The sequence below is a fragment of the Aquabacterium humicola genome, assembly GCF_030167915.1.
GTDB classification, from domain to species: Bacteria; Pseudomonadota; Gammaproteobacteria; order Burkholderiales; family Burkholderiaceae_C; genus Pseudaquabacterium; species Pseudaquabacterium humicola.
The window spans coordinates 505,062-956,519 of record NZ_JARGNB010000002.1 but is presented as its reverse complement, the minus strand read 5'-3'; the positions used below and the strand labels follow the sequence as shown (position 1 = coordinate 956,519).

Genomic DNA, 451,458 nt, shown 5'->3' with positions numbered 1-451,458 from the left:
CCAGCGTGACGACGGTGATGCCATCCAAAGGACGCGTCATGTCAATGGCTCCATCTTGTGTTGAGCGCCCTGTGACGCATCCAACGGGCAACGGCCGTTGCGTGCTTCGGTCTGCAATAGATCAGGCCGGCGGGGCGCTCTGTTCCGCTCATGTCCCCCGGGCCGGGCTGCGCTGTGACGCCCCGGGTGGCGCTCGGCCGGCCCTCCTCCTTGACTTCGCTCCACAGAGCGCCCCGCCGTCCTGATCCGCACCGCCCTGGCAGGGGAGCGCATGCCACGGTGTCGCCACAGCCAAGGGCGCTGGGTGCCCGGCGTAGCGAAGTCAAGGAGGAGGGCCGGCCGGTATCCAGCCTGGGACGTATCAGCGGCGCACGGCCCGGGGGACATGAGCGGAGCCGGGCACCCAGTGGCCTTGGCGCGCTCGGTGCCGGCATGCACAGTCCCCGCGTGCGCCCTGCCGGCCTGATCTTGTGCGGTGTGGGCATGCAGCGCAGAACCGCGACCGTCCGCAACGGGCCGATCACCGTCGTCGAGCCTGCAGATCGCACGTCAGAAGCTCCGCGGCAGTCCGAGGACGTGCTCGGCGACGTACGCGTAGATCAGGTTCGTCGAGATCGGCGCCACCTGGTACAGCCGGGTCTCGCGGAACTTGCGCTCGATGTCGTACTCGTTCGCGAAGCCGAAGCCGCCGTGCGTCTGCATGCAGACATTGGCCGCCTCCCACGAGGCCTTGGCCGCGAGGTACTTGGCCATGTTGGCCTGCGCACCGCAGGCTTCGTGGGCATCGAAGCGGCGCGCCGCCTCGAAGCGCATCAGGTTCGCGGCCTCGACCTCGATGAAGGCATCGGCGATCGGGAACTGCACGCCCTGGTTCTGGCCGATCGGCCGGTCGAAGACGATGCGCTCGTTCGCGTACTTGCGCGCGCGCTCGATGAACCAGTAGCCGTCGCCGATGCACTCGGCGGCGATCAGCGTGCGCTCGGCGTTGAGCCCGTCGAGGATGTACTTGAAGCCCTGGCCCTCGACGCCGATCAGGTTCTCCTCGGGGATCTCGAGCTTGTCGAAGAACAGCTCGTTGGTCTCGTGGTTCACCAGGTTCGGGATCGGGCGCACCGTCAGTCCGTTGCCGATCGCGTCGTGCAGGTCGACGATGAAGATGGACATGCCCTCGGACTTCTTCTTCACCTCGGCCAGCGGCGTCGTGCGCGCCAGCAGGATCATCAGGTCCGAGTGCTGCACGCGCGAGATCCACACCTTCTGGCCGTTGACGACGTAGCGGTCACCCCGCTTCACCGCGGTGGTCTTGATCTTGGTGGTGTCGGTGCCGGTGGTCGGCTCGGTCACCGCCATCGACTGGATGCGCAGCTCGCCGGCGGCGATGCGCGGCAGGTACTTGTCCTTCTGCGCCGGGCTGCCGTTGCGCAGCAAGGTGCCCATGTTGTACATCTGGCCATGCACCGCGCCGGCATTGCCGCCGGAGCGGTTGATCTCCTCCATGATCACCGTCGCGGCAGTCAGGCCGAGGCCGGTGCCACCATATTCCTCGGGGATCATCGCGGCCAGCCAGCCGGCCTTCATCAGCGCATCGACGAATTCCTCGGGATAGGCGCGCTTCTCGTCGACGCGCCGGAAGTACTCGTCCGGAAACTGCCGGCACAGCTGGCGCACCGCGTCGCGGATTTCCTGGTGCTCGTCGGGTTCGTTGAACATGGTGTCGGTGTCCTCTTTCAGGCGAGCGTCGCGCTCGCTTCCATGGCCAGGTGGCCTTCGGGCGTGCGGGCCCACAGCTTGACGGCGTGCTCGCCATCCAGCCGGCCGCAGACCTCGAAGGGCGCGATGTCGAACAGCGGCTTCATCGCCCGGAACTGGAAGCCGGTGACGCGGCGCGCCGGCAGCTCGCGGCGCAGCAGGTCCAGCAGCAGCGTGGCGATCAGCGGGCCGTGCACGATCAGGCCGGGGTAGCCCTCGACCTCGGTGACGTACTTGCGGTCGTAGTGGATGCGGTGGCCGTTGAAGGTCAGCGCGGAATAGCGGAACAGCAGCACGTCGTCGGGCACGATGTGGCGGGTCCAGGCGGCATCGGTTGGTGCGGGCGTGCCCGCAGGCGCCGGTTCGCCGGGCTGCGACATCCCGCGGTAGACGATGTCATGGCGCTCGTCGATCACCAGCACGCCGTCGGCGCTCACCTCGTGCTGCACCTTGACGAAGACCAGCGGCCCGGTGCGGCCGTCCTTCAACGCCACGTCCTCGATGCGCGAGCGCCGGGTGATCGACTGCCCCACCTTCAGCGGCGCGGCGAACTGGATGCGGCTGCCGGCCCACATGCGGCGCGGCAGCGGCACCGGTGGCAGAAAGCCGCCGCGCTGCGGGTGACCGTCGGGCCCGATGCTCGATTGCCGGTGCAGCGGCAGGAAGTACAGCCAGTGCCAGCACGGCGGAATCGCCTCGCCGGGACCGGGGGCATCGTCGCGGTCCAGGGTCGCGCTCAAGGCGCGCACCGGCACCGGCGTCACGACGTCGTCCGACACGTCGGTGCGGCCGATCCAGCTGCGCAGGTGGTCGATGTCGAGGCTCATGCAGGCTCCTGGGATCGGCCGATTCTGGGCAGTCCCGGGCTATCCGTAAAATACTTATTCGACCTACACGATAGACACCGGACGTATAGCCACCGACCCCCCATGGAACTGCGGCAACTGCGCTATTTCGCCGGCGTCGCCGAGGCCGGCAGCCTGCTGAAGGCCTCGACGCGCCTGCATGTCGCGCAGCCGGCGCTCGGTGCGCAGATCGCCGGGCTGGAGCACGAAGTCGGCGCGAAGCTCTTCGAACGCTCCAGCCGCGGCATGGCGCTGACCGAGGCCGGCAAGATCTTCCTGGAACATGCCAAGGTGGTGCTCGCCGACGTCGAGCGCGCGCGGCTCGCGGTGCGCGAATCCACCGCCGTGCCGTCCGGCGAGGTCGTGGTCGGACTGCCCACCACCGTGGCGCTGGCGGCCACGGTGCCGATCCTGCAGGCCTGCCACGAACACGTGCCGCAGGTGCGGCTGAAGGTGGTCGAGGCCTACAGCGGCTTCCTGCGCGAGTGGCTGCATTCGGGCCGGCTCGACTTCGCGCTGCTGTTCGGCGGCGCGCCGGAACCGGGGCTCGCGACCCAACCCCTGCTCGAGGAGCAACTGGCCTTCGTCGCGGGCCCGCAGCCGCGCCGGCTGCCCCGGCGGGTGTCGCTGGCCGCCGTCGCGCGGCACCCGCTGATCCTGCCGGGCCGCGAGCACGGGCTGCGCCGCATCATCGACGAAGCCTGCGCCGCGCACGGCCTCGTGCTGAACGTCGTCACCGAGGTCGAATCGCTGACCAGCGTGAAGCGCGCGGTCGAGCAGGGGCTGGGCAGCACCATCCTGTCGCTCGGCTCGGTGAAGCCCGAGGTCGCCGCCGGGCAGTTGCGTGCGGCGGTCATCGCCAGCGAGGGCATGTCGCGGCGCGTCGTCTGCGCGACCAACCTGACGCGCCCGCTGACCGCCGCCAGCGCGGCCGTCATCACGCTGGTGACCGGCGTGCTGCGCGAGATGGTTCAGCGCGGCGACTGGCCGGCGCGCTGGATCGGCGAGGCGGCCGCGGCACCGGCCGCGTCCAGGGGCATCGGCTCCGGCCGTGCGATGCCGTAACCCTGCGCATAGTCCACGCCCAGCGTGCGCAGCAGCGCGAGGATGCGCTCGTCCTCGACGAACTCGGCCACCGTGCTCAGGCGCAGCCGGTGGCCCAGCGTATTGATGGCCTCGACCATCGCGAGGTCGGCGGTGTCGTCGGCGATGTCGCGCACGAAGCGGCCGTCGATCTTCAGGTAGTCGACCGGCAGCTTCTGCAGGTAGGCGAAGGAGGACATGCCGGCGCCGAAGTCGTCCAGCGCGAACTGGCAGCCGCGCTCGCGCAGCGCGCCCATCATCGTGATGGCGACGTCGAGGTTGGCGACCGCCGCGGTCTCGGTGACCTCGAAGCACAGGCGCCGCGGCGCGATGCCGTGGCGTTGAATCGCCTCGAGGATGAAGGGCAGCATCGCCGGATCGTTCAGCGAGGCGCCGGAAAGGTTGATCGCGTAGTGCGCGTCGTCGCCGCCGGCGCGCATCGCCGCCAGCGCGCGGTCGACGACCCACTGGTCGATCGAGGCCATCAGCCCGTAGCGCTCGGCCGCCGGAACGAAGGCCATCGGCGGCACCAGTTCGCCGGCCTCGTCGCGCAGCCGCAGCAGCAGCTCGTAGCGCGGCGGCTCGCGGCCGTCGCTGGCCACCGGCGCGATGCGCTGCCGGTACAGCACGAAGCGGTCCTGCGCCAGCGCCGACTGCAGCCGCGCGACCCAGTTCATCTCGCCGGCCCGGCGCACCAGGTCGGCATCGTCGGGGTGCCAGAGGTGCACGCGGTTGCGACCGCGCTCCTTCGCGACGTAGCAGGCCGAGTCGGCGCAGCGCAGCAGCTCGTGGCGGTCGAGCTGGCCCGCCGCGAACGGCACCGCGCCGATGCTCACGCCGATGCGGAACGCGCGCTCCTGCCAGACGAACTGGAAGTCGCGCACGCGCGCGCGCAGCGCCTCGGCGATGCGCATCGCCGCCTCGGCATCGCAACCGGCCAGCACGACGGCGAACTCGTCGCCGCCGATGCGCGCCAGCAGGTCGCTCGCGCGCAGCGCGCCGCGCAGCACGGTGGCCAGCCGGCGCAGCAGCTCGTCGCCGGCGGCATGGCCGCTGGTGTCGTTGACCAGCTTGAACTGGTCGAGGTCCATGAACAGCAGCGTGTGCTGCGCACCGGCGCCGCTCTCGGCCAGCAGCGCGTCCAGGCGCTGTTCCAGCGCCGTGCGGTTGGCCAGCCCGGTCAGCGCGTCATGCATCGCCTGGTGGCTCATCTGCTCGGCCATGCCCACCAGCCGGCGCTGCGCTTCCTTGCGCTCGCTGATGTCGCGCAGCACCGCCACCAGCACGCGGCCGTCGGCGGTGGTGGTCTCGGTGACGCGCAGCTCGAGCGGAAACTCGCGGCCCGGCCCGCGCAGGCCCACCAGTTCGACCGTGCCGTGGCCGACGATGCGCGAGATGCCCGGCAGCAGCTTGTCGGCGCTGTGCGCGTCGCGGTAGCGCATCGGCATCAGCGAGGTGATCGACGTACCGACGATCTGCCCGGCGGGCCGGTCGAAGATCGCGCAGGCGGCGGCGTTGCAGCTCAGCACGGTGCCGCGCTCGTCCATCGACAGGATGCCGTCGCCGACGTTGTCGACCACCGCGCTGACGCGCGCTTCCTGCTCGGCCACATGGCGCAGCGTATCGCCCAGGCTGCGCACCATCGGCCTGAGGTGCCAGCGCAGCGCGTAGACGCCGACGGCCACCAGCACCAGCAGCCACGGCAGCGCGGCAACCAGCGCGCGCCGCACCGGCTGGAACAGCTCGGCGGCGTCCTGCTTCAGCACCACGCCGAGCCCCGGCGCCAGCGGCGCGTGTGCGGCCAGCACATGCTGGCCACGGTAGTCGCGCATGCGCACCACGCCGCGCTGGCCGGCCAGCGCGCGCGACACCGGCAGCGCGCGTCCGTCCTGCGTGTGGCTGTCGATCGTGAACGGCTGCGCGCGTGCCGGCCCGGGGAAACATTCGTTGCGGGCGATCGCGGCGCGGCACAGCAGCACCTCGCCGGTGCTGCCGTAGCCGCGGGTGTCGAAGAAGTCCTCGTCGAAGCGGCCGAGGTCCGTCTCGAGCAGCAGCGTGCCGAGCGGCACGTCGCTGTCGACCAGCGGCACGTGCAGGCGCAGCAGCAGTTGCTCGCGCCAGACCAGCTCGGCCGGCAGCGCGGAGCGCAGCGGCGCGGCGAAGGCGGCCGAGCCGGCGAGCCGCCCCGCACTGCCCAGCAGCCGGCCATCGGCATCGTCGATGCGCACGCCGGTGTACCCGGTGGCCACCAGCCGGCGCAGCGCGCGGTCCAGCGCGTCGACGGCCGGGCGCGTCGGCGGCGCGGCCGCGTGCAGCGCCACCAGCCGCAGCAGCTCCGGTTCGCGCGCCGTGGCCTCGGCGCGCTGCAGCGCCGTGCGCAGCATCGTGTCGAACAGCGCGATGCGGCTGTCCAGCGCGGCCTGCACGCCGCTCTCGAGCATCGCGGCGAGCGTGCGCTGCTGCGACGCGATGCCGGCGAGGCCCGCGCTCATCGCCGCCAGCGCCACCAGCGCGCCGCCGGCCAGCAGGATCTGGCGCTCGCTGTCGCGCGCATCGGGATCGGCGCGCTGCGCATGCACCGACCACTCGAGGCCGCAGCACAGCGCGACGACGACGAAGCCCGCAGCCGTCGGCAACGACATGCGCACCACCGCGAAATCGGGGTCGAGCAGGTGCAGGTCGAGCCCATGGCCGACGATGCCGGCCAGGCCCACTCCGAGCAGCCCGAAGATCAGCGCCAGCACCGCCCGCCGCGCCGCCGCACCGGCCTGCGGGCGGTTCAGCAGCACGATCAGCGCGGCCAGCGCGAAGCCCAGCGCCTGGTTCAGTCCGAGCCGGCCCGGATGCGGATCGCCGTCGCCGAGCCAGGCATGCAGCGCCGGCAGGTCGATGCCCAGCGACGGCCCGCCCAGCAGCGGCGTGGCGCCGGCCACCGCGATCGCCAGGACCGCCAGCGCACCGCCGCGCCGGGTGCGCCCGCGTGCGTCGGCCAGCAGCGCGATGCCCAGCAGCGCGAAGCCGAGGGCGGCGGCCATCACGATCGGCACGACGCCCTCCTGCAGCCGCACCAGGATCGGCACGTGCATCAACCAGCCGGCGCTCGCCAGCAGGCCCAGCGCCAGCAGCGCCAGGGCACCCAGGCGCTGCAGGCACCACGAGCGCGCGGCAAGGCCGCCGGCCGGCGACTGCAGGCAGGCGGCCGCGTAGCGAAGCGCCGCCAGCTTCAGCTCGAGGCCTCCACCGGTGCCGAGGGGCCGGAGACCGCGCCGGCCAGACGGAACACCGCCACCGCCTGCACCAGCCGCTCGGCCTGCAGCTTCAGGCTCTCGGCCGCGGCGGCGGACTGCTCGACGAGCGCGGCGTTCTGCTGCGTCGCCTGGTCCATCTGGCCGACCGCCTCGCCGACCTGCGCGACGCCGGTGCTCTGCTCGTGCGAGGCCGCGCTGATCTCTCCCATCAGGTCGGTGACGCGGCGGATCGCCGCCGCCACCTCGTCCATCGTCGAGCGGGCCTGGCCGACCAGCGCCATGCCCTGCTCGACGCGCTCGACGCTGCCGCCGATCAGCGACTTGATGTCGCGTGCGGCCTCGGCCGAGCGCTGCGCCAGCGAGCGCACCTCGGCGGCCACCACCGCGAAGCCGCGGCCGGCCTCGCCGGCGCGCGCGGCCTCGACGGCCGCATTGAGCGCCAGGATGTTGGTCTGGAACGCGATGCCGTCGATCACACCGATGATGTCGGCGATGCGGCGCGCGCTCTCGTCGATGCCGGTCATCGTCTCGACGACGCGCGCCACCACCGCCCCGCCCTCGCCGGCGACCTGTGTCGCGCCGATCGCCAGCTCATTGGCCTGGCGTGCGTTGTCGGCGGTCTGCCTGACGGTGCCCGACAGCTGCTCCATCGACGCGGCAGTTTCTTCGAGCGCGCTGGCCTGCTCCTCGGTGCGTGCGCTCAGGTCGAGGTTGCCCTGCGCGATCTGCGCGCTGGCCGTCGCCACGGCCTCGGCGTTCTGGCGCACGCCTTGCACCACCTCGGCGAGCCGGCGCCGCATCGCGCCCAGCGCCCGCAGCAGCTGCGCGACCTCGTCCTGGCCGGACGGGTTCAGCTCGCGCGTCAGGTCGCCGGCGGCGACCGTCTCGGCGAACTCGATCGCCTGGCGCAACGAGCGCGTGATGCCGCGCACCAGCGCCAGGCCCAGCCACAGCGCAAAACCGACGCCGGCCACGATGGCGCCGACCTCGACCGCGCGCATCGTGCGGTAGCGCTCGGCCGCCCCGGTGTACGCCGCCTCCGCCTCGCGCAGCTGCAGCGCCTGCAACTGCTCGATGCCGGTCGCCACCGGCTGGTACAGCGGGCGCACCTTCTCGGTGACGATCCGGCGCGCGCCCTCGATATCGCCGCCGCGCAGCGCGCGCACGGCCGGCATCAGCCCGTCCTCGACGAAGCGCCGGCGGTCGTCGGTGAACTGCCGCGCGAGCGCGGCCTCCTCGGGCGTCATCGCCGTCGCCATGAAGGCCTGCCAGGCCTTGCCGACGGCCTCGATGTTGGCCTCGACCTCGGCGGTGTTGCGACGGATCTCCTCCTCGCTCGGCGTGACCAGCGTGACCGCGATGGCCAGCCGGTTGCGCAGCAGGCGCTCCTGCACGTCGGCGAGCTGCTGCATCGGCAGCACGCGGTCCTGGTACACCGAGCGCAGCGCCTCGTTGCTGCGGGCGGTCGCGGACAGGCCCAGCGCGCCGATGCCCATCAGCAGCAGCGACAGCACGGCCAGCAGGATCAGCAGTCGGGTGGTGATCTTCAGGTTGCTCATGGTCCTTCGTGGTCAGGGAAGATCGGACAGTCCGCCGTCGGCGGACGCGGACGCCGCGGCGCCGCTGCGCTTGGCGGCGTACATCGCGCGATCGGCGCTCGCCATCAGCGCGGCGGGAAGACGCCCATCGGCGCCCCAGATCGCCATGCCGACGCTGGCACCGACGTGCAGGGCATGGCCGCCGACTTCCAGCGGCAGCCCGATGGCGGCGGCCAGACGCGCGGCGATGCGCGCCGCGGTGTCGCGTTCGCGCACGCCGGACAGCAGCACGACGAACTCGTCGCCGCCGAAACGGGCGACGGCATCGTCGCGCTGCACCGCGTTGCGCAGGCGCGCGGCCACCGCACGCAGCACGAGGTCGCCGACACCGTGCCCGTGCAGGTCGTTGATCGGCTTGAAGCGGTCGAGGTCGACGAACAGCAGCGCGAACGGCGGGCCGTCCTGCGCCGCCGCGCAGGCCGCCTCGAGGCGGGCCAGAAAGTGCGCGCGGTTCGGCAGGCCGGTCAGCGGATCGTGCAACGCGGCATGCTCGAACGCACGCTCGCGCTCTTCGCCGCTCAGGTCGCTGAGCAGGCCGACGAACACCGGATCGTCCGGCCCCGTCGCGACCGACACCGACAGTCGGATCGGGAAGACGCTGCCGTCCTTGCGCACGGCCGTCAGCCGGCGCCCGATGCCGATCACCTTCGGCTCGCGCGTGCGCAGGTAGTCGTTGATGTAGCGATCATGGGCCTCGCGGTGCGGCGAGGGCATCAGCATCGAGACGTTGCGCCCGATCACCTCGTGCGCCGCGTAGCCGAACATCGCGCAGGCCGCCTTGTTGAACGATTCGACCCGGCCGCGGCCGTCGATCGTCACGATGCCGTCGCTGACGTTGTCGATCACGCCGGCCAGGCGGCGCAGTGCGTCGGCCAGCGCGGCACGGCCGGCGTCCGGACCGTCCGGCGGCGGTTCGCCGGCGGCCGGCACGCCGGCCGGCAGGATGGCGGACGATGGCGTCATGAGCGCGTTCGGCGAGATGCGTTCTGCACGATCGATCGGTTTTAGCGTACATCGTAGCGTACGCCGTAAACTCAAGGGGTCTTTGGCGCACCGGCGACACCTGCGACGCGACAATGCGTCGCAATGCACGACCCGGCTTCGTTCCGTTGAGCGATCTCCATACGCCCCGCCGCCGCCCCGGCCCCGAGCAGGATGCGCTGCGCCGCGACATCCTGTCCGCCGTGCGCACGCTGCACCTCGAGGGCGGCAACGACGCGGTGACGATGCGCGCGGTGGCCGACACGGTCGGCCTCTCGGCGATGGGGCTCTACCGCTACTTCTCGAACAAGAGCGCGCTGGTGATGGGCGCGTGGGACGAAGCGCTCGCCGACGCGCTGGCGGCGTCACTGGCCCGTCTTCGCCCGCGCGATGCCGCGCCGGCCCGGTTGCGCGCGTTCTACGCCGGCTACATCGACTACTGGCTCGAGCACCCGCACGCCTGGCGCATGATGTTCGACGTGCAGCGCGGCGCGGCCGAAGGCGAGGTGTTCGCCGGCGGCCCGGCGGCGGCGTTCCGGGCGCATGCACAAGCGCTGGTCGACGCGTGTTTGCCGTCGGCCGGTGCGGCCGCCAGCCGAAGCGCGCACGACCTGTGTCGCTGCAAGGTGCTGGGTTACCTGTTCCTGGCGGTCGGCATCGGCTTGCCGACGGGCGATCCGCGCACGCTGCGCGACGCCATGCTCGACGACATCGTGCGTCAGCTCGATGGGGCCGATGCGGCGCCGGTGCGCCGCCCGGGCGCGGTCAGTCGAGTGAAATCCTCGCGCGGCTGACGTAGGCCCGCAGCAGCGGCAGCTCGCGCGCGACACGCGCGTCGAAGGCGCTGCCGGGCTGGAACTGCAGGTCCATGCCGGCCTGCTCCAGCGCCGAACGCGCGGCCGGCTCGGCCACCACCTGGGCCAGTGTCGACGACAGCTTCTGCTGCACCGACGCCGGCAGCCCGCGCGGCGCGACGACGGTGATCCACGCGACCATCTCGTAGTCCGGGTAGCCCGCCTCGGCGATCGTCGGGACGTCCGGCAGCTGCGGCGAGCGCCTGGGCGACGTGATCGCCAGCGCCTTGACCTTGCCGCCCTTCAGCATCGGGATCGCCGCCACCAGCGTATCGACGCTCAGGTCGACCTGGCCGCCGACCAGGTCGGCCATCGCCGGCGAGCTGCCCTTGTACGGCACGTGCAGGATGTCGATGCCGGCCATCACCTTCAGCATCTCGCCAGCGAGGTGCGAGGTCGTGCCGGCGCCGAAGGATGCGTAGCTGATCTTGCCCGGCCGTGCCTTGGCCTGCGCGACCAGGCCCTTGATGTCGCCGGCCGCGAAGCCCGGGTTCGCCAGCAGCATCAGCGGCGACGAGCCGATGATGCCGATCGACTCGAAGCTCTTCTCCGGCGAGTACGGCAGCCTGGGCTTCAGCGCCGGGTTGACGGTGAAGGTGGTGTTCGACGAGATCAGCAGCGTGTAGCCGTCGGCCGGCGCCCGGGCGACCAGCGTGGCCCCGATCTCGGTGCCGGCGCCGGGCTTGTTGTCGACCAGCATCGGCTGGCGCAGCTTCTCGGCCATGTGCCTGGCGAGGATGCGGGCGATGGTGTCGGTGGCGCCGCCCGGGCTGTACGGCACCACCAGCGTGATCGGCTTGGCGGGCCAGGCTTCGGCGGCGAAGACCGGCGCGGCGCCGGCGATCAGGACCGCGGCGGCGGCAAGGGCAAGGCGGCGCATCATGCAGGTTCTCCTCGGTCAGACGACGGACGTGGCGGCGGTGTGCAGCGGGCGACCGTCGGGCAGCGGCGGCGCGGTGACGATCGAATGCAGCGCCGGTTCGGCATGGCGCAGCGCGTGGAGGTCGGGCCGCGGCCGCCGCAGCGCCGCAACCTGGGCGAAGGCCCGCTCCAGCGCCAGCGCGGCCGACAGCAGCGCCGCATCGCCGCGGAAGCCGCCGACCACCTGCAGCCCGAACGGCAGGCCGAGCGCATCGGTACCGCAGGGCAGCGTGATCGCCGGGTGCGTGGTCAGCGTGGTGACGTAGGTCAGCGCCAGCCAGCGGTAGTAGTTGGCCTGCGGCCGGCCGTCGACCAGCAGCGCATGCGGCTCGGTCCAGCGGAAGGGCGACACCGGCGTCGTCGGCGCGAGCACCAGATCGACCTCCGCCGTCTGGCGCTGCCAGCGCTGCAGGATGCGCGTCTGCTCGGCCTGCGCCCAGGCGCAGTCGCGCAGGCTCATGCGCGCGCCTATCTCGTAATTGGCGCGGGGGTTGGGGCCCAGGCTGTCCGGATCGCGCTCGTAGGCCTCGCGCGTGCCGGCGACGAAGGCCTCCGCCCGCAGCACGTCGAACGTGCCGTGCACGTCGCCGAGCTCGAAGTGCAGCTCGTCGCAGGAAGCGAACAGGTGCCGCATCGCGGCGACCTTGCCGGCGAACGCGGCGCGAATGTCGGGATCGACGTCGCAGCAGCCGAAGTCGGTGGTCCAGCCGACGCGCAGGCGGCCGAGCTCCGCCGGCGGCAGGGACAGGAACGATGCCGCGTCCACCGGATAACTCAGCGGATCGCCGGCACACACGCCGGCGGTGGCGGCCAGCTGCAGGCAGGTGTCCTCGACCGTGCGGCCCATCGGCCCGACCACCGAGATCGGCGACCAGCCGAGCAGCCGCCGCGCATTCGGCACCAGCCCGGGCGACGGCCGGAAGCCGACGACGCCGCACTTCGATGCCGGGATGCGCAGCGAGCCGCCAGTGTCGGAGCCGGTGCACACCGGCAGCAGGTCCAGCGCCAGCGCCGCGGCCGAACCACCCGAGGACCCGCCCGCGTTCAGGTTGGGATCGAACGGATTGCCGGTCGCCCCCCACACCGGGTTGCGCGTATTCGCGCCGGCGCCGAGCTCGGGCACGTTGGTCTTCGCGGCGACGATGCCGCCGGCGCGGCGCAGGCGCGCGACGAGCTCGACGTCCTCGCTCGGCACATGGCCGCGGAAGTTCGGCGAGCCGAAGGTGGTCAGCAGCCCGGCGGTCGGCTCCAGGTCCTTCACGCCCACCGGCAGGCCGTGCAGCAGGCCGAGCGGCTCGCCGCGCCGCGCCGCGCGTTCGGCGTCACGGGCTTCGACGCGGGCGCGCTCGAAGCAGGTCGCGGTGACCGCGTTGACGTACGGGTTCAGCGTCTCGATGCGCGCGATGCAGGCCTCGAGCAGGTCGACCGGCGAGATCTCGCGCCGGCCGATCAGGCGGCGCAGGTCGACCGCGGAGAACTCGGCCAGGGAAGTGGGCGCAGCGGATGCGGTCATGCCATCGGTCCTCTCGTCCGGCGCCAGGAACGGCCCCTCGACGACGCCGATGCTAGGGAAGCCCTAGCACCGTCATCAACGGCCGTCTCTAGAATCCATCGTTGCTGTTCGCGCAATCCTCTTCCACCACCACCCTGCCGACGCGCCATGCCCCGCAAGATCGACCAGCGCATCCTGCAGGAACCGGTGCTGCGCCACTTCCTGGAAGTGGTGCAGACCGGCTCGGTGACCGCCGCCGCCGAACGGCTGCATGTCGCGCCGTCGGCGGTCAGCCGCAGCATCGCGCGGCTGGAGCAGTCGCTGGACACGCTGCTGTTCGAGCGCCGTGCGCGCGGCATGCGGCTGAACTCCGCCGGCGAGCTGCTGGCGGTGCATGCCAAGCGCGCGTGGCAGGACGTCGAGCGTGTCGCCGCCGAGATCGAGTCGCTGCGCGGCCTGCGCACCGGCACCGTGCGGCTGGCCAGCACCGATGGTTTTGCGTCCGAGTTCCTGCCGGCGCTGGTGGCCGAGTTCCAGCGCGAGTACCGCGGCATCCGCTTCCAGCTCGACGTGCGGCTGCAGGCCGAGATTCCGCAGGCGCTGCGCCATGGCGACGTCGACATCGGCATCACCTTCGGCATGAGCTCCGAGCGCGACATCGACGTCGCGCTGCGCCATCCGGCGCCTATCCTCGCGATGATGGCGCCGGACCACGCGCTGGCGTCGCGACGGCAGCTCGCGCTGTCGCAGGTGGTGGCGCATCCGCTGGCGCTGCCGCCGCCGCACTCCACGCTGCGCCAGCTGCTCGAGATCAGCTGCGCGCGCCAGGGCTTGAAGGTCGATGCGGTGCTGGAGACCAACCGGCTCGAGCCGATCGTCGCCTTCGTCAGCGCCGGCGGCGGGCTGTCGCTGTGCGGCGAGGCGGCGATCCGCTCGCGGCTGAAGGCCGGCACGCTGGTGGCCGTGCCGCTGCGCGACCGCGAGATGAACGAGCGCCACTTCGAGGTGCAGACGCTGGCCGGCCGCACGCTGCCGGCGGCGGCGCAGGCTTTCCTGGACCACCTGCGCGGCGTGCTGGAACGCGACTGGTGAGCCCGTGTTGCGTTGCGATCGACGCAACGACAGTTTGTGAAAGTTGTCACGTGCGCGGCGGCGCGCGGCTCGACAATCCGTTCCACCCAAGGTTTCAAGCAGTACCCAACCATGGCGTCCGGGCGCTTTCACATCCTGGTGCTCGGGGCCGGCATCGTCGGCGTCGCCACCGCCCTGCAACTGGCCCGGCGCGGCCACGCGGTCGCACTGGTCGACCGCCGCGCGCCCGGCCGCGAAACCTCGCACGGCAATGCCGGCATCATCCAGCGCGAAGCGGTGGTGCCGTATGCCTTTCCGCGGCAATGGCCGGCGCTGATCGACGCCGCGCTGCGCCGCGGTGCGGCGGTGAACTGGCACCTGCGCGCGCTGCCCGGCCTGGCCGCGCCTTTGGCACGCTATTGGTGGCACTCCGCACCGGCCCGCCACCGCCGCATCGCCGACGACTACGCCCGCCTGATCGCCCATTGCCAGGACGAGCATGCCGCGCTGCTGCACGACAGCGAGGCCGAGCCGCTGCTGCGGCGCGACGGTTTTCGCATCGTCTTCCGCACGCCTGCGGCGCTGGCGGAGGCGGTCGCCCACGCGGACGACGTCGCCCGCCGCTACGGCGTGCGCCATGCGGTGCTGGACGGCGCGGCGCTCGCATCCGCAGAACCGGCGCTGCGGCCGGGCCTCGCCGGCGCACTGCACTGGCTGGACCCGTGGACCGTCAGCGATCCCGGCGAGCTGGTGAGGCGTTATGCGCAGCGCTTCCGGCGCCTGGGCGGCGAGCTGCACCTGGGCGACGCGACGAGCCTGCAGCCCGACGGGGCGGGCTGGCGCGTGCGCACCGCGCACGGCGCGCTGAAGGCCCGCCATGCGGTGATCGCGCTCGGGCCCTGGTCCGCCGCGCTGACGCAGCGCCTGGGCTACCGGCTGCCGTTGTTCGTCAAGCGCGGCTATCACCGCCACTTCGGTGCCGCGGCCGACCGGCCGTCGCTGCAGCTGCCGCTGCTGGACGCCGAGCGCGGCTACGTGCTGGCGCCGATGGCCCGCGGCATCCGCCTGAGCACCGGTGCGGAGTTCGCGCGCCTGGGCGCCCCGCCCTCGCCGGTGCAGCTGCAGAGGGCGCTGCAGGCCGCCCGCGGGCTGCTGCCGCTGGGCGAGCCGGTCGACGACGAGATCTGGCTCGGCAACCGCCCCTGCACGCCGGACATGAAGCCGGTGATCGGGTCGGCACCGAAGCACCCGGGCCTGTGGTTCAACTTCGGCCATGCGCACCAGGGCTTCACGCTGGGCCCGGTCAGCGGCCGGCTGATCGCCGACATGATCGACGGCGTGCCGCCCCTGGTCGACGCCGGGGCGTTCTCGCCAGCGCGCTTCGCCGCGTGATCGGACGGGCGCGCCGGCACGCCGGGCGCGCGCCGCGCTAGCGGTCCGGCCCGAGCTTCCAGAACTGCTCCATCGCCAGGTAGGTGAACGAGGCCGACCAGCCGATCAGCAGCAGCCCGTTCAGCGCCTCGACGCCCGCGAGCAGCCGGATCGGGCCGGTGGGCGTCAGGTCGCCGAAACCCAGCGAGGTGTAGGTCTCGGCCGAGAAGTAGATGTAGGACCAGATCGACGGCTCGGCCGCGCCGGACAGCGTGCCCGCGCCGAGACCGTTGACCAATGCGCCGAGCACGAGTCCGTACAACCCGATCTCCGCCGCGTGCGCGACGAAGGCCGCGAGGATCACGACGACCAGCTTGGCGCGGCCCGGCATGCGCAATGCGGGCAGCCGCGCGTTGACCAGGCGCAGCACCTCGTAGTGCAGCACCGTGGTCGCGACGACGAGCAGGCAGCAGGCGGCGATGACGGAGGGCATGCGGGTCAGCCCGCTCGCGGGCGCAGCTCGGTGGCCTGCGACCATACCGCCCGCCATGTGCCGGACTGTTGCTGGTAGATGTCGGTGTGCCAGCACTGCACTTCGCGGCCAGACGGGTCTTCGGATGCGGTTCCGAGGTCGTCGGCGCTGTTCATGCGGCGTCCCCGAGGTCATCGATCCACTCGAGCAGTTCGGCGGCGCTGCGGCCGCGCGCATCGTCGGCGTCGGCCAGCGGTGCGACACGAGGACGCAGCGAACGTACGAAGTCGCGCACCGCGTCCTGCACCGCGTCGCCGAGGTACGTCTCGTGCCCGGGTTCGGGCACGAAGGTGCTGCCCAGGTCGATCAGGGCCTCAAGGACCGCGCGCTGCGTCCAGGGGCTGCCGTCGACGAGCAACTGCTCCAGCATCGGCAGCGCCGCCAGCACGACCGGATGGAAGGTGCCGGCGTGGTTGTTGCCGATCGCCCACAGGAAGCGGTCGGTGGCGTCGTCGGCGGCCGCTTCTTCATGGGCGTCGCGCAGTGCGTCGAGCGCGCCGGCGACGCTGTCCTCGTCGTTCCATTCCGGCTGGGGAAAGTGCTCGAAGGTATTGTTGGTCATGGCCTCGCCATCATCGCACCGGCCACCATCGGAGGCCTCGATGCGTCGCGGCTGGCCGCTGGCGGTGGCCGCTGAATTCGCCCGCTAGGAGCGCGCGGCGGTCGACCGACCTGCCCGCTTCAGAACCACAACCACAGCCGGCGCACCCAGCGCGGCGTGGGGTCCTTGCGCGGCTGGTAATGCTGGCGCCAGTGCAGCGCGGCCAGGCGGGTCGGGGCGTCGGTGCGGATGCAGGGGGTCATGGGGCGCTTTCGGAAAGGTGGGGGAGATCGGTCCGGGCGGTTCGCAGGGGTCGGGCATCAGCCGCGGTCTTCGTCGCGGCGCAGCGTCTCGGCCACCGGCTCGACACGCTGGCCGTTGACGTACGCCGCGCCGTCGTGCACCTCGATCAGCATCTCGCCGAAACGGCTCTGCCACACGTAGCACTGCACGCCCTCGGTGGACAGCGGCAGCTCGGGTTCTCGATCGGCGGGGCGCAGCAGGATCTGGGGCAACAGCGGGGCGTTCATGGCGGACAACGGGTCGACAGGCGCAGCCGGGAATGGCAACTGGTGGATACTGTATGCCCATCCAGCTGTTTCGTCACCTTGTCCCTGCTCGCCGCGTCACCTTCCGACGACCCGCCGCGTGCGACCGTCGCCGTGCGCGCGTTGTGCGAGTTCGCGGCCCGGCAGGGCGACCTGGACCACCGCTTCACGCCCGTGCCGAGCGCCGATGAAGGGATCGCTGGCCACCAGGTGATCGCGCGCCGGCGCGGCGACGGCTGGCGCGCCGAGGTGCCGCTGGAAGGCCGCCACCGCCACCTGCGGGTGCGCGGCCGTGCCGACGGGGTCGACGAGGCGCGTGCGCTGATCGAGGAGGTGAAGACCTGCCGCGGCAACGCGGCCGCCATTCCCCCGAACCAGCGCGCCCTGCACCGCGCGCAGGCGATGGTCTATGCCGCGCTGTGGTGCGCCGACCACGGCGCGCCGGCGTGCAACGTCGCGGTGGTCTATGTCGACATCGACCGCGACCACGAGGAATCGTCCGACGTCACGCGCCACAGCGCCGCCGAGCTGCAGCAGTTCTTCGAGGCGCTGTGCGAACGCTACCTGGCCTGGGCCGACCGCGAGCTGGCGCACCGCGCCCGGCGCGACGCTGCGCTGAGGCCGCTGGCGTTCGTGCATGCCTTCCGCGACGGCCAGCGCCAGCTCGCCGAGAGCGTGTTCGTCGCTGTGCGCCGCGGCCGCCTGCTGCTGGCGCAGGCGCCGACCGGCATCGGCAAGACGCTGGGCACGCTGTTCCCGGCGCTGAAGGCGATGCCCGAGCAGGCGGTGGACAAGCTCTTCTTTCTGACCGCCAAGGGCTCGGGGCGCGCGGCGGCGCTGCACGCGCTGCAGACCCTGCGCGGCGGTGGCGACGACGGCGCGCTGCCGCTGCGCATCGTCGAGCTGACCGCGCGCGACAAGGCCTGCGAGCATCCGGACAAGGCCTGCCACGGCGACGCCTGCCCGCTGGCGCGCGGCTTCTTCGATCGCCTGCCCGCGGCGCGCGACGAGGCTGTCGCACACGATGCCCCGCTGACGCGCGATGCGCTGCGCGAGCTCGCGCGCCACCACGCGGTGTGCCCCTACTACCTCTCGCAGGAGCTCGCGCGCTGGGCCGACGTGGTGGTCGGCGACTACAACCATGTCTTCGACCACGGCGCGCTGCTGCACGGGCTGACGCTGGCCGACGGGCTGCGCAGCGTCGTGCTGGTGGACGAGGCGCACAACCTGATCGAGCGCTCGCGCGACAACTTCAGCGCCCGCCTCGATCCCGCCGAGCTGCGCGCCGCGCGGGCCGCCGCGCCGGTGTCGCTGCACAAGCCGCTGGACCGCCTGCGGCGCGCCTGGAGCGCACTGGCGCAGGAAGACGTCGCGCCCTACCGCGTGCTGCCCGCGCTGCCGGCGCGCCTGGACAAGGCGATGCGGGCGCTGATCGAGGCCATCGGCGGGCACCTGGCCGAAGCGCCGCGCGCACCGCCGGAACCGGCGCTGATGGCGCTGTACTTCGTGCTGCTGCACTTCGCGCGGCTGCTGGAGGCCTACGACGCGTCCCACTCGTTGATCGACCTGGTTCGCGACGTGGTTCGCGACCCGGTCCGCGACCCGGTTCCTGACACCGGGCGTGAAGCCCCGCCCCGCCGCCGCCGGCCCGCGCTGCCGGTGCTGACCTTGCGCAACGTGATCCCCGCGCCCTTCCTGAAGCCGCGTTTCGCCGCGATGCATGCGACGGTGCTGTTCTCCGCGACGCTGGCGCCGATGCCCTACTACGCCGACACGCTGGGCCTGCCGGACGAGGCCGCGTGGCTGGAGGTCGACTCGCCGTTCTCGCCCGCGCAGCTCGCGGTGCGAGTGGTGCCGTCGCTGTCGACGCGCTGGCGCGACCGCGCCGCCAGCGTCGCGCCGATCGTGCGGCTGATCGGCGAGCAGTTCACCCGCCAACCCGGCAACTACCTGGCCTTCTTCGCCAGCCACGACTACCTGGCGCAGGTGGCGGACGCGTTCATCGAACGTTATCCCGACGTGCCCGCCTGGCGCCAGGCCCGCCGCATGGACGAGGCCGAACGCGCCGCCTTCACTGCGCGCTTCGTGCCCGGCGGCGCCGGCATCGGCTTCGCGGTGCTCGGCGGGCTGTTCGCCGAAGGCGTCGACCTGCCCGGCACGCGCCTGATCGGGGCGTTCATCGCGACCCTCGGGCTGCCGCAGCTGAACCCGGTGAACGAGGCGCTGCGCGAGCGGCTGCAACAGCGCTTCGGCCAGGGCTTCGAATACGCCTACCTCTACCCCGGCCTGCGCAAGGTGGTGCAGGCCGCCGGCCGGGTCGTGCGCACGCCCGAGGACACCGGCACGCTGCACCTGATCGACGACCGCTTCGGCCGCGCCGACGTGCGCCGGCTGCTGCCGGGCTGGTGGCAGTGCGAGGTGCTGCGTCCCGCGTGATCAACGCCGCCGCGTCAGCCACACGCCGATGCCCGCCAGCACCAGCCCGGCCAGCGCGAGCCCCGACAGGCGCTCGTCGAACAGCGCCCATGCGATCAGCGCGGTCGACGGCGGCACGAGGTAGAACAGGCTCGCCGCATCGACGGCGCTGCCCGAGCGGATCAGGTGGTTCAGCAGGCTCACCGCGCCCAGCGACAGCACGAACACCAGCCAGCCGAGCGCGAAGGCGAACTCGCCGGTCCACTCGATGCGCAGCGGCTCGGTCAGCAGCGCGGCGATCGCGGTGGCGATGGTCGCCGGGATGAACTGCACCACCAGCCCGGTGCGCCAGTCGAAGGACGGGCACCAGCGCTTCTGGAACAGCGTGCCCGCGGTGATCGCCAGCAGCGCCAGCACCGCCGCCGGCAGGCCACGCGGGCCAAAGCCCGTTTCGTCAGGCCCGCCGAATCCGGCGCCGAAGCGCTGCACGACGACCAGGCCGACACCGGCGAAGCCCAGCACCAGGCCGAGCCAGCGCCGGCCGTCGAGCTTCTCGTCCATCCAGCCCGCCGCGACCACCGCGGTCAGCAGCGGCTGCAGGCCGACCACCAGGCTGGTGACGCCCGCCGGTAGGCCCTGGCCGATGGCGATGAAGACGCCGCCCAGGTACAGGCCGTGCACCAGCAGCCCGGCGATGCCGATCGCGGCCCAGGCGCGCAGGCCCTGCGGCCACGGCGCACGCATCGCGAGCGCCACGCCGGTCATCACCGCGATCACGATCGCATAGCGCAGCACCAGGAAGAGCAGCGGCGGCGCGTGCGGCAGGCCGAGCCGCGCGCCGATGAACCCGGTGGACCAGAGCAGGACGAACAGCAGGGGAATCGCGCGGCGCATCGGCCGCATCATGCCGCCTCCCCCGCGGCCATCGCGCCGGCCAGCTCGCCCAGCTGCCGCAGCGCCCGGTCGACGCGCGCATCGCCCGGGTGCCCGAGGTTCAGGCGCAGGTGGTGGTCGAAGCGGCCGTCGACCGAGAACAGCGCGCCAGGCGCGGTGCTGATGCCCTGCGCCATCGCGCGGTGGTGCAGCGCCAGCGCATCGACCTGCGGCGGCAGTTCCAGCCAGACGAAATAGCCGCCCGATGGCCGCGTCATTCGCGTGCCAGCGGGAAAGTGCCGTTCGATCAGCCGCGAGGCGCGCTGGCGCTCGCCGGCCAGCGCGGCGCGCAGCCGGCGCAGGTGGCGGTCGTAGCCGCCCTGCGCCAGGTAGTCGGCCAGCGCGCGCTGCGGCGGCAGCGAGGTGGCCAGCGTGCTCATCGTCTTCAGCCGCTGCACCGCCTGCGCCTGCCGGCCCGCCGCGGCCCAGCCGATGCGGTAACCCGGCGCCAGGCACTTCGAGAACGACGAGCAGTGCAGCACGCGCCCGGCGCGGTCGAAGGCCTTGGCCGGCAACGGGCGGCGGCCCTCGTCGTGCAGCTCGGCATAGACGTCGTCCTCGATCAGCGGCACGTCATGGCGGGCCAGCAGGTCGACGAGCGCCTGCTTGCGGGCATCGGGCATCAGCGCGCCCAGCGGGTTCTGGAAGCTGGTCATGAACCAGCAGGCGGCGATGCGCTGCGTCTGCAGCAGCGCGGCCAGCGCGTCGAGGTCGACACCCGTGCGCGGATCGGTGCGCACCTCCACCGCGCGCAGCTGCAGCCGCTCCAGCGCCTGCAGCGCCGCGTAGAAGGTCGGCGACTCGATCGCCACGACGTCGCCGGGCCGGGTCACCGCCTGCAGGCACAGGTTCAGCGCCTCCATCGCGCCGTTGGTGATCACCAGCTCGTCGTCGGCCAGTGCCACGCCGTGCAGCGCATAGCGCCGGCGCAGCGCCAGCAGCAGCGCGGGGTCGCCGGCGAGCAGCGCGCCGGTGACCTGGTCCGGATCGAGCTTGCGCATCGCGCGCGCGCCGCTGCGCGCCAGCTCGGCCAGCGGGAACAGCCGCGCCGACGGGAAGGCCGAGCCCAGCGGCACCCGTGCCGGATCGGCCGCCGAGCCGACGAGCCCGAACACCAGCTCGCTGACGGCCACCGGCGTCGCGTCGCCGCGGGCGTCGGCGGCCGCCGGCGCGGCGCGGGGCGGCCGGCGCAGCGCGCGCACGAAATAACCCGAGCGTTCGCGCGGCTCGACGAGGCCCTGCGTCTCCAGCAGCGCATAGGCCTGGAACACGGTCGACGGGCTGACGCCGCGCGCGCGGCAGGTCTCGCGCACCGAGGGCAGCCGGTCGCCCGGCCGCAGCACGCCGGCGCGGATCGCCTCGCCCAGCTCGTCGGCCAGGCGGCGGTAGCGCGGACCCGCGTCGCGGGACATCTGATCGGCCTCGGTCTGCATGGCACCGATTCTTGCGTAGCAGCGGCCGGCTCAACGGCTGTTCGGCGCATTTCCCGCCCATCTGATCCGGTTGGTCCGATGGATTTCTGCTCCTGTTCAAACCAGATGGCTCGGCGCAGACTGCCGGACGTCCGCCGACCCGCCCTTGCCGCCTGCTGAGTCCATGCCGCTGCGCCCCCTGTCCTGCCTGATGGCGCTGCTCGCCGCCACGCTGCCGGCGATCGCGCAGCCGGCGCGCGATGCGCGCGTGCCGGACACGGCGGCCCAGCGCGCGCTGGCCTGCACCGCCTGCCACCGCCTGACCGACGTGCCGACGCGCGAGGGCTACATCCCGCGCATCGCCGGCAAGCCTGCCGGCTACCTGCACGAGCAGCTGCAGGCCTTCCGCGACGGCCGGCGCCGCAACGACGCGATGGCGCGGCTGCTGGAGAACCAGAGCGAGGCGTCGATGCGGGCGCTGGCCGCTCACTTCGCGGATCAGCATGCCCCGTACCCGCCGCCGGCCGCGGCCCCCGCCGGTGCGGCCGCGCAGCGCGGCGCCGCCTGGGTGCGCCAGGGCGACGCCGCGCGCGGCGTGCCGGCCTGCGTGCGCTGCCACGGCGAGGCGCTGACCGGCATCGCGCCGATGGTGCCCGGCCTCGTCGGCCTGCCGGCCGGCTACCTGACCGCGCAACTCGGCGCGTGGCGCAGCGGCGTGCGCCAGGGCCGCGCACCCGACTGCATGGCGCAGATCGCCAGGCGCCTGCCGGCCGACGCGGTCAGCGAGATCGCGCAATGGCTGGCCGCGCAGCCGGTGCCGGTGCCCGCGACGCCGGCGGCCTCGGCGCCGCCCGCGCCCTGGCCGCCGATGGACTGCGGGATCCTTGCGAAATGAGCCGCGCCCTGCGCGCCCTGCTCGCCGCGCTGCTGGCGTCGCTGCTCGCCGCCTGCGGCGGTGGCCGAAGCGCCGACGATCCGACCCAGGCCACGCCGCCCGCCGCAACCCCGCAACAGATCGCGCACGGCGCCTACCTCGCGACGCTGGGCAACTGTGCCGGCTGCCACACCATGCCCGGCGGCGCGGCCTATGCCGGCGGCCGCGGGCTGGCGACGCCCTTCGGCATGGTCTACGCCGGCAACCTGACGCCCGATGCGGCGACCGGCCTCGGCCGCTGGAGCGCCGAGGACTTCTGGCGGGCGCTGCACCACGGCCGCTCGCGCGACGGCCGCCGCCTGCTGCCGGCCTTCCCGTACACCGCGTTCACCCAGGTGCGGCGCGAGGACAGCGACGCGCTGTTCGCCTACCTGCGCAGCCTGCCGCCGGTGAACCGGACGAACACCGCGCATGCGCTGCGCTTTCCCTACGACACGCCGGCGGCGATCGCCGTCTGGCAATGGCTGTTCTTCACGCCGGGCACGCCGCCGCCCGCCGCTGCCGACGCCGATCCGGTCGCGCGCGGCGCCTACCTCGTGAACGGCCTCGGGCACTGCGCCGCCTGCCATGCGCCGCGCAACGTGCTGGGCGCCTCGTCCGCTGCGCCGGCCGGCGGCGACATCCTGGGCCAGCCCTGGTACGCGCCGTCGCTGCACCCGTCCGCCGGCCGCCGCGCCTCGGCCGACGAGCTGGTGCAGCTCCTGCGCAGCGGCCGCAATGCGCTCGACAGCGCGACCGGCCCGATGGCCGCCGTGATCTTCCGCAGCACGCAGCATTGGAAGGACGCCGACCTGCAGGCCGTGGCCGCGTACTTGACGCGCTTGCAGCCGCAGCCGGCGGACGACCCGCCCGAGCCCGCCTCCCCGGCCCAGCTGCTGCGCGGCGGCGAGCTCTACGGCCGCCATTGCGCCGACTGCCACGGCCAGCGGGGCGAAGGCCGCGCCGGCGCCTACCCGCCGTTGGCCGGCAATGCGACGGTGCAGCAGCCCGGCGCGCGCAACCTCGTGCAGCTGATGCGCCACGGCAGCTTCGCGCCGGCCACCGCCGCGAATCCGCAGCCCTACAGCATGCCGCACGCCGGGCTCGACACGCGCGACATGGCCGCGGTGGCCAGCTACGTGCGCCAGAGCTGGGGCAACCGCGCATCGGCGGTGGACGAGATCGACGTGCTGAAGCTGCAGTGAACGCTCAGCCCCCGGTGCGGGACTGCGCGGCCGTCGCGCGGTCGGCGTGGAAGTCGACGAAGGCACTGATCGCCTGCGACCGGAAGTCCTGCGCCAGCGCATGCACGTGCTGCGCGAAGGCCGCCAGGCCGGGATCGGCCTGCTGCAGCTGCTGCGAGTATTCGCGCAGCTGGCGCATGTCGCCCATGCGCGCCAGGCGCTGCAGCTCGCGCAGCTGAGGCAGCGCGGGCAGCGGCAACGGCTCGTCGGTCGGAACGGCCGCGCCATGGCCAGCGGCCGCCGCGACGGCCGGGGCCGGGGCCGGCGCCGTGCCCAGGGCAGGATCCGCCATCGCAACCGAGGCCGGCGCGGGCGGCGCCGCCGACGCTTCGGGCGCTGCGCAGGGCGCGAGCACCAGCTCGAACCAGAAGCGGCTGCCGGCACCCGGTGCGCTGTCGACCTGGATGTCGCCGCCCATCAGGCGCACCAGCTGACGGCTGATCGCCAGTCCGAGGCCGGTGCCGCCCTGCCGGCGCGCGCCGTCGGCGGCCACCTGCTCGAAGGGCTGGAACAGCTTCGACAGCTGCTGCGGCGTCATGCCGATGCCGCTGTCCTCGACCTCGAAGCGCAGCGCTTCGCCGGGCCGCGACGCCGCGCCGGGCGCGGCGGCGCGGCCGACGCGCAGCGTCACCTGGCCGGCGTCGCAGAACTTCACCGCGTTCGACAACAGGTTCAGCAGCACCTGGCGCAGCCGCAGGTCGTCCAGGCGCACCGCCTCGGGCAGGCCCGGCGCGAGCTCGACCGCGACCCGCAGCCCTTTCTGCTCGGCCTTGACGGCCACGATGTCGCCGACCGCGTGCACGAAGCCAGCCAGCCGCACCGGTGTCGGATGCAGCTCCAGCCGTCCGGCATCGATGCGCGACATGTCCAGCAGGTCGTTGATCAGGTTCAGCAGGTGCTGCCCGCTCTGCTGGATGATGCGCACGCAGCGTTCCTGGCGCTCGCCCAGCGGGGCCTCCGTGCGCAGCAGTTCGGCGAAGCCCAGGATGCCCGACAGCGGCGTGCGCAGCTCGTGGCTCATGCGCGCGAGAAAGTCGCTGCGCAGCTGCGCGAGGCGTTCGGCCTCCGCCAGCGCCGATTCGCGCGCCGCCTCGGCGGCCTTCTGCGCACTGATGTCGCGCGCGACGCCGACGGTGCCCAGCAACGTGCCGTCCTCGTCGCTGACCGGCGCCTTGAACACCTCCATCCAGCGCGTCGCGTCGCCCTCGCCCACCGCCTGCTCGACGGTCATGCGCCTGCCCGAGGCCATCACCTCGGCATCGTCGGCCAGCGAAGCCTGCGCCGCGCCGTCGGCCTGGAGCTCGGCGTCGGTGCGGCCGATCACCTCGTCGACCTCGCGCCGGTGGGCCTGGGCGTGGGCGCGGTTGGTCACCAGGTAGCGGCTGCCGGTGTCCTTGAACCAGGTCCACATCGGCAGCATGTCGATCAGCGTGCGCAGGTAGCGGGCCTGGCGGCGCAGCGCATCGGTGCGCTGGTTCACGCGCTGCTCGAGCTCGGTGTTGAGCGCACGCACGGCGTTCTCCGACGCCTGCAGCTGCTCGTTCAGCGCCTGCAGCGCGCGCTGCGCCTGGCGCGACCGGCGCACGTGCAGCGCGGCGCCCGCCAGCGCCATCGCCACCGCGGCCAGCAGCGTCCACAGCCAGCGCTGCTGCAGCTCGCGCTGCCGGAGCTGCGCCTGCTGCTGTTCGGTCTGCCGCCGCAGCTCGTCGATCGCGCGCTGCTTGCTTTCGCTCTCGTAGCGCTGGGTCAGCTGCAGCATGCGGGCGCCGGCCTTGTCGCGCACCGCCTTGCTCGTCATCTGCGCGGCCTCCACCGCCAGCTCGTAGGCGCGCTTGAAGTCGCCCGCCTTCGCGGCAAGCGCGGACAGCCGGCTCGCGCTGCCGCTGAGATAGACCGGGTGCCCCAGCTGCTGCGCCAGACCATAACCGCGTTGTGCATCGGCCAGCGCGCGCGCCGGGTCGCCCAGCGCCTGGTACGTCGCGCTGCGCGCGTTCAGCGAGAACCACTGGCCGATCGGATTGGGGTGGCGATCGTAGATGCCCACCGATTCGTCGAGCAGCTGCAGCGCCTCCTGCGGGCGGCCGCGGGCCGACAGCACGTCCGCCAGGCCGTACAGGCCGAAGCTGATCGCGAACGGCGCGCCGACCTCGCGGTGCATCGCCAGCGCCTCGCGGGCCAGCTGCTCGGCGCGCTCGAGGTCGCCGCGGTTGCGCAGGTCGCCCGCCATGCCGGCGGTGGCGAAGGCCTCGAGCATGCGCGTGGGCACCTTGCGCGCCTGCAGCCGCGCCTGCTCCAGGTGGTCCAACGATTCACCCTGCCGGCCGCTCTGCCCGTACGCCAGCGCCAGCCCCTGGTGCGCAAGCACCAGGGCCATCGGATGCCCGGAGCGGCGGGCGATCTCCATCGTCTGCATCGCCACCTGGACCGACTCGTCGATCTGCTCGAAGCGGCGGTACATCACGGCCAGCCGCAGCATCGCCTCCGCCAGCAGGTCGGGCCGGTCGGTCACGCCCTCCAGCGTGACGACGGCACGCTGCGTGGCTTTCACCAGCTCGTCGAGCCGGCCCTGGTTGATCGAGTTCAGCACCACCACGAGGTCCGACTCGGCCTGGCCCACACGGTCGTGGGCCTGGCTCGCCAGCGCGAAGGCCTCGCCCGCATGCCGGGCCGCCGCCTCGGTCATCCCCAGGTAGGTCTCTGTGCGCGCGCGCACGTTCAGCGCCTTCGCGCGATCGGCCAGCGTGGCATCGGGCGGCAGCGCCTGCTGCAGGCCCAGCGCCTCGGCATGGGCGCGCGGCACGTCGTTGTCGGCCAGCGCGCGCACCCGCTCGGCCTGCGCGCGCCAGTCTTCCAGCGGACCGGCGCCGGCCGCGACGGCGGCCAGGCCCAGCAGCGCGCTCGCGCAGGCGCGGTGCAGGTGCCGGGGCATCAGAGCTGCACCGTCAGGCGCGCGCCGAGCTGCCGATCATTGAGCAGGTTGCTCTGCGGCCGCAGCGGCGAGCCGAAGTTGGCGCCGCGGCGCGTGCGCGTCAGGTTCGTGCCTTCGAACGCGACGGTGATGCGCTCCGACAGCTTCATCGCGAGCGAGGCATCGAGCCAGCCGTAGGCCTCGGTGTAGCTCGGCAGCACCCCCACGCCGACGACGCTCGTGGCACCGCTGAGGAAGCGGCTGCGCCAGTTCCAGGCCAGCCGCGCCGACCAGGGGCCGTGCTCGTACAGGCCGATCAGGTTCGCGCTGCGGCGCGAGAGGTTCTGCAGCGGCACGCCGGCGCCGAGCAGGCGGTCGTCGGTGCGGCTGTGCAGCCAGGTGATGTTGGCCTGCACGCCGAGCCCGCGCCAGGCGCCCGGCAGCGTGTCGAGGAAGTGCTGCCCGCCGAGCTCCAGGCCGTCGATGCGCGCGGCCCCGCTGTTGTAGGGCCGGGTGACGAGGTAGACCACGCCGTCGTGCGTCTCCGACGCACTGGCGTTCGCCGGGAAGCCGTCGACACGCTTGGCGAACGCGGTGGCATGCAGCGCGCTGCCGCTGCGCGGCATGAACTCCAGCGCGAGGTCGAGGTTGTCCGAACGCACCGGCCGCAGGTCCGGGTTGCCGGCGGCCCCCTGGTTCAGCGACGGGTTCACCGGATTGCGCAGCAGCGACAGCGACGGCGACAGCTGGTCGAAGTTCGCCCGCGCCAGGGTCTTCGACAGGGCCAGCCGCGCCAGCAGCGTCGGGCGCAGCGTCCAGCGCAGGTTCAGGCTCGGCAGCCAGTCGGTCTTGGCCCGCTCCACCGCCAGCGGCTCGACGCCGCCGCTGGCCGGCACCGATCGCCAGCCGGACACGCCGAGGCGCGTGTGCACGACGCGCAGGCCGGCATTGCCGTCGACCGCGCCGGTGTCGAAGCGGCCCATCAGGTAGGCCGCGTCGGTGCGCTCGTCGATCTGCCACAGGCTCAGCGGATTGGCCGACAGCGGCACCGGCGTCGCGACGCCGAAGGCATCGCGCAGCGCCTGCGCGTCGCGTGCGTCGTCGAGGCGGCCGGTCAGGAAGCGGCCGATGCTGGTCGAGCCGGGCAGGAAGTCGGCATACGGGTTGGGCTGCACGCGGTCGGGCGTCTGCGCCGCCGACGGGCCGGTCAGCGCCGCGTCGGCGAAGATCAGGCCGGGGGCATTGCCCGCTGCGCGCCGCGCGCTGCGCAGGCCGGCGGCGACCGTGTGCAGCCAGCCCGTGCGCTGCCACTGCACGTCGGCGCGCGCCGCATCGAGCGTGCCCTCGAAGACGCGCGTGCGCAGCGCGAGCAGCGTGTAGCGCAGGTTCGACGGATCGAGCAGGTCGGTGCCGGCGACGGCCGTGGCCGGCACCGGGCCCGACAGGTCGTGGGTGAAGCTCGCGACGCGGCCGCCGAACACCGGGCCGCTGAAGTACAGGCTGTTGAAGCTGCGGGTGTGGCTCAGGTCGGCGCTCCAGCGCACGCCGTCGGCCTCGCGCTGCACGGCCAGGGCGGCCTGCTGCAGCCGGTCGACCGTGTCGCGCGCGAAGCTCAGCACCGACACCGGGGCGTCCAGCCAGGTGATGCGGCGCACGTCGCTGCTGCCGTCGAAGAGCTGCACGCTGCCGGGCTCGACGGACCGGCCGCTGCCGAGGTTGATCTGCTGCGAATCCTGGCGCGTGCGAAACTCCGCCAGGTGCGCCTCGCCCTGCAGCAGCCAGCCGGCCGCCGGCCGCCACTGCGCGATCAGCGAGCCGGTGCCGCGGCGCCGTGTGCCGGCACTGCTGGTCTCGCTGGTCGACGAGGCGACGGTGACGGTGCGGCCGGGCACGAGGTCGTCGCGCCGCTGCGGGTTGCCGGTGCCCTTGAGGTCCTCGCGGAAGGCGCGCTGCTGCAGCGACGCGTTCAGCAGCACGCCGAACTCGCCGCCGCCGGCCTGCCAGCGCCCGCTCCACAGCGCCGAGGCCTGGCCCTCGGTGCGGCGGGCCAGGTCGCCGTGCACCGCGCGCAGCGACAGCACGCCCGCCTGGCCGGGAAAGTCGAAGGGCCGGCGCGTGCGCAGGTCGACCAGCCCGCCGACACCGCCCTCGAGCTGTTCGGCCGAGGCCGACTTGAACACCGTCGCGGTGGCGATCATTTCCGACGGCAGGTCGGCGAAGTCGAGCGTGCGGCCGGTGCCGGCGGTAAAGATCTCGCGGCCGTTGAGTGTCGCCTCCACCTGCGTCAGCCCGCGCACGGTGAGGCCGGCGCCCTCGCCGCGGTCGCGCGCGGCCTGCACGCCGGTGATGCGCTGCAGCGCCTCGGTGAGGTTGAAGTCGGGCAACTTGCCGATCTCGTCGGCGACCACCGCGTCGCTGATCTCCTCGCGGTGGCGCTTCAGGGCCAGGCCCGCGGCCAGGCTCTCGCGCCGGCCGACCACCACCACGCTGCCGGCCGGCTCGACAGGCACGGGCTGCGCTGGCGCCTCGGGCACCGCCGCCGCCAGTGCCAGCGCGGGCACCAGCGCACACCGGGCCGCCATCACGCCTCCGCAGGCTCGAGGTCCACTTCGAAGGCGAAGCGGTTGCCGCCGCCCTCGCGCGGGCTCGCCCGCAGCTCGCCGCCCATCAGGCGCACCAGCTGGCGCGAGATCGCCAGGCCCAGCCCCGTGCCCTGCCGCCGCTGGCTGCCGTCGCCGACCTGCTCGTAGGGCTGGAACAGCCGCGCGCGCTGCTCGTCGGTGAGGCCGACGCCGGTGTCCTCGACCTCGCAGGCGATGCGGGCGGGGCCGGCGGCGCGCAGGCGCAGCGTCACCGCGCCGGCATCGGTGAACTTGACCGCGTTGTCCAGCAGGTTCAGCAGCACCTGGCGCAGGCGCTGCTCGTCGCCCTGCACCTGGCGCGGCAGCTCGGGCGCGAGGTCCACGCCCAGCACCAGCTGCGGCTTCTGCATCGCCTTGACGCGGGCGATGCCGGCCACCAGCTGCACCAGCGACGGCAGCTCGAAGGCATGGCGATCGAGCTCCAGGCGGCCCGCCTCGGCCTTGGCGAGGTCGAGGATGTCGTTGATCAGCGCGAGCAGGTGCTCGCCGCTGGACTGGATCATGCGGGCGGCATGGCGGTGGCGATCGGGCAGCGCCTCGTCGAGCTGCATCAGCTGCGCGAAGCCGAGGATGCCCGACAAGGGCGTGCGCAGCTCGTGGCTGATGCCGGCGAGGAAGGTGCGCCGGTCGCGTTCGGACTGGGCGCGGCCGAGCGCGCGGCGGATCGCGCGCGCCAGCACCGGTGCGTCGATCTGGCCCTTGACGAGGTAGTCCTGGGCGCCGGCCTGCAGCGCCTGCAGCGCGAGCTCCTCGTCGCCCACGCCGGTGCACACCAGCAGCGCGGGCCGGCAGCGGCCGCCTTCGAGCAGCCGCCGCAGCGTCGGCAGGCCGCTGGAGCCGGGCAGGCCCAGGTCGAGCAGCACCACGTCGACCGGGTGATCGTCCTCCAGCCGGCGTCGGCCGGCTTCCAGCGTCTGCGACCAGGCCAGCTCGCAGTCCAGGCCCTCGGCACCGAGCTCCACGAGCATCTCGGCCAGCAGCCGCGCATCGGCCGGGTTGTCCTCGATCAGCAGCACATGGATCGGCTTGGACATGGACGCTCCTTTCGACAGCTAGGGAGGCGACAGGGGCAGGCGCACGACGGTGAGCCAGAAATCCTCGATGGCCTGCACGATGCGGATGAACTGCTCCAGGTCGACCGGCTTGGTGACGTAGCAGTTGGCGTTCAGGTGGTAGGCGCGCAGCACGTCTTCCTCGGCCTGCGAGGTGGTCAGCACGACGACCGGGATGATGCGCAGCGCGGGGTCGGACTTGATCGCCGCGAGCACCTCGCGGCCGTCCATGCGCGGCAGGTTGAGGTCGAGCAGGATGATGTCGGGCCGCGGCGCTTCTTCGAAGGGCGGCCGGCGGTACAGGAAGTCCATTGCCAGCAGGCCGTCCTCGACCACGTGCAGGCGGTTCCACACGCGGCCGTCCTTGAAGGCCTCGCGCGTCAGGCGCACGTCGCCGGGGTTGTCCTCGACCATCAGGATCTCGATGGCACGCAGGCTCTCGAAGTCGGCCATCTCGCGGCTCCCGGGCGCAGGCAGCGCCTCGAACCGACTATAGGCAGGATGCCCTGCTGCGGGTAAGGGCATGGACCCGGAGTGCACGACCGGATGGTGCCTCGCTGCGCTGACCGCCGGTGGCTTCCGCTTTCGAAGCATGATCCAAATGAGCCGAGATTGTCAGACTATTCTAGTCTTTGATCAGTTCTGATTCAACTGATCATTTGCTGCCGCGCCGGAAATTCCTCCGGCCGGGCAGCCACCGTGGGCAGCGACCGCCGCGGCGGCCGCACAGCCAACTGATGGCGCACTGCTGCGCAATGACGCAAGGAGATCTCTGATGGTTAGGGCACTCGAAGCAGGCGGCCGCGCGGCCGGGGGCGAGGCAACGGTAACGGCGGCCGACCGGGCACGCGGACGCACGCCGATGACGGTGCGCATGCAGCTGGGGCTGGCATTCGCCGCGCTGACGCTGCTGCTGGTGCTGGTGGCGCTGCTGAGCCTGCGTTCGCTGCGGGACTCGAACGACGACTTCCGCAGCTTCGTGCACGAGGAGCTGGCGCAGGAACACCTCGCGGTGGAGGTGCGCGCGGCGGCCAACCGGCGAGCCATCGCCCTGCGCGACGTGATGCTGGCCGACGAGCCGGCCCAGCGCGCCGCCGCGCAGAAGGCGATCGACTCGGCCCAGGACGATTTGGGCAAGGCGCTGGCCGACTTGTCAGCGCGCGTGCGCGGCGCACACACCGTCGACCCGAAGGACATCGAGCATGTGGCCGAGATGGAACGCATCGAGACCGCCTACGTGCCGATCGCACGGGCGATCGTCGATCAGGCGATGGCCGGCCAGCGCGAGGCCGCGTACGCCGAGCTGCGCCGGCGCGCCCTGCCGCTGCTGGAGACGCTGCGCAAGGCTTCGACCGGCTTCGCCGAGCATGGCCGCGCGCAAGCCCAGCAGGCGGTGAAGGACGCGGAGTCCCACTACGAGACCAACCGCGCGCTGCTGGCGGTCGCCTGCGGCCTGGCCGTGCTGGTGTCGTCGGTGCTCGGGCTGCTGATCACGCGGCGCCTGGTCGGCGCGCTGGGCGCCGAGCCCGCCGAGCTGGGCGAGGCCGCGCAGCGCGTGGCCGCCGGCGACCTGCGCCCGGTGCCCGGTGCCGACGCCGCGCGCGCCGGGTGCGTGCTGGCGTCGATGGGCCAGATGCAGCGCAACCTGGTTGCGCTGATCGGCCAGGTGCGCCTCAGCGCCGAGTGCATCGCGACCGCGTCGGCGCAGATCGCCACCGGCAACGCCGACCTGTCCGGCCGCACCGAGCAGCAGGCGAGCGCGCTGCAGCAGACCGCGGCGTCGATGCAGCAGATGACCGAGACCGTGCGCACGAATGCCGACAGCGCACGCCAGGCCAACCAGCTCGCCACCGCGGCCGCCGCGGTGGCCGGCCGCGGCGGGGACGTGGTGCAGCAGGTCGTCGCGACGATGAAGCAGATCAGCGAGTCCAGCGCGCAGATCGCCGACATCATCGGCGTCATCGACGGCATCGCCTTCCAGACCAACATCCTGGCGCTGAACGCGGCCGTCGAGGCGGCGCGCGCCGGCGAGGCCGGCCGCGGCTTCGCGGTGGTGGCCGGCGAGGTGCGCACGCTCGCCCAGCGCAGCGCGCAGGCCGCGCGGGAAATCAAGGCGCTGATCGGCAACTCGGTCGACCGCGTGCACGGCGGCAGCGCGCTGGTGGACCAGGCCGGCGCGACGATGGCGGAGGTGGTGCAGCAGGTGTCGCGGGTGACCGAGCTGATCGCCGAGATCGACGCCGCGACGACCGAGCAGAGCGCCGGCATCGTGCAGGTCAACCAGGCCGTCACGTCGCTGGACAACGGCACGCAGCAGAACGCCGCGCTGGTCGAGGAAAGCGCCGCCGCCGCCGAGAGCCTGCGCCAGCAGGCCGAGGGCCTCACCCGCGTGATCGGCAGCTTCCGGCTGCAGGAGGCGCCCCGTGCAGCGGCCTGACGGCGTGCCGGCCCGCGACCCGCGCGCCGCCCGGCAGATGGTGGCACGCCTGGCGATGGTCGCGGTCCAGGGCGAGCAGCTGCAGATGTTGTGCAACGAGCTCGAGACGGTGCTCGCGCTGGTCCGGCGCGACCCGCGCCTGCAGGCGCCGGCCGCCACCTTGGCGGCGGTGCTGGCCGAGGTCTCGGGCGTCGCGCGCGACATCGCGGTGGTCACCGAGACGCTCGGCCACGGGCTGCAGCAGCCGGGGCCGGTCGAGCACGGCGCCGGCGCCGCGGCTCAGACGGCCGTCAGCGTGCCCCGGAAGGCATAACCGACGCGCGGCTCGACCTGCAGCGGCACGCTGGCCGGCGTCGCGCGCTCGATGCGCCGGCGCAGGCGGTAGATGGCCGCGTGCAGCAGGTTGTCGGCCTCCTGGGCCGGGTCGCGGCCGAGGCGCTCGCACAGCATGCCGTGCGTCACGGTCTCGCCCTGCGCGTCGACGAAGCACTCGATGACAGCGAGGTTGTTGTCGCTCAGGTCGATGCGCGTGCCCTCGGGCGCGATCAGCTGCCGCGCCTTGCGGTCCAGCCGCCAGGCGCCGGCCTGCGCGCGGCCGGCCTCGATGCGCCGCTGCACCGCTTCGATCGCCAGCGCCACCTGCTCCATGCGCACCGGCTTCATCAGGTGCATGTCGGCGCCGTTGCGCATCACCGAGTCGAACACGTCCGCATCCATGCGGCCGGAGACGACGACGATGCCGGCGTTGCCGCGGCGGCGCACCAGGCGGATCAGGTCGACGCCGTCGATGCCCGGCAGCATCAGGTCGATGACGTAGAACTCGAACTCGAAGGCCTGCGGCGAGGTCAGGAACTCGTCGCTGTCGTGGAACACCATGACCTCGACGCCGCGCTGGCCGAGGTGCTCCGCCAGGTAGGCGGCATGGTCGCGGTCGTCGTCGATGATGGCGAGCTTGTGCGGAAGGGTCATCCTTCGCCCTGCGGAATCCACATGCGCACGATCGTACCGTGGGGCAGGTTGGGCTCGATCACGATGCTGCCGCGGTGCATGTCGGTCACCTGCCGCACGATGTACAGGCCCAGCCCGGCCCCGGTGCCGGGGCGCGCATCCGGGCCGCGGGTGCCGCGATCGAACACGGTGGGCAGCAGCGCGGCATCGATGCCGCTGCCGAGATCGCTGACCTCGAAGCCGAGCGCCGGCGGATCGTCGCGGTCGACGATGCGCAGCTGCACCGGTGCCGGCGCCGGCGAGTACTTCAGCGCGTTCACCAGCAGGTTGCACAGCGCCAGCCGCATCAGCGTCGGCTGCAGCTGCGCGGTGCGCAGCCCGCTGTCGATCGACAGCGCGACGCGGCCGCGGTCCTCGGGCCCGATGTCGCCGAGCACCAGCGCGACCAGCGTATCGAGGTCCGTGTCGACCGGCACGCCGTGCCCCCCGGCGGTCAGCAGCAGCGCAGCGGCCAGCGCGTTGTTCAGCGTGCCGATGACATGCGCCATCACCTGCTGCGCATGCTGAAGCGGTGGCTGCACGCCCGGCGGCGCGGCCGTGCCGGCCCCGGCGATGGCGTCGAGCGCGCTCTGCAGCGCGGCGCCGGCGTTGTGCAGCGGCTGGCGCACCTCGTGCGCGAGCAGGCGCAGCAGCTGGTCGCGCTCGTCGAGCAGCCGGCGCAGGCTTTCGGACTCACCTTCGACGCGCGCGCGGGCCGCGCGTTCGGTGGCCAGCTCGCGCGAGCGCTCGAGCTCGTTCTTCAGCGCCTGCTCGGCCTGGTGGCGACCGAGCGCGTAGCGGATCGCCCGCGCCAGGGCGCTGGGTTCGACACGGCCCTTGACGAGGTAGTCCTGCGCGCCCGCCTGCAACGCCTGCACGGCGACGTCCTCGTCGTTCAGGCCGCTCAGCACCACCAGCGGCGGCAGCCGTGGCACCGCGGTGCGCAGGCGCTGCACGGTCTCCAGGCCACTGCTCTCGGGCAGCCCGAGGTCCAGCAGCACCAGCTCGAAGCCGCCGGGGCGCAGGCGCTCGATGCCGGCGGCCAGCGTGTCGACGGTGACCAGCGTGGTCGCCAGCCCGAAGGCCGCGGCGTCCTCGAGCAGCGCGGCGATGAGGCGCGCATCGCCCGGGTTGTCCTCGATCAGCAGCAGCGAGGCGCTCATTCGACGCCCCTGCGCACTGCGTGCTTCGGGATGAGCCCTTCGGAACGGCCGGGCGGGCTCATGGCGCCGTGGCCATGCGCGGCAGCGTGAAGCGGAACACCGAGCCGCCGCCGTCGGCGGGCTCGACCCACAGCCGGCCGCCGTGGCGCTCGACGATGCGCTTGCACAGCGCGAGGCCGATACCGGTGCCCGGGTAGGCGCTGCGCGCGTGCAGGCGCTGGAACATGGCGAAGATGCGCTCGGCGTGCTCGGGCGCGATGCCGATGCCGTTGTCGCGCACCGAGAAGCACCAGCCCTGCGCATCGGTGCTGCACTCCACGCGGATGCGCGGCGGCGCCGGGCCGCGGAACTTCAACGCATTGGAGACCAGGTTCTGCAGCAGCTGGACCAGCTGGGCGCCATCGCCGTGCACCCGCGGCAGCTCGCCGAGCTCGATCTCGGCGCCGGCCTCCTCGATCGCCAGCCGCAGGTGCTCGCGCACGATCTTCATGATCGTCGCCGACTCCACCGGCGCGGGGGCGCGGCCCTTGGTGCCCACGCGAGAGTAGGCCAGCATGTCGTTGATCAGCGCCTGCATGCGCTTGGCGCCGTCGACCGCGTAGCCGATGAACTCGTGGCCGTCGGCATCCAGGCGGTCGGCGTAGCGCCGCTCGATCAGCTGCAGGTAGCTGGCGATCATGCGCAGCGGCTCCTGCATGTCGTGCGACGCGACGTACGCCAGCTGCTCGAGCTCGGCGTTGGAGCGCTGCAGCGCCGCCTGCGCCTCTTCGCGCGACGCGATCTCGCGCTGCAGCAGCACGTTCTGCGCCGCCAGCTGGCGCCGCAGCGCGGCCATGGCCAGGTGCGTGTCCACGCGCGCCAGCAGCTCGGCGCTGTCGACCGGCTTGGTCACGTAGTCGACCGCGCCGGTCGCGAAGCCGGACAGCTTGTCGCTGATCTCGGCGCGTGCGCTCATGAAGATCACCGGGACGTCGCGCAGCTCGTCGCGCGCCTTGAGCCGGCGGCATGTCTCGAAGCCGTCGATGCCCGGCATCATCACGTCCAGCAGCACCAGGGCCGGCCGCACCAGCAGCGCGCGCTCCAGCGCCTCGTCGCCGCCCTGTGCGACGACCACCCGGTAGCCGCTCTGCTCGAGGTGGCCGGCGACCAGCTCGAGGTTGCCCGGCAGGTCATCGACGACGAGGATCGTCGAGTCGGACGCGCTGGCGGGGGCCGTCGCCATGTCGACGTCGGCGGCGGCGGCCGGGGTGGGGATGTTCATGGTCGCTGCGGCAAGTCCGGTGCGCTCACCTAGCGGTACAGCGCCGGGTCGCCCGAATCGGTCGGCTTGTCGACCACCCGCCGCATCGACGGGTGCATCGGCAGGCCGAGGTTGATGCCGCCGGGGATGGTCGACTGGAACCAGCGCCGGTACAGCTTGTGGATCTCGCCGCTCCTGAACAGGCCGACGATGGTGTCGTCGACGAGGCGCTTGAACTCGGGATCGTCGCGGTTGAGCATGATCCCGTAGGGCTCGACCGACAGCGCTTCCTCCGACACCTGGTAGGCCTCGGGTGTGCGTGCGGCGGCGATGGTGCCGCGCAGCAGCACGTCGTCCATCGCATAGGCGGTGGCGCGGCCGGTCTCGACGAGGCGGAAGGCCTCGGCATCGTCCTTCGCCGCGATGATGCGCATGTCCAGCCCGCGTTCGTCGGCCAGCTCCTGCAGGTAGCGCAGCGAGGTGGTGCCGACGGTCGAGGTGACGACCTTGCCGCGCAGGTCGTCGATGCGGACCACCGGCTGCGACTTCTTCGACAGCAGCTTGCTCGCGGCGACGAAGGTGGTGACGCTGAAGGCCACCTTGCGCTGGCGCTCGACGTTGTTGGTCGTCACGCCGCATTCCAGGTCGACGCTGCCGTTGGCCACCAGCGGAATGCGCGTGGCCGAGCTGACCGGCAGGTAGCGGACCTCGAGCTCGCGCAGGTTCAGCTTGGCCTTCACCGCCTGCACCACGTGGTCGCAGATCGACATCGAATAGCCGATCGGCCGCTGCTGCTCGTCGAGGTAGGAGAACGGCACCGACGCGTCGCGGTAGCCGATCGAGATCACGCCGACCTCGCGGATCTTGCGCAGCGTGAACGAATCGGTCGAGGCCTGCGCGAGCGACACCAGGCCCGCCAGCAGGCCGGCCGCCAGCGCCACCGGCACACAGCGCCGCATGCGTTCCAGCGTCCGGCGCCGCAGCGGCGCGGCGTGCGTGCGCATCGACAGGCGAACCGGGGCGGCAGGCATGCCCGCATTGTGCGGGATGTGCCCTGCGGCGGGCGGGCGGGCCGGCGGCGGGCGGGGCGGCCGGCGGCAGGCCCCGCATCACCGCCACGACACCTCAGGGCTGGTACTTGTTGCCGTTGGCCTTGAACTTGGCGACCGCCTTCTTCAGGTCGGTGTATTCCTCGCACGGCAGGAAGCAGGCCTTGTCCAGCGCGGCCAGGCGCTCCTCGGCCTTGGCGAGGTCGCCCAGCATCAGGTAGAGCTCGCCGGAATACTCCAGCGCGCCGCGATGCTTGGGGTCGATGCGCAGCGCCTCGTTGTAGTAGCGCTCGGCGGCCTGGTAGTCGGGCTGCTTGGCCTTGCGCCAGCTGTAGCCCATCAGGTTGTTCCAGTCGGCGCTGCCGGTGTCGTTGACCTTCACCAGCTCGTCGATCGCCGCCTTCCAGCGCTCGGCCTTGATCTCGGCGCGCGCGGCGGAGAGCTTGTCGGGGGCGTTCGACGGCGCCGGCGTGGTGTCGGCGGCGAAGGCGCTGGTGCTCGCGGCCAGCGCGGCCACGGCGACGAAGCGGGTCAGCAGGGCGATGGTGGTCTTCATGGCTTGTCCTCTTCAGGTGACGGCCGCCGGGCTTGGCGGTCCTGGGCGCACTTACGAGCCGACTCCACGGATGGACGCATCGGTCGCGGCGGCCACCGTCCGGATCATGCCGCGACGATCTGGACTCGCATCAAGGATTCTTGATCCGACGCCAAGAACGCTGCGCCGGCGATGGAGCGACACGGCAAGAGCGCCGCCCGAACTCTGTGACATGCGAGTCGCCCTCGAGCCAGGCCGCGCTCAAGTTTGGACGCTCCGGCGTCGAAGGCCAGGAGTACCCCGAACTGCCCTGAAAAATGCGACTCCGACAATCGATGCTGAGGGCGGCCGCTTCGTGCGCTTGGCTGGCGGCCTCCTTCGCGCTGCCATTGAACGCAAGAGCCGAGCCCACGTTCACGTGCGCAACGCCCACGCACCGCATCGAGATCGACGCCGCCGGGGGCGACGCATTCGAGTACCGCTCATGGCGGATCGGCCAACCCGGGGCGCAGCCTGCCTTGACACTGCGCGGAACCATGCGCGTCGAAGGTACCGGCGCCTGCCGCGCACGCTGGTGGTCGTTCAGGAATGGCCAATACGAATACCTGGTGACGGACTCCGCCGACTGCGGTGAACGCGCGCCACCGGCCGACGCCCATGGGCAGCTCACGATCCGCTTCGCGGGCGAGGTGAAGGCCGAGGCCTGGTGCCTCGGCGGGAACAACCGTCCTGCGGGTTCGGCGGTTCCGAACCCGGCCACGGTCGTCGCCGGCGCTGCGTCGTCGGCCAGCACCTCGAACCCGCCCGGAGCGCCCGGAGCGCCCGAGCGCGGCGCGAGCGAGCCCGCCGCGGCGTCCGTCGGTGCCGTGACACCCGAGCCTTCTGCCGCGGTCACGCCGGCCGCGGTCACGCCGGCCGCGGCGACCCGCCAGGCGGGCCAACCCGTGCCGGTCGCGACTCGGCAAGAGCCTGGCCGGGGAGCAGTCAGCGCCACGTTCGCGGTCCTCGCGATCCTGCTGCCGATTCCGGCGGGCTGGGTCGCCTACCGAAGCTTGAGGCGCAGGAAGGGGCTCATCGCTGCCCTCGTGCTCTGTCCGCTCGCCGTCGTTCTCACCCTCGCAATCCTCGGCGGGGTGTCGGAGTCGACGGCCACGGACGAACACAAGCGCTGGTCGGCAACGGAGAGGGAGCGGCAAGCCCTCGAGCGAGTTCAGGCGCAGATCGTGGCCGGCAGAGAAGCGAAGTCGATGCCGGGCACGAACTCAGGCCCGCCCGCTGAAGCGGCGCCGCCCCAGCCTGCGCCGGCACGCGTCCAGAACAGGAAGCGGCCATCGCTGAGAAGCCTGTTCGACACCTCGATCTCCCAGGCCGAACGGGAGGCGCTCGCGCACGACTATGTCGTCGGCAGCTACCACTTCGTCGATCGGTCGCTGGTCGACATGCCGAGTTTCTCCAACCACACGTTCGAGCCGGATGGCACCCATGTCAGCTCGCACTGCGTCGCGTATGGCGAGGTCTCGGAACGCAAGTTCATCGACGGGACACGCGGCGGGTGGTCGGTGAGAGAAAAGCGCTATGCAGACACCGGAAAGATCTACTTCGGGATCTATCTGAACGGCATCGACCGCGCGTCCTTGCTGCTCGACAGGGATGACGGTCTTCAGTGGAACTTCAACGAGACCAGAGTGGACATGCGCTCGGGCCTCACCAGCAAGTGCGACTGAGGGTGCCGGCTACCAGAGCTTCACGCAGGGCCCGGACAGCACGAACTCGCCGCTCGGCGACGCACCCGGCGCCGCCGCAGCGGCCTCGAAGCTGACGCCCAGCCGCGGCACGGTGAAGAAGAGCTTCTCCGAGGTGTCGCTCAACGGCAGTACCACCGACTTGCCCTGCGCCACGCCCGCCGGCACCACGCCGATGGGGAACGGCGCGCCCTCCTTCGGCAGCGCCCACAGCTGCGCGACGCGGCCCGCGGGGATGACCAGCGGCTGCAGCAGCTTCACGCTGAGCTGCCGGCCCTGGCGGCGCGAGCTCGCCAACACCGACGGCACGCCCTGGGCATTGCTCAAGAGGCCCACGTAGCTCTGCGGCAGCGCTTCCTCGCGCACCTCGACGCCCAGCCACTCCGGCTGCTGGCGCACGACCACGAGGCACAGCGCCAGCCCGGCCAGCACGCCACCGGCCGCGCCGCGCCAGGTGTTGGCGCCGAACCAGGCGCGCCACCACGGTTGCTGCGCTTCGTGAGCGCGCGCGGCCTCGCCCGGGAACAGCCGCTGCTGCAGCCCGGCCCATACCGCGTCGCTCGGCGGCGACGGCGGGATCGAATTCGCCAGGTGTGCGAGCCGGCCGGACCACTGCATCACCGCGCCGCGCGCGGCGGCGTGGTCGCGCATCACGCGCTCGAAACGGCGGCGCGCGGCGCCGGTCATCGTGCCGAGCGCGTAGTCGCGCGCCAGCGCGTCCAGCCGGGGCGGATGCAGGTAGTTCATGCGGCCTGCACCCCAGCCGCCTCGAGGCAGCTCTTCAGCCTGTCGACGCCACGCCGCACCCAGGCCTTCACGGTGCCCAGCGGCGCGTGCAGCGCCTCGGCGATCTCGGTGTGCACGAGGCCGCGGTAGTAGGCCAGCGCGATGGCCTGGCGCTGCTGCGCGGTGAGCTCGCCCATGCAGGCCTCGATGTGGAGCTTCTTGATGCTGTCGTCGAACAGCGCCTGCGGCTGCGACGACGCGTCGGCCGGCACGGCCATCGCTTCGTCGTCGAGCTCGACGGTCGACGCGCGCTCCGTCTTGCCGCTGCGCAGCTTGTCGATCGCCTTGTTGCGCACGATGTTGATGAGCCAGGTCATCGGCGTCGCGATCGCCGGGTTGAAGCCGGCCGCGCCGTACCAGACGTTCATGAACGCCTCCTGCAGCACGTCCTCGGCGCGGTCGCGGCGACCCAGCACGCCTTCGGCCAGGCCCAGCAGATGGGCCGAGGTGAGCCGGTAGACGGCCTCGAACGCGCGCCGGTCCTGCAGCGCGACGCGGCCGAGCAGGCGGGCGAGTTCCTCGTTGGTGCGGGCGGGAGCGGCGACATTCGTCATCGGGCGGCAGGGTACAGGATCACGGCGGCGAAGCGGAAGCCTCGCGCCGTGGCTGTCCCTACCTACGATGCCGGCTGTCGCGCGGACGCAGCATCGGCAGCGCCGCCCTCCCCCTCAGCCGCGGGCTGCCCCCGCCGCCCCGGCGCACCGGGTTCGTCCGGCGCTTCGTCGCGCGCCACCTGGGCGATCTGCGCGTACTGCCTGCGCAGGTCCTCCAGCGCCTCCTCGCCGAGCTCCTCGACGTCGAGCAGCACGTTGTGCGCGCCCTTGGTCGCGCGGATCAGCTCGTCGAGCTTGAGCTGGATGGCCTCGGTGTCGCGGCTCTGCGCGTTGTGGATCAGGAAGACCATCAGGAAGGTCACGATGGTCGTGCCGGTGTTGATCACCAGCTGCCAGGTGTCGCTGAAGCCGAACAGCGGCCCGGTCAGCAGCCAGACGATGACCACCGCGAACGCCAGCACGAAGGTCACCGGCTTCGCGCACCAGCGCGACGCGAAGCGGGAGAAGGTCGAGTAGCCGCCGCCGTTCTGGTGCAGCGGTGGCGGCGGCACCGGGCCGTGCGGCGTCGCGGCCACCGGCGCCGGCGCTGCCGCGGCGGCCCGACCCGCGGGCTCAGGCATCGCAGGCCTCCGCGCCCCAGCGCTGCCATTCGCCTTCGGGCTGCGACAGCCGGTCGGCGACGATGCGCAGCACCTCGGCATTCCAGCCCAGGCCGATGTGGCTGCCGTCGACTTCGATGTTCTCGGCCTCGCCCTCGGTCTCGTCGAGCAGGCAGGCCTGCCACGCGACGACGCCGTCGGAGCGGCTGTAGACCGAGGTGGTCGGCACCGGCGGGTTGCTGCGCAGGCGCGCGGCGAGCGCCTCGTCGACGATCGGCTTCTCGCCGGCGAGCAGCCGGTAGACCCACGCGACGTTGTTCTCGCGGCCGGTGCCGGCGAAAGGCGAGCCCAGCGTGATGACGTGGCGCGTGGCCTGCGGCACACGCTTGGCCACCTCGCGCGCGTAGATGCCGCCCAGGCTCCAGCCGAGCACGCTGGCGCGGCGGCCATGCCGGCGGGCGATCGAGCCGACGTGCGCGGCCAGCCCGTCGAGCCAGGGCTCGTAGGCCGGCGGTGGGCCGGTGTTGAAGCCCTGGGCCCAGTCGTAGACCACGTAGCCCAGGGATTCGCAGCAGTCGCGCAAAGGGATCAGCGCATGCCGGTCCGACGCCAGGCCCGGAAACATCACGACCGGGTGGCCGTCGCCCGGCGGCAGCGCCTGGGCGTTGAGGAAACGCGAGCCGACGAACTCGCACAGGGCCCGCAGCGGCTCGATGCCGAGCAGGCCGATCGAGGGTGGCGCGACGGTGGGCGCCGCTTGGTTCTGATCCATGAGGTGTCCCGATGTCCCGACTGGCGGACATCGAGCAACCGGCGTGCCTTCAGGTCGCCGCGGCCTTCGTGTCGGCAAAATCCGGCGGGGTGCGAAGCGGCCCGGTCAGCGCTCCTGGAACGCCTCGCGCGCCTTCATCATCGGGCGCAGCAGGTAGCTCAGCACCGTGCGTTCGCCGACGTTGACCTCGGCGGTGCCGGTCATGCCGGGGATCGCCGCCAGCGGCTTGCCGCCGGCCTGCAGGGTCGAGCGGTCCGCCTCGACGAACGCGCGGTACCAGGTGGCGTCCGGCGCCGCGGCGCGTTCGGGGTCGCCCAGCGCATCGGGGCTGATCGACACCACCTTGCCGGTCAGGCTGCCGTAGACGGTGAAGTCGTAGGCGGCAAGCTTGACCTCGGCGGTCTGGCCGACCTTCAGGAAGCCGATCTCGCCGGGCTTGACCCGCATCTCGACCAGCACCTTCTCGCCCACCGGCACGATCTCCAGCAGCGCCGCACCGGGACCGACGATGCCGCCGACCGTGTGGTTGCGGATCTGCTTGACGAGGCCGTTCACCGGCGACACCAGCGTCGTGCGCCTGACCGCGTCGTCGCGCACGACGAGGTTCTCCTCCAGCTGCGTCAGCTCGGTCTGCAGCCGCGCGAGCTCGGCGCTGGCCTCCTGGCGGAAGCGGTTCACGCGCTCCTGCGTCTGCAGGTTCAGGTCGTTGACCTGGCGCCGCACGCGCATCACCTCGACCTCGCTCATCAGGCCCTTGGCGGACATCGACTCGGCGACCGCCAGCTCCTTCTCCAGCAGCGCCAGGTTGCGCTGGTTCATCACCAGCGCTTCCTGCAGCCCGCGCTGGCGCGCCTGGTAGGACGCGGTCTCGGCGGCCACCGGCGACTTCGCAGCCTTCAGCTCGGGGCCGAAGCGCAGCGGCTGGCCGCTGGTCTCGGCCTGCGCGCGGGCGATCGCCGCGCGCAGCGCCAGGCGCTTGACCTGGCCTTCGGCCTGCACCGACTCCACGCGCGTCGGGTCCAGCAGCGCCAGCGGCTGGCCGGCCTTCACCGCATCACCTTCGCGCACGAGAAGCTCACGCAGGATGCCGCCTTCGAGGCTGGCGATGACCTGCTCGCGGCCCTCGGGGATCACGCGGGCATCGCCGCGGGTGATCATGTCGACCCGCGCCAGGGTCGACCAGCCGACGCCGGCGGCCAGCGCCGCCGTCATCAGCCACAGCGCCCAGCTGGCGGCACGCGCCGGCTCGGCGATCTGCGCCGCGTCCTGCAGCGAGACATAGGCCAGCTCGTCGGCGCGCAGCTCGACCGCGCCGTTCGACGACCGTGCACCGAACCAGCCCATCAGCCGTTCCCCTTGCCGGCCAGCGCCGCCAGCACCTGGGCCTTCGGCCCGTCGAGCACCACGCGGCCGCCGTCGACGACGATCACGCGGTTCACCAGTTCCAGCACCGCCGGGCGGTGCGTGACGACCAGCAGCGTGCAGTCGCCGGCCGTCGCGCAGGTGGCCTCATGCAGCTGCTTCAGGAACGCGGCTTCGGACTGCGCGTCCATCGAGCTCGTCGGCTCGTCCATCAGCAGCATCTTCGGCCGCGTGATCAGGCAGCGGGCCAGCGCGACCAGCTGGCGCTGGCCGCCCGACAGCAGCGAGCCCGCCTGGCCGACCGGCAGTTCCCAACCCTGAGGATGAGCGGCCACCAGGCGCGCGAGGCCCGTCAGCTGCGCCACCTCGGCCAGCCGCGCCGGATCGGCCGCGGGGCGGTCGAGCAGCACGTTGTCGCGCAGCGTGCCGTTGAACAGGCGCGGATCCTGCGCGACGAAGCCGACCTGCGCGCGGTAGTCCGCGGGGTCGACCTGGCGCAGGTCGATGCCGTCGACCTCGACCTGGCCTTCGCTCGGCTGGTACAGCCCGGCGAGCAGGCGCAGGATGGTCGACTTGCCGCTGCCGATGCGGCCGAGGATCGCGACGCGTTCGCCGGGCGCGAACTGCAGCGTGACGTTCTTCAGCACGCGTGGCGTCGGCGCGCCGGGGTCGTCCGCCGGCGGCGGGTAGGCGAAGCTCGCGTCGTGCAGGCCGAGGCGGCCGGTGAAGGTGCGCGGCGGCAGGTAGGTCTTGCCGGCATCGCGCTCGGTGGGCTGCTGCATCACGCGGTCGAGCGCGCGCATCGCCGCCAGCGCGCCCTGGAAGCGCGTGGCCAGCATCACGATGGAGGTCAGCGGCGCGATGCCGCGCATCGCGAACATCACCGCGCCGATCAGCGCGCCGCCGGTGATCACCTTGTCCTGGATCAGATGCACGCCCCAGACCAGCATCACCAGCGTCACCACCTGCTGCGCGACCGAGGTCAGGTTGATGGTCCACGCACTGATGCGGCGCGAGCGCAGCATCGATTCGGCGGCCGCGGCGTTCGAGGCCTCGAAGCGCTGCAGGAAGCGCCCTTGCGCGCCGGCGGCCTTCAGGTCTTCCATGCCGTCGACGGCTTCGACCAGCACGCCGTGCAGGTCGGCGAGCTGCTCCATGTTCGCCGACATCGCACGCCGCAGCCGGCCCTGGATCATCAGCGCGATGCCCAGGATGATGGGGATCGTGATCAGCAGCACCCAGCCGAGCGGGCCGCCGATCAGGAAGGTCATCGCGACGAAGATCACGATGAACGGCAGGTCCGAGATCGCCGACAAGGTGGCCGACGAGAAGAACTCGCGCACGGTCTCGATCTGGCCGAGGATGTGGGCATAGGCACCGGACGAGTTGGGCCGCTGCTCCATGCGCACCGCGAGGCTCTGGCGGAAGAGCGCGGAGCCCACCAGCAGGTCGGTCTTGCGGCCGGCGAGGTCGATCAGGTAGGCGCGCAGCTGCCGCGCCGCCAGGTCGAAGACGAGCGCGATGCCGCCCGCCGCCGCCAAGGCCCACAGCGTCACCAGCGCCTTGTTCGGGATGACCTTGTCGTAGACCACCGAGGTCACGAGCCCGGTGACCAGCATCAGCGCGTTCGACAGCAGCGCCGCGAGCAGCGCCGAGCGGTAGTACGGCAGGAAGCGGCGCAGCGTGCCCCACAGCCAGTGGCGGCCGGGCTCGGCGAGCGAGGCATCGAGCCGGGTCGCGCGGGCGTCGATCCGCGGCGTCGCGACCAGCGCGCGGCCGGTGTAGTCGCGCGCCAGGTCGGCCTCGATCACCGAGCGCTGCAGCCAGGGCTTGCCGGGCACGACGACGTCGCACCGGCCACTGGCGGCATCCCGGCGGATCAGGATCAGCGCCGAGCCGTCGCGGCACAGCAGCACCGCCGGCAGCAGCAGCTCGTGCAGCTCGGCCAGGCGCCGCTCGATCACGCCGGCGTTGTAGCCGGCGTCGTCGAGCACGCGCAGCGCGAGGCCGGGCGTGAGGGCCCCGGACACCGGCTGGTCGGCGAGCAGCGACTCGACCGAGCGTTCGCGGCCATGGTGCCTCGTCAGCCAGGCGATCGCCTGCGCCAGCGCATCGGTTTCGTAGCGCCAGCCGGCGGCTTCGGCGGCCGGCAAGGGCTCCTGCAGCGCGGCTTCCATCAACGCTGCGCGAGCGCCAGGCGCTCGAATTGTGTCTCGATGTCGCGCACCAGGCGCGGCAGGTCGAACAGCGGCGACTGCCGGCCGTGCTCGGCGAGATAACGCTTGTACGACGCGGCCCGCGCCGGCGTGCGGCCGATGGCCACGGCCAGGCGCTCGTAGTCGGCGAGTGTCTCGGTGATGAGGTCCGGCAGGCCGACGGCGGTCAGCAGGCTGCCGGCCATGCGCGAGATGTAGCTGCGCCCGGCCAGCGTCAGGATCGGCGTGCCCATCCACAGCGCGTCGCTGGCGGTGGTGCCGGCGTTGTACGGGAAGGTGTCGAGCACCAGGTCGGCCAGCTGGAAGCGCGCCAGGTATTCCGGCGGCGCGACGCGCGGCGCGAAGATCAGGCGCTCCCGCGCGATGGCGTGGGCGTCGGCCTCGCGCAGCATGTTGTCGCGCGCGGTCTCGTTGTCGGCCAGCAGCCACAGCACGCTGTCCGGTACCTGCTGCAGGATGCGCATCCAGCAGCGGAACATGTCCTGCGTGAACTTGAAGTTGTTGTTGAACGAGCAGAAGACGAAGCGGTCGTCGGGAAGCCCGTAGCTCGAACGCTGCGGCGTCGGCGCCACCTCGCGATGGCGATCGGACACCTGGTAGCAATGCGGCAGGTAGATCGGCTTCTCGCTGTAGAAGCGCTGCATGTGCTCGGGGATCACGAAGCGGTCGGCCAGGATCCAGTCGACGCCCGGCAGCGCCGACGTCCCGGGCAGGCCGAGGTAGCTGACCTGCACCGGCGCCGCGCGGTGGCCGAGGATGCCGGGCCGCGCGCCGCTGGTCAGGCCCTGCAGGTCGACCAGCACGTCGATGCCGGCCTCGGCGATCAGCTTCGCGGCGGTGGCATCGTCGACGCCGGCCAGCCGCACATGCTGGTCCAGCGCGCGCAGCAGGCGCTGGCGCTGCGGCATCTGCGACTCGGGCGTCCAGCAAAAGCCGAAGACCTCGAACTTCGAGCGGTCGTGCAGTTCCAGGAGCTCGGGGATCAGCAGGCCGACCGCATGCATGTGCAGGTCGCCCGACAGGTAGCCGATGCGGATGCGGCCGCTGCGCTTCGGGCCCGCGGCGTGCAAGGCCGCGGCGGGCGGCTTCGGGCAGCGCTCGTGCACGAAGCGCTGCGCGGTCAGCAGCTGCAGCGCCGGGTCGTCGCTCTCGCTCATCATCGCCAGCAGCGAGGTGCCGATCATCAGCATGTACGGCGTCACCTCGCCGACCGGCAAGGCCGCAGGCCACTTGCACTGCTTCTGGCGCAGGTGCACGTAGTGCTGGATGGCGTCGAACTGCTTCGGCTCGAGCTGCAGGCTGGCGGCGAGCTCGGCTTCGGCTTCCGGGAAGCGGCGCAGCAGCTCGAGCAGCCGGCCGCGGTTGTTGTGCGCATGCAGGCGCAGCTCGGGCACGGCCTGCGTATCGACGACACGCTGCCAGGTCGCCAGCGCCTCGTCGTGCGCGCCGCGGCGCTCGAGCACGTGGCCGAGGTTCAGCAGCGCATGCGCGAAGTCGGGCTGGCGCCGCAGCGCGTCGCGGTAGGCGACTTCGGCGTCGGCATCGCGCTGCAGCGTCGACAGCAGCGTGCCGAGGTTGAACAGCACGACATGGCGCAGCGGCGCGTCCTGCGTCGCCAGCCAGCCTTCGTACAGCGCCGCCGCGGCGGCCGGCTGGCCGGCCTGCTGCAGCACGCTGGCCTGCGTCAGCAGCTCGGGCACGCTCAGGGCGCCGGTGGCGGGAGGCACTGCAGTGGTCGTGGGCATGGCAGGGGCTGTCGCGGACGGACGAAGGGCTGCTGCGATCGTAGGAGCGCCCCGCCGGGCGCGATGGGCGTATAAGCGCGGGAATCCGGCGCCTTTCCCCCGCGGCGGGCCTCATCGGTTCTGACGATTACTCGCCGGGGCCACCTCCCCAGAATCCTTCGCACCATCGCTGGAGGAAGTCCATGACCCGCCTCACCGTTCCCGCCGCGGCCCTGTTCGCGCTGGCATGCATCCCCTGCCCGGCCGAGGTGATCAACTTCGATGCCGCGACCGGCGTGGTGACCATCCCCTCGGTCAGCGTCGGCACCAGCACCTACGTGAACGTGCGGCTGCAGGCCGACGCGAACTTCGTCTTCTCGGTCGCCGCGGCCACGCCGCAGCAGCCGGCGACGCCCGGCGTCGCGACCTTCGCCGACGGCCTGCTGACGCTGCCCGCGGTGCAGGTCGGCAGCCAGACCTACCTCGACGTCACGCTGCGCGACGCCGGCAACCTGAGCTTCACGCTGCAGTCGGCAACGCCGCTGCCGGCGGCGACGCTGGACGCGGTGAACGCGCTGTTCACCGCCGCCGACGCGATGTTCGCCACCGCGGTGCCGGCCACCGGCGCGCTGCGCATGTCGCTGAACGACGGCTGCTGGCGCGACGACGGCCGCACCAAGGCCAACTTCATCGCCGACTGGGACGCCAATGCCGCGAAGTACGCGCAGCGCGACGCCTACCAGGTCGGCCGCACGCGCAGCAACGTGCAGGTGCTGGCGGTACGCAACCGCAGCAATCCGGACGGCAGCCAGCGCCAGGAGATCGACGTGCAGTACGACCTCGTCTTCAAGGACGGCACGCGCGCCGCGGGCCAGACCACAACGCTGATCAGCGGCAGTTCCGCGGGCACGCCGGGCTGCACGACGCCGCAGTCGGCGACGACGCTGCGCGGCTTCGGCAACCAGCAGCTGGTGCGCGCCGAAGTGCGCTCGCGCAACGTGCGCGACCAGCGCCATGCCCTGGCCGGCGGCGCCGCGCTGTCGCCCGCGGTGAACTACCGGCGCTCGGTGCAGTGGGGCATCGAGGACCCGATGGGCAACGCGAGCTACGTGATCGTGACCGGCCCGGGACCCGCCGCGACGGTCGGCGGCGTCGCGACGCAGTTCTCGCTGAAATTCATCTCCCCGCGCCTGCTGCGCAGCGCGCCCGAGCTGCTGGGCAAGCCCGGCAACTTCCTGAACTGGCTCGATGAAGACGGCTTCCGCTATTGCCGTGCGGCGACGAACCCGGCCGTGGCGGCCATCGCCGACTGCACCGGCCTGGGCGCGACCGCCTTCGACTACGGCCACACCACCGCCACGCCCAACGCCGCCAACGACGCCACCTTCGATGGCCAGGGCTGGGTGGCCGGCAGCGTCTTCCGCTTCGATGTCTACAGCGACGATGGCTGGAAGACCGTCAACGGCCATGCCGGCCGCACGCCGATCGCCACCTACTACGAAACCCTCACCACGCTGCCCGTCCGCTTCGTCGACATGGCCGGCAGCGGCCCGAGTGCCGACCGCTTCCCGCGCCTGAACTTCGGCGCCTTGTCGACGGCCCAGGTGGCGAGCAACCTCGTCAGCGCGACGCCCGCGCCGATGAGCGTGACCTGGAACGCACCGCCGGCGCTGCCGGGCGGCCGCGGGCTGGCGCTGTTCCAGGGCTGGGAATTCAACCAGGGCCCGAAGGTCGGCAATGCCGGCGGCGCCACGAACCCGGCCTACCGCAACATCTTCTACAACTACCCCGGCCCGACGGCGACCGCCAACCCCGCCTGGAGCGTGACGGCCAAGCCGGCCGACCAGTCCGCCAAGACCTACGGCGAGTTCACGATCTTCTACAGCGATCGCGGCGACAACAGCATCCTCAGCATCGTGTCGTTCCAGTAGCGCGCGCTGCGCCGGCACGCCGGCCCGGGCGTAGCATCGGCGGCACGGCGGCCATCGCGGGCCGTCGCCGCCCGATGCCCCTCGCCCGCCTGCTCCGCTCGCTCGGTCTGCTGCTCGCCGTCGGCGCGATGGCGCCGGCCGGTTCGCAGCCGGCCTCGCTGCGGCTGTGCTACGACCAGGCCCCGCTGTACCCCTGGCGCACCGGCGTCGACGCCAAGGGGCTGGACTTCGCGCTGCTGGACCTGGCGGTCAAGCGCAGCGGGCTGTCGGTGCAGTTGTCCGCCCAGCCGTGGAAGCGCTGCCTCGCCGAGGTCGAGCAAGGCAAGCAGGACGGCGCGGTCGCCGCGAGCTTCCGCAGCGAGCGGCTGGAGTTCGCCGTCTACCCGATGGCCGGCGACAAGCCCGACGTCGAACGCCGCATGCGCACCGAGAGCTACAGCCTGTTCCGGCTCCGCGGCAGCGGCGTGCAGTGGGACGGCAAGCGCATCCACGGCACAGACAAGCCGATCGGCGCGCAGCTGGGCTACTCGATCGTGGACCAGCTGAAGAGCTCCGGCGTCGCGGTCGACGAAGCCACCGCGAATGCCGCCGACCTGTTCCGCAAGATGCTGGCCGGCCGCCTGGAGGCCGCCGCGCTGCTGACGCAGGAAGGCGACTACCTGCTGCGCGAGCCGGCCTTCCGCGCCCGCATCGAGCGCCTGCCGCAGCCGCTGGCCGAGAAGCCCTACTACCTGGTCTTCTCGAAGCCCTTCCACGCCGAACATCCGGCGCTGGCCGCGAAGTTCTGGGCTGCGCTGGCCGCGGCGCGCGAATCGGCGGCGTTCCGCAAGATCGAGTCGAACTTCGACTGATCCGGACGCGGTGCCTTCAGGCCCGCACGCGACCAGAAATGCCAACGGCGGCCCGCAGGCCGCCAGAAATGCGAACGGCGGCCCGCAGGCCGCCAGAAATGCGAACGGCGGCCCGCAGGCCGCCGTGTTCCAAGGACGCCCTTTGGCGTCAGAACCCGAGGCTCGCCAGCAGGTCGTCGACCTCGCCCTGGTTGGCCACCACGTCGGTGCGACCCTCGTGGTTGACGACCGGGCCCTGCAGGATGTTCGGGTCGACCTTCTCGCGCTGCTCGGGCGGCACCACCTGCACCAGCAGCTTGACGAGGCTGTCTTCCAGGTCGTTGGCCAGCGTCACGACCTTGGCCACCACCTGGCCGGTCAGGTCGTGGAAGTCCTGGGCCATCATGATGTCGGTCAGGTGCGCATCGATCTTCTGCGTGCGCGCCTCGACGTCGTTGACGAAGTTCATCACCGCGCCCGAGGCCACCGCCTTGACCGGATCGGCCACCAGCGCATCGGCCAGCCGGCGGGTCTCGGCCGAGATGCTCGCGTGTTCGCTCTTCGCCTGGTCGACCGAGTTCAGCACCTTCTCGGCCGCCGCGGCGGTCTTGGTGGCGATGTAGCTCAGGCGGCTGCGCGCGTCGGGCAGGCCGTCGGTGGCGATCTGCAGCTTGGGCATCACGCCCAGCTGCTGCATCGTGTCGTGCAGCAGGCGCGTGATCGTGCCGATCTGCTGGAACACCTCGGGCGAGGCGACGATCGGCTGATTCGGCACCATCGCGGTCAAGTCTTCCATCTTCATGTTCGTGGACTCCGGTGGTGTCAGGGTCAGGCCGTGGCGGCCAGCTTCTGCATGATCTTCTGCACCTTCTCTTCCAAGGTGGCCTTGGTGAAGGGCTTGACGATGTAGCCGGCCGCGCCGCTCTGCGCCGCCAGCACGATGTCTTCCTTGCGCGCTTCCGCGGTCACCATCAGCACCGGCAGGTGCTTCAGCGTCTCGTCGGCCTTGATGGCCTTGAGCAGCTCGAAGCCGTTCATGTTCGGCATGTTGATGTCGCTGACGACGAAGTCGAAGCGCGAGGTCTTCAGCATCGACAGCGCCACGGCGCCGTCCTCGGCCTCGTCGGCGTTGTTGCAGCCCATCTCCTTGAGCAGGCCGCGCACGATGCGGCGCATGGTGGAGAAATCATCGACGATCAGGAACTTCAGATCGGAGGGGTTGCTCATGACTGTCCTCGGGGATGGTGCTTTTGGGGAGCGGCGGTGAAAGAAGGTGCTGGGGGTCTTATCGGCCGACGATCGGCTGACTTGACACCACCATCGGTCGTTCGGGACGGATCGACGGCTCGGATTGCGCAGCCGGTTCCGGGGCGGCGGACTCGAGCTGCGGGCGGAAGAAACGGTCCTCGGCGTCGCGGTTCATCACGATGATGCTGATGCGGCGGTTCTGCGGGTCGAGCGGGTCGTCGGCGATGAAGGGCGCGCTCGACGCGAGCCCCTGCACGCGCAGCACGCGGTCCTCGGCCAGGCCGCCGGCCATCAGCTCGCGGCGCGAGGCGTTGGCGCGGTCGGACGACAGCTCCCAGTTGCTGTAACCGCGGTCGTTGCTGCCGAAGGGCGTCGCGTCGGTGTGGCCTTCCAGCGTCAGCCGGTTCGGCACCTCGACGAGGATGGCGCCGATCGCGCGCAGCAGTTCGCGCATGTAGGGTTTCACGCTCGCGCTGCCGACGTCGAACATCGGCCGCTGGTGCTCGTCGACGATCTGGATGCGCAGGCCGTCCTTGGTCATGTCGAGCTTGATCTGCGACGAGAACTGCGCGAACTTGGCGTTGTTGCGCAGGTCGTTCTCGATCTGGTCCTTCAGCTGCTCCAGGCGCGAGGCCTCGGCCTTGCGCTGCTGTTCCTTCAGCACGTGCAGGTTGATCGTCGAGCGCGTGGCCTCGACGTCGCCGCGGCGCACCTGGCCGTTCGAGCGCGACAGGTCCTGGCCGCCGCCCTTGACGACGTGAGACGAATCGCCGGAGCCGGAGCCGCCGCCGAGCAGCGCCACCTTCAGCGGCGACGCGAAATAGTCCGCGATGCCCTTCTTGTCGCCTTCGGTGGTCGAGCCCAGCAGCCACATCAGCAGGAAGAAGGCCATCATCGCGGTCACGAAGTCCGCGTAGGCGATCTTCCACGCGCCGCCATGGTGGCCGTGGCCGCCCTTCTTGACGCGCTTGATGATGATCGGCTGAAGTTTCTTGGCGTCGCCGGCCATGGTCTTTGTCCGTTAGCCGCGAGGGCTTACTTCTTGCCCTTCACGTGGGACTCGAGCTCGATGAAGGTCGGGCGCTCGGTGGAGTACAGCACCTTGCGGCCGAACTCGATCGCCACCTGCGGCGCGTAGCCCTGCATCGACGCCAGCAGCGTCGTCTTGATGCACTGCAGTTCCTTGCCGTCCTCGTCGATCTTCTGCTCGAGCAGGCCGGCGAGCGGTTCGGCGAAGCCGTAGGCCAGCAGGATGCCGAGGAAGGTGCCGACCAGCGCCGAGCCGATCATCGCGCCCAGCACCGCCGGCGGCTGGCCGACCGAGCCCATCGTGTTCACGACGCCCAGCACCGCGGCGACGATGCCGAAGGCCGGCAGCGCGCCGGCCAGGCGCTGGATCGCGGCGGCGGCGGCGTGGGCCTCGTGGTGGTGCGTCTCGATCTCGCTGTCCATCAGCGACTCGATCTCGTGGGCGTTCAAGTTGCCCGAGACCATCATGCGCAGGTAGTCGGTGATGAACTCGCTGACGTGGTGGTCCGAGCCGACGGTGCCGTACTTCTGGAACAGCGGCGAGTTGTGCGGGTCCTCGACGTCCTTCTCGATCGACATCAGGCCCTCCTTGCGGGCCTTCTGCAGGATGTCGTACAGCAGCGCCAGCAGCTCCATCGCGCGCGCCTTGCTGTACTTCGAGCCCTTGAAGCAGGCGCCCAGGCCCTTGGCGGTGGCCTTGAGCACCTTGGGCTGGTTGTTGGCGACGAAGGCGCCGAGCGCGCCGCCGAGGATGGTCACCATCTCGAAGGGCAGCGCCTTCAGCACGACGCCGATGTTGCCCCCGTGGGCGATGAACACCCCGAAGATGCAGCCGATGGCGACGAGCCAGCCGATGATGACGAACATAGTGCGACGGTTATCGGCCGCGCGCGGCGGCGGTTGAGCGATCCGAAAGGTCGAAAAGACCGGCGACGTGCCGGGCCTGGTACAGCCAGACCGGCTTGCCGGCGACGTTGCGCAGCACGGCACCAGCCTTCACGCCGGGCACCTCGAACTCCAGGCTTGCCAGCCAGGCGTCGGGCCGCAGCTCGCGCGCGGCCTTCTCGGCGGCGCGGGCCATCGTGTCGGGACGCTGGAACAGGTAGACCAGGTCGTAGCCGGACCAGTCCAGGCGCCACATGTCGCCGCGCAGGACCTGCGCGAAGCCGCAGCGCCGGCGCGCGGCGAAGGCGATCGGGCGGCTGAATTCGATGCCCTCGAGGCGCGCCTGCGGCAGCGCCGCCTTCAGCGCCTCGAGCCCGTGGCCGAGGCCGCAGCCGGCATCGAGCACGCGGGCATCGGCGGGCAGCCCGGTCGCGGCCTGCAGGCCGGCGAGCGCATCGGGCGGGGTCGGGAACAGCGGCGCATCGCCCCAGGTGCGCAGCGGGTAGGCCGCCAGCAGCAGCGCGACCGGCACCAGCCAGGCCCAGGGCGGCAGGCTGCCGGTGGCGATGGACTGCAGCACGATCGCGACGGGGAAGCCGACGGCCATCAGCACACGCCGCCAGCGGCCGAGCGCGGGCCAGGCCAGCGCGATCCCGGTGCCGGCGACGGTGGCCGCGGCCGCGGCGGTGCCCTCGCCCAGCCCGCCCAGGCTGCGCCAGGCCAGCGCCGCCGCCAGCCACGCCAGCAAAGCGGGCAGCGGCCACGGCAGCGCGAGCGCGAGCGGACGCGACGAGGGCAGGACCTTCATCGCCCGCCCGGCCGCCCGTAGGGCGATGAGCCCCCCTCGGGGGGAGCGAACGAAGTGAGCAGGGGGCTGTACACCCGGCCAGTGTCCCGGGCCGGGGTGTTTCGCGATCGGTGGAAAAGGGGCGCGTTTCAGGACGGACGATGGCCGCCCGCCGGCGTGCCGCCGTCAGCGCATCATCATCAGCCGCTCGTGCGGCGGGATGACCTTGACGGCGTCGACACTCACCGCGCGCTTGACGGCGTAGCGCCGGTCCAGCGTGTCGCGCAGCGCCGGCGTGCCCATCGGCGCACCCGACGGGGCGACGAGCGTGGCCACCAGCGGCAGGTTCGCGCGGCGGCCGCGGCCGATGACGATGGCGGTCTCGCCGCTCATCAGCTCGACGAAGCTGCCGGGGGGATAGAGACCCACGGACTTCAGCAGCGCGCCGCCGATCTCGTCGGGCACGCCGTCGGCGCCGAGGCAGGCCTCGCGCGCCGCCTGCACCGGCGTGGACGGGATGCGCGTCGCGCGCCGGCTCAGCTTGGCCGTGAAGATGTCGACGCGGCGCAGCAGTCGCGCCGCCTGCTGCTCGGGCGTCAGGCTGTCCAGCGGCCGGTGGCCCAGGCTGTCGTCGTGGTGGTGCTGCACGATCGCCAGCCACGCGGCATCGGTGACGCCGGCGGCGGCCAGCATGTCGGCCGACTTGCGCGGATGCGCATCGAGCTCGGCGCGCATCGCCGGGGTCATGGTCGGCGCGTGCGCGGCCAGCATGTCCTGCAGGCGGCGCACCGAGACGTTCATCGTCAGCGCCGCATGCTCCAGGCTGGCGGTGAGCTCGGGCTCCCAGCGCAGCATGCGCGCGACCTCCTGCGCCACCAGCATGCACAGCAGCGCATGGTGGCTGCTGTACGACTCGGTGCTGTGGCCGGCGGTGTAGATCAGGTGGTAGAGCGAATCGTCGAAGCGGCGGCTGCCGAGCGTGCGCACGCGCTCGGCGAGCGCGAGCAGGCGCTGCAGCCACACGCGCTCGGCCACCGGCTCGCGAAGCAGCGCATCGAGCGACGACGTCAGCTCGTCCCACTGCTCGCCGAAGCGCAGCGTGAAGCCGCGCACGGTGTTCGGATCGTCCTGGCTCAGGTCGGGCCGCGCTTCGGCGATGCGGCCCAGCGGCGCATTGCGCAGCAGCATCGCGTCGATCGCGCCGCCCAGGCGGCGGCGCCAGTCGCTGGACTCGCCTTCGTCGGCATAGAGCTCGGCGCTGCGCAGTTCGTCCAGCCGATCGGCGTTGTCCACGCGCGCCCCGGCAGCCAGCAGCAGTCGCCCGGCGGCGTCGCGCAGCCCGAAGGGCAGCGCCTCGTTGAGGCGCAGGTACTGCTTGGAGAACGGGACGAGGTTCACGATGCGGTTATCGACGCGGGGCGCGCCGGCTTGAGCGCGGCGGGCTCGACAGGGTTCGACGCAAAGAAAAAGGGCGGACTCCACGAGGGAACCCGCCCGGAAAGTCACAGGGGATGTGACTTAGGAGGAGACAGCAATTCAGGAAACTCTGGCCTGTTCTTCGGCACCGGGGAACAGAACTTGAGCAGGCCGGAACGGATTCGGCGGCGAGGCGTGACGGAGTAGACGCTTGTCACGCCCGGATTCAATGGTGGTGCTCGACGCGCTCTTCGCTTTGCCCCAGCCGCAGGCCACCGGCGGCGCGGCCCTTGCCGGCGCGCGCGGGCGGATTGCACAGGCCGCAGACATAGTGGCGGGCGATCTCGTGCGGATGGGTCACGAAGTGGCCGCCGCACTTGCTGCACTTGGTCATCGACAGCATGCCGTTGTCGATGAACTTCACCAGGCGCCAGGCGCGGGTGACCGACAGCTGCGGCTCGATCTCCTGCGCGTTCACCTGCTCCAGGTACAGCTTGTAGGCCTTGATCACGGTGTCGATCTCGTCGAGCTCGGCCACCTTGTTCAGGTACTCGTGGATGTTCAGGAACAGGCTGGCATGGATGTTCGGCTGCCAGGTCATGAACCAGTCGGTCGAGAACGGCAGCTGGCCCTTGCTCGGGCTCTTGCCGGCGACTTCCTTGTACAGGCGCAGCAGGCGCTCGTAGCTCAGGTCGGTCTCGCTCTCCAGCACTTGCAGGCGGGCGCCCAGGCGGATCAGCTCGACGGCGGTCTCGATCTGCTTGGCTTCGGTGAGGATGCTCTTGGCGCCCATGGTGTTCTCTCCTAAGTCTGCTTGTGCTGGATCGCGGTGTTCAGGCTCGCCGGGTCAGGCGGCTTCTTGATGGCGGCCGGCCATCAGGATCGAGGCGTGCAGGCGGGAGACACCGTCGTTGGCGGCCGACTTGCCGTGGCTGGTCAGCAGGCTCCAGACCAGGTCGTCCTCGCAGCGCATGCGGCACAGCAGCGTATTGCTGGAGGCGATCTTCATCATCTGCGCCGGGGTCAGGGTCGCCAGCAGCGTCGCGGTGTCCTCGCTCACTCCCAGGCGGAACAGGGCCTGCTCGCGGTCGGCGCGGATCAGGCTTTGCGCCAGCATCAGGTAGGACAGGTTGGCTTCGCGGATTTCGGCGAGGATCTGGTCGGCGTTCATGTGTCGTCTGCTCCGGTGTTGGTGAGAGTGCGTCTGCGGTGAAACGAACTGTAGACGCCGGAACTGGGCGGCAACATCAGGCCAATTCGTCATCTGGAGTCCCGCTTCTTCCGTGCGGCCTGTAAGGCAAATTCCTACAAGGCCGCTGCACGCCGTCCGGCGCGTGGGGAGTCCGGGATCGGCGCACGTCGCGACACACGGCGGCCGGCCTGTGGGGAAAGGCGGCGATCGGCGCCCGTGGCGGCACCACCGTCCGGAAGTTGAATGCGCAAAACGTGCGGGGCATCACGAATTTGCCAGCATCGCGCATTGACAGCGCCTCAAAAAGCCGGGCCAAACACCCTCAAGTTGTGCGAACGGCGGGCCGATACCCAAACCAACGGGCGGTCGAAAGGCCCCCGCGGTCCGGTTAGCCGGCCGAGGGACGAAACCAACAAGTCCCAAGGCGACTAGCGCGGGCGGACCGGAAGAGGCGATGAGCCCGATCCGGTCAGCAACGGTGGGGCGGCTTGCAGTACCGCCGCATCACCTGAGTAAACGTCGGCGCTTCCCGCCGGGATATTGGCAACCTAAGGAGTTCATCGTGCCTTTGACCATCAACACCAACATTCAGTCCATGAATGCGCAGCGCAATGTGACCTCGTCGCAAGCGTCGCTGTCCACCTCCATGCAGCGCCTGTCGTCGGGCCTGCGCGTCAACAGCGCCAAGGACGACGCCGCCGGCATGGCGATCGCCGAGCGCATGAGCGCCCAGGTTCGCGGCATGAACGTCGCGGTCCGCAACGCCAACGACGGCATCTCGCTGGCGCAGACGTCCGAAGGCGCGCTCGGCAAGGTGGCCGACTCGCTGCAGCGCATGCGTGAACTGGCGGTGCAGGCCGCCAACGCCTCGAACAGCGACGACGACAAGGACTCGCTCGACGAAGAATTCGGCCAGCTGTCGCAGGAAATCCAGCGCGTGCTCGGCGGCACCACGTTCAACGGCCAGGCCATCCTGGGTGCCGACGCCGGCGCGCAGACCTTCAAGATCGGCGCCAACACGACGACCAACGACGAGATCACGGTCACGACGACCAACATGACGACCGATGCCACGATCACCGTCGTCGCCGGCACGGACAACACGGGCGCCGGCCGCGCCGTGATCGACAACACCGCCAACGCCGCGGCGATCAACACGGTCATCGACAACATCGACACCGCGCTGGACACGGTCAACAGCGAACGCGCCACCTTCGGTGCCACGCAGTCGCGCTTCGACGCGGTGATCTCGAACCTGCAGGTCTCGGTCGAGAACCAGTCGGCCGCCCGTGCCCGCATCATGGACGCCGACTTCGCCGCGGAAACCGCGAACCTGAGCCGCGCGCAGATCCTGCAGCAGGCCGGCAACGCGATGATCGCGCAGGCCAACCAGCTGCCGCAGGGCGTGCTCAGCCTGCTGCGCTGATCGCCAGCCCTGCTCCGGCCGCTCCCGCGGCCGCAGCCTGGTCGCACTCGACGCGCCGCTTCCCGCAAGGGAGCGGCGCGTTGCCGTTTCTGGCGCGAACTGGCGGGTTGGAAGGCCGCATTTCAGCCGATTGCTTCACGGTCAGGGTCCTTAGCATTTCCCTACGCCGACATTCGGCTGATCTGTAGTCCGGAAGCACTGCCACCTGCCTGACAAGAAAGGGCACGGCACGTACGCCGGGAGTCTTTGATTCTTCAGGAGTGCTGACCATGCCCCAGACCATCAATACGAACATCGCTTCGCTCAACGCGCAGCGCAACATGAACGCCTCGCAGTCGTCGCTGTCGAGCGCGATGCAGCGCCTGTCCTCGGGCCTGCGCGTCAACAGCGCGAAGGACGATGCCGCCGGCATGGCGATCGCCGAGCGCATGAACGCCCAGGTGCGCGGCATGAACGTCGCGATCCGCAATGCCAACGACGGCATCTCGCTGGCGCAGACCGCCGAAGGCGCGCTGGGCAAGACGGCCGACGCGCTGCAGCGCATGCGCGAACTGGCGGTGCAGTCGGCCAACGCGTCGAACAGCGACGACGACAAGGATTCGCTGGACCAGGAGTTCGGCCAGCTCGCGCAGGAAGTGCAGCGCGTGCTCAACGGCACGACCTTCAACAGCAAGAACATCATGGCCGCCGACGCCGGCCCGCAGACCTTCCAGATCGGCGCCAATACCTCGACCAACGACTCGATCACCGTGACCACCGTCGACATGACGGTCGACGCGACGATCACCGCCGTCGCCGGCACCGACAACGCCGGCACCGGCCGCGCGGTGATCGACAACACGGCGAACGCCGCGGCGATCAACACGGTGATCGACAACATCGACACCGCGCTGGACACGATCAACAGCCAGCGCGCGATCTTCGGCGCCACCCAGTCGCGCTTCGACGCGGTGATCTCGAACCTGCAGATCTCGGTCGAGAACCAGTCCGCCGCACGGGCCCGCATCATGGACGCCGACTTCGCCGCGGAAACCGCCGCGCTGTCGCGCGCGCAGATCCTGCAGCAGGCCGGCAACGCGATGATCGCGCAGGCCAACCAGCTGCCGCAGCAAGTCCTGAAGTTGCTTCAAGGGTGATGAGGCCCCGCAAGGGGTGAGACGTGTTCGGGCCGGTCCGCAGGGGCTGGCCCTTTTTTCTTCGCGGTACCCCTCAAGTACCGCGCCCCCGCGTCCGATAAACCGTACGCGAAGGAAGATCATCCATGGCCACATCCATCAGCGGCGTCGGCAGCCTCAGCTCGGCAGGGTTGGGCAGCGGGCTGGACGTCAACTCCATCGTCGCCTCGCTGATGGCCGTCGAGGCGCGTCCGCTGGACATGCTGAAGTCCCAGGCCAAGGACCTCGACAGCCAGATCTCCACCTTCGGCAAGCTGCAGAGCTTCTTCTCGGTGCTGCGCGACAAGAGCAACGCGCTCACCTCGACCAGCCTGTGGAACGGCACCACCGCCACCTCGGGCGACGCCACCGCGGTGAAGGTCACCTCGGGCGCGGCCGCCGCGGCGGGCAGCTACCAGGTCAACGTGTCGACGCTGGCGAAGGCGCAGACGCTCACCGCGTCGGCCGCCGCGTCGAGCACCTTCAATGAAGGCAGCATCACGATCGAACTCGGCGCGTGGACCGGTGACCCGATCGACACCTTCACCGCCAAGGCCAGCTCGGTGCCGGTGACCATCGACATCGGCGCCGGCGAGACCAGCATCGAGGCGGTGCGCGACAAGATCAACGGCGCCGGCGCCGGCGTCATCGCCAGCATCGTCAACGATGCCAGCGGCGCGCGGCTGTCGATCCGCTCCAAGGACACCGGCCTCGAGAACGGCTTCCGCATCACCACGGTGGAGACGGTCGGCGATGCCGACGCCACCGCCGGCCTGTCGGCGCTCGACTACGACCCCGCCGGCGGCCTGACGCAGATGACCGCGGCGCAGCAGGCGTCCAACGCGACGCTGACGGTCAACGGCATCGCCATCAGCTCGGCCAGCAATACGCTGGTCGACGTCGTCGACGGGCTGACGCTGAACCTGATGAAGACGACGGCCAGCCCGGTCGACGTCTCGGTGGCGGTCGACACCGAGACCGTGAAGACCAAGGTCACCGAGTTCGTCACCGCGTTCAACGACCTGGCCAACTTCATGCGCACGCAGATGGCCTACAACGCCGACAGCAAGACCGGCGGCGCGCTGCAGGGCGACCGGGCGGCGGTGTCGCTGCTGAACCAGCTGCGCGGCGTCATCAACGTCGAGAGCAGCGCCTCGGGCACCTGGACGCGGCTGTCGGAAGTCGGCATCTCGATGAAGGGCGACGGCACGCTGGCGATCGATTCGACCAAGCTCGGCAACGGCCTGGCGAACCTGCCGGAGCTGAAGAAGCTGCTGGCCACCGACGGCGCCGACACCGCGAGCTCCGGCTTCATCCGCCGCTTCAAGGAGCTGGCCGATGCCGCACTGGGCTCGGAAGGCACCTTCGAGAACCGCAACGCGAGTCTGAAGGAAATGCTCAGCCGCAACGGCAAGAACCAGGACGCCTACGAGGTGCGTCTGGCGCAGACCGAGGCGCGGCTGCGCCGGCAGTACACCGCGCTCGACGCGACGATGTCGCAGCTCAACGGCCTGTCGAGCTACCTCGGCCAGCAGCTGAAGTCGCTGAACATCAATACACAGGCGTGATCGGCAGGACTGATGCGCGGGCCTGACCCGCAGGCCTGATGCCCAGGCCTGGAGCGCAGCGCCCGGGCGCACTTTTGCCGATTCTCCAGACGCCGCCTTCGGGCGGCGTTCGCGTTTTGCGGGATCGAATCCCGGCCCTTTCCGATCACAGCTGCAAGCGCGGGAAACGCCCGTTTTCCCCGGCTCAAGTGCCTCCCGCCGGCACCGATAACAGGTCAACGCCATCGCCCTGACGACAAGACCTCCCACCATGTTCAGCGCCACGATCGCCTCCCCTTCGAGCCGCGCACGCCAGTTCGCCGGCGCCTACCAGCAGGTGGGCGTGCAGACGATGGTGCACGGCGCCTCGCCGCACCAGCTGGTCACCCTGCTGTTCGACGGCTTCTTCGCCGCCGTGGCGCGCGGCCGCGGCGCGATGCGCGCGGGCGATGCCGCCTCCAAGGGCGCCGCGCTGACGCAGGCCGTGCGCATCGTCGACGAGGGCCTGAAGGCGAGCCTGAACCTGAGTGCCGGCGGCAAGCTCGCGGCCGACCTGTCGGACCTGTACGCCTATGTCTGCCTGCGCCTGACGCAGGCCAACCTGCGCAACGACGAGAAGGCGCTCGACGAGTGCCTGGGCCTGATGAGCCCGCTGCGCGACGCCTGGAACGCGATCGGCGAGTCGGCCGATGCCCGCGCCCGCAACTGATCAATGGCCTCCACGTCTCCAGTCCACACCATGAACAGCAGCCTCCTGAGCTACTACGAAGCCATCGAAAAGGCCAGCGCCGACATGCTCGACGCCGCCCGCGCCGGCAACTGGGACCACGTCATCAAGCTCGAAGGGGCTTGCGTGCTGCTCATCAGCCAGCTGAAGAACGCCGCCAAGGGCGGTGCGCTGTCGAACGAAGAAAGCCAGCTGAAGTCGCGCATCATGAAGCGCATCCTGGTCAACGACGCCGAGATCCGCCACCTGGCCGAACCGTGGCTCGAAGACCTCGACCACATGATGGCCGGCAAGCCGAAGACGCTGCACTGATCCGACGCCGCGAGGAGCCGCCATGGCCTTCATGGACACCCAACCGGCGCCGATGGATGACCTGGACGGCATCGATCCGTACGCCGCGTTCCGCATCGAATCGCCGCGCGAGGTGCTGTCGCTGATGCGTCAGCTGATGGAAGGCGCCACGCCGATCCACCTCAACGCGCCCGGGGGCGTGAGCTTCGCCACCGCGCTGTGGACCGTCGATTCGGCCAGCCAGCGCCTGGCCTTCCAGGCCGAGCTGACGAACCCGCACCTGCAATCGCTGGTCGAGAGCGACGAGGTCACCGCCGTCAGCTACCTCGACGCGGTGAAGCTGCAGTTCGACCTGCAGCACCTGATGCTGGTGCGCGGCGTCAAGTCCTGCGCGCTGCAGACCGAGCTGCCGCGCCGGCTCTACCGCTTCCAGCGCCGCCAGGCCTACCGCGTGCGCACGCTCGAGCGCAGCTCGCCGGTGGCGCTGCTGCGCCATCCGTCGCTGCCCGACATGCAGCTGTCGCTGCGCGTGCTCGACGTCAGCATCGGCGGCTGCGCGCTCTGGCTGCCCGAGGACACGCCGCCGCTGGCCGCCGGCCTGACGCTGCACAACGTGCGCTTCGAGCTCGACCCGGACACGCGCTTCAACGCGACGCTGCATGTGCACCACATCAGCTCAATCCAGCCGAATGCCCGCGGCATGCGCCTGGGCTGCGAGCTGGTGGAGCTGGACGGCCACGCCGAGCGGGCGCTGCAGCGCTACATCGACCTGACCCAGAAGCGGCGCCGGCTGCTGTCGGTCGGCTGACGAGGCCGCCCGATGATTCGCGCGACGCACCGCAGCCGCGGCCTGACCCTGGTCGAGACCCTGGTGGCCGTGGCCGTCACCGGCGTGCTGGCCTCGGTGGCCCTGCCCAGCTACCGCGGTGCGCAGCTGCGCGGCCAGCGCGTCGACGCGACCAGCTCGCTGCAGGAGCTGCAGCGCGAGCAGGAAACCTACCGCGAGCGCCACGGCGGCTATGCCGACAAGCTCGAGCAGCTGCCCGGCTTCGCCGCCGGCCGCAGCCTGCAGGGCCGCTACCGCCTGGTGCTGCAAGGCAGCGCCGACGGCCTGGCCTACACCGCGACCGCGATCGCCGACGGCGCGCAGGCCGCCGACACCGATTGCAGCGAAGTGACGCTGCGCATCGACGGCGCGCTGAGCTTCCAGGGACCGGACGCCCGGTGCTGGCAGTCATGAAGCGGACCTTCCAGCCCGCGCGCGGCCTCACCCTCGTCGAGCTGATGATCGCGCTGGCGATCCTCGCCGTGCTCGGCACGCTGGCCGCCGGGCCGATGGGCGCCTTCTTCGCGCGCCAGCGCGTGCAGGCGGCCGCCCAGCACCTCGTCGCCGACCTGTCGGAGGCGCGCCACGAAGCCGCCCGCCGCGGCCAGGTGCTGCGCGTGAACTTCACGCAGGGCAGCGAGTGGTGCTATGCCATCACCGTCGACTCCGCGGCGCGCTGCGACAACATCGGCCACCCGGCGGTGCTCAAGCGCGTCGGCAGCAAGGACCATCCCGGCGTGACCATCACGATGGCCCAGACCTTCGAGCTCGACGGCCGCACCGGCGCCGCGCTGCAGGCGCCCGCCGCCGTGCAGCTGCTGTCCACCGCCGGCGACCTGCTGCAGGTGCGCATGAGCCGGCTCGGCCGCCCGAGCGTCTGCTCGCCGGACGGCGCGATCAAGGACGTCGCGCACTGCTAGTCGCTGCTAACCTGCCGCCGCGATGCGCGCGGGCGATTCCAGACAGCTGCTGAAGGTCCTCTGGGCCGGCCCCTGCTCGCTTGTCGGCCTGCTGCTGGTCGCACTGCTGCGGACCTTCGGCGCCCGCCTGCACCGCTCGGACGGCGTGCTGCTGGCGATCTGGCGCACGGGCGACGCCGACTGCGGACCGCTCGCGAAGCGCCTGCCCTACCGCGCGATCACCCTCGGCCATGTCATCGTCGGCGTCACCTGGCGCGACCTGCGGCATTCGCTCGCGCACGAACTGGTGCACGTGCGGCAGTACGAGCGCTGGGGGCTGCTGTTCTTCCCGGCCTATGCGCTGTCCAGCCTGTGGCAGCTGCTGCGCGGGCGGCGGCCCTACTGGGACAACGCGTTCGAGGTCCAGGCGCGGCGCGTGGCCGAGGGAGAGGCTGCCGCGCCGCGGCCGGGCCGCCGCGCGACGCCGGTCCATCCCCCCGGGTAGCCCGGGTCCCGCGCGCTCAGCGCTCGTTCAACGAGGTGCGCACCTGCTCGGCCAGCGCTTCCACGGCGTCGACCGTGCTCGGCCGGCACCTGACCAGCGACAGCTGCGTCGACGGCAGCGCCGGCAGGCCCAGGCGGGCGCCCGCATCGGCGACGTCGCGCGCGGCGCCCAGGTCCATGCGCGCCGTGACGCCCGTGCCGGCCTGCACGGCCGCCCACATCGCCGGCACGCTGCCGGTCGTGAACGCGATCTCGTGGCGCACGCCGGCGCGCTGCAGCGCCTTCAGCGCGTCGTCGCGGTAGATGCAGGGTTCCTCCAGCATCACCAGCGGCAGCGGCGCGGCGCCTTTCCACTGCAGCCCCGGGGCCGCGTACCAGCGGGTCGGCCGCGCGCAGGCCGTCACCGCCAGCGCATGGCGCCGGCGCCCGATCAGCAGCGCGAGGTCGAGCGCGCGCTCGCTGACCTGGCGCGCGATGACGTTGTTGCGTTCGATGACCGCGTGCACCCGGACGCCGGCATGCGTGCGGCGAAAGCGTTGCAGCGTCGCGGCCAGGCGCGACGACGCGAAGTCCTGCGGCATGCCGAAGGTGACGTCGCCGGCCACCGACAGCCCGCGCACCGCCGCGTGCGCAGCGGCCTCCACCGCCACCATCTCGCGCGCGTAGCGCAGCAGCACCTCGCCGGCGGGTGACAGCGCCATGCCGCGCGCGCCGCGGGTGAACAGGCGGCGGCCGATGCGCTGCTCCAGCGCCGAGATCTGCAGGCTCAGCGCCGACGGCGTGCGCCCCAGGCTGTTGCCGGCGGCCGCCAGCGAGCCTTCCTCGGCCAGCACGAGGAACGCCCGCAGGCTGCGATGAACAAGACCTTCCACGCGCGCTCCCCGGGGCAACGGCCCCCGGGCGGCGATTCTAGGATTGAGTTTTTCCAAACGGCCGCTTCAGCACTTCTCGCTGGTCGCCTGCAGCCCGGCGCCCTAACCTGGGCGCCAGGAGAGACGCGACATGCTGCTGCTGCAATACGAGTTCGACCTGCCGCCGTCGTTCGACATGCAGGCGATCCGCCGGCGCATCGAGGCCAAGCGCCATCTGTTCGACCGCCACGACGGCCTGCTGTGGAAGGCCTGGCTGCTGGCCGATGCGTCGCGGCTGCCGGCGCACGGCAACCGCTACGCGCCGCTGTATCTCTTCGAGCATGCGACCGCCGCGCGCGACTTCCTGCTCGGTCCGCTGTACGCAGGCGTCACGCAGACGTTCGGCTGGGTGCAGCCGAGCACCGGCCCGCTGCTCGGCGCGGCGGCGCCGGCGCTGCACGGGGCCCGCAGCTGCACGCGGCACGTGATCGAGCTGCGCAGCCATGCCGCGCTGCTCGCGCACAGCGGGCACCCGCCGGCCGCGCGCGCAGGCCTGCTCGGGCAGGCCTCGATGCTCGACATCGGCCGGATGCAGCTGCGGCTGTTCCGGTTCTGGGACCACGCGCCCGCCGCGGCGGCCGACGCGGCCGAAGGCGGCGTGGTGTTCGAGGTCGGCGCGGTGTCGGCACCGGCACCTGCACCGGCACCGGCACCGGCACCGGAGCCGGCCCGGCCATGATGCCGCTGCGCCAGGCGCTCCCCCGCCTCGTCGCCCGCATCGACGCCGTGACGCTGCGCGCCGGCGAAACGGCGCGCTGGCTGACGCTCGCCATACCGGTCGTCTGCGTGTCCTACGCGCTCGTGCGCAAGCTGTTCCGCTGGGGCCACAACGGCTTCAGCGAACTGCAGTGGTACCTGTTCGCCTGCGTCTACCTGGTCGCCGCCGGCTACACGCTGCTGCGCCAGGGGCACGTCCGCGTCGACGTGCTGTGGCGGCGGTTCCCGCAGCGCACGCGCTGGATCATCGACCTCGTGGGCCTGTCGTTGCTGGCGCCGATCTGCGGCTACCTGGCCTGGGCGTACTGGACCTTCTGGACCGTCTCGCTGCGCCAGCGCGAGGGGCCGGAGGACGTGCTGGTGGGACTGGAGCGCTGGCCGGTCAAGCTGGCGCTCTTCGCCGGCTTCACGCTGCTGGCGCTGCAGTGCCTGGCCGAGGCGCTGCGGCTGGTGGGCGCGCTGCGCGGCTGGCCGGCGGCCGCGCCGCCCGCAACGGCAGGCGATGCGCCGCTTGGCCGCTGCGATCCGGGGTCAGCGCCATGAACCACGGCCTCGCGGCGCTGATGTTCCTCAGCATGGCCGGCGCGCTGATGCTCGGCTTTCCCGTCGGCCTGACGCTCATCGTGCACGGCTTCGCCTTCACGCTGCTCGGTGCAGCGCTCGACCTCTTCCCGCTGGCGATGGCGCAGGCGCACATGCTGCGGGTGTACGGCCTGCTCTTCAGCGAGGTGCTGCTCGCCATCCCGTTCTTCACGCTGATGGGGCTGGTGCTCGAACGCAGCGGCATCGCCGAGCAGATGCTGCAGGCCGTGTCGACGTTGCTGCAGGGCGCCCGCGGCGGGCTGGCGATGGCGGTCATCATCGTCGGCACGGTGCTCGCGGCGACCACCGGCGTGGTGCAGGCCAGCATCATCCCAATGGGGCTGATCGCGTTGCCGGCGATGCTGCGCGCGGGCTATGCGCCGGGGCTGGCGGCGGGCAGCATCGCCGCGGCGGGCACGCTCGCGCAGCTGATCCCGCCGAGCCTGGTGCTCATCGTCATCGCCGATGCCACCGGCGTGCCGATCTTCCGCATGTACGAGAAGGCGCTGGTCCCCGGCCTGTTCCTCGCCGGGCTGTACCTGGCCTACATCGCGGTGCTGACGCGGCTGCGGCCCGGCGCCGCACCGTCCGGCGCCGGCGCGCCGTCGTGGCGGTCGGTACTCGCGGCGCTGCGCTCGCTGGCGCCGCCGGCGCTGATCGTCGCGGCCACGATCGGATCGGTGCTGGCCGGCGTCGCGACGCCCACCGAGAGCGGCGGTTTCGGCGCCACCGCGTCGCTGGCGCTGGCCGCCAGCCGCCGCCGGCTGGACCTGGCGGCGCTTCGGTCGATCGTCGACGGCACCACGCTGATCAGCTGCAGTGCGCTGTTCGTGATGATCGGCGCGCTGTTCTTCACGCTGCCGTTCAATGCGATGGACGGCAAGGTGTGGGTCGGCGAGGTCTTCTCGCACCTGCCCGGCGGGCCGACCGGATTCCTCGTCGCGGCGACGCTGCTGGTGTTCGTGCTGGCCTTCTTCCTCGACTTCTTCGAGATCGCCTTCCTCGCGCTGCCGCTGCTGGTGCCGGCCGCGGTGGCCCTGGGCATCGATGCCGCGTGGTTCGGCGTGCTGGTGTGCATCGCGCTGCAGACCTCGTTCATGCACCCGCCCTTCGGCGTCGCGCTGTACACGCTGCGCTCGGTCGCGCCGGCGTCGCTCGAGAGCCGCCACCTCTACCGGGGCGCGCTGCCGTTCATCGCGATGCAGTTGCTGGCCGCCGCGCTGGTCATCGGCTTCCCGGAGCTGGCCGTCGACCTCGGCGCGCGGCGGCCGCCGCCGCTGCCGGACGACCAGGTCGAGCAGATCCTGTCCGACTTCCTGGCGGCGCCGGCATCCGCCCCGGGCGGGCCGCCCCGCCCCTGAAGCGCGCGCCGGGCCGGCCCACGCCGCGAGCAGCGCTCGGGCGGCGCCACCCCGGCCGGAGGCCTCACACCTGCATGTTCATGATGTCCGAATAGGCCTGCACCAGCCGGTTGCGCACCGACACGGCGGCCGTGAACCCCAGCCGAGCCTTCTCGGCCGCGACCATGGTCTCTTCCAGGCTGACCGACGAGTTGCCGAGCTGGAATTCCTTCTGCAGCGTGCTGGCCTCGTTCTGCATCTCGCTGACCTGCTTCAGCGCCTGGCTCATCGCGTTCTGGAAGCTGACGCCGCCGGCGGCCTCGGTCTTCCCGGGCGCTGCCACGCCGCCGACACCGCCGGCGAGCGGGGTGCCGTCCGGACGCAGTCCGGCGCGCGCCACGGCCTGGGCGAAATCAAAGGGCTTCAGCTTGAGATCCATAGGTCACCGTCGCGGGTTTTCCACGGAGATGGACTGTACGGACACCCCTCGGCCGCGATGGCGGGAACTGAAGCCCGAAATGCGGGCTGTTTGCGCCTTGGTCCGGCAGCGCGCTGTCGAACAATCTGCGGCAACCGTCAGACCGACCGCACCCACCCTCCATGGACGCCGCCATCACGCCGATCACCCCGCAGAATGCCGCCGCGGTTGCCGCCGAGGATTCCAACGGCGCCCTCGCCCGCCTGGCCCGCATGCCGGCCCGCGCGAAGATGCTGCTGGGCGCCGGCCTGGCCGGCATCGTCGCGGTGCTGATCGCGCTGTTCATGTGGAAGGATTCCGGCAACCTGGCGCCGCTGTATCCCAGCCTGTCGGACAAGGACGCCGCCGCGGTGATGACGCAGCTGGTGGCGCTGAAGGTGCCCTACAAGTCGGCCGGTGACGGCACGACGCTGCTGGTGCCGATCGAGATGGTGCCCGAGCTGCGCCTGAAGCTCGCGCAGGCCGGCCTGCCCAAGGGCACGACCACCGGCTTCGAGCTGATGGACAACGCCCGCTTCGGCCAGTCGCAGCTGCAGGAGCGCACCAACCTGCAGCGCGCGCTCGAAGGCGAGCTGGTGCGCTCGATCGGCTCGATCACCGCGGTGCAGTCGGCCCGCGTGCACCTGGCGCTGCCGGTGCAGAACGGCTTCTTCCGCGAGCAGCAGAAGCCCAGCGCCTCGGTGCTGCTGACGCTGCACCCCGGCCGCACGCTCGACCGCTCGCAGGTCGCCGGCATCGTGCACCTGGTGTCCTCGTCGGTGCCGGAGCTGTCGCCGAAGGCGGTGTCGATCGTCGACCAGAACTCCGCGCTGCTGTCGGCGCCGCCCGACGCCGCCGCCCAGCAGGGCCTGGACACGCAGCAGCTGCAGTACCTGCAGCAGGTCGAGGCGACCTACCTGAAGCGCGTGATCGAGATCCTCGAGCCCGCGCTCGGCCGCGACAACCTGCGCGCCACCGTCACCGCCGAGCTCGACTTCAACCAGATCGAATCGACCTCGGAAGAGTTCAAGCCCAACCAGGCCGGCGAAGCGACCATCCGCAGCCAGCGCACCAACGAGGCGAACACGCCCGGCACGCCGGTGCCCTCGGGCATCCCCGGCGCCGCCAGCAACCAGCCGCCGCAGGCCGCCGCCGCACCGATCGTCGGCGCCTCGGCGCCGCTGCAGGCCGCGCAAATGGGCTCGACCGGCGCCGCCGGCCGCAAGGAAGCGACGACGAACTACGAGGTCGACAAGACCGTCAGCATGCAGCGCAAGGCGGTCGGCACGGTCAAGCGCATCAATGCCGCCGTGCTGGTCAATCACCGCACGACCACCGACGCCAAGGGCAAGACGACGACCACCGCGCTGACGCCGGAAGAGCTCGAGAAGCTGACCGCGCTGGTGCAGGAAAGCGTCGGCTTCAACAAGCAGCGCGGCGATTCGGTGAAGGTGGTCAACATCCCGTTCCGCGCCGTGCCGGTGCCCAAGGCCGAGGACCTGCCGCTGTGGCAGCAGCCATGGCTGATCGACCTGGTGCGCGCCAGCGCCGTGCCCGCCGGCCTGACCGTCGTCGCGCTGCTGCTGGTCTTCGCGGTCGTGCGCCCGGCCATGCGCCAGATCGAGCCGCCGCCGGCGCCGAAGGTGGAGGTCGTCGTCGACGACAAGCCGCAGCTGCCGGAGCCGGAAGAGCTCGTGCCGGTGGCGCCGGCGAAGGCCACGCTGCAACTGGCGAGCGCCCGCTCCCTGGCCAAGGAAAACCCGGCGGCCGTGGCGAACATCGTGCGCGGCTGGGTCAGCGGCGAAGTAAGCTGATCGCCGTCCGGAACCCCACATGAATTCGAGCATGGACGACAAGGGCCTGGAGAACGCGGCGATCCTGCTGATGTCCCTCGGCGAGGAAGAAGCCGCCGAGGTCTTCAAGCACCTGGCGCCGAAGGAAGTGCAGCGCCTGGGCGAGACCATCGCCAAGCTGAAGATCGTGCCCAAGGAGAAGCTCGAGGGCGTGCTCGACAAGTTCAACGTCATGGCCGCGGAGCAGCACACGCTGGTGGCCGATACCGACGAGTACGTCAAGGCGGTGCTGAAGAAGGCGCTCGGCGACGACAAGGCCAACCTGCTGATCGACCGCATCCTGCAGGGCAGCGACGTCACCGGCATCGAGAGCCTGAAGTGGATGGACGCCGGCTCGGTGGCCGAGCTGCTGCGCAACGAACATCCGCAGATCGTCGCGGCCATCCTCGTGCACCTGGACTACGACCAGAGCTCGTCGGTGATCAAGGCCTTCGGCGAACGCCAGCGCAACGAGGTGCTGGTGCGCATCGCCACGCTCGACGGCATCCAGCCCTCGGCGCTGAAGGACCTCAACGAGGTGATGAGCAAGGTGCTGGCCGGCGGCGAGAAGCTGCGCAAGGCATCGCTCGGCGGCGTGAAGACCGCGGCCGAGATCATCAACCTGCTGGGCACCTCGATCGAGACCACGGTGCTCGACTTCATCCGCGAGGCCGACAACGACCTGGCCCAGCGGATCATGGACAACATGTTCACCTTCGACGACCTCGCGAAGCTGGACGACAAGGGCGTGCAGGCCCTGCTGAAGGAAGTGCAGAGCGAATCGCTGGTCATCGCGCTGAAGGGCGCGACGCCGGAGATGCGCGAGAAGGTGTTCCGCAACATGTCCACGCGCGCCGCCGAGACGCTGCGCGAAGACCTCGAGTCGCGCGGCCCGGTGCGGGTCAGCGAGGTCGAGGCGGAGCAGAAGGAAATGCTGAAGACCGTCCGCCGCCTGGTCGACGAAGGTCAGATCGTGCTCGCCAGCGGAGGCGCGGATGAGTTCCTCTAAATCGAACACCGGCCCGCGGCAGGTGCCGCCGCCGCCCAACTCGCGCGCCGGCCAGTCCTACACGCGCTTCATCCCGCGCGAGGAGCTGCAGGGCTTCGAGAACTGGATGCCCGACACCTTCGGCGACAGCGCGGCCGCGCAGGCGACGGTGCGTGCCGCGGTGCCGCCCGAGCCGGAGCCGAGCGCCGAGGCCGCCGCGCAGATCATCCAGGCGCAGCTGCATGCCGCGCGCCAGGAAGGCTACCGCGACGGCTATCGCGACGGCCTGGTCGCGCTGGAGAGCTTCAAGCAGAGCTTCGCGCAGCAGCTGGCCGGCCAGTTCGGCCTGGTGCTGACCAACTTCGACCATGAGCTCGGCGCGCTCGAGCAGCACATCGCCACCAGCGTCTCGCGCATCGCGACGCAGCTGGCGCGCCAGGTCGTGCGCAGCGAACTCGAGACGCGCCCCGAGCTGGTGGTGCAGGTCGCCATCGACGCGGTCAACGCGGTGCTGATGAGCGCCCGCCAGATCACCGTCTACGTGCACCCCGACGACCAGGCGATGATCGCCGCCGGCGCCGGCGAGGTGCTCGCCGCCCGCGGTGCGCGGCTGGTCGGCCAGCCGAACGTCGAGCGCGGCGGCGTGCTGATCGAAAGCGACGCCGGCACCGTCGACGCACGCATCGGCGCGCGCTGGAGCCAGGCCGTGCAGGCGCTGGGCACCGGCGTGGACTGGGCGCCCGACGCCGACTGATCGCGCCGCGCGCCCGCGTGGCGCTTCGTGCGGTGGCAGACGGTCGGGGCGCCGCGCCCCGTCCACACTGCCGGCATGGCACCCGCCGAGAACCATCTGCTGGCCAGACTGCAGCCGCGCGACCGCGCGTGCGTCATCGCCGCCGGCGAGCCGGTGCAGCTGGCCCAGGGGGACCTGCTCGGCGAGGCCGGCGAGCCGACGCGCCATGTGTATTTCCCCGCAGACTGCTTCGTCTCGCTGGTGACGGCGGGCACCGGCCGGCCCGGCCTCGAGGTCGGCCTGATCGGCCGCGAGGGCATGCTCGGTGCGCAACTGGTGCTGGGCGTCAGCGCCATCCCGCTGCAGGCGCAGGTCCAGGGCGCGGGCAGCGCGCTGCGCATCGCGGCGGCCCCGTTCCGGCGCGAGCTGTCGCGCAACGCCGGGCTGCAGCAGTCGCTGAGCCGCTACGTCTACGTGCTGATGGCCCAGCTGGCGACGGCGACGGCCTGCACACGGTTCCACCAGGTCGGACCGCGGCTCGCCCGCTGGCTGCTGATGACCCAGGATCGCGCGCATTCGGACAACTTCCACCTGACGCACGAGTTGCTGGCGCACATGCTGGGCGTGCGCCGCGTCGGCATCACCGCCGCCGCCGGCGCGCTGCAGCGGCGGGGCCTGATCCGCTACCACCGCGGCGACATCACCGTGCTCGATCGCGCCGGCCTGGAGTCGACGGCCTGCAGCTGTTATGCCGACGATCGGCGGGTCTACCGCATGACGGTGGGCTGAGATGGGTGCGCCGGGCGCGGGGCGCCGTCGGTTCGCCAGCGAACAGACCGGCGCCCGGCCGCAACGGAAGCTGCAGGCACGGGCGTTGGCCATGCCTCCAATGAAGCGCCTGCGCATGCGCAGGCGTGTGATCGAACAGCCCCAGTGACTACACCTTCTTTTGATGTGCCCCCCCCCGACAGCGCCGCCGCGCCCCTGACCCGCCGGGTCGGGTCCGGCGCCGGCGCCGCGGAGGTGGCCGAGGCGCTGGTCGCGACCTGGCAGCAGGTCGGCGCGGCCCTCGCCCCCATCATCGGGCGCCGCGGCGTCGCCGCGCTGCTGCGGCGCAGCCTCCACCTCGCGGCCGCGACGCACCCCTGCCTGTCGAAGGTGGACGATGACGCCGACGGCCTGACCGACCTCGCGGCACTGCGCGCCATCGTCTCCGCGCAAGGCCGCACCGAGGCCCTGCAGGTCGGCAATGCCCTGCTGGCGACGCTCCAGGAGTTGCTCGGCAGCCTGATCGGACCGTCGCTCACCGATCGCCTGCTGGGCGCGGTGTGGGCAGCCCCTTCGAGCGACCCGCCCGCGCAGGACAGCACCCCATGAGCACCTCCGTCACGATCAACCGCCTGGCCACAGGCGTGCCGGGCCTGGACGCCGTGCTCGGCGGCGGCCTGCCCGAGTTCTCGTTCAACCTGATCGCCGGGCCGCCCGGCAGCGGCAAGACCACGCTGGCGCACCAGATGATGTTCGCGCTGGCGACGCCGCAGCGCCCGGCGCTGTATTTCACCGTGCTCGGCGAACCGCCGCTGAAGATGCTGCGCTACCAGCAGCAGTTCGGGTTCTTCGACAACGAGGCCATCAACCGCTCGGTGCACTTCGTCAACCTGGGCGAGGAGACCCGCGACGGCGACCTCGACAAGGTGCTGCGCCGCATCGTCGCCGAGGTCCAGGCGCGCGGACCGGGCCTGGTCTTCGTCGATTCCTTCCGCTCCGTCGTGCTGGCAGGCGCCGACGGCGGCCATCCGCACAACGAGCTGCAGCACTTCGTGCAGCAGCTGGGCATGCTGATGACCAGCTGGCAGGCCACGACCTTCCTGATCGGCGAGTACTGCAGCGAGACCGACGCCAATGCGAACCCGGTGTTCACCTTGGCCGACGGCCTGATCTGGCTGCGCCAGAGCGTGCAGCGCAACTCGATGGTCCGCAAGATGGAGATCATGAAGATGCGCGGCCAGCCGACGCTGCCGGGGCTGCACACCTTCCGCATCGGCGCCGCGGGCCTCGAGGTCTTCGCGCCGGCGGGACTGACCGGGGCCGTCGCGGCGGCCCCGTCCGCCGGCGGGCGCGTCCTGACCGGCGTGCCGCAGCTGGACGAGATGCTGGGCGGCGGCGTGCCGGCGGGCTACTCGGTGCTGGTGGCCGGGCCGTCGGGCTCGGGCAAGAGCATCCTGGCCGCATCGTTCCTCGCCGAAGGCGTGCGCCGCGGCGAGAAAGGCGTCGTCGCGGTCTTCGAGCCGCAGCCGCGCCGGCTGCGCAACCGGCTGCTCGCCGAGCTGATCGATGGCGGCCACGTCGCGCTGATCGACAGCCGCGCGCCCGACCTGTCGATCGACGAGATCGTCGGCCTGCTGCTGGGCGAGATCCGGCGCCTGCAGGCGCGGCGCGTGGTGATCGACTCGCTGTCGGGCTTCGAGCTGGCGCTCGCGCCGACCTTCCGCGAGGACTTCCGCGAATCGCTGGCGCGCCTGGTCACCGCGCTGGCGGGCGCCGGCGTCACGGTGTTGATGACCTCCGAGCTGGAGGACCGCTACAACGACCTGCGCTTCAGCCCCTACGGCACCGCCTTCCTGACCGACGCGATCATCGTGCAGCGCTATGTCGAGGTCGACAGCCGGCTGCTGCGCGTGATGGCGGTGGTCAAGGTGCGCGCGAGCGCGCACTCGAACGAGCTGCGCCTGTTCAGCATCGACGGCAGCGGCATCCGGGTCGGCGAGCGGCTCACCGACCACGTGGGCCTGCTCGGCGGGCGGCCGGTCCGCGTGGCGGCGGACGGCGCGCTGCCGGTGCCCGCGGCCGAAGGGAGCGGCTGACGCCGGCGAGCGATGAACACGGCCGATCACTCCGACGACCCCGCGCGCGAGCTGGCCACGGTGAGGCTGGCCATCGCGCAGGCGCACGCCACGCTGGCGGCCCTGCGTGCCGACGTGGTCGCGGCCGAGCGGCATTTCGGCAGCCACGCAGCGGCGCAGTTGCTCGAGGCCAACGAGCAGCTGGTGCTGTCGGCGCTGCGCGTGCAGACGCAGGCCGACACCGCGGCCCAGGAAGCCGCGGTGGCGTTGCGGGAGGCGTCGCGCTCGGCGGAGCTCGACGCCCTGACGGGGCTGCCGAACCGCCTGCTGCTGCGCGACCGGCTGGCCCGGGCCATCGCCAGCGCGAAGCGGCATCGCTGCCGCGCCGCGGTGCTGTTCATGGACCTGAACAACTTCAAGCAGATCAACGACACGCTCGGCCACGCGGTGGGCGACCAGGTGCTGCGGCTGGCGGCGGGCCGCCTGGCCGCGTCGGTGCGCGAGGTCGACACCGTCAGCCGCCTCGGCGGCGACGAGTTCGTGATCCTGCTCGGTGACGTGGGCCACGCGGGCGACGCGCAGGGCATCGCCGAGAAGATCGGCGCGGCGCTCGGCGCCCCCGGGCGCATCGGCGACCACGTGATCCGGTTGAGCGCCAGCATCGGCATCAGCCTGTATCCCGACGACGGCGACGAGGCCGACACGCTGATCGCGCGGGCCGACGACGCGATGTACGCCGCCAAGCGGCGCGGGCTGCGCAGCTTCGTCTTCCGGCACGTCGAAGAGGCCGTGCAAGGCACGGGTCCGTCGCCGGCGACGCTGCGCGCGCTGCAGCGGCCGCTGACCGCCTACGAACAGGCCCACGCCGATCACGAGCAGCAGCGCGCGCTGCTGCAGGAGGCCAACGAGCACCTGGTGATGGCCGCCCTCACCGCGCAGCAGCTGCAGGCGGCTGCCGAGCAGGCGCAGGTGCGGCAGACCGAGATCCTCGCGGTGGTGGCGCACGAGCTGCGCTCGCCGCTGGCGCCGATCCGTGCCGCGGCCGCGTTGCTGAACCAGGGTCGCGCGGATGCGCCGCTGCTGCAGTACGTGCAGGCGGTCATCGAGCGCCAGGTCGTGCACATGACGCGGCTGGTGGGTGACCTGCTCGACGTCTCGCGCAGTTCCACCGGCAAGCTGCGGCTGCAGCGCCAGCCCGTCGACCTGAGCGAGCTGATCGACGCCGCCGTGCAGGCCTGCCGGCCGGCAATGGACGCCCGCCTGCAGCACTTCCTCGCCTTCGTGCCCGAAGGCGCGATGGTGGTCGACGGCGACCCGGTGCGCCTGACGCAGGTGCTGTGCAACCTGCTCGACAACGCCTCCAAGTACACGCAGGTCGGCGGCGAGATCGGCCTGTCGGCCACCGCCGCCGACGACACGCTGGCCATCGCGGTGTCGGACAACGGCATCGGCATCACGGCGGAGGCCCTGCAGAAGGTCTTCGAGCCCTTCGCGCAGGACCGCCATGCGATCGGCTTCAACGGCAGCGGGCTGGGCATCGGGCTCACCGTGGTGCGCGAGCTGGTCGAGGCGCACGGCGGCAGCGTCGTCGCCAGCAGCGCGGGCATCGGCTTCGGCAGCCGCTTCGTCGTCACGCTGCCGCTGTACGCTCCTCCAGCCAGGCCTTGAGCAGCGTGTAGGCCACGGCCAGCACCACCGGCCCGACGAAGATCCCGACGAGGCCGAAGCCCAGCAGCCCGCCGATGACGCCGGCGAAGATCAGCAGCAGCGGCAGGTCGGCGCCGCGGCGGATCAACATCGGCCGCAGCACGTTGTCCATCGTCACCACGGCCACCGACCACGCGAGCAGCGCGGTGCCCCAGGCCGACTCGCCGCTCCAGTAGAGCCAGATGACCGCCGGAACCAGCACCGGCGACGGTCCGATCTGCGCAATGCACAGCAGCAGCATCACCGCCGCCAGCAGGCCCGTGTACGGCACGCCGGCGACCGCCAGGCCGAGTGCCCCGAGCCCGGACTGCGCCACCGCGGTGAGCACCACGCCGAGCGCGACGCTGCGGATCGCCTGCGCCGCCAGCAGCACCGCGTTCTCGCCGCGTTCCCCGGCCAGCCGGTGGCCGAAGCGCTGAATCGTGGCCGCGGCGGTTTCGCCGTGCGCGTACATCAGCGCGGCGAGGATCAGCGTCAAGAGGAACTGCAGGAACAGGAAGCCGAGGTTGCCGGCTTCGGCGACGATCCAGCGGGTCACGCTGCCCGCGTAGGGCATCGAACGCGCCAGCAGGCCGTCCATGCCGGCGGCCACGGCCTGCTGCCAGGCCTGCGCGAGCGGCGCGCCGATGACCGGCAGGCCGGCCAGCCAGTCCGGCGCCGCCGGCATCCGGAAGGCGGCGATCGCCTTGAGCCCGGCGCCGATCTCCTCGGCATTCGTGACGATCGTGCCGATGGCCAGCGCCAGCGGGACGATGAACACCAGCAGCAGCAGCACGGTCATCGCGACCACGGCCCAGGCCCGGCGTTGCCACAGCCGCGCCTGCAGCCAGAGCATCGCCGGCCAGGTCGCGACGACGATCATCGCCGCCCAGATCCCCGGCGCGAGGAACGGGCGCAGGGTCCAGAACGAAGCGACGATCAGCGCGCCGAGACTGAGCAGCCCCAGCAGCGGGCGTGTCAGCTCGCGCTCGGGCGCCGCCACGGCGCCGGCGCGCTGCGGCGCTACTTCCTCGTGAACCGCGGCGGCACCGTCGCCGCTGCCGGTGGCGTCGCCGGCGGCGCGGGGCCGGCAGGCGGCTGCGCCTGCGGCGCTTTCTTCGGCTTCTTCGCTTCCTTGTTGCCGCGTTGTCCCTTGGACATGGTCGTTCTCCTTCATTGCCGCGAACGGCGCCTTAGACGACCAGCAGCGCGGCGCAGGCCCTCGCCACCGCGGTCACGCGATCGGGGGCACTGGTGCCGGGAATGGCCGCCCAGCCGCCCTTCTCGACGAATTCGCCCTGCGCCCAGCTGTCGGCCTTCTTCAGGGCCGCCAGGTTGGCTGCCGCGTCACCCGCGCGCTGGAAGCGCTCGACGCACACCGGCGCCAGCGCACCCACGACGGCGTCGTTGGCGCGCATCGACGCGGCCGCCTCGGCTTTGCCACCCGTGGTCCAGCCGCCCCAGCTGAAGCCGATGATCGCGGCCGCGACCGCGCCGCCGAAGGCGCCCCACAGCGCCGGCTTGGTTTCGATGGGAATGTTCATGGTCAACCTTTCTTCCGGGTGCGCAGCACCCGCAGCGGACGCGCGAGCGACGTGCAGACATGCACCGTATCGAGTTCCGCTGGACAGCATGACTTCGCCTCGGCGGCCCGTCTGTCCGCTGGAGCACATTGAGCGTGCCGCGCGCGGCGCGCGGCGTGCCGCGCGCGGCGCCGGGTGCGCACACGACGCAGGGCAAACCGCCGGCAATGTGCCATGACCCCCTTGGCCTAGACCGGCGGCGGCAGCAGGCGGTCGTACTCCTTCTTGACGACCGAGTAGCACTCGCAGGTGCGGCGTTCGAGCCCCTCGCGGTCCAGCACCGTGATGTGGCCGCGCCGGTAGCGGATCAGGCCCGTGCGCTGCAGGTTGGAGGCGGCCTCGGTCACACCCTCGCGGCGCACGCCCAGCATGTTGGCGATCAGCTCCTGCGTCATCACCAGCTCGGGCGAACGCAGGCGATCGAGGCTCAGCAGCAGCCAGCGGCACAGTTGCTGGTCCAGCGAATGGTGGCGGTTGCAGACCGCCGTCTGCGCCATCTGCGTGATCAGCGCCTGCGTGTAGCGCAGCAGCAGGTGCAGCACCGGCCCGGAGCGGTTGAACTCGTCCTTGAGCAGCTGGCCGCGCATGCGAAACCCCATGCCGGCGCTTTGCACGACCGATCGGCTGGGCGTGGTCTCGCCGCCCATGAACAGCGCGATGCCGACAATGCCCTCGTTGCCGACCACCGCGATCTCGGCCGACGCGCCGTCTTCCATCACGTACAGCAGCGACACGATCGACGAGGTCGGGAAATAGACGTGGCCCATCGGCATGCCCGACTCGTAGAGCACCGCGCCCAGCGGCATCTCGACGGGTTCGAGCGCCGGGAACCAGCGCGCCCACTCGTCGGCGGGCAGCGCGGCGAGCAGGCGGTTTGCGCGCGGATCGGTGGCGGTCGCCTGTTCAGCCATGCTGCCCGAGTATAGGCAGCCCACGCGGGAGCCTCGTGCGCCCCCCCTTTGCGCCCCCTTGCGCCCGGTGCGCCCGCGAGCGGACTCAGGCGCGGTCGCCGATCGGTCGCGTCAGCTTCGCGTAGCTCACCGCGTCGGCGAGGTTGTCGTAGCGAAAGCCGTCGAAGTGGTAGGCACGGCCGTCGAACCCGATCGACAGCGCCGCCATCAGGCTGCGCTGTGCGTCGCTCGGGGCGTCGGACCGGACGCCGAGCGTGAACGAGCCGCCGGCATCCAGCTGGGTCGGCCGCGAGCGGATCAGTCCGGCGTACGCGGCGGCGTCCGCGAGGCGGTCGTAGCGGTAGCCGTTGTACACGTACTGCCGGCCGTCGAAGCCGATGCCGAACTCGCTCATCGTCAGTTCCGGCGGGAGGGCCGAGGGCCGGCCGCCTTCCGCCGTGAGCGTGTCTTCGGCCGCGGCGTACGAGCGCTCGTCGGTGGTCCTGCGATGCTTGCGTGTCATGGTGGGCTCCGGTTTCGCTGCACTCTGCACCGGCGCGCGCGCGCCGTCTGTGCGCGCGCGAACCCAGCTGCGCGCAGGGCCGGCATTCCGGCTGGTACAGGCGCGGGCGCGAGCAGCGAGGCGCGCGCTGCGTGCGCTATCGAACAGACCCGGCCGCGCGAGCTGCCTACCTTGGGCCGATGCCTTCGACCGATCCCACATCGCCTGCCGCCCACCTGGAGGCCGCGCCGGAGATCGACGCGCCGAACGAGCGGCCACGTTCCGTGCCACCGAACGAACGGCCCGGTCCCGTGCCACCGGACAAACGGCCCCATGCCGTGCCGTGGCCCGTGAAGGCCCTGGCGGCCTGCGCGCTGGCCACCATCGGCACGGTGGCGCTGCTGCACGGCGTGCCTGCGGGCGATGCGGTGCTGGCGGCCCTCGCGGTGCCGGCCCTGCTGGGACTGGCCTTCGTGGTCATCGACTTCGCGTGGACGCCGTGGCGCTCGGCGCAGGCCGAGCGGCGCGATGACCCCGCCGAGACGACGGAGCCCCCGCCGGCGTTCGTCGACACGCAGGCGACGTGGCGACAGCCCCGTCCCAGCGACGCGATCGCCAAGACGCCGATCACGCCCTGAACAGCGCCAGGAAGCGCTCGGTGGCGCGGCGCGCACGCGCGCGGATCGCCGCGTCGTCCGGCGGCGCGGCGATGCCCCAGAGCAGCCGCACCTGCAGGTCGCCCAGCAGCAGCCCGATGAAGGCCTCGATCGCCTCGGGCAGCGGCACGTCGGCGCGCAAGCGCCCCGCGGCCACTTGCCTTGCGAGATAGCGCGCCAGCAGCGGCGCGGTGTTGTCGCGCCCGTTGGCCGCCAGCGCCTGCGCCAGCTCGGGCGCGAGCTTCGCCTCGGCGATTGCCGCGCGGTTGATCGCCAGCGACTGCGGGCCGCTCAGCAGCCGCAGCAGGTGCTCGCCGAAGGTCTGCAGCGTCGGCGCCAGCGGCTCATCGGCGGTCAAGGCCTCGACGATGTCGGCGTTCATCGCCGCCGCGGCGCGCGCCACCAGCGCGGCGAAGAGGGCCTGCTTGGTCGGGAAGTGCTGGTACAGCGTGTTCTTCGAGGCCCGCGCGCGCGTCGCCACCTTCAGCATCGAGGTGTCGCGGTAGCCGTGCTCCTCCAGCAGCGCGAGCGCGGCGTCCAGGATCTCGTCGCGCCGGCGGGCGGCGCCGTCGTCGTCGGTCGGTGGGGGCGGCTGCATGGCCTGTTCGCGAAACAAAACGAGACGCAGCGAGACACCGCGCCAGTACCGCATGGTACTAGCATCACGTGGCCAGTACCGATCGGTACTCAAGGAGCCACCGTGAGCCCATCCCCCAGTCCCTGGACCCCGATCCACTTCAAGCTGAACGGTCGCGCCGCGCGGCTGGACGCCGACCCCGCGATGCCGCTGCTGTGGGCCTTGCGCGACCGCCTGCAGCTGCGCGGCACCAAGCCTGGCTGCCTGCAGGGCGCCTGCGGCGCCTGCACCGTGCACCTGGACGGCGCACCGGCGCGCGCCTGCCAGCTGCCGCTGTCGGCGGTCGCCGGCCGCGCGGTGACGACGATCGAGGGCCTGGACACCTCGCTGCGCACGCGCCTCGAGGCGGGCTGGACCGCGCACCAGGCGCTGCAGTGCGGCTACTGCCAGCCCGGCCAGGCCATGACCTGCGCGGCCCTGCTCGCGGCGCCCGAGCCGCCCTCGCCCGCGGCCCTCGAAGCCGCGCTGGCCGGCCACCTGTGCCGCTGCGGCACCGGGCCGCGCGTCGTGAAAGCCGCGCAGGCTGCCCTCGCCGCGGCGCCGCGGAGCGCGCGATGAACGGCGCCCTGCGCCTCAGCCGCCGCGCGCTGCTCGTCGGCGGCGCCGCCGGCAGCGCCGCGGTGCTGTTCGGCGCCGCCGCCGTGCGCGCCGATGCCGCGCCGCGCCGCGTCAACGCCTTCGTGCGCTTCGAGGGCGACGGCCGCATCGTGCTGGTCAACCCGGCCGTCGAGATGGGCCAGGGCAGCACGACGGCGCTGGCGCAGGTGCTGGCCGATGCGCTGGATGCCGACTGGCACGCCCTGCGCGTCGAGCCGGCCCCCTACGACGAGGCCTACGGCAACCCGCACTTCGGCCTGCGCCTGGTCACCGCCGACAGCGCCGCGACGCGTGCGTTCTGGCCGGTGCTGCGCGCGGCCGGCGCGCAGGCCCGCGCGGTGCTGGTGTGGAACGCGATGCAGCGCTGGCGCTGCGCGGCGGCGGACGTGCGCACCGAGTCCGGCTGGCTGCTGCACCGCGACGGCCGCCGCCTGGCCTATGCCGAGCTCGGCCCGCGCGCCGAACTGCCCGGCCTGCTCGACCGCCTGCCCGCGCTGCCGCCGCCGCCGTCGCGGCTGGTCGGCCGCGCGCTGCCGCGGCTGGACCTGATCGACAAGCTCGCCGGCCGCGCCGTCTACGGCGTCGATGCCCGCGGCGCGGACGCGCTGGTCGCGGTGCTGCTGCCGCCGGATCGCCTCGGCGCGACGCTGGTCGACGCCGGGGCGGGCGCGGCGCGCGCGCTGCCGGGCGTGATCGACGTGCGCCCGCTGCCCGGCGCTTCGGCGCCGATCGCGGTGATCGCGCAGGACACCTGGTCGGCGCTGCAGGCCCGCGCCGCGCTGCGGCCGCGCTGGCAGCCTCCCGCCGAGCCCTACGACAGCGAAGCGGCGCTGCAGCGCTTCGCCGCCATCGCGCGCGAAGGCGCCGCCGATGCCCATGTCGTGCGCGATGCCCGGCCGGCGTCCGGCGGCGCGCCGGTCGTGCAGACGCTGCAGGCGCTGGTGCTCAGCCGGCACGTCACCCACGCCGCGCTGGAGCCGCTGAACGCGCAGGCCACGCCGGCGTGGTTCAACCAGGGCGCGGACCTGGTCGCCTCGACGCAGGCCCCCAGCCTGGACATGCGCCGCGCGGCGCAGACCGCCAAGCGCCCGCCGCCGGCGTTCTCGGTGCAGTCCACGCTGGTCGGCGGCGCCTTCGGCCGCCGCGTCGACAACGATGCCGCCGGCGCTGCCGCCTGGCTCGCGCTGCAGCTGCAACGCCCGGTGCACGTGCTGCAGTTCGTCGGTGACGACATTCCGAACGGCCAGGTGCGCACGATCGCCGCGCAGCAGCTCGAGGCCGGCCTCGACGAGCGCGGGCGCATCGTGCGCTGGCTGCACCGCAGCGTCGGCAGCGCGACCACCGCGCGCTTGTTCCCCGAGCGCTTCGCGAAGGAGGGCTTCGACCAGACCCTGGTCGACGGCTCGGAGCACGGCTACGCCATCGCGCAGCAGCGCATCGAGTCGATCCACCGCCCGCTGCCGGTGGCCTGCGGCTTCCTGCGCGGCGTCGGCGCGGGCTTCAACGTCTTCGCGATCGAGACGCTGGTCGACGAGTGCGCGTTGGCCGCCCGGGCCGACCCGCTGGCCTACCGGCTGGCGATGCTGGACGACGCCCGCGCGCGGCGCGTGGTCGAGGCGCTGGGCGACCCGCCGGTCCCGCCCGGTCTCGCCGCCGGCCATGCCTTCATGAGCCTGCGCGGCTCGCACATCGCGCTGCGGGCGCTGGTCGGCCGCGACGACGCCGGCCGGCCGCGGCTGCACCGGCTGCAGTTCGCGGTCGACGCCGGCCGCATCGTCAACCCGGCGCTGGCGCAGGCGCAGATCGAAGGCGCGGCGCTGATGGGCTGGTCGATCGCCCGCGCCGAGGTGCTGGACTTCGCCGACGGCCGCGCGCGCCAGCGCTCGCTGGCCGACTACGCCGTCGCCCGCCTGACCGAGCTGCCGCCGGCGATCGACTGCCGCTTCGTCGACGCCGGCGATGCCGAGCCGCGCGGCGTCGGCGAGATCGCGCTGCCGCTGGTCGCGCCGGCGGTGGCCAACGCCTGGGCGCGCCTGACCGGAGAACGCCTGCGCGCGCTGCCCCTGCTGGGCGCCGGATCGTCCGGCGGCTGAGCGCGCGCGGCGGGCGAAGGCCCGGAGTCAGCCGGCTTTTCCGCCACTTATCCGCCGCTTCGGGCGCCAGCCGACCGGCAACATCCGGACATTCACCGTCGCCGGGCCTGCGCGCCCGGCCCGAACGCCCGGCCCCAACGCCCGACCCGCATGTCCGCCACGCCGCCAGCCGCCGCCCCCGACGCCGATGTCGACATCGACACCGGCGTGCCGGCCCGCGTGCAACGCTGGCACCACTATCTGAAGGACCTCGAGAACTACGCCGCGCTGCGCACGCCGCTGCAGAACCAGGGCACGCTGGTGCGCGTGACCGGCCTGGTGCTGGAAGCCGCGGGCGTGCGCGCGCCGGTCGGCTCGGTGTGCGAGGTGCACGGCGATGCCAAGGACCCGGTGCTGGCCGAGGTGGTCGGCTTCAACGGCGACCGCGCCTTCCTGATGCCCACCGGCGAGGTGCACGGCCTGACCAGCGGCGCGCGCGTCTCGGCGCGCTCGACGCCGCAGGCGCCGCCGCTGCTGGGCAAGGACAACCAGCTCTGGCGCCGGACGGAAGACCGCGGCCTGCACCTGCCGATGGGCGACGGCCTGCTCGGCCGCGTCGTCGACGCGCACGGCCACCCGATGGACCGCAACGGACCGCTGCAGTACGTGCGGCCCGAGCCGATGGTGCGCCGCCCGATCAACGCGATGGACCGCGACCCGGTGCGCACGCCGCTGGACACCGGCGTGCGGGCGATCAATTCGATGCTGACGATCGGCCGCGGTCAGCGCATCGGCCTGTTCGCCGGCACCGGCGTCGGCAAGTCGGTGCTGCTGGGCATGATGGCCCGCTACACCGCGGCCGACGTGATCGTCGTCGGGCTGATCGGCGAACGCGGCCGCGAGGTCAAGGAATTCATCGAGGACATCCTCGGCGAGGAAGGGCTGCAGCGGTCCGTGGTCGTTGCGGCGCCCGCCGATGCGCCGCCGCTGGTGCGCATGCAGGGGGCGACCTACGCCACCGCCATCGCCGAGCACTTCCGCGACGAGGGCCGCCACGTGCTGCTGTTGATGGATTCGCTCACTCGCTACGCGATGGCCCAGCGTGAGATTGCGCTGGCCATCGGCGAGCCGCCGGCCACCAAGGGCTACCCGCCGTCGTGCTTCGCGAAGCTGCCGCAGCTGGTCGAGCGCTCGGGCAACGGCCTCAACGGCGTCGGCTCGATCACCGCCTTCTACACCGTGCTGTCCGAAGGCGACGACCAGCAGGACCCGATCGCCGACGCCGCGCGAGGCATCCTCGACGGCCACATCGTGCTGTCGCGCGAGCTCGCCGAATCCGGCCATTTCCCGGCGATCGACGTCGAGCGCTCGATCTCCCGCGTGATGACCAGCGTCGCGCCGCGCGAGCAGCTCGACGCCGCGCGCCGCGCCCGTGCGCTGCTGTCGAAGCTGACGCGCGCGCGCGACCTGATCCAGCTCGGCGCCTACCAGCCGGGCCACGACCACGAGCTCGACCTCGCGGTGCGCCTGCAGCCGCAGCTGGTCGCGCTGCTGCAGCAGGACATGCATGACCGTGCCCCGCTCGACATGAGCCGCAGCCAGCTGTGCCGGCTGGTCGGCGTCTGACCGAACCCCACCAGGCCTGACCGATGAACACCTCGCTCCATACGCTGCTCGAACACGCCGAAGCCGAGCGCGACGCCGCGCTGACGGCGTTGCGCAACGCCGAGGCCGCCGCCGCGAGCGCGCAGGCCCAGGCCGAGCAGCTGAACACCTACCGCACGCAGTACCAGCAGCGCTGGTCGATGCAGTTCCGGCAGACCGGCACGATCGAGCTGCTGCAGTGCTACCAGGGCTTCGGCCAGCGGCTGGACCAGGCGATCACCCAGCAGGGCCATGTCGCCGCGCAGGCGCAGAACCGCGTCGCGCAGGCGCGGGCGCTGCTGCTCGAGCGTGAACAGCGCGTCGCCGCGGTCAAGAAGCTGATCGAACGCCGCGAGCAGGAACAGCGCCGCGTCGCCGACCGCCGCGAGCAGCGCAGCACCGACGAAGCCGCCTCCCGCGCCGGCAGCGCCAGTGGCGGCCGCGAGCACGGCGTCGCGCGCCTGGCCGCGTCCTTCATGTAACCCTCGAAGGCACCGCGCATGTTGAGCCTGCTGAACCCCTCGGCTTCACCCGCCCGCCCGGCGATCGCCGCCGACCCGCTCGGCGGCGGCCTGCGCGCCGATGGGCCCGGTGACAGCGACGGCGCCGGACCCGGTGGTTTTGCCGGCGCGCTGCAGCGCAGCGCCGACGCGCTGCAGGACGACGCCGCCGCTGCGGCACCCGGCCTCGCCGTGGCCCGCCGGGCCGTCGCAGCCGCCGACGCCCGCCGCGCGGCCGCCGGCCGCGCGCCGGCGCAGGACGTGGAACCGCCGCCGGTGGACGACGACGGCACCGAGCCGACCCTCGCGGGCGACTGCGGCCTGGCCGACCCCGCCGAGCCGGGTCTGTCCGACACCCTGCCCGCCACCGCCCTGCCGGCGCCGCTGCCGGCGATCGATCCCGACATCAGCCGCGCCGCCGGCCTGCTGCCCGCGCCGGCGACGCCGATCGCGACGGACGCCCCCGACGGCGATCCGGCGACCGCGACGCTGCCCCCGGCGGGCGCCGTGCCGGCGTCCCCGACGAGCGCCCGGGCCGGCGCTCCGGCGCCGGCCGTCGCCACCGCGCCACCCGTCGCCACCGCGCCCGCTGTCGCCGCCCGCGCCGCCGAACGCATCGCCGCCGCCGCGCGGCCGCTGCCCGACGCGGCCACGCCGAAGGCCCTGCCCGCGCCGATCGATCCGTTGCCGGGCGCGCCGGCACACGACGCCGCGTCCGCCGAACCCGCGGCGCCGGTCGCCGTCCGGCCCTCGACAACGGCCGAGCCCACCGCGCCCGCACCCACGGATTTGTCCACACAGACCGTCGAGCCGCGCGCGGCGACGGCGGCCGTGGCAGCCGGCGCCGACCCGGCCCCGACCGCACTACCCCCTGGCGCCGAAGCGGCGTCCGCCGCCCAGGCGCCGGTGCCCGCCGTCCTGGCAGCGCCGGTCCCCGCGACACCCCCCGCCGCCACGGCGCCGACGTCGGCGGCCGAGGCTGCCCCCTCCACCGCCGCCCTCGCCGCCACATCGCCGCCCGCCCGTCCGCTGCCGGCCGGCATCGGCGCCGTGCGCGCTGCCGAGCCGTCGGCGGCGGCGCCCGGTGGCGCGACGACCCGCCCGGGCCGCAGCGCCGATGACCGTGCCGGCGAACCGGCCGCGACGCGCGGCCCGTCCCGCGCATCGCGCACGGATGCCGCCACCGAACGCTTTACCGCCGACGCCACCGGCCGCAACCCGGGCGACGTCGCACCCCTGGCCGGCCGTGGCGCTGCGCAGGACGGCCGCGACGGCGCCGGCGGCAGCGACCGCTTCGCCGCGGCCGCTTCCACGCCGGCCGCCGGCCCGGCGCCCGCCGCATCGCCCGCCGCGCTGCCGCGCTTCGCAGACCAGCTGCAATCGCTGCTCGCGCCCGCGCCGGCCACTCCGGCCAGCCCCGCGCCGAGCTTCGCCGACGCGCCGACCTACACCCTGCCCACCTCGCCGCAAAGCCCCGAGTTCGCGCCGGCGATGGGCGCGCAGATCTCGCTGATGGCCAAGGAGGGCGTGCAGCAGGCGCGCATCGAGCTCAACCCGCTCGACCTGGGGCCGGTGCTGGTGCAGATCTCGCTGGACGGCAACGCCGCGCGGGTCGATTTCCATGCCGAGGTGGCCTCGACGCGCCAGGCCATCGAATCCTCGCTGCCGACCCTGGCCGGCTCGCTGCGCGATGCCGGCATGACGCTGGCCGGCGGCGGCGTGTTCCAGCAGCCGCAGCAGCAATCGTCGCCGGGCCGCCACGGCGACGACGGCCACCGCCGCGGCAGCGGCCCGCGCGGGCGCGACGACGACGCTTCGGCCGGCCCTGCCGGCGTGAGCACCGTCAGCGCCGCGCCGCGCCGCGGGCTGGTCGACCTGGTCGCCTGACCCCCCGGCGTCGGGGCGCCTGCCGGCCGCAGCGGCCCGGCGGGCACCCGGTCGTTCACCGCGTCAAGCCGTCCCCGGCCGCAAATCGCGGCCGCTTTCCCCCGCTATTCGCGACTTCGCCGATCCCCCCGCGGCCGAACAATGGCCGGCAACACCCGTGATGGGTCTGATCTGCCGGAGCTTGCATGTCCACCGCCACCGCCGATGTCGCCGATGCCACCCCGCCGAAGGCCGCCGGCAAGAAGAAGCTGATCATCATCGTCGCCGCCGCGCTGCTGCTGGTGCTGGCCGGCGGCGGCACCGGGCTGTTCCTGCTGAAGAAGTCGCGCGCCGCTGCGGAAGCGGAGGCCGAGGAGACCGACGGCAAGGCCGTCGCGAAGGCCAAGCTCGAAGAGGAGAAGGTCGAGGAGAAGCGCGTGCCGCCGATCTTCGTGCCGCTGGACCCCTTCACCGTCAACCTCGCCGACCGCGATGCCGAGCGCTATGCGCAGATCGGCGTGACGCTGCAGATCGAGGACGCCAAGGTCGGCGAGGAGCTCAAGCTCTACATGCCGGCGATCCGCAACAACATCCTGATGCTGCTGGCGCACAAGACCGCCGGCGAGCTGCTGACCCGAGAAGGCAAGCTGCGCCTGGCGCAGGAGATCCGCCGCGAGGCCATGCGCCCGCTGGGCATCACGCTGCAGCTGGACGACGAGGATCCGCCGGCCGCCGGCACGAAGAAAAAGAAGAAGAAGGCGCCGGTGGACTACCCGGTCAAGGCCGTGCAGTTCAGCAACATCATCATTCAATAACTCCGCAGTGACGCGGCCCACTCCTTCGTTCGAGCCGAGCGCATGAATCAGCAGATCCTGTCGCAAGACGAAGTCGATGCGCTGCTGCAAGGCATCACCGGCGAGAGCCAGAAGCTCGAGCAGGAAGACACGCCCACCGGCGGCATACGCGACTACGACCTCGCCAGCCAGGAACGCATCGTTCGTGGGCGCATGCCCACGATGGAGATCATCAACGAGCGGTTCGCGCGGAACATCCGCATCGGCTTGTTCAATCTCATCCGCAAGAGCCCCGAGGTCGCGATCGGCGGCATCAAGGTGCAGAAGTACAGCGCCTTCCTGCGCGAGATCGTCGTGCCGACGAACTTCAACATCGTCTCGGTGCGCCCGCTGCGCGGCTCGGGCCTGATCGTCTGCGACCCGACGCTGGTCTTCGCGGTGATCGACGCGCTGTTCGGCGGCGCCGGCAAGTTCCACACACGCATCGAGGGCCGCGACTTCTCGCCCACCGAGCAGCGCGTGATCCTGCGCCTGGTCGAGACCATCATCGCCGAGTACAAGAAGGCCTGGTCGGGCATCTACCCGGTGGAGATGGAGTACCAGCGCTCGGAGATGCAGCCGCAGTTCGCGAACATCGCGACGCCCTCCGAGATCGTCGTCGCCACCAGCTTCACGCTGGAGATCGGCGAGACCACCGGCACGGTGCACTTCTGCATTCCCTACTCGACGCTCGAGCCGATCCGCGACGTGCTGTACAGCACGATGCAGGGCGACTCGAGCGAGCCCGACCGGCGCTGGGTCAAGCTGCTGAAGCAGCAGATCCAGTCCGCCGACGTCAAGCTGGTCGCGGAGCTCGCGCACGCCTCCGCGACGGTCGAGCAGCTGCTCGCGTTCAAGCCCGGCGACTTCATCGAGCTGGACCTGAATCCGATGATCCAGGCCAAGGTGGACGGCGTGCCCGTCTTCGACTGCCACTACGGCACCTCCAACGGCCGCTACGCCATCAAGATCGACAAACTGTTGACCAGCACCCCCGCGGGCTGGCTCGGAGAGAGCAATGAGTGAACCGCAGATGTCCGAAGAGGACCGCATGGCCGCCGAGTGGGCGGCCGCGCTGGCCGAGGCCAAGCCCGCGGACAGCGGGATGTCGACGGCGGTCGAGAGCGTCGCGGCCGCTTCGTTCGCGAACTTCGCGCCGACCGGCGTGGCGCCGAATGCCGCCGGCAACGACCTCAACATGATCCTGGACATCCCCGTCCAGCTGACCGTGGAGCTCGGCCGCACCAAGATCCCCATCAAGCACATCCTGCAGCTCGCGCAGGGCTCGGTCGTCGAGCTCGAGGCGCTGGCCGGCGAGCCGATGGACGTGCTGGTCAACGGCTACCTGATCGCGCAGGGCGAGGTGGTGGTCGTCAACGACAAGTTCGGCATCCGGCTGACGGACATCGTCACCCCGAGCGAACGCATGCGCCGCCTGTCGCGCGCCTGACGCCAAGGAACGCCGCCGAATGAACTCCGTTCTCGGGCCGGTCGCCGCCTTCGTCGCGGTGCTGGTGCTGATTCCCGTCGCGCTGTGGCTGCTCAAGCGCACGCCGATCGGCGCCGCCGCGTCGCAGGGGCCGATGAAGCTCGTGGCGGCGCTGCCGCTGGGGCCGAACCAGAAGCTGCTGACCGTCGAGGTCGGCTCGGGCGACGAGCGCCGCTGGCTGGTGCTGGGCGTGACGCCCGGCGGCATCAATGCGCTGCACACGATGGCGCCGCAGGCCGAGCTGCCCGCCGCCGGCCAGGCCGCGCTGCCGTTCGCGCAGCTGCTGTCGCGTGCGCGTGGCGCCGCTCCCGCCGCTCCCGCCGCTCCCAAGGGGGACGACGGTGCGCACTGAATCGATCTTCTTTTCGCGCGTCGCTCGCCGCATCGGCCAATGCCTGGCCGTATCGGTGATTTCGGCACTGCCTGCAGCGGCTTTAGCGCAGCAGGCCACCGGCGGCGCCAACCTGCCGCTGCTGATCGGCCAGGGCGCCGGCGGCACCAGCTACTCGGTGCCGATCCAGACGCTGCTGTTCTTCACCGCGCTGTCCTTCCTGCCCGCGGTGCTGCTGCTGATGACCGGCTTCACCCGCATCGTGATCGTGCTGTCGCTGCTGCGCCAGGCGCTGGGCACGCAGGCCGCGCCGCCGAACCAGGTGATCGTCGGCATGAGCCTGTTCCTGACCTTCTTCGTGATGTCGCCGACGATCGACAAGGTCTACACCCAGGCCTGGGCCCCCTACCAGGCGCAGCAGATCGACTTCAGCGAAGCCCTGAAGCGCGGCGAGCTGCCGATGCGCGAGTTCATGCTGAAGCAGACGCGCCAGAGCGACATGCAGCTCTTCGCCAAGCTGGCCAAGGTGGACCCGGCGGTCAAGGGCGAGCAGATGCCGTTCTCGGTGCTGGTGCCGGCCTTCGTGACCAGCGAGCTGAAAAGCGCCTTCCAGATCGGCTTCCTCATCTTCATCCCGTTCCTGATCATCGACATGATCGTGGCCAGCGTGCTGATGAGCCTGGGCATGATGATGTTGAGCCCGGTGCTGGTCGCGCTGCCGTTCAAGCTGATGCTCTTCGTGCTGGCCGACGGCTGGAACCTCCTCCTCGGCTCGTTGGCCGCCTCCTTCGCGACTTAGGTAGAACATGGACTCGTCCCACGTCTTCACGCTCGGCCAGCAGGGCCTGTACATGCTGCTGATGATCTCGGCGCCGGTGCTGCTGTCGGTGCTGGTGGTCGGCCTCGTGGTCAGCATCTTCCAGGCCGCGACGCAGATCAACGAGCAGACGCTGAGCTTCGTGCCGAAGGTGCTCGCCGCCGTCGCCGTGCTGGCGATCGCCGGGCCGTGGATGATCACGATGCTGGTGGACTACATCCAGCGCACGCTGCAGTCGATTCCTTCGATGGTCGGCTGACGCCGCCGCCCTCGCCCGCCGCGCCGTGATCAGCTTCACCGAAGCCCAGCTCACCGGCTGGCTCACGCCGCTGCTGTGGCCCTTCCTGCGCGCGCTGGCGCTGTTCACCGCGCTGCCGGTGTTCAGCCAGCGCTCGGTGCCGATGCGGGTGAAGGTGTCGCTGGCCTTCTTCATCGCGCTGGCCTCGCAGGCCTCGCTGCCGCCGATGCCGGTGGTGCCGCTGGATTCGGCGGCCGCCTTCATGCTGGTGATCCAGCAGGTGCTGATCGGCGTGACGCTGGGCTTCGCGGTGCGCGTGGTGTTCGCCGCGGTGGAGTTCGCCGGCGAGCTGATCGGCCTGCAGATGGGCCTGAACTTCGCCGGCTTCTTCGATCCCGCCACGGCATCGCAGGGCACCGCGTCGGGCCGCTTCTTCGGCACCATCGTCGGCTTCCTGTTCATCATCGTCAACGGCCACCTGGCCATCATCATGGCGCTGGCGAAGAGCTTCGTGATCTTCCCGGTCGGCCCCGAGCCCTTCGCCTTCCTGCGCGCGGTGAACGTGCCGGCCTGGGGCGCCGAGGTGTTCTCGATGGGTCTGTGGATCGCGCTGCCGCTGGTGGGCATGCTGCTGTTCGTCAACCTCGTGCTCGGCGTCATCTCGCGCGTCGCGCCGCAGATCAACATCTTCGCGATCGGCTTTCCGGTCACGCTGGGCGTCGGGCTGGTGGGCATGCTGCTGACGCTGCCGCTGCTGGAGCAACCGTTCACGATGGCGCTGGAACGCATGCTCGGACACTTTCAATAGCGTTTCGCGTTCAAGCCGGACCCGCTGGGTGTCGAAATGGAATCGGGGTCGCTGCCGTACACAGCTGTGGTGCGCACCGGACCGCCAGGGAGACCGTCATGTCCAGGATCGATCGCTTCTTCGTCCATGCCAACTCGCTGCCGGCGCTGCCCGAGGTGGCGCACCGGCTGCTGGAGACCTTCCGCCGCGAGGATGTCTCGCTGGTGGAGCTGTCGGAGCTGATCGCCCAGGACACCGCGCTCGCCGCGCGTGTGCTGCGCCTGGCCAACAGCGCGCGCTACGGCGCGCGCCGTCGCGTCGCCCACCTGCCCGATGCCGCCGCGCTGATCGGCCTGAACGGCCTGCGCGGACTGGCGCTGACGGCGTGCCTCGTGGACACCTTCCCGCGTCCGCGCGGCTTCGACCGCCAGCGCTTCTGGCGCCAGAACCTGGCCACCGCCGGCTACGCGCGCGCGATCGCGTCGCTGATCGACGAGGACGCCGCGATGGCCGAGGTCGCCGGCCTGCTGCTGCGCAGCGGCCAGCTGCTGATGCTGATGGCCGAGCCCGGCGCGGTGGCGCTGGTCGAATCGGTGGCCGGCGCGCCGGACAGCATCTTCAGCGCCGAGCGCGAGCACTTCGGCTGCAGCCATGCCGAGGTGTCCGCCGAGCTCGCCGCGCGCTGGCACCTGCCGCTGGAACTGGTCGATGCGCTCTTCACGGCCGCCAATCCGCTGGGTGCCGAGCCCTTCTCGCCGATGGGCGCGATCCTGCGCGTGGCCAGCGTGCTGACCGACGCCGGCGAGGACAACCTCGACCGCATCGACGCGGTGCGGCTGTGGCAGGCGCCGGTGCTCGCGAAGCTGAGGCTGACGCCGGAGGTGCTGGTGGTGCGCCTGCCCACGCACGACGCGCTGACCGCCGCGGCGGCTGAAATCACGGCCTGAGCATTCCTTCACGGTCCGGCGCCGGCGCGTCTTGCGCCGGCTCAAGCGTTCGCCATTCGTGCCGATCTGGCGGCCATGCTCATCGCCGCTGCGCTGCTGGCGGGCCTGGTCGCCGGCATCCTGCTCGCCCGCGGGTGGGGGCGGCTGCGTGCGTGGCGCGCGCGCCGCTGGCGGCATACGTCATCCTTCGCCGATTCGCGCGAGGCGCCGACCATCGCCGCGCGCGAAGCGCTGAGCGACCAGGGCCGCATCCTCGAGATGATCGCCACCCGGGCGCCGATGCCGGAGGTGCTCGACAGCCTGGTGCAGCTTGCCGAATCGCAGGTGCGTGACGTCACCGCGACGATCCATCTGCTCGACAACCCCGACCCGAGTCCGCTGCCCGCGCCCGGCCAGGGCTGGTCGACGCCGATCCTGTCGCACACCAACGTCGTGCTCGGCAGCTTCGTGCTGCATGCGAAACCCGGCTGGACCCCGACCGCGCAGCAGCGCCAGGGCATCGAATCGGCCGCCCGCCTGGCCGGCATCGCGATCGAACGCCAGCGCTCGGAGCAGCGCATCCGCCACATGGCGCACCACGACGAGCTGACCGGCCTGCCGAACCGCGCGCTGCTGCACGACCGCATGACGCAGGCGCTCGGCCAAGCGCGGCGCACCGGGCGCCCGCTGGCCCTGCTGTTCCTGGACCTCGACGGCTTCAAGTACATCAACGACAGCCTCGGCCACGAGGTCGGCGACCGCCTGCTGCGCGCCGTCGCCGGCCGGCTGCAGTCGCTGGTGCGCCAGGGCGACACGGTGGCGCGCCTGGGCGGCGACGAGTTCGTCGTGATGCTGGTCGACCTGCCGCGCGCCGAGGAGGCCGCGCTGGTCGCGCACGAGATCGTGCAGGCGCTCGCCCGACCGCTGCGCTTCGACGATCGCCTGCTGCACGTCACCGCGAGCCTGGGCCTGGCGACCTTCCCGGCCGACGGCGACAGCGCCGAGCTGCTGCTGAAGCAGGCCGATGCGGCGATGTACCGGGCCAAGGCCGAGGGCCGCAACGGCTTCCAGTGCTACACGCGCGACATGGGGCTGCAGGCACTGCAGCGCGTCGAGCTGCACAGCGCGCTGCGCCTGGCGGTCGAGCAGGAGCAGTTCGAGCTGCACTACCAGCCGCAGTTCGAGCCGGCGTCGGGCCGCATCGTCGCGGTCGAGGCGCTGCTGCGCTGGCGCCATCCGGTGCTCGGCAACGTGAGTCCCGAGCGCTTCATCCCGCTGGCCGAGGAAACCGGCCTGATCGCGCCGCTCGGTCGCTGGGTGCTGCGCGCCGCGGGCCGCCAGCTGCAAGCCTGGCATGCCGCCGGCCACACCCGGCTGGTGATGGCGGTGAACCTGTCGGCGCGGCAGTTCATGGCCCACGACATCCCGCAGCTGGTGCGCGAGACGCTGGAGCTGTGCGGCCTGCCGCCACGCGCGCTGGAGCTGGAGCTGACCGAGACCGCGCTGATGCACAACACCGAGTCGGTGCACGCGACCCTGCGCGCGCTGAAGGCCATCGGCGTGCTGCTGGCGCTGGACGACTTCGGCACCGGTTATTCCAGCCTCAACCACCTGCGCCGCTTCCCGATCGACACGATCAAGATCGACAAGAGCTTCACCGCCGAGATCACCACCTGCGACGACACCGCGGCGATCGTCCGCGCGATCGTCGGCATGGCCGGCTCGCTGGGCGTCGAGATCGTCGCCGAAGGCGTCGAGCACGAGCACCAGCTGCGCCTGCTCGCCGGACTGGGCTGCCACCGCGTGCAGGGTTATCACATCGGCCGCCCGCTGGCCGCGCCCGAACTGACGCCGCTGCTCGGTCCGCCGGACGAAGCGCCGTCGTGCGACCTGCTGCTCGACGAGTCGGCGGAGACCACGACCTGACCACGCGTGGCCCCACGAGCCGGCGTCGAACTGACTGGAGCCTTCCCCCCGGTGGGGGGCTAGCCCCCCACCAGCCCGTTGCGGATCGCGTAGACCGTCAGCTCCGAGTTGTTCTGCAGGTTGAGCTTCTCGAGCACGCGCGCCCGGTACACCGACACCGTCTTCGGCGACAGCATCAGCTCCTCGGCGATGTCGGACAGGCGCTTGCCGCTGGCGATCATCACCAGCGTCTGCAGCTCGCGGTCGGACAGCTTGTCGTGCGCGTTCTCCGGCACCGGCGTCGTCAGGCTCTCGACGAGCATCTGCGCGATCTCGGGCGTCACGTACTTGCGGCCCTGCGCCACCGTGCGCACGGCCTGCACGATCAGCTGCGGGTCGCCGCCCTTGTTGACGTAGCCGAAGGCGCCGGCGCGCAGCGCGCGGATCGCGTACTGGTCTTCCGGGTACATGCTGACCACCAGCACCTTGATCTGCGAGCCTTCGTCCTTCAGCGTGTGCAGCACGTCCAGGCCCGAGCGGCCCGGCAGGTTGATGTCCAGCACCAGCACGTCGCAGCGCGGGCCGCGCAGCAGCGCGCGCAGCTCGCCGTAGTCGCCGGCCTCGCCGACCACCTCGATGTCGGGTGCGTCGGCCAGCGTGTCGCGGATGCCGCGCCGGATCAGCGCATGGTCGTCGCAGAGCATCACCTTGATCATTCGAAGTCCTCCATCGCGACCTCGCGACACGTCATGGCGCACCCCACGTCGAAGGATCGTGGTCCTCGTCCTCGTCGAAACGCCGCGCGTGCTCGTCGTCGTCGTCCGCGCCGGGCAGCGACAGCGGCACCGACAGCATCAGGATCGTGCCGGCCGAGCTGCTCGACACGTCGACCCAGCCGCCGACGGTGCCGGCGCGCTCGTGCAGCCCGCGCAGGCCGAAGCTGCGCGCCTTGGCGAGGTCGGCGGCGGACAGGCCGCGGCCGTTGTCGGCCACTTCCAGCGACAGCACGCCGCGCGTCAGCGACAGGTCGATCGTCACCTTGGTGGCCTGTGCATGCTTGCTGACGTTGGTCAGCGCCTCCTGCGCGAAACGGTAGGCCACCAGCGGCACGCCGGCCGGCAGCTGCATCACCTCGTGGCTGGTGCGGAAGCCGCAGGGAATGCCGTTGCGCTTCTCGAAGCGCGAGGCCATCCACTGCAGCGCGGCCACCAGGCCCTGCTCCAGGATCGCCGGGCGCAGGTTGTGCATGATGCGCTTGCTGGCCTCGATCGCCAGGTCGACCGTCTCCAACGCCGAGGCCACGCGCTGCTGCACCTCGGGCGACGCGACATGGCGGCCGATCCAGGCCAGGTCGAACTTGATCGCGGTCAGCCCGCCGCCGACGTCGTCGTGGATCTCGCGGGCGATCGCGGCGCGCTCCATCTCGACGCTGGTCTGCAGGTGCTGCGCCAGCTCGGACAGGCGCTGGCGGGACGCTGCAAGCTCCCGCTCGAAATCGATGCGCGCCAGGCGTTCGCGGTTGGCCTCGATGGCGTGTTCCACCGCCGGCGCCAGCCGCGCGAGGTTGTTCTTCAGCAGGTAGTCCGATGCCCCGCTGCGCATCGCGGCGACCGCCGTGTCCTCGCCGATCTCCCCGGAGACCAGGATGAACGGCAGCGCCAGCCCGCTGTCCTGCAGGATTTCCTGCGCCTTCAGGCCGGTGAAGCCCGGCAGGTTGAAGTCCGACAGGATGATGTCCCACTCCTGCTCGGCGAGCGCGCGGCGGTAGTCGGCCTCGGAATCCACCCGCAGCGGCTGCACCCGCAGCCCGGCGCGCCGCAGGTGCGCCAGCGCCAGGTCGTGGTCGAGCGGCGAATCCTCGATGTGCAGCAGCCGCAACGGGCGGGCGTCGGGCGTCTCTCGCATGGGGGGAGTATGGCAAAGCCGGCTTCTTCCTCGTCCAAGGGGGTGTCCTTGACGCTCCGGCGTGGAAATGGCCCGCCTTTTCCGCCGTCTTCGGCTCAATGCCGATGGGGTCGCTGCCGAAAAATCCTGTCACCAGAGCCGAAAGCAGACGGCCCGGTCTCGACCCCAACGCGGAGTGACGATGTTGAACAACGAACCGACGGCAGAGTCGTCCATGACACAGATGCCGCTGCTCACCGCGGCGGATGTGCAGGACAACTTGATGGTCGCGAACAACGACCTGGAGCGCCTGGCCGGCCTGCTGACCGATGCCACGGAGACCCTGATGGGTCATTTCTACGGCGCCTCGGCCCAGATCGGGCAACTGATGGAACTCGCCGAGCGTCTGCCAACGCTCGACAAGGGGCCCCTCCAGCAGGCCATGCAGCACATGGGCGGCGCAGTGACCGCGCTGCAGTTCCAGGACATGTCGACCCAGCTGATCGCGCACCTGCAGCGCCGGCTGCGCAACTGCGCCGACCGCCTCGCCCGCGACGTGATGGGCGACGACGAGGACGGCGAGGCGGTGATCGAAGAAGCGCCGCTGCGTCCGAACCCCGTCACGCAGGACGAAATGGACGCAGGCTCGATCGAGCTGTTCTAAATCTTTCACTGTTACGCCCGATAACCCCCTGATCCCTGGAGTACGCAATGCACTCAATCCTCGCCGTCGACGACTCGGCCTCCATGCGCCAGATGGTCTCCTTCACGCTCAAGAACGCCGGCTTCAACGTCGTCGAGGCCGTGGACGGCCAGGACGCGTGGGAGAAGGCCGGCCAGCGTGACTTCAACCTCGTGCTGACCGACCAGAACATGCCGCGCATGGACGGCATCAGCCTGACGAAGAAGCTGCGCGAGAACCCGAAGTTCAAGGGCACGCCGATCCTGATCCTGACCACCGAGTCGAGCGACCAGATGAAGCAGGCCGGCCGCGCCGCGGGCGCCACCGGCTGGCTGGTCAAGCCCTTCGACCCGGCCAAGCTGATCGAGGTGATCGGCAAGGTCATCCGCTGAGCGCAGCGGACAAGCACCCTCTTCGCAGTACCCAGAACATTCCGGAGGCTTCTGCCATGGCAGAGACGAGCAACGACGGCGCCCACATGTCCGCCGGCATCGACCTGAGCCAGTTCTTCCAGGTCTTCTTCGAGGAAGCCGGCGAGAACCTCGGCACGATGGAGCAGATGCTGCTCGAGCTGGACGTCTCGGCCGCAGACGACGAGGAACTGAACGCCATCTTCCGCTGCGCACACTCCGTCAAGGGCGGCGCCGCGACCTTCGGCTTCACCGATGTGGCGGAGCTGACGCACCAGATGGAAGCGCTGCTGGACAAGCTGCGCCGGCATGAGCTGCAGCCGACCGCGCAGATGGTCGACGTGCTGCTCGCCTCGGGCGATGCCCTGAAGGCCCAGCTCGCGCGCCACCAGGGATCGGGCGGCGGCGAGATCGACACCACCGAGCTGCTGTTCTCCATCAAGACGCTGTGCGCCGGCGGCACGGTCGACACGCAGGCGCTCGCCGCCCCCGTGGTCGCGACCCCCGTCGCAGCCGCCGCACCGGCCACGCCGCGCGCGCCGCTGAAGAACGACGTGCGCGTGATCGAGCTGACGATCGGCGAGCTGCCGGACATGACGCAGGCCGACTCGATCGTCGACCTGTTCAAGGAAATCACGGGCCTGGGCACCATCGAGCCGCTGGACGGCGGTGCCGGCCAGGACGGCATGCGCCGCTTCAAGGTCACGACGGCCTCGAGCGACAGCGACCTGCTGGACCTCTTCACCTTCCACGTGCCGCGCGAATCCGTGCGCCTGGCGCCGATCGGCCCCGGCTACGGCTTCCATGAAGGCGCGCCCGGCGCACCGCCGCCGGAAGCGCCGAGCACCGACCCCGGCTACGGCTTCTTCGACGACGCGCCCGGCGCGCCGGTCGAAGGCGCCGCCGCCGCGCCGGCCGCGGCCGACGTAGCGCCGGTCGGCGATGCCGCGCCCAAGGCCGCCGCCCCGAAGGCCGCCGCGCCCAAGGCCGAGGCCAAGGCCGGCGCCGGTCTCGACTCGGCAACGCTGCGCGTCTCGATCGAGAAGGTCGACCAGCTGATCAACCTGGTCGGCGAGCTCGTCATCACGCAGGCCATGCTGGCGCAGAACAGCAAGGGCATCGACCCGGGCCTGCACCAGCAGCTGACCTCGGGCCTCGCCGACCTGGAGCGCAATACCCGCGACCTGCAGGAAGCGGTGATGTCGATCCGGATGATTCCGATGTCGATGGTCTTCAACCGCTTCCCGCGCATGCTGCGCGACCTGGCCGCCAAGCTCGGCAAGAAGGTCGACCTGGTGACGGTGGGCGAAGCGACCGAGCTCGACAAGGGCATGGTCGAGAAGATCACCGACCCGCTGACCCACCTGGTGCGCAACAGCTGCGACCACGGCATCGAATCGCCGGCCGACCGCGTCGCCAAGGGCAAGCCCGAGACCGGCACGATCACGCTGGTCGCTTCGCACCAGGGCGGCTCGATCGTCATCGAGGTGCGCGACGACGGCCGCGGCCTGAACCGCGAGAAGCTGATCAAGAAGGCGCGCGAGAAAGGCATCGACGCGCCGGATTCGATGACCGACCAGGAATGCTGGAACCTGATCTTCGCGCCGGGCTTCTCGACGGCCGACCAGGTGACGGACGTCTCGGGACGCGGCGTCGGCATGGACGTCGTCAAGAAGAACATCCTGTCGCTCGGCGGCACGGTCGACATCGACTCGGCCGAGGGCTACGGCATGAGCGTCAAGGTGCGGCTGCCGCTGACCCTGGCGATCATGGACGGCATGAGCGTAGGCGTCGGCGACGAGTGCTACATCCTGCCGCTGGGCTCGGTGGTCGAATCGTTCCAGGTGCAGCCGAACATGATCAAGACGATCGGCACCACCGGCCGCGTGGTCGAGGTGCGCGACGAGTACATGCCGGTGATCGACCTCGAGAAGGTCTTCGAGGTGCCGCGCTTCGACTTCGAGCACGTCAGCAACATCATGGTGGTGGTCGAGGCCGAAGGTGCGCGCGTCGCGCTGCTGGTCGACGAGCTGCTCGGCCAGCAGCAGGTGGTGGTCAAGAACCTCGAGGCCAACTACCGCAAGGTGCCGGACGTCTCGGGCGCCACGATCATGGGCGACGGCCGCGTCGCGCTGATCCTCGACATCGGCACGCTGGTGCGCCGTTCACGGCACTGAGCCAACGATCCTTCCTTCCAAGCAGTACCCGACGACGGCGGGACCCGGACTTCCCCTCGGGCCCGCCGTCTTCCGTTTCGACAGAGCTTCAGGAGACACCCCATGGCCTTCGTGCACGCACTGATGCGCAACTTCACGATCCGCCTGCGCATGATCGGCGCCATCCTGATGGTCGTCGCGCTGCTGGTGATGGTCGGCGGTGCGGGCCTGTTCGGCATGTTCCGCATCCAGGATCTCAGCGAGCAGGTCACCGAGCAGAACCTGACGGTCAATACGCACGTCGCGTCGCTGACCGAGCAGCTCGGCTACCTGCGCCGCCACGAGAAGGACCTGATCATCAACTACGAGAAGCCCGAGGCGATCACCGCGCTGAAGGCCAAGTGGCACGAGTCGCTGAAGCTGACGCAGGCCGAGCTGAAGAGCCTGGCCGCGGCCAACCACCAGCTCGACCGCAAGACGATCGAGGCCGTCGGCACGCGGGTCACCGCCTACGCCACCGCGTTCGAGCCGATCCTCAAGCAGATCGAGGCCTCGGGCTACGACTCGGCGACCACGATCAACAAGATCTCCGGCCGCGCCACCGAACAGATCGTCGCCGCCGAGGAAGCCATCGGCGCGATCCGCATGGCCAACGCGAAGAGCGCCGAGACCGCGCGCGACCACATGAAGCAGGCCGTGCAGCGCACGCTGATCGGCTTCGCCGCGGCGCTGGCCGTCGCGGTGCTGCTGGTGGTGCCGCTGACGCTGGCGAACTCCGCGTCGATCCTGCGTCCGATCAGCCAGGCCAACGAGCTCGCCCGCGCCATCGCCAGCGGCGACCTGACCCGCCCGGTGACCGACGCCGGCCGCGACGAGAGCGCGCAGCTGCTGAAGAGCCTGGACGCGATGCAGCAGCAGCTGCGCTCGCTGGTCGGCCAGATCCGCTCGTCCGCTGATTCGATCCAGACCGCCAGCGTCGAGGTGGCCACCGGCAACCAGGACCTGAGCCAGCGCACCGAACAGGCCGCGTCGAACCTGCAGCAGACCGCCAGCTCGATCGAGCAGCTCACCGGCGCCGTGCGCCAGAGCGCCGATGCCGCGAGCCAGGCCAACCAGCTCGCGAGCTCGGCCTCGGCCGTCGCGCAGCGCGGCGGCGAGGTGGTGAGCCAGGTGGTCTCGACGATGGACGAGATCAATGCCAGCTCGAAGAAGATCGCCGACATCATCGGCACGATCGACGGCATCGCGTTCCAGACCAACATCCTGGCGCTGAACGCCGCGGTCGAGGCCGCGCGTGCCGGTGAACAAGGCCGCGGCTTCGCGGTCGTCGCCGGCGAGGTGCGCTCGCTGGCCCAGCGTTCGGCCGAGGCCGCACGCGAGATCAAGTCGCTGATCGGCAGCTCGGTCGAGAAGGTCGAGACCGGCGCGAAGCTGGTGCAGCACGCCGGCAGCACGATGGACGAGATCGTCTCCAGCGTGCGCCGTGTCTCCGACATCATCGGCGAGATCACCGCCTCGTCGGCCGAACAGTCCGCCGGCATCGGCTCGGTCAACGGCTCGGTCGTGCAGCTCGACCAGATGACGCAGCAGAACGCCGCGCTGGTCGAAGAATCGGCCGCCGCTGCCGAGAGCCTGAAGGACCAGGCGCAGAAGCTCGCCGGCGCGGTCGGCGTGTTCCGCCTGACCGCCTGACCGCCTGACCGCCTGAACCAGGCGGTCTGATCACCGCCTCCCCTTTCCAAAACACCGAGAGTCCTTCCCCTTCATGCTGTCGTTCCTGTCTTCCCAGCAGCGCGCCGCGCTGCTGCTCGCCCTCATGCTCGCGGGCCAAGCCTGCGTGGTCGCCGGCCTGTCGCTCGGCTGGTCGCCGGCCGCCACCATCGGCGCCAGCGCCACCTTCACCGTGCTGGCGGCCCTCGCTTTCATCGACGGCGCCGCCGTGCTGCGCCGGTTCCTCGTGCAGTTCTCGGCCCATGCCGAACGCATCGCCGCGGGCGACCTGTCGGCCGACATCCACATCCACGGCAACAGCGACGCCGCCAAGGTGCTGGGCTCGCTGCAGACGCTGCAGGCCGAGCTGCGCCGCTCGATCGCCGCGATCCGCGGCGGTGCCGACGGTGTATCGACCGCCGCCAACGAGATCGCCAGCGGCAATGCCGACCTGAGCCAGCGCACCGAGCAGACCGCGTCGAACCTGCAGCAGGCCGCGAGCTCGATGGCGCAGATCAACGCCACCGTGCGCCAGAGCGCCGATTCGGCCGCCCAGGCCAACCAGCTCGCGAGCTCGGCCGCCGTGGTGGCCCAGCGCGGCGGCGAGGTCGTCAGCCAGGTGGTCTCGACGATGGACGAGATCAACACCAGCTCGAAGAAGATCGCCGACATCATCGGCGTGATCGACGGCATCGCGTTCCAGACCAACATCCTGGCGCTGAACGCCGCGGTCGAGGCCGCGCGCGCCGGCGAACAGGGCCGCGGCTTCGCAGTGGTGGCCGGCGAAGTGCGCTCGCTGGCCCAGCGCTCGGCCGAAGCCGCGCGCGAGATCAAGACGCTGATCGGCAGCTCGGTCGACAAGGTCGAGACCGGTGCCCGCCTGGTGCAGGACGCCGGCAGCACGATGGGCGAGATCGTCGCCAGCGTGCAGCGCGTGTCGGACATCATCGGCGAGATCAGCGCCGCGGCCACCGAACAGTCGGCCGGCATCGGCTCGGTCAACGGCGCCGTCGTGCAGCTGGACCAGATGACGCAGCAGAACGCCGCGCTGGTCGAAGAATCGGCCGCCGCCGCCGAGAGCCTGAAGGACCAGGCGCAGCGCCTGGCCGGCGTGGTGTCGATGTTCCGCCTCGACGGCGCTGCCGTGGTGCACCACGCGCCGCCGCCGGTCGTGAAGACGGTCGCGACGCCGGTCGCCGCGAAGCCCGCTACCAGCCCGGCCGCCCCTGCGGTCGCCAAACCCCCGCCGCCGGCGAAGGCCGCCCCGGCGCCCGTCGCGGCCGCGAAGCCCGTGGCCGCGCCCGTCGCCAAACCAGCCACCAGGCCCGCCGCCAAAGCCACACCGGCCGCGGTTGTCAAGCCGGCGCCGGTGGCCACGGCCACCGCCAAGGGCGGCGACGACGGCGACTGGGAAACCTTCTGAGCGGGCGCAATCCTGCACGCGGCGCCTTCAAGTTCCGGGCGCAGCAGCCGATACAACTCGCAGGTGCCGGTCGGTGCCTCAACACTCCACCAAGGACCCAGCCACCATGGAAATGATTCAAGAAGGCACCCGCATCGCGCAGCACGAGGCCGTGCGTCGTGCGGTCGTGCATGCCCGCAACGGCGAGTACCTGACCTTCCGGCTCGGTGCCGAGGAGTACGGCATCGACATCCTGCGCGTGCAGGAGATCCGCTCGTACGAGCAGCCGACGCGCATCGCCAACGCGCCGTCCTTCCTGAAGGGCGTCGTCAACCTGCGCGGCGTGATCGTGCCGATCGTCGACCTGCGCCTGAAGCTGGGTTGCGAGAGCGCCGAGTACAACCACTTCACCGTGGTGATCGTGCTGAACGTCAAGGGCCGCGTCGTCGGCGCGGTGGTCGATTCGGTGTCCGACGTGCTCGAGCTCGGCGGCGACCAGATCCGCCCGGCCCCGGCCACCAACGCGACCATCGACACCTCCTACATCACGGGCATCGGCAGCGTCGCCGAGCGCATGCTGATCCTGATGGACATCGAAGCGCTGATGAGCAGCGCCGACATGGGCCTGATGGAAGCGGAAGCGGCCGAAGCCGCCTGACCCCCCGCGTTCGCCGGACCCCGGTTCCCCGAACCCGACGGGGCGGCTGACGGCCGCCCCTTTTCTTTGCCCGACGTTTTCCAGCAGGACGAGACTGACATGAAAGAACGTGGCCTGACGATCGCGCAGCGGCTGTGGCTGCCGACGGTGGTCCTCGCGGTGATGGTCGTGATGATGACCACCGCTTCCAGCATCCGCACGACGCGCTCGCAGGCGCAGAGCGCCCAGGCGCAGCAGGAGCAGCAGCAGAAGCTGGAAGACTCGCTGACCTGGGCCGGCCTGACCGAGGCGAACGTGGTGCGCACCGTCGCCGGCCTGAGCACAGCCGACGAAGCGCTCGACGCGATGCTGAAGGCCGACGCCGAGGCGACCACCCGGCGCATCTCGGAGCTGCAGCAGGGCATCGACAAGCTGGCGACCAGCGACGAAGAGAAGGCCGTGCTCGCCAAGGTGGCCGAGACCCGCAAGGCCTACATCGGCTTGCGCGACGAGGCCCGCAAGCTGAAGACCGACGGCAATGCCGACGGCGCCAAGGCGCTGCTGAAGGACAAGCTGCAGCCGGCGCTGGCGGCCTACACCGCGCGGCAGCGCGAGTTCGTCAAGCTGCAGGAGACGCGGGCCGCCGCGCTGCGCGACGCGATGGGGGCCGAGCGCATGCGCACGGTGTTCATGGTCGCCGTCGTGATGGGCTTCATCGTCATCGGCATGGCCGTCAGCACCGTCTTCCTCGTGCGCTCGATCCGTCATCCGCTGTCCGACCTGGCTCGGGCCGCCGAACGCATCGGCCACGGCGACCTGACCGTCGAGCTCGACGTGCACCGCAACGACGAGATCGGCCAGGTCACGCGCTCGCTGACCGAGATGCGCGACGCGCTGCGCGGCATCGTCAGCCAGGTGCGTGAATCGACCGGCTCGATCCAGATCGCCAGCGCCGAAGTGGCCTCGGGCAACCAGGACCTGAGCCAGCGCACCGAAGAAACCGCGAGCAACCTGCAGCAGACCGCCGGCGCGATCCAGCAGCTGGCCGGCACCGTGCGCCAGAGCGCCGATGCCGCGCAGCAGGCCAACCAGCTGGCGAGCTCGGCCTCCAGCGTCGCCCAGCGTGGCGGCGCGGTCGTCAGCCAGGTGGTCGCGACGATGGACGAGATCCATGCCGCGTCGAAGAAGATCGCCGACATCATCGGCACCATCGACGGTATCGCGTTCCAGACCAACATCCTGGCGCTGAACGCCGCGGTGGAAGCCGCGCGGGCCGGCGAACAGGGCCGCGGCTTCGCGGTGGTCGCCGGTGAAGTGCGTTCGCTGGCGCAGCGTTCGGCCGAAGCCGCGCGCGAGATCAAGACGCTGATCGGCAGCTCGGTCGACAAGGTCGAGACCGGTGCCAAGCTGGTGCAGGACGCCGGCAGCACGATGGGCGAGATCGTCGCCAGCGTGCAGCGCGTCACCGACATCATCGGCGAGATCAGCGCCGCGGCCACCGAGCAGTCGGCCGGCATCAGCCAGGTCAACGGCGCGGTCGGCCAGCTCGACCAGATGACGCAGCAGAATGCGGCGCTGGTCGAGGAATCGGCCGCCGCCGCCGAGAGCCTGCGCGACCAGGCGCAGAAGCTCGCCGGCGTGGTGTCGACCTTCCAGGTCGGCGGCGAAGCGGCGACGGCCCCGGCACCCGTGGTGCCGGTCGCGCCGCTGGCGCCGAAGCGGCCTGCCGAGGTCGCGAAGGCGGCGATCGCGCAGGCGAAGGCGCAGTCGAAGCCGGCGCTGGCCGCACCGGCCCGACCCACATCCCGCAGCGACGACGCCGGCGACTGGGAGTCGTTCTGATCCCTGCGCGCTGACGCGCGCTGTTGCATGCCGCCGCTTGGCGCCGTCACCCCGACGACGACAATCGGCGGCATGTCTCGTTCTGCCTCGACGCGCCGCCTGCGGGCCTTGGCCGCACTCGGCGCCGCCGCCCTCGCGGCCTGCGGCACGCCACCGGCCGCCCCCTCCCCGCCATCAGCGCCCACGCCGACGATCCCGACCCCCGCGTCGCCCCCGCCCGTCGTCGCTGTGCCGCCGACTTCAGACGCTAGCAAACCGACGCCGGCCGCAGCGGCCGCCGAGGTCGACGCGTCGCTGCCAGCCCGCTTCGCCGCCTGGATCGACCGCTTCCGCGCCAGCGCCCGCGCCGCCGGCATCGACGAGGCCACGCTGCAGTCGGCGCTCGCCGACGTGCGCTACCTGCCGCGGATCGTCGAGCTCGACCGCGCGCAGCCCGAGTTCATCCGGGCGATCTGGGACTACCTGGACCGCGCGGTCTCGCCGCAGCGCATCGCCAACGGCCGCGAGAAGCTCAAGGCCGTGCGGCCCGAGGCCGAGGCCGCCGCGGCGAAGCACGGCGTGCCGGCGACCGTGCTCGCCGCGATCTGGGGCATCGAGAGCAACTTCGGCGGCGACACCGGCAGCCTGCCGGTCATCGACGCGCTGGCGACGCTGGCCTTCGACGGCCGCCGCGAGGCCTGGGCCCGCGACGAGCTGTTGAAGGCGCTGAAGATCCTGCAGAACGGGGACATCGACCGAACGCACATGACCGGCTCCTGGGCCGGCGCGATGGGCCAGACGCAGTTCATGCCGTCGGTGTTCCTCGCGCATGCCGTCGACGCCGACGGCGACGGCCGGCGCGACATCTGGGGCAGCATGGCCGACGTGTTCGCCTCGACCGCGAACTTCGTCGCCCGCTCGGGCTGGCGCGCCGACGAACCCTGGGGCGTGGAGGTGGCGCTGCCGCCGGGCTTCGACGTCGCGCGCGCCGACGAGGCGCTGCGCCAGCCGAGCGCCCGCTGGGCCGACGAAGGCCTGCGCACGATCGACGGCGGCCGGCTGCCGGCCATCGCGAACGCCGCCGTCCTGCTGCCTGCCGGCGCACGCGGCCCGGCCTTCCTGGTGGGCGCGAACTACCGCGCGCTGCTGCGCTACAACAACTCGACCAGCTACGCGCTCGCCGTCGCGCTGCTCGCGCAACGCCTGGCCGACGGGCCGGGCGTGATCGCCGCGTGGCCGCGCGAGCTGGTGATGCTGACGCGCAGCCAGACCAGCGCGCTGCAGACGGCGCTGAACGAACGCGGCTTCGACGCCGGCACGGTCGACGGCCTGCTGGGGCCCGCCACGCGCGCCGCGGTGCGCCGCTTCCAGCGCAGCCTGGGGCTGCCGCCGGACGGCTACCCGACCGTCGAGCTGCTGCAGCGGCTGCAGCCGGCTTAGTCAGGACCCGGATCTCCCCAAGGGGCGGGACGCCGCGCCTTGCCGCGCAGGCCCGCGCGGGATCAGAATCGCCGGGCGATCTGCCTGTGCGGAGGTCCCATGCGTCATGCTGCCCTGCTTGCCGCGCTGCTCGGCGCGACGGTTCTGCCGGCCACGGCAGAGGTCACCACCTTCGACGCGACGAGCAACATCGTCACGATCCCTTCGGTGAGCTACGCCGGGCAGACGCTGCGCGTGACGCTGAAGCACCAGGGCAACTACTTCTTCACGCTGGATTCGTATGCCCCCGTGACGGTCGCGGGGGCCGCCGTCGCGAGCTACGACCATTCGACCGATACGCTGAACATCCCCGCGGTGAAGGTGGGCAGCGACACCTACGTCGACATCGTGCTGAAGCACGACGGCCTGGGCGGCTTCACGGTGACGGCGGCGACACCGGTGCCGGTCGAGACGATCCAGCAGATCGAGGTGCTGATGCATAACCGCGACGCGCTGTACGGCATCGCGGTGCCCACCGGCGCGGCCGCCACCCAGTTCCTGGACCGCTGCTGGCGCCACAACGGCGTCGACAGCGATGCGATCGGCGCCGGCCACCCGACAGGCGACTACGACGACATCGGTCGCAGCACCGAGAAGATCACGGTCACCGCCACGCGCCACCGCGTCAACGCCAACGGCAGCACGCGGCGCGAAATCGACATCGAATACGACCAGCGGCACGCCGACGGCAGCGTCACGCCCGGCGTGAAGAACACGCTGATCACCGGCAGCTCGGCCGGCAGCGACCGCTGCCCGAGCGACCAGAACGATGCAACGCTGCGCATCTACGGCAACCAGCGCCTCGCCGGCGTATTCACCGGCTGGCGCACGGCGCGTGCATCGGGCTATTCGATCCAGACCGGCTTCGTGCTGACGCCGCCCACGGCCTGGCGGCGCGACATGCAGTTCCAGGTCGTCGACACGGCGTGCAACGCCAAGTACGCGATCGTCAGCGGCCCGGCGATCGGCTCGCGCAAGCTGCTGTGCCCCTCGCTGTTGCGCGCAGCGGCGGAGCTCGCCGGCAAGCGCGGCAACTACCTCAACCTGGCCATCGACCATCCCTTCCTGCAATGCCGCAGCGCCAGCGGCGGCGTCGCGCAGGCCGACGTCGCGAACTGCGCGGTCGACGGCGCCAGCGGCTACGACCACGGCCTGTCCACCGTGTCGCCGAACGCCACCGCCGACGCCAACTTCGCCGCGCTGGGCTGGGTCGAACAAGGCGTCTATTCGTTCCAGCTCTACGACGACGACGGCTGGAAGACCGTCAACGGCCAGGCCGGCCGCACGCCGATCGCGACCTACTACACCCTGCTGCCGTACATCGACAGCGTCTCGTTCCTGAAGGCCGCCGCCATCCCGGCCCTCAGCCCGACGACGCTGTCCGGCCCGCAGCTGGCGGCCAACGTCAACAGCGCGACGCCGAGCCCGGTGGACCTGAGCTGGGGCAAGAGCTTCCTGGGCTCGCCCGAGTGGACCGAGTACGTGCTGCGCGGCGGCTGGAACGTGCACCAGGGTCCGAAGAGCGGCAACGTCGGCGGTGCCGCGTGGCCCGCCTACCGCTCGATCATCCACCTCACGATGGACGACGGGGGCGGTCGCCAAGTCAACTGGCCGGTCGCGCCGCAGCCCGCCCAGCAGGCGAACAAGACCTACACCGACTTCACGTTGCGCTACCTGAACCGGCGAACCCGCAGCGAGGCGCTGAGTGCGCTGGTGATGCAGTGACAGCGTTGAGCCGCCTCACCACTTCGGCGGCCGCTTCTCGATGAAGGCCTGCACGCCTTCGAGCGCGCTGTGGTCCATCATGTTGCAGGCCATCGTCTCGGTGGCGTCGGCATAGGCCGCCTCGATGCCGACCTCGAGCTGGCGGTAGAAGAGCTGCTTGCCCATGCCGATCGCGACCTTGGGCTTCGCGACGATGGAGGCCACCAGCGATTCGACCTCGGCATCGAGCTCCGCCGCAGCGACGACGCGGTTGACGAGGCCCTTGGCCTGCGCCTCGTCGGCCGAGATGAAGCCGCCGGTCACCAGCATCTCGAAGGCCGCCTTGCGGCCGAGGTTGCGCGACAGCGCGACGCTCGGCGTCGAGCAGAACAGGCCCAGGTTCACGCCGCTGACCGCGAAGCGCGCCTCACGCGCCGCGACCGCGAGGTCGCACATCGCCACCAGCTGGCAGCCGGCGGCGGTGGCGATGCCGTGCACGCGCGCGATCACCGGCACGTCGAGCCGCTGGATGCCCATCATCATGCGGCCGCACTGCGCGAAGAGCTTCTCGTAATAACGCTGCGACGGCGCGGCCCGCATCTCGCGCAGGTCGTGGCCGGCGCAGAACGCCTTGCCGGTGCCGGCCAGCACGACGACGCGCGCCGTATCGTCGCGCGCGATCAGGTCGAGCTCGGTCTGCAGCGCCTCCAGCAGGTCTTCCGACAGCGAATTGAAGGCCTGCGGGCGGTTCATCGTCAGTGTGATGACGCCGCGGGCATCGGCGCTGCGCAGCAGCAGGGGGTCTTGCGTGGTCAACATGGCCGTCTCCTCATTCGATCGCGGAAGCGGACTTCGCCCGCTCGCGCAGCTGGAACTTCTGGATCTTGCCGGTCGAGGTCTTCGGGATGTCCTCGAAGCGCACCTCGCGCGGCACCTTGTAGCCGGCCAGCAGCGCCCGGCAGTGGCCGATCAGCTCGGCCTCGCTCGCCTGCGCGCCGGGCCGCAACTCGACGTAGGCCAGCGGCGTCTCGCCCCACTTCGCATCGGGCTTGGCGACCACCGCGCAGGCCAGCACCGCCGGGTGGCGGTACAGCGCATCCTCGACCTCGATCGAGCTGATGTTCTCGCCGCCGGAGATGATGACGTCCTTGCTGCGGTCCTTGATCTTCACGTAGCGCTCGGCATCCATCACCGCGAGGTCCCCGGTGTGGAACCAGCCGCCGCGCAGCGCCAGCCGCGTGGCCGCGTCGTTCTTGAGGTAGCCCTTCATCACGATGTTGCCGCGGAACATCAGCTCGCCGATGGTCTCGCCGTCGGCCGGCACCTCGTGCAGGGTGGCCGGGTCGCGCAGCGACAGGCCTTCCTGCAGCGGGTAGCGCACGCCCTGGCGGCCGTTCAGCCGCGCCTGCTCGCCGATCGGCTGCGCCGACCACTCGGGCCGCTGCACCGCGACCGACGCCGGGCCGTAGACCTCGGTCAGCCCGTAGACATGGGTCAGGTGGATGCCGATGCGCGCCATGCCCTCGATCATCGCGGCGGGCGGCGCGGCGCCGGCCACCATCGCGCGGATGCCGGCGGGCAGGCCTTCGCGCATCGCTTCTGGCGCGGCGATCAGCAGGTTGTGCACGATCGGTGCCGCGCAGTAGTGGTCGACGCGGTGCTCGCGCATCGCGTCGAAGATCACCTGCGCCTCGACGCGCCGCAGGCACACGTGCACGCCGCCCTGCAGCGCGACGGTCCATGGGAAGCACCAGCCGTTGCAGTGGAACATCGGCAAGGTCCACAGGTAGCGCGGGAACTGGGGCATCGTCCAGGTCACCGCGTTGCACACCGCGTTGAGGTAGGCGCCGCGGTGGTGGGTGACGACACCCTTCGGATCGCCGGTGGTGCCCGAGGTGTAGCTGACGGCGATCGCATCCCACTCGTCGGCGGGGCCGCCGAGCTGCGCCAGCGGCTCGTGCGCGGCCAGCAGGGCTTCGTACTCGTGCTCGCCGAGGCGGTCCCCCGGGCCGCGGTACTCGCTGTCGTCGACCGTGATCACCACCGGCCGCCGGCCGTGCTCGTCGCGCAGGATCTGCAGCGCCCTGGCGATCACCGGCGCGAACTCGCGGTCGGTGATCAGCACCGCGGCCTCGCAGTGGTTCATCTGCCAGGCCAGCAGCGGCGCATCGAGCCGCGTATTCAGCGTATTGATCACCGCGTTCAGCGCCGGCACCGCGTAGTGCGCCTCGACCATCTCCGGCGTGTTCGGAAGCATCGTGCTGACGGTGTGGCCGCGCCCGACGCCCAGCGCGCGCAGCGCCGCCGCCAGCCGGGCGCTGCGCTCGCGCGTCTCGCGCCAGGTGTAGCGGCGCGCACCGTGGATCACCGCCGGCAGGTCGCCGAAGACCTCGGCACTGCGCTCGACGAAGCTGACCGGCGACAGCGCGACGAAGTTGGCCGGCGTGCGGTCGAGGTGCTGCTCGTAGATGTTGCTGCCGCTCATGCGCTGATGCTCCATCCGGGTCCGAGCCCGGGATGGTCGCACGAAGGCGGCGCGAGAGGTCGATTCAGCGCAAGCGCTTGTAGAGCCCGTCGAAGGCCGTCTTCCAGGACTGCCCGCCGTCGGCGGTCTGCTCCCAGAGCTGCCGCACCGTGCCGTCGGCATTCGGCGTCCAGCTGATGCGGTCGGTCGGCGACGCGAGCAGCATGCGCCGGCCATCCCAGCCGCCGGCGATCACCAGCCGGGCGCCGCTGGAATCGACCCAGTGCTGGTGCCACTGCTTCGTCGTCGCGTCGTAGCTGTTGAGGCTCGACCCACTGAAGCCGCCCTTGCCCTGCCAGCTTTCGAGCAGCGCGCAGCCGTTGGCGACGGCCTCGATGCGGTTCTCGCCGGCGAGCTTGCCGTCGGGCGTGAAGACTTCCCAGCGGCCGAGCCAGAAATCGAACTGGTGGTGTTCGGCGGCGGGACAGGCGGCGTGGGCGGTGGCGGTGACGGCACCGAGGGCGAGGGACATCGCGGCGAGGGCACGAAGCAGGGTCGGCATCGCGGCAGCGTAGATCCGCTGCGTCGGCCGCGGGGTGCAGGAATTGCGCGGTTTCAGTCGGCCGCCGGCGCCGGGAAGCGCGCCAGGGCCCGCCGCATCGACCAGCGGCTGCCGAAACCGGCCGCCTGCGCGATGCGCTCGGCGTCGGCCTCGCCGGTGGCGATCGCGCGGCGCGCCAGGGCCGCGCGCTTGGCGCACAGCGCGTCGTGCGGGGTGCGGCCGAACAGGCGGCCGAACTCGCGCACGAAGTGGCAGCGCGACAGGCAGGCCGCATCGGCCATCTGCTGCAGCGTGATCGGCTCGGTGGCGCAGGACTCGATGAAGTCGGCGCCGCGGCGCAGGCGGCGCAGCAGCTCGTCGCGGGTGGCGCGCGCCGGGCGCTCGTCCGACGTGCCGCGCTCGTACGCCTCGGCATCCAGCAGCGCCTCGGCCAGCGCGCCGAGCTGGATCTCGAGCCAGTCCTCGTCGCGCTCGCCGGCCAGCACCGCGTCGCGCAGCGCACGCAGCCGCGGCGTCAGCCGCCGGTCATGGCGGCGCAGGTGCTGCGAGAACGGCCGCGGCGGCACGGCCGGCATCGCCTGCTCGAGCGCCTGGCCGGCGGCGGCGCGGCGCAGCGACCGCAGCTCGTCGACGAGCCCGGGCCGGAAGAACACCGCGAAGGACCACGCCGGCCGCGGTGCGCGCAGCACGCTGCCGTAGCGCGCGCCCGCGTTGAGCACCAGCCAGTTGTCGTCGTCGACCACCACCTCGCGGTCGGCCAGCACGTAGCGCTCGCGCCCGCCCCAGGCCAGCTTGATCGACAGCGGCTGCGCGAGCGTCGCGTACTCGGCCTCGCGGGCCGTGCCGCAGACGATCGCGTTCTCGCGGCCCCAGCGTTCGTAGAAGGCGCGGCGGAACGCGGCATTGGCAGCGGTCTCGGGCCGCGGCGGCAGGTCGGGCAGCGAGGTCAGGATCATCGGTGGGCTCGGATTCAGCCGACCGCCGCCGCCAGCGCCTGGTCGATGTCCCACAGGATGTCGTCGACGTGCTCCAGCCCGACCGAGATGCGCACCATGTCCGGCGTCACGCCGGCCGCCCGCTGCTGGGCCTCGTCGAGCTGCCGGTGCGTCGTCGACGCCGGATGGATGATCAGCGTGCGGGTGTCGCCGATGTTCGCGAGGTGGCTCATGAATTGCGCGGCCTCGATGAAGCGCATGCCGGCGTCCAGGCCACCCTTCACGCCGAAGGCCAGCAGCCCCGACGCGCCCGGCCGGCCGTCGACCGACCGCACCTGGCGCGCCAGCAGCGCATGCTGCGGATGGTCCTCGAGCCCGGGGTAGTTGACCCAGCCGACGCGGGCATCCGCGCGCAGGAACTCGGCCACCGCCCGCGCATTGCGGCAGTGCCGCTCCATGCGCAGCGGCAGCGTCTCGATGCCCTGCAGGATCTGCCACGCGGCCAGCGGCGCCAGCGCCGCGCCGTAGACGCGCAAGGTCTCCATGCGCGCGCGCATCGAGAAGCCGAAGTCGCCGAAGGTCTCGTAGAAGCGCACGCCGTGGTAGCCGGACGACGGCTCGGTCATGCCGGGGAACCGGCCGTTGTCCCACGGGAAGCGGCCGCCTTCGACCATCACGCCGCCCAGCGTCGTGCCATGGCCGCCGAGGTATTTGGTCGCCGAGTGCACGACGATGTCGGCGCCCAGCGCCAGCGGGTTGCAGAGGTACGGGCTGGGCACCGTGTTGTCGATGAGCAGCGGCACGCCGTGGGCATGGGCGACCTCGGCGACCGCGGCGATGTCCAGCACCACGAGGCTGGGATTGCCCAGGCTCTCGGCGAAGACCGCGCGGGTGGTCGGCCGCATCGCCGCGGCGAAGGCCTCGGGCGTCGTCGCGTCGACGAAGCTCGTCTCGATGCCGAACTTCGCGAGGTTGACCGCCAGCATCGTCACCGTGCCGCCGTACAGCGCGCCGGCGGCGACCACGTGGTCACCCGCCTGCAGGATGGTCATCAGCGCCATCGCCTCGGCCGCCATGCCGCTGGCCGAGGCCACCGCGGCGCGCCCGCCCTCGAGCGCGGCCACGCGCTCTTCCAGCGCCGCGACGGTGGGGTTCGACAGCCGCGAATAGACGTTGCCGAAGGTCTGCAGGTTGAACAGGCTGGCCGCGTGGTCGGCCGAGTCGAAGACGAAGCTGGTCGTCTGGTAGATCGGCAACGCGCGGGCGCCGGTGGCCTCGTCGGGGATCTGGCCGGCGTGGATCGCCAGCGTCTCGGGCTTGAACTGTCGACCGCTCATGCCGGGCCCCTCATCCGCGCCGGCGCGCCGACACCACGCCGGTGTTCACGCCCGCCCAGTGCAGGCCGCCGAAGAGCCGCGCATGCTCGATCTTCACGCAGCGGTTCATCACCGTGGCCAGGCCCGCGGCGCGCGCCTTCGCAGCGGCGTCGTGGTTGAGCACACCGATCTGCTGCCACAGCACCTTGGCGCCGATGGCGATCGCCGCGTCGGCGATCGGACCCACCTCCTCGGTGCGGCGGAAGACGTCGACGATGTCGACCGGACCATCGACCTCGGCCAGCGAGGCCACGCAGGGCTCGCCCAGCACCGTCGCGCCGGCATAGCGCGGGTTCACCGGGCGGATGCGGTAACCGCGCTGCTGCATGTACTTCGCGGCGAAGAAGCTCGGCCGGTGCCAGTCGGCCGACAGGCCGACGACGGCGATGGTTCGCGCCGCGCGCAGCAGGCCGCGCAGCGTCGCGTCGTCGGGCGCCTCGGGGGCTTGTTGCGGATCGTCGGCCATCGGAGTCCGGGATCATCGCCCGGGCGTCGGCCGGGCCGGCCCCTGATTCGTCCCAGGGCCGCGGCCGCGCACCTTGGATTACACTGCCCGCGGTCAGGAGAGAGCTTCACCCGAAGCCGCCGAAGGCGCAGAGGTTGCCACCTCGAACGCTCAGGCAAAAGGACTGGCAAGCGCTTCTTCGCGGAAGCGTTCCTCACTGGAGAGAGGCGGGTCAATCGGTCGCAAGACCGAGGGAGCCCGTCCACCGAAGGGGCAAGCGGCACCGGTATCCCCGGCGTCGCCAATCTCTCAGGTAAAGCGGACAGCGAGGGCAGCCCCCACCTCCGGGTGGGGCCGGTATGCCCTCGGGAGAAGACAAATGTCCGCCGATCTGCTCAAGACTCCGCTGCACGACCTGCACCTCGAACTCGGCGCCAAGATGGTCGAGTTCGCCGGCTATGCGATGCCGGTCAACTACCCCACCGGCATCCTCGCCGAGCACCGGCATTGCCGCGACTTCGCGTCCTTGTTCGACGTCTCGCACATGGGCCAGCTGCAGCTGCGCGGCGACGACGCCGCGAAGGCGCTGGAAACCCTGATGCCGATGGACGTGATCGACCTGGGCATGGGCAAACAGCGTTACGCCTTCTTCACGAATGCGAACGGCGGCCTGCTCGACGATCTGATGATGACGCGGCGCGCCGACCACCTGTTCCTGATCGTCAACGCGGCCTGCAAGGCCGCCGATATCCGACATCTGCAGACCCACATCGGCCACCGCTGCAGCGTCGTGCCGCTGCCCGACCGCGCGCTGCTCGCGCTGCAGGGCCCGCAGGCGGTGACCGCGCTGTCGCGGCTGAACGCCGACGTCGCCGGGCTGACCTTCATGACCGGCGGCGACTTCCGCCTGAACGGCAGCGACTGTTTCGTCACCCGCTCGGGCTACACCGGCGAAGACGGCTTCGAGATCTCGGTGCCGGCCGAACATGCGGTGTCGCTGGCCAAGCAGCTGCTGTCGCAGCCCGAGGTCAAGCCTGCCGGCCTCGGCGCGCGCGACACGCTGCGCCTCGAAGCGGGTCTGTGCCTCTACGGCCACGACATCAACGAGACGACCACGCCGGTCGAGGCCGGCCTGACCTGGGCGATCCAGAAGGTGCGGCGCCCCGGTGGTGCGCGCGCCGGCGGTTATCCCGGCGCCGCGGCGATCGAGAGCCAGCTGGCCACCGGCCCGACGATCAAGCGCGTGGGCCTGACCGGCCTCGAGCGCATCCCGGTGCGCGAGGGCGCGATCATCTACGACAGCCACGACCGCAAGCTCGGCCACGTGACCAGCGGCACGCTGGGGCCGACGGTGTTCGAGCCGGTGGCAATGGCCTACCTGGCCGCGAACCACGCGATCGCGCACCACGAGGTCTACGCCGACGTGCGCGGCAAGCGCCTGCCGATGCGCGTCGCGCCGATGCCGTTCACGCCGCACCGCTACCACCGCTAGACCATCCGCTGATCACGCCGCTGATCCGCCGCCGCCTTTCCCGCCGCCAGCTCGCCCAACCAGGAGGATTCGTCCGATGACTACCATGTTCACGCCCGACCACGAGTGGATCAACATCGAGGACCACGAGGCCGCCGTCGTCGGCATCACGCTGCATGCGCAGGACGCGCTGGGCGACGTGGTCTTCGTCGATCTGCCCCAGGTCGGCAAGACCTACAAGAAGGGCGAGGTCGCCGGCGTCGTCGAATCGGTCAAGGCCGCGGCGGACCTCTACATGCCGGTCGACGGCGAGGTGGTGGAGGTCAACGAGGAACTGCGCGCCGATCCGTCGCTCGCCAACCGCGACCCGATGGGCAACGGCTGGTTCTTCAAGGTCCACGTCAACAACATGGGCCAGTTCGACCAGCTGATGGACCCGCCGGCGTACGACGCGCTGCTGAAGACCCTCTGATCGCCTCCTGACCTTCCCGCTGTTCGTATCGCCGGGCGCCATGAGCGTTCGGCGGCCTGCTGTTCTCCGGCACCCCCGGTTTCGCTTCACCCCACCATGTCCGAGTCCCCTGCCCTGTCGCCGCTCGCCGCGCTCGAACCTGCCGGCGAATTCGCCGCCCGCCACATCGGCCCCGATGCCGCCGACGAGCAGCAGATGCTGTCGGCCATCGGCGTGGCCTCCCGCGCCGCGCTGATCGACGCGCTCGTGCCGCGCAACATCCGCCGCGCCGCGGCGATGGCGCTGCCGCCGGCGGCCTCGGAAGCCGAGGCCCTGGCGGAGCTCAAGCGCATCGCCGGCAAGAACCGCGTGCTGAGGAGCTTCATCGGCCAGGGGTACCACGGCACGCTGACGCCCGGCGTCATCCTGCGCAACGTGCTCGAGAACCCGGCCTGGTACACCGCCTACACCCCCTACCAGGCCGAGATCTCGCAGGGCCGCATGGAGGCGCTGGTCAACTTCCAGACGATGGTCACCGACCTCACCGGCATGGCCATCGCCAACGCGTCGATGCTCGACGAGGCGACCGCCGCGGCGGAGGCGATGACGCTGGCGCATCGCGTGGGCAAGTCGAAGTCCGAGGTGTTCTACGTCGCCGAGGACGTGCTGCCGCAGACGCTGGACGTGGTGCGCACGCGGGCCAAGCCGCTGGGCATCACTGTGCAGGTCGGACCCGCATCGCAGGCCGGCGCGCAGCCCTGCTTTGCCGCGCTGCTGCAGTACCCCGGCGTCAACGGCCACATCCAGGCGCTGCAGCCGATCAGCGACGCGGTGCATGCCCAGGGCGGCCTGGTGATCGCCGCCGCCGACCTGCTGGCGCTGACGCTGCTCATGCCGCCCGGCGAACAGGGCGCCGACATCGCCTGCGGCACGACGCAGCGCTTCGGCATGCCGATGGGCGCCGGCGGCCCGCACGCGGCCTACCTGGCGACGAAGGACGAGTTCAAGCGCTCGCTGCCCGGGCGGCTGGTCGGCGTCAGCGTCGACGCGCACGGCGCGCCGGCCTACCGCCTCGCGCTGCAGACGCGCGAGCAGCACATCCGCCGCGAGAAGGCGACCTCGAACATCTGCACCGCGCAGGTGCTTCCGGCGGTGGTGGCCAGCATGTACGCGGTCTACCACGGGCCCGAGGGCCTGAAGCGCATCGCGCAGCGCGTGGCGGCGTACACCGCGGCGCTGGCCGCGGGCCTGGCGGAGCTGGGCTGGGCGCTGGCGCACGAGACCGCCTTCGACACGCTGGTCGTGCGCGCCGGCGAGCAGGCCGAGCCGCTGGTGCTTGCCGCCGAAGCCGCCGGCATGAACCTGCGCCGCGCGAAGCCAGGGCTGATCGGCATCACGCTCGACGAGACGGCGACGCGCGCCGACATCGAGGCGCTGTGGCGCGTCTTCGCGAAGGACGGCAAGCCGCTGCCCGCCTTCGAGCGCTGCGCCGCCCGCGCGGTGCCGATGCTGCCGGCCGCGCTGCTGCGTCGCAGCGCATTCATGACGCACCCGGTCTTCAATACGCACCACAGCGAGACCGAGATGCTGCGCTACATCCGCAGCCTGTCCGACAAGGACCTCGCGCTCGACCGCTCGATGATCCCGCTCGGCTCCTGCACGATGAAGCTGAACGCGACCAGCGAGATGATCCCGATCACCTGGCCGGAGTTCGCGCAGGTGCATCCGTTCGCGCCGGCCGCTCAGCTCGCGGGTTATGCGGAGCTGAACCAGCAGCTGTGCGCGTGGCTCGCGCAGGCCACCGGCTACGCCGGCATCAGCCTGCAGCCGAATGCCGGTTCGCAGGGCGAATACGCCGGCCTGCTGGCGATCCGCGCCTGGCACGCGTCGCGCGGCGACGCGAAGCGCGACATCTGCCTGATCCCCGAATCGGCGCACGGCACCAACCCGGCCAGCGCGCAGATGGTGGGGCTGAAGGTCGTCGTCGTGAAGTGCGACGCCCTGGGCCATGTCGACATGGCCGACCTGGAAGCCAAGTGCCGGGCCCATGCCGCGGACCTGGCGGCGATGATGATCACCTACCCGTCGACCTACGGCGTGTTCGAGACCGGCGTGAAGGACCTGTGCGCGCTGGTGCACCGCCACGGCGGCCGTGTCTACGTCGACGGCGCGAACATGAACGCGCTGGTCGGCGTCGCGGCGCCGGGGCAGTTCGGCGGCGACGTCAGCCACCTGAACCTGCACAAGACCTTCTGCATCCCGCACGGCGGCGGCGGCCCGGGCGTCGGCCCGGTGTGCGTGGTCGAGGACCTGGTGCCCTTCCTGCCGGCGCTGCCGGGCCAGGGCAGCGACGCCGCCGTCGGCGCCGTCTCCGCGGCACCGCTGGGCAATGCCGCGGTGCTGCCGATCAGCTGGATGTACATCCGCATGATGGGCGCCGACGGCCTGCAGGCCGCGACCGAGACGGCGATCCTGTCGGCCAACTACGTCGCCGCGCGGCTGGCCGACCACTACGACATCCACTTCTCGAGCGAGCTGCCGCAGATCGCCGGCGGCGGCGTCGCGCACGAGTGCATCCTGGACCTGCGGCCGCTGAAGGACTCGAGCGGCGTCAGCGCCGAGGATGTCGCGAAGCGCCTGATCGACTACGGCTTCCACGCGCCGACCTTGAGCTTCCCGGTCGCCGGCACGCTGATGGTCGAGCCGACCGAGAGCGAGCCGCGCATCGAGCTCGACCGCTTCTGCGACGCGATGATCCAGATCCGCGACGAGATCCGCCGGGTCGAGCAGGGCCAGTGGCCGAAGGACGACAACCCGCTGCGCAACGCCCCGCACACCGCCGAGGCGCTGCTGAAGGCCGACTGGTCGCATGCCTACAGCCGCGAGGACGCGGCCTTCCCGTTGCCGGCGCTGCGGCGCCAGAAGTACTGGTCGCCGGTCGGCCGCGTCGACAACGTCTACGGCGACCGCAACCTGTTCTGTTCCTGCGTGCCGCTGAGCGCCTACGAGGACTGAATGGCCGCGGCGCCGCTCGATGTCCTGATCGTCGGCGCCGGCTTCAGCGGCCTCGGGCTCGGCATGCGGCTGAAGCAGGCCGGGCGCCACGGCTTTCAGGTGATAGAGCGCCATGCCGGCGTCGGCGGCACCTGGTGGGCCAACCGCTATCCCGGCGCCGCCTGCGACATTCCATCGCTGCTGTATTCGTATTCGTTCGCGCCGAATCCGCGCTGGAGCCGGCTCTTCCCGCAGCAACCGGAGATCCAGGCCTACCTGGCCGACTGCGTCGAGCGCTTCGGATTGGCGCCGCACCTGCGGCTGTCGACCGAGCTGGCCGCGCTGCGCTGGGACGAGTCCACGCAACAGTGGCATGCCACATTGCGCGGCGCCGATGGCACGGCGCATGAACAACGCGCACGCAGCGTGGTGATCGCCACCGGCGCGCTCAGCAAGCCACGCTGGCCGGAGATCGACGGCCTGCATGACTTCGGCGGCCGCCTGCTGCATACGGCGGCCTGGGACCCCTCGCTGCCGCTCGCCGGGCAGCGCATCGGCGTCATCGGCACCGGCGCCAGCGCGGTGCAGCTGGTGCCGGAACTGAGCGCCACAGCGGCCGAAGTACGCGTCTTCCAGCGCACACCGTCGTGGATCATGCCGCGCCACGACCGGCCGCTGGCGCGCTGGCAGCGCACGCTGTGCACCCACCTGCCCGGCTTCGCGCGCACGTGGCGCACGGCGCTGTACTGGCAGCACGAGGCCCGCGTGCCCGGCTTCACGACGCGGCCGCAATGGCTGGCGGCGGCCGAGTCGATCGCGCTGCGTCACATGAAGCGCCAGGTGCGCGAGCCGGCGTTGCGCGACGCGCTGACGCCGCGCTACCGCATGGGCTGCAAGCGCATCCTGATCAGCGACGATTTCTACCCGGCGCTGACGCGGCCCCACGTCGCGCTGGAGACCACGCCGATCGCGCGCATCGAACCTGCCGGCGTGCGCACCGCCGACGGCCGGCTGCATGCGCTGGACGTGCTGGTCGCCGCCACCGGCTTCGACGCCGCCGACGCCGGGCCGCCCTGCCCGGTGGTCGGCCCGGGCGGCCACACGCTGGCCGAGGCTTGGGGCCTCGGCGCCAGCGCCTACCTCGGCACGCTGGTCGCCGGTTTTCCGAACCTGTTCTTCCTGGTCGGCCCCAACACCGGGCTGGGCCACAACTCGATGCTGCAGATCATCGAGTCGCAGCTGGCGCTGGTGCTCGACGCGCTGCGACGGCTCGATCACCATGCTGCGCTGACGGTCACGAACGAGGCGCACCATCGCTTCGACGACGAAGTCCAGCACCGACTGAAATCCACGATCTGGTCCACCGGCGGCTGCCACAGCTGGTACCAGTCCCGAGACGGCCGCATCACCACGCTCTGGCCGGGCTCGACGATCGAGTTCCGCCGCCGCACCCGGCGGCTGGCACTCGCCGACATCCACCTGCGCTGAACAAGAGAGCACGCCATGGCCGTCTCCGTCTTCGACCTCTTCAAGATCGGCATCGGGCCGAGCAGCTCGCACACCGTCGGGCCGATGCGCGCCGCACGCATGTTCATGCAGCGCCTCGCGCACGACGGGCTGATCGACGACGCGATGCGCCTGCAATGCGACCTCTACGGCTCGCTGGGCGCCACCGGCAAGGGCCACGGCAGCGACAAGGCGGTGCTGCTGGGGATGATGGGCCACGAGCCCGACACGGTCGACGTCGACCAGATTCCCGCGCTGCTGGAGGCCGTGCGCAGCCACCAGCAGCTGATGCTGCCGGGCGGCCTGTGCCTGGCGTTCAACGAGGCGACCGACCTGATCTTCCACCGCCGCGAGACCCTGCCCTTCCACGCCAACGCGCTGCGCTTCACCGCCTTCGACGGCGCTGGCGCCGAGATCGCCAACCGCGTCTACTACTCGGTGGGCGGCGGCTTCGTCGTCAGCGACGAGGTCGCGGCCGACGGCTCGCGGCACAAGGTGGTCGCGCCGGACACCACGGCACTGCCGCATCCCTTCCACAGCGGCGATGAACTGCTGAAGCTGACCCAGACGCTCGGCTGCAGCATCGCCGAGGTGATGCGGCGCAACGAACGCCACTGGCGCACCGACGAGCAGATCGATGCCGGCCTGCTTGGCATCTGGCGCACGATGCAGGACTGCGTCAGCCGCGGCTGCCGCGCCGAGGGCGTGCTGCCCGGCGGCTTCAAGGTCAAGCGCCGCGCCGCCGCGCTGTACCGCTCGCTGACCGCCAACCCCGAGGCCGCGCTGCGCGACCCGCTGCAGGTGCTGGACTGGGTGAACCTCTACGCGCTGGCGGTCAACGAGGAGAACGCGGCCGGCGGCCGCGTCGTCACCGCGCCGACCAACGGCGCGGCCGGCATCATTCCGGCGGTGCTGCACTACTACCACCGCTTCGTGCACGGCTCCTCCGAGCGCGGCGTGGTCGACTTCCTGCTGACCGCCGCGGCGATCGGCATCCTCTACAAGGAGAACGCGTCGATCTCCGGCGCCGAGGTCGGCTGCCAGGGCGAGGTCGGCGTCGCCTGCTCGATGGCCGCCGGCGCGCTGTGCGCGGTGCTCGGCGGCACGCCCGAGCAGGTGGAGAACGCCGCCGAGATCGGCATGGAACACCACCTGGGGCTGACCTGCGACCCGGTGGGCGGCCTGGTGCAGATCCCGTGCATCGAGCGCAACGCGATCGCCTCGGTCAAGGCGGTGAACGCCGCGCGCATGGCGCTGCGCGGCGACGGCACGCACTACGTCAGTCTCGACAAGGTGATCAAGACGATGCGCGAGACCGGCGCGGACATGATGACCAAGTACAAGGAAACCGCCCGCGGTGGCCTGGCGGTGAATATCGTGGAATGCTGAACGAAGCCGCCCGGGGCATCGACGAAATGATTTGAGAGGTCTCAAGACGGCAATTCCGGTGACCGATGACAGACGAACGGCGCGAACATCCCTCCGCGCTCAAAGTTGCAAAACCCGCAGCTTGTCTGTTCAACGGTCCGGGAGTTGCCGATGTCTGGCTCGAAGTTCAACCCGCTGTCCCTTGGCGTGCGCCTCATGCAGCGTGTCCGGCTGCCGGCCAAGCTCACGCTGGTCGCGACGCCGCTGCTCGTCTCCCAGGGTGTCGGCTTTGCGGCGCTGGCCGGCGCGTTCGGTCCAGGCGCCTCGGGTGGCGCGCTCGCCGTCGCCGGCAGTGCGTTCGCGCTCGCCGGCTACTTCGCCATCGCCTTCGCCGCCAGCATCGGCCGCAGCCTCGACGCCCTGCACACCGGCGTGAAAGCCGTCTCGGGCGGCGACCTCTCGCACAAGATCGACCTGCCCGGCAGCGACGAACTGCACGTCATCGGCACCCTGGTCGAAGGCATGAACGTGCGGCTGTCGTCGCTGGTCGCCGAGATCCGCTCGAGCGCGGTGCGCGTCGGCATGTCGGGCCAGCTGGTCGCCTCCAGCAGCGAATCGCTCGCCCAGCGCACCGAGGAACAGGCCGCCAGCCTGCGCCAGACGGTGGAGACCGTGCACCAGCTGACCGAAGCGGTCAGCGCCAACGCCACTGCCGCCAGCCAGCTCGACCAGCTGACCGAGCGCCTGAAGACCGAAGCCGAACAGGGCGGCGCCGCGATGCGCTCGTCGGTCGAGGCGATGGCCGGCCTCGAGGACAGCTCCAAGCGCGTCGGCGAGATCATCGGCGTGATCGACGGCATCGCGTTCCAGACCAACATCCTCGCGCTGAACGCCGCGGTGGAAGCCGCGCGCGCCGGCGAGGCCGGCCGCGGCTTCGCGGTCGTCGCCGCCGAGGTGCGCCAGCTCGCGCAGCGCTCGGCCGCCGCGTCCAGCGAGATCCGCACCCTCATCGCCCGCTCCGGCGAGCAGGTCGAGAGCTCGGTGCGCCAGACCCGTGCGGTCGGCCAGGTGCTCGACGCGCTGGTCGGCGGCGTGCGCAACGTCTCGACCTCGCTGCGCCGCATCGCCGAGGCCAGCGCCCGCCAGAGCGGCGAGCTGACCCAGGTGTCGCAGAGCGTCGGCCAGCTCGACGAGATCACGCGCCAGAACGCCGCGATGGTCGAGGAATCGGCCGGCGCGTCGCAGGACCTCGTCGGCCGCGCGAAGACGCTGTCGAGCGCCGTCGCCTCGATCCGCCTGCGCCAGGGCTCGGCCGACGAAGCGCGTGCGCTGGTCGCCAAGGCCGAAGCGCTGATCAAGCAGCGCGGCCTGGCCGCCGCCGCGCAGGTCTTCCGCGACAAGGCCAGCGGCTTCGTCGACCGCGACCTCTACATCTTCGTCGTCGACCGCGGCGGCCACTACCGCGTGCATGCCGCGAAGCCGGCCTCCGAAGGCAAGCGCGTGCACGAGATCCCCGGCATCGACGGCGACCGCTTCGTGCGCGACGCCTTCGCCACCCCCGCCACCGGCGGCTGGATCGAGTACGACATCATCAATCCCGAGTCCGGCGCGGTGCAGCCCAAGGCCTCGTTCGTCGTGCAGATCGACGCGCAGCAGGTGGTCGGCTGCGGGGTCTACCGCCAGACCGCCCAGGCGGCTTTCGCCAAGGCCTGAGCGGCATACCGCCGCCCAGCCAAGAAAAACGCCGCCCGAGGGCGGCGTTCTTCATGGCGGCGGTGAATGCTCAGTCGCGATCCGCGGGCGCATGCTGCGGCAGCGGGCCGCCGGCGAGCGCCGCCGGCGCTTCCTCCGGCGCGGCCTGCGGCTTCCGCTCGCGCACCAGGTAGCTGTAGAGCACCGGCACGACCACCAGCGTCAGTAAGGTGGAGGTGATGACGCCGCCGATGATGGCGCGGCCCATCGGCGCCTGGATCTCGCCGCCGTCGTTCAGTGCCAGCGCCAGCGGCAGCATGCCGAAGACCATCGCCGCGGTCGTCATCATGATCGGGCGCATGCGGATCAGGCCGGCTTCCAGCAACGCTTCGGCCACCGTCGCGCCGCGTGCCCGCGCATGGTTCGCGAAGTCGACCAGCAGGATCGCGTTCTTCGTCACCAGGCCCATCAGCATGACGAGGCCGATCATCGAGAACACGTTCAAGGTCGAGCGCCAGAACAGCAGCGCCAGCATCACGCCGATCAGCGCCAGCGGCAGCGAGGCCATGATGGCGATCGGCTGCAGGAAGCTGCCGAACTGCGAGGCCAGCACGATGTAGATGAAGATCGCCGCCAGGCCCATCGCAGCCAGCATGCCGGCGAAGGCTTCCTGCTGTTCCTGGGTCTCGCCGCCGACGTCGAAGCTGAAGCCCGGTGGCAGGTTGGTCTCCTTGATCAGCTTCTGCACGTCGGCGCCGGCGTCACCCGACGGACGGCCCTGCGTGCCGGCGAAGATCGCCTCGCGGCGCTGCAGGTTCTGGCGGCGGATCACGTCCGGGTTGACGACCGACTCGATCGTCGCGATCGACTCCAGCGTGATCGGCGTGCCGTCCTTGGCGAAGGCCACCGGCAGGCTGCGCATCTGGTCGATGCGCTCGCGCTGCTCTTCCGGCAGGCGCAGCAGCACTTCCACCTGCTGGCCGTCGGGCGTGGTCCAGTAGGTCGCGACCTCGCCGTTGACGTAGGCGCGCAGGCTCGACGCCAGCTGCGGCGCGGTGAGACCCAGCTCGCGCACCGCCCCGGGCTTCAGCCGCACGGCGTAGGCCGGCAGGCCGGGCTTCAACGACAGGTCGACGTCGGCGATGCCGGGGATCTTCTTGATCTTCTCGGCGAACTCGGTCGCCACGCGCGACAGGCCCACCGGATCGCTGCCGAGGATCGCGACGTAGATCGGCCGGTTGAAGCCGACCGAGGCCTCGATGCCCGGGATCTTGGCGATCGCCGAGCGGATCGCGCCTTCGATCTCCTTCTGCGAGCGCTGGCGCTCCTTGCGGTCGGTGAGCGTGATGTTCAGCGTCGCCTGGCCGCGGCCGACCGCGAAGCCCTGGCCCTGGCCGCCCACATTGGTCGATACGGTCTTGACCTCGGGGAAGGTGGCGACGATCTCCTCGACCTGGCGCACCTTCTGGTCGCTGCGCTCGAGGCTGGAGCCGGTGGGCATGCGCAGCGACAGCTGCGTGAAGCCCTGGTCGGTCTGCGGCACGAACTCGGTGCCCACCAGCGGCGCCAGCCCCAGCGCGCCGACGAAGCTCAGCGCGCCGACGCCCATCACGACGCCGCGCGGCGTGATCGTCGCCCAGCGCCACACCCGTGCGCGGGTCTTGTCGCGGCGCTTGTGCGCATCGAAGGGTCGGCCGTAGGTGATCAGCGGCAGTAGCTTCCAGCGCCGCTCGGAGAAGGCCCAGCGGATCAGGCGCTCGTAGATGCCATGCGCGAGGTCCATGCCGTGGTCGACCGCGCGGATCGACCAGCCGATCAGCGGCACCTTGCGCAGGTGCGCCGACGGCGGGTCCTTCCAGATGCTCGACAGCATCGGGTCGAGCGTGAAGCTGACGAACAGGCTCACCAGCACCGCCACCGCGACCGTGATGCCGAACGGGTAGAAGAACTTGCCGATGATGCCGCCCATGAAGGCCACCGGCACGAACACCGCGCAGATCGCGAAGGTGGTGGCCATCACCGCGAGGCCGATCTCGTTGGTGCCATCGAAGGCCGCGGTGTGGTGGTCCTTGCCCATCGCGACGTGGCGCACGATGTTCTCGCGCACGACGATCGCGTCGTCGATCAACAGGCCGATGCACAGGCTCAGCGCCATCATCGTCATGAAGTTCAGCGTGAAGCCGAAGGCATAGACGGCGATGAAGCTGGAGATGACCGCGATCGGCAGGGTCAGGCCGGTGATGATCGTCGAGCGCCACGAGTGCAGGAACAGGAAGACGATCAGTACCGTCAGGATCGCGCCTTCGATCAGCGTGTGCTTCAGGCCCTCGAGCGAGCCCTTGACGAAATCGCTCGACGCGTAGATCAGCCGCAGCTCGACGTCCGAGGGCAGCGTCTTGCGCAGTTCGTCCATCGCGCCCTTCACCGCTTCGCCGGTGGCGACGATGTTGGCGTCCTGCTGCTTGAAGACGTTGAAGGTCACCGCGCGCTGGCCGTTGATGCGGGCCAGCGACTCGAACTCGCGCTCGCGCTCGACGAGCTGGCCGAGGTCGCCCAAGGTCAGCGCCAGGCCGTTGCGGCGCGCGACGACGAAGTCGGTGAACTGGCGCGGATCGCGCGCGCGGCCCTCGACGCGCAGGATCGCGTCGGAGGTGGCGTCGCTCAGCAGGCCGACCGGCTGGTCGACGTTGGCCTCGCGCAGCGCGGTGGCGATCTCCGCCGGCGTGATGCCGTAGGCGCGCAGCCGCGCCGGGTCGAGGTTGATGCGCACCTCGCGGATCGCCATGCCGCTGATGTCGACACGCGCGACGCCGTCGATGCGCGCGAGCCGCTTGCTGACGTTCTGGTCGGCCAGCAGCGACAGTTCACGCCCCGAGCGCGACTTGCTCATCAGCGCCATCACGACCACCGGCTGAGCGTTGTCGTTGTTGAAGCGCACGATGGTCGGCGTCTTCGCGTCCTTCGGCAGCGCGGCCTGCACCTGCGACATGCGGTCGCGCACGTCCTGCATCGCGCGCGTCATGTCGGTGTTCAGGTTGAACTCGATGCTGGTCTGGCTGCGGCCCTCGAAGCTGCGCGAGTTGATGCGCTTGACGCCGCCGATGCTGTTCAGCGATTCCTCGATGACCTTGGCGACCTCGCGCTCGGCTGCCTCCGGCGAGGCGCCGGGGTAGGCGACGTCGATGAAGGCGCCGGGGAACTGGATGTCGGGCATCTGCTCGACGCCAAGGCGGTTGTAGGCGAACAGGCCCAGCACGAGCAGCGCGACCATCACCATCGTCGCGAAGACGGGGTTCTTGATCGATACGCGGGTGATCCACATGGTGAGGCTCCCGGTGCGATCAGCGCGTGGCGTGCGTGCTGGACGCGGCGGCCGACGCGACCGCCGGCTGCTTGCCGGCGACCACCGAGGCCTTCGCACCTTCGCGCAGGTTGTCGAAGCGCATCGCCAGCACACGGCTCGCGGGAGACACGCCGGTCAGCACCTCGACGCGGCCGGCGGCCTCGTCGCGGCGGCCCAGTGTCACCGCGCGGCGCATCAGCGCGCCGTCCTCGATCAGCCAGACATGGTCCTGGCCGGAGGTGCTGCCGACCGCCGGGATCGGCACCGACAGGCGCTGCTGCGCGTCCTGCAGTTCGACACGGGCGATGGCGTACTGGCCGGCGCGCAGCGTCTCCTTCGGGTTGTCGAGCGCGATCGTCACGCCGATCGAGCGCGTACCCGGTTCGGCGGCCGGCGCGATGCGCGCGAGCTTGGCCATCACCGGCTTTTCGACGCCCTCGACCTTCACCTGCACCGTCATGCCCGGCGCCAGCGCGCCGACCTCGTGCGTGCCGACGCTGCCGGCCAGCTCCAGCTTCTGCAGATCGACCAGCGTCAGCATCTGCTGCTCGATGCTCACCTTCTCGCCGGGCAGCACATGGCGCTTGGCGACGATGCCGCCGATCGGCGCCACCAGCGCCGCCTCGCGCAGGCCCACGCGCGTGGTGTCCAGCGAAGCCTGCGCGGCATTCAGCGCGGCACGGGCGGTCTCGACGGATGCGCGGGAGTTCTCGAGCGCGTTCGGCGAGATGAAGTTCTGCTGCGCGAGCCGCTCGTTTGAGGCGTGCGTGCGTTCGGCCTGGGCGAGGGTCGCGCGCGCCGATTCGACGTTGGCGTTGCGTTCGGCGACCCGGTTGGAAAGTTCAGCCAGGTCGATGCGGCCCAGCGCCTGGCCGGCGGTGACGCGCTGACCTTCGGCGACCTGCAGCGCCAGCAGCGTGCCCGAGGCCTTTGCGCGCACGATGGCGGTGTTCGGCGCGACCAGCGGACCCGAGAACTCGATCAGCTTCGGCATCGTGGCCATCGTCGGCTGCACGACCTCGGTGGTGCGGAACTCCAGCGGCGGCGCCGACGCGGCGTCCTTCGGCCCCTTGGCGCTCTTGGCGGTGGCCGCGCTGTCGGGGGCCTTCGCGCCCGCGTTGCGTTGCATCATCACCACGCCCACCGCGACCGCCACCGCAGCGACGGCCGCAATACCACCCCCGATCACACGACTCTTGCGCATGTCTTCATCCTTCCGTCGCAATGCAACGATCTTGTAAAGCGGCGCGAGTCTAGGACTGGGGTTCCGGGCCGCAGCGCAGTGTGCGACGAAGCGCGGGTTCGTGGCGACGAACCGCATGCGCGGCCGATGGCCGCGTCCGGCGGAAGGATGAAATGCGCCGCCGGCCGACGAACGGCGGGAACCGGAAGGGGCCGGGCGGATCAGCCCGCCGAAGCGGGAATCGGCGGAATCGGCAACGTGACGTCGCCGCATTGCGCGCGGTGGCGCAGCGCATGGTCCATCAGCACCAGCGCCAGCATGGCCTCGGCGATCGGCGTCGCGCGGATGCCCACGCAGGGGTCGTGGCGGCCAAAGGTCTCGACGACGCTGGGTTGGCCGGCGCGGTCGATCGATGCGCGAGGCTGGCGGATCGAGCTGGTCGGCTTGATCGCGATCGACACGACGAGGTCCTGGCCGGTGGAAATGCCGCCGAGCACGCCGCCGGCGTTGTTGCCGCGGAAGCCGGCCGGCGTCAGCTCGTCGCCGTGTTCACTGCCGCGTTGACTGACGGCGCCGAAGCCGGCGCCGATCTCCACGCCCTTGACCGCGTTGATGCCCATCATCGCGTAGGCGATGTCGGCATCGAGCTTGTCGAACAGCGGCTCGCCCAGGCCCACCGGCACGCCGCGCGCGCGCACCTCGATGCGGGCGCCGACCGAATCGCCCGCCTTGCGCAGCGCGTCCATCGCTTCTTCCAGCCGCGGCACGATGCCCGCGTTCGGCGCGAAGAAGGGGTTCAGCGGGATCTGCGCCTCGTCCTCGAACGGGATGGCGATATCGCCGAGCTGGCTCATCCAGCCGAGGAAGGTGGTGCCGTGCTGGGCCGCCAGCCACTTCTTGGCCACCGCGCCGGCGGCGACCATCGGCGCCGTCAGTCGTGCCGACGAGCGGCCGCCGCCGCGCGGATCGCGCAGGCCGTACTTGCGCCAGTAGGTGTAGTCGGCATGGCCGGGGCGGAAGGTGTCGAGGATGTTGCCGTAGTCCTTGCTGCGCTGGTCGGTGTTGCGGATCAGCAGGCAGATCGGCGTGCCGGTGGTGCGGCCCTCGTAGACGCCGGACAGGATCTCGACCGCGTCCGGCTCGTTGCGCTGCGTCACGTGGCGGCTGGTGCCGGGGCGGCGGCGGTCGAGGTCGGGCTGGATGTCGGCCTCGGACAGTTCCATCCCGGGCGGGCAGCCGTCGATCACGCAGCCGATCGCCGGGCCGTGGCTCTCGCCGAAGTTGGTGACGCGGAACAGTTCGCCGAAAGTGCTGCCGGACATCGATCGAGGGCCTTGGATGGACGAAGGGCCCGGTGCTCGCGAACGAGCGCCGGGCCCCGGATTGTCGCAGCCCTGCTGCACCGCGGCATCGCTGCCGCGGGCCACGGGGTCCGCATGGCCTCCTAGAGCTTCGGCTCGGCCGCGCCTTCCTCCTCGACCGGCCAGTCGCGGATGTAGGCCTTGAGCATGCGGTTCTCGAAGTCCTGGCTGTCGACGACGGCCTTGGCCACGTCGTAGAACGAGATCACGCCCATCAGCGTGCGGCCGTTGAGCACCGGCATGTAGCGCGCGTGGCGGCCCAGCATCATGCGGCGCACCTCGTCGATCTCGGTCTCGGGCGTGCAGGTCAGCGGCGCGTCGTCCATCACCGTGCGCACGACCAGCGAGCCGACCGAACCGCCGTTCTTCACCACGGCGGCGATCACCTCCCGGAAGGTCAGCATGCCGACCAGTTCACCGTGGTTCATCACCACCAGCGAGCCGATGTCGAACTCGGCCATGGTCTGCACCGCCTCGGCCAGGGGCTGCTCGGGCGGTACCGTGTACAGCGTATTGCCCTTGACCCGAAGGATGTCGCTGACCTTCATGGGGAAGTCTCCTCTTGCCTTGCGCGAATGACCGGCAGCGTCGCCGGGGGTCGAAAAAACATAGCACACAATGCCCTGACACAACACCCCAGCGTTGCACCATGCCCGGCCCCTCCGACCCCGGTTTCGACACCCTCGCGCTGCATGCCGGCGCCGCGCCCGACCCGGCGACCGGCGCGCGCGCGGTGCCGATCCACCTGTCCACGTCCTTCGTCTTCGAGAGCAGCGAGCATGCGGCGTCGCTGTTCAACATGGAGCGTTCGGGCCATGTCTACAGCCGCATCAGCAACCCGACCAACGCGGTGCTGGAGGAGCGCATCGCGGCGCTGGAAGGCGGCGTCGGCGCGATCGCCACGGCCAGCGGCCAGGCGGCGCTGCACCTGGCCATCGCCACGCTCGCCGGCGCGGGCAGCCATGTCGTCGCCAGCGCGGCGCTCTACGGCGGCTCGCACAACCTGCTGGACTACACGCTGCGCCGCTTCGGCATCGACACGACATTCGTCAAGCCGGGCGACATCGACGGCTGGCGCGAGGCGATCCGTCCGAATACGCGGCTGGTCTTCGGCGAGACGCTCGGCAACCCCGGCCTCGACGTGCTGGACATCCCGACCGTCGCGCAGATCGCGCACGACGCGAAGCTGCCGCTGCTGGTCGATTCGACCTTCACGCCACCCTGGCTGCTGAAGCCCTTCGACCACGGCGCCGACCTGATCTTCCATTCGGCGACCAAGTTCCTGTCCGGCCATGGCACGGTGGTGGGCGGGCTGCTGGTGGACTCCGGTGCCTTCGACTGGGCCGCGTCCGGCCGCTTTCCCGAGCTCAGCGCGCCCTATGACGGCTTCCACGGCATGGTCTTCGCCGAGGAAAGCAGCGTCGGCGCCTTCCTGCTGCGCGCACGCCGCGAAGGCCTGCGCGACTTCGGCGCCTGCATGAGCCCGCACACCGCGTGGCTGATCCTGCAGGGCATCGAGACCTTGCCGCTGCGCATGGAGCGGCACATCGCCAATACGCGCAAGGTGGTGGACTTCCTCGCGGCGCAGCCGATGGTGGCGCGTGTGGGCTACCCGGAACTGCCGGACCATCCCGACCACGCGCTGGCGAAGAAGCTGCTGCCGCGCGGCTGCGGCGCCGTCTTCAGCTTCGACCTGAAGGGCTCCCGCAACCAGGGCAAGGCCTTCATCGAGGCGCTGAAGATCTTCTCGCACCTCGCCAACGTCGGCGACTGCCGATCGCTGGTGATCCACCCGGCGACGACGACGCACTTCCGCATGGACGACGCGGCACTGGCGCGCGCCGGCATCGGGCCCGGCACGATCCGGCTGTCGATCGGCCTGGAGGATGCCGACGACCTGATCGACGACCTGAAGCGGGCGCTGCGCGCGGCCGAGAAGGCGGGGGCCTGAGATGGAGCTCACCGTGCAAGGCCGCAGGGCCTACGCCTACACCGGCGGCAAGGCGTTCGACCCGGCGTTGCCGACGCTGGTCTTCCTTCATGGCGCGCTGCACGACCACAGCATCTGGACGCTGCTGTCGCGCTGGTTCGCGCACCACGGCTGGAGCGTGCTGGCCGTCGACGAGCCCGGCCACGCCCGCAGCGAGGGCCCACCGCTGCCCGACGTCGAGGCGCTGGCCGACTGGACGCTGGCGCTGCTGGACGCCGCCGGCGTGCAGCAGGCCGCGCTGGTCGGCCACAGCATGGGTTCGTTGATCGCGCTGGAAGCCGCGGGCCGCGCGCCCGAGCGCATCACGCGCCTGGTGATGATCGCCACCGCCTACCCGATGAAGGTGTCGGAGGCGCTGCTGAGCACCGCGCGCGACGCGCCGCTGAAGGCCATCGAGATGGTCAACAACTTCTCGATCTCCAGCCATGCCAGCAAGCCCGGCTACCCGGCCCCGGGCACCTGGCAGCACGGTGCGAACCGCGCGCTGATGCGGCGCGTGCACGGTGCGCAGAAGGACGTCAACCTGTTCCACCACGACTTCAGCGTCTGCGACCGCTATGCGAACGGCCTGCAGGCGGCGGCGAAGGTGGCCTGCCCGGTGCACTTCATCCTCGGCAGCGCCGACCAGATGACGAACCCGAAGGCCACGCGCGAGCTCGCGGCGGCGCTGAAGGCCCGTGTGCACACGCTGCCCAGCGGCCACAGCCTGATGCAGGAGCAACCCGACGGGGTGTTGAACGCGCTGCGGGGCGCGCTCGCCTGACAGGCGCCTAACCGGCGTTCTGCGCGGCCACGAGCGGCCGCAGCGCTTCCAGCATCTCGTCGACCATCGCCTGCAGGTCGTACCGCGGGCGCCAGCCCCAGTCGCGCTGCGCGGCGTCGTCGACAATGGCCTGGGGCCAGCTGTCGGCGATGGCCTGGCGGAAGTCAGGCGCGCAGTCGAGCCTGAAGCCGGGAATGCGCCTGGCGATGGCCGCGCCGATCTCGCTCGGCGTGAAGCTGAAGGCGGCCAGGTTGTACGAGCCGCGCTCGCGGATGGCGGCCGGCGGCGCTTCCATCAGCTCGATGGTGGCGCGGATCGCATCGGGCATGTACATCATCGGCAGCCGCGTCTCGGGGCCGAGGAACGCCGTGTAGCGGCCGGTCTTCAGCGCGTGGTGGAAGATGTCCACCGCGTAGTCGGTGGTGCCGCCGCCGGGCGGGGTCTTCCAGCTGATCAGGCCCGGGTAGCGCAGGCTGCGCACGTCGACGCCGTGGTTGCGGTGGTACCAGTCGCACCAGCGCTCGCCGGCGAGCTTGCTGATGCCGTAGACCGTGCTCGGGTCCATCACCGTTTCCTGCGGCGCGGTGCGCGGCGTGTGCGGCCCGAAGGCGGCGATCGAGCTCGGCCAGAACACGCGCTCGAGCTTCACCTGCCGAGCCAGCTCCAGCACGTTCAGCAGGCCGTTCATGTTCAGGTTCCAGGCCCACTGGGGGTGCTTCTCGCCGTTGGCCGACAGCGCGGCGGCCAGCAAGTAGACCTGGTTGATGCCATGGCGCTTGACGACGGTGGCCAGCGCGGCCGCGTCGGTGACATCCAGCGCCTCGTGCCGCACCTGCTTCAGCCGGCCCTCGGGCGCGAGGTCGCTGGTGATCACCGCGTCGGCGCCGTGGCGCGCGATCAGCGCCTCGCCGAGCTCGGTGCCGATCTGGCCGTTGGCGCCGATGATCAGGATGCGGGGCGTGCTCACTTGACCAGCCCCAGTTCAAGGCCGGCCTGCCGGAACGCCGCGACGGCCTTCTCCAGGTGCGCGCGCTCGTGCGCCGCGCTCAGCTGCACGCGGATGCGCGCCTGGCCCTTCGGCACCACCGGGAAGAAGAAGCCGACGACGTAGATGCCCAGCTCGAGCAGCCGCGCCGCGAGCGCCTGCGCCTTCACCGCGTCGTAGACCATGATCGGCACGATCGGGTGCTCGCCCGGCTTGATGTCGAAGCCGGCCTCGGTGATCGCCTGGCGGAAGTAGCGTGTGTTCTCGTGCAGCTTGTCGCGCAGCGCGGTCGAGCCTTCCAGCAGGTCGAGCACCGCGATCGAACCGCCCGCGATCATCGGCGCCAGCGTGTTCGAGAACAGGTAGGGCCGCGAACGCTGGCGCAGCAGCTCGATCACCTCCTTCGGACCCGCGGTGAAACCACCGCTGGCGCCGCCCAGCGCCTTGCCGAAGGTGCCGGTGATGATGTCGACCTTCGAGCGGCCGTTCACCAGGAGCCCGCGGTGCTCGTGCGTGCCGCGGCCGGTCGCGCCCATGAAGCCGGAGGCGTGGCACTCGTCGATCGCCAGCAGCGCGCCGTGCGCGTCGCAGAGCTTTCGCATCACGTCGAGCTGCGCGATCGTGCCGTCCATCGAGAACACGCCGTCGGTGAAGACCATGATGAAGCGCGCACCGGCCGCGCGCGCCTCGCGCAGCTTCGCCTCCAGGTCGGCCATGTCGTTGTGCTTGTAGCGGTGGCGCTGGGCCTTGCACAGCCGGATGCCGTCGATGATCGACGCGTGGTTGAGCTCGTCGCTGATCACCGCGTCGGCCTCGCCGAGCAGCGGCTCGAACAGGCCGCCGTTGGCGTCGAAGGCGGCGGCGTAGAGGATGGCGTCCTCGGTGCCGACGAAGCGCGCGATGCGCTGCTCCAGCGTCTTGTGGATGTCCTGCGTGCCGCAGATGAAGCGCACCGAGCTCAGGCCGTAGCCATGCGTGCGCAGCGCCTCGTGCGCGGCCTCGATGACCTGCGGGTGCGCCGACAGGCCGAGGTAGTTGTTGGCGCACAGGTTGATGACGTCGCGGCCGTCGGCGGTATGCACCTGGGCGCCCTGCGGCGTCGTGATGATGCGTTCGCCCTTGAAGAGGCCCGCATCGCGAAGCCCCTGCAGCTCGGCGCGCACGTGGGTGAGGAAGGCGGTGGTGTCGGTCATGATGCGGATCGATCGAACGTGTTCGACTTAGCGAACGATTCGTGCACTATACTGAACAACATTCCTTGCGACAAGCCGGACTGCACCCGCCCGATGAACGCCCGCACGCCCCGCCCTGCCCTGCCGGAACCGCCGCAACCGCCCCGCGTGGGCGAAGCGCTCGCCGCGCTGCGCGAGCAGCAGTCGCTGTCGCTGGACGAACTGTCGCGCCGCGCCGGCGTGTCGAAGTCGATGCTCTCGCAGATCGAGCGCGCACAGGCCAACCCCACGGTCGCCGTGGTCTGGCGCCTGGCCAATGCGCTCGGCGTGCCGCTGGCCGACCTGCTGGCGGACGCGCCGCGCATCGATGCGCCGGTGATCACCACCGTCGCCGCGCAGGACACGCCGACGCTCGGCGCCCCAGACGCGCGCTGCCGGCTGCGCATCCTGGGCCCGATCGAGCTCGCCGGCCGCTTCGAGTGGTACGAGCTGACCTTGCAGCCGGGTGCCGCGCTGGAGTCCGCGCCGCACGAGCCCGGCTCGCGCGAGCACCTGAGCGTGTTGTCGGGCCAGATCGACGTCGAGGCGGGCGAGGCCAGCACGCGGCTGAAGCCCGGCGAGACCGCGCGCTACCCGGTCGACCGGCCGCATGCGATCCGCAATGCCGGCCGCACGGTGGCGCAGGCGCTGCTGGTCGTGCTGCACGCGCCCTGATCGACGACCCCGCTGTGCGCCAGACGAGGAGGCCGCCCTCGCTGCGGGGCACAATCCGGCCCAAATGAGCCTGGTCTTCCCGCACACCTTCGTCCCCTGGTTCCGCGCCGTCGCGCCGTACATCCACAAGTACCGCGGCAATACCTTCGTCGTCGGCATGACCGGCGAGCTGATCGCCGCGGGCAAGCTCAATGCCTTCGTGCAGGACCTCGCGATCCTGCACGCGATGGGCATCAAGGTGGTGCTGGTGCACGGCTTCCGGCCGCAGGTGAACGAACAGCTGGCCGCGAAGGGCCAGACCTCACGCTACCACCGGGGCACCCGCATCACCGACGCCGTGACGCTCGATTGCGCACAGGAGGCCGCGGGCCAGTTGCGCTTCGAGATCGAGGCGGCCTTTTCGCAGGGCCTGCCGAACACGCCGATGGCCAACGCGACGGTGCGTGTGGTCTCGGGCAACTTCCTCACCGCGCGGCCGGTGGGCATCGTCGACGGCGTCGACTACATGCACTCCGGCCTCGTCCGGCGCGTCGACGCCGCGGCGATCCGCCGTGCGATCGACATCGGCGCGATGGTGCTGCTGAGCCCCTTCGGCTTCTCGCCGACCGGCGAAGCCTTCAACCTGACGATGGAAGACGTGGCCACCGCCACCGCGATCGCGCTGCAGGCCGACAAGCTGCTGTTCATGACCGAGATCGCCGGCATCCGCGAGGACCAGAACGATCCGGACAGCGCGATCGACACCGAGCTGGCGCTGGCCGACGCCAAGCGGCTGCTGGCGCAGCTGCCGCCGCCGAACCAGCCGACCGACCTCGCGTTCTACCTGCAGCAGTGCGTGAAGGCCTGCGAAGGCGGCGTCGAGCGCTCGCACATCCTGCCGCTGGCCGACGACGGCGCCATCCTGCAGGAGGTGTTCACCCACGACGGCATCGGCACGATGATCGTCGACGAGAAGCTCGAGACCGTGCACGAGGCCACCGCCGACGACGTCGGCGGCATCCTGCAGCTGATCGAGCCCTTCGAACGCGACGGCACGCTGGTGCGCCGCGAGCGCACCGAGATCGAACGCGACATCGCCAACTACACCGTCATCGAGCACGATGGCGTGATATTCGGTTGCGCCGCGCTGTACCCTTATCCGGAAGCGCGCACCGCCGAAATGGCCGCGCTCACCGTATCGCCGCAGGTCCAGGGCCAAGGCGACGGCGAACGCCTGCTCAAGCGCATCGAGCAACGCGCCAGGTCGCTCGGCCTCGACAGTATCTTCGTGCTGACCACGCGCACGATGCACTGGTTCATCAAGCGCGGTTTCCAGCAGGTCGACCCCGACTGGTTGCCCGAAGCCCGCAAGCGCAAGTACAACTGGGACCGGCGCTCGCAGGTGCTGGTCAAGAAACTCGGCTGAACGGCCGCGCGCGTTCAGCGATCCGACAAACATACATACCGTCCTCCGGAGAGCCGACATGCCCCGCACCATTCAATGCGTCTATCTGAAGAAGGAAGCCGAAGGCCTGGACTTCCCGATGTATCCCGGCGAGCTGGGCAAACGCATCTACGACAACGTCAGCAAGGAAGCCTGGCAGCTGTGGATGAAGCACCAGACCATGCTGGTCAATGAAAACCGCCTGAATCTGGCCGACCAGCGGGCGCGCCAATACCTCGCGCGCCAGATGGAGCGATTCTTCTTCGGCGAAGGCGCCGACCAGCCGGCCGGGTATGTGCCGCCCAATCCCTGATATTCGACGCGCCACGTAGAAACCTGGGATCGCCGCCGCGCGCGCGGCCCCTATACTGCCGCGCGTCCATTCCACGGAGATTTTCCAGATGCCCTCGCTGCAGGAACTGCTGGCCCAGCGCGCCGAAATCGAACGCAAGATTGCCGAGGCGCAGCGCGAGGAGCGTGCCGCGGCCATCGCGAAGATCAAGTCGCTGATGGCCGAATATGGTCTGACCGCGGCCGATATTGCCGGCAAGACCACCGCGCCGAAACCCGTCAAGGCCGCCGGCAGCAAGGTGGCGCCGAAATACCGCAACGCGGCGACCGGCGAAACCTGGTCGGGCCGCGGCCTGCAGCCGAAGTGGCTGAAGTCGGCGATCGAAGCCGGTCGCAGGATCGAGGACTTCGTGATCTGACCGAGACGCCGGGCCCCTCGGCCCGCGCCCGGTGCAGCGGCGGCTGACCCCGATTCAAGGGCCACCGGGTCGCGGGTCCCCGGGCCGGCGCGCAGCGCGGCGCCCCTAGCATCCCCCTCGGCCAGCACAACGCGCGTCCGCTCCCGAACCTTGCCCTCGCTCTCCGCTCTTGCCCGATCTCCCGGCGCCGCCCTGCTGGCGCGCTGGGGCGGTCGTTCGGCCATCGTGCTGGCGCTGGCACTCGCCGCCGGCGTGCTCGGCCGGGCGTTCCCGGCCACGCCGTCGCAGCTGCCGGTGCTGTGGCCGATGGCCGGCGTCGCGCTGGCCATGCTGCTGCGCTGGGGGGCCGGCCAGCTGCCCGCGGTGGCGCTGGCGCACGCGCTCGTCGCCTGGAGCGCCGGCGCGAGCCCGCTGCTCGCGCTGGCGCTCACGGTCGGCAGCACCGCCGCGCCCTGGCTCGCGACGCGCTGGCTGATGCGCGCGAACTTCAACGGCCGCCTCGAGCAATACCGCGACCTGTCGTTGCTGATCGGCGCCGGCGTGCTCGGCGCCAGCGTGCTGAGCGCGGCGAACACGGTGGTGTGGCTGGCGGTCATCGGCGCCATCGGCGCCATCGACCTGCCGATCGCCTGGCTGCAACGCTGGATCGCGGAGGCGCTCGGTGTGCTCGTTGCCGGCCTGCCGCTGCTGGCCGCGAACGGCCGCGGCTGGTCGCGCGCGCTGCGCGACGACAACCGGCTGCTCGCGCCGATGCTCCTGGCCGGCGCGCTGGCGGCCACCGCCTTCGCGCTGCTGCCCGGCCGCGCCGGCGCGACCGCCTTCGCGTGGCTGATGCTGCCCCCCGTGCTGCTGTGCCTGCTGGTGCTGCGGGGTGGACTGCTGCCGGCCGCGATCGGCGTGCTGCTCGCCGCAAGCGGCCTGCTGCTCGGCACGGCGGTCGGGGCCGGCCCCTTCGCGGCGCTGGTCGGCGCCGGCGCGCCGGTGCTGCTGTGGGCCTGGATCGCCGCACTGGTCGCGGTGGTGCTGCTGCCGCATGTCGCGATCGGCGAGCTGACCCGGCTGGAAGAACGTTCGCAGCTGGCGCTGGAGGGCTCGGACCTCGGCGTCGCGGACTGGAACCTGCCGTCGGGCGACGGCTTCACGTCGCCGCGCTGGCGCGCGCTGATGGACGACCCCAGCGGCGTGCAGACCGCGACCATCGAGCGCTTCCTCGCCCGCGTGCATCCCGACGAACGCGCCGCGCTGCGCAGCGCGCTGGCACCGGTCGACGGCAGCCCGCTCGGCGCCGGACTGCGCCACGAAGCGCGCCTGCGCGTGCGCGACGCCTGGTGCTGGTTCGACGTGCATGTGGCCGTCGTCGAGCGGGACGAGGCCGGCGAGCCGGCGCGTGTCGTCGCGTCGCTGGCCGACATCGGCGCCCGCCGCAGCGCCGAGGACCGGCAGCGCCTGTCGTCGAACCTCTTCATGCACCTGCATGAGGGCCTGCTGATCACCGACGCCGAGTTCCGGGTGCTCGACGCCAACCCCACCTACTCGCGCATCACCGGCGTGCCGCGCGAGGAGCTGCTGGGCAGCGTGCCGAGCCTGCTGCGGCCGGTCGCGCCCGACCCGATCACGCGGCAGCAGCAGGCCAGCCTGTGGGCCGCGCTGCGCTCCAGCGGCAACTGGGTCGGCGAGATCGTCGAACGCCGGCGCTCGGGCGATCCGTGCGCGCTGCACGTCACGGTGTCGGCGGTGCATGGTCCCGACGGCGCGCTGCGCTACCACGTGCTGGTGGTCAGCGACGTCACCGAGCAGCGCCTGCAGCACGAACGCATGGAGCGCCAGGCCAACTTCGACGAGCTCACCCGCCTGCCGAACCGCGCGCGCCTGAGCCAGCTGCTGGTCGAGGCGATGGCCTCGACCGACCGCGAAGGCTTCCTGATGGCGGTCTGCTACCTCGACCTCGACCACTTCAAGGCCATCAACGACCGCTTCGGCCACCAGGCCGGCGACCGCCTGCTGGCCGAGCTGGCGACGCGGCTGCGCACCGCGTTACGCGCGCGCGGCACGGCCTGGGCCGACGTCGTCGCGCGGTTGGGCGGCGACGAGTTCGCGCTGCTGCTGCGCGCCGGCACGGTCGACGAGGCGCGCGCCGCCGTCGAGCGCGTGCTGCGCGTCGTTGCCCAGCCCTTCGTGCTGACGGCCGGCGGCGATGCGATCGTGATCACCGCCAGCGTCGGCGCGACGCTCTACCCGCTGGACGGCAGCGATGCCGACACGCTGCTGCGCCACGCCGACCACGCGATGTACGGCGCCAAGCAGTCGGGCCGCAACGGCTACCTGTTCTTCGACCCGGAGCACAGCCGCCGCACCGAGGAACGCGTCGTCGCGATCGGCCGCGTGCAGGAAGCGCTCGACCGCGACGAGCTGACGCTGTACTACCAGCCCAAGGTCGACCTGCGGCGCGGCGTCGTGCTCGGCGTCGAGGCGCTGCTGCGCTGGAACCATCCGGAACACGGCCTCGTGCCGCCGGCACAGTTCCTGCCGCTGATCGAGCACACCGGGCTGTCGGCGCGGGTCGGCGACCATGTGCTCGCGCGCGCGCTGGACCAGCTCGAGGCCTGGTCCGCGGAAGGTCTCGACCTGTCGGTCAGCGTCAACATCTCCGCCCGTCACCTGCAGGAGCCGGACTTTGCCCAGCGCCTGGCCGAGCTGCTCGCCCGCCACGCGCAGCCGCTCGGGCCGCGGCTGGAGCTCGAAGTGCTGGAAACCGCAGCGCTGCAGGACATCGGCTTCACCTCGGCACTGCTCGAACGCTGCGCCCGGCTCGGCGTGAGCTGGGCGCTCGACGACTTCGGCACCGGCTACTCGACGCTGACCTACCTGAAGCGCCTGCCGCTGCAGGTGCTGAAGATCGACCGCTCGTTCGTCGCCAACATGCTGGGCGACGCGCAGGACCGGGCGATCGTCGAAGGTGTGATCAGCCTGGCACGCACCTTCGGCTGCATCGCGGTCGCCGAAGGCGTCGAGACGCCGGCGCAGGCCCGGCTGCTGCTGGACATGGGCTGCGAGATCGGCCAGGGTGCCGGCATCGCGCCGCCGATGCCGGCGGCCGACGTCGCGCAGTGGGTGCGCGAGTGGCGCGGGCTGTTCTCGCTCGCCGCCGCGCCGACGGCCCCGCTGCCGGCGGCGGGACCGACCGCCGAACGTGCACAAGGCAACGCGCCCGGCGGCGACATCGGCTGAGCGCGCCGGGCGGCCGCGCCGCCTCGCCTAGACTTCCCGCCGTGCTGCCCCAGGGATTCATCCAGGACCTCGTCTCGCGCGTCGACATCGTCGAGGTCGTCGGCCGCCATGTCGAGCTGAAGAAGGCCGGCATCAACCACAAGGGCCTGTGCCCGTTCCACGGCGAGAAGACGCCGAGCTTCATCGTCAGCCCGTCGCGCCAGACCTACCATTGCTTCGGCTGCGGTGCGCACGGCGACGCGATCCGCTTCCTCACCGAGCAGGGCGGCCTCGGCTTCATGGACGCGGTGCGCGAGCTCGCGCAGCAGGTCGGCCTGCAGGTGCCCGAGAACTCGGCCAGCCCCGAGGACCGCGCGCGTGCCGCGCAGGAACGCGAGCAGCGCGCGACGCTGAGCGAGCTGCTGACGCGCGCATCGGACCATTACCGCCGTGCGCTGAAGGCCAGCCCGCGCGCGATCGACTACCTGAAGCGGCGAGGGCTCACCGGGGCCATCGCCGCGCGCTTCGGCCTGGGTTACGCGCCCGACGGCTGGCGCACGCTGGCCAGCGTCTTCCCTCGTTATGACGATCCGCAGCTCGCCGAATGCGGCCTGGTGATCGTGCAGGGAGAGGATGAAGCGGAACAGAAGCGCTACGACCGCTTCCGCGACCGCATCATGTTCCCGATCCGCTCGGTGCGCGGCGACGTCATCGGTTTCGGCGGGCGGGTGATCGACCAGGGCGAGCCGAAATACCTCAACTCCCCGGAAACGCCGGTCTTCCACAAGGGCCAGGAGCTCTACGGCCTGTTCGAGGCGCGCCAGGCGCTGCGCGAACGCGGCTACGCGCTGGTCGTCGAGGGCTACATGGACGTCGTGGCACTGGCGCAGTCCGGCTTCGGCAACGCGGTGGCGACCCTGGGTACCGCCTGCACCGCCGATCATGTCGCGAAGCTGTTCCGCTTCACCGAGTCGGTGGTCTTCAGCTTCGACGGCGATGCAGCCGGCCGGCGCGCTGCCGCCCGCGCGCTCGAAGCCGCGCTGCCGCACGCCACCGACCTGCGCAGCATCCGCTTCCTCTTCCTGCCGCCGGAGCACGATCCGGACAGCTACGTGCGCGAGCACGGGGCTCAGGCCTTCGACGACGCCGTCGCCGCCGCGGTGCCGCTGTCGGCCCAGTTGCTCGTCCAGGCGGCGGTCGACTGCGACCTGGCGACCGCAGAGGGCCGTTCGCGCATGCTGGGCCAGGCCCGGCCACTGATCGAACAGCTGCCGGACGGGCTGCTGCGCGAGCAGCTGATGAGCGAGCTGGCGCAGCGCGGCGGCGTGGACCTGGCGACGCTGACAGCCCATTGGTCACGCACCGGCGGCCGGCGCGACCGCGCCGCGGCGGCCGCCGAACCGGGCGAGCGCAGGCCCGCCGCGTTCCGGCCCCGCGCGATGGGCGGCCTGCGGGCGCCGCCGCAGACGGCGACCCTGCTCGATCGAAGCGCCTGGCTGCTGGCCCGCCATGCCGCGCTCTGGCAGGCGCTGCCCGCCGACGACCACGACCTGCTCGCCAGCCAGCCCTCGCCCTACGGCGGCTTCTTCGCGGCGCTGGAGCGCGTCTGCCACGACCACGGACCGATGACGATGGCGGCGCTGCTCGACGAGCTCGAGCGGGATGCCGAGGCGGACACGCTGCGCCCCTTGCTGGCGCGGGTGCGCGGCTTCCACGAATTCGAGCACGACGAGCCGAAGGCGGAAATCGATGCCGTGCTGCACCGCCTGCGCCAGCGCGCCGTCGACGACGAACTGCAGTGGCTGATCGAGTCGGGTGAGTTGTCGGACGCGGCCACCGAACGCCGCAATGCGCTTCTGGCGCTTCGGGCCGAGCTCAAGGCGCCCACCCCGCCGGCCGAAACGGGCGGCCCGCGGCGCTGAATCCCCCTCGCGCTTTGACGCATTCGGCAATCTCGCCGATAATGCTGGATTGGTTGCACTCGGCAAGAGTGACGGCAGCACCTCCGGGCCCCGGCCACCCGCGACACGGGTACGCACAGCGATAAGGCCACCCTTTCCCGCAAGGGCTGCACAGTAAAGACGTCCACGCGAACTTGCCCGGCCGATCCGAATCCACCACAGCCTGGGGGCTCCCGGGGGCGTCCGCGCCGCATGCATCATCATGCGCGCCGTACGCGGTGCCGCGCATTCAGCCGGCCCTGAGGATTCTCCCGGTCGTCTGGCAACTGCCCCGTTGACCGCGCAAGGAACTGCATGAACGCCAAGAAGACCGACGTCGCCGCCAAGACCCCCGCGCCCGCCGAGGCCGCCAAGCACAAGGCCGCCGCCAAGCCGGCCGCCGACGAGACGAAGGTGAAGGCCGCCGCCGCACCGGCCAAGGCCGCCAAGGCCGAGGTCAAGGCGCCGGCGAAAGCCGAGGCGAAGACGGCAGCCAAGCCGGCCGCGAAGGCGCCGGCGGCCAAGGGTGGCAAGGCCCCCGCGAAGGGCAAGGAAGCGCCGAAGAAGCCCGAGGAAGAGGACCTGGGCGACATCGAGGCCGACCTCGAGGGCGAACCCGAGGTCGAGGCCGCGGTCGAGGACAGCGCCGGCGAGGCCACCGAGAAGGCCAAGCCGCTGCGCATGAAGGTCTCGCGCGCCAAGGAGCGCGCGCTGATGCGCGAGTTCGGCCTCGACGAGACGACGCTCACCGAAGAAGAGGTCGCGAAGCGCCGCCTGGAGCTGAAGACGCTCATCAAGATGGGCAAGACGCGTGGTTTCCTGACGCACCAGGAAATCAACGACCACCTGCCCGAGAAGCTGGTCGAGAACGAGATCCTCGAGGCCATCGTCTCGATGCTCAACGACATGGGCATCGCGGTGTACGAGCAGGCGCCCGATGCCGCGACGCTGCTGATCGCCGGCGGCAACACCACCACCGCGACCGAAGAAGAGGCCGAAGAAGCCGCCGAGGCGGCGCTGTCGACCGTCGATTCCGAGTTCGGCCGCACCACCGACCCGGTGCGCATGTACATGCGCGAGATGGGCTCGGTCGAGCTGCTGACGCGCGAGGGCGAGATCGAGATCGCCAAGCGCATCGAAGGCGGCCTGCAGTCGATGATGCAGGCGATCTCGGCGTCGCCGAAGACCATCGCCGAGATCCTCGCGATGGCCGACCGCATCGCCGCGGGCGACATGCAGATCTCCGAGGTCGTCGACGGCTTCGTCAGCGACGACGAGGCCGACGACTACGTGGCGGAGGAAGACTTCGACGAGTTCGACGAAGAGGAAGACGACGACGGCCAGGGCGGCAGCAAGGCGCTGACCAAGAAGCTCGAGGAACTGAAGGCGCAGGCGCTGGACCGCTTCGGCACCGTGCGGGCCCACTTCGAGAAGATGCGCAAGGCCTTCGAGAAGGAAGGCTACAACTCGGCCGGCTACAACAAGGCCCAGCACATGCTGACCGAGGATCTGATGACGATCCGCTTCACGGTCAAGACGATCGAGAAGCTCTGCGACGTGCTGCGCTCGCAGGTCGACGACGTGCGCCGCTTCGAGCGCGAGATCCGCAAGATCGTGGTCGACCGCTGCGGCATGCCGCAGGACCACTTCATCAAGACCTTCCCGCCCAACATCCTGAACCTGAAGTGGGCGGAGAAGGAAGTGCACGCGAACAAGGCCTACAGCGCCGTGCTCGGCCGCAACCTGCCGGCGATCCAGGAACTGCAGCAGAAGCTGATCGACCTGCAGCAGCACGCGGTGGTGCCGCTGGACGACCTGAAGGAGATCAACCGCGAGATGAACGCGGGCGAGAAGGCCTCGCGCGACGCGAAGAAGGAAATGATCGAGGCCAACCTGCGCCTCGTGATCTCGATCGCCAAGAAGTACACCAACCGCGGCCTGCAGTTCCTCGACCTGATCCAGGAAGGCAACATCGGCCTGATGAAGGCGGTGGACAAGTTCGAATACCGCCGCGGCTACAAGTTCTCGACCTACGCGACGTGGTGGATCCGCCAGGCGATCACTCGGTCTATCGCGGACCAAGCGAGAACGATCCGCATCCCGGTTCACATGATCGAGACGATCAACAAGATGAACCGCATCTCGCGCCAGCACCTGCAGGAGTTCGGCTTCGAGCCGGACGCGCCGACCTTGGCCGAGAAGATGGAGATCCCCGAGGACAAGATCCGCAAGATCATGAAGATCGCCAAGGAGCCGATCTCCATGGAAACGCCGATCGGCGACGACGACGATTCGCACCTGGGCGACTTCATCGAGGACACCAACAACACCGCGCCGATCGAGGCCGCGATGCAGGCCGGCCTGCGCGATGTGGTCAAGGACATCCTCGACTCGCTGACGCCGCGCGAAGCCAAGGTGCTGCGCATGCGCTTCGGCATCGAGATGTCGACCGACCACACGCTGGAAGAAGTGGGCAAGCAGTTCGACGTCACGCGCGAGCGCATTCGCCAGATCGAGGCCAAGGCGATCCGCAAGCTCAAGCACCCGAGCCGCTCGGACAAGCTGCGCACGTATCTGGACAACCTGTAAGGTTGGCCTGATGCGTGGCTCGCGCAAGCGAGCCGCCGCGTAGCGGCGACACAGCCTGCGGCGAAGCCACAAGCTGCGCACGTATCTGGACAACCTGTAAGGTTGGCCTGATGCGTGGCTCGCGCAAGCGAGCCGCCGCGTAGCGGCGACACAGCCTGCGGCGAAGCCACAAGCTGCGCACGTATCTGGACAACCTGTAAGAGCTGATCGGGTCTCGGGCCCGCGAAGGCGGGCCGGGTGACGTTCGGAAGCCCGCAACGGCCTTCGACGAGGGATGCCGGCTCCCGCCTGAAACGCGGCCGGCGGTTCGAACGTTTAAACTTGCCCGCCATGACGCGCATTTCCGAGCGCACCGTGCTGTTCGCCGACCTGCGTGGCAGCACCTCGCTGTACGAGGTCCTCGGCAATGCCGAGGCGACCTCGGTCGTCACCCACACGGTGACGACGGTGGCGCGCGCGGTGCCGGCTTGCGGGGGCCAGGTCATCAAGACGCTGGGCGATGGCCTGATGGCCGTCTTCGACGACTCGGCGCAAGGCCTGCTGGCGGCGCAGCAGATGCATGAAGACCTCGACCAGCTTGTCACGCGCGGCCGCGAACGCGGCGCGTCGGCCGGCCTGCGCGGCCTGCGGCTGCAGGTCGCTCTGGCCCGCGGCGAGATCGTCGAGATGGCCGGCGATTGTTATGGCGATGCCGTCAACGTCGCCGCCCGCCTGCTCGACCATGCCGGCGACAACGAGACGCTGATCACCGCCGAGGTGATGCGCGGGCTGCCGCTGGCCGCGCAGAAGCGCTTCCGCAACCTCGACTGGATGCACCTGCGCGGCCGCGCCGAGCCGGTGCAGGTGCACGTGCTCGGGGGCCGTCGCGGCATCAGCGACACCGCCGCGACGCAGTTCGGCATGGTGGCGCCGACCATGGAGCCCGAGGCCGTGCGGCTGATGTGGCTCGACAGCAATGAGGTCTACGACGGCGAGCACATGCCCGTCGTGCTGGGCCGCAGCCCGCAGGCGCACTTTCGTGTCGACGACTCGCGCGTCTCGCGCTCGCACGCGCGGCTCGACTGGCATGGCGGTGTCTTCCAGATCACCGACCTCAGCTACAACGGCACCTACGTGCGCTTCGCGAACGCGGAGGAAGTGGTCAGCCTGCGTCGCGGCAGCTGCACGCTGCACGGCAGCGGCGTGATCGGACTCGGCGGCTCGCCGACCGACCCGATGGCGCCGACGGTGCGCTTCGAGGTGCTGTCCTTCCTCGACACCGTGCCGCATCCGTCCTGAAGTGAGCGCCGTTTCCGCCCCGCCGCGGCGCGTGCTCTACGCCGAGGACGACCGCGTCGCCGCGCTGCTGTTCGCCGAAGCGCTGCGCGAACGGACCGACTACGAAGTGCAGATCGCCGAGGACGGCGCCGAGGCGCTGGCCATCGTGCGCGGCTGGTGCCCCCACGTGCTGGTGCTCGATGCCCACCTGCCCGATACCACCGGCGTCGAGCTGCTCGCGCAGCTGCGGGCCCTGGGCGGTCTGGCCGAGGTGCCGGCCTTCGTCTGCTCGGCCGACGATCAGCTCGACGACCAGCGGCGGCACCTCGCCGCCGGCTTCTGCGGTTACTGGGTCAAGCCGATCGACCGCCTGCGCCTGCTGGCCGATCTGGACCGGCTGGTCTCGGCCGCATGAGATTCGCTGCTGAACCGCCGCACGAGCACGGCCGCGCGGAACGCACGGCCGTACTGCTGGTGAACCTGGGTTCGCCCGCTGCGCCGACAGCCGCAGCGCTGCGCCGCTACCTGGCCGAGTTCCTGTCCGACCGGCGCGTCGTCGAGATCCCGAAGCCGCTCTGGTGGCTGCTGCTGCACGGCGTGCTGCTGCGCGTGCGGCCGAAGCAGTCGGCCGCCAAGTACGCGACGATCTGGACACCCGAGGGTTCGCCGCTGCTGAGCTGGTCGGCGCGCCAGGCCAAGCGGCTGCAGGGGGACCTGGGCGAACGTGGCCACCAGCTGCTGATCCGGTTCGCGATGCGCTATGGCGACCCGGCGATCCCGTCCGTGCTCGACGAGCTGAAGGCCGAGGGCGCCACCCGCATCCTGGTTCTGCCGCTGTACCCGCAGTACGCGGCGGCCACGACGGCCAGCACCTTCGACGCGGTCGCCGACTGGGCCCGCCGCGTCCGCCGCCTGCCCGAGTTGCGCTTCGTGAACCACTACCACGACGACGCCGGCTACCTCGATGCGCTGGCCGAGAGCGTGCGTGCGCACTGGCAGCGCGAAGGCCGCGCCGACAAGCTGGTGATGAGCTTCCACGGCCTGCCGGCGCGCACCCTGGCACTCGGCGATCCGTACCACTGCGAATGCCTCGCCACCGCGCGGCTGCTGGCCGAGCGCCTGCACCTGAAGCGGGACGACTATGTCGTCAGCTTCCAGAGCCGGCTCGGACGGGCGAAGTGGCTGCAGCCCTACACCGAGCCGACGCTGAAGAAGCTGGCTGCCGACGGCGTGCGCAGCATCGATGCGATCTGCCCCGGTTTCCCGGCCGACAACCTGGAGACGCTGGAGGAGATCGGCGTCGAGGGCAAGGCGGCGTTCCTAGGCGCCGGCGGCCGCGAGTTCCGGTTGATCCCGTGCCTCAACGACCGCGACGCCTGGATCCGCTCGCTGGCCGACCTGGTCGAACGGCATCTGCACGGCTGGCCCACGCGCCCGGCCGACGCCGCGGCGCTCGAGGCGCAGGCCCGCCGCGCCGTGGCCGCTGGCGCGGCGCGTTAGGCCCCGGCCTCAGGCACCCACCTCGCCGGCGTCCTCGGCGCGCGCCCGGCGCCGCGCGTGCCAGCCGACGACGCGGGGCAGCACCAGCACCGCCAGCACGACGACGATCAGCGTCGCCGACATCGGCCGCTCCAGGAACACGGTCCACTTGCCCTCGCCGATCGACAGCGCGTTGCGCATCTGCGCCTCGGCCAGCGGCCCGAGGATCATGCCGACGACCACCGGTGCCGCGGGGAACCCGAAGCGCCGCATCACGACGCCGAGCAGGCCGATGGCGTACAGCAGCACCAGGTCGAAGGCCGATTGCCGCATGCCGTAGACGCCGACGGTGGCGAAGATCAGGATGCCCGCGTACAGCGGCGCCTTGGGGATCTTCAGCAGCTTCACCCACAGGCCCACCAGCGGCAGGTTCAGGATCAGCAGCATCACGTTGCCGATGTACAGCGACGCGATCAGCGCCCACACCAGCGCGGCATTCTTGTCGAAGAGCTGCGGCCCCGGCTGGATGCCGTAGTTCTGGAAGGCACCGAGCAGGATCGCCGTGGTGTTCGAGGTCGGGATGCCCAGCGTCAGCAAGGGGATCAGCGTCGCGGTGATCGCCGCATTGTTCGCCGCCTCCGGACCTGCGACGCCCTCGATCGCGCCGGTGGTGCCGAACTCTTCCTTGTGCTTGGACAGCTTCTTCTCCGTCGCGTAGCTGAGGAAGGTCGGGATCTCGCTGCCGCCGGCGGGAATGGTGCCGAACGGGAAGCCGATGAAGGTCGCGCGCAGCCAGGCCGGCCACGAGCGGCGCCATTCGGCCGCCGTCATGTGCACCTTGCTCATGCGGTTCTGCGTCTCGACCTCGCGGCCCTGGTACAGCACCGCATACAGCGCCTCGGCGACGGCGAACAGGCCCACCGCGATCAGCACCACTTCGAGCCCGTCCATCAGCTCGGGCACGCCGCCGGTGTAGCGCGCCTGGCCGGTGATCTGGTCGATGCCCACCAGGCCCATCGCCAGGCCGACGAACAGCGCCGTCAGACCGCGCAGCGTGCTGCCGCCGAGCACGGCGCTGACCGTGCAGAAGGCCAGCACCATCAGCATGAAGTACTCGGGCGGCCCGAGCTTGACCGCGAACTCGGCGACCACCGGGGCGAACAAGGTGACCAGCACCGTGGCGATGGTGCCGGCGACGAAGGAGCCGATGGCGGCCGTGGCCAGCGCAGCGCCGGCACGGCCGCTCTTGGCCATCTTGTTGCCTTCCATCGCGGTGACCATCGAGCCGGCCTCGCCGGGCGTGTTCAGCAGGATCGAGGTCGTCGAGCCGCCGTACATCGCGCCGTAGTAGATGCCGGCGAAGAAGATCATCGACGCCGTCGGGTCGACCTTCAGCGTGATCGGCAGCAGCATCGCGACCGCCGTGGCCGGCCCGATGCCGGGCAGCACGCCGACCGCCGTGCCGATGGTGCAGCCGACGAGCGCCCACAGCAGGTTCACCGGCGTGCCGGCGGTCATGAAGCCCTGCAGCAACTGATTCCAGATTTCCATGTCCGTGCCGTCGGTGTCAGAGCCAGCCCGTGGCGGTGAGGCCCGGCAGGTTGATCGCCAGTGCCTTGGTGAACATCCAGTAGACCGGCGCCGAGATCGCGGCGCCGATCGCCGCGTCGGCCAGCCAGGCGCGCAAGCTCAGGTCGAGCCGGCCCTCGGCCGTCTTGAAGCCGCGCACCGCCAGCACGAAGCACAGCACGCAGCTGAGGATGAAGCCGATCGTCGTGATCAGCGCCGCGTTGGCCAGGATGCCGGCCGAGACCCAGACGAAGGCCGGCCAGTCGCCGCGTTCGGCGCCCTCCACCTCGTCGAGCTGGCGGAAGCCGCCGCTCAGCGCCTCGCGCAGCAGCAGACAGCCGCACAGCAGCATGCAGGCGGCCACGAGCCAAGGCAGGAAGTTGGGACCGACGCCGGCATAACCGGCGTCGCTCGAGATGCCGACGGCGCCGGCGGCGAGCAGCGCGCCGAGACCGAGCACGCCGGCGCCGACCAGCACCTGGGTCTTCATCAGATCATCCCGGACTTGACCATCACGGCGCGCAGGCTCGCGAATTCGTCGTCGACGAACTTGTCGAACTCCGGTCCCGTCATCAGCGCGGCGGTCCAGGCGTTCTTCTCCATCGCCTCGGACCAGGCCTTGCTCTTCGTGGCCTTGACGATCATCTCGGTCAGTGCCTTGCGCTGCTCGGCATTGATGCCGGGGGCGCCATAGACGCCGCGCCAGTTGCCGATGACGACGTTGATGCCCTGCTCCTTCAGCGTCGGCACGTCGATGCCCTTCAGCCGCTTGTCGGAGGTGACCGCCACCGCGCGCATCTTGCCGGCGCTGATGTACTCGGCGAACTCGCTGTAGCCGCTGCCGCCGATCGACACGTTGCCGCCCAGGATGGCCGCGGTCGCCTCACCGCCCCCCCGGAACGCGACGTAATTGATCTTCGACGGATCGACGCCCACTTCGCGCGCAATCATCGCTGCGGCGATGTGCTCGGTGGAACCCCGCGAGCCGCCGCCCCACTTGATGCTGCCGGGGTCCTTCTTCATCTGCTCGACGACGTCCTTCATCGTCTTGTACGGCGAGTTCGCCGGCAGCACGAAGACGTTGTACTCGCTGGTCAGGCGCGCCAGCGGCGTGGCCTGCGACAGCGTCACCGGCGGCTTGCCGGTGATGATGCCGCCGAGCATCACCGCACCCATCACCATCAGCGCGTTCGGATCGCCCTTGCTGCCGTTGACGAACTGCGCCAGGCCGATCGCGCCCGCGGCGCCGCCCTTGTTGTCGTAGTTCACCGACGACGCGACGCCCGCGTCCTGCAGCGCCTTGCCCAGCGCACGGCCGGTGGTGTCCCAGCCGCCGCCCGGGTTGGCCGGGATCATCATCTTCAGGTTCGCCGATGCGCGGGCGGACAACGGCAGCATGCCGGCCGCGGCCAGTGCAGCCATCGACTTCAAGAACATGTCGCGACGCATGGATGTCTCCTTGTCGGTTGGAAAGCAGCATGCATCGTGACCAGCCAGCCTGTCGATCGGCTGTCGACCGGGTTAGGGGAAGTCCTAACGTGTTAAGGCTCGTTACGACACCAAAACGCCCCCTCGGGCATCATCCGCCGCGACAAGAAGCAGCAAGAGCGGGCGTTGGGGCGGACCCCGCGATCACATCCAGCTCGGGGGAACCTTCATGAAGTCAGTACTCGGCGCCATCGCCTGCGCCATCGGCTTTGCCTTGACCGCGCCCGCCTGGGGCCAGCTGTCGGCGGTCGTCGCCATCGAACCCACGGCCCGCAAGAACGGGCTGCTGCTGTCGCGGCACGGCATGGAGGAGCAGCTGGGCAAGCTGCTGAACCAGCCGGTCAACGTGACGACCACAGAAGACCTGACCGACGCGATGCGCGCCACGCGCAGCGGCGGCTACGATGTCTTCATCGCGCCGGCGCAGGTGGTCGCGTCGGCGCTGGCGCACGGCTACGAACTGGTCGGCTCGACCGACCCGTCCGAACACTATCTGCTGGTCGGGCGCGAACGCCTGGCGTCGACCGCCGACATGCGCAAGGGCCGCATCTACCTGCCGCAGCAGGACTCGATCTACACCTACATGGCGCGCGGCATGCTGACCTCCAGCGGCCTGTCCTTCAAGGACCTCCGCACCGTGGAGTTCGCGCGTTATCCGCAGGCCGGCCTCACCGCGGTGAGTCTCGGGCTGAGCGACGCGACGGTGATCCGCCGCAGCGAATGGGATGCCTTCGCGCGCGAGAACCCGGGCGTCGCGAAGGTGCTGGCGAGCTCGGGCGCGGTGCCGGGCGGCTTCTCGGTCGCGGTCAGGAAGGACCTGCCGCCGGAGGTTCGCGCGAAGGTCAGCAAGTGGTTCGCCACGTCGGCCGGCGGCGTCGGCCTGAAGCCGGTGGCCATGCACTCGGAGCTGTCGCAGTACAAGGCGGTCGCGCAGCTGGGCACCTTCACGCCGACGCACCTGCCCGGCGCGACGGTGGTCAGCGCGGCCGACGTGCAGCAGCTGGTCGCCAAGGGCGCGGTGGTCGTCGACACGCGCAACGAGAAGGAGTACCGCGCCAAGCAGATCCCGGGCGCGGTCTTCGTGCCGTACCACGAGAAGAGCCTGAAGGACGTCGCGTACGACGCCAAGGCCGACGACTTCGCCGGCCTCGACAAGCTCGATGCCGCGAAGCCGACGGTCTTCCACTGCAATGGCGCCGAGTGCTGGAAGTCGTACAAGGCCAGCCGCGCCGCGATCGAGCGCGGCTTCAAGCAGGTCTACTGGTTCCGCGGCGGCCTGCCAGAATGGGAAGCCGCCGGGCTGCAGGTGCTCAAGCCCGACGTCGTGGCCAAACGCTGACCCCCGGACGCGGGGCGGAGCCCCGCGACGAACCTGCGATCATCCGCAGCCGATGAAGCTGCTGCTGATCGAGGACAACCCGACGATGCAGGCCACGCTGCAGCGTTCGTTCGAACGCCGCGGCATCCAGGTCGTCACCTGCGCGGACGGCGCGCGTGCCGTGGACCGGTGGCTCGCCAGCGTGCCCGATGTCGTGCTGCTGGACCTGAACCTGCCGGGGCTGGACGGGCTCGAGGTGCTGGCGCGCGCGCGCGGCGCCGGTCTGGCGACGCCGGTGATCATCCTGACCGCGCGCGGCGCGGTCGGCGACCGCATCCTCGGCCTCAACACCGGCGCCGACGACTACCTGCCCAAGCCTTTCGACCTGGACGAGCTCGAGGCCCGCGTGCGCGCGCTGGCGCGCCGCGGCGCGTCGAGCGGCAGCACCGAAGGCCCGGCGCGCACCGAAGCTCCCGAGTACTGCGGCCTGCGCGTCGATGCGGCCAGCGGCGCGATCTACCAGCGCGGCACCCCGCTGGAGCTGGCGCCGCGCGAGGCGGCTCTGCTGCGCGCGCTGCTCGCACGCCCGGGCCAGGCGGTGGCCAAGGAACGCCTCACCGAGCTGGTCTTCGCCGACGAGGCCGACGTGCAGCCGGACGCGATCGAGGTCGTCGCTTACCGGCTGCGCAAGAAGCTCGCGGCCACCGATCTGAAGCTCGTCACCTTGCGCGGGCTCGGCTACCTCGTCGCGCCGCAGTGATCACCGCAGCCGCCATCCGGAGGCCGGCGTGAAGCGCTGGCTCGCGTCGCGCCTGGCGCACCTGTCGATGCGCAGCCGGCTGCTGCTGGGCATCCTGCTGCCGGTGCTCGCACTGGTCGCCTTCAATGCCTTCAGCCTCTACCGCCAGGCGCTGCGCGCCGCGGACACCGCGTACGACCGCACCCTGCTGGCCTCGGCCAAGGCCATCGGCGAACTGCTCGAAGTGACCGGCGAACGCGGGGCACCGCGGCTGCGCGCGGCGGTGCCCTACTCCGCGCTGGAGGCCTTCGAGGCCGACAACCGCAGCCGCACGTACTTCAAGGTCACCGGCTTCGACGGCGAGATGGTCTCCGGCTTCGAGGACCTGCCGGTCTGGCGCGGCCGACTGCCGGACCGCGGCATCTACGCCGCGCTGGTCGACTTCTACGACGACCGCTACCAGGGCGAGCCGGTGCGCGTCGCGGTGCTGCTGCAGCCGGTGGCAGGCCTGTCCGGCCAGGGCATGGCGACGATCCAGGTGGCCGAGACGCTGGAGCTGCGCAAGACGCTGGCGCGGCAGCTGCTCGTCGACACGCTGTGGCGGCAGGCCGCGCTGGTGGCCGTGATCGCGACGGTGGTGGTGTGGGTCGTGCGGCGCGCGACTCGGCCGGTGCATGCGCTGTCGGCGGCGATCAAGGCGCGAGACCCGGACGACGTGTCGCCGATCGAGGCGCCGCAGGCACCGCGCGAGCTGATGCCACTGGTCGACGCCACCAACGACGCGATGGCCCGCGTCGCCGACCTCGTCGCGCACCAGAAGCGTTTCGTGCGCGACGCCTCGCACCAGCTGCGCACGCCTCTGGCCGTGCTGAAGACGCAGCTGCAGTCGGCGCAGCGCGGCGACGTGCCGCCCGAGCAGGCGCTGCGCGAGATCGCGCAGACGGTCGACGGCGCCACCCAGCTGGCCAACCAGATGCTCGCGCTGGCGAAGGTCGAACAGCTGCGCCAGCAGGGCGACGCCGGCCCGCAGGACTGGTCGGAGGTGGTGCGCGGCGTCGCGCTCGACCTGGCGCCGCTGATCGCCGACGCCGAGCTCGACTTCGAGCTCGACCTCGCACCGGGCCTGCAGGTGCGCGGCCACGAGTGGGCGCTGCGCGAGTTGGTGCGCAACCTGCTGCACAACGCGATCAAGCACCTGCCGCACGGGGGCCGGCTCGTCGTGCGGCTGTCCGCAGAGGGTCCGGACGCGCAGTTGGGCATCGTCGACAGCGGTCCCGGCCTGCCCCCGGGCCTGCAGGAGCGCCTGTTCCAGCCCTTCGCCGCCGGACCGGCGAGTTCGGGGTCCGGCCTCGGGCTCGCGATTTGCCGCGAGATCGTGCAGTCGCTCGACGGCAGCCTGGTCGTGCAGAACCGGACCGGCGACGACGGCGGCGTGGACGGACTCGAAGCGCGGGTCCGCCTGCCGCTGGCGGCGCCCCCGACCGCAACGACCGGCTGAGCCGGCGGCCGGGCGGCGGCAAAATTGCAGCCCATGGATTCCCCGACGACGACGCTGCGCCTGGACAAGTGGCTCTGGGCCGCGCGCTTCTACAAGACCCGATCGTTGGCCGCCGACGAGATCGGCAAGGGCCGGGTCAGCGTCAACGGCCAGGTGGCCAAGCCTTCGCGTGAGCTGCGCATCGACGATCTGGTCGAACTGCGCCAGCCGCAGGGCGTGCGTACAGTCGCCGTGCGCGGCATCAGCGCTGTGCGCGGTCCGGCGCCGGTGGCGCAGGCGCTGTACGAGGAGACGCCCGACAGCATCGCCGCCCGCGCCAAGGCCGCCGAGGCGCGGCGCCTGGCCGCCGAGCCGGCCCTGAGCATCGAGCAGGGCCGCCCGACCAAGCGCGACCGCCGCGAGCTGCAGCGCACCCAGGTCGAGTGGCAGCGCTGGAGCGCCTCGGTCGACGACGAGCCCTGACCGTTCGCAACATCCCGCAAGAACCCCTCTTGAAGCTGCGGGCATCTGCCCCATATCGCCAGCGACCGCCTGAAAGACGAGCCTCACCATGACAACGAACTTCCCGGAGAACGATTCCCGCGTTCCGCCCTCGGCCGAAGGTGCCACCGGTGCCTCGGCCAACCCCGCCGGCCCGTCGCCGGCGGCCAACCCCGGCGCCGCGCCGGCCCAGCCGACGGCCGAGCAGCGCCTGGCGGAGCTGGAAACGAAGCACAACGAGCTGTCCGACGCCTTCCTGCGCGCCAAGGCCGAGGCCGAGAACGCGCGCCGCCGTGCCGACGAGGAAGTCAGCAAGGCGCGCAAGTTCTCGATCGAGTCCTTCGCCGAGAGCCTGCTGCCCGTCAAGGACAGCCTGGAAGCCGCGATCGCCATGCCCGACGCCAGCACCGAGAAGGTGCTCGAGGGCGTGCACGCGACGCTGCGCCAGCTGGTCGCAGCGCTGGAGCGCAACAAGGTGATGCAGATCGCGCCGCCGCCCGGCACGAAGTTCGACCCGCACCAGCACCAGGCGATCAGCATGGTGCCGGCCGAGCAGGAAGCGAACACCGTGGTCGCGGTGCTGCAGAAGGGCTACCTGATCGCCGACCGCGTGCTGCGGCCGGCGCTGGTCACGGTGGCGGCGCCCAAGTGAGCATTCTCCGGCCGGGCCCTTGAAAGCCGCGCACTGGACCACAACTCGACGACAACCAGATACCAAACTCAGGAGTAACCCATGGGCAAGATCATCGGCATCGACCTCGGCACCACCAATTCGTGCGTGGCGGTGATGGAAGGCAATACGACGCGCGTCATCGAGAACAGCGAAGGCGCCCGCACGACGCCGTCGATCATCGCCTACCAGGAAGACGGTGAAGTGCTGGTCGGCGCGTCGGCCAAGCGCCAGGCCGTCACCAATCCGAAGCACACCTTCTATGCGGTCAAGCGCCTGATCGGCCGCAAGTTCACCGAGAAGGAAGTGCAGAAGGACATCAACCTGATGCCCTACAAGATCGTCGCCGCCGACAACGGCGACGCGTGGATCGAGGAGCGCGGCAAGAAGCTGGCGCCGCCGCAGATCAGCGCCGAAGTGCTGCGCAAGATGAAGAAGACCGCCGAGGACTACCTCGGCGAAGAGGTCACCGAGGCCGTGATCACGGTGCCCGCCTACTTCAACGACAGCCAGCGCCAAGCCACCAAGGACGCCGGCCGCATCGCCGGCCTGGACGTCAAGCGCATCATCAACGAGCCGACCGCGGCGGCGCTGGCCTTCGGCCTCGACAAGCACGGCAAGGGCGATCGCAAGATCGCGGTGTTCGACCTCGGCGGCGGCACCTTCGACATCTCGATCATCGAGATCGCCGATGTCGACGGCGAGAAGCAGTTCGAGGTGCTGTCGACCAACGGCGACACCTTCCTCGGCGGCGAGGACTTCGACCAGCGCATCATCGACTACATCGTCACCGAGTTCCGCAAGGAGCAGGGCGTCGACCTGACGAAGGACGTGCTCGCGCTGCAGCGCCTGAAGGAAGCGGCCGAGAAGGCCAAGATCGAGCTGTCCAACAGCACGCAGACCGACGTCAACCTGCCCTACATCACGGCCGACGCGTCGGGTCCGAAGCACCTGAACATCAAGCTCACGCGCGCGAAGCTCGAGAGCCTGGTCGACGAGCTGGTCGAGCGCACGATCGAGCCCTGCCGCATCGCGGTGAAGGACGCCGGCGTCAAGCTGTCGGACATCGACGACGTGATCCTGGTCGGCGGCATGACCCGCATGCCGAAGGTGCAGGAGAAGGTCAAGGAGTTCTTCGGCAAGGAGCCGCGCAAGGACGTCAATCCGGATGAAGCGGTGGCCGTCGGCGCCGCGATCCAGGGCCAGGTGCTGTCGGGCGACCGCAAGGACGTGCTGCTGCTGGACGTCACGCCGCTGTCGCTGGGCATCGAGACCCTGGGCGGCGTGATGACCAAGATGATCAAGAAGAACACCACGATCCCGACCAAGTTCAGCCAGGTGTTCTCGACCGCTGACGACAACCAGCCGGCGGTGACGATCAAGGTGTTCCAGGGCGAGCGCGAGATGGCCTCCGGCAACAAGAGCCTGGGCGAGTTCAACCTCGAGGGCATCCCGCCGGCGCCGCGCGGCCTGCCGCAGATCGAGGTCACCTTCGACATCGACGCCAACGGCATCCTGCACGTCAACGCCAAGGACAAGGGCACCGGCAAGGAAAACAAGATCACGATCAAGGCCAACTCCGGCCTGTCGGAAGACGAGATCCAGAAGATGGTCAAGGACGCGGAGCTCAACGCCGCCGAGGACCACAAGAAGCTGGAGCTGGTGCAGGCCCGCAACCAGGCCGACGCGATGCTGCACTCGGTGAAGAAGAGCCTCGGCGAGCACGGCGACAAGCTCGACGGCGGCGAGAAGGAGAAGATCGAGGCCGCGCTGAAGGACGTCGAGGAAGCGCTGAAGGGCGACGACAAGGCGGACATCGAGGCCAAGACCGAAGCGCTGATGACCGCCAGCCAGAAGCTGGGCGAGAAGATGTACGCCGAGCAGGCCGCGGCTGCCGGGGCCGCCGCCGGGTCCGCGGGTGCGGCGCCGGGTGCCGGCGCCGAAGCGCCGAAGGCCGACAGCAAGCCGGCCGACGACAACGTGGTCGACGCGGAGTTCAAGGAAGTCAAGAAGTGACATCGGTCGCAGCCCGAACGGGCTGCGCCGCTGGCTCGCCGCGTTCGAGGCGTCAGACTCCGTCTGCGCTTCCACGCGGCGCGTTCATTTCCGACAGCTGAAGGTTTTCCATGGCGAAGCGCGACTACTACGACGTGCTCGGCGTTCCGAAGAACGCCACAGACGACGACATCAAGAAGGCCTACCGCAAGCTGGCCATGAAGTACCACCCTGACCGCAACCAGGGTGAGGACGCGAAGAAGGCGGAGGAGAAGTTCAAGGAGGCCAAGGAGGCCTACGAGATGCTCTCCGAGCCGCCCAAGCGCGCGGCCTACGATCAGTACGGCCATGCCGGCGTCGACCCCAACGCCGCCGGCATGGGCGGCGGTTTCCGCGGCGGCCCCGAAGGCTTCGGCGGCTTCGCCGAGGCCTTCGGCGACATCTTCGGCGACATCTTCAACGGCGGCGGCCGGCGCGGCGGCGGCGGACCGCAGGTCTACCGCGGCTCCGACCTGTCGTACGCGATGGAGATCACGCTGGAGGAAGCGGCCGGCGGCAAGGACGCGCAGATCCGCATCCCCAGCTGGGACACCTGCGACACCTGCCACGGCACCGGCGCCAAGCCCGGCACCAGCGCGAAGACCTGCACCAGCTGCAACGGCGCCGGCACGGTGCACATGCGCCAGGGCTTCTTCAGCATCCAGCAGACCTGCCCCCACTGCCATGGCTCGGGCAAGGTGATCCCCGAGCCCTGCACCACCTGCAACGGCGCCGGCAAGCTCAAGCGCCAGAAGACGCTGGAGGTGAAGATCCCCGCCGGCATCAACGAAGGCATGCGCATCCGCTCGGCCGGCAACGGCGAGCCGGGCACCAACGGCGGCCCGGCGGGCGACCTGTACATCGAGATCCGCATCAAGGAACACGAGATCTTCGAGCGCGACGGCGACGACCTGCACTGCACGGTGCCGGTGACGCTGATCACCGCCGCGCTCGGCGGCACGATGGAGGTGCCCACGCTCGGTGGCAAGGCGGAGATCGAGCTGCCCGAGGGCACGCAGCACGGCAAGACCTTCCGGCTGCGCGGCAAGGGCATCAAGGGCCTGCGCTCGAGCTATCCCGGCGACCTGTACTGCCACGTCGCGGTCGAGACGCCGGTCAAGCTGACCGAGCACCAGAAGAAGCTGCTGCGCGAGCTCGACGAATCGCTGAAGAAGGGCGGCGACAAACATTCGCCGAACGCCAAGAGCTGGACCGACCGGGTCAAGGACCTGTTCAAGTAAGCGGATGGGCGTGGCCACCGGCCCGCCCCCACCCGTCCTGATCGCCCGCGCGGCCGGCAAGCCGGCCGAATTGCGCCGGTAAACGCGCGCAATTGGTGCATTCCAGCCGCGGCCGCAGGCTCAAGGCCGCGGCCGCGGCCGCCGATATCGCAGACAGCAACCGCTCCAGGCGTACTCCATGCTGTCCCTGACCGCTTCCCTCTCCGCTGCACCCCGGCGCGCCGCCGACCCCACCAGGTGGGTCCCGGCGTGCTGATCGACCGCGACATCGACCAGGCGCACGCGCTGGTCATCGACAGCAACGTCACCTCCCGCAGCGTGATGGCCGCGCAGCTGCGCGACCTGGGCGTCGGCCACGTCAAGCAGACCGGCCGCGTCACCGAAGCGCGCCTGGCCCTCGAGCAGCGCCCGTACGACATCGTGCTGTGCGACTACCACTTCGAGGGCACCGACATGTCGGGCCAGGACCTGCTGGACGAGCTGCGGCGCGAGAACCAGCTGCCGTACTCGACCGTGTTCATCATGGTCACCGGCGACGCCACCTACTCGAAGGTGGTCGAGGCGGCCGAATCCGCGCTCGACAGCTACCTGCTCAAGCCCTACACCGCGCAGGCGCTCGGCGAACGCCTGATCGAGGCGCGCCGCCGCAAGCGCGTGCTGTGCGACATCTTCGACGCGATGGAACGCGGCCAGCTGGACGTTGCCGTGAAGATCTGCCTGCGCCGCTACCAGGGCCGCGAGTCGTACTGGCTGTTCTGCGCACGCCTGGCCGCCGAGCTGCTGCTGAAGCTGGACCGCCACGACGACGCACGCCAGGTCTACGACACGGTTGCCAAGGAAAAGAACATCCCGTGGGCCCGCCTCGGCGTGTCGCGGGCCCAGTTCGCCGCCGGCGAAGTGAACCCGGCGCGACGCAGCGTCGAGGCGCTGCTGCGCGAATGCCCCGAGCATGCCGACGCCTACGACGTGCTGGGCAGCCTGCAGGTCGACCAGGGAGAACTGGCGCAGGCGCTGGTCACCTACCGTACCGCGTCGCAGCTGACGCCGGGCTGCCTGCTGCGGCTGCAGCACTGCGGCACGCTGGCTTTCTACCAGGGTGAGCGCGAGGAAGCGCTGCGGCTGCTGGAGCGTACCGCCGGCATGGGCATCAAGAGCAAGCTGTTCGATGCGCTGACGCTGCTGCTGATCGCCTTCCTGCGCTACGACACCGCCGATCCGAAGGGCCTGGTCGTCGCGCACGACCAGATCAAGCGCTTCTGCGAACGGCATCCGGAATCGAAGCGCCTGCAGCGGCTCGAGAAGGCCGCCAGTGCGCTGCGCCTGCTGATGACGCGCAACGTCGACGAGGCGATCGCCGTCGCCCGCGATCTGGCCGATGGCATCAACAGCGACGCGTTCGATGTCGAGGCCTCGAACATCGTGCTCGCGCTGTGGACCCGCCTGCCCGAGAAGGACGTGCCGGCCGGCGAGCTCGACCAGCTGGCGCGCACGATCGCGATGCGCTTCTGCGTCTCGAAGGCGGTCACCGAGGTGCTGGTCGCGTCGGCGCAGCGCAAGGAGCCGCTGCTGTCGACGATCCGCAGCTGCCAGGCCGAGATCACAGCGATCGCCGAGGAGGCGATGGCGCATTCGGTGCGCGGCAAGCCGCGTTCGGCGGTCGAATCGCTGCTCAGCAAGGGCACCGATACGCGCAACGCGAAGCTGATCGAGATGGCCGGCCTCGTCGCCCGGCGCCACGCCGAGGCGATCGAAGACCGCGACTCGCTGCTCGCCGAAGCGGCCACCCTGCAGAAGCGCTTCTGCCAGCCGATCACGCACCTGGCCGGCGTGCGCCGCACCGGCCGTTCGCCGGGCGGCCTGGTGCTGCGGACCTGAGACGCCGGCGATCCGCGCCTAGAACAGCGACGCCTGGCGCGGCGTGCCGTCGTCCTCGAGCGGACCCGGACGTCGGAACTGCGTCAGGTCGAGCTCGACGCGCTGGCGGTTGTAGCCGAGCCGCGCACACGCCTTCTCGAAACGCTGCCGCAGCAGCTGCGCCCACAGCCCCTGCCCGGTCATGCGGCTGCCGAAGCGCGCGTCGTTGTCCTTGCCGCCCCGCATCTCGCGCAGCCGGGCCATCACGCGAAGCGCCTTGTCCGGAAAGTGCTGCTGCAGCCAATCCTGGAACAGCGGATTCACTTCCCACGGCAGGCGCAGCACGATGCTGAAGGCGGAGGTCGCGCCGGCTTCGCGTGCCGCTTCGAGGATGCGCTCGAGCTCGGGTTCGTTGAGGAACGGGATCACCGGCGACACGCTGACGCCCACCGGCACGCCGGCCTTGGCCAGCGTCTCGATCGCCCTCAACCGCCGGTGCGGCGCCGCCGCGCGCGGCTCCATCACCCGTGCCAGCGCCGGGTCGAGCGAAGTGATCGACAGGTATACCGCGGCCAGCCGCCGCTCGGCCATCGGGGCGATCAGGTCGAGGTCGCGCTCGACGCCGGCGGACTTGGTGATCAGCGAGAAGGCATGGTTGAAGTCCTTCAGCACCTCGATCACCGAACGGGTGATCCCCAGCCGGCGCTCGACCGGCTGGTAGCAGTCGGTCGCCGAGCCGATGTTGAGTGCCAGCGGCGTGTAGGCGCGCGCGGACAGCGCCTGGCGCAGGCGCTCCGCGGCATTGACCTTCGCGATGATGCGGGTCTCGAAGTCGATGCCCGGTGACAGGTTCAGGTAGCTGTGCGTCGGCCGGGCGTAGCAGTAGATGCAGCCGTGCTCGCAGCCGCGGTACGGGTTGATCGACAGGTCGAAGCCGATGTCCGGCGAATCGTTGCCGGCAAGGATGGTCTTGACGTGTTCTTCGAGCACCTGTGTGCCCACGGGCAACACTTCTTCCGAAGCCGCCTGCTCCAGCGTGCCCCAGCCGTCGTCGAAGGCTTCGCGCTGGTCGCGGTTGAAGCGATGCGCGAGCGCCCACGCGGTGCCGCGCCCCTTGACCGGCGCGTGGCCGGGCGTGGCCGGCGCTTCGCCGGCCGCCGGGACGATGGGGATCCGACGCATGCTGTGAATATATACAGCACCTGTGGATCCGTCCAGGACCCAGACCCCGCCGCTTCGATCCACCGGACCGAGCGGCAAGGCCGCTTCAGTATTCGCCGCTGCCGAACGAGCCCGGGGCGAGGTTGTCGAACTTCGTGTGGTGCTTGATGAAGGCCAGCTTCACCGTGCCCACCGGTCCGTTGCGCTGCTTGCCGATGATGATCTCGGCGACGCCCGGCTCCTTCGTCGGCGTCGGGCCGTCGGGCTTGTTGTAGTACTCGTCGCGGTAGATGAACATGATCACGTCCGCGTCCTGCTCGATGGCGCCGGATTCGCGCAGGTCGCTCATCATCGGCCGCTTGTCGGTGCGGGTCTCGACCGAGCGGTTCAGCTGCGACAGCGCGATCACCGGGCACTGCAGCTCCTTGGCCAGCGCCTTCAGGCCGCGCGAGATCTCCGACAGTTCGGTCGCGCGGTTCTCGCCGTCGGACTTCGACGTGCCGCTCATCAGCTGCAGGTAGTCGATGACGATCAGGCCGACGGTGCCGTGCTGGCGCGCCATGCGGCGCGCGCGGGCGCGCAGTTCCGCGGGGTTCAGGCCCGGCGTCTCGTCGATGTACATCGGCGCCTTGGCGAGCTTGTCGACCGCCTCGGTCAGGCGCCCCCACTCGTCGTCCTTGATGCGGCCGGTGCGCAGCCCGCTCTGGTCGATGCGGCCGAGCGAGCCGACCATGCGCAGCGCCAGCTGCGACGCGCCCATTTCCATCGAGAACACCAGCACCGGCAGGCCTTCCTGCACGGCGACGTTCTCGGCAATGTTCAGCGCGAACGCGGTCTTGCCCATCGAGGGACGCGCCGCAAGGATCACGAGGTCGCCCTTCTGCAGGCCGGCCGTCATGCGGTCCATGTCGTAGAAGCCGGTGCGCACGCCGGTGACGTCCTCGGCCCCGTTCTCGGCGAGCTCGGTGACGCGGTCGATCAGCTCGACCGCCAGCTGGCTGATGCTGAGGAAGCCCTGCTTGCCGCGCGAGCCTTCCTCGCCGATCTTGAAGATCCGGCCCTCGGCCTCGTCGAGGATCTGCGAGACCGCGCGGCCCTGCGGGTTGAAGGCGTTGGTGGCGATCTCGTCGGACGCCGAGATCAGCTTGCGCAGGATCGCGCGCTCGCGCACGATCTCGGCATAACGCCTCAAGTTGGCGGCACTGGGCACGCTCTGCGCCAGCGCGTTGAGGTACGCGAGGCCACCGCAGGCGTCGGCCTTGCCGTTGCTCTGCAGGCGCTCGTACACCGTGATCACGTCGGCCGGCTTGCTGGCATTGATCAGCGCGGCGATGGCGTTGAAGATCTCGCGGTGCTCGTAGCGGTAGAAGTCGCTGTCGGTGATCAGGTCGCCGGCGCGGTCCCAGGCCAGGTTGTCCAGCAGCAGGCCGCCGAGCACGCTCTGCTCGGCCTCGTTCGAATGCGGCGGGATGCGCAGCCGCGCGACCTCGTCGTCGGCGGGTGGGGAATCAGCGGAGCGGAAGACGGCGGACATGGGCGCTGGCGATGATACGGCCGCCCTTCGCGCCAGCCTGTGGACAGTGCTGTGGATGAGCGGGGGAGCTTCGGTGCACAGCGGTGGAAAACCGCACACCCATGAAAAAGGGCCGGCGGTGCCGGCCCTTCGAACGCGGAGCGGAAGCCTTATTCGGCTTCGGGCACCACGTGAACGGCGATCTCGACGACCACGTCGGTGTGCGCGGCCACCGACACCGGGTGCTCGCCGACGGTCTTCAGCGGACCGGTGGGCAGGCGCACCTGGGCCTTGGCGATGTCGAAACCGGCCTTCTTCAGCGCGTCGGCGATGTCGGCGTTGGTCACCGAGCCGAACAGGCGGCCGTCGACGCCGGCCTTCTGCGCGATCGTCACGGTCTTGCCGGCGAGCTTCTCGCCCAGCGACTGCGCACCGGCGAGCTTGTCGGCGGCGGCCTTCTCGAGCTCGGCGCGGCGGGCCTCGAATTCCTTGATCGCGGTTTCCGTCGCACGGCGGGCGCGCTTGGTCGGAATCAGGAAATTGCGGGCGTAGCCGTCCTTGACCTTGACCACGTCACCCAGGTTGCCCAGGTTGGCGACCTTGTCGAGCAGGATCACTTGCATGTTGTTCTCTCCTCGCTCAGACGCGGTGCTGGTCGCTGTACGGCAGCAGCGCCAGGAAGCGGGCGCGCTTGATCGCGGTGGTCAGCTGGCGCTGGTAGAACGCGCGCGTGCCGGTCAGGCGGGCCGGCGTGATCTTGCCGTTCTCGCCGACGAAATCGCGCAGCACGTCGACGTCCTTGTAGTCGATCTCTTCGACACCGGCGACGGTGAAGCGGCAGAAGCGCTTGCGCTTGAACAGCAGCGACTGCTGGTTGCGCTTGGGCTTGCGGTCCTTGGAAAACTTGCCTTTACCACGGGGCGGGGGCATGGTGCACCTCTTTCAAACTTGAGATTCGTTGGTCGAGTGGTCCAGTGCGGTGACATGGAACAGCAGGCCGCGTCCGTTGCGTGCGGTGGCCAGGAAGCCGGCGAAGGTGCCGGAACTGCCCAGGGCCAACGCCGACAGGTGCTGCGTGATCGCTCCGATCCCCAGGGCCTTGATCTCCATCGAGACCTGGCGGGGGGAACCGTCCTCGGTGACCGTCGACTCGTGCTGGAGCTTCAGGTCGAGGGCCGGCAGTCCGGCGGGCGTGTAGCGCATCGCACCTCGTTCGACCAGCTGCGCCGAGAGAACCAGTCGGTTCATCGCGGGCGCGGCCGGCACGGCGGTCGCGGCGGGTGCCGTCGTCAGGCGCTGGTCTCCTGGGCGGCCTTGCGGGCCTCTTCCTTCTCGACGGCCTTCATCATCACCGACGGGGTCGTCTCGGCCTTGGCCTTGGCCACGGTCAGGTGACGCAGCACGGCGTCGTTGTAGCGGAAGCCGGTCTCCAGCTCGTTCAGGACCTCTTGCGAGATCTCGATGTTCAGGCACACGTAGTGCGCCTTCGCGAGCTTCTGGATCATGTAGGCCAGCTGGCGGCGGCCCCAGTCCTCGACCCGGTGCACCTTGCCGCCGGCGGCGGTCACGATGCCCTTGTATCGTTCCAGCATGGCCGGAACCTGCTCGCTTTGATCCGGGTGGATCACGAGCACGATCTCGTAATGACGCATGAACACTCCTTGTGGGTTCCGTGGATCGGAAGCCGCCCGGCGGCGTCGAACGCCGGTGCGGCAAGTCGGATTCGGCCCCTTTCGCCCCATTTGGACGAGGGTCGAGCCCGGAAAAGCCGGCGATTATAGCCCGCGCGTGCCGTCTCGCGCGAGCGGCGGCCGGTCGACCACGGCAGGGCCCACCGCAGGCCCGTGCAACTGCTCGACCAGCGAGGCTTCGGCCCCGCTCGGCCGCCGGCTCAGCAGGCTGACGATCACCAGCGCCGCGGCGCCGGCCGGCACGCCGAACACGCCCGCCGAGACCGGGTCGATGCCGAACCAGCGCAGCGGCTGCGGCGACAGGCCCAGCCAGAGACGCGCCGCCGGCAGCCCGGCGATCATGTAGCCCGCGCACACGGCCAGACCGGCCAGCATGCCGGCCGTCGCGCCGGCGCGGGTTGCGCCGCGCCAGAAGATGCCGAGCACCAGCGCGGGAAAGAAGGCGGCTGCCGCCAGCGAGAACGCGGCGCTGACGAAGGGCAGGATGCCGGCGATGCGCAGCGATGCCACCCACGCGGCGGCGACCGCGGCGACCAGCACCATCATTTTCGACAGCATCACGCGCTTGACCGCCGATGCGCGCGGATTCAGCACCCGGTAGTACAGGTCGTGCGAGAGCGCGTTGGAGATCGTCAGCAGCAGGCCGTCCGCGGTGGAAAGCGCCGCGGCCAGCCCGCCTGCGGCGACGAGGTAGGTCACGACCAGCGGCAGCCCGCCGAGCTCCGGCGCCGCGAGCACGATCGTGTCGCCGGCCAGCCGCAGCTCGGCGAGCTGCAGGATGCCGTCGCCGTTGATGTCCTGCACCGATACCAGCCCCGAGTCGAGCTTGGACCAGCGCCGGATCCAGTCGGGCAGCGATCCGAACGAACTTCCGACCAGCTCGGTGAAGACCTGGTACTTCACCAGCACCGCGAGCACCGGCGCGCACAGGTAGAGCAGCACGATGAACGACAGCGACCAGCCGACCGAGCGCCGGGCCGACGCGACCCCGGGTGTCGTGTAGTAGCGCGTCAGGACGTGGGGCATCGCCGCCGTGCCCAGCATGAGGCAGAACACCAGCGCGAGGAAGTTGCGCCGAGGCTCCTCGCCCGTTTGCGTGCTGCCGGGCGCGACCGCGAAGGGTTCGGTCTGCGAGGCGAGTCCGGCCATCGGCCGGCCCTGGGATTCGGCCAGCGCCAGCTCGCGCTGGTAGCCCGTTCGTGCATCGGCCACCGTGCGGGGCAGGCGCTGCAAGGCCCGCTCGGCGCGCTGGATGTCGGCCAGCGGCGCGTTCTCGGCGCGCAGCCGACCTGCTTCGCGCGCCAGCCGTTCGGCATCGGCGACCATCGCCGCCGGCACGTCGGCCAGCTTCAGGCGCGCCTCGCCGGCACGCTGCGACCACAGGCGCTGCACCTCGAGCTCGCGCGGATCGGCGCGCAGTTCGCCCTCGCGCTGCGTGATCACCGCCAGCTGCTGCCCGTAGCTCAACCAGGGCAGCCAGGATCCGGTCTGGTTGACGCTGAGCCACAGCACCGGCACGACGTAGGCAATGATCAGCACGATGTACTGCGCGACCTGCGTCCAGGTGACCGCGCGCATGCCGCCCAGGAACGAGCACACCAGCACGCCGCCGAGGCCGACGAAGATCCCGATCTCGAAGTTGAAGCCGGTCAGGTGCGAGGTGATCAGCCCGACGCCGTAGACCTGCACGACGACGTAGACGAAGGACACCAGCACCGTCGCGCCGACGCCGATCAGCCGCGGCATCCGGCCGCCGTAGCGTGCGCCGAGGAAGTCGGGCACCGTGTACTGGCCGAAGCGGCGCAGGTAAGGTGCGAGCAGCAGCGCGACGAGGCAGAAGCCCCCGGTCCAGCCCAGGATGTAGGCGAGCCCGGCGAAGCCCTGCAGGTACAGCACGCCGGCCGTGCCGATGAAGGACGCGGCCGACATCCAGTCCGCCCCGGTGGCCATGCCGTTGTACATCGCCGGCACGCGGCGGCCGGCGACGTAGTACTCGGCCTCGTCGGTGGTGCGGCTGAGCAGCCCGATCGCCGCGTAGATCAGCACCGTCGCGATCAGGAAGCTCGCGCCGATGCCGTGGCGCGGCCAGCCGCTGCGCTCGCCGAGCGCGAGCACGACCACGAACACCACCACGCCGACCGTGAACAGCGCGTAGCGCCGATGCAGGCTGCGGGCGAAGCTGCGGGTGGTCTGCGGCGCGGGCGGCTGGCCGGTGTCGTCCGAGAGGCCCAAGCGCCGCCCTCGCCTCGCCTCAGCGGGCCGCGAGCCGGACCCAGGTGTCGACCACCGAGTCCGGGTTCAGCGAGATCGACACGATGCCCTCCGACGCGAGCCAGTCGGCGAAGTCGGGATGGTCGCTGGGCCCCTGGCCGCAGATGCCGACGTACTTGCCGGTGGCGCGGCAGGCCGCGATCGCGCGCGAGATCATCGCCTTGACCGCCGGATCGCGCTCGTCGAAGTCCTCGGCCAGCTGCTCGAGGCCCGAATCGCGGTCCAGGCCCAGGGTCAGCTGCGTCAGGTCGTTCGAGCCGATCGACATGCCGTCGAAGTGCTCGAGGAACTGCTCGGCGAGGATCGCGTTGCTCGGCACCTCGCACATCATGATCAGCTTCAGGCCGTCCTTGCCGCGTTCGAGCCCGCGGTCGGCCAGCAGCTTCGCGACGCGCTCGGCCTGGCGAACGGTGCGCACGAAGGGCACCATGATCTCCACGTTCGTCAGGCCCATGTCCTTGCGCACGCGCTTGATCGCCTCGCACTCCATGCCGAAGGCGTCGGCGAACTCGCCGCTGATGTAGCGCGACGCGCCGCGGAAGCCGAGCATCGGGTTCTCTTCGTCCGGTTCGTAGCGCGAGCCGCCGATGAGCTTCTTGTACTCGTTGCTCTTGAAGTCCGACAGCCGCACGATCACCGGCTTGGGCCAGAAGGCGGCGGCAATGGTGGCGACGCCTTCGGCGAGCTTGTCGACGTAGAACGCACGCGGCGACGCGTGACCGCGGGCCACCGACTCGACCGCCTTCTTCAGGTCCGGATCGACGTTCGGATAGTCGAGGATGGCCTTCGGGTGCACGCCGATGTTGTTGTTGATGATGAACTCGAGCCGCGCCAGGCCGACGCCGGAGTTCGGGATGCGCGCGAAGTCGAACGCCAGCTGCGGGTTGCCGACGTTCATCATGATCTTGATCGGGCAGTACGGCAGCTCGCCGCGGCGCACCTCGCTGACCTCGGTTTCGAGCAGGCCGTCGTAGATGAAGCCGGTGTCGCCCTCGGAGCAGACCACGGTCACCAGCGCGCCGTCGGCGAGCTTGTCGGTGGCGTCCCCGCAACCGACGACCGCCGGGATGCCGAGCTCGCGCGCGATGATCGCCGCGTGGCAGGTGCGGCCGCCGCGGTTGGTGACGATCGCCGACGCACGCTTCATCACCGGCTCCCAGTTCGGGTCGGTCATGTCGGTGACCAGCACGTCGCCGGGCTGCACGCGGTCCATCTCGGCGATCGACTGCACCAGGCGCACCGGGCCGGTGCCGATCTTCTGGCCGATCGCGCGGCCCTCGGCGAGCACCGTGCTGTGGCCCTTGAGCTTGTAGCGCAACTCGACCTGGCCGGCGGCCTGGCTCTTCACCGTCTCCGGGCGGGCCTGCAGGATGTAGAGCTTGCCGTCGACACCGTCCTTGCCCCACTCGATGTCCATCGGGCGGTTGTAGTGCTGCTCGATGACCAGCGCGTACTTCGCCAGCTCGGTCACGTCCGCGTCATTCAGCGAATAGCGGTTGCGCTGCTCGGGCGGCGTGTCGATCGTGCGCACCAGCCTGCCGCTGGCCGCGCGCTCGGCATCGGAGGCGAACTCCATGCGGATCAGCTTCGAGCCGAGCGAGCGGCGGATGATCGGCTGCTTGCCGGCCTTCAGCCCCGGCTTGTGCACGTAGAACTCGTCCGGGTTCACGGCGCCCTGCACCACCGTCTCGCCGAGGCCGTAGCTCGAGGTGATGAAGACCACGTCCTCGAAGCCAGACTCGGTGTCGATCGTGAACATCACGCCGGCGGCGCCGAGGTCCGAGCGCACCATGCGCTGCACGCCGGCCGACAAGGCGACATCGGCATGCGCGAAGCCCTTGTGCACGCGGTAGCTGATCGCGCGGTCGTTGTAGAGCGACGCGAAGACCTCCTTCATCTTGTGCAGCACGTCCTCGATGCCATGCACATTGAGGAAGGTCTCCTGCTGGCCGGCGAACGAGGCGTCGGGCAGGTCCTCGGCGGTGGCCGACGAGCGCACCGCGAAGCTGCCCGCCGGGCCGTCGCCCTCGAGCCTGGCGAAGGCTTCGCGCACCGCGGCCTCGAAATCGGCCGGGAACGGCGCGTCGATCACCCAGCCGCGGATCTCGGCGCCGGCTTCGGCGAGCGCCTTGACGTCGTCGGCGTTCAGCGCGTCCAGGCACGCGTTGATCTTCGCGGTCAGCCCGCCGTGCTCGAGGAAACGCCGGAACGCCAGCGCGGTGGTCGCGAACCCGCCGGGCACGCGCACGCCGGAAGCGCTCAACTGGCTGATCATTTCGCCGAGGCTGGCGTTCTTGCCGCCGACCACCTCGACATCGGTCATCCTCAGATGTTCAAACGGGACGACCAGGGCGGTCGCCAGGGACGTTGCAGACATGGGAAAGCTCCGTGATGGTGAGAAACCGGTGCCGTCCAGGCTGCGCCACGGGCCCACGCTCCTGCGTTTGTCGATTCTTGTCGGTGGCGGGAGGGGCTCATCGGCGGGCAGTCCACTGCGTATCGCGAGACGCTGGCTGGACGCCGGTTGACCGGCGCCCGATCCCGCGATTCTAGGGAAACAAACCCCTATCATCCTGAACCGCTGCTGAAATCGACGCCCGCCGGCGCCTCCGCCATGCCTCAACGTAGTGTGTTCTTCGTCTCGGACGGCACCGGCATCACCGCCGAAACCTTCGGCAATTCGATCCTCGCGCAGTTCGCTGCCAAGCCGCGCCACGTGCGGCGGCCCTTCATCGACACCGTCGACAAGGCGCGCGCGGTGGTCGACGAGATCAACCGGGTGGCCGATTCCGAGGGCAAGCGGCCGATCGTGTTCATCACGCTGGTCAACGACGAGGTGCGCGACATCGTGACCTCCCCGGAGTGCCGCGGCCTCGCGCTCGACATGTTCCGCGCCTTCGTCGAACCGCTGGAGCACGAGTTCGGCATCAAGTCGAACCATCGCGTCGGCCGCTTCTCCGACGCCGCGAAGAGTTCGGAGTACAACGAACGCATCGAGGCGATCAACTTCTCGCTGGCGCACGACGACGGGCAGTCGGCGCGCAACCTCGCGCAGGCCGACGTGATCCTGCTCGGCGTCAGCCGCTGCGGCAAGACGCCGACCTCGCTGTACCTGGCGATGCAGCATGGCATCAAGGCGGCGAACTATCCGCTGATCCCCGAGGACTTCGAGCGCGGCAAGCTGCCGGGTTCGCTGGCGCCGCACCTGGCCAAGTGTTTCGGCCTGACCATCGACCCCGAGCGCCTCTCGCAGATCCGCAACGAACGCCGGCCGGACAGCAAGTACGCGTCGCTCGAGAACTGCCGCTACGAGGTGCACGAGGCGGAGTCGATGATGCGGCGCAACGGCGTGTCGTGGCTCAGTTCGACGCACAAGTCGATCGAGGAGATCGCGACGACGATCCTGCGCGACATCCGCCCGGACCGCTTGATCTACTGATCCCGCGGCCGGTCCGCGTCCGCCTGCCGCATCGATTCGTGCAGGCAGATCGCCGCCGCAGCGGCGACGTTGAGCGATTCTTCGCCACCCGGCTGCGCGATGCGCACGAGCTGCGCGCAGCGCGCCTGCAGCGCCGCATCGACGCCCTGCCCTTCATGGCCGAAGAGCCATGCGCAGGGGAACGGCAGCACCGTGCGGTGCAGCGGCGTCGACGCCTGCAGGCTGCTGCCGATCCAAGGCACGGCGAGCGTGTCGAGATCGGCCGGCTGCAAGCCTTCGATCAACCGCAACGCGAAGTGCGCGCCCATGCCGGCGCGCAGCACCTTGGGCGACCACAGCGACGCGGTGCCGCGCAGCGCCAGCACCTGCGTGAAACCGAACGCCGATGCGCTGCGCAGGATGCTGCCGACGTTGCCGGCGTCCTGCACGCGGTCGAGCACGATGCTGGCGAGCGCGCCGTCGATCGGCGCCCTGGCCGGCAGCGGCCACAGGAAGCCGAGGCGGCTCGGCGATTCGAGCGTGCTGAGGCTGTCGAACAAGGCGTCGGGCAACAGCGCGATGCGCGGCGCCCAGTGCGCGAGCTCGCGCAGCGGCGGCTTCGCCCAGGCCGATTCGGCGACCACCGCCTGCGCCGGCCGCCAGCCGCGCTGGCGCAGCGCGCTGCACAGGTGCTCGCCCTCGAGCCAGACCTCGCCGTCCTTGCGGTAGCCGGCACCGTCGCGCAGCAGCTTGCGCAGGCGCACCAGCAGCGGGTTGTCGCGCGAGGTGATCGGCTGCGCGACAGGGGCGGTCACAGGCCGTCCTCGTCGTTGATGACATCCGCGACGGCCTGCGCCGCGGCGAGCGCGTCGACCGGCAGGCCCAGCGCCTCGCGCACCGGCGCGTAGCTGCGGCGGTGGATGTCGCAGGCGCCATGCGCGCGCAGCGCCTCGAGGTGCTCGGCGGTCGCGTAGCCCTTGTGGGTCGCGAAGCCGTAGGCCGGGAACCGCTCGTGCAGCGCAACGCACAAGCGGTCGCGGTGCACCTTGGCGAGGATCGACGCGGCCGAGATCGACGCCACCAGCGCATCGCCCTTGACGATGGCTTCGGCCGGCACGCGCAGCACCGGCAGCCGGTTGCCATCGACCAGCACCTTGTGCGGCACCAGGCGCAGGCCCTCCACCGCGCGGCGCATCGCCAGCATCGTCGCCTGCAGGATGTTCAGGCGGTCGATCTCCTCGACGTCGGCCTCGGCGATGCAGCAGGCCAGCGCCTTGGCGCGGATCTCGTCGAAGAGCTTCTCGCGTCTGGCCGGCGTCAGCACTTTCGAGTCGGCGAGGCCCTTGATCGGCTGCAGCTCGTCGAGGATCACCGCGGCGGCGACAACCGGCCCGGCCAGCGGCCCGCGTCCGGCCTCGTCGACACCGGCGACCAGGCCGCCCGGGATGTCCCAGGACAGCCCGAGCTGCTGCGGCGCGCGCGAGCGCTTCGCGCGGCGCTTGGGATCAGCGGCGGGTGTCGTCGAGGACTTGCGCGATCGCATCGGCGGCTCGTTGGGCGGTGTCCTGGCGCAGCAGGTGGTGCAGATCGGCGAAACGGCGCTTCGCCGCCTCGGCCTTCGCCGGATTGTCGAGCCAGGCGAACGCTTCGCGGGCCAGCGCGTCGGGCGTCGCATCGTCCTGGATCAGCTCGGGCACGACGAAGTCACGGCAGAGGATGTTCGGCAGGCCGACCCAGGGCTGGTAGCGCATGCGCTTCATGCGCTGCCAGTTCAGCCAGGCCAGCCGGTAGCAGATGACCATCGGCCGCTTGAACAGCGCCGCTTCCAGCGTCGCGGTGCCGCTGGCGACCAGCGTGACATCGCAGGCCGCGAGCGCTTCGTGCGATTGGCCGTCGAGCAGCGTCAGCGGCACGCCATGCGCATGCTGCGCGACCATCGGTTCCACCAGCGCGCGCAGCCCCGGGACCACCGGCATCACGTAGCGCAGGCCCGGCCGTTCGCGGTGCATGCGCGCGGCGGCCGCGAGGATCAGCGGCGCGATGTGGTTGATCTCGCTGCGGCGGCTGCCCGGCAGCAGCGCGACGACGCTGTCGCCGCCAGCAAGGCCCAGCGCGGCTCGCGCGGCGTCGCGTGGCGGTTCCATCGGGATCACGTCGGCCAGCGGATGGCCGACATAGCTAGCGCCGATGCCGTGACGCTGCAGCAGTTCGGGCTCGAACGGGAACAGACACAGCACATGGTCGGCCGATGCGGCGAGCTTCTGCACCCGTTCGCCGCGCCAGGCCCAGATCGACGGGCAGACGAAGTGCAGCGTCTTGATGCCGCCCTCGCGCAGCCGGCGCTCGAGGCCGAAGTTGAAGTCCGGCGCATCGACGCCGATGAAGGCCGCCGGCCGTTCGGCCAGCAGGCGCTCGGCCAGCTGGCGGCGGATGCGCAGCAGCTCGGGCAGCCGGCTCAAGGCGTCGACATAACCGAACACCGACAGACGCTCGTGCGGCCACCACGCGTCGAAGCCCTGCGCCGCCATGCGCGGCCCGCCGATGCCGGCGGCCTGCAGGTCGGGCCAGCGGCGGCGCACGCCGGCCAGCAGCAGCGAGGCCAGCAGGTCGCCCGACGCTTCGCCGGCGACGAGCGCCAGCCGCAAGGGGTCCGGAGCCGCCACCGCGCTTCAGCGCACGATGCCGCGCGTGGCCGCCGCGAGGAAGCCGAGCATCAGGTCGATCTCGGCCGCCGATTCCGGCGCCTCGGCTTTCATCGCGCCGATCTCGGCGACCGCGGCATCGAGGGTCAGGCCCTTGCGGTACAGCGTGCGGTGCATCTGCTTGACCTGCGCGATGCGCTCGGCGCTGAAGCCGCGGCGGCGCAGGCCCTCGGCATTGATGCCCTGGGCCTCGGCCGGGTTGCCGGCGCAGGTGACGAAGGGTGGCAGGTCCTGCGACAGCCGGGTCTGGAAGCCGGTCATCGCATGCGCGCCCACGCGCACGTACTGGTGCACGCCCGACAGGCCGCCCAGGTAGGCCCAGTCGCCCAGGTGCACATGGCCGGCCAGCTGTACCGCGTTGGCGATGATCGTGTGGTTGGCGATGTGGCAGTCGTGCGCGATGTGCACGTAGGCCATGATCCAGTTGTCGTCGCCGAGCGTGGTCACGCCGCCGTCCTGCATGGTGCCGGTGTTGATCGTGACGAACTCGCGGATCGTATTGCCATCCCCGATGGTCAGGCGCGTCGGCTCGCCGGCGTACTTCTTGTCCTGCGGGGCGGCGCCGACCGAGGCGAACTGGAAGATGGTGTTGTTGCGGCCGATGGTCGTGTGGCCTTCGATCACCGTGTGCGGACCGATCGACGAGCCGGCGCCGATGCGCACGTTCGGGCCGATCACCGCGTAGGGCCCGACGGTGACGTCGTCGGCCAGTTCGGCCTGCACGTCGACGATCGCGGTGGCGTGGATGCGGGACATCGCTGCGCTCCGTTCGACGTTCACGACACCTTGCGCATCGTGCACATCAGCTCGGCCTCGACGGCGAGCTCGCCGTCGACGGTCGCGCGCACCTTGTACTTGTAGATGCCGGCCTTCGCGCGATCGAGGGTCGCTTCGAGCATCAGCTGGTCGCCCGGCTCGACGACGCGCTTGAAGCGCGCCCCGTCGATGCCGACGAAGTAGACCACCGTGTCCTCGCCCGGCTCTTCGCCCATCGACTCGAAGGACAGCAGCGCCGCGGTCTGCGCCAGCGCTTCGAGCATCAGCACGCCCGGCATCACCGGCCGGTGCGGGAAATGGCCCATGAAGAAGGGCTCGTTGATGGTGACGTTCTTCAGCGCCTTGATGCGCTTGTTGGCCTCGAACTCGACGACGCGGTCGACCAGCAGGATCGGATAGCGGTGCGGCAGCTTCTTGAGGATCTTGTGGATGTCGAGCACGGGGGCGGTCATGATTTCTTCTCCAGCGCGCGCAGACGCTCGCGAAGCGTGTGCAGCTGGCGCAGCGTGGCGGCGTTCTTTTCCCAGGACGCATTGTCATCGAAGGGGAACAGGCCGCTGTACTGTCCCGGCTTCAGGATCGAGCGCGTGATCACCGTCGCCGCGGTCACGTGCACGTGGTCGACCAGCTCGAGGTGGCCGAGGATGATCGCGCCGCCGCCCGCCGTGCAGTAGCGGCCGATCTTCGCCGAGCCGGCGATGCCGACGCAGCCGGCCATCGCGCTGTGCGCGCCGATGCGCACGTTGTGGCCGACCTGGATCAGGTTGTCGAGCTTGACCCCGTCATCGATCACCGTGTCGTCGAGCGCACCGCGGTCGATGCAGGTGTTGGCACCGATCTCGACGTCGTCGCCGATGCGCACCGCGCCGAGCTGCTCGATCTTTTCCCAGCGGCTGCCCCCTTCGTCCAGCTTCTGCGGCGCGAAGCCGAAGCCGTCGGCGCCGATCACGACACCCGGATGCACGATGCCCCGCGCGCCGATGGCACAGGCCTCGCCCAGGGTCACGCGGGCGGCGAGCCGGGTGGTATCGCCGACCACGGCATCGGCACCGATGTGCGCATGGGCGCCGATCACCGCGCCGGCGCCGATCACAGCGCCGTCGTCGATCACGGCGAAGGCACCCACCGAGGCGCTGGCATGCAGGCGCACGCCGCTGCCGATCACCGCGCTGGCATGCACGCCCGGCACGGGCCTGCGCCGCGTGCGCGCCGCCCACCACTGCGTCAGGCGTGCGAAGTAGAGGTAAGGGTCGGCCGTGACGATCGCCGCGCCACGGGCGACGGCGGCGTCGCGCAGCACGGGCGCGACGACCACGGCCGCGGCCTGCGTCGTCGCCAGCTGCGATGCGTAACGGGGGTTGGCGACGAAGCTCAGCGAACGATCGTCGGCGCTGTCCAGCGGCGCGAGGCGGGCGATCGGCCGGTCGGCGTCGCCAAGAAGCTCGCCCCCGAGTGCGGCGACGATCTCGGCCAGCGTGACCGGTGCCATCACCGCGGGGCCACCGAGGGCTGCGTCAGCGACCGGCCGGCGCGGTGTTCAGCGCCTTGATCACCTTCTCGGTGATGTCGACCCGCGGACCGGCGAAGACCACGTCCTGCAGGATCAGGTCGTACTTCTCGTTGTCGAAGATCTGCTTGATCACCTTGTTGGCGCGTTCGACGATGCCGGCGGTCTCTTCGTTGCGGCGCTGGTTCAGGTCTTCCTGGAACTCGCGGCGCTTGCGCTGCAGATCGCGGTCCTGCTCGACCAGTTCGCGCTGGCGGCGGTTGCGTTCGGCTTCGGACAGCGTCGGGGCATCCTTCTCGAGCTTGTCGGCCGCGGCCTTGAGCTTCGCGCCCTGGTCGTTGAGGTCCTTGTCGCGCTTGCTGAAGTCGGATTCCATGCGCGCCAGCGCCGCCTTGGCCGGCGCCGCCTCGCGCAGCACACGCTCGCTGTTGACGTAGCCGATCTTGAGTTCCTGAGCCTGCGCGGTGCCCAGCGCCGCGGCGGCCGCGGCGGCCACGAGCAGGGACTTCAAAAGCTTGGTGATCATCAGAACGCAGTCCCGATCTGGAATTGGAAACGTTGAATTCTATCCGTCGGCTTGCTGCGCACCGGCGTGCCCCAGCTGAGCTTCAGCGGGCCGACCGGCGAGATCCACGACAGGCCGAGGCCGACCGACGCGCGCAGGCTGTTGGCATCGATGCGCTCGCCTTCGCGCCAGACGTTGCCGGCATCGGCGAACGCGAAGATGCGCAGCGACTTGTCGTTGCCGGTGCCCGGCACAGGGAAGTACAGCTCGGCGTTGACGTTGAGCTTGCTCGCGCCGCCGACGTAGGCGCCGGTCGGGTCGATCACGCCCAGCGAGCTCTGCTCGAACACCCGCACCGAGCCGAGGCCGCCGCCGTAGAAGTTCTTGAACACCGGGAACGGCCGGCCACCCAGGCCCTTGCCGTAGCCGAGCTCGGCGTTCAGGCCGAGGCTGAGCTTGTTGTTCCAGAACGGGAAGTACTGCTGCCACTGCAGGTTCGAGCGCAGGTAGCGCACGTCGCCGGCCACGCTCCACTCGACGTTGACGCGCTGGTACTTGCCCGCCGTCGGCGTGATCACGCTGTCGCGGCTGTCGCGGGCCCAGCCCAGGGTCAGCGGCACCGAGGTCGAGCGCGGGCCGTAGCGGAAGCGGTAATCGAAGTAGCTGTTCGGGATGCCGGCGGTCGCGCCGATGTTCGTCTGCTCCAGGCCGATGCCGAAGAACACAGTGTCGTACTCGGTGAACGGCACGCCGAAGCGCACGGTCGCGCCCGGGTTGCTGATCTGGTACTCGTCGCCCAGGCTGTTGAGCGGGCGCGACGTGCGGTAGAACAGGTCGAGCGAACGCGAGATGCCGTCGACGGTGAAGTACGGATCGACCGTGCTGAACACCAGGCTGCGCTGGCTCTTGCTGGTATTGACCTCGAAGCCGAGGTAGTTGCCCGAGCCGAACACGTTGTCCTGGCGGATCGACGCGTTCAGCGCCAGACGGTCGGCACTCGAGAAGCTGACGCCGAACAGCAGGTTGCCGGTGGGCCGCTCGGTGACGTTGACGACGAGGTCGACCTGGTCCGGCGCGCTGGCGACCTCGTTGGTGTCGACGTTGACGTCCTTGAAGTAGCCCAGGCGTTCGACGCGGTCGCGCGACAGCTTGATCTTGCCGCCGTCGTACCACGACGACTCGAGCTGGCGGAACTCACGCCGCACCACCTCGTCGCGCGTGCGCGTATTGCCGGCGACGTCGATGCGCCGCACGTAGACGCGGCGCTGCGGATCGGCCGCCAGCGTCAGGCCGACCTGGCCGGTCGCGCGGTCGATCTCCGGGCGTGCGTCGATGCGGGCGAAGGCATAGCCATAGACGCCAAAGCGCTCGGCCATGGCCTTGGTGGTCTCGGCGACGGCGGCGGCCCGGTACGGCTCGCCGGGCTTGATCGTCACGAGTTCCTTGAACTCCTCGTCCTTGCCGAGGTACTCGCCCTGCAGCTTCACCGACGTGACGGTGTAGGGCTGCCCTTCCCTGACCGTGACGGTGATCGAGATGTCCTGCTTGTCCGGCGAGATCGTGACCTGCGTCGACTCGATCTCGAACTCGAGGTAGCCGCGGTTCAGGTAGTACGAGCGGATCGTCTCGAGGTCGGCGTTGAGCTTGGCGCGCGAGTAGCGATCGTTCTTCGTGTACCAGGTCAGCCAGCCGCCGACGGTCAGGTCCATCAGGCCGGTCAGCGTCGATTCGCTGAAGGCCTTGGTGCCGACGATGCGGATCTCCTTGATCTTCGCGGCATCGCCTTCGGTCATCGTGAAGGTCACGTTGACCCGGTTGCGCTCGGCCGGCGAGATCGTCGTCACCACCTCGGCGCCGTAGAGGCTGCGCGACAGGTACTGGCGCTTGATCTCCTGTTCGGCGCGCTCGACCAGCGCGCGGTCGAAGGGCAGGCCTTCGCCGATGCCCGCGTCCTTCAGCGACTTGATCAGCGTGTCCTTGTCGAACTCCTTCAGGCCGACGAAGTTCACCGTCTGGATGACCGGGCGCTCCTCGACGACGATGACCGCGACCTTGCCGTCGATCTCGATGCGCACGTCCTTGAAGAGGCCCGTGGCGAACAGCGCGCGCAGCGCGGCGGCACCCTTGTCATCGGTGTAGGTGTCGCCGACGCGGAACGGCAGCGCGGCGAACACGGTGCCGGGGTCGGTGCGCTGCAGGCCTTCGACGCGGATGTCGGCCAGCGTGAACGGCTCGACCGCACGCGCAGCCGGTGCCGCGAGCGTCGCGATGGCAGCCACGGCAATGGCCGCAGGGCGATTCAGACTCGACGGGAAAATCGAAAGCATTCGGTGGGTTCAGTGCAGGCCCAGGAGGCGGGCCACGTCGTTGAAGAGGGCTACCGACATCATCGCCAGCAGGACTGCGATGCCGCCGCGCTGCAGACGCGCGAGCCACTGGTCGGAGACCGGGCGCCCGGTCAGGCCCTCGAAAAGATAATACATGAGGTGTCCGCCATCGAGCATCGGCAGCGGCAGCAGGTTCAGCACCCCGAGGCTGACGCTCACCAGCGCCAGGAAGCCGAGGTAGTACGCCAGGCCCTGGTTCACGGACTGGCCCGCGTAGTCGGCGATGGTCAGCGGGCCGCTCAGGTTGCGGATCGAGGCCTGGCCGATCAGCATGCGGCCCAGCATGCGCAAGGTCAGCGCGGAGACCTCCCAGGTGCGCACCACGCCGCGCTGCAGGCCTTCGACGAGGCCGAGCTGCACCGTCACCATCGCCGGCGGCTGACCCGGCACGACGTCGACGCGGCCGACCCGACGCTCGCCGTCGCGCGCGACACGCGGCGTCACGACGAGCTCGAGGACCTGCCCCTGGCGCTCGATGCGCCAGCGCATCGGCCGGCCCGCATCGCCGTCGATCGCCGCACCGATGCGCTCGCGCAGCATGTAGGCGTCGCTGACGGGCTGGTCGTCCACGCGCAGCACGCGGTCGCCGGAGCGCAGGCCCGCGGTTGCGCCGGGCCCGGGCTTCACCTCGCCCAGCACCGGTTCGCTGAACGGCAGGCCGAGGCCGATGCGCTTCATCAGCGCCGGATCGACCTCGCGCGATTCCAGCTGGTCCAGCGGCAGCCGGATGTCGCGGCGCTGCTCGCCGCGCGCGTCGGTGACCTGCAGCCGCAGCGGCTCGCCGTGCAGCACGTGCTGCGTCACCTGCCAACGCAGTTCGCCGAGCGAACGCAGTTCGGTCCAGCGGCCGTCGTCGTCGGCGAAGGCCTGCACCCAGTCGCCCGATCGCATGCCGGCGCGTTCGGCCAATCCACCGGCCACCGGCGTGCCGAGCAGGGCCTTGGGCTCCTCGACACCGATCCAGTGCGACGCCGCGTGCAGCACGACGGCCAGCAGCAGGTTGGCGATCGGCCCGGCCGCCACGACGGCGGTGCGCTGCCACAGCGACTTGCGGTTGAACGCGCGGTGCAGGTCCTGCGGCGGGACCGGCCCTTCACGTTCGTCGAGCATGCGCACGTAGCCGCCCAGCGGCAGCGCCGACAGCACGAACTCGGTGCTGTCGGGCGTGGCCTGGCGACGCCACAGCACGCGGCCGAAGCCGACCGAAAAACGCAGCACCTTGACGTCGCAGGCGACGGCGACGCGGTAGTGGCCGTACTCGTGCACGACGATCAGCACGCCGAGCGTGAGCAGGAAGGCGAGCACCGTGGTGATCATCGGCGGCTCCTTTCGATGGCCTCGAGCGCCGCGGCACGGGCGCGGGCGTCCAGCGCCAGCAGCGCATCGAGGCTGTCTGCATCGCCGGCGCGCGGCACCAGGGCCTCGACCACGCCGGCATTGATGCGGTGGATGTCGGTGAAGCGGATGCGGCGCTCGAGGAACGCGGCCACCGCCACTTCGTTGGCCGCGTTCAGCACCGTCGTGCTGCCTTCGGCGGCGTGGAGCGCGGCATAGGCCAGCGCCAGCGCGGGATAACGTTCATGGTCAGCGGCCTCGAAGCTTAAGGCCTGCAGCGCCAGGAAGTCGAGCCGGCTGGCACCGGATTCGATGCGCGCCGGATGCGCGAGGCCGACGGCGATCGGCACCTTCATGTCCGGCGTGCCGAGCTGCGCCAGCACCGAGCCGTCGCGGCAGACTACCATCGAGTGGATGATGCTCTGCGGGTGCAGCACCACGCGCACGCGTTCGGGCGCGAGGTCGAACAGCCAGCGTGCCTCGATGACCTCGAGCGCCTTGTTCATCATCGTCGCCGAGTCGACCGAGATCTTGCGGCCCATCACCCAGTTCGGATGCGCGCAGGCCTCCTCGGGCGTCACGCCGTCGAGCGTGCGCGCATCGCGCGTGCGGAACGGGCCGCCCGAGGCGGTGAGCACCAGGTGGTCGATGCGCTCGGGCCACTGGCGGCGGTCGTCGGGCAGGCACTGGAAGATCGCCGAGTGCTCGCTGTCGATCGGCAGCAAGGTCGCGCCGCCCTGCTGCACCGCCTGCATGAACCAGCGGCCGCCGACGACCAGCGCCTCCTTGTTCGCCAGCATCAGGCGCTTGCCGGCGCACGCGGCGGCGATGCAGGGTGCCAGGCCGGCCGCGCCGACGATCGCGGCCATCACGCTGTCGACCTCGGGGTGGGCGGCCAGCTCGCACAGCGCCTGCGGGCCGCTGAGCACCTCGGTGGGCACGCCGTCGGCCTGCAGCACCGCGCGCATCTCGCGGGCCTGCGCTTCGGTGGCCACCGCGGCGAAGCGCGGACGCCAGCGGCGGCACAGCGCGACCAGTTCGTCGACGCGCTGCTGCGCGGTGAGCGCGAAGACCTCGAAACGATCGGGGTGCAGCGCGATCACGTCGAGCGTGCTGAGGCCGACCGACCCGGTGGCGCCGAGGATGCAAACCCGCTGGATCATCGAACAACCGTTCTCAACAACCTTCGGCCTTCAGGCGTCACTTCACGGACGGCAGATGAATCAGCGCCAGCACCGCCGGCAGCACCGGCAGCAAGGCATCGACCCGATCGAGCACACCGCCGTGGCCGGGCAGCAGGTTGCTCGAATCCTTGGCGCCGGCCGCACGCTTGACCAGCGACTCGAACAGGTCGCCGACGACGCTCAGGCCCGCCAGCGCCAGCGCGGCAAGCCCCATGCCGATCAGCCCGATGCGTTCGGCGAGCACGGTGAACACGCTCATCGAGTCGAAGTCCCAGCGCCGGTCGGCGGCGATCCACAGTGCCGCCAGTAGCAGCACGCCGGCCATGCCGGAGTACACGCCTTCCCAGCTCTTGCCGGGGCTGATGGCGGGTGCGAGCTTGCGCTTGCCGAAGGCCCGGCCGCCGAAGTAGGCGGCGATGTCCGCGGCCCAGACGATGCACAGCACCGACAGCAGGAAGTTGATGCCGATGACCCGTGCCTGCGTCAGCGCCCACCAGGCGAGCCACAGCAGCGCCAGGCCGATCAGCACGCGCAGCGCCGCCGGCACCGCGGGCCAGCCGGCGGGCCCTCCGCGCAGCACGACGAGGCCGCCCAGCACCCAGACCGCGACGCCGATCCACCACGGCCAGGTCGGACCGACGGCCAGCGGCAGCAGCACGGCGGCCAAGCCACAGGCCGCGGCGAGCAGCAGCCCGCAAGCGATCGCCAGCGGCGGCGACGTCAGCCCGTTCAGGCGCGCCCATTCCCAGCCCGCGGCGCTGATCAGCACCAGCGTGAACAGCACGAAGGGCATCGGATGCGGCGCGAAGAGGGCCGGCAGCAGCACGGCCATCAGGATCACGGCGGTGATGATGCGCTGGCGCAGCATGCCGGGCCGTCCTCAGGCCGGGTGGGCCGCGGCCGCCGCGCTGACCGCACCGAACCGGCGCTCGCGGCCGGCGTAGGACGCCAGGGCGGCATCGAGCTCGGCCTCGCCGAAGTCGGGCCACAGGCAATCGGTGAATACGAACTCGGAGTACGCGACCTGCCACAGCAGGAAGTTGCTGATGCGCACCTCGCCGCCGGTGCGGATGAAGAGGTCGGGATCGGGCGCGTGGCCCATCGCCATGTAGCGCGACAGCGCCTCCTCGTCGATCTGCTCGGCCTTCAGGCCGTCGGCGACGGCGCGGCGGCAGGCCTGCACCATGTCCCAGCGGCCGCCGTAGTTGAAGGCCACGGTCAGCGTCAGGCGCTGGTTGTGCCGGGTCGCTTCCTCGACGTCGTTCCACGCCTTGCGCAGCCGGTCGGACACCGCGTTGCGGTCGCCGGCGATGACGACGCGCACGCCGTTGCCGACCATCTTCTGCATGTACTTGGCCTGCGCGACCAGCACCAGGCCCATCAGTCCGGACACCTCGTCGGCGGGACGCTTCCAGTTCTCGGAGGAGAACGCGAACACGGTCAGGTAGCGGATGCCGCGGTCGGCGCAGGCATCGATGATGCGGATCAGCGCATCGACGCCGGCCTTGTGGCCGAAGAAACGCGGCAGGAAGCGTTTCTTCGCCCACCGGCCGTTGCCATCCATCACGATGGCCACGTGCTGCGGGATCGACAGGTCGCGGTGCACGGCGGGTTGTCGGCGCGGCGGCCTCAGACCGCCATGATCTCGGCTTCTTTCGAATGCACGAGCTTGTCGATCTCGGCGACGGTGCGGTCGGTCATCTTCTGGACCTCGTCCTGCGCGCGGCGCTCGTCGTCCTCGGTCGCCAGCTTGTCCTTCAGCAGCTTCTTCAGGTGCTCGTTGGCATCGCGGCGCAGGTTGCGCACGGCGATCTTGGCCTCTTCGCCTTCATGGCGGGCGACCTTGGTGAGCTCCTTGCGGCGCTCCTCGGTCAGGGCCGGCATCGGCACGCGCAGCAGGTCGCCCTGGGACGACGGATTCAGGCCGAGGTCGCTCTCGCGGATGGCCTTCTCGATCTTCGCGCCCATGCCCTTCTCCCAGGGCTGCACGCTGATCGTGCGCGCATCGAGCAGCGACACGTTGGCGACCTGGCTGATCGGCACCATCGAGCCGTAGTAGTCGACATGCACCTGGTCGAGGATGCCCGGGTGCGCCCGGCCGGTGCGGATCTTCTGCAGTTCGCTCTTCAGCGCCTCGACGGACTTGTGCATCTTCGTCTCGGCGTTCTTCTTGATGTCGGCGATCGTCATGGTGATGACTCCTGGGTCAGACGTGGACCAGCGTGCCCTCGTCCTCGCCGAGCACGACGCGCTTGAGCGCACCGGGCTTGAAGATCGAGAACACCTTGATCGGCAGCTTCTGGTCGCGGCACAGCGCGAACGCGGTCGCGTCCAGCACCTGCAGGTTGCGCGTGATCGCTTCGTCGAAGCTCACGCTGCTGTAGCGCGTGGCCGAGGGATCCTTCTTCGGGTCGGCGGTGTAGACGCCGTCGACCTTGGTGGCCTTCAGCACGATCTCGGCGCCGACCTCGGCACCGCGCAGCGCGGCCGCCGTGTCGGTGGTGAAGAAGGGGTTGCCGGTACCGGCGGCGAAGATGACGACCTTGCCTTCCTCCAGGTACTGCAGCGCCTTGGGCCGCACGTAGGACTCGACGACCTGCTCGATGGCGATCGCCGACATCACGCGTGCGACCAGGCCTTCCTGGCGCATCGTGTCGGCCAGCGCGAGTGCGTTCATCACCGTCGCCAGCATGCCCATGTAGTCGGCGGTGGCGCGGTCCATGCCGACCGAGCCGCCAGCGACACCGCGGAAGATGTTGCCGCCGCCGATCACGACCGCGACCTCGCAGCCCAGCGCGGTGACCTCCTGCACCTCGCGCACCATGCGCACGATGGTGGCGCGGTTGATGCCGTAGGCGTCGTCGCCCATCAGGGCTTCACCCGAGAGTTTCAGCAGGATGCGCTTGTAGGCGGGCATGCGTTCGATTTCTCCGCTCGGGATCGGGCAACAAAGGGGGGAGTTTAAGGGGCGCTGCGCACTGCAAGCCGCGCGGCGCCCGGGCCGCCGGGTGCTTTACCCGGCGGCAACGAAGGGCTTACTGGCCCTTCGCGGCGGCGACCTGCGCGGCCACCTCGGCAGCGAAGTCGTCGACCTTCTTCTCGATGCCTTCGCCGACGACGTAGAGGGTGAAGCCCTTCACCGTCGTCGCCTTGTCCTTCAGCATCGCGCCGACGGTCTGCTTGCCGTCGGCGGCCTTGACGAAGACCTGGTCGAGCAGCGAGACCTCCTTGAGGTACTTCTGCACCGAGCCTTCGACCATCTTGGCGACGATCTCGGCCGGCTTGCCCGACTCGGCGGCCTTCTCGGCGGCGATCTTGCGCTCGAGCTCGATCTTGTCGGCCGGCACGTCGGCGGTCGACAGCGCCACCGGCTTCATCGCGGCGACGTGCATCGCGACGTCCTTGGCCGCGACGTCGTCGCCGGTGAACTCCACCACCACGCCGATGCGCGTGCCGTGCAGGTAGCTGGCGAGCTTCTGGTCGCCGGCATAGCGCTTGAAGCGGCGGATCGACATGTTCTCGCCGATCTTGCCGATCAGGCCCTTGCGCACGTCCTCGACCGTCGGGCCGAAGCCGTCCTGGGCCAGCGCCAGCGCCGACAGCGCGGCGACGTCGGCCGGGTTGTGCTGCGCGACCAGGTCGGCGCAGGACTTGGCGAAGGCCAGGAACGAATCGTTCTTCGAGACGAAGTCGGTCTCGCAGTTGACCTCGATCATCGCGCCGGTCGTGCCGTTGACGACCGCCGACACCACGCCCTCGGCGGTGATGCGCGAGGCGGCCTTGCCGGCCTTGCTGCCCAGCTTGACGCGCAGGATCTCTTCGGCGCGGGCCATGTCGCCATCGGCCTCGGTCAGCGCCTTCTTGCACTCCATCATCGGCGCGTCGGTCTTCGCACGCAGCTCGCCGACCATGCTTGCAGTGATTGCAGCCATGAAACTCTCCAAACAACGTTTGCGAAAAAGGGGCTGAATCAGCCCCTCTCGTACAGGCTTTCCCGGGCGGGAATCAGGCGTCTTCGCTGACTTCCACGAACTCGTCGCCACCGGCGACGGCCTGGGTGACTTCGTTGATCGCGTTGGCCTTGCCGTCGGTGACCGCATCGGCGACCGCGCGGGCATACAGCGCGACGGCCTTGGCCGAGTCGTCGTTGCCCGGGATCACGTAGTCGATGCCGTCCGGCGAGTGGTTGGTGTCGACGACGCCGATCACCGGGATGCCGAGCTTCTTGGCTTCGGCGACGGCGATCTTGTGGTAGCCGACGTCGATGACGAACAGCGCGTCGGGCAGCGCGTTCATGTCCTGGATGCCGCCGATGTCCTTCTCGAGCTTCGCCAGCTCGCGTTCGAACATCAGCGCTTCCTTCTTGGTCAGCTGCTCGAGGCCGGTTTCCTTCTGGGCCTGCATGTCCTTGAGCTTCTTCAGCGAGCCCTTGACCGTCTTGAAGTTGGTCAGCATGCCGCCGAGCCAGCGCTGGTCGACGAAGGGCATGCCGGCGCGCTGCGCTTCCATGCTGATGACTTCGCGCGCCTGGCGCTTGGTGCCCACCATCAGGATCGTGCCGCGCTTGCCCGCGAGTTGGCGCACGAACTTCATCGCTTCCTCGAACTTCGGCAGCGTCTTTTCGAGGTTGATGATGTGGATCTTGTTGCGATGGCCGTAGATGAAGGGGGCCATCTTGGGGTTCCAGAAGCGGGTCTGGTGTCCGAAATGGACACCCGCTTCCAGCATTTCACGCATCGTGACGGACATGGAGTAGCTCCAAAGGTTGGGTCTAGAATCCGGCGCGAATCGCAGGGCCCGACCACGAGGTTTTCTCCTCGTAGCCATGAGCTCCGCGACACCTTCTTGAAGCCGGTTCGCGATTGGTTCGTCCGGATCGGCCGGACGCCAGGTATCCGCCCGGCGTCTGTCCAGAGCGAACGGTGCCTGCCTTGCGGCGGGCCGGCGCTGCGGTTGCGAACGCCCCGAATGCAGATCCAGATAAACCCAAAGAGTATAGCAGCCGGCACCACCACCGCTCGTGACGCGCTGCGCGCGGCACAGGCCGCGGCCGATGCCCCCGCCTGCCGACACACCTTCATCCGCCGCTTCGATGCCGCCGCCGAAGTGACCGCGCAGACGGTCGACCGGGCGCGCGAGGCCGGCCTGCCTCTGCCGGCGCTGGCCGGCCTGCCGGTCTCCGTGAAGGACCTGTTCGACGTCGCCGGCCAGCCGACGACCGCCGGCTCCCGCTCCCTGGCCGATGCCGAGCCCGCGGCCCGCGACAGCACGGCCGTCGCGCGCCTGCGCGCCGCGGGCGCGGTGCTCGTCGGCCACACCAACCTGAGCGAGTTCGCTTTCTCCGGCGTCGGCATCAATCCGCACCATGGCACGCCGCGCAACCCGTGCTCGCAAGGCCAGACCTTGATCCCCGGCGGCTCGAGCTCGGGGGCCGCGGTGTCGGTGGCCACCGGGGCGAGCTGGGGCGCACTCGGCTCGGACACCGGCGGTTCGATCCGCATTCCGGCCGCGCTGCAGGGCCTGGTGGGCTTCAAGAACACGCAGCGCCTGACGCCGCTCCAGGGGTGCATCCCGCTGTCGCCGACATTGGACACCGCCTGCGCCATCACGCGCAGCGTCGCCGACGCGGTGCTCCTGCACGGCATCCTGTCCGCCCGCCTGCCGCAACCGCTGCGCCGGCCGCTGCGCGCCTTGCGCCTGGCGGTGCCATCGACCCTGATGCTCGACGCCCTGTCGCCCGAGGTGGCGGCGGCTTTCGACGCGGCCCTGCGCCGGCTCAGCGCCGCGGGCGCGCAGATCGAGACGATCGAGCTGCCCGCGCTCGCCGAGCTCGCGAACCTGCAGGCGCAGGGCGGTTTCGCGGCGGCCGAGAGCTGGGCCTGGCATCGCCAGCGGCTCGCCACGCGTGAAGCAGACTACGACCCGCGCGTCGCAGCCCGCATCAAGCGGGGCGCGGCCATCAGCGCCGCCGACTACCTCGACCTTCAGCAGGCGCGCGCCCGCTGGATCGAACGCATCACAGCGGCGATCGACGGCTTCGATGCACTGCTGTCGCCGACGGTGCCGATCACCGCGCCGCCGCTGCAACCGCTGCTCGACGATGACGACACCTTCTTCGCGCTGAACGCGCTGCTGCTGCGCAACCCCTCGGCGGTCAACCTGCTCGACGGCTGCGCACTGTCGCTGCCCTGCCAGGTGCCGGGAACGCTGCCGGTGGGGCTGATGGTCTGGGGCCCGGCGCTCGCCGACGACGCGGTGCTCGGCGCCAGCCTGGCGATCGAAGCCGTGCTCGGCGAGGTCTGACGTGAATCGGCCCCCACGCTCACTTCGTTCGCTACCCCCGGGGATCCGCAGCCTCCCATGCGGGATCCCGGGGTCGTGTCAGCGCCTTCGGGCGACCGGGCGGCGCTGACATGCGCATCGCCGTGATCGGCGCCGGCATCATCGGCGTCACGACCGCGTACGAGCTCGCCGCCGACGGCCACGCGGTCACCGTGTTCGAGCGCCGCAGCAGCGTCGCCGAAGAGACCAGTTTCGCGAACGCCGGTGTGATCGCGCCGGGTTATGTCACGCCCTGGGCAGCACCCGGCATGCCGGCGAAGGTGCTCAGGCACCTGATGAGCCGGCACGCGCCGGTGCGGCTGGCCAGGCCGCTCGCCCGTGGCCAGCTGCGCTGGATGTGGCGCTGGTGGCGGGCCTGCACGAACGCCAGCTTCCAGGCCAACCGCGAACGAATGCACCGTCTCGCGCGCTTCAGCCAGCAACGGCTCGCGACGCTGGCGCACGACCTGCATCTCGACTACGAGCAGAGCAACGGCTACATGGTGCTGCTGCGCACGCCGAAGGACCTGGCGCTCGCGCGTGGCAGCCTGAAGCTGCTGGCCGAACTCGGCGTCAGCTTCCACCTGATCGACGCTACGAAGGCACGCACGCTGGAGCCGGGCCTGAACCCGCAGACGCCGCTGCACGCCGCGGTGCACCTGCCCGCCGACCAAGTCGGCAACTGCCGACAGTTCGCGCACCTGCTGCGCGCCGAGGCCCAGCGCCTGGGCGCCGACTTCCGCTTCCAGCGCGAGGTGGTGGCGCTTCGGGGCGGCAGCGCGCCCACGGTGCAGCACCGCGCGCTCGACGGCGATCGCGCACCGTCCGAGGATCGCTTCGACGCGATCGTGGTCTGCGCGGCGATGGGGGCACCTGCGCTGCTGCGGCCGCTCGGCCTGAAGCTGCCGCTGGTGGCGGTGCACGGCTACTCGATCACCGCGCCGCTGCGCTCGATCGACGGCCATCCGTTGCCCGGGCCACGCTCCGCGGTGATGGACGAGCACTTCAAGGTGGCCATCTCCCGGCTCGGCCAGCGCGTGCGCGTTGCCGGCAGTGCCGAGCTCGGCGGCCGCCTCGACCAGCACAGCACCGCCGCCGTCCAGACCCTCTACAAGCTGCTCGACGACTGGTTTCCCGGTTGTGCGCAGCTGTCGCAGGTGCAGGCCTGGAAAGGGGCGCGCCCGATGCTGCCCGATGGTCCACCGGTGCTCGGCCGCAGCGGCATCGACGGCGTCTGGCTGAACCTCGGCCACGGTTCGAGCGGCTGGGCGCTGAGTTGCGGCTCGGCCCGCGCGCTGGCCGACCTGCTCAACGGCCGCGCCGCGCCGATCGACCTCGACGGCCTCGGCATCGAACGGCTGAAGCACTGACCCCGCGACCGTCATGATCCACCGCGTGCTGCCCTCCAACCGCGCCTGGCCGCTGCACGATGCGGCCGCCACGCGGGCGATCGAAGAAGCGGCACAGCGCGCGCTGCCACCGCACACGCTGATGGCGCGCGCCGGGCTCGCGGTCGCCCGGCTGGCGCTGGCCGTCGCACCGCATGCGCGCCACGCGTGGGTGGTGGCAGGCGGCGGCAACAACGGGGGCGATGGCCTGGTCGCGGCCCGGCATCTCGCGGCCGCCGGCCGGCCTGTGACGGTTAGCCTGTTCGGCGACGTCGACCGGCTGCCCGCCGACGCGCGGCAGGCGCATGAAGCAGCGGTCGCCGCCGGTGTGCCGTTCAGCACCGAGATGCCCGCGCACACCGACCTCGTCATCGACGGCCTGCTCGGGCTGGGCGTGCGGCATCCGCTGCGTGACGAGACCGCGCGAACCATCGAGCGCATCAACGCGACCGGCCTCGACGTGCTGTCCATCGACCTGCCGTCGGGCCTGCCGGCCGACACCGGCGCGGCGCCGGGTCAGCCCGTCGTGCGTGCGCGGCACACGTTGTCGCTGCTGAGCCTGAAGCCCGGCCTCTTCACGGCGGACGGCCGCGACCAGACCGGCGAGCTGTGGTTCGACGACCTCGGCGTCACCGTCGACCGGCCGCCGGACGCGCTGCTGTCGGGCCCTCCTCGCCTGGCCGATCGGCGCCATGCGCAGCACAAGGGCAGCTTCGGTGACCTGATCGTGATCGGTGGCGCGGCCGGCATGGGCGGCGCCGCGACGCTGGCCGCCCGCGCCGCATTGGCCGCGGGCGCCGGGCGCGTCTTCGTCGCGCGGCTCGGTGTCGACGGGCGAACGATGGACGAACTGCGCCCGGAGTCGATGCTGCGCGAGGCCGCCGAACTGGTGCAGCCCGATCGCCTGCGTCACTCGACGGTGGTCTGCGGCTGCGGCGGTGGCCGCGCGATCGCGCGCTGGTTGCCGGCGGTGCTGGCCGACGCGATGAAGCTGGTGCTCGACGCCGACGCGCTGAACGCCATCGCGGCCTCGGCAGCGCTGCGCGCCCTGCTGACCAACCGCGCCGATCGGGGCCTGCCGACGGTGCTGACCCCGCACCCGCTGGAAGCGGCGCGGCTGGCCGGCAGCACGGCCGCCGACGTGCAGGCCGATCGATTGGCGGTCGCCGGCCGCCTGGCCCGGGCCCTGGCGTGCACCGTGCTGCTCAAGGGCTCCGGCACGGTCATCGCGTCGCCCGGCGCGACGCCGCTCGTGAATCCGACCGGCAATGCGCGGCTCGGCAGCGCGGGCAGCGGCGACGTGCTCGCCGGCTGGCTCGGCGGCCTGTGGTCCGCGCAGCGCGACTGGACCGGCGTCGAAGCCGCGAGCGCTGCCGCGTGGCTGCACGGGCGCGCCGCCGAAAGCGGCGATCAGCGACTGCCGCTGCCGGCGTCGGACCTGATCGGGTTTCTGGCCGCCGCGCTGCGTTGATCGCACCCGCGGCGGCGCCCCGTCACGGCGTCTTGCGAACGCGCCCGGCGCTCTTCGCGCGGTCGCGCACCGACTTGCCGGCGGTGACCGCCCGCCCGGCCGCCACCTTCGCACGCGCCGCCTTGGCCTTGCGGTCCTTGGCCTGCACTTCCTTCAGCGCCTGCGCAGCGCTCGTCGCCGGCTTGCGGCCGCGCGCCAGCAGCTGGTCGGTATCGCCTTCGCGCACCATGCGGAAGTCGATCTTGCGGCCGTCGAGGTCGACCCGGCTGACCTGCACGCGCACGCGCGAACCGACGCTGTAGCGCAGCCCGCTGCGTTCACCGCGCAGTTCCTGGCGCGCCTCGTCGAAGCGGAAGTACTCGCCGCCGAGCTCGGTGATGTGCACGAGGCCTTCGACGTAGAGGTCGTCGAGCGTGACGAAGACGCCGAAGCTGGTGACCGCGCTGACCGTGCCGGAGTACTCCTCGCCGAGGTGGTCGCGCATGAAGCGGCACTTCAGCCACGCCTCGACATCGCGCGAGGCTTCGTCGGCGCGCCGCTCGTTCGCGCTGCAATGGTTGCCGGCGGCCTCCCACAGCTCGGCCTCGTGCATGTCCAGGGGCGGCTTGTGCATCACCTTGCCGCCCTTGCGCGCGGGCTTGGCCGGCGGCAGGTCTTCCATCACGCCGCCCGCCAGGTGGTAGCGCTTGGCATGCAGCAGCGCCTTGATCACGCGGTGCACCAGCAGATCGGGATAACGCCGGATCGGACTGGTGAAGTGCGCGTAGGCCTCGTAGGCCAGGCCGAAGTGGCCGCTGTTGGTCGCCGTGTAGATCGCCTGCTGCATCGAGCGCAGCAGCATCGAGTGGATCTGCGCGGCATCGACGCGGTCCTTGGTCGCCTGGGCGATGGCCTGCAGCTCGCCGGGCGTCGGGTCGTCGCTGATGCTCAGGCCCACGCCCAGCGTGCGCAGGTAGTTCTGCAGCACGACGCGCTTCTCCGGCGTCGGACCTTCGTGCACGCGGTACAGCGCCGGGTGCTTGTGGCGCTGGATGAAGTCGGCCGCACAGACGTTGGCGGCCAGCATCGATTCCTCGATCAGCCGGTGCGCCTCGTTGCGCACGCGCGGCACGATCTTCTCGATGCGGCCGTTGTCGTCGCAGACGATCTGCGTCTCGGTGGTCTCGAAGTCGACCGCGCCACGCGTGCCGCGGTGCTTCAGCAGCGCGCGGTAGACCTCGTGCAGGTGCAGCAGGTGCGGCACGAGGTCCTTGCGCCGCTGCGCCTCGGCACCGCGCGTATTGCCGAGGATCGCGGCGACCTCGGTGTAGGTGAAGCGCGCATGCGACCGCATCACCGCCGGGTAGAACTGGTAGGCCTCGATCTCGCCCTGCGCGCCGACGAGCATGTCGCAGACCATGCACAGCCGCTCTTCGTCCGGGTTCAGCGAGCACAGGCCGTTCGACAGCTTCTCCGGCAGCATCGGGATCACGCGGCGCGGGAAGTACACCGAGGTCGCGCGCTCGTAGGCATCCTCGTCGAGTGGCTCGCCGGGTTTCACGTAGTGGCTGACGTCGGCGATCGCGACGATCAGGCGCCAGCCGTCGAACGCGCTCTTGCCGCGACCGCGCTTGAGCGGCTCGCAGTACACCGCGTCGTCGAAGTCGCGTGCGTCCTCGCCGTCGATGGTCACCAGCGGCACGTCGGTCAGGTCGATTCGGTGGCGCTTGTCGGCCGCCCGCAGCCGGTCCGGCAGCGCCGCGGCCTGCGCCAGCGTCTCGGACGAGAAGCGGTGCGGCACCTCGTACTTGCGCACCGCGATCTCGATCTCCATGCCGGGGTCGTCGATCTCGCCTAACACCTCGGTGATGCGGCCAACCGGCTGCGAGTACATCGACGGCGTCTCGGTCAGCTCGAGCGCGACGACCTGCCCCACCGTCGCGTTGGCGGTGGCGTTCTTGGGGATCAGGATGTCCTGGCCGTAGCGGCGGTCCTCGGGCGCGACGAGCCAGATGCCGTTCTCGTGCAGCAGGCGGCCGATGATCGGCGTCTTGCGGCGCTCGACGATCTCCAGCACACGGCCCTCGGGCCGGCCCTTGCGGTCATAACGCACGACACGCACGCGTACGCGGTCGCGGTGCAGCACCGCGCGCATCTCCTGCGGCGAGAGGTAGATGTCGGGTTCGTTGTCGTCGCGGCGCACGAAGCCGTGGCCGTCGCGATGACCGAGCACGGTGCCCTCGATCTCGCTCATCAATGCAGCGCCCAGCGGGGCTGCGCTTGTTTTCTGATTTGTCTTTATGCTAGACTCCTAGCTTCAGTACCTGCCCAGGTGGCGGAATTGGTAGACGCACTAGTTTCAGGTACTAGCGCTTAGCGGCGTGGAGGTTCGAGTCCTCTCCTGGGCACCAAACAAAGCAATGGCCGACACAACAGTGTCGGCCATTTTGCTTTGTGCGGTCCGGAAATGGAACGCCGCGGGATTGCAATGGAAAGCCGAATGGGAAGCGCCGGCATCGATGATGTCGGCGGTGGGGGCGTGCCGGCATCCGTGAATGCCGGCCGCGTCGATCGCGTGCTTCGGATCAGACGGCAAATTTCTTCGCCAGACCGTCGGGACGCAGGTTGTCGTACTCCTCGAACGGCTGGTGGATCCACGGGCTCGTGGGCAGCATCTCGACGTAGTACTCGGGCGTGTAGTTCGAGACGCCCTTGACCCAGATGACCGCGCTGCGCAGCTCGCTGATCTGCGGCAGCCCGCGCAGGCGCTCGACCACCGCCTTCAGCGTGACGCCCGAGTCGGCGAGGTCGTCGACCAGCAGCACGCGCCCGGCGAGTTCGCCCTTGGGCATCGTGATGTACTTGGCCATGTCGAGGCGGCCCTGGATCGTGCCGCCCTCGGCGCGGTACGAGCTCGTCGACATGATCGCCAGCGGCTTGTCGAATACACGCGACAGCACGTCGCCGGGGCGCATGCCGCCGCGTGCGAGGCACAGGATCTGATCGAACTCCCAGCCCGAGGCCGCGACCTTCAGCGCGAGCCGCTCGGTCAGCAGGTGGTACTCGTCCCAGGACACATACAGGTGCTTGCCGTCGTCGGTCAGCATGAAGGAGTCTCCTCGTCTCAGGTCTTGTACGGGTGGCGCAGCACGATCGTGTGCTCGCGGTCGGGGCCGGTGGAGATCATGTCGATCGGCGCGCCGATCAGGGCCTGCACGCGCTCCAGGTACGCGCGTGCATTGGCCGGCAGCCGGTCGTAGGACGTGACACCGAAGGTCGACTCCTGCCAGCCCGGGAAGGTCTCGAACACCGGCTCGCAGGCGGCGATCTCGTCGGCGTCCAGCGGCAGGATGTCGATGTCGCGGCCGTCGAGCTTGTAGCCGATGCAGACCTTGATCTCCTGCAGCTTGTCGAGCACGTCGAGCTTCGTGATGCACAGCCCCGAGATGCCGTTGATGATCATCGAGCGCTTCATCGCCGCGGCATCCAGCCAGCCGCAGCGGCGCGCGCGGCCGGTGACGACGCCCTTCTCCTGGCCGACGGTCGACAGGTGGTGGCCGATGGTGCCCGGCTGGTCGATCGGCAGCTCGGTCGGGAACGGCCCGCCGCCGACGCGCGTCGTGTAGGCCTTCGTGATGCCGAGGATGTAGTGCAGCATGCCCGGCCCGACCCCCGCGCCGGCGGCGGCATTGCCCGCCACGCAGTTGCTCGAGGTGACGTACGGGTAGGTGCCGTGGTCGATGTCCAGCAGCGTGCCCTGCGCCCCTTCGAACAGCAGGTTGGCGCCCTCACGGTTCGCGTTGTGGATGCGGTAGCCGACGTCGGCCAGCATCGGCTTCAGCGCCTCGGCGACCTTCATCGACTGGTCGAAGATCGGCTGGAACGCGAGCGCCTGGCCCTGCAGATAGCCGGACAGCGCGGCGTTGTGGATCTCGAGCAGTTCGCGCAGCTTCTTCGCGAAGCGCTCGGGGTGCTTCAGGTCCTGCACGCGCAGCGCGCGGCGCGCCACCTTGTCCTCATAGGCCGGGCCGATGCCCTTGCCCGTGGTGCCGATCTTGCCGATGCCGCTGGACTCGCGCCGCGCTTCGCGCGCACGGTCGACCTCGACGTGGAAAGGCAGGATGAGCGGGCACGATTCGCTGATGAACAGGCGCGAGCGCACCTCGACGCCGATGGCTTCCAGCCGCTCGATCTCGCCGAGCAGGTGGATCGGATCGACGACGACGCCGTTGCCGATGTAGCACGGCACGCCCTCGCGCATGATGCCCGACGGGATCAGCTGCAGCGCCGTCTTGACGCCCTTGATGACCAGCGTGTGGCCGGCGTTGTGGCCGCCCTGGAAGCGCACGACGCCGTGCGCGTGGTCGGTCAGCCAGTCGACGACCTTGCCCTTGCCTTCGTCGCCCCACTGGGTGCCGACGACCACGACGTTGCGGCCGTGGCGAGTCTGATTGCCTTGTTGCATGTTCGGATGGTCCGGTTGAATCAGTGCGGTGCCGCAGCCGCGCTCAGAGCGCGCGCAGCACCCAGCGGCCGTCGACGGCCGCCAGTTCGCGATCGCAGTCGAATTCCTCGCCCTCGTGCTCGTGGCCGGGCAGGATGCAGACGACGGTCTCGCCTTGTTCGCGCAGGCTGCGGATCGCGCTGCGCAGCCCCGGATCTTCGCCCCACGGGGCGCGGATCGCCATGCGCCGCGGCTGCGGCGCGGCGACCGCCACCAGCATCTTCAGGTCGGTGCTGAAGCCGACCGCAGGCCGGTTGCGGCCGAAGACGGCGCCGACCTCGTCATAACGACCGCCGCGCAGCACCGCGTCGCTGGCGCCATCGACGTACACCGCGAAGCGCACGCCACTGTAGTAGCCGTGGCCGCCGATGTCGGCAAGGTCGAAGCCGATGCGAAGTCCCGAGTGGGCGCGGCGCACATGACTTGCGAGCCAGGCCATGTCGTCGAGCGCGGCCTGGATCAGCGGACGCTGCGGCAGGACCTGGCGCGCGGCGGCCAGCACTTCTTCGTCGCCGTACAGGTCCGGCAGCGCCAGCAGGCCACGCCGTGCGTCCTCGGGGAAGTCCTTGGACAGGCGCTGCAGCGTGCCGCGGTCCTTGATCGCCATCGCCGCGACGACATCGGCGAGCAGGCCCGCATCGACCGCCACGCCGGCGAGGATGCCGCGCATGATGCGCGCATCGGCCAGATCCAGCACCATGCGCTCGAGGCCGGCGATGCGCAGGCCGTCGAGCGCCAGGTCCTGCACCTCGAGGTCGGCCTCGAGGCCGGCATGGCCGTAGATCTCGGCGCCCAGCTGCAGCGGCTCGCGCGTGCTGTGCGCGGCTTGCGGCCGCGCGTGCAGCACCGGGCCGCAGTAGCACAGGCGGGTGACGCCGGCGCGGTTCAGGAGGTGCGCATCGATGCGCGCGACCTGCGTCGTGCTGTCGGCCCGCACACCGAGCGTGCGGCCGCTCAGCTGGTCGACCAGCTTGAAGGTGCGCAGGTCGAGCTCGCGGCCCGTGCCGGTGAGCAGCGAGTCCAGGTGCTCCAGCAGCGGCGGCATCACCAGCTCGAAGCCGTAGCTGCGCGCCATGTCGAGCAGGCTGCGCCTCAGCTCCTCGATGCGTCGGGCCTCGGCAGGCAGGACATCGGCAATGTGCTCGGGCAACAGCCAAGCAGACGACATGAGGAAATCCGGGGGGATTAAAAGCGGCATTGTACTGGCCGCGCTTTGTGCGGCTGCGGCGCCGCCAGGCTCAGCGCAGCAACGCCAGCAGCAGCAGGCCGACGATCATGCTCGACAGGCCGAGGAAGCGGATCTGGCCGTCGCTCATGCGCAATGCGCGCTCGAAGACCTGGCGCCAGGTCCCGGGACTCAGGAACGGCAGCAGGCCTTCGACGACGAGCATCAGCGCCAGCGCGCCCAGCAGCAGGTCACCCATGCGCGCGATGCGGCGCGCCGGCTCAGCGGCGCGGTGCGGCCGGGGCCGCCGGCGCAGCGCCGCCGCTGCCCGAACCGCGCATCGCCTTGAAGAAGTCGCTCGACGGGTCGACGATCATCACGTCGCTGCGATTGCGGAAGCTCGCGCGATAGGCCTCGAGGCTACGGTAGAACTGCGCGAACTGCGGGTCACGGCCGAAGGCATCGGCGTACAGCAGCGACGCCTTCGCATCGCCTTCGCCGCGCACCTTCTGCGCGTCGCGGTAGGCCTCGGCGATGATGATCTCGCGCTGCTTCTCGGCATCGGCGCGGATCTTCTCGGCATCGGCCTGGCCTTGCGAGCGCAGTTCGTTGGCGACCTGCTTGCGCTCGGACTCCATGCGGCGGTAGACGGAGTCGGTGATGTCGGCGACGAAGTCGACGCGCTTGATCCGCACGTCGACGATCTCGATGCCGAACGATTTCGCCTCGTCGACCAGGCGGTTGCGCACGTCCAGCATCACCTTGTCGCGCTCGGCGGCGAGCACGCCGCGCACGGTGCGGCGGGTGATCTCCTCGTTGAACGCGGCCTGCACCACCGGGCTCAGCCGGCTCTCGAGGTTGCGGATGTCGGAGCCGTTGTTGCGGATGAACTGGCGCGGTTCGACGATGCGCCACTTGACGAGCCAGTCGATGACCAGGCTCTTCTTCTCGGCGGTGAAGATCGGGCGCGTCTCCGGGCTGTCCAGCGTCTGCACCCGCTTGTCGAGGAAGACGACGTTCTGGAACGGCGGGGGCAGCTTGGCCTTCAGGCCCGGGTCGGTGATCACTTCCTTGATCTCGCCGAGCGCGTAGACCACCGCCACCTGGCGCTGGTCGACGACGAACAGGATCGACGAGGCCAGCATCAGCACGATGAGGATGCTGGCGATGATGAGTCCGATGCGGTTCATGTTCTTGTCTCGTCCCGTGCTCAACGGCCGTCGCGGTCGCGGCTGCGGCCGCCGTCGCGCGCGCGCGCGTCCGCGCTGCTGGTCGAGTCGACGGCCTGCGCGGCCGGCAGCGCCGGTGCGGTCGGCGTGGCGACGGTCGCGGCCCCTTGCTGCAGCAGCTTGTCCAGCGGCAGGTTCAGCAGGTTCGTGCCGTTGCGGCTGTCGATCAGCACCTTGCTGACGTTCGAGTAGACCTGCTGCATCGTGTCGATGTACATGCGGTCGCGCGTGACGACGGGCGCCTTCTGGTACTCGGTGAGCACCGAGCGGAAGCGCTGCGCATCACCCTCGGCCTGCGCGATCACGCGCTGGCGGTAGCCCTCGGCCTCTTCCTTCAGCCGCGCGGCGGTGCCGCGGGCCTTCGGGATCACGTCGCTCGCGTAGGCCTGGCCTTCGTTCTTGAAGCGGTCGCGGTCGGCGCCGGCCTTCACCGCGTCGTTGAACGCGGCCTGCACCTGCTCGGGCACCTGAACGTTCTGCACGTTGACGTTGACGATCAGGACGCCGGCCTTCAGCCGGTCGAGCTGCGCCTGGATCGACTTCACGAGGTCGGCGGCAATCGCGTCGCGCTGCTCGTAGAGCACCGAGTCGACCTTGCTGCGGCCGACGATCTCGCGCACGGCCGACTCGCTGGCCTGCTCGACCGCCTTGTCGGGATCGCGGTTCTCGAACAGGTAGTCCTTCGCATCCTTCAGCCGGTACTGCACGGTGAACCGGATGTCGATGATGTTCTCGTCCTGCGTCAGCATCGACGAATCGCGCAGGCCGGTGGTCTGGCCGATGTTGCTGCGGCCGACGTCGATCGAGCGCAGCTGGGTCACCGCCACCGTGTCATGGGCCTGGAACGGATACGGGAAGCGCCACTGGAAGCCGGCGTCGACCGTCGAGCTGTAGCGCCCGAAGGTCGTGATGATCGACTGCTGGCCTTCCTGCACGATGAAGAAGCCGCTGCCGGCCCAGATCACGAGCACGACAAAGCCGATCAGGCCGACGCCCACACCGGCGTTCTTCATGTCGGGCTGGAACGACGGACCGTCCTCGCGCGGCTCGGGCGGCTGCTTGCCACCGCGGCCGAACAGGCCGCCGAGCTTGCGATTGAAGTCGCGCCACAGCTCGTCGAGGTCGGGCGGACCTTCGTTGCGGCCGTTGCTCATCCACAGACCGGCGAAACGCCGACGCAGCGAGGCGCCGAAGCCGCGACGGTGGCCGGCGGGGTCAGCGGAGTGGGGTGAAGGCATGCTCATTGGGCGGCGATGGTAACCCGGGGTCCTGCGCCGAAGCGCTGGTCAATCCGGCCGCAGCTGGGGTCATCGCGGGCGGTTTCAAGCCTTCCGTCGACGCGGCCAGGGCCAGCAGCGCACGCAGCTCGTCGAGGCCACGGCCTTCCAGTGCACTGACGAAGACACGTGGCACCCACAGTCCCGGCTGGCGCTCGACCCAGTCGGCGAGCGCACGCGGCGGCGCATCGACGAGATCGAGCTTGTTGTAGACGAGGATCTGCGGAATGTCCTCGGCGCCGATCTCGGCCAGCACGCGCTCGACCTCGTCGCGCTGCTCCTGCAGCAGCGGGCTCGACGCGTCGACGACGTGCAGCAGCAGGTCGGCATCGGCAGCCTCCTGCAGCGTCGCCTGGAAGGCCTCGACCAGCTTGTGCGGCAGGTCGCGGATGAAGCCGACGGTGTCCGACAGCGCCACCGTGCCGCCGAGGGCTTCGAGGTAGAGCGAACGCGTGGTGGTGTCGAGCGTCGCGAAGAGCTGGTCGGCCGCGTAGGCGCGCGCCTTGACCAGCGCATTGAACAAGGTCGACTTGCCGGCGTTGGTGTAGCCGACGAGCGAGATGCGGAAGCTGCCGCTCTTCTGGCGCGCGCGGCGCTGCGTGCTGCGCTGTCGCTTGACCTTCTCGAGCCGCGCCTTCACCGACTTGATGCGCTCGCCGATCATGCGGCGGTCGAGCTCGATCTGCGCCTCGCCCGGGCCGCCGCGGTGACCGACGCCGCCGCGCTGGCGCTCCAGGTGGGACCAGCGCCGCACCAGGCGCGTGGCGACGTACTGCAGCCGCGCCAGTTCAACCTGCAGCTTGCCTTCGTGGCTCTTCGCGCGCTGCGCGAAGATCTCGAGGATCAGCGCGGTGCGGTCGGCCACCGGCACGCCGAGGTGGCGCTCGAGGTTGCGCTGCTGCGCCGGCGACAGCGCCTGGTCGAAGATCACGCCGTCGGCGCGGTGGGCTTCGACGAGGGCCTTGATCTCGTCGGCCTTGCCGCTGCCGACGAAGAGCGCCGCATCGGGCGCGCTGCGGCGCGCGACGATGCGCGCGACCGTCTCATCGCCGGCCGATTCGGCCAGCAGGGCCAGCTCGTCGAGCGTCGGATCGAAGGAATGGCCGGTTCCGAAGTCGACACCGACGAGCACCGCGCGGGCCGGTCCGTCCGGCCGGTCTGCGGGCGACGCGGCGTCGACCCTCTCGTCGAGGTTCAAGGTGGGGTAGTGGGAAGCGGACCGGCCAGGACCGGCAGGTGGGCTGATGCTCAGCCCTGGTCGGCCTGGTCGTTGGCGTGGAAGTTGACCGGACGGCCCGGCACGACGGTGGAGATCGCGTGCTTGTAGACCATCTGGGTCACGGTGTTGCGCAGGAGGACGACGTACTGGTCAAAAGACTCGATGTGCCCCTGCAGCTTGATGCCGTTGACGAGGTAGATCGAGACCGGTACATGCTCCTTGCGCAGCAGGTTCAGGAAGGGGTCTTGTAGAAGTTGCCCTTTGTTCGACACGATATGCTCCGTGTTAAGAGTCGAGACGAGCCGCACCTTAACACATCAGGGTATTCATGGGGCCTCGCATGAGAAGCCCCCGCCGCTAGCGGTCCTTGTCCTCGTCGAACGGGTTGTGCGAGGACTTCAACTCGATGCGCAGCGGCGTGCCGACCAGCTTGAAGTGGTCGCGCACGCGGCCCTCCAGGTAGCGCTTGTAGGCATCGGTCACGTGCTCCAGCGCGTTGCCGTGCACGACCACGATCGGCGGGTTCATGCCGCCCTGGTGCGCGTAGCGCAGCTTCGGACGGAACATGCCGGCGCGCTTGGGCGCCTGGTGCTGCACCGCTTCCTGCAGCAGCCGGGTCAGCACCGGCGTCGGCAGCTTGCGGGTGGCGGAAGCGTGTGCATCGCCGATCGCCTTCCACAGCGGACCGAGCCCCTGGCGCTTCAGCGCCGAGATCGGCAGCACCGGCGCGAACTTCAGGAACGGCAGGCGCTGTTCGACCGAACGCTCGAACATCTGGCGCTGGTAGCTGTCGACCGCGTCCCACTTGTTGACGGCGATGACCACCGCGCGGCCCGATTCGAGGATGTAGCCGGCGATGTGCGCATCCTGCTCGCTGACGCCCTGCGTCGCGTCGACCAGCAGCACGACGACGTTGGCATCGGCGATCGCCTGCAGCGTCTTGACCACCGAGAACTTCTCGATCGCCTCGAAGACCTTGCCCTTGCGGCGCAGGCCGGCGGTGTCGATCAGCTCGAAGCGCTGGCCGTTGCGCTCGAAGGGCACGTGGATCGCGTCGCGCGTCGTGCCGGGCAGGTCGAAGGCGATCAGCCGCTCCTCGCCGAGCCAGGTGTTGATCAGCGTCGACTTGCCGACGTTCGGACGCCCGGCAACGGCGAGGCGGATCGGCGCGCCCTCCTCGCTTTCAGCCTCGTCCTCGTCTTCCGGAAAATCTTCGAGCGCCGCCTCGACGAGGCTGCGGATCCCCTGGCCATGTGCCGCCGAGATCGGGTGCGGCTCGCCGATGCCGAGCTCGTGGAACTCCGCGAGCGACGGCGATTCGCTCATGCCTTCGGCCTTGTTGACCGCCAGCAGCACGCGCTTGTTGGCGCCGCGCAGGTAGCGCGCGATGTCGTGGTCCTGGCCGGAGACGCCGCTGCGCGCATCGACGACGAAGATCACCGCGTCGGCCTCGGCCACCGCGGCCTGCGTCTGCTTGGCCATCTGCGCGACGATGCCGGTGGGCTTCTCGGGCTCGAAGCCGCCGGTGTCGATGACGATGAACTCGCGCCCACCCTGCTTCGCGTCGCCGTAGTGGCGGTCGCGCGTCAGACCGGCGAAGTCGGCGACGATCGCGTCGCGCGACTTGGTCAGCCGGTTGAACAGCGTCGACTTGCCGACGTTCGGCCGGCCGACGAGCGCGATGACGGGTTTCATGTCGCTGCCGCGCCGGTTACTCGGGCCGGAAGGCGAACAGCCCGCCGTTGCGCGTGACCACCAGCACCGTGGTGCCGGACAGCACCGGCGCAGCGACCACCGCCGAGCCGTCGGTCGGCAGGCGCAGCAGCGTCTTGCCGTCGTCGCGCGACAGGAAGTGCACCTGGCCTTCCGCGTCGCCGAAGACGACCGTGCGGCCGGTGCTCAGCGGCGCGGACAGGCCGCGATGCAGCAGGCGCTCGTTGTTCCAGGCGGTGTCGCCACTCGCGGCCTTCCAGGCCGTGACGCGGTCGGACGCGTCGGCGCCGAACACCAGGTCGGCATCGCCGCCGATGCCCTGCTGCCCGCCGCCGAGGCGGCTCCAGCGCAGCGACGTGGTGTTCGCCGCGACGCAGCCGACGGCATTCTGGAAGGCGCGCGCGCAAACCATGTCGCCGACGCGCAGCAGCGGCGCGACGAGGTCGTTCAGGCGCTCGACTTCGTTGGTGCCGCGCGGCGAGGTGATCGGCACATCCCAGCGCAGCGTGCCCTTCAGCGGATCGAGCCCGACCAGCGACGCGCCCTGGCCCACCAGCAGCGTGTCCTTGTAGACGCCGAGCACGCCGGGCTGCGCGAGCGTCAGCGGCTCGCCGGCGCGGCGGTAGGTCCACAGCCGGCGCCCATCGAGCGCGTCGAAGGCGTGCACGACCCGGTCGACCCCCATGACGAAGACACGTTCGCCGGCCACCAGCGGGGAGGTGGTCGTGCGCGACGACAACTGCGCGGTCCACGACTTCCTGCCGCGCTCCAGCACGACGAGATCGTTGTTCTGCGTGACGACGGCAGCGAAGCGGCCATCGCTGCCCACGCCAGCGGACAGGCGGCTGCCGGCCTCACCGCGCCAGGCCTCGCGGCCGCTCTGGGCGTCGAACGCGGCAACGGTGCCGCCGGTCGAAGCGACGACGAACGTGCCCTCGCGCGCGACGACCTGCAGCGGGAACTGCACGCCATCGAGCCGCGCGCTCCACACCTGGCGGCCGGCGATCTGCGGCGTCACCGACTCCAGCGGTGTCGGCTTCGGCTTGTCGGTGCTCGAACACGCGCCCAGCAACGCGAGACCGGCCAGCAGCAGCGGCACCAGGCCGCTCATCGTGCGACTCATCGTGAGGCCCCCGAAGCGGCAGCCGACGCTGCCGCGGCAGCGGGCGCGGCGCCCAGTGCCGTCAGCTTGGCATCGACGAGCCGGCGGTAGTCCAGTTTCTCGTCCATGCCCTTGTAGGCGGCCTCGTAGGCGGCCTTGGCCTCGTCCTTCTTGCCCTGCGCGAGCAGCACGTCGCCCCGGCGGTCGGCGACCAGCGCGGCGAAGTCCGGTGCGGTCGCGCCGGCCAGCTGCTTCAGCCCCTCGTCGTACTGCTTCGCTTCCATCAGCACGCCGGCGAGCCGCAGGCGCGCGATCGTCTTGTACTCGTCCTCGGGCGCGTTGTCGGCGACCCAGGTCAGCGCGACGCGGGCCTGGTCGGCCTGGCCTTTCTCGGCCAGCAGCTTGGCCGCGATCAAGCCGCCCTGCTGCGCGTACGTGGTGCGCGGATAGCGCTCCTGCAGGTCCTTCAGCACCTGGGCGCCACGCGCGGCATCACCCGCGGCCGCCGCCTGTTCCAGCGCCTCGAACATCGCGCCCGCCTTCTTGGCCTGATCGCGCTGGTACCAGTTCCAGCCGTTCCACGCCGCGAAGGCCAGCAGCGCCAGCGTCAGCACGCCGGTGATGAGGTTGCCGTACTGCTTCCAGAAGGCCTTCAGTTCGTCGAGTTGTTCCTGCTCCTGCAGGTCGAGTTGTTTCGCCATGCGCGCCGCTCCTTGTTGCAGAAGCCGGTCTCGAAAAGGGGGGGATTATGCGTTGCGGAGTTCTTGCGCCCAGGCGGCCGCATCGGCGAGCGGCCGCAGCGACTGCGCGCCACCGCCGTCGCGCAGCGGCTTCAGGGCGACCATGCCCTGCGCCAGCTCGTCGCCGCCGAACACCAGCGCAAAGCGGGCGCCAGAGGCATCGGCCTTCTTGAACTGCGCCTTCATGCTGCCGCCGCCCGCGTGCATCTGCACCGCGAGTCCCTGCGCCCGCAGCGCCTCGATCGTCAGCAGCGCCCGCGGCAGCGCCTGCGGCTCTGCGATCACCGCGTAGGCGTCGGGCGCCGCATCGGGGACGGGCAGGCCGAGTTCCTGGATCAGCAGCAGCAGCCGTTCGATGCCCAGGCCGAAGCCCACCGCCGGCGCCGGCTTGCCGCCGAGCTGCTCGAACAGGCCGTCGTAACGCCCGCCGCCGCAGACCGTGCCCTGCGAGCCGAGCTGGTCGGTGACCCACTCGAAGACCGTCAGGTTGTAGTAGTCCATGCCGCGCACCAGGCGCGTATTGACGCGGTACTCGAGCCCGGCGGCGTCGAGCACGGCCTTCACCGCGTCGAAGTGCGCGAGCGACTGCCCGCCGAGGAAGTCCATCAGCGTCGGCGCGGCCTCGACCAGCGCCTGCATCGCGGGGTTCTTGGTGTCGAGGATGCGCAGCGGGTTGCTGTGGAGCCGGCGCTTCGCGTCCTCGTCGAGCTGATCGGCATGCGCCTCGAAGTAGGCGATCAGCGCCTCGCGGTGCGTCTGGCGCTCGGCCGGCTGGCCCAGGCTGTTGAGCTCCAGCCGCACGTGCTGGCCGACGACGAGGCCGAGTTCCTGCCACAGCCGCCGCACCATCAGGATCAGCTCGGCATCGACGTCCGGCCCGGCGAAGCCCAGCGCTTCGACGTCGAGCTGGTGGAACTGGCGGTAGCGGCCCTTCTGCGGCCGCTCGTGGCGGAACATCGCGCCGATGGTCCACAGCCGCAGCGGGCCGTTGTACAGCGCGTTGTGCTCGACCATCGCGCGCACGATGCCGGCGGTGGCCTCGGGGCGCAGCGTCAGCCGGTCGCCGTTCATCTCGTCGGTCCAGGAGTACATCTCCTTCTCGACGATGTCGGTCACCTCGCCGAGGCCCCGCACGAACAGCGCCGTCGGCTCGACGGTGGGGGTCAGCAGGTACTGGTAGCCGTAGCGCGAGAGCACCGAGCGCACGGTGTTCTCGAACCACAGCCACAGCCCGCTGTCGGGCAGCTTGTCCTTGCGCGGGACACTGCCCGGCAGGATGTCGTTCATGCCCTTGATGGCTCGCAGGACGTTGTTGCTCATGTTCGGGGGGAGTGGCGAGCCGGAGTCGTGCGGCACGCGGGGATGCGGTCTGCGCGCCTTCACGGCGCGCGGGGCTAACGGAAGAAGCGAGCGGCCATCAATGCGCCGCGGTCACCGAGCCGAAGCGGCGCTCGATGTAGTCCTCGACGATGCGGTGGAACTCCTGCGCGATGCCCTCGCCGCGCAGGGTCATCGCCTTCGCGCCGTCGATGAACACCGGCGCGGCCGGCGCTTCGCCGGTGCCGGGCAGGCTGATGCCGATGTCGGCATGTTTGCTCTCGCCGGGGCCGTTGACGATGCAGCCCATCACCGCGACCTTCAGGTTCTCGACGCCGGGATAGCGCGATTTCCACACCGGCATCATCGCGCGCAGGTGGTCGTCGATCTGCTTGGCGAGCTCCTGGAAGGTGGTGCTCGTCGTGCGGCCGCAACCCGGGCAGGCGGTGACGCTGGGGTTGAAGTGGCGCAGGCCCAGCGCCTGCAGGATCTCCAGCGCGACGACCACTTCCTGCGTGCGGGCCTCGCCCGGCTGCGGCGTCAGCGAGACGCGGATCGTGTCGCCGATGCCCTGCTGCAGCAGCTGCCCGAGCGCCACCGACGAGGCCACCGTGCCCTTGGTGCCCATGCCGGCTTCGGTCAGGCCCAGGTGCAGCGCGTAGTCGCAGCGCCGGCTGAGCGCCTGGTAGACGGTGACCAGGTCCTGCACGCCGCTGACCTTGCAGCTGATGATGATCTGGTTCGGGTCGAGGCCGAGCTCGGCCGCCCAGTCGGCCGACTGCAGCGCCGACTGCACCAGCGCCTGGTACATCACCTGCTTCGCGTCCCAGGGCGTCGCGCGGCGCGCATTGGCATCCATCAGCGACGCCAGCAGCTCCTGGTCGAGCGAGCCCCAGTTGACGCCGATGCGCACCGCCTTGTCGTGGCGGATCGCGGCTTCGATCATCTGCGCGAACTGCCGGTCGCGCTTGGCGCCCTTGCCGACGTTGCCGGGGTTGATGCGGTACTTCGACAGCGCGGCGGCGCAGTCGGGGTACTCGGTCAGCAGCGTATGGCCGTTGTAGTGGAAGTCGCCGATCAGCGGCACGTCGATGCCCATGCGGTCGAGCTGCTCGCGGATCGCCGGCACGGCCTTGGCCGCCTCGGGCGTATTGACGGTGATGCGCACCAGCTCCGAGCCGGCGATCGCCAGTTCCTTGACCTGGATCGCGGTCTCGATGACGTCGACCGTGTCGGTGTTGGTCATCGACTGCACGCGAACCGGCGCGTCGCCGCCGATGGTCACCAGGCGATCGCCCCAGCGCACGCGCGCCTGGCGCGTGCGACGCGGCGGGATGGCCGCCGGCAGGATCGGCTGTTCGTCGTCGCGCAGCTCGTCGCTCGTCACATCGGCGGAAGGTTCGGGGGGATTCATGGCAGCTCGACGTTGACGACGTTGTCCCGCGTGCGCGAAGCGAGGTCGATCGCCTGTCCGCGGTCCAGCAGCTCGGTGCCGCGCACATTGCCGATGCGCACGCGGTAGGGGCGCGGACCGACGAGGTCGAAGGTCTCGCCGGCCTGCAGGGTGCGCGCGATCACGGTCTGGCCGCGGCCATCGACCGCCTGGACCCAGGTGGCCTGCACTGCGCGCACCTGGGCGGCGCCCGCGGGTGCAGGCGCGACCGGCGCCGGAGCCGGCACGCTGGCCGCTGCCATCACCGGCGCTGCCGCGCCGCTGGCCGCGGCCGGTGCGTCGGGGGACGGCGCGGCGCCCGAGGCTTCGACCGCCGGCGCGGTGGCGACCGGCACGGCGATGACCGTGGGCGCCGCAGCGGGCGGCGTCTCGGTCACCGTCGACGGCGTGGCGGCGGTGTCGGTGCCGCTGCGCCAGTTCGACCACCACGCGTTCGGCGCCAGCATGAACGCCGCGGCGGCCACGAGCAGCAGCAACGCGACCCACAACGCCGGCTGGCGCGGCACCAGCCACTCGTTCGGCGTCAGCCGTGCCGGCCGCTCCCGGAACGGGGTGTTCAGGCCGTTGTCGACGCGATCGAGCGCCGCGGGCCCGCTCGAGGGCAGCTGCGCCAGCACCGGCGCGGCATCGATCTTCAGCACGCGGCAAACGCTCTGCGCCAGCGCACGGGTGAAGGTGGCATCCGGCAGCTCGTCGTAGCGGCCGGCTTCCAGGGCCTCCAGCTTCGAGGGCGCGACCTTGATCGACGCGGCCAGCGCGGCGATGTGCAGGCCCTGGCGCTGGCGCGCCGCGCGCAGCACCGCGCCGGCGCCGCTGGCCGGGGCCTCCGTCCGGTCGGTCATCGGCTCACTCATCGAAGCGGCCCCGGTCGAACAGCAACAGCTCGGCTGCCTGCGGGAAGCGGGCGCGGATGCGCTCGCCGAAGTCGCGCGCCCCGACCGCATTGCCCAGCTTGTGCTCGATGCGCGCGGCCAGCCACAGGGTCTGCGGATTGGCGTTGTCGGGCACCGCGTTGACACGCGCGATGTAGAAGCGCGCACGCGTCAGCTCGCCGCGGCGCACCAGCACGTCGCTCAGGTTCAGGGCGGTGACCGGGTTCGACGGGTCGAGCTCGTAGGCCCGCATCAGCGACGCCTCGGCCTCCGGCCATTGCCCCGCACGGGCCTGGCAGACGCCGCGCGCCGTCAGCGTCCGGGCGGCGCCACGCTGGATCGCCAGCACCTGGTCGAACTGCGCCATCGCGTCCGGGTAGCGCTGGCGCATGCACAGGAACCAGCCGTAGTTGTGCATCGCGTCGACATCGCGGGCATTGATCTGCAGCGCGCGGCGGAAACTCTCCTCGGCCTGGCCCTCGTCCCCCTGGGCCGCCAGGATCAACGCGCGCAGGTTGTACGCCGGGCCGAAAGACGGGTTCGCGGCCAGAGACCGGCGAACCTCCTCGAGCGCGGTGTCGTACTGGCCCTGGCCGAAATAGGCCTCGGCCAGCTGCAGCCGAACCTGGGCGCGGCGCTCGAGCTCCTGCGGATCGTTGGACGGCACGCGCCGCTCCGGTGGCGGCGGACTCGGGGCCGGCGCAGGGGACGACGACGCGCAGGCGCCGAGCAGGCTTGCACCGGCGACCAGGCCGGCCAGCCAGGCGGCGGCACGCAACGAACCTCGGATCATGTCGGCGAACTCCGTTTGTTCGAAGCGATCGGCGCGTCGGACGGCGCGATGCGGATCACCGGCCGCGTCATCCGCTCACCGGCGCGCGTGCGGTCCTGCACCTCGCCGGCAAGCTGCCCGCAGGCGGCGTCGATGTCGTCGCCGCGCGTCTTGCGCACGGTGGTCACCACGCCGGCGTCCTGCAACACCTTGGCGAAGGCCGTCACCCGGTCGCGCGGCGAACGCTTCAGCCCGGAGGCCGGGAACGGGTTGAACGGGATCAGGTTGAACTTGCAGGGCACCGGATGCGCGGCCCGCGGCCCGGCCACCAGCGCCAGCAGCTCGCGCGCATGCTCGGGCGTGTCATTGACGCCGTCGAGCATGCAGTACTCGAAGGTGATGAAGTCCCGCGGCGCGGCGTCGAGGTAACGATTGCACGCCGCCAGCAGTTCGGTGAGCGGGTACTTCTTGTTCAGCGGCACGAGCTGGTCGCGCAGCGGGTCGTTCGGCGCGTGCAGCGACACGGCCAGCGCGACGGGGCAGTCCTCGCGCAGGCGGTCGATCATCGGCACGACGCCGGAGGTCGACACCGTCACGCGGCGACGCGACAGGCCGTAGCCATGGTCGTCGAGCATCGTGCGCAGCGCGGGCACCAGCGCGGCGTAGTTCTGCAGCGGCTCGCCCATGCCCATCATCACGACGTTGTCGATCGCCCGCACATTGGGCGCGAGCTTCAGGCGCTGCCGCAGGTGGTGCTCGGCGTGCCACAGCTGTGCGACGATCTCGCCGGTGGCGAGGTTGCGGCTGAAGCCCTGGTGCCCGGTGGAGCAGAAGCGGCAGCCCACCGCGCAGCCGGCCTGCGACGAGATGCACAGCGTGCCGCGGTCTTCCTCGGGGATGAAGACGGTCTCGACCGCGTCACCGTTGCCGACGTCGAACAGCCACTTGATCGTGCCGTCGGCCGAGGCCTGCTCGCTGAGGATGGGCAGCGGCCGGATGACCGCGGCGCCGGCGAGCTTGTCGCGCAGCGACCTGGCGAGGTCCGACATCTGCGAGAAGTCGGCCGCGCCCTTCTGGTGGATCCAGCGAAAGAGCTGGACGGCGCGGAAGCGCTTCTCGCCCAGCCCTTCGCAGTACGCGGCGAGTCCTTCGAGATCGAAATCGAGCAGATTGACCGGATTCACGTTCCGCTTGACCGCCGCGGGAGCGCTGAAGTTCAGCGGCTGTAGACGTTCATGCCCGGGAAGAAGAACGCCACTTCGACAGCGGCGGTCTCCGGCGCGTCCGAGCCGTGCACGGCATTGGCGTCGATGCTCTCGGCGAAGTCGGCGCGGATGGTGCCCTTCTCGGCCTTCTTCGGGTCGGTGGCGCCCATCAGCTCGCGGTTCTTGGCGATCGCGTTCTCGCCTTCGAGCGCCTGGATCATCACCGGGCCGGAGATCATGAAGTCGACCAGGTCCTTGAAGAACGGACGCGCCTTGTGCACCGCGTAGAAGGCTTCGGCTTCGCCGCGCGACAGGTGCGCCATCTTGGCCGCGACGATCTTCAGGCCGGCGCCTTCGAAGCGGGCGTAGATCTGGCCGATCACGTTCTTCGCCACGGCGTCGGGCTTGATGATCGAGAGCGTGCGTTCGATGGCCATAAAGTTCTCCTGAATCAAAGACTTAAAAGTTAACCCGCTATTCTAGCCAGGGACGATGACCATCCCATGCACCACGGTCGGTCAGCGTCCGCCGCGGCGCTTGCCGCCGCGCCCGCCGCCCTGCTGCTGGAACTTGCGCACGAAGGCATCGGCGCCGATGTAGCCGACCGAGGTCTTCATCGGATCGGGCTGGCCGCCACCGTCGCCACCCTGCTTGTTGCGGCCACCGCCACCACCGCCGCCGAAGCCACGCTGCTTCTGCACGAAGCGCTTGTCGTAGGTCTGCTCGAGCGGGTTCGGGATCGGGCCGTCCTCGGAGTACTCGCGGCGCGGCTGGCGCGCCTCCTTGATCGCACGCTTGTCGAAGGTCTGCTGCAGCGGGTTCGGGATCGGGCCGCCCTCGCCCGGTTCACGGCGCTCGAAGCGGTCGCCCCGGTCAACACCGCGGTCCACGCGGTCGCCGCGATCGTTGCGGTCATTGCGGTCGTTGCGATCCCCGCCGCGACCGCGCCGGTTGCGGCGCGCCTTGCCGCCACCATCGTTCTGGCGCGGCCCTTGCGAAGCCTGCGGCTGGCCACCGTCGCGGACACCGGACAGGCGGCGCAGTTCGCGCACCTCGGCTTCGTTCAGGTCCACCCACACGCCCCGCTTCAGGCCGCGCGGCAGCACGACGCAGCCGTAGCGGATGCGGATCAGCCGGCTCACGGTGAGGTCGACGCTGTCGAAGAGCTTGCGCACCTCGCGGTTGCGGCCTTCGCTGATGACCACGCGGTACCAGTGGTTCGCGCCTTCGCCGCCGCCGTCGGCGATCGACTTGAACGCGGCACGCTGGCCGTCGATCTCGACGCCTTCGAGCAGGCTCTCGCGGCTGTCTTCGTCCAGCGTGCCCAGCACGCGCACCGCGTACTCGCGCTCGACGCCGAAGCGCGGATGCATCAGCTGGTTCGCGAGCTCGCCGGAGTTGGTGAACAGCAGCAGGCCCTCGGTGTTGATGTCGAGGCGGCCGACCGACTGCCACTTGCCTTGCGGCAGCCTCGGCAGGCGGCGGAACACGGTGGGACGGCGCTCCGGGTCATCGTGCGTGACGACCTCGCCGACCGGCTTGTGGTACGCGATCACACGCGGCAGCGGCGGCACGATGCGCACCTTGACCGGCTTGCCGGCCACCTTGATCTGGTCGCCGAACGAGATGCGCTGGCCGACATGCGCCGGCTGGCCGTTGACCGTGACGCGGCCCTCGACGATCAGTTGCTCCATGTCGCGGCGCGAGCCGACTCCGGCCTGCGCCAGCACCTTGTGCAGCTTCGGTGCGTCCGGCTCGGCAGCCAGCACGCGGCGCTCGGGAATGGCCTCGATATCCTCGGACGGCAGCGCGTCGTAGGCACCAGACAGCACGTCGGCGAAGGTTTCGCCGGCATCGACCGGCGGCAGCGGCGCGGCGGGCGCAGCGGCCGGCTCGTCGTCTTCGTCGTCCTCGTCATCGGCCTCGTCGACACCGCCCGCGGCGACCACGGGTTCGGCCGCGGGCGCGCCCTCGGCGGCTGCGCGATCGGCGCCCCCACGCCGACCGCGACGGCGCCTGTTGCGGCGGCGCTGGCCATCACCGGCCTCGCCTTCCTCGGCGCCTTCGGCGCTCTCGGCGCCCTCGGCGTTTTCGCGGCCATCACCGGCTTCGCCACCTGCAGCACCACCTTCCGCGCCACCAGTAGGCCCTGCACCGCCCGAACCTTCGGCGCTTTCGGCATCGGCAGCGGCCGTGCGCTTCTGTCCCACCGGCTCGCCCGCGGCGATCACCGACGCAGGGGCCGGCGCCATCGGCGCGGCCGGCGCGATCGGCGCGACCGGCATCGGCTCCGCCACCCCGGGCGCCACGGCGCCGACATACGGGGCCTCGGTCGGCCCCGCCGCTTCGGCCGGAACCTCCGCTTCGGCTGCCGCGACGGCCTTGCGGCGCGTGCGCTTGGGCTTGACCGGCGCGGCCTCAGCGGCCTCGGCGGCTTCCACCGGCGGCAGGTCGGCCGCCGGCACCGCGACGGCGGCCTCGGTCGGGGCGTCCGGCGCCGTGGACTCGACTGCGGCGGACTCGGCTGCGGCAGCCTTGCTCGTCGTGCGACGGCGGCGCGGCTTGGGCGCCGTCTCGGCGGCGGCTGCGCCGGTGTCCTCGGGCTGAAGCGGATCGGTGTCTTGCGGGTTCATGCGTGCGAGGCGGGGGAAGAGTCGTCGGGGGTGGGAACGGACGTCGGATCGGGGAGCGTGGCGGCTGCGTCGAGCGGCGCGGCGTCGGCCGCAGCGGGCGCGTCCGTGGGCGCGGCATCGGCGGCCGGCACCGGTTCGAGGGGCGCGGCGTCGGCCGCTGCGGCCGGGTCGGGCGCAGGCGCTTCGGCCGCGGGGACTGCGTCGGGTGCCGCGGCCTCGGCCGCAGGCGTCGCATCGAGCGGCAGCGCGCCCTGGCCGTCGGCGGGCAGCAGCAGCGCTTGTCCGTCGGCGGCCGCATCCAGCGCGGCCGCGGTCGGCGGCCCTTCGATGGCCGGCAACTGGTCGAGGCTGGCAAGGCCCAGGTCATCGAGGAACTGCCGCGTCGTCGCGTAAAGCGCCGGACGGCCCGGCGCTTCGCGATAACCGATGGCCTCGATCCAGCCGCGATCCTCCAGCTGCTTGACGATCTGGCTGGAGACGGTGACACCGCGGATGTCCTCGATGTCGCCACGCGTCACCGGCTGGCGGTACGCGATGATCGCCAGCGTCTCCATCGTCGCGCGCGAGTAGCGCGGCGGTTTCTCGGGGTGCAGCCGGTCGAGGAAGACGCGCATCTCGGGCCGGCTCTGGAAACGCCAGCCGGTGGACAGCGCGACGAGCTCGACGCCGCGGTCTTCCCAGTCGCGCACCAGCTCATCGAGCAGCGTGCGAATGGTGTCGGCGCCGACCTGCTCGTCGAACAGGCTGCGCATCTCGCGCAGCGGCATCGGCTGCTGCGCGCAGATCAGCGCGGTCTCGAGGACACGCTTGGCCTCGTGGGTATTCATGAACCTCTGTTCATCGGTGCCTGCGCTCACGCGCGGCGGTCATCAACGCCAAGTTGCGGATCGACTGGTGCAGGCCAAGACTGCGAAGCGCTGCACGACGGCAATATCTGGGACGCTGAAGGGATGGCAGCTTCGCTGCGGGTCCCGGGGCCCTCGACGCCAATCCTGGCGTGTTCCTGGGTGGCCTGGCTCGAAGGACCGGAACTTCCGGTTCCGATCGGGGAGCGCATCAGCTCGTCGGCGGCATTGTAGCCTCAGGCGCCGCGCGCTCACGCATCGACGATGCGATGCCACGCATCGGCGAGGTCCGCGGGCAACGGCGCCGTGAAGGCCAGCACGCCGCCGCCGCAGGGATGGTCGAACGACAGCTCGGTCGCATGCAGCGCCTGCCGCTGCAGGCCAAGCGCGACCCGCCCGCCGTAGGTGACATCGGCCACCAGCGGCAGGCCGCGATGCGCGAGGTGCACGCGGATCTGGTGCGTGCGCCCGGTGTGCAGCCGGCAGCGCAAGGCACTGAAGCCGTCGCGCACGGCGATGCGTTCCACATCGGTGCGCGCCGGCTTGCCACCCGCGACTACTGCCATGCGCACCCGCGACACCGGGTCGCGGCCAATCGGCGCCTCGATGGTCAGCTGCGCCCAGGGCGCCTCTCCGTGCGCGAGCGCCAGGTACAGCCGCCGGACGTCGCGCGCCGCGATGCTGCGCACCAGGCCGGTCATTGCCGGCAGCGTCTTGGCCACGACCATCAGCCCGCTGGTGTCCTTGTCGAGGCGGTGCACGATGCCGGCCCGCGGCAGCAGCGCGGCGCCGGGGTGGTGAGCCAGCAGGCCGTTCAGCAGCGTGCCCGACCAGTTGCCCGCCGCCGGATGCACGACCAGTCCGGCCGGCTTGTTCACCACCATCAGGTGCTCGTCCTCGTGCACGATCGCCAGCGCCATCGCCTCGGGCCGGAAGGCCAGGCTCTGCGCGGTCGGCACCAGTTCGACGCGCAACCGCTGCCCCGCGCGCAACTTGCGGGCGGCCACCGACTGCACGGCGCCGTCGAGCTGCACATGGCCGCCGGCGATCAGCTGCTGCAGGTAGCTGCGCGAGAACTCCGGCGCCAGCGCGACCAGGCCCTTGTCGAGCCGCTGGCCGTGCAGCGCCGGGTCGACGACGCCATCGCGCCACTCGCCGGCGGCCTCGTCGGCCGCGGCATCGTCGGGCTCGTCGGCCTCGGGCTGCGCCGGGTCGGGCGCTTCGGTATCGGACATTAGAATCCCGTGCTTTGCTTCCTGCCAGAAAGGCGGCGCCCCTTCACGGCGCGCCGCGCCTGCCGACGATGAGCATCTTCCAGCTTGTGCGCCTGAAGGCGCTGCTCGCCCCGCTGCTGGTGGCCGCGATGGCCCTGATGGCGGGCTGCGGCTCCGATCCGAAGGGGAACGACCGCGAGAACGTCGAGAAATTGTATGCAGACGCGCGCGACGACCTGAACACCGGCAGCTACGAGCGCGCCATCAAGACGCTCGAGCGCATCGAAGGCCGCGCCGCCGGCACCCTGCTGGCGCAGCAGGCCATGCTCGACATGGCCTATGCGCAGTGGAAGACCGCCGAACGGGTGCAGGCCATCGCGACGCTGGACCGCTTCATCAAGCTGCATCCGTCGAGCCCGGCGCTGGACTACGCGCTGTACCTGAAGGGCGTGGTCAACTTCATCGACAACATGGGCATCCTGGGTTCGCTGGCGCGGCAGAACCTGTCCGAGCGCGACCAGCAGGCCTCGCGCGACGCCTACCAGGCCTTCCAGCAGCTGGTCGAGCAGTTCCCGGCGTCGAAGTACAGCGCCGATGCGCGCCTGCGCATGGACTACATCGTCAATGCGCTGGCCGAGCACGAGGTGCATGTCGCGCGCTACTACTACCGCCGCGGCGCCTACCTGGCCGCCGCCAACCGCGCGCAGCAGACGCTGCGCGACTACCAGCAGGCCCCGGCCGTCGAGGAAGCGCTGTACATCATGGCTGCCAGCTACGAGAAGCTGGGCCTGACCGCGCTGCGCGACGACGCCGACCGCGTGCTGAAGAAGAACTTCCCGAGCAGCAGGTTCATCGAAGGCGGCGTGCGGACGCCCGAGCGCCGCTGGTGGCAGTTCTGGTGATCGGCGCCCGACGCGCCCTGCATCACCGCTAAGCCACGTGTGACGCGGCCAGCTGATCGAGCCAGGCCAGCGCGTCGTCCTCGGTATCCAGCGTGCCCATCGGTGGCAGCGCCGCGCGCAGCTTGCGTCCGTAGCCCATCTGCCGAAGCCGCGGGTCGGTGATCACCAGCAGCCCGCGATCGGTCTCGCTGCGGATCAGCCGGCCGGCGCCCTGCTTCAGCGAGATCGCCGCTTCCGACAGGAAGTACTCGTCGAACGGCGAGCGGCCCTGGCGCTCGAGATCGCGCGTGCGCGCCTGCACCAGCGGATCGGTCGGCGGCGGGAACGGCAGCTTGTCGATGATCACGCATTGCAGCGCGTCGCCGGGCACGTCGATGCCTTCCCAGAAGCTCTGCGAGCCGACCAACACGCTGCGCGGCGTGTCGAGGAAGCGCTGCAGCAGCGTGCGCTTGGGATGGCTGCCCTGCACCAGCACCTGCAGACCGTCGCCGGCGGCGGCGCTGGCGGCTTGCAGCGCCTCGGCGATCAGCGGCAGCACGCGCAAGGTCGTCGTCAGCACGAAACTGCGGCCGCCCAGGCGCCCCGCGAGCCGCGCCGCCAGCGCACCGACCGCCGCCGGATGGCCGGCTTCGTTGGGCTTCGGGAAACGCGGCGGCACCCAGGTTCGCGCATGCGCGGCGTAGTCGAAGGGGCTGCCGACGCGCAGCTTGCGCGCGTCCTCCAGCGCCGCCGCCTCGCAGAACCACCCGAGCTCGTCGTCGGTGCCCAGCGTCGCGGACGTGAAGATCCACGCGCGCGGCGCCGCGCTGCGCTGCTCGGTGAACAGGTCGCGGATGTGCAGCGGCGATTCGACGAGGCGGGCATCACGCGGGCCGAGGTCGATCCAGCGCACGCGGTCCGACGCCGCCTCGCCGACGAAGCGCTCGGCCAGCCGCTGCATCGCCTGTGCGCGCTCGAGCAGTCGCGTGAAGTCGGGTCCGACGGCTTCGACCTCGGCCAGCGCCGCGGCCGCCGCACCGGCGGCTTCCGCCAGCGCCTGCAGCGCGAGGGCGAAGCCCGGCGCCCGCGCGCGCTCGTCCCAGCGCAGCTTGACGATGCCGCGCAGCTCGCGCAACGGCCCGGCGCAGGCCAGCCGGAGGTCGCGGATCGCCCGGTCGAGCGCACCGGCCAGGTCCTGCCACGGTGCCAGCCCGCGCGCCTGCGCCAGGCCGGCGGCGACGATGTCACGCGTCAGGTCCAGCGCCTGGCCGGTCGCCAGCGTCGTGCCGAGGAACTGCAGCCCGGTCTCGACGAGCTGGTGCGCCTCGTCGAAGACCACCGCGTCGACGGTCGGCAGCAGTTCGGCGACCCCGCTGTCGCGCAGCGAGACATCGGCAAAGAACAGGTGGTGGTTGACGACCACCAGGTCGGCGGCCATCGCCTCGCGGCGCGCCTTGACGACATGGCAGCGCTGGTACGACGGGCAGTCGGTGCCGAGGCAGTTGTCGCGCGTCGAGGTGACCAGCGGAATCACCGGCGAGCGGTCGTCGAGGCCGTCGATCTCGGCAAGATCGCCACTGGCCGTGCCGGCGGCCCAGGTCTCGATGCGGGCGAGCGCGCGCACCGCGAAGCGGTCGGGCAGGGTTGCGGTCGTGCGCGCCTGCTCCAGGCGGTGCAGGCACAGGTAGCTCGAGCGGCCCTTCAGCAGCGCGATGCGAACCGGCACCCGCAGCGCATCGCGCAGGCGCGGCAGGTCGCGCAGGAAAAGCTGGTCCTGCAGGCTCTTGGTGGCAGTGCTCACCAGCGCCCGGCGCTGCGACAGCAGCAGCGGCACCAGGTAGGCGAAGGTCTTGCCGACCCCGGTGCCGGCTTCGGCGACCAGCGCCGCCCGGTCGTCGATCGCCTCCGCCATCGCGGTGGCCAGGTGCTGCTGCATCGAGCGTTCGACGAAGCCCGCATCGGACTGCGCCAGCGCGCCGCCGGGCCCGAGGGCTTCCAGCGTGGCGTCGACGAGGGGCGAACGATCGGTCGGGGGGGCCGCAGTCGGTTCGCTCACGCGGGCTCCGGCGGATCGACCTCGTTCTCCAGCCGCGCGATCAGGTCGCGCAGCGCGAGCCGCCGCTTCTTCAGGCGCCGCAGCGCGAGCTCGTCGACGGGGCTCTGCTCCGCCGCCCGATCGATCAGGCTGTCGAGATCGGCATGCTCCATGCGCAGCTCGATCAGCCGCCGCTGCGGCGAATGCAGGTTGTCCTCGTCGGTCGCATCCGGTGCCATGGTCGCGCGAGTTTATAGTCCCGCGTCATGAGCGCCGCCGCCACTGCCACTGCCCACCGCCTGACCGCCGCCACCGCCCTGCACCGCGGCGACCGCGCCTACCAGCAGGACCAGGTCGAGATCCTGGCGCACGGCAAGGTGCCCGGCTGCGTGCTGGCGGTGCTGGCCGACGGCATGGGCGGCAAGAGCGGCGGCCGCAAGGCTTCCGACCAGGTGGTGATGACCGCGCGCCAGATCTTCGAGCGCTACCTGCCGGCCAAGGACGACCCCGCCGAGACGCTGAAACAGCTGGTGATGGAATCGCACCTGATGATCAAGCTGACGGCAATCACCGCCGAGGAAGAGCCGCACAGCACGATCGCGGCCTTCCTGCTTGGGCCGACGCTGGACTGCACCATCGCCCATGCCGGCGATTCGCGCGTGTACCACTTCCGCGGCACCGAGATGGTCAGCCGCACCACGGACCATTCGTACGTGCAACGGCTGATCGACGAAGGCAAGCTCAGCGAGGAACAGGCCAATGCGCATCCGCAGGCCAACCTGCTGACCGGCTGCCTCGGCACGCAGGCCGACCCGCCGCTGACGGTGACGCATGTCGAGCGCGTGCAGCACGGCGATTCGCTGCTGGCCTGCAGCGACGGCCTGTGGCACTACTTCACGCCGCGCGAGCTCGGCGCCATCGTGCACGGCCTGCCGCCGCGCGAGGCCAGCGAGATGCTGGTGACGAAAGCGCGCCAGCGGGCGCGCGGCGGCGGCGACAACCTGTCGCTGGCGCTGGTGCGCATCGATCCGATCGCCTGAGCTGACGCCTGAAGTCAGCGGCTGCTCGCCGGTGCTTCGGTGCTAGCGGTTGCTCGCGGGTGCTTCGGTGTCAGCGGCTGCTCGCCGCCGGGGGCACCGGCAGCGCGGCCGCCGGCGCCTTGCGTGCATCGCGTTCGCTGTTGCGCCGCTCGACCGCCTCGCGGTGCGCCTGCGCTTCCTGCTCGCGCTGGGTGCGCTCGTTGCGGCGCTGCGCGGCTTCCTCGGCGCTCACCGCCGGCTTGGGTGGCGCGGCCGCCGACGCGGGCTGGCGTGCGGCGATGCTCGCCCGCGGGGGCCGGGCGGCGGCCGAGGCCGCCGGCGCCACGCCGCGTTCGTCGGCCTGGCGCGACTTCTCGCGGATGCCGGCCAGCCGCTCCGCGGCGCGCCGGCGGCGCTCGGCCTCGTCGATCACCGCCTGCTGGCTGGCCAGCTGCTCGAGGGCGCGGCGGCGATCGCGCCGTGCCTCCTCGACGCAGGGCGTGACCGCGAAGCGGTCCTCGCAGAGCTTGCGCGCAGCGTCGAAGCGCGCCTCGGCCGCACGCCGGTCAGCGGCGATGCGTGCCCGCTGCGCGGCGTGGTTGCCCGCCGCAGGCGTCGAGGCTGCAGACACCGAGGCCGCAGCCGCAGGTGCCGAAGTCGCAGCGGCAGGTGCCGTTGCCGCCTGCGCATGCACGCCCGTCGCCACGCCGCCGCCGAACGCCACGACCACGCCGAGCAGCCCCGCGCGCAGCGCCTGTTCAAGCGATGCGCGTATCGACATCGCGTCGCTCCAGCGCCAGGTACTCGGCCGACTGCATCTCCTGCAACCGGGACACCGTGCGCGGAAATTCATGCGCCAACGGCCCCTCGAGGTAGAGCCGGTCCGCCGGCACCGCGGCGGAAACGATCAGCTTGACACGGCGGTCGTACAGCACGTCGACCAGCAGCGTGAAGCGCCGCGCCTCGCTGGCCAGCCGCGGCGGCATCTGCGGCACCTTCGACAGGATCACCGTGTGGAACTGCTGCGCGATCTCGAGGTAGTCGTTCTGCGAGCGCGGACCGCCGCACAGCGTCGCGAAGTCGAACCACACGACGCCGCCGGCGCGGCGCAGCGCGCGCAGCTCGCGGTGCTCGATGTGCAGCAGCGGGTCCTCGTCGCGGGCCTCGGCGAGCTCGTCGAAGGCCTTCTTCAGCGCGGCATCGGCCTTGTCGTCGAGCGGCCAGTGGTAGAGCTCGACATGCTCCAGCGTGCGGCGACGGTAGTCGACGCCGTGGTCGACGCCGATCACTTCCAGCTTCTCCTTCAGCAACGCGATCGCCGGCAGGATGCGGTCGCGGTGCAGGCCGTGCGGATAGAGGGCGTCGGGATGGAAGTTGGAGGTCGTGACGATCGAGACGCGGTTGGCGAACATGGCATCGAGCAGCCGGTGCAGGATCATCGCATCGGTGACGTCCGAGACGTGGAACTCGTCGAAACAGATGAGACGGAAACGCCGCGCGATGCGCCTGCCGAGCTCGTCGAGCGGGTTCTGCTGGCCCTTGAGCTCCTGAAGCTCGCGGTGCACCTCGCGCATGAACTCGTGGAAGTGCAGCCGCGTCTTGCGCGTCAACGGCACGGACTGGAAGAAGCAGTCCATCAGGAAGCTTTTGCCCCGCCCGACGCCGCCGTGCATGTAGACGCCGCGCGGAATCGGCGGGCGCATCAGGATCTTGGTCAGCGCATTGCCGCGCCGCGCCTTGTAGTCCGCCCACTCGTTCTCGCAGCGCTCGAGCGCATCGATCGCCTTCAGCTGCGCCGGGTCCGCGGTGTAGCCGCGTTCGGCGAGCGTCGCCTGGAAGAGTTGGCGGACCCCCACGACGTCAGGTCGATCGCGATCAGAAGTTCAGCGTGCGCTTGTCGACCGCCAGCGCGGCTTCCTTCGTCGCTTCGCTCAAGCTCGGGTGCGCATGGCAGATGCGCGCGATGTCCTCGGCCGAGGCCTTGAACTCCATCGCGACGACGGCTTCCGAGATCAGCTCCGACGCGAACGGCCCGACGATGTGCACGCCGAGGATCTCGTCGGTCTTCGCATCGGCGATGAACTTGACGAAGCCGGTCGTATCGCCCAGCGCCCGCGCGCGGCCGTTGGCCATGAACGGGAAGCTGCCGGTCTTGTAGGCCCGGCCCTCGGCCTTCAGCTGCGCCTCGGTCTGGCCGACCCAGGCGATCTCCGGCGAGGTGTAGATCACCCACGGCACGGTGTTGAAGTTGACGTGGCCATGCTGGCCGGCGATGCGCTCGGCCACCGCGACGCCCTCTTCCTCGGCCTTGTGCGCGAGCATCGGGCCGCGCACCACGTCGCCCACCGCCCAGACGTTCGGCAGGTTGGTGCGGCAGTCGCCGTCGACGACGATCGCGCCACGCTCGTCGAGCTTCAGGCCCACCGCATCCGGGTTGAGGCCGATCGTGTTCGGCACGCGGCCGATCGAGACGATCAGGCGCTCGACCGCCAACGACGCGGCCTCGCCTTTGGCGTTGGTGTAGGCCACCTTGACACCGTCCTTGGCCTGCTCGACGCCGGTGATCTTGACGCCGAACTCGAACTTCAGGCCCTGCTTGACGAAGGCCTTCTGCGCCTCCTTGGCGACCTGTTCGTCGGCGGCACCGAGGAAGCCCGGCAGCGCCTCGAGGATCGTCACCTGCGCGCCGAGGCGGCGCCACACCGACCCCATCTCGAGGCCGATCACGCCGGAGCCGACGACGCCCAGCGTCTTCGGCACCGACGGGATGCGCAGCGCGCCGTCGTTCGACAGGATGCGGTCCTCGTCGAAGGCCGCGCCGGGCAGTGCACGCGCATTCGAGCCGGTGGCGACGATGACGTGCTTGCCGACGAGCGTCTCGTTCGCCGCGCCGGCAACGGCCACTTCATAGCCGCCGTCGGCAGCCTTCACGAACGAGCCGCGGCCGTGGAAGAAGCTGACCTTGTTCTTCTTGAACAGGTACAGGATGCCGTCGTTGTTCTGCTTGACGACCGAGTCCTTGCGGGCGGTCATCTTCGCGATGTCGATCGACAGGTTCGACAGGCCGATGCCGTGGTCGGCGAAGTGCTTGCCGGCATGCTCGAAGTGCTCGGACGACTGCAGCAGCGCCTTCGACGGGATGCAGCCGACGTTGGTGCAGGTGCCGCCGGGCGCGGGACCGCCCTTGTCGTTCTTCCACTCGTCGATGCAGGCGACCTTGAAGCCGAGCTGCGCGGCGCGGATCGCCGCGATGTAGCCGCCGGGGCCGCCGCCGATGACGACGACGTCGAATGATTGGCTCACGGATGGGTCCTCAGATGTCGAACAGCAGGCGGGCCGGATCTTCCAGCGCGTCCTTCATGGCCACCAGGCCCAGCACCGCCTCGCGGCCGTCGATGATGCGGTGGTCGTAGCTCATCGCCAGGTAGTTGATCGGGCGGATCACGATCTGGCCGTTCTCGACGACGGCCCGGTCCTTGGTGGCGTGCACGCCGAGGATCGCCGACTGCGGCGGGTTGATGATCGGCGTCGAGAGCATCGAGCCGAAGGTGCCGCCGTTGCTGATCGAGAAGGTGCCGCCGGTCAGCTCCTCGATGCCGAGCTTGCCGTCCTTGGCCTTCTGGCCGTACTCGGCGATCTTCTTCTCGATCTCGGCGAAGGTCATCTGGTCGGCGTTGCGCAGGATCGGCACCACCAGGCCGCGCGGCGAACCGACGGCGATGCCGATGTCGAAGTAGCCGTGGTAGACGATGTCGTTGCCGTCGACCGAGGCGTTGAGCACCGGGTACTTCTTCAGCGCGGCCACCGCGGCCTTCACGAAGAAGCTCATGAAGCCCAGCTTGACGCCATGCTCCTTCTCGAACTTCTCCTGGAACTTCTTGCGCATCTCCATCAGCGGGGCCATGTTGACCTCGTTGAAGGTGGTCAGGATGGCGTTCGACGACTGCGACTGCAGCAGGCGCTCGGCGACGCGGGCGCGCAGGCGCGACATCGGCACGCGCTGCTCGGGACGGTCGCCGAGGTTCGGCGCGACCGGCGCGGCGACGGCCGGCAGCGGCTTCGCGGCGGCCACCGGCGCGGGCGCGGCCACGGGCTTCGCGGCGGCGGCACCTCCGGCAACTCCGGCAATGGCGCCGAGCACGTCGCCCTTCGTGACGCGGCCGTCCTTGCCGGTGCCCGGCACCGAGCCGGCGGCGAGGTTGTTGTCGGCCATCAGCTTGGCGGCCGCCGGCATCGCGACGTCGGCCTTGCTGCCACCGGCGACCGTCGCCGTGGCGGCGGGCGCGGCCGCCGCGGCAGCGGGTGCCGGCGCGGCGGCTGCGGGCTGGGCGCCCGCCGCGGCTTCGGTATCGATCTTCGCGATCAGCTGGTCGCTGACCACCGTGCCGCCACCGGCGACCACGTGTTCGGCCAGCACGCCGGCGGCGGGCGCCGGCACCTCGAGCACGACCTTGTCGGTCTCGATCTCGATGAGGATCTCGTCCATCGCCACGGCTTCGCCGGGCTGCTTCTTCCATTGCAGCAGGGTGGCTTCGGCCACCGATTCGGACAGCTGCGGAACCTTGACTTCGATGATTGCCATGTCGGGTCTCTGCGTTGTTCGTTGCGCGCGCGAGCACGTCGCGGCGCCTGCAGGCGCCCGCGACGTCCAGGCGTCAGATCACTTGGTGAGGACGAAGCCCTTCAGCTTGCCGAAGGCCTGGTCGAGCAGCGCCTTCTGCTGCTCCTGGTGCAGGTGCGCGTACCCCACGGCCGGCGAGGCCGACGCGGGACGGCCGGCATAACCGAGCTTCTGGCCGTCGGTCATGTTCTCGTGGATGTAGTGCTGCACGAAGAACCAGGCACCCTGGTTCTGCGGCTCGTCCTGGCACCAGACGACCTCGGTGCAGTTCGGGAAGCGCTTCATCTCGGCTGCGAAGGCCTTGTGCGGGAACGGGTAGAGCTGCTCGACGCGCACGATGGCGACGTCCCAGGCCTTCTTCTCGTCGCGCTTCTTGATCAGGTCGTAGGCGACCTTGCCCGAGCAGGCGATCACGCGCTTGACCTTCTCCGGCTCGATCTCGGTGCGCGTCGGGCCGATCACGGTCTTGAACTCGCCCTTGGTGAACTCGGACAGCGGCGAGGTCGCGTCCTTCGCGCGCAGCAGCGACTTCGGCGTCAGGATCACCAGCGGCTTGCGGAACATGCGCACCATCTGCCGGCGCAGCACATGGAAGATCTGGCTCGCCGAGGTCGGCTGCACGATCTGCATGTTGTTGTCCGCGGCCAGCTGCATGAAGCGCTCGAGGCGCGCCGACGAGTGCTCGGGACCCTGGCCTTCGTAGCCGTGCGGCAGCATCAGCGTGATGCCGTTGGCGCGGCCCCACTTCACTTCGCCCGAGGCGATGAACTGGTCGATGACGACCTGCGCGCCGTTGACGAAATCGCCGAACTGCGCTTCCCAGATCGTCAGCGTGTTCGGCTCGGCCGACGAGTAGCCGTACTCGAAGCCCAGCACCGCCTCTTCCGACAGGATCGAGTCGATGACGACGAACGGCGCCTGGTTGTCGGCGACGTTCTCCAGCGGCGTGTAGATGCCGGTGTCCCACTTCTCGCGGTTCTGGTCGTGCAGCACCGCGTGGCGGTGCGTGAACGTGCCGCGGCCGCAGTCTTCGCCCGACAGGCGCACGCCGTAGCCGGAGGCCACCAGCGACGCGAAGGCCAGGTGCTCGCCCATGCCCCAGTCGACGTTGAGCTCGCCGCGGCCCATGGCCGCGCGATCGGCCAGCACCTTCTCGACCAGCGGATGCACCTTGAAGTTGGCCGGCACCGTGGTGATGCGCTCGGCCAGGCGCTTGATCTCGACCATCGGCAGCGCGGTGTCGGCCGCGTCGGTCCACTTCTTGCCGAGGAAGGGTGCCCAGTCGACAGCGTACTTGCTCTTGAAGTTGGTGAGCACCGGATCGACGGTGTGCTTGCCGGCGTCGAAGGCGGCGCGCAGGTCCTTGACCATCTGGTCGGGGCCTTCGGGCGGCAGCACGCCCTGCGCCACCAGCTTGTCGCCGTAGAGGCGGCGCGTGCCGGGGTGCTTGCCGATCACCTTGTACATCAGCGGCTGCGTCAGGCTCGGCGTGTCCTGCTCGTTGTGGCCGAGCTTGCGGAAGCAGATGATGTCGACGACGACGTCCTTGTTGAACTCCTGACGGTAGTCCAGCGCCAGCTGCGTGCACAGCACGACCGCCTCGGGATCGTCGCCGTTCACGTGCAGCACCGGCGCCTCGATCATCTTGACGACGTCCGAGCAGTACAGCGTCGAGCGCGAATCGCGCGGGTCGCTGGTGGTGAAGCCGATCTGGTTGTTGATGACCAGGTGCAGCGTGCCCCCGGTGTAGTAGCCGCGCGTCTGCGCCAGCGCCAGCGTCTCCATCACGACGCCCTGGCCGGCGAAGGCGGCGTCGCCGTGCACCAGCACCGGCAGCACCTGGTCGCCTTCCTTGTCGCCGCGGCGGTCCATGCGCGCCTTCACCGAACCTTCGACGACCGGGTTGACGATCTCGAGATGCGAGGGGTTGAAGGCCAGGCTGATGTGCACCGGGCCGCCGGCGGTCGAGATGTCGCTCGAGAAGCCCTGGTGGTACTTGACGTCGCCAGCCGGCAGGTGCTCGGGCGCGGTGTGCTCGAACTCGGCGAACAGGTCCTTCGGCATCTTGCCGAGGGTGTTGACCAGCACGTTCAGGCGGCCGCGGTGGGCCATGCCGATGACGATCTCCTGCACGCCCTTGGCGCCGCCGCGCTGCACGACCTCGTCCATCGCCGCGATGAAGCTCTCGCCGCCTTCGAGCGAGAAGCGCTTCTGGCCGACGTACTTGGTGTGCAGGAAGCGCTCGAGGCCCTCGGCGGCGGTCAGCCGGTCGAGGATCTGCTTCTTCTTCTCGGCGCTGAAGCTGGGCTTGCTGCGGATCGACTCCAGGCGCTCCTGCCACCAGCGCTTCTCGGTCGGATCGGTCACGTGCATGAACTCGGGACCGATGGTGCCGCAGTACGTTTCACGCAAGGCCTGCACGATCTCGCGCAGGGTCATGTTCTCGGCCTTCGTGAAGTAGGTGTTCGCCGCACTGAAAGTGATGTCCATGTCACTTTCGGTGAGGTCGTAGAACGCCGGCTCCAGCTCGGGGATCTTCGGGCGCTCGGTGCGCTTGAGCGGATCGAGGTCGGCCCAGCGCGAGCCGAGGAAGCGGTAGGCGGCGATCAGCGACTGGACGTGGACCTGCTTGCGCGCGACGGCGAGGTCGGCGGAGCTGGTCTTCAGCGCGAAGGCATTGGCCTTGGCCCGCTGCGCGAACGATTCGACGACGGGGGCGTGCGCGACGTCGCGGCTGTCCGAGCCGTCGGTGGCCGGCACGTTCTGCAGGTTGTCGAAGTACGTGCGCCAGTTGTCGGGCACGCTGCCGGGGTTGTCGAGGTAGGCCTCGTAGAGTTCCTCGACATAGGGGGCGTTGCCGCCGAACAGATACGAGTTGCCCCGGTACTGCTGCATCATCGTTCGCTCACCTTTACCCCGGTTTCCGAGGCTCATGATGGGTTGGAAAACCTTCCGCGTTCCCGGCTCGACCGGTTGGCGGATTGCGACCCGCCTTGACTGGCTGATACCAGCAAGGGGACGGGAAGGACCTGAAAGTCTCGGGCGCGACTGTACCACCGTAGTAACCCGAGGCGGCATGCGTAGTCCCACGCACCCACGGCTGCGATGGGCCCTTCGCACCGGATGTCGTGAACGGCTGACACCTGCGCGACATCTTCGCAACAGCGCGCCCGCGGGCTTCTCCGGTGACGCCATGTCTAGACGAGCGACTAGCATTCCCGCTTTCTCGTCTCCACAGGAGCTGTCTCACATGAATCCGAAGGTCATGCTGGCCGCGGCCGCCGTGCTCGGAAGCCTCGCGCTGACGCCGGTGCAGGCCACGACGCTGCGCTGGGCAGCGCAGAACGACATCCTCACGCTCGACCCGCATTCGCAGAACCACGCGACGACCAACGCGATCCTGATGCACGCGTACGAGGGCCTGACCCGCTACTCGGCCAAGTACGAGGTGGAGCCGGCCCTGGCCACGAAGTGGACCTACATCTCGCCGACGCAGGTGCGCTTCGAGCTGCGCCGCAACGTGAAATTCCACGACGGCTCGCCCTTCACGGCCGACGACGTCGTCTTCACCTTCGGCCGCATCAAGCAGCCGCAGGGCACGATGCAGATCTACGTGACCGGCATCAACGAGGTCAAGAAGGTCGACGACTACACCGTCGACCTGATCCTCGCCGCGCCGAACCCGATCCTGCTGCGCAACATCATCGACTTCCGGATGATGAGCAAGATCTGGTCGGAGAAGAACCGCACGACCAACGTGCAGGACTACCGCGCGAAGGAAGAGAACTTCGCGTCGCGCAACGTCAACGGCACCGGCCCGTACCAGATCCTCGGCTGGGTGCCCGATCAACGCATCACGATGAAGGTCAACCCGAACTGGTGGGACAAGGCCAACCTCGGCAACGTGACCGAGGTGGTCTACACGCCGATCAAGTCCGACTCCACCCGCGTGGCCGCGCTGCTGGCCGGCGACGTCGACATGCTGACCGACCTGCCGACGCAGGACGTCGCCAAGCTGCGCCAGGATCCGAAGCTCAAGGTCGTCGACGGCCCCGAGGTGCGCACGATCTACATCGCGCTCGACCAGGGCAGCGACGAGCTGAAGTACTCGAACGTCAAGGGCAAGAACCCGTTCAAGGACAAGCGCGTGCGCGAGGCGCTGTCGATCGCCATCGACCGCGAAGCGATCAAGCGCAACATCATGCGCGGGCTGTCGATCCCGGCCGGCGTGATGGTGGCCCCGGGCGTCAATGGCAATTCGCCGGACATCGACGTGGCGCCGAAGCCCGATCCCGACCGCGCGAAGAAGCTGCTGGCTGAAGCCGGCTACCCCGACGGCTTCGAGTTCCAGCTCAACTGCCCGAACAACCGCTACGTCAACGACGAGGAGATCTGCCAGGCACTGCTGTCGATGTGGGCCAAGATCGGCATCAAGAACAAGCTGATCGCCGAGCCGATGGCGCAGCACAGCTTGAAGTTCCAGAACTTCGACACCTCGGCCTACATGCTCGGCTGGGGCGTGGCGACCTACGACGCGCAGTACATGCTGCAGTCGCTGATCCGCACGAAGACCACCGGTGCCGACGGCAACTTCAACTTCAACAAGATCAGCGACGCCAAGATCGACCAGCTGGTGGATGCGATGAAGACCGAGATCGACATCCCGAAGCGCAATGCGCTGATCAAGGAAGCGCTGATCCGCACGCGCGACGAGCACCTGCTGCTGCAACTGCACCACCAGATGCGCCCGTGGGCGATGAAGACCGGCGTGACCACGGTGCACCGTTCGGACGACCGGCCCGAAGCGCGCTTCACCTCGATCAAGTGATGCACTGAACCGGCATCGCCATGAAGAAGGGGCCCTGCGGGGCCCCTTTGTCTTGCCGGGGTGGGACGGTCCTACCCCCCTCTGCTACGCGGTCGTGAGGCTGCTGCGGACCGTACGTCCGCCCTGCATCACGAGGTGGATCCCTTGCTCGGGCTTCGTCAGCATCGAGAGACCCTGCGTCGGATCGCCGTCGACGATCAGCAGGTCGGCCCAGGCCCCCGCACGCAGCTCGCCGATGCGGCCCTCCTGGCGCAGCAGGCGCGCGGCGACGATGGTGGCGCTCTGCAGCGCCTCGACCGGGCTCATGGCCTGCAGGCGCAGGTCGAACTCGCCGTTCTGGCGCTGGTGCATGTGGCCGAGCAGGTCGGTGCCGAAGACCACCGGCACGCCTTCGGCGCGCGCGATGCGCACCGCGTCGATGCCGCGCGACTTCACCCGTTCGAGCTTCTCCAGCATCTCCGCCGACCAGCCCAGGCGATCGCCTTCGTCGGCCAGCGCGGCATAGGTCGACAGCGTCGGCACGAGGAAGGCGCCGTGTTCCTTCATCACCCGCGCGGTGGCCTCGTCGATCAGGTTGCCGTGCTCGATCGAGCGCACGCCGGCCTGCACTGCCCGCGTCACCGCGCGCGGCGAATAGGCATGGGCCATCGCGTAGAGATTCGCCGCTTCGGCTTCCTCGCAGGCCGCGCGCAGCTCGTCCATCGAGAACTGCGTGCCTTCGAGCGGATCGGTCGGGCTGGAGATGCCGCCGCCGGCCATGATCTTGATCTGGTTGGCACCGTTGCGCACCTGCTCGCGCACCGCGCGCCGCACCTCGCCGACACCGTCGGCGATCGCCCCGACGAGCCCGAGGCCGGCGCAGGCGCAGAACATCTCGCGGTTGCGCACGCCCTTGGGCCGCATGTCGGCGTGGCCGCCGGTCTGCGAGATCGGGAAGCCGGCGATCGACAGCCGCGGCCCCTCGAACAACCCGCGCTGCACCGCTTCCTGCAGGCCGAAGTCGGCGCCGGCCGCATCGCGCACCGACGTGAAGCCGCGGTGCAGCATCTCGCGCAGGATGCGCGTGCTTTCGGCCACCAGCAGCGAAGGGACCTGGTTCGTCAGGCCGACGAGGTCGTGCGACGACGCGACCACGTGCACGTGCGCGTCGATCAGCCCCGGCAGCACCACGCGGCCGCCGGCGTCGATCACCGTCGCGTCATCGACCTGGATCGGTTCGGCGCTGACCGCGGCAATCGTGTTGCCTTCGATGACGATGCGCGACACGGGGCCGACGATGCCTTTCGCGGCATCGAAGGGACGGGCATTGACGATGACTTGGCGGAGCTTGGGCATCCGCCGATTGTCATCCAGCGCAGAGGCTCGCTCAGGCCAGCGACAGGCGGCGCCGCGCTTCGTCGTACTCGCGCTTCAGGCGCGCGACCAGCTCGCGCGCCGGCACCACCTGGTTCACCGCGCCGATGCCCTGGCCGCAGCCCCAGATGTCCTTCCAGGCCTTCTTCGCGCTGATCTCGCCGTCCGTGCCGCCGCCGAAGCTCATCTTGCTGGGGTCGCTCTCCGGCAGCTTGTCCGGATCGAGCCCGGCGTTGACGATCGAGCCGCGCAGATAGTTGCCGTGCACGCCGGTGAAGAGGCTGCTGTAGACGATGTCGTCGCTGCTGGACTCGACGATCATCTGCTTGTAGCCCTCGCTCGCGCGCGCTTCTTCGGTGGCGATGAAGGCCGAGCCGATGTACGCGAAGTCCGCGCCCATCGCCTGCGCTGCCAGCACCGCGCCGCCGGTGGCGATGCTGCCCGACAAAGCGAGCGGCCCGTCGAACCACTGGCGGATCTCCTGCACCAGCGCGAACGGGCTGCGCGTGCCCGCATGGCCGCCGGCACCGGCGGCCACCGCGATCAGCCCGTCGGCGCCCTTCTCGATCGCCTTCTTCGCGAACTTGTTGTTGATGATGTCGTGCAGCACGACGCCGCCCCAGGAGTGCACCGCGTCGTTGATGTCGGTGCGCGCGCCCAGGCTGGTGATCACGATGGGCACCTTGTAGCGGGCGCAGGCCGCCATGTCGTGCTCGAGCCGCTCGTTGGTCTTGTGCACGATCTGGTTGATCGCGAACGGCGCCGCCTTCTGCTCGGGATGGTCCCGGTCCCAGGCGGCCAGCGTCTCGGTGATCTCGGCCAGCCATTCGTCCACCTGCGACGCCGGCCGCGCATTCAGCGCCGGCATCGAGCCGACGATGCCGGCCTTGCACTGCTCGATCACGAGCTTCGGGTTGCTGACGATGAACAGCGGCGAACCGATGATCGGCAGCGGCAGGTTCGCAAGGACGGGGGGCAGCGGCATGCGTCGGCTCCGGTGACGGTTCGCGGAAGGGCTTGGGGCGATCAGAAGGCTTCGACGGCCATCTCGGTGACACCGGCGGCGCCGTCGACGATGCTGTCGCGCAGGCCCGGCGCCTTGCTGAGCACGTGGTCGGCGTAGAAGCGCGCGGTGGTGATCTTGGCACGCATGAAGTCGGCATCCTCGCCCTGGGCGAGGCGGTCCTCCGCGGCGAGCAGCGCACGCGCCATCTGCCAGCCGGCGACGAGGTTGCCGGCCAGCAGCAGGTAGGGCACGCTGCCGGCGAACGCCGCATTCGGATTGCCCTTGGTCTGGGCGGCGATGAAGTCGACGACGTCGAGGAAGGCCTGGCGGGCCGCGGCGAGCCGCTTGACCATCGCGCGCGCGGCGACGCTGTCGCGCCTGGCCAGTTCACGTTCGGTCGTTTCGATCTGCCCGGCCAGCGAGCGCGCCATCGCGCCGCCGTCGCGCGCGGTCTTGCGGCCGACGAGGTCGTTGGCCTGGATCGCGGTGGTGCCTTCGTAGATCGTCAGGATCTTCGCGTCGCGCAGGTGCTGCGCGGCGCCGGTCTCCTCGATGAAGCCCATGCCGCCATGCACCTGCACGCCGAGCGACGCGACGTCGAGCGACATCTCGGTCGAGAAGCCCTTCACCAGCGGCACCATGAACTCGTAGAAGGCCTGGTTCTCGGCGCGCACCTCCTTGTCCGGATGCGCGTGGGCCGCGTCGAACGCGGCCGCAGCCACCAGCGCCATCGCGCGGCAGCCTTCGACATGCGCGCGCATTGTCATCAGCATGCGCTTCACGTCGGGGTGGTGAATGATCGCCGCGGCGGCCGGCTTCGAGCCGTCGACCGGGCGGCTCTGCACGCGGTCGCGCGCATAGGCCACGGCCTGCTGGTAGGCCCGCTCGGCCACCGCGATGCCCTGCATGCCGACGCCGAAGCGCGCGGCATTCATCATCACGAACATGTACTCGAGGCCGCGGTTCTCCTGGCCGATCAGGTAACCGATCGCGCCGCCATGGTCACCGTATTGCAGCACCGCGGTCGGCGACGCCTTGATGCCCAGCTTGTGCTCGATCGACACGCAGTGCACGTCGTTGCGGGCGCCCAGCGAGCCGTCGGCGTTGACCAGGAACTTCGGCACGATGAACAGCGAGATGCCCTTCACGCCTTCCGGCGCACCGGCCACGCGCGCGAGCACGAGGTGCACGATGTTCTCGGCCATGTCGTGCTCGCCGTAGGTGATGAAGATCTTCGTGCCGAAGATCTTGTAGGTGCCGTCGGGTTGCGGCTCGGCGCGCGTGCGCACCATCGACAGGTCCGAGCCGGCCTGCGGTTCGGTCAGGTTCATCGAACCGGTCCACGTGCCGTCTACCATCTTCGGGATGTAGGTCTGCTGCTGCTCGTCGCTGCCGGCGGTCAGCAGCGCCTCGATCGCGCCATCGGTCAGCAGCGGACAGAGCGCGAAGCTCAGGTTCGCGCTGTTGACCATCTCGCTGCAGGCCGCGTGGATCAGCTTCGGCAGGCCCTGGCCGCCGAGCTCGACCGGATGCTGCAGGCCCTGCCAGCCGCCTTCGACGAACTGGCGGAACGCCTGCCTGAAGCCGGGCGTCGTCGTGACCTTGCCCTCCGCGAAGCTCGACGGATTCAGGTCGCCGGCGCGGTTCAGCGGCGCGATGACGTTCTCGTTGAGCTTCGCGCATTCCTCGAGCACCGCCGCGGCAGTGTCGAGGCCGGCCTCCTCGTGGCCCGGCAGCTGCGCGACGGCCTCGATGCCGGCGAGCTCCTTCATCACGAACAGCATGTCCCTGACCGGGGCGCGATAGCTCATGGGAATCTCCGCTTCAAAAGAAAAAGGGCGCCATGCTCGGCGCCCCGGACTGCCTGCGCGTCAGAGCGCCTTGACCAGCTCGGGCACGGCGGCGAACAGGTCCGCCTCCAGCCCGTAGTCGGCGACGCTGAAGATCGGCGCCTCGGGATCCTTGTTGATCGCGACGATCACCTTCGAATCCTTCATGCCGGCCAGGTGCTGGATCGCCCCGCTGATGCCGCAGGCGATGTACAGGGTCGGCGCGACGATCTTGCCGGTCTGCCCGACCTGCCAGTCGTTCGGCGCGTACCCCGCGTCGACCGCGGCCCGGCTCGCGCCCAGCGCGGCGCCGAGCTTGTCGGCCAGCGGCGTCAGCACCTCGTTGAACTTGTCGCTCGAGCCCATCGCGCGGCCGCCCGAGACGATGATCTTCGCGGCGGTGAGCTCGGGGCGGTCGCTCTTGGCGATCTCGCTGCCGACGAACGCGCTCTTGCCGCTGTCGGCGACCGCGGCGATCGACTCGATCGCGGCACTGCCACCGGAAGCGGCCGCGGCGTCGAAGCCCGTCGTGCGCACGGTCAGCACCTTGATCGCGTCGGCCGACTGCACCGTCGCGATCGCATTGCCGGCGTAGATCGGGCGCTCGAAGGTATCGGCGCTGATCACCTTGGTGACGTCGCTCAGCTGCGCGACATCGAGCTTCGCGGCGACGCGCGGCGCGACGTTCTTGCCGTGCGCCGTGGCCGGGAACAGCAGGTGCGAGTAGTTCGAGGCGATCGCCAGCACCTGCGCCGCGACGTTCTCGGCCAGCTGCTCGCCCAGGCTCGCGCCATCGGCGTGCAGCACCTTCGCGACGCCGGCGATCTGCGCGGCGGCCTGCGCGGCACCGGCGGCGTTGTGGCCGGCGATGAGCACATGCACATCGCCGCCGCAGGCAGCGGCGGCGGTCACCGTGTTCAGCGTCGCGCCCTTGAGCGTGCCGTGGTCGTGTTCGGCAATGACGAGTGCAGCCATCTCAGATCACCTTCGCTTCGTTCTTCAGCTTGGCGACCAGCGTCGCCACGTCCGGCACCTTCACGCCCGCGCCGCGCTTGGGCGGCTCGGACACCTTCAGCGTCTTGATGCGCGGCGTCACGTCCACGCCCAGGTCCGCCGGCTTGACGGTCTCGAGCGGCTTCTTCTTCGCCTTCATGATGTTCGGCAGCGTCACGTAGCGCGGCTCGTTCAGGCGCAGGTCGGTCGTGATGACCGCCGGCGTGCTCATGCTGAGCGTCTCGAGGCCGCCATCGATTTCACGCGTTACCTTGACCGTCGCGCCGTCGAGCTCGACCTTGCTCGCGAAGGTCGCCTGCGGCAGGTCGGCCAGCGCGGCCAGCATCTGGCCGGTCTGGTTGCAATCGTCGTCGATCGCCTGCTTGCCCAGGATCACGAGGCCCGGCTGCTCCTTGTCGACCAGCGCCTTCAGCAGCTTGGCGACCGCCAGCGGCTGCAGTTCCAGATCAGCAGGGGTCTCGACCAGGATCGCACGGTCCGCGCCGATGGCCATCGCGGTGCGCAGGGTTTCCTGGCATTGCGACACGCCGCAGGAGACGGCGATGACTTCGGTGACAACGCCCTTCTCCTTCAGCCGCACGGCCTCTTCGACGGCAATCTCGTCGAAGGGGTTCATGCTCATCTTGACGTTGGCAATGTCGACTCCCGTGCCGTCGGACTTCACGCGAACTTTCACGTTGTAGTCGACGACGCGCTTGACGGGCACCAGTACCTTCATGTCGCGTGGCTCCTGCAGGTTGAATTGACGTTTACGTAAACCGGAAGAATTCTAAGCCGCGGGTCAGCCGCTGCGCCCGACAAAATCGAACGATCGTTCTATTTTAGGCGGCCATGCCCGCAAGGCTGTCATCCAGGTGACCGTTTGGACGCGGCACTCCAGGCGCACCTCTACACTGCGCGCCGATGAACGCCGGCCCGTCGACTCCACCGCACATCGGCGTGTTCGATTCCGGCATCGGCGGGTTGTCGGTGCTGCGGCGCCTGCGGCGCGAGATGCCGCAGTGCGCGGTCAGCTACATCGCGGACAACCGCCACCTGCCCTACGGCGCAAAGACGCCGGCGTGGCTGGTCGAGCGCTGCAGCGCACTGACGCAGCACCTGCTGGAACGACGCGGCGCGATCCTGGTGCTCGTCGCGTGCAACACCGCCACCACGCACACGATCGGCGCCCTGCGCGCACGCTGGCCCGGCGTGCCGTTCGTGGGCGTCGAGCCGGGGGTCAAACCAGCGATCGCGACGAGCCGCCGAGGCCGGGTCGCGGTGATCGCCACCGAGGCCACGCTGCAGAGCGCCCGCCTGCGGTCGTTGATCGACGAACACGGGCGGCGCGCCGAGCTTCGGCTGCAGCCCTGCCCGGGACTGGCCGACGCCGTCGATGCCGGCGATGACGCGGCGATCGATGCGCTGGTCGACGAGGCCTGCGCCGAACTCGTCGCGGCGGAAGTCGACACCGTCGTGCTCGGCTGCACGCACTACCCACTGGTCGCCGAGCGCTTCGCACGCCGGCTCGGGCCGGATGTCGTGCTGATCGATACCGCCGACGCGGTGTGCCGCCGGGTGCGCGCGCTGCTGCCCGTGGCGAGCGATGCGCCCGCACTCGGTCGCGGTGCGCTGTCGATCGAAGCCACGGGGCCGGTGGAGGGGGTGCAGCGCGCGGTCGAACGCTGGCTTGGTGAAGCGGTGCAGGTCGTTCAGAGCGATCTCTGACCTTGGTGCCCGGAGCGGGGATCGAACCCGCATGCCCCGATCAGGGGGCGGCGGATTTTAAGTCCGCTGCGTCTGCCGATTTCGCCATCCGGGCAGGCCGCGCAGTGCGCGCGAGCGGCGCATTATCGAGGCCAAACAAAAAAGGGCCTCACCCATCGGCGAGGCCCTTCGAGATGTTCTGGAGGCGCGACCCGGAGTCGAACCGGGCTGAACGGATTTGCAATCCGGTGCATAACCGCTTTGCTATCGCGCCACGGACCTGGGTCACAGAGCACCCGGTGTCGTGGCCGGGCATTCTGACAAAAAAGGGAAGCTGCTAGCTTCCCTTTTCGATGAATCTGGAGCGGGAGACGAGTCTCGAACTCGCGACCTCAACCTTGGCAAGGTTGCGCTCTACCAACTGAGCTACTCCCGCTTTGTTTCGCCGTTCATTGCTGTTCAGCGAAGCTCGCAGTATAGATCGAAATTTCGCCGTCCCGCAAGCGGGACGGCAAATTTCTTCCCGGGTCAGTGCGGCAGTGCGTCGCCGGCGGCAGCCGGTGCAGCGACTTCCGCCTTCGGTGCTTCGACCTTCGCGGCGGCCTCTTCTTCCGGCAGTTCCGCAGGCATCGATTCGAGCGCGCGCTCGAGCACACGTTCGATCCAGCGCACCGGAACGATCTCGAGGCTGTTCTTCACGTTCTCGGGAATGTCCTGCAGGTCCTTGACGTTCTCTTCCGGGATCAGCACCGTCTTGATGCCGCCGCGGTGGGCCGCGAGCAGCTTCTCCTTCAGGCCGCCGATTGCGGTGACCTCGCCCCGCAGCGTGATCTCGCCGGTCATCGCGACGTCGGCCTTCACCGGGATGCCGGTCAGCGCCGAGACGAAGGCCGTCGTCATCGCGATGCCCGCGCTCGGACCGTCCTTCGGCGTCGCGCCGTCGGGCACGTGGATGTGCACGTCGCGCTTCTCGAAGAGCTCGTCCTTGATGCCCAGGCGCCGCGCGCGGCTGCGCACGACCGAACGTGCGGCCTCGACCGATTCCTTCATCACGTCACCGAGCGAGCCGGTGCGGATGGTGCCGCCCTTGCCCGGCATCGTCGCCGCTTCGATCGTCAGCAGGTCGCCCCCGACCTCGGTCCACGCGAGGCCGACCACCTGGCCGACCTGGTTCTTCTTCTCGGCGCGGCCGAAGTCGAACTTGCGCACACCGAGGTAGTCATTGAGGTTCTCCTCGGTGACGACCACCTTGCCCTCGGTCTGCTTGAGCTGGATGCCCTTGACCGTCTTGCGGCAGATCTTCGAGATCTCGCGCTCGAGCGAACGCACGCCGGCTTCACGCGTGTAGTAGCGGATGATCCCGCGGATCGCGGACTCGGTGACTTCCATCTCCTCGTCCTTGACGCCGTTGTTCTTCTGCTGCTTGGGCAACAGGTAGCGCTGGGCGATGCTGACCTTCTCGTCTTCCGTGTAGCCAGACAGGCGAATCACCTCCATCCGGTCCAGCAACGCCGGCGGGATGTTCATCGAGTTCGACGTGGCGACGAACATCACGTCCGACAGGTCGAAGTCGACCTCGACGTAGTGGTCGCTGAAGGTGTGGTTCTGCTCGGGGTCGAGCACTTCCAGCAGCGCCGACGACGGGTCGCCGCGGAAGTCCATGCCGAGCTTGTCGATCTCGTCGAGCAGGAACAGCGGGTTGCGCACGCCGACCTTGGTCAGGCTCTGCAGCACCTTGCCCGGCATCGAGCCGATGTAGGTGCGGCGGTGGCCGCGGATCTCGGCCTCGTCACGCACGCCGCCGAGCGCCATGCGCACGAACTTGCGCCCGGTCGCGCGGGCGACCGACTGGCCGAGCGAGGTCTTGCCGACGCCCGGAGGGCCGACCAGGCACAGGATCGGGGCCTTGACCTTGTCGACGCGCTGCTGCACCGCGAGGTACTCGAGGATGCGTTCCTTGACCTTCTCGAGGCCGTAGTGGTCCTCGTTGAGCACCTGCTCGGCCAGCGGCAGGTCGTGCTTGATCTTGCTCTTCTTGCTCCACGGCAAGCCGATCAGCGTGTCGATGAAGTTGCGCACGACGGTCGCCTCGGCCGACATCGGCGACATCAGCTTCAGCTTCTTCAGCTCGTTGTCGGCCTTCTTGCGCGCTTCCTTGCTCATGCGCGCGGCCTTGATCTTCTTCTCGAGCTCCTCGAGGTCGGCACCTTCTTCGCCGTCGCCGAGCTCCTTCTGGATCGCCTTGACCTGCTCGTTGAGGTAGTACTCGCGCTGGCTCTTCTCCATCTGCCGCTTCACGCGGCCGCGGATGCGCTTCTCGACCTGCAGGATGTCGACCTCGTGCTCGAGCAGCTCGAGCAGCTTCTCCAGCCGCTTGGCGACGTCGAAGAGGTCGAGCACCGACTGCTTGGCTTCAAGCTTCAGCGGCAGGTGCGCGGCGATGGTGTCGGCCAGGCGGCCCGGATCGTCGATGCCGGCGATCGAGGTCAGGATCTCGGGCGGGATCTTCTTGTTGAGCTTGACGTACTGGTCGAACTGCTGCGTGACGGCACGGCGCAGCGCCTCGACTTCGGGCGACGCGACGCCAGCCGGCTGCACCGGCGCGACTTCGGCGGTGAAGTGCTCGCCGTTGTCGTGGATCTCGCGCGTTTCGGCGCGCTGCACGCCTTCGACCAGCACCTTCACGGTGCCGTCGGGCAGCTTCAGCATCTGCAGGATGCTCGAGACACAGCCGATCTCGAACATGTCCTCGGGCTTGGGCTCGTCCTTGCCGGCGGCCTTCTGCGCCACCAGCATGATCTGGCGGCCGGCTTCCATCGCGGCTTCCAGCGCCTTGATGGACTTCGGGCGGCCGACGAACAACGGGATGACCATGTGCGGAAACACGACCACGTCACGCAGCGGCAGCAGCGGCAGCGTGATCGGATCGGGCGGGAGAATGGGATGTCCAGACATGGAGGAACCTCTCTTTCTCGGACCGACATGGGGCCCGAGCGGGCGAATGCAAGGACGGTGCGGCGGGGGGCGCTGCCCGCCGGACCCTCAGTCGGTCAGGCGCTGGCCTTGGCCTGCTCCCGGTACACCAGCAGGGGCTTGGCGCCCTCTTCGACGATGTGGTCGTCGATCACGACCTTCGCCACGCCGTCGAGCGTCGGCAGGTCGAACATCGTGTCGATCAAAGCGTGTTCCATGATCGAGCGCAGGCCGCGCGCGCCGGTCTTGCGCTGCAGCGCCTTGCGGGCGATCGCGGCCAGGGCGGAGGGTCGGATCTCGAGTTCGACGCCATCCATGCCGAAGAGCTTCTGGTACTGCTTGACCAGCGCGTTGCGCGGCTCGGTGAGGATGCGCACCAGCGCGTCCTCGGTCAGTTCGCCCAGCGTCGCGACCACCGGCAGGCGACCCACCAGCTCGGGAATCAGGCCGAACTTGATCAGATCCTCGGGCTCGGCTTCGCGGAACAGGTCGGCCGCGCGCTTCTCGCTCTTGCTGTGCACCGAGGCGGCGAAGCCGATGCCCGACTTCTCGGTGCGGTTCTGGATGACCTTCTCGAGGCCGTCGAACGCGCCGCCGCAGATGAACAGGATGTTGGTCGTGTCGATCTGCAGGAAGTCCTGGTTAGGATGCTTGCGCCCGCCCTGCGGCGGCACCGAAGCCATCGTGCCTTCGACCAGCTTCAGCAGCGCCTGCTGCACGCCTTCGCCCGAGACGTCGCGGGTGATCGACGGGTTGTCGGCCTTGCGGCTGATCTTGTCGATCTCGTCGATGTAGACGATGCCGCGCTGCGCGCGCTCGACGTCGTAGTTGCAGTTCTGCAGCAGCTTCTGGATGATGTTCTCGACGTCCTCGCCGACGTAGCCGGCTTCGGTCAGCGTCGTCGCGTCGGCGATCACGAACGGCACGTTCAGCAGCCGCGCCAGCGTCTGCGCGAGCAGCGTCTTGCCGGAGCCCGTCGGCCCGATCAGCAGGATGTTGCTCTTCGTCAGCTCGACCTCTTCCTTGCCGCCCGCGCCCATGTGCTTCAGGCGCTTGTAGTGGTTGTAGACAGCCACCGCCAGCGTGCGCTTGGCGGGGTCCTGTCCGATCACGTACTGGTCGAGGATGGTCTTGATCTCGGCCGGCGCGGGCAGGTCTGAGCGCGCGGTCTTCGCGGCGGCGCCTTCAGCGGGCGCCTCGTCGCGGATGATGTCGTTGCACAGCTCGATGCATTCGTCGCAGATGAAGACCGACGGACCGGCGATGAGCTTCTTGACCTCGTGCTGGCTCTTGCCGCAGAAGCTGCAGTACAGGACTTTTTCGCCGGAGGCGCCCTTCTTGTCGGCCATGTGTAACGCGCTTAGGTACGGTAGGTGCTAATCAATGATAGTCCAAGCAGCCGGAGCGGGATTCCCTGGAAAGGATCCCGGTCTTCCCCGCCTGCGCGTCGCCAGCTCAGGGCCGCGAGTGCAGCACCTGGTCGATCAGGCCGTAGGCCTTGGCCTCGTCGGGCGACATGTAGAAGTCGCGCTCCATGTCGGCGGTGATCTTCTCCAGCGTCTGGCCGGTGCGTTCGGCATAGATCTTGTTCAGCTGCTCGCGCGTCTTCAGGATCTCGCGGGCATGGATCTCGATGTCGGTCGCCTGGCCCTGCGCACCACCGGAGGGCTGGTGGATCATGATGCGGGAGTTCGGCAGCGCGGCGCGCTTGCCCTTGGCACCGGCCATCAGCAGGAACGAACCCATGCTGGCGGCCATGCCCATGCACAGCGTCGAGACGTCCGGCTTGATGAACTGCATCGTGTCGTAGATCGACAGGCCGGCCGACACGCTGCCGCCGGGCGAGTTGATGTACAGGAAGATGTCCTTGTCGGGGTTCTCGCTCTCGAGGAACAGCAGCTGGGCCACGACCAGGTTTGCCGTCGCGTCGTTCACCGGGCCGACCAGGAAGACGATGCGCTCGCGCAGCAGTCGGCTGTAGATGTCGTAGGCACGCTCGCCGCGGCCGGACTGCTCGATGACGATGGGCACCATGCCCAGGGCTTGCGTCTCCAATGCGCTCATGAAGGTCCTCGGACGTTCTCGTAGGTGGTTGTGCCGATTATGTCCCGCGGCCCCTTGGGCCCACGGGACGTCGGGCCGAAGAAAAAGGGCGCCTTTGGCGCCCTTCTCGCTCCATGCCGCCTCCAGGTGAGGCGGTGCGGCGGAAGATCAAGCCGTCATCAGCTCGTCGAACGGCAGCGCCTTGTCGTTCACCTTGACGCGCTCCAGCACGTACTGCGTGACGTTGTTCTCGATCACCACGGCCTCGACCTCGGCCATGCGCTGGCGGTCCGACAGGTACCAGCGCATCACCTCGGCGGGCTTCTCGTAGCTCTGCGACATCTCCTCGATGTGCGACTGCAGTTGGTCGGGCTTCGCCTGCAGGTTGTTCGAGCGCACCAGCTCGGCCACCACCAGGCCGAGGCGCACGCGGCGTTCGGCCTGCGGGCGGAACAGCTGCAGCATGTCGTTGGGGATCGGTGCCTTGTCGGCGTCCTTGACGCCGCGCTGCTTCAGGTCCTCGCGGGCAGCCTCGCCCATGCGTTCGACCTCGGCATCGACCAGGGCCTTCGGCACGTCGAGCTCGGCGGCCTTGACCAGCGCTTCCATCGCCGCGGCCTTGTTGCGGGCCAGCACGCGGAACTTGATCTCGCGCTCGAGGTTCTTCTTGACGTCGGCGCGCATCGCCTCGACCGTGCCGTCGGCGATCCCGAGCGACTTGACGAAGGCCTCGTCGATCGCCGGCAGGTGCTGCGCCTCGATCTTCTTCATCGTGACCAGGAAGTCGGCTTCCTTGCCGGCCACGTCCTTGCCGTGATAGTCCTCGGGGAACTGCAGCGGGAAGGTCTTCGACTCGCCGACCTTCATGCCGCGCACGGCCTTGTCGAACTGCTCCAGCATCTGGCCTTCGCCGATCAGGAACTGGAAGCCGTCGGCCTTGCCGCCGGAGAAGGGCTCGCCGTCGATCTTGCCTTCGAAGTCGATGGTCACGCGGTCGCCTTCGGCGGCGCCTTCTGCGGCCGGGCGCTGCGCGAAGGTGCGGCGCTGCTTGCGCAGGATGTCCACGGTGCGGTCGATCGCCTCGTCGCTGACCTCGCTGGTCACGCGCTCGACCTCGATCGCCGACAGGTCGCCGATCTTGACCTCGGGGTAGATCTCGAAGGTGGCGTCGAAGGCCAGCTGACCCTCGGGCGCTTCTTCCTTCTGCGTGATCTTCGGCGTGCCGGCGACGCGCAACTGGGCCTCGTTGGCGGCGCTGGCGAAGGCCTCGCCGACCTTGTCGTTCATGACCTCGTACTGCACCGAGTAGCCGTAGCGCTGGGCGACGAAGGACATCGGCACCTTGCCGGGGCGGAAGCCATCGGCCTTGACGGTGCGCGACAGCTTCTTCAGCCGGTTCTCGACTTCGGCATTGATGTCGGTCGCCGGAATCGTCAGGGTGATTCGGCGTTCGAGCTTCTCGAGGGTTTCAACGGTCACGGCCATGTTGGACTCTGCTGCTTGGCAATTGAGGATCTGGTGCGCGGGGCCGGACTCGAACCGGCACGCCCGTGAAGGCGTCAGGACCTAAACCTGGTGCGTCTACCAATTTCGCCACCCGCGCTGGTGCGCACTCTCGTGTGCTTCAAAAGGCTAGGGGGCGCCGGACTTCCGGCGCCCCCTCGGCGATCCGGTAAACCCGCGATTCTAGCCGTGCACCGCCGGTGCGGCGCCTGGGTCGCCCCGCTTGACGCGGAACCATGCGGCGTACATGGCGGGCAGCGCCAGCAGCGTCAGCGCCGTCGCGACGATCAGGCCGCCCATGATGGCCACCGCCATCGGACCCCAGAACACGCTGCGCGACAGCGGGATCATCGCCAGCACCGCGGCCGCGGCGGTCAGCACGATCGGGCGGAAGCGGCGCACCGCGGCTTCGACGATCGACTCCCAGGCCGGCCGGCCGGCCGCCCGGTCCTGCTCGATCTGGTCGATCAGGATCACCGAGTTGCGCATGATCATGCCCATCAGCGCGATCACGCCCAGCAGCGCGACGAAGCCGAACGGCCGGTCGAGCAGCAGCAGCGCCGCGGCGATGCCGGCCAGGCCCAGCGGGCCGGTCAGGAAGACGAGCATCGCGCGCGAGAAGCTCTGCAGTTGCAGCATCAGCAGCGTGAAGATGATGAACAGCATCATGGGCACGCCCGCGGCGATCGAGCCGGTGCCCTTGCTGCTTTCCTCCTGCGCGCCGGCCACCTGGATGCCGTACTCGGCCGGCATGCGCTTGTGCAGTTCCTGCAGCTTCGGCCACAGCTCCTTGGTGACGGTGGGGCCTTGCACGCCGTCGACCACATCGCCCTGCACCGTCACCGCGTACTTGCGCCCTTCGCGCCACAGCACGCCCGGCTCCCAGACGAAATCGACCTTGGCCACCTGCATCAGCGGGATCGAACGGCCGCTGGCGGTCGGCAGGTAGGCGTCGCCGACGTCGGTGATGGCGTTGCGTTCCTCCTGCGGCTGGCGCAGCACGATGTCGACCAGCTTGTCGCCTTCGCGGTACTGGCCGACGGTGGTGCCGGTGAGGATGGTGCGCGAAGCCTGCGCGACCGACTGGCTGCTGACGCCGAGCGCACGCGCCTTGTCCTGGTCGACGTCCAGGCGCAGCACCTTGACCTGCTCGTTCCAGTTGTCGTTGACGCCGCGCATCTTCGGGTTCGCGCGCACGATCTCCTTCGCCTGGTCGGCCCACAGGCGCACCTGCTTCGGATCGGGACCCACGACACGGAACTGCACCGGGTACGGCACCGGCGGGCCGTTGGGCAGCAACTTGACCCGGCCGCGCGCCTCCGGGAACTCGCTGGCCAGCAGCGCCGGCAGCGACTTGCGCAGGCGCTCCCGCGTCGCGAGGTCCTTCGGCAGCAGGATGGCCTGGCTGACGTTGGTCTGCTGGAAGATCTGGTCCAGCGGCAGATAGAAGCGGGGCACGCCGGAGCCGATCCAGGTGCTGACCGTCTCGATGCCGGGCTCCTTCATCATGCGCGCCTCGAAGCGCTTGGCGACGGCTTCGCTCTCGCGCACCGTCGAGCCTTCGGGCAACCACAGGTCGACGAGGATCTCCGGCCGGCTGGAGTCCGGGAAGAACTGCTGCTGCACCTTGCCCATGCCGGCGACGCCGAGGCCGAACAGCAGCAGCGTCGCGCCGATCGTCACCCAGCGGTGGTCCACGCACCAGCCGACGACGCGGCGGAAGCGCTCGTAGAACGGCGTGTCGAAGAGCTCGTGGGTGCCGTGGGCATCCGCGCCGGCGCGCACGCGCGTGTGCAGCAGCTTCGCACCGAGGAAGGGCACGAAGTACACCGACACCAGCCACGAGATCACCAGCGCCGCCGAGGTCACCGCGAAGATCGCGAAGGTGTACTCGCCGACGGTCGATTTCGCGAGGCCGATCGGCAGGAATCCCGCGGCGGTGATCAGCGTGCCGGTGAGCATCGGCATCGATGTCACGTCATACGCAAAGGTCGCGGCGCGCATCTTGTCGTAGCCCTCCTCGAGCTTGCGCACCATCATCTCGACCGCGATGATCGCGTCGTCGACCAGCAGGCCGAGCGCAATGATCAGCGAGCCGAGCGAGATCTTGTGCAGGCCGACGCCCCAGTAGTACATCGTCACGAAGGTGATCGCGAGCACCAGCGGGATGGTGATCGCCACCACCAGGCCGGGCCAGATGTCGATGCGCAGCGGCCGCGTGTGCAGGCCCAGGCTGATGAAGCTGACCGCCAACACGACGATGATGGCCTCGACCAGCACGCGCACGAACTCGCCCACCGATCGCGACACCGCCTGCGGCTGGTCCTGCACTTGCGACAGCGTGATGCCGGCCGGAAGATGCTTGCGGATGGCTTCCGTCTTCGTCTTCAGCGCTTCGCCGAGCGCGATGATGTCGCCGCCCTTGGCCATCGAAATGCCGAGCGCGAGGACCGGCTTGCCCTGGTGCCGCACCTTGACGGCCGGGGGATCGACGAAGCCGCGCCGGACCTCGGCGATGTCGGCCAGCTGCAGCGTGCCGGCGGTCGAGGTGGCTGCATTGAAGCCGCGGATCGGGAAGCGCTTGAGGTCCTCGACGGAGCTGAAGGCGCCACCGACGCGCACCTGCAGGTTCTGCGCGCCCGCTTCCATCACGCCGGCGCTCTCGACCGCGTTCTGCGCCGCCAGTTGGCCCAGCACCTGGTTCATGTCGAGGCCCAGCTGCGCCAGGCGCTTCTGCGAGATCTCGACGAAGATCTTCTCCGGCTGGGCGCCGAAGACCTCCACCTTCGCGACGTCCGGCACCCGCAGCAGCTGCGAACGCACGTCCTCGGCGAAGACGCGCAGTTCCTCGTCGCTGAAGCCGTCGGCCGACAGCGCATAGATCGAGCCGTAGACGTCGCCGAAGTCGTCGTTGAAGGTGGGACCCAGCACGCCCGGCGGCAGGGTATTGCGCATGTCGCCGATGCGCTTGCGCACCTGGTACCAGACGTTGGCCACTTCCTTCGGCGGCGAACTGTCGCGGATCTGCAGGATGGTGACCGACTCGCCCGGCTTGGTGTAGCTGCGGATCACGTCGGCGTACGGCACTTCCTGCACCGTGCGCTCGATCTTGTCGGTGACCTGGTCGGCCATCTGCTGCGCCGTGGCGCCGGGCCAGCGGGCCTGCACCACCATCGCGCGGAAGGTGAAGGGCGGATCCTCGTCCTGGCCGAGCTGGAAGTAGGCGGCGAAGCCCAGCACCAGCATCACCACCATCAGGTAGCGCGTCAGCGCGGGGTGTTCGAGGGCCCAGCGCGAGATATTGAAGCGCGAGGTCGGGCCACCCGGGCTCGGGTTGTTGCTCATGGGAACGGCTCCGGGGGACGGGTTCAGCGCTTGGCGATGGCGGTCGTCGAGACCTGCACGGCCTCGGCCGACGCGATGGCGCGCGGCGTCGACGCCGAGCCCGGCTCGTCGTACAGGCGCACGCGCTGCCCCGGCGTCAGCGTGTGCACGCCCGCGGTGATCACGCGTTCGCCGGCCTGCAGGCCGCCGCCGATCAGCACCTGGTTGCCGTCGGCGCCCGCCACCCGAACCGGGCGCGGCTTGACCGTCATCGATTCGCGGTCGAGCGTCCAGACGGTCGACTTGCCCTGCTGCTCGAACACCGCGGCGATCGGCAGGCGCACCAGGCCGTCGACGGCCGGCAACTCGATCATCACGCTGGCGGTCTGGCCCAGCCGCACCGGCGCTGCGCCGATGTCGGCCTTGACCAGGAAGGTGCGCGTGGTCGGATCGGCGGCGGCGGCCAGCTCGCGCACCGTGGCGCCGAACGAGCCGTCCTGGCCCCACAACCTGACCTTCAGCGCATCACGCTTGCCCAGCAGCGCGCGCATCGCGGCGACGCGGTCCTCGGGCACGGAGAAGACGACGTCGCGCGGCCCGTCGTGGGCCAGGCGCAGCACCGGCGTTCCCGCCGAGACCACCGCCCCGGGTTCGGCATCGACCCCGGTGATCACGCCGGCGGTGTCCGCCGTCAGCAGCGAGTAGCTGGCCTGGTTGGCCTGTACGCCGGCCTGGGCACGGATCTGGTCGGCCTGCGCGCGGGCCGACTTCAGCGCGGCCTCGCGGCGGTCGAGCTCGGCCCCGCTGATGAACCCCTGGTCGCGCAGTTCCTTGTAGCGCTTGAATTCGACTTCGCTCCAGTCGAGGTTGGCGCGCGCGGCCGTCAACGACGCCTGCGCAGCCTCCTGGTTCAGGCGCAGGTCCTGCGCATCCACCTGCGCGAGCGGCTGGCCGGCCTTGACCGTATCGCCGGCATTCACCAGTCGCTTGACCAGCTTGCCGTTGACGCGGAACGCCAGGCGCGACTCGGTGCGCGCCCGCACCTCAGCGGCGTATTCATGGCTGCCGGCCACACTGGCCGTCTGCACGGTCAGCGTGCGCACCGCGCGCAGCGGCTCCTCGGGCGGCGGCGTCTTCGAACACGCCGCCAACACGGCGGCCGTCAGGAGGACGAGGGAAAGGCTCGGAAGGCGGGACGTGCGCATGGACGGCGGCTCCGTTGACCCGCGACGGACACAGCGCCGCGGGTGCAAGATTTGTTGCTACTGACTGACTGGTCAGTAATATAGGTGCGGCGCCGACGCTTGTCAATTTGCCCGCGTGGACAATGCCGCAGTGAGCGTCGATCACTACGAGAACTTCCCCGTCGCCTCCCTGCTCTGCCCCGCCCGGCTGCGGCCGGCGGTGCGGGCGATCTACGCCTTCGCGCGCACCGCCGACGACATTGCGGACGAAGGCGACGCCGCCGCCGACCAGCGCCGCGCCGAACTGGCGCGCTTCCGGTCGGCACTGCATGCCGCGCTGGAGGGCTCGCCGTCGCCGGAATGGCCCCAAGTCTTCGGTCCGCTGGCCAAGGCGATCGACCGGCACCGCTTGCCCACGCAGCTCTTCGATGACCTGCTCGATGCCTTCGTTCAGGACTGCAGCCAGCCGCAGTACCGCGACCGCAGCCAGCTGCTCGACTACTGCCGCCGTTCGGCGAACCCGATCGGCCGGCTGCTGCTGGCGCTGTACGAGGTGCGCGACGCCGAGTCGCTGGCGCAGTCGGATGCCATCTGCAGCGCGCTGCAGCTGATCAACTTCTGGCAGGACCCGAGCGTCGATCTCGCGCGCGGCCGCAACTATTTCCCGGCCGCCGACGCAAGGCGGCACGGGCTGACGCTCGACGGGCTGAAAAGCGGCCGCGACGATGCCGCAACGCAGGCCCTGCTGCGCGACCTCGTCGGCTGGGCCGAAGGGCTGATGCTGCGCGGTGCACCGCTGGCGCTGCGGCTGCCGGGCCGCATCGGCTGGGAACTCCGGCTCGTGATCCAGGGCGGCCTGCGCATCCTGGAGAAAATCGCGGCCATGCAATTCCGCACCTTGAGCCAGCGGCCGACGCTGGGCCGGCGCGACTGGGCGCTGCTGCTGTGGCGCGCCGCGCGCATGCGTTCGCACCAGGCACCGCCGGGCTGGGCGCCGCGATGACGACGCCTGAACGCTACGTCCAGGAGAAGGCGGCCGCGAGCGGCTCATCCTTCTATTACGCGTTCCTGTTCCTGCCACCGGAGCGGCGTGCCGCGATCACCGCGTTCTACGCGTTCTGCCGCGAGGTCGACGATGTCGTCGACGAGGTGCACGACCCCGGCGTCGCGGCGACCAAGCTGGCGTGGTGGCGCAAGGAGGTCGCGTCGAGCTTCGCCGGTTCGCCGACGCATCCGGTGATGAAGGCGCTGATGCCCTGCACCGCGCCCTTCGGCATCCACGCGCAGCACCTGCAGTCGGTGATCGACGGCTGCCAGATGGACCTGGACCAGACGCGTTACCTCGACTTCGCGGGGCTGCAGCGCTATTGCCACCTCGTGGCCGGTGTCGTCGGCGAGGTCGCGGCCAGCATCTTCGGCCGCACCCAGCCGCAGACCATCGACTACGCGCACAAGCTCGGCCTCGCGCTGCAGCTGACCAACATCATCCGCGACGTGGGCGACGACGCACGCCGCGGGCGCGTCTACCTGCCGGTGGCGGAACTGCAGCGCTTCGACGTCAAGGCGCACGAGATCCTGAAGCGCGACGCGCCCTGGGGCTACAGCGAGCGCTTCACCGCGCTGATGCGCTTCCAGGCCGAACGCGCGCACCGCTGCTACGACGAGGCGCTGGCGCTGCTGCCCGAAGCCGACCGCGCCGCCCAGAAGCCCGGGCTGATGATGGCCAACATCTACCGCACGCTGCTGCGCGAAATCGAAGCCGACGGTTTCCAGGTGCTGCACCAGCGCACCTCGCTGACGCCGGTGCGCAAGCTGTGGATCGCGCTGCGCACGAACTGGCGGGGCCGTTGAGCGGGCGCTCGGTCGCCGTCGTCGGTGCGGGCTGGGCCGGCCTGGCGGCGGCGGTACGTGCCGTCGAGCAGGGACACCGCGTGACCCTGCTCGAGATGGCGCGGCAGCCGGGCGGCCGGGCGCGCGGCGTGATGACCGCTGCCGGCGAGCTCGACAACGGCCAGCACATCCTGATCGGCGCCTACCGCCACACGCTGGCGCTGATGCGCACGGTCGGCGCCGATCCGGCGCAGCGCCTGCATCGCCTGCCGCTGGTGCTGCGCTACCCGGACGGCCGAGGCCTCGCGCTGCCGCCGGGCCCGGCGATAACGTCCTTTGTACGCGGCGTGGCGGGCGCGCAGGGCTGGTCGGTGCGCGACCGCCTCGCCTTGCTGGCGGCCGCCGGCGGCTGGCTCGCGCGCGGTTTTCGCTGCGCGCCCGAGCTCACCGTCGCCACGCTGTGCCGCCGGCTGCCGGCCGCGGTGATCGCCGACCTGGTCGAACCGCTCTGCGTCGCAGCGCTGAACACCCCGATGGCCGCCGCCAGCGCGACGGTCTTCCTGCGGGTGCTGAAGGACGCGCTCTTCAGCGGCGCCGGCAGCGCCGACCTGCTGCTGCCGCGCGCTTCGCTGTCCGACCTGCTGCCGCGCCCGGCACTCGCCTGGCTGGCTTCTCGGGGCGCGACGCTGCAGGTCGGTCGCCGCGCGATGGCGTTGCAGGCCGACGGCGCGGCCTGGTCGCTCGATGGCATGTCCTGCGACGCGGTCGTGCTGGCCTGCAGCGCGGTCGAGGCCGCGCGGCTCACCGCATCGGTGGCGCCGGCCTGGAGCGCAGCGGCGGCGGCGCTGCGCTACGAACCCATCGTCACCGCCTACCTGCACGACCCGGCGCTGCGGCTGCCGTCACCGATGATGGCGCTGGCGGCCGGTCCGCAGGCGCCCGCGCAGTTCGTTTTCGACCTCGGGGCGCTTGGACGGGGTGCCGCCTGCTTCGCCTTCGTCGTCAGCGGTGCGGCGCCCTGGGTGGCGCGCGGGCTGGACGCCACGGCGGCCAGCGTGGTGCAGCAGGCGCGCGCCAGCTTTCCGGGCAGCTTCCGGGCCGCGGACGACACCGTGCTGCGGCACATCGCCGCCGAACAGCGTGCGACCTTCGCGTGCACGCCGGGCCTGCGCCGCCCGCCGATCGCCATCGCGCCGGGACTGGCGGCGGCCGGTGACTATGTCGAAGGACCCTACCCCGCGACCCTGGAAGGCGCCGTGCGGGCCGGCGAACAGGCGGTGGACGCGGTGTTGTAAACCACATCGCCGCATGGCGTTTCGCCATGCAAAAATAGGCCGGAACAGGAAACCGCCATGTCCACCAGGAAAGAAGCACACCAGCCGGCGATCCAGGTGATCGAGCGGATGTTTTCGCTGCTCGATGCGCTGGCCGCGCACCAGGACCCGGTCTCGCTGAAGGAGCTCAGCGAGCGCACCGGCCTGCACCCGTCCACTGCTCACCGCATCCTCAACGACCTCGCGCTCGGGCGCTTCGTCGATCGACCGGAAGCCGGCAGCTATCGGCTGGGCATGCGGCTGCTGGAGCTCGGCAACCTGGTGAAGGCGCGCCTGGACGTGCGCGATGCCGCGCTGGCACCGATGCGCGAGTTGCACAAGCTGACGCACCAGCCGGTGAACCTGTCGGTACGCCAGGGCGACGAGATCGTCTACATCGAGCGCACCTACAGCGAACGCTCAGGCATGCAGGTCGTGCGCGCGGTGGGCGGCCGGGCGCCGCTGCACCTGACGTCGGTCGGCAAGCTGTTCCTCGCCCATGACGACGCGCAGCGTGTGCGCGCCTACGCGACGCGCACGGGCCTGTCCGGCCACACGCGCAACAGCATCACCGAACTACCGCGGCTCGAGCGTGAGCTGGCGCAGGTGCGCCAGTCGCACATCGCGCGCGACGACGAGGAACTGGAGCTCGGCGTGCGCTGCATGGCCGCCGGCATCTTCGACGACCAGGGCAAGCTGGTCGCGGGGCTGTCGATCTCGGCACCGGCGGACCGGCTCGAGGAATCGTGGACCGAGCGGGTGAAGTCGACGGCGGCGCAGATCTCGGCCGCGCTCGGTCACCGCGGCTAGGCGCCGCGGCGCAAAGGATCAGGACCCGGTGCGGGTGCTGCCGTGCGCCGGCGCATCGCCGACGCTGCTGAGCCACTTGCGGATGCGCTCGGCATCGCCGATGCGCGAATACGCGCCGGCCGAATCCAGCAACACCATGATCAGCTTGCGACCGGCCAGCTGCGCCTGCATCACCAGGCAGCGGCCGGCCTCGGAGATGTAGCCGGTCTTCTGCAGACCGATCTCCCACGAGGGGTTGCGCACCAGGCCGTTGGTGGTGCGGAACTGCATCAGGCGCTTACCGACCGCAACCTTGGTTTCCTGCGAGGTCGACAGTTCGCGCAGCAACGGGACCTGGTAGGCCTCCTTCACGAGCACTGCGAGATCGCGCGCGCTCGACTGGTTCTTGCTCGACAGCCCGGTCGGCTCGACATAGTGCGTGTCGCGCATGCCGAGTGCCACCGCCTTGCGGTTCATCGCGGCCACGGCGGCTTCGAGCCCACCCGGATAGTTGCGGCCCAGCGCATTCGCCGCACGGTTCTCCGACGACATCAGTGCCAGGTGCAGCATCTCGCCGCGCGTCAACTGCGTGCCGACGGCCAGGCGCGAGCGGCTGCCCTTCTCGGTGTCGATGTCGTCCTGGGTGATCGTCAGCACCTCGTCGAGCGACTGGTTCGCCTCGCTGACCACGAGGCTGGTCATCAGCTTGGTGATCGAGGCGATCGGCAGCACCGCCTGCGGGTTCTTGCTGAACAGGACCTCGTCGGTCTCCTGGTCGATCACCAGCGCGACGCTCGACTTCAGGTCGAGCGCGTCATCGCCATCGTGCAGGCCGAGCAGGTGGCCGGTGGACAAACGCACCGGCTCGGAGGCCAGGCGGCGCACCACGGGCGTCTTGACCGCCGGCTTGCGCACGACGAACTTGACCGATGCGGTCGGCTTGCGAGTGACCTTGCGCGAACTCTCGGCCGCGACGGCGGGCGCAGCGCCCAGCCAGGCGAGGCTCAATCCCAACATCAGCGCAGAGAGCGATTTTTTCATTGTGACACCACGCGGACAGCCGGATTCGAACGGGCGCCAGTGTAGGGCCACCAAAAAACCTACGCAATATCAAAAACTTGCGTGGGGTTTCTGAAGCGCTGACTGAACCGGTTCTCAACCCTGTGCTGCGACCCGTTCCTGCTTCGCATGCAGCTTGTTCAACGCCGCCAAGTAGGCCTTGGCCGACGCCACCACGATATCGGGATCAGCCCCGACGCCGTTGACGACACGACCGCCATGCTGCAAGCGGACGGTCACCTCGCCTTGCGATTCTGTCGAGCCGCTGGTGATCGCATTGACCGAATAGAGCACCAGTTCGGCCCCACTTTGCACCTTGGACTCGATGGCCTTCAGGCTCGCGTCGACCGGTCCGTTGCCGTCGCTCTCGGCGCGGTACTCGATGTCGCCGGCGGAGAAGACCACCGCCGCCTGCGGCCGCTCGCCGGTCTCGCTGTGCTGCGCCAGCGACAGCAGCCGGTAGTGCTCCCGTTCCGCGGTGACGCTCTCGTCGCTGACCAGCGCGAGGATGTCCTCGTCGAAGATCTCGCTCTTGCGGTCGGCCAGGTCCTTGAAGCGGGCGAAGGCGGCATTGATCTCGCCCTCGGACTCCAGCTCGATGCCCAGTTCCTGCAGCCGCTGCTTGAACGCGTTGCGGCCGGACAGCTTGCCGAGCACGATCTTGTTGGCCGTCCAGCCGACATCCTCGGCGCGCATGATCTCGTAGGTGTCGCGGGCCTTCAGCACGCCGTCCTGGTGGATGCCGGAGGCGTGTGCGAAGGCATTGGCGCCGACCACCGCCTTGTTCGGCTGCACGACGAAGCCGGTCGTCTGGCTGACCATGCGCGAGGCGGCGACGATCTGCGAGGTATCGATGCCGAGTTCCAGGCCGAAGTAGTCGCGGCGCGTCTTCACCGCCATCACCACCTCTTCCAGCGAGCAGTTGCCCGCGCGCTCGCCGAGGCCGTTGATCGTGCACTCGACCTGGCGCGCACCGCCGATCTTCACGCCGGCCAGCGAGTTCGCGACCGCCATGCCGAGGTCGTTGTGGCAATGCACCGACCACACCGCCTTGTCGGCGTTCGGGATGCGCCCGCGCAGGTTGCGGATGAACTCGCCGTAGAGCTCGGGGATCGCGTAGCCCACCGTGTCCGGGATGTTCAGCGTCGTCGCCCCTTCATTGATCACGGCTTCCAGCACGCGGCACAGGAAGTCCGGATCCGAGCGGTAGCCGTCTTCCGGCGAGAACTCGATGTCGCCACAGAGATTGCGCGCAAAGCGCACGGCCAGCTTCGCCTGCTCGAACACCTGCTCGGGCGACATGCGCAGCTTCTTCTCCATGTGCAGCGCACTGGTGGCGATGAAGGTGTGGATGCGCGCCCGGGGGGCGTTCTTCAGCGCCTCGGCCGCGCGCGAGATGTCGCGGTCGTTGGCGCGCGCCAGCGAACACACCGTCGACTCCTTGATGTGATCGGCGATCGACTTCACCGCCTCGAAGTCGCCGTTCGACGAGGCCGCGAAGCCGGCCTCGATGACGTCGACGCGCAGCCGCTCGAGCTGGCGCGCGATGCGCAGCTTCTCCTCGCGCGTCATCGACGCGCCGGGCGACTGTTCGCCATCGCGCAAGGTGGTGTCGAAGATGATCAGCCGATCGGCCATGTGCTCGCTCCTGTTGTCGTGTGCGCGTTCGGGGCGCGGATCAGGCGGTCGCCGTCGTCGCGAACCAGGCGACGCCGCAGCGCTGCAGGCCCGACAGCACCGCCTTGATCGACGCAGTGACGATATTGGCGTCGACACCGACACCGAACAGCGTTCGAGTGTCGCCGATGCGCAGCTCGAGGTAGGCCGCCGCGCGCGCCTGTGCACCGGCGCCGATCGCATGCTCGTGGTAGTCGAGCACGGCGATCGCGTGGCCGGTGGCGCGCTGCAGGCCGTCCACGAAGGCCTCGACCGGTCCGGCGCCCTCGCCCGCGACACGCAGCGCCCGGTGGCCCTGGCGCAGCGTCGCCTGCAGCGCGATGCGGCCGTCGTCGCGTTCGTTGATGGCCAGGTGGTCGACGCTCACGCTCTCGGCGCCGAGGCGGTACTCGCGTTCGAAGATGCCCCAGATGTCGCCGGCGCTCAGCTCGCGGCCCTGCGCATCCATCACCGCCTGCACGGACGACGAGAACTCGATCTGCAGTCGGCGCGGAAGCTCGAGGCCGTACTCGGCCTCCAGAAGGTACGAGATGCCGCCCTTGCCCGACTGGCTGTTGACGCGGATCACCGCGTCGTAGCTGCGGCCGAGGTCCTTCGGATCGATCGGCAGGTAAGGCATGTCCCAGATGTCGTGCTCGCGCCGCGCGGCGAAGGCTTTCTTGATCGCGTCCTGGTGCGAGCCGGAGAACGAGGTGTAGACGAGGTCGCCGACGTACGGATGGCGCGGGTGCACCGGCAACTGGTTGCAGTGCTCGACGCAGCGGCGGATCTCGTCGATGTCGGAAAAGTCGAGCCCCGGGTGCACACCTTGCGTGTAGAGGTTCAGCGCAATGTTGACGACGTCGACGTTGCCGGTGCGCTCGCCATTGCCGAAGAGGCAGCCCTCGATGCGGTCGGCGCCGGCCATCAGCGCGAATTCGCCGGCCGCGGTGCCGGTGCCGCGGTCGTTGTGCGGATGCACCGACAGCACGATGCTGTCGCGCCGGTCGAGGTGGCGGTGCATCCACTCGATCATGTCGGCGAAGATGTTGGGCGTCGAGTGCTCGACCGTCGACGGCAGGTTGACGATGCACTTGCGCGCCGGCGACGGCTGCCAGACCGCGGTCACCGCATCGACGACGCGCTTGCTGAAGGCGAGCTCGGTGCCGGAGAACATCTCGGGCGAGTACTGGAAGGTCCACTGCGTGCCGGGCCGCTGTTCGGCAAGGTCCTTCACCAGGCGCGCATGCGTCGTCGCCAGCTCGACGATGCCATCCTCGTCGAGGCCCAGCACCACCTTGCGCATCACCGGCGCGGTGGCGTTGTACAGGTGCACGATCGCGCGCGGCACGCCCTGCAGCGCCTCGAAGGTGCGCTGGATCAGGTGGTCGCGGGCCTGCGTCAGCACCTGCACCGTGACGTCGTCCGGAATGAGCTTCTGCTCGATCAGCAGGCGCACGAAATCGAAGTCCGCCTGCGAGGCCGACGGGAAGCCGACCTCGATCTCCTTGAAGCCGATGCGCACCAGCGTCTCGAACATGCGCAGCTTGCGCGCGGGGTCCATCGGTTCGATCAGGGCCTGGTTGCCGTCGCGCAGGTCGACGCTGCACCAGACGGGCGGCTTGTCCAGCACCGCGTCCGGCCAGGTGCGGTCGGTCAGCCGCACCGGCGCGAAGGCACGGTACTTGGAAGCGGGGTTGGCGAGCATCGGCATGGGGTTCTCCGTGGTAATCCGTGAGGGGTGCCACGCAGCGTTCATGCAAATGCAAACGGCCCGCTGCGTTGCGCTGGCGGGCCGTTCGATCCGGGGAAAGTGAAGTCGTGGACGAGTCAGCGCGCCTGGAGCACGCCTAGTAGCAGAAGAGTCGTCGCAAACGTCATGGGCGCGATATTACACGAGCTTCGCGCTGTCAACGATGAAGGCCCTGTTCATCGGGCTCATCGGTCGAGGTCGCGATAACGCTGACCGGCTTGCCCTTCATGCGGCGATAGGCGTACAGCACGTAGCCGGAGATGCCGTAGGCCACGAAGAGCAGGAACAGCATCAGCGGCACGTGCAGGTTGATCAGCGCGATGAACAGCACGATGGCGACGATGGCGATGAAGGGCACCGAGCGCTTCAGGCTCAGGTCCTTGAAGCTGTAGAACGGCGCGTTGGTCACCATCGTCAGGCCGGCGTAGAGCGTGATCGCGAAGGTCAGCCACACCAGCCAGGGGATGTCGCGCACGCCTTCGCGGAAGCCCATGTCGTCCATGATCCAGATGAAGCCGGTGACCAGCGCCGCGGCCGCGGGGCTCGGCAGGCCCTGGAAGAAGCGCTTGTCGACGACGGCGATGTTGGTGTTGAAACGCGCAAGGCGCAGCGCTGCGCAGGCGCAATAGACGAAGGCCGCGATCCAGCCCGGCTTGCCCAGCCCCTTGAGCGCCCATTCGTAGACGATCAGCGCCGGCGCCGCGCCGAAGCTGACCATGTCCGACAGGCTGTCCATCTCGGCCCCGAAGGCGCTCTGCGTGTGCGTCAGCCGCGCGACCCGTCCGTCCAGGCTGTCCAGCACCATCGCGCAGAACACGCCGATCGCTGCCTGCTCGAAGCGGCCGTTCATCGCCATCACGATCGCGTAGAAACCGCCGAAGAGCGCCGCCAGCGTGAACAGGTTCGGCAGGATGTAGATGCCCTTGCGGCGCGGACGCGGTGGCGGCTCCGGCGCGTCGGCGTCCTGGGCACTGTCGGGGGCTTCGTTCATGGGCGGCGAGGATAGCGCAGCAAACCAAAGAAAAAGGCCGCCTCGCGGCGGCCTGCGGGAGAACACCGGCGGTGCTCAGTTGCGGCTCTTGTCGACCAGCTTGTTGGCCTTGATCCACGGCATCATCGCGCGCAGCTTCTCGCCGACGACCTCGATCTGGTGATCGGCGGTCAGGCGGCGGCGCGACAGCAGCGTCGGCGCGCCGGCGCGGTTCTCCAGGATGAAGCTCTTCGCGTACTCGCCGGTCTGGATGTCGGTCAGGCACTGCTTCATGGCCTTCTTGGTCTCCTCGGTGACGACCTTCGGACCGGTCACGTACTCGCCGTACTCCGCGTTGTTGGAGATCGAGTAGTTCATGTTCGCGATGCCGCCTTCATAGATCAGGTCGACGATCAGCTTCAGCTCGTGCAGGCACTCGAAGTAGGCCATCTCGGGCGCGTAGCCGGCCTCGACCAGCGTCTCGAAGCCCGCCTTGATCAGCTCGACGGTGCCGCCGCACAGCACGGCCTGCTCGCCGAACAGGTCGGTCTCGGTCTCCTCGCGGAAGTTGGTCTCGATGATGCCGGCCTTGCCGCCGCCGTTGGCCGCGGCGTACGACAGCGCGAGGTCGCGCGCCTTGCCGGTCTTGTCGGCATGCACGGCGATCAGGTGCGGCACGCCGCCGCCTTGCGTGTAGGTGTTGCGCACGGTGTGGCCCGGGGCCTTCGGCGCGACCATCCAGACGTCGACGTCCTCGCGCGGCACGACCTGGCCGTAGTGCACGTTGAAGCCGTGCGCAAAGGCGAGCGAGGCGCCCGGCTTCAGGTTCGGCGCCACGTCGGCGTTGTAGACCGCGGCGATCTGCTCGTCCGGCAGCAGGATCATCACGACATCGGCTTCCTTCACCGCGGTGGCGATCTCGGCGACCTTCAGGCCCGCCTTCTCGGCCTTGGTCCACGAGGCGCCGCCCTTGCGCAGGCCGACCGTGACGCGCACGCCGGAGTCGTTCAGGTTCTGCGCGTGCGCATGGCCCTGCGAGCCGTAGCCGATGATCGTGACGTTCTTGCCCTTGATCAGGCTCAGATCCGCGTCCTTGTCGTAATAGACCTTCATGGGGTGCTCCTAAAGATGATGCTTTGCGGGATGGGGTTCAGACGCGGAGGATCCGCTCGCCGCGACCGATCCCGCTGGTGCCGGTGCGCACGGTTTCGAGGATCGCGGTGCGATCGACGCCCTGGATGAAGGCGTCGAGCTTGCCCGCGTCCCCGGTCAATTCGATGGTGTAGCTCTTCTCGGTGACGTCGATGATGCGGCCGCGGAAGATGTCGGCCATGCGCTTCATCTCCTCGCGTTCCTTGCCCACCGCGCGCACCTTGATCAGCATGAGCTCGCGCTCGGTGTAGTGGCCCTCGGTGAGGTCCACCACCTTGACGACTTCGATCAGCCGGTTCAGGTGCTTGGTGATCTGCTCGATCACGTCGTCGGAGCCGGTCGTCACGATCGTCATGCGCGACAGCGACGCGTCTTCGGTCGGGGCGACCGTCAGGCTCTCGATGTTGTAGCCGCGGGCGGAAAACAGGGCCACCACGCGGGACAGGGCGCCGGGCTCGTTCTCGAGCAGCACGGCAATGATGTGTTTCATGGTCGTTCGTCCTGGCGCGCTCTTCAGCCCGGCGGCGGTAACCGACGGCCCTTGGCCACGCCCTCAGAAGCGTTTCAACGAATGGTCCGAAGCGTGCTCGTGCTCCGGCTGCCGGCGCCCGCCGCCGCGGTAACGGCGGCGAGCCCGCGCAGCCTTCGCGCGATCACAGGTCTTCGGACCCCAGCAGCATCTCGGTGATGCCCTTGCCCGCCTGCACCATCGGCCAGACGTTCTCGGTCGGGTCGGTGCGCACGTCGAGGAAGACGGTGCGGTCCTTCAGCGCGATCATCTCGCGCAGCGCCGGCAGGACCTCGGACGGCTTCTCGATCTTGATGCCGACATGGCCATAGGCCTCCGCCAGCTTCACGAAGTCGGGCAGCGCGTCCATGTAGCTGTGCGAGTAGCGGCCGCCGTAGTCCAGCTGCTGCCACTGCCGCACCATGCCCAGGTAGCGGTTGTTCAGCGAGATCACCTTGACCGGCGTCTTGTACTGGGCGCATGTCGAGAGCTCCTGGATGCACATCTGGATCGAGCCCTCGCCGGTGATGCAGAAGACGTCCGAATCCGGCTTCGCCAGCTTGATGCCCATCGCATACGGCAGGCCGACGCCCATCGTGCCCAGGCCGCCGGAGTTGATCCAGCGCCGCGGCTCCTCGAAGCGGAAGAACTGCGCCGCCCACATCTGGTGCTGGCCGACGTCGGACGTCACGTAGACGTCCTTGCCGCGCGTCAGCTCGCACAGCGTCTCGACCACGTACTGCGGCTTGATCACGTCGTCGCTGCGCTTGTAGGCCAGGCACTCGCGCTTGCGCCACTCGTTGATCTGGCTCCACCAGGCCGACAGCGCTGTGACGTCGGGCTTGGCCTGCGTCTCGCGCAGGTGGGCAATCATTTCCTGCAGCACGTCCTTGGTGTCGCCGACGATCGGGATGTCGACCTTCACCCGCTTCGAGATCGACGACGGGTCGATGTCGACGTGGATGATCTTGCGCTCGACCGACGCGAAGTGCTTCGGGTTGCCGATCACCCGGTCGTCGAAGCGCGCGCCGACGGCCAGCAGCACGTCGCAGTGCTGCATCGTCATGTTCGCTTCGTAGGTGCCGTGCATGCCGAGCATGCCGAGGAACTTCGGGTCCGACGCCGCCGTCGCGCCCAGGCCCATCAGCGTGTTGGTGCAGGGGAACCCGAGCGCATCGCAGAGCTCGCGCAGCTCGGGCGCCGCGTTGCCCAGGATCACGCCGCCGCCGGTGTAGATGTACGGCCGCTTGGCCGCCAGCAGCAGCTGCATCGCCTTGCGGATCTGACCGCCGTGGCCCTTCTTGACCGGATTGTACGAGCGCATCTCGATGCGCTCGGGGTAGCTGAAGGCGCAGGTCTTCAGCGAGACGTCCTTCGGCACGTCGACAACCACCGGGCCCGGGCGGCCGGTGCGGGCGATGTGGAAGGCCTTCTTGATCGTCGTCGCCAGGTCGCGCACGTCCTTGACCAGGAAGTTGTGCTTGACGATCGGGCGGGTGATGCCGACGGTGTCGCATTCCTGGAAGGCATCGAGGCCGATCGCCGGCGTCGGCACCTGGCCGGTGATGATGACCATCGGGATCGAGTCCATGTAGGCGGTCGCGATGCCGGTGACGGCATTCGTGACGCCGGGACCCGAGGTCACCAGCGCGACGCCCACTTCGCCCGTGGCCCGGGCGTAGCCGTCGGCCGCATGGATGGCCGCCTGCTCGTGGCGCACCAGCACGTGCTCGATGGTGTCCTGCTTGTAGAGCGCGTCGTAGATGTAGAGCACGGCCCCGCCGGGGTAGCCCCACATGAACTTGACGTTCTCCGCCTGAAGGCAGCGGACGATGATTTCGGAGCCGTTGAGCTCCGGGGAGGGAGAGTTGGGATGCGGTTGCGCCGTTGCGGCGCGTTTGACTTCCGCGGCAGACATGTCCATTTCGAACCTCTGGGTTGATCTCTGACGAAAAACCATCGGTGCCCCTCTTCGCGCCCTTGTGAGGCGGATTCAGAACCTGCGCGATCAAAAACTTGAGGCTTCCGGGGTCGGCAAGCCAGCTTCAGACCAGTGTCGCTTTGTGCGAAGCAGCATTATTGCATCAGAACGCCACCAAGCGGCCTGCGCGGCCAGACAGCCGGACCCGGATGACATAATCCGGCCCGTTTTTTTCCCCCGGCCGCACCGGCCTGCAGCGGTGCCGGGCATGCCTTGGCCACCGACAAAGAACTCACCGATTTCCTGAAGTCCGTCGAGAAGCGGGCGTTCAAGCGCACGGCGTATGCCGTGCGCGACGACGACTCGGCGCTCGACATCGTCCAGGACGCGATGATCCGGCTGGCCGACAAGTACGCCGACCGGCCGCCGGCCGAGTTGCCGCTGCTGTTCCAGCGCATCCTGTCGAACGCGACGATGGACTGGTTCCGTCGCCAGCGCGTGCGCAACGCGGTGATCCAGAACCTGTCGGACTTCGAGCCCGACAACGACGACGGCGGCGACTTCGACCTGCTGGAAAGCCTGGAGTCGGCCGAGGGCCTGCTCGGCGCCGAAAGTGCGGCCGACACCGTCGCACGGGCACAGATCCTGCAATTGATAGATTCCGAGGTCGGCCAGCTGCCGACACGTCAACGGGAGGCGTTCTTACTTCGTTACTGGGAAGAGCTCGATGTTGCCGAAACCGCGGCAGTGATGGGCTGCTCGGAGGGCAGCGTCAAGACCCATTGCTCCCGCGCAGTGCATGCGCTGGCCAAGGCGCTTCGAGGCAAGGGAATCGCACGATGAAGAACATGTCGCCGTTTACCGTCGCCCGCGCCAGCCAGCGGGAAGCCATTGAAGCGCGCGTCGCCATGCGCCTGGCCGGGCGGCTGGCCGAGTCCACGCAGCAACTGCCGCACGACATCAGCGAACGCCTGCGCGTCGCGCGCGAACGCGCGGTCGAGCACGCTCGCCACGCACGCCATGCGGTAGCGGCGGCATCTTCACCGGTGATCGTCGGCCACGCCGGCGGCGCCGCCATCTTCGGCGCCACGCCGATCTGGTTGCGCCTGGCGTCGCTGATGCCGCTGATCGTGCTGATCGTCGGCCTGGTACTGATCCAGCAGTACCATGACTATGAACAGATTGCCGTCGCCGCCGAGATCGATGCGGCGCTGCTGAGCGACGAACTTCCCCCGACGGCTTATGGCGACCCCGGCTTCGCGGAGTACCTGCGTTCGGCGCCCTGAGATGCCGGTGCAGCCCAGGAATTCCCCTGCCCGAGTCGCGGCCGCGTTCATCGCGGCCGCTGCCGTTTACGCGGTCGTCCCGAACGTCAGCGCGCAAGGCACTGCCCGCGCCCAATCCGCCGGCACGCCCGCCAAGGTCGCGGCCGATCCGGGTCCGACGTGGGCCAGCCTGACGCCCGCGCAGCGACGCTCGCTGGCGCCGCTGGAACGCGATTGGTCGACGATCGACGCGCCGCGCAAGGCCAAGTGGCTCGAGATCGCCACCAAGCTGCCGACGATGCCCCCCGATGAACAGCGCCGGATGCAGGAACGCATGACCGAGTGGGCGCGCATGACGCCTTCGGAGCGTGGCCAGGCCCGCCTGTCGTTCCAGGAGGCCAAGCAGTTGAGCCCGCAGGAGCGGCAGGCCCGCTGGGAAGCCTACCAGGCGCTGCCCGCTGAGGATCGCCAAGCGCTGGCGGATCGCGCGCGGCCGCGGGCCGAGGCGGCGAAGCCTCCCGCGAGCGCGGCGATGATTGCCGTGCCCAAGCAAAGCGCTGCCGCCAGCGGCCCGCGGCCCACCGGCGTGAAGCCGATCGCGCCGACCATGGTGCAGGCGCAGCCCGGCGCGACGACGACGATGATCAACAAGACGGCGCCTTCGCCGGTCGCCCCGCGACCGGGGCCGGCGAAGATCGAGGCGCAGCCGAACCAGGTCAACCGCACGACGCTGCTGCCGCAGCCGGCGCGCGCCACGCCACCGGCGGCACCGCCGCGGGCCAGTGCACCGCCCCCCACCGCGGCGCAGGCCAGCGCCGCGGCGCCCGCATCCGCACCCGCGAGCCAGCCGTGAGCGCCGGCAGCGACGCCGGCACCGGTCCGCGGGCTGGTGCGGTCGAACATGCCACGCCCGGCCTCGCGCGGCGCCTGGCCTGCTTCGTCTACGAAGGCGTGCTGCTGTTCGGCGTCGTGATGATCGCCGGCTACCTGTACAGCAGCCTCACGCAGCAGCGCCACGCCCTGGAGGGCAAGGCTGGCCTGCAGGCCTTCCTGTTCGTGATCCTCGCGATCTACTTCACCTGGTTCTGGTCGCACGGCGGCCAGACCGTCGCGATGAAGGCCTGGCACATCCGCCTCGTCGACGCGGCGGGGCGGCCGGTCGGGCAACTGCGGGCCTTCGCGCGCTATGTCGCCAGCTGGCTGTGGTTCCTGCCGTCGCTGGCGCTGGTGTACCAGGCCGGACTGAAGGGCAGCGCGGTCTTCGGCGTGATGGCCTTCGGCGTCCTGGCCTATGCCGCGCTCGCCTGGCTGCGGCCCGACCGCCAGTTCTGGCATGACGCGCTCTGCGGCACGCGGCTGATCACGTGGCGCCCTGCCCGGCCGGCACAATCGGCCGGATGAGCGTCACCCGCGATCCTTCGTTTTCTCTCTGCGTCTATTGCGGCTCGAAGGCCGGCAACCGGCCCGCCTATGCCGAACAGGCGCGGCGCATCGGTGCCTCGATCGGCCGGCGCGGCTGGCAGCTGGTCTATGGCGGCGGCCGTGCCGGTCTGATGGGTGAAGTCGCCGACGCGGCGCTGGCGGCCGGGGCGCGCGTGGTCGGCGTGATCCCCGAGAGCCTGATGCGCCTGGAGGTCGGTCACGCCGGGCTCACCGAACTGCACGTCGTGCACAGCATGCACGAGCGCAAGCAATTGATGGCCGAGCGCGCCGATGCCTTCATCGCACTGCCCGGCGGCATCGGCACCTTCGAGGAACTGTTCGAGGTCTGGACCTGGCGACACCTCGGCTACCACGAGCGCCCGATCGGGTTGCTCGATGTCGACGGCTACTACCGCTCGCTGGTCGAGTTTCTCGACCACGGCGTCGCCGCCGGCTTCATGAGCGAATCGCAGATGGCGATGGTGAGCGTGGGCGACGAGGTGGACGCGCTGCTCGACGCCCTCTACGCGCAGCGCCGGCCGCCCGTCACCGAGCGGCCGCTCGACCGCATCTGATGGGCCGGCGGGGATCGGTAGGTCGGCGGCTCAGACCGCCGATTCGTCGGTCTCGCCGGTGCGGATGCGCACCACCTGGTCGACCGCGGTGACGAAGATCTTGCCGTCGCCGATCTTGCCGGTCTTCGCGGCCTTGACCACCGCTTCGATGCAACGGTCGACGTCGGCGTCCTTCACGACGACCTCGATCTTCACCTTCGGCAGGAAGTCGACGACGTACTCCGCGCCGCGGTAGAGCTCGGTGTGGCCCTTCTGCCGGCCGAAGCCCTTGACCTCGGTCACCGTCAGGCCCGAGACGCCGACGTCCGCCAGCGCCTCGCGCACCTCCTCGAGCTTGAAGGGCTTGATGATGGCGGTGATCTGCTTCATTGCGCGGGCTCCGGGGACGGGTCGATTGGCGAGGATTTAAGCACGGAACTTCGACGTGATGGGGTAGCGCCAGTCGCGCCCGAAGGCCCGGTGCGTGATGCGGATGCCCACCGGCGCCTGGCGCCGCTTGTACTCGTTGATCTTGATGAGCCGCGTGACGCGCTCGACATCGGCCGGCGCGAAGCCCGCAGCCACGATCTCGGCAATGCCCTGGTCCTCTTCCATGTAGCGCGCGAGGATCTCGTCGAGCACCTCGTAGGGCGGCAGGCTGTCCTGGTCCTTCTGGTCGGGCCGCAGTTCGGCCGACGGCGGCCGCGTGATGATGCGTTCTGGGATCACCGGGCCGATGCTGCCGTCGGCCCGCGTCGTCGGCTGGCGGTTCTTCCATTCGGCGAGCCGGTAGACCAGCGTCTTCGCGACGTCCTTGATCACCGCGAAACCGCCGGCCATGTCGCCATACAGCGTGCAGTAGCCGGTGGCCATCTCGCTCTTGTTGCCGGTGGTCAGCACGATCGAGCCGAACTTGTTCGACAGCGCCATCAGCAGCGTGCCGCGCACGCGGGCCTGGATGTTCTCCTCGGTCGCGTCCTCGGGCCGGCCGGCGAACTCGGCCGCCAGGCTGGCGCGGAAGGCATCGAACATCGGGCCGATCGGAATCTCGTCGTAGCGCACGCCCAGGCGCTCGGCCATGTCGCGCGCATCGAGCCAGGAGATGTCCGCCGTGTAGCGCGAGGGCATCATCACCGCGCGCACCCGATCCGCGCCGAGCGCGTCGACCGCCACCGCCAGCACCAGCGCCGAGTCGATGCCGCCGGACAGGCCGATGATCGCGCCCGGAAAGCCGTTCTTGTCGATGTAGTCGCGCACGCCGGTCACCAGCGCGGCCCACGCCTGAGCCTCGATCTCGGGCACCGGGTGCAGTTCACCGTCGATGCGGCCGTCGGCGTGCAGGTCGACAACCAGCAGCGCCGCCTGGAACGTCGGCGCCCGTGCGGCGACGCGGGCGGACGCATCGACCGCGAAGGACGCGCCGTCGAACACCACCTCGTCCTGGCCGCCCGCCAGGTGGGAGAACAGCAGCGGCAGCCCGGTCTCCTGCACACGCTCGACCATTCGCGCCTCGCGCTCTTCGCTCTTGCCGAGGTGGAACGGCGAGGCATTGACGACGCACAGCACCTCGGCCCCCGCGGATTTCGCCAGCCGAGCCGGTTCGTCGAACCACGCGTCCTCGCAGACCAGCAGCCCGAAGCGCCGGCCGCCGGCGTCGAAGACCACCGGGCCCCCTCCGGCATCGCGACCTGAGGCAAAGTAGCGGCGCTCGTCGAACACCTGGTAGTTCGGCAGGTCGCGCTTGCAGTAGGTCGCGAGCACACGGCCGCCGCCGAGCACCGACGCCGCGTTGAAGCGCCTCGGCACGGCAACCGATCGCGAGCGCACATCGCCCTTGTCACCGAACTGATGCGGATGACCGACCACCACCTGCAGCCCATCGAACGCGGAGAGCCGCTGCGCCAGTTCGGCCAGCGTCTGCGCGCAGGCCTGCATGAAGGCCGGGCGCAGCAGCAGGTCCTCGGGCGGGTAGCCCGTCAGGGCGAGTTCCGGGGCGATCATCAGGCAGGCACCGGCGGCATGCGCTTCGGCGGCCGCATCGACGATGCGCTGGGCGTTGCCGGCCAGATCGCCGACCGTCGCGTTGATCTGCGCCAGGGCGACCCTGACCGTGGAAGGAGATGACATACGGTGAGCGACGCGACGACGCAGCGAATCGGAGCGGAGGATGTTATCCGCGTGCACGACGACCCCGGCGCGATCGACGGCGCGGCCTGGGACGCGCTGCTCGAGCGCCAAGCGCAGCCGACCCCGTTCATGCGGCACCGCTACCTGGCGGCCTTGCACGATTCCGGCAGCGCGGTGCCCGACACCGGTTGGTGGCCGCAGTTCATCACGCTGCATCGCGGCGATCGCCTGATCGCCGCCGCGCCGGCGTACCTGAAGCAGCATTCGTACGGCGAGTACGTCTTCGACTGGGCCTGGGCCGACGCCTACCAGCGCCACGGCCTGAACTACTACCCGAAGCTTCTGGTTGCGGTGCCGTTCACGCCGGTGCCGGGCTCGCGCCTGCTGGCGATCGACGACCCTTCGCGCGCGCAGCTCGCATCGGCGCTGCGCGCGCTGGCGCAGGAGGTCGACGCCTCGTCGGTGCACCTGCTGTTCCACGATCAGGCCGACGGCCGCGCCGCGACGGCCGCGGGATGGCTGTCACGCCACGGCGTCCAGTTCCACTGGACCGCGCCCGAGGTCGATCCACCGCGGACTTTCGAGGCCCTGCTCGCCACGATGCAGCGCGACAAGCGCAAGAAGATCCAGCAGGAGCGACGAAAGGTCGCCGCCGCCGGCATCCGCTTCACGGTCCACGAAGGCGAGGCGATCGATCCCGGCCTGTGGGACTTCTTCATGCGCTGCTACCGGCTGACCTACCGCGCGCATCATTCGTCGCCCTACCTCACGCGCGACTTCTTTGCCCGCATGGCGGCGACGATGGCCGGGCACTGGGTGATGTTCGTCGCCCGCCTCGGCGACGAGCCGATCGCGGTGTCGCTGATCGCGGTGGACCGCGCGAGCGGCCAGGCCTTCGGGCGCTACTGGGGCTGCATCGAAAGCGTGCCGTGCCTGCATTTCGAGGCCTGCTACTACCAGCCGCTGCAGTGGTGCATCGAGAACGGCCTGCAGCGCTTCGAGGGCGGCGCGCAGGGCGAGCACAAGATGGCCCGCGGCCTGCTGCCGGTGGGCACGTGCTCGTCGCACTGGCTCGCGCATCCGCAGTTCGCGCAGGCGGTCGATGACTTCCTGCGCCGCGAGTCGCGCGGCATCGCCGCTTACGTCGACGAGCTGGCCGAGCACAGCCCGTTCAAGGCGCGCCCGGCCGAAGACCGGGAACCGACCTGACTACGACGCGTCGCCGGTGGGTTGTTGCACGCGATGGACTTCGGCCCAGCGTGCCATGCCGCCGCTGACTTCCTCGCGCGCGCTTTCCGGCCCGGTCCAGCCTTCGACCTTGACCCACTTGCCGGGCTCGAGGTCCTTGTAGTGCTCGAAGAAGTGCTGGATGGTCTTCAGGCGCAGCGGGTTCAGGTCCTCGGGCTTCTGCCACTGGGTGTAGATCGACAGGATCTTGTCGATCGGCACCGCCAGCAGCTTGTTGTCGCCGCCGGCTTCGTCGGTCATCTTCAACATGCCCAGCGGCCGGCAGGTGACGACCACGCCCGGGATCAGCGGCACCGGGGTGATCACCAGCACGTCCACCGGATCCCCGTCGTCGGCCAGGGTCTGCGGGATGTAGCCGTAGTTGCACGGGTAGTGCATCGCCGTCCCCATGAAGCGGTCGACGAACAACGCGCCCGACTCCTCGTCGACCTCGTACTTGATCGGGTCGGCGTTCATCGGAATCTCGATGATCACGTTGAACTCGTTCGGCGCCTTGGCGCCCGGGGTCACGTTGTGCAGGCTCATGTTGTGAAAAGCTCTCCAGGGGAAACCCGGATTCTAAGGACCGCGCTTGCCACCGCCTGACACGGTGCGCCGGCGTCGGGCATTGATGCAAGTCGTGCCCACCGCCTGTTACCGCAGGAAAACACGGTGCCGCGCCGCAGCATCCTCTCGTAGCATGGTTTTGCGACCGCCGCCCCGGCCACTGCTGCTGGCAGGTGAAGACGACTGCGCATCTCCCCACAGGGCTTGTTCGAGGAAGGAGTTACCTTGATTTCGATCGACATGGCGCTCTACGTGGCGCTGGCCTGCGGCTTGGCCGCCGTTCTCTACGGCTTCGTCCAGCGAAGCTGGATCCTGAGACAGGACGCGGGCAATGCCCGCATGCAGGAGATTGCGGGCGCCGTGCAGCAGGGCGCCGCCGCTTACTTGGCGCGTCAGTACAAGACCATCGCCATCGTTGGTGTCGTGCTGGCGATCCTGATCTTCATCACTCCGGGCCTCGGCAAGCTGACGGCGGCAGGCTTCGTGCTCGGCGCCGTGCTGTCCGGCGCCTGCGGCTTCATCGGCATGAACGTCTCGGTGCGCGCCAACGTGCGCACCGCGCAGGCGGCGACGCACGGCATCGGCCCGGCGCTGAACATCGCGTTCAAGGGCGGCGCGATCACCGGCATGCTGGTCGTCGGCCTCGGCTTGCTGGGCGTCGGCCTGTTCTTCATGTTCATCGGCGGGTTGGCCAAGCCGGACTCGGCGACGCTGAAGCCGCTGCTCGGCCTGGCCTTCGGTTCCAGCCTGATCTCGATCTTCGCGCGCCTGGGCGGCGGCATCTTCACCAAGGGCGCCGATGTCGGTGCCGACCTGGTGGGCAAGGTCGAGGCCGGCATTCCCGAGGACGATCCGCGCAACCCCGCGGTGATCGCCGACAACGTCGGCGACAACGTGGGCGACTGCGCCGGCATGGCCGCCGACCTGTTCGAGACCTACGCCGTGACGCTGATCGCGACGATGGCCCTCGGCGCGCTGATGGCCGTGGGCAACGGCGCGGCGGTGGTCTACCCGCTGATCCTCGGCGGCGTGTCGATCATCGCGTCGATCATCGGCTGCGCCTTCGTCAAGGCCTCGCCCGGCATGAAGAACGTGATGCCGGCGCTCTACAAGGGCCTGATCGTCGCCGGCGTGATCTCGCTGATCGCGTTCTACTTCGTGACGACCGCGATGTTCGGCCAGGGCCTGAAGCTCGGCGACGGCACGCAGGTCAGCGCGATGGCGCTGTTCGGCACCTGCGTCGTCGGCCTCGTGCTGACGGCGGCGATGGTGTGGATCACCGAGTACTACACCGGCACCGACTACAAGCCGGTGAAGCACGTCGCGCAGGCCTCGACCACCGGCCACGCGACGAACATCATCGCGGGCATCGGCGTCAGCATGAAGTCGACCGCCTGGCCGGTGATCTTCGTCTGCATCGCGATCCTGACGTCGTACACGCTGGCCGGCCTCTACGGCATCGCGATCGCCGCCACCTCGATGCTCAGCATGGCGGGCATCATCGTCGCGCTCGACGCCTACGGCCCGATCACCGACAACGCCGGCGGCATCGCCGAGATGGCCGACCTGCCCGACAGCGTGCGCGACATCACCGATCCGCTCGACGCCGTCGGCAATACCACGAAGGCCGTGACCAAGGGCTACGCGATCGGCTCGGCCGGTCTCGCCGCGCTGGTGCTGTTCGCCGACTACACCCACTCGCTGGAAGCGCGCGGCATCATCGCCAGCTTCGACCTCAGCAACCCGAAGGTGATCATCGGCCTCTTCATCGGCGGCCTGATCCCGTACCTGTTCGGCGCGATGGCGATGGAAGCGGTGGGCCGGGCCGCGGGCGCGGTGGTCGAGGAAGTGCGGCGCCAGTTCCGCGAGATCAAGGGCATCATGGAAGGCACGGCCAAGCCCGAGTACGGCAAGGCGGTCGACATGCTGACCAGCGCGGCGATCAAGGAAATGATGATCCCGTCGCTCCTGCCGGTGGTCGTGCCGATCCTGGTCGGCCTGCTGCTCGGCGCCGAGGCGCTCGGCGGCCTGCTGATGGGCACCATCGTCACCGGCCTGTTCGTCGCGATCTCGATGTGCACCGGCGGCGGCGCCTGGGACAACGCGAAGAAGTACATCGAGGACGGCCACCACGGCGGCAAGGGCAGCGATGCCCACAAGGCCGCGGTGACGGGCGACACGGTGGGCGATCCCTACAAGGACACCGCCGGCCCCGCCGTCAACCCGCTGATCAAGATCATCAACATCGTCGCGCTGCTGATCGTGCCGCTGCTGCCGATGACGGCCGCCTCGACCAAGCCGGCCGCGCACGGTGCGCCGATGGCCGCGAGCGCGCCCGCCGAAGCGAGCGCCCCGGCGATGCCGGCGCCGGCGGCTGCGCCGCCTTCCGCCGCGTCGAACTGACCCGCCTCTGCCTCAATGACGAAGGGCCAGCGCAAGCTGGCCCTTTTTCGTTGGCGCGTTCTGCGCGTCAGGCCCGGATGTCGAGCAGGCTGCCGAGCATCTCCTGCGCGGTCTTGAAGGTCTGCATGTTGGCCTTGAACTCGTAGAGCGCGATGCGCTGCGCGACCACGTCCTCGGCCAGCGATGCGCCGGCATCGGCGGCTTGCGACAGCGTCACCTGCACGCCGCCGCCCTCCTGCGATTGCGACGAGGCCAGCTCGCGCTTGAAGCCGTCGGTGCTCGCGTTCGCGAGGTTGTGCGCGGCACTGCCCATGCGCTGCTGCGCAGCCTGCATGCCGGACAGCGCGATGACACTGGTCGATGAGAGCCCCATACGACGTCTATCGGACGATCCGTTCCGGACTTGAGGGGCCGATGCCAAAAAAGACAAACGGGCCGGCTCCTTGTGGAAGCCGGCCCGTTGCCGAATCAATGGTCGGGGTGGCGGGATTCGAACTCGCGACCCCTTGCACCCCATGCAAGTGCGCTACCAGGCTGCGCTACACCCCGACGAAGCTGGTCATTATGCCAGCCAAATCGAGCGGTTCAGACGACAAGCAGTTCGCGGATCGACAAGAGTTCGGCGCGCAGCTGCGATGGTGCGAGTTCGCGCACCTCGGGCAACGGCAGTGCGATCACCGCCTCGACCGCGACGGCCGCGGCCATCGCGTCCGGATCGGCCGCCAGCGTCGCTTCGATGTCTTCCGCTGCCCCCGCCGTCCCGGCGATCCGGGCCGGCAGGCCGCTGTCGGTCAGCTGGTTGCGCGCACCGCTGATCGTGAAGCCCTGGTCGTAAAGCAGTTCGCGGATTCGCCGGATCAGCAGCACCTCATGGTGCTGGTAGTAGCGCCGGTTGCCGCGACGCTTCATCGGCTTGAGCTGGGTGAACTCCTGCTCCCAATAGCGCAGAACGTACGGCTTCACGCCGCACAAGTCGCTGACCTCACCGATCGTGAAGTAACGCTTGGCCGGGATGGCGGGAAGCGGTTTCTCCATTGAAATCAACGGGGTGGGCGAGCAAAACTAGACTTTACTCGAACTCTTCCCCGACCGGCGCGTCGCCTTGCACGATCGCCTTGAGCTTGTGACTGGCGTGGAAGGTCACGACGTTGCGCGCCTTGATCGGAATCGCCTCTCCGGTGCGTGGATTGCGGCCGGGGCGCGGCGCCTTGCGCCGGATGTTGAAGTTGCCGAAGCCCGAAAGCTTCACGTCGTCGCCGTTGACCAGGGTCTGGTGCACCAGCTCGAAGAAGGCCTCGACCATGTCCTTGGACTCGCGCTTGTTCAGCCCGAGCCGCTCGAAGAGCAGTTCCGCGAGCTCGGCCTTGGTCAAGGTCGGCGTCTCCAGCGAAGGCAGGATCACGCGGTCGGGGGTCGGCTCCTCGTTGCTGCTCATGCGCTTGTCGATCTCGTGATGCGTCGGTTGGATTCGTGGGAGGGATCGGTCAGGCCCGCAGCCGCGCACCGACCGCCTGGCGGGCGCGCGCAAGCGCGGCGGCGACGGTGGCATCGATGCGCTCGTCGGTCCAGTTCGCGTCCGGGTCCAGCAGCTCCAGGCGCACCGCCATGCTGCGCTCACCGGCGGCGATGTCGGCGCTGCCCGCGCCCGGCTTGTAGACGTCGAACAGCGTCGCCTCGCGCACATGACCGGCCGGGTCGGCCCGCAGTGCGCCCAACAGCGCGTCGTGGCTGGCCTGGTCGGGCACCACCAGCGCGAGGTCGCGCCACGCCGGTTGATGACGCGGGATGGGTTCAACCGCAGGCAGCGGGCGCTCGAGCACCGCGTCCAGGTCCAGTTCGAACAGCACGGGGGCATGCGGCAGTTCGTAGCCCTGTCGCCAGCGCGGGTGCAGTTCACCGACGATGCCGATGTCGCGGCCGTCGTCCAGCAGCACGCGCGCGCTGCGGCCGGGGTGCAGCGCCGGATGGCTGGCCGCCTCGAAGCGCAGCTTGCGCGGCGCCAGCAGCGCCTCGACATCGCCCTTGATGTCGAAGAAATCGACGGGCCGTTCCTTCGTGCCCCACTGGATCTCGTCAGCCGGGCCGTAGGCCAGGCCACCCACCTTCATCGGTTGCGCGATGCCGGCGACCGTGCGGTCGCCCGCGGCCACCGAAGCGTCGCGGCGCGATACCCGACCGAGCTCGAAGATCCGGACCCGGTTCGTCTTGCGCGCAAGGTTGTGGCGCAGCACGTTGACCAGGCTGCCGATCAGGCTCGACCGCATCACCGCCAGCGGTGCGGCGATCGGGTTCAGCACGCGGATCGGATCGGTGTTGCCGGCGAGCTCGGTTTCCCAGCGCTGCTCGACGAAGCTGAAGTTGATCGTCTCCTGGTAGTCCAGCGCGGCCAGAACGCGACGCACCGCGTGGCCGCTGCGGCGCGACTCGTCCAGCGGCCGAGCGACGACCGGCGCCAGCGGCGGCGTCGAGGGCAGCTTGTCGTAGCCGAGGACGCGAATCACCTCTTCGATCAGGTCTTCCTCGATCGTCAGGTCGAAGCGCCAGCTCGGCGGCGTCACGCTCAGCACACCGGGCGCCGTCACCGCGAAGGGCAGCCCCAGCCGCGTGAACACCGCTTCGCAATCGGCCTGCGTGATCGGCATGCCGACCACCTTCGCGGCGCGCGCGACACGCAGCGCTACCGGCTTCGCTTCCGGCAGCCGGATGCGCTGGTCGTCCATCGGACCGCACACCGTCTCGGGCGTGCCGCAGATGTCGACGATCAACTGCGTGATGCGCTCGATGTGCTCGACGGTCAGCGCCGGGTCGACACCCCGCTCGAAGCGGTGGCCGGCATCGGTGGAGAAGTTGAAGCGGCGCGATCGGCCGGCGACCGCGTCCGGCCACCAGAAGGCCGCCTCGACATAGACGTTGCGCGTGTCGTCGGACACGGCCGTCTTGTCGCCACCCATGATGCCGGCCAGCGACTCCACCGCCTGCTCGTCAGCGATCACACCGACGGCACCGTCGACTTCAATGGTGTTGCCGTTGAGCAGCTTCAGCGGCTCCCCGGCCTTGCCCCAGCGCACGACGAGGCCGCCGTGGATCTTGTCGAGGTCGAAGATGTGCGACGGGCGGCCGTACTCGAACATCACGTAGTTCGAGATGTCGACCAGCGCGGTGACCGAACGCTGCCCGCAGCGTGCGAGACGATCGACCATCCAGGCCGGCGTCCTGGCCTTCGTATCGACGCCGCGCACGATGCGACCGGAGAAGCGGCCACACAGGTCGGGTGCCTCGACCCGCACCGGCAGCCTGGCGTCGATGCGCGGCGTCACCGGCGAGATCGTGGGGGTCTTCAGCGGCGTGCCGGTCAGCGCCGACACCTCGCGCGCGATGCCGTACACCGACAGCGCGTGGCCCAGGTTGGGCGTGAGCTTCAGCGTGAACAGCGTGTCGTCCAGCGCCAGCACCTGGCGCACGTCGGCACCGAGCGGTGTATCGGCAGGCAGCTCCAGCAGGCCGCCATGGTCGTCGCTCAGCTTCAGCTCACGCGCCGAGCACAGCATGCCGAAGCTCTCGACGCCGCGCAGCTTGCCGGTCTTGATCTCGAAGGCCGCACCGTCGTCACCCGGCGGCAGCACCGCACCGACGAGCGCCAGCGGCACCTTGATGCCGACACGGGCGTTCGGCGCGCCGCAGACGATCTGCAGCGGACCATCCTTCGAGTGCACGCCGGCGTCGACGCGGCACACCCGAAGGCGGTCGGCATTCGGATGCTGCTCGGCCTCGACGATCTCGGCGACGACGACGTTCGAGAACGGCGGCGCGACCGGGCGCAGCTCCTCGACCTCCATGCCGGACATCGTCAGCAGGTCGGCCAGGGCCTGGGTGGACAGCGGCGGGTTGCAGAACTCGCGCAGCCAGGATTCGGGGAATTGCATGGTCGAGGGAAGCTCAGCGGAACTGGGACAGGAAACGCAGGTCGCCGTCGAAGAACAGGCGCAGGTCGTTGACGCCGTAGCGCAGCATCGTCAGGCGATCGGGGCCCATGCCGAAGGCGAAGCCGATGTAGCGCTCGGGGTCGAGGCCGTAGTTGCGCACCACGTTCGGGTGCACCTGGCCGGAACCGGCCACCTCGAGCCAGCGGCCCTTCAGCGGACCGCTGCCGAACGCGATGTCGATCTCGGCCGATGGTTCGGTGAACGGGAAGAACGACGGGCGGAAACGCAGCTGCAGGTCGTCGCTCTCGAAGAAGCGGCGGCAGAAATCGGTGAACACCGACTTCAGGTCCTTGAAGCTGACGTTCTCGCCGATCCACAGGCCTTCGCACTGGTGGAACATCGGCGAATGCGTGGCGTCGCTGTCGACGCGGTAGGTGCGGCCCGGCGCGATCACGCGGATCTCCGGCATCGTGCCGCCCTGCGCCATCAGCGCCGCGTGGCGCGCGGCATGCGCACGGGCGTAGCGCACCTGCATTGGCGAGGTGTGCGGGCGCAGGTTGAGCCAGCGGCCTTCGTCGTCCTTCATGTCGACGTAGAAGGTGTCCTGCATCGACCGCGCGGGGTGGTTCTCGGGGTTGTTCAGCGCGGTGAAGCTCATCCAGTCGGTCTCGATCTCGGGACCGTCGGCGACGTCGAAGCCCATCGAGCCGAAGATCTGCTCGATGCGCTCCATCGTGCGCGAGACCGGGTGCAGGCCACCGGTGCCGCGACGGCGGCCGGGCAGCGTGACGTCCAGCGCCTCGGCCTGCAGCTGCGCCTCGAGCTCGGCGTCGGCCAGCGCCTGGCGGCACGATTGAAGCGCCGCCTCGATGCGCTGCTTGGCCTGGTTGATGTCCGCGCCGCGCGCCTTCTTCTCTTCCGGCGTCAGCGCGGCCAGGCCCTTGAGCAGCTCGGTCACGCGACCCGACTTGCCGAGGTAGCGGGCCTTGGCGTTTTCCAGTTCGGCCGGGGTCGGCGCGGCCGCGAATTCGGCGCTGGCACCGGCCACCAGTTGATCGAGATCGTTCATCGTCGGTGTGACGTCAATCGGACAAATGAAAAAGGCCGCCCCGAGGTGACGGCCTTGAATGCTTGCATGTCCGGGACCCGCGTCTGTTGCCAGACACGACCCCGGCTCAGGATCAAGCGAGCTGGGCCTTCACCTTCGCGACGATGCTGCCAAAAGCAGCCGGGTCGTTGACGGCCAGATCGGCGAGGACCTTGCGGTCGATGTCGATCGAGGCCTTCTTCAGGCCGGCCATGAACTTGCTGTAGGACAGCCCCAGGCTGCGGGACGCCGCGTTGATACGGGCGATCCACAGCTGACGGAACACCCGCTTGCGGGTGCGGCGGTCACGATAGGCGTATTGACCCGCCTTCATCACCGCCTGCTTGGCGACGCGGAAGACGTTCTTGCGGCGGCCACGGTAACCCTTGGCCAGGGCCAGGATCTTCTTGTGGCGGGCGCGTGCGGTTACACCACGTTTGACGCGAGGCATGTTGGTTTCCTTTCAGTCCGTCGTCAGATCACAGACCAGCGAACGGCAGCATCTGCGCCATGTGGCCCATGTTGGTCTCGTGCACGTTGGCGGCACCACGGAGGTGGCGCTTGCGCGTGGTGGACTTCTTCGTGAGGATGTGGCGCTTGAACGCCTGACCGCGCTTGACGGTACCCCCCGGACGGACGCGGAAACGTTTGGCCGCGCTCTTCTTGGTCTTCATCTTGGGCATGACTGCTCCTTCTAAGTGACCCCTGCAGGCGGCCCCGACAGCCTTCGTCGTTGCACTTGCACAGCCTGCAGCGGCTTCTTCCAGTCGCCGCGGTGACCAGACCGCGGCGCGGATTCTTCAAACCTTCAAACGCTCACTGCTTCTTCTTCGGCGCCAGCACCATGATCATCTGGCGCCCTTCGAGCTTGGGCATGTGCTCGACGACCGCCACATCGGCCAGCTCGTCGCGGATGCGCTCCAGCAGCCGCATGCCGATGTCCTGGTGCGTGATCTCGCGGCCCCGGAAGCGCAGCGTGACCTTGCCCTTGTCGCCGTCCTCGCCGATGAATCGGCGCAGGTTGCGCATCTTGATGTTGTAGTCGCCTTCGTCGGTACCGGGCCGGAACTTGACTTCCTTGACCTCGATGACCTTCTGCTTCGACTTGGCTTCTGCGGCCTTCTTCTGTTCCAGGTACTTGAACTTGCCGTAGTCCATCAGCCGGCAGACCGGCGGATCGGCCGTGGCCGCGATCTCGACCAGATCGACATCCGCTTCGCCGGACAGCCGCAGCGCTTCCTGGATGCTCACGATGCCCAAGGGCTCGTTGTTCACCCCGTTCAAGCGAACCATGGGCGCCATGATTTCGCGGTTCAGTCGATGCTTGCGCTCGACATTGGGCATCCGGCGATCGAGAAAAGTAGCGATGGTGCTAACCCCTACACAGCCCCAAGGCAAGCAACGGGCTCAGAAAAAGCGAATGCGCGCGCCGGAGATCCGCGTCAGACCTTGCGGTTGATGTCGTCGGCGAGCTTGCGAGCGAAGTCGTCGAGGGGCATCACACCGAGGTCCTGGTTGCCTCGAGCGCGCACGGCAACGGCCCCACTTGCCTTCTCCTTGTCGCCAGCGACGAGGATGTACGGGACCTTCTGCAATGAATGCTCGCGGATTTTATACGTGATCTTTTCGTTCCGCAAATCGGCCGCCACTCTAACTCCTTGTTTTTGCAGCGTTTTCGCGATTTCAGCAACGTATTCGGCCTGCGCCTCCGTGATGCAGCAGATCACCGCCTGCACCGGCGCCAGCCAGGCGGGCAGCGCGCCGGCGTGCTGCTCGATCAGGATGCCGATGAAACGCTCGAGGCTGCCGACGATCGCCCGGTGCAGCATCACCGGCGTCTTGCGCTCGCCGGACTCGGCGACGTACTCGGCGCCCAGCCGCTCGGCCATGAAGAAGTCCACCTGCATCGTGCCGCATTGCCACTCGCGGCCGAGCGCGTCCTTCAGCGTGTACTCGATCTTCGGGCCGTAGAACGCGCCGTCGCCGGGCGAGATCACGAACTCGCAGCCCGAGCGACGCAGCGACTCCATCAGCGCGTGCTCGGCCTTGTCCCAGCTGTCGTCGGAGCCGATGCGGGCCTCGGGCCGCGTCGCCACCTTGTAGAGGATGTTCGTGAAGCCGAAGTCGGCGTAGACCCGCTGCAGCAGCGCCGTGTACTCGACGCACTCCTGCAGGATCATGTCCTCCGTGCAGAAGATGTGGCCGTCGTCCTGCGTGAAGGCGCGCACGCGCATGATGCCGTGCAGGCCGCCCGTCGGTTCGTTGCGGTGGCACTGGCCGAACTCGCCGAAGCGCAGCGGCAGGTCGCGGTAGCTCTTGATGCCCTGCTTGAAGATCAGGATGTGGCCGGGGCAGTTCATCGGCTTCAGCGCGTACTCGCGCTTCTCCGACTCCGTCGTGAACATGTTCTCGCGGTACTTCTGCCAGTGCCCCGTCTTCTCCCACAGCCCCTGGTCGAGGATCTGCGGGCCCTTGACCTCCTGGTAGCCGTTCTCGCGGTACACGCGGCGCATGTACTGCTCGACCTCCTGCCACACCGCCCAGCCCTTGGGATGCCAGAACACCGTGCCCGGCGAGTGCTCGTCCATGTGGAACAGGTCGAGTTCGCGGCCGAGCTTGCGATGGTCGCGCTTCTCGGCTTCCTCGAGCATGCGCAGGTAGTTCTGCAGATCGTCCTTCGTCGCCCAGGCCGTGCCGTAGATGCGCTGCAGCATCTCGTTGCGGTGGTCGCCGCGCCAGTAGGCGCCGGCCACCTTCATCAGCTTGAAGTGCTTCAGCTTGCCCGTGCTCGGCACGTGCGGGCCGCGGCACAGGTCCTCGAAGCCGCCTTCGCGGTAGAGCGAGACGTCCTCGTTGCTCGGGATGCTGGCGATGATCTCCGCCTTGTAGTGCTCGCCGAGACCCTTGAAGTAGGCCACTGCCTCGTCGCGCGGCAGAACGCGGCGCACCACCGGCTCGTCCTTCTTGGACAGCTCCAGCATGCGGGCCTCGATCGCCGCCAGGTCGTCGGGCGTGAAGGGCCGCGTGTACGAGAAGTCGTAGTAGAAGCCGTTGTCGATGACCGGGCCGATCGTCACCTGGGCCTCGGGGAACAGCTCCTTGACGGCGTAGGCCAGCAGGTGCGCCGTCGAGTGGCGGATCATCTCGAGGCCGGCCGCGTCCTTCTCCGTGACGATCGCCAGCTTCGCATCGGCATCGATGCGGTGGCTCGTATCGACGAGCCTGGCGCCGGCCCCTTCGCCGACCCGGCCGCCGAGCGCGGCCTTCGCCAGTCCGGCGCCGATCGACGCGGCCACTTCGGCCACCGTCACCGGCTGCGGGTACTCGCGTTGGGAACCATCGGGCAACGTGATCTTGATCATGGGAATCCCTCTCGCCCGGCAGGAAACGGGCAACAAAAACGGGCAACAAAAAAGCGCGGTGAGGACCGCGCTTTCAGGTGTTCGGGGAAAGGTGTGCGAACAGGCGTGACGGCGCGGCCGACGGTCAGTCAGCGGTGGCGAACGACGTAGTTCGCGGTGTCACAACCATGATGCCTTTCTCGCCCTTGTTGATCGATGAAGGCGCCGATTCTAGTTCACGAGCACCTCAGAAGGGCAAGAGGCTGACGTCGGCCGTGCGCTCGACCAGCCAGACTGCCGCCAGCATCATCGCCGCGACGGAACCCGCGCCCATCACCCCCGGCACGTACAGCCGCCGTTGGCGCAGCACATACAGCAGCGGCACCACCGCCAGCACCATCGCCAGCTGGCCCAGCTCGAGCCCCAGGTTGAACTGGAACAGCGCCCACCCGAAGGCGGCCGGCGGCAGCTGCAGCTCGCCGAGCACGCCGGCGAAGCCGAAGCCGTGGACCAGGCCGAAGGCGAAGGTGATCGCACCACGATGGCGGCCGATCAGCGGCTTCAGGTTGTCGAGCGCGGCGACGATGATGGTCGCAGCGATCGCCGGTTCGACGATGGACGGTGGCAGCCGCACCCACCCGAGCGTCGCGAGTGCCAGCGTCACCGAGTGCGCCAGCGTGAACAGCGTGACGACCTTGGCCACCGGCCACAACGCGGCCTGCCAGCCCTGAACGGCCTGCCAGCGGCCGCCGTCGCGCCGCAGCACCGCCGGCAGCAGCAGGCACAGCAGGAACAAAAGGTGGTCGTAGCCGGTGACGATGTGGTGCACGCCTTCGCGCAGGAAGGCGCCGGCGGTCGGCGCGGCGGAAGCCTCGCCGGACGTCGCGGGCGCAGGGCCCGTCGCCGCCACGGCCGCCGGCTGCTGCGGATCGAGCAGGCGCGCGACCGAGCTGCCGTCGGCGCGCACGATCTTGGCGATGCCGCGGTGCGTCGGGTCGACCTCGGCGAACAACGTGTAGCGCAGCGGCGTGCGCTCGTCGACCACGCAGGGCGCGCGCAGTTGCAGAACCGCGTAGGTGCCATCGCTGCGGCGTTCGAGGGCATGGCCCAACAACTCGAACCGGCAACCGGGCACCGACCAGGCGGCCAGCGCCAATGCGTCGATCGCCGGCCAGGCGGCCTTGACCTCGCCCCAGGTCAGTTGCCGGTCGCCGTCCGCATCGATCGGCAGCGCCGCATCGAGGTCGCGCAGCGCGATGTCCCAGCGCAGCTGGGTCGCGCCGTCGCGCGACTCGATGACCAGGTAGGCATCGCTTGCCTTGTGCGCCGCGGCCGGCAGGCCGAGCAGCAGCGCAGCGAACAGCATAAACATCGATCGAAGCATGGCGCGTCCTCCCCTGCTCACAGCGCGGCCAGCCGCACGTCGCGCAGCCCGATGCGTTCGGCCAGCGCCTTCGCCTCGGCCAGCGCGGCGGCATCGCCGGCCGCCGTGGCGCAGCGCGCCAGCAACAGCAGATCGAGCGGCTCCCGCTGCTGCTCGACGTTCTGGCGCGCAGCGCGCAAGGCCGCTGCCGGATCACGCTCGATCTCGAGCGCCATCAGCGCACGCTCGCGCTCGTGGCCGCTGGGGCCGCTGCGCTGGTCGGCCTGCGCGAAGCGCTCGCGCAGCTCGTCGCGCAGCGCGCTGGCCTCGGGCAGCCTGGCACGCTGCGCCGCGATCGCCAGCCGCAGCAGCGCCGCATCGCTGCGTTGCTCGGCCTGCAGCACACGCCAGGCGTCGCGAGGACGCTGCTGGTCGAGCAGGAAATCGGCGTAGGCGATCGCCGCGTAGGCATCGCGTCCACTGGCCAGGGACTGTCGCCAAGCGGCATCCGACGCGGCCGCGCGGCCGGCGCGCTGCTCGAGCTCGGCCAGCGAAGTCGTCAACCACGCGCGCGTGCCGGCGTCGGTCGACAGCGCGATCAGCGCCTGCAGCTGGCGCCGCGCCGGCTCATGCTCGCCGCGCAACGCGCGGTTCTCGGCGACGCACGCGTCCGCGTACGGCTGCGCGCGCAGGCCACGCAGCGCATCGCAGGCCCTGTCAGAGGCGTCGTAGCGGCCCTGCACGCGGTGCAGCGTCGCCAGCATCAACCAGGCCTGAGGCTGACGAGCATCTCGCCGCACCAGTGCCTCGAGGCGGCGGTTCGCCGGCTCGAAGCGGTGCAGGTACTGCTCGGTGTCGGCCAGCAGCAGCACGATGTCGGCCGGCGCGCGCGCATCGGACTGCCAGCGCGCGAGCCGCGCGAGCGCCCGCCCGGCGAGGCGCGGATCGCCTTGCTCGCGGCCGGCCTCGAGCAGGCTGCGCGCTTCGTTCAGCGCGAGCGCCGGATCGGCACTGGTGCCCGCCCGTGCCACGGCAGGCAGGCGCTCGATCACCTCGTCATCGGCCTGCGGCACGATCGGTGCCGCCTGCACGATCAACGAAGCGACCGTCGAAGCGACCAGCGAGGCGGCCAGCAGGAGCTTGCGCATGCGTTCCCTCCAAACGATGGGTGTGCCGCGCATGGGGTCGCGCGGCACGGTCGGCTTCAGATCGCGCTCGGCTCGGCGGTGTCGCTGGCGGGCAGGGTCACGCCGTCGATCGCGACCGGTTCGCGGGTGTCGCTCACATTGAGTGTCAGCGCCTTCAGGTAGCTCGCGAGCCCCTCGATCGACTGCTTCGCCGCGTCGGGCACCGCGGCCAGCGGATCCGGTGGCGGCGGCGCGGGGGTCGGCGGGGGTGGCGGCGGCGCGCTGTAGTCGTCCCCGCCGCCGCAGCCGGCGAGCAGGGCCACGGCGGTGAACAGCAGCGCCAGCGGGCGATGTGCATTCGTCATGGCGTGCTCCTCAGCGCGAACCCGGCATCGGCGTCGACAGGTACGGGAAGCCCGGCAGCAGCGGCACGACGGCCTGGTCGACCGCATCGTGCAGCTTCAGCGAGGTCATGCCCAGCGGCACGTTCGACGGCTTGCACTCGGTGCCCAGGTTGAGCGCATTCGTCGTGCCGTTGAGCATGCACAGCCCGCCCATCACCGCGACCAGCGAGATGTCGACGACGTCGTCCTTCGGCCGGCGGCCGTTCGGGAAGCCGGCGGCATCACCGCCGGCGAGACCCAGGCGATGCTGCGCGGCTTCCGCCGTCGGTGCCGTCGCGGTGTTCAGCCGCAGCATCTCCGACGCGACGACGTTCGCCGGCTGGTTGACGTTCTTGATGCCGGTGAGGAAGGTCGTCACGAGGTCCGTGCGCGGCAGGTTCTTCGGGGCGGTGCCCGGGAGGTTCAGCGCGATCTCCAGCAGCGCCGGCAGCGTCGGGTTGGTGACGTAGTCGGCGAACTGGCCGTCGTCCTTCGGCTTGCTCGAATTGAAGCGGTCCTTGTCGGGCAGGCCGATCACCACCTCGTTGACCAGCGGCATGCCCAGGCGCGACACCTGCACCCAGGCGCCGCCCGGTACGCCGGTGGTCTGGTGGCCCTTCGCGGGCGTCGGGTTCAGCAGGCTGCCCTGGCGCAGGCTGGCGGTGGTCCAGCCGCCGATCACCGTCTCGCTGCCCTGCGTCAGGCAGCTGCGGTGCACCTCCATCGCCAGCGAGGTGATGTTGGCATCGTCGATGGTGTTCGGCACCGCGTTGATCAGCGCCGGATCGGTGATCACCGCGACGGGTGCATTCACCAGGTCGAAGATCGTGCCGAGGTTGACCGCGAAGGCTTCCTTGCGCTGGCCGACGAACAGCTTCGCCGGCTGGCTGCACCCCGGGATGTTGACGCTGTAGACATGCTTGGCCGCATAGGCCGCGTAGTCGGGGATCGTCTTCATGCCGATGTTGTCGACCGGCTTGTTGAAGGTGGCGCTGCCGCCGGTGGCATTGGTGATCGCCGACTTCATGCCGCCGCGCCGGTCGCCGCGCACGACGTCGACGGTGAAGGTTTCGTTGACATTCAGCGCCGCGGCGTTCGGCTCGGTGACGCCGCCGGCCTGGATCAGCGGGATCGCGACGTTCTTGCCGCCGATCGGCAGCGTGATGCCCTTCAGCGCGTTCTTGAAGCGGAACTGGAAGCTGATGTCTTCCTTCGCGTCGCCGTTGTTGTCGACGTGGATCTCGTACAGCGCGTTCGGATCCATCGAGAAGTAGTTCGGGCCGCCGTACGGCGCCTGCAGCGGCTGGTAGTTGGCGATCAGCGTCACGAAGCCGGTGCGGCCGGGTTCGTAGCTGGAGAACATGTAGAAGTCGGTGCCGTCGACCTTCGGCGCCGTCGTGATGAACGGCGCCTCGCGGTGGCTGGAGGCGTGCGCGGCCGGCAGCGCGGCAGCGATCGTGGCCAGCGCGGCCGCGGCGACGGGCAGCAGGCGCTGCACCGGGGGCAATGAGAGCGTCATGATGGGGGTCCTCGAGCGCATGAAAGTCCATGCCGTCGGCGCATCGAATGCGGCCGAAGGCGCTGGACACCTCCGGCTTGTGTTGTTGCGCCAGCGGGTGTCTGCCGGGCTGATACGCGGCGGGCTCGAAAACGGATGCGGCGGCCGGATGCAGGCCGCGAAACGCGTCGTGGCGACGCGGACTTCAAGTCAGCGGCAAGGCGTCGATCGACGATCGCGCGGCGAGCTGCTCGAACTCGTCGGCCAGCTGCCGGCTCATCGCCAGCGCCTGCCGCCACGCGGCGGCACGGCCGGCATGATCGAGGCCATAGGCCTTGAAGTCGCTGCGGTCGGGCAGCTTGGCGTTCGGCAGCGTCTTCACCCACTCGGGGTTCGGCGACAGCACGACCACGTTGGCCAGGCGCTCGCTCGCCCGGTGGCGGTGGCGCAGGCCCTTGTCGAGCCAGCCCGGCACCAGCTGGCGCTGGAAGTGCGGATAGAGCACGAGGCCCTCGTGCATCGACGCGTAGTCGAGGTGCAGGTGGTAGTCGGTGATGCCGCCGTCCCAGTATGCGCCGGCGGGACCCCCCGGAATGTCGTGCACGGCGGCCAGCACGAAGGGGATCGAGCAGCTCGCCAGCACCGACGCGCTCAGGTTCTGCGCCGACAGCGCCACCTGTTGCGTGCGGTAGTCGTGCAGGTGGAAGGGCAGCGCTTCGCGCGGGTCCGAGAAGATCACGCGCTGCAGCCAGCCGCCCATCGCGCGCCGGTTGACGAGGTTGGTCGCGAACGCGCCCAGGTAACCCAGCGGCGTGCGCACGCGGCCCTCGCGGCGCAGCAGCCCGCGGCCGAGACTGGTGAAGACATGCAGCCGGTAGCGCGCATGGTTCAGCGCTTCGGCCTCGCGGCCCTCGAAGTGCTCGCGCAGGCGCGCGCCGAACACGTCCGACATCTGCTGCGCAACCCTGCCCGCGTCGGGGCGAACCGGGTACTCCTGCGCGATGTAGTCGTCGGCCAGGCGCTGCAGCGAGCGCGCCGGCTCGTCGAGCGTCGCGGCGGCCAGGCGCCAGGCGCCGATCGACGCGCCGACGAGGTGCACGGTGTGGCTGCTGGCCGGCAGCCAGCGGTCGAACAGCACCTGGTCGAGCGGATTCAGCACCAGGCCCTTCGGCCCGCCGGCCGCACCGGCGATCACCCGCACGTCGGCCGGCTTCAGCCCGCGCTCGCGCAGCACCGCGCGGGCGCGGGCGCCGGCGTGGATATGCAGTGCCTGCATCGTGGCCGCCGTCTTTGGACGCTAGCGCTTGCCCTGCAGCTTGGCGAAGGCCGCCGCCATCGCACCCTGCCCGGCGGGTGCCGGCGCACTGCGCCCGGCCGGCAGGCGCTCGTTGCGGCCCGGCGCCCGGTAGCCGTTGTCGCCGCGACCGGCCCCGCCGCCGCCCTTGCCCGGCTGCGCATCGAGCTTCATCGTCAGCGAGATGCGCTTGCGCGCCAGGTCGACCTCGAGCACCTTGACCTTGACGATGTCGCCGGTCTTGACGACCTCGCGCGCATCGTTGACGAACTTGTTCGACAGCTGGCTCACGTGCACCAGCCCGTCCTGGTGCACGCCCAGGTCGACGAAGGCGCCGAACTGCGCGACGTTGCTGACGGTGCCCTCGAGCACCATGCCTTCCGTCAGGTCCTTGAGGTCCTCGACGCCGTCGTTGAAGCGCGCGACCTTGAAGTCCGGGCGCGGGTCGCGGCCCGGCTTCTCGAGCTCGGCGAAGATGTCCCTGACCGTGATCGCGCCGAAACGCTCGTCGGCGAAGGCCTCGGGCTTCAGCGTGCGGATCACGTCGGCCTTGCCGATGAGCTCGTGGATCGGGCGCTGCAGCTTGTCCAGCACCTTCTGCACCACCGGGTAGGTCTCGGGGTGCACGCCGGACAGGTCCAGCGGGTTGTCGCCGTCGCGGATGCGCAGGAAGCCCGCGGCCTGCTCGAAGGTCTTCGGCCCCAGGCCACTGACCTCGAGCAGCTGCTGGCGGTTGCGGAACGCGCCATGCGCGTCGCGCCAACGCACGATCGACGCGGCCACTGCCGGCGACAGCCCCGACACCCGCGACAGCAGCGGCGCCGACGCGGTGTTCAGGTCGACGCCGACCTTGTTCACGCAGTCCTCGACCACCGCGCCCAGCGTGCGCGCGAGCTCGCTCTGGTTCACGTCGTGCTGGTACTGGCCGACGCCGATGCTCTTCGGCTCGATCTTCACCAGTTCCGCGAGCGGGTCCTGCAGGCGGCGCGCGATCGACACCGCGCCGCGCAGGGTGACGTCGAGCTCGGGTAGCTCCTTGCTGGCAAATTCGGATGCCGAGTAGACAGACGCGCCGGCCTCGCTGACGACGACCTTGTCGATCTTCGCGTCGGGGGCGATGGCCGAGATGCGCTTGATCAGGTCGGCCGCCAGCTTGTCGGTCTCGCGGCTCGCCGTGCCGTTGCCGATCGCGATCAGGTTCACGCCGTGCGTGGCCACCAGCTTGCCCAACGCATGCAGCGAACCTTCCCAGTCGTTGCGCGGCTCGTGCGGGTAGACGGTCGACGTGGCGAGCACCTTGCCGGTGTCCGACACCACCGCCACCTTGACGCCGGTGCGGATGCCGGGGTCCAGCCCCATCACGACACGCTTGCCGGCCGGCGCGGCGAGCAGCAGGTCACGCAGGTTCTCGGCGAAGACCTTGATCGCGGTCGCTTCGGCCGCTTCGCGCAGCCGGGTGAAGAGGTCGCGCTCCAGGCTCAGGCTGAGCTTGACCTTCCAGGTCCAGGCGATGGTCTTGCGGATCAGCTCGTCGGCCGGCCGCTTCGCATGGCGCCAGCCCAGGTGCACGGCGATGCGGCCTTCGGCCAGCGTCGGTTGACCGGGCACCACTTCCTCGTCGAGCGCCAGCTTCGCTTCGAGGAACTCCAGCGTGCGGCCGCGGAACACGGCCAGCGCGCGGTGCGAGGGCACGCGGTGGATCGGCTCGTCGTAGTCGAAGTAGTCGCGGAACTTCGCGACATCGGCGTTGTTCGGGTCCTTGCCCTCGACGAGCTTCGACTTGAAGAGGCCTTCTTCCCAGAGCCACTCGCGCAGCTTGCCGACCAGCGCGGCATCCTCGGCCCAGCGTTCGGACAGCAGGTCGCGCACGCCGTCGAGCACCGCGTGCGCATCGGCGAAGCCGCCATCGGCGTTGATGAAGGCGGCTGCTTCGCCCAGGGGGTCCAGCGAGGGATCGGCGAACAGCTTGTCGGCCAGCGGCTCCAGGCCCGCCTCGCGGGCGATCATGCCCTTGGTGCGGCGCTTGGGCTTGTACGGCAGGTACAGGTCCTCGAGCTCCTGCTTGGTCGGCGCGGCTTCGATCGCGCCACGAAGGTCCGGCGTCAGCTTGCCCTGCTCGTCGATGCTCCTGAGCACCGCGGCGCGGCGCTCCTCAAGCTCGCGCAGGTAGGCCAGGCGCGCTTCGAGGTCCCGCAGCTGCGTATCGTCGAGGCCATCGGTGGCCTCCTTGCGGTAGCGGGCGATGAAGGGAACGGTGGCGCCGCCATCGAGCAGCTCGACCGCGGCCTGGACCTGGCGCGGCGCGACCTTCAGTTCGGCCGCGATTTGCAGAAGGATCTTGTCCAATGAAACGAGGCCCGGATGCGGCCACAAAACGACAAAGCGCGCGAGTGTGCCATAGCGTATTTGATCTTCGTGAAACCCTTGACAGGGGTTACTTCCTAGGGGGCGCCGCCAAGCCGGCCGCAGAGGTCGATTCGGCATAATCCCGGCGGATCGGCAGCGCGGCTTTCGATCCGGCCCGGGGCTGGGGAGGCCCGCGCCGCACCAAGCTTCAAAGAGATCCGATGGACATCACGCTGCTGGGCCCGTCACGGGGCCCGCTGGTCGAGCTGTTGCCTGCGCCCGGTCGACGGGCGATCCAAGACCGATGAACCGGTCATCGACCTCCGAACCGCCGATGCTGCACGCGCGCCGTCGCGATGCCGGCGAACCGGCCGACGCCGGCACCTTGCTCGGCGAACTGCATTTCGGCCCGGCCCCCGCCGACGACCGCGCCGCCCCGCTGCTGCTGCCGCTCGATGGCAGCCGCGCGGTGGCCGACGGCTGGTCCGGCACCGGCCCGATGAGCGAAGGCCGCCACGGCCTGGTGCACTGGCGCCACGACGCCCACTGGCTCTACGGTTCGCTGGCCTTCGATGCACCAGTCGGCGAGCTGGCTCCCGCCGTCGAACGCGGCTACCTCGATCTCTTCGAAGCGCTGCGTGCGACCGGCTTCGTGCACCCGCTGCGGCTGTGGAACTACGTGCCGCGCATCAATGCCGACGAAGGTGGACTCGAGCGCTACCGCCACTTCAACCTCGGTCGCCAGCAGGCGTTCATCGCGGCGGGCCAGGCGGCGTTCGAAGGTTCGCCGGCCGCGTGCGCGCTCGGGCCGCACGACGGACCGCTGGTGATCCGCGTGCTCGCCGGCCGCCGGCCCGCGCTGCCGATCGAGAACCCGCGCCAGGTCTCGGCCTACCACTACCCGAACCAGTACGGCCCGCGCTCGCCCACCTTCTCGCGCGCCGCGCTGGTGGATGCCGGCGGCGGACGCGTGATGCTGCTGATTTCCGGCACCGCGAGCATCGTCGGCCACCAGACGATGCACGTCGGCGACCTGGCCGGCCAGGTGCGCGAGACGCTGGCCAACCTCGAGGCGGTGATCGGCGCCTCGCACCGCCACACCGGCGCGCGCTTCAGCCTGCGCGACCTGCAGTTCACCGTCTACGTGCGCCACGCGGAAGACGCGGCCACCGTGCGCGCGCTGCTGGTCGACGCGCTCGGCGCCGATGCGCCCGCCGTTCGCGACGCGGTGCTGCTGCGCGCGGACATCTGCCGCCGCGACCTGCTGGTCGAGATCGAGGCGCAGGCCGAGGCCCGCGGCGAGGTGTTGACATGACCTGGCGTTGCGTTCCCGCCATCGCGCTGGCCGCGCTCGGCGCCACTCTCGCGCTGCCGGCGGCCGCCGTGCAGCGCCCGCTGTGGGAGCTGGGCCTCGGGGTCGGGGCCTTGAGCCTGCCGCACTACCGCGGATCGGACCAGTCCACCACGTGGCTGCTGCCGGTGCCGTACGTCGCCTACCGCGGCGAGATCTTCAAGGCCGACCGCGACGGCGCCCGCGCGGTGCTGTTCGATTCCCAGAGCTTCGATGTCGACGTCAGCGCATCGGCCAGCGCGCCCACGCGCAGCCGCGACAACCGCGCCCGCGAAGGCATGCCGGACCTGAAGCCGACGGTCGAGGTGGGCCCGAACGTCAACTGGACGCTGGGCCGCGGCCGCGGTCGGGGTGCTGCCGTCGCCGAGTGGAAGCTCGACCTGCGGCTGCCGGTGCGCGCGGCGATCAGCGTCGGCTCCGATCCCCGCGTCGTCGGCCTGATCGCGACCCCGAACCTGAACCTCGATCTGCGCACCGCCGGCGGCTGGAACGTCGGCCTGCAGGCCGGGCCGGTGTTCGGCGACCGCAAGCTGCACAGCTACTTCTACGAGGTGGCACCGGCCTACGCGACCGCATGGCGCCCCGCCTACGCGGCCCGTGCCGGCTACGCGGGCGCCACGGCGCTGGCCGGCGTGTCCCGCCGCGACGGCGCGCGCTGGCTCGGCTTCTTCATCAAGGCCGACAGCCTCGCCGGCGCGCGCTTCGAGGCCAGCCCGCTGGTGCGGCAGCGCTCGCACTGGTCGGCCGGCATCGCGATGTCGTGGGTGCTGTCCGGCTCGTCGCGCACGGTGGACGTCGAGGAATGAAGCCGACCCCCAGCACGCCCACGCTGGCCGGCTCGTCGCCGCCGCCGCGCCGCATGGCGTGGCCGGTGGCGCTGCCGATGACCTTGCTGCTGTACCTGCTGCTGCTGCTGCTGGGCCTGCTGTCGCTGGGCTGGAACCTGATCGCGATGCTGCTGTACCCGGTGCTGCCGCTGCGCACCGGCCGGGCCCTCGGCCGCGGCGCCATCGCCTACGTCTACCGGATGTACTGGGCCATCGCCGCGGCCACCGGCATGCTGCGCCTGGAGGCCGGCGTGCTGGACGCGCTGCGCGACGAGCGGGGCCTGATCATCGCCGCCAACCATCCCAGCATGCTCGATGCCCTGATGCTGGTCGCACGCCTGCCTCGTGCCACCTGCATCATGAAGGCCAGCCTGCTGCGCAACGTCTTCCTCAGCGCCGGCGCGCGGCTGGCGCGCTACGTCAGCAACGAGTCGCCGCTGTCGATGGTGCGCCAGGCGGTCGATGCGCTGAAGCAGGGCGGCCAGCTGGTGATGTTCCCGGAGGGCACGCGCACGACGCAGCCGCCGCTGAATCCGTTCATGCCGGGCATCACGCTGATCGCCAAGCTCGCCAAGGCGCCGATCCAGACCGTCTTCATCGACACCGATTCGCCCTACCTCGGCAAGGGCTGGCCGTTGTGGCGGCTGCCGCCTTTGCCGATCGTCTTCAGCGTGCGCATGGGCGAGCGCTTCGAGCCTCAGCGCGATGCCGACGCGCTGCTGCGCGAGCTCGAGGCCTACTTCGCATCCGGCGTGAAGCCCAACCGGTCGATGCCGAAGAACCCGCCCGCCGGAGGCAGCAACTGAGCGCGCCTGCCACTGTCCGTCCACCGGCCGCCACCGCGCCAGCGGCCCGCAGCGGCAGCCACCTCGTGTTGATCCCGAGCTACAACACCGGCCGGCTGCTGCTGGAGACGGTGGCCGCGGCGCGCGCGCAGTGGAACCCGGTGTGGGTGGTGATCGACGGCAGCACCGACGGCTCCGAGCTGCCGCTGATCGCCAAGGCCGCGGCCGACCCCGGCCTGCAGGTCTTCGTGCTGCCGCGCAACCGCGGCAAGGGCAGCGCCGTGCTGCACGGCCTGGAGCTGGCGCTGAAGTCCGGCTTCACCCACGTACTGACGATGGATGCCGACGGTCAGCACCCTGCCGCGCTGATCCCGCGCTTCATGCAGGCCTCGATCGCCCGGCCCGAGACCATGGTGCTCGGCAAGCCGGTGTTCGATGCCAGCGCGCCGCTGCTGCGCGTGCGCGGCCGGCGGGTGTCGAACGGCTGGACCGACCTCGAGACCCTGGGTGCGGGCATCGGCGATTCGCTGTTCGGCTTCCGCGTCTACCCGGCGGCGGACCTCGCGGCGGTGATGCGCCGCCAGCCCTGGATGCGGCGCTTCGACTTCGACACCGAAGCCGTCGTGCGCCTGGCCTGGCGCGGCATCAAGCCGGTCAACCTGGATGCGCCGGTGAAGTACCCGCGGCCCGAGGACGGCGGCGTCTCGCACTTCAAGTACGGCCGTGATAACGCGCTATTGACGTGGATGCACGCGCGGCTGATGCTGGAGTTCGTGCTGCGCCTGCCGTTCCTGCTGGTCAGGCGGCTGCTGAGGCAGCCGCCCTTCCAGCGCTAGCCCCGCGCGGCCGGATTCACCCGGCCCTTCTTCGGTTCGCCGAAGTGCGGAGCGGATGGCGCATCAGCTCATGCCGCCGTCGATCGAGATCACCTGGCCGCTGATGTACGCGGCCATCGGGCTGGCGAGGAACGCCACCAGCTCGGCGACCTCCTCCGGCGTGCCGGCCCGCTTCGCCGGCACCAGCTGCGCGATCAACGCGGTGTCGAACACCGCGTCGGCCATCGGCGAGGCGATGATGCCCGGCGCCACCGCGTTGACGGTGACACCGCGGCTCGCGACCTCCAGCGACAGCGCCTTGGTCGCGCTGTTCAGGCCGCCCTTGGCCGCCGCGTAGTTCACCTGCCCGCGGTTGCCGCGCAAGGCGGCGATCGACGAGACATTGACGATGCGGCCCCAGCGTGTGCGCAGCATCGGCAGCAGCAGCGGCTGCGTGACGTGGAAGAAGCCGTTCAGCGACACGTCGATCACGCGGTGCCATTGTTCGGCCCGCATGCCGGGGAACACCGCGTCGTCGTGCACGCCGGCGTTGTTGACGATCACCTGCACCGGGCCGGTCTCCAGCATCGCAGCGGTGGCCGCCTGCGCGGCCGCCGCGTCGGCGACGTCGAAGACATGGCAGCTCGCGTTGCCGCCGGCGGCGCGCAGGTCGTCGGCCAGGGCCTCGATCGCCGCGGCGTTGGTGTTCGCATGCAGCAGCAGCGTGGCGCCGTCGGCGGCGAGGCGGCGGGCGATCGCGCCGCCCAGCGCGCCGCTGGCGCCGGTGACCAGCGCGCGCTTGGCGGCCAGGCGGGGGGTGTTGCACACGGCGTCGTTCATGCAGCGGGCAGCGCGTTGAGCACGACGGTCGCACGGCCGGACGCGACGGCAGCGCCGGCCTCGTCGCGCACGTCGAAGCGGTAGAGGATCTGACGCTCGTCGCCGGCCAGGCGTTCGGCGTCGACGATCAGCGCGCCGGGCACCGCATCGAGCGCCGGCACCGCCAGCTGCACGTCGCGCACGCTGGCCAGGTAGCCCGGCGTCGGCGGGCTGCCGACCGGCGCGATCAGCGCCCCATGCAGCGCCATCGCCTGCGCCGCGTATTCGATCGCCGCCGGCGCCAGCAGGCCGCTCGCGCTGCGCAGCGGGTGATCGGTGGCGCGATGGCTGTCCGCACGGCAGCGGATGCGTTCGGGCGACCAGCCGAGCAGCGCGTCGAGCAGGCACATGCGGCCCGCGTGCGGGATGCGCGCGGCGATGCCCGCATGGTCCAGCGTCTGCGGTCCGTTCATCGCCGGCCGATCTGCACGCGCAAGGCCAGGCCGTCGAGGTAGTCGATGTCGACGCAGCCGCCGGCACCGCCGGCCAGGCACGCCAGCAGCGGCAGCCCGCGCGCCGCCGGAATCGAGCGGCGCAACGACTCGAGGCCCTCGTGCGCGCAGGCGGTCGGCGAGGCGCCGTCGGCTTGCAGGCCGATGCGCAGGCTCGCGATCCCGGCCGACGCATCCGGGTCCAGCAGCAGCGCGATGCCGAAGGCGTCCGGCAACGGCCGCTTGCCGTTCAGCGGCTCCGGATAGGGCACATCGGCCGCCACCAGCAGCACCGGCCGCTTCAGCGACTGCACCTGCGCCACCGCTTCGAGCAGGCCGGCGGCGAAGCTGCCGTCGTAGGCGCACAGGCTGGTCGACGGCGCGCGCGACTGCGTCGCGATGTGCCAGTAGCCGGCCGCCGCGTTGTGCACCGAGTTCGTGAAGCGTGTCGGCGACACCAGGCGCTCGGCCTGGGCCAGCGCCTCGCACATCGCGTGGCAGTTGGCGGAGTCGGCGCCGGTCGAGCTGAACACGGTGGCCAGCGTGTGCACGTCGGCACCGGCCTGCGCGCAGGCCTGGTCGGCCACCGCGAACGACAGCTTGACGACGGCGCCCGCGCGGCGCCGTTCGGTCGGCGCCAGACGCGCCGGTGCGGCCAGCACCGTCGGCGCCGAGGTCCAGCCCGGCGGCTGGCTCAGCAGAACCTGGCCCTGCGTCCAGTCGGTGAAGCCCGGGCCGCACAGACCGATGCCTCGCACGCTCACTTCGGGCAACAGGCCGTCCATCACGCCGCCTCCTTGCCGAAGATGAGGCAGGCGTTGCTGCCGCCGAAGCCGAAGGAATTGCTGGCGATGCGCTGCAATGCCGTGCTGCGGTTCTCGCTCAGGTAGTTGCAGCGCAGCGCCGGGTCGGGCGTCTGCAGGTTCAGCCCGCCCGGCAGCAGCCCGTGCTGCAGCGCCAGCATCGAGATCACCGCCTCCAGCCCGCCGGCGGCACCCAGCGTGTGGCCGGTCGCGCCCTTGGTCGAGCTGCACGGCAGTTGCGCACCGAAGACGGTGCGCACCGCGAGGTCCTCGACGCTGTCGTTGTTCGGCGTCGCGGTGCCGTGCAGGTTGATGTAGTCGATCTGCGCCGGCGTCAGCCCGGCACTGGCCAGTGCACCGCGCATCGCGGCCGCGGCGCCCGCGCCTTCGGGGTGCGGGCTGCTCATGTGGTGGCCGTCGCTGCTCTCGCCGCAGCCCAGCAGCCACGCGGCGGCGTCGCCGTCGCGTTCCAGCAGCGCGAAGGCCGCGGCTTCGCCGAGCGACAGGCCACGCCGGTTGGCATCCCAGGGCCGGCAGATCTCGGGCGACTGCAGCTCCAGCGAACCGAAGCCGTAGAGCGTGGTCAGGCACAGGCTGTCGACGCCGCCGACGACGGCCGCATCGACCAGCCCCAGCGCCAGCCAGCGCGAGGCCTGCGCGAAGACCTTGGCGCTGGACGAGCAGGCGGTGGACACCACCATCGCCGGCCCCTGCAGCTCGAGCGCCGCGCGGACGAACTCGGCCAGCGAGTTGGTGTTGTGGGTCTGGCGGTAGTGGAAGTCCGGCGGCAGCGCGCCGCTGGCCGCGTCACGTCGGCGATAGGCTTGTTCGGTCTGCAGGATGCCCGAGGTGCTGGTGCCCAGCAGCACCGCGACGCGGTGCGCGCCGTGCCGCGCGCGGGCCGCCGCGACACGCTGCGCGAAGCCGTCGGCCTGCAGGCCCTGCCAGGCCAGGCGGTTGTTGCGGCAGTCGTAGGCCGCCAGCGCGGCGGGCAGCCGTTCTTCGTCGACGCCCGGCGCCTCGCCGATCCACATCGGCTGCTCCACCGTCTCGAAGGCGCGGTGCGCGAGGCCGCTGCGCTGCGCGCGCAGCGCAACCAGCGTTTCGGACTGGCCGATGCCCAGCGCGCTGCTGGCGGTGAACGCGGTCACGGGAACTGCACGCATGACGGTCATGCCCCTGCTCCCGGCTTGTCCGCCACCAGCAGCACGTTGGCGAACGGCGTGCCGCGGCTCATCGGCACCGGCTGCACGACGAAGCCCTGCGCTCGCAGCACCTCGACCCAGGCCACGAGCGTGCGGCCCCAGGTCGGCGGCACACGGTGGCCGCGCACCCAGGTCACGAGGCGGTCGACCCACTGGCTGATCACGAAGCCGCGGGTGCTGGCCGCGTCGCCGACGCGCAGCAGCAGCCGGCCGCCGGGCTGCACCGCGGCGAAGATGCGGCCCAGCAGCGCGGCCTGCGCCGCATGGTCGACGTAGTGCAGCACGTCGAGGATCACCACCAGCTCGCAGTCGTGCAGCGCCACCTCGCGCATGTCGCCGCAGACGAAGCCCGGGCGGTTCGGCAGGTCGCCGACCGCGGCCTGGGCGCGTTCGACGTCGCGCGGCATCAGCTCGATACCGGTGTAGGTGCAGCCGGTCGGCGCCGCCGGCCAGCCCGCGGGCCACGCGCCGCGGCGCGCCATCTCGTCGATCGCCGCGAACAGGCTGGCCAGCAGCCCCTGCCCGCAGCCGATGTCGATCACGCGGGCATTCGCACGCAGGTCGCCGCGCTCGAGCAGGCCGCGGAACACCGGGTCGCGGCCGAGCTTGCCGCGCGCGAAGTGCCAGGCGAAGCGGCCGGCACGGCGGTACGGCGCACAGGCCGCCTCGTGCAGCGCGCGCCAGGCCGCGTCGGTCGCCGGGGTGCGCGGCGGCTCGGCGGTGGAAGTCAGGGCAACGGAACTCATGCGTCTTTCGAAGGTTGGGGCCGCGTCATGCCGCGTCATGCCGCTTCATGCCGCGTCGGCCGCGAAGGCCGCCGGCAGCGTCACCGGCTTCAGGCCCGCCGCGCGCAGCCGCTCCAGCAGCGCCGGCAGCACCTCGAGCACCACCGGCGTGCCGCTCGCGCCGCGGGCGGCATGGCCGTCGTGCAGCAGCAGGATGTCGCCGGCGGCGAGGCCGTCGACGAGCCGCGCCAGCACGCGCTGCGCATCGGTTTCACGGGTGTCGAAGCCGCGCCGCGTCCAACTGGTCAGCCGCAGGCCCAGGCGCTGCAGCACCGGCTGCAGGAAGGGATTGCGCAGGCCGGCCGGCGCACGGAAGAAGCGCGGGCGCTCGTCGGTCAGGGCCTGCAGCTGCGCCTGCGCGGCTTCGAGCTCGCGGCGGAAACCGGCGGGGCCCAGCAGCGAGAAGTGATGGCGATGGCGCTGGCTATGGTTCTGCACGCTGTGGCCCCGCGCGAGCATCTGCGCCACCAGCGCCGGATGCTGCGCGGCACGTTCGCCGATGACGAAGAAGCTGGCGCGCGCGCCGAAGCGGTCGAGCAGGTCCAGCACCTGCGGCGTCACCTCGGGATCGGGGCCGTCGTCGATCGTCAGCGCCACCTCGCCGCGGGCGGCCGATGCCGCCGGCAGCCGCGTGATGTTGGGTCCCAGCAGCGACGAGCGCGGCCACAGGCCGGCGGCCGTCAGCACCGCATGGTTGGCCACCAGCGCACCGACCGCCCACGGCCAGGCGCCGGCGACGAACCAGGGCAGCACCAGCGCGGCCGCATGCAGCCCGAAGCTGGCCTGCAGCAGCGGGCTGAAGCGCGGCTCGTCGGTGGGGGGCGCCAGGGTGGCGGCAGGGGTCAGGGTGGTACGCACGGGGACCGGGGGAATGAGCCGCGGATTTTCCCATTCCGCCTGTGGCGCCCGGCCCACGCCGGCCCTCGGGACATCCCCGAGGCGGGGGACGCTGGGTCAGCGCGAGCCGGTATCCGTTCGTGACCGAATGCACGCCGCCGACAGCAGCAGCGCCAGCAGCGCGCCCGGCGCCACCACCTGCCCGATCGCGGCCAGCGCGGGGATCTTCGACATGGCAATCAGCCCGAAGGAGATCACCGTCGTCGCATTCGCCAGCAGCAGCGAGGCCAGCGTGTCGGCATCGGCCGGGCCGCCCTGCGTGAGCTGGTCGAAGAACAGCGCGTAGTTGGAACCGACCGCGATCACCAGCAGCAGGCCGACGAGGTGCAGGATGCCCAGCGGCACGCCGGCGGCCGCCAGGCCGGCCAGCGTCAGCAGCACCGCCAGCGCCAGCGGCACGCACAGCCCGACGAGCCGCCGCGCCGACCGCAGCGCCACCGCCAGCAGCACCACCAGCGCCGCGGCGCCGAGCAGCGACTGCCACAGCGCCTCGCGCAGGTAGCGCTGGTACAGGTCGCCGAGCGCCTGGCCGATGTCGACCACCTGCACCGCCGGCAGCGCCTGCAGCGCGCCTTGCACCGCCGCGGCATCCAGCGGCTGCGGGCCCGGCTGCAGCGGCAGCAGCGCGACCCAGCCGCGCTCGGCCGCCGTGCCGCTGCGCTGGAACAGCAGCGCGTCCAGCAGCGGCGCCAGCGGCGTCGTCGCGAAGGCCGCAGGGTTGACCAGCGGCAGCCCGCGCGCGGCCTGCACCTCGGCGATGAAGGGCTGCAGGCGCTCGGCCTTCAGCGGGCCGCCGGCCGTGGCCTCGGCCAGGCGCGTGGACAGGGTCTGCGCGTCGGGCAGGCTGTCGATGCGCGCGCGCTGCGTCGCCAGGCTCGGCAACCAGCGCGCGGCGCTGTCGTAGCCGCCGAGGCGACCGTCGGCGACCAGCGCATCCAGCCGCGCGCCGGCCGCCTCGGCCGCCTGCAGCGCGGCCTCGGCGCTGTCGGCCTGCACGACGACCAGCGTGCCGGCATCGCTGGCCGACAGGTCCGCGCGCAGCTCGGCATCCAGCGCCAGCGCCGCCTTGGGCACCGGGCTCAGCGACGAGAGGTCGCCGTGCCACAGCGGACCGCGCGGCCAGGCCAGCACGGCGATGGCGAGCGCGGCGAGCAGCCACGCGGCCCGGCGCAGGCGCTGCAGCCGGACGATGCCGACGGCCGCGACCGCGCCGAGCCGACGCCGCAGCCCCTGCCCCGCCGCCCCGTCGGGCCGCAGCGCCGGCAGCAGCCAGCGCGTCGCCGCCGCCGCGCCGCAAAGGCCGGCGATCGAGAACAGCCCCAGCTGCGCGAGCCCCGGAAAGCCCGACATCAGCAACGCCGCGAAACCGCAGATCGAGGTCAGCAGCCCGAGCCGCACCGTCGGCCACTGCTGCGCGAGCCAGCTGCGCCAGCCCGCGCCGGCCAGCGCAGGCCCGGCCGCGGCACGCGCCTGGATCAGGTAATAGATCGCATAGTCCACGGACTCGCCGATCAGCGTGCTGCCGAAGCCCAGCGTCATGCCGTGCACCGAGCCGAAGCCCAGCGCCACCGCCGCGATGCCGGCCACCACGCCGGTGGCCACCGGCACGAAGGCGATGGCCACCGCCGGCAGCGAGCCGAAGGCCAGCAGCAGCAGCAGGCCGATCACCAGCGTGCCGACCAGCGCGAGCTCGACCACCTCGCCCTCGATGCGTTCGCGGCTGTCGACGGCGAACAGCGGTGCGCCGGTGAGCTTCAGCTGCAGCGGTGCGAGACCCGGCTCGCGCTGCACCGCGGCGAAGCTGTCGCGCACGAACCGGATCAGCGCCGCCTGCGCGTTGAGGTCGCCGCCGGAGGCGCGGCCCTGCAGCAGCAGCACCGCGCGGGGCGCCCGGCGCGAGGCCCACACGCCGTCGTCGCTGCGCGGCGCCTGCGCCGGCAGCAGCGCCTCGGCGATGCGCTGCGCCTCGCCGGTCGGGTCGCGCTCGAGCAGGGGCTTGAACGGCGCGCCGGCCGGCGTGCCGAGCAGCGACAGCGTGTCGTCGATCGCGGCGCGCAGGCCCTCGACGCTGAAGTGCTCGGCCGTCACCGCGGGGCTCAGGTGGTAGCGGTGGCGGAAGACCCATTCGCCGGCCGCCGCCCAGGCCTGCTGCTCGCCGTTGTGCACCTGCTCGAAGCGGCCGCTGGCGCGCAGCGTCGCGGCGAGGCGCCGCGAGGCCTCGGCGCGCTGGGGCGCGGTGCCGCCTTCGATGCCCAGCAGCAGCGTGCGTGCCGCGACGCCGCTGTGCAGCTGCTCGAGCAGCACACGCTGCGCCGGTTCGGGCGACCGCGGCAGGAAGGCCGACAGGTCGGCGCTGAACGGCGTGCGGGCGATCAGCCACAGCGCGGCGGCCATCGCCAGCGCCCAGACGGCGAGCACCGTGGCGCGGCGCAACGGCCGCGCGTCCGCGGCACTCACTGCTTCGCGGCCGCGACGGGCTCGATCTGCATCACCGAGCGGTCACCGTCGGCCATGCGCATCTCGATGCTGCGCAGCTCGCCGCGCTGGCCGGCGATGCGCACGGCCGCGAGCATCACCTGCAGGCGCGGCGTCAGCGGCTTCAGCTCCATCGTCCACTGCTCGGCGCTGCCCTGCACCGCGACCTGGAAGTGCTGCTGCAGGCTGGCGAGGTTGCCGGTGAGCGTGCCGCGCACCGATTCGACGATGGCCTCGGTCTCCGGCGCGGCATCCAGCGCCATGCTGCGCGACCGGCCGTTGCGGGTCAGCGTGACGATGTTGCCGACCACCTCCATGCTTTCGGCGCGCGGCGCCAGCGTCCTGCGGCTGAAGCGGTCGGGTGCCGCGAAGCTCAAGGTGCCGCTGCTCTTCAGCGGTGCATCGAGGCCTTTGACCTCGCGCTGTTCGGTGAAGCGCGCTTCGCCGCTGCGCTTGGCCGCCAGCAGGGTCATCAGCTCGGGCGCGTCCAGCGCAAACGCGGCCGGAGCGGCCGTCAGCAGCGCCGCCAGCAGCAGTTCAGCGCGGATCTTCACGCCAGAAGTCATGGAAATTGAACCAGTTGTAGGGCTGTTCGCGGCACAGCGATTCTAGGTGGGCGACGTAGGCGGCCTGCGCCGCGGCGATGCGGGCTTCGCGCTCGGCGGCGTTCGCCGGCCGCGCGCGGAAATCGGCCAGCGGCGCGAAGCGCACCTCGTAGCGGTCGCCGCCGAGGTAGAGGCCCACCATCGTCACGATGCGCTGGCGCAGCAGGTCGGCGAGGCGGAACGGACCGTCGGACCATTCGGCCTCGCGGCCGAGGAAGGCGATGCGGCGCGTCTGCGCACGCGCCGAGGCGTCGTCGTGCAGCACGCGGTCGCCGAGCATGCCGACCAGCGTGCCCTCGGCCAGGCGGTCCCGGATCTGCAGCATGGCCTCGGGCCGGCCGAGCGCGATGATGTCCGGCACCGCATCGGGCGCGATCGCCGCCAGCGCGGCGTTGATCAGGCGCGCGTTGTCGGGGTACATGACCATCGCGAGGCGCAGGTCCGGCCGCTCGGTCGCCGCCGTGGCGCGCAGCACCTCGAAGCTGCCGAGGTGCGCGCCGATCAGGAAGGCGCCGTGGCCTTCGGCCAGCACGTCCGCGATCACCTCGTGCCCGCGCACCTCGAGCCGCAGCCAGCGGGTCTGGCGGCGCAGCAGGTAGACGCGGTCGAGGATGGTCGCGGCGAAGCAGTACACATGGGCGTAGAGCTCGCGCCAGCGCGCCGGCCGGCCGAAGACACGCTGCAGGTAGGCCGCGCTGGCGCGGCGCGCGCGTGGCGCGAACAGCACGAAGTACGCGGCGATGCCGTGCAGCACGCCGCGCGCGATCCGCCGGCCGAGCCTCAGCGCGATCCATGTCATCACCCGCAGCGCCAGCGCATTGCTGCGCTCGCGCTCGGCCGCCCAGCCGGCCTTCATGCGCCGCCTGCCGGGTCGGCGCTGCCGGGCCCGACGCTGCCGCTGGCGGCGAGCACGCCGTCGGCCTGCACCTCGAAGCGCCAGCCGCCGCGTGCGCTGACGTGCAAAGTGATCGTCAGCTCGGCGCCCGGTCCGACCGGCGCGAGAAACTTCGCGGCCTGCACCGTGACCGCCCCCTCGCCGCCGGCCCCGTGCGCGCGCAGCGTCTCGATCACCTCGGCCAGCAGCGCGACGCCCGGCAGGATCGGCCGGCCCGGAAAGTGGCCGGCGAAGGCCGGATGGTCGGGCGGCACGCGCAGCTGCCGCCGCAGCGCCTCAGTGCCGGCCATCGCGCGGAAGCTGCGCCAGCGCGAATTCGCGCAGCGCGCGCTGCGTCAGCTTGCCGGTCGCCTCGCGCGGCAGCGCATCCACATGCACGATGCGCCGCGGCACGAACACCGCTTCGAGCCGCGCCCGCAGGCCGGCCATGATCGCGGCGGCCGTCAGCTCCGGCGCGACGACGAAGGCCACCGGCCGCACGACACCGTCGGGCACGTCGTCGGGCAGCCAGAACGCGCCGTCCTGCACGCCTTCGATGCTGTTGAGGTGGAAGTTCAGGTGGCCCAGCGAGCTGCGCCGACCCGCGACGTGGATCAGGTCGTTGGCGCGGCCGAGCAGCAGGAAGCGGCGCGCATCGTCGAGCTTCAGCACGTCGGCCAGCGGCGTCGGCTCGAGCACATGGCCGCCGCGCACGACGAAGCGCTCGTCGGCATCGCCCGTCGCCGGCTCGTGCGTCAGCCGCAGCTCGCCGAAGGTGGTCCAGTGCTCGCTGGCCGCGGTGCGGCGCGTCGCGACCTGGCCGGCCTCGGTGCAGCCGTAGATCTCGATCAACGCGCCGCCGGAGCGCGCCTCGGCCTCGCGCGCGAGCTGCGGCGACAGCGGGGCGGTGGCGCTGAGCAGCACGTCGATGGCGGGCAGTTCGATCCCGGCCCCGAGCAGCGCCTTCAGGTGGAAGGGCGTCGTCACCAGCGCGCGCGGCCGCGGCACCTCGGCCAGCGCCTGCACGATGTCGGCCGGGTAGAACGGACGCCCCGAGTGGAAGGCCGCGCCGCCGTGCAGCGCCAGCAGCAGCGCCGACTCGAAGCCGTAGCTGTGCTGGGTCGGCACCGTCGAGACGATGCCCAGGCCGGCCATCGAGGGCCGCTGCAGCAGTTCGGCCAGGCGCTCGCGCGCACCGGCGGAGTTGGCATGCAGCTGGGCCCAGGTCTTGGCGTGCGGCTGCGGCACGCCGGTGGAGCCGGACGTCAGCAGGCAGGCCGCGCTCAGGTCGCCCTCGGCGTTCACCGGCTCGAAGCCGCCGGCCGGGTCGGTGCCGAGCGTCGGCACCAGCGTGTCGCAGCCGGGCACCCGCTGCCCGGGATCGTCGCTGGCGACGAACAGCGCACCCTGCGCCGCGTGCAGCGAGGCCAGCGTCTCGGGCCGCGCGTTCGGCGGCAGCAGGCTGGTCCGTCCGCGCAGCAGCGCGGCCCCGAAGGCCACCGCGAAGGCATAACGGTCAGTGCACAGGTTGACGGCCGCACCGGCGGCCGGCAGCCGCGCGGCGAAGGCCCGCACGTCGGCCAGGTACTGCGCGGCGCTGATCGCGCGGCCGTCGCGCCAGGCGACCACCGAACCGGCATCGTGGCCGGCCAGCAAGGGCAGCAGGTTCGTCGACATCATGCGGTCACGGCTGCTGCCGGAATGCCCGCACCGCGTCGGCGATCGAGACGCGCTCGAACTCCGGGTGCAGGCGGTAGCGCAGCCAGTGCTCGCCGACGAACAGCAGCGCGATCGTCGCCGGCGTCAGCAGGTTCGCCAGCAGCGACCAGGCATCCCACGATCCCCAAACGAAGACGATCGCCGACAGACCCGCCATGCCGAAGAAGTAGCCGGTCCACAGCCGGGTCACGGCCGTCGTGTAGGCCAGCAGTTCGGGCCCCATGCGGCCGCCGTGCACGCGCCGCGCGACCTGGCTGATCAGCGGCAGCCCGGGTCCGCGCAGGCTGGCCGCGAAGCCCAGGCCCAGCGCCGCATGCACGCCCGCATGCTGCGCGAGGTACAGGCGCTTGACGTCGCCCAGGCCGCCGGCCGCGACGATGAAGACCAGCGCCGTCAGCGCGGCGAGAGTCAGCCCGGCGACCAGCACGTTGCCGCGCCGCCAGGCGAAGGCCAGGCACGGCAGCAGCAGCGGACCGAAGATCGCGGCCACCGCCCACGGCGCATCGGCCGCGTGCAGCATCGACCAGTGCGACAGCGCGGCATAGGCCAGCAGCGCGCCGAAGCCCAGCAGCAGGCGCAGCGTCACGGCGCACTCCGCAGCTCGGCCCTCTCTAGACCGTGCGGTGCGTGGCGACGTGGCCGGCCAGGCTGCGCAGCGACTGGAAGATCAGGTGGTTGTTCTGGTCGTCCGAGCGCAGCTGGAAGCCGTAGCGGCGCGACACCTCGAGCGCGAGCTCGAGGATGTCGATCGAATCCAGGCCCAGCCCGTCGCCGTACAGCGGCGCGGTGGGATCGATGTCGGCCGGCTGGACCTCGAGGTTCAGCGCTTCGACCAGCAGCGCCGCCAGCTCCGCTTCGAGCGCGTTCGGCGCGGACATCGACGGGTTGGACGAGACGGGTGCGGACATGGTGGAGGACGCGAGCGGGACTGCGAGGGAAGCCGGCGATTGTAGCGGCGGGGTCCAGGCCGCTCAGTGGGCCAGGGACCCGGCACGCGCGATCGCCTCCAGCGTGTCCGCCAGGCCGGCCCGGTGGAAGAAGAAGCGCTTCACGGCCATCGCGATCGCGTCGCGCATGCCGCGCGGCGTCGCCTGCTCGAAGGTCATCGACGGCACCAGCAGATCCGGGTTCAGCGAGGACAGGTGCAGCAGGCGCCAGCCTTCGATGTCGACCGGCAGGCCGGTGGCGTCCCGCACCGCCGGCAGCGCACCCTTGGCGCGGCCGAACTGTCCTTGCACGTCGGCGTCGAGCAGCGCGCGCGCGACCATCGCCAGGCCGCCGCGGTCCAGGGTCTGCCCGGGCACCACGATCGGTGTCAGGTAGTCGACGTTGTACAGGTAGCAGTTCTCGGTGCCGGGCATGAGCCACTTGGCCGCTGTCGACTCGGACTTCGGCGGGTCGCCGTCGAACTCGTTGCGCAGCCAGTCGCCCATGACCACCGCGGCGCAGCGGCCGGCCTGCACGTCGCGCGCGAGCACGTGCCACGAGTGGTTCACGCAGTCGTCCGCGACGAATCGACGCAGGCTGCCGAGCACGACCAGCGCCTGCCGCATGCACGGTGCCGACAGCGCTTCCGCGACGCCCATGCCGAAGGCCTGGCGATGGAAGTCCACGCCGCACAGTCCGAGCACCAGCGCTTCGAACAGCAGGCACACCTGCCACGGTTCGCGCCCCAGTCCGAGCGGATGCGGCACCAGCGCGCTCGCGCGGTCGAGCCAGTCGATCCACTCGACGATGCTCTCGGGCCGCGCGCCCAGGCGCTGCGCCAGCCCGGCATGCACCCACACGCAGTTGCTGCGGAACACGCCGATCGGCACGCCGTACAGCGACAGCTGCGACGGCGCCATCACCGCCATGAAGTGCGGGAAAACGCGGGACTCGATGTCGTAGGGCGTCAGGAATCGACCGAGGTCGACCGGACGCGGGCCCCTGCCGGTGACGCCGGCCCACACGCCCTGGGCCGGCAGCTTGGCCAGCACGACCGAGGCGGCGTGGACCGTGTCGACCCAGCGCAAGCCCGCGGACTCCAGCGCCCCGCGCACGACCCGAACCCCCGCTCGCTCCGAAGGCGATGTCCAGTGGTGGCGCAGGAACACGCGGCTCATGGCCGGCCCGAACGGCGCTCCGGGTTCACCGGCGCGCGCGCTGCCGGCTCGGCGACGAAGCGGATGAAGTACTCGCGCGGAATCGCCCGGAACGCCGGGGTCTGCAGCGGGTTGTCGATGTCGATGATCGTGCGGCGGGCCATGGCGGCGCGCGCGAGGCTCGCCTTCACCAGCGCGTTGTTCTCCAGCATGGACTGGAAGCTGCCGTCGGCGAATGCCTTCTGCAGCCCGGCGGCCAGCGCGTCGTGCAGGCGATCGTCGGCGCTGTTCACGAAGAACAGCCGCGCGAACGGATAGTGCAGCGCCAGCGTGCCCTCGACGATCGAGTTGGGCGCCTCGGACCGATGCCGTTCGAGCAGGCCGTGCGCCTCCTCCAGCCCGAGCGGGTAGAAATCGAAGCGCTGCGCATCGACCATGCGGAACAGCTGGCGGAACTCGGCCGACACGACGCGGATGCCCGCGGCCTCCAGCACGCGGGCGTCGGCCCAGCCCGGTCCCTGGCCCGCCACCCGCTGCCGCAGATCGTCGAGGCTGCGGATGCGCGCGAACTGCGGCGCCTGCGCACGATGGATGATCGGCAGCCGATAGCCGCTGAGGCCGCGGTCGATCGGAAAGTACACCGCCTTGAAGCGCTGCTCGAATTCGGGCGCGGCGCCGAAGTCGATGACCGACACCCGCCCGCCGGCCAGCTCGGTGCGCGCGCGCTCCTGGTTCATCGGCGCGTCCGACATCCGCAGCCGGTAGGGCACCCCCGATTTGATCAACGCCAGCTCGAGCAGCGCGTAGCCGTAGTCGCCGGGCGGGCGTTCCTCGACCTGCGGATACACCACGTCGAGCGGTTCGGCCGCGAGCACCGGCAGCACCAGCGCCCACCAGCACAACAGCACCAGCTTCTTTGCCGACATCGGAGTTCCTCCGGTTCGAACTACTCCCGCGCCGCGTGCAGCAGTGCCGCCATCGTGTCGTCCACGCTCGTCGCATCGTGGTTCCAGAACCGCGACACCACGTCGCGCAGCCGGGCGGCCGTGCGTTCGGGCAGCGCCATCTTGTGCGCCACCGACGGCACGAGCGTGCCGATCATCGAAGAGGCGACGAAATAGGCGCTCGACTCCTGCGCGCAGTGGTCGAAGCGCCCCATCTCCACGCCCAGGCCGGCGGGGATCGACCCCTTGTTGAGGTTGAAGGTCTCCTGGAAGCGCGGATCCATGATCGTTCGCGCCAGCGCCGTCTGCGCCTGCACCGCGACGGCGTCGTTCAGCCTGAACATCGCGAAGCTGTCCACCGTGAAACTGTAGGCTCGATCGCTGCCGGGCGCGGAGGCGCAGATGAAGTCGCGTACCGGCTGCTTGCCCGCCGCGATGAACTCGCCCTTGGCCCAGTCGCCCATCAGCTGCATGCCGGCCTCGCCGCGCACGACCATGCCGGTGGCGGCGCTCCAGTCGCGGCCCGGCGCCTTGGCGTCGGTGTAGGCCTTGAGCCGGCGGAAGGTGGCCAGCACGCGGGCCATCGTGTCGCTCTTCAGCGCCGCGGGCTCCAGCCGCACCAGCGCGCGGCGGTAGAACTCTGCCCCGCCCACGCCCAGCGCCACCGTCTCGAAGGTGGTGAAGTCCTGCCACGGCTGGCCGCCGTGCGCCAGCGCGATGAAGCCGGCCTTCTGCAGCCTGTCGGCCAGCGCGAAGAACTGGTCCCAGGTCTGCGGCGTGCGGCCGCCGACGCGATCGAGCAGCGCGCGGTTGATCCACAGCCAGTTGATGCGATGCACGTTGACCGGTGCGGCGACATAGTGGCCGTCGACCTTCATCGCCTGCGCGATCAGCGGCACCAGCCGCACGTCCCACTGCTGCTCGCGCGCCACGTCATCCAGATTGGCCAGCACCTTCATGCGGCCCCACTCCTGCAGTGCCGTGCCGTTGATCTGCGCGGCCGCGGGCGCCCGGCCGGCGAGCACGCGCGAGCGCAGCGCGGCCATCGCCTCGCCGCCGGCACCGCCGGCCACCGCGAAGTCGCGCCACTGGTGCCCCTGCCCGGCCAGCATGTCCTTCAGGGACTGGACCGAGCGGGCCTCGCCGCCGGAGGTCCACCAGTGCAGGACCTCGACCTCGCCCGCCGATGCGTGCGGCACAGCCGCCAGGGCTGCAGCCGCCGCGAACGCCAACATCGAACGCATCGCACGCCTTTCGTTCGAAAAGGGAGCACGGGCCGCGGCCGCTGCGAGGGCAGCGACCCGTGCGGAACGCCGTCGGACGACGGCCTGCCCTGGCTCGCCGGGGTTCAAGCGATCAGAACCACCACTCCACCTGCGCGCCGTAGCTGGTGCCGGACGTGCGGTTGGCAAACGCGTCCTGCCCGGTCACGTTGCCGGCCGCGCGGTTCCACTTCGCGCTGGTCGCGTAGAGCCGGAACTCCGGGCGGCTCCAGAAGTCCGGGCCGATCGACAGCGTCGGCGCGATCGTCAGCTTGGTCAGCTTCGCCGTCTGCCCACCCTGCGGCTTGAACTGCGAGTACCCGAGCTCGGCCACCATCTTGAAGTTGCGCGACAAGGCATACGACACGCGGCCGCCGAGGCTGCTGGAGTCGGTCTTCTTGCCGCTGCGGTCCTTCTCGCTCGCCAGCAGCAGCATCGCCTGGCCGCCGAGCGCGCCGCTCTGGCCGTTGAAGGACTCGACGATGCGCCAGCTCTTCGCCGCCGAACCCGCCGTGAGATCGCCGAAGTTGGAGTTGAGCCCGGCCGAGCCCTGCGCGAACTGCAGCCACAGCGTGTTCGACAGGCCGGTGCCGAAGAGCTTGCCCTGGTCGTGCCGCAGCGTCAGCCCGAAGCCGCTCTTGCCGTCGGCGAAATCGCCCTTGGTGGCGGTGACGAAGAAGTTCAGCTGGCCATCGGCATTGGCCGGCAGGCCGACGTACTCCAGGTTGACGCGGTTGCCCGGCCTGGCCGCGTCGCTGTCGGTGCGGTAGTAGGCGACGCCGAACTTGCCCGCGCCCAGCGGCTGGCCCTTGAAGCCGGCGCCGACGCCGGTCATCTCGGTGAAGAAGGTGTCGACGATGTGCACGTCCACGCGCCGGCCGCGTTCCTTGCCGATCCAGAAGGTCGCCTGCGGCGCGATGTCGAAGCCCTTGGCCTCGGCGAACATCTGCTCGACGTGCAGGTTCTGGTCGAAGCCCTTGCCGCCGGCCGGCTCGGTCGCCGGCGTCCAGTGGTTGACCATCAGCGTCGCGCGGTATTCGATGCCGTCCTTGGAGAACGGCTGGCTCAGCACGAACTCGCCGTAGAAGTCGCACTCGTTGCCGAGCCGGTACTTCATGCCGCTGCTGCCGCCGTTCAATCCATAACAGGCCCGTGACGCGTCCTGCGACGCGAGGCCGGGACCGGCGCGGAAGTAGCCGCTGTAGTCCAGCGCATGCGCCGCGCCGGCGCCGATCAATCCCAACGCTGCCGCTGCGGCCGTTCGTGCTGCCAGGGCTCGGTTGCGGTTCTTCATCTCTTCTCCTCTCGGGTGGGTCGTGGCCTCGCGGCCGGGGTGGATGGCGGTGCCTCCTGCACCGACGGGGGAACGGGTTCTACGATGGAACGTTCCAATTCGCGAACAAGTCGCAGGCGCTGCACGCTTGGCGCATGGGTTTCAGGACAGGTGACGGGCTACCGCCGCCAGGGCGGCGGCGGTGTCGCGCGACGCGCGGCGATCGACGAAGTGCTCGGCCAGCACGGCGAGCAACGCAGCGGCCTTGGCCGCGGGCTGGCACTGCTCGAGCGCCAGCGATGGCAGCACCTGCGCCTGGCCGGGCAGGCCGGCCACGCCGGTCGTGCCGTCGACGAAGGCCGGCAGGCACCCTTTGGCCTGCGCGAAGCGGCGCTGCTGCAGCGGCGCGCTGAGCGCACGCGCCGCCGCGGCGGCGAGCTGCGGATCGCTGCCGTACCACGGCACGATGAAGTCCACCACCGCGACGAAGTCGCCGGCGCGGCCGGGCATGGGCCACTCGAGGAGCGGCTCGTCGGACAGCGCGCTGCTCCAGTCGCCCATCACCTGCAGGGCACACTCGCCGCGGACCACGCGCGCGCGCTGCTCCTGCCAGGGACCGTCGAGCGCCTCGTCGGCTGTGAAGTCGCGCAGCGCGCTCATGGCGTCCAACGCGCGGGTGATCGCCGGCCCCTGCCAGGCCGCCGCATCGAGCCGACACAGGGCCTGGAAATAGGCCAGCGGGCCGCTCACTGCCAGCAGGACGGATTCGAACAGGAGGCCGACCTGCCACGGTTCGCGCCCGACCGCCAGCGGTGCTGCCGTCGTCCACGCGCGGGCCGCGCCCAGCCAGCGCAGCAGGGCCTCGAAGTCCTCCGGCGGTTCAGCGCCGATGCCGCCGGCGATGCGCGACGACACCCACACGGCATTGCTGCGGTGAATGCCCAGCGGAATCCCGTGCCACCGACCCGCGGGCGAGACCATGAAGCGCTGCACGCAGGCCGGCAGCCGAGAGGCCCAGTCCCCGGTGCACGCGACCTCGTCCAGTTCGAGCGGCCGGCGTCCGGTCCCCTGCACCGCCTCGAGCAACGCGGCGCCATGCAGCTTCGTCGCATCGGCGGTCGCCGCCAGCTGCGCGTCGACGAGATCGATGCCGCAGGCCTGCAGCCGTGCCCGCGACAGGGCCAGCGCGCCCCGGTCGGCGGCGCCGTGCCAGGCATGCTGCAGGCGCCACGGATGGCCTGCCGATCGACGGGCCGGCGCGCCCAGGTCGGCCGGCGCGCTCATCTCGGCGCCTCGATGAACACGGCCCGGAAGTCGTTCACGTTCGTCAACGTCGGACCGGTCGACAGCAGACACCCCATCGCTCCCAGCAGCGTGGCGCTGTCGTTGCGGTCGAGGCTCGCGCGGGCATCCAGGCCCGCCCGCCGCGCCGCATCCAGCAAGCCCGGCACGATCCAGGCCCCCGCGGCGCCGGCCCGGCCATCGATGCCATCGGTGCCGGCCGACAGCGCGTGGATGCGCGCCGTGCCGGGCCGGCGATCGAGCGCCATCGCCAGCGCCAGCGCGAACTCCGTGTTGCGGCCACCGCTTCCGGCCGCCTCGGCATCGCGCAGCGTCACCGTCGCTTCGCCGCCGGACAACAGCACGCAGGGGGCCTGGAACGGCTCGCCGCGCGTGGCCACCGACAGCGCCAGCGCGGCGTGGGCCCGCGCCAGGTCCTTCGCTTCGCCCTCCATCGCGTCCGACAGCACGTGCGCGCGCACGCCGCGGCGGCGCGCGAGCTCGGCCGCCGCCTGCAGGCCACGCCAGGCATCGGCCACCAGGGTCATGCGCGTCTTCTGCAGCCGCGGATCACCCGTCTTCGGCGTCTCCCACCGTCCCCGCTGCAGGCCCTCGTGCACCGCGGCCGGGATCTCGATGCGGTAGCGCCGCAGCAGCGCCAGCGCGTCGGCGCAGGTCGTGTCGTCGGCGGCCGTCGGGCCGGACGCCACCAGCGTCGCGTCGTCGCCCGGAATGTCCGAGATGACGAGCGAGACGACTGTCGCCGGCCAGGCCTGCAGCGCCAGCCGCCCGCCCTTGAAGGCCGAGAGGTGCCGGCGCACCGTGTTGATCTCGTCGATCGTGGCGCCGCAGGCCAGCAGCTCGCGCGTGATGCGCTGCTTATGTTGCAGCGTGAGGCCGGCCGCGGGCAATGCGCACACCGCCGACCCGCCGCCGGAAATCAACGCGATGACCAGGTCGTCGGGCCCGAGCCCGCTCACGGCATCGAGCAGGGCCTGCGCCGCGACCACGCTGCGTTCATCGGGCACCGGATGGCTGCCCTCGATGACGCGCAATCGACGCAGCGGCACGGCGCAGCCGGTGGGCACCGCGACGACCCCTTCGAGCGGTGCGGGCCAGTGCGCTTCGAGCGCCCGCGCCATCGATGCGGCGGCTTTGCCCAGGCCGACGACCACGGTGCGTCCGGCAGCCGGCGGCGGCGGCAGGTGCGCCGGCACAACCCGCGCCGGATCGGCCTCGTCCACCATCGCGCGGTACAGGTCGATCAGGCACTGCACGGCCGGCGGCATGTCGAGCGGCTTCGGGTTCATGGCAGCGTGTCCGGCCGGTAGTCGATCACCAGCACGTCGCCCAGCACCGGCCGCAGCGCGTCGACGAAGGCCTGGTGCGCCGGATGCGGCAGGTAGGCGTCGCGCGCCGCGTCGTCGCGAAAGTGCATCACGAAGGCATGCGTGAATCCGCGGTCGAGGCCCTCGGGGCTGACGTTGCGCCCCGCTTCGGCCGCGCTGATGCCCTCGATCTCCCGCCTCAACCCGACGAAGTGCGCCTGCAGGCGGGCCACCGCGTCGGCATCGGTGCCGTCGGCGAAGCGCAGCAGCACGACGTGGCGCAGGTCCATGAGCGGCACCTTCAGGCCTCGATGCCCGCGCCGACCGCCAGCAGCTGGCGCATGCGATGGCAGGCGAGCGCCGGATCGCGCAGCACGCCGCAGGCATCGGCAAGCTCGAACACGCGCGCGCAATGCACGATGCCGCGCGCGGATTGCACGCCGCCGGCCATCGAGAAGTGGCGCTGGTGGCCGTTCAGCCACGCGAGCAGCACCACGCCGACCTTGTAGTGCCGCGTCGGCGCGCGGAAGATCTCGCGCGACAGCGCCACGGTGGGATCGAGCAGCGCCCGAAACCGTGCCGCATCGCCGACGGCCAGCGCCGACAGCGCCGCCGACGCCGCGGGCGCGATCGGGTCGAAGATGCCCAGCAGCGCGTGCGAGAAGCCCGTGGCATCGCCCTCGATCAGCTCGGCGTAGTTGAAGTCGTCGCCGGTGTACATGCGCACGCCCGGCGGCAGACGCCGGCGCAGCGCCAGCTCCCAGCGCGCGTCGAGCAGCGAGACCTTGATGCCGTCGATCTTGTCGGCATGCCGCGCGATCAGGTCGGCCACGGTGTCCAGCGCCTGCGCGATGTCGCCCGAGCCCCAGTAGCCGGCCAGCGCCGGGTCGAACATCTCGCCCAGCCAGTGCAGGATCACCGGCTGCTTCACCCGCCGCAACAATCGTCCGTACAGCTCGGTGTAGTCCGACGCGCTTCGCGCAACCGCGGCGAGCGCGCGGCTGCACATCAGGATCACTCGGCCGCCCTCGCCCTCGACGACGTCGAGCTGCTCGTGGTACGCACGTTCGACATCGCCGATCGTGCGCGCGGCGGCCGGCGCCAGCTGGTCGGTGCCGACGCCGCAGGCCAGCTCGGCACCCGAGCTGCGCGCATGGCGCAGCGAGCGGCGGATCAGCTCGCGCGCGGTCGGCCAGCCCAGGCCCATGCCGCGCTGCGCGGTGTCCATCGCCTCGGCGATGCGGAAACCCAGCCCGTGCAGGTGGTCGCGGAAGGCGAGCGTCGCCTCCCAGTCGATCGCTGCCTCGGCGTCCCAGGGATCGGCGGTGGCGACCGGGTCGATCACCACGTGCGCCGCCGCGTAGGCGATGCGGTTGAACGGCGGCCGCTGCGCCGGCACGGCGACCGGCGCGGCCTTCATCACGTGCGTGGCCAGGCTGCCGTCGGCCTGCGGAAGCAGGATCTTCATGTGGGGGAACCTTCTGCGGCAACTTCCGCGACAACGTCTGGGATGCGGCCGAGGATCAGGTCGGCGGCCCGCTCGGCCACCATGATCGTCGGCGCGTTGGTATTGCACGAGGGCACGCGCGGCATCACCGACGCGTCGACCACCCGCAGCCCGTCCATGCCGAGGACCTTCAACGCCGGCGTCACGACGGCGGCGGGGTCGTGCTCCGCGCCGATGCGGCAGGTGCCCACAGGATGGTGGTCGGTCTTGGCGTGCGCACAGGCATAACGGAACAGATCCTCGTCCGTGATCATGCCCGGCCCGGGCAGCAGCTCGCTGCGCACGTAGCGCGCCAGCGGCGCCTGGCGCAGCAGCTCGCGCGCGAGCTTCAGCCCCTTGAGCGCCTGCACCCGGTCCTCCGGCACCGCCCAGTAGTTCGGATCGATCAGCGGCGCGGCCTTCGGGTCGGCGCTGGCCAGGCGCACGGTGCCGCGCGAACGCGGGCGCAGGTAGGCGGAGTTCAGCGTCACGCCGGCGTGGCGCATCTTCGCGACGCCGGCCTCGATGCCCGAGCCCAGGCCGAGGTGGAACTGGATGTCCGGCGCCGCGCCCGGCGCGCCCGCCTGGCCGTCGGCATGCCAGAAGCCGCCGGTCTCGAACAGGCTCGACGCCACCGGCCCCTTGCGCCACAGCAGGTACTGCAGGCCCGCCCAGGCGGCGTGGTGCGGCTTGTTGTACTTGTCGTAGGTGTGGTCGCCGGTGCACTCGGCGATGACGAAGAGGTCGAGGTGGTCCTGCAGGTTGCCGCCGACGCCGGGCAGCGCGTGCACGACATCGATGCCCACGGTGCGCAGGTGGTCCGCAGGCCCGATGCCCGACAGCATCAGCAGCCGCGGCGAACCGATCGCACCGGACGCGACGATCACCTCGCGCCGGGCGCGCACCTGCTGCAGCTGCGAGCCGCGGTCGGCGAACTCGACGCCGACAGCACGGCCGCGCTCGACCAGCACGCGCGTGGCCTGCGCCTGCAGCGTCACCGCCAGGTTGGCGCGCGCGCGCACCGGATGCAGGTAGGCGGTGGCGGTCGACGACCGGCGCGCCTGCCGCTGCGTGAGCTGGTAGTAGCCGAGCCCGGCCTGCCGTTCGCCGTTGAAGTCCGGGTTGAACGGGATGCCCATGACCTGGCCGGCGCGGAAGAAGGCTTCGCAGATCGGCAGCGGGCTGATCGGGTTGGACACGCCGAGCGGTCCGCCTTCGCCGTGGTAACGGTTGGCATAACGCTCGTTGTCCTCGGCACGGCGGAAGTAAGGCAGCACGTCCTCGTAGCCCCAGCCGCGCGCGCCGTCCTCGTCCGCCCAGGTGTCGTAGTCGCTCGGATGGCCGCGCGTATAGATCTGCGCGTTGATCGAGGAGCCGCCGCCGATCACCTTGGCCTGCGTGAAGCGCAGCGCGCGGCCCCCGAGGTGGCGCTGCGGCACGGTGCTCCAGCCCCAGGAGCCGATGCCCTTGGTCATCTTCGCGAAACCCGCGGGCCAGTGGAAGAACGGATGCCGGTCGCCGGCGCCGGCCTCCAGCAGCAGCACGCTCGCGGCCGGGTCGGCGCTGAGCCGATGGGCCAGCACGCAGCCGGCCGAGCCGCCGCCGACGATGATGTAGTCGTAGGTCTTGTGATTCATAGCCTGGGCAGGGACAGCGCCCCGTCCACGTGCACCACCGATCCGGTGGCGAATGCGAGGTCCTGGGTCGCCAACGCCGCGACCGCGCGCGCCACGTCCTCCGGCTGGCCCCAGCGGCCGGCCGGCACCAGCCCCTGCGCGATGCGCTCGTCGTAGCGCGCGGCCACGCCCTCGGTCATCGGCGTGCGGATGATCCCGGGCCGCACCTCGAAGACGCCGATGCCGTGCGCCGCCAGCCGCAGCGCGAACAGCCGCGTCAGCATGCCGAGACCGGCCTTGGACAGGCAGTACTCGCCGCGCTCGACCGAGGCCAGCTCGGCGCTGACCGACGAGATCGTCACGATGGTGGCGCGTGCCGAGGCCGGCAGGCGCAGCATGCGCCGTGCGACCGCCTGCGTCAGGAAGAAGGTGCCGCGCAGGTTGACGTCCAGCACCACGTCGAAGGCCTCGGGCGCCACGTCGAGCAGGTCGCCGCGCCGCGGCGAGCCGATGCCGGCGTTGTTGACCAGGCAGGCGGGCTTGCCGCCCCACGCGTCGATCGCGTCCAGCGTCGCCTCGTGGGCCTCGATCTCGGCCAGGTCGAAGGCGAACAGCCGGCCGCGCGCGCCGTGGGCCTGCACTTTTGCCAGCACCGCGTCGCCGTTGCCGGTGTCGCGATCGGCCAGCGCGAGGTCGAAGCCGCGCGCGGCGAGCTCCACCGCGATCGCCGCGCCGATGCCGCGGCACGCGCCGGTGACCAGCGCCACGGGCCTCATTGCAGCTCCTCGCCGCGCAGGTGATGCCCGACGCGCAGCGCCTGCGCGGCCACCGTCAGCGCGGGATTCACGGCACCCGAGGACGGGAAGAAGCTGGCGTCGACCACGTGCAGGTTGTCGTGGTCCCAGGCCCGGCACCAGGGGTCGAGCGCGGACTGCGCCGGATCGTTGCCGAAGCGCACCGTGCCGCACTGGTGCGACGGGCTCTCCAGGCCGAAGGGCTTGCCGAAGACCAGCGGGTAGCCGATGCGGCGCATCAGGCCGCAGGCCTTCGCGACCAGGCGCCGGTGCGTGCGCTGGTTGGTGCGCCGCCACTGCAGGTCGATGCTGCCGTCGCTGTTCAGGCCGACCCGGCTGTCGGCATGCGGCAGGTCCTCGGACATCGCGTACCAGTCGACGCTGTGCGCCGCCAGCCATTCGCGCGCGGCGCGCGGCACCCAGCGCGGCATCGCGCCGCGCAGCATCGGCTCGCCGACCTTGCCCAGCAACTGCAGGTGGCCCAGCGGCGGCTCGCCGCGCGCCGCATCGCCGAAGTACCAGTCGTTCAGCGCCAGGGTCTTCGGCAGCCGCGTCTCGTTGCGCCGCGCCGGATCGATCGCCATCAGCGCAGTGCAGTTGTGGTTCATGAAGTGGCGCCCGACCGTGCCGCTGCGATTGGCCAGCCCCTGCGGAAATGCGCCGGTGGCCGAGCGCAGCAGCAGCGCCGCGGAGTTGATCGCGCCGGCGGCCAGCACGAAGTGGCGCCCGCGCACTTTCTGCCGCTCGCCGTGGCGCACCACTTCGGCGGCGACGATGCGCCGGCCGCTGCTGTCGGTGACCAGCCGCGTGACCAGCGCCTGCGTACGCAGCGTCACGTTGGCTTGGCGCAGCGCCGGCGCCAGCAGGCGCGTGCGCGCATCGCCCTTGGCATCGACCAGGCACGGAAACGCATCGCAGGTGCTGCAGCGCTCGCAGCGGCCGCCCTCGTGCAGGTCGATGGCGATGGGCATCGGGAACGGCTGCAGGCCGCGACGACGCAGGCGCTGCTCGATCTCGGCGATCACCGGCTCATGCGGCACCGGGCCGTGCGGATACGGCGCCGAACGCCAGGGCTCGCACGGATCGAGGCCGGCAGCCCCATGCACGCCGAACAGGCGCTCGGCGACCGCATACCAGGGCTCGAGCGCCGCATAGTCGATCGGCCAGGCGGGCGACAGGCCGTCCTCGTGCTCGGTGGCCTCGAAGTCGCGCTCGCGCAGGCGGAACATCGCCGCGCCGTAGAAGCTGGTGTGGCCGCCGACGAAATAGAACTGGCCGGGCCGGAAGCGCCGCGCGCCGCTGGTCCAGGTCTCGGTCGTCCGGTAGCGGTGCTCGCAGAACACCGCCTCCGCATCGCGGTTCTGCGGCTCGTGCGGCAGCTCGGTGCCGCGCTCGAGCACCAGCACGCGCGCGGCGCTGCCGGCGAGCTGGTGCGCGACCGCGCCACCGCCCACGCCCGAGCCGATGATGACCACGTCGTACTCCTCGCTGGCCATCGCGCGTTCAGGCGATCAGCGCTTCGGTCTGCGGGTCGAAGCAGACCAGCTTGGTGAGGTCGACCGCGAAGCGCGCCGACTGCCCCGGCGCGAGCTGAACGTCGGGGTCGAGCCGGGCCGTGAACTCGTGGCCGCCGAGGTTCAGCACCACCAGCGTGTCGGCGCCGGTCGGCTCGATGACCTCGACCTGCGCATCGACGAATCGCGTGTTCGGGCCCACCTCGGCGCCGTTGGCCACGCTGATCGCCTCGGCCCGGATGCCGGCGACGACCTCGCGGCCGGCGAATGCGTGCAGGGCCTGGGGCACCGAGGCGGGCAGCGGGATCAGTGCGCGCGGCCGGTCGCCGATCTGGATGTCCAGCGCCAGCGCGCCGTCGGCCGCCTGCAGCCGCGCGCGGGCCAGGTTCATGCGCGGCGAGCCCATGAAGCCGGCGACGAAGGTATTGGCCGGCCGGTTGTAGACCTCGTGCGGTGTGCCCAGCTGCTGCAACACCCCGCCCTTCATCACCGCGATGCGCGTGGCCAGCGTCATCGCCTCGATCTGGTCGTGCGTGACGTAGACGATGCTCGCGTTCAGGCGCTGGTGCAGCTTCTTGATCTCGGTGCGCATGTCCAGGCGCAGCTGGGCGTCCAGGTTCGACAGCGGTTCGTCGAACAGGTACAGCTGCGGATCGCGCGCCAGCGCACGGCCGATCGCCACGCGCTGGCGCTGCCCGCCGGACAGCTGGCGAGGCTTGCGCTCGAGCAGGTGCTCGATCTGCAGCAGCTTCGCGACGCTGTTGACACGCTCCGAACGGACGTTACGCGGCACCTTGCGCATCTGCAGCGGGAACTCGATGTTCTTGGCCACCGTCATGTTCGGGTAGAGCGCGTAGCTCTGGAACACCATCGAGATGTTGCGGTCGGCGGGACCGGCCTGCGTGATGTCGCGCCCGCCCAGGCGCACCAGGCCGCCGGAGGGCTCCTCGAGGCCGGCGATGATGTTCATCAGCGTGCTCTTGCCGCAGCCGGACGGGCCGACGAGCACCAGGAACTCGCCGTCGGCCAGGCCGATGGAAATGTCGTGCAGCACGTGCGTGCCGCCGAAGCTCTTGTGGATGTTGATGAGGTCGAGCGATGCCATCGCTTTATCCCTTGACCGACCCGGCCATCAGGCCGCGGACGAAGTACTTGCCGGAGACCAGGTACACCACGAGCGTAGGTATGGCCGCGATGAACGCACCGGCGAAATGGACGTTGTATTCCTTGACCCCGGTGGAACTGTTGACCAGGTTGTTCAGCGCCACCGTCAGCGGGTAGGAGGCGTAGTCGCTGAAGCTCGCGCCGAAGAGGAACTCGTTCCAGATGTTGGTGAACTGCCAGATGACGGTGACGACGATCATCGGCCCGCTGCTGGGCAGCAGGATGTGCCACAGCACGCCGAAGAAGCCGGCGCCGTCCATGCGCGCCGAGCGCACCAGCTCGGGCGGGAAGGCCGCGTAGTAGTTGCGGAAGAACAGCGTCGTGAAGCCGATGCCGTACACCACGTTGACCAGCACCAGCCCGGCGATCGTGCCGGCCAGGCCCAGCGTGCCCAGCGTCTTGGCCATCGGGATCAGCACCACCTGGTAGGGGATGAAGACCGAGAACAGCATCGCCGCGAACAGCAGGTTGGCGCCGCGGAAACGGAACTGCGTGAGGATGTAGCCGTTGAGCGCGCCGATCAGCGCCGAGATCACCACCGCCGGCACGACGATCAGGAACGAGTTGACGAAGTACGGCTTCAGGCCCACCGGCTGCACGCCGATCTGGGCCGTGCTCCAGGCGGTGAACCAGGGCTCGGCGGTCCACGCGATCGGCAGTGCCAGCAGGTTGCCGCCGCGGATCTCGTCCAGCGGCTTCAGCGAGTTGACGACCATCACGTACACCGGCAGCAGGAACAGCGCGGCCAGCAGGCACAGCACGGCGTACAGCGCGAAGCGCTGCAGCGACAGGGGCTTGCGATCGGAGTCAGCCACGGCGCACCTTCCTGTACTCGCCCACCAGGTAGGGCAGCACGACGATGCCGATGGCCAGCAGCATCAGCATCGCGCTGGCGGCGCCGACGGCCATCTCGTTGCGGGTGAAGGTGTACTGGTACATGAAGACCGAGGGCAGCCAGGTCGAGCGGCCGGGGCCGCCGTTGGTCAGCGCGATGACGAGGTCGTAGGACTTGATCGCCATGTGCGCCAGGATCACGAAGGCCGACAGGAACACCGGGCCCAGCTGCGGGATGATGATCCGCAGGTAGATCTGCCAGGTGCGCGCGCCGTCCACGCGCGCCGCGTTGACCACCTCGGCGTCGACGCCGCGCAGGCCGGCGAGGAACAGCGCCATCACGAAGCCCGCCGTCTGCCACACCGCGGCGATGACGATGCAGTAGATCGCCATGTCGCTGTCCTTGATCCAGTTGAACGAGAAGTCCTGCCAGCCCCAGGACCGCACCGTGCGCTCGATGCCGACGCCCGGATCGAGCAGCCACTTCCAGGCGGTGCCGGTGACGATGAAGCTCAGCGCCATCGGGTACAGGAAGATCGACCGGAACAGTCCTTCGGCCTTCAGGCGCTGGTCGATCAGGATCGCCAGGCCCAGGCCCATGACGATCGCCACGCCGATGTACAGCCCGGCGAAGAGGCCGAGGTTGCCGACCGACACCGACCAGTTCTCCAGTCCGAACAGGCGCCGGTAGCTGCCGGCACCGGCGAGGTCGTACACCGGCATCAGCGTCGACGACGTGAACGACAGGTACAGCGTGAACATGATGTAGCCGTAGACGCACACCAGCACCAGCAGCACGCTGGGGCTGATGAGCAGCCGCGGCAATAGGCCTGCGCGCATGGCAAGGCTCCGCCTTGGCCGGCGCCCCCTCCCTTCGGGTGAGCCGGCGGTTTGAGACACGTGGGGCCGCTGGCGGGCCCTTACGTCGCTGCTGTCACTGCTTCGCCGCCGCGACCATGCCCGCTACGGCCTTCTTGTCGTCGATCTGGCCGTTGAAGTGGCGCGTGATCACGTCGTAGAACGCATTCTTGATCGACGCGGGCACCGCGTGGCCATGGGCGATCGAGCCGACGAGCGTGTTCTTCTTCGCCGCCTCGGCCAGGTCCTTGATGCCCCTCTTGCCGCAGTCGTCGAAGTCCTTGTCGGACACGTCGGTGCGCGCGGGCACCGAGCCCTTGACGACGTTGAACGCGGACTGGAAGCCCTTGTCCATGATCGCCGCGGCGAGCTTCTGCTGCGCCGCCACCTTGTCGGCGCCCTTGACCAGGAACATCGCGAACTGGTCGGAGTTGAAGGACACGGTGCCCTGGCTGCCCGGCACGCGGAAGCACAGGAAGTCCTTGCCCGGCACCTTCTTCGCGTTGACGAACTCGCCCTTGGCCCAGTCGCCCATGATCTGGAAGCCGGCCTTGCCGCTGATGACCATGCCGGAGGCGACGTTCCAGTCGCGGCCCGAGAAGTCCTTGTCGACCAGCTTGCGCAGCTGGCTCATGCGCTGGAACACCTTGTCCATCGTCGCCGAGCCGAGCGCCGCGCTGTCGAGGTCGACGAAGGCCTTGCGGTAGAAGTCGGTGCCGCCGGTGGCGAGCACGACGCCGTCGAACACGGTTGCCTCCTGCCACGGCTGGCCGCCGTGCGCGATGGCGACGAAGCCGGCCGCCTGCACCTTCTCGGCCGCGGCGATGAACTCGTCCCAGGTCTTGGGCTCGGCGGTGACGCCGGCCTTGGCGAGCACCTCCTTGTTGGCCCACACCCAGTTGGTCGAATGGATGTTCACCGGCACCGACACCCACTTGCCGTTGAACTTGGAGAACTTCTGCAGCGCGGGCGGCACGCTGGTGTCCCAGCCTTCCTTGGCCGCCAGGTCGTTGAGGTTCGCCAGGCGGCCGTCCTTGGCCCAGTCGTGGATGTCGAAGCCGAGCATCTGCACGGCCGTGGGCGGGATGCCGGCGCTGACGCGCGCGCGCAGCGCGGTCATCGCCTGCTCGCCGCCGCCGCCGGCGATCGGGCTGTCCTTCCAGCCCACGCCGTCCTTCTCGAGGTTGCTCTTGAGCACCTTCAGTGCCGCGGCCTCGCCGCCGGAGGTCCACCAGTGCAGCACTTCCACCTGCTGCGCGGTCTGCGCGAGGGCCGGTGCCGCCAGCACCGCGGCGATCGCGAGGGTCATCGAATTCCGCAACATCGTCGTCTCCTGTCCTGTATCCGGGGGGTTACTGCTTCGCAGCGGAAAGCAGCGCCGCGACGGCCTTCTTGTCGTCGAGCTGGCCGTTGAAGTGGCGCGTGATCACGTCGTAGAACGCGTTCTTGATCGAGGCCGGCACCGCGTGGCCGTGGGCGATCGAGCCGACCAGCGTGTCGTTCTTCGTCGCCGCGGCCAGCTCCTTCATGTCGCGCTTGCCGCAGGCGTCGAAGGCCTTGTCGGCCACGTCGCTGCGTGCGGGCACCGAGCCCTTGAGCACGTTGAAGGCCGACTGCACCTCGGGATTCATGATCTCGGCGGCCAGCCGGGCCTGCGCGGCGGCCTTGTCGCCCTTGACCTTGAACATCGCGAACTGGTTCGAGAGGTAGGACACCATGCCCGCGGTGCCCGGCAGCGGGAAGCACAGGAAGTCCTTGCCCGGCACCTTGTTGGCGTTGACGAACTCGCCCTTGGCCCAGTCGCCCATGATCTGGAAGCCGGCCTTGCCGCTGATGACCATGCTCGACGCGATGTTCCAGTCGCGGCCCGAGAAGTCCTTGTCGACCAGCTTGCGCAACTGGCCCATGCGATGGAACACCTGCTCCGTCGTCGCCGAGCCGAGCGCCTTCGCATCGAGCTCGATGAAGGCCTTGCGGTAGTAGTCGACGCCGCCGGTGGCGAGCACCACGCCGTCGAAGATCGTCGCTTCCTGCCACGGCTGGCCGCCATGGGCGAGCGCGACGAAGCCCGCCTTCTGCACCTTCTCGGCCGCGGCGATGAACTCGTCCCAGCTCTTCGGCTCGGCGGTGACACCGGCCTTGGCGAGCACGTCCTTGTTGGCCCAGACCCAGTTGATCGCGTGCACGTTGATCGGCGCCGCGACCCAGGTGCCGTTGAACTTCGAAAACTTCTGCACCGCCGGCGGGACCGACTTGTCCCAGCCTTCGGCCTTGGCCTGCGCATTGAGGTCGGCGAGCACGCCCTGCCTGGCCCAGTCGGTGAGGTCATGGCCCATCAGCAGCACCGCGGTCGGCGGCACGCCGGCGCTGAGGCGGGTGCGCAGCGTGGTCATCGCCTGCTCGCCACCGCCGCCGGCCACCGGCATGTCCTTCCAGGCGAAGCCGGAGGCTTCGACACGGTCCTTCAGCACCTTCAGCGCGGCGGCCTCGCCGCCGGAGGTCCAGAAGTGCAGCACCTCGATCTGCTGCGGCTGCTGTGCACGCGCGCTGCCGGCGGCCAGCCCGGCCACCAGGCCCAGCGCCACGGTCACGGGAATCTTCTTGCTCATCGAAACGGTCTCCATCCTCATGCTTGGGGGGAACGAACGGTCAGCGCGGCAGCCACCAGTCGGTGCGCCGGCCCAGGTGAAGGTGCAGGGTCTTGGTCTCGGTGTAGTCCTCGGCGGCCTGGCGGCCGAGCTCGCGGCCGAGGCCGCTTTCGCGGTAGCCGCCGAACGGCAGCTCGGCGTGGCCTTCGAGGAAGGTGTTGACCCACACGGTGCCGGCCTTGATGCGGCGCGCGGCCGTCACGCAGGTGTCGAAGTCCTTGCTCCACACCGCGGCCGACAGCCCGTACAAGGTGCCGTTGGCGAGCGCCACCGCGTCGTCCAGGTCGCGGAACGGCAGCACCGCGAGCACGGGGCCGAAGACCTCCTCGTGCGCGATCGCCATCTCGCGCGAGACGCCGCTGACCACCGTCGGCTCGAAGAACATGCCGGGGCCGGCGAGCGTCGAGCCGCCCAGCTCGACGCGCGCGCCGGCTTCGCGCGCGGCGCGCACGTGGGCATCGATCGTCTGCAGCTGGCGCTCGGTGGTGATGGCGCCGACCTGCGTATCGGGCAGCAGCGGATCGCCGACGCGCACCTGGCGCGAACGCTCGATCAGCGCGCGGCCGAAGTCCGCGGCGATGGCTTCGTGCACCAGCAGGCGGCTGCCGCTGTTGCAGCACTGTCCGGCGTTGAAATAGACACCGAAGACCGCGGCATCGAGGGCGGCATCGAGGTCCGCGTCCGGGAAGACGATCTGCGGGTTCTTGCCGCCGAGCTCCATCGACACCTTCTTCAAGGTGCGCGCGGCTTTCGCGACCGCTCCCTTGCCGATCGTCGTGGAGCCGGTGAAGGACACCATGTCGATCCGCGGATCGGTGACCAGCTCCTCGCCGACGACACTGCCCGGCCCGACGAGGATGTTGACGACCCCCGGCGGCATGCCGGCGTCGAGCAGGATCTCGCCCAGCATCACCGTCGTGCCCGAGGTCACCTCGGCCGGCTTGACCACCGTGGTACAGCCGGCGGCCAGCGCGAACGGCAGTTTCTGGCTGACGATCAGGAACGGGAAGTTCCACGGCGTGATCACGCTGACGACGCCGATCGGCTCGCGCAGCACGACGCCGAGCGTGGCCTCGCCGAGCGTGTCGTAGCTGTCGCCATGCAGCTGGCGCGCGAGCGCCGCGGCGTAGTGCCAGAGCTCGGCGGCGGCATCGATCTCCTGGCGCGCCTGCGCCAGCGGCTTGCCGTTCTCCAGCGTTTCCAGCAGCGCCAGGGACTCGCGGCGCGCGGCGATGCCGTCGGCCACGCGGCGCAGGATCGCAGCGCGCTCGGCGCCCTTCATCCGCGGCCACGGGCCGCTGTCGAAGGCGCGGCGCGCGGCGGCGATCGCGTCCCGCGCGTCGGCCGCGCCGGCCTGGGCATAACAGGCAACAAGCGCGTCATGCGCGGGAGAACGGCGCTCGAGACGGGCACCGTCGCGGGCATCGGTCCAGCGGCCGTCGATCAGCAGCCGGCCCTCGAACGGCGGGCGGGCCAGGATCTCTTGCGGGGCGGCGGTGGCAGACAGGGCAGACATCGGGTCGTTTGAGAAGTCAGAGGTGGATCGGATCTCGGCGGCCGGCGGTTCGGCGGTCAGCGGCCGGCACTCATTGGCCGGCACTCATCGGCCGGAATACCGCGGCGGCCGCCGCTCCTTGAAGCTCGCGAGGCCTTCGGCCGCGTCCGCCGTGGTGGCCGACAGCGCGCCGGCCAGTCCTTCCAGCACGGCGGCCGCGCCTTCGCCGGCCGCGGCATTGATCAGCTGCTTGGTCAGCTGCAGCGACACCGGCGCCTGCGCCGCCATCGTTTCGGCCAGCGCGCGGGCCGCGGCGCCCAGGTCGGCGGCCGCATGCACCTCGTGCACCAGGCCGATCGAGCGCGCCGCGACAGCGTCGATGCGCCGCCCGGCGAGCGCCAGGTACTTGGCCTGCGCCGGGCCGACCAGGCCGACCAGCCGCTGCGAGCCGGACCAGCCGGGGCAGGTGCCGATCGAGGCCTCGGGCAGCGCGAACTGCGCGGTCTCGGCGGCCAGCCGGATGTCCGCGGTGATCGCCAGTTCGAGACCGCCGCCGAAGGCATGGCCGTTGAGCGCGGCGATCACCGGTTGGCGCAGCCGCGCCCACTGGTCGAAGACCTGGTGGCCGCGCCGCGTCCAGCGGCGCCACATGTCCAGCGGCGCGAGCGCGGACCACTCGCCGATGTCGGCGCCGACGCAGAAGGCCTTGTCGCCGTCGGCGCCGAGGATCACGACGCGGATCGCCGCATCGGCGTCGATCGCCCGCGCCGCGGATTCCAGCTCGTCGAGCATCGACGGCGTCAGCGCATGCAGTTTCGCGGCGCGCGCGAGCGTCACCGTCGCCAGCGTGCCGTCGCGTTCGATGCGCACCATCGGCTCAGCCATGGCCCACCTCCTTCGACGCCAGCCGCAGGCCGAACGGCTCCGGCCGGAACAGCACCGCATCCATCGTCTTCAGGTCCGACGCCACCTGCAGCGGCACCTCGGACTGGCCCAGCACGTCGCGGTCCAGGTCGACGCCGGGCGCGATCTCGCGCACCACCAGCGCGTCGGCCTCCAGGTCGATCACGCAGCGTTCGGTGACGTAGGTGACGCGCTGGCCGCGCTGGCGCGCGACACGGCCGCTGAAGGTGATGTGCTCGCTGGTGCGCACGAACTTGCGCGAGCGCCCCTCGCGCACGATCGTCAGGCGGCCGTCGCCGACCTCGAGCTGCGCGCCGGCGGTGAAGAAGCCGGAGAACACGATGCGGCGCGCGTGCGCGGTGATGTCGACGAAGCCGCCGCAGCCCGCGGTCAGGTAGGGCCTGGCGCCGAGCTTGGAGACGTTGACGCTGCCGTCGCCGTCGACCTGCAGGAAGGACAGCAGCGTCGCGTCGAAGCCGCCGCCCTGGAAGTAGGTGAACTGGTTCGGCGACGAGACGATGGCATCGGCATTGGCCGCGCAGCCGAACGCGAAGCCGAGCAGCGGCATGCCGCCCACGGCGCCCTGCTCGATGGCCCAGGTCACCTCGTCGTGCAGGCCTTCCTCGAGCAGGATGCGCGGCACGTTGGCCGAGATGCCGAAGCCGAGGTTCACGCAGGAACCGGCGGCGAGCGCCATCGCCGCACGACGGGCGATCACCTTCTCAGGCCCCCAGGGCTGCAGCTCGAAGGCCGCGGCCGGCTGCACGATCTCGCCGCTGATCGCCGGGTCGTACGGCGTCTGCGTGGTCTGCCACTGGTCGGGATCGATCACGATGTGGTCGACCAGGTTGCAGGGCACGTGCACATCGTGCGGCCGCAGCGTGCCGGCCTTGACCATGCGCTTGACCTGCGCGATGACGATGCCGCCGTTGTTGCGCGCGGCCAGCGCCTGCTCCAGCCCGCCGAGCAGCGCGCCCTCGTGCTCGTAGCTCAGGTTGCCGCGTTCGTCGGCGGTGGTGGCGCGGATGATCGCCACGCGCGGCACGACGGCCGGGAAGTACAGCCACGAGCGGCCGTCGAACTCCACCTTGCGCACCACCGGCTCGCCCTGCGCGGCGGCGGCGTTCATCGCGCAGCCCTGCAGCTCGGGATCGACGAAGGTGCCCAGGCCCACCTGCGTCAGCACGCCGGGGCGGCGCGCGGCCGCATCGCGGTGCATGTCGAACATCAGGCCGCTGGGCACGTTGTAGGCCTCGACCTGGTTGTCGATCACCATGCGCCAGATCTCGGGCATCGGCAGCGACGACGGCCCGCTGGGATACGAACCGGCCAGCACGCGCGACAGCAGCCCCGGGCGGGCCAGGTGGTCGATGCCGCGGATGCCGTACATGTCGCCGGCGGCGATCGGGTGCAGCGTGGTCAACCGGCGCGGCGCGCCCTCGCGCTCGAAGCGCGCGCCGATCGCGGCGAGCACCTTGTCGGGGCAGCCCAGGCCGCTGGACGAGCTGACGCTGATCACGTCGCCGTCGCGCAGCAGTGCGGCGGCCTGGTCGGCGGTGATGAGCTTCATGCGCCGGCTCCGTCGGTGGACGCCGAGGGCGCAATGGCCACGCGCTGGCCGCCGCGGCAGGCCTGCTGAACCGCCAGCGCAGCGGCCAGCGAACGCACGCCGTCCTCGCCGCTCGCCGAGGGCACGCCTTCGCCCGCCATCGCGGCGCAGAACGCCGCGACGCCGCGGATGTAGAGGTTCTCGTGCACGACGTCCACCGGCCGCTCGCCGCGGTCGTCACGCAGCGTCAGCGTGCCGGTGGCGCGCTGCGTCATCACGTCGCGGCCGAACAGCGAGCCGCGTTCGCCGTGGATCTCGATGCCGGTGCCGGCATGCGCGATCGTGAACGCGTCGTGCAACTGGGCCGTCACGCCGTTGTCGAAGCGCAGCACGGCCATCACGCCGTCCTCGAGCCCGCCCTGCCCCATGCCGGCCTGCTGGCCCAGCGCGACCGCCTCGACCGGCTCCGCATCGAGGATGAAGCGCAGCGTGTCGACGTCATGCACGGTGATGTCGAGCACCACGCCACCACCGGCCTGCGGGTTGTCGATGCGCCAGCCCTGCAGCTGCGGCGGCAGGTAGACCGCGTGGAAGACGCGCGCAGCGATCGGCCGGCCGATCGCGCCCTCGCGGACCAGTTCGCGCAGGCGGCGGTGCGTCGCGGCATTGCGCAGGTGGTGGTTGGTCGCGAGCACCACGCCGGCCTCGCGGCAGGCGCGCACCATGCGGTGCGCCGCTTCGAGATCGAGCGCCAGCGGCTTCTCGCACAGCACGTGCTTGCCGGCGGCGGCCGCGGCGAGCGCCTGCGCCTCGTGCCGCTCGTTGGTGCTGCTGATGTAGACCGCCTGCACCGCCGGATCGGCCAGCAGCGCCGCGACGTCATCGCAGGCACGCGCGATGCCGAACTCGCCGGCGAAGGCGCGGGCGCGCGCCAGGTCGCCGCTGGCGACGGCCACCACGTCGTGGCCTGACTGGGCGCGAATGGCATCGACCATGAACTGCCGCGCCACGTTGCTGGCGCCGACCAGTCCCCAGCCGACAGGGGGCTTCGTACGGATCATGAAGGGGAGTCCGCTAGACTTGTTTGGAACGGTTGAGTGGAATGATTAGAACGTTCCAATTCCGCCAGGTCAAGGGCCACATGAACCAACGCGGGAAAACCCCGAATCCCATGCGCAAACCAGAGTCCACCACCCGACCGCCGACGATCATCGACGTCGCGCAAGCCGCCGGCGTGTCCAAGTCGACGGTCTCGCTCGTGCTGCAGGGCAGCCCGCTGATCCGCGAGGAGACCGCCGATCGGGTGCGCGCCGAGGCGCAGCGCATCGGCTATGTCTACAACCGTCGCGCCGCGGAGCTGCGCAGCAAGTCCACCAACGTGATCGGCGTCGTCATCAACGACCTGATGAACCCGTTCTTCGCCGAGGTGCTGGTGGGCATCGAGCGGCGACTGGTGGATGCCGGCTACATCGTCTTCATGGCGCACACGCACGACCAGGTCGACCGCCAGCGCCGGGTGCTGCTGTCGATGCGCGAGCAGAACGTCGCCGGCATCGCGCTGTGCCCGGCGCTCGGCACGCCGAAGTCGCTGCCCAAGGAGATCCAGCAATGGGGGCTGCCGCTGGTCATCATGGTGCGTTCGCTCGGCCCCGGCGCCTACGACTTCGTCGGCCCGCAGAACGAGGCGGGCATGGCCGCCGCCACGCGCCACCTGATCGCCGCGGGCCACCGGCGCATCGCATTCCTGGGCGGCCAATCGGGCATCGTCTACGAGCAGCGACTGGCCGGCTACCGCAGTGCATTGAGCGCGGCCGGACTCGAGCACGACGACGCGCTGCTCGCGCCCGCGCCCGCCACGCGCGCCGGCGGCCATGAAGCGATGATGGCGCTGCTGGACCGCTCGCCGCGCAGCACGGCGGCCGTCTGCTACAACGACATCACCGCCTTCGGCGCGATGGCCGCGCTCGGAGAGCGCGGGCTGCGCGCGGGCACCGACTTCGCGCTGATCGGCTTCGACAACGTGCTGGATGCCGCGCACTCCAACCCGCCGCTGAGCACGATGGACATCCGTCCCGGCGAACTCGGCGAGCAAGCCGCCACGCTGCTGATGGCCCGCATCGGCGACCCGGCGACCAAGCGCCAGACCTACCTGGCCGAGCCCCGGCTGCAGCTTCGCCAGTCCGCTTGAACGCGCCCTGCAGGTCCAGCACCCGCCAGCAAGGGGTCAGGCCGATGCCGAAGCCGGCGACCGGGGGTCAATGCCCAGTTCCCGCGGCAAGGCGATGCGCTAGCCTGCCGGCCATGTTGCGAAGGCTGTTCCATCGCCTGCTTGGGCGTCCACCGGCGCCCCCGCCGCCCTCACCGCCCCGGGGCCAGCGGCGCGAACCCGGTGCCCCGTCGCTGCCGCCGGCGGTGTTGCCGGTCGCGGTCGGCGCACACCGGCCGCTGGTGTCGACGAAGGGCGCGATCGTCGGCTTCGAGTTCCGCATCGCCGATGCGGCGCTGCAGCGCCTGCGCGAGCGCGCCGATCCGGCCGCCGCGGCGGCCGGCACGACGGCGGTGCTGGCCGCGATGCGGCTGACCGCGCAGCGCGGCCAGGTGGCGTTCAGCGAGCTGCCCGCCGGCTGGCTGGCGCGCGCCGGCCACGAGGCCTTGCAGCCGGGCATGCACATCGCGCTGGCGGCCCGTGGCACCGACGATCCGCCCGCGGCCGAGCTGCCGGGGCTGCTCGCCGCCTGGCGCGGTGCCGGTGCATCGATCGGCTGGCGTCCCGGGGCCACGCCGGACGGCCTGCCGCCGGAGGCGCGTCCCGACTTCCTGCTGTTCCACGCGATCGACGGGGCGATCGCCGCGCTGATCGACGTGCTGCGCTCGCAGCGCACGGCGGACCCGGCGCTGCCGCTGGTCGTGCTGGACCTGCCGGGCATCGACGCGCTGGAGGCCGCGCTCTTCGTCGGCGTGAACCTCGCCGCCTGCAGCCTGGACGGGAGCCTCGAGCCGAAGGAAGCCCGCGCGCTGCCGGCGCAGGTGCAACAACTGCTGCGGCTGATGAGCCGGCTGGCGCGGGATGCGGACACCGCCGAGGTCGTCGCGGCCATCAAGGCCGACGTCGGCCTGAGCTACCGGCTGCTGCGCCAGCTCAACAGCGCGGCGCTGAATCCGAACGGCGACGAGCTCGGCTCGATCGAGCAGGCGGTTGCGCTGCTCGGCCGCAACGAGCTCTACCGCTGGGTGTCGGTGCTGCTGGTGCGGCAGGCGCCGGCGCGACCCGCGTCGTCGGCGCTGCAATCGATGGCGCTGGCGCGCGCGCGCTTCTTCGAGCTGCTGGCCGAAGCGCGTGGCGAGGCGGCCGCCGGCGCGCTGTTCACGATGGGGCTGGCCTCGATGCTGCCGCAGCTGCTGCAGGCGCGGCTGGACGATGCGCTCGCGTCGCTGCAGCTGCATCCGCAGGCTGCCGCCGCACTGCTGGACCGCGAGGGCCCGTGGACCGCGTACCTGACCCTCGCCGAGGTGCTGGACGAAGGCGACCTCGTCGAAGGCGCCGCGCTCGCCGAGGCTTTCGGCGGCCTGCCGCAGGTGCTGTCGCTGTCGGCGAAGGCCTGGCTGTTCGCGAGCCAGGCAACCAAGGCGTAGCCGGCCGGCCGCGTCAGCCCTTCAGGGCATCCTTCAGCAGCTGCCGCAGCTCCGGCCGGTCCTTGAACGGATCGCTCGGGTTGCGCAGGGCCACGATGTCGTCCAGGCGGGCCTGGATCGGCAGCAGCGCCTTCGCGTTCGGATGGCTGAAGACGTAGAAGCGGTTCGCCTCGATCGCGTCGAACACGAACTGCGCGACGTCGGCGGCAGAGACGCGGCCGCTGGACACCGCCTTCTCACCCAGCAGCTTGGCCGCGCGCTGGCTGGGGGTCAGCGTCGCGCCGGCATCCTGCAGCTCGGCCGGCCGCGCGCGGTCGCTGCGGGCGATGCCGGTGGGCACGAAGTACGGGCACAGCACGTGCGCGTGCACCTGCTCCGTGACCAGCGACAGGTCCTGGTACAGCGTCTCGCTGATCGACACCACCGCGTGCTTGGTGACGTTGTAGGCGCCCATGTTCGGCATGTTGACCATGCCGGCCATCGACGCGGTGTTGATCACATGGCCTTGATAACCCGGATCGGACGCGGCCGCTTCGAGCATCATCGGCGTGAATACGCGCACGCCGTGCGCGACGCCCATCAGGTTGACGCCGACGGTCCACTCCCAGTCCTTCAGCGAGTGTTCCCAGATCAGCCCGCCGCAGGAGATGCCGGCGTTGTTGAAGACGATGTGCGGCGCGCCGAAGCGCGCCTTCGCCGCCGCGCCGAGCGCCTCGACTTCTGCGGCCTTCGAGACGTCGACGCGGAACGGCAGCACCGCGGCGCCCAGCGCCTCGATCTCGGCCGCGGCCTGTGCCAACGGCTCGGCCATCACGTCGGCCATCACGACGTTCATGCCGCGCCGCGCGGCGATGCGCGAGGCCTCGAGGCCGAAGCCGGACGCGGCGCCGGTGATGACGGCGGTGCGGCCCTTGAAATCCTTCATGAGAGCTTTTCCTTCTTGATCTGGAAGCCGGCGCGCGGGAAGTGCACGTGCACGGTGCCGGCGCGTTCGTCGGTGCGGCGGATGACCACCTCGCCGGCCGACAGGCCGACCAGCGTGCCGGCGATCGGGTCGCAGCCGTAGTCGGTGGCGTAGACGTTCACGGGCTGCCCGGCTTCGAAGCCGAGCGACGGCTCGACCGTCGTCGCTGCATGACCCGGCGCGCTGGCCGCGATGGCGATCGCCTCGGTGCTGGTCAGGTCGTCGTGCGTCGCATGGCCGAAGGCCTGCATGCGGTCCGACCAGGCGAGCAAGGCCGGATGGGGATTCAGGACGTGCGCGACCGGCGCCGCCTTGCGGATGAACCACACGCAGTGGGCGACCGCGAAGTCGGCGATCGACAGCGCAGCGCCGAAGAGGTACGGCCCGCCCTGCGCCAGCTGCGCGTCGAGCGCCGCCAGGTGCGTCTTCAGCTGCACGGCTGCATCAGCCAGCGTCATGCGCTTCATGCCCGAGGTCATCGCCGCGCGGTCGGCGGCGAAGTGCTGCAGCAGCTCGGGGCCGGCGTCGCCCAGCATCGCGACGGCGCCTGCCGGCTGCATCGCCCAGGCCGCCGCGCACCAGAACAGGTGGAAGTCGGCCCATTGCGCGAACTGCGGCGCCAGCGGCAGCGACGCGGGATAGAGCGTCGGCGACGGCTGGCGCTGCTCGAGCAGGCGCGCGATCAGCGCGGAGTCGCAGTAGATGTCGGCACCAACCTGCAGGAACGGCGTCTTGCGGTAGCCGCCGGTCAGCGCAACGACATCGGGCTTGGGCATCACGACCGGGATGTGCACCGAGCGCCAGGCCAGGCCCTTGGCGCCAAGGATCAGGCGCACCTTCTCGGAGAACGGCGAGTTCGGGTAGTGGTGCAGGATCAGGTCGCTGGTGGCCATGCTCGTGTCTCGTTGTCCGGTGCCTCAGTGCAGCTGAGCGCGGCTGATGATCGCGTCGAGCCCGCAGCCCGAGGGCAGCGCGCCGAACACGTCCGAGCCCTGCTGCAGCCGCGCGGCGCAGAAGGCGCCGAAGACCGCCGACGGCGCATGCTGCTTCAGCAGCGCCGCCTGGATCACCAGCGCAGTGTCGCGCGCGAGGCGACGCGCCTCGGTCTCCTCGGTGACACCGTCGAGCCCCTCGAGCACATGGTCGAGCATCGCGTCGAAGGCCGGGTGCGCACCGCGCGCCGGTGCCACCTCGTCGCGCAGCGCCTCGCCGACCGGCCCGCCGCGCAGCGCGCGCAGCAGGTCCAGCGCCATGATGTTGCCGGCGCCCTCCCAGATCGAGTTCAGCGGCATCTCGCGGTAGATGCGCGCCATCACGCCTTCGCCGTTCTCCTCGACGTAACCGTTGCCGCCGAGGCATTCCATCGCCTCCTGCGCGAAGTGGCTGCCGCGCTTGCAGATCCAGAACTTGGCGATCGGCGTCAGCACGCGGCGCATGACGGCCTCGTGCTCGTCGCTGCCGTTCTCGGTGCGGTCGATGGTCCGTGCCAGACGCAGTGCCAGCGCGGTGGCGGCTTCGCTCTCGAGCGCCAGGTCGGCCAGCACGTTCTTCATCAGCGGTTGCTCGATCAGCCGCTTGCCGAAGGCGCGCCGCTCTTCGCAGTGGTGCAGCGCGATGCTCAAGGCCTGGCGCATCAGTCCGGCGGTGCCGAGCGCGCAGTCCAGCCGCGTCAGCGCGCCCATCGCCAGGATCTGCGGCACGCCCCGGCCCTCCTCGCCGACGCGCCACGCGGTGGCGTCGCTGAACTCGACCTCCGAGCTGGCGTTGGCGTGGTTGCCGAGCTTGTGCTTCAGGCGCTGGACCCGGATCGCGTTGACGGACCCATCGGGCAAAAGACGCGGCAGGAAGAAGCAGCTGAGGCCGCCCGCGGTCTGCGCCAGCACCAGGAAGGCATCGCACATCGGCGCCGACATGAACCACTTGTGGCCGGTGATGCGGTAGCGCGCGCCCCAGCGGTCGCTGCCATCGGGCTCGGCCCGCGTGGTGTTCGCGCGCACGTCCGAACCGCCCTGCTTCTCGGTCATGCCCATGCCCAGCGTCACCGCGCTCTTCGCATGCCAGGGCGCGAATCGCGGGTCGTACTGCGTCGACGTGATCTTGGGCCCCCAGTCCGCGTAGAGCGCTTCCTCGACGCGCAGTGCCGGCGTCACCGCGTAGCTCATCGATACCGGGCACAGCACCGACGGTTCGCCCTCGGTGAACAGCATGAAGCCGGCGGCGCGCTCCAGGTGCCCGCCGGCGCCCAGCGACCACGGCGTGCCATGCAGGCCATGCCGCAGCGCGGCGCCCAGCAGCACGTGGTAGCTGGGATGGAACTCCACCTGGTCGATGCGCCGGCCGAAGCGGTCGTGCGAATGCAGCACCGGCGAATGCAGGTTCGCCAGCCGCGCATGCTGCTGCATCGCCGACGAGCCCATCTCGGCGCCGAGCGCGACGAGACGCGCCGTGTCCAGCGACGGCGCGTTGAAGCGCAGCGCATCCTGCAGCGCGCGGTTGCCGGTGAAGAGGTTCACGTCGGCGAGCGGCGTGCTCTGGTTCAGGACCTCGTGCGTCATGTCTGCCCCTCGAGTGATCATCGCGGTGCCCTCCACATGTCGACGTGCGCAATGCCGTCCTCGTCGTACGGATCGCCGGCGGTGACGAAGCCATGCCGGCCATAGAAGCGCTGCAGGTGCGCCTGCGCGCCGATGCGGTTGCCGCGGCCGGGCCAGACCTCGTCGCAACGTTGCAGTGCCACGCGCAGCAACTCGTCGGCGGCGCCGCTGCCGCGCATCGCCGCATCGAGCACCACGCGGCCGATCGACGGTTCGGCGAACTTCAGCCCCGGATCGACGACGCGCAGGTAGGCGCGCAGCACGCCGGCGTCGTCGCGGCCGAGCAGGTGCCAGCTGTCGCGGTCCAGGCCGTCGGGATCGAGGTAGGCACAGTTCTGCTCGACGACGAAGATGCGGTTGCGCAGCGCGAGCATGTCGTAGACGCTGTCGGCGTCCAGGTCGCCGAAGCGGCACCAGGTCCAGCGCAGCGTCATCGTGCCCCCACGCGGTCCGCCCTCAGACCAGCTTCACCAGTTGCTTGCCGAAGTTGCGGCCTTTCAGCAGGCCCAGGAAGGCCTCCGGCGCCGCGGCCAGACCCTGCGCCACCGTCTCGCGGTACTTCAGCTTCTTCGTCGCCACCAGCGTGCCGAGCTCCTTCAGCGCCTCGGGCCAGACGTCCATGTGCTCGCTGACGATGAAGCCTTCGAGCTTCATGCGGTTGGTCAGCAGCAGCTGCGGGGCGGCCATCGGGATCGGCTGGCCGTCGTAGCCGCTGATCATGCCGCACAGCGCGATGCGCGAGAACGCGTTCGCGCGCTGCATCACCGCATCGAGCACGACACCGCCGACGTTCTCGAAGTAGCCGTCGATGCCTGCCGGGCAGGCGTCCTTCAGCGCAGCGGACAGCGCCTTCACATCGCGGTGCGCCTTGTAGTCGACGCAGGCGTCGAAGCCGAGCTCGTCGACGACGTAGCGGCACTTGTCCGCGCCGCCGGCGATGCCGACCGCGCGGCAGCCGCGCACCTTCGCCAGCTGCCCCACGGCGCTGCCGACCGCCCCCGACGCCGCGCTGACGACGACGGTCTCGCCGGCCTTCGGCGCGATGATCTTCACCAGGCCGTACCACGCGGTCACGCCGGGCATGCCGACCGCGCCGAGGTAGGCCGACAGCGGGATGTGCGTGGTGTCGACCGTGCGCAGCAGGCCGCGCTGCGACGCGTCGACGATCACGTAGTCCTGCCAGCCGCCCATGCCGACGACGGTGTCGCCGACCTTGAAGGCCTCGTTGTTCGACGCCACCACCTCGCCGGCGGTGCCGCCGATCATCACCGTGTCCAGCGGCTGCGGCTGCGCGTAGCTCTTGCTGTCGTTCATGCGGCCGCGCATGTACGGGTCGAGGCTGAGGTAGTGGTTGCGCACCAGCACCTGGCCGTCCTGCAGCGCGGGCACCGGCGTCTGCACCAGCCGGAAGTTGTCGACCGTGGCCTCGCCCGTAGGGCGCGAGGCGAGCAGGATCTGCTGGTTGACGAGGCTCATGGGCTGTCCTTGGAAGGCGGGTTCGGGGGGGTCGGGGTCTGCGTGGTCACGCGGCCGCGGGCCGGCAGCCCACGCAGGTACTTGAAGGTGCCGGTGGCCTGCGCGCACAGCGCGCCGTGCTCGTCGTAGAGCGAGCCTTCGCAGAAGGCCATCGTCGTTGTCCTGTGCAGCAGCTTGCCGATGGCACGCAGCTCGCCTTCGGCAGGCCGCATGAAGCTGGTCTTCATCTCGATCGTCGCGACGCCCTGGCCCGAGGCGTGCGCGCTGCGCGCGGCATGGGCCATCGCGACGTCGAGCATCGTCATCACGACACCGCCGTGCGCGACCTCCCACGAGTTCAGCAGCGCCTCGTGCAGGTCACAGCGCAGCTCGGCATGGCCGTCGCGAAAGCCGTGCAGCTCGAGGCCGAGCTTCTCCACGAAGGGAATGCGCACCGGGAAGGGCAGCGGCGGCGGCTTCTTGCTCATGTCGGCCCCTCGTCCGATGAGTACATCGGCCGGCCCTGCAGGCCGCGCCGAGCCTTGCAGCTCGGCCCTTCGCCAGGCGTGGACAGTCCACTGGACTGTCCACGTCCGGGCTCAGCCCCCGAGGGGATCGCGGGCCGGCTTGGGGCGGCCCGGCGCTCGGCCCGCGCGCTTCGTTTCATCATCCGCCCGAGACGCACGACACGCCGCCGTCCACCGCCAGGATCTGCCCGGTGATGTGCTTGCCCGCCTGGGACGCGAACAGCACGGCGGCGCCCTTCAGGTCGTCGTCGTCGCCCAGGCGGCGCAGCGGCGCGTGCGCGGCGAGCTTGTCCTCGCCCATGCGCTCCAGCGTGCCGCGGGTCATCTTGCTCGGGAAGAAGCCCGGCGCCAGCGCGTTGACGGTGATGCCGTGCTCGCCCCACTCGGCGGCCAGCACGCGGGTGAAGTTCACCACCGCGCCCTTGCTGGTGTTGTAGGCCACCGTCTCCATGCCGGCCGGGTTGCCGCCGAGTCCGGCGATCGACGCGACGTTGATGATGCGGCCGGAGCGGCGCGGGATCATCGACGACTTGGCGATGGCCTGGCTGAAGACGAACAGGCTGCGGATGTTCAGGTTCATCACCTTGTCCCAGGCCTCGAGCGGATGGTCCTCGGCCGGCGCACCCCACGCGGCGCCGGCGTTGTTGACCAGGATGTCGACGTGACCCAGGCGCTCCAGCGTCTCGGCGCAGACGCGGCGCGCGTCGTCGGGATCGCTGGCGTCAGCGGCGATCCAGCGCGCGTCGATGCCCTTGGCCGACAGCTGCGCGGCGGCCTCTTCCAGGTCGCCGGCCTTGCGCGACGTCAGCATGACCTTGGCGCCGGCTTCGCCGAGCGCCTCGGCGATCTGCAGGCCGAGGCCGCGCGAGCCGCCGGTGACCAGCGCGATGCGGCCGGAGAGGTCGAAGAGTTTCGAGATCGGGGTGCTCATGACGTGTCTTTCGCAGGTTATGGAGTGTCGCCCGGCAAGCGCGAGCGCAGGTAGATCAGCAGCACGCCGGCGCCGGCGACCAGCGCGCCGGCGACCACCATCGTCCAGCCGAGCGGAAAGTCGATGGCCTCGACCGCCAGGCCGAAGCACAGCAGCAGCAGGCCGCCGTACAGCAGGATCCAGGTCCACGCCTCGAGCCGGCGGATGGTGCGTGCGACATCGGGGGCGGCGCTCATCAGAACCACTCCTCGCGCATCTCGCGGCAGGTCGGGTTGCGGCTGGCGACGACCGCCAGCCAGGCGTCGACCTTCGGCAGCTCGTAGTCGAAGAAGTAGCGGCCCGCCTGCAGCTTGCCGCGGAAGAAGGCTTCCTCCTTCGCGAGGTGCTCGCGCGCGGTCAGCGAAACGTCCAGCCAGATCCACGCCAGCACCACGTGCCCGAAGGCCTGCAGGTAGGGCGTGGCATTGGCCAGCGCCTCTTCGGGAACGCCGCTCGCCCAGGCCGACTTGGTGGCAGCGCCCAGGCGTTGCAGCGCACCGGCCAGCGCATTGGCCTGCTCGCTCAGCGCATCGACCTGCAGCGCCCGTTCTATCGTGCGATTGACGCGTCCGGCCAGCAGCTTCAGCCCGGCGCCGCCGTCCATGATGACCTTGCGGCCGAGCAGGTCCAGCGCCTGGATGCCGTGCGTGCCCTCGTGGATCATGTTCAGGCGGTTGTCGCGCCAGTACTGCTCGACCGGGAAGTCGCGGGTGTAGCCGTAGCCGCCGAGCACCTGGATCGCGAGGCTGTTGGCCTCCAGGCACCACTCGCTGGGCCAGCTCTTGGCGATCGGCGTCAGCACCTCCAGCAGCAGCCCGGCCTCGCGCGAGGCGTCGGGCGCGCCGGTGTGCTGCTCGTCGACGAGGCGCGCGCAGTAAAGCTCCAGCGCCAGCGCGCCTTCGGCATACGACTTCTGCGCCAGCAGCATGCGCTTGACGTCGGCGTGCTGGATGATCGGCACCTGCGGCTGCGCACTCTGCTTGCCGCCGCCCTCGGTGATCGGCCGGCCCTGCGGGCGCTGCTTCGCGTACTCGAGCGACGCTTCGTAGCCAGCCATGCCGAGCATCGTCGCCGCCATGCCGACGCCGATGCGCGCCTCGTTCATCATGTGGAACATGCAGCGAAGGCCCTCGCCCGGCCGGCCGACGAGGTAGCCGACCGCGCCGCGCCGGCCGCCCGGCGTGAACTTGCCTTCGCCGAAGTTCAGCAGCGTGTTCGTCGTGCCGCGCCAGCCGCACTTGTGGTTCAGGCCCGCCAGCGCAACGTCGTTGCGCTCGCCCGTGAGCTCGCCGTCGGTGTTCACCAGCTTCTTCGGCACGATGAACAGCGAGATGCCCTTGGTGCCCGGGATCGGCTTGCCGTCCGGCCCGGGGATCTTCGCCAGCACGAGGTGGATGATGTTCTCGGTCAGCTCGTGTTCGCCGGCCGAGATCCACATCTTGTTGCCCGTCAGCCGGAAACGCGGGCCCAGCGGGTCGGCCTCGAAGTCGGCACCATCGGGCTCGGCCCGCGTCGCGACGTCGGACAGGCTGGAGCCGGCCTGCGGCTCGGACAGGCACATCGTGCCGGACCAGCGCCCGCTGAACTCGTTGAGCGCGAACACCTGCTTCTGCATTGCGGTGCCGTGGGCCATCAGCAGGTTCGCGTTGCCCACCGTCAGCAGGCCGCCGCCGATGCTGACCGACGCCTTGCCGAAGAAGCCGTTGGCCGCGGACTCGACGGTATAGGGCAGCTGCATGCCGCCGATCTCGTGGTCCTGCGCGGCGCTCAGCATGCCGGACTCGCCGTAGGCCTTCCACGCGTCGTGCGTGGCCTGCGGCAGGATCACCCGCTCGCCGTCGAATTTCGGCTCCTCGGTGTCGACGAGGCGATTGAACGGCGCGTACTTCTCGCGCGCGATGCGCTCGCAGGTGTCGAGCACCTGGGTGAAGGTCTCGTGCGAATGTTCGGCGAAGCGCGGGCGCTGCAACAGCTCGCCGACCTGCAGCCAGTCGTCGAGCAGGAAATCGATGGTCTGTCGCATGGGGCTCTCGGTAAGGACGGGATCTAGGCCGGCGGCACCACCGCCATCGTGCCACTCAGCTTGGCCACCAGTTGCTCGCGCTGGCCGTCGTCGCACCAGACCTCGGATTCGGTGAAGACGATCTGCCGGCCGGTCTTCAGCACGCGCGCGACGCAGCGCAGCCGGCCGCCCTTGGCCGCGCGCAGCAGGCTCACCTTCAGCTCGGCGGTGACGACGTAGCCGGAACGGCCGGGGTTGCCGGCGTCGCCATCGGTGCCGGCCAGCGGATCGCCGAGGCTGGATTGCGCCGCGGCGCCGGCCGAGTGGTCGGCCAGCGTGGTGATGACGCCGGCATGCACGAAGCCGGTGTGCTGCAGGTGGTGCGGCTGCACGACGAGCGAGGTGTGCAACTCGCCGGGGCTTGCCGCGTCGATGCGCACGCCCAGGTGCTTGACGAAGGGCGCGCGATCGAAGATGGCCTGCCAGCGTTCGAGGTTCATCGGTCGAGCTCGAAGTGCGCCAGTGCCGCACGCGCGATCGGCGCGCCCCACTCCTGGACGAAGTGGCCACCTTCAGCGACTTCCAGCGGGGGCGGGCAGTCCCGGATGGTGGCGTGCAGCGCCTGCATCGCCGCCGGACCGAGCACCGGATCCTGCATGCCGATGGCCATGAAGCTGGCGCCGCGCCACTCGTCGCGCCACCAGCGGGCGGCCGCGCGCGACGACGCCGCACCCGGCGCGTCGTCGCCGTCGGGCACGAGGTTCGGGAACGCACGCAGCGCGGCCTTGTAGGCGGGGTCGGGGAACGGCGCGTCGTAGGCCGCGATCTCGGCCGGCGTCATGTCCGGCTTGCCGCGCGCCAGCAGGCGGCCTACGGCCAGGTCCGGCTGGGCGTTGGAATACGCCCGCCACTGGCGGAAGCCCTCGGTGACGCGCCCGGTGCCCAGCGCGGTGTTCATCACCAGGAGCCGGGTGAAGCGCATCGGCTGCGACGGCGGCAGCGTCAGGCCGAACAGGCCGCCCCAATCCTGGCACACCAGCATCACGTCCTGCAGGTCGAGCTGGTCGACGAACTCCAGCAGGATCTGCCGATGGTGGTCGAAGCGGTGCCAGGCCGCATCGACCGGCTTGTCCGATCGCCCGAAGCCGATCAGGTCGGGCGCCACCACCCGCAGGCCGGCCGCGGTGAAGACCGGGATCATGCGTCGGTAGAGGTAGCTCCAGCTCGGGTTGCCGTGCAGGCACAGCGCGGTCGCCTTCGCATCGCGCGGACCTTCGTCGATGTAGTGCAGGCGCAGACCCTCCAGCGCCGGCAGGTCGTCGCGGTAGCGCGGCGCATAGGGGAAATCCGGCAACGCGGCGAAGCGTTCGTCCGGCGTGCGCAGCGCGGCGGTCACGTCGTACGCCCCTGCCCGATCGTCACAGCACCTCGAAGACGCCCGCGGCGCCCATGCCGCCGCCGATGCACATCGTCACGCAGACGCGCTTGGCGCCGCGGCGCTTGCCTTCGATCAGCGCATGGCCGGTCAGGCGCTGGCCGCTGACGCCGTACGGATGGCCGACGGCGATCGCGCCGCCGTTGACGTTCAGCCGGTCCATCGGGATGCCGAGCTTGTCGGCGCAGTACAGCACCTGCACCGCGAAGGCCTCGTTGAGCTCCCACAGGTCGATGTCGCTCACCTTGAGGCCCAGGCGGCCGAGCACCTTGGGCACCGCGAACACCGGGCCGATGCCCATCTCGTCGGGCTCGCAGCCGGCCACCGCGAAGCCGAGGAAGCGGCCGATCGGCTTCAGGCCCTTCTGCTGCGCGTAGGTGTCGCTGACGATCACGCAGGCGCCGCCGCCGTCGCTGAACTGGCTGGCATTGCCCGCCGTCACCACGCCGCCGGGCATCGCCGAGCGGATGCCCTGGATGCCTTCGACGGTGGTGCCCGGCCGCAGCCCTTCATCGGCGCTGACGGTCACTTCCTTCGAGCGCAGCCCCATCACCGGGTCGGCGACGCCGGCGGTCACGATGATCGGCGCGATCTCGTCCTTGAACTTGCCCGCCTCCTGCGCCGCGCAGGCCTTCTGCTGGCTGGCCGCGCCGTACTCGTCCATGCGCTGCTTCGGGATCGAGTAGCGCTTGGCGACGTTCTCGGCCGTCTGCAGCATGTTCCAGTAGATCTCGGGCTTGTGCTGCTTCAACCACGAGTCCTGCAGCATGTGCGTGTTCATCTCCTGCTGCACGCAGGAGATGCTCTCGACGCCGCCGGCGACGTAGACATCGCCCTCGCCGGCGATGATGCGCTGCGACGCCATCGCGATGGTCTGCAGGCCGCTGGAGCAGAAGCGGTTGACGGTGACGCCGCCCACGGTGATCGGCAGGCCGGCGCGCAAGGCGATCTGGCGCGCGATGTTGGCGCCCGTCGCGCCCTCGGGATTCGCGCAGCCCATCAGCACGTCCTCCACCGCGCCGGGATCGATGCCCGCGCGCTGGACGGCGTGCTGCACCGCATGGCCGCCCAGCGTCGCGCCGTGCGTCATGTTGAAGGCGCCCTTCCAGCTCTTCGTCAGCGGTGTGCGGGCGGTGGAAACGATGACGGCGTTGCTCATGGAGAGGCTCCTTCGGTGGATCGGGAATGGGGGGTCACTGGCTCGCAGCGCGTGCGTTGCCGCTCGCTGCCGGACCGGCGGTCTGCTGGATCAGTCGGTGGTAGAAGCGCACCAGCTCGGCCAGGTTGGCCAGCGAGATGCGTTCGTTGGTGCCGTGGAAGCGGGCCAGGTCCTCGGGCTTCGCGCGGATCGGCGAGAAGCGGAACACCTGCTCGGTGAAGGGTTCGAAATGCCGCGCATCGGTGGCGCCGAGCATCAGGCCCGGCGCGACCAGCGTGCCGGGGAACAGCTCGCGCACCGTGCGGTTGATCGCCTGGTACGAGCGCGAATCGGACGAGGACACGCGCGACGGCGGGAAGTCGCCCGGCAGCACCGAGACCTCGATCGCCGGATCGTCTATCACGCGGTTGACGTGGCGCACCACGTCGTCCTTCGTATCGCCGGGCAGCAGGCGGAAGTTGACGGTGGCTTCGGCGCGGCCGGGCAGCACGTTCTCCTTGTTGCCGGCGCTGGCCAGCGTCAGCGCGGTGGTCGTGCGCAGCATCGCGTTGGTGCCCTGCCCCTGCTGCAGCTGCTTCATCAGCAGCGGCTCGAACAACCAGCGGTTGGTCAGCGCGACGCGGCCGATGCCGCTCATCTCGGGCCCCACCGCGTCGAACATCTGCCCGGCGACGCCAACCAGCGCGGCCGGCATCGGCGCCGCATCGACACGCTGCAGCGCGCGGCTCAGCTGCGCGATCGCCGAGCGCCCCGGCGGCGGCGGCATCGACGAGTGGCCCGGCGTCGCCTTGGACTTCAGCAGCAGCGACACCGAGCCCTTCTCCGCCAGCCCGATCAACGCCGCCGGCGCCTTCAGGCCGGGCATGATGCCCTCGGTGATCAGCAGGCCCTCGTCGATCGCGAACTCCAGCTTGACGCCGCGCTGCTGCAGCAGCTTCGCGATCTGCAGCGCGCCGCGCTGGCCGCCGACCTCCTCGTCGGCGCCGAAGACGAGGTAGATCGTGCGCTCGGGCCGGAAGCCGGCGGCCACCAGCGCCTCCACCGCTTCCATCTGCGAGATCAGGTTGGCCTTGTCGTCCCACGAGCCGCGGCCCCAGACGTAGCCTTCCATGATCTCGCCGCCGAAGGGCGCGGCCTGCCAGTCGTCCTCGGTGCCCGGGGCGATGGGCACCACGTCCTGGTGGGCCATCAGCGCGATCGGCTTGGCCGCGGCGTCGCTGCCGGGCCAGGTGTAGAGCAGGCTCAGGTCCCCCACCACCTCGCGCTTCAGCGTGGCATGCAGCTTCGGATAACGCGCCTGCAGGTGCGCGTGCAGCGCCCGGAACTGGTCGGCGTTCAAGGCCGCATCGTCGACCGACGACACGGTCTTCGCGCGGATGGCCACCGCCAGCGACGCGGCCACCGAGCCCTCGTCGACGGCCAGGCCCTTGACCGGCGGCACGTCGAGCTGGCGCGAGCCCTGGCGCCAGGTATTCACCGCCAGCACCGCGGCCAGCAGCGCGACCAGCGCGACCAGGCCGAGCAGGAGACGCTTCAACATGGTGGTGGCCGCGGCTGTGGAGGTGTCAGCTGAAGGTCTTGCCTTCGGCCGCCAGCTTCGCCAGCAGCGGCGCCGGCTGCCAGAAGGAGGCGTCGTCGTGCGGGTTGGCGGCGAAACGCTTCATCGCCGCGACGACGTTGAACAGGCCCACCTGGTCCGCGTAGCACAGCGGCCCGCCGCGGTGCAGCGGGAAGCCGTAGCCGGTCAGGTAGACCATGTCGATGTCGCTGGCCTTGTTGGCGATGCCTTCCTCGAGGATCTTGGCGGCCTCGTTGACCAGCGCGAAGACCAGGCGCTGCACGATTTCCTCGTCGGAGATCAAGCGCTTAGTGATGCCCTGCTCCTTGCGGTAGTCGGCGATCATCTGCTCGACCAGCGGCGACGGGATCGCGTCGCGCTTGCCGGCCTGGTAGTCGTACCAGCCGGCGCCGGTCTTCTGGCCGAAGCGGCCCAGCTCGCAGAGCAGGTCGGCGGTCTTGCTGTAGCGCATGCCCGGCCGCTCCTGCGCGCGGCGCTTGCGGATCGCCCAGCCGATGTCGTTGCCCGCGAGGTCGCCCATGCGGAACGGGCCCATCGCGAAGCCGAACTTCTCGACCGCCTTGTCCACCTGTTGCGGCGTGCAGCCTTCGTCCAGCAGGTAGCCGGCCTGGCGGCTGTACTGCTCGATCATGCGGTTGCCGATGAAGCCGTCGCAGACACCGGAGACCACCGCCGTCTTGCGGATCTTCTTCCCGATGGCCATCACCGTGGCCAGCACGTCCTTCGCGGTGGCCTTGCCACGCACCACCTCCAGCAGCTTCATCACGTTGGCCGGGCTGAAGAAGTGCATGCCGACGACGTCCTGCGGGCGCTTCGTGAAGGCCGCGATCTTGTCGACGTCCAGGGTCGAGGTGTTCGACGCCAGGATGGCGCCGGGCTTGGCGACTTCGTCGAGCTTCTTGAACACCGCTTCCTTGACGCCCATCTCCTCGAAGACGGCCTCGATGATCAGGTCGCAGTCCTTCAGGTCGTCGTAGCTCAGCGTGGTCGACAGCAGCGCCATGCGCTGCTCGTACTTGTCCGACTTCAGCTTGCCCTTCTTGACCTGGGCCTCGTAGTTCTTGCGGATCGTGCCGATGCCGCGGTCCAGCGCCTCCTGCTTCATCTCGAGGATGGTCACCGGAATGCCGGCGTTGAGGAAGTTCATGCTGATGCCGCCGCCCATCGTGCCGGCGCCGATGACGCCGACCTTCCTGATCTCGCGCTGCGGCGTGTCCTCGGGCACGTCGGGGATCTTGCTGGCCGCTCGCTCGCCGAAGAAGGCATGGCGCAGCGCCTTGCACTCGGGCGTGAACATCAGCGCCGTGAAGATCTCGCGCTCGCCCTGCATGCCCTCGTCGAACTTCTTCTTGATCGACATCTCCACTGCATCGACGCACTTGGCCGGCGCGGGGAAGTTCTTGCTCATCGCCTTGACGGTGTTGCGCGCGAACTGGATGTAGCCGTCGGCGTTCTCGTGCGAGACCTTCAGGTCGCGCACCAGCGGCAGCGGCGCGCCGCCGGCATGCTTGGCGGCCACTTCCTTCGCGAAGGCGATCGCGCCGGCCATCAGGTCGCCATCGATCACCTTGTCGAAGAGCTTCTGGCCCGGCAGCGAGGCCAGCAGCTCGCTCTTCACCGGCTCGCCGCTGACGATGATGTTCAGCGCGGTCTCCAGCCCCAGCACGCGCGGCAGGCGCTGCGTGCCGCCGGCGCCGGGGATCAGGCCGATCTTGACCTCGGGCAGCGCGATCTGCGCGCCGGGCGCGGTGACGCGGTAATGGCAGCCGAGCGAGAGCTCCAGCCCGCCGCCCATGCAGACGGAGTGGATCGCCGCGACGATCGGCTTGGTGCTCAGCTCGAGCGCGCGGATCACGCTCAGCAGGTTGGGCTCGGCGGTGGCCTTGGGCGACCCGAACTCGCGGATGTCCGCGCCACCCGAGAAGGCCTTGCCGGCGCCGGTGATGACGATGGCCTGCACCGCGGCATCGGCCTGCGCGCGGTCGAGCCCGTCGACGATCGCGCGGCGGGTGTCGTAGCCGAGGCCGTTGACCGGCGGGTTGTTCAGCGTGATGACAGCGATGCCGTCGCGGATCTCGTAGCTGGCGCTCATGAAGGCCCCCTTCAACGCGGTGGAAGTGAATGGGTAAGGTGCTGGAAAAGCACGATCGTTCGATTCTAGGTATGGGTCATCGTCGGACGATGTCCCTGGAGCGACAAGGCTTGCGGGCTTGGTGGAAACCCTCGTCTTGGCGCGCAACGCAGCGGGAGACACCCAGGCGAGCCGGCGCCCGCCCGGTACTAGCAGGCCAAGGAAGCGTCCCGCATCCCGCGGGAAGCCGGCTCTAGACCTCCAGCCACTCCTTGCGCACGTAGGCATTGGCCTTCAGCTCGGCCGGCGTGCCCTCGAACACGATCTGGCCGTGACCCATCACCAGGCAGCGCTGGCTGACCTCCAGCGCGATCGTCAGCTTCTGCTCGACCAGCAGCACCGAGACGCCGCGGCGCTTCAGTTCGCGCAGGTACTCGGCGACCAGCTCGACGATCTTCGGCGCCAGGCCCTCGGTGGGTTCGTCGATCATGATCAGGTCGGGGTCGCCCATCAGCGTGCGGCACAGCGTCAGCATCTGCTGCTCGCCGCCGGACAGCACGCCGGCCTCCGTGTGCTGGCGTTCCTTCAGGCGCGGGAACATGCCGTACATGTCGTCGAAGCTCCAGCGCGGCTGCTTCTTGCCGCGCTTCTCGCCAAGCATCAGGTTCTGGTGCACGGTGAGCTTCGGGAAGATGTCGCGGTTCTCCGGCACGTAGCCGATGCCGAGGTGCGCGATCTCGTAGGCCTGGCGGCCGAGGATGGCCTCGTCGCGCCAGCTCACCGCGCCCTGGCCTTCGACCAGGCCCATGATGGTCTTGACGGTGGTCGAGCGGCCCGAGCCGTTGCGGCCGAGCAGCGCGACGATCTCGCCGGGGCCGACATCGAAGCTGACCCCGTGCAGCACGTGGCTCTTGCCGTAGAACGCGTGCAGGTCGTGCAGTTTGAGCATCGTGGTTCCCGCGGTGATCAATGGCCCGCCGAAGCGGGCGCGTGCGCCTGGTCGGCCGCCTGCTGCTCGGCGGCCTGGGCATCGGCCAGCACGGAACCGAGGTAGGCCTCCTGCACGCGCGCATTGGCGCGCACCGCATCGGGCACGTCGAAGGCGATGACCTCGCCGTAGACCAGCACTGCGATCTTGTCGGCCAGGCCGAACACCACGCCCATGTCGTGCTCCACCGTCAGCAGCGTCTTGCCGGCGGTGACCTCGCGGATCAGCTGGATGAAGCGCTTGGTCTCGCTCTTGCTCATGCCGGCGGTCGGCTCGTCGAGCAGGATGACGTTCGAGCCGCCGGCGATCGTGATGCCGATCTCCAGCGCACGCTGCTCGGCGTAGGTCAGGTTCATCGCGAGGTGGTCGCGCCGGCGCTCGAGCTTGATCATCGCCAGCACTTCCTCGGCGCGGTCGTTCGCGTCGTGCGCGCCGGCCAGGAACTTCCAGAACGCGTAGCGGTAGCCCTGCGACCACAGCACCGCGCAGCGCAGGTTCTCGAACACCGACAGGCGCACGAACAGGTTCGAGACCTGGAAGCTGCGCGACAGCCCGCGGCGGTTGATCTGGAACGGCGTCAGCCCGTCGATGCGCTCGCCGTTGAGCAGGATCTCGCCGCTGGTGGAACCGAAGCGGCCGCTGATCAGGTTGAACAGCGTCGACTTGCCGGCGCCGTTGGGCCCGATGATCGCCACCCGCTCGCCCGGCTTCACCGCCAGGTTCGCGCCGCGGATGATCTCGGTCTTGCCGAAGCTCTTGCGCACGTCGCGCAGCTCGACCGCATAGGCACTCATAGAGCCTCCCGGCGCTTGATCTCTTTCTCGATCTCTTCCTGGATCACGCCCCACTCGCGGCTGAAGCTGCGGCGGGTGAACTCGAACATCAGCACGCCGGTCAGCATCACGAAGGCCGCGCCGAACCAGCTGTCGAGGCCGTTGGCGTTCAGCGTGGCGCCCATGAAGTCCATCTGCGGACCGAGCGCGGTGTTCAGCTGCAGGTGGTAGACCATCTCGATCATCGCGGCGGCGCCGATCAGCGCGACCAGCGCCGAGCCGCCGAGCGCGAGGTACGAGGTCCACACCCGCTTCAGCTTGCCGAAGGCCGCAAGCCGCAGGTTCATCATGATCAGGCTGGCGATGCCGCCGGGCGCGTACATCACCATGAACAGGAACACGATGCCCAGGTACAGCAGCCAGGCCTTGGTCAGCTCCGACAGCAGCACGCCGGCAATGACCATCAGCACCGCGCCGATGATCGGTCCGAAGAAGAACGTGGCGCCGCCGAGGAACACGAACAGCAGGTAGGCGCCCGAGCGGGCCGCGCCGACGACCTCGGCCGTGACGATCTCGAAGTTCAGCGCCGACAGCCCGCCCGAGATGCCGGCGAAGAAGCCGGAGATCATGAACGCGAGGTAGCGCACGTTCTGGGTGCTGTAGCCGATGAACTCGACCCGCTCCGGGTTGTCGCGCACGGCGTTGAGGATGCGGCCCAGCGGGGTGCGCGTCAGCGCGTACATCGCGGCGGTGGAGACGAAGCAGTAGATCGCGATCAGGTAGTAGACCTGGATCTGCGGCCCGAAGCTGATGCCCATCACCGGCTTGCCGATCACGCGGTTGCCCGAGACGCCGCCTTCGCCGCCGAAGAACTCGGGGATCATCAGCGACATCGACCACACCAGCTCGCCGATGCCCAGCGTGATCATCGCGAAGGTGGTGCCGGACTTCTTCGTCGTCACATAGCCCAGCAGCGCCGCGAAGAACAGCCCCGACAGGCCGCCCACCAGCGGCACCAGGCTGACCGGCAGGCTCAGCGTGCCCGCCGTCACCATGTTCAGCGTGTGGATCGCGAGGAACGCGCCCAGGCCGCTGTACACCGCATGGCCGAAGCTCAGCATGCCGCCCTGGCCCAGCAGCAGGTTGTAGGCCAGGCAGGCGATGATCGCGATGCCCATCTGCGACAGCAGGGTCTGCGCGAAGCCGCTGGTCCACAGCAGCGGCGCCACGGCGAGGACCAGCGCGAAGCCGCCCCAGATGATCCAGCGGCCGACGTTGAACGGGCGGAAGTGGACGTGCGGTCGGGATTCGTGAACGTGGCTCATCTCGTGTTCACCCTTCCCGCGTGCCCAGCAGGCCTTTGGGCCGGAAGACCAGGATCAGCACCAGCAGCAGGTACGGCAGGATCGGCGCCGCCTGCGCCAGCGTGATGCGCAGCAGCGGCCAGCCGGGCGAGCTCGGGCCCACCTGGCCGCCCATCGCGTTGATCGCGTCGGCGAAGGACTTGTCGACCGTCAGCGGCAGCGTCTGAAGCAGGCCGATCAGCAGCGACGCGACGAACGCGCCCGCCAGCGAGCCCATGCCGCCCACCACGACGACGACGAAGATGATGGAACCCACCACCGCGGCCATCGCCGGTTCGGTGACGAAGGTAATGCCGCCGATCACGCCGGCCAGGCCCGCCAGCGCGCAGCCCGAGCCGAAGACCAGCATGAACACGCGCGGCACGTTGTGGCCCAGCGACTCGACCGCTTCCGGATGCGTCAGCGCCGCCTGGATCACCAGGCCGATGCGGGTGCGCGTCAGCAGCAGCCACAGCGACAGCAGCATCAGCAGCGCGACGATCATCATGAACGCACGCGTCATCGGGAAGCGCGAGCACTGCGCGGTCTTGCACACCGCGTCCGACGCCGCGCCGAGCGCGATCGACAGCCCGTCGGCGCCCTGCACCACGGTGAACGCCGCGCCCTGCAGCAGCGCCGGCGGATCGAAGTTCACCGGCGTGCGGCCCCAGATCAGCTGCACGACCTCCAGCACGACATACGACAGCCCGAAGGTGATCAGCAGCTCCGGCACGTGGCCGAACTTGTGCACGCGGCGCAGCGCGGTGCGCTCGAAGAACGCGCCGGCCATGCCGACCACCAGCGGCGCGACGAACAGCGCCGGCCAGAAGCCCACCAGCCGCGTCAGCGAGTACGCGAAGTAGGCGCCGATCATGTAGAAGCTGGCGTGCGCGAAGTTCAGCACGCCCATCATGCTGAAGATCAGCGTCAGCCCGGAGCTGAGCATGAACAGCAGCAGCCCGGAGCTGACGCCGTTCAAGACATTGATGAGAACCTGGTCCACGGTGGCTTCCCGGCGCGGCAGCGAAAAAAAGGCCCGTCGGAGCGGTCTCCGCCGGGCCGGCGCGTCATCGGCCGATCAGGGCCGCTTCATCTGGCACGACGTCGGCGTGCTGGCGACATAGGCCTCGTACGCCTTGACCGGCTGAAAGTTGTAGCCGGTGTTCTCGACGCTGTACGGCGCCTTCGCATCGGCCTTCTTCCACACGGTGACGAACAGCGCCTGCTGCAGCTGGTGGTCGGTCTTGCGCATCTCGACGTCGCCGTTGAAGCCCTTGAACTTGATGCCTTCCATCGCTGCGGCGACCTTGGCCGGATCGGTGGTCTTGGCCTGCGCCATCGCGCTCGACAGCAACGCGAAGGCGTTGTAGGTGGCCATCGTGTAGTAGTCGTCGTTGAACTTGGCCTTGAAGGCGTCGCCGAGCTTGCCGACTTCGCCCGGCATGTTCGAGTGCGCATAGGCGACGACATAGACGCGGCCGGCCGCGGCGGGCCCTAGCGCCGTGGGCGTGCCGGTGACGCCGGCGTAGTAGGTCAGGAACTTGACGTTGAGGCCGGCATCGTTGGCCGCCTTGATCAGCAGCGTCAGGTCCGAGCCCCAGTTGCCGGTCAGGATGGTGTCGGCACCGGCGGCCTTGATCTTCGCGATGTACGGCGCGAAGTCGCGCACCTGCGCCAGCGGGTGCAGGTCGTCGCCGACGATCTTGATGTCGGGCCGCTTGCGCGCGAGGATTTCCTTCGCATAGCGCGACACCTGGTGGCCGTGCGCGTAGTTCTGGTTGATCAGGTAGACGTTCTTGATGTCCGCCTGGTCCTTCACCCAGGTGGTCAGCGCCTCCATCTTCATCGACGTGTCCGCGTCGAGGCGGAAGTGCCAGTAGCTGCACTTGCTGTTCGTCAGGTCGGGATCGACCGCCGCGTAGTTCAGGTAGACGACTTCCTTGCCCGGGTTGCGCTCGTTGTGCTTCTGCACCGCATCCATGATCGCCAGCGCCGCGCCGGAGCCGTTGCCCTGCACGATGTAGCGCACGCCCTGGTCGATCAGCGACTTGACGGCGTTGATGCTTTCCTGCGGGCTGAGCTTGTTGTCGATGGGCACCATCTCGAACTTCACGCCCGCCGGGTTGCTCTTGCTGAAGTGCTCGGCGACGAACTGGAAGCTCTTGATCTGGTTCTGGCCGACCGGCGCCATCAGGCCGGACAGCGGATCGACCCAGCCGACCTTGACCGTCTCACCCTTTTGCGCGTGAGCCGCCGCTGCGCCCAACGCCAGCACCGCAGCCATCGCGACACTCGAGAAACCCTTCGAAATCCGCATGTTCGTCTCCGAAATTTGATGCACCGCAACCAGCGCAAGACGGTACCGGAAGGGGCCCGGCTCGCGCTTCAGGGACTACCCCACGCAGGGGTGTCGCGGCAGAGACAGCCCTTATGTCCCTGCTGTCATCCCTGCTGTCATCCCTGCTGTGGTCCCCGATGTCGCCAGGGCGGCCCTCCCGCCGTCACGCGGGTGTCAGGCCGCCGGCAGGCGGTGGTCCTTGAACTGCTCGCGCAGCTTGAGCTTCTGGATCTTGCCGGTGGCCGTGTGCGGCAGCTCCGGCACGAAGGCGACGTCGTCCGGGATCTGCCACTTCGCGATGCGGCCCTCGTAGAACTGCAGCAGCTCGTCGCGCGTGACCTCGGCACCGGGCTTCTTCACCACCACCAGCAGCGGACGCTCGTCCCACTTCGGATGCTTCGCGGCGATCACCGCGGCCTCGTGCAGCGCGGGGTGGGCCATCGCGATGTTCTCCAGCTCGATCGAGCTGATCCATTCGCCGCCGGACTTGATCACGTCCTTCGAGCGGTCGGTGATCTGCATGAAGCCGTCGGCGTCGATGGTCGCGACGTCGCCGGTCGGGAACCAGCCGGCCTCGCCGTCGACCGTGATCAGCGGCGACTGCCCGGCCTGGCCGTAGTAGCTCGAGATCACCCAGGGCCCGCGCACGACGAGGTTGCCCGAGGCCGCGCCGTCCCACGGCAGCGCATGGCCGTCGTCGTCGACGATCGCCATGTCGATGCCGCAGATCGCGCGACCCTGCTTCTCAAGCAGCTTCTGCTGCTGCTCGCGCGGCAGCGTCGCATGCTTGGACTTCAGCTTCGACAGCGTGCCCAGCGGCGACAGCTCGGTCATGCCCCAGGCATGGATCACCTCGACGCCGAAGTCGTCCTGCAGCGTCTTCATCATCGCCGGCGGGCAGGCCGAGCCGCCGATCACCGTGCGCTTGAAGGTCGAGAACCTCAGGTTGTTCGACTTCACATAGGTCAAGAGGCCCAGCCACACCGTCGGCACGCCGGCGGAGAAGGTCACCTTCTCCTCCTCGAAGAGCTCGTAGAGCGACTTGCCGTCCAGGTGCGGGCCGGGCATCACCAGCTTGCAGCCCACCAGCGCGCAGGCATACGGCAGGCCCCAGGCATTGACGTGGAACATCGGCACCACCGGCAGCACGACGTCGGCGCTGGAGCAGTCCATCGCGTCGGGCAGCGCGGCGGCGTAGGCATGCAGCACGCTGGAACGGTGGCTGTAGACGGCGCCCTTCGGGTTGCCCGTGGTGCCCGAGGTGTAGCAGATGCTCGACGCGGTGTTTTCGTCGAAGCTCGGCCAGCTGTAGGCGCCGTCCTCGGCCTCGACCAGCTCCTCGTAGCACAGCAGGTTCGGGATCGCGCTCTGCGCCGGCATGTGCGCGCGATCGGTCATCAGCACGAAGTGCTTCACCGTCGGCATCTGCGCGGCGAGCTTCTCGATCAGCGGCAGGAAGTTCAGCTCGAAGAACAGCGCCGCGTCGGCCGCGTCGTTGGCGATCCAGGCGATCTGCTCGGGGAACAGGCGCGGGTTGATGGTGTGGCACACCAGCTGGGAGCCAGAGGTGCCGTAGTAGATCTCCAGGTGCCGGTAGCCGTTCCAGGCCAGGGTGGCGGCGCGGTCGCCGGCCCGCAGGCCCAGCCGCGCCAGCGCCTGCGCGAGCTTGCGCGAGCGCAATTCCACCTCGGCCCAGCTCGTGCGGTGGATGTCGCCCTCGACGCGCTTGGACACGATAGTCGTGTCGCCGGCATGGCGCGCCGCGTGCCGCACGAGCGACGAGATCAACAGCGGCATCTGCATCATCTGGCCCATCAAGGCTGACATGGTCGTGGTCTCCGTGGTCGTCAGGAATACGCCATCCGGCGCGGGCCGGATGCTGTCACGGGCGATGCTGTCCCCTTGTCATGCGAACGACAATCGGGTTGTGCCTACACTGGCTCGAAGGAACGCCGTTTGCTGAAAGGTCCGACGCCGGTCGCGCGACGAACCGCCGGGCCGCGCCGGATGCACGGCCCGCCGGCCACGCCGGCCCATCGCTGGAGCCCCCTGGAGCAATCGCCCGCCATGAAGTTCTTGAACCGTTCCGAACCCGTGCACGACCACGACGACCCGCGCTACCCGGTGCGCAAGTCCGACGACGAATGGCGCGCACAGCTCGACCCGATGCAGTACCAGGTCGCCCGCCACGCGGCCACCGAGCGGGCCTTCACCGGCCGGTACTGGGACCACTGGGAGAACGGCGCCTACCGCTGCATCGGCTGCGGACAGGTGCTGTTCGAGAGCGAGCACAAGTTCGACGCCGGCTGCGGGTGGCCGAGCTGGTGGAAGGAGATCGAGCCCGGCCGCATCGAGCGGGTGATCGACCAGAGCCACGGCATGACGCGCATCGAGGTGCGCTGCGCCAAGTGCGGCACCCACCTGGGCCATGTCTTCGACGACGGCCCGGAGCCGAGCGGCGAGCGTTACTGCATCAACTCGGCGGCGATCGATTTTGTTCCGGAGCCCAAGCCTGCCGAGGGCTGATTCCGGCGCCCGGCCGACCCCGGCGCGCCTGCCGCCTACACTGCGCCCCGCATGAAGCTGCTGTTCGACTTCCTTCCCATCCTCCTGTTCTTCGCGGCGTACAAGCTGGCGGGCGCGTATCCCGATGCCGCGGCGGCCTTCGCCACTCAGCACCTGGGCTTCCTGGTCGCCGGCGGCAGGGTCGGCACCGAAGAAGCGCCGGTGATGCTGGCCACCGTCGTCGTCATCGTCGCGACGCTCGGCCAGGTGGCCTGGCTGAAGCTGCGCGGGCGCAAGGTCGACTTCATGCTGTGGGTCAGCCTGGCGCTGGTCGTGGTGCTGGGGGGCCTGACGATCTGGTTCCACAACGACACCTTCATCAAGTGGAAGCCGAGCGGCCTGTACTGGGCGATGGGCCTGTCGTTCTGGATCAGCCAGGCGGTGTTCGGCCGCAACCTGCTGCGCCTGATGCTGGGCGAGCAGATCAAGCTGCCCGACGGCGTCTGGCGGCGGCTGAACTTCGCCTGGATCGCGTTCTTCGGCCTGATGGGCCTGCTGAACCTGTGGGTGGCCTACAGCTTCAGCCGCGACGCGTGGGTCAACTTCAAGCTCTTCGGCGGCATCGGCCTGATGCTGGCCTTCACGCTGGCGCAGGGCTTCTACCTCGCGAAGTACATCGAGGACGAGCCCGCCGCGCCGGAAGGTGCGGCCGCGAAGAGCCCCGAAGGGTCGTGATGAAGCCGCACGTCACCGCCGCCGAGGTCGACCGCGTGCTGCGCGAGGCGCTGGCGCCGCTGCTGAGCCTCGAAGTGATCGACGACAGCCACCTGCATGCCGGGCATGCCGGCGCCCGCGAGGGGTCGCACCTGCGGGTGATCATCGTCAGCGAGCGCATGGCCGGGCTGAGCCGGATTGCCCGACATCGCCTCGTGTATGATGCCCTGCGCCGGGTGATCCCCCAGGGCATCCACGCGCTGGCCATCGAGGCACGCTCGCCGGAAGAAGCCTGAGCAGCCTCCCCGCCCCCTCGCTTCACGCTTCCTCTTGATCCGAGAAGTCCTCCGAGCGCAGCCGCTTTGCGTTGCTGCAGCAAACCCCCGAAAGACATCCACGCCATGATTCGCAAGCCTTTTGCCGTGCGCGCAGTGCTCGCTGCCGCTGCCGCCGCCCTGCTGCTGCCGCTGGCCGCCCAGGCCCAGAACATCGCCGTCGTCAACGGCAAGACCGTGCCCAAGGCGCGGCTGGACATGCTGGTGCAGCAGGCGCAGCGCGCCGGCCAGCAGGTGACGCCGGAACTGCAGGCGCAGGCCAAGGACCAGGTCGTGCTGCGCGAGATCTTCGCGCAGGAAGCCGAGCGCAAGGGCATCCCCGCGAACGCCGACTACAAGGCGCAGATGGAGCTGGCCCGCCAGAGCATCATGATTCGCGAGCTGTTCGAGGACTTCAAGAAGAAGAACCCCGTCAGCGACCAGGAAGCCAAGGCCGAGTACGACAAGTTCAAGGCCCAGGCCAGCGGCACCGAGTACCGCGCCCGCCACATCCTCGTCGAGAAGGAAGACGAGGCGAAGGACCTGATCGCCAAGATCAAGGGCGGCGCCAAGTTCGAGGACCTGGCGAAGGAGAAGTCCAAGGACCCGGGCTCCGGCCAGAACGGCGGCGACCTGGACTTCGCGAAGCCCGACAACTACGTGCCCGAGTTCAGCAAGGCGATGACCTCGCTGAAGAAGGGCGAGATGACCGAGACGCCGGTGAAGAGCCAGTTCGGCTTCCACATCATCCGCCTCGAGGACACGCGCGAAGCCCAGTTCCCGGACTTCGAGCAGGTCAAGCCGCAGATCCAGCAGCGCATCGCCCAGGTCAAGCTGCAGAAGTACCAGGACGACCTGCGCAAGGCCGCGAAGACGGACTACAAGTTCACGGCGCAGTAAGCCGGCCTCGGTCGCGCGACCGGGGATGAAACAAGGGGCGCCGCGGCGCCCCTTTTCCTTTTCCTGGGGCGGCGCCAGCCGCTCAGGCCACCAGCCGCCCGGCCTCGATGTGCAGCTGGCGGTCGCAGCGCGTGGCGATGCCGCGGTCGTGCGTGACCAGTACCAGCGTCGTGCCCGATTCGCGGTTCATCTCGAACATCAGTTCCATCACCCGCTCGCCGGTCGCGAAGTCGAGGCTGCCGGTCGGCTCATCGGCCAGCAGCACCTTGGGCTCGACGACGAAGGCGCGCGCCAGCGCGACGCGCTGCTGCTCGCCGCCGGACAGCGTGCGCGGGTAGTGCGACAGCCGCTCGCCGAGGCCGACACGCTTGAGCATCTCGGAGGCCTTCGCCCGCGCGTCGTTGCGGCCGAGCAGTTCGAGCGGCAGCATCACGTTCTCCAGCGCGGTCAGGTGACCCAGCAGCTGGAAGCTCTGGAAGACGAAGCCCAGCTCGCGGGCGCGCAGTGCGGCGCGGGCGTCCTCGTCGAGCGAGAAGAGGTCGTTGCCGGCCAGGCGCACCGTGCCGCTCGTCGGCAGGTCCAGTCCGGCGATGATCGCCAGCAGCGTGCTCTTGCCCGAGCCCGAGGCGCCGACGATGGCCGTCGACTCCCGCGGCCGCAAGGTGAAATCGATGTCGTGGAGAATCGTCAGCGTGCCGGTGGAATCGGTCACCTGGCGGGTGACGTGATCGACGGCGATGATGGGATCGCTCATGAAGGACGGTTTCGCGCGAGGCGACTCGCGGCGCGGATTTTTGCGGCACTGTAGCGTGCTCGCGCTGGCGCCTGCTGCGGCCGGGGTGCGGGCCGCCGCGCCGGCGCGCCGGATCGTCGTGCTCGGCGACAGCCTGTCGGCCGAATACGGCCTGGCGCGCGGCAGCGGCTGGGTCGCGCTGCTCGAGCGCAAGCTGGCCGACGAGAAGCTCGGCGCCGCCGTGATCAATGCCAGCATCAGCGGCGACACCACCTCCGGCGGCCGCTCCCGGTTGCCCGCGCTGCTGAAGGCGCATCAGCCCAGCCACGTGGTGATCGAGCTCGGCGGCAACGATGCGCTGCGCGGCCTGCCGCTGGCGATGACGCGCGACAACCTGCAGGCGATGGCGCGCTCGGCCAAGGCCGCCGGCGCGAAGGTGATGCTGGTCGGCATGCAGGTGCCGCCGAACTACGGCGCGCGCTACACGCAGGACTTCGCGGCGCTGTTCGAGTCGGTCGCGAAGGACGAAGGCGCCGCGCTGGTGCCCTTCCTGCTGGCCGGCATCGCCGACGGGCCGCAGGCAGAGCGCCTGTTCCAGCCCGACCGCATCCACCCGACCGCCGAGGCGCATCCGCGCATGCTGGCCAACGTGTGGCCGGTGATGAAGCCCTGGCTGCGCTGAGGCCGCCGCCCGCGGGCGGCCGGCCTCGTCACTGCGTCTGCTGCGTGCGCTCGCGGTTGTTGCCGCGCTGTTCGGGCGCCCGCTGACGGCGATCGTCGTCGCGCGACGGCTCGCCGCGCGGCGCTTCGCGCACCGGCGACGGCGGTGCCGCGCGCTGCGGCGCCGGCGTCGGCACCGCGGCCGCAGGCGGCGGCTGCACGGCCGGCGCCGGCGCAGCGGGTTGCGCCGCCTGGGGCACCGGCCGCGGCGCACTCATCGGCTGCGGCTGCGGCACGGCCTGCGGCACCGGCTGCGTCGGCGCGACCGCGCGGTGGCCGGGCGACGGCTGCGGCGGCGGACCGTCGCGGCGCGTGAAGGGCGACCGGCCGGGCGCCGGCTCGCCGTCGCCACGCGCGCGGGCATCGCGCCCATCTCGGGCCTCGTCGCGCTGTCCCGGCACCGGCATCGCCGGTGATCGCGGCTGCGGCGCGGCCGCGCCATCCGGCACCACCGGCGCGATCGGCGCCATCGCCGGGCGCACCGGCGCGGTCGGCGCGCGGGTCGGCGGCGGTGCCGCGGGCGCGGTCTCGCCCCCCCGCACCGGCGCGGCCGGCGGCGCCACCGCCAGGATCGGCCCGGTCGGGCTGCGCGTCGGCAGCGGCCGGCCCACGTCATTCGGCGGCGTCACCGGCACGATGCGCCGGCGCTGCGTGAACGCATCGGCGCCGACCGTCGTCACCGCGCCCGGCACGGCCTGGTTCGCGTAGAGGATCGGCCCGGTCGGCTGGCGCTCCTGGCCGCGGTCGCGGCGATCATCGCGGCGGTCGTCGCGACGCCCGTCGCGCCAGCCCCGGTGGTCCCAGCGGTAGTAGACATCGCGCGGCCCCAGCGGAATCCAGCCGATGTTGACGCCGACCGACACGTGCGAGCCGCCGACCCAGGCCACCAGCGCCGGCGCGAAGACCGGCCGCGCGACCCGGTGCCCCGGCACCCAGCACCAGCTGCGGCCCCAGTGCACCCAGCGGCCGTAGTGGAAAGGCGCGAAGCCCCAGCGCATCGAGTCGACCCAGGTCCAGCCCCAGGGCGACACCCAGACCCACTGGCCGCTGCGGTACGGCGCCCAGCCGACCGGCACGGCCGTCGGAATCCAGACGCCGCCGTATTCGAGATGGGTCTGCCAGCGACCATGGCGGTCGAGGTCTTCCCAGCCGGTCATTTCCGGCGACACGTAGCGCGCGGTCTCGCTGCGCTCGTAGGCGCGTTCGTCCTGCGCCACCCAGTCGGAGAAGGCATCGCGCTCGCTCTCCAGCCAGCGCTGGTTCAAGCGCTGCGCGGGGCCCTGCAGCCACAGCTCGGCATGCTGGCCGCGGCCGACGACGATCGTGTGCTCGGGCCCGCCGGCGACCTCGACCCCCTCGAAACGCAGCGTGCCGCGCCAGGCGGTGGCGTGGCTGGCCTCGTTGAGCCGGTCGATGCGGTAGTGGCCGGGCTCGCGCGGGCGGAAGCGGCCTTCGGGCGTCAGCACCTCGATCTGCGAGGCCCATTCGGGCGACGACACGCGCAGCGCCACGCTGCCCTGGTCGAGCTGCAGCACCACCGCCTGGTCGTCGATGCGCACCAGCTTCAGCTCGGTGCCACCGTCGAGGCGGACCTGCGTCGAGCCGATGCTCAGCTCGAGCCGGCTGCCGCGGTCGGTGACGAGGTGGTCGCCGCTGGTCAGCGGGTAGTTCGGCGTGGCGGCGATCCACTGGCGGTCGTTGCGGTCGAGCAGGTGCGCGGTGCCCTGGATCTCGACCAGCCGGCCGACGCGGCCGGGCCAATCCGGCTCTTCGCTGGCCGGCTGTGCGGCAACGCACCAGGACGCCAGGCCGAGCAGCGTCGTGAACAGGACCGTGCCGAGGCGGCGGAACCAGGCAGCGTTCATCGTGGGACTCCCAGTCTCATGTTCTGAAAACGTCCCGGCCGCGATGGCCGCTGACGCCACGATGCGCGGCTCGCACTTCTTTACACGGCGACGGCCGTGTGCATCAGTCGTCGCCGGCCTGGGGATCGAGCTCGGGGAACAGCACGCTGGTGAAGCCGAGCTTGCGCAGGTCGGTCATGCGCGTCGGGTAAAGGCGGCCGATCAGGTGATCGCACTCGTGTTGCACCACGCGGGCATGGAAGCCCTCGGCCTCGCGCTCGATGCGCCGACCCTGCGCGTCCAGCCCCTCGTAGCGGATGCGCGCGAAACGCGGCACCACGCCGCGCAGCCCGGGCACCGACAGGCAGCCTTCCCAGCCTTCTTCCATCGCCTCGGACAGCGGCGTGATCACCGGGTTGATCAGCACCGTCTGCGGCACCGGCGGCGCGTCCGGATAACGCTGGTTGCGCTCGAAACCGAAGATCACCAGCTGCAGGTCGACGCCGATCTGCGGCGCGGCAAGGCCGGCGCCGTTGGCGGCGGCCATCGTGTCGAACATGTCGGCGACCAGCTCGTCGAGCTCGCGCGTGCCGAACTCACGCACCGGCTGCGCGATGCGCAGCAGGCGCTCGTCGCCCATCTTCAGGATTTCACGCACAGCCATCGCGGCATCACCTCTGTGGTTGGATTCATGGAGCCGGCAACCATCGCACCCGGCCCCCCGGGTCCGGACCCCCAGGGCCGGACGCTCACGTCGCCAGCAAGGCCTTGAGGCCCGCCTCGTCGAGCACCTCGATGCCGAGCTCGCGCGCCTTGTCGAGCTTGCTGCCGGCTTCCTCGCCGGCGACCACCCAGTGCGTCTTCTTCGACACCGAACCCGACACCTTGCCGCCCGCCGCCTCGATCAGCGCCTTGGCCTCGTCGCGGCTCAAGGAGGGCAGCGTGCCGGTCAGCACCAGCGTCTTGCCGGCCAGCGGCTTCGGGCCGGTCTCGGCGGCGGCGCCGTCGTGTTCGTCCCAGGTGATGCCGGCGGCGCGCAGTTGCTCGACCACCTCGCGGTTGTGCGGCTGCGCGAAGAAGGTGTGGATGCTCTCGGCGACGATCGGTCCGACATCGGGCACCTCGAGCAGTTGCTCGACGCTGGCGTCCATCAGCCGGTCGATGCCGCCGAAGTGGCGCGCGAGGTCGCGCGCGGTGGATTCGCCGACCTGGCGGATGCCCAGCGCGTAGAGGAAGCGCTGCAGCGTGGTCTTCTTGCTGCGCTCGAGGTTGGCGACGAGGTTAAGCGCGCTCTTCTCGCCCATGCGTTCCAGCGCGGTGAGCTTGGCGACGCCCAGCTTGTACAGCTCCGGCAGCGTGCGGATCAGCCCGCCGTCGACGAGCTGGTCGACCAGCTTGTCGCCCAGGCCCTCGATGTCCATCGCGCGCCGGCCGGCGAAGTGCAGCAGCGCCTGCTTGCGCTGCGCGGCGCAGAACAGGCCCCCGGAGCAGCGGTGGTCGATGCCGCCCTTCTCGCGCGTCACTTCCGAGCCGCAGACCGGGCAGGCCCTGGGCATGCGGAAGTTCGGCACGTAGCCCGCGCGCTCGCCCGGCACCCGGCCGACGACCTCCGGAATCACGTCGCCCGCGCGCCGCACGATCACCGTGTCGCCGATGCGCACGCCCTTGCGGCGCAGCTCGAAGACGTTGTGCAAGGTCGCGTTGCTGACCGTCGTGCCGCCGACGAACACCGGCTCCAGCTTGGCCACCGGCGTCAGCTTGCCGGTGCGGCCGACCTGCACCTCGATGCCGCGCAGCAAGGTCACCTGCTCCTGCGCCGGGTACTTGTGGGCCAGCGCCCAGCGCGGCTCGCGCGTCTTGAAGCCCAGCCGTTCCTGCAGCGCCCGATCGTCGACCTTGTAGACGACGCCGTCGATGTCGAAAGGCAGCGCATCGCGCTTCGCACCGATGCGCGCGTGAAAGGCCACCAGCCCGTCGGCGCCGTGCACGACGTCGCGCTCGGCATTGACCGGCACGCCGAAGGCGGCCAGCGCCGCCAGCGTCGCGCTGTGCGTCGGCGGCAGCGCCCAGCCCTTCACCTCACCGAGGCCATAGGCGAAGAACGACAGCGGCCGCGTCGCCGCGATGCGCGCATCGAGCTGGCGCACGACGCCGGCGGCGGCATTGCGCGGATTCACGAAGGTCTTCTCGCCTTTCGCGCGCTGCGCTTCGTTGAGCTTCTCGAAGCCGTCGCGCCGCATGTAGACCTCGCCACGCACCTCGATCACCCCGGTGCTGGCCGCGCCCTTCAGCCGTTTGGGGATCTCGCGGATGGTGTGGATGGTGTGCGTGACGTCCTCGCCGGTCTCGCCGTCGCCGCGGGTCGCGGCCTGCACCAGCACGCCGGCCTCGTAGCGCAGGTTGATCGCCAGGCCGTCGAATTTCAGCTCCGCCGAGTAGGCCACCGGCGGTGCATCGTCGGGCAGTTCGAGCCCGCGGCGCACTCGCGCGTCGAAGCGGTGCGCGGCGGCTTCGGTGGTGTCGCGCTCGGTCTCGATCGACAGCATCGGCACCGCATGGCGCACCGGCTGCAGGCCCTCGAGCACCGCGCCGATGATGCGCTGCGTCGGCGAGTCCGGCGTCGCCAGCTCGGGGTGCGCGGCTTCGATCGCCTGCAGTTCCTGGAACAGCTTGTCGTACTCGGCGTCCGGAATCTCCGGCTCGTCGTGCACGTAGTAGCGCTGGGCGTGGTAGTCGATCAGCGCACGCAGCTCGGCGGCGCGGGCGGCGGGGTCCTTGGTGGGCATCAGTGCCCGCCCGGCCGCCCGAAGGGCACTGAGCGCCCCTCGGGGGCCGCGAACGGAGTGAGCTGGGGGCTGTCCATTTCAACAGTGTAGAGTGGCCCTGAGCCGTTCCCCCCTGCGCCGACGATGGCCGACCTGTTCCGAACCTTCGCCGCCGCCTGCCTGCTGCTGTGCGCATACGCCGCGCAGGCTGCGACGTCCAACCCGATCCGATTGTCCGACGCGGTACGGCCGCTGGCCGTGCAGCTGTCGCTGACGCTCGACCCGGCCAGGCCCACGCACAGCGGCGAGATCGAGATCGAAGTCGCGCTGCAGCAGCCGCAACGCCACATCGTGCTGCATGCGCGCGAGCTGCAGCTGAAGCAGGCCTGGGTGGAGCTCGGTGCGCGCCGCCATGCGGCGCGCGTGCAGGTGCTGCCGGGCGACCGCATCGAGCTGCGTTTCCCGATGGCGGTGCCGGCCGGCCGCTCGCGCCTGGGCCTGCAGTTCACCGGCCGGCTGCAGGACAAGGAGTTCATGGGCCTGTTCCGCCGCCTCGACAACGGCGACTGGACCGCCTTCACGCAGTTCCAGCCGACCGGCGCGCGGCTCGCGTTTCCGCTCTTCGACGAGCCCGGCTGGAAGCTGCCGTGGACCCTGACGCTGACCGTGCCGCAGGCGCTGCAGGCCGTCTCGAACATGCCGGTGCAGCGCGAAGAGGCCGCGCAGCCCGGCTTCAAGCGGGTGGTCTTCGAGCCCACGCCGCCGCTGCCGAGCTACCTGCTGGCGTTCGCCGTCGGGCCGTTCGACGTGCTCGACGCGCCCCCTGCCGGCCGCGTGCCGGTGCGGGTGATCGCACCGCGCGGCCGTGCCGCCGAAGGGGCCTTCGCCGCCGGCATCACCGCGCGCATCGTCGAGCGGCTGGAGGCCTACTTCGGCCAGCCCTACCCGTTCACCAAGCTCGACCTGCTGGCCCTGCCGGTGCCGGCGGGCTTCGGCGCGATGGAGCATCCGGGCCTGATCACCTACGCCGCGCCGGTGCTGCTGGGCCACGCGGACGACGCGGCCTTCCAGCGCGACCACGTGCCGCTGTCGGCCCACGAGCTCGCGCACCAGTGGTTCGGCAACCTGGTGACGATGCGCTGGTGGGACGACCTCTGGCTCAACGAATCCTTCGCGTCGTGGCTGGGCGACCGCATCACCGCCGAGCTGATGCCGGCGTGGCGCTGGCCGCTGCAGCTGCAGGCGGCCCGTTCGCGCGCCATGCGCAGCGACCGGCTGGCATCGGCGCGGCAGGTGCAGCAACCGGTGACCAGCGACGAGCACTTCGCGCACCTGTGGGACGCGATCACCTACGAGAAGGGCCAGGTCGTGCTGGCGATGTTCGAGCAGTGGCTGGGGCCCGAGCGCTTCCGCGACGGCGTGCGTCGCTACATCGATCGCCACGCCTGGGGCAGCGCCAGCGGCGACGACTTCTTCGCCGCGCTCGGCCGCCTGGATGCCGCGCTGCCCGCCGCGCTGCGCAGCTTCGTCGGCCAGCCCGGCATCCCGCGCATCGCCGTGCAGCTGCAGTGCGACGGCGGCGAGCGGCCGCGCCTGCTGCTGCGCCAGTCGCGCTGGACGTCGCTGGGTGCCGGTGCGGCGGCCGCCGCACGCTGGCAGGTGCCGATGACGATCCGCACGCCGGGCGGCTTGACGCGTCATCTGCTGCGCGAAGGCGCGGAGACGGTCGCGCTGCCCGATGCCGGCTGCCCGGACTGGGTGCAGGCCAATGCGGGCGGCACCGGCTACTACCGGGTCGCGCTGGCGCCCGAGCCGCTGCGCCGGCTGCTCGCGCTGCCGCAGTTGCCGGCGGCCGAGGTGCTGGCCGGCCTCGACGATGCCGCCGCGCTCAGTCAAGCCGGCGAGCTGCCGCTGGCCGACCTGCTGGCCATGGCCGAGTCCTTTGCGCGTCATCCGGAACGCCTGGTGGTCGAGCAGGCCGCGCAGGTGCTGCTGCGCGCGCAGCCGGTGGCGGCGGCGCTCGACGCATCGGCCACCGCGGCGCGCTGGCAGCGCGCGTTCGGCGAACGCGCACGTGCGCTCGGCTGGCTGGAGTCCCCCACCGACAGCGAAGACCAGCGCCTGCTGCGCCCGCTGCTGGTGCCGCTGGTGGCGAACCTCGGCGCCGACGGCGCGCTGCGGGCCGCCGCGGCCGTCCCGGTGCAGGCCTGGCTGCGCGGCGAGCGGCCCCCGGGCGAACGGCCCGGCGCGGCGCTGCTGGCGACCGCCGCCATCGATGGCGATGCCGCGCTGTTCGACGCGCTGCTCGCCGAAGCGCGGCGCACCCGCGATGCCCAGGAGCGCGCCGAGCTCTTCTCGGCGCTCGGCCGCTTCCGCGCACCGGCGCTGGCGCAGCGCGCGCGCGAGCTGCTGCTCGACCCGACGATCGACTTCCAGGAGGTCGGCCCCGCCGTGCTGGCCGCCCACAACGAGACGCCGGTGCTGCGCGACGGCCTGCTGCCCTTCCTGAGCCAGCGCCACGAGCAGCTGGCGCGCCGCATGGGCCGCGACGATCCGGGCTGGCTGCCGACCTACCTGGACCGCGCGTGCAGCAGCGGCGATGCCGAACGCATCGAACGTGTCTTCGCGCGGCACGCGCCGCGGTATGCCGGCGGAACGCACACGCTGGCGCAGACGCTGGAAGCGGTGCGGCAGTGCGTCGCGTGGCGCGCGCACCAGGCCGGCGGGCCGGCCTGACGGCCGCTCGACCGGGCGGCCTGACGCCGCAGCGCGGCGTCAGCGCGGCATCGCCGCCCGCTCGTAGCGGGCATCGATCGCCGCCGCCAACCCCTCGCGCCACAGCGCGGCGACATGCCGGCCGAGCTCGGCCACCAGCGCATCCGGCAGGGCGCGGTTGCAGGCCAGGTAGAGCTCGGTGCGCTGGAAGGACAGCAGCGCCTTCACGCTGCCGGTGAGGCCGGCCTCGGCGATCAGCACCGGACCGTCGTAGCGCCCCGAGACCCACAGGTCGATGCGGCCCATCGCCAGCTTGCGCGGATTCTGCGCATCGCTGGGCACTGCCTCGACGCGGAAGCCGCGGCTCTTCAGGTAGTCCTCGCGCGCATCGCCGATGTAGGCCCCGATCAGGTAGGGCCGCGCATCCTCCAGCGTGCCCAGGCGGATCGCGCCGTCGCTGCGGCCGAACAGCACCCACTCGTTGAAGGCGATCGGCCCGATCCACTTGAACAGGCCCTCGCGCTCGCTGGTCCGCGTGGTCGAGTAGACGCAGGTGTGCGGCTGCTCCAGCGCCAGCTCGTAGGCCCGCTTCCACGGCATCAGCTCGATGCGGTAGGCCTGGCGCGCGCGCTTCATCACCTCGCGCAGCTTGTCGGTGCTGCTGCCGCCGACCTCGGCGCCGTCGCGCAGGTTGTAGGGCGGCGATTCCTCGGTGGTCAGCAGCAGGGTCTGCGCGCCGGCCAACCCAGCGGTCGACAGCAGCAGGCCGGCCACGGCCCTGCGCAGGAGGCGGACAACAAAACGCGCCATCGCACGATTGGAGACCGCCGCGCGCCGGCTGGCAACACCCGAAACAGGTCAGACGGGTTCGGCGCCCGGCGTGGCCGCGAACAGCCGCCGCGCCGACTTCAGCAGCAGCGCCTGCAGCGGCGCCGCCAGCGCCGGTGCATGCACCAGCGCGATGTCCAGCGTGATGCGTTCGCGCAGCGGCCGCCGCACGACGCCGGCATAGCGGTGCACCGCCATCGGCACCGGCATGCAGGTGCAGCCGCGGCCGGCGCCGATCTTCGCCAGCACGCCCATCACCTCCGGCGCCGGCGCTTCCTCGCGCGGCGCGAAGCCGTGGGCGCGGTACTGGCGCGCGAAGTGGTCGTAGAGCGCCGGGTTCACCGAGCGCCGGAAGCGGTAGAAGGGCGGCACGTCGTTCAACTCGGCCAGAGACAGGCGGCGCCGCCGCGCCAGCGCCGATGCGGCCGGCACATAAGCGGCCATCGGCAGCGTCGCGACGGTGGTGGCGACGAGGCCGGTGGGCTCGATCGGCGCGGCGGCGATCGCGGCGTCGAGCCGGCCGGCGCGCACTGCCGCCACCGCCTCGTGCCCGGCCAGCGCGCTGGTCTCCAGCGCCGACGCATGGCCCTGTCGCGCGAGCGCGCGCTCGAGCTCGCTCAAGGCCTCCAGGTCGACCCAGCCCGGCACGCCCAGGCGCAGCGCCGGCGCCGCGCCGGCCTGCGCCACCAGGCGCCCGACCGCCGCTTCGCAGTCGGCCAGCAGCGTGCGGAACTCCTGCAGCGCCAGCGTGCCGGCGGGCGTCAGCCGCACGCTGCGCGTATCACGCAAAAGAAGCGGCAGTCCGAGTGCGGCTTCGAGCTCGGCGACAGAACGCGACAGGGGCGGCTGCGTGATGTGCAGCCGCTCCGCGGCGCGACGGAAGCTCAGTTCCTCGGCCACCGCGACGAAGCAGCGCATCTGGCGCAGGCTGATCGATGGATTCATGCCCAAAAGGTATTGCCGAATTCGAACTTCCGCAAGCGCCGCCGCCTTCCTAGAGTGCCGCGGTCACGACCCTTCGATGCCCGACCGATGCAACGCCGCACCCTGCTCCCGCTGTTTCCACTGGCCGCCCTCGCCGCCCTCACCGCTTGTGGTGGTGGCGGCGGCGACGCCTCCGCACCCTCGCCCGCCCCGGCGCCGCTGCCGCCACCGAACGGCAGCCTGCGCCGGCTGGACACCAGCGCCGCGCGCGCCGAACACGCGAGCGTCGTGATGCCCGACGGCGAGGTGCTGGCCATCGGCGGCAGCGCTGCCGGCGAGTCGAGCCCGTCGCAGCAGGTGATCGGCTTCCGGCGCGCATCCGAACGCTTCGTCGAGCGCGGCGAGCTGCTGACCGGCCGCTTCCTGCACACCGCGACCGCGGTGTCGGCGCACCAGGTGCTGGTCGCCGGCGGCCAGCGCAGCGTCAGCAACACCCCGCTGGCGGAGCTGTTCGACCTGCGCAGCGGCCGCTCCGCGCCGACGCCGCAGGCTCCCGACGGTCCGCGCCACGACCACAGCGCCACCGCGCTGGGCGATGGCCGCGTGCTGCTGATCGGCGGCCGCCGCTCGTTCGGCACGCCGCCGCGCGACGATGCCGAGCTGTTCGACCTGGCCACCGGCCGCTTCACGCCGCTGCCGGGCCGCCTGCTGCAGGGCCGCCACGGTCACGGCGTGGTCGCGCTCGACGCGCAGCGGCTGCTGGTCTTCGGCGGCCGCACGAGCGGCGGTGCGCCGGCGCTGCCGGAGGTGCTGGACCTGGCGACGATGCGCTTCGACGCCGCGCCGCTGTCGTGGATCGAGCCGGCGCCGCGCAGCGGCATGGTGGCGCTGCGCAGCGCCGGTGGTCACGCGCTGCTGATCGGCGGCGTCGGCGGCGACGACGCGCCGCTGCCCGGCCTCGTCAGCGTGCAGCCCGCGACCACGCCGCTGCGCAGCGAGGCCTTCGCGCTGCGCCAGCCGCGCGCACGGCTGGCCGCGGCGGCGCTGGTCGACGGCCGCGTGCTGATCACCGGCGGCATGGTGGACATGGGCACCCAGGGCAGCGCGAGCACCGAGCTGTTCGACCCCACGACCGGCCGCTCGGCGGCCGGCCCGACGATGGCCAGCGCCCGCTGGGCCCACAGCGCCGAGCGCCTGCCCGACGGTTCGGTGCTGATCTTCGGCGGATACGACGGCGCGGGTTACGCGACCAGCGTCGAGCTCTTCAGCTGAACAGGCGGCGCGCGGCGGTGGAGCCGGCCGCGAGGTCGCGCTCCTCGAGCTTGCGGTACAGCGCCTTCAGGTCCTCGCCGATCGCGGCGAAGGCGTGCAGCGTGATCGGCCGGCCCTGGTCGTCGACCATCGCCGCGTCCATGTCGGCCGCGAGGTTGCGCGCGGCTTCGTGCCAGGCCGGGAAAGGCTCGGCGGCTTCCGGCGTCTGCAGCACGTCCAGCGACAGCGTGACCTGGCGCACCGCGGCGATGTTCGGGTCCTCGGCCAGCGCGGCCTGCGCGTCGAAGCCCAGCACCAGCAGCGGCGGCGCGCCCTCCTCGGCCGACGGCAGCACGAGGCGCCCCGGCAGCACCCCGGGCACGAAGCCGCGGCGGCCGGCGCACTGCTGCACGTAACCCACCGACCACGCGGCGCCGTTGGCGCGCAGCGTGACGGCCAGCTGCGCGTCGTGCTCGCTGGCGAAGCCGTCGAGCTCGCGCGCGCGGCCGACGACATCGAACATGTCCGGCACCTCGACCATGCCGCCGACGCCATCGGCGAAACCCTGCAGCTTCTGCACGAACTCGCTGAACTCGATCTGGTTCAGCGCGCCGCTGCGGTTGGCCATCTGCACACCGGCCTGGAACTCGCCGTAGCGCTGGCCCGAGGCCGGCAGTTCCCATTCGCCGGTCTCGGCGTTGAGGCCTTCGATCAGAAAAGGCTTGGTGCCGGCGCGCCGCGACGGCGGCAGGTGCGTCAGCGCGAGTTCGCCGCTGACCGGCGCCTCCAGCGTGATCGGCGCGATGGCATCGATCAGCGGATCGAGCCGCGCGCTGCTGCGGCGCGGCACCGGCTTCAGCTCGGCCAGCCCGGCCGTGCCGTCGAGCGTGATGACCGGCTCGTCGGCCGCCGCGGGATGGTGGTGCAGCACGGGCTCCACGCGCGGCGCGTCGACCTGCACGTCCGGCCGCCGCGGGCTCGCCTTGCGCGCGCTCCACGCGCCATGCGCGATCACCGCCGCGAGCACCAGCGCGCCGACGATCGCCAACGCGGCCATCAAGCTCATGTTCAGGCGGCCTCCGCCATGGTCACGGCCGCTTCCATGTCGACCGCGACGATGCGCGAGACACCCTGCTCCTGCATCGTCACGCCGATCAGCTGCTCGGCCATCTCCATCGCGATCTTGTTGTGGCTGATGAACAGGAACTGCGTGCCCTTCAGCGACATCTCGGTCACCAGCTTCGAATAACGCTCGGTGTTGGCGTCGTCCAGCGGCGCGTCGACCTCGTCGAGCAGGCAGAACGGCGCCGGGTTCAGCATGAAGATCGCGAACACCAGCGCGATCGCGGTCAGTGCCTTCTCGCCGCCGGACAGCAGGTGGATGGTGGAGTTCTTCTTGCCCGGCGGCTGCGCCATGACCTGCACGCCGGCATCGAGGATCTCGTCGCCGGTCATCTGCAGCTTCGCGGTGCCGCCGCCGAACAGCGACGGGAACATGCGGCCGAACTGCTCGTTGACCTGGTTGAAGGTCTTGGCCAGCAGGTCGCGCGTCTCGAGGTCGATCTTGTGGATCGCGTCCTCCAGCGTGCCGATGGCGTCGTTGAGGTCGGCGTTCTGCGCGTCGAGGAAGGTCTTGCGCTCGCGCGCGGCGGTCAGCTCGTCGAGCGCCGCGAGGTTCACCGCGCCCAGCGACGCGATGTCGCGGTTGATGCGGTCGATCTCGCCCTGCAGGCCCCAGAGCTTGACGTTGTTCGCGGCGACATCAGCCGCCAGCACGTCGAGGTCGACGCCGGCGGCGGTCAGCTGTTCCAGGTATTGCGCGCCGCCCAGCTGCGCGGCCTGCGCTTCCAGCTGCAGCTTGGTGATCTTCTCGCGCAGCGGTTCCAGGCTGCGTTCGAATCCCAGGCGCTGCTCGTCGGCGTGGCGCAGCTTGGCCGACAGGTCGTCGTACTCGCTGCGCTGCGCGGCGAGCGCCTGCTCCTTGTCGCTCTTCAGCGCCAGCGCATCCTGCAGGCCGGCCTGCGCGGCGCTGTCGTTCAGCGAGCCGAGCTCGAGCTCCAGCTGCTCGCCGGTCTGCGCGTTGCTCGCGGCCTGCTGGTCCGCCGTCTCGATCGAGCGCTGCAGCTCGCCGCGGCGCGCGGCCAGCGCGCGCGCCTGGAACTGCGATTCCTGCGCCTGGCGTTCGAGCGCGCGCAGCTGTTCGCGCGCATCGGACAACCGGCGCTCCGCGGCGATCACCGCTTCGTCGAGCTCGGCATGGCGCTCCTGCGTGTTCGCCAGCTGCAGGTCGAGCTCCTCGAAGCGCGCCTCGCCGGTCATGCGGCGTTCTTCCAGCGACTCGAGCGCGGCGTCGACCTCGGCGAGCTCCTCGTCGAGCTGGCCGCGCCGTGTGCTCGTGGCCTCGGCCTGCTGCTGCAGGCGCAGCAGCTCGACATGCAGCTGGTGCGCGCGCGTCTGCGCCTCGGTGGCCTCGCGGCGCGCCGCCACCAGGCGCTGCGCGGCCTCGGTGTACGCCGCTTCCAGCCGCACCAGCGCCGAACGCGCCTCGTCGGTGATCAACGCCTGCGCGCGGGTCTGGCGCTCCAGGTTCTCGATCTCCTGCGCGCGGGCCAGCATGCCGGCCTGCTCGGAATCGGGCGCGTAGAACGAGACCGAGAACTGCCCGACCGCGTGGCCCTCGCGGGTCATGATGACCTCGCCGTGGGTGAGCTTGCCGCGGTTGGCCAGCGCCTCGTCGATGTTCGCCGCGGTGTAGACCCCTTCGAGCCAGTCGTTGAGCAGCGCCTTGAGCCCTGCATCGCCCAGCCGCAGCAGCGAGGACAGCGGCGTCAGCGTCTGGTGCGTATTGGCGATGGCGGCCTGCGGCGGCGTGTAGAACGCGAGCTTCGCGGGCGGCGCATCGTCGGCGAAGGCGCGCACGGTCTCGACACGGCCGACTTCCAGCGCATTGAGGCGCTCGCGCAGCGCACTTTCCAGCGCCGTCTCCCAGCCGGCCTCGATGTGCACCTTGGTCCACAGCCCCTGCAGGCTCTCGAGCCCGTGCTTCGCGAGCCAGGGCTTCAGCTTGCCCTCGGTCTGCACCTTCTCCTGCAGCGCGCGCAGCGCGGCCAGGCGGGCGGCGGTGTCGGCCTGGCGATGCGCCTCGGTGTTGACCAGGTCCTGCTGCGCCTTGCGCTGCTCGTCGAGCGCCGGCGTCTGTTCCTGCAGCTCGTGCAGGCGGGCCTCGGCGGTTTCGCTGGCCTCGGCGGCCGCGGCTTCCTGCGTGCGCAGCTCGGCCAGGCGGTTCATGTCCGGCGTCGCCAGCGTCTTGGTCTCGGCGGCCAGGCGGTCGCGGCGCACGCGCAGGCCACGCGCCTGCTCGTCGATGTTGCGGCTGTCGGCGGCCAGCACCTGGATCTGCTGCTGCACCTCGGCCACCTTGCCGCGCTGCTCGTTGGCGCGGGCCTGCGCGGTGCGCACGGCGTCCTCGGCATCGGGCAGGCGCAGCGATTCTTCCTCGGCCTGCGCGGCCAGCGTGCCGGCCTGCTCCTCGGCGGCCTCGATCTGCGCGGCGATGTCCTCGAGCTCGGCTTCGGCCGACGCCTTGCGCTCGTCCCACTGCGCGGCCTGGGCCTTCAGCTCGGCCAGGCGCTGCGCGACGCGCTGGCGGCTGTCGACGACATAGCGGATGCGCTCCTCGAGCCGCGAGACCTCCAGCGCGGCCTGCGCCAGGTCGCCTTGCGCGACGTGCAGCTTGTCGCTGGCGCCGTAGTGCGCCTGGCGGATCGTCTCGAGGTCGGCCTCGACATGGCGCAGCTCGGCCAGGCGCGCTTCGAGCGCGTTGGTGGCCTCGGACACCGCCTGCTTGACGCGCTCTTCCTCGGTGGCCGCGTCGCGCTGCTTCAGGAACCACAGGTAGTGCAGCTTCTTCGTGCCCTCGTCCTGCAGGCTGCGGTAGCGGCCGGCGACCTCGGCCTGCTTCTCCAGCTTGTCGAGGTTGTTGTTCAGCTCGCGCAGGATGTCCTCGACGCGCGTCAGGTTCTCGCGCGTGTCCTTGAGCCGGTGCTCGGTCTCGCGGCGGCGTTCCTTGTACTTCGAGACGCCGGCCGCTTCCTCGAGGAACATGCGCAGCTCTTCGGGGCGCGACTCGATGATGCGGCTGATCGTGCCCTGGCCGATGATGGCGTAGGCGCGCGGCCCGAGGCCGGTGCCGAGGAACACGTCCTGCACGTCGCGCCGGCGCACCGGCTGGTTGTTGATGAAGTAGCTCGAAGTGCCGTCGCGCGTCAGCACGCGCTTCACCGCGATCTCGGCGAACTGGTTCCACTGGCCGCCGGCGCGCGCGTCCTCGTTGCTGAAGACGAGCTCGACGCTGGAGCGGCTGGCCGGCTTGCGGTTGCCGGAGCCGTTGAAGATCACGTCCTGCATCGACTCGCCGCGCAGCTCGCTGGCCTTGGACTCGCCGAGCACCCAGCGCACCGCGTCCATGATGTTGGACTTGCCGCAGCCGTTGGGGCCGACGACGCCGACACGCTGGCCGGGCAGCTGGAAGGTCGTGGGTTCGGCGAAGGACTTGAAGCCGGAGAGCTTGATCTGGTTCAGGCGCATGCGCGTTCGGATTCCGGCCGGGAATGCTGAGGGCAGGCGGCGCCTGCGCGGCGCCGTCAATCGTCAGTAAGTGATTGATCCGTATGGATTTATTGCGCCCGCACCGGGCCGCAAAGCGGGCCGGATGATACCATCGCGCCCCTCTCGAAAGACCCCCTGCCATGGCGAAGAAGTCCGTCAAGCCCGCGCCCGACAAGGCGCCGAAGCCCGCGCCGAAGCCCGCGCTGAACGAGCGCCCGATGCCGCCCAATCCGCCGAGCGCGCCGAGCAAGGACCTGCACGTCTTTCCGAACCCCTCGCCGGGGCGCGACTACGTGATCCAGTTCCAGGTGCCCGAGTTCACCTGCCACTGCCCGCTGACCGGCCAGCCCGACTTCGCGCATTTCACGATCGACATGATCTGCGACCAGCTGTGCGTCGAGCTGAAGTCGCTGAAGATGTACTTCTGGTCGTACCGCAACGAAGGCGCGTTCCACGAGAAGGTGACCAACACCATCCTCGACGACATCGTGAAGGCGACCGATCCGCGCTTCATCCGCATAACGGCCAAGTGGTACGTCCGCGGCGGCATCTACACGAACGTGATCGCGGAGCACCGCAAGAAGGGCTGGAAGCCGCTGCCGGCGGTGGACCTGCCGTCGATGCCGATGGAGCGCGGGCTGCTCTGATCGGGCAGCGGCGGCAGGCCGCCGCCACGGCACGGACGTCAGGCGCCGGCGAGGTCGGGCGTCGCGACCGGGCCGACCTGGCCCATTGCCCGGCACAACTTGGCCCAGGCAACGTCGTCCAGCAGCGACCGCGCCGACGCCAGCACCGGCGCCTGGGCGGCGGGCGGCAGGCCGGCGATCAGCTGCGCGCGCTCGCCGGGCATCAGCGCCGGGATCAACCAGCGCAGCCACTGGCTCATTTCCTGCGGGCCGATGCTGGCGAGGATGCGGCCCTCGATGGCCTGCAGCTCGTCGTCGCGGCAGGCCGCCCACAGCGCCTGGTTGTGGCGGGTTTCCTCGATGTCCATGTGCTCGAAGTTCTCGGCGACGAAGGCGGCCAGCTGGCGGTACAGCCGGTGCGCTGCGGCCGCCTCGGGCTGCAAGCGCAGCGCGGCGGCCTGGGCGCGCAGCGCGGCGATGGCTTCCAGGTGATCGCGGTGTTCGGCTGCGATGCGGGTGCTGGTGCCGCTGCTGCGGGCTTCGATCACCGGGTGGATGAAGTCGTTCTCGTGCTGCAGGTGGCTGCCGGCGGCGTCCAGCAGCGCATCGAGCCGGGCCAGCCCGGCCTCGAAGTCCTGCGGATCGTCGAGGTCCAGCCGGCCCAGAGCCTGCAGCGTGTCGGTCATGAACAGGCGCAAGGCCTTGTGGATGGGGGCGTAGAGGTCGAAGCGGGCGGGCAGGCTCATGGTGGGGGTGGGTCGTGGTGGGAAGGAAGCCTCAGTGTTCCGGTTCGCCGCGGCGCCGGCATCGCTCCGACGAGCCATGGCCCCAGCCGACCGGGCCTGGCTCTTGCGGCGCGTGCGCTGGCCGGCCCGGCCCGATGACGCACCACGCCCCTTCCTGGCCCCTTCCTAGAATCCCGCGACCTCGACACCCCGCGCATGGACAGCCGCTCGATCACCGCCGCGCTCGGCAAGTACCGCATCCCGCGTGCACGGCGCGACGTGGTGGCGCGGCCCGCGCTGCTCGAGCGTGCGCTCGCACAGGCAGACGAGGCCCGGCTGGTGCTGGTCCAGGCCCCGGCCGGCTTCGGCAAGACGACGCTGCTCGCGCAACTCGCCAACGCGCTGGCGGCCGCGCCGGGCACGGCGGTGGTCTGGGTGTCCGTCGACGCCGGCGACAACGACGCCAACCGCTTCTTTGCCGCGCTCTTCGGCGCGCTGGCAGTGCTCGACCTGCCGTGGCAGGTGCCGCCCGATGCGGTCCTCGCCCAGCTGCGCGACGACAGCCCCGCGGCGCGCACCGCGCTGGGTCCGCTGATCGACGCGCTCGGCGCGCGGCCGCATGCGCGCATCGCGCTGGTGCTGGACGATCTGCACCACGTCACCGACACGGCGGCGCTCGCGCTGCTGGACACCCTGGTCGCCCGTGCGCCGCCCGAGCTCTGCGTCTTCATCGGCAGCCGCACCACGCCGCCGCTGTCGCTCGCGCGCTGGCGCGCCGGCGGCGAGCTGCTGGAGCTGGGCTTCGAGGACCTGCGATTCGACCTCGATGCCGCGCAGGCCCTGTGCCGGGCGCGCGGGCTGGACATCCTGCCCGACGAGGCGCTGCGCGCCGCGCTGGACCGCACCCATGGCTGGGCGGCGGGCCTGCAGCTGATGCTGGCCAGCGTGCAGGGCGGCGCGCGGCGCGAGGGCGATGCGCCGGCGGAGCCGATGGGCCCGGCCGCCCGCCGCCACCTGTTCGACTACTTTGCGCAGGAAGTGCTGGCGGAACTGCCGCCGCCGCTGCAGGACTTCCTGCTGCGCAGCAGCGTGCTGCCCGAGCTCGAGCCGGCGCTGTGCCAGGCCGTCACCGGCCGCCAGGATGCGGCGGCCGTGCTCGATGCGCTGTACGGGCGCCAGCTGTTCCTGAGCGCGCTGGACGAGACCGTGCCCGTGCTGCGGCTGCACGACCTGTTCCGCGACTTCCTGCGCGGCGAGCTCGACCGGCGCCAGCCCGGCATCGCGCCCGAACTGCATGCACGCGCCGCCGCCGCGGAGGCCCAGCCGGAACGCGCCGTGCAGCACTGGCTGGCCGCCGCGCGCTGGCCCGAGGCCCTGGCCGGCCTGCGCCGGATCGCCGAACAACTGCTGGCCGTGGGCGGCACTCAACGGCTGGAGCGCTGGCTCGACCAGTTGCCGCCGCACTGGCGCGAGCAGCAGGCCGACGCCAGCCTGCTGCGCGGCCTGTGCGCCTGGTCGCGCTGGGACTGGCTGCGCGCCCGCGACGAGTTCCAGCGCAGCCACGACGCCTTCGAGCAGCAGGGCCGCGCGCGCGACCGCTTCATGGCGCTGGGCATGCTCGGCGCCTGCCACAACGCGATGGGCGACCTGGACGGCGCCCGCCGCGCGCTCGACCTCGCCGCCAGCGCCGGGCTGCCACCCGCGCTGCAGGTGCCGTTCGACTCCCTGGGCGCCTGGAACGGCCTGGCGCGGGGCGACACCGCCGGCGCGCTGCGATCGCTCGCCGCGATGGCCGACAACGCCGCCCTCGCGCCCACGACGCGTTACCCGAACATCGTCGACATGGGGTACGGCCACTTCGCCGGCCTGCCCGGCGCCGCGCCCGTGATGGCGCGGCTGCAGCGCCTGTGCCGCGGCCGCGGGCCGGACGAAGGCGAGGTGCCCGTGCCGGCCCTCGACGCCTGGCTCGCCTTCTGGCATGGCGAGCCGGAGCCGGCCCGCGCCGCGCTGCAGGCCCTGCTGCAGCGCTGGCGCCACCTGCCCGGCGACGTGATGCTGGGCATCGGCGCGCTGCACCTGCACAGCCTGCACCTCGCTGCCCAGGGCCTGACCGCGCAGGCCCTGGCCGCCGTCGCGCAGGTGCAGCACACGATGACGCCCGGCCACAGCAGCGGCTGGCGTCGAAGTTACCTGCACGTGCAGGCGCGCATCCACTGGCGCGCGGAGGACGCCGACGGCCTCGGCGCCTTGCTGCCGGAACTGAGCGCGCCGCGATCGGTGCGCGAATGGCCCGTGCTGGACACCGGCGCAGCCCTGGTGCGGGGCCAGCACGCGCTGCTGACCGGCGACCTGGCGACCGCGCGCGCGCAGCTGGAGCGCGCCGTCGAACTGCAGCGCGCGGGCCGGCTGCCGGCGTTCATCGGCGACGCCCGCCTCAGCCTCGCCCTCTGCTGCGCGAGCCAGGGCGAGGGGGCGACCGCGGCCGCCCTGCTGGACGACGTGCTCGCCGAGGCCGCGCTCGACGACAGCCTCGGGGCGCTGCTGCTCGAGCCGCGGCGCCGGCTGCAGGCGCTGTGGCAGGCCAGCGAGGGCCGGCTGCGCGCGCCCGCAGCCGTGCGGAACGCCCTGCTGCGGCGGCTGGCCGCGTGGACAGCCGACGACGAGCAAGCGGCCGGCGCGCCGCACGCCAGGCCGGCCGACGATCCGCTGACCGAGCGCGAGCGCGAGGTGCTGGCGCTGCTGGCCGAAGGCCAGAGCAACAAGCTCATCGCCCGCTCGCTCGAGCTCAGCATGCACACCGTCAAGCGGCATGTCGCGAACATCCTGACCAAGCTGGCCCTCGACGGCCGCACCCAGGCGGCGGCCTGGTGGCACCGGCGCTGAAGCTGGTTACAACAGCTCTTCCGGCGCCAGCGGCGCGAGGATGTTCAGCCAGAACCGCGTCCAGAAGTCCGCCTCCGGCTCGTTCGTCAGCACGATCTCCTTCTCGTCGTCCTGCGCCAGCCAGCGCAGGCGCCCGTGTTCGTCCAGCACCACGCGCCACGAGGCCTGCAGCTTGTCCAGGTCCATCAGCCGCAGCACCTCGCGCGCCAGCTGCGGGCTGTTGATGAAGATGCCCATCTCGGTGTTGTGCTTCTCCGAGCGCGGGTCGAAGTTCATCGAGCCGATGAAGACCTGGCGGCGGTCGATGACCGCGGTCTTCGCATGCAGGCGGCCCTGCGTCGAATCGAACATGCCCAGCCGGGACGTGCGCTTGACGCGCAGCGGGCTCAGCTCGTGCAGCTCGACGCCGAGCTTCAGCATCGCCGGGCGGTAGCGGCGGTAGCCGCTGTGGGCCAGCGGCTCGTCGGTGGCGGCGAGCGAATTGGTCAGTACGCGCAGCTTCACGCCGCGCTCGCGCATCGACGCCATCAGCTCGATCCCGCGCTGGCCGGGGATCAGGTAGGGCGAGGTCAGCACCACCTCGCTGCGCGCGCGCCGCATCAGCTCGACGACGTTCGAACGCACCGAGTCGATGTCCTCCAGCGGCACCAGGCCGTAACTCGCGCCCAGGCCCTTGTCGCGCGCAGGCGGGTCGGCATAGGCCGCGGCGTCGGCCCACACCAGGCCGAGGCGGCCGGCATCGAGGTCGTCGGCGATCGGGCCGTAACCGAGCACGTCGTTGATCGGCGGTGGCTCCGGCGGCGGCGTGCCGTCGGGGCCGGTCATCGCGTCGAACTGCGCGCGCAATTCGGCCGGCGGCTGGGTGGTCGGGATCACCGCGCGCACGGGGTAGACCACGTCGCTGTTCCAGTAGCTGTCGAACAGCTCCTGCAGCAGCGGCACCAGCGCGCCGGTGATGAACGTGTCCAGGTCGACGAAGTTCGCCTGCTCGTGGCGCATGAAGTACTCGTTGGCGATGTTGCGCCCGCCGGCCACCGCCATCGCGCCGTCGGCGATCAGCAGCTTGTTGTGCATGCGCCGGTTGACGCGGCTGAACTCGTTGAGCGCGAACAGGAACCGCGACGTGAACGAGCGCCGGCCGATGGTGAACGGATTGAACAGTCGCAGCTCGACGTTCGGATGGGCGTTCAGCCCCAGCAGCAGCGGATCGGCGCCCGCCGTGTAGAGGTCGTCGATCAGCAGGCGCACGCGCACGCCGCGCTGGGCGGCGTCGCGCAGCGCGCGCAGCAGGTAGCGGCCGGTTTCGTCGTCCTGGATCAGGTAGTACTGCACGTCGATCGAGCGCTCGGCGCGGCGGATCAGCTGCAGGCGCGTATCGAGCGCGAAGGCGCCGATCGGCAACAGGCGGAAGCCCGTCAGCGCGGGATCGGGCGAGGACAACGCGGCGATGCGGCCGAGCGTCGAGGCCGTCGTGCTGGGCATCGCCGTGCTGACCGGCCGCTCGACGTCGCGCGGCAGCGACGAGCAGGCACCCAGCAGCACCAGCACCAGGGCCCATGCCAGCAGCCTCGGCAGCGCCAATGCCCGTGCGCGAAACCGGCCACCGACCGGCTGCGTATCATTCGTCCACTGCGCTGTAATCCCCGTCATCCGTTCCCGACCAAGCGTCGTCGCCCGTTCCAAAGCGCGCCAAGGATACGCAATGAAGCCCCTGCTGATCGCCGCTGCCGTCATCGCCTCGCTCGCCCTGCCCGCCCATGCGGCGCTGGACATCGGCGACAAGGCCCCGGATTTCACGATCGACTCGTCGCTGGCCGGCCAGGTCTCGAAGTTCCACCTCACCGAGATGTTGAAGAAGGGCCCGGTGGTGCTGTACTTCTTCCCGGCCGCGTTCTCGGTGGGCTGCACGATCGAGGCCAACAAGTTCGCCGAGGCCACCGACGAGTACAAGGGCCTGGGCGCGACGGTGATCGGCGTGTCGCACGACGACATCGAGACGCTGAAGAAGTTCTCGACCACCGAGTGCCGCAACAAGTTCGCGGTCGGCGCCGACGTCGACCAGAGCGTGATGAAGTCCTACGACGCGGTGCTGGCATTGAAGCCCGACTACGCGAACCGCACCTCCTACGTCATCTCGCCCGACGGCAAGATCGTCTACCAGTTCACCAGCCTGAACCCGCTGCGCCACGTGGCGAACACGATGGCCGCGCTGAAGGGCTGGGCGGCGCAGAAGAAGCAGTGAGAGTGAGCGGCGCGCAGCGCCGTAGGGGGCGCCATCGGTGAATCCGGTCCGCCCGGCCTACCAGAAGTTCGAGGTCGCGGTCCGCAAGAGCGCGATCGACGGCTTCGGCGTCTTCGCCGCCGAGGACATCCCGGCACAGAAGAAGATCGGCGAGATCCGCGGCGAATCGATCAGCGTCTCCGAAGGCCGCCGCCGCGCCGAGGGACGGCAGCGCATCATGATCGTCGAGGTATCGCCGCGCAAGGCGATCGACGCGTCGCAGTCGCAGGACCCGATGCGCTTCACCAACCACTGCTGCCGGCCGAACGCCCGCCTCGCGATCCGCGACGGCCGCATCGAGTTCTACGCGCTGCGCGCGATCACCCCCGGCGAGGAGATCACGGTGAACTACGGCGAGACGCACCACAACGGCACGCTCGCCTGCCGCTGCGGCGCGCCGGGCTGCATCGGCTGGCTGTAGCCACTGCACACCGCGCCACGCCGGCTGGCCCGCTAGCATCGCGGGCCATCGAATCAACGCCAGGGAGACTGCGCTTGGTCCCGCGACGCCTTTACGCGGCCGGCTTGCTGCTGGCCGCTGCCCTCCCCGCCTTCGCCAGCGATCTGCTCGGCCCCGCCGAGCTCGCGCACGCGCAGCGGCTGCGCGAGGCCGCCTCGAGATCAGCGCTGGCCTACGAGCTCGTCGCCTCGCTGACCACCGAGGTCGGCCCGCGCCCCGCCGGCTCGGCCGGTGATGCGCGTGCGGTGGCCTGGGCCGTCGAACGGCTGACGACGCTCGGCTTCGCCAACGTGCGCGCCGAACCGGTGCCGATGAAGGCCTGGCAGCGCGGGCCGGCGCACGCGCACATCACGCAGCCCTTCCCGCAGCCGGTGATGATGGCCGCGCTCGGCAACTCGGTGGCCACGCCGCCCGAAGGCCTGCATGCGGAGATCGCCTACTACCCCGACCTCGCCGCGCTGCGCGCCGATGCCGGCGGCGAACGCGCCCGCGGCCGCATCGTCTTCATCGACGAGAAGACCGAGCGCACGCGCGACGGCGCGGGTTACGGCAAGGCCGTCGCCGCGCGCTCGATCGGCGCGATCGAAGCGGCCAGGCGCGGCGCGCTGGCGGTGGCGATCCGCTCGATCGGCACCGACCGCGACCGGCTGCCGCACACCGGCGCGATGCGCTACGACCCGGCGGTGCCGGCGATCCCCGCCGTCGCCGTCTCGGTGCCCGATGCCGAGCTGATCGCGCGCCTCGCGGCCCATCCGATGAGCGCGTCGCGGCCGCTGAAGATGCACCTGACGCTGCAGGCCGAAGGCGGCGTGCCGGTGACCACGCACAACGTGATCGCCGAAGTGCCCGGCACCGACCTCGCCGACGAGGTGGTGCTGATCGGCGCGCACCTCGACTCCTGGGACCTGGGCACCGGCGCGATCGACGACGGCGCCGGCGTCGGCATCGTGGTGGCCGCGGCGAAGGCGATCCTCGACGGCGGCGTGAAGCCGCGGCGCACGATCCGCGTCGTGCTGTTCGCCAACGAGGAGAACGGCTTCGACGGCGCGCTGGCCTACGCCGAGCGCTACAAGAACCAGCCGCACCAGCTGGTCGGCGAAAGCGACTTCGGCGCCGGCCCCGTGTGGCGGCTGCGCAGCCGCGTGCGGCCCGAAGCGCTGCCGGTGTGGCAGCAGATCGGCGCCGCGCTGGCGCCGCTGGGCATCGCCGCGGCCGACAACAACGGCTCGCCCGGCCCCGATGCCGGCGTGCTGCTGCGCCGCCGCGGCTGGCCGGCCATCGAGCTGACGCAGGACGGCAACGACTACTTCGACTGGCACCACACCGCCAACGACACCTTGGACAAGATCGATCCGAAGGCGCTGCCGCAGAACACCGCGGCGTGGGCGGTGGCGGCGTGGCTGGCCGCCCAGAGCCCGGTGCGCTTCGGCCCGCTGCCGCCCCCGCCGGCCCCACCCGCCGTCCTGGCGCCCGCGGCCCCCGCTTCCGCCGGGATAATCACCCGATGAACCCGCTGCTGCACCGGCTGCATCCCTACCCGTTCGAACGCCTGCGCGAGCTGACGCGCGACATCACGCCGGCCGCGCACCTGCCGCACATCGGCCTGGGCATCGGCGAACCGCGCCACCCGGCGCCCGAGCTGGTGAAGCAGGCGCTGATCGACGGCATGGCCGGCCTGTCGATCTACCCGCCGACGATCGGCGAGCCCGCGTTGCGCGAAGCGATCGTGCACTGGCTGCAGCGCCGCTACCGGCTGAGCCTCGACCCGGCGACGCAGATCCTGCCGTGCTCCGGTTCGCGCGAGGCGCTGTTCGCGCTGGCGCAGACGGTGGTCGATGCCTCCAAGCCCGGCGCGACCGTCGTCTGCCCCAATCCCTTCTACCAGATCTACGAGGGCGCCGCGCTGCTCGCCGGCGCCGACACCGCCTTCGCCAACAGCGACCCGGCGCGCAACTTCGCGGCCGACTGGAGCCAGATCGACGAGGCCACCTGGGCCCGCACGCAACTGCTCTACGTCTGCTCGCCCGGCAACCCGTCCGGCGCGGTGATGCCGCTGGCCGAGTGGCGGCGGCTGTTCGAACTGTCGGACCGCCACGGCTTCGTCATCGCCAGCGACGAGTGCTACTCGGAGATCTACTTCCGCGAAGAAGCGCCGCTGGGTGGGCTGGAAGCCGCCGCCGCGCTCGGCCGCGACGACTTCCGCAACCTGATCGCCTTCACCTCGCTGTCCAAGCGCTCGAACGTGCCGGGCATGCGCTCGGGCTTCGTCGCCGGCGATGCGCGGGTGATCAAGGCCTTCCTGCTCTACCGCACCTACCACGGCGCGGCGATGAGCCCGATGGTGCAGCGCGCGAGCATCGCCGCGTGGTCGGACGAAGCCCACGTGGTCGAGAACCGCGCGCTCTACCGGCAGAAATTCGCCGAGACGACGCCGGTGCTGGCCGACGCGCTCGACGTGCGCCTGCCCGATGCCGGCTTCTACCTGTGGGCGGGCGTTCCCGGCGGCAACGACATCGACTTCGCCCGCCGCCTGCTCGCTCAATACAATGTGACCGTCCTGCCCGGCAGCCTGCTGGCGCGCGATGCCCACGGCAGCAACCCCGGCCGCGGACGCATCCGGATGGCGCTGGTCGCCGGCACCGCCGAGTGCCTGGAAGCCGCGCATCGCATCGCCGAGTTCACCCGCAACTACGAGCCGCCGCACGCCCCCTCTTCCCCTTCGAGCACCTGCGCATGAGCCAACAACTGCAATCCATCATCGACCTGGCGTGGGAAGGCCGCGCCAGCCTGGGACCCGACACGCTGTCGCCGGAGATCCGCGAGGCGGTCAACACGGTCATCGCCGACCTCAACGCCGGCCGCCTGCGCGTGGCCGAACGCACCGGCGTCGGCCAGTGGGTCGTGCACCAGTGGATCAAGAAGGCGGTGCTGCTGAGCTTCCGGCTGGCCGACAACGTGCCGGTCAATGCCGGCGACCTGCACTTCTACGACAAGGTGCCGACCAAGTTCTCGCACGTCGAGCCGGCCGACCTGAAGGCCTCGGGCGTGCGCGTGGTGCCGCCGGCGGTCGCCCGTCGCGGCAGCTACCTCGGCAAAGGCGTCGTGCTGATGCCCAGCTACGTGAACATCGGCGCCTACGTCGACGACGGCACGATGGTCGACACCTGGGCCACCGTCGGCTCCTGCGCGCAGATCGGCAAGAACGTGCACCTGTCCGGCGGCGTGGGCATCGGCGGCGTGCTGGAGCCGCTGCAGGCCAACCCGACGATCATCGAGGACAACTGCTTCATCGGCGCGCGCTCCGAGGTCGTCGAGGGCGTGATCGTCGAGGAGAACTCGGTGCTCGGCATGGGCGTGTACCTCGGCCAGAGCACGCCGATCTTCAACCGCGAGACCGGCGAGTTCAGCTACGGCCGCGTGCCTTCGGGCAGCGTCGTCGTCAGCGGCAACCTGCCCAAGACCACCGCCGACGGCACGCCGTACAGCCTGTACGCGGCGATCATCGTCAAGCGCGTGGACGCGCAGACGCGCTCCAAGACCAGCATCAACGAGCTGCTGCGTCCGTAAGCACGGCGACGAACGGCGAGAACGGCAAAGGGGGATTCGGCATGAGCGGAAACATGGAGCGCGTGCTGCGCCTGATGAGCGAGCGCAACGCTTCGGACGTGTACCTCTCGGCCAACATGCCGATCCTCATCAAGATCCACGGCCAAGTGCTGCAGCTGTCCGACCAGATCCTGACGCCGCAGCAGCCGAAGGCACTGCTCAGCGAGCTGCTGACGCCCAAGCAGATGGAGGAGCTCGACGAAACCGGCGAGCTCAACATGGCGATCGGCCTCGAGAAGGTCGGCAGCTTCCGGATCTCGGCCTTCAAGCAGCGCGGCACGATCGCCGCGGTGTTCCGGCACATCCCGCACAACATCCCGTCGCTGGAGTCGCTGAACGTGCCGGAGCTGCTGTCGCAGCTGGTGATGGACAAGCGCGGGCTGATCCTGATGGTCGGCGCCACCGGCACCGGCAAGAGCTCGACGCTGGCCTCGATGCTCGAGATGCGCAACAAGGCGATGCCGGGGCACATCCTGACCATCGAGGACCCGATCGAGTTCCTGTTCAGCAGCAAGAAGTCGGTGGTCAACCAGCGCGAGGTCGGCCGCGACACCAGCTCGATGCAGGTCGCGCTGAAGAACGCGCTGCGCCAGGCCCCCGACGTGATCATGATCGGCGAGATCCGCGACCGCGAGACGATGACGCTGGCGCTGAGCTATGCGCTGTCGGGCCACCTGGTGCTGGCGACGCTGCATGCCAACAACAGCTACCACGCGCTGGGCCGGATCCTGTCGTTCTACACGCCGGAGGCGCGGCCGGTGCTGCTGTCCGACCTGTCGGCCGGCCTGCGCGCGATCTGCTCGCAGCGCCTGCTGCGTGCGGTGGCCGGCGGCCGGCTGCCGGCGGTGGAGATCATGCTGAACACCAAGCTGGTCGCCGAGATGATCGAGAAGGGCGACTTCCCCGGCGTCAAGGAAGCGATGGAGAAGTCGATGGCCGAAGGCTCGCAGACCTTCGAGCAGGACATCGCCCGCATGATCACCGAGGGCCTCGTCACGCGCGATGAAGGCCTGGCCTTCGCCGATTCGCCGACCAACCTGATGTGGCGGCTGCAGAACGATACGCAGCCCGTGTCACGCGCCGCGCCGAAGAAGGACGAGCCCGACACCGCCACCTACACCGAGTACACGATCGACGTGTACCCCGAAGGCGCACCGCCGCCGCGCAAGGTCGTGTTCGGCCCGGCCGGCGCCGCGCGTTGATTCCTATCTCCTGACATGAGCGACACCCTCCGCCTGCTCGAGGCGCTGATCGCGCGCCGCTCGGTCACGCCCGACGATGCGGGCTGCCAGGCACTGGTGCGCGAGCGCATCGAGCCGCTCGGCTTTCACTGCGAGACGCTGGCCTGCGGCCCCGATGATTTCCGCGTCACGAACCTCTGGGCCACGCACCGCGGCGCGCGGCCGGGCCCGACCGTCGTGTTCGCCGGCCACACCGACGTCGTGCCGACCGGCCCGCTGTCGCAATGGACCAGCGACCCCTTCGTGCCGACCCACCGCGACGGCAGGCTCTACGGCCGCGGCGCGGCGGACATGAAGACCTCGATCGCTGCGATGACCATCGCCGCCGAGCAGTTCGTGCGCGCCCATCCGCAGCATGCCGGCACGCTGGCGCTGCTGTTCACCAGCGACGAGGAAGGTCCGTCGGTCGACGGAACGGTGCGCGTGGTCGAGGCGCTGCAGCAGCGCGGCGTGAAGCTGGACTGCTGCATCGTCGGCGAACCGACCTCGGTCGAGACGCTGGGCGACACGATCAAGAACGGCCGCCGCGGCTCGCTGTCGGCCAGGCTCACCGTGCGCGGCGTGCAGGGCCATGTCGCCTACCCGCAGCTCGCACGCAATCCCATCCACCTGCTGGCGCCCGCGCTGGCCGAGCTGGCCGCGACCACCTGGGATGCCGGCAACGAACACTTCCCGCCGACCACCTGGCAGGTGTCGAACATCCATGGCGGCACCGGCGCGCTGAACGTGATCCCGGGCGACGTGGTGGTCGACTGCAACTGGCGCTTCTCGACCGAGTCGACGCCCGAATCGCTGAAGGCGCGCTTCGAGGCGATCCTGCAGCAGCACGGCCTCGACGTCGACATCGCCTGGACGCTCGGCGGCTCGCCCTTCCTGACGCGTCCGGGCACGCTCAGCGCCGCGCTGACGGCCGCGATCCTGGCCGAGACCGGCGTCACCACCACGCTGTCGACCACCGGCGGCACCAGCGACGGCCGCTTCATCGCGCGTCTCTGCGAGCAGGTGGTCGAGTTCGGCCCCATCAACGCGACGATCCACAAGATCGACGAGCACGTGCTGGTCGACGACGTCGAACGGCTGACGGCCATCTACCGCCGCACGCTCGAGGCGCTGATGACATGACGCTGATCGAGGTCATCGAAGCGATGAGCGCCCGCCTCGAATCGGCGGGCGTTTGTTTTGGGCATGGCACGACGAATGCCTTCGACGAAGCCGCGTGGCTGGTGCTGTGGCAGCTGAAGCTGCCGCTCGATGCGCTGGACGAGTTCGCCGAGCGCGGGCTGAGCGCAGACGAACTGCGCGACGTCGAAGCGCTGGTCGAACAGCGCATCGCGACGCGCCGCCCGGCCGCGTACCTCACCGGCGAAGCCTGGCTGCACGGCGTGCCGTTCACCGTCGACGAGCGGGTCATCGTGCCGCGCTCGCTGATCGCCGAAGTGATCGTGGACGGCACGGTCGACGCGTGGCTGAGCGACCGGACCACCCGGGTGCTGGATCTGTGCACCGGCAACGGCAGCCTCGCGGTGCTGGCCGCGATGGCCTGGCCGGACGTGGTGATCGATGCCGCCGACCTCAGCGCCGACGCGCTCGCTGTCGCGCGGCTCAACGTCGACCGCCATGATCTCGCCGCGCGCATCACGCTGCACCGCGGCGACGGCCTCGCCGCGGTCGCCGGCCGCCGCTACGACCTGATCCTGTGCAACCCGCCCTACGTCAACCGGCAGTCGATGAACGATCTGCCCGCCGAGTACCGCGCCGAGCCGGCGCTGGCGCTCGACGGTGGCGATGACGGCATGGACTTCATCCGCACGCTGCTGCACGATGCACCGGCCGCGATGACCGGCGACGACGCGGTGCTGGTGCTGGAGATCGGCCACGAGCGCGCCCATTTCGAACACGCGTTCCCGACGCTGGCCCCGGTGTGGCTGCCCACCAGCGCCGGCGACGACCAGGTGCTGCTGCTGACCCGCGCAGCCCTCGCTACTCTGAAGACACCATGATTTCGATCCGGAACGTGACCCTGCGCCGTGGCGCCAAGGTCGTGCTGCAGGACGCCAGCGTCACGCTGAATCCCGGCGAGAAGGTCGGCCTGATCGGCCGCAACGGCGCCGGCAAGTCCTCCCTCTTCTCGCTGCTCGCGAACCGCCTGCATGCCGACCTCGGCGACGTCGAGATGCCGCCGCGCTGGCGCATCGGCGAGGTCGCGCAGTCGATGCCGGAGACCGACCAGGCGGCGACCGACTTCGTGCTCGACGGCGACCTGCCGCTGGTCGAGGCGCGCGCGGTGCTCGCCGAGGCCGAAGCCTCGGGCGACGGCCATGCGATCGCCGACGCGCACATGCACCTCGAGCACGCCGGCGCCTTCGATGCCCGCTCACGCGCGCAGTCGCTGCTGCTGGGCCTGGGCTTCCGCGTCGACCAGCTCGACGCGCCGGTCGACAGCTTCTCCGGCGGCTGGCGCATGCGCCTGCAGCTGGCGCGCGCGCTGATGTGCCCGGCCGACCTGCTGCTGCTGGACGAGCCGACCAACCACCTGGACCTCGACGCGCTGGTCTGGCTGGAAGGCTGGCTCAAGCGCTACGCCGGGCTGCTGGTGATCATCAGCCACGACCGCGAGTTCCTCGACGCGGTGACCGGCGTCACGGTGCACCTCGATAACGCGTCGTTGACGCGGTACGGCGGCAACTACACCACCTTCGAGGAGATGCGCGCCGAGCGCCTCACGCAGCAGCAGGCCGCCTACGCGAAGCAGCAGGAGAAGATCGCCCACCTGCAGCACTTCATCGACCGCTTCAAGGCCAAGGCCACCAAGGCCAAGCAGGCGCAAAGCCGGGTCAAGGCGCTGGCCCGCATGGAGAAGCTGGCGCCGGTGCTCACCGCGAGCGACTTCGATTTCGAGTTCCGCGAGCCCGGCAACCTGCCGAACCCGATGCTGTCGATGCGCGACCTCGTCTGCGGCTACGGCAGTACCGCGATCGTGCGCAACGTCGAGCGCACCGTGCTCGCCGGCCAGCGCATCGGCATCCTCGGCGCCAACGGCCAGGGCAAGTCGACACTGGTGAAGACCATCGCCCACGCGCTGCCCCCGCTGGGCGGCACGCTGACCGAGGGAAAGGGCCTGGCGATCGGCTACTTCGCGCAGCAGGAACTCGACCTGCTGAGCGAAGACGACACGCCGCTGCAGCGCATGGTGCGGCTGGCGCGCGATGTGTCGCCCCCCAATGCCCAGGAAGCGCGAGAACAGGCGCTGCGCGACTTCCTCGGCCAGTTCCGCTTCACCGGCGACATGGTGCACCAGAAGGTCGGCACGCTCTCGGGCGGCGAACGCGCGCGGCTGGTGATGGCGACCATCGTCTGGCAGCGGCCGAACCTCTTGCTGCTGGACGAGCCGACCAACCACCTCGACCTGACGACGCGCGAGGCGCTGTCGATCGCGCTGAACGAGTTCGAGGGCACGGTGATGCTGGTGAGCCACGACCGCGCGCTGCTGCGCGAAGTGTGCGACGAGTTCTGGCTGGTCACCGCCGGCGGCGTCAAGCCCTTCGACGGTGACCTCGACGACTACCAGCGCTGGCTGCTGGACGTTTCACGCGCCGCGGCCAAGGGCCAGCCGGCGCCGCCGCTGCCGGGCACACCGAGCGCCGCGCCGGCGCCAGCGCCGGCCGGCGCTGCACCCAAGGCCACGTCCGCCACCGCTGCGCCGAAAGCCGCGCCCGCCGCCGACAGCAACCGCCGCGACGACCGCAAGCAGGCCGCGCAGAACCGCGCCGCGATCGCCAACCGCACGCGGCCGCTGCGGCTGGAAGTGCAGCAGATCGACGAGCGGCTCGAGAAGCTCGGCGCCGAGCGCGCCGAGCTCGAGGCGGCGCTGGCCACCGGCTCGCTGGCGGGCGCCGAGATCGCCGAGCACGGCCGGCGCCTGAACCACATCGCCGCCGAGACCGCGATGCTCGAAGAGCGCTGGCTCGAGCTGCAGAGCGAGATCGAGGCGATCAACGCGGCCGGCTGAATCTGCCGCGACGCGTCTTCGGCGCCCTGGCTGAGCGACACCTTCGACTGAACGGCTGATGCCTTGCGACAGTCGTGTCGCTACGATCGCGGCGATGAAGATCTTCTTGTCTTCCACGGCGCTGGACCTTGCCGAACACCGGCGAGTCGCGGACGACACCATGCTGCGACTACAGCAACAGTCGGTGGTGATGGAGCGCTTCGGGCCGCAGCCGGGTAGGCCGGTCGACGAGTGCGAACGGCTGGCGGCGGCGTGCGACGTGCTGGTGTGCATCGTCGCGCATCGCAACGGTTTCGAGCCCGAGGCCGGCCGCGGCAGCATCACGCGGCGGGAAGTCGAAGCAGCGCATGCAGCCGGCAAGGCGGTACTGGCCTGGATCGTCGACGACAAGCATCCGTGGACCGCGGCGAAGGAAACAGATCGCCTCAACGATCCGGCGACGCTGGCTGACCCGGCCAAGATCCAGGAAGTCGTCAAGGCGGTCAAGGCGCTCGGCGAGTTTAAAGAGTGGCTGCAGCAGCACGTCGTGTGCGAGTCCTTCACGACGCCCGACGACCTGGGCCGCAAGATCGCGACAGCGTTGCGCACGGCAGGCCCGAGCAGTGCGAGTGCTTCAGCGCCTCGTGTCGCGGAGATTCGCATCGTGCACGCGCTTCAGCCGGCGCCGCACTTCACCGGCCGTGATGCGCTGGTCGAGCGGCTGACAGCGTGGGCCGCGGACCTGGCCTCGCCGGACCGCGTGCATGCGCTGGTCGCCGCTGGTGGTACCGGGAAAACGGCGGTCATCGAACAGGTGGTGCGCCGCCTGCAGCCCGGGCTGGCTGGCGTGCTGGTCTGGTCGTTCTACGAGCGGCCGGACAGCGACGCCTTCCTGCGCGAGTGCGCGCACCTCTTTCTCGGCGAAGAGGACGGCCAGCCCGTCGGCGGCCGCCTCGAACGGCTGCAACGCGGCCTACGTGACGGTCGCCCGCACCTGATCGTGCTGGATGGGCTAGAGCGCGTGCAGGCCGAGGCGGGTGCCGGGCGCGTGCGCGGCGAACTGGAGGACCATCAAGTCAAGCTGCTGCTGCAATCGTTGGCTGCGGGGCTGGGTCGTGCGCGGGCGTTGGTGACTTCGCGATTCCCGCTCGTCGACCTGCAGGACTGGCAACGCAACGGATTTGCCAGCACGGCGCTGGACGACCTCGATGTCACGGCCGGACGCGCGCTACTGCGGAGTTGGAACGCGACCGGGACGGACGAACAACTCGACGCGGTGGTACGCCAGGTCGGCGGCCATGCGCTGTCGGTGGCAGTGATCGGCTCGTACCTGCAATCCTTCATCGCCGACGGGCGTGTGGAAGCAGTCACCGAATTCAATCTCGACGAGGTCACCGGCGACGATCCGAGGGCCGGCAAGCTCGCCCGCGTCCTCGCCTACTACGCCGAACGCCTTCCAGCTGAAGAACGGGACCTGCTCGTGCGCCTGTCGGTATTTCCGCGCGGCATCACGCTGGAGTTGCTGGGTACCCTGGTCGATGCCGGCGGTGCGGCGGCCGGCGTCCTGGTGAACGCGCGGACGCGCCTGTTGGCGCTGCTGCAGCGTCTGAAGCAGCGCGGGCTGGTGTTCAGCTACGACGGTGCGGACAACACGCTGACCTGGACCGCCCATCCGTTCCTGCGTGAGCGCTTCGCGACGCTGTTGGGCTGCTCGCCGGCGGAGGTGTTCGGAGTCGTCGCCAGCACGTTAGGCCGCGGTCTCGACAAGCGCCCTCACGTGAAGCCACGGGAGACCGCGATGCTCGATCGCTACGAGCAATTGATCGAGGCCATCCGCCTATCCGGTCGGGTAAGAGAAGCGTTCGATTTGTACTGGTTTGGTTTGGAGGGCTATGACCATCTTGGCAAGGTTCTCGGCGAGTTCGCCCGCGGCTACCGCATAGTGTCAGCGTTTGCTAGCCCGAACCATCCACAGCGTGTCGGCGACGAACGCCTTACCGAACGTGATCGGTTCGTTTGCGTCGCCGACCTGGCGCTCTGGTCGAGAAGGTTGGGACGGTTGAATGAGTCTTGGACTCTGCGTCAAGCCGACGATGAATACTGCGCACGCCAACGGGATGCAAAGGAAGCGTCGATCGGACTGCGCAACTCCAACGAAGTGGCGACCGCACTCGGCCTGCTGCCGGAGGCTGCGCTGCTGGCCGCAGAAGCGCTTGATCGAGCCGAACTTGCAGGGAACGTTGAACTCCGATTGAATTCGCTGTCTGCGCGCGCGACAACGTTCCATGCACTCGGCGACATTGACGCTGCAGAGAACAGTTTCGCAGCGGCCACTGAGCTTCAACACGGCGGTTTGATGCTGTATTCGCTGCGCGGGGCCCAACAAGCTCGGCATCGGCTCGACCTTGGGGACCTGCCACAAGCAAGGGCGTTGATCGACAGAGGCCGTCAGCGTGCAAGAAGCGGCGGCTGGAACATCGAGCTGCCCATGTGGGACAGCCTCCTGGCCAGACTCGCGCTGGCAGAACGCACCGACCCCCATGCCCACCTGACCGATGTCCGTGCATGGACGGCACGCACTGGTGACATGGAATTGATCATCACTGCCCACCAACTCGCCGCGCAGGATGCACTGAACCGCGGTGACCTCACCGGCGCGCTGGCCGAGGTCGAGGCCGGCATCCTGCAAGCGCGCACCTGCGGCTTCCGCCTGCTACTGATTGAGTTGCTGGTGCTCCTAGCCCGCATCCGCCTCGCATGGCCCGACGCGGCGGCCGCCGTCTCCGCCGCCCGCGAAGCACTCGACCTTGCGACGGCAAAGGAGTGCCAATACGCCTGGGGAGAAGCCGATGCCGCGCAGGTCTGGGGCGAGGCCTTCCACGCGCTGCGTCAGCCTGAACTCGCGCAGCGCGCGTTCCAGCAAGCACTGGCAGTGCGCGAACGCATCCGCCATCCTGACGCCCACGACACGCGTCGCTGGCTGGCCGGTGCCGAGTGAAGCGCCTTCAGTCCAGCCGCGTGCAGTCCACAACCAAGCCAGTAAGACGCTTCCATTCCTATCGTTTTAAATGAGCGTCTTCAGCGCCAAGCCGAGCGCGGCGTCGCGCGCAGGTGCAGCGTGATCGGCAGGTCGCGCAGCCAGCGATCCAGCAGCCCGCCGACGTCGAGCACCGGCCACGGCTTGTCGTCGCGCACCGAGGCCAGCCAAACCAGCACCTGCTCGCCTTCGCGCACCGGCAGGCGCGGGAAGGTGTTGGTCGCGGGCTCGGTCTCCAGCACCGCCAGCGGGGTCGCGCCGGCCGCGGCCACCTGCGGCAGCACGCCGTCGCGAAGGCGCGCCCGCAGCGCCTCGTCGGGCGGCGCGCGCAGCGGACAGATCGTGCAGACCACGCGGCCGCTGCCGAGCTTCGCCGGCGTCGGCACCGGCAGCGCGGGCTTCAGCAGCAGCACGTTGTCGGAATCGATCATCGTCGCGTTCGCCGCGCTGCGGTGCGCGTGCCACACCGGGCCGCCGTAGAAATCGGCGAGTGCCTGCGCGCGCTGCGGCATGCCGGCGAAGCCGCGCAGCCAGACGAAGCGGTCCGGATCGCCGAGGTCCTGGAACTGGCCAAGCAGCCGCATGCCGCAGTCCTGCTGCGGCATCAGCAGTTCACGCTCGAAGAGCTCGATCAGTTCGTCGCGCCGGCCCGGGTGCAGCGTGTACTGGCGCAGCTCGATCACCGGCGGCAGCACGGTCGTGGAAGTCAGCATGTCACTCTCCTGTGCAGGTTCATGGCCGGCGATGCTGCGCCGCCAAGCCTGCCACCGCATGTCAGTATTTGCGGCGACACTGGCGCCCGTTCCACGCCATACCGCACCCCGAATGCGCGCCAGCCGCCTGCTGACCCTCCTGATGCTGCTGCAGACCCGCGGCCGGCAGAGCGCGCCCGCGCTGGCGCGGCAGATGGAGGTGTCGGTGCGCACCGTCTACCGCGACATCGACCAGCTCAGTGCCGCCGGCGTGCCGGTGTGGGGCGAGCCCGGCCGCTCGGGCGGCTTCCAGCTGCGCGAAGGCTGGCGCACCCAGCTCACCGGGCTGACGGTGCCCGAAGCCCGCGCGATCTTCATGGCCGGCCTGCCGGGGCCGGCAGCCGAGCTCGGCCTCGGCGAAGCGATGGCCACCGCCCAGCTGAAGCTGCTGGCCGCGCTGCCGTCGGACTGGCAGGCCGATGCGCAGCAGGTGGCCGCGCGCTTCCACCTCGACCCGATCGACTGGTTCCGCAGCGCCGTGCCGCCGCTGCACCTGCAGGCGGTGGCCGAAGCCGTCTGGCATGCGCAGCGGCTGGCGATGCGCTACGAGAGCTGGAACGGCGTCAGCGAACGCGTGATCGAACCGCTCGGCGTGGTGCTGAAGGCCGGCACCTGGTACATGGCCGCGCGCAGCGCCCCCGATCCGGCCCGCGACGCCACGCGCGGCCGCGAGCCGCACGTCTACCGCCTGTCGGCGATCCTGTCGCTGCAAGCGCTGGATCAATTGTTCGAACGCCCGCGCGGCTTCGACCTCGCCGCGTGGTGGGCGCGCGAGACTGCCCGCTTCGAAGCCGGCGTCTACAGCGGCACCGCGCGTCTGCGGATCAACGAGGCCGGCTTCAAGACCGTGCAGGGCTTCAGCCCGGTGATCGCCGCTGCGGCGCTGGACAGCGCCGAGCCGAGCGCCACCCACGAAGGGTGCATCGAGGTCACGCTGCCGATCGAGTCGGTCGCGCACGCATCGCGCCAGCTGCTGCGCCTGGGCAACGATGGCGAGGTGCTCGCGCCGCCCGCGTTGCGCGAGGCGCTGGCGCAGACCTACCGCACGCTGGCGCTGCGCTACGCGGACTGATCGCCCGCATCGGCCACGCGCCACTGCAGGTTCAGCAGCGCCCCCACCTGCTCCAACAGCCGCCGGTGGTCGATCGGCTTCGGCAGGAAGACGTTGGCACCGGCGGCCAGGCTCGCGCGCTGGTGTTCGTTCGATGCGCTGGCCGACGCGGCGATGATCGGCACGCCCTGCGTATCGGGTCGTGCGCGCAGCAGGCGCGTCGCGGTCAGGCCGTCCATCACCGGCATCACGTTGTCCAGCACGATCAGGTCGGGCCGGCAGGCCTGCGCCCGCTCCAGGCCCTCCTGCCCGTTGCCGGCCTCGTCGACCTCGAAACCGAGCTGGCCGAGCAGGTCGGCGAGCACGATGCGGTTCACCGGCACGTCGTCGACGATCAGCACGCGCCGGCGCGGGCCGTCGTAGCCGATGATCGCCGGCGCCGGCGGCTCCGCCGGCTGCAGGTCCTCGAACACCGGCAGCTCCAGCTCGAAGGCGAAGCGGCTGCCCTGCCCCGGCACGCTGTGCACGTCGATCTCGCTGCCCATCAGCCGCACCAGTTGCCGGCTGATCGACAGGCCCAGGCCCGAGCCGCCGGCCCGGCGGTCGACATCGCCGGCCTGCTCGAAGGGCTGGAACAGGCGCTGCAGCTGGGCAGGCTCGATGCCCACGCCGGTATCGGCGATCTGAAAGCGCAGCCGAGCCTGGTCGCCGATGCGCTGCAGCACCTGCACCGCCAGGCTCACCTCGCCCTGGTCGGTGAACTTCACCGCATTGCCCAGCAGGTTCAACAGCACCTGGCGCAGGCGCTTGTCGTCGGCCACCGCGCCGCCCGGCAGGTCCGGTGCCGGCCGGAAGTGGAACAGCAGGCTCTTCTCCTCGGCCTTGACGCGGATGACGTCGGTGACGACCTTCAGCAGCTTTGGCAGGCTGAAGCGTTGCGGGTGCAGGTCGAGCTTGCCGGCCTCGATGCGCGACAGGTCGAGCACGTCGTTGATCAGCGTCAGCAGGTGCTCGCCGCTGCTCTGGATGATGCCGATGCCCTTGCGCTGCCGTTCGGTGGTGTCGGGGTCCAGCCGCAGCAGCTGCGCGAAGCCGAGGATGCCGTTGAGCGGCGTGCGCAGCTCGTGGCTCATCGAGGCGAGGAAGGCGCTCTTCGCGCGGTTCGCCACCTCGGCCTTGTCGCGCGCGGCCTCCAGCGCCGCGGTGCGCTCGCGCACCAGCTCCTCCAGGTGCTCGCGGTAGCGCGCCAGCTCCATCTCGCGCCGCCGCCGCTCGATCGCGATGCCGGCGATGTGCGTGGCCACGCTCAGCAGATGGATGTCGCGCGCGGCCGGGCTGCGCGGCTCGCGCTGGTACATCGCGAAGGTGCCGAGCACGGCCTCGCCGTGGAAGATCGGCGCCGACCAGCAGGCGCGGAAGCCGTGGTGCGCGATCAGCGGCAGGAACGGCTGCCAGCCGGGGTCGACGAGGATGTCGGGCACGATCACCGTCTCGCGACGGAACAGCGCCGTGCCGCAGGAGCCGACCAGCGGACCGATCTCGACCCCTTCGTGCGCCTTCAGGTACTCGGGCGGCATGTGCGGCCCGATCGCACCGGCGATGTGGCGGCCGTCGACGTCCAGCAGCACCAGCGTGCAGGTCAGGCCCGCCACCTGCGATTCCATCAGCAGCGCCAGCTCTTCCAGCGTCTGCAGCAGCGGCACGCCGCGCGCCATCATCTCCAACAGCCGCGTCTCGCCGTCGCGCAGCGCCTCGGCCTGCTTGCGCTCGCTGATGTCCACCAGGCTGATGCGCAGCACGCGCGGCTCCGGTCCGGGCACCGGCGCCATGCGCACTTCGCAGGGCAGCGTCGTGCCGTCGGCGCGGCGGCAGGTCCAGTCGATCGCCCCGCCCTCGCCGCGCGCCGCAGCCGCAAAGTGAGCGGCCGCGGCTTCGGCGGAGTCGCGGCCGTCGGGTTGCCGCGGCGGGCTCAGGTCGAGCAGCGACGCGGCCAGCAGCGTGTCCCGGTCCCGCCCGAACAGCGTGCAGGCGCTGCGGTTGGCATCGAGCACCCGGCCAGCGGCCGGATCGATCAGCAGGATGCCGTCGGGCGCATGCTCGACCAGCGCGTGGTACAGCGCATCCGGTGGCAGCGGCGCCGCCGGTGCTGCGGCGGGCGGTGGGGTGTGCATGGCGACAGTCTGCGCCTGACCGTCCGGCTTCGACCCTGCGCGCCGCAGGGTCTCGGAATTTAAATTGCACACAATTGAATTGCTCGCTACATTAACGGCCATGGCACGCAGGCATACCCCTTCAGAGCACGTCGGTCCGGATGACTGGCTGGCGCTCGACCGCCAGCTGTGCTTCGCGCTGTACTCGGCCTCGCTGGCGATGACCAAGACCTACAAGCCGCTGCTCGAACCGCTGGGCCTGACTTATCCGCAGTACCTCGTGATGCTGGTGCTGTGGGAAGGTGACGGCATCACCGTGTCGCAGCTCGGCGAACGCCTGACGCTCGATTCCGGCACGCTGACGCCGCTGCTCAAGCGCCTCGAAGCGCTCGGCCTGGTGCAGCGCCTGCGCGACACGGCCGACGAACGCCGCGTGCTGCTGCAGCTCACTGCCGCAGGCCGCAAGCTGAAGGCGCGCGCCGTCGCGGTGCCGCAAGGCATCGCCAGCGCCACCGCCTGCGACCTCACCGAGATCGGCGAGCTCGCGCAACGGCTGCGCGCGCTGCGCGAGCAGCTCGCCGCCGCCACCGCTTCCTCCACCCGGGCCGCCTGATCCGCGCGGTCCGACCTGTTCACCCCAGCCCAGAAAGGCACACCATGGCTCTCGACAAGGTCCTCTACACCGCCACCGCCACCGCCACCGGGGGCCGCACCGGCACCGCGAAGTCCTCGGACAACAAGCTCGAAGTCAACCTGTCGACGCCGCGCGAGCTCGGCGGCGCCGGCGGCGACGGCACGAACCCGGAGCAGCTGTTCGCGGCGGGCTACTCGGCCTGCTTCATCGGTGCGATGAAGGCCGTCGGCGCGGCGCAGAAGCTCAAGGTGCCGGACGACGTGTCGATCACCTCGGACGTCGGCATCGGCCCGATCCCCGGCGGCTTCGGCATCCAGGTCGCGATGAAGATCAGCCTGCCCGGCTTCGAGCGCTCGGCCGCCGAGGCGCTGGTCGCCGCCGCGCACAAGGTCTGCCCGTACTCGAACGCGACGCGCGGCAACATCGACGTCACGCTGACCGTCGTCTGACCGGCGCCGGCCGCTGACGCCCGAAAGGCGCGGCGGCCCGCCAGATCATCCCGGCGTCGCCAGCAGGCTCAGCATCAGGTCGATGCGCGCCTGCCACGGCGACGCCGTCGGCGCTGCCGGCAGCTTGTCGTCGAAGCTGCCCACCAGCGAACCGCCGGCGCAGCGCGAGCAGCGCCACACCGGCACGCCGGCGGTGACCGCGCGCCGCAGCGCCGGCTCCAGCGCCCGGTGCAGGCTGCCGTTGCCCGGCGCCGCCACCACGATGCCGTGCACGCCGGCGCCGACCAGCGCATCGACGATGAAGCCGTCCGAGGCGGCATGGCCGGAGATCACCTCCACCCGCGGCCACGAGCCGGGGTCGAAATTGATGCGCGCCAGCCCCAGCGCGCTGCCGACCGGCCACAGCCGGTGCCGCCGCAGCCGGCCTTCCTCGATGCGCGCGATCGGCCCGGCATCGCCGGACGAGAACGCATCGAGCCGATAGGTGTGCACCTTGCGCACGTCGTGCGCGCTGTGCACCAGGCCGCCGAACGCGACGACGACGCCGCAGGCGCCGGGTTCGCGCGCGACGGCCACCGCATCCAGCAGGTTCTGCGGCCCGTCGGCCTGCAGTGCGGTCGACGGCCGCATCGCGCCGGTCAGCACCACCGGCTTGGCCGGCGCCAGCACACGCTGCAGGAACCAGGCGGTCTCCTCCATCGTGTCGGTGCCGTGGGTGACGACGATGCCCACCACCTCCGGCCGCGCCAGGTGCAGCTCGATGCGCTGCGCCAGCCGCTGCCAGGTGGCGTAGTCCATGTCCTTGCTGTCGAGCTGCGCCACCTGCTCCAGCTCCAGCGGCGCCTCGCCCAGCTGCGGCACCGCGGCCACCAGCTCGTCGATGCCGCGCTGCGCGGCGGTGTAGCCGACGTTGTCGGCCGCGTTCTTCGCGGTGCCGGCGATCGTGCCGCCGGTACCCAGGATCACAACGGTGCTTGGCATCCCGCCCTCATCTGGATAAAAATACAGCCACTGGATGGATAAGCAGGTGGCCACCCTGCCGGCCCGCCGCCAGCGGCCAGCCGTCCACCCGCCGCAGCTTTCGGAGAACAACGCATGGAAGAAGGCCCGAAACTCACCCCGCGCCAGCAGCAGATTCTCGATCTCGTGCAGAGCGCGATCGAACGAAGCGGCGCCCCGCCCACCCGCGCCGAGATCGCTGCCGAGCTCGGCTTCCGCTCCGCCAACGCCGCCGAGGAACACCTGCAGGCCCTGGCCCGCAAGGGCGTCATCGAGCTCGTCGGCGGCACCTCGCGGGGCATCCGGCTGCGGTCGGACACCCTGCGGGCGCTGAACGAAGCGCGCGGCAAGCAATTCTCGCTGCCGTTGCCGAGCCTGGCGCAGCTGACGCTGCCGCTGGTCGGCCGCGTCGCCGCCGGCAGCCCGATCCTGGCGCAGGAACACGTCGACCAGACCTACGTCGTCGAGGCCAGCATGTTCCCGCGCCGGCCCGACTACCTGCTGAAGGTGCGCGGCATGAGCATGCGCGACGCCGGCATCCTCGACGGCGACCTGCTCGCGGTGCAGCGCACGCAGGAGGCGAAGAACGGCCAGATCGTCGTCGCGCGCCTGGGCGACGACGTCACCGTCAAGCGCCTGCGCCGCACCAAGACCGGCATCGAACTGCTGGCCGAGAACCCCGATTACGCCACCATCGTCGTGCCGCCGGGCGCCGAGTTCCAGCTCGAGGGCGTGGCCGTCGGGCTGATCCGCAACACGATGCTGATGTGATGGCCAGCGCCGCCCCGGACACCCTCGCGCGCCGGCCGCTGGTGAAGTCTCCGAAGGCCGCCAGCGCGGCCGAATGCCAGCAGCTCGAGCAGTTGCCGAACATCGGCCCGTCGATGGCCGCCGACCTGCGCGCCCTGGGCATCGTGCACCCGCGCGAGCTGGCGCACCGCGATGCCTTCGTGCTGTACCAGGCGCTGTGCGCACACACCGGCAAGCGCCAGGACCCCTGCGTGCTCGACACCTTCATGGCCGCCACCGACTTCATGCGCGGCGCCGAGCCCGCGCCGTGGTGGGCCTACACCGCGCAGCGCAAGCTGCTGTACGGAGCGGTCTAGCGCCTGCACCGGCGCCTTCCCCGGCGCTTCGCCGGCCCCTGCCGCCCATTCGTCGAACAGGCGCCCTTTGCGGCGCCTGTTTGTCTTTTTTGCAGTCGGTGCGGCACCGAACAATTGGCTACAGACCCTCGCTTCGCTGGTCGATATCAAGCCCATGAACACGCTGCACCGCCTCCTGCCCCGCTGGGCGACCCGTCCCGGGTCGGCTCGCGACAGCCGGCTGTCCAGCACGCTGCAAAGCCGCGTCGAGGTCTGCCCGCCCGCGTTGTGGCCCTCGTCGCTGACGCTGTGGGGCCGCGCGAAGCGCTGGCTCGACCGCTCGCCCTGGACGCCGGCCGAACATCGCCCCGTCAACCGGCTGGCGCTGGTGAAGGACGAGTTCCGGGCCAGCCTGGGCGATCTGCCGTTCGCTGACGGCCAGGCGCTGGCCGAGCGCATCGAACGTGCCCGCTCGCTGCGCGAGCTGTGGCACCTGCGCTCGACGCTCTACGGCCTGCTGGCCCAGGCGCTCAGCCAGGCGGAAGCCGAAGCGCGCATGCTGCGCCTGAACCGCCACTTCCCGGTGCGTGCGCCGCGCCAGGGGACGGCGAGCCAGATCGTCTGAACAGGACGGACGGATGTCCCGCCTGTCGACCTCCCCGTGGATGGCGCCGACGGCGCCGATCGCACCACGCCACTTCACCGCGATGCCCGCCGCGGACACCTCGCCGGTGTCGGCCGCCTCGTTGCCCGGACAGCGCCGCGCGCGCATCGCGGCGCGCCGCGCCTTCGTCGAGCTGAAGCAGCGCTTCATCGACGCGGTCGCCGGCATCGACGGCAGCCGCGGCCGCTGGCTGCGCCACCAGGTGCGGCAGAGCGAAGCGCCGGTCGACCTCTGGCTGCTGCGCGGCGCGGTGTTCGACGCGCTGCGTGCGGCCGATCCCGACCCCACCACCCGCCATGCGCTGCACCAGGCGCTGGACAGCAGCTTCCCGGCGATGGCCTTCCCGGGCCACTGATCGCCGGCGCCGCGGCGTGCGGCGATCATTGGCCCCCACGTCGCTTCGCTCCTGCCCCCCAAGGGGGCGCGAGCCGCCTTGGGGCGGCCCGGCGGCCGTCATGAGGCCCCCACGTCGCTTCGCTCCTGCCCCCCAAGGGGGCGCGAGCCGCCTTGGGGCGGCCCGGCGGCGGCTCAGCCGTCGCCGAGTGCCAGGAAATCCTTCTTGCCGAGCTCGACGCCGTTGTGGCGCAGCAGTGCGTAGGCCGTGGTCACGTGGAAGAAGAAGTTCGGCAGCGCCCAGTGCTTCAGGTAGAACTCGCCCTTGAACTGGATCGGGTCGCGATTGCGCATCGGGATCGTGATCTCGCGCTCCTCGCTGCCGTCGATCTTGTCGCGCCCGACGCTGTCGATGAACTCCAGCGTCTTGCGGATGCGCTGGCGCAGTTCGTCAATCGTGGCCTCGTTGTCCTCGAACTTCGGGATCTCGATGCCGGCCAGCCGTGCGACGCAGCCCTTGGCGCCGTCGCTGGCGATGCGGATCTGCGCAATGAAGGGCAGCATGTCCGGCGCGAGCCGCGTCTGCAGGTAGTTGTTGGGGTCGAACTTGCGCGCCTGCGCATGGGCCTCGGCCTTGTCCAGCCAGCCGAGCATGCCGGTCAGCTGGCGCTTGAAAACCGGCACGCTGGCCGAGTACATCGAGAGGGACATTTGAAGTGCTCCAGAAGGGGTGACGTGCAGCGAGCCGCAGCCGAAATTATGCGCGGCCGGTCCCATCAAGCCTGATGCGGCTCTGACGCCTTGTCACGCGTCGGGGGCGGCACAATGGCCGCGCCCCGCCATGAACATCATCATCCTCGACGACTACCAGGATGCCGTGCGCAAGCTGCGCTGCGCGGCGAAGCTCGACAACCTCAATGCCAAGGTCTTCACCAACACCGTGAAAGGCATCGGCCAGCTGTCGGTGCGCCTGCGCGATGCCGACATCCTGGTGCTGATCCGCGAACGCACGCACTTCCCGCGCGCGCTGCTGGAAAAGCTGCCCAAGCTCAAGCTGATCGCGCAGACCGGCCGCGTCGGTCCGCACATCGACGTCGCGACCTGCACCCGCATGGGCATCGCGGTGGCCGAAGGTATCGGCTCGCCGGTGGCGCCGGCCGAGTTGACCTGGGCGCTGATCATGGCCGCGATGCGCAGGCTGCCGCACTACATCGGCACGCTCAAGCACGGCGCGTGGCAGCAGTCGGGGCTGAAGTCGGCGTCGATGCCGCCGAACTTCGGCCTGGGGCTCGTGCTGCGCGGCCGCACGCTCGGCGTCTGGGGCTACGGCAAGATCGGCCAGCTGGTTGCCGGCTACGGCAAGGCCTTCGGCATGCAGGTCATCGTCTGGGGCAGCGACGCGTCGCGCCTGAAGGCTGCGGCCGACGGCTACACGCCGGCCGACAGCCGCGAGCAGTTCTTCGAGCAGGCCGACGTGCTGAGCCTGCACCTGCGGCTGACCGAGCAGACCCGCGGCATCGTCACGCTGGACGACCTGGCGCGCATGAAGCCGACCTCGATCTTCGTGAACACCTCGCGTGCCGAGCTGGTGCAGGAGAACGCGCTGGTCACGGGCCTGAACCGCGGCCGGCCCGGCATGGCGGCGGTGGACGTCTTCGAGACCGAGCCGATCCTGCAGGGCCACCCGCTGCTGCGGCTGGAGAACGCGGTGTGCACGCCGCACATCGGCTACGTCGAGCAGGACAGCTACGAGCTGTACTTCGGCGCCGCGTTCGACAACGTCGTCAATTTCATCCGCAACGAACCGACGAACCTGGTGAATCCCGAGGCCCTGAAGGTCCTCCGGTGATTGAAGCCCGCCTAGACTGGCGCCCTCCCCGAGGAGGACGACCGGTGCGCGGGCAACCGGCGCTCGGGACGCGAGCGCGATGACCCCCACCCCCAACGATCCGCGCGGCGCCCGCTGGGCGCTGCTGTACGGCAACTTCTCGATCGGCTGCGGCGTGATGGTGCCCACCGGGGCGCTGAACGACCTGGTCTCGTCGCTGAAGATCAGCGTCGCGGTCGGCGGCCAGCTGATCGCCGTCGCCGCGGTGGTGATGGCCGTCGGCGCGCCGCTGCTCGCGGCCTTCGTCGCCGGCATCGACCGGCGCCGGCTGCTGACCTTCGCGCTCGGCTGGTTCGCGCTGGGTCATGCGCTGTCGGCGCTGGCGCCGAACTACGCCGCGCTGCTGCCGGTGCGCGCGCTGACGGTGCTGGGCGCCGCGGTGTTCACGCCGCAGGCCGCCGCGGCCATCGGCATGATGGTGCCGCCCGAACGGCGCGGCCGCGCGATCACCTTCGTCTTCCTCGGCTGGTCGGTGTCGTCGGTGCTGGGCATGCCGCTGCATGCCTACATCGGCGAAGCCTTCGGCTGGCGCTACGCCTTCGGTCTCGTCGCGGTGCTCGGTCTCATCGGCACCGCGTGGGTCTGGCGCGCGATGCCCGACGGCGTGCGGCCGCCGGCGCTGTCGCTGCAGAGCTGGCGCGAGGTGTTCACGCACCCGGCGCTGATGGCGACGATCGGCGTCACCGCGTTAAGCGCCGCCGGCCAGTTCACGCTGTTCTCGTACTTCGCGCCCTATTACCGCCAGGTGCTGGGCGCCGATGCGGCGCAGATCAGCACCATCTTCATGTGGTTCGGCGCGATCGGCGTGATCGGCAACGTGCTGCTGTCCAGGTACATCGACCGCATCGGCGCCGCGCGCGCGGTGGCCTGGCTGCTGGGCGCGATGGGCTTGAGCCTGCTGCTGTGGCCGCTGGGCACCAGCTTCGGATCGATGGCGCTGGTGATCATGCCGTGGGCGCTGGGCTGCTTCGCGTCGAACTCGGCGCAGCAGGCGCGGCTGAGCATGGCCGCGCCGGCGCTGACGGCCGCGCTGGTGGCGCTGAACAGCTCGGCGATGTACGCCGGCCAGGCGCTGGGCGCCTCGAGCGGCGGGCTGGTGGTCGCGCAGGCCGGCTTCGGGCCGCTGCACTGGATCGGCCTGGCCTGGATGTTGTGCGCGATCGCCTTGAGCGTGTGGGCTGCGCGCCGCATGGCGGCGGCACCGCGCGTCGCCGCGGCGCATGGCTGAGGCCGCGCCCGCCACCGAGCCGCCGCTGCGCCGGCCGCAGTCGGCGGCCGAGCTCTTCCGCGTCTTCAACCGCCTCGCGCTGCAGGGCTTCGGCGGCGTGCTGCCGATCGCGCACCGCGAGCTGGTCGAGCGCGAGCACTGGTTGAGCCCATCGCAGTTCGTCGAGCTGCTGGCGCTGGGCCAGGTGCTGCCGGGGCCGAACATCATCAACATGGCGATCATCTTCGGCGACCGGGCGTGCGGTTGGCGCGGCGCGCTGGCCGCCTCGGCCGGGCTGCTGACGGTGCCGATGGTGATCGTGCTGGCGATCGCGACGCTCTACACCCAGGTCGCCGAACACCCGCTGGCCATCGGGGCGCTGCGCGGCATGGGCGTGGTCTCGGCCGGGCTGGTGATCGCGATGGCCTTCAAGCTGCGCTCGACGCTGAAGACGAACCCGCTCGGCCAGCCGGCGAGCTGGTTCATCGCCGCGCTGACGCTGGCGCTGATCGGCGGGTTGCGCTGGCCGCTGGTGGGCGTGGTCCTGGGGCTGGGCAGCGTGTCGATGGCGCTGGCTTGGTGGCGCATCCGCGCGCAGCAGAGAACGGCGTGAGCTGGCCGGACGCAAGCACCCTGGCGGCTGCGGCCGAGCTGTGGGGCCTGCACGGCCTCGGCTGGGACGACCTGCTGCAGCTGATGCTGCACTTCATGCTGCTGTCGATGATCGCCGTCGGCGGCGCGATCACCGCGGCGCCGGACATGCACCGCTACCTCGTGCAGCAGCAGCTGTGGCTGGGCGACGCGCAGTTCACCGCGTCGGTGGCCATCGCGCAGGCCGCGCCGGGGCCGAACATCCTGTTCGTCGGCCTGCTGGGGCTGCATGTCGCCGGCTTCGCGGGCCTGGTCGCGACGATGGTCGGCATCATGCTGCCCTCGTCGCTGACCGCATGGGTGGTCGGGCGCCTCGGCCACCGCCGCGCCGATTCGATCGTGCTGCGCGCCTTCACCGCCGGCATGGTGCCGCTGACGCTGGGGCTCCTGCTGGCCACCGGCTGGGTGCTGACGGCGCCGACGCGCGGCCACTGGGGCACCTGGGCCGTCATCGCCGCGACGGCGGCGACGATGACCTGGACCAGGCTCAGCCCGCTGTGGCTGATCGCCGCCGGCGCGCTTGCCGGCATGGCCGGGCTGACCGGCTGAACGAAGAAGGACCCCCATGCTGCTCGACGGCATCCACGACCTGCCGCTGTTCATCGCCGCCGGCCTGCTGCTGAACCTCACGCCCGGCGCGGACGTCGCGCTGATCGCCGCACGCGCCGGTGCACACGGCTTCCGTGCCGGCGCCGCCGCGGCGCTGGGCGTCGGCGCCGGCTGCACGCTGCATGCGGTGGCGGCGGCGCTGGGGCTGTCGGCGCTGCTGGCCGGCTCGGCGCTGGCCTTCGACGTGATCCGCTGGATCGGTGCCGCCTACCTGGTGTGGCTGGGCCTCTCGATGCTGCGCACGCGCATGCCGCCGCGGGATTCGATCGGCGCCGGCGCCACGCCCGCCGCGGGCGAACCGGCCGCCGCGCCGGCCGCGGCCACCGGACGGCCTGCGGCCGCCGGCTTCGGCCGTGTCTTCCTGCAGGGTTTCCTGACCAACGCGCTGAACCCGAAGGTGGCGCTGTTCTTCCTCGCCTTCGTGCCGCAGTTCATCGACGCCGGCACGGCGCACAAGGCGCAGGCCTTCCTGGTGCTGGGCGCGGTCTTCAACATCAACGGCACGCTGGTGAACCTGGGCTTCGCGTGGGTCATCGCCGCGCTGCGCGCGAAGCTGGCGCGCGAAGGCGCCGGGCCACGGCGCTGGACCACGTGGCTGACGCGCGGCGTCGGCGCGCTCTTCATCGCGCTGGGGGTGCGGCTGGGCCTGGCCGAGTCTTCTGTTCGTTAGCCGAAGCGCCCCTGCAGAAACCACACCGCGTCGTCTTCGACCGGTGCCACCCGCGGCCGGAACAGCCACACCAGGGTGCCGTCGGCGCAGCCGGCGACGTAGTAGTCGCGCAGCACGAGGCCCTCGTCCCACCAGCCGGTCTCGATGCGCTCGGGGCCGGCCAGCAGCAGCAGCGGGCGGCCGTCGAGCAGCGGACGGCCGTCGCGCTGGGCGAGCGGCATCGGTTCGGGCAGCAGCCACGCGGGGCGGTCGAGCACGTCGGCGGCGGCATTCGCGGCGGACTGAACCATGCGCTGTTCGATCGCGGGTTCCGACGGCGGCGCGGCTCCGGCACGCGCGGCGTCGACCGGACGCGTCACCGTGCCGCGTTCGGGGCGGTGATCGCGCGCGAGCGCCAGCGACTGCACCGCTTCGCGACCCAGGCGCGCCTGCAGCCGTTCGATCAGGCGCGTCAGGCCGGCGCGTTCGCTGGCCCGGGTGGGGAACAGCTCGGCATTCGGCGCGGCGCCGGGCACCAGCGCGTCGCAATGCACGCTGAGCTCCAGCGCCGGCGCGGCCAGCGGCAGGCGGCCGATGCGCTCGGCGAGCAGCATCTGCAGGTGCGCGACATCGGCCGACGCGGCGGCCGGCTCGATGTGAAGCATCGTCATCGGCGGCGTGCGGTCGTCCGCGCGGTGGCGGCGTTCATGGTGCATCACCAGCGTGAAGCGGCCGATGCGGCCGTGCTGGGCTTGCGCCCAGGCCACCAGCCGCGCCAGCAGCACACGCGCGCCGGCGATCACCTGCTCGCTGCGGTCGGCACGGGTGAAGAGCTCGATGCGGGCATGGAAGCGCGGCGGCGCGACGATCCAGCGCTGCGGCTCGGGCGCGCGGCCGCGGGCCTGGTCGAGCTCGTCGAGCAGCTCGGGGCTGAAGCGCCGCGCAACCCCCGAACGCGGCAGCGCGCGCAGGTCGGCCAGCGTGTGCAGGCCCATGCCCTGCAGAGCGTCCCAGTGTTCCCGGCCCGGGCCGAGCAGCCAGACCGGTGCGTCATCGAGCAGGCGGCACAGTTGCGCGAGCTCGCTGCTGTGCGGTCCGATCTCGAAGCCCGGGCGCCAGCGCGCCAGCAGCGCGGCGCCGCGCGCGGTCGGCGCGGTGGCCAGCTGCAGCCGATGGCCCAGCGGTGCCATCGCCTGCCGCAGGCGGTCGAGCAGCTTCTGCAGGCCGCCGAAGTAGCGCAAGGTCGATTGCACCTCCAGCTGCACCGTCGTGCCGTGGTCACCCAGGGTGACTGCCGGCGTGAAGGCCAGCGCCGCCTGCGCCACCGATTGCAGCGCGATCGCGTCGCGGTGCGCATCGGCCTGGCCGAGCAGCAGCTCGGCCGACAGCGCGAGCGCGGTGGCACGCTTGAAGCCCGGGCGGATGCCGAGCGCGCGCGCGGGCTCGTCTGCCTGCACGATGCGGCCGTCGGCGACCAGGGCGATCGGACGCGGCGGGCCATCGGTGGCCACGAGCGTCGCGCGAAAGGTCTCGAGCGAGAGCCAGGGCAGGTGCAGACCGATCCACAACATGGGATGACGTTCAAGAGCAGCGGCCTGTCCGGCAGGGGGATCGGGCCACCGTGGATCAGGCGGATTCGGACGGGCGCGCCAGGCGCTGCGGGCGCAGCAGCTGCGCCGGCGTGCGGCCGCGCAGCTCGGGCTCGAGCACCGGCGGCAGCTGCAGCTGCAGCGTCTGCAGCAGCGGCGGCCCGCGACGCTTCAGCAGCTTGAGCGCGAGGCGGTCGAAGCCCGCCGGCTGCAGTGACAGCCGCAACGGCGCCGCGCTGGGACGGTGGCGCGCTTCGGGCTCGCGGAACAGGAACACCGGCCCGTCGTGCGCCTGCGCGGCCAGCTGCAGCCGGCGCAGCACGTCGACCGACAGCCGCGCCGGCAGCCACGCCAGCGCGGCGCCCAGGTGGCCGCTGCGCAGCGACTGCTCGAGCGCCCACAGCACGTCGGCACTGGGCAGGAGATGCCGCAGGTAGGTTGCGCCGCGCGTGCCTTCGCGGCCATGCACGACCACCAGCCGGCGCGCATCCAGGCCCAGCTGTGCCAGCGCCCAGCCGCACAACGCGGCCGGCGGATCGAACAGCATCACGCAGCGGCCGTCATCGGCGGCGGCTTCGCCCACCGGGGGCCGTGGCGCCAGCAGTGTCTTCAACACCGGCGACAGCAGGCGCAATTCGCCGACGCCGGGATGCGGCAGCAGCAGCTCGGTCAGCATGCGGTGCGGCCAGCCGCCGCCGGGCAGCTCGGCATCGAGCGCCGCGAAGCCGCTGGCGGTGGTGACGATGCGGCCGCCGCCGAGCTGGTGCGCCCGCCACAGCGCGGCGTGCAGGGTTTCGGGGGCCGGCGACCGGTGCGGCGCCCGGGGCGCCGTCGGCAGGCGCTCGCCGGCCGGCATCGTCAAAGGCGCTGCGTCGAACGAAGACTCATCGCGCGTCGGCGTGGACCGCGGTTCGATGCTCTGCGCCGGCGGTGGGTCGGCGCTCTGCGCCGGTGGCGGGTCGACGAGGGAACCCGGCGCCACTCGCGCGACCTGCCCGTCCGCCGGGGCGACGGCCGTTGCAGGCTCGTCGTCGAACAGCGACAGGTTCTTCGTCAGCGGCGGCGACAGGTTCACGAACATACTGTAGTTTTATACAGTCATCGTGGCAAGCGAGCCCCCGCGGCGCCAGGTCCTCCGGGCCGTCCTTTTGCACGGATCACGCCCCGATAATGCCCGTCGCGCTGCGCTGTCTCCCCTCGCCGGCGTTGCCCCCCACGCCGAGATGCCATCCCTGCTGCAGCGCCTGAGCCGCCTCCTGCCCTACTTCCGCCAAGCCCGGCTGGGCCTGGCGCTGGCGCTGATCGGCTCGCTGATCGGCGCTGCGACCGAGCCGATGGTCGGCCAGCTGCTGAAGACGCTGCTCGATTCCGGCTTCCAGGACCGCACGCTGCCGATGTGGGCGGTGCCGGTGGCCATCGTCGGGCTGTTCACCGTGCGCGGCGTCGCCGGCTTCGTCGCGCAGCTGGGGCTGTCGTGGTCGGCGCAGCGCGCGCTGCAGCAGTTGCGCCAGCAGCTCTTCGACCGCGTGCTCACCGCCGAGCCCGCGATGTTCGGGCTGCGCTCGACCAGCCAGCTGACCAACACCCTCGTCTACGAAGCGCAGACGGGCGCGACGCTGCTGGTCAGCGCGCTGTTGACCACCGTGCGCGATTCGTTCGCGCTGGTCGCGCTGCTGGGCTACCTGTTCTGGCTGAACTGGAAGCTGACTCTCTTCGTCGCGGTGCTGTTCCCGGCCGTCGCGTGGGTGATGCGCGTGGTCGGCAAGCGGCTGCACCGGCTGACGCGCGAGGGCCAGACCGCCGTCGACGAGCTGGCCTACGTGGTCGAGGAGAACGCGCTGGCCTGGCGCATCGTGCGCATGCACGGCGCGCAGCCGGCACAGGCCGGCCGCTTCGAGCGCCACGCGGTGCAGTTGCGCCGCGTGCTGCTGAAGATCGCCGCCGCCGGCGGCGCGATCACGCCGCTGACGCAGGTCTTCGCCGCGCTGGCGCTGTCGGCCGTCGTCACGCTGGCGCTGTGGCAGAGCCAGGCCAGCGGCTCCAGCGTCGGCAGTTTCGTCGCCTTCGTCACGACGATGCTGATGCTGGTGGCGCCGATCAAGCACCTGTCGGACGTCTCGGCGCAGCTGACGCGCGGGCTGGTGGCGATCGAGCGCGGCCTGGAGCTGATGGACCAGAGCCCGCCCGAGCGCGGCGGCACGCACGACCCCGGGCGCGCGGCGGGCGACATCTCGCTGCAGGGCATCGGTCTGCGCTATCGCGACGACCAGAGCCCCGCGCTGGACGGCCTGGACCTCGCGATCCATCGCGGCGAGACGGTGGCGCTGGTCGGCCCGTCCGGCGCCGGCAAGACGACGCTGATCAACCTGCTGCCGCGTTTCGTCGAGCCGACCGCCGGCCGCATCCTGCTCGACGGCGTGCCGCTGCCGGACTGGCAGGTCGATGCGCTGCGGCGGCAATTTGCGCTGGTCAGCCAGGACGTGGTGCTGTTCAACGACAGCGTGCTGCACAACATCGCGCTCGGCCAGGACGTCGACCGGGCGAAGGCCCGCGCGGCGCTGAAAGGCGCCAACCTGCTCGACTTCGTCGATGGCCTGCCGCAGGGGCTGGACAGCCTGGTCGGCCACAACGGCAGCCAGCTCTCCGGCGGCCAGCGCCAGCGCCTGGCGATCGCGCGTGCGCTGTACAAGGACGCGCCGATCCTGATCCTCGACGAAGCCACCTCGGCGCTCGACAGCGAGAGCGAACGCGCGGTGCAGGAGGCGCTGGACCAGCTGATGCGCGGGCGCACCACCATCGTCATCGCGCACCGGCTGTCGACCATCGAACATGCCGACCGCATCGTCGTGCTCGACGCCGGCCGCGTCGTCGAGCAGGGGCCGCATGCCGAGCTGCTGGCGCGCGGCGGCATCTATGCGCGGCTGCACGCGCTGCAATTCCGTAGCTGATCGAAGAAGCGGCCGCGCACGGCCGCACCCCGTCGCCGAGATGAACCGAATCTGCCGACTCCTGTCCCTCGCCTGCCTGGTGAGCCTGCTGTGTGCCTGCGCGGGCCTGCCGCCGCGTGGCCCGGTCCAGACCAGCCACGCCTACCGCGACACCGGCGCCACCGCGCTGGCGCGCATCGCCGAGGCCAGCCGGCCGGCGGACGCCGCAGCGCCCTCGGGCTTCCGCCTGCTGCCGACCGGCGAATTCGCCTTCGACGCGCGCATCGCGCTGGTCCGCCGCGCCGAACGGTCGCTCGACCTGCAGTGCTACCACCTGCAGCGTGACCAGTCCGGCCGCATGCTGCTGCGCGAGTTGCGCGACGCGGCGCTGCGCGGCGTGCGCGTGCGTCTGCTGCTCGACGACTTCTACGCGGCCGAGATCGACGACCTGCTGCTCGGCCTGGCCGCGTTCCCAAACGTCGAGCTGCGGCTGTTCAACCCGCTGCCGCTGCGCCACGGCAGCCCGCTGGTGCGGCTGCTGCTGTCGCCCGGCAGCTTCCAGCAGTTCAACCACCGCATGCACAACAAGCTGTTCATCGCCGACAACGCGGCGGCGATCTACGGCGGGCGCAACATCGGCGACGAGTACTTCATGAGCAGCCGCGAGGCGAACTTCGTCGACATGGACCTGCTGTCGACCGGGCGCATCGTCGACGAGCTCTCCACGGTCTTCGATCGTTACTGGAACAGCGAGGTCGTGTGGCCGCTGCACGCGCTGCTGCCGCGCGCGGACGATGCGGCCCGGGCGCGCAGCGCCTTCGACGCCGCGGTGCAGGACGCGCAGCCGGCGCCGCCGCGCTACCGCAGCGACCCGCTCGGCCACACGGCCGTCGGCGAGCAGTTGGCCGAGGGCCGCCTCGCGCTGACCTGGGCCCATGCCCAGGTGCACGCCGATCCGCCCGAGAAGGCCGCCGACGCCGGCCTGCTGAGCAAGCCGACCGCGGCGATGCAGGGCCTGATCGACGCGATGCAGACCGCGCGCCGGCAGATCACGATGATGTCGCCGTACTTCCTGCCCAACGACGCGGCGCTCGACCGCATGCGCCACGGCATCGCCCACGGCGTGAAGTTCCTGGTGGTCACCAACTCGCTCGGCTCGACCGACGAGCCGCTGGTGCACGACCACTACAGCCGGCGCCGCATCGAGATGCTGGCGATGGGCATCGAGCTCTACGAGTTCAGCCCGGTGCTGGCGCGGCGCTCGCAGCGCTTCGGCGGCTTCGGTCAATCGGTGCCGCGGCTGCATGCGAAGGTGACGACGGTCGACGGCCGGCTGCTGCTGGTCGGGTCGGTCAACCTCGACGGCCGCTCGGCGATCGGCAATACCGAGCTCGGCGTGGTGATCGAGAGCCCGGCGCTGGCCGGCGGGCTCGCCGGGCTGGTCAGCGGCCAGGGCCTGGCGCCGATGCTCAAGCTGCGCCTGGCCGAGGACCGCAGCGTCGAGTGGATCGGCCGTGACGGCGACGGCCGCATCACCGTGACCCGCGACGAGCCCGACGGCAGCACCTGGCTGCGCTTCAAGCTCTGGTGGCAGTCGCTGTTCGTCTCCGAACGCCTGCTGTAGCCCGCGCGCGCTATGCTGCGGGCCCCTCCGGCCCTCGAGCGATGCCCCCCATGCCTGCGATCAGCCGCTACCCCGTGCCCGACCTGGCCGACCTGCCCGAGGACATGCGCACCCGCATCCTCGAGGTGCAGGACAAGGCCGGCTTCGTGCCCAACGTCTTCCTCGCGCTCGCGCACCGGCCTGCCGAGTGGCGCGCCTTCATGGCCTACCACGACGCGCTGCTGCTGAAGGAGACCGGCTCGCTGAGCAAGGGCGAGCGCGAGATGATCATCGTCGCCACCTCGGCGCACAACCAGTGCCTGTACTGCGTGGTGGCGCACGGCGCGATCCTGCGCATCTACGAGAAGCAGCCGCTGATCGCCGACCAGCTGGCGGTGAACTACCGCAAGGCCGACATCACGCCGCGCCAGCGCGCGATGCTGGACTTCGCGATGAAGGTCTGCACCGCGTCGCACACCGTCGAGCAGGCCGACTTCGATGCGCTGCGCCCGCACGGCTTCGACGACGAGGACGTCTGGGACATCGCGGCGATCACCGCGTTCTTCGGCCTGTCCAACCGCATGGCCAACCTGACCGGCATGCGGCCGAACGACCAGTTCTACCTGATGGGCCGCCTGCCGCGCGAGAAGAAGCCCGACGCGAAATGAACCACCTGCTCTCGAACATCGTCGCCGGCGCCTGGCGCATGGCAGACTGGCAGCTCGATCCGCAGCAGCGCCTGCGCTGGATCGAGCAGAACGTCGAGCTCGGCATCACCAGCTTCGACCATGCCGACATCTACGGCGGCTACCAGGTCGAGACGCTGTTCGGCGAGGCGCTGGCCCTGCAGCCCTCGCTGCGCCACCAGATCCAGATCGTCACCAAGTGCGGCATCCGGCTGCGCTCGGACGCCCGGCCCGAGAACGGCTTCCATTGTTACGACACCTCGGCGGCGCATGTGCGCGCCTCGGTCGAACACTCGTTGCGCGCGCTGCGCACCGACCACGTCGACCTGCTGCTGATCCACCGCCCGGATGCGCTGATGGACGCGTCGGAGCTCGCCGACACCTTCCACGCGCTGCGCCGCGAAGGCAAGGTGCACCACTTCGGCGTCTCGAACTTCATGCCGTGGCAGCTCGAGCTGCTGCATGCGCGCTGTCCGCTGGTGACCAACCAGGTCGAGCTGTCGCCGCTGAAGCTCGACGTGCTGCACGACGGCACGCTGGACCAGTGCCAGCGCCTGGGTCTGCGGCCGATGATCTGGTCGCCGCTGGCGCAGGGCCGGATCTTCACCGGCGACGACGATGCGGCGCGCCGCGTGCGCGTCGAGCTGCAGCGCCAGGCCGACGAGCTGGGCACGACGATCACGACGCTGGTGTTCGCGTGGCTGCTGCGCCACCCGAGCCGGCCGCTGCCGATCCTCGGGTCGCGGCGCCTCGAGGCCGCGCGCGAAGCGGTCGCGGCGCTGGACCTGCGGCTCGACAACCAGCGCTGGTATCGCATCTGGACCGCGGCGGCCGGGCACGAGGTTCCCTGACCTCCGAAGTGAGCGGCCAGTACGCCGCTCGAGGCGCCGTCAATCGCGCCGGCGCGCGACGATGAACAGGCGCGGAAACGCCAGCAGACGCTGGCCGTCGGCGCGCGCCGGGTAGGCGCTGTCGATGCGCCGCTGGTAGTCGGCGAGGTACTCGGCCTGCAGCGTCGGCGGCAGCGGATCGACGAAGGGCTTCAGCCCGGTCGCGCGCACCCACTGCACGATGGCCGCGGCATCTGCCATCGGGTGCTGGTAGGCGGTGCGCCAGACATCGACGTCGGCCCGCGGCGCCAGCAGGTCGTAGTAGCCGGCGACCGGCAGCACGCGGGCGCGCAGCTTGTCGGCATCGCCGATCACCGCGGCGAAGCGTGCATCGGCGGCGGTCTGGCGCATCGCCACATGCGAGGGCTCGTCGAGGTTGTCCGGCATCTGCAGCGCGAGCACGCCGCCCGGCGCCAGCAGCGACAGCAGGCGCGGCAGCAGCGTCGCATGGTCGGGCAGCCACTGCAGCACCGCGTTGGCGTAGATCAGGTCGGGCGGCGTGGCGGGCTGCCAGCAGGCGATGTCGCTCAGCTCGAAGTCGACCGCGGGCAGGCGCTCGCGGGCGCTGGCGATCATCGCCGGCGAGTTGTCGGTGCCCAGCAGCCGGGCCTGCGGAAAGCGCCTGGCCAGCAGCTCGGTGGAGTTGCCGGGACCGCAGCCGAGGTCGACGACGAAGCGCGGTGCTTCGAGCGGCACGCGGGCCAGCAGCTCGGCGGCGGGCCGCGTGCGCTCGTCCTCGAAGCGGCGGTACAGCGCAGGGTTCCAGTCACTCATCATCGGACTCCGGCGTGGTGAAGTCTTATATCTTATACAAGACTTCAAGGTTTTCAACCAAGCTGACAACTCGATGCAGCGCGCGAAGCGGCGTTGAAACACACTGCGGCGAGCATCACGCCCATGCCTGCCCCGCCCTCCACCTGGCTCGAATGAACACCCTGCACCGACGCTCGTTGCTCGCTGCGGCCGCCCTCGCGCTAGCGCAGGCGGCCACCGGCGCGCGGGCCGATGCCGGCGCCGATGCCTTGACCTCGGCGCGGGCGCGTGCGGTCTTCGGCGCGCTCGAGACCACCGACGATGGCAGCACGATGCTCGAGCCGAGGCGACTGCGCCTGCCCGGCACCAGCCGCGAGCGCGCGATGCTACCGATCGGCACGCGGCTGCGGCTGCAGGCGACGCACCGCGTGCACGAGGCCGGCCGCGCCCACGACCTGCTGATGTGGCACGGCGAGCGCCCTGGGGCGGGCCTGCCGGGCGGCTTCGATGTCGACGTCACCGTGCTCGCGGTCTTCCGCGCCGGCGAGTCGGCGCCGATCGACGTCGCGGAGGTGCAGACCGACCGCCAGACCTACTTCGCCGATCCGGCGGTGCTGGCGCTGTCGCCGACCGACGACGCCTTCGAACTGGTCAACCACCATGCCAACGCCGGCCAACCCTATGCGCTGAACGCGCTCTACCACCTGCGCGGCGGCCGCCTGCGGCGCATCGCCGAGATCGACCTGCTCGGCAGCTTCGCCGGCTGCGCGAAGGCCTTCGAGCAGACGCTGCGCTGGCGCAGCGTGCCCGACGAGGGCCGCGCGCTGCCGCGCCTCGTCGCCGAGGTGCAGGTGGTGCATGCGCCGCTGGTGCACACCGAAGCCTGCCGCCCGCGTCCAGCCGTGCGGCGCACGCTCTACCAGGCCGCATGGCGCTGGGATGCCGCCGGCGACCGCTACCGCGCCGAGCCCGGCGGCACGCTGGAGAAGCTGGCGCGCTGGAACGAGCGCCGGCGCTGACTCAGGATCCGCAGGGCGCCGCAAGGCGGCGTCACGACAGGCGGCTCAGGTCGACGGCGGCAGGCCCATCAGGGCCGAGGCCAGCGCTTCGGCGACCTCGATGCCGTCGACCCCGGCCGACATGATGCCGCCGGCGTAGCCCGCGCCCTCGCCGGCCGGGTACAGCCCGCGCACGTTCAGGCTCTGGTAGTCGCGGCCGCGGGTGATGCGCAGCGGCGACGAGGTGCGCGTCTCGACGCCGGTCAGCACCGCGTCGGGCATCGAGAAGCCCTTGATCTGGCGCTCGAACGCCGGCAGCGCCTCGCGGATCGCATCCAGCGCGTAGTCCGGCAGGCTGCCGCGGTCCGGCTGCTGCAGGTCGGTCAGCAACACGCCGGGCTTGTACGACGGCATCACGTCGCCCAGCGCGCTGGAGCGCTGGCGCTTGACGAAGTCGCCGACGAGTGCCGCCGGCGCGATGTAGCCGCCGCCGCCGAGCTCGTAGGCGCGCGACTCCCAGAAGCGCTGGAAGGTGATGCCGTCGAGCGGGTTCACCGGGCCCTCATACTCGCCCTGGCGGTAGTCGTCCGGCGTCAGGCCGACGACGATGCCCGCGTTCGCATTGCGCTCGTTGCGCGAGTACTGGCTCATGCCGTTGGTGACGACACGCCCCGGCTCCGAGGTCGCGGCGACGACCGTGCCGCCCGGGCACATGCAGAAGCTGTAGACCGAGCGGCCGTTGCGCGCGTGGTGCACCAGCTTGTAGTCGGCCGCGCCGAGGATCGGATGGCCGGCGCTCGGGCCGAAACGGGCGCGGTCGATCAGGCTTTGCGGATGCTCGATGCGGTAGCCGATCGAGAAGGGCTTGGCTTCCATCTGCACGCCGCGGCCATGCAGCATCGCGAAGGTGTCGCGCGCGCTGTGGCCGAGCGCCAGCACCGCGTGGTCGGTGCGCAGCGTGCTGCCGTCGGCCAGCACCACGCCCCGCAGGTGACCCTGCTCGATCACGAGGTCGGTCACCTGTTGCCGGAACCGGATCTCGCCGCCCAGCGCCTCGATCTCGGCGCGCATCTTCTCGATCATCGACACCAGCCGGAAGGTGCCGATGTGCGGCTTGCTGACGAAGAGGATCTCGTCCGGCGCGCCGGCCTTGACGAACTCCGCCAGCACCTTGCGCGTCAGGTGCCGCTTGTCGCTGATCTGGCTGTAGAGCTTGCCGTCGGAGAAGGTGCCGGCCCCGCCTTCGCCGAACTGCACGTTCGACTCGGGATTGAGCTCCTGGCGGCGCCACAGGCCCCAGGTGTCCTGCGTGCGCTCGCGCACCGCCTTGCCGCGTTCGAGCACGATCGGCCGCAGGCCCATCTGCGCGAGGATCAGCGCGGCAAAGAGGCCGCAGGGGCCGAAGCCGATGACCACCGGCCGCGCGCGCCCTTCCGCGTAGAAGTCGGCCGGCGCGTGGGCCAGGAAGCGATAACGCGTATCGGGCGCGGGCCGCACCTGCGGGTCGGCCGCGCAGCGCGCGGCCACCGCGGCCTCGTCGGCTAGCGTGACGTCGACCGTGTAGATGAGCACGATCGCGCCCTTCTTGCGCGCGTCGTAACCGCGGCGGAAGACGTGCACGTCCAGCAACTCGGCATCGGCGATGCCAAGCCGCTCGACGATCGCGGCGCGCAGCGCGGATTCGGGATGATCGAGCGGCAGCCGCAGTTCGGTGATGCGCAGCAAAGGGAACTCCGACAAGGACGAACGGGGCCTCGCGGCCCCGTCGATGGGATCAGGCGTTCAGCCGCCCGAATCTGCCCCCCGAATCAGCCACCCTTGTGCGGACGCTTGCCCGGGTTCTTCTTGCTGCGGGTGTGCGAGCCGCGTTCCTGGCTGCTCTTCTGGCCGCGGTGCGTCGTCAGCGTGACGCCCGGCAGGGGGGCGGGACGCGGCGTGGCGCGGCGGTCGGCTTCGGTGATGATCTTGTTGCCCATGAGAGGAGCTCCGGAAGGGGTGGCGGTGAAACGAACCGGCGATTATCGCCGAGCCGCAGAACACCCGCCACACGGTCGGCCCACCGGCCCTGAAGCCGCGCTCAGCCCTTCGCCAGCCGCCAGCGCCCGCCGGCCTGCTCGACGCGCCAGCGTTCGCCGTCGCCGGGTTCGATGCGCACCGGCGTGGCCTGGTCCGGCAGCTGCAGCGCCAGCACCGTGGACGCGCCGCACTGCTCGTGCGTCAGCGTCATGCGCGGCTGCAGCTCGAAGACCCGCTCGTCGAGCGTGTAGCGCACCGTCGCCGATCCGCGGTTGGCGATCTCGAAGCGGATGCGCAGCGCCTGCGGCCGCGCGAACAGCTGCACCGCGTAGTAGCGGCCGCTCTTCGCGCTGCGCGCGATGCCGACGCCGGTCTCGGTGAGGGCCGGGTTCATCAGGTTGGCGTGGTGCGGCGGCGAGTCGCGCCAGCCCTTGACGAAGTCCGCCGCCATCTCCGCGGTGCGCACGCCGGCCGAATTGAACAGGAAGGCGATGTTCTCGGCCACCATGCAATGGGCGTAGCCCTGCGCCTGGGTGCGCTGCACCGGCTGGCGGCCATCGGCCCGGTGCCCGTACTGGTCGGTGCGGGCCATGAAGTCGGCGAAGCCCTGCGCGGCGGCGTCGAGCTGCGCGTTGCGCGCGACCAGTTGCAGGCTGGCACCCCGGCGCAGGCGGTTGATGCCGTCGAGGATGCGCTTCTCGGCCTCTGGCAGCGCCGGCACCAGCGGGGCGCCGGCGGCCGAAGCGGCGACGGGCAGCACCAGCAGCACGGGCAGCGTGCACCTCAGCAGGCGGATCAGGCAGGTCATGGCCGGCATCATCCGGCAGCCGCCGTGCCCGTTGCACGCGGAAGGGTCTTCAGGGCCAGCAACGCACGGATCGCCTCGGCCAGCGGCCGCTGCAGGCGCTTGTCGCGCCGCACGACCACCGCCATGCGGCGCGCCAGCTTCGGCGCCAGCGGCTGCGTGACGAAGCGGCCCCCGGCGGGTTCATCGGCCATCGCCATCTGCGGCAGCACGGCGCAGCCGAGCCCGGCGTCCACCATCGCCTTGATCGCCTCGACGCTGCCGAGCGACATCACCGGCGTCGGCACGACGCCGGCGCGCGCGAACCAGCCGTCGACGACGCGCCGCGTCTGGCCCCCCGGCTCGAACAGCAGCAGCGGCAGGCGCGCCAGGGCCGCGGCCGTCGCCCGCGGCGGCAGCGGCAGCCCGCGCGGCGCGATCACCACGAACGGGTCGTCGAGCACCGGCGTGATCTCCAGGGAACGGCCGGTCGCCGGCAGCGTCACGAAGCCGACGTCGAGCCGGTTGTCATCGATCGCCTGCACGATGTCCGCGGTATTGCCGGTGGCCACGGTGATCTCCAGCCCGGGGAAGCGGCGGCGCAACTCGCGCAGCAGCGGCGGCAGCAGGTGGATGCAGGCGGTGGCGCCGGTGCCCAGGCGCACGCGGCCGAGCACGCCGCTCGCATGGCGGCCGACCGCCGCCAGCGCCGCGTCCACCGCTTCGTCGATGCGCGCGGCGTGCGCCAGCAATTCGGCCCCGGCAGCGGTCGGCAGCGCGCGGCGGCCGCTGCGTTCGATCAGCGGCGTGCCCAGGCGCCGCTCCAGCTGCTTCAACTGCAGGCTGACCGCCGGCTGCGTCAGGCCCAGGCGCTCGGCCGCGGCCGAAAAGCTGCCGTGCTCGACGACGCTCGAGAAGGTGTGCAGCTGGTCGAGGTTGAGGCGCTGGTGCATGTCAAAGAATCCCTGATGATTTGCATAAGCCGGATGAGCTTCACTTATACGCCAGCGAACGGCAGACTGCCGCCATGTCCGCCCTGCCCCTGATCGATTCGTCGCCTCACGCCCCGGTTGTCGTGCGCGATGCCGCCGACGCCGACCTGCCCACGATCGCCGCGATCTATGCCCATCACGTGCTGCACGGCCGCGCCAGCTTCGAGGAAGCGCCACCCGATGTGAACGAGCTGCGCCGACGCCTCGCCGCGGTGCAGACCTCGGGGCTGCCGTGGCTGGTCGCGGAGCTCGACGGGCGCCACGGCGGCGTCGCCGGCTACGCCTACGCGACCCCGTACCGCCCGCGCCCGGCCTACCGGCACACGATCGAGGACTCGGTCTACGTCGCCCCCGAGCTCGCCGGCCGCGGCATCGGCCGGGCGCTGCTGCGCGCGCTGATCGCGCGGTGCGAACGCGGGCCCTGGCGGCAGATGCTGGCCACCGTCGGCCACAGCGGCAATGCCGGCTCGATCGGCCTGCACCGCAGCGCCGGCTTCGAGCTGGTCGGCACGCTGCGGTCGGTCGGCTTCAAGCTCGGCGAGTGGACCGACACGGTGCTGATGCAGCGCAGCCTGGGCCCCGGCGACACGCAGCCGCCATCTCAGCCCGGCTGACCGCGGGCACGGGCCAGCACCGCGTCGAGCGGTCGCGGCACGCGGTCGAGGTCCAGCGTCTCGACGAGTCGCGCGCCATAGCGGATCTTGCGGCCGGCGCGGGTGCCGATGAAACGGCGCAGCTGCGACGCCGCATCGCGACCGCGCTGCGCCGGCTGGGCCTGGAAGCTGCGGAAACCGGCGTGCTCGCCTTCGGCTTCGATCACGCGCTCGACGGCAGCGACGCCGAGCGCGCGGATCAATTCGTCCTCGAGGTCGACGTCGCAGACGAAGAAGCCGATCGCAGCCAGGTCGGCCGGCGCGTTGTCGCCGTCCAGACCACGTCGCTGCAGCGCGCGCAGCAGATACGCCGCTTCGCCGCGGTCGCACAGGCCTGCGAGCCGCAGGCCCAGGCCACCGGGGCCGAGCGCGCGCACGAAGTGCGCGATGTTGGTGACGCCGCCGGTGGGCACGATCGCGATGCGCTCGGCCGCCAGGTCGATGCCGCGGCGCCGCGCCAGCGCCTGCAGCGCGGCCTGATCGCTCCAGCCTTCGACGAGGATCGCCGCGGCCATGCCCGCGGCCCGCAGGTCGTCGCGCACCGCATCGGCGCCGGGCGGTGGCAGCGGGCCGACGGCAGCTTCCATCGGCGCGCGCCGCGGATCAGAGCAGCACGATGTCGTACTGCTCCGGATTCATCGACGGCTCGGCGCTCAGCGAGATCGGCTTGCCGATGAAGTCCGACAGGCCGGCCAGGTGCTGGCTCTCCTCGTCGAGCAGCATCTCGACGACCGTGGCGCTGGCGACGACGCGGAATTCCTTCGGGTTGAACTGGCGCGCCTCGCGCAGGATCTCGCGCAGGATGTCGTAGCAGACGCTGCGCGCGGTCTTCACCTGGCCGCGCCCCTGGCACGTGGGGCAGGCCTCGCACAGCATGTGGGCCAGCGACTCGCGGGTGCGCTTGCGCGTCATCTCGACCAGGCCCAGCTGCGTGAAGCCGGAGACGGTGATCTTCGTGCGGTCCTTGCTGAGCTGCTTGCGGAACTCGGCCAGCACCGACTGCTGGTGCTCCTCGCGCGTCATGTCGATGAAGTCGACGATGATGATGCCGCCGAGGTTGCGCAGCCGCAGCTGGCGTGCGATGGCGCCGGCCGCCTCGAGGTTGGTCTTGAAGATCGTGTCGTCGAAATTGCGCGCGCCGACGAAGCCGCCGGTGTTGACGTCGATCGTCGTCAGCGCCTCGGTCTGGTCGATGATGAGATAACCGCCGGACTTCAGGTCCACGCGCCGCGCCAGCGCCCGCGCGATCTCCTCCTCGATGCCGAAGAGGTCGAAGATCGGCCGCTCGCCCTTGTAGTGCTCGAGCTTGGCCGCGGACGACGGCGTGTAGGCCGCGCCGAAGGCCTTCAGCGCATCGAACTGCAGCAGCGAGTCGATGCGGATCGACTGCGTGCCATCGTTGGCCAGGTCGCGCAGCACGCGCTCGGCGAGGTTCAGGTCCTGGTGCAGCAGCGTGCCCGGCGGCTGCGATAGGCCCTGTGCCTTGATCGCGGCCCAGGCCTTGCGCAGGTAGGCGATGTCGTCGGCCAGCTCCTCGTCGCTGGCTTCCTCGGCATTGGTGCGCAGGATGAAGCCGCCGGTGGGCGAATCGTCCGCCGTCGCGACCAGGCGCTGCATGCGCGCGCGCAGCTGCTCGCGCAGCTCGGCGGAGCCGATCTTCTGCGAGATGCCGATGTGCGTGTCCTGCGGCAGGAAGACCAGCATGCGGCCGGCGATCGAGATCTGCGTCGACAGCCGCGCGCCCTTGGTGCCGATCGGGTCCTTGATGACCTGCACCATCAGCGTCTGGCCCTCGAAGACCTGGCGCTCGATCGGCACCGGCACGACGACGTCGCCACGCGGTGCGCCGTGATGGCCGGCGCCGTGCAGGTCGGCCACGTGCAGGAAGGCCGCGCGCTCGAGGCCGACGTCGATGAACGCGCTCTGCATGCCGGGCAGCACGCGCGCGACCTTGCCGAGGTAGACGTTGCCGACCAGCCCGCGCTCGAGCGCGCGCTCGATGTGCAGCTCCTGCACCGCGCCGTTCTCGATGAGGGCGACGCGGGTTTCCTGCGGGGCCCAGTTGATCAGGATGTCGTGCATCGCGGCGCTTTGGTCTTTTCGATCGCGCCGCGAACCGTCAGAAGCTCACGTGCGCTTGTCTCAGGATCGTGGCCGTCTCGTGGAGAGGCAAACCCATGATACCGGAGTGACTTCCGGCGATGTGCGTGATCCAGCCGGCGAAGGCGCCCTGGATCGCATAGGCGCCGGCCTTGCCGAATGGCTCGCCGCCGGCCACATAACGATCGATCGCAGCGGCCGGCAGCTCGGCGACGTGCACGCGCGAATCGGACAGCGCCGCCAGCGTGCGGCGGCCGGTCCACAGGGCCACGGCCGTCAGCACGCGGTGCGTGCGGCCGGACAGCGAAGCGAGCATCGCGCGCGCCTCGTCGGCATCGGCCGGTTTGCCGAGGATGCGGCGGCCGAGCGCAACGGTGGTGTCGGCCGCCAGCACCGGCCGCTCGGGCAGGCCGCGCCGGCGCAGGCGCTCGCGCGCGGCCTTCAGCTTCAGCGCGGTGACGCGCTGCACGTAGGCCGCCGGCAGTTCGCCGGGCCGCACCGCTTCCAGCGCCTCGGCTTCGTCGGCCTCCTCGCCGGCGGCCGGCAGCAGCAGTTCATGGGATACGCCCAGCTGGTCCAGCAGCTGGCGGCGACGCGGGCTTTGCGAAGCGAGGTAGAGGGTGTCAGGCATCCGGCGGGCGGCGGTCAGGGTCGGGGTCGCCATCCTGCCCCAGTCCTTCGCGCTCCAGCAACCGGTCGATCTGGTCGAGCACCGCGCGCAGCGACAGCTCGACACGATCGAGCGCCGCGCCGAGCGCGGCGTCGGGACCGTCGGCGAACGCCGCGTCGTCGGCCAGCGCCGCGTGCAGCGCCTGCACCTCGGCGGCCAGAACGCGGGCGCCGATCGTCGCCGCGAGCCCGCGCAGGTCGTGCGCACGCCGGCGCAGCTCGTCGGGCCGACCGCCGGCCAGCGCGCCGCGGGCCTGCTCGGCGAAGCCGCGCTGGGTCTCGCGGAAGCCTCCGAGCAGCCGGCGGTACAGCGCCTCGTTGCGAACGCAGCGCTCGAAGCCGTCGGTGGTGTCGATCGGCCCGCCCGGCGGCGGCCAGGCCGGCCCGACCGCCGGCACATCGGCGTCGGCGGCGTCGCGGCCGGCGATCCACTGCGTCAGGGTCGCGAGCAGCACCTGCACGTTGATCGGCTTGCTGATGTGCGCGTTCATGCCGCTGGCGAAGGCACGCTCGCGGTCCTCGGCGAGCGCGCTGGCGGTCATCGCGATCACCGGCAGCGTGCGCCAGCGCGCATCGCCGCGCAGCGCACGCGTCGCGCTGTAGCCGTCCATCACCGGCATCTGGCAGTCCATCAGCACGGCATCGAACGGGCCCTCGTCGGCCAGGCGCTCGAGCGCTTCCTGGCCATGCCCGGCGACCACCACGTCCAGCCCGGCGCGGCGCAGCAGCTCGCAGGCCAGCTCCTGGTTCAGCGGATGGTCCTCGACCAGCAGCACGCGCGCGCCCCGCAGCCCGTCCGCAAGGCCCATGGCCCGCGGCGCGGCGATCGGCTCCGGCGCCGCAGCGGACAGGCCGCGCAGGCGCAGCGGCCGCGCCGCAGCGTCCGGCCGGGCCTGCACCAGGCAGTCGAACAGGCTCGACGGCGTCACCGGCTTCTGCAGCACGCCGGCCAGCGGCAGCCCGGCGCTCGCGCGGGCCGCATCGTCGCGGTTGAACGCGGTGACGATCAGGATGCAGGCCGCCTTGTCCGGATGCCGCCCGGCGATGCGACGCGCGCATTCGACGCCGTCGACGCCCGGCATCTTCCAGTCGAGCAGGATCCAGTGGTGGCGCTGCGGGTCGGCCTCGACCTGCTTCAGCACATCCTCTCCGCTCTTCACGCGGTCGACCCGCACGCCCAGGCCTTCGAGCATGCGCGACAGCACTTCCAGCGCCGCGTCGTTGTCGTCGGCAACCAGTGCGCGGCGGCCGCCGAGCACCGCGATGCGCTGGGCCAGCGGCGTCCCTTCGACGCGGCCGAAGCGCGCGGTGAAGTGGAAGGTCGCGCCCTGCCCCGGCTGGCTCTCGACCCAGATGCGGCCGCCCATCTTCTCGACCAGCTGGCGGCAGATCGCCAGTCCGAGGCCGGTGCCGCCGAAGCGCCGCGTCGTCGAGCTGTCGGCCTGCACGAAGGGCTGGAAGAGCCGGGCCTGCGCCTCGTCGTCGAGGCCGACGCCGGTGTCGCGCACCCAGCCGTGCAGCACGACCTGCGCGCCGTCGATGCGATCGAGCGCCATGCCGACGGTGATCTCGCCGCGGTCGGTGAACTTGACCGCGTTGCTGCCCAGGTTCACGAGGATCTGGCGCAATCGGGTCGGATCGCCGACCAGGCGCCGCGGCAGGTCGGCCGACGCGCTGTACAGCAGCTCCAGCCCCTTCTCGTCGGCCTTCAGGCCGAGCACGTCGGCCATCTGGTCGATCACCGACTCGAGCTCGAACTCGATCTGCTCGAGCTCGATGTGGCCGGCCTCGATCTTCGAGACGTCGAGGATGTCGTTGAGGATCTGCAGCAGGTTGCGCGCCGCGCCGTGCGCCTTCTCGATGTAGTCGCGCTGCTTCGCCGGCAGCCCGTCCTCGAGCGCGAGGTGGGTCATGCCGATGATCGCGTTCATCGGCGTGCGCAGCTCGTGCGACATGTTGGCGAGGAAGCTCGACTTGGTCTGGCTCGCGGCCTCGGCGGCTTCGCGCGCCTGCTGCATCGCCTGCTCGACCAGCTTGCGCTGCGTGATGTCCTCGACCATCGCGCAGTACTGCGGCTCGCCGCCGGAGTCGATCGCGATCACGCTGGCCTCGGCGTCGAAGCAGCGGCCGTCGAGGCTGCAGAAGCGCCATTCGGTGGTCTGCACGCGCTGGCCGCCGCCGCGGTGGCGGCGCATGTCGGCGAGCGCCTTGTCGCGGCTGGACTGGCCATCGGGCTGCAGCTCCGGCGACAGCGGCGGGAACCAGATGATGCGGCCGAGCAGCTGCTCGACCTGCTCGGCGCCGAACATCGCCAGCGCAGCCGGGTTGCAGTGCGTGACGCCGCGGCGGCGGTCGAAGAACAGGTAGCCGTTGGGCGCGTGCTCGTAGACCGCGGCGAAGCGCGCCTCGGTCTCGCGGTGGCTGGAGATGTCGAGCCAGTAGCCGCTGTAGGTCACGGTGCCGTCGACGTCGATCGTCGGCGTGCTGTGCACGCGGATGCGCCGCGTCGTGCCGGCGCGCGTCAGGCCGAATTCCTGCGGCTGCACCGGCGGGCGCAGCTCGCTGCTGCCGGCCAGCCGCCACGGCAGGTCGGGGTCGTGCGTCAGCGCGCCGGGACTGATGCCCAGCAGGTCCTCGACGCCGTGACCGACGAAGGCGAAGTGGCCGCCGCCGTCCGGCGGCTGCACGTAGCGGAACACCGTCAGCGGCAGCGCGCCGGTGAGCTCGAACATCTCGCGGCGCGCACGCAGCGCGGCCTGCAGCGCCTGGTAGCGGCGCCAGCCCGCCCACAGCAGCGTGCCGCCGGCCAGCCACAGCGCGAATGCCCCGAGGCCGGTGTTCAGCAGGATCGCCTCCTCCTCCGGCAGCGTGCCCAGCACCCACAGCCGGAAGGGCCGTCCCTCCAGCGGCGCATCCAGCGCGAGGTAGCGGCGGCCGCCGAGCTGGGCGCTGGCCAGCCGCCGCTCGCCGATGCGCAGCTCGCCGAAGCGCCAGCCGACGGTCTCGGGCTCCTGCCGATATCGCGCGATGCGCGCGGCCGAGGCCTGCGGGGCCGCCTGCGGCAGCCGGCGATGCAGCGCCTCGGGCAGGCTGCCGAGGATCAGCACGCCGAGGTCGTCGGCGATGAAGGTCTCGTTGCTGCCGGCATCGCCGAGCAGGCGGTTCAGCCGGTCGGCATCGAGCTTGATGATCACCGCGCCGAGCAGGCGACCATCCTGCTCGACGCGATGGGCGAAGAACAGCCCCGGCACCTGCGTCACCCGGCCGGTGACGAACTGCATCGCCTGGCCGGACTCCAGCGCATCGACGAAGTAGCTGCGCTCGCGCAGGCTGATCGCCAGCCAGGGCGCCATCGGGCCGCGCGCCGCCACCGCGACCGCCGCGGTGCGGCCCTCGACGTCGACGAGCGCGACCACCGGCAGCCCGAAGTCGCGCCGCGGCAGGTCCAGCCAGCGGGTGACCGCCTGCACCGGCGGTCGCGCCAGGTAGGCATCGACCGTCGCCGGCGGAGGCGGCTCGACCGTGAACCGGGTGCCGGCGAGCGGATCGGACGCCAGGAACTCGCGCGCGGGGGGCTGACGCGCAAGGTACGCGGCCAGCGACGTGAAATCCTGCAGCGTGACGCCGAGCACGTTCTTCACCGCACCCAGCCGGGCTTCGGCGCGCGCCAGCGTCTGCTGGCGTTCGCCCTGCACCCGCAGGTTCACCAGCCACCAGCCGCCGGCGGCCACCAGCGCGGTCCACAGCACCGCCAGGACGGCCAGCAGGCGCAGGCGCTGCCGCGAGCGCGCGTCGGGGGTCGTGCCTTGCAGGGGCGCCATGAGCACTGCATCTTGCCACCGACCTCGTGCGCGCGGCGAGCCAACGCGCGGCACGAAGGCTCGCGCCGCCCTATTCGCGGTGGTAGGGGTGGCCGGTGCTGACCGACCAGGCGCGGTACAGGCCTTCGGCCAGCAGCACGCGCACGAAGGCGTGCGGCAGCGTCAGGTCGGACAGGCGCAGCGTCTCGTCGGCGCCGGCCTTCAGCGCCGGGTCGAGGCCGTCCGGGCCGCCGACCAGGAAGGCGACGTCGCGTCCGTCCTGGCGCCAGGCCTGCATGCGCTCGGCGAGCTGCAGCGTCGTCAGCCGGCTGCCGCGCTCGTCGAGCACGACACGGCGCGCGCCCTTCGGAATCGCCGCATCGAGGCGCTGGGCCTCGGCGGCCATCATCTGCTCCGCCGTCCTGCCGCCGCTGCGCGGCTCGGCCTTCACGGCCTTCAGCTCCAGCCGCATCTCGGGCGGGAAACGCTTCGCGAAGTCCTCGTACGCGGTGTCGACCCAGCCCGGCATGCGCTGGCCGACCACCGCGAGCACCAGGCGCATCAGCCGCGCGCGGAGGTCTTGCGAGCGGCGGTCTTCGCGGGCGCCTTCTTCGCCGGTGCCCTGGCGGGCGCCCGGGACGGTGCCTTGGCCGCGGTCTTGGCCGGTGCCTTGCGGGCGGGCGTCTTCGCGGCGGTCTTCGCCGGGGCCCGGCCGGTCGAGGTCTTGGCCGCCGCCTTCTTCGCTGCCGGAGCCTTCTTCGCGGCCGGCGCGGCCTTCCTGGCGGGCGCGACCTCCTTGGCCCGGGCGGGCGCGGCCTTCTTCGCCGCGCTGGCCTTCTTCGACGGCGTGGCCTTGCGGGGCGGCGGCAGGTCCTCGTCGTCGTCGTCGAAGCCTTCGGACGCCTTCGGCAGGCCCTTGGGCGCGGCACCGTCGCCCAGCTTGAGCTTCACCGGCTTGCCGCCCCAGATCTCCTCGAGGCGGTAGTACTCGCGGATCGACGGCTGCATGATGTGCGCGACCGCGGCACCGCAGTCGACGATGATCCACTCGCCGTTGTCGCCCCCTTCCATGCCGAGCACCGGCATGCCCTGCGACCGCACCGCATCGCGCACGCTCGACGCGAGGGCCTTGGTCTGCCGGTTGCTCGCGCCCGACGCGATGATCACGCGCTCGAACAGCGGTGACAGGTGCTCGGTGTTGAAGACCAGGATGTCCTGCGCCTTCACGTCCTCGAGGCCATCGACGATGGCGCGTTGCAGCTTGCGAATGTCCATTCAGCTCCTGGGATCGCCTGCGAATAGGCGGTTTGTGGAAGTGGGTCGAAATATGCCGCTACGGGCGGCGGGGTTCAAGCCAGCGGTCAGCCGAGCCAATCGCGCGGAACCAGGAAGTGGCTCGCGAGCAACGCTTCCGGGCTGCCGGGCTCGGGCTGCCAGTCGTAGCGCCACTTCACCAGCGGAGGCATCGACATCAGGATGCTCTCGGTGCGGCCGCCCGACTGCAGGCCGAACAGCGTGCCGCGGTCGAACACCAGGTTGAACTCGACGTAGCGGCCGCGACGCCAGGCCTGGAAGTCGCGTTCGCGCTCGCCGTAGGGCATGTCGCGCCGGCGCGCGACGATCGGCGCGTAGGCGCCGAGGAAGGCGTCGCCCACCGCGCGCAGCATTCCGAAGCTGCGCTCGAAGCCGAGCGCATTGAAGTCGTCGAAGAAGATGCCGCCGATGCCACGCGGCTCGTTGCGGTGCTTCAGGAAGAAGTACTCGTCGCACCACTGCTTGAAGCGCGGATGCAGCTCGTCGCCGAAGGGGGCCAGCGCGTCGCGGCAGGCGCGGTGGAAATGGCGCGCGTCGTCGTCGAAGCCGTAGTAAGGCGTCAGGTCCATGCCGCCGCCGAACCACACCACCGGCTCGCGGCCGGCGGGCAGCGCGGCGAACATGCGCACGTTCATGTGCACCGTCGGCACGTACGGGTTGCGCGGGTGGAAGACCAGCGAGACGCCCAGCGCCTCGAAGGGGGCGCCGGCGAGCTCGGGCCGGTGCTGTGTCGCCGACGGCGGCAGCGTCGCACCCTTCACATGGCTGAAGTTGCAGCCGCCGCGTTCGAGCAGCGCGCCGTCCTCGATCACCTGCGTCTTGCCGTCACCTTCCAGCCTGCCGCCGGCGGGCCGGGTCCATGCATCGGTGCGGAAGCTGCCGCCATCGGCCGCCTGCATCGCATCGACGATGCGCTGCTGCAGGTCGAGCAGGTACGCGCGGACCGCGGCGATGTCCATCGGGTTCAGCGCTTCAGTGCGCGGTGGCCGATGTCGCGGCGGTATTGCGCACCGTCGAACTGGATCGTGCGCAGCGTGTCGTAGGCGCGCTGCTGCGCGAGCTTGGCCGAATCACCGAGCGCGGTCACGCACAGCACGCGGCCGCCGCTGGTGCGCAGCGTGCCGTCGTCCAGCGAGGTGCCGGCGTGGAAGACCATCGCGTCCTCGGCATCCTCGGGCAGGCCGACGATCGCATCGCCCTTGCGCGGCGACTGCGGGTAGCCGGGCGCGGCCATCACGACGCCGAGCGCGAAGCGGCGGTCCCACTGCAGCTCGACCTCGCCCAGGCGGCCTTCGGTGGCATGCATCAGCACGTCGACGAGGTCGCTCTTCAGGCGCATCAGGATCGGCTGCGTCTCGGGGTCGCCCAGGCGGGTGTTGAACTCGATCGTCTTCGGATGGCCGTTGGCGTCGATCATCAGCCCGGCATAGAGGAAGCCGCTGAACGGCGTGCCGTCCTTGGCCATGCCGTCGACGGTGGGCTGGATGATCTCGTGCATCACCCGCGCATGCACGTTGGGCGTCACGACCGGCGCGGGCGAGTAGGCGCCCATGCCGCCGGTGTTCGGGCCTTCGTCGCCGTCGAGCAGGCGCTTGTGGTCCTGGCTGGAGGCGAGCGGCAGCACGTCGTGGCCGTCGACCAGCACGATGAAGCTGGCTTCCTCGCCTTCGAGGAATTCCTCGATGACCACGCGCGCGCCGTCGGCGTTGTGCTGCACGCCCAGCGTATTGGCGACCAGGATGTCGTCGATCGCGCGATGCGCCTCGTCCAGCGTCATCGCGACGACGACACCCTTGCCCGCGGCGAGGCCGTCGGCCTTGATGACCACCGGCGCGCCGACCTTGTCGACGTGGGCATGCGCCTCGGCCGGTTCGGTGAACGTGGCATAGAGCGCGGTCGGGATGCCGTGGCGCTGCATGAAGTCCTTCGCGAAGGCCTTCGAGCTTTCCAGCCGCGCGGCGGCCCTGGTCGGGCCGAAGATGCGCAGGCCGCGGGCGCGAAAGACGTCGACGACGCCGGCCGACAGCGGCGCCTCGGGGCCGACGACCGTCAGGCCGATCTTCTCGCTCTCGGCGAAGTCGGCCAGCGCCTGCGGGTCGCTGATCGGCACGTTCTGCAGGTGCGCATCGCGCGCCGTGCCGCCGTTGCCGGGCGCCACGTAGACGCGCTGCACGCGCGGGCTCTGCGCCAGCTTCCAGGCCAGCGCGTGTTCGCGGCCGCCGCCGCCGATCACCAGGACTTTCATGCGCGCCGCGCCTCTTATTCCGCCAGCTCGGCGTTGTGGTAGACGTCCTGCACGTCGTCCAGGTCCTCGATCACGTCGAGCAGCTTCTGCATGCGCTGCGCGTCCTCGCCGGCGAGCTCGATGGTGTTCTCGGCGCGCATCGTCACCTCGGCGATCTCGGCCTTCAGGCCCGCGGCCTCCAGCGCGTTCTTCACCGCCTCAAAGTCGGCCGGCGGGGTCAGCACCTCGATCGAGCCGTCGTCGCCGGCGATCACGTCCTCGGCGCCGGCTTCGAGCGCGACTTCCATCACCTTGTCTTCGCTGGTGCCCGGCGCGAACACCAGCTGGCCGCAGTGCTTGAACTGGAAGGCCACCGAGCCTTCGGTGCCCAGGTTGCCGCCGTACTTGCTGAAGGCATGCCGCACCTCGGCCACCGTGCGCACGCGGTTGTCGGTCATGCAGTCGACGATGATCGCCGCGCCGCCGATGCCGTAGCCCTCGTAGCGGATCTCCTCGTAGCTGACGCCCTCGAGGTTGCCGGTGGCCTTGTCGATGTTGCGCTTGATCGTGTCGGCCGGCATGTTCGCGGCCTTGGCCTTGTCGACCGCCAGCCGCAGGCGCGGATTGGCGGTCATGTCGCCGCCGCCCTGGCGTGCAGCGACCATGATTTCACGGATCACGCGGGTCCAGACCTTGCCGCGCTTCTCGTCCTGGCGGCCCTTGCGGTGCTGGATGTTGGCCCATTTGGAATGTCCGGCCATGCAGTCTTCTCCTGGCGTCGCCTTTTTGGTCGTCCCGGGAAGTCCGAGGGATCGGGCGTGCATCCGATGGCGTGGATCACGCGGGGCGGCGATTAAAGCAACCGGGCATTCTAGCCGTCGGGGTTTCCCGGACGCTCCCTCAAGCGTGGTGCCTCACGTGATCCGCCAGCGCCGCGAGCATCGCATCGAGCGCGGCCTGCACGCGGGGGAAGTCCTCGTGCGGCTGGATGCGCTGGCGGTCCATGTAGCAGCTCTTCTTGACCTCGATCTGCAGCGCGCGCCGGCCTTCGGCCGGCCGGCCCGAGCGGCGGATGATCTCGACACCCTTGAACGGGTCGTTGCGCACGACGCCGAAGCCGTGGTCGCGCAGCACGGTCTCGACCAGCAGCATGGTCGGCTCGTCGGCCGTCGTGCCGTCGAGGTCGCCCAGCACGAAGTCCGCCAGCGGCTTCTCGGGCAGGCCGAGCGTGCGGTAGGCGTCGTCGCCCATCGAGTGCACGTTCAGGTGCCACAGGACGCCATGGCGCGCATGCGTGTCGTCCAGCAGTTGCCGCAGTGCATCGTGGTAGGGCTGCCAGCAGGTGTCGATGCGCCGCTGCACCTCGGCCACCGTCAGCCGCCGCGCGTAGATCGGCTGCTGCTTCATCAGGCGGAACACGAGGCCGAAGCCGAGGGCGGTCTTGGGCGATGCGGTCACCGGGCCGGGCCACGGCGCATCGAGCAGGTCTTCGTCGATCTCGGTCAGCGCGCGGTTCGGATCGATGTACAGCCGCGGGAAGCGCGCGGCCAGCAGGCTCGCGCCATGTGCGGGTGCATGCGCGTAGAGCTGGTCGACGAAGCAGTCCTCGGCGTCGCGGCGGGCGCGTTCGTCGAGCAGCAGGCCGTGCACATCGGCCGGCCATTCGGTCCCGCTGTGCGGCGAGTCGAGCACGATCGGCAGGTCGGCGGTGCCGGCGGCGGGACGACGCAGCGTGAATGCGGGATGGTCGACGTGAAGGTCCATCGGTCGATGATGCCAGCGCCGGCGCGATCGTCCGCGCGCCGCCTTGGCACTAGACTGCGCCGCAGTCCCTCACCACCAAAGTCTCCACCATGGCCGACCCCCTGCCGATCGCCCGCCACGGCGACATCGTCTGCGAACTGCTGCCCGCGCTGGCCAACCGCCACGGCCTGATCACCGGCGCCACCGGCACCGGCAAGACGATCTCGCTGCAGACGCTGGCCGAGAACTTCAGCCGCATCGGCGTGCCGGTGTTCATGGCCGACGTGAAGGGCGACCTGACCGGCATCAGCCAGGTCGGCGCGCTGAGCCCGAAGCTCGCGGCGGTGATCAAGGAGCGCGGCCTGCCAGAACCCGAGCCGCGCGCCTGCCCGGCCACCCTGTGGGACGTGTTCGGCAAGGACGGCCACCCGGTGCGCGCGACCATCACCGACATGGGCCCGCTGCTGCTGGCGCGCATGCTGGCGCTCAACGAGACGCAGGCCGGCGTGCTGAACCTGGTGTTCAAGATCGCCGACGACCATGGCCTCGCGCTGCTCGACCTGAAGGACCTGCGCGCGATGCTGCAGCACGTGGGCGACAACGCGAGCGAGTTCACCACCGAGTACGGCAACGTCAGCGCGGCCTCGATCGGCGCGATCCAGCGCGGCCTGCTGCAGATCGAGCAGCAGGGCGGCGACAGCTTCTTCGGCGAGCCGATGCTCGACCTCGCCGACTTCATGCAGACCGTCGACGGCCAGGGCGTCATCAACATCCTGGCGGCCGACCAGCTGATGAACGCGCCGCGCCTGTATGCCACCTTCCTGCTGTGGATGCTGTCGGAGCTGTTCGAGATGCTGCCGGAGGTCGGCGACCTCGAGAAGCCGAAGCTGGTGTTCTTCTTCGACGAGGCGCACCTGCTGTTCAAGGACGCGCCGGCGGCGCTGATCGAGCGCATCGAGCTCGTCGTGCGGCTGGTGCGCAGCAAGGGCGTGGGCGTGTACTTCGTGACGCAGAACCCGCTCGACGTGCCCGACACCGTGCTCGCGCAACTGGGCAACCGCGTGCAGCACGCGCTGCGCGCATTCACGCCGCGCGACCAGAAGGCAGTGAAGGCGGCGGCCGAGACGATGCGGCCGAACCCGAAGATTCCCGACCTCGCCGCCGCGATCACCGAGCTGGCGGTCGGCGAGGCGCTGGTGAGCTTCCTGGATGCCAAGGGCCGGCCCTGCGTCACCGAGCGCGTGTTCGTGATGCCGCCGGGCAGCCAGATCGGCCCGATCACGCCCGAGCAGCGCCAGGCGCTGCGCGCAAGCTCGCTGGTGGCCGGCGTCTACGAGCAGGTGGTCGACCGCGACTCGGCCTACGAGAAGCTGCGCGGCCACGTGGCGCGTGGCATGGCCGGGGCCGAGGCCCGCGCACCGGCCGGCGCGGGCGCCCCGGCGGGCGGCGCGGGCGGCGGCCGCAGCATGGCCGACGAAGCGGCGGACGCCGCGCGGCGTCCGCTGCCCGGCACGGTGCCGCCCGCGCAGGCGCCGGCCGGCGGCGGCGTGATGGACGATCTGAAAGGCGTGCTGTTCGGCCGCACCGGCCCGCGCGGCGGGCGCACCGAGGGCATCGCCGAATCGGCGGCGCGCTCGGCGATGCGCTCGATCGGCTCGGCGGTCGGCCGCGAGATCATCCGCGGCGTGCTCGGCTCGATCCTCGGCGGCGGCCGCCGCCGCTGATGTCGTTCGACGGCGGGCCGCCGCGGCTGATGTCCTTCGGCGGCGCCGGCGCGGCTGATCCCGAGGGCGTTCAGCGCACCGTGTAGCCGCGGCCCTCGAGGCAGGCGGCGCGGGCGCGCGCGTAGTCGCTGCGTCGCGCTGCATCGCCGGTGGACTGGCCCATCGCGCTGGCGCTCGGATCGAAACCGGTCTGGCCGGCCGCCCAGCGATGGCATTCGTAGTCGTCGCTCGCCTGCTGCGCGGGCGTCTGGCCGTCGCGCGGGTAGGTGTACTGGCGCGCGGGCGCGGGCACTGGCGCCGGAGCCTGGTCCGGCGGCGGCACGACGTCGTAGTAGCCGTCGGGCCGCGCCCGGTAGTACAGGCCGTCGGCGATGTAGTACGTCAATCCGCCGATCACCACCGCGGTGGTGACGGCTGGCAGCGTGTGCACGTACCAGCCGTAGCGGTACGGCCAGCCGACGTCGAAGTACACGCCGCCGCGGGGGCCGCGGTAGCCGTGGCCGTAGTGGTGGCCGTAGTTGTGGTCGTAGTTGTGGCCGCGGTCGTTGTAGTAACCGCCCCCGTGGCCGCGCCACTGGGTCTGTCCGCCCGGCGGGCCGGGCACGCGCCACGGGCTGGGCTGCGCGACGGCCGCCGTGGCCGCCAGGAATGCGGCCGCGAGGCCGATGGCGGCACGCCGCCAGGAGGGGGTGTTCATCGTCGATTCCTCATGCGACGCGGTAGCCGCGCCCCTGCATGCAGGCCGACATCGCGCGGCGGAAGTTGTCGTGCGGCGCCTGCGCGGCATTCAGCGCGTTCTGGTAGCTGGACTGCTGGCGGGCCTGGTGGCGCTCGACCGCCTGCGCGCGCGATTCCTGCGCGATGGCGCCGAGGATCAGCCCGAAGACCGCGCCAATCGCGGCGTTCTCGCCCGCGTAGCGCGGCCGCGACACCGCGGCGCCGACCATCGCGCCGGTCAGCGCGCCGCCGACGACGTCGGCGCCGTCGCGCTGCGGCGGCAGCGGCTCCGGCGCGCGCGGCACGCGCAGCGGTGTCATGCCGGGATCGGTGCCGGTCTGCGCCGAGGCCCAGCGGTAGCACTCGTAGCGGTCGCGGTCCTGGATGGCCTCGGGCTGGTTCTGCTCGGGGTAGAAGTACAGCGGCGCCGAGGCCACCGGCACCGTGGCCGGCGGCTGCGCCGGATAGCCGTGGTAGCCCCGGTGCGGGGCGACGACGCAGCCGGTCAGCGAGACACCGAGTGCCAGCAGCAGCACGGCGGAAACCGACCGGCGGATGGCCGGCACGGCAAAGAGGGGGCGGGAGCGCATGGCAGCCATGCTGCACCAACGCGGTCAACCCGGGTTGGCGTTGACGTGAAACATTGCAAAGCTGGCGCGACCAGGCGCAACTGGGGTCACGCGGGCTCGGTCTGCGCCAGGTAGGCCGCCACCGCCGCGGTGGCCCGTTCGTGCTCCGCGCGCAGGCGGGCCGACAGACCAGGCCAGCGCGCGGTTTCGCCGCCGATGATCGCCGCCTCCAGCTCGCGCGCCAGGTCCGACAGCGTCTGCGCCCCGACGGTCGCGGCAGTCGAGATCAACGAATGGGCGACCAGCGCGGCGGCCGCGGTGTCGCCCGCGGCCAGCGCGGCCTCCAGGCGCTGCGGCGGGCCTTCGGCGATCTCGGAGAACCGGCGCAGCACACGTTCGTACAGCGGCGGGCGGCCGAGACAGTGCGTCAGCCCGAGCGCGAAGTCGACGCCGCCGGCGGCCACTTGCGCCGTCGCGGCCGACGGTGCGGCGCCCGCCTCGCCACCGGGCTCCAGCCAGCGGCCCAGCAGCCGCAGCAGCGCCGCCGGTTCGAAGGGCTTGGTCAGGAAGTCGTTCATGCCGGCGGCCAGGCACAGCTCGCGGTCGGCGACCGATGCATGCGCCGTCAGCGCGATGATCGGCAGCCCGGCGTGGTCCGTGCCGGCGCGCACGCGGCGCGCCACCTCGTAGCCGTCCATGCCCGGCATCTGCACGTCCAGCAGCATTGCGTCGAAGCGCTTCTGGCCGAGCTGGCGCAGCGCCTCGGGGCCATCGCCGGCCACCGTCACGTCGACGCCGGCCACCTCGCGCAGCAGCTCGCCGGCGACGATCTGGTTGAACTCGTTGTCCTCGACCAACAGCACGCGGCGCCCGGCCAGCGCGCCGGTCGGCAGCGTCGCGGCCGCCGTCGCGGCGGCACCGTTGGCGAGGCCGAGCGCGACGGTGAAGCTGAAGGTGCTGCCCCGGCCCGGCGTGCTGTCGACCGCGATGTGCCCGCCCATCAGCTCGACCAGCTGCTTGCTGATCGCCAGCCCGAGGCCGCTGCCGCCGAAGCGGCGCGCGGTGGACGCATCGGCCTGCGCGAAGGGCCGGAACAGGCGGTCGAGCGTCGCCGCATCCATGCCGATCCCGGTATCGCTCACCGCGAAGCGCAGGCGCACGCGGTCGCCTTCGATGCCGGCGCCGGACACCGCCAGCGCCACCTCGCCCTGTTCGGTGAACTTCGCGGCGTTGCCGCCGAGGTTGATCAGCACCTGGGCCAGCCGCTGCGAATCGCCGACCACGTGCGCGGGCACGTCCGATGCGACGTCGACGCGGAACTGCAGCCCCCGCTGCCGCACGCGTTCGCCGACGATGACGCGCACGACCTCCAGCACCTCGTCGAGCGCGAAGGCGCGCGACTCCAGTTCGAGACGGCCGGCCTCGATCTTCGAGAAGTCGAGGATCTGGTCGATCAGCCCCAGCAGCGCCTGCGCCGCGAGCCGCGACTTGCCGACATAGTCCGCCTGGCGTGGCGTCAGCGGCGTGCGCAGCACCAGGTCGGTGAGGCCGAGGATCGCGTTCATCGGCGTGCGGATCTCGTGGCTCATGTTGGCCAGGAACTCGCTCTTCGCCCGGTTCGCCGACTCGGCGGCGGCCTGCGCGGCCCGCGCATGCTCGGCCTGCCGCCGCTCGGTGACGTCGCGCACGAACGCGGTCATCAGCACCTCGTCGCCACCGGCGTGGCGGGCGATCGAGGCCTCGACGGGAAACGCCGTGCCGTCGGCGCGCAGCGCGGTGACGGCGCGCACGCCGCCACCCATGTGGGCCGCCTGGCTGCCGTCGCGCGCGAAGTCGTGCACCAGCCGCGCATGGACCGCGCGCGAGGCTTCGGGAATGAAGCGGTCCAGCGTCAGGCCGATCGCAGCCGACGGCTCGATGCCGAACACCCGGCCCGCCGCGGCATTGAAGACCTTGATGCGCTGCTGATCGTCGATGGTGATCACCGCGTCCATCGCCGAATCGACGATGCCGGCGAGCCGCTGCTCGCGCTCGCGCAGTGCGCGTTCGGCCTGCTGGCGGGCGCGCTCGCGCTGCTCGTTGTCGAGTGCGAACGACACCTCGCCGGCCATCTCGTCGAGCAACTGCACCAGCGCGTCGTCGAAGAAGTCCGCCTCGCCGGCGAACAGCGACAGCGTCGCCACGGGCGTGCCGGCGCGGCGCAGCACGAAGGCCGCGGCGGCGCCGATGCCGTACTCGCGCACCCGGTCGCGCCAGCGCACCGAGTAGCGGCTGTCGAGGTAGTCGTTGGAGATCGTGTGCCGGTCGTTCTGCAGCGCCTCGCCGACCAGCGTCGCCCGGTACTCGGGCTGGCGGTCGAAGTCGAAGCGGTCCGGGAAGCCGTCGAACAACGCGACCTGAGAACCCTGCAGTTCGCGCCGGTACACGACCTGGCCTTCCTGCTCGTGCACGCAGGCCAGCCGCGCATGGCCGGTCTCGACGCAGATGCGGGTGAGCTCGGCGAACAGCGTGCGCTGATCGGGCGTGCGCACGATCAGCTGGTTGGTGCGCTGCAACGCGCGGTAGAAGGACTGCAGCCGGCGCTCGCGGGCCTCGACCTCGGCGCGTTCCTTCAGGTGGCGCGACACGACGGCCCAGGCGACCAGCATGCCGCCGAACAGCGCGAGGGCGCCGAGCGCCGCGGCCGCCCACAGGGCCTGCCGCGACGACGCCACCGCGGCGGCGCTCTGGGTGCGCGCCTCGACCAGCTGCAACTGGATCAGCCGCTGCAGCACGTCGTCCAGCGGCCTCAGCACCTCCGCCAGCTCGCGCATGTCGGCAGCCGAGGGGGCCGGGCGCCCGGGCGTCGCCAGCCGGGCGATGGCGGCATCGGCCGCCGCCAGTCGCTGCTCCGCATCGCCCAGCAAAGCCTGCTCCTGCGGGACCATGAACGTGCCCAGGTAGGCCTGCCAGTCGACCCGGATGGCACCGGTCGTCGTCGCGATGCGGTGCGCGGCGTCGGCCGGCGCCACCGAGCCGTCGCGCCAGTGCTGCAGGTCGGTCACGATGCCGCCGCGGTAGGCGGTGACGATGCCGTTGAGCAGCTGCACCGGCACCAGTCGGTCGCGGTAGACGCTGTCCAGCGTCGAGACGGCGCGTTCCAGCCGCAGCAGCGCCAGCCCGCCGGCCGTGCCCAGCAGGGCCAGCAGCAGGAGCAGCAGGGTCGCGACACGCGCCTTCACGCTCCATCCCTTCATGAGGGCGATGCTAACCGGGCACCACGCGATCTCCGGGCGCCCTGCTCCGCTCGTCAGCGGATCGTCGCCGGCGGCGCCAGCTGCCGCAGCCGCGCGCGGTTCGCGCGCAGCCACGGCAGCAGCTCGGCCGCCGGCATCGGCCGCGCGATGAAGTAGCCCTGCGCGAGGTCGCAGCGCAGCGTGCGCAGCAGCTGCCAGTCGGCCTCGGTTTCGACGCCTTCGGCGACGGTGCTGATGCCCAGCTGGCGGCCGAGCGCCAGCGCGCTGTCGAGGATCGCGCGGCGGTTGGCGCGTTCGCTGGCGCCGTCGACGAAGCTGCGGTCGATCTTCAGCTCGGTGAACGGGCTGCGCGACAGCGTCTGCATCGACGAGTAGCCGGTGCCGAAGTCGTCGATCGACAACCCGCAGCCCTTCAGCCCCAGCCGCGCCAGGCTGCCCATCGCTGGCGGGCGCATCAGCATCGATTCGGTGACCTCCCAGATCAGCGCGGCCGGCGGCACGCCGTGCTGGTGCACGCGGTCCATCAGCTGGCCGACGAACGTGGGGTCGACGAGGTCGTCGGCCGACAGGTTGATCGACAGCTTGAGCCCGGGCAGCGCCCGCGCCCAGTTTCGCCAATGGGCCAGCGCGCGCTCGACGATCTGCAGCGTGAAGCGCGCCATCAGCGGCGTGCCCTCGATGGCGTCGATGAAGTGCGCCGGCCCGAGCACGCCGCGCTCGGGATGGCGCCAGCGCGCCAGCGCTTCGACGCCGTGCAGCAGGCCGGTGGCCAGCGCCACCTTGGGCTGCACGAAGGGCTCGAACTGGCGGGCGTCGAGCGCCGCCTCGATCTCCGGCAGCCCGGCCGCGACGGTGGCGCCGGCCGGGGCGCGACCGCGGCCCGCCCGGATGCCTTCGAGCAACTGCGCCAGGCGTTCGCGCGACACCGGCTTGGTCACCGCGCCCAGCAGCGGCATCGCCGGATGGGCGCCGGCCAGGCACTCGACGGTCTCCAGCAGCCGCGGGTCGCGCGCGCTGGTGACGATCAGGTGGCCGACGTCGCGCCGCTGCGCGAGCCGGCCGATCAGCTCGATGCCGTCCATGCCCGGCATGTCGATGTCGGTGACCACCAGCTCGATCGACGGCTGCGCGGCCGCGTCGATCGTCTGCAAGGCCTCGTGGCCGTTGGCCGCCTGCAGCACCTGCTCGTAGCCCAGGTCGACCAGCAGCCCGACCATGTGCCGGCGCTGCACGCCGCTGTCCTCGACGACGAGCGCGATGGTCATGCCAGCCCCTGCCCGGCCTGCAGGGCCATGATCTCGCGGTCGATCGCGTCCAGCGCCACGCAGCGCTCGGCCGCGCCGCGGCGGATGGCCTCGCGCGGCATGCCGAAGACGACGCAACTCGCCTCGTCCTGCGCCACGGTGCGCGCGCCGGCCCCGCGCATCTCGAGCAGGCCAGCCGCGCCGTCGTCGCCCATGCCGGTCATGATGATGCCCAGCGCGTTGGCGCCGGCGCTGCGCGCGACCGAGCGGAACAGCACGTCGACCGACGGGCGGTGGCGGCTCACCGGCGGGCCGTCGACGATGTCGACGTGGTACTGCGCGCCGGCGCGGCGCAGCAGCATGTGGCGGCCGCCGGGGGCGATCAGCGCCAGGCCGGGCCGCACGCGGTCGCCGTTGGCGGCTTCGCGGACCTCGATCGCGCACAACGCATGCAGCCGCTGCGCGAACGCGGCGGTGAACTTCTCCGGCATGTGCTGCACGATCACCAGCCCCGGGCTGACGCGCGGCAGCGCGGTCAGCACGCGTTCCAGCGCCTGCGTGCCGCCGGTGGAGGTGCCGATCGCCACCACCTGGTCGGTGGTGCGCGCCAGCGCCCGGGCCGGCGCGGCGGGCAGCACCGCGTCGGCGCTGTAGCGCGGCGGCGCTGGCGGCGCGCACGCCCGCGCCGCCAGCCGCAGCGGGTTCGCCCGCGCGGCGGCCTTGACGGTGGCGACCAGCTCGGCCGCGCTGCCCTGCAGGAAACGCTTCAGGTCCAGCCGCGGCTTGGCGACCACGGCCACCGCACCGGCGGCCAGCGCCTCCACCGAGGTCGCCGTGCCCTTGTCCGTCAGCGTCGAGCAGATCACCACCGGCGTCGGCCGTTCGCTCATCAGCTTGCGCAGGAAGGTCAGCCCGTCCATGCGCGGCATCTCGATGTCGAGCACGATCACGTCCGGCCACGCGGACTTCATGCGCTCCATCGCCAGCAGCGGATCGGCGGCCACGTGCAGCAGCTCGAGGCCCGGATCGGCGGCCACCAGCCCGCCCAGCACCTGGCGCACCACGGCCGAGTCGTCGACGATCATCACCTTGATGCCCATGGACGCTCAGATCCTGCGGTAGACCGACGGCGCGACGGCGCGCAGCGACGGATGCATGTCGGCCAGCGTCTCGGAGTGGCCCACCAGCAGGTGGCCGCCCGGCTCGATCGCCGGCACCAGGCGCGCAACCACGTCGCGCTTGGTCGCGAGGTCGAAATAGATCATCACGTTGCGCAGGAACACCACGTCGAAGCGGCCGATGGCCGGCAGCGCGCGGTTCAGGTTGACGGACTCGAAACGCACCCGCTCGCGCAGGGACCGTTCGACCAGCAGCGTGCCCTGCTGCGCACCGGTGCCGCGCCGGCAGTAGCGCCGGCGGTACTCGTCCGGCAGGCCCTCGGTGCGCGCCTCCGGGTAGTGGCCGCTGCGGGCGCGCGCGAGCATGCGCTCGGAGATGTCCGACGCCAGCAGCTGCCACGGCAGATCGCCCTGCACGTCGGCCAGGACCATCGCGATGCTGTACGCCTCTTCGCCGCTGGAGCAGGCGGCGCTCCACACGCGCAGCGGCGCACCGGCCTGGCGCGCGGCCAGCGCCCAGCCGCGCAGGCGCTCGAAGTGGCTCGACTCGCGGAAGAAGTAGGTCTCGTTGGTCGTCAGCAGGTCGATCGCGCACTGGCGCTCGGCCGCCTCGGAGGGCTGGAGCAGTAGTTCGAAGTAGGCGGTGTAGCTGTCCATCCGCCGCGCACGCAGGCGCTTGTCGAGCCGGCCGCTGACCAGCGCCTGCTTGCCCGACCCCAGCGTGATGCCGGCGGCGTCGAGGATGAAGCGCTGGGCGAGGCGGAACTCGCGTTCGGTGAGCTCGGACATCGGTCGGCTCGCGTGATCGGCTGCGTTGCGGCGGGGGCGTTGCGGCCTCAGGCCGGCAGCGCCGCCTCGTCCTCGACGCCGGCCGCGATGCCCAGGCCCTCGATCGCCAGCACCTGGTCGATGTCGAGCAGGATCACGAAGCGGCCGTCGACCTTCCCCATGCCGGCGATGAACGGCGTCGCGATCGCCGTGCCGAAGGCCGGCGGCGGCTCGATGTCGGCCGGCGCGATCTCCTGCACGGCGTTGACCGCGTCGACGACGAGGCCGACGACGCTGTGCACGCCGCCCAGCGCCAGCTCGACGATGACGATGCACGTGCGCTTGGTCGGCTCGGCCGCCGGCTTGCCGAAGCGCAGCGCCAGGTCCAGCACCGGCACCACCGCGCCGCGCAGGTTGATCACGCCGCGGATCGCCGGCGGCATCATCGGCACCGCGGTCAGGCCGCCGTACTCGATGATCTCCTTGATCGCGAGGATGCCGATCGCGTAGACCTCGCCGCGCAGCACGAAGCTCAGGTACTGCGCGGGGTCCTGCGCCGCGGGGGCCGCGGCATGAACGGGGGCTGTCATGTGAGGGTGTCCTTCACGCGGCCGTGCTCAGTACTTGACGAAGAGCGACTCGTCGACCGGCGCGCCGTCGGCGCCCACCTTCTGCTCGCCGGCGCGCGGGGCCGGCCGGCCGGCGCCGCGCGCGGCCCGGCGCAGCGCGCTGCGGGCGATCTCCGGCGCGCTGGTCGCCGGCGCGGCCGCATCCGACGCGGTCTTGAAGAAGCCGATGATGTTCTGCAGTTCCTCGGCCTGGCCGCTCATCTCCTCGGCGGTGGCGGCGAGCTGCTCGCTGCCGGCGGCGTTCTGCTGCGTCGTCTGGCTCAGCTGCGCGACCGCGGCATTGATCTGCGCGACGCCCGAGCTCTGCTCCTGCGACGCGGCGGTGATCTCCTGCACCAGGTCCGAGGTGCGCTGGATGTTGGGCACCATCTCGCCGAGCAGATGGCCGGCGCGCTCGGCCAGCTCGACGCTGGAGCCGGCGACCTCGCCGATCTCCTGCGCCGCGACCTGGCTGCGCTCGGCGAGCTTGCGCACCTCGGCCGCGACGACCGCGAAGCCCTTGCCGTGCTCGCCGGCGCGGGCCGCTTCGATCGCCGCGTTCAGCGCCAGCAGGTTGGTCTGGTAGGCGATGTCGTCGATGATCACGATCTTCTTGGCGATCTGCTTCATCGCCGCGACGGTGGCCTTGACCGCCTCGCCGCCCTCGGTGGCTTCGCCGGCGGCCTTGCTGGCCATCGCGTCGGTGGCCTTGGCGTTGTCGGTGTTCTGCGCGATCGACGCGGTCATCTGCTCGACCGACGCGCTGGTTTCCTCGACGCCCGACGCCTGCTCGGTGGCCGCCTGCGACAGCGACTGCGCGGTGGAGCTGACCTGCTCGGCGGCGCTGGCCAGGCCGTTGGCGCTGCCGGCGACCTCGGCGACGACATGCGACAGCTTGTCGACCATGCGCTTCATCGCGGCCAGCAGGCTGCTCGTATCGCCGGGCTTCAGCGCGATGGCCACCGTGAGGTCGCCGGCGGCGACCCGCTCGACCATCTGCTGCGCGTAGGCCGGGTCGCCGCCGAGCTGGCGCATCACCGCGCGCAGGATGAACAGCCCCAGCGCAACCAGCAGGGCCAGCGCGATGCCCGAGGCGGTGTACATCAGCCATTGGGCCCGCGCGGAGGACTCGCTGGCGGACTTGACCGCGCTGTCGGCGTATTGCGTGTTCAGCTCGACGAGCTTGCCCAGGCTGGCCTCGGCCTTGCCGAAGTCCTCGCGCGCGCCGACCAGCTGGGCGTGGAACTGCTCGAAGAGCTCCTTGCGCCGGGCCGGCTGCTCGTTGCGGCCGATTTCCTTGGCGAGCGTGGTCAGGCGCGCATCGCCGGCCTTCCAGGTCTCCCACTGCTGCACGAACTGCTTCCAGACCTGGGCCTCCTCGGCCTCCTGCGGCAGCGGCTCGTAGACCTTCCAGGCCTTGTCGACACGCTGCCAGGCCTCGCCCTTGCGCTGCAGCTGACGGTCCAGGTCCTTCAGGTCCGCCGGGTAGGCGACCATGCTGTCGATGTACCGGTTGGCCGAGCGGATCGCCGTCTGCGCCTCGTTGATCGTCTGCAGCGCATTGACCGAGGGCAGCCGGTTGCGGCCGACCTCGTCGAGCATCTCGGCATCGCGCCGCAGGCCCAGGAATGCGATCACGATCACGGCCGCGAGCGCGAGGATGCCCACTCCCAGCAGCGCCAGGATCTTGGACTTCAGGGAAACGTTGTTGAACATGGGGTGCCTTTCGAAGGAAACCGGGGCGCCTCAGAGCGCGACGCGTTGACGCGCCAGCACGTCGGCCAGCAGCGCGGGAACATCCAGGATCAGCGCGACTTCGCCGCTGCCGAGAATGGTGGAGCCGCTGATGCTCTTGACCTGCGCGAAGACGCGCGACAGCGGCTTGATGACGGTCTGGAATTCGCCCATCAGCTGGTCGACGACCAGGCCGAAGCGCTCGCCGCCGTGCCGGATCACGACGACGCTCTCGCGCCGCGGCGCCGGGGCGTCGATCTCGAAGTGCTCGCGCAGGCGCACCTGCGGCAGCACCTGGCCGCGCAGGTTGCACCACGAATGGCCGGGCTCGGCGGCATGCTCGATGCATTCCTCGACCGCCTCCAGCGGCACGACGAAGACGGAACCCCCGACGCCGACCAGGAAGCCGTCGATGATGGCCAGCGTGAGCGGCAGCCGCACGACCACCGTCGTGCCCTGCCCGTCGACGCTGCGGATGCCGACGCTGCCGCGCAGCGCGGCGATGTTGCGCTTGACCACATCCATGCCGACGCCGCGGCCGGACAGGTTGGTCACCGCCTCGGCGGTCGAGAAGCCGGGCTCGAAGATCAGCGCATGCACCTCGTCGTCGCTCAGGCGCTGCTCGGGCTGCACCAGGCCACGCTCGATGGCCTTGGCCAGGATGCGCTCGCGCTTCAACCCGCCGCCGTCGTCGCCGACTTCGATGACGATGCTGCCGGAGTCGTGGAAGGCGTTCAGCCGGACGGTGCCGCGCTCGGGCTTGCCGCGCGCCTCGCGCTCGTCGGGCGATTCGATGCCGTGGTCGACCGCGTTGCGCACCAGGTGCAGCAGCGGGTCGCCGATCTTCTCGACCACCGTCTTGTCCAGCTCGGTGTCCTCGCCGCTGACCTCGAGCACGATGTCCTTGCCGATCTCGCGCGCGACGTCGTGCACCACGCGCTGGAAGCGGCCGAAGGTGGCGCCGATCTTCACCATGCGCAGCTGCAGCGCGCTGTCGCGCACCTGCTGCACCAGCGTATCCAGCCGTGCCGTGGCCTCGACCAGCTCGGCGTGGCCGTGCCGGCGCGCCAGCAGGCCGGCACCGGCGCCGGCGATGATCAGCTCGCCGACCAGCGTGATCAGCTGGTCGAGCTTGTCGGCATCGACGCGCAGCGAGCGGCTCTCGCGCGCCTTCGCCTCTCCGCCGCCCTGGCGCTGCTGGCGCTGCTTGGTCAGCGCCGCCTCGACGACCTCGGCCTCGACGATGCGCTGCTCGACCAGGATGGCGCCCAGCTTCGGCGCCGCGCCCGCCGCGGCGGCCTGCGCCTGCAGCGCGGCCTGCAGCTCGCGTTCGGTGACGCTGCCGCAGCGCACCAGGATCTCGCCCAGCCGCGGCGCGTTCTCCGGCAGCTCGTCGATCAGGCGCAGGTAGTCGGCGATGCGGCTGCGCGGCGGCACGATGCGCAGCGTGCAGTCGTCGCGCACGAATTCGAAGACACCTTCGATCGTCGCCTTGTCGGCGGCGGTGGCGAAGTTGATCTCGAAGCCGAGGTAGCAGCACTCGGGGTCCAGCTGCGCCGCCGGCGGCAGCGCGTCGGTCAGCGTGACGATGCGCACGATGCGGCCGAGCGTCGACAGGTAGCGGATGAAGGACGCGGGATCGAAGCCGTTGCGCATCACGTCGGGCGAGAAGCGCAGCGACAGGTGCCACTGGTCGGCGGCGCCGGCTTCGGCCGCGCCGGCGCCGGCCTCGTCCGGCGTGTCCGGCGTGTGCGGCGTGTGCGGCGGCTCCGCGGCCGGAGCCGGCGTTCCATAGCGCCCGATCTGCGCCAGCAGCGCCGCGCCCTGGGCCGCGGTGTCGGCGGCATCCGTCGTCACGCCGGCCTCGACCGCCGCCACCTGCACGGTCATGTGGTCGCAGCACGACAGCAGCAGCACGACCAGCTCGTCGTCGATCGCCACGCGGCCGTCGCGTACCGCGTCCAGCAGCGTCTCGACGGCGTGCGTGAAGCCGACCACGTCGTCCAGGCCGAACAGCCCGGCCGAGCCCTTGATGGTGTGCGCGGCGCGGAAGACGGCGTTCACCGCCTCGGCCTGCTGGCCGTCGGCGCCGATCGACAGCAGCGCCGATTCCATGTCGGCCAGCAGCTCGCGGCTCTCGGCGATGAAGGTCTGCAATGCGGCATCGATGTCCATGCGGTCCTCCGCTTCAGCTCAGCACCAGCGCCGGCGGACCGAAGTGGTCCACCAGCTCCAGCAACGACAGCAGCTCGTGCACCGGCACGCTGACGCACACCAGCTGCAGCGTGCGGGCGGACTGCGCGGCCTCGGCCTTCAGCATCTGCAGCAGCTGCAGCCCGGCGATGTCGATCTCGGTGACGCCGGACAGGTCCAGCTCCAGCACCGGGCCCGCGCGCTCGAGCGCCTGCAGCAGCTGGGCCTTGAGCTCGGCGGCGCGGTAGATCGTCATCTCGCCGTCGACGGCGGTGGCGGTGGGTACCAGGCCGGCATTCATGGCAGCACCAGCTTCTGCACCGCGTTCAGCAGCGCCTCGGGGCGGAAGGGCTTGACCATCCAGGCCTTCGCGCCGGCGGCCTGGCCTTCGGCCTTCTTCGCCTCGGCCGATTCGGTGGTCAGCATCAACACCGGGGTGAAGCGGTAGGCCGGCATCGCCTTCACCGCCTTCAGGAAGCCGATGCCGTCGAGGTTCGGCATGTTGACGTCGCTGATGATCAGGTGGACCTTCTGCCCGGTCAGCTTGCCGAGCGCGTCCTTGCCGTCCTTGCCCTCGAGCACCGAATATCCGGCGCCTTCGAGCGCGATGCCGACGACCTGCCGCAGCGATGCGGAGTCGTCCACCACCATGATGGTCTTGGCCATGGGCGTGTCCTCTTTGTCGTTCAAAAGAAGGTGATCTCGTCGGCCGCGCTCGGCGCCGCGGCCACGGTTTCGCCGCGGTGCGCGCTGCGCTCCTCGGCCATCGCATAACTGCGCTCCAGCTCGGCCAGCAGCGCGGCGGCATCGAGCGGCACCAGGCGGCCCTCGCTCGTCCAGCGCTCGGGGCCCTGGCCCAGCAGCGGCGGCAGCCGCGCCATGTTCTCGGTGACGTGGCTCATCACCTGGCTGATGCGGTCCTGGAATTGCAGGTGCACCAGCGCCTCGGCGATCTCGTGCTGCATCAGCGCGCGGCTGGCCTGCAGCTCCTGCGACCGCGCGGCCAGCGCCTCGGCGGAGCCGCGCAGCCGGTCCAGCACGTCGCCGATCGCGGCGCCGGAGGCTTCGGTCGACGCCTGCTCCGCGGCCAGCGACTGCTCGGCCGCCGCGCAGGCCGCGCGGATCGCGCTGCCCACCGCATCGACCTTCTGGCGGATGTGCCGGCCCGACTCGGCCGAGCGGTTCGACAGCGCGCGCACCTCCTGCGCGACGACCGCGAAGCTGCGGCCGTGTTCGCCGGCGCGCGCCGCTTCGATCGCCGCGTTCAGCGCCAGCAGGTTGGTCTGCTGCGCGATGCGCGCGACGTCGTCGGCCATCGCCTGCAACTCGCCGATGAAGCCGCTCAGGGCGCCGACCTGCGCCAGCATCGCCGCCTGGCCCTGCTGCGACGCCCGCAGCGACTGCGCGACGCGACCCAGCGCGTCCCGGCTGCCACTGAAATCGACGTCCGCGCCTGGCCGGCCGTTGCCGGCGCCGCCGGACGGCGGCTCGCCGCCCTGCGCCCGCAGCTGGGCGACGATGCCCGAGAAACGCTCGGCCAGCGCCGAGACCGCCACTTCCATCTGCGAGCGCGACGATTCGATGTGCTGCGCCCACACCGGCACCAGCGCGTCGCCCAGGCCCTGCTGGCCGGCGAGCAGCGCGGCAATGTCGGCCTGCAGGCCGCGGCGCCCGCGACGGCCGTGGGCATCGGCGGCCATGGCCAGGGCCAGGAGCACGGCGGCGGCGCCGAGCGGCAGCCACGCCAGGCCGGCGGCGGTGATCAGCGCGAGCGCGGCCGCGGCGGCGACGAGGGTCGCGGCGTGATCGGACAAGGTTCGAGCGAGGGCTGGGTTCACAGGTCTCTCGGATTGGCGACGCCCTGGAGCGCCGGGTTGACCAACACCTTATCGGCCATCATCCCCTTCTATTTAAGAGAAATGAGAGTTTTATTTGTTTTTAATCGTCGGTATGCCATAGTTCGATAGACATTCAGATGACGCACCGGCATGCGCGGCCCTTGCGCCCGGCCAGGAGATCACCGATGAGCAGTACCGTCCCCGCACCGGCCCCCCGCGTCCAGACCCACGCCGGCCGGCGCAGCTACTTCCTGGGCAAGCTGCTGCTGACGGTCTGCGCGGCCGCCGCCCCGCTGCTGGTGCTGCACGGCGTGCTGCTGCTGCGGCAGAAGGCCGCCGACGAGGACGCCGCGGTCCTGACGCTGCGTACGCGGGTCGCCCGCGCGCGCCTGTCGCTCGACACCGCCTTCACGCGCATCGATGGCATGCTGCAGTTCCTGGCCGCGCGGCCGGAACTGCAGGCGCTGGACGGCCCCGGCTGCGGCCAGCTGATCGCCGGCATCGCCACGGTCGACCCCCTGCTCGCGAACATCGGCGCGGTCGACCTGGACGGCAACCTGCTGTGCCTGTCCGCGCGCCCCCAGGCGCCGAAGCGCAACTACCGCGACGCGCCCTGGTTCGCTGGCGCCGAGGCGGCCACCGCGCAGGGCCGCCATCACCTGAGCCGGCCGTACATGGGCGATGTGTCGCGCAAGCTGATGATCAACGTCGTCGCGCCGCTGCGCGACCCCGCCGGCCGCCGCATCGGCATGCTCGCCGCCGCCATCGATCTGCAGCGGCTGGCGCTCGGGCCGCTGGGCACCGAGGGCATGCCCGAGGGCAGCGTCGTCGCGCTGCTCGACGGCGAAGGCCGCGTGCTCGGGCGCGACCCGCTGCTGCCGGACCTCGGCGAGCGCCGCCTTCCGGCCCGGGTGCAGGAGGCGTCGCTTCAAGCGCGCGACGGGACGTTCCGGCAGGTGTCGAACGCGGGCGTCGCCTCGACCTACGCCTTCACCGACCTGGCCCACCATGGCCTGCGCGTTGGCGCGCTCACGCCGGACCACGAGGTTGCCGCGCGCAGCGAGCAGGCCTTCCGCCGCAGCGCCCTCGCGCTGCTGCTGGTGGCCGGCTGCGGCCTGGCCGCGGCGGTGTGGGCGGCGCGGCGCCTCAGTGCGCCGCTGCAGAGCCTGGCCGCCAGCGCGCGCGCGCAGGCCGGCGGCGCCACCGACGTGCGCGCCGACGAGGGCCTGCCGGGCGAATTCGGCACGCTGGCGGCCGAGTTCAACGCGATGCTCGACGCGCGCAACGCCGGCGAGGCCTCGCGCCGCGCCCAGGCCGCCGCGGAAGCCGCGAGCCAGGCCAAGAGCACCTTCCTGGCGCACATGAGCCACGAGATCCGCACGCCGATGAACGCCATCCTCGGCCTGGCGGACCTGACGCTGCGCACCGAGCTGTCGCCGCGCCAGCGCGGTTACCTGGACAAGCTGAAGATTGCCGCCGACACGCTGCTCGAGCTGATCGACCGCGTGCTCGACTTCTCGCGCCTCGAGGCCGGCAAGCTGGAACTGGTGCCGGCGCCCTTCGTGCTCTACGAGCTGCTGGGCCGCATCGGCGCGATGGTCGGCGAGGCCGCGCAGCGACAGGGCCTGGCGCTGCAGTTCGTGGTCGCCCCGGAGGTGCCGCAGCGCCTGGTCGGCGACGGGCCGCGGCTCGGCCAGGTGCTGCTGAACCTGTGCAGCAACGCGATCAAGTTCACCGAGGCCGGCGCGGTGGTGGTGCGCGTCGACTGCGTGCGCGCCGAGCCGTCGTCGGCGCAGCTGCGCTTCTCGGTGACCGACAGCGGCATCGGGCTGTCGGCAGACGAGATCGCGCGCCTGTTCCAGCCCTTCGTGCAGGCCGACGCGTCGACCGCGCGGCGCTACGGCGGCACCGGCCTCGGGCTGGTGATCAGCCGCCAGCTGGTCGAGGCGATGGGCGGCACGATCGAGGTCGCCAGCACGCCGGGGCGCGGCAGCACCTTCTGCTTCAGCCTGCGACTGGAGCGCGAACACGTCGAGCCGTCGTCGACGCCCGAGGCGTCCGGTGCCAGCGGTGACGCCGGCGCCGGGGCCGCGGCGGTCGCCGCGCTGCGCGGGCGCCGCGTGCTGCTGGTGGAAGACAACGACGTCAGCCGGCTCGTCGCCGCCGAGCTGCTGGTCGAAGTCGCCGGCATGCAGGTGACGATGGCCGCCACCGGCGAAGAGGCGCTGCAGGCGCTGGACGCCGGCGGCATCGACGTCGTGCTGATGGACGTACAGCTGGCGACGATGGATGGCTGCGAAACGGCGCGCCGCATCCGCGCCCAGGCCCGCCATGCCCGGCTGCCGATCATCGCGGTCACCGCGCACACCCTCGCGCTGGACCGCGAGCGCTGCCTCGCCGCCGGCATGGACGACTGCCTCGGCAAGCCCTTCGAGCCGGCGCGGCTGCTGCAGACGCTGGCCCGCCAACTCGCGCGCGGGCCAGTGCGTACACTGGATTCGTGACCTCGTCCAAGCCCTCCGCGGCCGTGCGGCCCGCGCCCGCCTCGTACTCGCCCGCGGAGCTCGCCCGCCGGCTCGGCGTCTCGGCACCGACCATCCAGCGCTGGGTCGACCAGGGCCATCTGAAGGCCTGGAAGACGCTCGGCGGCCACCGCCGCATCGACGCCGAGAGTGCCGAGCGCTTCATCGCCGGCCAGGGGCTGCCGGCGGACCTGCCGGCCGAGGCGCCGCCGCCGCTGACGGTGATGATCGTCGACGACAACGAGGACGATCGCGACGTGCTCTGCGCGCTGGTCGAGGAGGCGCTGCCCGGCGCCACGATCCTGCTGGCGGACAACGGCTTCCAGGCGCTGACCTCGATCGGCCAGGCGATGCCGCAGCTGCTGATCACCGACATCGTGATGCCGCACATGAACGGCATCGAGATGCTGCGGCACGTCTGCGGCGGCAGCACGGTGCGGCCGCACGCGGTGTTCGCGGTGTCCAGCCACACGCCGCAGCAGGTCGCGGGCCTGGGCGGACTGCCCGAGGGCGTGACGCTGGTCGCCAAGCCGGTGCAGCCGGCCCCGTTCATCGAGGCCTTGCGGGCCGCCGCCCGATAGCTCAGGCGGCCCGCAGCACCGGCAACGGGTAGCCGCGCTGCTCGAGGTCGTGCTTGTCCTCGGCGGTGGCGGCGGTCAGCTCCTTGCGGATCTGCTTTTCCAGCAGCGGGCGCAGCAGCCCGCCGATCACCGGCGGCAGCGGCAGGCGCACCGTGACGGTCACCAGCGTGCCGGGCCGGCCGTCGCGCGACTCGTCGCGAAAGTGCGCGGTGATCGAGCCGCCCTGGTTGAAGCCCTCGACCGATGTGTCGACCATCGAGCCGTCGGCATGCAGCTGGCGCTCGAAGACGTCGCGCTGCGTGATGCCCAGCAGCTTCACATGCTGCACGTAGCGGGCGCTGCGCGGACCCGCCGCCAGCACCTCGAAGCGCAGCTTCGGATGCACGTTGGCGCGGATGTGGTGTTGCAGATCGGCGAACTGCGACTGCACCGTCGCGCGCGGCGCGGCGATCCATTCGGGGTGGCTGACTTCGACGAAGCGGGGCATCGCGGACTCCTGCGGTGGCCTGGGGGGATGTCCGCGTCTACGCAGCAGCCCGCCGGCCGGATGCGGCGGTCGCCGCCGCGGCAAACCCGCACCGGCAACGTCGCCGCGAATCCGGCGGACGGTTCGCGCCGTAGTCATCACACCACCGTGTTGTTCCCGCCGCCGATGACCTCGCTCGCCATCGCTTCCCCCGGCTTCGATGCTGGGCGCGCCCGGCCCCGTCTGGCAAGATGCCTGCCGGCCGTCCTGGCGCTCGCCTGGTGGGTCGGCCGCGCGACGATGCACCCTGCCCGCTCCGAACCGCTGCCCTTCGCGATCACCGCCGATGCCCCTGGCGCCGATGATCGCTGTGCCGCGCGCGCGGCGCGTGATGCCCGGCTGGCGGGCTGCCTGCAGGCCGCGGCCCAGGGCGATGCGCAGGCCTTCGAAGCCTTCTACGACGCGACCATCGGTTTTGCGCATGCCTTCGCGCGACGCCTGCTGCGCGAGGGCGACATCGACGACGTGGTCGCCGAGGCCTATTTCCAGGCCTGGCGCGAGGCGCCGCGCTTCGATGCCACGAAGGGCAGCCCGGTGACCTGGCTGCTGACCCGCGTGCACAGCCGCGCGATCGACCTGCGCCGCCAGCAGCGCCACGACGCCGCGCCGCCGCCGGCCGGCTCCGGCGGGGACGACGAGTTGCAGCAGCCGTCCGACCTGCCCGGTCCCGAGGACCTGCTGGCGCTGGCCGAAGCCGGCTCGCGGCTGTACCGCGCGCTGGCCACGCTGTCGCCGCAGGAGCGCTGGGTGCTGGGGCTGGCGTACTTCCGCGAGCTGTCGCACAGCGCCACCGCGCAGGCCACCGGCCTGCCGCTGGGCACCGTGAAATCGCTGCTGCTGCGGGCGCAGCAGAAGCTGCGCGCGCTGATGGGCGTGGCCAGCGAAACCGCGGGACAAGGATGATGGACGCGCACCGCTCGGTTCCCGACGACGACCTGCCGGCCGTGCTCGACGCCGAGCTCGTCGCGCTGCTGAACGACGCCGCATCGACGCCGCCCTCGCCGCTCGACCAGCTGAGCCTGCAGCGGGTGAAGCGCCGCGTGCTCGCGCGCATCGCCGACGAGCAGGCCGGGCGCCACCTGACGGTGCGCGCCGACGAGGGCGCCTGGCAGCCCTTCGGTCCCGGGCTGACGATCAAGGTGCTGCACGAGTCGGGCGGCGTCATGTCGTACCTCGTGCGGCTGGCGCCGGGCGCCGCGCTGCCGCCGCACCGGCACCCGGTCGACGAGGAATGCCTGGTGCTCGAAGGCACGCTGCGCATCGGCGACCTCGTCGTCGGCCCCGGCGGCTTCCACCTCGGCCGCCGCGACGTGCTGCACCGGCGGGTCGACAGCGAGACCGGCGCGCTGATCTACCTGCGCGGCGCGGTCCCGGACAGCACGCTGCTGATCTGAGGGGTCGGCGACCGCAAGCCGGCCCGCTGGATTTCTCGCCGTCGCGCCGCCGCATCTCGCGCCGCCCCGGCCCCTTTCGCGACATTCCCCGGCGTTTCGTCGCCGCCTTGCGGCGGCCGGCGCCGGCGCTTCGCAGACTGCGCGCACCTTCCACCGCCTCGACGAGGTTCGCGATGAACAACACCCGCCCTGCCCGCCCCCTGCGAAACCTGCCGGCGCTTGCCGCCACCCTGCTGATCGGCGCCGCGCTGCTCGGCCCCACCGCACCGGCCCAGGCCGCCGACACCGCCGCCTATGCCGCGGCGCTCACCGAGTTCCTGCGCGGCGCCGCCGACGGCGGTGACGCCGCGATCGATTCGGCCGCCGACCAGTTCGGCAGGCTGTCGGCGGCCGAACCGGGCGACCCGGTGCTGCGCGCCTATGCCGGCGCCTCGCTCGCGATGCGTGCGCGCACGACGATGCTGCCGTGGAAGAAGATGGGCTACGCCGAGGACGGCCTGGCGCAGATCGACAAGGCGCTGGCGCTGCTGACGCCCGCGCACGACGCGCCCGGCTACCGCGGCGTGCCGGCCAGCCTGGAGACGCGCTTCACCGCCGCCGGCACCTTCCTCGCGCTGCCGTCGATGTTCAACCGCAACGCGCGCGGCGCGAAGCTGCTCGACGAGGTCGCGAAGAGCCCGCTGCTCGACGGCGCGCCGCTGCCCTTCAAGGCCGCGGTGTGGCTGCGCGCCGGCCAGGAGGCGGCGAAGTCGCAGAACGCGGCCGAAGCGCGGCAGTGGCTCGAGAAGGTGGTCGCCAGCGGCGCGCCGCAGGCCGCGGCGGCGCAAGCCAAGCTGAAGGAGCTGTGATGGTCGCGGCGCTCACACTGCGCGGGGTCCACAAGACCTACCGCCTCGGCGCGCACGTGGTGCCGGCGCTGCAAGGCGTCGACCTCGACCTGCAGCCCGGCGAGATGCTCGCGCTGACCGGCCCGTCCGGCAGCGGCAAGAGCACGATCCTGAACCTCGCCGGGCTGATCGACACGCCCGACGACGGCCAGATCTGGCTGCGCGGCGAACCGGTGACGGCGCTGTCGACCACCGACGCGACGCTGCTGCGCCGCGACGCGATCGGCTTCGTCTTCCAGAGCTTCAACCTGGTGCCGGTGATGACGGTGGCCGAGAACGTCGACTACCCGCTGTTCATCGCCGGCGTGCCGGCGGCCGAGCGGCGCGAGCGCGTCGCGGCGATGCTGCGCGCGGTCGGCCTGCACGAGCACGCCCATCACCGTCCCGACGCACTGTCCGGCGGCCAGCGCCAGCGCGTGGCGATCGCCCGCGCGCTGGTCAAGCGCCCGGCGCTGGTGATCGCCGACGAGCCGACCGCCAGCCTCGATTCGCACACCGCCGACCAGGTGCTCGACCTGATGCGCGAGCAGGGCCATGCGCACGGCGCGGCCTTCCTCGTCGCGACGCACGACGCGCGGCTGCTCGGCCGCTGCGATCGCGCGATAGCCCTTCTGGACGGGAGGATCCAATGAGCTCTCAACGCATGGCGGCTGCACTGCCGCTCGGCACGGCGCACGGCAGCACGTTCTCCCTCTGGCCGTGGCTGAAGTTCGCGTGGCTCAATACGCTGCGCAACCGCCGCCGCTCGGCCGTCACGGTGACCATCGCCGCGCTCGGCACCGCGGCGATCCTGCTCGCCGGCGGCTTCGCGCTCTACACCTACGAGGGCCTTGCGCAGTCGTCGGCGCGCTCGACCGGCCACCTGGTGATCGCCAAACCCGAGCAGTTCACGAAGGACGAGGACACGCCGCTGCAGCACGGCCTCGACAACTTCGCCGCGATGAAGGCCAAGCTGCTGGTCGACGACCGCGTGCGCCAGGTGCTGCCGAAGATCGAGTTCTCCGGGCTGATCAGCAACGGCGACAAGTCCACCGTGATGATGGCCACCGGCATCGACCCGGACGCCGAGTTCGCGGTCAAGGGCCCGTTCCTGAAGGTGCTGCAGGGGCAGGTGCTGGCCAGCGGCGAGACCCTGCGCGTGATGCTGGGCGAAGGCCTGGCGCGCAGCCTGAAGGCCACGCCCGGCAGCAGCCTCACACTCTTGGCCAGCACCACCGACGGCGCGCTGAACGCGCTCGACGTCACCGTGGCCGGCATCTTCGCTACCGGCATCGCCGACGTCGACAAGCGCCTCGTCTACACCGACATCGCCACGGCGCAGAAGCTGCTGGTGACGCAGCGCGTGTCCAGCCTCGGCGTGTTCCTCGACCGCATGGAATCGACCGACCCGACGCAGTCGCGGTTGCGTGCGGTGCTGCCGGCGCTGCAGGTGCGCACCTGGATCGACGAGGCCAGCTTCTACCGCAGCGTCAAGGCGCTCTACAACCGCATCTTCGGTGCGCTCGGGCTGATCATCGGCGTGATCGTCGTCTTCGTCGTCACCAACGCGATGGCGATGGCGATCATCGAGCGCACGCGCGAGATCGGCACCTTGCGCGCGCTCGGCACGCTGCCGTCGCAGCTGGTGCGCAGCTTCGCGCTCGAAGGGCTGCTGCTCGGCGGCGCCGGCGCGCTGGTGGGCACCGCGATCGCGCTGGCCGTGGCGGTGGGTCTGCTGGTCTTCCCGGTGCAGATGCCGCCGCCGCCCGGCCGCAACGTCGGCTACCCGCTGCAGGTGGCGATCGACGCGCCGCTGTACCTCGGCACGCTGGCCGCGATGCTGCTGCTGGCCACGATCGCCTCGGCCCTGGTCGCGCGGCGCACGGTGAACAAGCCGGTCGTCGATGCGCTGGCGCATGTCTGAAGGAATTGCCATGAAGAAGCTGTTCACCGCGCTGGCGCTGGGTGTCGCGGCGCTCGCCGCGCAGGCGACGACCGACGTCACCGCGCTCCTGAAGTCCGCCGACCGGTATCGCGCCGGCAGCAACGACAACCTGCAGGTCGAGACCCAGGTCACCACCTTCAACCGCGACGGATCGCCCGACAAGGAGCGCCGCTACACGGTGTTCGCGCAGGCCGACCACAAGTCGCTGGTGCTGATGCGCTCGCCGGCCGAGGCCGGCCAGAAGGTGCTGATGCTCGGCGACGACTTCTGGCTGCTGCTGCCCGGCAGCCAGCGGCCGCTGCGCATCACGCCGTCGCAGAAGCTGCTGGGCGACGCCTCCACCGGCGACATCGCGACGCTCAGTTGGGCCGAGGACTACACCGGCACGCTGGTCGGCGAGGAGCAGTGCGAAAAGGAGAAGTGCACCCACCTCTCGCTGCAGGCCGCGCGCAAGGGCCTGACCTATGCCCGCATCGAGCTGTGGGTCGGCAGGGCGCGCGGCGAGCCGCTGAAGGCCGAGCTCTACGTGCAGTCCGACAAGCTCGCGAAGCTGGCCAGCTTCGTGATGGACAAACCCGGCGGCCAGGTCAGCGAGATGGTGCTGTCGGACAAGTTGAGCTCGCACAAGGAGACGCGCGTGCGCTACCTGTCGCGGCAGGCGAAGCAGGTGCCCGAGGCCTGGCTGAACCCGATGTTCCTGGCGCGCAATCCGGCGCTGGAGCAGTGATGCGTGCCACCCGGTTCAAGCGCCTCGTGCTCGGGGTGCTGGCGGCGGCCTGCGTCTCGCTCGGCGCGCAGGCGGCCGAAGGCGACGCGCCGACCGGCGAGCTGCGCCTGTCCTGGACCGATCGCGGCGCCGCCTCGCATGGCCCGCTGGCCGCGGCGAACGCGCTGCAGCCCGGCATCGCAGCGCCGGCGCCGTCGAGCCTGCTGCTGGAGGCCGAGCTGCGCCACACGCTGCGTGCCAGGCTCGGCAGCACGCCGCTGGCGCTCGCCGGCAACGCGTGGCTCGGCTACAGCCAAGCCGAAGGCCGGGCGTCCGACGGCAACGCGCGGGTCAACGAGCTGCACCTGTCGGCCGATTTCGGCGCCTGGCAGGCCAGTGCCGGCAAGAAGGTCATCGGCTGGGACGTCGGCCACGGCTTCCGGCCGAACGACGTCGTGCAGCAGGAGGCCCGCCGCACGCTGCTGTCCACCACGCCCGAGGGCCGGCCGCTGCTGCAGCTGGAGCACTTCGACGCCGACAGCGCGTGGACGCTGGTGTGGGTCAACCCGCAGCGCTGGAACGCCGACGACGCTGCGAGCCGCGGCGCCGCCGAGAGTGCGTTCGCGCTGCGCGCCTACCGCCGTCTCGGCGGCCTCGACGCCTTCGGCTTCGCGCGCCACGGCGCGCACACCGGCGCCAGTGCCGGCGCCGCGCTGGCCTGGGTCGCCACCGACGAGCTCGAGCTGCATGGCTCGGTAAGGGGGCTCGAGCGCCACGACGGCTGGCGCCTCGCGCCCGGCAGCGGTGGCGCGCTGGTCGGTGCGAACCCGTGGCAGCAAGCGACGCTGGGCCGCGCGTCGCAGTGGCTGCTCGGCGCCAGCTGGACCGGGGCGCAGCAGCAGGGGCTGCTGCTCGAGTACTGGCACGACGGCACGACGCTGTCCGATGCCGACTGGGACCGCTGGAACGGCCGCAGCGCCGCGCTGCGCCGCCTGCCCAGCCCGCCGGTGCCGACGGCCGCGAAGGCGGGCAACCTGGCCTGGCAGGCGGCGCCGCTCGATTCGCCGAACCTGCGCCGCGACAACCTGTTCGTGCGCCTGTCCTGGCAGCCGACGCCCTGGCAGTGGGCGCTCGATGCGCTGATCACGCCGGCCGATCGCGGCCGCCTGCTCACCGCCAGCCTGCAATGGCAGGGCGACCGCTGGCGCACCTACGCCGCGCTGCGTTTCGCCGGCGGGCCGCCGGACTCGCTGATCGCGCAGCTGCCGGTGCGGCGCAGCGTCGTGATCGCGGCCACGCGCGCGTTCTAGCGCGCGCACGGCCAGCCGCGCGTTCTAGCGCGCGCACGGCCAGCCGCGCGTTCCAGCGCGTGCACGGCCGGCCCGAGCGTTCTGACGTTTCGCGACACCAGCAGGCGTTTCGTCGCCGTGCGCTGGAGGCAGCGCCGTCCGGACCGCACCATGCCGCTCATCGAACTTCCACGGAGCCCCGCATGACCGCCTACCTCGTCGCCATCGTCAGCCGCACGCCGCTGTGGGTGTGGTTCCTGCTCGCCGCGCTGATCGCGCTGGGCCTGACGCAGATGCGCCAGCGCAGCGTGCCGCGGCAGCGGGTGATCCTGCTGCCGGTGGTGCTGACGGTGCTGTCGCTGGCCGGTGTCGCCAGCACCTTCGGGTTGCGCGCGGCGGTCGAAGGGCCGTGGCTCGCCGGCGGCCTGCTCGGCTTCGTGATCGCCCGCTTCGCGCTGCCGGCGCCGCGCGCGCAGGCCCAGGCCGACGGCCGCTTCCTCGTCGCCGGCAGCGCCTGGCCGCTGGCAATGATGATGGCGGTGTTCTTCGTGCGCTATGCGGTCAACGTGATGCTGGCGATCGCGCCGGCGCGGGCGCAGGACCTCGGCTTCGCGGCGATCGTCGCGCTGCTGTACGCGCTGCCGGCCGGGCTGATGGCCGGGCGCGCGCAGCGCATCCTCGCCACCGCCCGCAGCGGCGGCCCGGCGCTGGCCTGAGCGCCCGCTGGCCGACAATGCTGCCGATGTCGACGCCGCCGCTGCCGCCCCTGTCGCCGCCCTCGCCGGTCCGGCCGCCCCCGGCGGCACCCGATGGCGCGGCCGCGGTGGAGTGCTCCGAAGCGAAGCCCCGCTGGCGCGACCTGCTGCGCCACGGGCTGACGGTGGCGGCCATCAACCTCGTCGTCGGCCTGGTGCTCGGCTTCGTCGCCGGCGGCGACTACCTGCGGCAGATCCTCTTCTCCGAGTGCATCGGCCTGTCGTGCTGGCTGTGCATCGACTTCGGCCGCTTCCTGCTGCGGCCCGACACCGAGACCGGCTGGCCGCTGGGCTGGCGGCTGGTGCTCTTGATCACCGCCGGCACGATGGGCGGCTTCATCATCGGCCACGCGATCGGCGAGCTGCTGAACGGCGGCTCGCCCTTCGACACCTACCTGATGGGCCGCCGCAGCCTGGCTCGCGACATGGCGATCACCGCGACCATCGGCGCGCTGATCTCCGGCTTCTACTACCACCGCGGCAAGACGCAGTGGCAGCAGGCGCAGCTGCTGCGCGCCGAGCAGGACGCGACGCTGGCGCGGCTGGACATGCTGCGCTCGCAGCTCGAGCCGCACATGCTGTTCAATACGCTGGCCAACCTGCGCGTGCTGATCGGCATCGACCCGCCCGCGGCGCAGGCCATGCTCGACCGGCTGATCGCCTTCCTGCGCGCCTCGCTGAACGGCTCGCGCACCACCCAGCATGCGCTGTCCGCCGAGTTCGCGCGCCTGGCCGACTACCTCGCGCTGATGGCGATCCGCATGGGCCCGCGGCTGGAAACGCGCTTCGAGCTGCCGGACGAGCTGCGCGACGTGCCGGTGCCGGCGATGCTGCTGCAGCCGCTGGTCGAGAACGCCATCCGGCACGGGCTGGAACCGAAGGTCGGCGCCGGGCAGCTGGTGGTGTCGGCCCGCCGCGACGGCGACCGGCTGCTGCTGGCGGTGCGCGACACCGGCGTCGGCTTCAATGGCGGCGCGCCATCGCCCGGCGGCGGCTTCGGCACCGCGCATGTGCGCGAGCGCCTGGCCGCGCTGCACGGCGCCGCCGCGTCCTTCACGCTGGGCGCCGCCCCCGACGACGCGGGCGGCACGCTGGCCACCGTGTCGCTGCCGCTGAACCCTTGACACCATGACGACCTCCCTCACCGCGCTGATCGCCGAAGACGAACCGCTGCTGGCCGCCGGGCTGAAGGCCGAGCTGCAGCGCCTGTGGCCGGAGCTCGGCGTCGCCGGCATCGCCGGCGACGGCGTCAGCGCCGTCACGCAGGCGCTGGCGCTGCAGCCGACGGTCTGCTTCTTCGACATCCGCATGCCCGGCCAGACCGGCCTGGAAGCCGCGCAGGCGCTGGCCGAGGACTGGCCCGAGGGCGATGCGCCCTTCCCGCTGCTTGTCTTCGTCACCGCCTACGACCAGTACGCGCTGCAGGCCTTCGACGCGCAGGCGGTCGACTACCTGGTGAAGCCGGTGGAGCCGGCGCGGCTCGCGGCCTGCGTCGCGCGGCTGA

403 protein-coding genes, 6 tRNA genes, 2 pseudogenes and 2 riboswitches (2 of these 413 running past the window's edge) are annotated in these 451,458 nt (G+C 70.7%); of the genes and pseudogenes, 157 read left to right on the top strand and 254 right to left on the bottom strand.

All coding sequences use genetic code 11. The features are described 5' to 3' along the window. The 3 genes from P1K89_RS14635 to P1K89_RS14625 all read right to left on the bottom strand — a co-directional run. On the bottom strand, nt 1–40 hold the 5' portion of the coding sequence (locus P1K89_RS14635; protein WP_284617175.1) for a CaiB/BaiF CoA transferase family protein. Its footprint begins 1,154 nt before the window's first position; only the first 40 of its 1,194 coding nucleotides appear in the window; the start codon lies at nt 38–40; the stop codon falls past the left edge of the window. Between the two features lie 509 nt (nt 41–549). Next, nucleotides 550–1,710: an acyl-CoA dehydrogenase family protein gene (locus P1K89_RS14630; protein ID WP_284617174.1), complete on the bottom strand. Its 1,161-nt coding sequence runs from the start codon at nt 1,708–1,710 to the stop codon at nt 550–552. A gap of 17 nt (nt 1,711–1,727) precedes the next feature. Then, nucleotides 1,728–2,576 (bottom strand): HTD2 family dehydratase, encoded by an 849-nt coding sequence (locus tag P1K89_RS14625; protein ID WP_284617173.1) that lies wholly within the window; start codon nt 2,574–2,576, stop codon nt 1,728–1,730. A gap of 102 nt (nt 2,577–2,678) precedes the next feature. On the opposite strand from P1K89_RS14625, the gene P1K89_RS14620 reads away from it, so the two are divergent. Further along, entirely contained in the window at nt 2,679–3,659 is a 981-nt protein-coding gene (locus tag P1K89_RS14620) for a LysR substrate-binding domain-containing protein (RefSeq protein ID WP_284617172.1), read from the top strand. On the opposite strand, the gene P1K89_RS14615 is transcribed toward P1K89_RS14620, so the two are convergent. The 3 genes from P1K89_RS14615 to P1K89_RS14605 all read right to left on the bottom strand — a co-directional run bounded on the left by P1K89_RS14615 (nt 3,566) and on the right by P1K89_RS14605 (nt 9,486). Beyond that, entirely contained in the window at nt 3,566–6,763 is a 3,198-nt protein-coding gene (locus tag P1K89_RS14615) for an EAL domain-containing protein (protein WP_284617171.1), read from the bottom strand. The two genes, P1K89_RS14620 and P1K89_RS14615, sit on opposite strands and share 94 nt — an antisense overlap. A 137-nt stretch (nt 6,764–6,900) precedes the next feature. After that, nucleotides 6,901–8,484 (bottom strand): methyl-accepting chemotaxis protein, encoded by a 1,584-nt coding sequence (locus tag P1K89_RS14610; protein ID WP_284617170.1) that lies wholly within the window; start codon nt 8,482–8,484, stop codon nt 6,901–6,903. A 12-nt stretch (nt 8,485–8,496) separates the two neighbouring features. After that, entirely contained in the window at nt 8,497–9,486 is a 990-nt protein-coding gene (locus P1K89_RS14605; RefSeq protein WP_284617169.1) for a diguanylate cyclase domain-containing protein, read from the bottom strand. A 146-nt stretch (nt 9,487–9,632) separates the two neighbouring features. Between P1K89_RS14605 and P1K89_RS14600 the strand changes: the two genes are divergently transcribed. Further along, nucleotides 9,633–10,298, top strand: a complete 666-nt coding sequence (locus tag P1K89_RS14600) for a TetR/AcrR family transcriptional regulator (RefSeq protein ID WP_284617168.1) — start codon at nt 9,633–9,635, stop codon at nt 10,296–10,298. Here the strand turns inward: P1K89_RS14600 and P1K89_RS14595 are convergent. Both P1K89_RS14595 and P1K89_RS14590 read right to left on the bottom strand, forming a co-directional pair. Further along, entirely contained in the window at nt 10,270–11,241 is a 972-nt protein-coding gene (locus P1K89_RS14595) for a Bug family tripartite tricarboxylate transporter substrate binding protein (RefSeq protein ID WP_284617167.1), read from the bottom strand. The genes P1K89_RS14600 and P1K89_RS14595 overlap by 29 nt on opposite strands. 15 nt (nt 11,242–11,256) lie before the next feature. Continuing rightward, the gene (locus tag P1K89_RS14590; RefSeq protein ID WP_284617166.1) at nt 11,257–12,792 is read right to left on the bottom strand and encodes an amidase; all 1,536 of its coding nucleotides are present in this window, start codon (nt 12,790–12,792) and stop codon (nt 11,257–11,259) included. Between the two features lie 147 nt (nt 12,793–12,939). Between P1K89_RS14590 and P1K89_RS14585 the strand changes: the two genes are divergently transcribed. Beyond that, nucleotides 12,940–13,863 (top strand): LysR family transcriptional regulator, encoded by a 924-nt coding sequence (locus P1K89_RS14585; RefSeq protein ID WP_284617165.1) that lies wholly within the window; start codon nt 12,940–12,942, stop codon nt 13,861–13,863. Between the two features lie 111 nt (nt 13,864–13,974). Further along, on the top strand, nt 13,975–15,234 hold the full coding sequence (locus P1K89_RS14580) for an NAD(P)/FAD-dependent oxidoreductase (protein WP_284617164.1): 1,260 nt from the start codon (nt 13,975–13,977) through the stop codon (nt 15,232–15,234). Between the two features lie 37 nt (nt 15,235–15,271). On the opposite strand, the gene P1K89_RS14575 is transcribed toward P1K89_RS14580, so the two are convergent. The 5 genes from P1K89_RS14575 to P1K89_RS14555 form a co-directional block, all read right to left on the bottom strand. Continuing rightward, a complete protein-coding gene (locus P1K89_RS14575; protein WP_284617163.1) occupies nt 15,272–15,706 on the bottom strand; it encodes a potassium channel family protein in 435 nt (144 codons plus the stop codon). 5 nt (nt 15,707–15,711) lie between these two features. Next, complete coding sequence (locus P1K89_RS14570) at nt 15,712–15,861, bottom strand: hypothetical protein (RefSeq protein WP_284617162.1); 150 nt, start codon at nt 15,859–15,861, stop codon at nt 15,712–15,714. Beyond that, entirely contained in the window at nt 15,858–16,307 is a 450-nt protein-coding gene (locus P1K89_RS14565; RefSeq protein WP_284617161.1) for a hypothetical protein, read from the bottom strand. The genes P1K89_RS14570 and P1K89_RS14565 overlap by 4 nt, the downstream gene beginning before the upstream one ends. Before the next feature lie 119 nt (nt 16,308–16,426). Next, nucleotides 16,427–16,549, bottom strand: a complete 123-nt coding sequence (locus tag P1K89_RS14560; protein WP_284617160.1) for a hypothetical protein — start codon at nt 16,547–16,549, stop codon at nt 16,427–16,429. 57 nt (nt 16,550–16,606) lie between these two features. Further along, complete coding sequence (locus tag P1K89_RS14555) at nt 16,607–16,816, bottom strand: hypothetical protein (RefSeq protein ID WP_284617159.1); 210 nt, start codon at nt 16,814–16,816, stop codon at nt 16,607–16,609. 78 nt (nt 16,817–16,894) lie between these two features. Between P1K89_RS14555 and P1K89_RS14550 the strand changes: the two genes are divergently transcribed. Continuing rightward, the gene (locus tag P1K89_RS14550) at nt 16,895–19,270 is read left to right on the top strand and encodes a helicase C-terminal domain-containing protein (RefSeq protein WP_284617158.1); all 2,376 of its coding nucleotides are present in this window, start codon (nt 16,895–16,897) and stop codon (nt 19,268–19,270) included. Here P1K89_RS14550 and P1K89_RS14545 read toward each other — a convergent pair whose 3' ends face one another. Continuing rightward, nucleotides 19,271–20,143, bottom strand: a complete 873-nt coding sequence (locus P1K89_RS14545; RefSeq protein ID WP_284617157.1) for a DMT family transporter — start codon at nt 20,141–20,143, stop codon at nt 19,271–19,273. It lies immediately after the preceding gene. An 8-nt stretch (nt 20,144–20,151) separates the two neighbouring features. Then, nucleotides 20,152–21,615 (bottom strand): aminotransferase-like domain-containing protein, encoded by a 1,464-nt coding sequence (locus tag P1K89_RS14540; RefSeq protein ID WP_284617156.1) that lies wholly within the window; start codon nt 21,613–21,615, stop codon nt 20,152–20,154. 163 nt (nt 21,616–21,778) lie between these two features. Here P1K89_RS14540 and P1K89_RS14535 point away from each other — a divergent pair, with 163 nt between their 5' ends. Both P1K89_RS14535 and P1K89_RS14530 read left to right on the top strand, forming a co-directional pair. After that, complete coding sequence (locus tag P1K89_RS14535) at nt 21,779–22,489, top strand: c-type cytochrome (RefSeq protein WP_284617155.1); 711 nt, start codon at nt 21,779–21,781, stop codon at nt 22,487–22,489. Beyond that, the gene (locus tag P1K89_RS14530; RefSeq protein WP_284617154.1) at nt 22,486–23,712 is read left to right on the top strand and encodes a c-type cytochrome; all 1,227 of its coding nucleotides are present in this window, start codon (nt 22,486–22,488) and stop codon (nt 23,710–23,712) included. The genes P1K89_RS14535 and P1K89_RS14530 overlap by 4 nt, the downstream gene beginning before the upstream one ends. A gap of 4 nt (nt 23,713–23,716) precedes the next feature. On the opposite strand, the gene P1K89_RS14525 is transcribed toward P1K89_RS14530, so the two are convergent. From P1K89_RS14525 to P1K89_RS14510, 4 genes are read right to left on the bottom strand one after another with little or no spacing between them, the layout of a single operon-like run. Next, nucleotides 23,717–26,680, bottom strand: a complete 2,964-nt coding sequence (locus tag P1K89_RS14525; protein ID WP_284617153.1) for an ATP-binding protein — start codon at nt 26,678–26,680, stop codon at nt 23,717–23,719. Continuing rightward, nucleotides 26,680–29,241: a TonB-dependent receptor gene (locus tag P1K89_RS14520; RefSeq protein ID WP_284617152.1), complete on the bottom strand. Its 2,562-nt coding sequence runs from the start codon at nt 29,239–29,241 to the stop codon at nt 26,680–26,682. Before P1K89_RS14520 ends, P1K89_RS14525 begins: the two co-directional genes overlap by 1 nt. Beyond that, nucleotides 29,241–30,335: an ATP-binding response regulator gene (locus P1K89_RS14515; protein ID WP_284617151.1), complete on the bottom strand. Its 1,095-nt coding sequence runs from the start codon at nt 30,333–30,335 to the stop codon at nt 29,241–29,243. The genes P1K89_RS14520 and P1K89_RS14515 overlap by 1 nt, the downstream gene beginning before the upstream one ends. An 18-nt stretch (nt 30,336–30,353) precedes the next feature. Continuing rightward, nucleotides 30,354–30,806 carry a response regulator gene (locus tag P1K89_RS14510; protein ID WP_284617150.1) on the bottom strand — a complete coding sequence of 151 codons (453 nt, stop codon included), beginning with the start codon at nt 30,804–30,806 and terminating at the stop codon, nt 30,354–30,356. Nucleotides 30,807–31,215: 409 nt separating this feature from the next. Between P1K89_RS14510 and P1K89_RS14505 the strand changes: the two genes are divergently transcribed. Next, complete coding sequence (locus P1K89_RS14505; RefSeq protein ID WP_284617149.1) at nt 31,216–32,790, top strand: methyl-accepting chemotaxis protein; 1,575 nt, start codon at nt 31,216–31,218, stop codon at nt 32,788–32,790. Next, nucleotides 32,777–33,103, top strand: a complete 327-nt coding sequence (locus tag P1K89_RS14500; protein ID WP_284617148.1) for a hypothetical protein — start codon at nt 32,777–32,779, stop codon at nt 33,101–33,103. Before P1K89_RS14505 ends, P1K89_RS14500 begins: the two co-directional genes overlap by 14 nt. On the opposite strand, the gene P1K89_RS14495 is transcribed toward P1K89_RS14500, so the two are convergent. The 5 genes from P1K89_RS14495 to P1K89_RS14475 form a co-directional block, all read right to left on the bottom strand. Next, complete coding sequence (locus tag P1K89_RS14495) at nt 33,070–33,759, bottom strand: response regulator transcription factor (protein ID WP_284617147.1); 690 nt, start codon at nt 33,757–33,759, stop codon at nt 33,070–33,072. The genes P1K89_RS14500 and P1K89_RS14495 overlap by 34 nt on opposite strands. Next, the gene (locus P1K89_RS14490) at nt 33,756–34,940 is read right to left on the bottom strand and encodes a hybrid sensor histidine kinase/response regulator (protein ID WP_284617145.1); all 1,185 of its coding nucleotides are present in this window, start codon (nt 34,938–34,940) and stop codon (nt 33,756–33,758) included. The genes P1K89_RS14495 and P1K89_RS14490 overlap by 4 nt, the downstream gene beginning before the upstream one ends. A gap of 58 nt (nt 34,941–34,998) precedes the next feature. Then, complete coding sequence (locus P1K89_RS14485) at nt 34,999–36,201, bottom strand: sensor histidine kinase (RefSeq protein ID WP_284617144.1); 1,203 nt, start codon at nt 36,199–36,201, stop codon at nt 34,999–35,001. A 29-nt stretch (nt 36,202–36,230) separates the two neighbouring features. After that, entirely contained in the window at nt 36,231–37,139 is a 909-nt protein-coding gene (locus P1K89_RS14480) for an amino acid ABC transporter substrate-binding protein (protein ID WP_439897996.1), read from the bottom strand. Between the two features lie 166 nt (nt 37,140–37,305). Continuing rightward, entirely contained in the window at nt 37,306–37,785 is a 480-nt protein-coding gene (locus P1K89_RS14475; protein WP_284617142.1) for a tetratricopeptide repeat protein, read from the bottom strand. A 314-nt stretch (nt 37,786–38,099) separates the two neighbouring features. Here P1K89_RS14475 and P1K89_RS14470 point away from each other — a divergent pair, with 314 nt between their 5' ends. Then, the gene (locus P1K89_RS14470; protein WP_284617141.1) at nt 38,100–39,488 is read left to right on the top strand and encodes a hypothetical protein; all 1,389 of its coding nucleotides are present in this window, start codon (nt 38,100–38,102) and stop codon (nt 39,486–39,488) included. Nucleotides 39,489–39,497: 9 nt separating this feature from the next. Here P1K89_RS14470 and P1K89_RS14465 read toward each other — a convergent pair whose 3' ends face one another. The 7 genes from P1K89_RS14465 to P1K89_RS14435 all read right to left on the bottom strand — a co-directional run bounded on the left by P1K89_RS14465 (nt 39,498) and on the right by P1K89_RS14435 (nt 47,540). After that, nucleotides 39,498–40,253 (bottom strand): anti-sigma factor, encoded by a 756-nt coding sequence (locus tag P1K89_RS14465; RefSeq protein ID WP_284617140.1) that lies wholly within the window; start codon nt 40,251–40,253, stop codon nt 39,498–39,500. Beyond that, on the bottom strand, nt 40,250–40,846 hold the full coding sequence (locus P1K89_RS14460) for a sigma-70 family RNA polymerase sigma factor (RefSeq protein WP_284617139.1): 597 nt from the start codon (nt 40,844–40,846) through the stop codon (nt 40,250–40,252). Before P1K89_RS14460 ends, P1K89_RS14465 begins: the two co-directional genes overlap by 4 nt. Nucleotides 40,847–40,908: 62 nt before the next feature. Continuing rightward, on the bottom strand, nt 40,909–41,466 hold the full coding sequence (locus P1K89_RS14455; RefSeq protein ID WP_350081321.1) for a low affinity iron permease family protein: 558 nt from the start codon (nt 41,464–41,466) through the stop codon (nt 40,909–40,911). Continuing rightward, entirely contained in the window at nt 41,459–42,217 is a 759-nt protein-coding gene (locus tag P1K89_RS14450) for an esterase/lipase family protein (protein WP_284617138.1), read from the bottom strand. Before P1K89_RS14450 ends, P1K89_RS14455 begins: the two co-directional genes overlap by 8 nt. Nucleotides 42,218–42,322: 105 nt before the next feature. Beyond that, nucleotides 42,323–43,561 carry an HlyD family type I secretion periplasmic adaptor subunit gene (locus tag P1K89_RS14445; RefSeq protein ID WP_284617137.1) on the bottom strand — a complete coding sequence of 413 codons (1,239 nt, stop codon included), beginning with the start codon at nt 43,559–43,561 and terminating at the stop codon, nt 42,323–42,325. Further along, nucleotides 43,561–45,756 (bottom strand): type I secretion system permease/ATPase, encoded by a 2,196-nt coding sequence (locus P1K89_RS14440; RefSeq protein ID WP_284617136.1) that lies wholly within the window; start codon nt 45,754–45,756, stop codon nt 43,561–43,563. The genes P1K89_RS14445 and P1K89_RS14440 overlap by 1 nt, the downstream gene beginning before the upstream one ends. After that, a complete protein-coding gene (locus P1K89_RS14435) occupies nt 45,756–47,540 on the bottom strand; it encodes an O-linked N-acetylglucosamine transferase, SPINDLY family protein (protein ID WP_284617135.1) in 1,785 nt (594 codons plus the stop codon). The genes P1K89_RS14440 and P1K89_RS14435 overlap by 1 nt, the downstream gene beginning before the upstream one ends. 182 nt (nt 47,541–47,722) lie before the next feature. Between P1K89_RS14435 and P1K89_RS14430 the strand changes: the two genes are divergently transcribed. Then, nucleotides 47,723–49,450 carry a hypothetical protein gene (locus P1K89_RS14430; protein WP_284617134.1) on the top strand — a complete coding sequence of 576 codons (1,728 nt, stop codon included), beginning with the start codon at nt 47,723–47,725 and terminating at the stop codon, nt 49,448–49,450. 74 nt (nt 49,451–49,524) lie between these two features. Further along, complete coding sequence (locus P1K89_RS14425; protein WP_284617133.1) at nt 49,525–50,301, top strand: substrate-binding periplasmic protein; 777 nt, start codon at nt 49,525–49,527, stop codon at nt 50,299–50,301. 148 nt (nt 50,302–50,449) lie between these two features. On the opposite strand, the gene P1K89_RS14420 is transcribed toward P1K89_RS14425, so the two are convergent. From P1K89_RS14420 to flhD, 8 genes are all read right to left on the bottom strand, one after another. After that, entirely contained in the window at nt 50,450–51,082 is a 633-nt protein-coding gene (locus P1K89_RS14420) for a protein phosphatase CheZ (protein ID WP_284617132.1), read from the bottom strand. Nucleotides 51,083–51,108: 26 nt separating this feature from the next. Further along, nucleotides 51,109–51,507 carry a chemotaxis response regulator CheY gene (gene cheY / locus P1K89_RS14415; RefSeq protein ID WP_284617131.1) on the bottom strand — a complete coding sequence of 133 codons (399 nt, stop codon included), beginning with the start codon at nt 51,505–51,507 and terminating at the stop codon, nt 51,109–51,111. Nucleotides 51,508–51,565: 58 nt separating this feature from the next. Beyond that, a complete protein-coding gene (motB, locus tag P1K89_RS14410) occupies nt 51,566–52,537 on the bottom strand; it encodes a flagellar motor protein MotB (RefSeq protein ID WP_284617130.1) in 972 nt (323 codons plus the stop codon). A gap of 26 nt (nt 52,538–52,563) precedes the next feature. Continuing rightward, nucleotides 52,564–53,424, bottom strand: a complete 861-nt coding sequence (gene motA / locus P1K89_RS14405; protein WP_284617129.1) for a flagellar motor stator protein MotA — start codon at nt 53,422–53,424, stop codon at nt 52,564–52,566. A gap of 10 nt (nt 53,425–53,434) precedes the next feature. Next, the gene (locus P1K89_RS14400) at nt 53,435–54,250 is read right to left on the bottom strand and encodes a class I SAM-dependent methyltransferase (RefSeq protein WP_284617128.1); all 816 of its coding nucleotides are present in this window, start codon (nt 54,248–54,250) and stop codon (nt 53,435–53,437) included. A gap of 165 nt (nt 54,251–54,415) precedes the next feature. Next, nucleotides 54,416–55,627, bottom strand: a complete 1,212-nt coding sequence (locus P1K89_RS14395; RefSeq protein WP_284617127.1) for an HD-GYP domain-containing protein — start codon at nt 55,625–55,627, stop codon at nt 54,416–54,418. Between the two features lie 244 nt (nt 55,628–55,871). After that, the gene (flhC, locus tag P1K89_RS14390) at nt 55,872–56,438 is read right to left on the bottom strand and encodes a flagellar transcriptional regulator FlhC (protein ID WP_284617126.1); all 567 of its coding nucleotides are present in this window, start codon (nt 56,436–56,438) and stop codon (nt 55,872–55,874) included. A 54-nt stretch (nt 56,439–56,492) separates the two neighbouring features. Further along, complete coding sequence (gene flhD / locus P1K89_RS14385) at nt 56,493–56,816, bottom strand: flagellar transcriptional regulator FlhD (RefSeq protein WP_284617125.1); 324 nt, start codon at nt 56,814–56,816, stop codon at nt 56,493–56,495. Nucleotides 56,817–57,399: 583 nt separating this feature from the next. Here flhD and P1K89_RS14380 point away from each other — a divergent pair. The 9 genes from P1K89_RS14380 (at nt 57,400) to P1K89_RS14340 (ending at nt 64,212) form a co-directional block, all read left to right on the top strand. Beyond that, a complete protein-coding gene (locus P1K89_RS14380; RefSeq protein ID WP_284617513.1) occupies nt 57,400–58,263 on the top strand; it encodes a flagellin N-terminal helical domain-containing protein in 864 nt (287 codons plus the stop codon). A gap of 269 nt (nt 58,264–58,532) precedes the next feature. Continuing rightward, nucleotides 58,533–59,399 (top strand): flagellin N-terminal helical domain-containing protein, encoded by an 867-nt coding sequence (locus P1K89_RS14375; RefSeq protein WP_284617124.1) that lies wholly within the window; start codon nt 58,533–58,535, stop codon nt 59,397–59,399. A 125-nt stretch (nt 59,400–59,524) separates the two neighbouring features. After that, nucleotides 59,525–60,985, top strand: a complete 1,461-nt coding sequence (fliD, locus tag P1K89_RS14370) for a flagellar filament capping protein FliD (RefSeq protein WP_284617123.1) — start codon at nt 59,525–59,527, stop codon at nt 60,983–60,985. Between the two features lie 250 nt (nt 60,986–61,235). Beyond that, nucleotides 61,236–61,673: a flagellar export chaperone FliS gene (fliS, locus tag P1K89_RS14365; protein ID WP_284617122.1), complete on the top strand. Its 438-nt coding sequence runs from the start codon at nt 61,236–61,238 to the stop codon at nt 61,671–61,673. 30 nt (nt 61,674–61,703) lie between these two features. Next, nucleotides 61,704–62,003, top strand: a complete 300-nt coding sequence (locus P1K89_RS14360; protein ID WP_284617121.1) for a flagellar protein FliT — start codon at nt 61,704–61,706, stop codon at nt 62,001–62,003. A gap of 22 nt (nt 62,004–62,025) precedes the next feature. Then, nucleotides 62,026–62,790 carry a flagellar brake protein gene (locus P1K89_RS14355; RefSeq protein WP_284617120.1) on the top strand — a complete coding sequence of 255 codons (765 nt, stop codon included), beginning with the start codon at nt 62,026–62,028 and terminating at the stop codon, nt 62,788–62,790. A 12-nt stretch (nt 62,791–62,802) separates the two neighbouring features. Then, a complete protein-coding gene (locus P1K89_RS14350; protein ID WP_284617119.1) occupies nt 62,803–63,222 on the top strand; it encodes a type IV pilin protein in 420 nt (139 codons plus the stop codon). Continuing rightward, nucleotides 63,219–63,728, top strand: coding sequence for a GspH/FimT family pseudopilin (locus P1K89_RS14345; protein WP_284617118.1), 510 nt, complete (start codon nt 63,219–63,221; stop codon nt 63,726–63,728). The genes P1K89_RS14350 and P1K89_RS14345 overlap by 4 nt, the downstream gene beginning before the upstream one ends. A 22-nt stretch (nt 63,729–63,750) precedes the next feature. Next, nucleotides 63,751–64,212 carry a signal peptide prediction gene (locus tag P1K89_RS14340; protein ID WP_284617117.1) on the top strand — a complete coding sequence of 154 codons (462 nt, stop codon included), beginning with the start codon at nt 63,751–63,753 and terminating at the stop codon, nt 64,210–64,212. A gap of 16 nt (nt 64,213–64,228) precedes the next feature. Here the strand turns inward: P1K89_RS14340 and P1K89_RS14335 are convergent, their stop codons facing one another. Continuing rightward, on the bottom strand, nt 64,229–65,083 hold the full coding sequence (locus P1K89_RS14335; protein WP_284617116.1) for a LysR substrate-binding domain-containing protein: 855 nt from the start codon (nt 65,081–65,083) through the stop codon (nt 64,229–64,231). A 130-nt stretch (nt 65,084–65,213) separates the two neighbouring features. Here P1K89_RS14335 and P1K89_RS14330 point away from each other — a divergent pair, with 130 nt between their 5' ends. From P1K89_RS14330 to P1K89_RS14320, 3 genes are read left to right on the top strand one after another with little or no spacing between them, the layout of a single operon-like run. Beyond that, complete coding sequence (locus P1K89_RS14330) at nt 65,214–65,801, top strand: DUF4865 family protein (RefSeq protein WP_284617115.1); 588 nt, start codon at nt 65,214–65,216, stop codon at nt 65,799–65,801. Further along, complete coding sequence (locus P1K89_RS14325) at nt 65,798–66,382, top strand: TRAP transporter small permease subunit (protein ID WP_284617114.1); 585 nt, start codon at nt 65,798–65,800, stop codon at nt 66,380–66,382. The genes P1K89_RS14330 and P1K89_RS14325 overlap by 4 nt, the downstream gene beginning before the upstream one ends. Next, nucleotides 66,379–67,782 (top strand): TRAP transporter large permease, encoded by a 1,404-nt coding sequence (locus P1K89_RS14320; RefSeq protein WP_284617113.1) that lies wholly within the window; start codon nt 66,379–66,381, stop codon nt 67,780–67,782. Before P1K89_RS14325 ends, P1K89_RS14320 begins: the two co-directional genes overlap by 4 nt. Nucleotides 67,783–67,846: 64 nt before the next feature. Here the strand turns inward: P1K89_RS14320 and fliE are convergent, their stop codons facing one another. Continuing rightward, nucleotides 67,847–68,200 (bottom strand): flagellar hook-basal body complex protein FliE, encoded by a 354-nt coding sequence (gene fliE / locus P1K89_RS14315; RefSeq protein WP_284617112.1) that lies wholly within the window; start codon nt 68,198–68,200, stop codon nt 67,847–67,849. 161 nt (nt 68,201–68,361) lie between these two features. Here fliE and fliF point away from each other — a divergent pair, with 161 nt between their 5' ends. The 7 genes from fliF to P1K89_RS14280 all read left to right on the top strand — a co-directional run bounded on the left by fliF (nt 68,362) and on the right by P1K89_RS14280 (nt 76,282). Next, nucleotides 68,362–70,032, top strand: coding sequence for a flagellar basal-body MS-ring/collar protein FliF (gene fliF / locus P1K89_RS14310; protein ID WP_284617111.1), 1,671 nt, complete (start codon nt 68,362–68,364; stop codon nt 70,030–70,032). Between the two features lie 31 nt (nt 70,033–70,063). Continuing rightward, a complete protein-coding gene (gene fliG / locus P1K89_RS14305; protein ID WP_284617512.1) occupies nt 70,064–71,059 on the top strand; it encodes a flagellar motor switch protein FliG in 996 nt (331 codons plus the stop codon). After that, nucleotides 71,046–71,792 carry a FliH/SctL family protein gene (locus tag P1K89_RS14300; protein ID WP_284617110.1) on the top strand — a complete coding sequence of 249 codons (747 nt, stop codon included), beginning with the start codon at nt 71,046–71,048 and terminating at the stop codon, nt 71,790–71,792. The genes fliG and P1K89_RS14300 overlap by 14 nt, the downstream gene beginning before the upstream one ends. A 75-nt stretch (nt 71,793–71,867) precedes the next feature. After that, nucleotides 71,868–72,560: a Crp/Fnr family transcriptional regulator gene (locus P1K89_RS14295; protein ID WP_284617109.1), complete on the top strand. Its 693-nt coding sequence runs from the start codon at nt 71,868–71,870 to the stop codon at nt 72,558–72,560. Between the two features lie 234 nt (nt 72,561–72,794). Beyond that, nucleotides 72,795–73,148, top strand: a complete 354-nt coding sequence (locus P1K89_RS14290; RefSeq protein ID WP_284617108.1) for a hypothetical protein — start codon at nt 72,795–72,797, stop codon at nt 73,146–73,148. Then, on the top strand, nt 73,145–74,635 hold the full coding sequence (locus P1K89_RS14285; RefSeq protein ID WP_284617107.1) for an ATPase domain-containing protein: 1,491 nt from the start codon (nt 73,145–73,147) through the stop codon (nt 74,633–74,635). Before P1K89_RS14290 ends, P1K89_RS14285 begins: the two co-directional genes overlap by 4 nt. A 12-nt stretch (nt 74,636–74,647) precedes the next feature. Beyond that, nucleotides 74,648–76,282, top strand: coding sequence for a diguanylate cyclase domain-containing protein (locus P1K89_RS14280; RefSeq protein ID WP_284617106.1), 1,635 nt, complete (start codon nt 74,648–74,650; stop codon nt 76,280–76,282). Here P1K89_RS14280 and ydiK read toward each other — a convergent pair. From ydiK to P1K89_RS14255, 5 genes are all read right to left on the bottom strand, one after another. Next, entirely contained in the window at nt 76,245–77,303 is a 1,059-nt protein-coding gene (ydiK, locus tag P1K89_RS14275) for an AI-2E family transporter YdiK (RefSeq protein WP_284617105.1), read from the bottom strand. The genes P1K89_RS14280 and ydiK overlap by 38 nt on opposite strands. Nucleotides 77,304–77,323: 20 nt before the next feature. Then, entirely contained in the window at nt 77,324–77,461 is a 138-nt protein-coding gene (locus tag P1K89_RS14270) for a hypothetical protein (protein ID WP_284617104.1), read from the bottom strand. Nucleotides 77,462–77,493: 32 nt separating this feature from the next. Next, the gene (locus P1K89_RS14265; RefSeq protein WP_284617103.1) at nt 77,494–77,844 is read right to left on the bottom strand and encodes a hypothetical protein; all 351 of its coding nucleotides are present in this window, start codon (nt 77,842–77,844) and stop codon (nt 77,494–77,496) included. A gap of 227 nt (nt 77,845–78,071) precedes the next feature. Continuing rightward, nucleotides 78,072–78,794: a Crp/Fnr family transcriptional regulator gene (locus P1K89_RS14260; RefSeq protein WP_284617102.1), complete on the bottom strand. Its 723-nt coding sequence runs from the start codon at nt 78,792–78,794 to the stop codon at nt 78,072–78,074. 85 nt (nt 78,795–78,879) lie between these two features. Next, nucleotides 78,880–79,296: a hypothetical protein gene (locus tag P1K89_RS14255; protein WP_284617101.1), complete on the bottom strand. Its 417-nt coding sequence runs from the start codon at nt 79,294–79,296 to the stop codon at nt 78,880–78,882. Nucleotides 79,297–79,613: 317 nt separating this feature from the next. On the opposite strand from P1K89_RS14255, the gene P1K89_RS14250 reads away from it, so the two are divergent. After that, on the top strand, nt 79,614–79,913 hold the full coding sequence (locus tag P1K89_RS14250; protein WP_284617100.1) for a hypothetical protein: 300 nt from the start codon (nt 79,614–79,616) through the stop codon (nt 79,911–79,913). Here the strand turns inward: P1K89_RS14250 and P1K89_RS14245 are convergent. Continuing rightward, nucleotides 79,903–80,529, bottom strand: coding sequence for a TetR/AcrR family transcriptional regulator (locus P1K89_RS14245; RefSeq protein ID WP_284617099.1), 627 nt, complete (start codon nt 80,527–80,529; stop codon nt 79,903–79,905). The two genes, P1K89_RS14250 and P1K89_RS14245, sit on opposite strands and share 11 nt — an antisense overlap. 102 nt (nt 80,530–80,631) lie before the next feature. Here P1K89_RS14245 and P1K89_RS14240 point away from each other — a divergent pair, with 102 nt between their 5' ends. From P1K89_RS14240 to P1K89_RS14175, 14 genes are all read left to right on the top strand, one after another. Then, nucleotides 80,632–81,126, top strand: a complete 495-nt coding sequence (locus P1K89_RS14240) for a (2Fe-2S)-binding protein (RefSeq protein WP_284617098.1) — start codon at nt 80,632–80,634, stop codon at nt 81,124–81,126. Next, complete coding sequence (locus P1K89_RS14235; protein WP_284617097.1) at nt 81,123–83,258, top strand: molybdopterin cofactor-binding domain-containing protein; 2,136 nt, start codon at nt 81,123–81,125, stop codon at nt 83,256–83,258. Before P1K89_RS14240 ends, P1K89_RS14235 begins: the two co-directional genes overlap by 4 nt. 150 nt (nt 83,259–83,408) lie before the next feature. Next, complete coding sequence (fliI, locus tag P1K89_RS14230; RefSeq protein WP_284617096.1) at nt 83,409–84,863, top strand: flagellar protein export ATPase FliI; 1,455 nt, start codon at nt 83,409–83,411, stop codon at nt 84,861–84,863. A 23-nt stretch (nt 84,864–84,886) separates the two neighbouring features. Beyond that, a complete protein-coding gene (gene fliJ, locus P1K89_RS14225) occupies nt 84,887–85,363 on the top strand; it encodes a flagellar export protein FliJ (RefSeq protein ID WP_284617095.1) in 477 nt (158 codons plus the stop codon). An 18-nt stretch (nt 85,364–85,381) separates the two neighbouring features. Beyond that, nucleotides 85,382–87,268 (top strand): flagellar hook-length control protein FliK, encoded by a 1,887-nt coding sequence (locus tag P1K89_RS14220; RefSeq protein WP_284617094.1) that lies wholly within the window; start codon nt 85,382–85,384, stop codon nt 87,266–87,268. A gap of 185 nt (nt 87,269–87,453) precedes the next feature. Continuing rightward, a complete protein-coding gene (locus P1K89_RS14215; protein ID WP_284617093.1) occupies nt 87,454–88,062 on the top strand; it encodes a flagellar basal body-associated FliL family protein in 609 nt (202 codons plus the stop codon). Between the two features lie 42 nt (nt 88,063–88,104). Further along, nucleotides 88,105–89,106, top strand: coding sequence for a flagellar motor switch protein FliM (fliM, locus tag P1K89_RS14210; protein ID WP_284617092.1), 1,002 nt, complete (start codon nt 88,105–88,107; stop codon nt 89,104–89,106). Continuing rightward, a complete protein-coding gene (gene fliN, locus P1K89_RS14205; RefSeq protein WP_284617091.1) occupies nt 89,099–89,530 on the top strand; it encodes a flagellar motor switch protein FliN in 432 nt (143 codons plus the stop codon). Before fliM ends, fliN begins: the two co-directional genes overlap by 8 nt. Before the next feature lie 19 nt (nt 89,531–89,549). Then, a complete protein-coding gene (gene fliO, locus P1K89_RS14200; protein WP_284617090.1) occupies nt 89,550–89,921 on the top strand; it encodes a flagellar biosynthetic protein FliO in 372 nt (123 codons plus the stop codon). A 31-nt stretch (nt 89,922–89,952) separates the two neighbouring features. Further along, nucleotides 89,953–90,699, top strand: a complete 747-nt coding sequence (fliP, locus tag P1K89_RS14195) for a flagellar type III secretion system pore protein FliP (RefSeq protein WP_439897995.1) — start codon at nt 89,953–89,955, stop codon at nt 90,697–90,699. A 7-nt stretch (nt 90,700–90,706) separates the two neighbouring features. Further along, nucleotides 90,707–90,976 (top strand): flagellar biosynthesis protein FliQ, encoded by a 270-nt coding sequence (gene fliQ / locus P1K89_RS14190; RefSeq protein ID WP_284617089.1) that lies wholly within the window; start codon nt 90,707–90,709, stop codon nt 90,974–90,976. 25 nt (nt 90,977–91,001) lie between these two features. Next, entirely contained in the window at nt 91,002–91,763 is a 762-nt protein-coding gene (fliR, locus tag P1K89_RS14185) for a flagellar biosynthetic protein FliR (protein WP_284617088.1), read from the top strand. Nucleotides 91,764–91,861: 98 nt separating this feature from the next. Continuing rightward, nucleotides 91,862–92,689, top strand: a complete 828-nt coding sequence (locus tag P1K89_RS14180) for an HDOD domain-containing protein (protein WP_284617087.1) — start codon at nt 91,862–91,864, stop codon at nt 92,687–92,689. A 75-nt stretch (nt 92,690–92,764) separates the two neighbouring features. Further along, a complete protein-coding gene (locus P1K89_RS14175) occupies nt 92,765–94,594 on the top strand; it encodes a putative bifunctional diguanylate cyclase/phosphodiesterase (protein WP_284617086.1) in 1,830 nt (609 codons plus the stop codon). A 59-nt stretch (nt 94,595–94,653) separates the two neighbouring features. On the opposite strand, the gene P1K89_RS14170 is transcribed toward P1K89_RS14175, so the two are convergent. Both P1K89_RS14170 and P1K89_RS14165 read right to left on the bottom strand, forming a co-directional pair. After that, entirely contained in the window at nt 94,654–95,289 is a 636-nt protein-coding gene (locus P1K89_RS14170; protein ID WP_284617085.1) for a response regulator, read from the bottom strand. Nucleotides 95,290–95,320: 31 nt separating this feature from the next. Next, nucleotides 95,321–96,478 carry a hybrid sensor histidine kinase/response regulator gene (locus P1K89_RS14165; RefSeq protein ID WP_284617084.1) on the bottom strand — a complete coding sequence of 386 codons (1,158 nt, stop codon included), beginning with the start codon at nt 96,476–96,478 and terminating at the stop codon, nt 95,321–95,323. Between the two features lie 67 nt (nt 96,479–96,545). Between P1K89_RS14165 and P1K89_RS14160 the strand changes: the two genes are divergently transcribed. The 9 genes and pseudogenes from P1K89_RS14160 to P1K89_RS14120 all read left to right on the top strand — a co-directional run bounded on the left by P1K89_RS14160 (nt 96,546) and on the right by P1K89_RS14120 (nt 108,479). Further along, nucleotides 96,546–97,121, top strand: a complete 576-nt coding sequence (locus P1K89_RS14160) for a hypothetical protein (protein ID WP_350081293.1) — start codon at nt 96,546–96,548, stop codon at nt 97,119–97,121. A gap of 47 nt (nt 97,122–97,168) precedes the next feature. Next, on the top strand, nt 97,169–97,531 hold the full coding sequence (locus tag P1K89_RS14155; RefSeq protein WP_284617083.1) for a response regulator: 363 nt from the start codon (nt 97,169–97,171) through the stop codon (nt 97,529–97,531). Nucleotides 97,532–97,587: 56 nt separating this feature from the next. After that, nucleotides 97,588–99,726 (top strand): chemotaxis protein CheA, encoded by a 2,139-nt coding sequence (locus tag P1K89_RS14150; RefSeq protein WP_284617082.1) that lies wholly within the window; start codon nt 97,588–97,590, stop codon nt 99,724–99,726. 102 nt (nt 99,727–99,828) lie between these two features. Then, nucleotides 99,829–101,397 carry a methyl-accepting chemotaxis protein gene (locus P1K89_RS14145; protein ID WP_284617081.1) on the top strand — a complete coding sequence of 523 codons (1,569 nt, stop codon included), beginning with the start codon at nt 99,829–99,831 and terminating at the stop codon, nt 101,395–101,397. A gap of 409 nt (nt 101,398–101,806) precedes the next feature. Continuing rightward, nucleotides 101,807–102,838: pseudogene (locus P1K89_RS14140) on the top strand (methyl-accepting chemotaxis protein); the annotation flags it as partial. Between the two features lie 106 nt (nt 102,839–102,944). Next, a complete protein-coding gene (locus P1K89_RS14135; RefSeq protein ID WP_284617080.1) occupies nt 102,945–103,475 on the top strand; it encodes a chemotaxis protein CheW in 531 nt (176 codons plus the stop codon). 99 nt (nt 103,476–103,574) lie between these two features. Next, nucleotides 103,575–105,296: a methyl-accepting chemotaxis protein gene (locus P1K89_RS14130; protein WP_284617079.1), complete on the top strand. Its 1,722-nt coding sequence runs from the start codon at nt 103,575–103,577 to the stop codon at nt 105,294–105,296. Nucleotides 105,297–105,368: 72 nt separating this feature from the next. Next, nucleotides 105,369–106,715 (top strand): lytic murein transglycosylase, encoded by a 1,347-nt coding sequence (locus P1K89_RS14125; protein WP_284617078.1) that lies wholly within the window; start codon nt 105,369–105,371, stop codon nt 106,713–106,715. A gap of 99 nt (nt 106,716–106,814) precedes the next feature. After that, nucleotides 106,815–108,479, top strand: coding sequence for a hypothetical protein (locus P1K89_RS14120; protein ID WP_284617077.1), 1,665 nt, complete (start codon nt 106,815–106,817; stop codon nt 108,477–108,479). A gap of 15 nt (nt 108,480–108,494) precedes the next feature. Here P1K89_RS14120 and P1K89_RS14115 read toward each other — a convergent pair whose 3' ends face one another. The 6 genes from P1K89_RS14115 to P1K89_RS14090 all read right to left on the bottom strand — a co-directional run bounded on the left by P1K89_RS14115 (nt 108,495) and on the right by P1K89_RS14090 (nt 114,261). Continuing rightward, complete coding sequence (locus tag P1K89_RS14115; protein WP_284617076.1) at nt 108,495–109,277, bottom strand: enoyl-CoA hydratase; 783 nt, start codon at nt 109,275–109,277, stop codon at nt 108,495–108,497. A gap of 10 nt (nt 109,278–109,287) precedes the next feature. After that, nucleotides 109,288–110,943: an acyl-CoA synthetase gene (locus P1K89_RS14110; protein ID WP_284617075.1), complete on the bottom strand. Its 1,656-nt coding sequence runs from the start codon at nt 110,941–110,943 to the stop codon at nt 109,288–109,290. A gap of 64 nt (nt 110,944–111,007) precedes the next feature. Then, nucleotides 111,008–111,454: a hypothetical protein gene (locus tag P1K89_RS14105; protein WP_284617074.1), complete on the bottom strand. Its 447-nt coding sequence runs from the start codon at nt 111,452–111,454 to the stop codon at nt 111,008–111,010. An 83-nt stretch (nt 111,455–111,537) separates the two neighbouring features. Continuing rightward, the gene (locus P1K89_RS14100) at nt 111,538–112,440 is read right to left on the bottom strand and encodes a helix-turn-helix domain-containing protein (RefSeq protein WP_284617073.1); all 903 of its coding nucleotides are present in this window, start codon (nt 112,438–112,440) and stop codon (nt 111,538–111,540) included. A gap of 14 nt (nt 112,441–112,454) precedes the next feature. Continuing rightward, nucleotides 112,455–113,756 carry an O-acetylhomoserine aminocarboxypropyltransferase/cysteine synthase family protein gene (locus tag P1K89_RS14095; protein ID WP_284617072.1) on the bottom strand — a complete coding sequence of 434 codons (1,302 nt, stop codon included), beginning with the start codon at nt 113,754–113,756 and terminating at the stop codon, nt 112,455–112,457. A 10-nt stretch (nt 113,757–113,766) separates the two neighbouring features. Continuing rightward, nucleotides 113,767–114,261 (bottom strand): CoA-binding protein, encoded by a 495-nt coding sequence (locus P1K89_RS14090; protein WP_284617071.1) that lies wholly within the window; start codon nt 114,259–114,261, stop codon nt 113,767–113,769. 84 nt (nt 114,262–114,345) lie between these two features. Next, nucleotides 114,346–114,437: riboswitch (glycine riboswitch) on the top strand. A gap of 10 nt (nt 114,438–114,447) precedes the next feature. Further along, a riboswitch (glycine riboswitch) is annotated at nt 114,448–114,576 on the top strand. Nucleotides 114,577–114,619: 43 nt separating this feature from the next. Here P1K89_RS14090 and gcvT point away from each other — a divergent pair. From gcvT to P1K89_RS14060, 6 genes are all read left to right on the top strand, one after another. Further along, entirely contained in the window at nt 114,620–115,732 is a 1,113-nt protein-coding gene (gene gcvT / locus P1K89_RS14085; protein ID WP_284617070.1) for a glycine cleavage system aminomethyltransferase GcvT, read from the top strand. Between the two features lie 76 nt (nt 115,733–115,808). Continuing rightward, nucleotides 115,809–116,183, top strand: coding sequence for a glycine cleavage system protein GcvH (gene gcvH / locus P1K89_RS14080; protein ID WP_284617069.1), 375 nt, complete (start codon nt 115,809–115,811; stop codon nt 116,181–116,183). A gap of 96 nt (nt 116,184–116,279) precedes the next feature. Beyond that, complete coding sequence (gcvP, locus tag P1K89_RS14075) at nt 116,280–119,177, top strand: aminomethyl-transferring glycine dehydrogenase (RefSeq protein ID WP_284617068.1); 2,898 nt, start codon at nt 116,280–116,282, stop codon at nt 119,175–119,177. Beyond that, nucleotides 119,178–120,644: a flavin-containing monooxygenase gene (locus P1K89_RS14070; RefSeq protein WP_284617067.1), complete on the top strand. Its 1,467-nt coding sequence runs from the start codon at nt 119,178–119,180 to the stop codon at nt 120,642–120,644. It begins immediately after the preceding gene. A 15-nt stretch (nt 120,645–120,659) separates the two neighbouring features. After that, on the top strand, nt 120,660–122,051 hold the full coding sequence (locus P1K89_RS14065) for an L-serine ammonia-lyase (RefSeq protein ID WP_284617066.1): 1,392 nt from the start codon (nt 120,660–120,662) through the stop codon (nt 122,049–122,051). A 150-nt stretch (nt 122,052–122,201) separates the two neighbouring features. Next, nucleotides 122,202–123,743 carry a methyl-accepting chemotaxis protein gene (locus P1K89_RS14060; protein WP_284617065.1) on the top strand — a complete coding sequence of 514 codons (1,542 nt, stop codon included), beginning with the start codon at nt 122,202–122,204 and terminating at the stop codon, nt 123,741–123,743. A 70-nt stretch (nt 123,744–123,813) separates the two neighbouring features. Here the strand turns inward: P1K89_RS14060 and P1K89_RS14055 are convergent, their stop codons facing one another. The 4 genes from P1K89_RS14055 to P1K89_RS14040 all read right to left on the bottom strand — a co-directional run bounded on the left by P1K89_RS14055 (nt 123,814) and on the right by P1K89_RS14040 (nt 130,157). Next, entirely contained in the window at nt 123,814–127,044 is a 3,231-nt protein-coding gene (locus P1K89_RS14055; protein WP_284617064.1) for an efflux RND transporter permease subunit, read from the bottom strand. 19 nt (nt 127,045–127,063) lie between these two features. Next, entirely contained in the window at nt 127,064–128,269 is a 1,206-nt protein-coding gene (locus tag P1K89_RS14050; protein ID WP_284617063.1) for an efflux RND transporter periplasmic adaptor subunit, read from the bottom strand. A gap of 200 nt (nt 128,270–128,469) precedes the next feature. Next, nucleotides 128,470–129,570 (bottom strand): chorismate synthase, encoded by a 1,101-nt coding sequence (gene aroC, locus P1K89_RS14045; RefSeq protein ID WP_284617062.1) that lies wholly within the window; start codon nt 129,568–129,570, stop codon nt 128,470–128,472. A gap of 122 nt (nt 129,571–129,692) precedes the next feature. Further along, nucleotides 129,693–130,157: a CBS domain-containing protein gene (locus P1K89_RS14040; RefSeq protein ID WP_284617061.1), complete on the bottom strand. Its 465-nt coding sequence runs from the start codon at nt 130,155–130,157 to the stop codon at nt 129,693–129,695. Nucleotides 130,158–130,258: 101 nt separating this feature from the next. On the opposite strand from P1K89_RS14040, the gene P1K89_RS14035 reads away from it, so the two are divergent. Beyond that, nucleotides 130,259–131,560: an O-acetylhomoserine aminocarboxypropyltransferase gene (locus P1K89_RS14035; RefSeq protein ID WP_284617060.1), complete on the top strand. Its 1,302-nt coding sequence runs from the start codon at nt 130,259–130,261 to the stop codon at nt 131,558–131,560. Between the two features lies 1 nt (nt 131,561). After that, nucleotides 131,562–132,362 carry an alpha/beta fold hydrolase gene (locus P1K89_RS14030; protein ID WP_284617059.1) on the top strand — a complete coding sequence of 267 codons (801 nt, stop codon included), beginning with the start codon at nt 131,562–131,564 and terminating at the stop codon, nt 132,360–132,362. A 7-nt stretch (nt 132,363–132,369) separates the two neighbouring features. On the opposite strand, the gene P1K89_RS14025 is transcribed toward P1K89_RS14030, so the two are convergent. Both P1K89_RS14025 and kbl read right to left on the bottom strand, forming a co-directional pair. Beyond that, nucleotides 132,370–133,329: an NAD-dependent epimerase/dehydratase family protein gene (locus P1K89_RS14025; RefSeq protein ID WP_284617058.1), complete on the bottom strand. Its 960-nt coding sequence runs from the start codon at nt 133,327–133,329 to the stop codon at nt 132,370–132,372. Further along, on the bottom strand, nt 133,326–134,540 hold the full coding sequence (gene kbl / locus P1K89_RS14020) for a glycine C-acetyltransferase (protein WP_284617057.1): 1,215 nt from the start codon (nt 134,538–134,540) through the stop codon (nt 133,326–133,328). The genes P1K89_RS14025 and kbl overlap by 4 nt, the downstream gene beginning before the upstream one ends. 93 nt (nt 134,541–134,633) lie before the next feature. On the opposite strand from kbl, the gene P1K89_RS14015 reads away from it, so the two are divergent. The 10 genes from P1K89_RS14015 (at nt 134,634) to hemH (ending at nt 147,859) form a co-directional block, all read left to right on the top strand. Then, nucleotides 134,634–135,233: a helix-turn-helix domain-containing protein gene (locus tag P1K89_RS14015; protein ID WP_284617056.1), complete on the top strand. Its 600-nt coding sequence runs from the start codon at nt 134,634–134,636 to the stop codon at nt 135,231–135,233. Between the two features lie 64 nt (nt 135,234–135,297). Further along, on the top strand, nt 135,298–136,638 hold the full coding sequence (gene argA, locus P1K89_RS14010; protein ID WP_284617055.1) for an amino-acid N-acetyltransferase: 1,341 nt from the start codon (nt 135,298–135,300) through the stop codon (nt 136,636–136,638). A gap of 58 nt (nt 136,639–136,696) precedes the next feature. After that, nucleotides 136,697–136,969 (top strand): oxidative damage protection protein, encoded by a 273-nt coding sequence (locus P1K89_RS14005; protein WP_284617054.1) that lies wholly within the window; start codon nt 136,697–136,699, stop codon nt 136,967–136,969. A gap of 88 nt (nt 136,970–137,057) precedes the next feature. Further along, nucleotides 137,058–137,366, top strand: a complete 309-nt coding sequence (locus tag P1K89_RS14000; RefSeq protein WP_284617053.1) for an H-NS histone family protein — start codon at nt 137,058–137,060, stop codon at nt 137,364–137,366. Between the two features lie 150 nt (nt 137,367–137,516). Beyond that, nucleotides 137,517–140,594 (top strand): bifunctional diguanylate cyclase/phosphodiesterase, encoded by a 3,078-nt coding sequence (locus P1K89_RS13995; protein ID WP_284617052.1) that lies wholly within the window; start codon nt 137,517–137,519, stop codon nt 140,592–140,594. A gap of 41 nt (nt 140,595–140,635) precedes the next feature. Beyond that, nucleotides 140,636–142,495 carry a DNA primase gene (dnaG, locus tag P1K89_RS13990; protein WP_284617051.1) on the top strand — a complete coding sequence of 620 codons (1,860 nt, stop codon included), beginning with the start codon at nt 140,636–140,638 and terminating at the stop codon, nt 142,493–142,495. A 333-nt stretch (nt 142,496–142,828) separates the two neighbouring features. Continuing rightward, a complete protein-coding gene (rpoD, locus tag P1K89_RS13985; protein ID WP_284617050.1) occupies nt 142,829–145,102 on the top strand; it encodes an RNA polymerase sigma factor RpoD in 2,274 nt (757 codons plus the stop codon). Between the two features lie 330 nt (nt 145,103–145,432). Further along, nucleotides 145,433–146,380 carry an adenylate/guanylate cyclase domain-containing protein gene (locus P1K89_RS13980; protein WP_284617049.1) on the top strand — a complete coding sequence of 316 codons (948 nt, stop codon included), beginning with the start codon at nt 145,433–145,435 and terminating at the stop codon, nt 146,378–146,380. Nucleotide 146,381: 1 nt separating this feature from the next. Next, a complete protein-coding gene (locus P1K89_RS13975; RefSeq protein WP_284617048.1) occupies nt 146,382–146,774 on the top strand; it encodes a response regulator in 393 nt (130 codons plus the stop codon). Next, nucleotides 146,771–147,859, top strand: coding sequence for a ferrochelatase (gene hemH / locus P1K89_RS13970; protein WP_284617047.1), 1,089 nt, complete (start codon nt 146,771–146,773; stop codon nt 147,857–147,859). Before P1K89_RS13975 ends, hemH begins: the two co-directional genes overlap by 4 nt. Before the next feature lie 9 nt (nt 147,860–147,868). Here hemH and P1K89_RS13965 read toward each other — a convergent pair whose 3' ends face one another. The 3 genes from P1K89_RS13965 to P1K89_RS13955 are packed head-to-tail and all read right to left on the bottom strand — an operon-like array spanning nt 147,869 to nt 150,856. Beyond that, on the bottom strand, nt 147,869–149,389 hold the full coding sequence (locus P1K89_RS13965) for a tripartite tricarboxylate transporter permease (protein ID WP_284617046.1): 1,521 nt from the start codon (nt 149,387–149,389) through the stop codon (nt 147,869–147,871). Nucleotides 149,390–149,405: 16 nt separating this feature from the next. Then, nucleotides 149,406–149,897, bottom strand: a complete 492-nt coding sequence (locus P1K89_RS13960; RefSeq protein WP_284617045.1) for a tripartite tricarboxylate transporter TctB family protein — start codon at nt 149,895–149,897, stop codon at nt 149,406–149,408. Then, the gene (locus tag P1K89_RS13955) at nt 149,897–150,856 is read right to left on the bottom strand and encodes a Bug family tripartite tricarboxylate transporter substrate binding protein (RefSeq protein WP_284617044.1); all 960 of its coding nucleotides are present in this window, start codon (nt 150,854–150,856) and stop codon (nt 149,897–149,899) included. The genes P1K89_RS13960 and P1K89_RS13955 overlap by 1 nt, the downstream gene beginning before the upstream one ends. Nucleotides 150,857–151,064: 208 nt before the next feature. Between P1K89_RS13955 and P1K89_RS13950 the strand changes: the two genes are divergently transcribed. From P1K89_RS13950 to P1K89_RS13915, 8 genes are all read left to right on the top strand, one after another. Further along, the gene (locus tag P1K89_RS13950; protein ID WP_284617043.1) at nt 151,065–152,234 is read left to right on the top strand and encodes a rhodanese-like domain-containing protein; all 1,170 of its coding nucleotides are present in this window, start codon (nt 151,065–151,067) and stop codon (nt 152,232–152,234) included. Nucleotides 152,235–152,286: 52 nt separating this feature from the next. Next, a complete protein-coding gene (locus P1K89_RS13945; protein WP_284617042.1) occupies nt 152,287–152,973 on the top strand; it encodes a response regulator transcription factor in 687 nt (228 codons plus the stop codon). A 67-nt stretch (nt 152,974–153,040) separates the two neighbouring features. Further along, entirely contained in the window at nt 153,041–154,450 is a 1,410-nt protein-coding gene (locus P1K89_RS13940) for a sensor histidine kinase (RefSeq protein WP_284617509.1), read from the top strand. 33 nt (nt 154,451–154,483) lie between these two features. Then, nucleotides 154,484–154,912, top strand: coding sequence for an Hsp15 family ribosome-associated heat shock protein (locus P1K89_RS13935; RefSeq protein ID WP_284617041.1), 429 nt, complete (start codon nt 154,484–154,486; stop codon nt 154,910–154,912). A gap of 88 nt (nt 154,913–155,000) precedes the next feature. Further along, nucleotides 155,001–155,582, top strand: coding sequence for a nucleotide exchange factor GrpE (gene grpE, locus P1K89_RS13930; RefSeq protein WP_284617040.1), 582 nt, complete (start codon nt 155,001–155,003; stop codon nt 155,580–155,582). 81 nt (nt 155,583–155,663) lie between these two features. Next, nucleotides 155,664–157,616, top strand: coding sequence for a molecular chaperone DnaK (gene dnaK / locus P1K89_RS13925; RefSeq protein ID WP_284617039.1), 1,953 nt, complete (start codon nt 155,664–155,666; stop codon nt 157,614–157,616). A 110-nt stretch (nt 157,617–157,726) separates the two neighbouring features. Continuing rightward, a complete protein-coding gene (gene dnaJ, locus P1K89_RS13920) occupies nt 157,727–158,875 on the top strand; it encodes a molecular chaperone DnaJ (protein WP_284617038.1) in 1,149 nt (382 codons plus the stop codon). A 249-nt stretch (nt 158,876–159,124) separates the two neighbouring features. After that, on the top strand, nt 159,125–160,750 hold the full coding sequence (locus P1K89_RS13915; protein WP_284617037.1) for a response regulator: 1,626 nt from the start codon (nt 159,125–159,127) through the stop codon (nt 160,748–160,750). Nucleotides 160,751–160,768: 18 nt separating this feature from the next. Here the strand turns inward: P1K89_RS13915 and P1K89_RS13910 are convergent, their stop codons facing one another. The 8 genes from P1K89_RS13910 to ppsA form a co-directional block, all read right to left on the bottom strand. Then, a complete protein-coding gene (locus P1K89_RS13910; protein WP_284617036.1) occupies nt 160,769–161,911 on the bottom strand; it encodes a PA0069 family radical SAM protein in 1,143 nt (380 codons plus the stop codon). Between the two features lie 85 nt (nt 161,912–161,996). Beyond that, nucleotides 161,997–163,424, bottom strand: coding sequence for a replicative DNA helicase (gene dnaB / locus P1K89_RS13905; protein WP_284617035.1), 1,428 nt, complete (start codon nt 163,422–163,424; stop codon nt 161,997–161,999). A gap of 149 nt (nt 163,425–163,573) precedes the next feature. Then, on the bottom strand, nt 163,574–164,026 hold the full coding sequence (gene rplI, locus P1K89_RS13900; protein ID WP_284617034.1) for a 50S ribosomal protein L9: 453 nt from the start codon (nt 164,024–164,026) through the stop codon (nt 163,574–163,576). A 16-nt stretch (nt 164,027–164,042) separates the two neighbouring features. After that, the gene (gene rpsR / locus P1K89_RS13895) at nt 164,043–164,333 is read right to left on the bottom strand and encodes a 30S ribosomal protein S18 (RefSeq protein ID WP_284617033.1); all 291 of its coding nucleotides are present in this window, start codon (nt 164,331–164,333) and stop codon (nt 164,043–164,045) included. Between the two features lie 12 nt (nt 164,334–164,345). Next, nucleotides 164,346–164,651 carry a primosomal replication protein N gene (priB, locus tag P1K89_RS13890; RefSeq protein ID WP_284617032.1) on the bottom strand — a complete coding sequence of 102 codons (306 nt, stop codon included), beginning with the start codon at nt 164,649–164,651 and terminating at the stop codon, nt 164,346–164,348. Between the two features lie 41 nt (nt 164,652–164,692). Continuing rightward, on the bottom strand, nt 164,693–165,055 hold the full coding sequence (gene rpsF, locus P1K89_RS13885) for a 30S ribosomal protein S6 (protein ID WP_284617031.1): 363 nt from the start codon (nt 165,053–165,055) through the stop codon (nt 164,693–164,695). A 123-nt stretch (nt 165,056–165,178) separates the two neighbouring features. After that, nucleotides 165,179–167,326, bottom strand: a complete 2,148-nt coding sequence (locus tag P1K89_RS13880) for a VC_2705 family sodium/solute symporter (RefSeq protein WP_284617030.1) — start codon at nt 167,324–167,326, stop codon at nt 165,179–165,181. A 19-nt stretch (nt 167,327–167,345) separates the two neighbouring features. Further along, nucleotides 167,346–169,742, bottom strand: coding sequence for a phosphoenolpyruvate synthase (gene ppsA / locus P1K89_RS13875; RefSeq protein WP_284617029.1), 2,397 nt, complete (start codon nt 169,740–169,742; stop codon nt 167,346–167,348). Nucleotides 169,743–169,979: 237 nt separating this feature from the next. Here ppsA and ppsR point away from each other — a divergent pair, with 237 nt between their 5' ends. Then, nucleotides 169,980–170,804 carry a posphoenolpyruvate synthetase regulatory kinase/phosphorylase PpsR gene (gene ppsR / locus P1K89_RS13870; RefSeq protein ID WP_284617028.1) on the top strand — a complete coding sequence of 275 codons (825 nt, stop codon included), beginning with the start codon at nt 169,980–169,982 and terminating at the stop codon, nt 170,802–170,804. Here the strand turns inward: ppsR and P1K89_RS13865 are convergent. The 16 genes from P1K89_RS13865 to rpsB all read right to left on the bottom strand — a co-directional run bounded on the left by P1K89_RS13865 (nt 170,798) and on the right by rpsB (nt 185,929). Continuing rightward, the gene (locus P1K89_RS13865) at nt 170,798–171,598 is read right to left on the bottom strand and encodes a TrmH family RNA methyltransferase (RefSeq protein WP_284617027.1); all 801 of its coding nucleotides are present in this window, start codon (nt 171,596–171,598) and stop codon (nt 170,798–170,800) included. The genes ppsR and P1K89_RS13865 overlap by 7 nt on opposite strands. Then, nucleotides 171,595–172,326 carry a ribonuclease HII gene (gene rnhB / locus P1K89_RS13860; protein ID WP_284617026.1) on the bottom strand — a complete coding sequence of 244 codons (732 nt, stop codon included), beginning with the start codon at nt 172,324–172,326 and terminating at the stop codon, nt 171,595–171,597. The genes P1K89_RS13865 and rnhB overlap by 4 nt, the downstream gene beginning before the upstream one ends. Beyond that, entirely contained in the window at nt 172,289–173,446 is a 1,158-nt protein-coding gene (gene lpxB, locus P1K89_RS13855; RefSeq protein WP_284617025.1) for a lipid-A-disaccharide synthase, read from the bottom strand. Before lpxB ends, rnhB begins: the two co-directional genes overlap by 38 nt. A gap of 6 nt (nt 173,447–173,452) precedes the next feature. Beyond that, the gene (lpxA, locus tag P1K89_RS13850; RefSeq protein ID WP_284617024.1) at nt 173,453–174,241 is read right to left on the bottom strand and encodes an acyl-ACP--UDP-N-acetylglucosamine O-acyltransferase; all 789 of its coding nucleotides are present in this window, start codon (nt 174,239–174,241) and stop codon (nt 173,453–173,455) included. Between the two features lie 20 nt (nt 174,242–174,261). Next, nucleotides 174,262–174,702 carry a 3-hydroxyacyl-ACP dehydratase FabZ gene (gene fabZ / locus P1K89_RS13845; protein ID WP_284617508.1) on the bottom strand — a complete coding sequence of 147 codons (441 nt, stop codon included), beginning with the start codon at nt 174,700–174,702 and terminating at the stop codon, nt 174,262–174,264. A gap of 8 nt (nt 174,703–174,710) precedes the next feature. Then, nucleotides 174,711–175,751 (bottom strand): UDP-3-O-(3-hydroxymyristoyl)glucosamine N-acyltransferase, encoded by a 1,041-nt coding sequence (gene lpxD / locus P1K89_RS13840; RefSeq protein ID WP_284617507.1) that lies wholly within the window; start codon nt 175,749–175,751, stop codon nt 174,711–174,713. A 25-nt stretch (nt 175,752–175,776) separates the two neighbouring features. After that, entirely contained in the window at nt 175,777–176,295 is a 519-nt protein-coding gene (locus tag P1K89_RS13835) for an OmpH/Skp family outer membrane protein (RefSeq protein WP_284617023.1), read from the bottom strand. Continuing rightward, nucleotides 176,295–178,601 (bottom strand): outer membrane protein assembly factor BamA, encoded by a 2,307-nt coding sequence (bamA, locus tag P1K89_RS13830; protein WP_284617022.1) that lies wholly within the window; start codon nt 178,599–178,601, stop codon nt 176,295–176,297. Before bamA ends, P1K89_RS13835 begins: the two co-directional genes overlap by 1 nt. Nucleotides 178,602–178,610: 9 nt before the next feature. Beyond that, entirely contained in the window at nt 178,611–179,978 is a 1,368-nt protein-coding gene (rseP, locus tag P1K89_RS13825) for an RIP metalloprotease RseP (protein WP_284617021.1), read from the bottom strand. Beyond that, the gene (gene ispC, locus P1K89_RS13820; RefSeq protein WP_284617020.1) at nt 179,975–181,159 is read right to left on the bottom strand and encodes a 1-deoxy-D-xylulose-5-phosphate reductoisomerase; all 1,185 of its coding nucleotides are present in this window, start codon (nt 181,157–181,159) and stop codon (nt 179,975–179,977) included. The genes rseP and ispC overlap by 4 nt, the downstream gene beginning before the upstream one ends. 37 nt (nt 181,160–181,196) lie before the next feature. Next, nucleotides 181,197–182,048 (bottom strand): phosphatidate cytidylyltransferase, encoded by an 852-nt coding sequence (locus tag P1K89_RS13815; RefSeq protein WP_284617019.1) that lies wholly within the window; start codon nt 182,046–182,048, stop codon nt 181,197–181,199. 12 nt (nt 182,049–182,060) lie between these two features. Next, nucleotides 182,061–182,786, bottom strand: a complete 726-nt coding sequence (uppS, locus tag P1K89_RS13810; protein ID WP_284617018.1) for a polyprenyl diphosphate synthase — start codon at nt 182,784–182,786, stop codon at nt 182,061–182,063. A 23-nt stretch (nt 182,787–182,809) separates the two neighbouring features. After that, on the bottom strand, nt 182,810–183,370 hold the full coding sequence (gene frr / locus P1K89_RS13805) for a ribosome recycling factor (RefSeq protein ID WP_284617017.1): 561 nt from the start codon (nt 183,368–183,370) through the stop codon (nt 182,810–182,812). A gap of 16 nt (nt 183,371–183,386) precedes the next feature. Then, the gene (gene pyrH / locus P1K89_RS13800; protein ID WP_284617016.1) at nt 183,387–184,097 is read right to left on the bottom strand and encodes a UMP kinase; all 711 of its coding nucleotides are present in this window, start codon (nt 184,095–184,097) and stop codon (nt 183,387–183,389) included. Nucleotides 184,098–184,215: 118 nt separating this feature from the next. After that, complete coding sequence (tsf, locus tag P1K89_RS13795) at nt 184,216–185,112, bottom strand: translation elongation factor Ts (protein ID WP_284617015.1); 897 nt, start codon at nt 185,110–185,112, stop codon at nt 184,216–184,218. A gap of 73 nt (nt 185,113–185,185) precedes the next feature. After that, a complete protein-coding gene (rpsB, locus tag P1K89_RS13790; RefSeq protein WP_284617014.1) occupies nt 185,186–185,929 on the bottom strand; it encodes a 30S ribosomal protein S2 in 744 nt (247 codons plus the stop codon). A 219-nt stretch (nt 185,930–186,148) separates the two neighbouring features. Between rpsB and P1K89_RS13785 the strand changes: the two genes are divergently transcribed. From P1K89_RS13785 to P1K89_RS13775, 3 genes are all read left to right on the top strand, one after another. Continuing rightward, nucleotides 186,149–187,483 (top strand): amidase, encoded by a 1,335-nt coding sequence (locus tag P1K89_RS13785; protein ID WP_284617013.1) that lies wholly within the window; start codon nt 186,149–186,151, stop codon nt 187,481–187,483. Nucleotides 187,484–187,593: 110 nt separating this feature from the next. Beyond that, nucleotides 187,594–188,871, top strand: coding sequence for a D-amino acid dehydrogenase (locus P1K89_RS13780; protein ID WP_284617012.1), 1,278 nt, complete (start codon nt 187,594–187,596; stop codon nt 188,869–188,871). A 13-nt stretch (nt 188,872–188,884) separates the two neighbouring features. After that, nucleotides 188,885–190,360 carry an NAD(P)H-hydrate dehydratase gene (locus P1K89_RS13775; RefSeq protein WP_284617011.1) on the top strand — a complete coding sequence of 492 codons (1,476 nt, stop codon included), beginning with the start codon at nt 188,885–188,887 and terminating at the stop codon, nt 190,358–190,360. 22 nt (nt 190,361–190,382) lie between these two features. Here the strand turns inward: P1K89_RS13775 and rnr are convergent, their stop codons facing one another. Next, nucleotides 190,383–192,593 (bottom strand): ribonuclease R, encoded by a 2,211-nt coding sequence (gene rnr, locus P1K89_RS13770; RefSeq protein WP_284617010.1) that lies wholly within the window; start codon nt 192,591–192,593, stop codon nt 190,383–190,385. A gap of 72 nt (nt 192,594–192,665) precedes the next feature. Here rnr and P1K89_RS13765 point away from each other — a divergent pair. After that, nucleotides 192,666–192,750 (top strand) — tRNA-Leu (locus tag P1K89_RS13765). 174 nt (nt 192,751–192,924) lie between these two features. Here the strand turns inward: P1K89_RS13765 and P1K89_RS13760 are convergent. From P1K89_RS13760 to P1K89_RS13665, 20 genes are all read right to left on the bottom strand, one after another. Beyond that, the gene (locus P1K89_RS13760) at nt 192,925–193,446 is read right to left on the bottom strand and encodes a phosphoribosyltransferase (RefSeq protein WP_284617009.1); all 522 of its coding nucleotides are present in this window, start codon (nt 193,444–193,446) and stop codon (nt 192,925–192,927) included. A 17-nt stretch (nt 193,447–193,463) separates the two neighbouring features. Next, entirely contained in the window at nt 193,464–194,804 is a 1,341-nt protein-coding gene (locus P1K89_RS13755; RefSeq protein ID WP_284617008.1) for an adenylosuccinate synthase, read from the bottom strand. Between the two features lie 43 nt (nt 194,805–194,847). Then, nucleotides 194,848–196,011, bottom strand: coding sequence for an ATP phosphoribosyltransferase regulatory subunit (locus tag P1K89_RS13750; RefSeq protein WP_284617007.1), 1,164 nt, complete (start codon nt 196,009–196,011; stop codon nt 194,848–194,850). A 70-nt stretch (nt 196,012–196,081) separates the two neighbouring features. Then, on the bottom strand, nt 196,082–196,267 hold the full coding sequence (locus P1K89_RS13745; protein WP_284617006.1) for a DUF2065 domain-containing protein: 186 nt from the start codon (nt 196,265–196,267) through the stop codon (nt 196,082–196,084). Nucleotides 196,268–196,289: 22 nt separating this feature from the next. Further along, entirely contained in the window at nt 196,290–197,198 is a 909-nt protein-coding gene (gene hflC / locus P1K89_RS13740) for a protease modulator HflC (protein ID WP_284617005.1), read from the bottom strand. Between the two features lie 20 nt (nt 197,199–197,218). Next, on the bottom strand, nt 197,219–198,391 hold the full coding sequence (gene hflK / locus P1K89_RS13735; RefSeq protein ID WP_284617506.1) for an FtsH protease activity modulator HflK: 1,173 nt from the start codon (nt 198,389–198,391) through the stop codon (nt 197,219–197,221). 61 nt (nt 198,392–198,452) lie between these two features. Then, entirely contained in the window at nt 198,453–199,646 is a 1,194-nt protein-coding gene (hflX, locus tag P1K89_RS13730) for a GTPase HflX (protein WP_284617505.1), read from the bottom strand. 116 nt (nt 199,647–199,762) lie between these two features. Next, entirely contained in the window at nt 199,763–200,005 is a 243-nt protein-coding gene (gene hfq / locus P1K89_RS13725; protein ID WP_173124476.1) for an RNA chaperone Hfq, read from the bottom strand. A gap of 85 nt (nt 200,006–200,090) precedes the next feature. Further along, nucleotides 200,091–201,428 (bottom strand): ribosome biogenesis GTPase Der, encoded by a 1,338-nt coding sequence (gene der / locus P1K89_RS13720; protein WP_284617004.1) that lies wholly within the window; start codon nt 201,426–201,428, stop codon nt 200,091–200,093. A 16-nt stretch (nt 201,429–201,444) separates the two neighbouring features. Next, a complete protein-coding gene (gene bamB / locus P1K89_RS13715; RefSeq protein ID WP_284617003.1) occupies nt 201,445–202,569 on the bottom strand; it encodes an outer membrane protein assembly factor BamB in 1,125 nt (374 codons plus the stop codon). Beyond that, nucleotides 202,566–203,249 carry a YfgM family protein gene (locus P1K89_RS13710; RefSeq protein ID WP_284617002.1) on the bottom strand — a complete coding sequence of 228 codons (684 nt, stop codon included), beginning with the start codon at nt 203,247–203,249 and terminating at the stop codon, nt 202,566–202,568. Before P1K89_RS13710 ends, bamB begins: the two co-directional genes overlap by 4 nt. A 45-nt stretch (nt 203,250–203,294) precedes the next feature. Beyond that, nucleotides 203,295–204,608, bottom strand: a complete 1,314-nt coding sequence (gene hisS, locus P1K89_RS13705; RefSeq protein WP_284617001.1) for a histidine--tRNA ligase — start codon at nt 204,606–204,608, stop codon at nt 203,295–203,297. A 97-nt stretch (nt 204,609–204,705) separates the two neighbouring features. Next, nucleotides 204,706–206,019, bottom strand: coding sequence for a flavodoxin-dependent (E)-4-hydroxy-3-methylbut-2-enyl-diphosphate synthase (gene ispG / locus P1K89_RS13700; RefSeq protein ID WP_284617000.1), 1,314 nt, complete (start codon nt 206,017–206,019; stop codon nt 204,706–204,708). Beyond that, nucleotides 206,016–206,900, bottom strand: coding sequence for a helix-turn-helix domain-containing protein (locus tag P1K89_RS13695; protein WP_284616999.1), 885 nt, complete (start codon nt 206,898–206,900; stop codon nt 206,016–206,018). Before P1K89_RS13695 ends, ispG begins: the two co-directional genes overlap by 4 nt. A gap of 4 nt (nt 206,901–206,904) precedes the next feature. After that, nucleotides 206,905–207,723: a type IV pilus biogenesis/stability protein PilW gene (pilW, locus tag P1K89_RS13690; protein ID WP_284616998.1), complete on the bottom strand. Its 819-nt coding sequence runs from the start codon at nt 207,721–207,723 to the stop codon at nt 206,905–206,907. Continuing rightward, nucleotides 207,720–208,886, bottom strand: coding sequence for a dual-specificity RNA methyltransferase RlmN (gene rlmN / locus P1K89_RS13685; protein ID WP_284616997.1), 1,167 nt, complete (start codon nt 208,884–208,886; stop codon nt 207,720–207,722). Before rlmN ends, pilW begins: the two co-directional genes overlap by 4 nt. Before the next feature lie 32 nt (nt 208,887–208,918). Then, nucleotides 208,919–209,344, bottom strand: coding sequence for a nucleoside-diphosphate kinase (gene ndk / locus P1K89_RS13680; RefSeq protein ID WP_284616996.1), 426 nt, complete (start codon nt 209,342–209,344; stop codon nt 208,919–208,921). 81 nt (nt 209,345–209,425) lie between these two features. Continuing rightward, complete coding sequence (locus P1K89_RS13675; protein ID WP_350081249.1) at nt 209,426–211,540, bottom strand: pseudouridine synthase; 2,115 nt, start codon at nt 211,538–211,540, stop codon at nt 209,426–209,428. Then, nucleotides 211,537–212,367 (bottom strand): SMC-Scp complex subunit ScpB, encoded by an 831-nt coding sequence (gene scpB, locus P1K89_RS13670; RefSeq protein ID WP_284616995.1) that lies wholly within the window; start codon nt 212,365–212,367, stop codon nt 211,537–211,539. The genes P1K89_RS13675 and scpB overlap by 4 nt, the downstream gene beginning before the upstream one ends. Before the next feature lie 269 nt (nt 212,368–212,636). Then, complete coding sequence (locus tag P1K89_RS13665) at nt 212,637–213,620, bottom strand: RluA family pseudouridine synthase (RefSeq protein ID WP_284616994.1); 984 nt, start codon at nt 213,618–213,620, stop codon at nt 212,637–212,639. A 68-nt stretch (nt 213,621–213,688) separates the two neighbouring features. Here P1K89_RS13665 and P1K89_RS13660 point away from each other — a divergent pair, with 68 nt between their 5' ends. Beyond that, complete coding sequence (locus P1K89_RS13660) at nt 213,689–214,501, top strand: outer membrane protein assembly factor BamD (protein ID WP_284616993.1); 813 nt, start codon at nt 213,689–213,691, stop codon at nt 214,499–214,501. A gap of 28 nt (nt 214,502–214,529) precedes the next feature. Here the strand turns inward: P1K89_RS13660 and yoaA are convergent, their stop codons facing one another. Further along, the gene (gene yoaA, locus P1K89_RS13655; RefSeq protein ID WP_501040105.1) at nt 214,530–216,536 is read right to left on the bottom strand and encodes a DNA repair helicase YoaA; all 2,007 of its coding nucleotides are present in this window, start codon (nt 216,534–216,536) and stop codon (nt 214,530–214,532) included. Then, on the bottom strand, nt 216,533–216,754 hold the full coding sequence (locus P1K89_RS13650; RefSeq protein WP_284616992.1) for a YdcH family protein: 222 nt from the start codon (nt 216,752–216,754) through the stop codon (nt 216,533–216,535). The genes yoaA and P1K89_RS13650 overlap by 4 nt, the downstream gene beginning before the upstream one ends. 27 nt (nt 216,755–216,781) lie before the next feature. On the opposite strand from P1K89_RS13650, the gene P1K89_RS13645 reads away from it, so the two are divergent. Beyond that, entirely contained in the window at nt 216,782–217,555 is a 774-nt protein-coding gene (locus P1K89_RS13645; protein WP_284616991.1) for a PP2C family protein-serine/threonine phosphatase, read from the top strand. A 70-nt stretch (nt 217,556–217,625) separates the two neighbouring features. Here P1K89_RS13645 and P1K89_RS13640 read toward each other — a convergent pair whose 3' ends face one another. From P1K89_RS13640 to P1K89_RS13620, 5 genes are all read right to left on the bottom strand, one after another. Further along, entirely contained in the window at nt 217,626–218,315 is a 690-nt protein-coding gene (locus P1K89_RS13640) for a hypothetical protein (RefSeq protein ID WP_284616990.1), read from the bottom strand. Next, nucleotides 218,293–219,390 (bottom strand): cell division protein ZapE, encoded by a 1,098-nt coding sequence (gene zapE / locus P1K89_RS13635; RefSeq protein ID WP_284616989.1) that lies wholly within the window; start codon nt 219,388–219,390, stop codon nt 218,293–218,295. The genes P1K89_RS13640 and zapE overlap by 23 nt, the downstream gene beginning before the upstream one ends. A gap of 19 nt (nt 219,391–219,409) precedes the next feature. Then, nucleotides 219,410–220,837 carry a dihydrolipoyl dehydrogenase gene (lpdA, locus tag P1K89_RS13630; protein WP_284616988.1) on the bottom strand — a complete coding sequence of 476 codons (1,428 nt, stop codon included), beginning with the start codon at nt 220,835–220,837 and terminating at the stop codon, nt 219,410–219,412. Between the two features lie 10 nt (nt 220,838–220,847). After that, on the bottom strand, nt 220,848–222,116 hold the full coding sequence (gene odhB, locus P1K89_RS13625) for a 2-oxoglutarate dehydrogenase complex dihydrolipoyllysine-residue succinyltransferase (protein ID WP_284616987.1): 1,269 nt from the start codon (nt 222,114–222,116) through the stop codon (nt 220,848–220,850). Between the two features lie 78 nt (nt 222,117–222,194). Continuing rightward, entirely contained in the window at nt 222,195–225,053 is a 2,859-nt protein-coding gene (locus P1K89_RS13620) for a 2-oxoglutarate dehydrogenase E1 component (protein ID WP_284616986.1), read from the bottom strand. A gap of 352 nt (nt 225,054–225,405) precedes the next feature. Here P1K89_RS13620 and P1K89_RS13615 point away from each other — a divergent pair, with 352 nt between their 5' ends. Further along, complete coding sequence (locus tag P1K89_RS13615) at nt 225,406–226,983, top strand: ABC transporter substrate-binding protein (protein ID WP_284616985.1); 1,578 nt, start codon at nt 225,406–225,408, stop codon at nt 226,981–226,983. Nucleotides 226,984–227,067: 84 nt separating this feature from the next. Here P1K89_RS13615 and P1K89_RS13610 read toward each other — a convergent pair whose 3' ends face one another. Genes P1K89_RS13610 through P1K89_RS13590 form a run of 5 tightly spaced genes read right to left on the bottom strand, consistent with a single transcriptional unit; the run spans nt 227,068 to nt 232,903 of the window. Beyond that, nucleotides 227,068–228,318 (bottom strand): metal-dependent hydrolase family protein, encoded by a 1,251-nt coding sequence (locus P1K89_RS13610; protein ID WP_284616984.1) that lies wholly within the window; start codon nt 228,316–228,318, stop codon nt 227,068–227,070. 31 nt (nt 228,319–228,349) lie between these two features. Then, nucleotides 228,350–229,321 (bottom strand): NAD(P)H-dependent flavin oxidoreductase, encoded by a 972-nt coding sequence (locus P1K89_RS13605; RefSeq protein WP_284616983.1) that lies wholly within the window; start codon nt 229,319–229,321, stop codon nt 228,350–228,352. A gap of 41 nt (nt 229,322–229,362) precedes the next feature. Continuing rightward, nucleotides 229,363–231,153, bottom strand: a complete 1,791-nt coding sequence (locus P1K89_RS13600) for an acyl-CoA dehydrogenase (protein ID WP_284616982.1) — start codon at nt 231,151–231,153, stop codon at nt 229,363–229,365. 60 nt (nt 231,154–231,213) lie between these two features. Then, nucleotides 231,214–232,146 carry an electron transfer flavoprotein subunit alpha/FixB family protein gene (locus P1K89_RS13595; RefSeq protein ID WP_284616981.1) on the bottom strand — a complete coding sequence of 311 codons (933 nt, stop codon included), beginning with the start codon at nt 232,144–232,146 and terminating at the stop codon, nt 231,214–231,216. Between the two features lies 1 nt (nt 232,147). Next, complete coding sequence (locus P1K89_RS13590; RefSeq protein WP_284616980.1) at nt 232,148–232,903, bottom strand: electron transfer flavoprotein subunit beta/FixA family protein; 756 nt, start codon at nt 232,901–232,903, stop codon at nt 232,148–232,150. Nucleotides 232,904–233,088: 185 nt separating this feature from the next. Here P1K89_RS13590 and murI point away from each other — a divergent pair, with 185 nt between their 5' ends. Next, the gene (murI, locus tag P1K89_RS13585) at nt 233,089–233,892 is read left to right on the top strand and encodes a glutamate racemase (RefSeq protein ID WP_284616979.1); all 804 of its coding nucleotides are present in this window, start codon (nt 233,089–233,091) and stop codon (nt 233,890–233,892) included. A 3-nt stretch (nt 233,893–233,895) separates the two neighbouring features. On the opposite strand, the gene P1K89_RS13580 is transcribed toward murI, so the two are convergent. The 10 genes from P1K89_RS13580 to P1K89_RS13535 all read right to left on the bottom strand — a co-directional run bounded on the left by P1K89_RS13580 (nt 233,896) and on the right by P1K89_RS13535 (nt 244,868). Further along, nucleotides 233,896–233,986: transfer RNA gene (locus P1K89_RS13580), tRNA-Leu, on the bottom strand. 85 nt (nt 233,987–234,071) lie between these two features. After that, a tRNA-Cys gene (locus P1K89_RS13575) sits at nt 234,072–234,145 on the bottom strand. 86 nt (nt 234,146–234,231) lie between these two features. Further along, nucleotides 234,232–234,307: transfer RNA gene (locus tag P1K89_RS13570), tRNA-Gly, on the bottom strand. 92 nt (nt 234,308–234,399) lie between these two features. Continuing rightward, nucleotides 234,400–236,826, bottom strand: a complete 2,427-nt coding sequence (lon, locus tag P1K89_RS13565) for an endopeptidase La (protein ID WP_284616978.1) — start codon at nt 236,824–236,826, stop codon at nt 234,400–234,402. A gap of 95 nt (nt 236,827–236,921) precedes the next feature. After that, on the bottom strand, nt 236,922–238,193 hold the full coding sequence (gene clpX, locus P1K89_RS13560; protein WP_284616977.1) for an ATP-dependent Clp protease ATP-binding subunit ClpX: 1,272 nt from the start codon (nt 238,191–238,193) through the stop codon (nt 236,922–236,924). 106 nt (nt 238,194–238,299) lie between these two features. Further along, the gene (clpP, locus tag P1K89_RS13555) at nt 238,300–238,908 is read right to left on the bottom strand and encodes an ATP-dependent Clp endopeptidase proteolytic subunit ClpP (RefSeq protein ID WP_284616975.1); all 609 of its coding nucleotides are present in this window, start codon (nt 238,906–238,908) and stop codon (nt 238,300–238,302) included. A 147-nt stretch (nt 238,909–239,055) separates the two neighbouring features. Then, complete coding sequence (tig, locus tag P1K89_RS13550; RefSeq protein ID WP_284616974.1) at nt 239,056–240,372, bottom strand: trigger factor; 1,317 nt, start codon at nt 240,370–240,372, stop codon at nt 239,056–239,058. 31 nt (nt 240,373–240,403) lie between these two features. Beyond that, nucleotides 240,404–240,490 (bottom strand) — tRNA-Leu (locus P1K89_RS13545). Nucleotides 240,491–240,573: 83 nt separating this feature from the next. Beyond that, nucleotides 240,574–243,735 carry an efflux RND transporter permease subunit gene (locus tag P1K89_RS13540; RefSeq protein WP_284616973.1) on the bottom strand — a complete coding sequence of 1,054 codons (3,162 nt, stop codon included), beginning with the start codon at nt 243,733–243,735 and terminating at the stop codon, nt 240,574–240,576. Between the two features lie 23 nt (nt 243,736–243,758). Beyond that, nucleotides 243,759–244,868: an efflux RND transporter periplasmic adaptor subunit gene (locus P1K89_RS13535; protein ID WP_284617502.1), complete on the bottom strand. Its 1,110-nt coding sequence runs from the start codon at nt 244,866–244,868 to the stop codon at nt 243,759–243,761. A 181-nt stretch (nt 244,869–245,049) separates the two neighbouring features. Here P1K89_RS13535 and hpnC point away from each other — a divergent pair, with 181 nt between their 5' ends. The 4 genes from hpnC to P1K89_RS13515 are packed head-to-tail and all read left to right on the top strand — an operon-like array spanning nt 245,050 to nt 248,851. After that, on the top strand, nt 245,050–245,901 hold the full coding sequence (hpnC, locus tag P1K89_RS13530; RefSeq protein ID WP_284616972.1) for a squalene synthase HpnC: 852 nt from the start codon (nt 245,050–245,052) through the stop codon (nt 245,899–245,901). Beyond that, on the top strand, nt 245,898–246,749 hold the full coding sequence (gene hpnD / locus P1K89_RS13525; protein WP_284616971.1) for a presqualene diphosphate synthase HpnD: 852 nt from the start codon (nt 245,898–245,900) through the stop codon (nt 246,747–246,749). The genes hpnC and hpnD overlap by 4 nt, the downstream gene beginning before the upstream one ends. Then, nucleotides 246,746–248,023 (top strand): hydroxysqualene dehydroxylase HpnE, encoded by a 1,278-nt coding sequence (hpnE, locus tag P1K89_RS13520; RefSeq protein ID WP_284616970.1) that lies wholly within the window; start codon nt 246,746–246,748, stop codon nt 248,021–248,023. The genes hpnD and hpnE overlap by 4 nt, the downstream gene beginning before the upstream one ends. A 57-nt stretch (nt 248,024–248,080) precedes the next feature. Then, on the top strand, nt 248,081–248,851 hold the full coding sequence (locus tag P1K89_RS13515; RefSeq protein ID WP_284616969.1) for an IclR family transcriptional regulator: 771 nt from the start codon (nt 248,081–248,083) through the stop codon (nt 248,849–248,851). Between the two features lie 18 nt (nt 248,852–248,869). Here P1K89_RS13515 and pbpG read toward each other — a convergent pair whose 3' ends face one another. The 7 genes from pbpG to P1K89_RS13480 form a co-directional block, all read right to left on the bottom strand. Continuing rightward, nucleotides 248,870–249,871, bottom strand: coding sequence for a D-alanyl-D-alanine endopeptidase (gene pbpG, locus P1K89_RS13510; protein ID WP_284616968.1), 1,002 nt, complete (start codon nt 249,869–249,871; stop codon nt 248,870–248,872). Nucleotides 249,872–249,985: 114 nt separating this feature from the next. Continuing rightward, a complete protein-coding gene (locus tag P1K89_RS13505) occupies nt 249,986–251,527 on the bottom strand; it encodes a 2-isopropylmalate synthase (RefSeq protein ID WP_284616967.1) in 1,542 nt (513 codons plus the stop codon). 40 nt (nt 251,528–251,567) lie between these two features. Further along, nucleotides 251,568–253,253 carry a 2-isopropylmalate synthase gene (gene leuA / locus P1K89_RS13500; protein ID WP_284617501.1) on the bottom strand — a complete coding sequence of 562 codons (1,686 nt, stop codon included), beginning with the start codon at nt 253,251–253,253 and terminating at the stop codon, nt 251,568–251,570. Nucleotides 253,254–253,455: 202 nt separating this feature from the next. Beyond that, entirely contained in the window at nt 253,456–254,289 is an 834-nt protein-coding gene (gene pssA, locus P1K89_RS13495) for a CDP-diacylglycerol--serine O-phosphatidyltransferase (RefSeq protein ID WP_284616966.1), read from the bottom strand. Between the two features lie 75 nt (nt 254,290–254,364). Next, nucleotides 254,365–255,381, bottom strand: coding sequence for a ketol-acid reductoisomerase (ilvC, locus tag P1K89_RS13490; RefSeq protein ID WP_284616965.1), 1,017 nt, complete (start codon nt 255,379–255,381; stop codon nt 254,365–254,367). A gap of 37 nt (nt 255,382–255,418) precedes the next feature. Further along, on the bottom strand, nt 255,419–255,910 hold the full coding sequence (gene ilvN / locus P1K89_RS13485; RefSeq protein ID WP_173124557.1) for an acetolactate synthase small subunit: 492 nt from the start codon (nt 255,908–255,910) through the stop codon (nt 255,419–255,421). A gap of 163 nt (nt 255,911–256,073) precedes the next feature. After that, nucleotides 256,074–257,852 carry an acetolactate synthase 3 catalytic subunit gene (locus P1K89_RS13480; RefSeq protein WP_284616964.1) on the bottom strand — a complete coding sequence of 593 codons (1,779 nt, stop codon included), beginning with the start codon at nt 257,850–257,852 and terminating at the stop codon, nt 256,074–256,076. 270 nt (nt 257,853–258,122) lie between these two features. Here P1K89_RS13480 and P1K89_RS13475 point away from each other — a divergent pair, with 270 nt between their 5' ends. The 5 genes from P1K89_RS13475 to P1K89_RS13455 are packed head-to-tail and all read left to right on the top strand — an operon-like array spanning nt 258,123 to nt 261,111. Then, nucleotides 258,123–258,692, top strand: a complete 570-nt coding sequence (locus P1K89_RS13475; protein WP_284616963.1) for an RNA polymerase sigma factor — start codon at nt 258,123–258,125, stop codon at nt 258,690–258,692. After that, nucleotides 258,689–259,135 carry a DUF3619 family protein gene (locus tag P1K89_RS13470; protein ID WP_284616962.1) on the top strand — a complete coding sequence of 149 codons (447 nt, stop codon included), beginning with the start codon at nt 258,689–258,691 and terminating at the stop codon, nt 259,133–259,135. Before P1K89_RS13475 ends, P1K89_RS13470 begins: the two co-directional genes overlap by 4 nt. Before the next feature lie 7 nt (nt 259,136–259,142). Next, complete coding sequence (locus P1K89_RS13465; RefSeq protein WP_284616961.1) at nt 259,143–259,967, top strand: DUF3106 domain-containing protein; 825 nt, start codon at nt 259,143–259,145, stop codon at nt 259,965–259,967. Further along, nucleotides 259,964–260,515, top strand: coding sequence for an RDD family protein (locus tag P1K89_RS13460; RefSeq protein ID WP_284616960.1), 552 nt, complete (start codon nt 259,964–259,966; stop codon nt 260,513–260,515). The genes P1K89_RS13465 and P1K89_RS13460 overlap by 4 nt, the downstream gene beginning before the upstream one ends. Next, complete coding sequence (locus P1K89_RS13455) at nt 260,512–261,111, top strand: LOG family protein (protein ID WP_284616959.1); 600 nt, start codon at nt 260,512–260,514, stop codon at nt 261,109–261,111. Before P1K89_RS13460 ends, P1K89_RS13455 begins: the two co-directional genes overlap by 4 nt. 30 nt (nt 261,112–261,141) lie before the next feature. Here P1K89_RS13455 and P1K89_RS13450 read toward each other — a convergent pair whose 3' ends face one another. Both P1K89_RS13450 and P1K89_RS13445 read right to left on the bottom strand, forming a co-directional pair. Next, entirely contained in the window at nt 261,142–261,480 is a 339-nt protein-coding gene (locus P1K89_RS13450; RefSeq protein ID WP_284616958.1) for a P-II family nitrogen regulator, read from the bottom strand. 36 nt (nt 261,481–261,516) lie between these two features. After that, nucleotides 261,517–263,217, bottom strand: coding sequence for an NAD+ synthase (locus P1K89_RS13445; RefSeq protein ID WP_284616957.1), 1,701 nt, complete (start codon nt 263,215–263,217; stop codon nt 261,517–261,519). Nucleotides 263,218–263,220: 3 nt separating this feature from the next. Between P1K89_RS13445 and P1K89_RS13440 the strand changes: the two genes are divergently transcribed. Next, nucleotides 263,221–264,426: a GNAT family N-acetyltransferase gene (locus P1K89_RS13440; RefSeq protein WP_439897980.1), complete on the top strand. Its 1,206-nt coding sequence runs from the start codon at nt 263,221–263,223 to the stop codon at nt 264,424–264,426. Here P1K89_RS13440 and ppa read toward each other — a convergent pair whose 3' ends face one another. Further along, nucleotides 264,427–264,990 (bottom strand): inorganic diphosphatase, encoded by a 564-nt coding sequence (gene ppa / locus P1K89_RS13435; protein ID WP_284616956.1) that lies wholly within the window; start codon nt 264,988–264,990, stop codon nt 264,427–264,429. A gap of 261 nt (nt 264,991–265,251) precedes the next feature. Here ppa and P1K89_RS13430 point away from each other — a divergent pair, with 261 nt between their 5' ends. Continuing rightward, complete coding sequence (locus P1K89_RS13430; RefSeq protein WP_439897994.1) at nt 265,252–267,414, top strand: sodium-translocating pyrophosphatase; 2,163 nt, start codon at nt 265,252–265,254, stop codon at nt 267,412–267,414. 67 nt (nt 267,415–267,481) lie between these two features. Here P1K89_RS13430 and P1K89_RS13425 read toward each other — a convergent pair whose 3' ends face one another. The 16 genes from P1K89_RS13425 to P1K89_RS13350 all read right to left on the bottom strand — a co-directional run bounded on the left by P1K89_RS13425 (nt 267,482) and on the right by P1K89_RS13350 (nt 283,776). Then, on the bottom strand, nt 267,482–267,787 hold the full coding sequence (locus tag P1K89_RS13425) for a flagellar basal body protein (RefSeq protein ID WP_284616955.1): 306 nt from the start codon (nt 267,785–267,787) through the stop codon (nt 267,482–267,484). Nucleotides 267,788–267,886: 99 nt separating this feature from the next. Then, nucleotides 267,887–267,963, bottom strand: a tRNA-Pro gene (locus tag P1K89_RS13420). Nucleotides 267,964–267,999: 36 nt separating this feature from the next. Next, on the bottom strand, nt 268,000–268,449 hold the full coding sequence (locus P1K89_RS13415; protein WP_284616954.1) for a MerR family transcriptional regulator: 450 nt from the start codon (nt 268,447–268,449) through the stop codon (nt 268,000–268,002). Between the two features lie 34 nt (nt 268,450–268,483). Then, nucleotides 268,484–268,849, bottom strand: a complete 366-nt coding sequence (locus tag P1K89_RS13410; RefSeq protein ID WP_284616953.1) for an integration host factor subunit alpha — start codon at nt 268,847–268,849, stop codon at nt 268,484–268,486. A gap of 49 nt (nt 268,850–268,898) precedes the next feature. After that, on the bottom strand, nt 268,899–271,337 hold the full coding sequence (gene pheT / locus P1K89_RS13405) for a phenylalanine--tRNA ligase subunit beta (protein WP_284616952.1): 2,439 nt from the start codon (nt 271,335–271,337) through the stop codon (nt 268,899–268,901). Between the two features lie 13 nt (nt 271,338–271,350). Then, a complete protein-coding gene (pheS, locus tag P1K89_RS13400; protein WP_284616951.1) occupies nt 271,351–272,406 on the bottom strand; it encodes a phenylalanine--tRNA ligase subunit alpha in 1,056 nt (351 codons plus the stop codon). Between the two features lie 112 nt (nt 272,407–272,518). After that, nucleotides 272,519–272,875 carry a 50S ribosomal protein L20 gene (gene rplT, locus P1K89_RS13395; RefSeq protein WP_284616950.1) on the bottom strand — a complete coding sequence of 119 codons (357 nt, stop codon included), beginning with the start codon at nt 272,873–272,875 and terminating at the stop codon, nt 272,519–272,521. Nucleotides 272,876–272,903: 28 nt separating this feature from the next. Further along, nucleotides 272,904–273,107, bottom strand: coding sequence for a 50S ribosomal protein L35 (gene rpmI, locus P1K89_RS13390; RefSeq protein ID WP_173124618.1), 204 nt, complete (start codon nt 273,105–273,107; stop codon nt 272,904–272,906). A 133-nt stretch (nt 273,108–273,240) separates the two neighbouring features. Continuing rightward, nucleotides 273,241–273,768 carry a translation initiation factor IF-3 gene (gene infC / locus P1K89_RS13385; RefSeq protein ID WP_284616949.1) on the bottom strand — a complete coding sequence of 176 codons (528 nt, stop codon included), beginning with the start codon at nt 273,766–273,768 and terminating at the stop codon, nt 273,241–273,243. A 98-nt stretch (nt 273,769–273,866) separates the two neighbouring features. Next, nucleotides 273,867–275,786 carry a threonine--tRNA ligase gene (gene thrS / locus P1K89_RS13380; protein WP_284616948.1) on the bottom strand — a complete coding sequence of 640 codons (1,920 nt, stop codon included), beginning with the start codon at nt 275,784–275,786 and terminating at the stop codon, nt 273,867–273,869. A 226-nt stretch (nt 275,787–276,012) separates the two neighbouring features. Next, complete coding sequence (locus P1K89_RS13375; protein WP_284616947.1) at nt 276,013–277,149, bottom strand: HupE/UreJ family protein; 1,137 nt, start codon at nt 277,147–277,149, stop codon at nt 276,013–276,015. Between the two features lie 17 nt (nt 277,150–277,166). Then, nucleotides 277,167–278,276: a hypothetical protein gene (locus P1K89_RS13370; RefSeq protein ID WP_284616946.1), complete on the bottom strand. Its 1,110-nt coding sequence runs from the start codon at nt 278,274–278,276 to the stop codon at nt 277,167–277,169. Between the two features lie 56 nt (nt 278,277–278,332). After that, a complete protein-coding gene (locus P1K89_RS13365; protein ID WP_284616945.1) occupies nt 278,333–278,620 on the bottom strand; it encodes a hypothetical protein in 288 nt (95 codons plus the stop codon). A gap of 10 nt (nt 278,621–278,630) precedes the next feature. Beyond that, nucleotides 278,631–280,157 (bottom strand): DUF4331 domain-containing protein, encoded by a 1,527-nt coding sequence (locus tag P1K89_RS13360; protein ID WP_284616944.1) that lies wholly within the window; start codon nt 280,155–280,157, stop codon nt 278,631–278,633. Nucleotides 280,158–280,341: 184 nt separating this feature from the next. After that, nucleotides 280,342–281,412, bottom strand: a complete 1,071-nt coding sequence (locus P1K89_RS13355) for a patatin-like phospholipase family protein (protein WP_284616943.1) — start codon at nt 281,410–281,412, stop codon at nt 280,342–280,344. Nucleotides 281,413–281,433: 21 nt separating this feature from the next. Continuing rightward, nucleotides 281,434–283,776: a Tex family protein gene (locus P1K89_RS13350; protein ID WP_284616942.1), complete on the bottom strand. Its 2,343-nt coding sequence runs from the start codon at nt 283,774–283,776 to the stop codon at nt 281,434–281,436. Nucleotides 283,777–284,080: 304 nt separating this feature from the next. Between P1K89_RS13350 and P1K89_RS13345 the strand changes: the two genes are divergently transcribed. From P1K89_RS13345 to P1K89_RS13330, 4 genes are all read left to right on the top strand, one after another. Further along, nucleotides 284,081–285,091: a chorismate transformation FkbO/Hyg5 family protein gene (locus P1K89_RS13345; RefSeq protein WP_284616941.1), complete on the top strand. Its 1,011-nt coding sequence runs from the start codon at nt 284,081–284,083 to the stop codon at nt 285,089–285,091. Then, the gene (locus P1K89_RS13340) at nt 285,088–285,933 is read left to right on the top strand and encodes a MipA/OmpV family protein (RefSeq protein WP_284616940.1); all 846 of its coding nucleotides are present in this window, start codon (nt 285,088–285,090) and stop codon (nt 285,931–285,933) included. The genes P1K89_RS13345 and P1K89_RS13340 overlap by 4 nt, the downstream gene beginning before the upstream one ends. Beyond that, nucleotides 285,930–286,760, top strand: coding sequence for a lysophospholipid acyltransferase family protein (locus tag P1K89_RS13335; RefSeq protein WP_284616939.1), 831 nt, complete (start codon nt 285,930–285,932; stop codon nt 286,758–286,760). Before P1K89_RS13340 ends, P1K89_RS13335 begins: the two co-directional genes overlap by 4 nt. 65 nt (nt 286,761–286,825) lie before the next feature. Then, nucleotides 286,826–287,575, top strand: coding sequence for a glycosyltransferase family 2 protein (locus P1K89_RS13330; RefSeq protein WP_439897979.1), 750 nt, complete (start codon nt 286,826–286,828; stop codon nt 287,573–287,575). A gap of 63 nt (nt 287,576–287,638) precedes the next feature. Here P1K89_RS13330 and fabG read toward each other — a convergent pair whose 3' ends face one another. From fabG to P1K89_RS13165, 33 genes are all read right to left on the bottom strand, one after another. After that, complete coding sequence (gene fabG, locus P1K89_RS13325) at nt 287,639–288,394, bottom strand: 3-oxoacyl-ACP reductase FabG (protein WP_284616938.1); 756 nt, start codon at nt 288,392–288,394, stop codon at nt 287,639–287,641. Further along, nucleotides 288,391–288,846, bottom strand: coding sequence for a hotdog family protein (locus tag P1K89_RS13320; RefSeq protein WP_284616937.1), 456 nt, complete (start codon nt 288,844–288,846; stop codon nt 288,391–288,393). Before P1K89_RS13320 ends, fabG begins: the two co-directional genes overlap by 4 nt. Further along, a complete protein-coding gene (locus P1K89_RS13315; protein WP_284616936.1) occupies nt 288,843–289,649 on the bottom strand; it encodes a beta-ketoacyl synthase chain length factor in 807 nt (268 codons plus the stop codon). The genes P1K89_RS13320 and P1K89_RS13315 overlap by 4 nt, the downstream gene beginning before the upstream one ends. Further along, nucleotides 289,649–290,833: a beta-ketoacyl-[acyl-carrier-protein] synthase family protein gene (locus P1K89_RS13310; RefSeq protein ID WP_284616935.1), complete on the bottom strand. Its 1,185-nt coding sequence runs from the start codon at nt 290,831–290,833 to the stop codon at nt 289,649–289,651. Before P1K89_RS13310 ends, P1K89_RS13315 begins: the two co-directional genes overlap by 1 nt. Before the next feature lie 5 nt (nt 290,834–290,838). After that, complete coding sequence (locus P1K89_RS13305; RefSeq protein WP_284616934.1) at nt 290,839–291,618, bottom strand: class I SAM-dependent methyltransferase; 780 nt, start codon at nt 291,616–291,618, stop codon at nt 290,839–290,841. A gap of 45 nt (nt 291,619–291,663) precedes the next feature. Then, nucleotides 291,664–292,503: a polysaccharide deacetylase family protein gene (locus tag P1K89_RS13300; protein ID WP_439897993.1), complete on the bottom strand. Its 840-nt coding sequence runs from the start codon at nt 292,501–292,503 to the stop codon at nt 291,664–291,666. A gap of 108 nt (nt 292,504–292,611) precedes the next feature. Beyond that, a complete protein-coding gene (locus tag P1K89_RS13295) occupies nt 292,612–295,011 on the bottom strand; it encodes an MMPL family transporter (protein ID WP_350081218.1) in 2,400 nt (799 codons plus the stop codon). Continuing rightward, entirely contained in the window at nt 295,008–295,583 is a 576-nt protein-coding gene (locus P1K89_RS13290; protein ID WP_284616933.1) for a LolA-related protein, read from the bottom strand. The genes P1K89_RS13295 and P1K89_RS13290 overlap by 4 nt, the downstream gene beginning before the upstream one ends. Further along, nucleotides 295,567–296,490, bottom strand: a complete 924-nt coding sequence (locus tag P1K89_RS13285) for a lysophospholipid acyltransferase family protein (RefSeq protein ID WP_284616932.1) — start codon at nt 296,488–296,490, stop codon at nt 295,567–295,569. The genes P1K89_RS13290 and P1K89_RS13285 overlap by 17 nt, the downstream gene beginning before the upstream one ends. After that, nucleotides 296,487–296,819, bottom strand: a complete 333-nt coding sequence (locus P1K89_RS13280) for a 3-hydroxyacyl-ACP dehydratase FabZ family protein (RefSeq protein ID WP_284616931.1) — start codon at nt 296,817–296,819, stop codon at nt 296,487–296,489. Before P1K89_RS13280 ends, P1K89_RS13285 begins: the two co-directional genes overlap by 4 nt. After that, the gene (locus P1K89_RS13275) at nt 296,806–298,188 is read right to left on the bottom strand and encodes an AMP-binding protein (RefSeq protein WP_284616930.1); all 1,383 of its coding nucleotides are present in this window, start codon (nt 298,186–298,188) and stop codon (nt 296,806–296,808) included. Before P1K89_RS13275 ends, P1K89_RS13280 begins: the two co-directional genes overlap by 14 nt. A gap of 4 nt (nt 298,189–298,192) precedes the next feature. Next, complete coding sequence (locus P1K89_RS13270; protein ID WP_284616929.1) at nt 298,193–298,813, bottom strand: COG4648 family protein; 621 nt, start codon at nt 298,811–298,813, stop codon at nt 298,193–298,195. Nucleotides 298,814–298,838: 25 nt separating this feature from the next. After that, nucleotides 298,839–299,135, bottom strand: a complete 297-nt coding sequence (locus P1K89_RS13265) for a phosphopantetheine-binding protein (protein ID WP_284616928.1) — start codon at nt 299,133–299,135, stop codon at nt 298,839–298,841. A 63-nt stretch (nt 299,136–299,198) separates the two neighbouring features. Next, nucleotides 299,199–300,242 (bottom strand): hypothetical protein, encoded by a 1,044-nt coding sequence (locus tag P1K89_RS13260; RefSeq protein WP_284616927.1) that lies wholly within the window; start codon nt 300,240–300,242, stop codon nt 299,199–299,201. 86 nt (nt 300,243–300,328) lie between these two features. Then, a complete protein-coding gene (locus P1K89_RS13255) occupies nt 300,329–301,237 on the bottom strand; it encodes a transporter substrate-binding domain-containing protein (RefSeq protein ID WP_284616926.1) in 909 nt (302 codons plus the stop codon). Between the two features lie 20 nt (nt 301,238–301,257). Further along, nucleotides 301,258–302,499: an ABC transporter substrate-binding protein gene (locus tag P1K89_RS13250; RefSeq protein ID WP_284616925.1), complete on the bottom strand. Its 1,242-nt coding sequence runs from the start codon at nt 302,497–302,499 to the stop codon at nt 301,258–301,260. Nucleotides 302,500–302,611: 112 nt separating this feature from the next. Continuing rightward, the gene (locus P1K89_RS13245) at nt 302,612–303,811 is read right to left on the bottom strand and encodes a maltoporin (protein ID WP_284616924.1); all 1,200 of its coding nucleotides are present in this window, start codon (nt 303,809–303,811) and stop codon (nt 302,612–302,614) included. Nucleotides 303,812–303,952: 141 nt separating this feature from the next. Continuing rightward, nucleotides 303,953–305,074, bottom strand: coding sequence for a hypothetical protein (locus P1K89_RS13240; protein ID WP_284616923.1), 1,122 nt, complete (start codon nt 305,072–305,074; stop codon nt 303,953–303,955). Beyond that, complete coding sequence (locus P1K89_RS13235) at nt 305,071–306,381, bottom strand: glycerate kinase type-2 family protein (RefSeq protein WP_284616922.1); 1,311 nt, start codon at nt 306,379–306,381, stop codon at nt 305,071–305,073. Before P1K89_RS13235 ends, P1K89_RS13240 begins: the two co-directional genes overlap by 4 nt. After that, nucleotides 306,378–306,689: a Dabb family protein gene (locus tag P1K89_RS13230; protein WP_284616921.1), complete on the bottom strand. Its 312-nt coding sequence runs from the start codon at nt 306,687–306,689 to the stop codon at nt 306,378–306,380. Before P1K89_RS13230 ends, P1K89_RS13235 begins: the two co-directional genes overlap by 4 nt. 11 nt (nt 306,690–306,700) lie before the next feature. Then, nucleotides 306,701–307,867 carry a dihydrodipicolinate synthase family protein gene (locus P1K89_RS13225; RefSeq protein ID WP_284616920.1) on the bottom strand — a complete coding sequence of 389 codons (1,167 nt, stop codon included), beginning with the start codon at nt 307,865–307,867 and terminating at the stop codon, nt 306,701–306,703. Continuing rightward, the gene (locus P1K89_RS13220; RefSeq protein ID WP_284616919.1) at nt 307,864–309,522 is read right to left on the bottom strand and encodes a GMC family oxidoreductase; all 1,659 of its coding nucleotides are present in this window, start codon (nt 309,520–309,522) and stop codon (nt 307,864–307,866) included. Before P1K89_RS13220 ends, P1K89_RS13225 begins: the two co-directional genes overlap by 4 nt. Then, entirely contained in the window at nt 309,519–310,277 is a 759-nt protein-coding gene (locus tag P1K89_RS13215) for a 3-ketoacyl-ACP reductase (protein WP_284616918.1), read from the bottom strand. Before P1K89_RS13215 ends, P1K89_RS13220 begins: the two co-directional genes overlap by 4 nt. Continuing rightward, nucleotides 310,274–311,791 carry a GMC oxidoreductase gene (locus P1K89_RS13210; RefSeq protein ID WP_284616917.1) on the bottom strand — a complete coding sequence of 506 codons (1,518 nt, stop codon included), beginning with the start codon at nt 311,789–311,791 and terminating at the stop codon, nt 310,274–310,276. Before P1K89_RS13210 ends, P1K89_RS13215 begins: the two co-directional genes overlap by 4 nt. Before the next feature lie 7 nt (nt 311,792–311,798). Beyond that, entirely contained in the window at nt 311,799–312,914 is a 1,116-nt protein-coding gene (locus P1K89_RS13205) for an ABC transporter ATP-binding protein (RefSeq protein WP_284616916.1), read from the bottom strand. 4 nt (nt 312,915–312,918) lie between these two features. Then, nucleotides 312,919–313,764, bottom strand: coding sequence for a carbohydrate ABC transporter permease (locus P1K89_RS13200; protein ID WP_284617495.1), 846 nt, complete (start codon nt 313,762–313,764; stop codon nt 312,919–312,921). A 16-nt stretch (nt 313,765–313,780) separates the two neighbouring features. Then, on the bottom strand, nt 313,781–314,647 hold the full coding sequence (locus P1K89_RS13195; RefSeq protein ID WP_284616915.1) for a carbohydrate ABC transporter permease: 867 nt from the start codon (nt 314,645–314,647) through the stop codon (nt 313,781–313,783). Nucleotides 314,648–314,741: 94 nt separating this feature from the next. After that, complete coding sequence (locus tag P1K89_RS13190) at nt 314,742–315,989, bottom strand: ABC transporter substrate-binding protein (RefSeq protein ID WP_284616914.1); 1,248 nt, start codon at nt 315,987–315,989, stop codon at nt 314,742–314,744. A 28-nt stretch (nt 315,990–316,017) separates the two neighbouring features. Beyond that, nucleotides 316,018–317,274: an ABC transporter substrate-binding protein gene (locus P1K89_RS13185; protein WP_284616913.1), complete on the bottom strand. Its 1,257-nt coding sequence runs from the start codon at nt 317,272–317,274 to the stop codon at nt 316,018–316,020. Nucleotides 317,275–317,314: 40 nt separating this feature from the next. Beyond that, the gene (locus tag P1K89_RS13180) at nt 317,315–318,829 is read right to left on the bottom strand and encodes an aldehyde dehydrogenase family protein (protein WP_284616912.1); all 1,515 of its coding nucleotides are present in this window, start codon (nt 318,827–318,829) and stop codon (nt 317,315–317,317) included. Between the two features lie 84 nt (nt 318,830–318,913). Then, nucleotides 318,914–319,693 carry an enoyl-CoA hydratase/isomerase family protein gene (locus P1K89_RS13175; RefSeq protein WP_284616911.1) on the bottom strand — a complete coding sequence of 260 codons (780 nt, stop codon included), beginning with the start codon at nt 319,691–319,693 and terminating at the stop codon, nt 318,914–318,916. Further along, complete coding sequence (locus tag P1K89_RS13170) at nt 319,686–321,281, bottom strand: acyl CoA:acetate/3-ketoacid CoA transferase (RefSeq protein WP_284616910.1); 1,596 nt, start codon at nt 321,279–321,281, stop codon at nt 319,686–319,688. Before P1K89_RS13170 ends, P1K89_RS13175 begins: the two co-directional genes overlap by 8 nt. Next, nucleotides 321,278–322,321, bottom strand: a complete 1,044-nt coding sequence (locus P1K89_RS13165; protein ID WP_284616909.1) for a Gfo/Idh/MocA family protein — start codon at nt 322,319–322,321, stop codon at nt 321,278–321,280. The genes P1K89_RS13170 and P1K89_RS13165 overlap by 4 nt, the downstream gene beginning before the upstream one ends. 110 nt (nt 322,322–322,431) lie before the next feature. Between P1K89_RS13165 and P1K89_RS13160 the strand changes: the two genes are divergently transcribed. Both P1K89_RS13160 and P1K89_RS13155 read left to right on the top strand, forming a co-directional pair. After that, a complete protein-coding gene (locus tag P1K89_RS13160) occupies nt 322,432–323,448 on the top strand; it encodes a LacI family DNA-binding transcriptional regulator (RefSeq protein WP_284616908.1) in 1,017 nt (338 codons plus the stop codon). Between the two features lie 224 nt (nt 323,449–323,672). Continuing rightward, entirely contained in the window at nt 323,673–324,893 is a 1,221-nt protein-coding gene (locus P1K89_RS13155) for an HDOD domain-containing protein (RefSeq protein WP_284616907.1), read from the top strand. A 13-nt stretch (nt 324,894–324,906) separates the two neighbouring features. On the opposite strand, the gene P1K89_RS13150 is transcribed toward P1K89_RS13155, so the two are convergent. From P1K89_RS13150 to P1K89_RS13055, 20 genes and pseudogenes are all read right to left on the bottom strand, one after another. After that, nucleotides 324,907–325,818: an SDR family oxidoreductase gene (locus P1K89_RS13150; protein ID WP_284616906.1), complete on the bottom strand. Its 912-nt coding sequence runs from the start codon at nt 325,816–325,818 to the stop codon at nt 324,907–324,909. Continuing rightward, a complete protein-coding gene (locus tag P1K89_RS13145; protein ID WP_284616905.1) occupies nt 325,815–326,750 on the bottom strand; it encodes a glutathione S-transferase family protein in 936 nt (311 codons plus the stop codon). The genes P1K89_RS13150 and P1K89_RS13145 overlap by 4 nt, the downstream gene beginning before the upstream one ends. A 24-nt stretch (nt 326,751–326,774) precedes the next feature. Then, the gene (locus P1K89_RS13140) at nt 326,775–328,412 is read right to left on the bottom strand and encodes an acyl-CoA dehydrogenase family protein (RefSeq protein ID WP_284616904.1); all 1,638 of its coding nucleotides are present in this window, start codon (nt 328,410–328,412) and stop codon (nt 326,775–326,777) included. 17 nt (nt 328,413–328,429) lie between these two features. Beyond that, entirely contained in the window at nt 328,430–328,885 is a 456-nt protein-coding gene (locus P1K89_RS13135; protein ID WP_284616903.1) for a GNAT family N-acetyltransferase, read from the bottom strand. Nucleotides 328,886–328,907: 22 nt separating this feature from the next. After that, entirely contained in the window at nt 328,908–329,927 is a 1,020-nt protein-coding gene (locus tag P1K89_RS13130) for an NADP-dependent oxidoreductase (protein ID WP_284616902.1), read from the bottom strand. Beyond that, nucleotides 329,924–330,394 carry a PaaI family thioesterase gene (locus tag P1K89_RS13125; RefSeq protein WP_284616901.1) on the bottom strand — a complete coding sequence of 157 codons (471 nt, stop codon included), beginning with the start codon at nt 330,392–330,394 and terminating at the stop codon, nt 329,924–329,926. The genes P1K89_RS13130 and P1K89_RS13125 overlap by 4 nt, the downstream gene beginning before the upstream one ends. A 178-nt stretch (nt 330,395–330,572) precedes the next feature. Then, nucleotides 330,573–331,364 (bottom strand): SDR family oxidoreductase, encoded by a 792-nt coding sequence (locus tag P1K89_RS13120; RefSeq protein WP_284616900.1) that lies wholly within the window; start codon nt 331,362–331,364, stop codon nt 330,573–330,575. Between the two features lie 17 nt (nt 331,365–331,381). Further along, entirely contained in the window at nt 331,382–331,600 is a 219-nt protein-coding gene (locus P1K89_RS13115) for a hypothetical protein (RefSeq protein WP_284616899.1), read from the bottom strand. After that, nucleotides 331,600–333,426 (bottom strand): acyl-CoA dehydrogenase, encoded by a 1,827-nt coding sequence (locus P1K89_RS13110; protein ID WP_284616898.1) that lies wholly within the window; start codon nt 333,424–333,426, stop codon nt 331,600–331,602. The genes P1K89_RS13115 and P1K89_RS13110 overlap by 1 nt, the downstream gene beginning before the upstream one ends. A 23-nt stretch (nt 333,427–333,449) precedes the next feature. Beyond that, nucleotides 333,450–333,905, bottom strand: a complete 456-nt coding sequence (locus P1K89_RS13105) for a PaaI family thioesterase (RefSeq protein ID WP_284616897.1) — start codon at nt 333,903–333,905, stop codon at nt 333,450–333,452. Continuing rightward, a complete protein-coding gene (locus P1K89_RS13100; RefSeq protein ID WP_350081200.1) occupies nt 333,902–334,801 on the bottom strand; it encodes a haloalkane dehalogenase in 900 nt (299 codons plus the stop codon). The genes P1K89_RS13105 and P1K89_RS13100 overlap by 4 nt, the downstream gene beginning before the upstream one ends. A gap of 22 nt (nt 334,802–334,823) precedes the next feature. Further along, a complete protein-coding gene (locus P1K89_RS13095) occupies nt 334,824–335,999 on the bottom strand; it encodes an acetyl-CoA C-acyltransferase (protein WP_284616896.1) in 1,176 nt (391 codons plus the stop codon). A gap of 34 nt (nt 336,000–336,033) precedes the next feature. Then, nucleotides 336,034–337,548, bottom strand: a pseudogene (locus P1K89_RS13090) (M20 family peptidase); the annotation flags it as partial. A 16-nt stretch (nt 337,549–337,564) separates the two neighbouring features. Beyond that, on the bottom strand, nt 337,565–339,670 hold the full coding sequence (locus P1K89_RS13085; RefSeq protein WP_284616895.1) for a 3-hydroxyacyl-CoA dehydrogenase NAD-binding domain-containing protein: 2,106 nt from the start codon (nt 339,668–339,670) through the stop codon (nt 337,565–337,567). A gap of 232 nt (nt 339,671–339,902) precedes the next feature. After that, nucleotides 339,903–340,598: an ABC transporter ATP-binding protein gene (locus P1K89_RS13080; protein WP_284616894.1), complete on the bottom strand. Its 696-nt coding sequence runs from the start codon at nt 340,596–340,598 to the stop codon at nt 339,903–339,905. Nucleotides 340,599–340,615: 17 nt separating this feature from the next. Beyond that, entirely contained in the window at nt 340,616–341,431 is an 816-nt protein-coding gene (locus P1K89_RS13075; protein WP_284616893.1) for an ABC transporter ATP-binding protein, read from the bottom strand. Further along, nucleotides 341,428–342,735, bottom strand: coding sequence for a branched-chain amino acid ABC transporter permease (locus tag P1K89_RS13070; RefSeq protein ID WP_284616892.1), 1,308 nt, complete (start codon nt 342,733–342,735; stop codon nt 341,428–341,430). Before P1K89_RS13070 ends, P1K89_RS13075 begins: the two co-directional genes overlap by 4 nt. Nucleotides 342,736–342,742: 7 nt before the next feature. Continuing rightward, nucleotides 342,743–343,699, bottom strand: coding sequence for a branched-chain amino acid ABC transporter permease (locus P1K89_RS13065; protein ID WP_439897992.1), 957 nt, complete (start codon nt 343,697–343,699; stop codon nt 342,743–342,745). Between the two features lie 132 nt (nt 343,700–343,831). Then, complete coding sequence (locus P1K89_RS13060) at nt 343,832–345,037, bottom strand: branched-chain amino acid ABC transporter substrate-binding protein (RefSeq protein WP_439897991.1); 1,206 nt, start codon at nt 345,035–345,037, stop codon at nt 343,832–343,834. Nucleotides 345,038–345,265: 228 nt separating this feature from the next. Further along, nucleotides 345,266–346,918 (bottom strand): 3-(methylthio)propionyl-CoA ligase, encoded by a 1,653-nt coding sequence (locus tag P1K89_RS13055; protein ID WP_284616889.1) that lies wholly within the window; start codon nt 346,916–346,918, stop codon nt 345,266–345,268. A gap of 240 nt (nt 346,919–347,158) precedes the next feature. Here P1K89_RS13055 and msrB point away from each other — a divergent pair, with 240 nt between their 5' ends. From msrB to P1K89_RS13035, 4 genes are all read left to right on the top strand, one after another. Next, nucleotides 347,159–347,617, top strand: a complete 459-nt coding sequence (gene msrB / locus P1K89_RS13050) for a peptide-methionine (R)-S-oxide reductase MsrB (protein WP_284616888.1) — start codon at nt 347,159–347,161, stop codon at nt 347,615–347,617. A gap of 51 nt (nt 347,618–347,668) precedes the next feature. After that, a complete protein-coding gene (locus P1K89_RS13045; protein ID WP_284616887.1) occupies nt 347,669–348,331 on the top strand; it encodes a septation protein A in 663 nt (220 codons plus the stop codon). Next, nucleotides 348,331–348,606, top strand: coding sequence for a BolA family protein (locus P1K89_RS13040; RefSeq protein ID WP_284616886.1), 276 nt, complete (start codon nt 348,331–348,333; stop codon nt 348,604–348,606). The genes P1K89_RS13045 and P1K89_RS13040 overlap by 1 nt, the downstream gene beginning before the upstream one ends. Nucleotides 348,607–348,711: 105 nt before the next feature. Then, nucleotides 348,712–349,524, top strand: coding sequence for a peptidylprolyl isomerase (locus P1K89_RS13035; RefSeq protein WP_284616885.1), 813 nt, complete (start codon nt 348,712–348,714; stop codon nt 349,522–349,524). Between the two features lie 82 nt (nt 349,525–349,606). Here the strand turns inward: P1K89_RS13035 and P1K89_RS13030 are convergent, their stop codons facing one another. After that, nucleotides 349,607–350,278 (bottom strand): ABC transporter ATP-binding protein, encoded by a 672-nt coding sequence (locus tag P1K89_RS13030; RefSeq protein ID WP_284616884.1) that lies wholly within the window; start codon nt 350,276–350,278, stop codon nt 349,607–349,609. Here P1K89_RS13030 and P1K89_RS13025 point away from each other — a divergent pair. Beyond that, nucleotides 350,277–350,939 (top strand): arylesterase, encoded by a 663-nt coding sequence (locus P1K89_RS13025; RefSeq protein WP_284616883.1) that lies wholly within the window; start codon nt 350,277–350,279, stop codon nt 350,937–350,939. The genes P1K89_RS13030 and P1K89_RS13025 overlap by 2 nt on opposite strands. A gap of 28 nt (nt 350,940–350,967) precedes the next feature. Here P1K89_RS13025 and P1K89_RS13020 read toward each other — a convergent pair whose 3' ends face one another. The 3 genes from P1K89_RS13020 to ligA form a co-directional block, all read right to left on the bottom strand. Then, complete coding sequence (locus P1K89_RS13020) at nt 350,968–352,842, bottom strand: DUF6600 domain-containing protein (RefSeq protein ID WP_284616882.1); 1,875 nt, start codon at nt 352,840–352,842, stop codon at nt 350,968–350,970. Between the two features lie 103 nt (nt 352,843–352,945). Then, a complete protein-coding gene (gene def, locus P1K89_RS13015) occupies nt 352,946–353,485 on the bottom strand; it encodes a peptide deformylase (protein ID WP_284616881.1) in 540 nt (179 codons plus the stop codon). An 85-nt stretch (nt 353,486–353,570) separates the two neighbouring features. Further along, nucleotides 353,571–355,607 (bottom strand): NAD-dependent DNA ligase LigA, encoded by a 2,037-nt coding sequence (gene ligA / locus P1K89_RS13010; RefSeq protein WP_284616880.1) that lies wholly within the window; start codon nt 355,605–355,607, stop codon nt 353,571–353,573. A gap of 123 nt (nt 355,608–355,730) precedes the next feature. Here ligA and P1K89_RS13005 point away from each other — a divergent pair, with 123 nt between their 5' ends. Next, nucleotides 355,731–358,322: a M1 family metallopeptidase gene (locus P1K89_RS13005; protein WP_284616879.1), complete on the top strand. Its 2,592-nt coding sequence runs from the start codon at nt 355,731–355,733 to the stop codon at nt 358,320–358,322. Nucleotides 358,323–358,361: 39 nt separating this feature from the next. Here P1K89_RS13005 and P1K89_RS13000 read toward each other — a convergent pair whose 3' ends face one another. Together P1K89_RS13000 and P1K89_RS12995 are read right to left on the bottom strand one after the other, a co-directional pair. Continuing rightward, on the bottom strand, nt 358,362–359,075 hold the full coding sequence (locus P1K89_RS13000; protein ID WP_284616878.1) for a substrate-binding periplasmic protein: 714 nt from the start codon (nt 359,073–359,075) through the stop codon (nt 358,362–358,364). An 84-nt stretch (nt 359,076–359,159) separates the two neighbouring features. Beyond that, nucleotides 359,160–360,074, bottom strand: a complete 915-nt coding sequence (locus P1K89_RS12995; protein WP_284616877.1) for a LysR family transcriptional regulator — start codon at nt 360,072–360,074, stop codon at nt 359,160–359,162. An 87-nt stretch (nt 360,075–360,161) separates the two neighbouring features. Here P1K89_RS12995 and P1K89_RS12990 point away from each other — a divergent pair, with 87 nt between their 5' ends. Then, nucleotides 360,162–361,325, top strand: coding sequence for a Kelch repeat-containing protein (locus tag P1K89_RS12990; RefSeq protein ID WP_284616876.1), 1,164 nt, complete (start codon nt 360,162–360,164; stop codon nt 361,323–361,325). Here P1K89_RS12990 and P1K89_RS12985 read toward each other — a convergent pair. Both P1K89_RS12985 and smc read right to left on the bottom strand, forming a co-directional pair. Continuing rightward, nucleotides 361,318–362,370, bottom strand: coding sequence for a cell division protein FtsZ (locus P1K89_RS12985; RefSeq protein WP_284616875.1), 1,053 nt, complete (start codon nt 362,368–362,370; stop codon nt 361,318–361,320). The genes P1K89_RS12990 and P1K89_RS12985 overlap by 8 nt on opposite strands. Nucleotides 362,371–362,372: 2 nt before the next feature. After that, complete coding sequence (smc, locus tag P1K89_RS12980) at nt 362,373–365,891, bottom strand: chromosome segregation protein SMC (RefSeq protein ID WP_284616874.1); 3,519 nt, start codon at nt 365,889–365,891, stop codon at nt 362,373–362,375. A 239-nt stretch (nt 365,892–366,130) separates the two neighbouring features. Between smc and queF the strand changes: the two genes are divergently transcribed. Beyond that, nucleotides 366,131–366,559, top strand: coding sequence for a preQ(1) synthase (gene queF, locus P1K89_RS12975; RefSeq protein WP_284617494.1), 429 nt, complete (start codon nt 366,131–366,133; stop codon nt 366,557–366,559). A gap of 38 nt (nt 366,560–366,597) precedes the next feature. Here the strand turns inward: queF and P1K89_RS12970 are convergent, their stop codons facing one another. Continuing rightward, on the bottom strand, nt 366,598–367,284 hold the full coding sequence (locus P1K89_RS12970; RefSeq protein WP_284616873.1) for a hemerythrin domain-containing protein: 687 nt from the start codon (nt 367,282–367,284) through the stop codon (nt 366,598–366,600). A 195-nt stretch (nt 367,285–367,479) separates the two neighbouring features. Here P1K89_RS12970 and P1K89_RS12965 point away from each other — a divergent pair, with 195 nt between their 5' ends. After that, nucleotides 367,480–370,146, top strand: a complete 2,667-nt coding sequence (locus P1K89_RS12965; RefSeq protein ID WP_284616872.1) for a winged helix-turn-helix domain-containing protein — start codon at nt 367,480–367,482, stop codon at nt 370,144–370,146. Between the two features lie 6 nt (nt 370,147–370,152). Here the strand turns inward: P1K89_RS12965 and P1K89_RS12960 are convergent, their stop codons facing one another. Beyond that, nucleotides 370,153–371,727 (bottom strand): phospholipase D family protein, encoded by a 1,575-nt coding sequence (locus P1K89_RS12960; protein WP_284616871.1) that lies wholly within the window; start codon nt 371,725–371,727, stop codon nt 370,153–370,155. A gap of 121 nt (nt 371,728–371,848) precedes the next feature. On the opposite strand from P1K89_RS12960, the gene P1K89_RS12955 reads away from it, so the two are divergent. The 10 genes from P1K89_RS12955 to P1K89_RS12910 all read left to right on the top strand — a co-directional run bounded on the left by P1K89_RS12955 (nt 371,849) and on the right by P1K89_RS12910 (nt 384,720). Continuing rightward, nucleotides 371,849–372,388 (top strand): peroxiredoxin, encoded by a 540-nt coding sequence (locus tag P1K89_RS12955; protein WP_284616870.1) that lies wholly within the window; start codon nt 371,849–371,851, stop codon nt 372,386–372,388. Nucleotides 372,389–372,425: 37 nt separating this feature from the next. After that, nucleotides 372,426–372,848, top strand: a complete 423-nt coding sequence (locus P1K89_RS12950) for an SET domain-containing protein (protein WP_284616869.1) — start codon at nt 372,426–372,428, stop codon at nt 372,846–372,848. A gap of 74 nt (nt 372,849–372,922) precedes the next feature. Further along, nucleotides 372,923–374,395 (top strand): M20/M25/M40 family metallo-hydrolase, encoded by a 1,473-nt coding sequence (locus P1K89_RS12945; RefSeq protein WP_284616868.1) that lies wholly within the window; start codon nt 372,923–372,925, stop codon nt 374,393–374,395. Beyond that, nucleotides 374,392–375,624, top strand: a complete 1,233-nt coding sequence (dapC, locus tag P1K89_RS12940) for a succinyldiaminopimelate transaminase (RefSeq protein WP_284616867.1) — start codon at nt 374,392–374,394, stop codon at nt 375,622–375,624. The genes P1K89_RS12945 and dapC overlap by 4 nt, the downstream gene beginning before the upstream one ends. Further along, nucleotides 375,621–376,454 carry a 2,3,4,5-tetrahydropyridine-2,6-dicarboxylate N-succinyltransferase gene (dapD, locus tag P1K89_RS12935; protein ID WP_284616866.1) on the top strand — a complete coding sequence of 278 codons (834 nt, stop codon included), beginning with the start codon at nt 375,621–375,623 and terminating at the stop codon, nt 376,452–376,454. The genes dapC and dapD overlap by 4 nt, the downstream gene beginning before the upstream one ends. Nucleotides 376,455–376,495: 41 nt before the next feature. Next, the gene (locus tag P1K89_RS12930; protein ID WP_284616865.1) at nt 376,496–377,695 is read left to right on the top strand and encodes a PilT/PilU family type 4a pilus ATPase; all 1,200 of its coding nucleotides are present in this window, start codon (nt 376,496–376,498) and stop codon (nt 377,693–377,695) included. A 15-nt stretch (nt 377,696–377,710) separates the two neighbouring features. After that, nucleotides 377,711–378,856, top strand: a complete 1,146-nt coding sequence (dapE, locus tag P1K89_RS12925; RefSeq protein WP_284616863.1) for a succinyl-diaminopimelate desuccinylase — start codon at nt 377,711–377,713, stop codon at nt 378,854–378,856. After that, nucleotides 378,853–379,734, top strand: a complete 882-nt coding sequence (gene prmB, locus P1K89_RS12920) for a 50S ribosomal protein L3 N(5)-glutamine methyltransferase (RefSeq protein ID WP_284616862.1) — start codon at nt 378,853–378,855, stop codon at nt 379,732–379,734. Before dapE ends, prmB begins: the two co-directional genes overlap by 4 nt. Further along, the gene (locus P1K89_RS12915; RefSeq protein WP_284616861.1) at nt 379,731–381,743 is read left to right on the top strand and encodes an ABC-F family ATP-binding cassette domain-containing protein; all 2,013 of its coding nucleotides are present in this window, start codon (nt 379,731–379,733) and stop codon (nt 381,741–381,743) included. The genes prmB and P1K89_RS12915 overlap by 4 nt, the downstream gene beginning before the upstream one ends. A 94-nt stretch (nt 381,744–381,837) precedes the next feature. Beyond that, nucleotides 381,838–384,720, top strand: coding sequence for a DUF4062 domain-containing protein (locus P1K89_RS12910; RefSeq protein WP_284616860.1), 2,883 nt, complete (start codon nt 381,838–381,840; stop codon nt 384,718–384,720). An 80-nt stretch (nt 384,721–384,800) separates the two neighbouring features. Here P1K89_RS12910 and P1K89_RS12905 read toward each other — a convergent pair whose 3' ends face one another. Further along, nucleotides 384,801–385,472: an NIPSNAP family protein gene (locus P1K89_RS12905; RefSeq protein ID WP_284616859.1), complete on the bottom strand. Its 672-nt coding sequence runs from the start codon at nt 385,470–385,472 to the stop codon at nt 384,801–384,803. A 112-nt stretch (nt 385,473–385,584) separates the two neighbouring features. Between P1K89_RS12905 and P1K89_RS12900 the strand changes: the two genes are divergently transcribed. After that, a complete protein-coding gene (locus tag P1K89_RS12900) occupies nt 385,585–386,583 on the top strand; it encodes a helix-turn-helix transcriptional regulator (protein WP_284616858.1) in 999 nt (332 codons plus the stop codon). On the opposite strand, the gene P1K89_RS12895 is transcribed toward P1K89_RS12900, so the two are convergent. After that, nucleotides 386,571–388,733 carry an ATP-binding protein gene (locus P1K89_RS12895; RefSeq protein WP_284616857.1) on the bottom strand — a complete coding sequence of 721 codons (2,163 nt, stop codon included), beginning with the start codon at nt 388,731–388,733 and terminating at the stop codon, nt 386,571–386,573. The genes P1K89_RS12900 and P1K89_RS12895 overlap by 13 nt on opposite strands. Before the next feature lie 100 nt (nt 388,734–388,833). Here P1K89_RS12895 and P1K89_RS12890 point away from each other — a divergent pair, with 100 nt between their 5' ends. Continuing rightward, a complete protein-coding gene (locus P1K89_RS12890; protein WP_284616856.1) occupies nt 388,834–389,325 on the top strand; it encodes a MarR family winged helix-turn-helix transcriptional regulator in 492 nt (163 codons plus the stop codon). Nucleotides 389,326–389,369: 44 nt separating this feature from the next. Next, nucleotides 389,370–389,795, top strand: coding sequence for an organic hydroperoxide resistance protein (locus tag P1K89_RS12885; RefSeq protein WP_284616855.1), 426 nt, complete (start codon nt 389,370–389,372; stop codon nt 389,793–389,795). Nucleotides 389,796–389,840: 45 nt separating this feature from the next. Here P1K89_RS12885 and P1K89_RS12880 read toward each other — a convergent pair whose 3' ends face one another. After that, nucleotides 389,841–390,776 carry an asparaginase gene (locus tag P1K89_RS12880; protein WP_284616854.1) on the bottom strand — a complete coding sequence of 312 codons (936 nt, stop codon included), beginning with the start codon at nt 390,774–390,776 and terminating at the stop codon, nt 389,841–389,843. A gap of 114 nt (nt 390,777–390,890) precedes the next feature. Between P1K89_RS12880 and lexA the strand changes: the two genes are divergently transcribed. From lexA to P1K89_RS12860, 4 genes are all read left to right on the top strand, one after another. Then, the gene (lexA, locus tag P1K89_RS12875) at nt 390,891–391,565 is read left to right on the top strand and encodes a transcriptional repressor LexA (protein ID WP_284616853.1); all 675 of its coding nucleotides are present in this window, start codon (nt 390,891–390,893) and stop codon (nt 391,563–391,565) included. Further along, nucleotides 391,565–391,900 carry a helix-hairpin-helix domain-containing protein gene (locus tag P1K89_RS12870; RefSeq protein ID WP_284616852.1) on the top strand — a complete coding sequence of 112 codons (336 nt, stop codon included), beginning with the start codon at nt 391,565–391,567 and terminating at the stop codon, nt 391,898–391,900. Before lexA ends, P1K89_RS12870 begins: the two co-directional genes overlap by 1 nt. 154 nt (nt 391,901–392,054) lie before the next feature. Beyond that, complete coding sequence (locus tag P1K89_RS12865) at nt 392,055–392,504, top strand: hypothetical protein (RefSeq protein ID WP_284616851.1); 450 nt, start codon at nt 392,055–392,057, stop codon at nt 392,502–392,504. Between the two features lie 13 nt (nt 392,505–392,517). Further along, nucleotides 392,518–392,898 (top strand): hypothetical protein, encoded by a 381-nt coding sequence (locus tag P1K89_RS12860; protein ID WP_284616850.1) that lies wholly within the window; start codon nt 392,518–392,520, stop codon nt 392,896–392,898. A gap of 173 nt (nt 392,899–393,071) precedes the next feature. Here P1K89_RS12860 and P1K89_RS12855 read toward each other — a convergent pair whose 3' ends face one another. Continuing rightward, nucleotides 393,072–393,587, bottom strand: a complete 516-nt coding sequence (locus P1K89_RS12855; RefSeq protein WP_284616849.1) for a DUF1993 domain-containing protein — start codon at nt 393,585–393,587, stop codon at nt 393,072–393,074. Nucleotides 393,588–393,717: 130 nt separating this feature from the next. Here P1K89_RS12855 and P1K89_RS12850 point away from each other — a divergent pair, with 130 nt between their 5' ends. The 5 genes from P1K89_RS12850 to P1K89_RS12830 all read left to right on the top strand — a co-directional run bounded on the left by P1K89_RS12850 (nt 393,718) and on the right by P1K89_RS12830 (nt 397,901). Then, entirely contained in the window at nt 393,718–394,725 is a 1,008-nt protein-coding gene (locus P1K89_RS12850) for a D-2-hydroxyacid dehydrogenase family protein (RefSeq protein WP_284616848.1), read from the top strand. Between the two features lie 79 nt (nt 394,726–394,804). Beyond that, nucleotides 394,805–395,992, top strand: a complete 1,188-nt coding sequence (locus tag P1K89_RS12845) for an MFS transporter (protein WP_284616847.1) — start codon at nt 394,805–394,807, stop codon at nt 395,990–395,992. Then, nucleotides 395,985–396,584, top strand: coding sequence for a chromate transporter (locus P1K89_RS12840; protein ID WP_284616846.1), 600 nt, complete (start codon nt 395,985–395,987; stop codon nt 396,582–396,584). The genes P1K89_RS12845 and P1K89_RS12840 overlap by 8 nt, the downstream gene beginning before the upstream one ends. Further along, nucleotides 396,581–397,171 (top strand): chromate transporter, encoded by a 591-nt coding sequence (locus P1K89_RS12835; RefSeq protein ID WP_284616845.1) that lies wholly within the window; start codon nt 396,581–396,583, stop codon nt 397,169–397,171. Before P1K89_RS12840 ends, P1K89_RS12835 begins: the two co-directional genes overlap by 4 nt. A gap of 16 nt (nt 397,172–397,187) precedes the next feature. Beyond that, complete coding sequence (locus P1K89_RS12830; RefSeq protein ID WP_284616844.1) at nt 397,188–397,901, top strand: LysE family translocator; 714 nt, start codon at nt 397,188–397,190, stop codon at nt 397,899–397,901. Here P1K89_RS12830 and P1K89_RS12825 read toward each other — a convergent pair. Continuing rightward, on the bottom strand, nt 397,898–399,451 hold the full coding sequence (locus P1K89_RS12825) for a Y-family DNA polymerase (RefSeq protein ID WP_284616843.1): 1,554 nt from the start codon (nt 399,449–399,451) through the stop codon (nt 397,898–397,900). The genes P1K89_RS12830 and P1K89_RS12825 overlap by 4 nt on opposite strands. Before the next feature lie 55 nt (nt 399,452–399,506). Continuing rightward, the gene (gene imuA / locus P1K89_RS12820; protein WP_284616842.1) at nt 399,507–400,550 is read right to left on the bottom strand and encodes a translesion DNA synthesis-associated protein ImuA; all 1,044 of its coding nucleotides are present in this window, start codon (nt 400,548–400,550) and stop codon (nt 399,507–399,509) included. A gap of 142 nt (nt 400,551–400,692) precedes the next feature. Here imuA and msbA point away from each other — a divergent pair, with 142 nt between their 5' ends. From msbA to P1K89_RS12800, 4 genes are read left to right on the top strand one after another with little or no spacing between them, the layout of a single operon-like run. After that, nucleotides 400,693–402,417 (top strand): lipid A export permease/ATP-binding protein MsbA, encoded by a 1,725-nt coding sequence (gene msbA, locus P1K89_RS12815; RefSeq protein WP_284616841.1) that lies wholly within the window; start codon nt 400,693–400,695, stop codon nt 402,415–402,417. A 40-nt stretch (nt 402,418–402,457) separates the two neighbouring features. Beyond that, nucleotides 402,458–404,020 (top strand): phospholipase D family protein, encoded by a 1,563-nt coding sequence (locus P1K89_RS12810; RefSeq protein WP_284616840.1) that lies wholly within the window; start codon nt 402,458–402,460, stop codon nt 404,018–404,020. A 41-nt stretch (nt 404,021–404,061) separates the two neighbouring features. Further along, nucleotides 404,062–404,667, top strand: coding sequence for a peroxidase-related enzyme (locus P1K89_RS12805; RefSeq protein ID WP_439897978.1), 606 nt, complete (start codon nt 404,062–404,064; stop codon nt 404,665–404,667). Further along, nucleotides 404,664–405,536 (top strand): aldo/keto reductase, encoded by an 873-nt coding sequence (locus P1K89_RS12800; RefSeq protein ID WP_284616838.1) that lies wholly within the window; start codon nt 404,664–404,666, stop codon nt 405,534–405,536. Before P1K89_RS12805 ends, P1K89_RS12800 begins: the two co-directional genes overlap by 4 nt. A 39-nt stretch (nt 405,537–405,575) precedes the next feature. Here the strand turns inward: P1K89_RS12800 and tam are convergent, their stop codons facing one another. Beyond that, nucleotides 405,576–406,349, bottom strand: a complete 774-nt coding sequence (tam, locus tag P1K89_RS12795) for a trans-aconitate 2-methyltransferase (RefSeq protein WP_284616837.1) — start codon at nt 406,347–406,349, stop codon at nt 405,576–405,578. Nucleotides 406,350–406,501: 152 nt separating this feature from the next. On the opposite strand from tam, the gene P1K89_RS12790 reads away from it, so the two are divergent. Then, a complete protein-coding gene (locus P1K89_RS12790; RefSeq protein WP_284616836.1) occupies nt 406,502–407,347 on the top strand; it encodes a hypothetical protein in 846 nt (281 codons plus the stop codon). 45 nt (nt 407,348–407,392) lie between these two features. Here the strand turns inward: P1K89_RS12790 and P1K89_RS12785 are convergent, their stop codons facing one another. The 4 genes from P1K89_RS12785 to P1K89_RS12770 form a co-directional block, all read right to left on the bottom strand. After that, nucleotides 407,393–409,051, bottom strand: a complete 1,659-nt coding sequence (locus P1K89_RS12785) for an NAD(P)/FAD-dependent oxidoreductase (RefSeq protein ID WP_284616835.1) — start codon at nt 409,049–409,051, stop codon at nt 407,393–407,395. A gap of 83 nt (nt 409,052–409,134) precedes the next feature. Beyond that, complete coding sequence (locus P1K89_RS12780; protein WP_284616834.1) at nt 409,135–409,302, bottom strand: hypothetical protein; 168 nt, start codon at nt 409,300–409,302, stop codon at nt 409,135–409,137. Between the two features lie 101 nt (nt 409,303–409,403). Beyond that, nucleotides 409,404–410,150 (bottom strand): CAP domain-containing protein, encoded by a 747-nt coding sequence (locus tag P1K89_RS12775; RefSeq protein ID WP_284616833.1) that lies wholly within the window; start codon nt 410,148–410,150, stop codon nt 409,404–409,406. 8 nt (nt 410,151–410,158) lie between these two features. Then, the gene (locus tag P1K89_RS12770) at nt 410,159–411,079 is read right to left on the bottom strand and encodes a LysR family transcriptional regulator (RefSeq protein ID WP_284616832.1); all 921 of its coding nucleotides are present in this window, start codon (nt 411,077–411,079) and stop codon (nt 410,159–410,161) included. A gap of 74 nt (nt 411,080–411,153) precedes the next feature. Between P1K89_RS12770 and P1K89_RS12765 the strand changes: the two genes are divergently transcribed. After that, nucleotides 411,154–411,732 (top strand): GNAT family N-acetyltransferase, encoded by a 579-nt coding sequence (locus P1K89_RS12765; RefSeq protein ID WP_284616831.1) that lies wholly within the window; start codon nt 411,154–411,156, stop codon nt 411,730–411,732. Here P1K89_RS12765 and P1K89_RS12760 read toward each other — a convergent pair. The 10 genes from P1K89_RS12760 to P1K89_RS12715 all read right to left on the bottom strand — a co-directional run bounded on the left by P1K89_RS12760 (nt 411,720) and on the right by P1K89_RS12715 (nt 423,642). Next, nucleotides 411,720–412,358: a TOPRIM nucleotidyl transferase/hydrolase domain-containing protein gene (locus P1K89_RS12760; RefSeq protein WP_284616830.1), complete on the bottom strand. Its 639-nt coding sequence runs from the start codon at nt 412,356–412,358 to the stop codon at nt 411,720–411,722. The genes P1K89_RS12765 and P1K89_RS12760 overlap by 13 nt on opposite strands. A gap of 16 nt (nt 412,359–412,374) precedes the next feature. Then, on the bottom strand, nt 412,375–413,853 hold the full coding sequence (gene rng / locus P1K89_RS12755) for a ribonuclease G (RefSeq protein WP_284616829.1): 1,479 nt from the start codon (nt 413,851–413,853) through the stop codon (nt 412,375–412,377). Nucleotides 413,854–413,890: 37 nt separating this feature from the next. Further along, a complete protein-coding gene (locus P1K89_RS12750; protein WP_284616828.1) occupies nt 413,891–414,502 on the bottom strand; it encodes a Maf family protein in 612 nt (203 codons plus the stop codon). Next, nucleotides 414,495–418,361: a PAS domain-containing hybrid sensor histidine kinase/response regulator family protein gene (locus P1K89_RS12745; protein ID WP_284616827.1), complete on the bottom strand. Its 3,867-nt coding sequence runs from the start codon at nt 418,359–418,361 to the stop codon at nt 414,495–414,497. Before P1K89_RS12745 ends, P1K89_RS12750 begins: the two co-directional genes overlap by 8 nt. A gap of 70 nt (nt 418,362–418,431) precedes the next feature. Next, complete coding sequence (gene rlmH / locus P1K89_RS12740) at nt 418,432–418,902, bottom strand: 23S rRNA (pseudouridine(1915)-N(3))-methyltransferase RlmH (RefSeq protein WP_284616826.1); 471 nt, start codon at nt 418,900–418,902, stop codon at nt 418,432–418,434. Then, nucleotides 418,902–419,615 (bottom strand): ribosome silencing factor, encoded by a 714-nt coding sequence (gene rsfS / locus P1K89_RS12735; protein WP_284616825.1) that lies wholly within the window; start codon nt 419,613–419,615, stop codon nt 418,902–418,904. The genes rlmH and rsfS overlap by 1 nt, the downstream gene beginning before the upstream one ends. An 86-nt stretch (nt 419,616–419,701) precedes the next feature. Continuing rightward, a complete protein-coding gene (gene hemF / locus P1K89_RS12730) occupies nt 419,702–420,613 on the bottom strand; it encodes an oxygen-dependent coproporphyrinogen oxidase (protein ID WP_284616824.1) in 912 nt (303 codons plus the stop codon). Nucleotides 420,614–420,618: 5 nt separating this feature from the next. Next, entirely contained in the window at nt 420,619–421,899 is a 1,281-nt protein-coding gene (gene purD / locus P1K89_RS12725) for a phosphoribosylamine--glycine ligase (RefSeq protein WP_284616823.1), read from the bottom strand. Between the two features lie 14 nt (nt 421,900–421,913). After that, nucleotides 421,914–422,639, bottom strand: a complete 726-nt coding sequence (locus tag P1K89_RS12720) for a YebC/PmpR family DNA-binding transcriptional regulator (protein ID WP_284616822.1) — start codon at nt 422,637–422,639, stop codon at nt 421,914–421,916. 139 nt (nt 422,640–422,778) lie between these two features. Further along, nucleotides 422,779–423,642, bottom strand: coding sequence for an N-formylglutamate amidohydrolase (locus P1K89_RS12715; protein ID WP_284616821.1), 864 nt, complete (start codon nt 423,640–423,642; stop codon nt 422,779–422,781). 89 nt (nt 423,643–423,731) lie between these two features. On the opposite strand from P1K89_RS12715, the gene P1K89_RS12710 reads away from it, so the two are divergent. After that, nucleotides 423,732–425,345: a helicase HerA-like domain-containing protein gene (locus P1K89_RS12710; RefSeq protein WP_284616820.1), complete on the top strand. Its 1,614-nt coding sequence runs from the start codon at nt 423,732–423,734 to the stop codon at nt 425,343–425,345. A 70-nt stretch (nt 425,346–425,415) separates the two neighbouring features. On the opposite strand, the gene P1K89_RS12705 is transcribed toward P1K89_RS12710, so the two are convergent. From P1K89_RS12705 to P1K89_RS12650, 12 genes are all read right to left on the bottom strand, one after another. After that, entirely contained in the window at nt 425,416–426,042 is a 627-nt protein-coding gene (locus P1K89_RS12705; protein ID WP_284616819.1) for a hypothetical protein, read from the bottom strand. A 10-nt stretch (nt 426,043–426,052) separates the two neighbouring features. Continuing rightward, nucleotides 426,053–426,652 (bottom strand): hypothetical protein, encoded by a 600-nt coding sequence (locus P1K89_RS12700; protein WP_284616818.1) that lies wholly within the window; start codon nt 426,650–426,652, stop codon nt 426,053–426,055. An 86-nt stretch (nt 426,653–426,738) separates the two neighbouring features. Further along, the gene (locus P1K89_RS12695) at nt 426,739–429,867 is read right to left on the bottom strand and encodes a hybrid sensor histidine kinase/response regulator (protein WP_284616817.1); all 3,129 of its coding nucleotides are present in this window, start codon (nt 429,865–429,867) and stop codon (nt 426,739–426,741) included. 53 nt (nt 429,868–429,920) lie between these two features. Further along, nucleotides 429,921–431,132, bottom strand: a complete 1,212-nt coding sequence (locus P1K89_RS12690; protein WP_284616816.1) for an EAL domain-containing response regulator — start codon at nt 431,130–431,132, stop codon at nt 429,921–429,923. Beyond that, a complete protein-coding gene (locus P1K89_RS12685) occupies nt 431,129–432,211 on the bottom strand; it encodes a protein-glutamate methylesterase/protein-glutamine glutaminase (RefSeq protein ID WP_284616815.1) in 1,083 nt (360 codons plus the stop codon). The genes P1K89_RS12690 and P1K89_RS12685 overlap by 4 nt, the downstream gene beginning before the upstream one ends. A 6-nt stretch (nt 432,212–432,217) precedes the next feature. Continuing rightward, entirely contained in the window at nt 432,218–433,018 is an 801-nt protein-coding gene (locus P1K89_RS12680; protein WP_284616814.1) for a CheR family methyltransferase, read from the bottom strand. Between the two features lie 47 nt (nt 433,019–433,065). Next, nucleotides 433,066–433,587 carry a chemotaxis protein CheW gene (locus tag P1K89_RS12675; RefSeq protein WP_284616813.1) on the bottom strand — a complete coding sequence of 174 codons (522 nt, stop codon included), beginning with the start codon at nt 433,585–433,587 and terminating at the stop codon, nt 433,066–433,068. Between the two features lie 27 nt (nt 433,588–433,614). Next, nucleotides 433,615–435,321: a methyl-accepting chemotaxis protein gene (locus P1K89_RS12670; RefSeq protein WP_284616812.1), complete on the bottom strand. Its 1,707-nt coding sequence runs from the start codon at nt 435,319–435,321 to the stop codon at nt 433,615–433,617. A 30-nt stretch (nt 435,322–435,351) separates the two neighbouring features. Continuing rightward, nucleotides 435,352–437,514 (bottom strand): chemotaxis protein CheA, encoded by a 2,163-nt coding sequence (locus P1K89_RS12665; protein ID WP_284616811.1) that lies wholly within the window; start codon nt 437,512–437,514, stop codon nt 435,352–435,354. 13 nt (nt 437,515–437,527) lie between these two features. Further along, nucleotides 437,528–437,833: an STAS domain-containing protein gene (locus tag P1K89_RS12660; protein WP_284616810.1), complete on the bottom strand. Its 306-nt coding sequence runs from the start codon at nt 437,831–437,833 to the stop codon at nt 437,528–437,530. Then, complete coding sequence (locus tag P1K89_RS12655) at nt 437,830–438,198, bottom strand: response regulator (protein ID WP_284616809.1); 369 nt, start codon at nt 438,196–438,198, stop codon at nt 437,830–437,832. The genes P1K89_RS12660 and P1K89_RS12655 overlap by 4 nt, the downstream gene beginning before the upstream one ends. A 20-nt stretch (nt 438,199–438,218) precedes the next feature. Next, nucleotides 438,219–439,346, bottom strand: a complete 1,128-nt coding sequence (locus P1K89_RS12650) for a methyl-accepting chemotaxis protein (RefSeq protein ID WP_284616808.1) — start codon at nt 439,344–439,346, stop codon at nt 438,219–438,221. Nucleotides 439,347–439,555: 209 nt separating this feature from the next. Here P1K89_RS12650 and P1K89_RS12645 point away from each other — a divergent pair, with 209 nt between their 5' ends. Together P1K89_RS12645 and P1K89_RS12640 are read left to right on the top strand one after the other, a co-directional pair. After that, nucleotides 439,556–441,874 carry an ATP-binding protein gene (locus P1K89_RS12645; RefSeq protein ID WP_284616807.1) on the top strand — a complete coding sequence of 773 codons (2,319 nt, stop codon included), beginning with the start codon at nt 439,556–439,558 and terminating at the stop codon, nt 441,872–441,874. After that, the gene (locus P1K89_RS12640; RefSeq protein WP_284616806.1) at nt 441,871–442,473 is read left to right on the top strand and encodes an excisionase family DNA-binding protein; all 603 of its coding nucleotides are present in this window, start codon (nt 441,871–441,873) and stop codon (nt 442,471–442,473) included. The genes P1K89_RS12645 and P1K89_RS12640 overlap by 4 nt, the downstream gene beginning before the upstream one ends. Nucleotide 442,474: 1 nt before the next feature. On the opposite strand, the gene P1K89_RS12635 is transcribed toward P1K89_RS12640, so the two are convergent. After that, nucleotides 442,475–442,960: a hypothetical protein gene (locus P1K89_RS12635; protein WP_284616805.1), complete on the bottom strand. Its 486-nt coding sequence runs from the start codon at nt 442,958–442,960 to the stop codon at nt 442,475–442,477. 165 nt (nt 442,961–443,125) lie between these two features. Between P1K89_RS12635 and P1K89_RS12630 the strand changes: the two genes are divergently transcribed. The 10 genes from P1K89_RS12630 to P1K89_RS12585 form a co-directional block, all read left to right on the top strand. Next, entirely contained in the window at nt 443,126–443,902 is a 777-nt protein-coding gene (locus P1K89_RS12630) for an RNA polymerase sigma factor (protein ID WP_284616804.1), read from the top strand. Next, nucleotides 443,902–444,393, top strand: coding sequence for a cupin domain-containing protein (locus P1K89_RS12625; RefSeq protein WP_284616803.1), 492 nt, complete (start codon nt 443,902–443,904; stop codon nt 444,391–444,393). Before P1K89_RS12630 ends, P1K89_RS12625 begins: the two co-directional genes overlap by 1 nt. Before the next feature lie 173 nt (nt 444,394–444,566). After that, a complete protein-coding gene (locus P1K89_RS12620) occupies nt 444,567–445,241 on the top strand; it encodes a hypothetical protein (RefSeq protein WP_284616802.1) in 675 nt (224 codons plus the stop codon). After that, on the top strand, nt 445,241–445,912 hold the full coding sequence (locus P1K89_RS12615; protein WP_284616801.1) for an ABC transporter ATP-binding protein: 672 nt from the start codon (nt 445,241–445,243) through the stop codon (nt 445,910–445,912). The genes P1K89_RS12620 and P1K89_RS12615 overlap by 1 nt, the downstream gene beginning before the upstream one ends. Continuing rightward, entirely contained in the window at nt 445,909–447,183 is a 1,275-nt protein-coding gene (locus tag P1K89_RS12610; protein WP_284616800.1) for an ABC transporter permease, read from the top strand. The genes P1K89_RS12615 and P1K89_RS12610 overlap by 4 nt, the downstream gene beginning before the upstream one ends. A 10-nt stretch (nt 447,184–447,193) precedes the next feature. Beyond that, nucleotides 447,194–447,931 (top strand): outer membrane lipoprotein-sorting protein, encoded by a 738-nt coding sequence (locus P1K89_RS12605; RefSeq protein WP_284616799.1) that lies wholly within the window; start codon nt 447,194–447,196, stop codon nt 447,929–447,931. Next, a complete protein-coding gene (locus P1K89_RS12600; protein WP_284616798.1) occupies nt 447,931–449,220 on the top strand; it encodes a hypothetical protein in 1,290 nt (429 codons plus the stop codon). Before P1K89_RS12605 ends, P1K89_RS12600 begins: the two co-directional genes overlap by 1 nt. A 182-nt stretch (nt 449,221–449,402) precedes the next feature. Continuing rightward, the gene (locus tag P1K89_RS12595; RefSeq protein ID WP_284616797.1) at nt 449,403–449,915 is read left to right on the top strand and encodes a DUF6622 family protein; all 513 of its coding nucleotides are present in this window, start codon (nt 449,403–449,405) and stop codon (nt 449,913–449,915) included. A 26-nt stretch (nt 449,916–449,941) separates the two neighbouring features. Beyond that, entirely contained in the window at nt 449,942–451,078 is a 1,137-nt protein-coding gene (locus P1K89_RS12590) for a sensor histidine kinase (protein ID WP_284616796.1), read from the top strand. A 4-nt stretch (nt 451,079–451,082) separates the two neighbouring features. After that, nucleotides 451,083–451,458, top strand: partial view of a LytR/AlgR family response regulator transcription factor gene (locus P1K89_RS12585; protein WP_284616795.1) — the start only. It continues 473 nt past the right edge of the window; the window shows 376 of its 849 coding nt (coding positions 1–376); its start codon is at nt 451,083–451,085; the stop codon falls past the right edge of the window.

What these genes read in the sequence shown, in the direction of transcription:
- P1K89_RS12680 (WP_284616814.1), bottom strand. Translation starts at nt 433,018, where the DNA reads ATGTCCGAGCTCACCGAACGCGAGTTCCGCCTCGCCCAGCGCTTCATC.
- P1K89_RS14245 (WP_284617099.1), bottom strand. Translation starts at nt 80,529, where the DNA reads ATGCAGCCGCCCCCACCGACCGACGACGACGGCGCCGCCCGCCGGCGC.
- P1K89_RS13075 (WP_284616893.1), bottom strand. Translation starts at nt 341,431, where the DNA reads ATGAGTGCCTATGCGGTCGAGCTGCGCGACGTGCGCAAGAGCTTCGGC.
- P1K89_RS13115 (WP_284616899.1), bottom strand. Translation starts at nt 331,600, where the DNA reads ATGAGCGCCGCCCCCGATGTCGCACGCACCATCCGCCGGCTCGAGGCG.
- P1K89_RS14400 (WP_284617128.1), bottom strand. Translation starts at nt 54,250, where the DNA reads ATGAAGGTCCTGCCCTCGTCGCGTCCGCTCGCGCTCGCGCTGCCGTGG.
- P1K89_RS13340 (WP_284616940.1), top strand. Translation starts at nt 285,088, where the DNA reads ATGACCTGGCGTTGCGTTCCCGCCATCGCGCTGGCCGCGCTCGGCGCC.
- P1K89_RS14555 (WP_284617159.1), bottom strand. Translation starts at nt 16,816, where the DNA reads ATGAACGCCCCGCTGTTGCCCCAGATCCTGCTGCGCCCCGCCGATCGA.
- P1K89_RS14620 (WP_284617172.1), top strand. Translation starts at nt 2,679, where the DNA reads ATGGAACTGCGGCAACTGCGCTATTTCGCCGGCGTCGCCGAGGCCGGC.
- rpsF (WP_284617031.1), bottom strand. Translation starts at nt 165,055, where the DNA reads ATGCGTCATTACGAGATCGTGCTCGTGATCCACCCGGATCAAAGCGAG.
- pheS (WP_284616951.1), bottom strand. Translation starts at nt 272,406, where the DNA reads ATGAACGATCTCGATCAACTGGTGGCCGGTGCCAGCGCCGAATTCGCG.
- P1K89_RS14060 (WP_284617065.1), top strand. Translation starts at nt 122,202, where the DNA reads ATGTCTGGCTCGAAGTTCAACCCGCTGTCCCTTGGCGTGCGCCTCATG.
- P1K89_RS14115 (WP_284617076.1), bottom strand. Translation starts at nt 109,277, where the DNA reads ATGTTGACCACGCAAGACCCCCTGCTGCTGCGCAGCGCCGATGCCCGC.
- P1K89_RS12890 (WP_284616856.1), top strand. Translation starts at nt 388,834, where the DNA reads ATGGCACGCAGGCATACCCCTTCAGAGCACGTCGGTCCGGATGACTGG.
- lpxA (WP_284617024.1), bottom strand. Translation starts at nt 174,241, where the DNA reads ATGTCCCGCATCCACGCCACCGCGATCGTCGACGTGCAGGCCGAACTG.
- P1K89_RS13910 (WP_284617036.1), bottom strand. Translation starts at nt 161,911, where the DNA reads ATGCGTCGGATCCCCATCGTCCCGGCGGCCGGCGAAGCGCCGGCCACG.
- P1K89_RS12900 (WP_284616858.1), top strand. Translation starts at nt 385,585, where the DNA reads ATGCGCGCCAGCCGCCTGCTGACCCTCCTGATGCTGCTGCAGACCCGC.
- P1K89_RS12970 (WP_284616873.1), bottom strand. Translation starts at nt 367,284, where the DNA reads ATGAGCCTGCCCGCCCGCTTCGACCTCTACGCCCCCATCCACAAGGCC.
- P1K89_RS12830 (WP_284616844.1), top strand. Translation starts at nt 397,188, where the DNA reads ATGCTGCTCGACGGCATCCACGACCTGCCGCTGTTCATCGCCGCCGGC.
- imuA (WP_284616842.1), bottom strand. Translation starts at nt 400,550, where the DNA reads ATGTTCGTGAACCTGTCGCCGCCGCTGACGAAGAACCTGTCGCTGTTC.
- P1K89_RS14215 (WP_284617093.1), top strand. Translation starts at nt 87,454, where the DNA reads ATGTCCACCGCCACCGCCGATGTCGCCGATGCCACCCCGCCGAAGGCC.
- P1K89_RS14300 (WP_284617110.1), top strand. Translation starts at nt 71,046, where the DNA reads ATGAGTTCCTCTAAATCGAACACCGGCCCGCGGCAGGTGCCGCCGCCG.
- P1K89_RS14050 (WP_284617063.1), bottom strand. Translation starts at nt 128,269, where the DNA reads ATGCGCAAGAGTCGTGTGATCGGGGGTGGTATTGCGGCCGTCGCTGCG.
- P1K89_RS12665 (WP_284616811.1), bottom strand. Translation starts at nt 437,514, where the DNA reads ATGGACATCGATGCCGCATTGCAGACCTTCATCGCCGAGAGCCGCGAG.
- P1K89_RS12985 (WP_284616875.1), bottom strand. Translation starts at nt 362,370, where the DNA reads ATGAGCTTGATGGCCGCGTTGGCGATCGTCGGCGCGCTGGTGCTCGCG.
- fabG (WP_284616938.1), bottom strand. Translation starts at nt 288,394, where the DNA reads ATGAACGACGCCGTGTGCAACACCCCCCGCCTGGCCGCCAAGCGCGCG.
- P1K89_RS13645 (WP_284616991.1), top strand. Translation starts at nt 216,782, where the DNA reads ATGAGCGCCGCCGCCACTGCCACTGCCCACCGCCTGACCGCCGCCACC.
- P1K89_RS14430 (WP_284617134.1), top strand. Translation starts at nt 47,723, where the DNA reads ATGACCCGCCTCACCGTTCCCGCCGCGGCCCTGTTCGCGCTGGCATGC.
- rpsR (WP_284617033.1), bottom strand. Translation starts at nt 164,333, where the DNA reads ATGCCCCCGCCCCGTGGTAAAGGCAAGTTTTCCAAGGACCGCAAGCCC.
- P1K89_RS13105 (WP_284616897.1), bottom strand. Translation starts at nt 333,905, where the DNA reads ATGAACCTCGAACGCTGGCAGGCCATCTTCGATCGCGCGCCCTTCGTC.
- scpB (WP_284616995.1), bottom strand. Translation starts at nt 212,367, where the DNA reads ATGAATACCCACGAGGCCAAGCGTGTCCTCGAGACCGCGCTGATCTGC.
- dapD (WP_284616866.1), top strand. Translation starts at nt 375,621, where the DNA reads ATGAGCCAACAACTGCAATCCATCATCGACCTGGCGTGGGAAGGCCGC.
- P1K89_RS12800 (WP_284616838.1), top strand. Translation starts at nt 404,664, where the DNA reads ATGAACCACCTGCTCTCGAACATCGTCGCCGGCGCCTGGCGCATGGCA.
- thrS (WP_284616948.1), bottom strand. Translation starts at nt 275,786, where the DNA reads ATGATCAAGATCACGTTGCCCGATGGTTCCCAACGCGAGTACCCGCAG.
- P1K89_RS14470 (WP_284617141.1), top strand. Translation starts at nt 38,100, where the DNA reads ATGCTGAGGGCGGCCGCTTCGTGCGCTTGGCTGGCGGCCTCCTTCGCG.
- ligA (WP_284616880.1), bottom strand. Translation starts at nt 355,607, where the DNA reads ATGCCCACCAAGGACCCCGCCGCCCGCGCCGCCGAGCTGCGTGCGCTG.
- P1K89_RS14130 (WP_284617079.1), top strand. Translation starts at nt 103,575, where the DNA reads ATGAAAGAACGTGGCCTGACGATCGCGCAGCGGCTGTGGCTGCCGACG.
- P1K89_RS13230 (WP_284616921.1), bottom strand. Translation starts at nt 306,689, where the DNA reads ATGGACCTGCGCCACGTCGTGCTGCTGCGCTTCGCCGACGGCACCGAT.
- P1K89_RS13430 (WP_439897994.1), top strand. Translation starts at nt 265,252, where the DNA reads ATGGCGCTCTACGTGGCGCTGGCCTGCGGCTTGGCCGCCGTTCTCTAC.
- P1K89_RS13185 (WP_284616913.1), bottom strand. Translation starts at nt 317,274, where the DNA reads ATGAGCAAGAAGATTCCCGTGACCGTGGCGCTGGGCCTGGTGGCCGGG.
- P1K89_RS12805 (WP_439897978.1), top strand. Translation starts at nt 404,062, where the DNA reads ATGCCCCCCATGCCTGCGATCAGCCGCTACCCCGTGCCCGACCTGGCC.
- P1K89_RS13125 (WP_284616901.1), bottom strand. Translation starts at nt 330,394, where the DNA reads ATGAGCAAGAAGCCGCCGCCGCTGCCCTTCCCGGTGCGCATTCCCTTC.
- P1K89_RS13605 (WP_284616983.1), bottom strand. Translation starts at nt 229,321, where the DNA reads ATGCCGCTGCCCCCCGTCCTTGCGAACCTGCCGCTGCCGATCATCGGT.
- P1K89_RS14345 (WP_284617118.1), top strand. Translation starts at nt 63,219, where the DNA reads ATGAAGCGGACCTTCCAGCCCGCGCGCGGCCTCACCCTCGTCGAGCTG.
- P1K89_RS13960 (WP_284617045.1), bottom strand. Translation starts at nt 149,897, where the DNA reads ATGAAGACCCAGGTGCTGGTCGGCGCCGGCGTGCTCGGTCTCGGCGCG.
- P1K89_RS14035 (WP_284617060.1), top strand. Translation starts at nt 130,259, where the DNA reads ATGCCCGGCCCCTCCGACCCCGGTTTCGACACCCTCGCGCTGCATGCC.
- P1K89_RS14520 (WP_284617152.1), bottom strand. Translation starts at nt 29,241, where the DNA reads ATGGCGGCCCGGTGTGCGCTGGTGCCCGCGCTGGCACTGGCGGCGGCG.
- P1K89_RS14270 (WP_284617104.1), bottom strand. Translation starts at nt 77,461, where the DNA reads ATGTCCAAGGGACAACGCGGCAACAAGGAAGCGAAGAAGCCGAAGAAA.
- ispG (WP_284617000.1), bottom strand. Translation starts at nt 206,019, where the DNA reads ATGAATCCCCCCGAACCTTCCGCCGATGTGACGAGCGACGAGCTGCGC.
- der (WP_284617004.1), bottom strand. Translation starts at nt 201,428, where the DNA reads ATGAAACCCGTCATCGCGCTCGTCGGCCGGCCGAACGTCGGCAAGTCG.
- P1K89_RS12615 (WP_284616801.1), top strand. Translation starts at nt 445,241, where the DNA reads ATGGTCGCGGCGCTCACACTGCGCGGGGTCCACAAGACCTACCGCCTC.
- P1K89_RS13470 (WP_284616962.1), top strand. Translation starts at nt 258,689, where the DNA reads ATGAAGAACATGTCGCCGTTTACCGTCGCCCGCGCCAGCCAGCGGGAA.
- rpsB (WP_284617014.1), bottom strand. Translation starts at nt 185,929, where the DNA reads ATGTCCGTCACGATGCGTGAAATGCTGGAAGCGGGTGTCCATTTCGGA.
- P1K89_RS14590 (WP_284617166.1), bottom strand. Translation starts at nt 12,792, where the DNA reads ATGACCGCATCCGCTGCGCCCACTTCCCTGGCCGAGTTCTCCGCGGTC.
- motA (WP_284617129.1), bottom strand. Translation starts at nt 53,424, where the DNA reads ATGTTCGTCATCATCGGCTGGCTCGTCGCCATCGGCTGCATCTTCGGG.
- P1K89_RS13215 (WP_284616918.1), bottom strand. Translation starts at nt 310,277, where the DNA reads ATGAGGCCCGTGGCGCTGGTCACCGGCGCGTGCCGCGGCATCGGCGCG.
- infC (WP_284616949.1), bottom strand. Translation starts at nt 273,768, where the DNA reads ATGCCCAATGTCGAGCGCAAGCATCGACTGAACCGCGAAATCATGGCG.
- ndk (WP_284616996.1), bottom strand. Translation starts at nt 209,344, where the DNA reads ATGGCCATCGAACGCACGCTCTCGATCATCAAGCCCGACGCCGTGGCG.
- P1K89_RS13370 (WP_284616946.1), bottom strand. Translation starts at nt 278,276, where the DNA reads ATGCGCAAGCTCCTGCTGGCCGCCTCGCTGGTCGCTTCGACGGTCGCT.
- gcvP (WP_284617068.1), top strand. Translation starts at nt 116,280, where the DNA reads ATGTCCGAGTCCCCTGCCCTGTCGCCGCTCGCCGCGCTCGAACCTGCC.
- P1K89_RS13455 (WP_284616959.1), top strand. Translation starts at nt 260,512, where the DNA reads ATGAGCGTCACCCGCGATCCTTCGTTTTCTCTCTGCGTCTATTGCGGC.
- P1K89_RS12705 (WP_284616819.1), bottom strand. Translation starts at nt 426,042, where the DNA reads ATGAACACCCCCTCCTGGCGGCGTGCCGCCATCGGCCTCGCGGCCGCA.
- P1K89_RS14570 (WP_284617162.1), bottom strand. Translation starts at nt 15,861, where the DNA reads ATGAACAGCGCCGACGACCTCGGAACCGCATCCGAAGACCCGTCTGGC.
- P1K89_RS14090 (WP_284617071.1), bottom strand. Translation starts at nt 114,261, where the DNA reads ATGGCCGACGATCCGCAACAAGCCCCCGAGGCGCCCGACGACGCGACG.
- motB (WP_284617130.1), bottom strand. Translation starts at nt 52,537, where the DNA reads ATGGCCGGCGACGCCAAGAAACTTCAGCCGATCATCATCAAGCGCGTC.
- P1K89_RS14055 (WP_284617064.1), bottom strand. Translation starts at nt 127,044, where the DNA reads ATGTGGATCACCCGCGTATCGATCAAGAACCCCGTCTTCGCGACGATG.
- P1K89_RS12685 (WP_284616815.1), bottom strand. Translation starts at nt 432,211, where the DNA reads ATGGGCATCAAGGTGATGATCGTCGACGACTCGGCCGTGGTGCGCCAG.
- P1K89_RS13170 (WP_284616910.1), bottom strand. Translation starts at nt 321,281, where the DNA reads ATGAAGCTCATCACCGCCGACCAGGCCGCCGCACTGCTGCGCGACGGC.
- pyrH (WP_284617016.1), bottom strand. Translation starts at nt 184,097, where the DNA reads ATGCCCGCCTACAAGCGCATCCTGCTGAAACTCTCGGGTGAAGCCCTG.
- P1K89_RS13750 (WP_284617007.1), bottom strand. Translation starts at nt 196,011, where the DNA reads ATGTCGTCTGCTTGGCTGTTGCCCGAGCACATTGCCGATGTCCTGCCT.
- tsf (WP_284617015.1), bottom strand. Translation starts at nt 185,112, where the DNA reads ATGGCTGCAATCACTGCAAGCATGGTCGGCGAGCTGCGTGCGAAGACC.
- P1K89_RS12625 (WP_284616803.1), top strand. Translation starts at nt 443,902, where the DNA reads ATGGACGCGCACCGCTCGGTTCCCGACGACGACCTGCCGGCCGTGCTC.
- P1K89_RS14005 (WP_284617054.1), top strand. Translation starts at nt 136,697, where the DNA reads ATGCCCCGCACCATTCAATGCGTCTATCTGAAGAAGGAAGCCGAAGGC.
- P1K89_RS12850 (WP_284616848.1), top strand. Translation starts at nt 393,718, where the DNA reads ATGAACATCATCATCCTCGACGACTACCAGGATGCCGTGCGCAAGCTG.
- P1K89_RS14120 (WP_284617077.1), top strand. Translation starts at nt 106,815, where the DNA reads ATGCGTCATGCTGCCCTGCTTGCCGCGCTGCTCGGCGCGACGGTTCTG.
- P1K89_RS14530 (WP_284617154.1), top strand. Translation starts at nt 22,486, where the DNA reads ATGAGCCGCGCCCTGCGCGCCCTGCTCGCCGCGCTGCTGGCGTCGCTG.
- P1K89_RS14450 (WP_284617138.1), bottom strand. Translation starts at nt 42,217, where the DNA reads ATGGATCAGAACCAAGCGGCGCCCACCGTCGCGCCACCCTCGATCGGC.
- tam (WP_284616837.1), bottom strand. Translation starts at nt 406,349, where the DNA reads ATGAGTGACTGGAACCCTGCGCTGTACCGCCGCTTCGAGGACGAGCGC.
- lpxD (WP_284617507.1), bottom strand. Translation starts at nt 175,751, where the DNA reads ATGGCACCGGTCACGCTGGCCGAGATCGTCGCCGCACTCGGGGGCGAG.
- P1K89_RS13450 (WP_284616958.1), bottom strand. Translation starts at nt 261,480, where the DNA reads ATGAAGCAGATCACCGCCATCATCAAGCCCTTCAAGCTCGAGGAGGTG.
- P1K89_RS14605 (WP_284617169.1), bottom strand. Translation starts at nt 9,486, where the DNA reads ATGACGCCATCGTCCGCCATCCTGCCGGCCGGCGTGCCGGCCGCCGGC.
- P1K89_RS13815 (WP_284617019.1), bottom strand. Translation starts at nt 182,048, where the DNA reads ATGCTGCGCCAGCGCATCATCACCGCCGTGATCCTGATGGCCGTGCTG.
- P1K89_RS13130 (WP_284616902.1), bottom strand. Translation starts at nt 329,927, where the DNA reads ATGAGCCTCGTCAACCAGCAGATCCTGCTCGCCTCGCGCCCTACGGGC.
- P1K89_RS14095 (WP_284617072.1), bottom strand. Translation starts at nt 113,756, where the DNA reads ATGAGCGGTCGACAGTTCAAGCCCGAGACGCTGGCGATCCACGCCGGC.
- P1K89_RS14295 (WP_284617109.1), top strand. Translation starts at nt 71,868, where the DNA reads ATGGCACCCGCCGAGAACCATCTGCTGGCCAGACTGCAGCCGCGCGAC.
- P1K89_RS14435 (WP_284617135.1), bottom strand. Translation starts at nt 47,540, where the DNA reads ATGCCCACGACCACTGCAGTGCCTCCCGCCACCGGCGCCCTGAGCGTG.
- P1K89_RS14480 (WP_439897996.1), bottom strand. Translation starts at nt 37,139, where the DNA reads ATGCGGCGCTGTGTGCCGGTGGCGCTGGCGGCCGGCCTGCTGGCGGGC.
- grpE (WP_284617040.1), top strand. Translation starts at nt 155,001, where the DNA reads ATGACAACGAACTTCCCGGAGAACGATTCCCGCGTTCCGCCCTCGGCC.
- P1K89_RS13315 (WP_284616936.1), bottom strand. Translation starts at nt 289,649, where the DNA reads ATGGACGGCCTGTTGCCCGAAGTGAGCGTGCGAGGCATCGGTCTGTGC.
- P1K89_RS13415 (WP_284616954.1), bottom strand. Translation starts at nt 268,449, where the DNA reads ATGGAGAAACCGCTTCCCGCCATCCCGGCCAAGCGTTACTTCACGATC.
- P1K89_RS12965 (WP_284616872.1), top strand. Translation starts at nt 367,480, where the DNA reads ATGGACAGCCGCTCGATCACCGCCGCGCTCGGCAAGTACCGCATCCCG.
- aroC (WP_284617062.1), bottom strand. Translation starts at nt 129,570, where the DNA reads ATGTCCGGCAGCACTTTCGGCGAACTGTTCCGCGTCACCAACTTCGGC.
- dnaB (WP_284617035.1), bottom strand. Translation starts at nt 163,424, where the DNA reads ATGTCCGCCGTCTTCCGCTCCGCTGATTCCCCACCCGCCGACGACGAG.
- P1K89_RS12620 (WP_284616802.1), top strand. Translation starts at nt 444,567, where the DNA reads ATGAACAACACCCGCCCTGCCCGCCCCCTGCGAAACCTGCCGGCGCTT.
- P1K89_RS14340 (WP_284617117.1), top strand. Translation starts at nt 63,751, where the DNA reads ATGCGCGCGGGCGATTCCAGACAGCTGCTGAAGGTCCTCTGGGCCGGC.
- P1K89_RS13280 (WP_284616931.1), bottom strand. Translation starts at nt 296,819, where the DNA reads ATGGCCGGCACTGAGGCGCTGCGGCGGCAGCTGCGCGTGCCGCCCGAC.
- smc (WP_284616874.1), bottom strand. Translation starts at nt 365,891, where the DNA reads ATGCGCCTGAACCAGATCAAGCTCTCCGGCTTCAAGTCCTTCGCCGAA.
- rpoD (WP_284617050.1), top strand. Translation starts at nt 142,829, where the DNA reads ATGAACGCCAAGAAGACCGACGTCGCCGCCAAGACCCCCGCGCCCGCC.
- P1K89_RS14510 (WP_284617150.1), bottom strand. Translation starts at nt 30,806, where the DNA reads ATGGCCGACTTCGAGAGCCTGCGTGCCATCGAGATCCTGATGGTCGAG.
- P1K89_RS12655 (WP_284616809.1), bottom strand. Translation starts at nt 438,198, where the DNA reads ATGGCCAAGACCATCATGGTGGTGGACGACTCCGCATCGCTGCGGCAG.
- P1K89_RS13150 (WP_284616906.1), bottom strand. Translation starts at nt 325,818, where the DNA reads ATGAAGGATTTCAAGGGCCGCACCGCCGTCATCACCGGCGCCGCGTCC.
- P1K89_RS14355 (WP_284617120.1), top strand. Translation starts at nt 62,026, where the DNA reads ATGGCCTTCATGGACACCCAACCGGCGCCGATGGATGACCTGGACGGC.
- P1K89_RS12675 (WP_284616813.1), bottom strand. Translation starts at nt 433,587, where the DNA reads ATGACAGCCCCCGTTCATGCCGCGGCCCCCGCGGCGCAGGACCCCGCG.
- leuA (WP_284617501.1), bottom strand. Translation starts at nt 253,253, where the DNA reads ATGCTCGCCAACCCCGCTTCCAAGTACCGTGCCTTCGCGCCGGTGCGG.
- P1K89_RS12590 (WP_284616796.1), top strand. Translation starts at nt 449,942, where the DNA reads ATGTCGACGCCGCCGCTGCCGCCCCTGTCGCCGCCCTCGCCGGTCCGG.
- P1K89_RS12700 (WP_284616818.1), bottom strand. Translation starts at nt 426,652, where the DNA reads ATGCGCTCCCGCCCCCTCTTTGCCGTGCCGGCCATCCGCCGGTCGGTT.
- P1K89_RS13610 (WP_284616984.1), bottom strand. Translation starts at nt 228,318, where the DNA reads ATGCCCAAGCTCCGCCAAGTCATCGTCAATGCCCGTCCCTTCGATGCC.
- P1K89_RS13600 (WP_284616982.1), bottom strand. Translation starts at nt 231,153, where the DNA reads ATGAGCTATCGCGCCCCGGTCAGGGACATGCTGTTCGTGATGAAGGAG.
- P1K89_RS14465 (WP_284617140.1), bottom strand. Translation starts at nt 40,253, where the DNA reads ATGAACTACCTGCATCCGCCCCGGCTGGACGCGCTGGCGCGCGACTAC.
- P1K89_RS13060 (WP_439897991.1), bottom strand. Translation starts at nt 345,037, where the DNA reads ATGGCTGCGGTGCTGGCGTTGGGCGCAGCGGCGGCTCACGCGCAAAAG.
- P1K89_RS13110 (WP_284616898.1), bottom strand. Translation starts at nt 333,426, where the DNA reads ATGCGACAGACCATCGATTTCCTGCTCGACGACTGGCTGCAGGTCGGC.
- fliO (WP_284617090.1), top strand. Translation starts at nt 89,550, where the DNA reads ATGAACTCCGTTCTCGGGCCGGTCGCCGCCTTCGTCGCGGTGCTGGTG.
- purD (WP_284616823.1), bottom strand. Translation starts at nt 421,899, where the DNA reads ATGAAAGTCCTGGTGATCGGCGGCGGCGGCCGCGAACACGCGCTGGCC.
- P1K89_RS13665 (WP_284616994.1), bottom strand. Translation starts at nt 213,620, where the DNA reads ATGTCCGATACCGAAGCGCCCGACCCGGCGCAGCCCGAGGCCGACGAG.
- P1K89_RS13235 (WP_284616922.1), bottom strand. Translation starts at nt 306,381, where the DNA reads ATGAACCCGAAGCCGCTCGACATGCCGCCGGCCGTGCAGTGCCTGATC.
- P1K89_RS13020 (WP_284616882.1), bottom strand. Translation starts at nt 352,842, where the DNA reads ATGAACGCTGCCTGGTTCCGCCGCCTCGGCACGGTCCTGTTCACGACG.
- P1K89_RS12690 (WP_284616816.1), bottom strand. Translation starts at nt 431,132, where the DNA reads ATGACCATCGCGCTCGTCGTCGAGGACAGCGGCGTGCAGCGCCGGCAC.
- P1K89_RS13675 (WP_350081249.1), bottom strand. Translation starts at nt 211,540, where the DNA reads ATGAACCCGCAAGACACCGATCCGCTTCAGCCCGAGGACACCGGCGCA.
- P1K89_RS13255 (WP_284616926.1), bottom strand. Translation starts at nt 301,237, where the DNA reads ATGTCGGCAAAGAAGCTGGTGCTGTTGTGCTGGTGGGCGCTGGTGCTG.
- flhD (WP_284617125.1), bottom strand. Translation starts at nt 56,816, where the DNA reads ATGAACGCCGACCAGATCCTCGCCGAAATCCGCGAAGCCAACCTGTCC.
- P1K89_RS12595 (WP_284616797.1), top strand. Translation starts at nt 449,403, where the DNA reads ATGACCGCCTACCTCGTCGCCATCGTCAGCCGCACGCCGCTGTGGGTG.
- hflC (WP_284617005.1), bottom strand. Translation starts at nt 197,198, where the DNA reads ATGAACCGCATCGGACTCATCATCGCCAGCATCCTCATCGTGCTGATG.
- P1K89_RS14495 (WP_284617147.1), bottom strand. Translation starts at nt 33,759, where the DNA reads ATGACCCTTCCGCACAAGCTCGCCATCATCGACGACGACCGCGACCAT.
- P1K89_RS13620 (WP_284616986.1), bottom strand. Translation starts at nt 225,053, where the DNA reads ATGATGCAGCAGTACCGGGGCAACTCGTATCTGTTCGGCGGCAACGCC.
- P1K89_RS13085 (WP_284616895.1), bottom strand. Translation starts at nt 339,670, where the DNA reads ATGAGCGCCAGCTACGAGATCCGCGACGGCATCGCTGTCATCACGCTG.
- cheY (WP_284617131.1), bottom strand. Translation starts at nt 51,507, where the DNA reads ATGAGCAACCCCTCCGATCTGAAGTTCCTGATCGTCGATGATTTCTCC.
- P1K89_RS13355 (WP_284616943.1), bottom strand. Translation starts at nt 281,412, where the DNA reads ATGCAGGCACTGCATATCCACGCCGGCGCCCGCGCCCGCGCGGTGCTG.
- pilW (WP_284616998.1), bottom strand. Translation starts at nt 207,723, where the DNA reads ATGATCCGAGGTTCGTTGCGTGCCGCCGCCTGGCTGGCCGGCCTGGTC.
- P1K89_RS14580 (WP_284617164.1), top strand. Translation starts at nt 13,975, where the DNA reads ATGGCGTCCGGGCGCTTTCACATCCTGGTGCTCGGGGCCGGCATCGTC.
- P1K89_RS13360 (WP_284616944.1), bottom strand. Translation starts at nt 280,157, where the DNA reads ATGACGCTCTCATTGCCCCCGGTGCAGCGCCTGCTGCCCGTCGCCGCG.
- P1K89_RS13660 (WP_284616993.1), top strand. Translation starts at nt 213,689, where the DNA reads ATGAGCATCTTCCAGCTTGTGCGCCTGAAGGCGCTGCTCGCCCCGCTG.
- P1K89_RS13210 (WP_284616917.1), bottom strand. Translation starts at nt 311,791, where the DNA reads ATGGCCAGCGAGGAGTACGACGTGGTCATCATCGGCTCGGGCGTGGGC.
- fliS (WP_284617122.1), top strand. Translation starts at nt 61,236, where the DNA reads ATGTTCAGCGCCACGATCGCCTCCCCTTCGAGCCGCGCACGCCAGTTC.
- P1K89_RS12895 (WP_284616857.1), bottom strand. Translation starts at nt 388,733, where the DNA reads ATGCACACCCCACCGCCCGCCGCAGCACCGGCGGCGCCGCTGCCACCG.
- ppsA (WP_284617029.1), bottom strand. Translation starts at nt 169,742, where the DNA reads ATGTCTGCAACGTCCCTGGCGACCGCCCTGGTCGTCCCGTTTGAACAT.
- P1K89_RS13180 (WP_284616912.1), bottom strand. Translation starts at nt 318,829, where the DNA reads ATGTCTGCCCTGTCTGCCACCGCCGCCCCGCAAGAGATCCTGGCCCGC.
- P1K89_RS13205 (WP_284616916.1), bottom strand. Translation starts at nt 312,914, where the DNA reads ATGGCATCGCTCGACCTCATCAACATCCACAAGAGCTTCGGCGGCACG.
- P1K89_RS14595 (WP_284617167.1), bottom strand. Translation starts at nt 11,241, where the DNA reads ATGATGCGCCGCCTTGCCCTTGCCGCCGCCGCGGTCCTGATCGCCGGC.
- P1K89_RS12780 (WP_284616834.1), bottom strand. Translation starts at nt 409,302, where the DNA reads ATGGGCAACAAGATCATCACCGAAGCCGACCGCCGCGCCACGCCGCGT.
- fliE (WP_284617112.1), bottom strand. Translation starts at nt 68,200, where the DNA reads ATGGATCTCAAGCTGAAGCCCTTTGATTTCGCCCAGGCCGTGGCGCGC.
- P1K89_RS14455 (WP_350081321.1), bottom strand. Translation starts at nt 41,466, where the DNA reads ATGCCTGAGCCCGCGGGTCGGGCCGCCGCGGCAGCGCCGGCGCCGGTG.
- P1K89_RS13225 (WP_284616920.1), bottom strand. Translation starts at nt 307,867, where the DNA reads ATGAAGATCCTGCTTCCGCAGGCCGACGGCAGCCTGGCCACGCACGTG.
- P1K89_RS14155 (WP_284617083.1), top strand. Translation starts at nt 97,169, where the DNA reads ATGCACTCAATCCTCGCCGTCGACGACTCGGCCTCCATGCGCCAGATG.
- P1K89_RS14330 (WP_284617115.1), top strand. Translation starts at nt 65,214, where the DNA reads ATGCTGCTGCTGCAATACGAGTTCGACCTGCCGCCGTCGTTCGACATG.
- P1K89_RS14350 (WP_284617119.1), top strand. Translation starts at nt 62,803, where the DNA reads ATGATTCGCGCGACGCACCGCAGCCGCGGCCTGACCCTGGTCGAGACC.
- P1K89_RS13080 (WP_284616894.1), bottom strand. Translation starts at nt 340,598, where the DNA reads ATGCTCAAACTGCACGACCTGCACGCGTTCTACGGCAAGAGCCACGTG.
- rpmI (WP_173124618.1), bottom strand. Translation starts at nt 273,107, where the DNA reads ATGCCCAAGATGAAGACCAAGAAGAGCGCGGCCAAACGTTTCCGCGTC.
- P1K89_RS13310 (WP_284616935.1), bottom strand. Translation starts at nt 290,833, where the DNA reads ATGCGTGCAGTTCCCGTGACCGCGTTCACCGCCAGCAGCGCGCTGGGC.
- P1K89_RS12610 (WP_284616800.1), top strand. Translation starts at nt 445,909, where the DNA reads ATGAGCTCTCAACGCATGGCGGCTGCACTGCCGCTCGGCACGGCGCAC.
- hisS (WP_284617001.1), bottom strand. Translation starts at nt 204,608, where the DNA reads ATGAGCAACAACGTCCTGCGAGCCATCAAGGGCATGAACGACATCCTG.
- P1K89_RS12720 (WP_284616822.1), bottom strand. Translation starts at nt 422,639, where the DNA reads ATGGCCGGACATTCCAAATGGGCCAACATCCAGCACCGCAAGGGCCGC.
- P1K89_RS13650 (WP_284616992.1), bottom strand. Translation starts at nt 216,754, where the DNA reads ATGGCACCGGATGCGACCGACGAGGACAACCTGCATTCGCCGCAGCGG.
- P1K89_RS14065 (WP_284617066.1), top strand. Translation starts at nt 120,660, where the DNA reads ATGGCCGTCTCCGTCTTCGACCTCTTCAAGATCGGCATCGGGCCGAGC.
- P1K89_RS12715 (WP_284616821.1), bottom strand. Translation starts at nt 423,642, where the DNA reads ATGGACCTTCACGTCGACCATCCCGCATTCACGCTGCGTCGTCCCGCC.
- fliQ (WP_284617089.1), top strand. Translation starts at nt 90,707, where the DNA reads ATGGACTCGTCCCACGTCTTCACGCTCGGCCAGCAGGGCCTGTACATG.
- P1K89_RS14125 (WP_284617078.1), top strand. Translation starts at nt 105,369, where the DNA reads ATGTCTCGTTCTGCCTCGACGCGCCGCCTGCGGGCCTTGGCCGCACTC.
- ppa (WP_284616956.1), bottom strand. Translation starts at nt 264,990, where the DNA reads ATGAGCCTGCACAACGTGACCCCGGGCGCCAAGGCGCCGAACGAGTTC.
- P1K89_RS13945 (WP_284617042.1), top strand. Translation starts at nt 152,287, where the DNA reads ATGAAGCTGCTGCTGATCGAGGACAACCCGACGATGCAGGCCACGCTG.
- hemF (WP_284616824.1), bottom strand. Translation starts at nt 420,613, where the DNA reads ATGGACATCGCCGCGGTCCGCGCGTACCTGCTCGACCTGCAGCAGCGC.
- pheT (WP_284616952.1), bottom strand. Translation starts at nt 271,337, where the DNA reads ATGCAATTCCCCGAATCCTGGCTGCGCGAGTTCTGCAACCCGCCGCTG.
- P1K89_RS14220 (WP_284617094.1), top strand. Translation starts at nt 85,382, where the DNA reads ATGTTGAGCCTGCTGAACCCCTCGGCTTCACCCGCCCGCCCGGCGATC.
- P1K89_RS14565 (WP_284617161.1), bottom strand. Translation starts at nt 16,307, where the DNA reads ATGACCAACAATACCTTCGAGCACTTTCCCCAGCCGGAATGGAACGAC.
- P1K89_RS12930 (WP_284616865.1), top strand. Translation starts at nt 376,496, where the DNA reads ATGAGCGGAAACATGGAGCGCGTGCTGCGCCTGATGAGCGAGCGCAAC.
- P1K89_RS13195 (WP_284616915.1), bottom strand. Translation starts at nt 314,647, where the DNA reads ATGCGCGCAGGCCTATTGCCGCGGCTGCTCATCAGCCCCAGCGTGCTG.
- hpnD (WP_284616971.1), top strand. Translation starts at nt 245,898, where the DNA reads ATGACGACGCCTGAACGCTACGTCCAGGAGAAGGCGGCCGCGAGCGGC.
- pbpG (WP_284616968.1), bottom strand. Translation starts at nt 249,871, where the DNA reads ATGAAAAAATCGCTCTCTGCGCTGATGTTGGGATTGAGCCTCGCCTGG.
- P1K89_RS12915 (WP_284616861.1), top strand. Translation starts at nt 379,731, where the DNA reads ATGATTTCGATCCGGAACGTGACCCTGCGCCGTGGCGCCAAGGTCGTG.
- P1K89_RS12770 (WP_284616832.1), bottom strand. Translation starts at nt 411,079, where the DNA reads ATGCACCAGCGCCTCAACCTCGACCAGCTGCACACCTTCTCGAGCGTC.
- P1K89_RS13595 (WP_284616981.1), bottom strand. Translation starts at nt 232,146, where the DNA reads ATGGCTGCACTCGTCATTGCCGAACACGACCACGGCACGCTCAAGGGC.
- P1K89_RS14490 (WP_284617145.1), bottom strand. Translation starts at nt 34,940, where the DNA reads ATGAGCGCCTCGCTGCTGCTGATCGAGGACAACCCGGGCGATGCGCGC.
- P1K89_RS13980 (WP_284617049.1), top strand. Translation starts at nt 145,433, where the DNA reads ATGACGCGCATTTCCGAGCGCACCGTGCTGTTCGCCGACCTGCGTGGC.
- P1K89_RS13935 (WP_284617041.1), top strand. Translation starts at nt 154,484, where the DNA reads ATGGATTCCCCGACGACGACGCTGCGCCTGGACAAGTGGCTCTGGGCC.
- queF (WP_284617494.1), top strand. Translation starts at nt 366,131, where the DNA reads ATGCCGCCCAATCCGCCGAGCGCGCCGAGCAAGGACCTGCACGTCTTT.
- P1K89_RS14540 (WP_284617156.1), bottom strand. Translation starts at nt 21,615, where the DNA reads ATGCAGACCGAGGCCGATCAGATGTCCCGCGACGCGGGTCCGCGCTAC.
- argA (WP_284617055.1), top strand. Translation starts at nt 135,298, where the DNA reads ATGAGCCTGGTCTTCCCGCACACCTTCGTCCCCTGGTTCCGCGCCGTC.
- P1K89_RS13030 (WP_284616884.1), bottom strand. Translation starts at nt 350,278, where the DNA reads ATGAGCGATCCCATCATCGCCGTCGATCACGTCACCCGCCAGGTGACC.
- rng (WP_284616829.1), bottom strand. Translation starts at nt 413,853, where the DNA reads ATGCACGACATCCTGATCAACTGGGCCCCGCAGGAAACCCGCGTCGCC.
- P1K89_RS14525 (WP_284617153.1), bottom strand. Translation starts at nt 26,680, where the DNA reads ATGCCCCGGCACCTGCACCGCGCCTGCGCGAGCGCGCTGCTGGGCCTG.
- P1K89_RS14615 (WP_284617171.1), bottom strand. Translation starts at nt 6,763, where the DNA reads ATGCACGTGCCGATCCTGGTGCGGCTGCAGGAGGGCGTCGTGCCGATC.
- P1K89_RS12710 (WP_284616820.1), top strand. Translation starts at nt 423,732, where the DNA reads ATGGCCGACCCCCTGCCGATCGCCCGCCACGGCGACATCGTCTGCGAA.
- hemH (WP_284617047.1), top strand. Translation starts at nt 146,771, where the DNA reads ATGAGATTCGCTGCTGAACCGCCGCACGAGCACGGCCGCGCGGAACGC.
- P1K89_RS13965 (WP_284617046.1), bottom strand. Translation starts at nt 149,389, where the DNA reads ATGGAAATCTGGAATCAGTTGCTGCAGGGCTTCATGACCGCCGGCACG.
- bamA (WP_284617022.1), bottom strand. Translation starts at nt 178,601, where the DNA reads ATGCTTTCGATTTTCCCGTCGAGTCTGAATCGCCCTGCGGCCATTGCC.
- P1K89_RS13175 (WP_284616911.1), bottom strand. Translation starts at nt 319,693, where the DNA reads ATGGCTGAGCCGATGGTGCGCATCGAACGCGACGGCACGCTGGCGACG.
- P1K89_RS14475 (WP_284617142.1), bottom strand. Translation starts at nt 37,785, where the DNA reads ATGAAGACCACCATCGCCCTGCTGACCCGCTTCGTCGCCGTGGCCGCG.
- P1K89_RS12880 (WP_284616854.1), bottom strand. Translation starts at nt 390,776, where the DNA reads ATGCCAAGCACCGTTGTGATCCTGGGTACCGGCGGCACGATCGCCGGC.
- P1K89_RS14515 (WP_284617151.1), bottom strand. Translation starts at nt 30,335, where the DNA reads ATGTCCAAGCCGATCCATGTGCTGCTGATCGAGGACAACCCGGCCGAT.
- lon (WP_284616978.1), bottom strand. Translation starts at nt 236,826, where the DNA reads ATGTCTGGACATCCCATTCTCCCGCCCGATCCGATCACGCTGCCGCTG.
- P1K89_RS14630 (WP_284617174.1), bottom strand. Translation starts at nt 1,710, where the DNA reads ATGTTCAACGAACCCGACGAGCACCAGGAAATCCGCGACGCGGTGCGC.
- P1K89_RS14260 (WP_284617102.1), bottom strand. Translation starts at nt 78,794, where the DNA reads ATGGCTGAACAGGCGACCGCCACCGATCCGCGCGCAAACCGCCTGCTC.
- P1K89_RS12870 (WP_284616852.1), top strand. Translation starts at nt 391,565, where the DNA reads ATGGCCAGCGCCGCCCCGGACACCCTCGCGCGCCGGCCGCTGGTGAAG.
- P1K89_RS13755 (WP_284617008.1), bottom strand. Translation starts at nt 194,804, where the DNA reads ATGCAACAAGGCAATCAGACTCGCCACGGCCGCAACGTCGTGGTCGTC.
- P1K89_RS13425 (WP_284616955.1), bottom strand. Translation starts at nt 267,787, where the DNA reads ATGGGGCTCTCATCGACCAGTGTCATCGCGCTGTCCGGCATGCAGGCT.
- P1K89_RS14000 (WP_284617053.1), top strand. Translation starts at nt 137,058, where the DNA reads ATGCCCTCGCTGCAGGAACTGCTGGCCCAGCGCGCCGAAATCGAACGC.
- P1K89_RS12865 (WP_284616851.1), top strand. Translation starts at nt 392,055, where the DNA reads ATGAACACGCTGCACCGCCTCCTGCCCCGCTGGGCGACCCGTCCCGGG.
- P1K89_RS13305 (WP_284616934.1), bottom strand. Translation starts at nt 291,618, where the DNA reads ATGAGTTCCGTTGCCCTGACTTCCACCGCCGAGCCGCCGCGCACCCCG.
- P1K89_RS14175 (WP_284617086.1), top strand. Translation starts at nt 92,765, where the DNA reads ATGCTCATCGCCGCTGCGCTGCTGGCGGGCCTGGTCGCCGGCATCCTG.
- P1K89_RS14110 (WP_284617075.1), bottom strand. Translation starts at nt 110,943, where the DNA reads ATGAGCGGCAGCAACATCTACGAGCAGCACCTCGACCGCACGCCGGCC.
- P1K89_RS13285 (WP_284616932.1), bottom strand. Translation starts at nt 296,490, where the DNA reads ATGAAGGCCGGCTGGGCGGCCGAGCGCGAGCGCAGCAATGCGCTGGCG.
- P1K89_RS12810 (WP_284616840.1), top strand. Translation starts at nt 402,458, where the DNA reads ATGAACCGAATCTGCCGACTCCTGTCCCTCGCCTGCCTGGTGAGCCTG.
- flhC (WP_284617126.1), bottom strand. Translation starts at nt 56,438, where the DNA reads ATGGGCGCCAAGAGCATCCTCACCGAAGCCAAGCAGATCGAGACCGCC.
- P1K89_RS14285 (WP_284617107.1), top strand. Translation starts at nt 73,145, where the DNA reads ATGAGCACCTCCGTCACGATCAACCGCCTGGCCACAGGCGTGCCGGGC.
- P1K89_RS13375 (WP_284616947.1), bottom strand. Translation starts at nt 277,149, where the DNA reads ATGCTTCGATCGATGTTTATGCTGTTCGCTGCGCTGCTGCTCGGCCTG.
- P1K89_RS12885 (WP_284616855.1), top strand. Translation starts at nt 389,370, where the DNA reads ATGGCTCTCGACAAGGTCCTCTACACCGCCACCGCCACCGCCACCGGG.
- P1K89_RS13265 (WP_284616928.1), bottom strand. Translation starts at nt 299,135, where the DNA reads ATGTCCGCACCCGTCTCGTCCAACCCGTCGATGTCCGCGCCGAACGCG.
- rnr (WP_284617010.1), bottom strand. Translation starts at nt 192,593, where the DNA reads ATGAGCGAGATCGAGGGCACCGTGCTCGGTCATCGCGACGGCCACGGC.
- ilvC (WP_284616965.1), bottom strand. Translation starts at nt 255,381, where the DNA reads ATGAAGGTCTATTACGACAAGGACGCGGATCTGAGCCTGATCAAGGGC.
- msbA (WP_284616841.1), top strand. Translation starts at nt 400,693, where the DNA reads ATGCCATCCCTGCTGCAGCGCCTGAGCCGCCTCCTGCCCTACTTCCGC.
- P1K89_RS13320 (WP_284616937.1), bottom strand. Translation starts at nt 288,846, where the DNA reads ATGAACGGACCGCAGACGCTGGACCATGCGGGCATCGCCGCGCGCATC.
- kbl (WP_284617057.1), bottom strand. Translation starts at nt 134,540, where the DNA reads ATGACCGACACCACCGCCTTCCTCACCCACGTGCGCGCCGAGCTGCAG.
- P1K89_RS12635 (WP_284616805.1), bottom strand. Translation starts at nt 442,960, where the DNA reads ATGCCCCGCTTCGTCGAAGTCAGCCACCCCGAATGGATCGCCGCGCCG.
- ilvN (WP_173124557.1), bottom strand. Translation starts at nt 255,910, where the DNA reads ATGAAACACATCATTGCCGTGCTGCTCGAGAACGAGCCCGGCGCCCTG.
- frr (WP_284617017.1), bottom strand. Translation starts at nt 183,370, where the DNA reads ATGACGATCGCCGACATCAAGAAGAACGCCGAGACGAAGATGCACAAG.
- P1K89_RS14460 (WP_284617139.1), bottom strand. Translation starts at nt 40,846, where the DNA reads ATGACGAATGTCGCCGCTCCCGCCCGCACCAACGAGGAACTCGCCCGC.
- lexA (WP_284616853.1), top strand. Translation starts at nt 390,891, where the DNA reads ATGGAAGAAGGCCCGAAACTCACCCCGCGCCAGCAGCAGATTCTCGAT.
- fliF (WP_284617111.1), top strand. Translation starts at nt 68,362, where the DNA reads ATGGACGCCGCCATCACGCCGATCACCCCGCAGAATGCCGCCGCGGTT.
- P1K89_RS14505 (WP_284617149.1), top strand. Translation starts at nt 31,216, where the DNA reads ATGACGGTGCGCATGCAGCTGGGGCTGGCATTCGCCGCGCTGACGCTG.
- P1K89_RS12775 (WP_284616833.1), bottom strand. Translation starts at nt 410,150, where the DNA reads ATGACCTGCCTGATCCGCCTGCTGAGGTGCACGCTGCCCGTGCTGCTG.
- P1K89_RS13165 (WP_284616909.1), bottom strand. Translation starts at nt 322,321, where the DNA reads ATGATCCGTACGAAGCCCCCTGTCGGCTGGGGACTGGTCGGCGCCAGC.
- P1K89_RS12855 (WP_284616849.1), bottom strand. Translation starts at nt 393,587, where the DNA reads ATGTCCCTCTCGATGTACTCGGCCAGCGTGCCGGTTTTCAAGCGCCAG.
- P1K89_RS12760 (WP_284616830.1), bottom strand. Translation starts at nt 412,358, where the DNA reads ATGGAAGCTGCCGTCGGCCCGCTGCCACCGCCCGGCGCCGATGCGGTG.
- rlmH (WP_284616826.1), bottom strand. Translation starts at nt 418,902, where the DNA reads ATGCGCCTGGTGCTCGCGGTGGTCGGCCAGCGCATGCCGGGCTGGGTC.
- murI (WP_284616979.1), top strand. Translation starts at nt 233,089, where the DNA reads ATGAACGCCGGCCCGTCGACTCCACCGCACATCGGCGTGTTCGATTCC.
- P1K89_RS14265 (WP_284617103.1), bottom strand. Translation starts at nt 77,844, where the DNA reads ATGAACATTCCCATCGAAACCAAGCCGGCGCTGTGGGGCGCCTTCGGC.
- P1K89_RS12910 (WP_284616860.1), top strand. Translation starts at nt 381,838, where the DNA reads ATGAAGATCTTCTTGTCTTCCACGGCGCTGGACCTTGCCGAACACCGG.
- P1K89_RS13835 (WP_284617023.1), bottom strand. Translation starts at nt 176,295, where the DNA reads ATGATCACCAAGCTTTTGAAGTCCCTGCTCGTGGCCGCCGCGGCCGCC.
- P1K89_RS14105 (WP_284617074.1), bottom strand. Translation starts at nt 111,454, where the DNA reads ATGTCCCTCGCCCTCGGTGCCGTCACCGCCACCGCCCACGCCGCCTGT.
- P1K89_RS14325 (WP_284617114.1), top strand. Translation starts at nt 65,798, where the DNA reads ATGATGCCGCTGCGCCAGGCGCTCCCCCGCCTCGTCGCCCGCATCGAC.
- dapC (WP_284616867.1), top strand. Translation starts at nt 374,392, where the DNA reads ATGAACCCGCTGCTGCACCGGCTGCATCCCTACCCGTTCGAACGCCTG.
- P1K89_RS14425 (WP_284617133.1), top strand. Translation starts at nt 49,525, where the DNA reads ATGCCCCTCGCCCGCCTGCTCCGCTCGCTCGGTCTGCTGCTCGCCGTC.
- P1K89_RS14160 (WP_350081293.1), top strand. Translation starts at nt 96,546, where the DNA reads ATGGCCCGCCTTTTCCGCCGTCTTCGGCTCAATGCCGATGGGGTCGCT.
- fliG (WP_284617512.1), top strand. Translation starts at nt 70,064, where the DNA reads ATGGACGACAAGGGCCTGGAGAACGCGGCGATCCTGCTGATGTCCCTC.
- P1K89_RS14545 (WP_284617157.1), bottom strand. Translation starts at nt 20,143, where the DNA reads ATGCGCCGCGCGATTCCCCTGCTGTTCGTCCTGCTCTGGTCCACCGGG.
- P1K89_RS14560 (WP_284617160.1), bottom strand. Translation starts at nt 16,549, where the DNA reads ATGACCCCCTGCATCCGCACCGACGCCCCGACCCGCCTGGCCGCGCTG.
- P1K89_RS13410 (WP_284616953.1), bottom strand. Translation starts at nt 268,849, where the DNA reads ATGAGCAGCAACGAGGAGCCGACCCCCGACCGCGTGATCCTGCCTTCG.
- P1K89_RS13055 (WP_284616889.1), bottom strand. Translation starts at nt 346,918, where the DNA reads ATGTCAGCCTTGATGGGCCAGATGATGCAGATGCCGCTGTTGATCTCG.
- P1K89_RS13515 (WP_284616969.1), top strand. Translation starts at nt 248,081, where the DNA reads ATGTCCACCAGGAAAGAAGCACACCAGCCGGCGATCCAGGTGATCGAG.
- P1K89_RS14625 (WP_284617173.1), bottom strand. Translation starts at nt 2,576, where the DNA reads ATGAGCCTCGACATCGACCACCTGCGCAGCTGGATCGGCCGCACCGAC.
- P1K89_RS12600 (WP_284616798.1), top strand. Translation starts at nt 447,931, where the DNA reads ATGCGTGCCACCCGGTTCAAGCGCCTCGTGCTCGGGGTGCTGGCGGCG.
- P1K89_RS13190 (WP_284616914.1), bottom strand. Translation starts at nt 315,989, where the DNA reads ATGTTGCGGAATTCGATGACCCTCGCGATCGCCGCGGTGCTGGCGGCA.
- P1K89_RS14280 (WP_284617106.1), top strand. Translation starts at nt 74,648, where the DNA reads ATGAACACGGCCGATCACTCCGACGACCCCGCGCGCGAGCTGGCCACG.
- fliI (WP_284617096.1), top strand. Translation starts at nt 83,409, where the DNA reads ATGTCCGCCACGCCGCCAGCCGCCGCCCCCGACGCCGATGTCGACATC.
- P1K89_RS14420 (WP_284617132.1), bottom strand. Translation starts at nt 51,082, where the DNA reads ATGAAGATGGAAGACTTGACCGCGATGGTGCCGAATCAGCCGATCGTC.
- P1K89_RS13505 (WP_284616967.1), bottom strand. Translation starts at nt 251,527, where the DNA reads ATGGCCGATCGGCTGATCATCTTCGACACCACCTTGCGCGATGGCGAA.
- P1K89_RS12845 (WP_284616847.1), top strand. Translation starts at nt 394,805, where the DNA reads ATGACCCCCACCCCCAACGATCCGCGCGGCGCCCGCTGGGCGCTGCTG.
- P1K89_RS12750 (WP_284616828.1), bottom strand. Translation starts at nt 414,502, where the DNA reads ATGCCTGACACCCTCTACCTCGCTTCGCAAAGCCCGCGTCGCCGCCAG.
- dapE (WP_284616863.1), top strand. Translation starts at nt 377,711, where the DNA reads ATGAGCGACACCCTCCGCCTGCTCGAGGCGCTGATCGCGCGCCGCTCG.
- P1K89_RS13780 (WP_284617012.1), top strand. Translation starts at nt 187,594, where the DNA reads ATGCGCATCGCCGTGATCGGCGCCGGCATCATCGGCGTCACGACCGCG.
- rplT (WP_284616950.1), bottom strand. Translation starts at nt 272,875, where the DNA reads ATGCCTCGCGTCAAACGTGGTGTAACCGCACGCGCCCGCCACAAGAAG.
- bamB (WP_284617003.1), bottom strand. Translation starts at nt 202,569, where the DNA reads ATGAGTCGCACGATGAGCGGCCTGGTGCCGCTGCTGCTGGCCGGTCTC.
- P1K89_RS13070 (WP_284616892.1), bottom strand. Translation starts at nt 342,735, where the DNA reads ATGAGCCACGTTCACGAATCCCGACCGCACGTCCACTTCCGCCCGTTC.
- P1K89_RS12860 (WP_284616850.1), top strand. Translation starts at nt 392,518, where the DNA reads ATGTCCCGCCTGTCGACCTCCCCGTGGATGGCGCCGACGGCGCCGATC.
- P1K89_RS14180 (WP_284617087.1), top strand. Translation starts at nt 91,862, where the DNA reads ATGTCCAGGATCGATCGCTTCTTCGTCCATGCCAACTCGCTGCCGGCG.
- P1K89_RS14040 (WP_284617061.1), bottom strand. Translation starts at nt 130,157, where the DNA reads ATGAAGGTCAGCGACATCCTTCGGGTCAAGGGCAATACGCTGTACACG.
- hflK (WP_284617506.1), bottom strand. Translation starts at nt 198,391, where the DNA reads ATGAGCAACGGCCGCAACGAAGGTCCGCCCGACCTCGACGAGCTGTGG.
- rplI (WP_284617034.1), bottom strand. Translation starts at nt 164,026, where the DNA reads ATGCAAGTGATCCTGCTCGACAAGGTCGCCAACCTGGGCAACCTGGGT.
- priB (WP_284617032.1), bottom strand. Translation starts at nt 164,651, where the DNA reads ATGAACCGACTGGTTCTCTCGGCGCAGCTGGTCGAACGAGGTGCGATG.
- P1K89_RS14235 (WP_284617097.1), top strand. Translation starts at nt 81,123, where the DNA reads ATGAACGGCGCCCTGCGCCTCAGCCGCCGCGCGCTGCTCGTCGGCGGC.
- def (WP_284616881.1), bottom strand. Translation starts at nt 353,485, where the DNA reads ATGGCTGTGCGTGAAATCCTGAAGATGGGCGACGAGCGCCTGCTGCGC.
- dnaJ (WP_284617038.1), top strand. Translation starts at nt 157,727, where the DNA reads ATGGCGAAGCGCGACTACTACGACGTGCTCGGCGTTCCGAAGAACGCC.
- P1K89_RS14150 (WP_284617082.1), top strand. Translation starts at nt 97,588, where the DNA reads ATGGCAGAGACGAGCAACGACGGCGCCCACATGTCCGCCGGCATCGAC.
- gcvT (WP_284617070.1), top strand. Translation starts at nt 114,620, where the DNA reads ATGTCCGCCGATCTGCTCAAGACTCCGCTGCACGACCTGCACCTCGAA.
- fliJ (WP_284617095.1), top strand. Translation starts at nt 84,887, where the DNA reads ATGAACACCTCGCTCCATACGCTGCTCGAACACGCCGAAGCCGAGCGC.
- P1K89_RS12670 (WP_284616812.1), bottom strand. Translation starts at nt 435,321, where the DNA reads ATGTTCAACAACGTTTCCCTGAAGTCCAAGATCCTGGCGCTGCTGGGA.
- P1K89_RS13025 (WP_284616883.1), top strand. Translation starts at nt 350,277, where the DNA reads ATGAAGGACGGTTTCGCGCGAGGCGACTCGCGGCGCGGATTTTTGCGG.
- P1K89_RS14165 (WP_284617084.1), bottom strand. Translation starts at nt 96,478, where the DNA reads ATGCGAGAGACGCCCGACGCCCGCCCGTTGCGGCTGCTGCACATCGAG.
- P1K89_RS13955 (WP_284617044.1), bottom strand. Translation starts at nt 150,856, where the DNA reads ATGCGTCGCGACATGTTCTTGAAGTCGATGGCTGCACTGGCCGCGGCC.
- P1K89_RS14440 (WP_284617136.1), bottom strand. Translation starts at nt 45,756, where the DNA reads ATGGAAGCCGCGCTGCAGGAGCCCTTGCCGGCCGCCGAAGCCGCCGGC.
- P1K89_RS13480 (WP_284616964.1), bottom strand. Translation starts at nt 257,852, where the DNA reads ATGGACATGTCTGCCGCGGAAGTCAAACGCGCCGCAACGGCGCAACCG.
- P1K89_RS14375 (WP_284617124.1), top strand. Translation starts at nt 58,533, where the DNA reads ATGCCCCAGACCATCAATACGAACATCGCTTCGCTCAACGCGCAGCGC.
- P1K89_RS13785 (WP_284617013.1), top strand. Translation starts at nt 186,149, where the DNA reads ATGCAGATCCAGATAAACCCAAAGAGTATAGCAGCCGGCACCACCACC.
- rsfS (WP_284616825.1), bottom strand. Translation starts at nt 419,615, where the DNA reads ATGGACATTCGCAAGCTGCAACGCGCCATCGTCGATGGCCTCGAGGAC.
- P1K89_RS13250 (WP_284616925.1), bottom strand. Translation starts at nt 302,499, where the DNA reads ATGCGTTCGATGTTGGCGTTCGCGGCGGCTGCAGCCCTGGCGGCTGTG.
- P1K89_RS13045 (WP_284616887.1), top strand. Translation starts at nt 347,669, where the DNA reads ATGAAGCTGCTGTTCGACTTCCTTCCCATCCTCCTGTTCTTCGCGGCG.
- P1K89_RS14170 (WP_284617085.1), bottom strand. Translation starts at nt 95,289, where the DNA reads ATGATCAAGGTGATGCTCTGCGACGACCATGCGCTGATCCGGCGCGGC.
- ppsR (WP_284617028.1), top strand. Translation starts at nt 169,980, where the DNA reads ATGCCTCAACGTAGTGTGTTCTTCGTCTCGGACGGCACCGGCATCACC.
- P1K89_RS13710 (WP_284617002.1), bottom strand. Translation starts at nt 203,249, where the DNA reads ATGGCGAAACAACTCGACCTGCAGGAGCAGGAACAACTCGACGAACTG.
- dnaK (WP_284617039.1), top strand. Translation starts at nt 155,664, where the DNA reads ATGGGCAAGATCATCGGCATCGACCTCGGCACCACCAATTCGTGCGTG.
- P1K89_RS14535 (WP_284617155.1), top strand. Translation starts at nt 21,779, where the DNA reads ATGCCGCTGCGCCCCCTGTCCTGCCTGATGGCGCTGCTCGCCGCCACG.
- P1K89_RS13245 (WP_284616924.1), bottom strand. Translation starts at nt 303,811, where the DNA reads ATGAAGAACCGCAACCGAGCCCTGGCAGCACGAACGGCCGCAGCGGCA.
- P1K89_RS14030 (WP_284617059.1), top strand. Translation starts at nt 131,562, where the DNA reads ATGGAGCTCACCGTGCAAGGCCGCAGGGCCTACGCCTACACCGGCGGC.
- tig (WP_284616974.1), bottom strand. Translation starts at nt 240,372, where the DNA reads ATGGCCGTGACCGTTGAAACCCTCGAGAAGCTCGAACGCCGAATCACC.
- fliN (WP_284617091.1), top strand. Translation starts at nt 89,099, where the DNA reads ATGAGTGAACCGCAGATGTCCGAAGAGGACCGCATGGCCGCCGAGTGG.
- P1K89_RS13590 (WP_284616980.1), bottom strand. Translation starts at nt 232,903, where the DNA reads ATGAAGGTACTGGTGCCCGTCAAGCGCGTCGTCGACTACAACGTGAAA.
- P1K89_RS13950 (WP_284617043.1), top strand. Translation starts at nt 151,065, where the DNA reads ATGAAGTCAGTACTCGGCGCCATCGCCTGCGCCATCGGCTTTGCCTTG.
- P1K89_RS14145 (WP_284617081.1), top strand. Translation starts at nt 99,829, where the DNA reads ATGGCCTTCGTGCACGCACTGATGCGCAACTTCACGATCCGCCTGCGC.
- P1K89_RS12695 (WP_284616817.1), bottom strand. Translation starts at nt 429,867, where the DNA reads ATGAAGGGATGGAGCGTGAAGGCGCGTGTCGCGACCCTGCTGCTCCTG.
- P1K89_RS13745 (WP_284617006.1), bottom strand. Translation starts at nt 196,267, where the DNA reads ATGGGTGACCTGCTGCTGGGCGCGCTGGCGCTGATGCTCGTCGTCGAA.
- P1K89_RS13335 (WP_284616939.1), top strand. Translation starts at nt 285,930, where the DNA reads ATGAAGCCGACCCCCAGCACGCCCACGCTGGCCGGCTCGTCGCCGCCG.
- clpP (WP_284616975.1), bottom strand. Translation starts at nt 238,908, where the DNA reads ATGAGCGCATTGGAGACGCAAGCCCTGGGCATGGTGCCCATCGTCATC.
- P1K89_RS12995 (WP_284616877.1), bottom strand. Translation starts at nt 360,074, where the DNA reads ATGAATCCATCGATCAGCCTGCGCCAGATGCGCTGCTTCGTCGCGGTG.
- fliD (WP_284617123.1), top strand. Translation starts at nt 59,525, where the DNA reads ATGGCCACATCCATCAGCGGCGTCGGCAGCCTCAGCTCGGCAGGGTTG.
- rseP (WP_284617021.1), bottom strand. Translation starts at nt 179,978, where the DNA reads ATGATCACCACGGTGCTCGCCTTCCTGCTCACGCTCGGCGTGCTGATC.
- P1K89_RS13240 (WP_284616923.1), bottom strand. Translation starts at nt 305,074, where the DNA reads ATGAGCGCGCCGGCCGACCTGGGCGCGCCGGCCCGTCGATCGGCAGGC.
- P1K89_RS12745 (WP_284616827.1), bottom strand. Translation starts at nt 418,361, where the DNA reads ATGGCGCCCCTGCAAGGCACGACCCCCGACGCGCGCTCGCGGCAGCGC.
- P1K89_RS13145 (WP_284616905.1), bottom strand. Translation starts at nt 326,750, where the DNA reads ATGGCCACCAGCGACCTGATCCTGCACCACTACCCGAACTCGCCGTTC.
- P1K89_RS13445 (WP_284616957.1), bottom strand. Translation starts at nt 263,217, where the DNA reads ATGTCATCTCCTTCCACGGTCAGGGTCGCCCTGGCGCAGATCAACGCG.
- P1K89_RS12765 (WP_284616831.1), top strand. Translation starts at nt 411,154, where the DNA reads ATGTCCGCCCTGCCCCTGATCGATTCGTCGCCTCACGCCCCGGTTGTC.
- P1K89_RS14610 (WP_284617170.1), bottom strand. Translation starts at nt 8,484, where the DNA reads ATGAGCAACCTGAAGATCACCACCCGACTGCTGATCCTGCTGGCCGTG.
- ispC (WP_284617020.1), bottom strand. Translation starts at nt 181,159, where the DNA reads ATGATCCAGCGGGTTTGCATCCTCGGCGCCACCGGGTCGGTCGGCCTC.
- P1K89_RS14360 (WP_284617121.1), top strand. Translation starts at nt 61,704, where the DNA reads ATGAACAGCAGCCTCCTGAGCTACTACGAAGCCATCGAAAAGGCCAGC.
- P1K89_RS14015 (WP_284617056.1), top strand. Translation starts at nt 134,634, where the DNA reads ATGAACGCCCGCACGCCCCGCCCTGCCCTGCCGGAACCGCCGCAACCG.
- P1K89_RS12660 (WP_284616810.1), bottom strand. Translation starts at nt 437,833, where the DNA reads ATGAATGCCGGCCTGGTACCCACCGCCACCGCCGTCGACGGCGAGATG.
- P1K89_RS12825 (WP_284616843.1), bottom strand. Translation starts at nt 399,451, where the DNA reads ATGTTGTGGATCGGTCTGCACCTGCCCTGGCTCTCGCTCGAGACCTTT.
- P1K89_RS12630 (WP_284616804.1), top strand. Translation starts at nt 443,126, where the DNA reads ATGACCTCGCTCGCCATCGCTTCCCCCGGCTTCGATGCTGGGCGCGCC.
- pssA (WP_284616966.1), bottom strand. Translation starts at nt 254,289, where the DNA reads ATGAACGAAGCCCCCGACAGTGCCCAGGACGCCGACGCGCCGGAGCCG.
- P1K89_RS13615 (WP_284616985.1), top strand. Translation starts at nt 225,406, where the DNA reads ATGAATCCGAAGGTCATGCTGGCCGCGGCCGCCGTGCTCGGAAGCCTC.
- rnhB (WP_284617026.1), bottom strand. Translation starts at nt 172,326, where the DNA reads ATGCGATCGCGCAAGTCCTCGACGACACCCGCCGCTGATCCCAAGCGC.
- P1K89_RS14585 (WP_284617165.1), top strand. Translation starts at nt 12,940, where the DNA reads ATGCCCCGCAAGATCGACCAGCGCATCCTGCAGGAACCGGTGCTGCGC.
- P1K89_RS13160 (WP_284616908.1), top strand. Translation starts at nt 322,432, where the DNA reads ATGCGCAAACCAGAGTCCACCACCCGACCGCCGACGATCATCGACGTC.
- P1K89_RS14575 (WP_284617163.1), bottom strand. Translation starts at nt 15,706, where the DNA reads ATGCCCTCCGTCATCGCCGCCTGCTGCCTGCTCGTCGTCGCGACCACG.
- P1K89_RS12905 (WP_284616859.1), bottom strand. Translation starts at nt 385,472, where the DNA reads ATGCTGACTTCCACGACCGTGCTGCCGCCGGTGATCGAGCTGCGCCAG.
- P1K89_RS13005 (WP_284616879.1), top strand. Translation starts at nt 355,731, where the DNA reads ATGGCCGACCTGTTCCGAACCTTCGCCGCCGCCTGCCTGCTGCTGTGC.
- P1K89_RS13140 (WP_284616904.1), bottom strand. Translation starts at nt 328,412, where the DNA reads ATGACGCACGAGGTCCTGAACCAGAGCACGCCGCTCGCCGACGTGAAC.
- clpX (WP_284616977.1), bottom strand. Translation starts at nt 238,193, where the DNA reads ATGGCCGACAAGAAGGGCGCCTCCGGCGAAAAAGTCCTGTACTGCAGC.
- P1K89_RS13775 (WP_284617011.1), top strand. Translation starts at nt 188,885, where the DNA reads ATGATCCACCGCGTGCTGCCCTCCAACCGCGCCTGGCCGCTGCACGAT.
- P1K89_RS14255 (WP_284617101.1), bottom strand. Translation starts at nt 79,296, where the DNA reads ATGACACGCAAGCATCGCAGGACCACCGACGAGCGCTCGTACGCCGCG.
- gcvH (WP_284617069.1), top strand. Translation starts at nt 115,809, where the DNA reads ATGACTACCATGTTCACGCCCGACCACGAGTGGATCAACATCGAGGAC.
- P1K89_RS13345 (WP_284616941.1), top strand. Translation starts at nt 284,081, where the DNA reads ATGAACCGGTCATCGACCTCCGAACCGCCGATGCTGCACGCGCGCCGT.
- P1K89_RS14070 (WP_284617067.1), top strand. Translation starts at nt 119,178, where the DNA reads ATGGCCGCGGCGCCGCTCGATGTCCTGATCGTCGGCGCCGGCTTCAGC.
- P1K89_RS14445 (WP_284617137.1), bottom strand. Translation starts at nt 43,561, where the DNA reads ATGGGCTGGTTCGGTGCACGGTCGTCGAACGGCGCGGTCGAGCTGCGC.
- P1K89_RS12790 (WP_284616836.1), top strand. Translation starts at nt 406,502, where the DNA reads ATGAACACCCTGCACCGACGCTCGTTGCTCGCTGCGGCCGCCCTCGCG.
- P1K89_RS13540 (WP_284616973.1), bottom strand. Translation starts at nt 243,735, where the DNA reads ATGAGCAACAACCCGAGCCCGGGTGGCCCGACCTCGCGCTTCAATATC.
- prmB (WP_284616862.1), top strand. Translation starts at nt 378,853, where the DNA reads ATGACGCTGATCGAGGTCATCGAAGCGATGAGCGCCCGCCTCGAATCG.
- P1K89_RS14320 (WP_284617113.1), top strand. Translation starts at nt 66,379, where the DNA reads ATGAACCACGGCCTCGCGGCGCTGATGTTCCTCAGCATGGCCGGCGCG.
- P1K89_RS13040 (WP_284616886.1), top strand. Translation starts at nt 348,331, where the DNA reads ATGAAGCCGCACGTCACCGCCGCCGAGGTCGACCGCGTGCTGCGCGAG.
- msrB (WP_284616888.1), top strand. Translation starts at nt 347,159, where the DNA reads ATGAAGTTCTTGAACCGTTCCGAACCCGTGCACGACCACGACGACCCG.
- P1K89_RS13035 (WP_284616885.1), top strand. Translation starts at nt 348,712, where the DNA reads ATGATTCGCAAGCCTTTTGCCGTGCGCGCAGTGCTCGCTGCCGCTGCC.
- P1K89_RS13640 (WP_284616990.1), bottom strand. Translation starts at nt 218,315, where the DNA reads ATGTCGATACGCGCATCGCTTGAACAGGCGCTGCGCGCGGGGCTGCTC.
- odhB (WP_284616987.1), bottom strand. Translation starts at nt 222,116, where the DNA reads ATGGCAATCATCGAAGTCAAGGTTCCGCAGCTGTCCGAATCGGTGGCC.
- P1K89_RS12645 (WP_284616807.1), top strand. Translation starts at nt 439,556, where the DNA reads ATGAGCAGTACCGTCCCCGCACCGGCCCCCCGCGTCCAGACCCACGCC.
- P1K89_RS13135 (WP_284616903.1), bottom strand. Translation starts at nt 328,885, where the DNA reads ATGACGCTGCGCTGGACCTGGTGCCGCTTCGGCGACCTGGACGCCGAC.
- P1K89_RS12605 (WP_284616799.1), top strand. Translation starts at nt 447,194, where the DNA reads ATGAAGAAGCTGTTCACCGCGCTGGCGCTGGGTGTCGCGGCGCTCGCC.
- P1K89_RS14135 (WP_284617080.1), top strand. Translation starts at nt 102,945, where the DNA reads ATGGAAATGATTCAAGAAGGCACCCGCATCGCGCAGCACGAGGCCGTG.
- P1K89_RS14485 (WP_284617144.1), bottom strand. Translation starts at nt 36,201, where the DNA reads ATGAACATCCCCACCCCGGCCGCCGCCGCCGACGTCGACATGGCGACG.
- P1K89_RS12990 (WP_284616876.1), top strand. Translation starts at nt 360,162, where the DNA reads ATGCAACGCCGCACCCTGCTCCCGCTGTTTCCACTGGCCGCCCTCGCC.
- P1K89_RS13095 (WP_284616896.1), bottom strand. Translation starts at nt 335,999, where the DNA reads ATGAGCAACGCCGTCATCGTTTCCACCGCCCGCACACCGCTGACGAAG.
- P1K89_RS13065 (WP_439897992.1), bottom strand. Translation starts at nt 343,699, where the DNA reads ATGCTCAGCTCCGGGCTGACGCTGATCTTCAGCATGATGGGCGTGCTG.
- P1K89_RS14100 (WP_284617073.1), bottom strand. Translation starts at nt 112,440, where the DNA reads ATGATCCTGACCTCGCTGCCCGACCTGCCGCCGCGGCCCGAGACCGCT.
- P1K89_RS13220 (WP_284616919.1), bottom strand. Translation starts at nt 309,522, where the DNA reads ATGAATCACAAGACCTACGACTACATCATCGTCGGCGGCGGCTCGGCC.
- P1K89_RS13695 (WP_284616999.1), bottom strand. Translation starts at nt 206,900, where the DNA reads ATGACCGACCGGACGGAGGCCCCGGCCAGCGGCGCCGGCGCGGTGCTG.
- P1K89_RS13940 (WP_284617509.1), top strand. Translation starts at nt 153,041, where the DNA reads ATGCGCAGCCGGCTGCTGCTGGGCATCCTGCTGCCGGTGCTCGCACTG.
- P1K89_RS13120 (WP_284616900.1), bottom strand. Translation starts at nt 331,364, where the DNA reads ATGAGCACCCCGATCTCGAAACTCTTCGACCTCTCCGGCCGCATCGCG.
- P1K89_RS13365 (WP_284616945.1), bottom strand. Translation starts at nt 278,620, where the DNA reads ATGACGAATGCACATCGCCCGCTGGCGCTGCTGTTCACCGCCGTGGCC.
- P1K89_RS12840 (WP_284616846.1), top strand. Translation starts at nt 395,985, where the DNA reads ATGGCTGAGGCCGCGCCCGCCACCGAGCCGCCGCTGCGCCGGCCGCAG.
- P1K89_RS12955 (WP_284616870.1), top strand. Translation starts at nt 371,849, where the DNA reads ATGAAGCCCCTGCTGATCGCCGCTGCCGTCATCGCCTCGCTCGCCCTG.
- P1K89_RS13760 (WP_284617009.1), bottom strand. Translation starts at nt 193,446, where the DNA reads ATGCTGACCGACGACGGCAAGCACCTGTATGTGTCCTGGGACGAGTAC.
- P1K89_RS13275 (WP_284616930.1), bottom strand. Translation starts at nt 298,188, where the DNA reads ATGATGTCGACGAACCTGCTGCCCTTGCTGGCCGGCCACGATGCCGGT.
- fliM (WP_284617092.1), top strand. Translation starts at nt 88,105, where the DNA reads ATGAATCAGCAGATCCTGTCGCAAGACGAAGTCGATGCGCTGCTGCAA.